At 60.7% G+C, this 441,376-nt stretch carries 445 protein-coding genes, 3 tRNA genes, 1 other RNA gene and 1 pseudogene (2 of these 450 cut by a window edge); 253 read left to right on the top strand and 197 right to left on the bottom strand.

The genetic code is table 11. The features are described 5' to 3' along the window. A protein-coding gene (locus tag BLS57_RS02525; protein ID WP_093738839.1) for a ParB/RepB/Spo0J family partition protein crosses the window boundary here: on the top strand, positions 1-392 show its 3' portion. 508 nt of this gene lie to the left of the window's left edge; only the last 392 of its 900 coding nucleotides appear in the window; its start codon lies beyond the left edge, outside the window; its stop codon occupies positions 390-392. Here the strand turns inward: BLS57_RS02525 and hemW are convergent. From hemW to rph, 3 genes are read right to left on the bottom strand one after another with little or no spacing between them, the layout of a single operon-like run. Further along, positions 389-1,543: a radical SAM family heme chaperone HemW gene (hemW, locus tag BLS57_RS02520; protein WP_093738837.1), complete on the bottom strand. Its 1,155-nt coding sequence runs from the start codon at positions 1,541-1,543 to the stop codon at positions 389-391. The genes BLS57_RS02525 and hemW overlap by 4 nt on opposite strands. Then, a complete protein-coding gene (rdgB, locus tag BLS57_RS02515; protein WP_093738835.1) occupies positions 1,536-2,147 on the bottom strand; it encodes an RdgB/HAM1 family non-canonical purine NTP pyrophosphatase in 612 nt (203 codons plus the stop codon). Before rdgB ends, hemW begins: the two co-directional genes overlap by 8 nt. Next, complete coding sequence (gene rph, locus BLS57_RS02510) at positions 2,144-2,857, bottom strand: ribonuclease PH (RefSeq protein ID WP_093738833.1); 714 nt, start codon at positions 2,855-2,857, stop codon at positions 2,144-2,146. Before rph ends, rdgB begins: the two co-directional genes overlap by 4 nt. A 140-nt stretch (positions 2,858-2,997) precedes the next feature. On the opposite strand from rph, the gene hrcA reads away from it, so the two are divergent. Next, a complete protein-coding gene (hrcA, locus tag BLS57_RS02505; protein WP_244153579.1) occupies positions 2,998-4,032 on the top strand; it encodes a heat-inducible transcriptional repressor HrcA in 1,035 nt (344 codons plus the stop codon). A gap of 9 nt (positions 4,033-4,041) precedes the next feature. Then, positions 4,042-4,605 carry a nucleotide exchange factor GrpE gene (locus BLS57_RS02500; RefSeq protein ID WP_007118398.1) on the top strand — a complete coding sequence of 188 codons (564 nt, stop codon included), beginning with the start codon at positions 4,042-4,044 and terminating at the stop codon, positions 4,603-4,605. 31 nt (positions 4,606-4,636) lie between these two features. On the opposite strand, the gene mutS is transcribed toward BLS57_RS02500, so the two are convergent. Beyond that, the gene (mutS, locus tag BLS57_RS02495; protein WP_093738828.1) at positions 4,637-7,258 is read right to left on the bottom strand and encodes a DNA mismatch repair protein MutS; all 2,622 of its coding nucleotides are present in this window, start codon (positions 7,256-7,258) and stop codon (positions 4,637-4,639) included. Positions 7,259-7,452: 194 nt separating this feature from the next. Here mutS and BLS57_RS02490 point away from each other — a divergent pair, with 194 nt between their 5' ends. Both BLS57_RS02490 and BLS57_RS02485 read left to right on the top strand, forming a co-directional pair. Continuing rightward, positions 7,453-9,711, top strand: a complete 2,259-nt coding sequence (locus BLS57_RS02490) for an NADP-dependent malic enzyme (protein ID WP_093738826.1) — start codon at positions 7,453-7,455, stop codon at positions 9,709-9,711. Next, a complete protein-coding gene (locus BLS57_RS02485) occupies positions 9,711-10,586 on the top strand; it encodes a ribokinase (RefSeq protein ID WP_093738824.1) in 876 nt (291 codons plus the stop codon). Before BLS57_RS02490 ends, BLS57_RS02485 begins: the two co-directional genes overlap by 1 nt. A gap of 16 nt (positions 10,587-10,602) precedes the next feature. Here the strand turns inward: BLS57_RS02485 and msrA are convergent, their stop codons facing one another. After that, entirely contained in the window at positions 10,603-11,268 is a 666-nt protein-coding gene (msrA, locus tag BLS57_RS02480; RefSeq protein WP_093738822.1) for a peptide-methionine (S)-S-oxide reductase MsrA, read from the bottom strand. A 154-nt stretch (positions 11,269-11,422) separates the two neighbouring features. On the opposite strand from msrA, the gene BLS57_RS02475 reads away from it, so the two are divergent. Next, the gene (locus BLS57_RS02475; RefSeq protein WP_093738820.1) at positions 11,423-12,118 is read left to right on the top strand and encodes a sulfotransferase-like domain-containing protein; all 696 of its coding nucleotides are present in this window, start codon (positions 11,423-11,425) and stop codon (positions 12,116-12,118) included. A 70-nt stretch (positions 12,119-12,188) separates the two neighbouring features. Then, a complete protein-coding gene (locus BLS57_RS02470; protein ID WP_093738818.1) occupies positions 12,189-12,602 on the top strand; it encodes a DUF7282 domain-containing protein in 414 nt (137 codons plus the stop codon). A 142-nt stretch (positions 12,603-12,744) separates the two neighbouring features. On the opposite strand, the gene BLS57_RS02465 is transcribed toward BLS57_RS02470, so the two are convergent. Then, on the bottom strand, positions 12,745-13,971 hold the full coding sequence (locus BLS57_RS02465; RefSeq protein ID WP_093738816.1) for an argininosuccinate synthase: 1,227 nt from the start codon (positions 13,969-13,971) through the stop codon (positions 12,745-12,747). Positions 13,972-14,095: 124 nt separating this feature from the next. Here BLS57_RS02465 and ilvA point away from each other — a divergent pair, with 124 nt between their 5' ends. Continuing rightward, positions 14,096-15,328 carry a threonine ammonia-lyase IlvA gene (gene ilvA, locus BLS57_RS02460; protein WP_093738814.1) on the top strand — a complete coding sequence of 411 codons (1,233 nt, stop codon included), beginning with the start codon at positions 14,096-14,098 and terminating at the stop codon, positions 15,326-15,328. A 5-nt stretch (positions 15,329-15,333) separates the two neighbouring features. Here the strand turns inward: ilvA and BLS57_RS02455 are convergent, their stop codons facing one another. Beyond that, positions 15,334-15,672: an Hpt domain-containing protein gene (locus tag BLS57_RS02455; RefSeq protein ID WP_093738812.1), complete on the bottom strand. Its 339-nt coding sequence runs from the start codon at positions 15,670-15,672 to the stop codon at positions 15,334-15,336. A gap of 121 nt (positions 15,673-15,793) precedes the next feature. On the opposite strand from BLS57_RS02455, the gene BLS57_RS02450 reads away from it, so the two are divergent. Next, positions 15,794-17,059 (top strand): PP2C family protein-serine/threonine phosphatase, encoded by a 1,266-nt coding sequence (locus tag BLS57_RS02450; RefSeq protein WP_093738810.1) that lies wholly within the window; start codon positions 15,794-15,796, stop codon positions 17,057-17,059. Here BLS57_RS02450 and BLS57_RS02445 read toward each other — a convergent pair. Next, entirely contained in the window at positions 17,056-17,493 is a 438-nt protein-coding gene (locus BLS57_RS02445) for an NUDIX domain-containing protein (RefSeq protein WP_093738808.1), read from the bottom strand. The genes BLS57_RS02450 and BLS57_RS02445 overlap by 4 nt on opposite strands. A 76-nt stretch (positions 17,494-17,569) precedes the next feature. Here BLS57_RS02445 and hslO point away from each other — a divergent pair, with 76 nt between their 5' ends. The 8 genes from hslO (at position 17,570) to BLS57_RS02405 (ending at position 26,400) form a co-directional block, all read left to right on the top strand. Next, the gene (gene hslO, locus BLS57_RS02440; protein ID WP_093738806.1) at positions 17,570-18,544 is read left to right on the top strand and encodes an Hsp33 family molecular chaperone HslO; all 975 of its coding nucleotides are present in this window, start codon (positions 17,570-17,572) and stop codon (positions 18,542-18,544) included. Position 18,545: 1 nt separating this feature from the next. Next, positions 18,546-19,142, top strand: coding sequence for a CoA pyrophosphatase (locus BLS57_RS02435; protein ID WP_093738804.1), 597 nt, complete (start codon positions 18,546-18,548; stop codon positions 19,140-19,142). After that, positions 19,139-20,296 carry a CCA tRNA nucleotidyltransferase gene (locus BLS57_RS02430; RefSeq protein ID WP_093738802.1) on the top strand — a complete coding sequence of 386 codons (1,158 nt, stop codon included), beginning with the start codon at positions 19,139-19,141 and terminating at the stop codon, positions 20,294-20,296. Before BLS57_RS02435 ends, BLS57_RS02430 begins: the two co-directional genes overlap by 4 nt. A 168-nt stretch (positions 20,297-20,464) precedes the next feature. Further along, positions 20,465-22,303, top strand: coding sequence for an ABC transporter ATP-binding protein (locus BLS57_RS02425; RefSeq protein ID WP_093738800.1), 1,839 nt, complete (start codon positions 20,465-20,467; stop codon positions 22,301-22,303). Then, entirely contained in the window at positions 22,300-24,132 is a 1,833-nt protein-coding gene (locus BLS57_RS02420; protein ID WP_093738798.1) for an ABC transporter ATP-binding protein, read from the top strand. Before BLS57_RS02425 ends, BLS57_RS02420 begins: the two co-directional genes overlap by 4 nt. Before the next feature lie 37 nt (positions 24,133-24,169). Further along, positions 24,170-25,393 carry a class I SAM-dependent RNA methyltransferase gene (locus BLS57_RS02415; RefSeq protein WP_093738796.1) on the top strand — a complete coding sequence of 408 codons (1,224 nt, stop codon included), beginning with the start codon at positions 24,170-24,172 and terminating at the stop codon, positions 25,391-25,393. 100 nt (positions 25,394-25,493) lie between these two features. Further along, the gene (locus BLS57_RS02410) at positions 25,494-25,991 is read left to right on the top strand and encodes a L,D-transpeptidase family protein (protein WP_093738794.1); all 498 of its coding nucleotides are present in this window, start codon (positions 25,494-25,496) and stop codon (positions 25,989-25,991) included. A gap of 94 nt (positions 25,992-26,085) precedes the next feature. Next, complete coding sequence (locus BLS57_RS02405) at positions 26,086-26,400, top strand: DnaJ family domain-containing protein (RefSeq protein ID WP_093738792.1); 315 nt, start codon at positions 26,086-26,088, stop codon at positions 26,398-26,400. A gap of 151 nt (positions 26,401-26,551) precedes the next feature. On the opposite strand, the gene dalA is transcribed toward BLS57_RS02405, so the two are convergent. After that, positions 26,552-27,049 carry a divisome-associated lipoprotein DalA gene (gene dalA, locus BLS57_RS02400; protein WP_093738790.1) on the bottom strand — a complete coding sequence of 166 codons (498 nt, stop codon included), beginning with the start codon at positions 27,047-27,049 and terminating at the stop codon, positions 26,552-26,554. Between the two features lie 169 nt (positions 27,050-27,218). Between dalA and BLS57_RS02395 the strand changes: the two genes are divergently transcribed. Together BLS57_RS02395 and BLS57_RS02390 are read left to right on the top strand one after the other, a co-directional pair. Further along, on the top strand, positions 27,219-27,830 hold the full coding sequence (locus BLS57_RS02395; protein WP_093738788.1) for a L,D-transpeptidase: 612 nt from the start codon (positions 27,219-27,221) through the stop codon (positions 27,828-27,830). A gap of 141 nt (positions 27,831-27,971) precedes the next feature. Beyond that, positions 27,972-28,154: a hypothetical protein gene (locus tag BLS57_RS02390; protein WP_067261136.1), complete on the top strand. Its 183-nt coding sequence runs from the start codon at positions 27,972-27,974 to the stop codon at positions 28,152-28,154. Between the two features lie 101 nt (positions 28,155-28,255). Here BLS57_RS02390 and hemH read toward each other — a convergent pair whose 3' ends face one another. Continuing rightward, positions 28,256-29,317 (bottom strand): ferrochelatase, encoded by a 1,062-nt coding sequence (gene hemH, locus BLS57_RS02385; RefSeq protein ID WP_093738786.1) that lies wholly within the window; start codon positions 29,315-29,317, stop codon positions 28,256-28,258. Positions 29,318-29,371: 54 nt separating this feature from the next. Further along, positions 29,372-30,190: a class I SAM-dependent methyltransferase gene (locus BLS57_RS02380; RefSeq protein ID WP_093738784.1), complete on the bottom strand. Its 819-nt coding sequence runs from the start codon at positions 30,188-30,190 to the stop codon at positions 29,372-29,374. A 14-nt stretch (positions 30,191-30,204) separates the two neighbouring features. Here BLS57_RS02380 and BLS57_RS02375 point away from each other — a divergent pair, with 14 nt between their 5' ends. From BLS57_RS02375 to BLS57_RS02360, 4 genes are read left to right on the top strand one after another with little or no spacing between them, the layout of a single operon-like run. Continuing rightward, a complete protein-coding gene (locus BLS57_RS02375) occupies positions 30,205-30,936 on the top strand; it encodes a ComF family protein (protein WP_093738782.1) in 732 nt (243 codons plus the stop codon). A 37-nt stretch (positions 30,937-30,973) separates the two neighbouring features. After that, positions 30,974-31,234: a glutaredoxin 3 gene (grxC, locus tag BLS57_RS02370; RefSeq protein ID WP_093738780.1), complete on the top strand. Its 261-nt coding sequence runs from the start codon at positions 30,974-30,976 to the stop codon at positions 31,232-31,234. After that, entirely contained in the window at positions 31,231-32,061 is an 831-nt protein-coding gene (locus BLS57_RS02365) for a carbon-nitrogen hydrolase family protein (protein WP_093738778.1), read from the top strand. Before grxC ends, BLS57_RS02365 begins: the two co-directional genes overlap by 4 nt. Positions 32,062-32,072: 11 nt before the next feature. Continuing rightward, positions 32,073-32,513, top strand: a complete 441-nt coding sequence (locus BLS57_RS02360) for a MarR family winged helix-turn-helix transcriptional regulator (protein WP_093738776.1) — start codon at positions 32,073-32,075, stop codon at positions 32,511-32,513. On the opposite strand, the gene ubiG is transcribed toward BLS57_RS02360, so the two are convergent. Further along, complete coding sequence (ubiG, locus tag BLS57_RS02355; protein ID WP_093738774.1) at positions 32,488-33,246, bottom strand: bifunctional 2-polyprenyl-6-hydroxyphenol methylase/3-demethylubiquinol 3-O-methyltransferase UbiG; 759 nt, start codon at positions 33,244-33,246, stop codon at positions 32,488-32,490. The genes BLS57_RS02360 and ubiG overlap by 26 nt on opposite strands. 48 nt (positions 33,247-33,294) lie before the next feature. Between ubiG and pip the strand changes: the two genes are divergently transcribed. The 6 genes from pip (at position 33,295) to infB (ending at position 40,604) form a co-directional block, all read left to right on the top strand. Beyond that, complete coding sequence (pip, locus tag BLS57_RS02350; protein ID WP_093738772.1) at positions 33,295-34,266, top strand: prolyl aminopeptidase; 972 nt, start codon at positions 33,295-33,297, stop codon at positions 34,264-34,266. Beyond that, entirely contained in the window at positions 34,263-35,126 is an 864-nt protein-coding gene (locus BLS57_RS02345) for an ABC transporter substrate-binding protein (protein ID WP_093738770.1), read from the top strand. Before pip ends, BLS57_RS02345 begins: the two co-directional genes overlap by 4 nt. A gap of 149 nt (positions 35,127-35,275) precedes the next feature. After that, positions 35,276-35,854: a ribosome maturation factor RimP gene (rimP, locus tag BLS57_RS02340; RefSeq protein ID WP_067627882.1), complete on the top strand. Its 579-nt coding sequence runs from the start codon at positions 35,276-35,278 to the stop codon at positions 35,852-35,854. After that, positions 35,854-37,482: a transcription termination factor NusA gene (gene nusA, locus BLS57_RS02335; RefSeq protein WP_093738768.1), complete on the top strand. Its 1,629-nt coding sequence runs from the start codon at positions 35,854-35,856 to the stop codon at positions 37,480-37,482. Before rimP ends, nusA begins: the two co-directional genes overlap by 1 nt. A 20-nt stretch (positions 37,483-37,502) precedes the next feature. Then, positions 37,503-38,123 (top strand): RNA-binding protein, encoded by a 621-nt coding sequence (locus BLS57_RS02330; protein WP_093738766.1) that lies wholly within the window; start codon positions 37,503-37,505, stop codon positions 38,121-38,123. Between the two features lie 9 nt (positions 38,124-38,132). Beyond that, positions 38,133-40,604 (top strand): translation initiation factor IF-2, encoded by a 2,472-nt coding sequence (infB, locus tag BLS57_RS02325; protein ID WP_093738764.1) that lies wholly within the window; start codon positions 38,133-38,135, stop codon positions 40,602-40,604. A 10-nt stretch (positions 40,605-40,614) separates the two neighbouring features. Here the strand turns inward: infB and BLS57_RS02320 are convergent, their stop codons facing one another. The 5 genes from BLS57_RS02320 to BLS57_RS02300 form a co-directional block, all read right to left on the bottom strand. Then, positions 40,615-41,421, bottom strand: coding sequence for a metallophosphoesterase family protein (locus BLS57_RS02320; protein ID WP_093738762.1), 807 nt, complete (start codon positions 41,419-41,421; stop codon positions 40,615-40,617). Next, positions 41,418-42,335, bottom strand: a complete 918-nt coding sequence (locus tag BLS57_RS02315) for a diacylglycerol/lipid kinase family protein (protein ID WP_093738760.1) — start codon at positions 42,333-42,335, stop codon at positions 41,418-41,420. The genes BLS57_RS02320 and BLS57_RS02315 overlap by 4 nt, the downstream gene beginning before the upstream one ends. Before the next feature lie 335 nt (positions 42,336-42,670). Continuing rightward, entirely contained in the window at positions 42,671-43,069 is a 399-nt protein-coding gene (locus BLS57_RS02310) for a (deoxy)nucleoside triphosphate pyrophosphohydrolase (protein ID WP_093738758.1), read from the bottom strand. Positions 43,070-43,072: 3 nt separating this feature from the next. Beyond that, positions 43,073-44,299 (bottom strand): bifunctional glutamate N-acetyltransferase/amino-acid acetyltransferase ArgJ, encoded by a 1,227-nt coding sequence (gene argJ, locus BLS57_RS02305; RefSeq protein WP_093738756.1) that lies wholly within the window; start codon positions 44,297-44,299, stop codon positions 43,073-43,075. Positions 44,300-44,302: 3 nt separating this feature from the next. After that, on the bottom strand, positions 44,303-45,151 hold the full coding sequence (locus BLS57_RS02300) for a peptidylprolyl isomerase (protein ID WP_093738754.1): 849 nt from the start codon (positions 45,149-45,151) through the stop codon (positions 44,303-44,305). A 173-nt stretch (positions 45,152-45,324) separates the two neighbouring features. Here BLS57_RS02300 and secA point away from each other — a divergent pair, with 173 nt between their 5' ends. The 3 genes from secA to BLS57_RS02285 all read left to right on the top strand — a co-directional run bounded on the left by secA (position 45,325) and on the right by BLS57_RS02285 (position 50,672). Next, positions 45,325-48,027 carry a preprotein translocase subunit SecA gene (secA, locus tag BLS57_RS02295; protein ID WP_093738752.1) on the top strand — a complete coding sequence of 901 codons (2,703 nt, stop codon included), beginning with the start codon at positions 45,325-45,327 and terminating at the stop codon, positions 48,025-48,027. 103 nt (positions 48,028-48,130) lie between these two features. Further along, the gene (locus tag BLS57_RS02290) at positions 48,131-49,093 is read left to right on the top strand and encodes a hypothetical protein (RefSeq protein WP_093738750.1); all 963 of its coding nucleotides are present in this window, start codon (positions 48,131-48,133) and stop codon (positions 49,091-49,093) included. 19 nt (positions 49,094-49,112) lie between these two features. Then, positions 49,113-50,672: a substrate-binding domain-containing protein gene (locus BLS57_RS02285; RefSeq protein WP_093738748.1), complete on the top strand. Its 1,560-nt coding sequence runs from the start codon at positions 49,113-49,115 to the stop codon at positions 50,670-50,672. A gap of 7 nt (positions 50,673-50,679) precedes the next feature. Here BLS57_RS02285 and radC read toward each other — a convergent pair whose 3' ends face one another. The 3 genes from radC to dnaK form a co-directional block, all read right to left on the bottom strand. Beyond that, on the bottom strand, positions 50,680-51,393 hold the full coding sequence (gene radC / locus BLS57_RS02280; RefSeq protein WP_244153588.1) for a RadC family protein: 714 nt from the start codon (positions 51,391-51,393) through the stop codon (positions 50,680-50,682). 173 nt (positions 51,394-51,566) lie between these two features. Continuing rightward, the gene (gene dnaJ / locus BLS57_RS02275; RefSeq protein ID WP_093738744.1) at positions 51,567-52,721 is read right to left on the bottom strand and encodes a molecular chaperone DnaJ; all 1,155 of its coding nucleotides are present in this window, start codon (positions 52,719-52,721) and stop codon (positions 51,567-51,569) included. A gap of 80 nt (positions 52,722-52,801) precedes the next feature. Then, on the bottom strand, positions 52,802-54,724 hold the full coding sequence (gene dnaK / locus BLS57_RS02270) for a molecular chaperone DnaK (RefSeq protein WP_093738742.1): 1,923 nt from the start codon (positions 54,722-54,724) through the stop codon (positions 52,802-52,804). 208 nt (positions 54,725-54,932) lie between these two features. On the opposite strand from dnaK, the gene BLS57_RS02265 reads away from it, so the two are divergent. After that, the gene (locus BLS57_RS02265; protein WP_093738740.1) at positions 54,933-55,535 is read left to right on the top strand and encodes an alpha-ketoglutarate-dependent dioxygenase AlkB family protein; all 603 of its coding nucleotides are present in this window, start codon (positions 54,933-54,935) and stop codon (positions 55,533-55,535) included. 52 nt (positions 55,536-55,587) lie between these two features. On the opposite strand, the gene BLS57_RS02260 is transcribed toward BLS57_RS02265, so the two are convergent. Beyond that, positions 55,588-56,196 carry a COG3650 family protein gene (locus tag BLS57_RS02260; protein WP_093738738.1) on the bottom strand — a complete coding sequence of 203 codons (609 nt, stop codon included), beginning with the start codon at positions 56,194-56,196 and terminating at the stop codon, positions 55,588-55,590. Beyond that, positions 56,193-57,017, bottom strand: a complete 825-nt coding sequence (locus BLS57_RS02255) for an ABC transporter permease (protein ID WP_093738736.1) — start codon at positions 57,015-57,017, stop codon at positions 56,193-56,195. Before BLS57_RS02255 ends, BLS57_RS02260 begins: the two co-directional genes overlap by 4 nt. A 116-nt stretch (positions 57,018-57,133) precedes the next feature. On the opposite strand from BLS57_RS02255, the gene cysQ reads away from it, so the two are divergent. The 16 genes from cysQ (at position 57,134) to BLS57_RS02175 (ending at position 75,970) form a co-directional block, all read left to right on the top strand. Then, on the top strand, positions 57,134-57,931 hold the full coding sequence (gene cysQ, locus BLS57_RS02250) for a 3'(2'),5'-bisphosphate nucleotidase CysQ (RefSeq protein WP_093738734.1): 798 nt from the start codon (positions 57,134-57,136) through the stop codon (positions 57,929-57,931). Beyond that, positions 57,931-58,731, top strand: coding sequence for a 3-deoxy-manno-octulosonate cytidylyltransferase (locus BLS57_RS02245; RefSeq protein WP_093738732.1), 801 nt, complete (start codon positions 57,931-57,933; stop codon positions 58,729-58,731). Before cysQ ends, BLS57_RS02245 begins: the two co-directional genes overlap by 1 nt. Next, positions 58,728-59,966 (top strand): glycosyltransferase family 2 protein, encoded by a 1,239-nt coding sequence (locus tag BLS57_RS02240; protein WP_093738730.1) that lies wholly within the window; start codon positions 58,728-58,730, stop codon positions 59,964-59,966. Before BLS57_RS02245 ends, BLS57_RS02240 begins: the two co-directional genes overlap by 4 nt. Before the next feature lie 73 nt (positions 59,967-60,039). Then, positions 60,040-60,933, top strand: coding sequence for a UTP--glucose-1-phosphate uridylyltransferase GalU (gene galU / locus BLS57_RS02235; RefSeq protein ID WP_093738728.1), 894 nt, complete (start codon positions 60,040-60,042; stop codon positions 60,931-60,933). 18 nt (positions 60,934-60,951) lie between these two features. Beyond that, the gene (gene galE, locus BLS57_RS02230) at positions 60,952-61,935 is read left to right on the top strand and encodes a UDP-glucose 4-epimerase GalE (protein WP_093738726.1); all 984 of its coding nucleotides are present in this window, start codon (positions 60,952-60,954) and stop codon (positions 61,933-61,935) included. Then, positions 61,928-63,124: a glycosyltransferase family 4 protein gene (locus BLS57_RS02225; protein ID WP_093738724.1), complete on the top strand. Its 1,197-nt coding sequence runs from the start codon at positions 61,928-61,930 to the stop codon at positions 63,122-63,124. Before galE ends, BLS57_RS02225 begins: the two co-directional genes overlap by 8 nt. Before the next feature lie 70 nt (positions 63,125-63,194). Next, complete coding sequence (locus BLS57_RS02220; protein ID WP_208597509.1) at positions 63,195-64,181, top strand: glycosyltransferase family 2 protein; 987 nt, start codon at positions 63,195-63,197, stop codon at positions 64,179-64,181. Further along, complete coding sequence (locus BLS57_RS02215; protein WP_093738720.1) at positions 64,178-65,875, top strand: DUF5927 domain-containing protein; 1,698 nt, start codon at positions 64,178-64,180, stop codon at positions 65,873-65,875. The genes BLS57_RS02220 and BLS57_RS02215 overlap by 4 nt, the downstream gene beginning before the upstream one ends. 3 nt (positions 65,876-65,878) lie before the next feature. After that, the gene (locus BLS57_RS02210) at positions 65,879-67,306 is read left to right on the top strand and encodes a nodulation protein NodH (protein ID WP_093738718.1); all 1,428 of its coding nucleotides are present in this window, start codon (positions 65,879-65,881) and stop codon (positions 67,304-67,306) included. 68 nt (positions 67,307-67,374) lie between these two features. Beyond that, positions 67,375-68,031, top strand: coding sequence for a membrane protein YczE (yczE, locus tag BLS57_RS02205; RefSeq protein WP_208597502.1), 657 nt, complete (start codon positions 67,375-67,377; stop codon positions 68,029-68,031). Between the two features lie 180 nt (positions 68,032-68,211). Next, a complete protein-coding gene (locus BLS57_RS02200) occupies positions 68,212-69,474 on the top strand; it encodes an imelysin family protein (protein ID WP_093738714.1) in 1,263 nt (420 codons plus the stop codon). Positions 69,475-69,546: 72 nt separating this feature from the next. After that, positions 69,547-71,139 (top strand): di-heme oxidoreductase family protein, encoded by a 1,593-nt coding sequence (locus tag BLS57_RS02195; RefSeq protein ID WP_244153578.1) that lies wholly within the window; start codon positions 69,547-69,549, stop codon positions 71,137-71,139. Then, positions 71,139-72,128, top strand: a complete 990-nt coding sequence (locus BLS57_RS02190) for an imelysin family protein (RefSeq protein ID WP_093738710.1) — start codon at positions 71,139-71,141, stop codon at positions 72,126-72,128. The genes BLS57_RS02195 and BLS57_RS02190 overlap by 1 nt, the downstream gene beginning before the upstream one ends. Continuing rightward, complete coding sequence (locus tag BLS57_RS02185) at positions 72,128-73,201, top strand: DUF1513 domain-containing protein (RefSeq protein ID WP_093738708.1); 1,074 nt, start codon at positions 72,128-72,130, stop codon at positions 73,199-73,201. The genes BLS57_RS02190 and BLS57_RS02185 overlap by 1 nt, the downstream gene beginning before the upstream one ends. 271 nt (positions 73,202-73,472) lie before the next feature. Further along, positions 73,473-75,320, top strand: coding sequence for a PAS domain-containing sensor histidine kinase (locus tag BLS57_RS02180; RefSeq protein ID WP_093738706.1), 1,848 nt, complete (start codon positions 73,473-73,475; stop codon positions 75,318-75,320). Positions 75,321-75,424: 104 nt separating this feature from the next. Continuing rightward, positions 75,425-75,970, top strand: coding sequence for a YaeQ family protein (locus BLS57_RS02175; RefSeq protein ID WP_093738704.1), 546 nt, complete (start codon positions 75,425-75,427; stop codon positions 75,968-75,970). A gap of 21 nt (positions 75,971-75,991) precedes the next feature. Here the strand turns inward: BLS57_RS02175 and BLS57_RS02170 are convergent, their stop codons facing one another. The 5 genes from BLS57_RS02170 to BLS57_RS02150 form a co-directional block, all read right to left on the bottom strand. Further along, positions 75,992-76,606 (bottom strand): hypothetical protein, encoded by a 615-nt coding sequence (locus tag BLS57_RS02170; RefSeq protein ID WP_093738702.1) that lies wholly within the window; start codon positions 76,604-76,606, stop codon positions 75,992-75,994. Between the two features lie 96 nt (positions 76,607-76,702). After that, positions 76,703-77,485 (bottom strand): dimethylarginine dimethylaminohydrolase family protein, encoded by a 783-nt coding sequence (locus tag BLS57_RS02165; protein WP_093738700.1) that lies wholly within the window; start codon positions 77,483-77,485, stop codon positions 76,703-76,705. 7 nt (positions 77,486-77,492) lie between these two features. After that, the gene (locus BLS57_RS02160; RefSeq protein ID WP_093738698.1) at positions 77,493-79,097 is read right to left on the bottom strand and encodes a 5-guanidino-2-oxopentanoate decarboxylase; all 1,605 of its coding nucleotides are present in this window, start codon (positions 79,095-79,097) and stop codon (positions 77,493-77,495) included. Then, on the bottom strand, positions 79,094-80,281 hold the full coding sequence (locus BLS57_RS02155; protein WP_093738696.1) for a pyridoxal phosphate-dependent aminotransferase: 1,188 nt from the start codon (positions 80,279-80,281) through the stop codon (positions 79,094-79,096). Before BLS57_RS02155 ends, BLS57_RS02160 begins: the two co-directional genes overlap by 4 nt. Beyond that, positions 80,278-80,925 (bottom strand): TetR/AcrR family transcriptional regulator, encoded by a 648-nt coding sequence (locus tag BLS57_RS02150; protein ID WP_093738694.1) that lies wholly within the window; start codon positions 80,923-80,925, stop codon positions 80,278-80,280. Before BLS57_RS02150 ends, BLS57_RS02155 begins: the two co-directional genes overlap by 4 nt. Before the next feature lie 86 nt (positions 80,926-81,011). Here BLS57_RS02150 and BLS57_RS02145 point away from each other — a divergent pair, with 86 nt between their 5' ends. The 5 genes from BLS57_RS02145 to BLS57_RS02125 all read left to right on the top strand — a co-directional run bounded on the left by BLS57_RS02145 (position 81,012) and on the right by BLS57_RS02125 (position 85,419). Then, positions 81,012-81,812 (top strand): ABC transporter ATP-binding protein, encoded by an 801-nt coding sequence (locus BLS57_RS02145; RefSeq protein WP_093738692.1) that lies wholly within the window; start codon positions 81,012-81,014, stop codon positions 81,810-81,812. A 30-nt stretch (positions 81,813-81,842) separates the two neighbouring features. After that, positions 81,843-82,616, top strand: a complete 774-nt coding sequence (locus BLS57_RS02140; RefSeq protein ID WP_093738690.1) for a transporter substrate-binding domain-containing protein — start codon at positions 81,843-81,845, stop codon at positions 82,614-82,616. Between the two features lie 9 nt (positions 82,617-82,625). Further along, entirely contained in the window at positions 82,626-83,378 is a 753-nt protein-coding gene (locus BLS57_RS02135; protein WP_093738688.1) for an ABC transporter permease, read from the top strand. After that, positions 83,375-84,145 (top strand): ABC transporter permease, encoded by a 771-nt coding sequence (locus tag BLS57_RS02130; RefSeq protein ID WP_093738686.1) that lies wholly within the window; start codon positions 83,375-83,377, stop codon positions 84,143-84,145. The genes BLS57_RS02135 and BLS57_RS02130 overlap by 4 nt, the downstream gene beginning before the upstream one ends. 134 nt (positions 84,146-84,279) lie before the next feature. Continuing rightward, positions 84,280-85,419, top strand: coding sequence for an NAD(P)/FAD-dependent oxidoreductase (locus BLS57_RS02125; protein WP_093738684.1), 1,140 nt, complete (start codon positions 84,280-84,282; stop codon positions 85,417-85,419). Between the two features lie 106 nt (positions 85,420-85,525). Here the strand turns inward: BLS57_RS02125 and BLS57_RS02120 are convergent, their stop codons facing one another. Genes BLS57_RS02120 through BLS57_RS02100 form a run of 5 tightly spaced genes read right to left on the bottom strand, consistent with a single transcriptional unit; the run spans position 85,526 to position 90,860 of the window. After that, a complete protein-coding gene (locus BLS57_RS02120; RefSeq protein ID WP_093738682.1) occupies positions 85,526-87,037 on the bottom strand; it encodes an aldehyde dehydrogenase (NADP(+)) in 1,512 nt (503 codons plus the stop codon). Further along, positions 87,034-88,041, bottom strand: coding sequence for a 4-hydroxythreonine-4-phosphate dehydrogenase PdxA (locus BLS57_RS02115; RefSeq protein WP_093738680.1), 1,008 nt, complete (start codon positions 88,039-88,041; stop codon positions 87,034-87,036). The genes BLS57_RS02120 and BLS57_RS02115 overlap by 4 nt, the downstream gene beginning before the upstream one ends. 2 nt (positions 88,042-88,043) lie before the next feature. Further along, entirely contained in the window at positions 88,044-88,775 is a 732-nt protein-coding gene (locus tag BLS57_RS02110; RefSeq protein ID WP_093738678.1) for a GntR family transcriptional regulator, read from the bottom strand. Position 88,776: 1 nt separating this feature from the next. After that, positions 88,777-89,688: a dihydrodipicolinate synthase family protein gene (locus tag BLS57_RS02105; protein WP_093738676.1), complete on the bottom strand. Its 912-nt coding sequence runs from the start codon at positions 89,686-89,688 to the stop codon at positions 88,777-88,779. Beyond that, entirely contained in the window at positions 89,685-90,860 is a 1,176-nt protein-coding gene (locus tag BLS57_RS02100) for an L-rhamnonate dehydratase (RefSeq protein WP_093738674.1), read from the bottom strand. The genes BLS57_RS02105 and BLS57_RS02100 overlap by 4 nt, the downstream gene beginning before the upstream one ends. A 243-nt stretch (positions 90,861-91,103) precedes the next feature. On the opposite strand from BLS57_RS02100, the gene BLS57_RS02095 reads away from it, so the two are divergent. The 3 genes from BLS57_RS02095 to BLS57_RS02085 are packed head-to-tail and all read left to right on the top strand — an operon-like array spanning position 91,104 to position 93,984. Next, a complete protein-coding gene (locus tag BLS57_RS02095; RefSeq protein WP_093738672.1) occupies positions 91,104-92,084 on the top strand; it encodes a TRAP transporter substrate-binding protein in 981 nt (326 codons plus the stop codon). 59 nt (positions 92,085-92,143) lie between these two features. Beyond that, positions 92,144-92,707: a TRAP transporter small permease gene (locus tag BLS57_RS02090; RefSeq protein ID WP_093738670.1), complete on the top strand. Its 564-nt coding sequence runs from the start codon at positions 92,144-92,146 to the stop codon at positions 92,705-92,707. Beyond that, positions 92,704-93,984, top strand: coding sequence for a TRAP transporter large permease (locus BLS57_RS02085; protein ID WP_093738668.1), 1,281 nt, complete (start codon positions 92,704-92,706; stop codon positions 93,982-93,984). Before BLS57_RS02090 ends, BLS57_RS02085 begins: the two co-directional genes overlap by 4 nt. 186 nt (positions 93,985-94,170) lie before the next feature. Here BLS57_RS02085 and gyrB read toward each other — a convergent pair whose 3' ends face one another. From gyrB to mutM, 8 genes are all read right to left on the bottom strand, one after another. Then, positions 94,171-96,585, bottom strand: a complete 2,415-nt coding sequence (gene gyrB / locus BLS57_RS02080; RefSeq protein ID WP_093738666.1) for a DNA topoisomerase (ATP-hydrolyzing) subunit B — start codon at positions 96,583-96,585, stop codon at positions 94,171-94,173. Positions 96,586-96,664: 79 nt separating this feature from the next. After that, complete coding sequence (locus BLS57_RS02075) at positions 96,665-97,285, bottom strand: LysE family translocator (protein ID WP_093738664.1); 621 nt, start codon at positions 97,283-97,285, stop codon at positions 96,665-96,667. Continuing rightward, entirely contained in the window at positions 97,282-98,379 is a 1,098-nt protein-coding gene (recF, locus tag BLS57_RS02070; RefSeq protein WP_093738662.1) for a DNA replication/repair protein RecF, read from the bottom strand. Before recF ends, BLS57_RS02075 begins: the two co-directional genes overlap by 4 nt. Positions 98,380-98,437: 58 nt before the next feature. Beyond that, entirely contained in the window at positions 98,438-99,556 is a 1,119-nt protein-coding gene (gene dnaN, locus BLS57_RS02065; protein WP_093738660.1) for a DNA polymerase III subunit beta, read from the bottom strand. Positions 99,557-99,720: 164 nt separating this feature from the next. Then, positions 99,721-101,082, bottom strand: a complete 1,362-nt coding sequence (dnaA, locus tag BLS57_RS02060) for a chromosomal replication initiator protein DnaA (RefSeq protein WP_093738658.1) — start codon at positions 101,080-101,082, stop codon at positions 99,721-99,723. 517 nt (positions 101,083-101,599) lie between these two features. Further along, positions 101,600-101,863 (bottom strand): 30S ribosomal protein S20, encoded by a 264-nt coding sequence (gene rpsT / locus BLS57_RS02055; RefSeq protein ID WP_093738656.1) that lies wholly within the window; start codon positions 101,861-101,863, stop codon positions 101,600-101,602. A 174-nt stretch (positions 101,864-102,037) separates the two neighbouring features. Beyond that, on the bottom strand, positions 102,038-102,814 hold the full coding sequence (locus tag BLS57_RS02050; RefSeq protein WP_093738654.1) for an enoyl-CoA hydratase: 777 nt from the start codon (positions 102,812-102,814) through the stop codon (positions 102,038-102,040). A 64-nt stretch (positions 102,815-102,878) separates the two neighbouring features. Beyond that, positions 102,879-103,730 (bottom strand): bifunctional DNA-formamidopyrimidine glycosylase/DNA-(apurinic or apyrimidinic site) lyase, encoded by an 852-nt coding sequence (gene mutM, locus BLS57_RS02045; protein ID WP_093738652.1) that lies wholly within the window; start codon positions 103,728-103,730, stop codon positions 102,879-102,881. A 100-nt stretch (positions 103,731-103,830) separates the two neighbouring features. Here mutM and ubiE point away from each other — a divergent pair, with 100 nt between their 5' ends. Together ubiE and ubiB are read left to right on the top strand one after the other, a co-directional pair. After that, the gene (ubiE, locus tag BLS57_RS02040; protein ID WP_093738650.1) at positions 103,831-104,583 is read left to right on the top strand and encodes a bifunctional demethylmenaquinone methyltransferase/2-methoxy-6-polyprenyl-1,4-benzoquinol methylase UbiE; all 753 of its coding nucleotides are present in this window, start codon (positions 103,831-103,833) and stop codon (positions 104,581-104,583) included. After that, on the top strand, positions 104,583-106,115 hold the full coding sequence (ubiB, locus tag BLS57_RS02035) for a 2-polyprenylphenol 6-hydroxylase (protein WP_093738648.1): 1,533 nt from the start codon (positions 104,583-104,585) through the stop codon (positions 106,113-106,115). Before ubiE ends, ubiB begins: the two co-directional genes overlap by 1 nt. Before the next feature lie 65 nt (positions 106,116-106,180). Here the strand turns inward: ubiB and BLS57_RS02030 are convergent, their stop codons facing one another. Beyond that, the gene (locus tag BLS57_RS02030; RefSeq protein WP_093738646.1) at positions 106,181-107,362 is read right to left on the bottom strand and encodes an acetyl-CoA C-acyltransferase family protein; all 1,182 of its coding nucleotides are present in this window, start codon (positions 107,360-107,362) and stop codon (positions 106,181-106,183) included. A 115-nt stretch (positions 107,363-107,477) separates the two neighbouring features. Between BLS57_RS02030 and BLS57_RS02025 the strand changes: the two genes are divergently transcribed. The 3 genes from BLS57_RS02025 (at position 107,478) to tdh (ending at position 110,362) form a co-directional block, all read left to right on the top strand. Continuing rightward, positions 107,478-108,044 carry a helix-turn-helix domain-containing protein gene (locus BLS57_RS02025; RefSeq protein WP_093738644.1) on the top strand — a complete coding sequence of 189 codons (567 nt, stop codon included), beginning with the start codon at positions 107,478-107,480 and terminating at the stop codon, positions 108,042-108,044. A gap of 93 nt (positions 108,045-108,137) precedes the next feature. Then, on the top strand, positions 108,138-109,325 hold the full coding sequence (locus BLS57_RS02020; protein ID WP_093738642.1) for a glycine C-acetyltransferase: 1,188 nt from the start codon (positions 108,138-108,140) through the stop codon (positions 109,323-109,325). Next, positions 109,322-110,362, top strand: coding sequence for an L-threonine 3-dehydrogenase (gene tdh / locus BLS57_RS02015; protein WP_093738640.1), 1,041 nt, complete (start codon positions 109,322-109,324; stop codon positions 110,360-110,362). The genes BLS57_RS02020 and tdh overlap by 4 nt, the downstream gene beginning before the upstream one ends. Before the next feature lie 64 nt (positions 110,363-110,426). Here tdh and BLS57_RS02010 read toward each other — a convergent pair whose 3' ends face one another. After that, a complete protein-coding gene (locus BLS57_RS02010; RefSeq protein ID WP_093738638.1) occupies positions 110,427-111,155 on the bottom strand; it encodes a metallophosphoesterase family protein in 729 nt (242 codons plus the stop codon). 15 nt (positions 111,156-111,170) lie between these two features. Continuing rightward, positions 111,171-112,121 (bottom strand): LysR family transcriptional regulator, encoded by a 951-nt coding sequence (locus tag BLS57_RS02005; RefSeq protein ID WP_093738636.1) that lies wholly within the window; start codon positions 112,119-112,121, stop codon positions 111,171-111,173. A gap of 78 nt (positions 112,122-112,199) precedes the next feature. On the opposite strand from BLS57_RS02005, the gene BLS57_RS02000 reads away from it, so the two are divergent. Both BLS57_RS02000 and BLS57_RS01995 read left to right on the top strand, forming a co-directional pair. Continuing rightward, positions 112,200-112,661: a cupin domain-containing protein gene (locus BLS57_RS02000; protein ID WP_244153577.1), complete on the top strand. Its 462-nt coding sequence runs from the start codon at positions 112,200-112,202 to the stop codon at positions 112,659-112,661. Positions 112,662-112,675: 14 nt separating this feature from the next. Next, complete coding sequence (locus tag BLS57_RS01995) at positions 112,676-113,047, top strand: hypothetical protein (RefSeq protein WP_093738634.1); 372 nt, start codon at positions 112,676-112,678, stop codon at positions 113,045-113,047. Between the two features lie 49 nt (positions 113,048-113,096). Here BLS57_RS01995 and serA read toward each other — a convergent pair whose 3' ends face one another. Together serA and BLS57_RS01985 are read right to left on the bottom strand one after the other, a co-directional pair. Further along, positions 113,097-114,692 (bottom strand): phosphoglycerate dehydrogenase, encoded by a 1,596-nt coding sequence (gene serA / locus BLS57_RS01990; protein ID WP_093738632.1) that lies wholly within the window; start codon positions 114,690-114,692, stop codon positions 113,097-113,099. A 97-nt stretch (positions 114,693-114,789) separates the two neighbouring features. Further along, on the bottom strand, positions 114,790-115,953 hold the full coding sequence (locus BLS57_RS01985; protein ID WP_093738630.1) for a phosphoserine transaminase: 1,164 nt from the start codon (positions 115,951-115,953) through the stop codon (positions 114,790-114,792). Positions 115,954-116,107: 154 nt separating this feature from the next. On the opposite strand from BLS57_RS01985, the gene serB reads away from it, so the two are divergent. Both serB and BLS57_RS01975 read left to right on the top strand, forming a co-directional pair. Continuing rightward, positions 116,108-116,983, top strand: coding sequence for a phosphoserine phosphatase SerB (serB, locus tag BLS57_RS01980; protein ID WP_093738628.1), 876 nt, complete (start codon positions 116,108-116,110; stop codon positions 116,981-116,983). A gap of 90 nt (positions 116,984-117,073) precedes the next feature. Continuing rightward, positions 117,074-117,388, top strand: coding sequence for a YciI family protein (locus BLS57_RS01975; RefSeq protein WP_093739141.1), 315 nt, complete (start codon positions 117,074-117,076; stop codon positions 117,386-117,388). A gap of 18 nt (positions 117,389-117,406) precedes the next feature. Here the strand turns inward: BLS57_RS01975 and BLS57_RS01970 are convergent, their stop codons facing one another. Then, complete coding sequence (locus BLS57_RS01970; protein ID WP_093738626.1) at positions 117,407-118,387, bottom strand: asparaginase; 981 nt, start codon at positions 118,385-118,387, stop codon at positions 117,407-117,409. A 185-nt stretch (positions 118,388-118,572) separates the two neighbouring features. Here BLS57_RS01970 and BLS57_RS01965 point away from each other — a divergent pair, with 185 nt between their 5' ends. Next, the gene (locus tag BLS57_RS01965) at positions 118,573-119,097 is read left to right on the top strand and encodes an invasion associated locus B family protein (RefSeq protein ID WP_425274324.1); all 525 of its coding nucleotides are present in this window, start codon (positions 118,573-118,575) and stop codon (positions 119,095-119,097) included. A gap of 295 nt (positions 119,098-119,392) precedes the next feature. Here BLS57_RS01965 and BLS57_RS01960 read toward each other — a convergent pair whose 3' ends face one another. The 4 genes from BLS57_RS01960 to ectA are packed head-to-tail and all read right to left on the bottom strand — an operon-like array spanning position 119,393 to position 123,109. Next, a complete protein-coding gene (locus BLS57_RS01960) occupies positions 119,393-120,826 on the bottom strand; it encodes an aspartate kinase (RefSeq protein WP_093738622.1) in 1,434 nt (477 codons plus the stop codon). 5 nt (positions 120,827-120,831) lie between these two features. Continuing rightward, positions 120,832-121,224, bottom strand: coding sequence for an ectoine synthase (locus tag BLS57_RS01955; RefSeq protein WP_093738620.1), 393 nt, complete (start codon positions 121,222-121,224; stop codon positions 120,832-120,834). A gap of 5 nt (positions 121,225-121,229) precedes the next feature. Then, complete coding sequence (ectB, locus tag BLS57_RS01950) at positions 121,230-122,522, bottom strand: diaminobutyrate--2-oxoglutarate transaminase (protein ID WP_093738618.1); 1,293 nt, start codon at positions 122,520-122,522, stop codon at positions 121,230-121,232. Between the two features lie 53 nt (positions 122,523-122,575). Next, positions 122,576-123,109, bottom strand: a complete 534-nt coding sequence (gene ectA, locus BLS57_RS01945) for a diaminobutyrate acetyltransferase (protein WP_093738616.1) — start codon at positions 123,107-123,109, stop codon at positions 122,576-122,578. A 234-nt stretch (positions 123,110-123,343) separates the two neighbouring features. On the opposite strand from ectA, the gene BLS57_RS01940 reads away from it, so the two are divergent. The 15 genes from BLS57_RS01940 (at position 123,344) to BLS57_RS01870 (ending at position 138,682) form a co-directional block, all read left to right on the top strand. Beyond that, complete coding sequence (locus BLS57_RS01940; RefSeq protein ID WP_093738614.1) at positions 123,344-123,844, top strand: MarR family winged helix-turn-helix transcriptional regulator; 501 nt, start codon at positions 123,344-123,346, stop codon at positions 123,842-123,844. 100 nt (positions 123,845-123,944) lie between these two features. Continuing rightward, positions 123,945-125,126 (top strand): dual-specificity RNA methyltransferase RlmN, encoded by a 1,182-nt coding sequence (gene rlmN, locus BLS57_RS01935; protein WP_093738612.1) that lies wholly within the window; start codon positions 123,945-123,947, stop codon positions 125,124-125,126. Positions 125,127-125,360: 234 nt separating this feature from the next. Beyond that, a complete protein-coding gene (locus BLS57_RS01930; RefSeq protein WP_093738610.1) occupies positions 125,361-126,848 on the top strand; it encodes an ABC transporter substrate-binding protein in 1,488 nt (495 codons plus the stop codon). Between the two features lie 50 nt (positions 126,849-126,898). Beyond that, a complete protein-coding gene (locus BLS57_RS01925) occupies positions 126,899-127,843 on the top strand; it encodes an ABC transporter permease (protein ID WP_093738608.1) in 945 nt (314 codons plus the stop codon). Continuing rightward, positions 127,840-128,658, top strand: coding sequence for an ABC transporter permease (locus BLS57_RS01920; protein ID WP_093738606.1), 819 nt, complete (start codon positions 127,840-127,842; stop codon positions 128,656-128,658). Before BLS57_RS01925 ends, BLS57_RS01920 begins: the two co-directional genes overlap by 4 nt. Then, positions 128,655-129,629, top strand: a complete 975-nt coding sequence (locus BLS57_RS01915; protein ID WP_093738604.1) for an ABC transporter ATP-binding protein — start codon at positions 128,655-128,657, stop codon at positions 129,627-129,629. The genes BLS57_RS01920 and BLS57_RS01915 overlap by 4 nt, the downstream gene beginning before the upstream one ends. Further along, a complete protein-coding gene (locus BLS57_RS01910) occupies positions 129,622-130,410 on the top strand; it encodes an ATP-binding cassette domain-containing protein (protein ID WP_093738602.1) in 789 nt (262 codons plus the stop codon). The genes BLS57_RS01915 and BLS57_RS01910 overlap by 8 nt, the downstream gene beginning before the upstream one ends. Beyond that, positions 130,407-131,213: a metallophosphoesterase family protein gene (locus BLS57_RS01905; protein WP_093738600.1), complete on the top strand. Its 807-nt coding sequence runs from the start codon at positions 130,407-130,409 to the stop codon at positions 131,211-131,213. Before BLS57_RS01910 ends, BLS57_RS01905 begins: the two co-directional genes overlap by 4 nt. A 190-nt stretch (positions 131,214-131,403) precedes the next feature. Next, positions 131,404-131,994 carry a helix-turn-helix domain-containing protein gene (locus BLS57_RS01900; protein ID WP_093738598.1) on the top strand — a complete coding sequence of 197 codons (591 nt, stop codon included), beginning with the start codon at positions 131,404-131,406 and terminating at the stop codon, positions 131,992-131,994. 65 nt (positions 131,995-132,059) lie between these two features. Continuing rightward, positions 132,060-133,652, top strand: a complete 1,593-nt coding sequence (locus BLS57_RS01895; RefSeq protein ID WP_093738596.1) for an ABC transporter substrate-binding protein — start codon at positions 132,060-132,062, stop codon at positions 133,650-133,652. Positions 133,653-133,729: 77 nt separating this feature from the next. Then, positions 133,730-134,839 carry a M24 family metallopeptidase gene (locus tag BLS57_RS01890; protein ID WP_093738594.1) on the top strand — a complete coding sequence of 370 codons (1,110 nt, stop codon included), beginning with the start codon at positions 133,730-133,732 and terminating at the stop codon, positions 134,837-134,839. After that, positions 134,833-135,840 (top strand): ABC transporter permease subunit, encoded by a 1,008-nt coding sequence (locus tag BLS57_RS01885; RefSeq protein ID WP_093738592.1) that lies wholly within the window; start codon positions 134,833-134,835, stop codon positions 135,838-135,840. Before BLS57_RS01890 ends, BLS57_RS01885 begins: the two co-directional genes overlap by 7 nt. Next, positions 135,840-136,745, top strand: coding sequence for an ABC transporter permease subunit (locus tag BLS57_RS01880; RefSeq protein ID WP_093738590.1), 906 nt, complete (start codon positions 135,840-135,842; stop codon positions 136,743-136,745). The genes BLS57_RS01885 and BLS57_RS01880 overlap by 1 nt, the downstream gene beginning before the upstream one ends. Before the next feature lie 3 nt (positions 136,746-136,748). Further along, a complete protein-coding gene (locus tag BLS57_RS01875; RefSeq protein WP_093738588.1) occupies positions 136,749-137,726 on the top strand; it encodes an ABC transporter ATP-binding protein in 978 nt (325 codons plus the stop codon). Continuing rightward, on the top strand, positions 137,723-138,682 hold the full coding sequence (locus BLS57_RS01870; RefSeq protein WP_093738586.1) for an ABC transporter ATP-binding protein: 960 nt from the start codon (positions 137,723-137,725) through the stop codon (positions 138,680-138,682). The genes BLS57_RS01875 and BLS57_RS01870 overlap by 4 nt, the downstream gene beginning before the upstream one ends. A gap of 18 nt (positions 138,683-138,700) precedes the next feature. Here the strand turns inward: BLS57_RS01870 and doeB are convergent, their stop codons facing one another. From doeB to ehuR, 8 genes are all read right to left on the bottom strand, one after another. Then, positions 138,701-139,690, bottom strand: a complete 990-nt coding sequence (gene doeB, locus BLS57_RS01865; RefSeq protein WP_093738584.1) for a N(2)-acetyl-L-2,4-diaminobutanoate deacetylase DoeB — start codon at positions 139,688-139,690, stop codon at positions 138,701-138,703. Then, entirely contained in the window at positions 139,687-140,868 is a 1,182-nt protein-coding gene (gene doeA / locus BLS57_RS01860; protein ID WP_093738582.1) for an ectoine hydrolase DoeA, read from the bottom strand. The genes doeB and doeA overlap by 4 nt, the downstream gene beginning before the upstream one ends. Positions 140,869-140,928: 60 nt before the next feature. Next, positions 140,929-141,720, bottom strand: coding sequence for an aspartate racemase/maleate isomerase family protein (locus BLS57_RS01855; protein ID WP_167356358.1), 792 nt, complete (start codon positions 141,718-141,720; stop codon positions 140,929-140,931). Between the two features lie 17 nt (positions 141,721-141,737). Beyond that, the gene (locus tag BLS57_RS01850) at positions 141,738-142,178 is read right to left on the bottom strand and encodes a universal stress protein (RefSeq protein ID WP_093738578.1); all 441 of its coding nucleotides are present in this window, start codon (positions 142,176-142,178) and stop codon (positions 141,738-141,740) included. 12 nt (positions 142,179-142,190) lie between these two features. Then, the gene (locus tag BLS57_RS01845) at positions 142,191-143,477 is read right to left on the bottom strand and encodes a TRAP transporter large permease (RefSeq protein WP_093738576.1); all 1,287 of its coding nucleotides are present in this window, start codon (positions 143,475-143,477) and stop codon (positions 142,191-142,193) included. Positions 143,478-143,480: 3 nt separating this feature from the next. Beyond that, positions 143,481-144,119 carry a TRAP transporter small permease gene (locus BLS57_RS01840; RefSeq protein WP_208597501.1) on the bottom strand — a complete coding sequence of 213 codons (639 nt, stop codon included), beginning with the start codon at positions 144,117-144,119 and terminating at the stop codon, positions 143,481-143,483. Positions 144,120-144,191: 72 nt separating this feature from the next. Beyond that, entirely contained in the window at positions 144,192-145,202 is a 1,011-nt protein-coding gene (gene dctP, locus BLS57_RS01835) for a TRAP transporter substrate-binding protein DctP (protein WP_093738574.1), read from the bottom strand. A 141-nt stretch (positions 145,203-145,343) separates the two neighbouring features. Beyond that, the gene (gene ehuR / locus BLS57_RS01830; RefSeq protein WP_244153576.1) at positions 145,344-146,714 is read right to left on the bottom strand and encodes a MocR-like ectoine utilization transcription factor EhuR; all 1,371 of its coding nucleotides are present in this window, start codon (positions 146,712-146,714) and stop codon (positions 145,344-145,346) included. 22 nt (positions 146,715-146,736) lie between these two features. On the opposite strand from ehuR, the gene BLS57_RS01825 reads away from it, so the two are divergent. From BLS57_RS01825 to BLS57_RS01805, 5 genes are all read left to right on the top strand, one after another. Further along, the gene (locus BLS57_RS01825; RefSeq protein ID WP_244153575.1) at positions 146,737-147,270 is read left to right on the top strand and encodes an Lrp/AsnC family transcriptional regulator; all 534 of its coding nucleotides are present in this window, start codon (positions 146,737-146,739) and stop codon (positions 147,268-147,270) included. A gap of 138 nt (positions 147,271-147,408) precedes the next feature. Beyond that, a complete protein-coding gene (locus BLS57_RS01820; protein ID WP_093739135.1) occupies positions 147,409-148,884 on the top strand; it encodes an NAD-dependent succinate-semialdehyde dehydrogenase in 1,476 nt (491 codons plus the stop codon). A gap of 48 nt (positions 148,885-148,932) precedes the next feature. After that, positions 148,933-150,303 carry an aspartate aminotransferase family protein gene (locus tag BLS57_RS01815; RefSeq protein WP_093738570.1) on the top strand — a complete coding sequence of 457 codons (1,371 nt, stop codon included), beginning with the start codon at positions 148,933-148,935 and terminating at the stop codon, positions 150,301-150,303. Positions 150,304-150,609: 306 nt separating this feature from the next. Beyond that, a complete protein-coding gene (locus tag BLS57_RS01810) occupies positions 150,610-151,581 on the top strand; it encodes a response regulator (RefSeq protein WP_093738568.1) in 972 nt (323 codons plus the stop codon). Between the two features lie 8 nt (positions 151,582-151,589). Then, positions 151,590-151,937, top strand: coding sequence for an Hpt domain-containing protein (locus BLS57_RS01805; protein ID WP_244153574.1), 348 nt, complete (start codon positions 151,590-151,592; stop codon positions 151,935-151,937). 70 nt (positions 151,938-152,007) lie between these two features. On the opposite strand, the gene BLS57_RS01800 is transcribed toward BLS57_RS01805, so the two are convergent. The 3 genes from BLS57_RS01800 to BLS57_RS01790 form a co-directional block, all read right to left on the bottom strand. Next, positions 152,008-152,379 carry a response regulator gene (locus BLS57_RS01800; RefSeq protein WP_093738564.1) on the bottom strand — a complete coding sequence of 124 codons (372 nt, stop codon included), beginning with the start codon at positions 152,377-152,379 and terminating at the stop codon, positions 152,008-152,010. 12 nt (positions 152,380-152,391) lie between these two features. Continuing rightward, complete coding sequence (locus BLS57_RS01795) at positions 152,392-153,831, bottom strand: PAS domain-containing sensor histidine kinase (protein WP_244153573.1); 1,440 nt, start codon at positions 153,829-153,831, stop codon at positions 152,392-152,394. 347 nt (positions 153,832-154,178) lie between these two features. Next, positions 154,179-157,394 (bottom strand): CHASE domain-containing protein, encoded by a 3,216-nt coding sequence (locus BLS57_RS01790; RefSeq protein WP_244153572.1) that lies wholly within the window; start codon positions 157,392-157,394, stop codon positions 154,179-154,181. Positions 157,395-157,661: 267 nt separating this feature from the next. Here BLS57_RS01790 and BLS57_RS01785 point away from each other — a divergent pair, with 267 nt between their 5' ends. The 3 genes from BLS57_RS01785 (at position 157,662) to BLS57_RS01775 (ending at position 163,333) form a co-directional block, all read left to right on the top strand. Next, a complete protein-coding gene (locus tag BLS57_RS01785) occupies positions 157,662-159,275 on the top strand; it encodes a GMC family oxidoreductase (protein WP_093738558.1) in 1,614 nt (537 codons plus the stop codon). Positions 159,276-159,279: 4 nt separating this feature from the next. Further along, positions 159,280-160,245, top strand: a complete 966-nt coding sequence (locus BLS57_RS01780) for an NAD(P)H-dependent flavin oxidoreductase (protein WP_093738556.1) — start codon at positions 159,280-159,282, stop codon at positions 160,243-160,245. Positions 160,246-160,321: 76 nt separating this feature from the next. Next, a complete protein-coding gene (locus BLS57_RS01775; RefSeq protein WP_244153571.1) occupies positions 160,322-163,333 on the top strand; it encodes an aminotransferase class III-fold pyridoxal phosphate-dependent enzyme in 3,012 nt (1,003 codons plus the stop codon). Here BLS57_RS01775 and BLS57_RS01770 read toward each other — a convergent pair. Continuing rightward, complete coding sequence (locus tag BLS57_RS01770; protein WP_093738552.1) at positions 163,324-164,187, bottom strand: LOG family protein; 864 nt, start codon at positions 164,185-164,187, stop codon at positions 163,324-163,326. The two genes, BLS57_RS01775 and BLS57_RS01770, sit on opposite strands and share 10 nt — an antisense overlap. A 169-nt stretch (positions 164,188-164,356) precedes the next feature. Here BLS57_RS01770 and dapD point away from each other — a divergent pair, with 169 nt between their 5' ends. From dapD to BLS57_RS01735, 7 genes are all read left to right on the top strand, one after another. Beyond that, on the top strand, positions 164,357-165,184 hold the full coding sequence (gene dapD, locus BLS57_RS01765; protein WP_093738550.1) for a 2,3,4,5-tetrahydropyridine-2,6-dicarboxylate N-succinyltransferase: 828 nt from the start codon (positions 164,357-164,359) through the stop codon (positions 165,182-165,184). Between the two features lie 57 nt (positions 165,185-165,241). Beyond that, positions 165,242-165,496, top strand: coding sequence for a GlsB/YeaQ/YmgE family stress response membrane protein (locus BLS57_RS01760; RefSeq protein WP_093738548.1), 255 nt, complete (start codon positions 165,242-165,244; stop codon positions 165,494-165,496). 88 nt (positions 165,497-165,584) lie between these two features. Beyond that, positions 165,585-165,923, top strand: coding sequence for a hypothetical protein (locus tag BLS57_RS01755; RefSeq protein ID WP_093738546.1), 339 nt, complete (start codon positions 165,585-165,587; stop codon positions 165,921-165,923). Positions 165,924-166,041: 118 nt separating this feature from the next. Next, the gene (dapE, locus tag BLS57_RS01750; RefSeq protein ID WP_093738544.1) at positions 166,042-167,187 is read left to right on the top strand and encodes a succinyl-diaminopimelate desuccinylase; all 1,146 of its coding nucleotides are present in this window, start codon (positions 166,042-166,044) and stop codon (positions 167,185-167,187) included. Continuing rightward, on the top strand, positions 167,184-167,753 hold the full coding sequence (locus tag BLS57_RS01745; protein ID WP_093738542.1) for a TIGR04282 family arsenosugar biosynthesis glycosyltransferase: 570 nt from the start codon (positions 167,184-167,186) through the stop codon (positions 167,751-167,753). The genes dapE and BLS57_RS01745 overlap by 4 nt, the downstream gene beginning before the upstream one ends. Before the next feature lie 32 nt (positions 167,754-167,785). After that, the gene (rnr, locus tag BLS57_RS01740) at positions 167,786-170,050 is read left to right on the top strand and encodes a ribonuclease R (protein ID WP_093738540.1); all 2,265 of its coding nucleotides are present in this window, start codon (positions 167,786-167,788) and stop codon (positions 170,048-170,050) included. Between the two features lie 75 nt (positions 170,051-170,125). Beyond that, positions 170,126-171,448, top strand: coding sequence for a lytic murein transglycosylase (locus BLS57_RS01735; protein WP_244153570.1), 1,323 nt, complete (start codon positions 170,126-170,128; stop codon positions 171,446-171,448). A 35-nt stretch (positions 171,449-171,483) separates the two neighbouring features. Here BLS57_RS01735 and BLS57_RS01730 read toward each other — a convergent pair whose 3' ends face one another. Beyond that, the gene (locus tag BLS57_RS01730; RefSeq protein WP_093738538.1) at positions 171,484-172,881 is read right to left on the bottom strand and encodes an aspartate aminotransferase family protein; all 1,398 of its coding nucleotides are present in this window, start codon (positions 172,879-172,881) and stop codon (positions 171,484-171,486) included. 75 nt (positions 172,882-172,956) lie between these two features. Beyond that, positions 172,957-173,658, bottom strand: a complete 702-nt coding sequence (locus BLS57_RS01725; RefSeq protein WP_093738536.1) for a GntR family transcriptional regulator — start codon at positions 173,656-173,658, stop codon at positions 172,957-172,959. Positions 173,659-173,803: 145 nt separating this feature from the next. Here BLS57_RS01725 and BLS57_RS01720 point away from each other — a divergent pair, with 145 nt between their 5' ends. The 5 genes from BLS57_RS01720 to BLS57_RS01700 all read left to right on the top strand — a co-directional run bounded on the left by BLS57_RS01720 (position 173,804) and on the right by BLS57_RS01700 (position 179,113). Further along, on the top strand, positions 173,804-174,889 hold the full coding sequence (locus BLS57_RS01720; protein ID WP_093738534.1) for a polyamine ABC transporter substrate-binding protein: 1,086 nt from the start codon (positions 173,804-173,806) through the stop codon (positions 174,887-174,889). A 75-nt stretch (positions 174,890-174,964) separates the two neighbouring features. Next, positions 174,965-176,092, top strand: coding sequence for an ABC transporter ATP-binding protein (locus tag BLS57_RS01715; RefSeq protein WP_093738532.1), 1,128 nt, complete (start codon positions 174,965-174,967; stop codon positions 176,090-176,092). A 2-nt stretch (positions 176,093-176,094) separates the two neighbouring features. Then, positions 176,095-176,970 (top strand): ABC transporter permease subunit, encoded by an 876-nt coding sequence (locus BLS57_RS01710; RefSeq protein ID WP_093738530.1) that lies wholly within the window; start codon positions 176,095-176,097, stop codon positions 176,968-176,970. Next, the gene (locus BLS57_RS01705) at positions 176,967-177,788 is read left to right on the top strand and encodes an ABC transporter permease (protein WP_093738528.1); all 822 of its coding nucleotides are present in this window, start codon (positions 176,967-176,969) and stop codon (positions 177,786-177,788) included. Before BLS57_RS01710 ends, BLS57_RS01705 begins: the two co-directional genes overlap by 4 nt. Continuing rightward, positions 177,785-179,113, top strand: coding sequence for an NAD(P)/FAD-dependent oxidoreductase (locus BLS57_RS01700; RefSeq protein WP_093738526.1), 1,329 nt, complete (start codon positions 177,785-177,787; stop codon positions 179,111-179,113). Before BLS57_RS01705 ends, BLS57_RS01700 begins: the two co-directional genes overlap by 4 nt. A gap of 8 nt (positions 179,114-179,121) precedes the next feature. Here BLS57_RS01700 and BLS57_RS01695 read toward each other — a convergent pair whose 3' ends face one another. Together BLS57_RS01695 and BLS57_RS01690 are read right to left on the bottom strand one after the other, a co-directional pair. After that, on the bottom strand, positions 179,122-179,802 hold the full coding sequence (locus BLS57_RS01695) for a FlgD immunoglobulin-like domain containing protein (protein WP_093738524.1): 681 nt from the start codon (positions 179,800-179,802) through the stop codon (positions 179,122-179,124). A 14-nt stretch (positions 179,803-179,816) separates the two neighbouring features. After that, entirely contained in the window at positions 179,817-181,961 is a 2,145-nt protein-coding gene (locus BLS57_RS01690) for a flagellar hook-length control protein FliK (RefSeq protein WP_093738522.1), read from the bottom strand. 78 nt (positions 181,962-182,039) lie between these two features. Between BLS57_RS01690 and BLS57_RS01685 the strand changes: the two genes are divergently transcribed. From BLS57_RS01685 to BLS57_RS01660, 6 genes are all read left to right on the top strand, one after another. Beyond that, on the top strand, positions 182,040-182,318 hold the full coding sequence (locus BLS57_RS01685; protein WP_093738520.1) for a rod-binding protein: 279 nt from the start codon (positions 182,040-182,042) through the stop codon (positions 182,316-182,318). Further along, positions 182,308-182,667: a flagellar biosynthesis protein FlgN gene (locus tag BLS57_RS01680; RefSeq protein WP_093738518.1), complete on the top strand. Its 360-nt coding sequence runs from the start codon at positions 182,308-182,310 to the stop codon at positions 182,665-182,667. Before BLS57_RS01685 ends, BLS57_RS01680 begins: the two co-directional genes overlap by 11 nt. Positions 182,668-182,872: 205 nt before the next feature. Next, positions 182,873-183,715 carry a flagellin N-terminal helical domain-containing protein gene (locus BLS57_RS01675; RefSeq protein ID WP_093738516.1) on the top strand — a complete coding sequence of 281 codons (843 nt, stop codon included), beginning with the start codon at positions 182,873-182,875 and terminating at the stop codon, positions 183,713-183,715. Positions 183,716-183,795: 80 nt separating this feature from the next. Beyond that, on the top strand, positions 183,796-184,167 hold the full coding sequence (gene flaF, locus BLS57_RS01670; RefSeq protein WP_093738514.1) for a flagellar biosynthesis regulator FlaF: 372 nt from the start codon (positions 183,796-183,798) through the stop codon (positions 184,165-184,167). After that, entirely contained in the window at positions 184,164-184,568 is a 405-nt protein-coding gene (flbT, locus tag BLS57_RS01665) for a flagellar biosynthesis repressor FlbT (protein ID WP_093738512.1), read from the top strand. The genes flaF and flbT overlap by 4 nt, the downstream gene beginning before the upstream one ends. Further along, complete coding sequence (locus tag BLS57_RS01660; RefSeq protein WP_093738510.1) at positions 184,568-185,356, top strand: DUF1217 domain-containing protein; 789 nt, start codon at positions 184,568-184,570, stop codon at positions 185,354-185,356. Before flbT ends, BLS57_RS01660 begins: the two co-directional genes overlap by 1 nt. Positions 185,357-185,362: 6 nt before the next feature. On the opposite strand, the gene BLS57_RS01655 is transcribed toward BLS57_RS01660, so the two are convergent. After that, positions 185,363-186,727: a FliI/YscN family ATPase gene (locus tag BLS57_RS01655; protein ID WP_093738508.1), complete on the bottom strand. Its 1,365-nt coding sequence runs from the start codon at positions 186,725-186,727 to the stop codon at positions 185,363-185,365. An 80-nt stretch (positions 186,728-186,807) separates the two neighbouring features. Here BLS57_RS01655 and BLS57_RS01650 point away from each other — a divergent pair, with 80 nt between their 5' ends. The 9 genes from BLS57_RS01650 to BLS57_RS01610 all read left to right on the top strand — a co-directional run bounded on the left by BLS57_RS01650 (position 186,808) and on the right by BLS57_RS01610 (position 191,432). Then, a complete protein-coding gene (locus tag BLS57_RS01650; protein ID WP_093739131.1) occupies positions 186,808-187,194 on the top strand; it encodes a FlgB family protein in 387 nt (128 codons plus the stop codon). Between the two features lie 2 nt (positions 187,195-187,196). Next, positions 187,197-187,589, top strand: a complete 393-nt coding sequence (gene flgC, locus BLS57_RS01645; RefSeq protein ID WP_093738506.1) for a flagellar basal body rod protein FlgC — start codon at positions 187,197-187,199, stop codon at positions 187,587-187,589. A 103-nt stretch (positions 187,590-187,692) separates the two neighbouring features. Continuing rightward, on the top strand, positions 187,693-187,980 hold the full coding sequence (gene fliE, locus BLS57_RS01640; RefSeq protein WP_093738504.1) for a flagellar hook-basal body complex protein FliE: 288 nt from the start codon (positions 187,693-187,695) through the stop codon (positions 187,978-187,980). Beyond that, positions 187,980-188,249 (top strand): flagellar biosynthetic protein FliQ, encoded by a 270-nt coding sequence (locus tag BLS57_RS01635; protein ID WP_093738502.1) that lies wholly within the window; start codon positions 187,980-187,982, stop codon positions 188,247-188,249. The genes fliE and BLS57_RS01635 overlap by 1 nt, the downstream gene beginning before the upstream one ends. Before the next feature lies 1 nt (position 188,250). Next, positions 188,251-188,961 (top strand): flagellar hook-basal body complex protein, encoded by a 711-nt coding sequence (locus BLS57_RS01630; RefSeq protein ID WP_093738500.1) that lies wholly within the window; start codon positions 188,251-188,253, stop codon positions 188,959-188,961. Between the two features lie 27 nt (positions 188,962-188,988). Then, positions 188,989-189,774 carry a flagellar basal-body rod protein FlgG gene (flgG, locus tag BLS57_RS01625; protein ID WP_093738498.1) on the top strand — a complete coding sequence of 262 codons (786 nt, stop codon included), beginning with the start codon at positions 188,989-188,991 and terminating at the stop codon, positions 189,772-189,774. After that, a complete protein-coding gene (gene flgA, locus BLS57_RS01620; protein WP_093738496.1) occupies positions 189,774-190,190 on the top strand; it encodes a flagellar basal body P-ring formation chaperone FlgA in 417 nt (138 codons plus the stop codon). Before flgG ends, flgA begins: the two co-directional genes overlap by 1 nt. Before the next feature lie 9 nt (positions 190,191-190,199). Further along, complete coding sequence (gene flgH, locus BLS57_RS01615) at positions 190,200-190,928, top strand: flagellar basal body L-ring protein FlgH (protein WP_093738494.1); 729 nt, start codon at positions 190,200-190,202, stop codon at positions 190,926-190,928. Between the two features lie 9 nt (positions 190,929-190,937). Beyond that, positions 190,938-191,432, top strand: a complete 495-nt coding sequence (locus tag BLS57_RS01610; RefSeq protein WP_093738492.1) for a flagellar basal body-associated FliL family protein — start codon at positions 190,938-190,940, stop codon at positions 191,430-191,432. Here BLS57_RS01610 and BLS57_RS01605 read toward each other — a convergent pair. The 9 genes from BLS57_RS01605 to BLS57_RS01565 form a co-directional block, all read right to left on the bottom strand. Continuing rightward, positions 191,429-191,854 (bottom strand): hypothetical protein, encoded by a 426-nt coding sequence (locus BLS57_RS01605; RefSeq protein ID WP_093738490.1) that lies wholly within the window; start codon positions 191,852-191,854, stop codon positions 191,429-191,431. The two genes, BLS57_RS01610 and BLS57_RS01605, sit on opposite strands and share 4 nt — an antisense overlap. Further along, a complete protein-coding gene (locus BLS57_RS01600; RefSeq protein WP_093738488.1) occupies positions 191,851-192,936 on the bottom strand; it encodes an EscU/YscU/HrcU family type III secretion system export apparatus switch protein in 1,086 nt (361 codons plus the stop codon). The genes BLS57_RS01605 and BLS57_RS01600 overlap by 4 nt, the downstream gene beginning before the upstream one ends. After that, positions 192,933-193,706, bottom strand: a complete 774-nt coding sequence (locus tag BLS57_RS01595; RefSeq protein WP_093738486.1) for a flagellar biosynthetic protein FliR — start codon at positions 193,704-193,706, stop codon at positions 192,933-192,935. Before BLS57_RS01595 ends, BLS57_RS01600 begins: the two co-directional genes overlap by 4 nt. Continuing rightward, complete coding sequence (flhA, locus tag BLS57_RS01590; protein ID WP_093738484.1) at positions 193,703-195,787, bottom strand: flagellar biosynthesis protein FlhA; 2,085 nt, start codon at positions 195,785-195,787, stop codon at positions 193,703-193,705. The genes BLS57_RS01595 and flhA overlap by 4 nt, the downstream gene beginning before the upstream one ends. A gap of 173 nt (positions 195,788-195,960) precedes the next feature. Further along, complete coding sequence (locus BLS57_RS01585) at positions 195,961-198,228, bottom strand: tetratricopeptide repeat protein (protein WP_093738482.1); 2,268 nt, start codon at positions 198,226-198,228, stop codon at positions 195,961-195,963. After that, positions 198,228-199,097 (bottom strand): flagellar motor stator protein MotA, encoded by an 870-nt coding sequence (gene motA, locus BLS57_RS01580; protein ID WP_093738480.1) that lies wholly within the window; start codon positions 199,095-199,097, stop codon positions 198,228-198,230. The genes BLS57_RS01585 and motA overlap by 1 nt, the downstream gene beginning before the upstream one ends. Before the next feature lie 65 nt (positions 199,098-199,162). Then, positions 199,163-199,564 (bottom strand): MotE family protein, encoded by a 402-nt coding sequence (locus tag BLS57_RS01575; RefSeq protein WP_341868806.1) that lies wholly within the window; start codon positions 199,562-199,564, stop codon positions 199,163-199,165. A 203-nt stretch (positions 199,565-199,767) separates the two neighbouring features. Beyond that, positions 199,768-200,220, bottom strand: coding sequence for a hypothetical protein (locus BLS57_RS19890; RefSeq protein WP_244153569.1), 453 nt, complete (start codon positions 200,218-200,220; stop codon positions 199,768-199,770). Positions 200,221-200,230: 10 nt separating this feature from the next. Further along, on the bottom strand, positions 200,231-200,722 hold the full coding sequence (locus BLS57_RS01565; protein ID WP_093738475.1) for a flagellar basal body-associated FliL family protein: 492 nt from the start codon (positions 200,720-200,722) through the stop codon (positions 200,231-200,233). Positions 200,723-200,843: 121 nt separating this feature from the next. On the opposite strand from BLS57_RS01565, the gene fliF reads away from it, so the two are divergent. The 5 genes from fliF to BLS57_RS01540 all read left to right on the top strand — a co-directional run bounded on the left by fliF (position 200,844) and on the right by BLS57_RS01540 (position 205,451). After that, entirely contained in the window at positions 200,844-202,484 is a 1,641-nt protein-coding gene (fliF, locus tag BLS57_RS01560) for a flagellar basal-body MS-ring/collar protein FliF (RefSeq protein ID WP_093738473.1), read from the top strand. Beyond that, positions 202,481-203,083, top strand: a complete 603-nt coding sequence (locus BLS57_RS01555) for a FliH/SctL family protein (protein WP_093738471.1) — start codon at positions 202,481-202,483, stop codon at positions 203,081-203,083. The genes fliF and BLS57_RS01555 overlap by 4 nt, the downstream gene beginning before the upstream one ends. Beyond that, on the top strand, positions 203,007-203,363 hold the full coding sequence (locus BLS57_RS01550; RefSeq protein ID WP_093738469.1) for a FliM/FliN family flagellar motor switch protein: 357 nt from the start codon (positions 203,007-203,009) through the stop codon (positions 203,361-203,363). Before BLS57_RS01555 ends, BLS57_RS01550 begins: the two co-directional genes overlap by 77 nt. Positions 203,364-203,386: 23 nt before the next feature. Continuing rightward, positions 203,387-204,100: a flagellar type III secretion system pore protein FliP gene (gene fliP, locus BLS57_RS01545; RefSeq protein ID WP_244153567.1), complete on the top strand. Its 714-nt coding sequence runs from the start codon at positions 203,387-203,389 to the stop codon at positions 204,098-204,100. Between the two features lie 121 nt (positions 204,101-204,221). Next, positions 204,222-205,451: a hypothetical protein gene (locus tag BLS57_RS01540; RefSeq protein ID WP_093738465.1), complete on the top strand. Its 1,230-nt coding sequence runs from the start codon at positions 204,222-204,224 to the stop codon at positions 205,449-205,451. Between the two features lie 7 nt (positions 205,452-205,458). Here BLS57_RS01540 and BLS57_RS01535 read toward each other — a convergent pair whose 3' ends face one another. The 5 genes from BLS57_RS01535 to BLS57_RS01515 all read right to left on the bottom strand — a co-directional run bounded on the left by BLS57_RS01535 (position 205,459) and on the right by BLS57_RS01515 (position 211,339). Beyond that, positions 205,459-206,562: a flagellar basal body P-ring protein FlgI gene (locus tag BLS57_RS01535; RefSeq protein WP_093738463.1), complete on the bottom strand. Its 1,104-nt coding sequence runs from the start codon at positions 206,560-206,562 to the stop codon at positions 205,459-205,461. After that, the gene (locus BLS57_RS01530; protein ID WP_093738461.1) at positions 206,559-207,569 is read right to left on the bottom strand and encodes a flagellin; all 1,011 of its coding nucleotides are present in this window, start codon (positions 207,567-207,569) and stop codon (positions 206,559-206,561) included. Before BLS57_RS01530 ends, BLS57_RS01535 begins: the two co-directional genes overlap by 4 nt. A 2-nt stretch (positions 207,570-207,571) precedes the next feature. Next, entirely contained in the window at positions 207,572-209,026 is a 1,455-nt protein-coding gene (flgK, locus tag BLS57_RS01525; protein ID WP_093738459.1) for a flagellar hook-associated protein FlgK, read from the bottom strand. A 42-nt stretch (positions 209,027-209,068) separates the two neighbouring features. Beyond that, positions 209,069-210,367 (bottom strand): flagellar hook protein FlgE, encoded by a 1,299-nt coding sequence (locus tag BLS57_RS01520; RefSeq protein ID WP_208597500.1) that lies wholly within the window; start codon positions 210,365-210,367, stop codon positions 209,069-209,071. A gap of 138 nt (positions 210,368-210,505) precedes the next feature. Next, positions 210,506-211,339 (bottom strand): OmpA/MotB family protein, encoded by an 834-nt coding sequence (locus BLS57_RS01515; protein WP_093738457.1) that lies wholly within the window; start codon positions 211,337-211,339, stop codon positions 210,506-210,508. A gap of 145 nt (positions 211,340-211,484) precedes the next feature. Here BLS57_RS01515 and BLS57_RS01510 point away from each other — a divergent pair, with 145 nt between their 5' ends. Next, positions 211,485-212,729, top strand: coding sequence for an MFS transporter (locus BLS57_RS01510; protein ID WP_244153566.1), 1,245 nt, complete (start codon positions 211,485-211,487; stop codon positions 212,727-212,729). Here the strand turns inward: BLS57_RS01510 and trhO are convergent. Further along, positions 212,689-213,588 (bottom strand): oxygen-dependent tRNA uridine(34) hydroxylase TrhO, encoded by a 900-nt coding sequence (gene trhO / locus BLS57_RS01505; protein WP_093738455.1) that lies wholly within the window; start codon positions 213,586-213,588, stop codon positions 212,689-212,691. The genes BLS57_RS01510 and trhO overlap by 41 nt on opposite strands. A gap of 99 nt (positions 213,589-213,687) precedes the next feature. On the opposite strand from trhO, the gene pncA reads away from it, so the two are divergent. Both pncA and pncB read left to right on the top strand, forming a co-directional pair. Next, positions 213,688-214,284 (top strand): bifunctional nicotinamidase/pyrazinamidase, encoded by a 597-nt coding sequence (gene pncA, locus BLS57_RS01500; RefSeq protein ID WP_093739125.1) that lies wholly within the window; start codon positions 213,688-213,690, stop codon positions 214,282-214,284. Between the two features lie 69 nt (positions 214,285-214,353). After that, positions 214,354-215,646 carry a nicotinate phosphoribosyltransferase gene (pncB, locus tag BLS57_RS01495; RefSeq protein ID WP_093738453.1) on the top strand — a complete coding sequence of 431 codons (1,293 nt, stop codon included), beginning with the start codon at positions 214,354-214,356 and terminating at the stop codon, positions 215,644-215,646. Positions 215,647-215,649: 3 nt separating this feature from the next. On the opposite strand, the gene BLS57_RS01490 is transcribed toward pncB, so the two are convergent. The 7 genes from BLS57_RS01490 to BLS57_RS01460 all read right to left on the bottom strand — a co-directional run bounded on the left by BLS57_RS01490 (position 215,650) and on the right by BLS57_RS01460 (position 222,172). Further along, positions 215,650-216,660 (bottom strand): PAS domain-containing protein, encoded by a 1,011-nt coding sequence (locus BLS57_RS01490; RefSeq protein WP_093738451.1) that lies wholly within the window; start codon positions 216,658-216,660, stop codon positions 215,650-215,652. Between the two features lie 140 nt (positions 216,661-216,800). Beyond that, positions 216,801-217,223 (bottom strand): alternative ribosome rescue aminoacyl-tRNA hydrolase ArfB, encoded by a 423-nt coding sequence (arfB, locus tag BLS57_RS01485; protein WP_093738448.1) that lies wholly within the window; start codon positions 217,221-217,223, stop codon positions 216,801-216,803. Positions 217,224-217,608: 385 nt separating this feature from the next. Further along, complete coding sequence (locus BLS57_RS01480; protein WP_093738446.1) at positions 217,609-218,229, bottom strand: queuosine precursor transporter; 621 nt, start codon at positions 218,227-218,229, stop codon at positions 217,609-217,611. A 63-nt stretch (positions 218,230-218,292) separates the two neighbouring features. Then, positions 218,293-219,111: an esterase-like activity of phytase family protein gene (locus tag BLS57_RS01475; protein WP_167356357.1), complete on the bottom strand. Its 819-nt coding sequence runs from the start codon at positions 219,109-219,111 to the stop codon at positions 218,293-218,295. 68 nt (positions 219,112-219,179) lie between these two features. Then, a complete protein-coding gene (mepA, locus tag BLS57_RS01470) occupies positions 219,180-220,121 on the bottom strand; it encodes a penicillin-insensitive murein endopeptidase (protein ID WP_093738442.1) in 942 nt (313 codons plus the stop codon). Continuing rightward, a complete protein-coding gene (locus BLS57_RS01465) occupies positions 220,118-221,491 on the bottom strand; it encodes an MFS transporter (RefSeq protein ID WP_093738440.1) in 1,374 nt (457 codons plus the stop codon). The genes mepA and BLS57_RS01465 overlap by 4 nt, the downstream gene beginning before the upstream one ends. 102 nt (positions 221,492-221,593) lie before the next feature. Then, positions 221,594-222,172, bottom strand: coding sequence for an acyl-CoA thioesterase (locus tag BLS57_RS01460; RefSeq protein WP_093738438.1), 579 nt, complete (start codon positions 222,170-222,172; stop codon positions 221,594-221,596). A 131-nt stretch (positions 222,173-222,303) separates the two neighbouring features. On the opposite strand from BLS57_RS01460, the gene BLS57_RS01455 reads away from it, so the two are divergent. The 3 genes from BLS57_RS01455 to yaaA all read left to right on the top strand — a co-directional run bounded on the left by BLS57_RS01455 (position 222,304) and on the right by yaaA (position 225,545). Beyond that, positions 222,304-222,591 carry a YggT family protein gene (locus BLS57_RS01455; protein ID WP_093738436.1) on the top strand — a complete coding sequence of 96 codons (288 nt, stop codon included), beginning with the start codon at positions 222,304-222,306 and terminating at the stop codon, positions 222,589-222,591. A gap of 98 nt (positions 222,592-222,689) precedes the next feature. Further along, complete coding sequence (gene recQ, locus BLS57_RS01450) at positions 222,690-224,735, top strand: DNA helicase RecQ (RefSeq protein WP_093738434.1); 2,046 nt, start codon at positions 222,690-222,692, stop codon at positions 224,733-224,735. Between the two features lie 30 nt (positions 224,736-224,765). Further along, complete coding sequence (gene yaaA, locus BLS57_RS01445; RefSeq protein ID WP_093738432.1) at positions 224,766-225,545, top strand: peroxide stress protein YaaA; 780 nt, start codon at positions 224,766-224,768, stop codon at positions 225,543-225,545. Here the strand turns inward: yaaA and BLS57_RS01440 are convergent. Further along, positions 225,530-227,761 (bottom strand): response regulator, encoded by a 2,232-nt coding sequence (locus BLS57_RS01440; RefSeq protein ID WP_093738430.1) that lies wholly within the window; start codon positions 227,759-227,761, stop codon positions 225,530-225,532. The two genes, yaaA and BLS57_RS01440, sit on opposite strands and share 16 nt — an antisense overlap. A gap of 162 nt (positions 227,762-227,923) precedes the next feature. Here BLS57_RS01440 and BLS57_RS01435 point away from each other — a divergent pair, with 162 nt between their 5' ends. Both BLS57_RS01435 and BLS57_RS01430 read left to right on the top strand, forming a co-directional pair. Further along, positions 227,924-228,574, top strand: a complete 651-nt coding sequence (locus tag BLS57_RS01435; RefSeq protein ID WP_093738428.1) for a DUF1007 family protein — start codon at positions 227,924-227,926, stop codon at positions 228,572-228,574. Then, positions 228,559-229,440, top strand: coding sequence for a nickel/cobalt transporter (locus BLS57_RS01430; protein ID WP_093738426.1), 882 nt, complete (start codon positions 228,559-228,561; stop codon positions 229,438-229,440). The genes BLS57_RS01435 and BLS57_RS01430 overlap by 16 nt, the downstream gene beginning before the upstream one ends. Here BLS57_RS01430 and BLS57_RS01425 read toward each other — a convergent pair. The 4 genes from BLS57_RS01425 to BLS57_RS01410 are packed head-to-tail and all read right to left on the bottom strand — an operon-like array spanning position 229,437 to position 236,132. Beyond that, positions 229,437-231,479: a hypothetical protein gene (locus BLS57_RS01425; protein ID WP_093738424.1), complete on the bottom strand. Its 2,043-nt coding sequence runs from the start codon at positions 231,477-231,479 to the stop codon at positions 229,437-229,439. The genes BLS57_RS01430 and BLS57_RS01425 overlap by 4 nt on opposite strands. Next, positions 231,476-234,244 carry a DUF4159 domain-containing protein gene (locus tag BLS57_RS01420; RefSeq protein WP_093738422.1) on the bottom strand — a complete coding sequence of 923 codons (2,769 nt, stop codon included), beginning with the start codon at positions 234,242-234,244 and terminating at the stop codon, positions 231,476-231,478. Before BLS57_RS01420 ends, BLS57_RS01425 begins: the two co-directional genes overlap by 4 nt. Beyond that, entirely contained in the window at positions 234,241-235,128 is an 888-nt protein-coding gene (locus tag BLS57_RS01415; RefSeq protein WP_093738420.1) for a DUF58 domain-containing protein, read from the bottom strand. Before BLS57_RS01415 ends, BLS57_RS01420 begins: the two co-directional genes overlap by 4 nt. Continuing rightward, complete coding sequence (locus BLS57_RS01410; protein ID WP_093738418.1) at positions 235,125-236,132, bottom strand: AAA family ATPase; 1,008 nt, start codon at positions 236,130-236,132, stop codon at positions 235,125-235,127. Before BLS57_RS01410 ends, BLS57_RS01415 begins: the two co-directional genes overlap by 4 nt. A 70-nt stretch (positions 236,133-236,202) precedes the next feature. Between BLS57_RS01410 and BLS57_RS01405 the strand changes: the two genes are divergently transcribed. Both BLS57_RS01405 and BLS57_RS01400 read left to right on the top strand, forming a co-directional pair. After that, positions 236,203-236,781, top strand: coding sequence for a DUF1285 domain-containing protein (locus tag BLS57_RS01405; protein ID WP_093738416.1), 579 nt, complete (start codon positions 236,203-236,205; stop codon positions 236,779-236,781). A gap of 25 nt (positions 236,782-236,806) precedes the next feature. Beyond that, entirely contained in the window at positions 236,807-237,568 is a 762-nt protein-coding gene (locus tag BLS57_RS01400) for a hydroxypyruvate isomerase family protein (protein ID WP_093739123.1), read from the top strand. On the opposite strand, the gene BLS57_RS01395 is transcribed toward BLS57_RS01400, so the two are convergent. The 4 genes from BLS57_RS01395 to BLS57_RS01380 all read right to left on the bottom strand — a co-directional run bounded on the left by BLS57_RS01395 (position 237,557) and on the right by BLS57_RS01380 (position 241,711). Continuing rightward, entirely contained in the window at positions 237,557-238,174 is a 618-nt protein-coding gene (locus BLS57_RS01395) for a glutathione S-transferase (protein ID WP_093738414.1), read from the bottom strand. The genes BLS57_RS01400 and BLS57_RS01395 overlap by 12 nt on opposite strands. A 227-nt stretch (positions 238,175-238,401) precedes the next feature. After that, on the bottom strand, positions 238,402-238,608 hold the full coding sequence (locus tag BLS57_RS01390; RefSeq protein ID WP_093738413.1) for a YdeI/OmpD-associated family protein: 207 nt from the start codon (positions 238,606-238,608) through the stop codon (positions 238,402-238,404). Next, positions 238,608-241,406, bottom strand: coding sequence for a DNA polymerase I (gene polA / locus BLS57_RS01385; RefSeq protein ID WP_208597499.1), 2,799 nt, complete (start codon positions 241,404-241,406; stop codon positions 238,608-238,610). The genes BLS57_RS01390 and polA overlap by 1 nt, the downstream gene beginning before the upstream one ends. Before the next feature lie 125 nt (positions 241,407-241,531). Further along, positions 241,532-241,711: a zinc-finger domain-containing protein gene (locus BLS57_RS01380; RefSeq protein WP_093738409.1), complete on the bottom strand. Its 180-nt coding sequence runs from the start codon at positions 241,709-241,711 to the stop codon at positions 241,532-241,534. 167 nt (positions 241,712-241,878) lie between these two features. On the opposite strand from BLS57_RS01380, the gene gpmI reads away from it, so the two are divergent. The 4 genes from gpmI (at position 241,879) to BLS57_RS01360 (ending at position 246,499) form a co-directional block, all read left to right on the top strand. Beyond that, complete coding sequence (gene gpmI / locus BLS57_RS01375; protein ID WP_093738407.1) at positions 241,879-243,396, top strand: 2,3-bisphosphoglycerate-independent phosphoglycerate mutase; 1,518 nt, start codon at positions 241,879-241,881, stop codon at positions 243,394-243,396. Then, positions 243,393-244,529 carry a murein hydrolase activator EnvC family protein gene (locus BLS57_RS01370; protein WP_208597498.1) on the top strand — a complete coding sequence of 379 codons (1,137 nt, stop codon included), beginning with the start codon at positions 243,393-243,395 and terminating at the stop codon, positions 244,527-244,529. The genes gpmI and BLS57_RS01370 overlap by 4 nt, the downstream gene beginning before the upstream one ends. A gap of 3 nt (positions 244,530-244,532) precedes the next feature. Next, complete coding sequence (locus BLS57_RS01365) at positions 244,533-245,870, top strand: S41 family peptidase (protein ID WP_093738403.1); 1,338 nt, start codon at positions 244,533-244,535, stop codon at positions 245,868-245,870. A 137-nt stretch (positions 245,871-246,007) separates the two neighbouring features. Next, positions 246,008-246,499, top strand: a complete 492-nt coding sequence (locus tag BLS57_RS01360) for a GNAT family N-acetyltransferase (protein WP_093738401.1) — start codon at positions 246,008-246,010, stop codon at positions 246,497-246,499. Positions 246,500-246,517: 18 nt separating this feature from the next. On the opposite strand, the gene BLS57_RS01355 is transcribed toward BLS57_RS01360, so the two are convergent. From BLS57_RS01355 to ilvD, 4 genes are all read right to left on the bottom strand, one after another. Next, positions 246,518-246,895, bottom strand: coding sequence for a hypothetical protein (locus BLS57_RS01355; RefSeq protein WP_093738399.1), 378 nt, complete (start codon positions 246,893-246,895; stop codon positions 246,518-246,520). Positions 246,896-246,904: 9 nt separating this feature from the next. Beyond that, positions 246,905-247,678, bottom strand: a complete 774-nt coding sequence (locus BLS57_RS01350) for a DUF6478 family protein (RefSeq protein ID WP_093738397.1) — start codon at positions 247,676-247,678, stop codon at positions 246,905-246,907. 115 nt (positions 247,679-247,793) lie between these two features. After that, positions 247,794-248,387: a hypothetical protein gene (locus BLS57_RS01345; protein WP_093738395.1), complete on the bottom strand. Its 594-nt coding sequence runs from the start codon at positions 248,385-248,387 to the stop codon at positions 247,794-247,796. Continuing rightward, positions 248,368-250,134, bottom strand: coding sequence for a dihydroxy-acid dehydratase (gene ilvD / locus BLS57_RS01340; RefSeq protein ID WP_093738393.1), 1,767 nt, complete (start codon positions 250,132-250,134; stop codon positions 248,368-248,370). The genes BLS57_RS01345 and ilvD overlap by 20 nt, the downstream gene beginning before the upstream one ends. A gap of 214 nt (positions 250,135-250,348) precedes the next feature. Between ilvD and BLS57_RS01335 the strand changes: the two genes are divergently transcribed. From BLS57_RS01335 to BLS57_RS01320, 4 genes are all read left to right on the top strand, one after another. Beyond that, entirely contained in the window at positions 250,349-251,248 is a 900-nt protein-coding gene (locus tag BLS57_RS01335; RefSeq protein WP_093738391.1) for a CPBP family intramembrane glutamic endopeptidase, read from the top strand. A 56-nt stretch (positions 251,249-251,304) separates the two neighbouring features. Then, positions 251,305-252,264, top strand: a complete 960-nt coding sequence (gene accD, locus BLS57_RS01330) for an acetyl-CoA carboxylase, carboxyltransferase subunit beta (RefSeq protein WP_093739121.1) — start codon at positions 251,305-251,307, stop codon at positions 252,262-252,264. Then, positions 252,261-253,532 (top strand): bifunctional folylpolyglutamate synthase/dihydrofolate synthase, encoded by a 1,272-nt coding sequence (locus tag BLS57_RS01325; RefSeq protein ID WP_093738389.1) that lies wholly within the window; start codon positions 252,261-252,263, stop codon positions 253,530-253,532. The genes accD and BLS57_RS01325 overlap by 4 nt, the downstream gene beginning before the upstream one ends. 95 nt (positions 253,533-253,627) lie before the next feature. Next, complete coding sequence (locus BLS57_RS01320) at positions 253,628-253,813, top strand: hypothetical protein (RefSeq protein ID WP_093738387.1); 186 nt, start codon at positions 253,628-253,630, stop codon at positions 253,811-253,813. A gap of 21 nt (positions 253,814-253,834) precedes the next feature. Here the strand turns inward: BLS57_RS01320 and zapE are convergent, their stop codons facing one another. The 4 genes from zapE to BLS57_RS01300 all read right to left on the bottom strand — a co-directional run bounded on the left by zapE (position 253,835) and on the right by BLS57_RS01300 (position 259,213). Next, positions 253,835-254,893 (bottom strand): cell division protein ZapE, encoded by a 1,059-nt coding sequence (gene zapE, locus BLS57_RS01315; protein ID WP_093738385.1) that lies wholly within the window; start codon positions 254,891-254,893, stop codon positions 253,835-253,837. A gap of 221 nt (positions 254,894-255,114) precedes the next feature. Beyond that, on the bottom strand, positions 255,115-256,020 hold the full coding sequence (locus BLS57_RS01310; protein WP_093738383.1) for a LysR family transcriptional regulator: 906 nt from the start codon (positions 256,018-256,020) through the stop codon (positions 255,115-255,117). Between the two features lie 143 nt (positions 256,021-256,163). Continuing rightward, positions 256,164-257,105: a zinc transporter ZntB gene (locus BLS57_RS01305; RefSeq protein ID WP_093738381.1), complete on the bottom strand. Its 942-nt coding sequence runs from the start codon at positions 257,103-257,105 to the stop codon at positions 256,164-256,166. A gap of 80 nt (positions 257,106-257,185) precedes the next feature. Continuing rightward, entirely contained in the window at positions 257,186-259,213 is a 2,028-nt protein-coding gene (locus BLS57_RS01300) for an NADPH-dependent 2,4-dienoyl-CoA reductase (RefSeq protein ID WP_093738379.1), read from the bottom strand. A gap of 117 nt (positions 259,214-259,330) precedes the next feature. Between BLS57_RS01300 and BLS57_RS01295 the strand changes: the two genes are divergently transcribed. From BLS57_RS01295 to BLS57_RS01285, 3 genes are read left to right on the top strand one after another with little or no spacing between them, the layout of a single operon-like run. Beyond that, entirely contained in the window at positions 259,331-259,804 is a 474-nt protein-coding gene (locus BLS57_RS01295) for a GNAT family N-acetyltransferase (RefSeq protein WP_093738377.1), read from the top strand. Further along, positions 259,801-260,283 carry an RNA pyrophosphohydrolase gene (locus tag BLS57_RS01290; protein ID WP_093738375.1) on the top strand — a complete coding sequence of 161 codons (483 nt, stop codon included), beginning with the start codon at positions 259,801-259,803 and terminating at the stop codon, positions 260,281-260,283. Before BLS57_RS01295 ends, BLS57_RS01290 begins: the two co-directional genes overlap by 4 nt. Continuing rightward, entirely contained in the window at positions 260,280-260,762 is a 483-nt protein-coding gene (locus tag BLS57_RS01285) for a hypothetical protein (RefSeq protein ID WP_093738373.1), read from the top strand. The genes BLS57_RS01290 and BLS57_RS01285 overlap by 4 nt, the downstream gene beginning before the upstream one ends. A 1-nt stretch (position 260,763) precedes the next feature. On the opposite strand, the gene BLS57_RS01280 is transcribed toward BLS57_RS01285, so the two are convergent. The 3 genes from BLS57_RS01280 to nth are packed head-to-tail and all read right to left on the bottom strand — an operon-like array spanning position 260,764 to position 262,987. Next, the gene (locus BLS57_RS01280) at positions 260,764-261,354 is read right to left on the bottom strand and encodes a GNAT family N-acetyltransferase (RefSeq protein ID WP_093738371.1); all 591 of its coding nucleotides are present in this window, start codon (positions 261,352-261,354) and stop codon (positions 260,764-260,766) included. Positions 261,355-261,356: 2 nt separating this feature from the next. Then, positions 261,357-262,346: an adenosine kinase gene (locus tag BLS57_RS01275; protein WP_093738369.1), complete on the bottom strand. Its 990-nt coding sequence runs from the start codon at positions 262,344-262,346 to the stop codon at positions 261,357-261,359. After that, positions 262,343-262,987: an endonuclease III gene (gene nth, locus BLS57_RS01270; RefSeq protein WP_093738367.1), complete on the bottom strand. Its 645-nt coding sequence runs from the start codon at positions 262,985-262,987 to the stop codon at positions 262,343-262,345. Before nth ends, BLS57_RS01275 begins: the two co-directional genes overlap by 4 nt. A gap of 97 nt (positions 262,988-263,084) precedes the next feature. On the opposite strand from nth, the gene BLS57_RS01265 reads away from it, so the two are divergent. After that, entirely contained in the window at positions 263,085-263,954 is an 870-nt protein-coding gene (locus BLS57_RS01265) for a methylated-DNA--[protein]-cysteine S-methyltransferase (protein ID WP_093738365.1), read from the top strand. A gap of 133 nt (positions 263,955-264,087) precedes the next feature. Further along, on the top strand, positions 264,088-264,753 hold the full coding sequence (locus tag BLS57_RS01260; protein ID WP_093738363.1) for a YiaD family glycine zipper/OmpA-like lipoprotein: 666 nt from the start codon (positions 264,088-264,090) through the stop codon (positions 264,751-264,753). Between the two features lie 60 nt (positions 264,754-264,813). Here BLS57_RS01260 and BLS57_RS01255 read toward each other — a convergent pair whose 3' ends face one another. Beyond that, positions 264,814-265,851 (bottom strand): NAD(P)/FAD-dependent oxidoreductase, encoded by a 1,038-nt coding sequence (locus tag BLS57_RS01255; protein WP_208597497.1) that lies wholly within the window; start codon positions 265,849-265,851, stop codon positions 264,814-264,816. 59 nt (positions 265,852-265,910) lie between these two features. Between BLS57_RS01255 and mnmC2 the strand changes: the two genes are divergently transcribed. Then, positions 265,911-266,585: a tRNA (5-methylaminomethyl-2-thiouridine)(34)-methyltransferase MnmC2 gene (gene mnmC2 / locus BLS57_RS01250; RefSeq protein WP_093738361.1), complete on the top strand. Its 675-nt coding sequence runs from the start codon at positions 265,911-265,913 to the stop codon at positions 266,583-266,585. After that, positions 266,582-267,475: a DMT family transporter gene (locus BLS57_RS01245; protein ID WP_208597496.1), complete on the top strand. Its 894-nt coding sequence runs from the start codon at positions 266,582-266,584 to the stop codon at positions 267,473-267,475. Before mnmC2 ends, BLS57_RS01245 begins: the two co-directional genes overlap by 4 nt. Here BLS57_RS01245 and BLS57_RS01240 read toward each other — a convergent pair. Beyond that, on the bottom strand, positions 267,440-269,404 hold the full coding sequence (locus tag BLS57_RS01240) for a lytic transglycosylase domain-containing protein (RefSeq protein WP_208597495.1): 1,965 nt from the start codon (positions 269,402-269,404) through the stop codon (positions 267,440-267,442). The genes BLS57_RS01245 and BLS57_RS01240 overlap by 36 nt on opposite strands. Before the next feature lie 125 nt (positions 269,405-269,529). Between BLS57_RS01240 and dapA the strand changes: the two genes are divergently transcribed. Then, on the top strand, positions 269,530-270,405 hold the full coding sequence (gene dapA, locus BLS57_RS01235; RefSeq protein ID WP_093738359.1) for a 4-hydroxy-tetrahydrodipicolinate synthase: 876 nt from the start codon (positions 269,530-269,532) through the stop codon (positions 270,403-270,405). A gap of 85 nt (positions 270,406-270,490) precedes the next feature. Here dapA and BLS57_RS01230 read toward each other — a convergent pair whose 3' ends face one another. The 6 genes from BLS57_RS01230 to pdxR form a co-directional block, all read right to left on the bottom strand. Continuing rightward, a complete protein-coding gene (locus tag BLS57_RS01230) occupies positions 270,491-271,366 on the bottom strand; it encodes a dimethyl sulfoxide reductase anchor subunit family protein (RefSeq protein ID WP_093738357.1) in 876 nt (291 codons plus the stop codon). Further along, the gene (locus tag BLS57_RS01225) at positions 271,366-272,130 is read right to left on the bottom strand and encodes a 4Fe-4S dicluster domain-containing protein (RefSeq protein ID WP_093738355.1); all 765 of its coding nucleotides are present in this window, start codon (positions 272,128-272,130) and stop codon (positions 271,366-271,368) included. The genes BLS57_RS01230 and BLS57_RS01225 overlap by 1 nt, the downstream gene beginning before the upstream one ends. An 85-nt stretch (positions 272,131-272,215) precedes the next feature. After that, positions 272,216-275,032 (bottom strand): molybdopterin oxidoreductase family protein, encoded by a 2,817-nt coding sequence (locus BLS57_RS01220; protein WP_093738353.1) that lies wholly within the window; start codon positions 275,030-275,032, stop codon positions 272,216-272,218. Then, positions 275,029-276,129, bottom strand: coding sequence for an acetate/propionate family kinase (locus tag BLS57_RS01215; RefSeq protein ID WP_093738351.1), 1,101 nt, complete (start codon positions 276,127-276,129; stop codon positions 275,029-275,031). Before BLS57_RS01215 ends, BLS57_RS01220 begins: the two co-directional genes overlap by 4 nt. Positions 276,130-276,133: 4 nt before the next feature. Beyond that, positions 276,134-277,909: a sulfoacetaldehyde acetyltransferase gene (gene xsc / locus BLS57_RS01210; RefSeq protein ID WP_093738349.1), complete on the bottom strand. Its 1,776-nt coding sequence runs from the start codon at positions 277,907-277,909 to the stop codon at positions 276,134-276,136. Between the two features lie 99 nt (positions 277,910-278,008). Further along, the gene (pdxR, locus tag BLS57_RS01205) at positions 278,009-279,472 is read right to left on the bottom strand and encodes a MocR-like pyridoxine biosynthesis transcription factor PdxR (protein ID WP_093738347.1); all 1,464 of its coding nucleotides are present in this window, start codon (positions 279,470-279,472) and stop codon (positions 278,009-278,011) included. A gap of 107 nt (positions 279,473-279,579) precedes the next feature. Here pdxR and BLS57_RS01200 point away from each other — a divergent pair, with 107 nt between their 5' ends. Then, complete coding sequence (locus BLS57_RS01200) at positions 279,580-280,473, top strand: glucosamine kinase nucleotide-binding domain-containing protein (RefSeq protein WP_093738345.1); 894 nt, start codon at positions 279,580-279,582, stop codon at positions 280,471-280,473. Further along, the gene (gene nagA / locus BLS57_RS01195) at positions 280,470-281,597 is read left to right on the top strand and encodes an N-acetylglucosamine-6-phosphate deacetylase (protein WP_093738343.1); all 1,128 of its coding nucleotides are present in this window, start codon (positions 280,470-280,472) and stop codon (positions 281,595-281,597) included. The genes BLS57_RS01200 and nagA overlap by 4 nt, the downstream gene beginning before the upstream one ends. On the opposite strand, the gene BLS57_RS01190 is transcribed toward nagA, so the two are convergent. The 4 genes from BLS57_RS01190 to BLS57_RS01175 form a co-directional block, all read right to left on the bottom strand. Then, entirely contained in the window at positions 281,594-282,352 is a 759-nt protein-coding gene (locus BLS57_RS01190; RefSeq protein ID WP_093739113.1) for a sulfite exporter TauE/SafE family protein, read from the bottom strand. The genes nagA and BLS57_RS01190 overlap by 4 nt on opposite strands. Before the next feature lie 149 nt (positions 282,353-282,501). Beyond that, complete coding sequence (locus BLS57_RS01185) at positions 282,502-282,765, bottom strand: glycine zipper 2TM domain-containing protein (protein WP_093738341.1); 264 nt, start codon at positions 282,763-282,765, stop codon at positions 282,502-282,504. A 207-nt stretch (positions 282,766-282,972) separates the two neighbouring features. Then, on the bottom strand, positions 282,973-284,370 hold the full coding sequence (locus tag BLS57_RS01180) for an aminotransferase family protein (protein ID WP_093738339.1): 1,398 nt from the start codon (positions 284,368-284,370) through the stop codon (positions 282,973-282,975). Positions 284,371-284,601: 231 nt separating this feature from the next. Then, complete coding sequence (locus tag BLS57_RS01175) at positions 284,602-286,683, bottom strand: DEAD/DEAH box helicase (RefSeq protein ID WP_139186606.1); 2,082 nt, start codon at positions 286,681-286,683, stop codon at positions 284,602-284,604. Between the two features lie 292 nt (positions 286,684-286,975). Between BLS57_RS01175 and selD the strand changes: the two genes are divergently transcribed. Then, a complete protein-coding gene (gene selD / locus BLS57_RS01170) occupies positions 286,976-289,147 on the top strand; it encodes a selenide, water dikinase SelD (protein ID WP_425274323.1) in 2,172 nt (723 codons plus the stop codon). On the opposite strand, the gene mnmH is transcribed toward selD, so the two are convergent. The 7 genes from mnmH to BLS57_RS01135 all read right to left on the bottom strand — a co-directional run bounded on the left by mnmH (position 289,131) and on the right by BLS57_RS01135 (position 295,174). Then, complete coding sequence (gene mnmH, locus BLS57_RS01165) at positions 289,131-290,186, bottom strand: tRNA 2-selenouridine(34) synthase MnmH (RefSeq protein WP_093738335.1); 1,056 nt, start codon at positions 290,184-290,186, stop codon at positions 289,131-289,133. The two genes, selD and mnmH, sit on opposite strands and share 17 nt — an antisense overlap. 60 nt (positions 290,187-290,246) lie before the next feature. After that, positions 290,247-290,597, bottom strand: coding sequence for a RidA family protein (locus BLS57_RS01160; RefSeq protein ID WP_093738333.1), 351 nt, complete (start codon positions 290,595-290,597; stop codon positions 290,247-290,249). Positions 290,598-290,668: 71 nt separating this feature from the next. Beyond that, positions 290,669-291,055 carry a rhodanese-like domain-containing protein gene (locus BLS57_RS01155; RefSeq protein ID WP_093738331.1) on the bottom strand — a complete coding sequence of 129 codons (387 nt, stop codon included), beginning with the start codon at positions 291,053-291,055 and terminating at the stop codon, positions 290,669-290,671. Positions 291,056-291,067: 12 nt separating this feature from the next. Next, positions 291,068-292,246 carry a lytic murein transglycosylase gene (locus BLS57_RS01150; RefSeq protein ID WP_093738329.1) on the bottom strand — a complete coding sequence of 393 codons (1,179 nt, stop codon included), beginning with the start codon at positions 292,244-292,246 and terminating at the stop codon, positions 291,068-291,070. Between the two features lie 14 nt (positions 292,247-292,260). After that, positions 292,261-293,169, bottom strand: a complete 909-nt coding sequence (gene cbiB / locus BLS57_RS01145) for an adenosylcobinamide-phosphate synthase CbiB (protein ID WP_093738327.1) — start codon at positions 293,167-293,169, stop codon at positions 292,261-292,263. After that, complete coding sequence (locus tag BLS57_RS01140; protein WP_093738325.1) at positions 293,166-294,113, bottom strand: threonine-phosphate decarboxylase; 948 nt, start codon at positions 294,111-294,113, stop codon at positions 293,166-293,168. The genes cbiB and BLS57_RS01140 overlap by 4 nt, the downstream gene beginning before the upstream one ends. Positions 294,114-294,199: 86 nt before the next feature. Next, complete coding sequence (locus BLS57_RS01135) at positions 294,200-295,174, bottom strand: glutathione S-transferase family protein (protein WP_093738323.1); 975 nt, start codon at positions 295,172-295,174, stop codon at positions 294,200-294,202. A gap of 172 nt (positions 295,175-295,346) precedes the next feature. Here BLS57_RS01135 and BLS57_RS01130 point away from each other — a divergent pair, with 172 nt between their 5' ends. Next, positions 295,347-295,703, top strand: a complete 357-nt coding sequence (locus tag BLS57_RS01130) for a hypothetical protein (RefSeq protein ID WP_093738321.1) — start codon at positions 295,347-295,349, stop codon at positions 295,701-295,703. 42 nt (positions 295,704-295,745) lie between these two features. On the opposite strand, the gene BLS57_RS01125 is transcribed toward BLS57_RS01130, so the two are convergent. After that, complete coding sequence (locus tag BLS57_RS01125) at positions 295,746-296,945, bottom strand: MalY/PatB family protein (RefSeq protein ID WP_093738319.1); 1,200 nt, start codon at positions 296,943-296,945, stop codon at positions 295,746-295,748. Between the two features lie 96 nt (positions 296,946-297,041). Here BLS57_RS01125 and def (BLS57_RS01120) point away from each other — a divergent pair, with 96 nt between their 5' ends. The 4 genes from def (BLS57_RS01120) to fmt are packed head-to-tail and all read left to right on the top strand — an operon-like array spanning position 297,042 to position 299,498. After that, a complete protein-coding gene (def, locus tag BLS57_RS01120; protein WP_093738317.1) occupies positions 297,042-297,560 on the top strand; it encodes a peptide deformylase in 519 nt (172 codons plus the stop codon). After that, positions 297,557-298,054, top strand: coding sequence for a peptide deformylase (def, locus tag BLS57_RS01115; protein WP_093738315.1), 498 nt, complete (start codon positions 297,557-297,559; stop codon positions 298,052-298,054). The genes def (BLS57_RS01120) and def (BLS57_RS01115) overlap by 4 nt, the downstream gene beginning before the upstream one ends. After that, positions 298,051-298,548 carry a peptide deformylase gene (def, locus tag BLS57_RS01110; protein ID WP_093738313.1) on the top strand — a complete coding sequence of 166 codons (498 nt, stop codon included), beginning with the start codon at positions 298,051-298,053 and terminating at the stop codon, positions 298,546-298,548. Before def (BLS57_RS01115) ends, def (BLS57_RS01110) begins: the two co-directional genes overlap by 4 nt. A gap of 35 nt (positions 298,549-298,583) precedes the next feature. Next, positions 298,584-299,498 (top strand): methionyl-tRNA formyltransferase, encoded by a 915-nt coding sequence (gene fmt, locus BLS57_RS01105; RefSeq protein ID WP_093738311.1) that lies wholly within the window; start codon positions 298,584-298,586, stop codon positions 299,496-299,498. A gap of 75 nt (positions 299,499-299,573) precedes the next feature. Here the strand turns inward: fmt and BLS57_RS01100 are convergent, their stop codons facing one another. The 5 genes from BLS57_RS01100 to BLS57_RS01080 form a co-directional block, all read right to left on the bottom strand. After that, complete coding sequence (locus BLS57_RS01100) at positions 299,574-300,197, bottom strand: trimeric intracellular cation channel family protein (RefSeq protein WP_093738309.1); 624 nt, start codon at positions 300,195-300,197, stop codon at positions 299,574-299,576. Further along, entirely contained in the window at positions 300,194-300,658 is a 465-nt protein-coding gene (gene rnhA / locus BLS57_RS01095) for a ribonuclease HI (protein ID WP_093738306.1), read from the bottom strand. The genes BLS57_RS01100 and rnhA overlap by 4 nt, the downstream gene beginning before the upstream one ends. 56 nt (positions 300,659-300,714) lie before the next feature. After that, positions 300,715-301,665, bottom strand: a complete 951-nt coding sequence (ispH, locus tag BLS57_RS01090) for a 4-hydroxy-3-methylbut-2-enyl diphosphate reductase (RefSeq protein WP_093738304.1) — start codon at positions 301,663-301,665, stop codon at positions 300,715-300,717. Positions 301,666-301,718: 53 nt separating this feature from the next. Further along, positions 301,719-302,462: a helix-turn-helix transcriptional regulator gene (locus tag BLS57_RS01085; protein ID WP_093738302.1), complete on the bottom strand. Its 744-nt coding sequence runs from the start codon at positions 302,460-302,462 to the stop codon at positions 301,719-301,721. Between the two features lie 257 nt (positions 302,463-302,719). Beyond that, positions 302,720-303,274 (bottom strand): LabA-like NYN domain-containing protein, encoded by a 555-nt coding sequence (locus BLS57_RS01080; protein WP_093738300.1) that lies wholly within the window; start codon positions 303,272-303,274, stop codon positions 302,720-302,722. A 122-nt stretch (positions 303,275-303,396) separates the two neighbouring features. Between BLS57_RS01080 and folK the strand changes: the two genes are divergently transcribed. The 12 genes from folK (at position 303,397) to recO (ending at position 312,935) form a co-directional block, all read left to right on the top strand. Then, on the top strand, positions 303,397-304,005 hold the full coding sequence (gene folK, locus BLS57_RS01075; protein WP_341868805.1) for a 2-amino-4-hydroxy-6-hydroxymethyldihydropteridine diphosphokinase: 609 nt from the start codon (positions 303,397-303,399) through the stop codon (positions 304,003-304,005). Between the two features lie 73 nt (positions 304,006-304,078). Then, the gene (rpoZ, locus tag BLS57_RS01070; RefSeq protein WP_093738298.1) at positions 304,079-304,432 is read left to right on the top strand and encodes a DNA-directed RNA polymerase subunit omega; all 354 of its coding nucleotides are present in this window, start codon (positions 304,079-304,081) and stop codon (positions 304,430-304,432) included. Positions 304,433-304,468: 36 nt separating this feature from the next. After that, positions 304,469-306,619, top strand: a complete 2,151-nt coding sequence (locus tag BLS57_RS01065; RefSeq protein WP_093738295.1) for a RelA/SpoT family protein — start codon at positions 304,469-304,471, stop codon at positions 306,617-306,619. 36 nt (positions 306,620-306,655) lie between these two features. Then, positions 306,656-307,312, top strand: a complete 657-nt coding sequence (locus tag BLS57_RS01060; RefSeq protein ID WP_093738293.1) for a DUF2062 domain-containing protein — start codon at positions 306,656-306,658, stop codon at positions 307,310-307,312. A 167-nt stretch (positions 307,313-307,479) separates the two neighbouring features. Beyond that, positions 307,480-308,232 carry a pyridoxine 5'-phosphate synthase gene (locus BLS57_RS01055; RefSeq protein WP_093738291.1) on the top strand — a complete coding sequence of 251 codons (753 nt, stop codon included), beginning with the start codon at positions 307,480-307,482 and terminating at the stop codon, positions 308,230-308,232. A gap of 99 nt (positions 308,233-308,331) precedes the next feature. Next, on the top strand, positions 308,332-308,775 hold the full coding sequence (locus tag BLS57_RS01050) for a PA2169 family four-helix-bundle protein (protein ID WP_093738289.1): 444 nt from the start codon (positions 308,332-308,334) through the stop codon (positions 308,773-308,775). Between the two features lie 153 nt (positions 308,776-308,928). After that, entirely contained in the window at positions 308,929-309,330 is a 402-nt protein-coding gene (gene acpS / locus BLS57_RS01045; protein WP_093738287.1) for a holo-ACP synthase, read from the top strand. Between the two features lie 113 nt (positions 309,331-309,443). Next, complete coding sequence (gene lepB / locus BLS57_RS01040) at positions 309,444-310,280, top strand: signal peptidase I (protein WP_093738285.1); 837 nt, start codon at positions 309,444-309,446, stop codon at positions 310,278-310,280. Then, complete coding sequence (rnc, locus tag BLS57_RS01035) at positions 310,277-310,963, top strand: ribonuclease III (RefSeq protein WP_093738283.1); 687 nt, start codon at positions 310,277-310,279, stop codon at positions 310,961-310,963. The genes lepB and rnc overlap by 4 nt, the downstream gene beginning before the upstream one ends. Next, the gene (gene era / locus BLS57_RS01030; protein ID WP_093738281.1) at positions 310,960-311,868 is read left to right on the top strand and encodes a GTPase Era; all 909 of its coding nucleotides are present in this window, start codon (positions 310,960-310,962) and stop codon (positions 311,866-311,868) included. The genes rnc and era overlap by 4 nt, the downstream gene beginning before the upstream one ends. A gap of 15 nt (positions 311,869-311,883) precedes the next feature. Then, on the top strand, positions 311,884-312,213 hold the full coding sequence (locus tag BLS57_RS01025) for a DUF1491 family protein (protein WP_093738279.1): 330 nt from the start codon (positions 311,884-311,886) through the stop codon (positions 312,211-312,213). Then, the gene (gene recO, locus BLS57_RS01020; protein ID WP_093738277.1) at positions 312,213-312,935 is read left to right on the top strand and encodes a DNA repair protein RecO; all 723 of its coding nucleotides are present in this window, start codon (positions 312,213-312,215) and stop codon (positions 312,933-312,935) included. The genes BLS57_RS01025 and recO overlap by 1 nt, the downstream gene beginning before the upstream one ends. Here the strand turns inward: recO and BLS57_RS01015 are convergent. Together BLS57_RS01015 and BLS57_RS01010 are read right to left on the bottom strand one after the other, a co-directional pair. Further along, on the bottom strand, positions 312,919-313,311 hold the full coding sequence (locus BLS57_RS01015; protein WP_093738275.1) for an META domain-containing protein: 393 nt from the start codon (positions 313,309-313,311) through the stop codon (positions 312,919-312,921). The two genes, recO and BLS57_RS01015, sit on opposite strands and share 17 nt — an antisense overlap. Positions 313,312-313,378: 67 nt before the next feature. Continuing rightward, positions 313,379-315,061: an acyl-CoA dehydrogenase family protein gene (locus BLS57_RS01010; RefSeq protein WP_093738273.1), complete on the bottom strand. Its 1,683-nt coding sequence runs from the start codon at positions 315,059-315,061 to the stop codon at positions 313,379-313,381. Between the two features lie 143 nt (positions 315,062-315,204). Between BLS57_RS01010 and BLS57_RS01005 the strand changes: the two genes are divergently transcribed. Beyond that, a complete protein-coding gene (locus BLS57_RS01005; protein ID WP_093738271.1) occupies positions 315,205-315,969 on the top strand; it encodes a sulfite exporter TauE/SafE family protein in 765 nt (254 codons plus the stop codon). Between the two features lie 1,302 nt (positions 315,970-317,271). On the opposite strand, the gene BLS57_RS01000 is transcribed toward BLS57_RS01005, so the two are convergent. Continuing rightward, on the bottom strand, positions 317,272-317,934 hold the full coding sequence (locus BLS57_RS01000) for a recombinase family protein (RefSeq protein ID WP_093738269.1): 663 nt from the start codon (positions 317,932-317,934) through the stop codon (positions 317,272-317,274). Between the two features lie 150 nt (positions 317,935-318,084). On the opposite strand from BLS57_RS01000, the gene BLS57_RS00995 reads away from it, so the two are divergent. Next, on the top strand, positions 318,085-318,318 hold the full coding sequence (locus BLS57_RS00995) for a hypothetical protein (protein ID WP_093738267.1): 234 nt from the start codon (positions 318,085-318,087) through the stop codon (positions 318,316-318,318). A gap of 347 nt (positions 318,319-318,665) precedes the next feature. Next, positions 318,666-319,334 carry a DUF6236 family protein gene (locus BLS57_RS00990; RefSeq protein WP_139186605.1) on the top strand — a complete coding sequence of 223 codons (669 nt, stop codon included), beginning with the start codon at positions 318,666-318,668 and terminating at the stop codon, positions 319,332-319,334. Between the two features lie 118 nt (positions 319,335-319,452). Here BLS57_RS00990 and BLS57_RS00985 read toward each other — a convergent pair whose 3' ends face one another. The 3 genes from BLS57_RS00985 to BLS57_RS00975 all read right to left on the bottom strand — a co-directional run bounded on the left by BLS57_RS00985 (position 319,453) and on the right by BLS57_RS00975 (position 321,757). Then, a complete protein-coding gene (locus BLS57_RS00985) occupies positions 319,453-320,988 on the bottom strand; it encodes a site-specific integrase (protein WP_167356356.1) in 1,536 nt (511 codons plus the stop codon). Between the two features lie 265 nt (positions 320,989-321,253). Beyond that, positions 321,254-321,329 (bottom strand) — tRNA-Ala (locus BLS57_RS00980). Between the two features lie 98 nt (positions 321,330-321,427). Continuing rightward, complete coding sequence (locus BLS57_RS00975) at positions 321,428-321,757, bottom strand: TIGR02300 family protein (protein WP_093738261.1); 330 nt, start codon at positions 321,755-321,757, stop codon at positions 321,428-321,430. 111 nt (positions 321,758-321,868) lie between these two features. Between BLS57_RS00975 and BLS57_RS00970 the strand changes: the two genes are divergently transcribed. Continuing rightward, the gene (locus BLS57_RS00970; RefSeq protein ID WP_093738259.1) at positions 321,869-322,555 is read left to right on the top strand and encodes a M48 family metallopeptidase; all 687 of its coding nucleotides are present in this window, start codon (positions 321,869-321,871) and stop codon (positions 322,553-322,555) included. Between the two features lie 49 nt (positions 322,556-322,604). Then, positions 322,605-323,255, top strand: coding sequence for a GntR family transcriptional regulator (locus BLS57_RS00965; protein ID WP_093738257.1), 651 nt, complete (start codon positions 322,605-322,607; stop codon positions 323,253-323,255). A 3-nt stretch (positions 323,256-323,258) separates the two neighbouring features. Here the strand turns inward: BLS57_RS00965 and BLS57_RS00960 are convergent, their stop codons facing one another. Continuing rightward, a complete protein-coding gene (locus BLS57_RS00960; protein ID WP_093738255.1) occupies positions 323,259-323,564 on the bottom strand; it encodes a DUF2059 domain-containing protein in 306 nt (101 codons plus the stop codon). Positions 323,565-323,864: 300 nt separating this feature from the next. Between BLS57_RS00960 and BLS57_RS00955 the strand changes: the two genes are divergently transcribed. Continuing rightward, positions 323,865-324,311 (top strand): GNAT family N-acetyltransferase, encoded by a 447-nt coding sequence (locus BLS57_RS00955; RefSeq protein ID WP_093738253.1) that lies wholly within the window; start codon positions 323,865-323,867, stop codon positions 324,309-324,311. Here the strand turns inward: BLS57_RS00955 and BLS57_RS00950 are convergent. Together BLS57_RS00950 and BLS57_RS00945 are read right to left on the bottom strand one after the other, a co-directional pair. Then, on the bottom strand, positions 324,308-325,270 hold the full coding sequence (locus BLS57_RS00950; RefSeq protein ID WP_093738251.1) for an acetyl-CoA carboxylase carboxyltransferase subunit alpha: 963 nt from the start codon (positions 325,268-325,270) through the stop codon (positions 324,308-324,310). The two genes, BLS57_RS00955 and BLS57_RS00950, sit on opposite strands and share 4 nt — an antisense overlap. A gap of 153 nt (positions 325,271-325,423) precedes the next feature. Further along, positions 325,424-326,383, bottom strand: coding sequence for an L-malyl-CoA/beta-methylmalyl-CoA lyase (locus tag BLS57_RS00945; protein WP_093738249.1), 960 nt, complete (start codon positions 326,381-326,383; stop codon positions 325,424-325,426). A gap of 246 nt (positions 326,384-326,629) precedes the next feature. Between BLS57_RS00945 and dgcN the strand changes: the two genes are divergently transcribed. The 3 genes from dgcN to BLS57_RS00930 are packed head-to-tail and all read left to right on the top strand — an operon-like array spanning position 326,630 to position 329,462. Next, the gene (dgcN, locus tag BLS57_RS00940; RefSeq protein WP_093739109.1) at positions 326,630-327,631 is read left to right on the top strand and encodes an N-acetyltransferase DgcN; all 1,002 of its coding nucleotides are present in this window, start codon (positions 326,630-326,632) and stop codon (positions 327,629-327,631) included. Positions 327,632-327,633: 2 nt separating this feature from the next. Continuing rightward, positions 327,634-328,599 carry an N-acetyl-D-Glu racemase DgcA gene (gene dgcA / locus BLS57_RS00935; protein WP_093739107.1) on the top strand — a complete coding sequence of 322 codons (966 nt, stop codon included), beginning with the start codon at positions 327,634-327,636 and terminating at the stop codon, positions 328,597-328,599. Between the two features lie 2 nt (positions 328,600-328,601). Continuing rightward, the gene (locus tag BLS57_RS00930) at positions 328,602-329,462 is read left to right on the top strand and encodes a D-amino-acid transaminase (RefSeq protein WP_093738247.1); all 861 of its coding nucleotides are present in this window, start codon (positions 328,602-328,604) and stop codon (positions 329,460-329,462) included. A 3-nt stretch (positions 329,463-329,465) separates the two neighbouring features. Here the strand turns inward: BLS57_RS00930 and BLS57_RS00925 are convergent, their stop codons facing one another. Further along, positions 329,466-329,909, bottom strand: coding sequence for a DMT family transporter (locus BLS57_RS00925; RefSeq protein WP_093738245.1), 444 nt, complete (start codon positions 329,907-329,909; stop codon positions 329,466-329,468). Positions 329,910-330,014: 105 nt separating this feature from the next. Here BLS57_RS00925 and BLS57_RS00920 point away from each other — a divergent pair, with 105 nt between their 5' ends. Beyond that, positions 330,015-330,473 (top strand): MaoC family dehydratase, encoded by a 459-nt coding sequence (locus tag BLS57_RS00920; protein WP_093738243.1) that lies wholly within the window; start codon positions 330,015-330,017, stop codon positions 330,471-330,473. On the opposite strand, the gene BLS57_RS20015 is transcribed toward BLS57_RS00920, so the two are convergent. Both BLS57_RS20015 and BLS57_RS00910 read right to left on the bottom strand, forming a co-directional pair. Beyond that, a complete protein-coding gene (locus BLS57_RS20015) occupies positions 330,470-331,480 on the bottom strand; it encodes a calcium-binding protein (protein WP_093738241.1) in 1,011 nt (336 codons plus the stop codon). The two genes, BLS57_RS00920 and BLS57_RS20015, sit on opposite strands and share 4 nt — an antisense overlap. A 156-nt stretch (positions 331,481-331,636) precedes the next feature. Next, positions 331,637-331,948 (bottom strand): DUF1244 domain-containing protein, encoded by a 312-nt coding sequence (locus BLS57_RS00910; RefSeq protein WP_093738239.1) that lies wholly within the window; start codon positions 331,946-331,948, stop codon positions 331,637-331,639. Positions 331,949-332,102: 154 nt separating this feature from the next. Between BLS57_RS00910 and pyk the strand changes: the two genes are divergently transcribed. The 5 genes from pyk to BLS57_RS00885 all read left to right on the top strand — a co-directional run bounded on the left by pyk (position 332,103) and on the right by BLS57_RS00885 (position 335,943). Next, a complete protein-coding gene (gene pyk / locus BLS57_RS00905; protein WP_093738237.1) occupies positions 332,103-333,548 on the top strand; it encodes a pyruvate kinase in 1,446 nt (481 codons plus the stop codon). 27 nt (positions 333,549-333,575) lie between these two features. Continuing rightward, the gene (locus BLS57_RS00900) at positions 333,576-333,800 is read left to right on the top strand and encodes a hypothetical protein (protein WP_093738235.1); all 225 of its coding nucleotides are present in this window, start codon (positions 333,576-333,578) and stop codon (positions 333,798-333,800) included. A gap of 123 nt (positions 333,801-333,923) precedes the next feature. Then, positions 333,924-334,124 carry a 50S ribosomal protein L35 gene (gene rpmI, locus BLS57_RS00895; protein ID WP_007118125.1) on the top strand — a complete coding sequence of 67 codons (201 nt, stop codon included), beginning with the start codon at positions 333,924-333,926 and terminating at the stop codon, positions 334,122-334,124. A gap of 15 nt (positions 334,125-334,139) precedes the next feature. After that, positions 334,140-334,505: a 50S ribosomal protein L20 gene (gene rplT / locus BLS57_RS00890; RefSeq protein ID WP_007118124.1), complete on the top strand. Its 366-nt coding sequence runs from the start codon at positions 334,140-334,142 to the stop codon at positions 334,503-334,505. Positions 334,506-334,746: 241 nt separating this feature from the next. Continuing rightward, the gene (locus tag BLS57_RS00885; protein ID WP_093738233.1) at positions 334,747-335,943 is read left to right on the top strand and encodes a Hint domain-containing protein; all 1,197 of its coding nucleotides are present in this window, start codon (positions 334,747-334,749) and stop codon (positions 335,941-335,943) included. A 12-nt stretch (positions 335,944-335,955) separates the two neighbouring features. Here the strand turns inward: BLS57_RS00885 and BLS57_RS19685 are convergent, their stop codons facing one another. After that, positions 335,956-336,132, bottom strand: coding sequence for a hypothetical protein (locus tag BLS57_RS19685; protein WP_167356355.1), 177 nt, complete (start codon positions 336,130-336,132; stop codon positions 335,956-335,958). 93 nt (positions 336,133-336,225) lie between these two features. Further along, on the bottom strand, positions 336,226-336,900 hold the full coding sequence (locus BLS57_RS00880) for a type 1 glutamine amidotransferase domain-containing protein (RefSeq protein WP_093738230.1): 675 nt from the start codon (positions 336,898-336,900) through the stop codon (positions 336,226-336,228). 176 nt (positions 336,901-337,076) lie between these two features. Between BLS57_RS00880 and pheS the strand changes: the two genes are divergently transcribed. From pheS to mscL, 6 genes are all read left to right on the top strand, one after another. After that, positions 337,077-338,150 (top strand): phenylalanine--tRNA ligase subunit alpha, encoded by a 1,074-nt coding sequence (gene pheS, locus BLS57_RS00875; protein WP_093738228.1) that lies wholly within the window; start codon positions 337,077-337,079, stop codon positions 338,148-338,150. Beyond that, the gene (locus tag BLS57_RS00870) at positions 338,147-338,497 is read left to right on the top strand and encodes a hypothetical protein (protein ID WP_093738226.1); all 351 of its coding nucleotides are present in this window, start codon (positions 338,147-338,149) and stop codon (positions 338,495-338,497) included. Before pheS ends, BLS57_RS00870 begins: the two co-directional genes overlap by 4 nt. Continuing rightward, the gene (pheT, locus tag BLS57_RS00865) at positions 338,494-340,890 is read left to right on the top strand and encodes a phenylalanine--tRNA ligase subunit beta (protein ID WP_093738224.1); all 2,397 of its coding nucleotides are present in this window, start codon (positions 338,494-338,496) and stop codon (positions 340,888-340,890) included. The genes BLS57_RS00870 and pheT overlap by 4 nt, the downstream gene beginning before the upstream one ends. Before the next feature lie 17 nt (positions 340,891-340,907). Further along, positions 340,908-341,351: a YtoQ family protein gene (locus BLS57_RS00860; protein ID WP_093738222.1), complete on the top strand. Its 444-nt coding sequence runs from the start codon at positions 340,908-340,910 to the stop codon at positions 341,349-341,351. Between the two features lie 209 nt (positions 341,352-341,560). Then, positions 341,561-342,664, top strand: a complete 1,104-nt coding sequence (locus BLS57_RS00855; protein WP_341868810.1) for a histidine kinase dimerization/phosphoacceptor domain -containing protein — start codon at positions 341,561-341,563, stop codon at positions 342,662-342,664. A 118-nt stretch (positions 342,665-342,782) separates the two neighbouring features. After that, entirely contained in the window at positions 342,783-343,214 is a 432-nt protein-coding gene (gene mscL / locus BLS57_RS00850; protein WP_093738218.1) for a large conductance mechanosensitive channel protein MscL, read from the top strand. A 60-nt stretch (positions 343,215-343,274) separates the two neighbouring features. Here mscL and ald read toward each other — a convergent pair whose 3' ends face one another. Beyond that, positions 343,275-344,393 (bottom strand): alanine dehydrogenase, encoded by a 1,119-nt coding sequence (ald, locus tag BLS57_RS00845; RefSeq protein ID WP_093738216.1) that lies wholly within the window; start codon positions 344,391-344,393, stop codon positions 343,275-343,277. Positions 344,394-344,531: 138 nt separating this feature from the next. Here ald and BLS57_RS00840 point away from each other — a divergent pair, with 138 nt between their 5' ends. Further along, entirely contained in the window at positions 344,532-344,990 is a 459-nt protein-coding gene (locus tag BLS57_RS00840; protein ID WP_093738214.1) for an Lrp/AsnC family transcriptional regulator, read from the top strand. Between the two features lie 273 nt (positions 344,991-345,263). Here BLS57_RS00840 and rpsU read toward each other — a convergent pair whose 3' ends face one another. Beyond that, positions 345,264-345,470 carry a 30S ribosomal protein S21 gene (gene rpsU / locus BLS57_RS00835; RefSeq protein ID WP_007118112.1) on the bottom strand — a complete coding sequence of 69 codons (207 nt, stop codon included), beginning with the start codon at positions 345,468-345,470 and terminating at the stop codon, positions 345,264-345,266. Positions 345,471-345,580: 110 nt separating this feature from the next. Here rpsU and BLS57_RS00830 point away from each other — a divergent pair, with 110 nt between their 5' ends. From BLS57_RS00830 to BLS57_RS00815, 4 genes are all read left to right on the top strand, one after another. Further along, positions 345,581-346,273 (top strand): COQ9 family protein, encoded by a 693-nt coding sequence (locus tag BLS57_RS00830; RefSeq protein ID WP_093738212.1) that lies wholly within the window; start codon positions 345,581-345,583, stop codon positions 346,271-346,273. 76 nt (positions 346,274-346,349) lie between these two features. Beyond that, on the top strand, positions 346,350-347,084 hold the full coding sequence (locus BLS57_RS00825; protein ID WP_093739105.1) for an energy-coupling factor ABC transporter ATP-binding protein: 735 nt from the start codon (positions 346,350-346,352) through the stop codon (positions 347,082-347,084). Further along, complete coding sequence (locus tag BLS57_RS00820; RefSeq protein ID WP_093738210.1) at positions 347,059-347,655, top strand: energy-coupling factor transporter transmembrane component T family protein; 597 nt, start codon at positions 347,059-347,061, stop codon at positions 347,653-347,655. Before BLS57_RS00825 ends, BLS57_RS00820 begins: the two co-directional genes overlap by 26 nt. A 62-nt stretch (positions 347,656-347,717) precedes the next feature. Next, entirely contained in the window at positions 347,718-348,263 is a 546-nt protein-coding gene (locus BLS57_RS00815; protein ID WP_093738208.1) for a biotin transporter BioY, read from the top strand. Between the two features lie 33 nt (positions 348,264-348,296). Here the strand turns inward: BLS57_RS00815 and BLS57_RS00810 are convergent, their stop codons facing one another. Then, the gene (locus tag BLS57_RS00810) at positions 348,297-349,403 is read right to left on the bottom strand and encodes a thiolase family protein (RefSeq protein WP_093738206.1); all 1,107 of its coding nucleotides are present in this window, start codon (positions 349,401-349,403) and stop codon (positions 348,297-348,299) included. Beyond that, positions 349,400-350,629 (bottom strand): AMP-binding protein, encoded by a 1,230-nt coding sequence (locus tag BLS57_RS00805; protein ID WP_167356354.1) that lies wholly within the window; start codon positions 350,627-350,629, stop codon positions 349,400-349,402. The genes BLS57_RS00810 and BLS57_RS00805 overlap by 4 nt, the downstream gene beginning before the upstream one ends. 96 nt (positions 350,630-350,725) lie before the next feature. Here BLS57_RS00805 and BLS57_RS00800 point away from each other — a divergent pair, with 96 nt between their 5' ends. Further along, complete coding sequence (locus BLS57_RS00800; RefSeq protein ID WP_093738202.1) at positions 350,726-351,712, top strand: NAD(P)H-quinone oxidoreductase; 987 nt, start codon at positions 350,726-350,728, stop codon at positions 351,710-351,712. Positions 351,713-351,956: 244 nt separating this feature from the next. On the opposite strand, the gene BLS57_RS00795 is transcribed toward BLS57_RS00800, so the two are convergent. Beyond that, positions 351,957-352,601 carry a ribonuclease T2 family protein gene (locus BLS57_RS00795; protein WP_093738200.1) on the bottom strand — a complete coding sequence of 215 codons (645 nt, stop codon included), beginning with the start codon at positions 352,599-352,601 and terminating at the stop codon, positions 351,957-351,959. 123 nt (positions 352,602-352,724) lie between these two features. Between BLS57_RS00795 and BLS57_RS00790 the strand changes: the two genes are divergently transcribed. The 3 genes from BLS57_RS00790 to BLS57_RS00780 all read left to right on the top strand — a co-directional run bounded on the left by BLS57_RS00790 (position 352,725) and on the right by BLS57_RS00780 (position 356,112). Continuing rightward, positions 352,725-353,507: a DUF1013 domain-containing protein gene (locus tag BLS57_RS00790; protein WP_093738198.1), complete on the top strand. Its 783-nt coding sequence runs from the start codon at positions 352,725-352,727 to the stop codon at positions 353,505-353,507. Positions 353,508-353,690: 183 nt separating this feature from the next. Further along, positions 353,691-354,743: an endonuclease/exonuclease/phosphatase family protein gene (locus tag BLS57_RS00785; protein WP_244153565.1), complete on the top strand. Its 1,053-nt coding sequence runs from the start codon at positions 353,691-353,693 to the stop codon at positions 354,741-354,743. Positions 354,744-354,933: 190 nt separating this feature from the next. After that, positions 354,934-356,112 carry a type III PLP-dependent enzyme gene (locus BLS57_RS00780; protein WP_093739103.1) on the top strand — a complete coding sequence of 393 codons (1,179 nt, stop codon included), beginning with the start codon at positions 354,934-354,936 and terminating at the stop codon, positions 356,110-356,112. Between the two features lie 77 nt (positions 356,113-356,189). On the opposite strand, the gene recR is transcribed toward BLS57_RS00780, so the two are convergent. From recR to BLS57_RS00760, 4 genes are all read right to left on the bottom strand, one after another. After that, positions 356,190-356,783, bottom strand: a complete 594-nt coding sequence (recR, locus tag BLS57_RS00775; RefSeq protein ID WP_093738194.1) for a recombination mediator RecR — start codon at positions 356,781-356,783, stop codon at positions 356,190-356,192. A 54-nt stretch (positions 356,784-356,837) separates the two neighbouring features. After that, complete coding sequence (locus tag BLS57_RS00770) at positions 356,838-357,182, bottom strand: YbaB/EbfC family nucleoid-associated protein (RefSeq protein ID WP_067624876.1); 345 nt, start codon at positions 357,180-357,182, stop codon at positions 356,838-356,840. 52 nt (positions 357,183-357,234) lie between these two features. Continuing rightward, positions 357,235-358,983 carry a DNA polymerase III subunit gamma/tau gene (locus BLS57_RS00765; RefSeq protein ID WP_093738192.1) on the bottom strand — a complete coding sequence of 583 codons (1,749 nt, stop codon included), beginning with the start codon at positions 358,981-358,983 and terminating at the stop codon, positions 357,235-357,237. 78 nt (positions 358,984-359,061) lie between these two features. Then, positions 359,062-359,424 (bottom strand): YidH family protein, encoded by a 363-nt coding sequence (locus tag BLS57_RS00760; protein ID WP_093738190.1) that lies wholly within the window; start codon positions 359,422-359,424, stop codon positions 359,062-359,064. A gap of 63 nt (positions 359,425-359,487) precedes the next feature. Between BLS57_RS00760 and ypfJ the strand changes: the two genes are divergently transcribed. Continuing rightward, positions 359,488-360,321 (top strand): KPN_02809 family neutral zinc metallopeptidase, encoded by an 834-nt coding sequence (gene ypfJ, locus BLS57_RS00755; RefSeq protein ID WP_093738188.1) that lies wholly within the window; start codon positions 359,488-359,490, stop codon positions 360,319-360,321. Positions 360,322-360,574: 253 nt separating this feature from the next. On the opposite strand, the gene ffs is transcribed toward ypfJ, so the two are convergent. Then, an RNA gene (ffs, locus tag BLS57_RS00750) (signal recognition particle sRNA small type) lies at positions 360,575-360,672 on the bottom strand. A gap of 150 nt (positions 360,673-360,822) precedes the next feature. Here ffs and nudC point away from each other — a divergent pair. Together nudC and BLS57_RS00740 are read left to right on the top strand one after the other, a co-directional pair. Continuing rightward, positions 360,823-361,791, top strand: coding sequence for an NAD(+) diphosphatase (gene nudC, locus BLS57_RS00745; RefSeq protein WP_093738186.1), 969 nt, complete (start codon positions 360,823-360,825; stop codon positions 361,789-361,791). 56 nt (positions 361,792-361,847) lie between these two features. Then, positions 361,848-362,321 carry an SRPBCC family protein gene (locus BLS57_RS00740; RefSeq protein WP_093738184.1) on the top strand — a complete coding sequence of 158 codons (474 nt, stop codon included), beginning with the start codon at positions 361,848-361,850 and terminating at the stop codon, positions 362,319-362,321. A gap of 19 nt (positions 362,322-362,340) precedes the next feature. Here the strand turns inward: BLS57_RS00740 and BLS57_RS00735 are convergent, their stop codons facing one another. Beyond that, positions 362,341-363,198 carry a prephenate dehydratase gene (locus BLS57_RS00735; RefSeq protein ID WP_093738182.1) on the bottom strand — a complete coding sequence of 286 codons (858 nt, stop codon included), beginning with the start codon at positions 363,196-363,198 and terminating at the stop codon, positions 362,341-362,343. Positions 363,199-363,352: 154 nt separating this feature from the next. Here BLS57_RS00735 and BLS57_RS00730 point away from each other — a divergent pair, with 154 nt between their 5' ends. The 6 genes from BLS57_RS00730 to BLS57_RS00705 all read left to right on the top strand — a co-directional run bounded on the left by BLS57_RS00730 (position 363,353) and on the right by BLS57_RS00705 (position 370,690). Beyond that, entirely contained in the window at positions 363,353-363,853 is a 501-nt protein-coding gene (locus BLS57_RS00730; RefSeq protein ID WP_093738180.1) for a c-type cytochrome, read from the top strand. A gap of 126 nt (positions 363,854-363,979) precedes the next feature. Further along, entirely contained in the window at positions 363,980-364,798 is an 819-nt protein-coding gene (locus BLS57_RS00725) for an alpha/beta fold hydrolase (protein WP_093738178.1), read from the top strand. 179 nt (positions 364,799-364,977) lie between these two features. Then, positions 364,978-366,906 (top strand): extracellular solute-binding protein, encoded by a 1,929-nt coding sequence (locus tag BLS57_RS00720; RefSeq protein ID WP_093738176.1) that lies wholly within the window; start codon positions 364,978-364,980, stop codon positions 366,904-366,906. Between the two features lie 9 nt (positions 366,907-366,915). Beyond that, complete coding sequence (locus BLS57_RS00715; protein ID WP_093738174.1) at positions 366,916-368,007, top strand: microcin C ABC transporter permease YejB; 1,092 nt, start codon at positions 366,916-366,918, stop codon at positions 368,005-368,007. Beyond that, positions 368,007-369,113, top strand: coding sequence for an ABC transporter permease (locus BLS57_RS00710; RefSeq protein ID WP_093738172.1), 1,107 nt, complete (start codon positions 368,007-368,009; stop codon positions 369,111-369,113). The genes BLS57_RS00715 and BLS57_RS00710 overlap by 1 nt, the downstream gene beginning before the upstream one ends. Continuing rightward, positions 369,110-370,690 (top strand): ABC transporter ATP-binding protein, encoded by a 1,581-nt coding sequence (locus BLS57_RS00705; protein ID WP_093738170.1) that lies wholly within the window; start codon positions 369,110-369,112, stop codon positions 370,688-370,690. Before BLS57_RS00710 ends, BLS57_RS00705 begins: the two co-directional genes overlap by 4 nt. Here the strand turns inward: BLS57_RS00705 and BLS57_RS00700 are convergent. Beyond that, the gene (locus BLS57_RS00700) at positions 370,687-370,956 is read right to left on the bottom strand and encodes a DUF6552 family protein (protein ID WP_244153564.1); all 270 of its coding nucleotides are present in this window, start codon (positions 370,954-370,956) and stop codon (positions 370,687-370,689) included. The two genes, BLS57_RS00705 and BLS57_RS00700, sit on opposite strands and share 4 nt — an antisense overlap. Positions 370,957-371,251: 295 nt before the next feature. Between BLS57_RS00700 and BLS57_RS00695 the strand changes: the two genes are divergently transcribed. Continuing rightward, positions 371,252-372,142, top strand: coding sequence for a LysR family transcriptional regulator (locus BLS57_RS00695; RefSeq protein ID WP_093738168.1), 891 nt, complete (start codon positions 371,252-371,254; stop codon positions 372,140-372,142). On the opposite strand, the gene BLS57_RS00690 is transcribed toward BLS57_RS00695, so the two are convergent. Both BLS57_RS00690 and BLS57_RS00685 read right to left on the bottom strand, forming a co-directional pair. Further along, positions 372,139-373,593, bottom strand: a complete 1,455-nt coding sequence (locus BLS57_RS00690; RefSeq protein WP_093738166.1) for a D-alanyl-D-alanine carboxypeptidase family protein — start codon at positions 373,591-373,593, stop codon at positions 372,139-372,141. The genes BLS57_RS00695 and BLS57_RS00690 overlap by 4 nt on opposite strands. A gap of 254 nt (positions 373,594-373,847) precedes the next feature. After that, positions 373,848-374,555, bottom strand: a complete 708-nt coding sequence (locus tag BLS57_RS00685) for an HAD family hydrolase (RefSeq protein ID WP_093738164.1) — start codon at positions 374,553-374,555, stop codon at positions 373,848-373,850. 157 nt (positions 374,556-374,712) lie between these two features. Here BLS57_RS00685 and clpS point away from each other — a divergent pair, with 157 nt between their 5' ends. The 3 genes from clpS to BLS57_RS00670 are packed head-to-tail and all read left to right on the top strand — an operon-like array spanning position 374,713 to position 376,852. After that, positions 374,713-375,036, top strand: a complete 324-nt coding sequence (clpS, locus tag BLS57_RS00680; protein ID WP_093739099.1) for an ATP-dependent Clp protease adapter ClpS — start codon at positions 374,713-374,715, stop codon at positions 375,034-375,036. 3 nt (positions 375,037-375,039) lie between these two features. Beyond that, the gene (locus BLS57_RS00675; RefSeq protein ID WP_093738162.1) at positions 375,040-376,032 is read left to right on the top strand and encodes a class I SAM-dependent methyltransferase; all 993 of its coding nucleotides are present in this window, start codon (positions 375,040-375,042) and stop codon (positions 376,030-376,032) included. A gap of 19 nt (positions 376,033-376,051) precedes the next feature. After that, positions 376,052-376,852, top strand: coding sequence for an SDR family NAD(P)-dependent oxidoreductase (locus BLS57_RS00670; RefSeq protein ID WP_093738160.1), 801 nt, complete (start codon positions 376,052-376,054; stop codon positions 376,850-376,852). Positions 376,853-376,861: 9 nt separating this feature from the next. On the opposite strand, the gene BLS57_RS00665 is transcribed toward BLS57_RS00670, so the two are convergent. Further along, entirely contained in the window at positions 376,862-377,797 is a 936-nt protein-coding gene (locus tag BLS57_RS00665; protein ID WP_093738158.1) for a fatty acid desaturase family protein, read from the bottom strand. 149 nt (positions 377,798-377,946) lie between these two features. On the opposite strand from BLS57_RS00665, the gene BLS57_RS00660 reads away from it, so the two are divergent. From BLS57_RS00660 to BLS57_RS00630, 7 genes are all read left to right on the top strand, one after another. After that, a tRNA-Met gene (locus BLS57_RS00660) sits at positions 377,947-378,023 on the top strand. 172 nt (positions 378,024-378,195) lie between these two features. Further along, the gene (locus tag BLS57_RS00655; protein ID WP_093738156.1) at positions 378,196-379,236 is read left to right on the top strand and encodes a TRAP transporter substrate-binding protein; all 1,041 of its coding nucleotides are present in this window, start codon (positions 378,196-378,198) and stop codon (positions 379,234-379,236) included. A 75-nt stretch (positions 379,237-379,311) separates the two neighbouring features. Beyond that, entirely contained in the window at positions 379,312-379,893 is a 582-nt protein-coding gene (locus tag BLS57_RS00650; RefSeq protein ID WP_093738154.1) for a TRAP transporter small permease, read from the top strand. 1 nt (position 379,894) lies between these two features. Beyond that, entirely contained in the window at positions 379,895-381,214 is a 1,320-nt protein-coding gene (locus BLS57_RS00645) for a TRAP transporter large permease (protein WP_093739097.1), read from the top strand. Between the two features lie 81 nt (positions 381,215-381,295). Then, positions 381,296-381,727, top strand: coding sequence for an acyl-CoA thioesterase (locus BLS57_RS00640; protein ID WP_093738152.1), 432 nt, complete (start codon positions 381,296-381,298; stop codon positions 381,725-381,727). A 75-nt stretch (positions 381,728-381,802) separates the two neighbouring features. Then, complete coding sequence (locus tag BLS57_RS00635; protein ID WP_093738150.1) at positions 381,803-382,771, top strand: Gfo/Idh/MocA family protein; 969 nt, start codon at positions 381,803-381,805, stop codon at positions 382,769-382,771. Next, positions 382,768-383,703, top strand: coding sequence for an acetamidase/formamidase family protein (locus BLS57_RS00630; RefSeq protein WP_093738148.1), 936 nt, complete (start codon positions 382,768-382,770; stop codon positions 383,701-383,703). Before BLS57_RS00635 ends, BLS57_RS00630 begins: the two co-directional genes overlap by 4 nt. A gap of 64 nt (positions 383,704-383,767) precedes the next feature. Here BLS57_RS00630 and BLS57_RS00625 read toward each other — a convergent pair whose 3' ends face one another. The 8 genes from BLS57_RS00625 to hmgA form a co-directional block, all read right to left on the bottom strand. Further along, positions 383,768-385,444, bottom strand: a complete 1,677-nt coding sequence (locus tag BLS57_RS00625) for an ABC transporter substrate-binding protein (protein ID WP_093738146.1) — start codon at positions 385,442-385,444, stop codon at positions 383,768-383,770. 258 nt (positions 385,445-385,702) lie between these two features. Continuing rightward, on the bottom strand, positions 385,703-386,329 hold the full coding sequence (locus BLS57_RS00620; RefSeq protein ID WP_093738144.1) for a LysE family translocator: 627 nt from the start codon (positions 386,327-386,329) through the stop codon (positions 385,703-385,705). Positions 386,330-386,413: 84 nt separating this feature from the next. After that, complete coding sequence (locus tag BLS57_RS00615; protein WP_093738142.1) at positions 386,414-386,617, bottom strand: DUF2783 domain-containing protein; 204 nt, start codon at positions 386,615-386,617, stop codon at positions 386,414-386,416. Then, on the bottom strand, positions 386,614-388,221 hold the full coding sequence (locus BLS57_RS00610) for an FAD-dependent oxidoreductase (protein WP_093738140.1): 1,608 nt from the start codon (positions 388,219-388,221) through the stop codon (positions 386,614-386,616). The genes BLS57_RS00615 and BLS57_RS00610 overlap by 4 nt, the downstream gene beginning before the upstream one ends. A gap of 17 nt (positions 388,222-388,238) precedes the next feature. After that, the gene (locus tag BLS57_RS00605; RefSeq protein WP_093738138.1) at positions 388,239-388,496 is read right to left on the bottom strand and encodes a hypothetical protein; all 258 of its coding nucleotides are present in this window, start codon (positions 388,494-388,496) and stop codon (positions 388,239-388,241) included. Beyond that, positions 388,493-389,446, bottom strand: coding sequence for an MBL fold metallo-hydrolase (locus BLS57_RS00600; protein WP_093738136.1), 954 nt, complete (start codon positions 389,444-389,446; stop codon positions 388,493-388,495). Before BLS57_RS00600 ends, BLS57_RS00605 begins: the two co-directional genes overlap by 4 nt. Before the next feature lie 54 nt (positions 389,447-389,500). Beyond that, positions 389,501-390,754, bottom strand: a complete 1,254-nt coding sequence (gene fahA, locus BLS57_RS00595; RefSeq protein WP_093738134.1) for a fumarylacetoacetase — start codon at positions 390,752-390,754, stop codon at positions 389,501-389,503. Between the two features lie 20 nt (positions 390,755-390,774). Further along, positions 390,775-392,136 carry a homogentisate 1,2-dioxygenase gene (gene hmgA, locus BLS57_RS00590; RefSeq protein WP_093738132.1) on the bottom strand — a complete coding sequence of 454 codons (1,362 nt, stop codon included), beginning with the start codon at positions 392,134-392,136 and terminating at the stop codon, positions 390,775-390,777. Positions 392,137-392,202: 66 nt separating this feature from the next. Between hmgA and BLS57_RS00585 the strand changes: the two genes are divergently transcribed. Both BLS57_RS00585 and BLS57_RS00580 read left to right on the top strand, forming a co-directional pair. Then, complete coding sequence (locus BLS57_RS00585; RefSeq protein WP_093738130.1) at positions 392,203-392,652, top strand: MarR family winged helix-turn-helix transcriptional regulator; 450 nt, start codon at positions 392,203-392,205, stop codon at positions 392,650-392,652. A 27-nt stretch (positions 392,653-392,679) separates the two neighbouring features. Further along, entirely contained in the window at positions 392,680-393,564 is an 885-nt protein-coding gene (locus tag BLS57_RS00580) for a DMT family transporter (protein ID WP_093738128.1), read from the top strand. A gap of 2 nt (positions 393,565-393,566) precedes the next feature. On the opposite strand, the gene BLS57_RS00575 is transcribed toward BLS57_RS00580, so the two are convergent. Then, the gene (locus BLS57_RS00575; protein WP_093738126.1) at positions 393,567-394,376 is read right to left on the bottom strand and encodes a division plane positioning ATPase MipZ; all 810 of its coding nucleotides are present in this window, start codon (positions 394,374-394,376) and stop codon (positions 393,567-393,569) included. 222 nt (positions 394,377-394,598) lie between these two features. Between BLS57_RS00575 and BLS57_RS00570 the strand changes: the two genes are divergently transcribed. Next, positions 394,599-395,270, top strand: coding sequence for a hypothetical protein (locus BLS57_RS00570; RefSeq protein ID WP_093738124.1), 672 nt, complete (start codon positions 394,599-394,601; stop codon positions 395,268-395,270). 178 nt (positions 395,271-395,448) lie between these two features. Here BLS57_RS00570 and rpmE read toward each other — a convergent pair whose 3' ends face one another. The 12 genes from rpmE to BLS57_RS00515 form a co-directional block, all read right to left on the bottom strand. Further along, positions 395,449-395,670 carry a 50S ribosomal protein L31 gene (gene rpmE / locus BLS57_RS00565; RefSeq protein WP_093738122.1) on the bottom strand — a complete coding sequence of 74 codons (222 nt, stop codon included), beginning with the start codon at positions 395,668-395,670 and terminating at the stop codon, positions 395,449-395,451. Between the two features lie 11 nt (positions 395,671-395,681). Next, the gene (rplS, locus tag BLS57_RS00560) at positions 395,682-396,065 is read right to left on the bottom strand and encodes a 50S ribosomal protein L19 (protein WP_093738120.1); all 384 of its coding nucleotides are present in this window, start codon (positions 396,063-396,065) and stop codon (positions 395,682-395,684) included. A gap of 253 nt (positions 396,066-396,318) precedes the next feature. Then, complete coding sequence (locus BLS57_RS00555) at positions 396,319-396,480, bottom strand: DUF1328 family protein (RefSeq protein ID WP_007118062.1); 162 nt, start codon at positions 396,478-396,480, stop codon at positions 396,319-396,321. 67 nt (positions 396,481-396,547) lie between these two features. Beyond that, a complete protein-coding gene (gene trmD / locus BLS57_RS00550; RefSeq protein WP_093738118.1) occupies positions 396,548-397,336 on the bottom strand; it encodes a tRNA (guanosine(37)-N1)-methyltransferase TrmD in 789 nt (262 codons plus the stop codon). Next, positions 397,333-398,124, bottom strand: a complete 792-nt coding sequence (locus tag BLS57_RS00545; protein ID WP_093738116.1) for a hypothetical protein — start codon at positions 398,122-398,124, stop codon at positions 397,333-397,335. The genes trmD and BLS57_RS00545 overlap by 4 nt, the downstream gene beginning before the upstream one ends. Before the next feature lie 15 nt (positions 398,125-398,139). After that, complete coding sequence (rimM, locus tag BLS57_RS00540; RefSeq protein WP_093738114.1) at positions 398,140-398,667, bottom strand: ribosome maturation factor RimM; 528 nt, start codon at positions 398,665-398,667, stop codon at positions 398,140-398,142. Further along, positions 398,664-398,813, bottom strand: coding sequence for a hypothetical protein (locus BLS57_RS19680; protein ID WP_167356353.1), 150 nt, complete (start codon positions 398,811-398,813; stop codon positions 398,664-398,666). The genes rimM and BLS57_RS19680 overlap by 4 nt, the downstream gene beginning before the upstream one ends. Continuing rightward, the gene (gene bluB, locus BLS57_RS00535) at positions 398,813-399,442 is read right to left on the bottom strand and encodes a 5,6-dimethylbenzimidazole synthase (protein ID WP_093738112.1); all 630 of its coding nucleotides are present in this window, start codon (positions 399,440-399,442) and stop codon (positions 398,813-398,815) included. The genes BLS57_RS19680 and bluB overlap by 1 nt, the downstream gene beginning before the upstream one ends. Positions 399,443-399,458: 16 nt before the next feature. Beyond that, on the bottom strand, positions 399,459-399,845 hold the full coding sequence (rpsP, locus tag BLS57_RS00530) for a 30S ribosomal protein S16 (RefSeq protein ID WP_007118056.1): 387 nt from the start codon (positions 399,843-399,845) through the stop codon (positions 399,459-399,461). Positions 399,846-399,893: 48 nt separating this feature from the next. Then, positions 399,894-400,202: a chorismate mutase gene (locus tag BLS57_RS00525; protein WP_093738110.1), complete on the bottom strand. Its 309-nt coding sequence runs from the start codon at positions 400,200-400,202 to the stop codon at positions 399,894-399,896. Then, the gene (ffh, locus tag BLS57_RS00520; RefSeq protein ID WP_093738108.1) at positions 400,199-401,719 is read right to left on the bottom strand and encodes a signal recognition particle protein; all 1,521 of its coding nucleotides are present in this window, start codon (positions 401,717-401,719) and stop codon (positions 400,199-400,201) included. The genes BLS57_RS00525 and ffh overlap by 4 nt, the downstream gene beginning before the upstream one ends. 221 nt (positions 401,720-401,940) lie before the next feature. After that, positions 401,941-402,525 (bottom strand): FMN-dependent NADH-azoreductase, encoded by a 585-nt coding sequence (locus BLS57_RS00515; RefSeq protein WP_093738106.1) that lies wholly within the window; start codon positions 402,523-402,525, stop codon positions 401,941-401,943. Between the two features lie 126 nt (positions 402,526-402,651). Here BLS57_RS00515 and BLS57_RS00510 point away from each other — a divergent pair, with 126 nt between their 5' ends. Both BLS57_RS00510 and BLS57_RS00505 read left to right on the top strand, forming a co-directional pair. Continuing rightward, complete coding sequence (locus tag BLS57_RS00510) at positions 402,652-403,539, top strand: LysR family transcriptional regulator (protein ID WP_093738104.1); 888 nt, start codon at positions 402,652-402,654, stop codon at positions 403,537-403,539. Further along, complete coding sequence (locus BLS57_RS00505; protein WP_093738102.1) at positions 403,527-404,429, top strand: DMT family transporter; 903 nt, start codon at positions 403,527-403,529, stop codon at positions 404,427-404,429. The genes BLS57_RS00510 and BLS57_RS00505 overlap by 13 nt, the downstream gene beginning before the upstream one ends. Positions 404,430-404,638: 209 nt before the next feature. On the opposite strand, the gene BLS57_RS00500 is transcribed toward BLS57_RS00505, so the two are convergent. Continuing rightward, positions 404,639-405,001 carry an ArsR/SmtB family transcription factor gene (locus BLS57_RS00500; RefSeq protein WP_093738100.1) on the bottom strand — a complete coding sequence of 121 codons (363 nt, stop codon included), beginning with the start codon at positions 404,999-405,001 and terminating at the stop codon, positions 404,639-404,641. Between the two features lie 239 nt (positions 405,002-405,240). Between BLS57_RS00500 and BLS57_RS00495 the strand changes: the two genes are divergently transcribed. The 8 genes from BLS57_RS00495 (at position 405,241) to smc (ending at position 412,406) form a co-directional block, all read left to right on the top strand. Beyond that, positions 405,241-405,591, top strand: coding sequence for an AtpZ/AtpI family protein (locus tag BLS57_RS00495; protein WP_093738098.1), 351 nt, complete (start codon positions 405,241-405,243; stop codon positions 405,589-405,591). A 1-nt stretch (position 405,592) separates the two neighbouring features. Next, a complete protein-coding gene (locus tag BLS57_RS00490; RefSeq protein ID WP_093738096.1) occupies positions 405,593-406,354 on the top strand; it encodes a F0F1 ATP synthase subunit A in 762 nt (253 codons plus the stop codon). A gap of 65 nt (positions 406,355-406,419) precedes the next feature. Next, positions 406,420-406,644, top strand: coding sequence for a F0F1 ATP synthase subunit C (locus tag BLS57_RS00485; protein WP_007118046.1), 225 nt, complete (start codon positions 406,420-406,422; stop codon positions 406,642-406,644). Between the two features lie 90 nt (positions 406,645-406,734). Further along, a complete protein-coding gene (locus tag BLS57_RS00480; RefSeq protein ID WP_093738094.1) occupies positions 406,735-407,271 on the top strand; it encodes a F0F1 ATP synthase subunit B' in 537 nt (178 codons plus the stop codon). Positions 407,272-407,286: 15 nt separating this feature from the next. Beyond that, positions 407,287-407,847, top strand: coding sequence for a F0F1 ATP synthase subunit B (locus BLS57_RS00475; protein ID WP_093739095.1), 561 nt, complete (start codon positions 407,287-407,289; stop codon positions 407,845-407,847). Between the two features lie 158 nt (positions 407,848-408,005). After that, positions 408,006-408,422: a hypothetical protein gene (locus BLS57_RS00470; RefSeq protein WP_093738092.1), complete on the top strand. Its 417-nt coding sequence runs from the start codon at positions 408,006-408,008 to the stop codon at positions 408,420-408,422. A gap of 189 nt (positions 408,423-408,611) precedes the next feature. Then, on the top strand, positions 408,612-408,755 hold the full coding sequence (locus BLS57_RS19870; protein ID WP_244153563.1) for a hypothetical protein: 144 nt from the start codon (positions 408,612-408,614) through the stop codon (positions 408,753-408,755). 195 nt (positions 408,756-408,950) lie between these two features. After that, a complete protein-coding gene (gene smc, locus BLS57_RS00460) occupies positions 408,951-412,406 on the top strand; it encodes a chromosome segregation protein SMC (protein ID WP_093738088.1) in 3,456 nt (1,151 codons plus the stop codon). Between the two features lie 107 nt (positions 412,407-412,513). On the opposite strand, the gene BLS57_RS00455 is transcribed toward smc, so the two are convergent. Then, positions 412,514-412,873, bottom strand: coding sequence for a helix-turn-helix domain-containing protein (locus BLS57_RS00455; RefSeq protein WP_093738086.1), 360 nt, complete (start codon positions 412,871-412,873; stop codon positions 412,514-412,516). 151 nt (positions 412,874-413,024) lie between these two features. On the opposite strand from BLS57_RS00455, the gene BLS57_RS00450 reads away from it, so the two are divergent. Continuing rightward, complete coding sequence (locus BLS57_RS00450) at positions 413,025-413,945, top strand: LysR family transcriptional regulator (RefSeq protein ID WP_093738084.1); 921 nt, start codon at positions 413,025-413,027, stop codon at positions 413,943-413,945. Between the two features lie 92 nt (positions 413,946-414,037). Here the strand turns inward: BLS57_RS00450 and BLS57_RS00445 are convergent, their stop codons facing one another. After that, entirely contained in the window at positions 414,038-415,636 is a 1,599-nt protein-coding gene (locus tag BLS57_RS00445) for a phosphoenolpyruvate carboxykinase (RefSeq protein ID WP_093738082.1), read from the bottom strand. 381 nt (positions 415,637-416,017) lie between these two features. On the opposite strand from BLS57_RS00445, the gene BLS57_RS00440 reads away from it, so the two are divergent. Genes BLS57_RS00440 through BLS57_RS00410 form a run of 7 tightly spaced genes read left to right on the top strand, consistent with a single transcriptional unit; the run spans position 416,018 to position 421,394 of the window. Further along, the gene (locus BLS57_RS00440; protein WP_093738079.1) at positions 416,018-416,719 is read left to right on the top strand and encodes a response regulator transcription factor; all 702 of its coding nucleotides are present in this window, start codon (positions 416,018-416,020) and stop codon (positions 416,717-416,719) included. A 42-nt stretch (positions 416,720-416,761) separates the two neighbouring features. Next, positions 416,762-418,447 carry a sensor N-terminal transmembrane domain-containing protein gene (locus BLS57_RS00435; RefSeq protein WP_093738077.1) on the top strand — a complete coding sequence of 562 codons (1,686 nt, stop codon included), beginning with the start codon at positions 416,762-416,764 and terminating at the stop codon, positions 418,445-418,447. Between the two features lie 20 nt (positions 418,448-418,467). Beyond that, the gene (locus tag BLS57_RS00430) at positions 418,468-418,899 is read left to right on the top strand and encodes an HPr kinase/phosphorylase (RefSeq protein ID WP_093738075.1); all 432 of its coding nucleotides are present in this window, start codon (positions 418,468-418,470) and stop codon (positions 418,897-418,899) included. Next, positions 418,896-419,801: an RNase adapter RapZ gene (gene rapZ, locus BLS57_RS00425; protein WP_093738073.1), complete on the top strand. Its 906-nt coding sequence runs from the start codon at positions 418,896-418,898 to the stop codon at positions 419,799-419,801. The genes BLS57_RS00430 and rapZ overlap by 4 nt, the downstream gene beginning before the upstream one ends. Beyond that, entirely contained in the window at positions 419,798-420,190 is a 393-nt protein-coding gene (locus tag BLS57_RS00420; RefSeq protein ID WP_093738071.1) for a PTS sugar transporter subunit IIA, read from the top strand. Before rapZ ends, BLS57_RS00420 begins: the two co-directional genes overlap by 4 nt. Positions 420,191-420,206: 16 nt before the next feature. Then, positions 420,207-420,476, top strand: coding sequence for an HPr family phosphocarrier protein (locus tag BLS57_RS00415; RefSeq protein ID WP_093738069.1), 270 nt, complete (start codon positions 420,207-420,209; stop codon positions 420,474-420,476). 33 nt (positions 420,477-420,509) lie between these two features. Continuing rightward, entirely contained in the window at positions 420,510-421,394 is an 885-nt protein-coding gene (locus BLS57_RS00410) for a lysophospholipid acyltransferase family protein (protein ID WP_093738067.1), read from the top strand. Positions 421,395-421,464: 70 nt separating this feature from the next. On the opposite strand, the gene BLS57_RS00405 is transcribed toward BLS57_RS00410, so the two are convergent. Beyond that, positions 421,465-422,340 (bottom strand): 3-hydroxybutyryl-CoA dehydrogenase, encoded by an 876-nt coding sequence (locus BLS57_RS00405; protein ID WP_093738065.1) that lies wholly within the window; start codon positions 422,338-422,340, stop codon positions 421,465-421,467. Between the two features lie 157 nt (positions 422,341-422,497). On the opposite strand from BLS57_RS00405, the gene BLS57_RS00400 reads away from it, so the two are divergent. Then, positions 422,498-423,328, top strand: coding sequence for a DUF6473 family protein (locus BLS57_RS00400; protein ID WP_093738063.1), 831 nt, complete (start codon positions 422,498-422,500; stop codon positions 423,326-423,328). A 97-nt stretch (positions 423,329-423,425) separates the two neighbouring features. On the opposite strand, the gene BLS57_RS00395 is transcribed toward BLS57_RS00400, so the two are convergent. From BLS57_RS00395 to BLS57_RS00370, 6 genes are all read right to left on the bottom strand, one after another. Next, positions 423,426-424,352 carry an electron transfer flavoprotein subunit alpha/FixB family protein gene (locus BLS57_RS00395; protein WP_093738061.1) on the bottom strand — a complete coding sequence of 309 codons (927 nt, stop codon included), beginning with the start codon at positions 424,350-424,352 and terminating at the stop codon, positions 423,426-423,428. Beyond that, positions 424,352-425,110 (bottom strand): electron transfer flavoprotein subunit beta/FixA family protein, encoded by a 759-nt coding sequence (locus BLS57_RS00390; RefSeq protein ID WP_093738059.1) that lies wholly within the window; start codon positions 425,108-425,110, stop codon positions 424,352-424,354. Before BLS57_RS00390 ends, BLS57_RS00395 begins: the two co-directional genes overlap by 1 nt. A gap of 163 nt (positions 425,111-425,273) precedes the next feature. After that, positions 425,274-425,846: a cob(I)yrinic acid a,c-diamide adenosyltransferase gene (locus tag BLS57_RS00385; protein ID WP_093738057.1), complete on the bottom strand. Its 573-nt coding sequence runs from the start codon at positions 425,844-425,846 to the stop codon at positions 425,274-425,276. Beyond that, positions 425,846-426,052: a twin transmembrane helix small protein gene (locus BLS57_RS00380; RefSeq protein WP_067623948.1), complete on the bottom strand. Its 207-nt coding sequence runs from the start codon at positions 426,050-426,052 to the stop codon at positions 425,846-425,848. Before BLS57_RS00380 ends, BLS57_RS00385 begins: the two co-directional genes overlap by 1 nt. Positions 426,053-426,109: 57 nt before the next feature. Then, positions 426,110-426,943: an SDR family oxidoreductase gene (locus BLS57_RS00375; protein WP_093738055.1), complete on the bottom strand. Its 834-nt coding sequence runs from the start codon at positions 426,941-426,943 to the stop codon at positions 426,110-426,112. Between the two features lie 57 nt (positions 426,944-427,000). After that, positions 427,001-427,747: an SH3 domain-containing protein gene (locus BLS57_RS00370; RefSeq protein WP_093738053.1), complete on the bottom strand. Its 747-nt coding sequence runs from the start codon at positions 427,745-427,747 to the stop codon at positions 427,001-427,003. Positions 427,748-427,958: 211 nt separating this feature from the next. On the opposite strand from BLS57_RS00370, the gene BLS57_RS00365 reads away from it, so the two are divergent. Further along, the gene (locus tag BLS57_RS00365) at positions 427,959-430,400 is read left to right on the top strand and encodes a DNA topoisomerase IV subunit A (protein ID WP_093738051.1); all 2,442 of its coding nucleotides are present in this window, start codon (positions 427,959-427,961) and stop codon (positions 430,398-430,400) included. Between the two features lie 27 nt (positions 430,401-430,427). Here BLS57_RS00365 and BLS57_RS00360 read toward each other — a convergent pair whose 3' ends face one another. Further along, positions 430,428-431,786, bottom strand: a complete 1,359-nt coding sequence (locus tag BLS57_RS00360; RefSeq protein ID WP_093738049.1) for a cytochrome P450 — start codon at positions 431,784-431,786, stop codon at positions 430,428-430,430. 125 nt (positions 431,787-431,911) lie between these two features. Between BLS57_RS00360 and BLS57_RS00355 the strand changes: the two genes are divergently transcribed. Together BLS57_RS00355 and tuf are read left to right on the top strand one after the other, a co-directional pair. Further along, complete coding sequence (locus BLS57_RS00355; protein ID WP_244153562.1) at positions 431,912-432,490, top strand: hypothetical protein; 579 nt, start codon at positions 431,912-431,914, stop codon at positions 432,488-432,490. Between the two features lie 151 nt (positions 432,491-432,641). Further along, positions 432,642-433,817, top strand: a complete 1,176-nt coding sequence (tuf, locus tag BLS57_RS00350) for an elongation factor Tu (protein ID WP_093738047.1) — start codon at positions 432,642-432,644, stop codon at positions 433,815-433,817. A 102-nt stretch (positions 433,818-433,919) separates the two neighbouring features. Here the strand turns inward: tuf and BLS57_RS00345 are convergent. Beyond that, positions 433,920-434,753, bottom strand: a pseudogene (locus BLS57_RS00345) (glycosyltransferase); the annotation flags it as partial. A gap of 281 nt (positions 434,754-435,034) precedes the next feature. Between BLS57_RS00345 and BLS57_RS00340 the strand changes: the two are divergent. After that, positions 435,035-435,697, top strand: a complete 663-nt coding sequence (locus BLS57_RS00340) for a CatB-related O-acetyltransferase (RefSeq protein ID WP_093738043.1) — start codon at positions 435,035-435,037, stop codon at positions 435,695-435,697. Positions 435,698-435,751: 54 nt separating this feature from the next. Here the strand turns inward: BLS57_RS00340 and BLS57_RS00335 are convergent, their stop codons facing one another. Next, positions 435,752-436,249, bottom strand: a complete 498-nt coding sequence (locus BLS57_RS00335; protein WP_093738041.1) for a ferritin-like domain-containing protein — start codon at positions 436,247-436,249, stop codon at positions 435,752-435,754. Between the two features lie 144 nt (positions 436,250-436,393). On the opposite strand from BLS57_RS00335, the gene BLS57_RS00330 reads away from it, so the two are divergent. The 9 genes from BLS57_RS00330 to rpoB all read left to right on the top strand — a co-directional run. Beyond that, positions 436,394-436,469: transfer RNA gene (locus BLS57_RS00330), tRNA-Trp, on the top strand. Positions 436,470-436,585: 116 nt separating this feature from the next. Beyond that, positions 436,586-437,239 carry a hypothetical protein gene (locus tag BLS57_RS00325; protein WP_093738039.1) on the top strand — a complete coding sequence of 218 codons (654 nt, stop codon included), beginning with the start codon at positions 436,586-436,588 and terminating at the stop codon, positions 437,237-437,239. Positions 437,240-437,316: 77 nt separating this feature from the next. Beyond that, positions 437,317-437,514: a preprotein translocase subunit SecE gene (gene secE, locus BLS57_RS00320; protein ID WP_007118815.1), complete on the top strand. Its 198-nt coding sequence runs from the start codon at positions 437,317-437,319 to the stop codon at positions 437,512-437,514. A gap of 207 nt (positions 437,515-437,721) precedes the next feature. Beyond that, positions 437,722-438,255, top strand: a complete 534-nt coding sequence (gene nusG, locus BLS57_RS00315; RefSeq protein ID WP_007118816.1) for a transcription termination/antitermination protein NusG — start codon at positions 437,722-437,724, stop codon at positions 438,253-438,255. A gap of 146 nt (positions 438,256-438,401) precedes the next feature. Then, positions 438,402-438,827: a 50S ribosomal protein L11 gene (gene rplK, locus BLS57_RS00310; protein WP_067622128.1), complete on the top strand. Its 426-nt coding sequence runs from the start codon at positions 438,402-438,404 to the stop codon at positions 438,825-438,827. A gap of 1 nt (position 438,828) precedes the next feature. Then, the gene (gene rplA, locus BLS57_RS00305; RefSeq protein WP_067622131.1) at positions 438,829-439,527 is read left to right on the top strand and encodes a 50S ribosomal protein L1; all 699 of its coding nucleotides are present in this window, start codon (positions 438,829-438,831) and stop codon (positions 439,525-439,527) included. Positions 439,528-439,798: 271 nt separating this feature from the next. Further along, entirely contained in the window at positions 439,799-440,314 is a 516-nt protein-coding gene (gene rplJ, locus BLS57_RS00300) for a 50S ribosomal protein L10 (RefSeq protein WP_093738037.1), read from the top strand. 74 nt (positions 440,315-440,388) lie between these two features. Continuing rightward, positions 440,389-440,760: a 50S ribosomal protein L7/L12 gene (rplL, locus tag BLS57_RS00295; protein ID WP_067622135.1), complete on the top strand. Its 372-nt coding sequence runs from the start codon at positions 440,389-440,391 to the stop codon at positions 440,758-440,760. 243 nt (positions 440,761-441,003) lie between these two features. Next, positions 441,004-441,376: the beginning of a DNA-directed RNA polymerase subunit beta gene (gene rpoB / locus BLS57_RS00290; RefSeq protein WP_093738035.1), read on the top strand. It continues 3,764 nt past the right edge of the window; only the first 373 of its 4,137 coding nucleotides appear in the window; it begins with the start codon at positions 441,004-441,006; its stop codon lies beyond the right edge, outside the window.

Here is a 441,376-nt window from a genome sequence, read left to right as displayed (position 1 = left end):
TGCTTCGGTTGCTGAACCTGCCCGAACCCGTGCAAGAGATGGTGCGGAAGAACGAGTTGAGTGCTGGTCACGCGCGCGCGCTTATTCCTGCGAAAGATCCGCTAAAGCTTGCTCAACAGGTTATCAAGAACGGCCTATCGGTCCGCGCAACAGAGGCATTGGTTAAGAAAGACCAGTCCGGCGGGCAGGATAATATGGTAAATAAGCAGCGTGCCTCGTCGCGTTCAGAGAAAGATGCTGACACTCAGGCGCTTGAAGGTGATCTGTCGGCGAACCTCGGAATGAAGGTGGTTTTGGATCACAAACCGGGGCAGGAGACTGGCAAAGTGACCCTGCACTACACCTCCCTCGACCAACTTGATGAGATTTGCAGACTGCTGGGTGGCACCTAAGGCAGCAGGCTCTCGATCACGGCGTTCAAAACGATAACGCCCTGGTCTAAAACGATTAATCTTTCACTCTCTACTGATACCATACCGAGATCCTGGAGGTGCGCGAGCGCCTCCGGATCGATCTCATGTCCAGAAAGTGCGGCGTAGCGCTTAAGGTCAACGCCTTCCTTTAGCCGCAGACCCATGAGCAGAAATTCGGTGGCCTGTTCCGCGCGTGTTATCACGGCGCGGGGTTTTTCTGTTGTATCGGTTTTGACACCATCCAGCCAACGCTGGGGATTGCTGTAGGCAACCGTGGCATATTTCTGACCGCCCAAGGTGAGACGTCCGTGGGCGCCGGGACCGATCCCGATATAGTCTCCATAACGCCAATAGATGAGATTGTGCCGCGATTGGGCGCCGTCGCGGGCGTGGTTGGAGACCTCATAAGCGGGCATGCCCATTTGGTTACAGATATCTTGCGTCACGGTGAACATATCCGCGCCGAGGTCTTCGTCGGGCAAACCGCGTAGCTTGCCGCGGGCATAGCGATCTCCGAAAGCCGTGCCTTGTTCGATTGTCAGCTGGTAGAGCGAAATATGGTCTATCGCGAGGGATAGCGCCTGCTTCAGCTCTTGTTCCCATTGTTCAACCGTCTGTTCTTGCCGACCATAGATCAGATCGAAGCTGACGCGTTCGAATGTGTTACGGGCAATGTCGAAAGCGGTCATCGCCTCTTTTGCAGAATGCAGCCGTCCCAGTTTTTTGAGGTCCGCATCGTTCAAAGCTTGGATGCCCATCGAGACGCGGGACACACCCGCTTGGCGATAGGCGGCGAAGCGACCTGCTTCAACCGAGCCGGGGTTGGCTTCTAGTGTGATCTCCAGGTCATTCGCAGTCGGCCAGTGCCCGCGGATGGCGGAGATGATGTCGGCGACAACATCCGGGTCCATCAAACTCGGGGTGCCACCGCCAAAGAATACTGCGTTGAGCACGCGGCCCGCCGTTTCGTCCGCGGCGCGTTTTAGCTCAGCGAGATAGGCATCGCGCCACGCGGATTGGTCGATTTTCCGACTAACGTGAGAGTTAAAGTCGCAATAGGGGCATTTGGCCTCACAAAATGGCCAGTGGATGTAGAGGCCGAAACCACCCTGTTGCCAATCTTCAGCCAAAACAGCCCGCAATCAGTTTCTCAAAGGCATCAGCGCGGTGGCTGATACGGTTTTTTTGCTCAGCATCCATCTCGGCGAAAGTTACGTCGTAGCCGTCAGGCTGGAACATCGGGTCATAGCCATGCCCCTGTTTGCCGCGCATGGGCCAAACCAGTGTCCCATTCACCTTTCCCGCGAACACCTCGTCGTGCCCATCGGGCCAGGCCAGCACCAAAGTCGCGCAAAAGCGCGCGCGGCGGGGGTGGGGGGCGTTCTTCTCTTCAAGTAGAGCGCGGGTCTTTGTCATGGCCCTTACAAAGTCGCGGCCGTTCTCGGTTTCGGCCCAATCGGCGGTATAGACACCGGGGGCGTTGTTGAGCGCTTCGACCTCGATACCGGAATCGTCCGCTAGGGCGGGCAGGCCGGTCGCCTTAGCCGCCGCATGGGCTTTGATCCGCGCATTGCCGACAAAGGTGGTTTCTGTCTCTTCCGGCTCTGGCAGGTCCTTCTCTGCCGCGCCGACCACGGAAACTCCGTGCGGCGCAAAGAGTTGGCCCATTTCCTCAAGCTTGCCCGCGTTATGCGTGGCAATCAGAATCCGGCTTTCTGTGAACTTGCGTGTCATGCAGTAACCGATTTTTGGATTTCAGCGAGCTCGCCAACGCCTTTTTCGGCCAAGTCCATCAACTGGTTCATCTGGTCGCGGGTATAGGTGGAGCCTTCGGCGCTCATCTGTATTTCGATCAGCTTGCCAGAGCCGGTCATGATGAAGTTGCCGTCGACGCCAGCTTCAGAATCTTCGGGGTAGTCGAGGTCGAGCACCGGCTGGCCTGCGTAAATGCCGCAGCTGATTGCGGCGACGGGATCGACCAGTGGATCGGAGACGACATCGCCCGCTTTCATCAGCTTATTCACCGCTAGTCGCAGGGCGATCCAGCCGCCGGTGATCGAGGCGCAGCGAGTGCCGCCGTCGGCTTGCAGCACGTCACAGTCGACGGTGATCTGACGCTCGCCCAGGGCAGAGCGGTCCACCCCGGCGCGCAGGGCGCGGCCAATCAGACGTTGGATTTCCACAGTGCGGCCGCCTTGCTTGCCCGAAGCGGCCTCACGGCGCATCCGCGTATTGGTGGCGCGGGGCAGCATCCCGTATTCAGCTGTCACCCAGCCCAAGCCGGAGCCTTTGATAAACGGCGGCACGCGGTCTTCGATGGTTGCGGTGCAGAGCACATGGGTGTCGCCCATCTTGATCAGGGCCGAACCCTCGGCATGTTTGGTGAAACCTGTCTCTACCGAGACGGCGCGCATTTCATCGAGTTTCCGGCCAGAGGGACGCATGACATATCCTTTTTAATGTTGCCCGGGGATACCGCCCTCGAAGGCTTTGATGCAACCCCGATTGACGTTTGCCCGCCTTGTACCTTTATTAGACGAGAGAGCGAGCACAGATGAAAAACACGCCTGAATTGCTAAAAGACATGAACGATAGATCCCGCGAAGTCTTTCGCCGGGTGGTCGAAGGCTATCTGGAAAGCGGCGATCCCGTGGGGTCGCGAACCTTGACGCGGGATTTCAGTGAGAAGGTCTCTGCCGCGACGATCCGCAACGTGATGCAGGACTTGGAGTATATGGGTCTGCTCGACAGCCCGCATGTCTCTGCCGGGCGTATTCCGACGCAGATGGGGCTGCGCATGTTCGTCGATGGCATGATCGAAATTGGCGATCCGACGGAATTGGATCGCGAGAAGATCGATGCGACTCTTGGCAATAACTCTGCGGATGTCGGCGGGTTGCTGGACCGGATTGGCTCGGCCTTGTCAGGGGTGACACATGGCGCGTCGTTGGTGCTGACGCCCAAGCATGAAGCGCCGATCAAACATATCGAATTTGTCTCTTTATCGCCGGATCGTGCGCTGGTGGTGCTGGTGTTCTCTGACGGTCATGTCGAAAACCGTCTCTTTACCCCGCCACCCGGCCAGACCCCAAGCTCAATGCGTGAAGCGGCGAATTTCCTGAATGCCTTTGTCGAAGGCAAGACGATTAGTGAGTTGCAGCGCAGCATCAAACAGGAGATCGCCAGGCGGCGTCAGGAGATTGATGTGCTGGCCCAACAACTCGTCGAAAGCGGCGCGGTGCTTTGGGACGGTGAGGGCGAGCAGTCCGAACGTCTGATTGTGCGCGGTCGCTCGAATCTGCTGGGTGGTGATGGCGAAGCCGAGGATCTCGAGCGCATTCGCAGTCTGTTTGACGATCTCGAGCGCAAGCGGGACATTGCCGAATTCCTCGAATTGGCCGAAGATGGCGACGGTGTGCGCATTTTTATCGGCTCAGAAAACAAACTTTTCTCACTTTCGGGTTCCTCTCTGGTCGTTTCCCCTTATATGAACGCTGATCGTAAGGTGATCGGGGCCGTGGGTGTCATTGGCCCGACACGCTTAAATTATGGACGTATCGTGCCGATCGTGAATTACACGGCACAACTGGTGGGAAAGCTAATTTCCGACCGGAACTAGAGGTGGAACATGGCAGAGCCGAAAGAAAACGACTTTTTGGACGAGATCGACAGCGCCGAAGCTGAAGAATACGCTGAAGACATGGCCGAGATCGACGAAGAGGCGCTGGCGGTCGAAGAACTGCGCGCCGAGCGTGACCAGTACCGCGACCGTTTCATGCGCGCGCTGGCCGATGCCGAGAACGCGCGCAAGCGGTCTGATAAGGATCGACGCGAGGCTGAAAACTACGGCGGCTCCAAGCTCGCCCGCGACATGCTGCCGGTTTACGACAACATGAAGCGTGCGCTGGAAACCACCACGGACGAGCAGCGCGAAGCTCTCGGTCCTTTGTTGGAAGGTATCCAGCTGACCATGCGTGAGCTGCTCAGCGTCTTCAAAAAGCACGGCATCGAAGTGATCGCGCCCGAAGTGGGTGACAAGTTCGATCCCAAGCATCACGAAGCGATGTTCGAAGCCCCGGTGCCCGGCACCGTTGCGGGCGAGATCATTCAGGTCGCCGCCGAGGGCTTCATGCTGCACGACCGTCTGCTGCGCCCGGCGCAGGTTGGGGTGTCTTCGACCCCGGCGAGCTAAGCGCGCATTCAGTTAGATTTGGAAGAGGCGGTCAGGATTTGGCCGCCTCTTTTAGTTTGTAGATCAGTTCCAGCGCTTCGCGGGGGGAAAGTTCATCGGGAATGATCTCTTTGAGCTTTTCTTCTACGGCCGAAGTTTTCGCAGGCCTCGGCTGCGGAGCAGGGCTGACGGCGAAAAGCGGCAAATCGTCGATCAGGGTTTTCTGCGTCGCTCCGCCTTCACGCTCGCCTTTTTCCAAGGCTTCCAGCACAACACGCGCACGGGCAATCACAGGGGCCGGCAGCCCCGCCAATTGGGCAACTTGTACGCCATAGGAGCGATCCGCAGCGCCCTTGCGCACTTCGTGCAGGAAGACGACATCGCCCTCCCACTCCTTAACCGCCACAGTCGCATTATCGACCCCCGGCAGCTTGCCCGCCAGCGCCGTCATCTCGTGATAATGCGTGGCAAAGAGCGCCCGCGCGCGGTTCACGTCGTGCAGATGTTCCAGCGTGGCCCATGCGATTGAAAGGCCGTCATAAGTTGCCGTGCCGCGCCCGATCTCATCCAAGATCACCAGTGCCCGGTCGTCGGCTTGGTTCAGGATCGCAGCGGTCTCGACCATTTCGACCATGAAGGTCGAGCGGCCCCGCGCCAGATCGTCCGACGCGCCGACGCGGCTGAAGAGTTGGCTTACGATGCCGATATGCGCAGAAGTGGCAGGGACAAAACTGCCCATCTGCGCCATCAGCGCGATGATCGCATTCTGCCGCAGGAAGGTCGATTTACCCGCCATGTTCGGGCCGGTTAGGAGCCAGATGTTGGCACCGTCATCTTCGGCCCCAAGGTTGCAGTCATTGGCGATGAAGGGTTCACCTGACTGCTGCGCCAGCGCGCGTTCCACCACCGGATGCCGCCCGCCTTCAATCTCGAAAGCGCGGCTCATGTCCACGCGGGGGCGGATCCAGTTTTCGCTGCGGGCGAGGTCGGCAAGACCTGTGGCAAGGTCGATTTCGGCCAGCCCGGAAGAGGCCTGCCCGATCTCCGCCGCATGGTCAAGGATCGCGCCGCGCAGGCTTTCATAGAGGCGTTTTTCAATCTCCTGCGCGTGATTGCCCGCGTTGAGGATTTTCGTCTCCAACTCGGACAATTCGACCGTGGTAAAGCGCACTTGGTTGGCGGTGGTCTGACGGTGGATAAAGGTGTCTGACAGAGGCGGGGACAGCATCTTTTCCGCATGGGTGGCGGTGCATTCGACAAAGTAGCCCAAGACGTTGTTGTGCTTGATCTTTAGGGCCGAAATGCCCGTATCAGTGACGAATTGCTGCTGCATCCCGGCAATCACGCTGCGCCCCTCATCGCGCAGCTCGCGGGCCGCGTCGAGGTCTTCGTCATAGCCCGGCGCGATGAAGCCTCCATCGCGCACCATGAGGGGCGGTTCAGCAACAAGCGCGTTGTCTAATAGGTCAATGAGTTCGCCATGGCCTTGCAGCCCCTCGGCGGCTTCGCGCAGCAGATCGGGCAGATCATGCTGTGCTAGGGACTGATGCAGGGCCTCGGCTTCGATCAACCCGTTGCGAATGCCCGCAAGGTCACGCGGACCACCCCGGTCTAGCGAGAGCCGCGAGAGCGCACGGTCGAGGTCTGGCACATTGCGCAGCCGGGTACGGATGTCCTGCGCGATGCGGGCGTTTTCATAGGCAAAGCTCACCGCGTCAGCGCGGGCCTTGACCACATCGACCACCCGCGATGGGCTGGAGATGCGCCGCTCCAACAGGCGGGCCCCGCCAGCGGTGGCGGTGTTGTCCATGATTGACAGAAGCGAGCCGGTGCGGCCTCCGTTGAGCGAGTGGGTCAGTTCCAGATTGCGCCGGGTGGCGGCATCGATCTGGACGGTGCGGGCTTCGGCTTCTTTCTGCGGCGGGCGCAGCAGGGGCAGGTTGCCGCGCTGTGTGATCGTGAGGTATTCAATTACCGCACCCATGGCCGAAACCTCGGCGCGGGTGAAGCTGCCGAAGGCCTCCAACGTGGCAATATCAAACAGGTCGCAGATTCGTTTCTCGGCGCTGGTACTGTCGAAGGCAGAGCGTGCCAGACCCGTCAGTGCGATGCCGAAATCAGAGACGACTTCGTGCAATTCAGTCTCTTTTGCCTCGGAAACGATCAGCTCCGATGGCGACAACCGCGCCAGTTCCGGCCCCAGCCGCACCTGCGCCAGCGGCATCACATGGAACGCCCCGGTCGAGATATCGACCCAAGCCATCGCGCAGGCGTCCCGCACCTCGGCGAAGGCGGCGAGGTAGTTATGTCGGCGCGCTTCCAGCAGGGACTCTTCGGTCAGCGTGCCGGGCGTCACCAGCCGCACCACATCGCGTTTCACCACCGATTTATAGCCGCGCTTCTTGGCCTCGGCAGGGCTTTCCATTTGCTCGCAAACAGCGACGCGAAAGCCCTTGCGGATCAGCGTCAGCAGATAGCCTTCGGCAGCATGCACCGGCACGCCGCACATGGCGATGTCCTTGCCCTGATGCTTGCCGCGTTTGGTGAGCGCAATGTCCAGCGCCTCGGCCGCGGCGACGGCATCATCGAAAAACATCTCGTAAAAATCGCCCATGCGGTAGAACAGCAGCGCATCCGCGTGGTCCGCTTTAAGCTCAAGATATTGCGCCATCATCGGCGTGACTTTTTCTGTCTGCACGGCTGCCCCCTATTGCAGCGCGGACCCTACAAAACCCCCCGAAGCAGGGAAAGGGGGTGCGGGCGTGATGGGCGGTCTTTGTCGTGCAAAATTGCCGTGACGCGGGGCTTGCGTTGTACAGGCCTGCGTTCGTGGCTAGAAAGATTTCAAAGCAAGAGAAGGGCCATGTCGTGACGAGAAAGAACCGTATCACCTCCGAAGAGGCGCTTGCCTTTCACCTAGAGCCGACGCCCGGCAAGTTTGAGATCAGTGCCACGGTGCCGATGACCACCCAGCGGGACCTGAGCTTGGCCTATTCGCCCGGTGTCGCAGTCCCCTGCGAAGCCATCGCGGAGAACCCCGAGACAGCTTATGATTACACCAACAAGGGCAATCTGGTTGCCGTGATCTCGAACGGGACGGCGGTGCTGGGACTGGGGAACTTGGGCGCGCTGGCGTCCAAGCCGGTGATGGAGGGCAAGGCGGTGCTGTTTAAGCGCTTTGCGGATGTGAACTCTATCGACATCGAGCTTGATACCGAGGACACCGAGGCCTTTATCAGCGCTTGCAAGCTGATGGGGCCGACCTTTGGCGGCATTAACCTCGAAGACATCAAGGCCCCGGAATGTTTCATCATTGAGCAGCGTCTGAAGGAAGAGATGGACATCCCCGTCTTCCACGACGACCAGCATGGCACAGCGGTGATCTGTGCCGCCGGTTTGATCAACGCGTTGCATCTGTCGGGCAAGAAGATCGAAGACGTGCGTATTGTGCTCAACGGCGCGGGAGCGGCGGGGATCGCCTGTCTAGAGCTGCTGAAATCGATGGGGGCGCGGCATGACAATTGCATCATGTGCGACACCAAAGGCGTGATTTACCAAGGCCGCACCGAGGGCATGAACCAATGGAAATCGGCTCATGCCGCCAATACCGAGATGCGCACGCTCGAAGAGGCGATGAAGGGCGCGGATGTCTTCCTTGGCGTCTCTGTCAAAGGCGCCGTGACGCCCGACATGGTGGCATCTATGGCCGACAATCCGGTGATCTTTGCCATGGCCAACCCGGACCCGGAGATCACCCCCGAAGAGGCGCATGAGGTTCGGATGGACGCCATCGTCGCCACCGGGCGCAGCGATTATCCCAATCAGGTCAACAATGTGCTGGGCTTTCCCTATCTCTTCCGCGGGGCGCTAGATATTCACGCGCGGGCCATCAACGACGAAATGAAGATCGCCTGTGCCCATGCCTTGGCGCAATTGGCCCGCGAGGATGTGCCGGATGAAGTCGCGCTGGCCTATGGCAAGACGCTGACGTTCGGGCGCGATTACATCATCCCGACACCTTTTGATCCGCGTCTGATCCACCGCATTCCCCCCGCTGTTGCCAAGGCCGGCATGGACACCGGTGCCGCCCGGCGTCCGATCATCGACATGGACGCCTATGAGGTCGGTCTGAAATCGCGGATGGATCCCACGGCCAGCATTCTGCGCGGCATCAATGCGCGGGCGCGGGCGAACCAAGCGCGGATGATCTTTGCCGAAGGCGACGATCCCAAAGTGTTGCGCGCGGCGGTCATGTACCAGCGTGCCGGGTTGGGCAAGGCGCTGGTGGTGGGTCGCGAGGACGATGTACGTGCCAAGCTGGTAGAAGCGGGCATGGAAGACGCGGTGCGCGAGTTGGAGGTGGTAAACGCCGCCAATACGCCGCATTTGACGACCTATAAAGAGTTCCTTTACGGGCGTTTGCAGCGCAAAGGGTTCGATACTAAGGACATTCACCGTCTTGCCTCTCGCGACCGCCATGTCTTTGCATCTCTGATGCTGGCGCATGGTCATGGTGACGGGTTGGTGACGGGGGCGACGCGCAAATCGGCGCATGTGTTGGAACGTTTGAACCACGTCTTCGACGCCAATGCCGAAGCGGGCGCGGCGGGGATCACGGCGTTGCTGCACAAAGGGCGCATCGTCTTTATTGCCGATACGCTTGTGCATGAATGGCCAGACGAGAATGACCTGGCAAATATCGCTGAAAGCGGCGCCCGCGTGGCGCGGCACATGGGGCTGGAGCCTCGGGTGGCTTTCGTAAGTTTCTCGACCTTCGGCTACCCTGTGTCGGAACGGGCCGAGAAAATGCATTTGGCGCCCGAAGTGCTGGACCAGCGCGGCGTGAACTTTGAGTACGAAGGCGAGATGACCGTCGATGTGGCGCTGAATGCGGCCAGTCAGGCGAACTACCCGTTTTCGCGTCTGACCGGGCCGGCCAATATCCTTGTGGTGCCGGCGCGGCACTCCGCCAGTATCTCGGTGAAGCTCATGCAGGAGATGGCCGGGGCGACGGTGATCGGACCGATCCTGACGGGGCTCGATAAATCGATCCAGATCTGTTCCTCAACTTCGACGGCAAATGACATCCTCAACATGGCCATTCTTGCGGCCTGCAAGGTAGGGTGATGATCTGGAACCTCGGCTCTATCAACGCGGATAACTTCTATTTCGTGTCGCATCTGCCGGGCGCGGGCGAGACCATCGCGGCGCTGGAGTTTCGGCAAGGTTTGGGCGGCAAGGGGGCCAATATGTCGGTCGCCGCCGCGCGGGCCGGGACGCGGGTGATGCATATCGGCGCGCTCGGGGCCGATGGTGGTTGGGCGTTAGAACGGTTGCTAGAGTACGGGGTCGAGACGGCGCATATCACCCTGATGGAAGGCGTGACGGGTCATGCCAATATCGCTATCGACGCCGAGGGCGAGAACAACATCGTGCTGTTTCCGGGCACCAACCATCAGATCACCGAAGAGATGATCGGCGCAGCGCTGAGCGAGGCCTCTTCAGGCGACTGGTTGCTGATGCAGAACGAGACCAATGGGCAGGTTCTAGCTGCACAGACTGCGAAGACGCTCGGGCTTAGGCTCGCTTATGCGGCGGCTCCGTTCAGGGCGGACGCCGTCAAAGCGATTATCAGTCAGATTGATCTGTTGGTTCTGAACGAGGTCGAGGCGGCGCAACTTCGGGCGGCGACCGGGCGGGAACTGCGCCAATTGCCGGTCGATGATATTGTTGTCACGCTGGGGGCCGGAGGCTGTGAATGGGTCTCTAACAAGACCCATCAGATTAAGACCTATTCGGCCTACAAGGTCGATCCAGTGGATACGACGGGGGCCGGTGATACCTTTACCGGTTATCTGGTGGCGGGGCTGGACAGGGGAATGACCATGCCGCAGGCGATTGACCTTGCTCTGCGCGCCGGGGCGCTGATGGTCACGCGGCATGGCACGGCGGATGTGATCCCCGACCTGAAGGAAATCAGGGATCATCGTTTTGGGGGCTAGGCCCTAAGGCTGCGGCTTACTTCACAAAAGGCGCTGCACTGCCCCAGAGTTGCTTGACTCGCGCGTCACGACCACAGCCCTGACGGTAGCGTTTGTATGCTACGGATTTTTTCACACCGAGGCCGACGCTGCTGAACGCTAGGCGTTCGCTGCTTTTGTAGTAGTCTTGGTGATAGTCTTCGGCGGGATAGAAGGGTGCGTCGCCGAGGATCGGGGTCACGACTGTGGTACCGAGCGCGGCCTGCGCGTCGGCCTTGGCCTTTTCAGCGGCAGCTTTTTGGGCAGCGTTCCCAGCAAAGATCGCGGTGCGGTAGCTTTCGCCCCGGTCGCAGAATTGACCGCCTGCATCGGTAGGGTCAATGGAGCGGAAGAAGAGGTTCAGAAGCGTATCGCGGCTGACGACCGAGGGGTCAAATGCGATCTGCACGGCTTCGTAATGGCCGGTATTGCCGCCGGTGACCTGTTTGTAGGTCGGGTTTTCTGTCCGCCCGCCAGCAAACCCCGAAACGGCTTCTTTTACGCCCTTCACGGATTCGAAATCCGCTTCGACGCACCAAAAGCACCCGCCCGCAACGGTCAGCACTTCGGTCTCAGCCGCGGCGACGCTGCGGCTTTGCGCCACGAGGCCTAGCACGATGGCGAGGGAAAGAATGGCGGGTTTAAGATTGGCAAATTGGAACATGATGGTCCTCCTCTGGCATAGTGCTGCCTTCGAGGCGAAGTTAGCGCAAGAGCGTCGCGGGGGAAGTCACGCTGTGGTGAACGTAATTTACCGCTTGGCATGGTTGAGCGATGTTCTTAGCGTCCCGGCCTGAGCGGAAGTAAGGATAAGAAATATGCGCATCGCGATGTGGTCTGGCCCCCGAAATCTGAGCACTGCGATGATGTATAGTTTCGGGGCACGTGCGGATTGCAGCGTGATGGATGAGCCGTTTTATGCGGCATATCTAAAGGCCACAGGGCTTGATCACCCCATGCGCGATGCAGTCTTGGCCGCGCAAGAGCAGGACCCCCAGAAGGTGCCTGAAGGCTTTGCGCCTAGCGGCACGCCGCATCTCTATATGAAGCATATGGCCCAGCATATGATTGCCGGTTTTCCACTAGATTGGGCTGAGGGTTGCGTGAACATCCACCTGATCCGTCATCCTGCAAGGGTGATCGCGAGCTACGCCGAGAAACGCGAGGCGCCGACCTTGGCAGACATTGGTTTTGACAAACAGGTAGCACTCTATGAGCGGCTGGGCGGGCTGGTCGTCGACAGTGCTGATATCCGCGCCAACCCCGAAGGCATGTTGCGGGCGCTTTGCGCGGCGATTGATCTGTCCTTTGACCCGGCCATGCTGCAGTGGCCTGCGGGTCCAAAGCCCGACGATGGTGTCTGGGCGCCGCATTGGTATGGGGCCATTCATAAAAGCACAGGTTTTGCAGGGCCGGAGGGTCCGTTGCCAGAGGTCGAGGGTGCGAACCGCGATGTGCTGGACGCGGCGCTGCCCTATTACGAGCACCTCCATGCGCTGCGTTTGAAAGTTTAATTTCGCATTGGTGAAACTCTTTGTGGGCGACCTGCGTGACTGTGTCAGGTTCAACAGAAGGAAAACCAAGATGAAAATTCTGACAAGCACCGCAATTGCCCTCACTCTTTCCGCGGGCGCAGCCTTTGCCGCTGCCCATGCCACTCCGATGGTCGAAGCCGCCGATCAAGACGTGTCGGGCGGGATCGTTACTGCAGACAAGGTCATGGCAGGTGAAAACGGTTGGCTGGTGGTGCACCGCACCGATGCCGATATGAAGCCCGGCCCCGTCGTTGGCTATGCGCCATTGCGGGCCGGTGAAAATACCGATGTTGCAGCGATCCTGCAGGAAGACGTCGTATCGGGCGATATGCTGATGCTGATGGTCCACGCTGAAGAGGGCGGGACGAAGACCGGCGTGTTCGAATATACTTTGGGCGCCAAGGAAGATGGTCCGATCAAGCCGAACGGTGAATTGGTGATGAAGGTCGTTACCGCTGAGTGATCTGACCTTGTAGATTTGGAAAAGGCCCGGGCGGGAACGTCCGGGCCTTTTGCGTTGAGGGTGGGGCAGGCCGCCGGGGGCGCTGCCCCCGGACCCCCGCGGGTATTTAAGAAAGGATGAAGGAGGGTTTGGTGCCCGTGCTTCAGCCTTTGGTGCGTTTGTCGCGGGCGGCGAGCAGTTTGAGGCGTAGGGCGTTCAATTGGATGAAGCCTGCGGCGTCTTTCTGGTCGTAGGCGCCGGCGTCGTCTTCAAAGGTCACATGGGCCTCGGAGTAGAGGCTGTGATCGGACCAGCGGCCGACGGTGCGGACGTGGCCCTTGTAGAGTTTCAGGCACACGGTGCCGGTGACATGGGTTTGGCTCGCGTCGATGGCGGCTTGCAGCATGGTACGCTCGGGGCTGTACCAGAAGCCGTTGTAGATAAGCTCGGCGTATTTCGGCATCAGCTCGTCCTTAAGGTGCATGGCACCGCGGTCGAGGGTGATGGATTCAATGCCGCGGTGCGCCTCAAGCAGAAGCGTGCCGCCGGGGGTCTCGTAGATGCCGCGGGATTTCATGCCGACGAAACGGCCTTCGACCAGATCGAGGCGGCCGCAGCCGTGTTTGCCGCCAAGCTCGTTGAGTTTGGTGAGGATGGTGGCGGGGGACATCGCCTCGCCGTTGATGCTGACCGCATCGCCGCGCTCGAAGCCGATTTCGACATATTCGGGTGTGTCCGGCGCGTCCTCGGGGTTTACCGTGCGCTGGTAGACATAGTCTGGCGCGTCAACGGCGGGGTCTTCGAGGACTTTGCCTTCGGACGACGTGTGCAGCAGGTTGGCGTCGACCGAGAAGGGGGCTTCGCCGCGTTTGTCTTTGGCGACGGGGATTTGGTGCGCTTCGGCGAATTCCAGCAGTTTGGTGCGGCTCGACAGGTCCCATTCGCGCCAGGGGGCAATGACTTTGATGTCGGGGTTAAGCGCGTAGGCGGCGAGCTCGAAACGGACTTGGTCATTGCCTTTGCCGGTGGCGCCATGGGCGACGGCGTCGGCGCCGGTTTCCTCGGCGATTTCCACAAGGCGTTTGGAGATCAGCGGGCGCGCGATGGAGGTGCCCAGCAGGTAGAGGCCCTCATAGACCGCATTGGCGCGGAACATCGGGAAGACGAAATCGCGGACGAATTCTTCGCGGACGTCTTCGATATAGATGTTCTCGGGCGCGATGCCCATCATCTCGGCTTTCTTGCGGGCCGGTTCGAGCTCTTCGCCTTGGCCGAGGTCGGCGGTGAAGGTTACCACTTCGCAGCCATATTCGGTTTGCAGCCATTTCAGGATGATCGAGGTATCGAGGCCGCCGGAATAGGCAAGCACGACTTTCTTGGGCGCGGACATGACGGAGTTCCTTTCAAGTTCGCCCTGCGAGGTAGCGGTTTTCGCAGGCGTGGGCAAGATTGAAGCCTGCGTTGACCCGCGCCGCTTGCGCGCCTATCGACGTGAGGTAGCAAGGAGAGCACAGATGGCGGATAATTTTGCATCCAAAGCACAGGCCGCAGCGGAGGCGTTGCGGGCGCTGTTTCCAGCCACGCCGCTGTTGCGCAATGAACATCTGTCGGAGCGTTATGGCGCGGATATTTGGCTCAAGCGCGAAGACCTGAGCCCGGTACGCTCTTACAAACTGCGCGGGGCGTTTAATGCGATGCGCAAGGTGATCCCGGCGCAGGATGTCTTTGTCTGCGCTTCGGCGGGGAACCATGCACAGGGGGTGGCCTTTGCGTGCAGCCATTTCGGGGTGCGGGGCGTGATTTTTATGCCGGTCACGACACCGCAGCAGAAGGTGCAGAAGACGCGGATGTTCGGCGGTGAGAATGTCGAAATCCGGCTGGTTGGAGATTATTTTGACGCGACCCTGGCGGCGGCACAGTCGTTTTGTGCATCTGAAGGCGCGCATTTCTTGTCGCCCTTCGACGATGACGATGTGATTGAGGGGCAAGCCTCGGTCGCGGTGGAGATTGAAGCGCAGTTGGGCCGGGTGCCGGATCATGTGATCTTGCCAGTCGGTGGCGGCGGCCTGTCCTCTGGCGTGGTCAGCTATTTCGGTGATGCTTGCGATTATACCTTCGTCGAACCCGCCGGGGCGCCGAGCTTTGCGCGGGCTTTGAAGGCTGGGGTGCCAGTAGATGTGTCACCGGTTGATAGTTTTGTAGACGGTGCCGCCGTGGCGAAGATCGGGGCGCGGACTTTTGCGCGGTTAAGCGGGGTCGATCCGGCGGATGTGGTGCATTTGGCCGAGGACCGGATCTGCGTGACCATCAACGAGATGTTAAATGTCGAGGGGATCGTGTTGGAGCCGGCGGGGGCACTGTCGATCGATGCATTGAGCGAAGTGGCGGACAAAATTGTTGGCAAGACGGTTGTCTGTGTTGCTTCGGGCGGAAATTTCGATTTTGAACGCCTGCCGGAAGTGAAAGAACGTGCGCAGCGCTACTCGGGCGTGAAGAAGTATTTCATTCTGCGCATGCCACAGCGGCCCGGCGCGCTGAAAGAGTTTTTGATGCTGCTGGGGCCGGAAGATGACATTTGCCGGTTCGAGTATCTTAAGAAGTCGGCGCGCAATTTTGGCTCTGTCCTCATCGGGATCGAGACGCGGCGGCCTGAGAATTTCGAACCCTTTTTGCGACAATTGGATGGGTCGGGCTTTACTTATACCGATATCACCAATGACGAGACATTGGCGCAATTCGTTCTGTAGCAGCGCTAGGCGGCTGGTGGGGCGAGCTTTTGCGGAAGGTCTTTCAGAAAGACCTCGCGCGAGTTTGCATAGCAGGTGAGTACATCAGGCAGGTCATCGCTGGCATTGCCCGCAGAGGCTTTCCCTTCGCCCGCTTCGCAGAGCGCGGCAAAGGCATCGAAACCGAGGTTGAGTGCGCTTCCCTTGAGGAAATGGAAGTCCGCTTCGAGCTGGGTGGGATCGGGGTGGTCTTGCAGGCGCGATATGACCTCCTGAACCTCGTCGAGAAAGAGATCGACGACTTCGTCAAAATCCTCTGCGCCGACTTCTTCGCGCAATTCCAATACGCGGTTCCAATCAATCATCTGCCCCTCCGTTCCGGGAGCAGTCTCTGCGTAGAGGTTTAACAAAAGGTTTTTCGGCGCGGTTCACGGCCTGTTAAGCAGCGGGCCGCTAAGGCAGGGGGTCTGTCGGGAACTCTGCTGCATGAAATTGGATCACCCTTGCCTCTCTTCGGCCGCCGCAGCGCCTGCGGTGGCGCCTTTGGTGTTGGTGGTTGATGACAGCCGCTTGCAACTGCGCATTCTGTCCAAATCTCTGGCTCGCTGGGGCTATGAGGTGATGGAGGCAAGCTCGGGCGAGGCGGCGTTGGCGTTATGCGAAGAGCGGATGCCCGAACTGGTGTTGAGCGATTGGATGATGCCCGGCATGTCCGGGCTGGAGTTTTGCAGCGCTTTTCGAGAGCTGTCTGGGGATCAATACGGGTATTTCATTCTACTCACTGCCAAGAGCGACAAGGCCGAAGTCGCCCGGGGGCTGGATGCCGGGGCAGACGATTTCCTAACCAAACCGGTAAGCAACGCGGAACTGCGCGCGCGTATTACGGCAGGCCAGCGTATCTTGGATATGCAGCGCGAGTTGACGCAGAAGAACCGTCTGATTTCCGAGACTTTGGGCGAATTGCAGCGCACGCAGGAGGTGATCGAGAAGGATTTGATCGAGGCAAAGAAGCTGCAACAGTCTTTGATCCGCGAGCGGTATCGCGCGCTGGAAGGGGGCAACCTTTCGATGATGCTACGCTCTGCCGGGCATGTGGGCGGCGATCTTGTGGGCTATTTTCCCGTAAGGCCCGGGCAGCTAGGGCTGTTTGGTTTGGATGTCTCGGGGCATGGCATCAGTTCGGCGCTGATGACGGCGCGGCTCGCAGGTTATCTTTCGGCCACGACCCCGGACCAGAATGTGGCGCTGGCATTGCAGCCGGATGGTTCCTATGCCGCGCGGCCGCCGGGGGAGGTGATAGAGGAACTGAATGAACTCGTCCTCGATGAGATGGATACCGAGCATTATTTCACGCTGATGCTGGCGATAATTGATATAGACAGCGGTGCCGTGACGATTGCGCAGGCCGGGCATCCGCATCCAGCGCTGCTGCGCAGCGACGGAACGGTAGAGCAGAGCGGGACCGGGGGGTTCCCGGTGGGCCTGCTTTCCGGTATCAAATTCGACCAGTTCGAGATGCAGATGTCGCCGGGGGATCGGTTGCTGATGCTGTCAGACGGTGTCACCGAATGTCCCGATGCTGCGGGTGAGATGTTGGGCGAGGTGGGGCTAGCCGATATGTTGGGGGATTTGCGTCGTTTCAGTGGGCCTGCGTTGCTCAGTGCTCTGTTGTGGAAGCTTTCTGAATACGCAGGCAGTCGGGACTTTCCGGATGATGTCTCAGGCATTCTCTTTGAGTATCTAGGCACCTAGCCGAGGTAGCGTTGCAGAAACATCCGGTCGCCGTCGTTTGCAAGCGTCGCCAGTGCTTCGGAGCTGGACAGGACGAGGGTCGCATGGTGCGGCTCGCTTGGTTCGGCTACCTGTCGCACGGGATGCGCGACATAGACGTGGCAGATTTTCTGCGCCCATAGGTCATAGTCTTCCATATAGGTGAAACGCCGAAAGGCACCGAGCCTACGGGGGCGTGCGATCCGCCAGCCGATCTCTTCCAGCACTTCGCGGTGCAGGGCTTGCAGGGGTGATTCACCCTGATCGATCCCGCCGCCGGGCAGTTGCACTTCGGATTGAGACCCCATTTCCAACGTCATCAGAAAGCGCTTCTGTAGCGGCAGGATGGCGTAAACTCCCGGACGGGGTGTATAGGTCTTGTCACGCCGTGGTGGTCGGCCTGTGCGTCGGATCATCTGCTGCCCCTTTTTCCATGGGTTGCCGCCCCTATATAGACGCGGTATGCCAAGCGGCCCCCGATAAGGAAACCCGATGACCCAAGGAACTAAAATCGCCTGGGACGACACCGTTCTGCCCTTCCAACTCGACAATGTCGACATGCGCGGCCGCGTGGCGCGGCTTGATGGCGTGTTGGAAGGTATTTTGAAACAGCACGATTACCCGCCGCAGGTCGAAGCACTGGTCGCCGAGATGGCTTTGCTGACCGCGCTGATCGGTCAGACGATCAAGCTGCGTTGGAAGCTGTCGCTGCAGGTGCAGTCGAAAGGCGCCGTGCGGATGATCGCCACCGATTACTACGGCCCCGAGAAAGATGGCGAGCCGGCCCGTATTCGTGCCTATGCCAGCTATGATGCGGATCGCTTGACAGACGCGGCACCGTTCGAGCAGATTGGCGAAGGCTATTTCGCGATTATGATCGACCAAGGCAAAGGCATGACCCCCTATCAGGGCATCACGCCGCTGGCGGGCGGATCGCTTTCGGCCTGTGCGGAATCCTATTTCGCGCAGTCTGAACAATTGCCAACCCGCTTTTCGCTGAGCTTTGGCAAATCCTCTGGCCCCGATGAGCCGGAGCATTGGCGCGCAGGTGGCATCATGCTGCAGCATATGCCCAAGGCATCGCCGCTGGCGGCTTCGGGCGAAGGTACGGGTGATGTGCTGAAAGCAGATGATCTGGTTGAGGGTGATGAGGCCGAAAACTGGAACCGCGTTAACATCCTGCTCGGCACCGTAGAAGATCTGGAATTGATCGGCCCGAGCGTTCCGCCGACTGATCTATTGCTGCGATTGTTTCACGAGGAACAACCGCGGGTCTATGATGCCCAACCGGTGCGCTTTGGCTGCACCTGTTCCGAAGACCGTGTACGCCAGAGCCTGTCGATCTATTCGGCGCGCGACATTGAGAAGATGACGACGGACGATGGCCGCGTAACCGCCGATTGTCAGTTCTGCGGCGCACATTACGATCTCGACCCCGAGAGCGTCGGCTTCGAGGCCAAGGCATAAGGTGAGCGATCGGTTCCAATCCTTCCGTGCGGCCCTTGCGCAAACGGGGGTGGAATCCTCTGACTTTGACCTGAACCCCGAGGTCACTTTGCCCAAGGGCCGCGCTTTGCGGCCCGCGGGCGTATTGGCCCCGGTGGTCGATACCGGGACGCGGTTGGAACTGATCCTGACAAAACGGTCTTCAGCTTTGAAGCACCATCCGGGGCAGATTGCTTTCCCCGGAGGCAAACAAGATGGCGGCGATGTAGATGTGATCGCCGCCGCCTTGCGCGAAGCCCGCGAAGAGATCGGACTGCCGAGCGAGATTGTGGATGTCTTGGGCGTGCTGCCTGCGCATGAGACCGTGACAGGCTTTAGCGTGACGCCTGTCATAGGCCATGTGACCCGCGACTTTACCGTGGTGCCCGAGCCCGGCGAGGTCGAAGAGGTCTTCCGCGTGCCGCTCGACCATGTGCTGAACCCAAGCAATTACATCGTGCATTCCCGACGTTGGCGCGGCCAGCGGCGGTATTATTACACTGTTCCCTACGGCCCCTATTACATCTGGGGCGCCACCGCGCGTATGTTGCGCGCATGGGCAACTCGCATGAACAAATGATTCCTCCCCAGACACGCTGGCTGACGGACGAAGACGCACAGCGGGTCTGCCGCGTGGTGCAAGAGGGTGGTCATCATATTTATTTTGTCGGCGGCTGTGTACGCGATGCGCTTCTAGGCCTGCCTGACAGCGATGTGGATCTCTCGACAGACGCGCTGCCTGAAACAGTCATGGCGCTGGCCAAGGCCGCCGGGGTCAAGGCTGTGCCGACGGGGATCGACCACGGCACTGTGACACTGGTGTCGGGTGGCAAGCCTTTTGAAATTACGACCTTCCGCCGGGATGTAGAGACGGATGGCCGCCGGGCTGTAGTGGCGTTTTCTACGGATATTGCGGAAGACGCCCGACGCCGCGATTTTACGATGAACGCGCTTTACGCGACGCCAGAGGGTCGCGTGATTGATCCGTTGGGCGGGCTGCCGGATTTGGAGACACGGCGGTTGCGGTTTATCGAAGATGCGGGGCAGCGTATCAGGGAAGATTACCTCCGCACTCTGCGCTACTTTCGTTTCTTGGCTTGGTATGGCGACCCGAGTGAGGGGCCAGACGCCGAAGCGCTGGATGCAATTGCGTCAAATCTTGACGGGTTAGAGACGCTATCGGCCGAGCGTGTAGGACAGGAGTTTAAGAAGCTTCACCGCGCGCCTGATCCCGCACCGGCTTTGGCTTTGATGCGGCAAACCGGGGTGCTGCCTGTACTGTTGCCCGGCAGCGAAGATCGCTGGATTTCTATGTTGGTCCACTTTGAACAGGCGCTGGGCTTGGCCCCAGACTGGCTATGCCGGCTGGCCGCGCTGGGCGGGCAGAGGGCGAGCGACCGCCTGCGGCTCAGCAAGGCGGATGCGAAGTACCTCGCCCTGCTGCATGAGCAGGGTTTTGCGGGACCTCCCTTGCCGGAGTTGGCTTATCGACACGGAGCCGCAGCGGCGCGGGCAGCTGCGCTTTTGCGCGGGTGTTTGGCAGAGGAGATGCCCGAAAAGGCTGTGTTAGAGACGATAGAGATCGCTGCCGCGGCACGTTTTCCGGTGAAAGCAAAAGACCTGATGCCGCGGTTCAGCGGCCCTGAACTGGGGCAGGAACTGGCTCGGCTAGAACAGTTGTGGATCGATTCCGGCTTCGCGCTTACACATGCAGACCTGCTGAACGGGCGCTAGCCCGTCGACAAAACGTTCAATTTCGGCTATGCAAGACGCCTTACCAAGGAGGTGTGCGAAATGTACCGTGGGATCTGGTTCAGCTAAGCTGACATAACCACAGCCCTATTTCGGCTCTGTCAGCGGACGGCGCCGGTCATTTTGCGCGTTTTATTCCAAGGCCTCCTTATGTTTCGTTTTTTCGAGAACCTCGTCGATCCCTATGTGTCTTACCGCGAGAAAGACGACCCGCCGCAGGGGCTCTGGCCCTTCATGCGGGAGTATTCTCAGCCGTTCAAAAAGGTCTTTGCTCTCGCAGGGGTAATGGCGATCGTCGTTGCCGCGATTGAGGTCGGGCTGATCTATTACATGGGCCGTTTGGTCGATCTGCTGGGGAGTGATCCCTCGCAAATGTGGGCGCGCTATGGGACCGAGTTGATCCTCGTCGCCTTGGCCGTCTTGTTCCTGCGGCCCCTGGTACAGGCATTTGACGTCATGTTGCTCAACAACGCGATCTTGCCGAATTTCGGTACGTTGATCCGCTGGCGCGCGCATCGGCAGGTCTTGCGGCAATCGGTCGGTTGGTTCGAGAATGATTTCGCCGGGCGCATCGCTAACCGCATCATGCAAACACCCCCGGCGGCGGGGGAGGTGGTCTTTCAGGTCTTTGACGCAATCTCCTATTCGCTGGCCTATGTGATCGGGGCGGCGATCTTGCTGTCCACCTCGGATATTCGCTTGTTAGTGCCGCTTTTAGGCTGGCTCGTGCTTTATGGCGGGTTGGTGGCTTGGACAGTGAAGCGTGTTGGCCCGGCGTCGAAAGCGGCATCAGATGCGCGTTCGCAGGTGACGGGGCGGGTGGTCGATGCCTATACGAATATCCATTCGGTCAAGATGTTCGCGCATCACGATCTGGAAGTGGATTTCGCCGGCGAAGCTATCGAAGAGGCGCGGCGTACTTTTCAGGGCGAAATGCGCATTTTCACTATTATGGATGTGGTGCTGACCATCCTGAACGGGTTGTTGATCGTTGGCGTGGTCGGCTGGGCTCTTGCGCTTTGGATGGGTGGTGAGGCGACTGTCGGCGTGGTCGCCGCCGCCGCCGCGCTGGCGTTGCGGCTTAATGCCATGACCGGTTGGATCATGTGGGCGCTGTCGAGCTTTTTTCGCGAGTTGGGTGTCGTGGCCGAGGGGATGGAGACCATCGCCCAGCCAATCACATTGACGGACCATCCTGAGGCGCCGCCACTGGCCTTTACCGCGGGCAGGATCGAGATGAAGGGTCTGAACCATCACTACGGACGTGGCAGTGGCGGTGTGCAAGGCGTCGATATTACCGTACAACCGGGCGAGAAGATCGGCCTTGTGGGGCGCTCGGGAGCAGGGAAATCGACCCTCGTGAAGCTGTTGCTAAGGTTCTATGACGCCGAGGCAGGCGAGATCAGGATCGATGGGCAGGACATCACCCGGGTTCGCCAAGATAGTCTGCGGCGGCAAATCGGTGTGGTGCAGCAGGATTCCTCGCTGCTGCATCGTTCGGTGCGCGAAAATATTCTTTATGGTCGGCCCGATGCCAGCGAAGCTGAGATGATCGCGGCGGCGAAGCAGGCGCAGGCGCATGAGTTCATCCTCGACTTGACCGACCCCGAAGGGCGCAGCGGCTATGACGCGCGGGTCGGTGAGCGCGGCGTGAAACTGTCCGGCGGTCAGCGGCAACGGATCACGCTGGCGCGGGTGTTCCTGAAAGACGCGCCGATCCTGCTGTTGGACGAGGCGACCAGCGCGCTGGACAGCGAGGTGGAAGCGGTTATTCAGGAAACGCTCTATGGCATGATGGCGGGCAAGACCGTGATCGCTATCGCGCACCGACTTTCGACCATTGCCGAGATGGATCGAATTCTTGTGTTGGATCAGGGGCGTATTGTCGAAGAGGGCAGCCATGACGCGCTTTTGCGGAAAGGCGGCCTATATGCAGCCTTTTGGCACCGTCAGTCCGGCGGCTTTTTGACATTGGATGATAAGACGTGAGCATTTCCGATTGGATCAACCCCTTCCACCCCGCAGACGGCGCGCCGCCGCAGACGCTGGGGGCCTTTATGCGTTGGTGCTTGGCGGGCGCTTGGCCGGTGCTCTGGCTCGCGGCCATTTTATCAGCAGCGGCAGGCGCGATGGAGGCGGGGACGGCTTGGATCCTGGGCAGGGTCATCGATGCGACGGTGAGCGCGGGACCGGAGCGGTTTTTCGAAGGCAGCAGCCTTGTGCTTGTGCTGGGGGCGGTGGCGTTCTTCCTTGTGGCGCGGCCTGTGCTTTTTGGCCTGTCGTCGGCATCGAACGCGATCATGGTGCAGCCCAATGTGAACCCGTTGGTGCTGTCACGCTTGCACCGTTGGACACTAGGTCAGAACGTCAATTTCTTTGATGACGACTTTGCCGGGCGCATCGCGCAGAAGCAGATGCAGGCGGCGCGGGCGGTGACGGATGTGGCGGCAGAGGTGATCAATGTTGTCGCCTTTGCGCTGGCGTCGCTTGTGGGCTCGGTAGTGTTGCTGCTGGCGATTGACTGGCGCGTGGCGCTTGGGTTTGCGGTCTGGTTGGTGATGTATCTCGCCCTGATCCGCTGGTTCCTGCCGCGCGTGCGCAAACGGGCCGCAGGTCGTGCTGGGGCGCGGGCGATGGTCTCGGGGCAGGTGGTCGATACGATCACCAATATCAAGACGGTGAAGCTCTTTGCCCATGCCGACCATGAGGACCGCGCCGCGCTGAGCGCCATGCAGAGCTTTCGCAGCCGCGCGTTGGAGTTTGGCTATCTCGCCGCCGGTTTCCGGCTGGCCCTGATGAGCCTCGCGGGTCTGTTGCCCGTTCTGTTGCTTGGGGGGACCATTCTGCTCTGGCAGCGGGGGATGGCGAGCGAAGGGGATATCGTTGCCTCTGGCGCAATCGCGATCCGCATCGCGCAGATGACCGGTTGGGTTTCCTTCACGCTGATGGCGATCTATTCCAATATTGGCGAGATTGAGGACGGCATGAACACACTGACCCCGCCGGTTCGGCTCGATGACGGGCCTGAGGCGCGGGAGTTGGTCGTTGACCAAGGCCAGATTGAACTGCGTGACCTCGGTTTTGCTTACGGGCGGCAGGCGGGCGGGATCGAAAAGATTTCGCTGACCATTCGACCGGGCGAGAAGTTGGGGATCGTCGGCGCCTCGGGCGCGGGGAAGTCGACACTCGTGGCGCTGCTCTTGCGGCTCTATGAACCGGAGCAGGGCAAGATCATGATTGATAAGATGAATATTTCCGACGTCACACAGGAAAGCCTGCGCCGCAATATCGGCATGGTCACGCAGGAAACCGCGATGTTCAACCGCTCAGCGCGGGACAACATCCTCTATGGTCGGCCCGATGCAACAGAAGAAGAAGTTATCGCCGCGGCAGAGCGGGCCGAAGCGCATGAGTTTATTCAAGACCTCGAAGACCACAAAGGCCGCCGCGGCTACGACGCGCATTTGGGTGAGCGCGGGGTGAAGCTCTCCGGCGGGCAGCGGCAGAGGATTGCGCTGGCGCGGGCGATCCTGAAGGACGCTCCAATTCTTGTCCTGGACGAGGCGACAAGCGCGCTCGACAGTGAGGTGGAAGCCGCCATTCAGCAGACGCTAGGCCGGGTCATGGAGGGTAAGACCGTGCTCGCCATCGCTCACCGGCTGTCGACCTTGACCGAGATGGACCGTATTCTGGTTCTGGATGCGGGGCGCATTGCAGAACTGGGGAGTCATGACGAATTGTTGAAGCAAGACGGGCTCTATGCGCGCTATTGGCATCGGCAGTCGGGCGGCTTTCTGGATGTCAAAGCGGCGGAATAGGCTTTCGCCGTAGCTTTCTCCGCGCTATGGGCAGGCTATGACAGAACATAAAATCTTGCGTTTGGGCCACCACGGCGACGGCATTGCCGAAGGCCCGATCTTTGCCCCGATGACATTGCCCGGCGAGACCGTAAGCGGCGAGGTCGAAGGCCAGCAATTGCGCGACGTCCGTATCGTGACACCCTCCGAGCAGCGCGTCGCGCCGCCCTGTCGGCATTTCAAATCCTGCGGTGGCTGTCAGCTGCAGCATGCGGCGGATGATTTTGTTGCCGATTGGAAGGTCGATGTCGTGCGCAATGCGCTTGCGGCCCATGGGTTGGAAACAGTGTTTCGCCCGATCCAGACCTCGCCCGCACAGTCCCGTCGCCGCGCCACCTTTGCTGCACGGCGCACTAAGAAAGGCGCGATGGCGGGGTTTCATGGCCGTGCATCGGATGTGCTAATCGAAGTACCGGGCTGTCAGTTGGTTGATCCGACATTGTTGCCGGGACTGAAAGTGGCCGAGGAACTGGCGCTGATCGGGACCAGTCGGAAGGCTGAACTGGCGGTTACCGTGACTCTGTCCGAAGAAGGTCTCGACGTGGCGGTGACCAAGGGCAAAGCTTTGGACGGGCCGCTCCGCCAGCAATTGGCGCAGACTTGTGAAAAGCTCGGATTGGCGCGTTTGACTTGGAACGATGAGGTGATCGCCATGCGCGCGCCGCCCGCACAGCGGTTTGGCAAAGCGCAGGTCACGCCGCCGCCCGGTGCCTTCTTGCAAGCCACGCGTCACGGGGAAGCTTCGCTCTTGGCGGCTGTGAACGAAGCGGTGGGCGATGCGGAAAACATCATCGACCTTTTCGCCGGGGCGGGGACTTTCTCTCTCCCTCTCGCGGAAAAGGCGCGGGTGCATGCCGTCGAAGGCGATGCTGAGATGCTCAAAGCGCTGGAAGGCGGATGGCGCAATGCTTCGGGCCTCAAGCCCGTGACCACTGCCGCGCGCGATCTGTTCCGGCGCCCGCTGCTGCCCGACGAATTGGCCAAGGCCCGGGCCGTCGTACTTGATCCGCCGCGCGCCGGAGCCGAAGCGCAGGTGGCAGAGATCATCCGCGCGCAGGTGCCGCGTCTTGCCTATGTCTCTTGCAACCCCGTCAGCTTTGCCCGCGATGTGCAAAGCTTGGTGGCGGCGGGCTATCGCCTCGAATGGGTGCAGGTTGTTGATCAGTTCCGCTGGTCTTCGCATGTGGAATTGGCGGCCTGTCTGACATTGCCGGAAGCGTGACGCGAATGCCGATGATCACCTCTTTTTGAATGAAATTAACTTTGCTTTATGCTACCGCCAATCAAAAGGCCGGAAAGGCCGGGGCATCGAGGGCACAATAATGAAACGCAGGACGATGATACTTGGCGGCACCGCTCTGGTGGCGCTTGGCGCATGTAGCAGCAGCAAGTTCAAACGCTACAACGGGCCAGAAGTGACCTATGTGGTCGTAAACAAAGGCCAGCGCCGGATGATGCTCCTGCATCACAACCGCGTTTTGGAAGATTACCGGATCAAGCTTGGCTTCGCGCCCGTTGGCCATAAGACGGTGGAAGGTGACGGACGCACGCCCGAAGGGCTCTACCGGATTGACCGTCGCAATCCGAACAGTCGTTTCCACCTGTCCGTAGGTATCGACTATCCAAATGCCCGTGACGTTGAAGTCGCCCGCGCTTTGGGTAAGAGCCCGGGCGGAGATATCTTTATCCACGGGCAACAAGACCCGCGGAAGAAGGAAAAAGGCGATTGGACCTGGGGCTGTATCGCCGTCGATAACGACGAGATCGAAGATATCTATGCGATGGTGCGTGACGGCACGCCGATCCTGATTACGCCTTAGGTTCTCCCGACTCCGGGGTTGGATAATCGGTAGGGCTACCAAGACTGTCTTCGCCTTCCTATATCATGAGCAGAGCTCAATTAAGGAGTATCCAATGGCACATCCATTGAACTCAGCCATCGAGATGGCGATGCAAGCTGCTGAAAAAGCTGATGAGTTTAAGGATCTTCCGGGCGCTGGTAAGCCGCTGGAGTTTCTCTCCAATCCTAAGGACTCGGTGATGGACCGGATTTTAAAGGAAAATCACGCGAAGCCGCTGGCCGTGCAGTTGAAGAGCAAGCTCGCCGACCTTCGCGGCGCGCTGAAGGCCGAGCAGGACGAAGCTGCCCCCAAGGCGCTCATGGAGCGGATCGCCGAGGATCAGTTGAAGCTAGACCTCGAGCTGGAAGCCCTGCGGAAGTACGGCTGATTAAGTGTTTTAGTTAATGGTCATGTCGCGCAAATACCTTAGCCGTCTCTGAGCACAGCTCTGCAACGCACCGAACCAAAAACACAAAAAAACCGGCTGTGAGTGATTTCACCGCCGGTTTTTTTTAGTAGCTCTTAAGGCTTCGCTTCGATCAGTTGCCGACGACCAGCGTCCACCAGATCTTGCCACCGTCTTCCTGATACCAAGAGAAGCCCATCTGACGTCCTTCAGGCGACATCAGGATGCGGCGGGTGTCGGGTTGTTCCATCCAGGCAGCGAGGGTTTCCAACTCGGTCTCATAGGTTTCCGAGATGACTTCGCCCACCAGACCGCCGGTATAGCCCACGCGCTGGATGCGGTCGATCGGGGAGGAACCGTCAGACCCGAAATGCCAGGGGCGGTTTTGTACCGACATATCGCGGGCATGGGTGGCCGCGGCGGCGTTCAGCTTGGAGTCCAGTTCCAATGCCGGTGCACCGGCGGAACTGCGCAGGGCGTTGACCGAATCCAGCATCCGGAACTGGATTTTGCCTGCGTCGCCGCGGCTGATGCGATAGATGTTGCCGGATTTACCGCCGGGGGCCGAAACTGGTGTACAGGCAGCCAACGCCACCGTGAGCGCCAGCAAAATGGACAGGATACGGATCATTTGGAGCGCTCCACGCTGTTAAATTTTTTCTGCCTTACATCGGCTTGCGTTGCAGTTCAAACGCACATCGGCGTGAGTCTGCCAGCGCACGCCGGTTTGAATTGATACTGCGACATTCGGGCCATATAGAGAAAACTTAGCATAATCATCACTCAGTCTGGAGATACCCATGTCCGCTCACCGTTTTTCGATCAAGAGCCGCCGTGGCTTTCTTGCCGGTAGTGCCGCCATGCTCGCCGCCCCGGCCATCGCGCAGGATACGTCGTCGCTCAACTCTGCTGCGACGACCCAAACCGAACGCGACATCACTGAGAGCACCAAGCGCAACCTGTCCAGCTTTCGTATGCTGGATTGGCGCCCCTATTTCAGCAATACCCGCAACGGCGCGATCCTCGTGGATATCGACAGCCGCGCAGTGCATTACTGGTCCGAGGATCAGAGCGTCTATAAGCTCTACCCTTCGTCCGTGCCACTGACCGAAGACCTGACCCGTCGGGGCCGGACCCGTATTATCAAGAAAGTCGAGGGGCCAAGCTGGCGTCCGACGCCTTCGATGCTCAAGCGCAATCCCGAATGGCCGCCCTATGTGGGGCCGGGCCCGGATAACCCGTTGGGCACACACGCTTTGTACCTGAGCTGGACCTATTATCGAATCCACGGCACCCATGACACCAGAAAAATTGGCCGCAAGTCTTCCAATGGTTGCATCGGGCTCTACAATGAACATATCGCGGAACTTTTCGCCTTGTCCAAGGTAGGCACCCAAGTGTTGCTAATTTGACGACATCCCCCTGATTCCTTTGTGCAATAGCTGATTCCGGGTTTGCAAACTTTCGCCTATACTGTTTAGAACGGACTCACGAGGTAAGTCTTGGGCGCGTGTATGTACGTGATACTGCACGCCTATTCTGGAGGTTATGTTATGAAGAAACTCGTTCTCGCCGCTGCTCTGTCCGCTGCTGCATCCACTGCTTTCGCCGGTTCGCTGGCTGAGCCGATTGTTGAAGCACCGGTCATCGTGGAAGAAACAACAGGTTCGTCCTCGGGCATCCTGGTTCCCCTGATCCTGCTGGCCCTGGTTGCCGCAGCTGTTGCTTCCGACTAATCGGAACTGACGATCAAACGAAAAAGGCGGTGCTTGCACCGCCTTTTTTGCGTTTTGGGGGTCGGTTTTGCAGCGGGCCGCCGTTGCGGCCCGAGACCGGCTCATTCGAGCCAGCCTGCCAGATTTTCAGTGATAATGGTCGACAGCGCATCGATATGCGCGTCATCGTCATTGAGGCAGGGAACGTAGGTGAAATCCTCGCCGCCCGCCTCTTCAAAGCTCTCTTTGATCTCTTCGTTAATCTCTTCCAGCGTCTCAATGCAATCGGATGAGAAGGCAGGGGCACAAACCGCGATGCTCCTGTTGCCGGCCTTTGCCTGCCGCGCGACTTCTTCGACCGTATAGGGCTGCAACCATTCCTCAGGGCCGAACTGCGACTGGAACGTTGTCATGATCTCGCTGTCCTGCCAACCGAGCCGCTCCTTGAGCAGTCGCGTCGTTTTCTGACATTGGCAGTGATAGGGGTCGCCCTCCATCAGGTAGCGCTGCGGCAGCCCGTGGTAGGAGCAGATCAGCAAATCGGGCTTTTTATCTTTTGCCGCATAGGCCCGTTCAATGGACTGGGCTAGCGCCTCAATATAGTCAGGCCGGTCGAAATAAGGGGCCACGGTGCGCGCAGCCGGTTGCCATTTTTCCTTTGCCAGCGCGGCAAAGAAGGCGTCATTTGCAGTGGCCGTCGTGGCGCCCGCGTATTGTGGGTAGAGCGGGAAGAACAAAATCTTCTGGCAGCCCGCGGCCACCATCGCTTCGACCTTGGATTTCGTCGAAGGGTTGCCGTAACGCATGGCATAATCGACCATTACATCCGCCCCATAACGCGCCTGCATCGCCGCCTTGATCTTGGCGGTTTGCGCCTTGGTGATCGTTGCCAGCGGGCTTTCGTTCTCGGCTTCATTCCAGATCGATTTATAGGCCGCCCCGCTGGAGAAAGGGCGTTTGGTCAGGATCACCAGTTGCAGCAGGGGCTGCCACTTCCACGGGCTGTAGTCGATCACCCGGCGGTCTGAGAGAAACTCGTTCAGGTAGCGTCGCATGGACCAATAGTCATACCCGTCGGGCGTGCCGAGGTTGGCGAGCAACACGCCGACCTTTGGGCGCGGCACCGCGGGATGCTCGGCAGGGGCGTGGACTGGCTGAACGCGGTCATTCTGATTGGCCTGCATCGGATGTTCCTTGCACATGGGGTTCGCGCAGAAATAGCGGGTCTTCCCTCTGGGTCAATCGGGCAGAGGCTCCTCGCGACTATTCAGCGCATCTGCGAGCCGTTGTTGAGCTGAACCAGGACGTAGCGGTTTAGGCTGGCTCTCGTCCGGTGCCCAGCCCGCGAGGAAGATCAGATCAAAGGTCGCGGTGATGCGGCCCGAGGGCGCGGTAAAGTGGCTGGCATAAAGCTCTGCGGCACGGTTCAAAACCGCGCGTGCGGTGGGACGGCGCAATCGCCCTTGCAGCGCATTCGCCTCACCCATCGCGCGCAGATCGCGCATCAAAGCCCATGCATCGGTATATTCAACGGTCAGCGGCAGGCTGTCGGCCACGGGCAGCGCCAGACCTGCGCGTTGCAGCAGCGCGCCGAGGTCACGAAGTTCGGCCATCGGCGCGATACGGGGCGACATGCCGCCAGTGATCTCGGCTTCGGCCTCACCGAGACAGGCGCGTAACTCGTGCAAGGTCTGCCCGCCGAAGGCCACGGTTTGCAAAAGCCCGTCCGGGCGCAGGGCACGGCGGCATTGGATCAGCTGACCGATCGGGTCATCCGCATAGTGTAGCCCCATCGCGTGAATGACGAGGTCATGGGCTTGTGGGGCCAGATCCAGCACTTCGGCCTCGGGCACGATCGTGGCGTCCGGCAAGAGATCGGACCAGACCTGAGGGAAGGCGGTCACGATGGCGGGTGTCGTAAACGACTTGTTAACCACTTCCAGCCGATCTTTGATCTCGTCCATCGCGGTCTGCTGCAAAAACATGCCCCGCTCCGTCGCGCGTGCGCGGCGATGGGCGAGGGCTGTGGGATCGGTCAGGGAGGGCTGTGTTGTCATGAAGGAACAATAGAATGCTGCCGCCGGGACTTCAAACAGCGGTATCCCTGCTTTACCCCGCCCGCTGCCTTGCCTGCGGGGGGCTTGTAGATGCTGATTTCGGCCTCTGTGGTAGCTGTTGGCGCGATACTTCCTTTATCGGAGGCACGGTTTGCGATGCTTGCGGCGCGCCATTGCCGGGCGGGGGCGATCAGTTGTCACCGCATTGTGATGCCTGCCTGACGACGCCGCGGCCATGGACCCGCGGTCGGGCCGCTGTGCTGTATCGCGATACAGGGCGTAAACTGGTGCTGGCGCTCAAACACGGCGACCGCCAAGAGATCGCGCGCCCGGCAGCGCTTTGGATGGCGCAATCCGCGCAGAATATCATGCCGCCCGATGCTTTGATCGCCCCGGTGCCGCTGCATTGGCTGCGGATGTTAAAGCGGCGCTACAATCAGTCAGCGCTGCTGGCCAAGGCTCTTGCAGCGCAATCGGGTCATATGTGGTGTGCCGACCTTTTGCAGCGCATGCGGCGCACGCCCTCGCTTGATGGGCTGGGGCGAGAAGAGCGCTTTGCCGTGTTGAACCAGTCGATCCGCGTCCACCCGCGAAGGCGGCACCGGTTGATCGGACGGCCCGTGGTTTTGGTGGATGACGTGCTGACCTCTGGTGCTACGTTAACCGCCGCGGCAAAGGCCTGTTTGGATGCAGGCTCCGGGCCGGTTTTCGTCGTTGCACTGGCGCGCGTGGTCAAAGAGACCTAAATCACTCTGCAACGTTAACTGTTGAAAGGGTGACACCATGCAACCTATCGAGATTTACACCTCGCCGCTCTGCGGCTTTTGCCATTCCGCCAAACGCTTGCTGACCCAAAAGGGCGCGGCTTTTGACGAGATCGACGTTCTGTCCGAGCCAGAGCGCAAGAAAGAGATGATCCAACGCGCGGGCGGTGCCCGGACTGTGCCGCAGATTTTTATTGGCGAGGTTCACGTGGGCGGTTGCGACGAGCTTTACGCGCTGGACCGTGCGGGCAAGCTTGATCCACTGCTGCAAGACAGATGAAGACCGCGCTGCTGCAATTGAACGCGTCGGACGATCCGGTCGCTAACCTGCCAGAGACCCTCGCCTATCTGCGCGAGGCTGTGGCGGGCGGGGCCGAATTTGTCCTGACAGCTGAGGTCACCAATTGCGTCAGCACCAGCCGCAGGCACCAGCAAGAGGTGCTGGCCTTCGAGGAAGAGGATGCCACCCTTGCGGCTCTGCGTGAAGAGGCTGCAAAGGCCGGGATCTGGCTGCTGATCGGTTCGCTCGCGCTCAAGACGCGGGACGGGGATGGGCGTTTTGCTAACCGGTCTTTTCTAATCTCACCCGAGGGCGAGATTGTGGCGCGCTACGATAAGATCCATATGTTCGATGTGGATATCAGCGAGACCGAGACTTACCGCGAGTCCGCAGGCTACCGGCCCGGCGACAAGGCCGTGGTCGCTGAAACCACCTTTGCCAAAATCGGCATGTCGGTCTGCTATGACATGCGCTTTCCGGCGTTGTACCAGCAGTTGGCCGAAGCGGGGGCGCAGATACTGACCATGCCCGCAGCTTTCTCGCCCGTCACTGGGGCCGCGCATTGGCACAGCTTGTTGCGCGCACGGGCGATCGAGAACGGCTGCTACGTGCTGGCCCCCGCGCAGACAGGCACCCACGCCAGCGCCGCGCATAGGACCCGCGATACCTATGGGCATTCACTTGTCGTGGCCCCTTGGGGCGAGGTGGTGCTGGATGCAGGTACGGCGCCCGGCGTTTACTTTTGCGATATAGATATGGAAGAGTGCGCCAAAGCCCGCGCCAAGGTTCCAAGCCTTGCCAACCGCCGCCCTTTTGCAGCGCCCTGACCGGACCCGAGATGACCGACGATAAGAATACTCTTGCGATCATGCTGTTCGGTGAATTGCTGGCCGCCGATCAGTCGGTGCGCAGTTGGCTGACGCGCGTTCTGCCGCGGGGAATGGAAATCTCGCATTTTTCGGTGCTAAATTCCCTATCGTGGCATGGCGGAGAACGCTCACCCGCGCAACTGGCCGAGACCTTCAACGTCACGCGCGGCGCGATGACGAACACGCTGAGCAAGCTTGAATGGGCCGGTTATGTGCATATCCGGCCTGATTGGGATGACGCACGGCGCAAGATGGTGGCGATCAGCCCCGCCGGGCGACAAGCGCGCGATGCGGCGGTGAATGCTATTGCGCCGATGATCTCGAACGTCGTGGATGAGCTTGGCGAAGAGCAAGTCCGCGCCACCCTCCCGATCCTGCGCGCGCTTAGGCGTCAGTTGAGCCAGGGTTAAGGCTCGCGGTCACATAGTTCACGCTCAGATCGCGGTCCGAAAGGCGCCACGACCATGCGACGGGGTTAAAGACGAACCCTTTGCGGTCCACAGGCTCCAGCCCGGCGCGGTTTAGCAACTCATAGAGTTCATCAGGGGTGATGAACTTGTTCCAGTCATGTGTCCCTTTGGGCAGCCAGCGCATCACATGTTCCGCGCCGACAATCGCCATCATAAAGGACTTTGGGTTGCGGTTCAGGGTCGAGCAGATGTGGAGCCCGCCAGGTTTCAGCAAACGGCGGCAGGCGGTGAGGTAATCGATGGGCGAGGCAACATGCTCGACAACTTCCATGTTCAACACGACGTCGAATTTCTCCCCCGCTTCGGCCATCGCCTCGGCAGTGGTGTGACGGTAGTCGATCTCAAGCCCCGATTGCTGGGCGTGCACCTGCGCCACCGGGATATTGCCCGCCGCCGCATCCGCGCCGACAACCTCAGCCCCAAGCCGCGCCATCGGCTCGGACAGCAGCCCGCCGCCACAGCCGATGTCGAGGATGCGCAGACCTTTGAACGGCGCGTCGGTCTTCAAGTCTCGGTCAAACTCACCGGCGATCTGGGTGGTGATATAGTCCAATCGGCAGGGGTTCAGCATGTGCAGCGGCTTGAACTTGCCGTTCAAATCCCACCATTCGGCGGCCATGGCTTCGAATTTAGCCACTTCGGCGGGGTCGATGGTGGATTGATCCGCTTGCATTCTGATCTCCCTGTGCTCTTTTGGGTTCAATGACTATATAGGGCGGCAATGGACAAGTATCCCGACCAAAAACGCGCCACGCAGTATCTTTATCCGCCGGTCGAGCCTTTTGATCAGCGCATGCTGTCGGTTGGGCAGGGGCACCAGGTCTATGTCGAGCAATGTGGCAACCCGGATGGGATTCCCGTTGTGGTGCTGCATGGCGGACCGGGCGGCGGGTGCAGCCCGTCGATGCGGCGGTACTTTGATCCTAAGGTTTACCGCGTCGTGCTGTTTGACCAGCGTGGCTGCGGGCGCTCGCGGCCGCATGCGTCGGTGGAGGACAACACGACATGGCATCTGGTTGCTGATATCGAGCTGATTCGCACCACGCTGGGCATCGACAAATGGATGGTGTTTGGTGGCTCATGGGGCGCGACCTTGGCGCTGATCTATGCCCAAGCGCATCCGGAGGCGGTGCGGCATCTGATCCTGCGCGGCGTTTTCCTGATGACGCAGGCCGAGTTGGATTGGTTCTATGGTGGCGGGGCCGGGCGGTTCTGGCCTGAACTTTGGGCACGGTTTGTGAACTTAATTCCCGAGGGTGAGCGCGACGATTTGATTGCTGCCTACCACCGTCGGCTGTTCTCCGGTGATCTGGGGGTAGAGCAGGAATACGGGCGTGCTTGGGCGGCTTGGGAAAACGCCTTGGCCTCGGTGCAATCCGATGGCGTGTCGCATGGGGGCCCCTCGGCCTATGCCCGAGCGTTTTCGCGGTTGGAGAACCACTATTTCACCAACAACGGCTTTCTGGAGTTCGATGGCCAAATCCTCGAACATATGGGCCGTATCGCACATATTCCCGGTGTGATCGTGCAGGGGCGCTATGACATGATTTGCCCGCCCGCGGGTGCCTATGCGCTGGCCGAGCGTTGGCCGAACGCTGATCTGCGGATGATCCGGGACGCGGGCCATGCGCTGTCAGAGCCGGGCATCAGCGCGGAACTGGTGCGGACGATGGATCGGATTGGCCAGCGATGACCGCGCGCAATTCCCTTTTGGATCGCCGGGCGCTCTTTACCACCGGTGCGGCGGCGGCGCTGCTGGCGGCGACAGGTGCGGGCGCGGGGGAGCCGCCACGGCGGGGTGGTCGGCTGCGCCTAGCGCTTTCGGGGGCTTCGCGAGAGGATACGTGGACGGCTGGCGATGGGCTGTTCATGCAGGTGGCGCGGCAGGGGTTGGTTTTCGATACGCTGACCGAAGTGGCGGGCAACGGTATCTTGAAGGGCGAGTTGGCGACAAACTGGCAGGCCAGCGAAGCGGCGCGGCAGTGGGAGTTCGAGTTACGCCGAGATGTGCAGTTTCACGACGGCAGCCCGCTGACGGCGCGCGATGTGGTGGCAAGCCTGCAAACGCTGCTGCCAGATGCGGAGATTTCGGCAAGCGGTCCGCTCCGCGTGCAGTTGCGTTTGGACCATCCCAACCCCGGCCTGCCGCTTTTGCTGTCCGAGTCGCGTTTTGTGATCCGCCCGGCCCATGCGCTCGACGATGGTATCGGGACCGGCCTCTATCGTCTGCGGCGCTTTTCCGCCGGTCGTCAGGTCTTGGCTGAACGGGTCGAGACGCATTACAAGGACGGCACAGCAGGATGGTTTGACGCGGTCGAATTGGTCTCCATCCCAGCGGGCGAGGTTCGGGCGCAGGCGCTGACGGAACAGCTTGTCGATGCAGCGGATTTGCCTGCGCGCCCACGGTTCCGCGACCGCTCGGATGTGACGCTTCTGGCGGATGCAGCGGGCGGCGTCTCGGCGCTTTCAGGGGCCCTGCGCCAGCCGCCAAACCCCGGTCGGCAGCGCGCGATGGACAACCTGCGCGCGCCGGAGCGTTGGTGGTTCGGCTAACAGGGGTTGCGGTTTCGGGCTTTCCGGCCTATATCCCCTCCAACAGCGGCGCGTTCGGGTCCAAACCAAACGCTCCACCGATCTTGAACACGGGCCGCGCGCCCGTTTTTTTATGCCTGAACGAAATTGCCAGATAAATTGGAAGTCTCATGTCGAATGACCTGATTGCCAAAGCCGCCATTGACCGCCGACTGGCCGAGATCATCACACCGGTGATCGAGGACATGGGCTTTGAACTGGTGCGCGTCCGTCTGATGTCGGGCAAATCCACCATCCTGCAAGTCATGGCCGACCGGCCTGACGGCGGGATCGAAGTGGACGAATGCGCCAAGATTTCCCAAGCCATCGGCGCGGTTCTCGATGTCGAGGACCCGATCCTTGACGAATACGCGCTTGAAGTGTCCAGCCCCGGTATCGACCGCCCGCTGACGCGGCTTAAGGATTTCGATGCTTTCGAGGGCTATGAAGCTAAAATTGAAACAACTGAGCTGATCGATGGCCGCCGCCGCTTTAAGGGCGAGCTGGCGGGCGTTGAAGGCGGCGAAGTGCTGATCAACGTCGAAGAAGGCACCATTGGCCTCCAGTTCGACTGGCTGAGCGACGCCAAGCTGGTGCTGACCGACGACCTGATCAAAGAAATGCTGCGGCAGCGCAAAGCGTCCGGCGCGATCGACGAAAACGAATTTGATGATATCGAGACTGAAGAGTCTGCTGAGGGAGACACCTAATGGCCATTACATCTGCAAACCAGCTTGAGCTGTTGCAAACCGCCGAGGCAGTTGCGCGCGAAAAGATGATCGACCCCGGTCTGGTCGTCGAAGCGATGGAAGAATCCCTCGCCCGCGCCGCCAAGTCCCGCTACGGCGCCGAGATGGACATCCGCGTCGACATTGACCGCAAGACCGGCAAGGCGACATTCACCCGCGTCCGTACCGTGGTCGAGGATGAAGAGCTTGAGAACTATCAGGCTGAGTTCACCGTGGAGCAGGCCAAGCAGTATATGGCAGACCCAAAGGTCGGTGACACTTACGTCGAAGAAGTGCCCCCGGTTGAGATGGGCCGGATCGCGGCCCAGTCGGCCAAGCAGGTGATCTTGCAAAAGGTCCGCGAAGCTGAGCGTGACCGCCAGTTCGAAGAGTTCAAAGACCGCGCCGGCACGATCATCAACGGTCTGGTCAAGCGCGAAGAATATGGCAACGTTATCGTCGATGTGGGCGCTGGCGAAGCGATCCTGCGCCGGAACGAGAAGATCGGCCGCGAAAGCTATCGCCCGAACGACCGTATCCGCGTCTACATCAAAGACGTGCGCCGCGAGCAGCGCGGCCCGCAGATTTTCCTGAGCCGCACCGCGCCTGAGTTCATGGCCGAGCTGTTCAAGATGGAAGTGCCGGAGATTTATGACGGCATCATCGAGATCAAAGCCGTCGCCCGTGACCCCGGTTCGCGTGCCAAGATCGCTGTGATTTCGCATGACGGTTCCATCGACCCCGTCGGTGCCTGTGTTGGTATGCGCGGCAGCCGCGTGCAGGCCGTTGTGAACGAACTTCAGGGCGAAAAGATCGACATCATTCCGTGGAATGAAGACCAGCCAACCTTCCTCGTGAACGCGCTCCAGCCTGCTGAAGTGTCGAAAGTGGTTCTGGACGAAGAGGCCGGCAAGATCGAAGTCGTCGTGCCCGAAGAGCAGCTGTCGCTCGCGATTGGCCGTCGTGGTCAAAACGTGCGCTTGGCGAGCCAGCTCACCGGTCTCGACATCGACATCATGACCGAAGAGCAGGAAAGCCAGCGCCGTCAGGCCGAGTTTGAACTGCGCACCAAGCTGTTCATGGACAACCTTGATCTGGACGAATTCTTTGCCCAGCTTTTGGTTTCCGAAGGATTCACCAATCTCGAAGAAGTGGCTTACGTCGAAGTCGACGAACTGCTGGTCATCGACGGTGTGGACGAAGACACCGCTGGCGAGTTGCAGGCCCGTGCCCGCGATGTGCTCGAAGCGCAGAACAAAGCCGCGCTGGACAACGCCCGTGCGCTCGGTGTCGAAGACAGCCTGGTTGAATTTGAGGGTCTGACCCCCCAAATGATAGAAGCGCTGGCCAAAGACGACGTCAAAACGCTCGAAGACTTCGCGACCTGTGCGGATTGGGAACTGGCCGGTGGCTGGACAACCGTGAACGGCGAGCGGGTCAAAGACGATGGCGCGCTTGAGCCTTTCGAGATCACTCTCGAAGAGGCGCAAACCATGATCATGACCGCCCGCGTCATGCTGGGCTGGGTCGATCCGACCGAGCTTGAAGGCGATGCGGACGAAGACGACGCAGAAACAGACGGCGAGAACGCCGAGGAGGCCGAGGCCTAATCGGGCCTCGGGGGTTGCACATGGGACGCGGTGGCGCTTCGAATGACCAGCAGACTGGTCCAGAACGTAAGTGCATTGCCACGGGCGACGTGCAGCCAAAGCACGGGTTGATCCGCTTTGTGATCGGCCCGGACAATCAGGTTTACCCAGATATTTTGGGTAAACTGCCGGGCCGGGGCATCTATGTCTCGGCAGACCGCGCCGCGCTGGAAACTGCGGTAAAGAAAAAGGCCTTTGCTCGGTCGGCAAAACAGCCGGTCACGCTGCCAGAAGGGTTGATCGACGAAGTCGAGCAACAATTGGCGCGCCGGGTGGTGGACTTGATCTCGCTCCAGCGCAAGGCAGGCAAGGCGGTCGCTGGCTACGAAAAGGTCAAAGGTTGGTTGCAAACCGAAGAGGCCGAAGTATTGATACAGGCCGTAGACGGGTCAGGGCGCGGTAAGTCCAAGCTGAGCACCCCTCATTACGGTCACTACATCGGTTGGTTAACCGCCGATGAATTGGGTTTGGCATTCGGTCGCCAAACTGTGATACATGGGGCGCTCGCCTCTGGCGGACTCACGCAACGTGTTGTAGAGGAAGCCGGACGACTTAAAGGCGTGCGCGTAAACGAGGGTGGCAGCGGCCATCCGAAAGGATAGACGAGCTTCATGAGCGATAGTGACGGCAAGAAAACATTGGGTCTGCGCGGCGGCGCACGTCCGGGGAATGTAAAGCAAAGCTTTAGCCACGGGCGGACCAAGAACGTTGTGGTCGAAACCAAGCGCAAGCGTGTTGTGGTGCCCAAGCCGGGTGGCCAGAAACCAACCGGGCCGGGTGCCGGGCCGATTGGCGATCCCAAGAAGCGCCCCGCAGGCATCACCGATGCCGAGATGGAGCGTCGTCTGAAGGCCGTGCAGGCCGCCAAAGCCCGCGAGGTTGAGGAAGCTGCCGCACGTGAGGCCGAGGAAAAGGCCCGCGCCGAAGAGCGTGAGCGCCGCCGGGCCGAGATCGAAGCCAAAGAACGCGAAGAGCGTGAGCGCGAGGAAAGCCTCAAGGCCAAGGCCGAGGAAGATGCGCGCCGCAAGGCAGAGAAGGCCGAGGCCGAAGCGGCTGCAGTCGCGCCTGCTGAGCCTGCCGCCGTGCGTGAGCAGAGCAACAAGCCTTTGCCCGCCGCGACGCCGCGCAAGACTGAGCGTGACCGCGACGACACCAAGAAGCGTAGCAAGGGTGGCGACAGCCGTCGCTCCGGCAAGCTGACCGTGAATCAGGCCCTCGCCGGTGGCGAAGGTGGCCGTCAGCGGTCCATGGCGCAGATGAAGCGTAAGCAAGAGCGTGCGCGTCAAAAAGCGATGGGTGGTCAGGTTGAGCGCGAGAAGATTGTGCGCAATGTCAATCTGCCCCCGGCGATTGTCGTGTCCGAGCTTGCCAACCGCATGGCCGAAAAGACTGGCGCTGTCGTTAAAGCGCTGATGCAGAACGGCATGATGGTGACTCAGAACGAAACCATCGACGCGGATACTGCGGAACTCATCATCGAAGAGTTCGGCCACAAGGTTGTGCGTGTCAGCGACTCTGACGTCGAAGATGTCATTAAAGAGATCGAAGACAAGCCCGAAGACCTGCAAGGTCGACCCCCGGTCATCACGATCATGGGCCACGTCGACCACGGCAAAACATCGCTGCTCGACGCGATCCGGAATGCGAAAGTGGTTGCTGGCGAAGCCGGTGGCATCACCCAGCACATCGGTGCCTATCAGGTCACGACCGACAATGGTGCGGTACTGTCCTTCCTCGACACCCCTGGCCACGCGGCCTTTACCTCCATGCGTTCGCGCGGGGCTCAGGTAACGGACATCGTGGTTCTGGTGGTTGCGGCGGATGACGCTGTGATGCCGCAGACGATTGAGGCGATTGCCCACGCGAAAGCGGCCAAAGTGCCGATGATCGTGGCGATCAACAAAATCGATAAGCCTGCTGCGAACCCCGATAAAGTCCGTACAGACTTGCTGCAGCACGAAGTCATCGTCGAAAAGATGTCCGGTGATGTGCAGGACGTCGAAGTTTCGGCGGCGACCGGCCAAGGTCTCGACGAATTACTCGAAGCGATTGCACTGCAGTCCGAGATCCTCGAACTCAAGGCGAACCCCGATCGGGCCGCTGTCGGTGCGGTGATCGAAGCGCAGCTTGACGTGGGTCGCGGCCCTGTTGCGACTGTTCTGGTTCAGAACGGCACGCTGCGTCAGGGTGATATCTTTGTTGTGGGTGAGCAGTACGGTAAAGTCCGTGCGCTGATCAACGACCAAGGCGAGCGCGTCAAAGAAGCTGGCCCATCCGTGCCGGTTGAGGTGCTTGGCATCAACGGCACGCCAGAGGCCGGTGACGTCTTGAACGTGACCGAAACAGAAGCGCAGGCCCGCGAGATCGCAGAATACCGCGCCAACGCCGCCAAGGACAAACGTGCCGCTGCCGGTGCTGCCACGACGCTGGAACAGCTCATGGCCAATGCCAAGGCAAACGAAGACGTCAGCGAGCTGCCGATCTTGGTCAAAGCCGACGTGCAGGGCTCTGCCGAAGCGATCGTTCAGGCGATGGAGAAAATCGGCAACGACGAAGTCCGCGTTCGGGTTCTGCACTCTGGTGTGGGCGCGATCACCGAGACGGATGTCGGCCTTGCCGAAGCCTCCGGCGCACCGATCATGGGCTTCAACGTCCGTGCCAATGCCTCGGCGCGGAACACGGCCAACCAAAAGGGTGTCGAGATCCGCTATTACTCGGTCATCTATGACTTGGTTGACGATGTGAAAGCCGCGGCGTCTGGCTTGCTCAGCAACGAGATCAAAGAGAACTTTATCGGGTATGCGAATATCAAAGAAGTCTTCAAGGTCACGGGCGTCGGCAAGGTTGCGGGCTGCTTGGTTACCGAAGGTGTGGCACGCCGCTCCGCCGGTGTGCGTCTGCTGCGCGACAACGTGGTGATCCACGAAGGCACGCTCAAGACGCTCAAGCGCTTTAAGGACGAAGTGCCCGAAGTGCAGTCCGGTCAGGAATGCGGCATGGCGTTTGAGAATTACGAGGACATCCGCCCTGACGATGTGATCGAAATCTTCGAGCGCGAAGAAGTGACCCGCACGCTGGCCTAAGCCACGGCGCTTACAAAATGAATTCTCCAGAGGCCCGGTCGAAATGCCGGGCCTCTGCTTTTGTGAACTGCCCTTTGGTATCGTCGTAAGTGATCCGCGCCACATCGAGTTGGAGCGGCGATACATCGATCAGATTGAAATCATTCGGCTCGCCCCGCTGTCGCGACGATAGGCTTGTGCCCGCATGCAATTGGATGGCCCGATGCCCCTCCTGATCCGCGGCGACATGGGCAAAGGTGCCTGCGTGCCAGATATGCAAATGTCCGGAGAGGATGAGGTCCGCCCCGCAGTTCAGCAACCGACGCAAGGCACGCCGCGCGCCGGGGATCGGACGTTTTTTGGTGGTGTTGGGATGGTCCAGCGGGTGATGACAAACGGCAATGCGCAAGGCCGCTTCCGGACCAGCAGATAGCGCGTTGCAAGCCCGGCGCAGGCGGCGGGCGCTGAGGCGTCCAGTCTGCCATTTGAACCGATCTACGGTGTTTATTCCCACAGCTATATAATCGCCGCTTTGGTGCACTGGGGTTAGATTGCGCGCAATCCAATGCCTGTAATAGCGCCAGGGCGCGAAGAACCGCGTGAAGGGGCGGTGAAACGGGATATCGTGGTTTCCCGGCACGCAGAGCACCGGCGCGCTCACCCGGTCAATGAAGGCCCGGGCGGCCCGGTACTCCTTTTCCCGCGCTCGCTGGGTCAGGTCGCCGGAGATGATCACCAGATCCGGGGCATACCCGTTTACGGCGTCGAGCAGGGGAACGATCAGGTCCGGTCGATCCTTGCCGAAATGAAGGTCGGATAGGTGAATGAGCCGGCTCATCTGACACCCTCCTTCGCCTCTTCAGGAACGAAGATCCGCAAGGGCGCGGTGGCGCGGCTAAGTCGGTACGGCCCCTGCATGACCGAAATCTCGCCGTCCCGTGCCACCGAGCGCTTCTTACGGCCGATGTGGATTTCAATCTCTTTGCCACAGAGCATTTCATAATCGGTCTTGGGCCGGGCAAAGCCGGTCGCCAGAGCAATGGCATGGCGTAACAGGCCAAAGCGGTAAGTATCCGGCGCGACCAGAAGAACCATATCCCCGCGCGCGATACAGTCCTGCCCGTCGAGTCCCATCTGATCGAGTTGAAAGGCGTTGTTCACGGCGAAGACAAGCGGCGTGCGTATCCGCCGTTCAACGCCATCGACGGCGATTGTGAGCTTGAGCGTGGTGCGGAATGTGATCAAGGCTTTAAGAACGGACCAATAGGCCGCAATCCGGCTTCGCCCCCAGCGGCGATAGATCCCTTCGCGCGTCTTTAGGATGGCCGGATAGGCACCAATGCTCGCGTTGTTAAGAAAAGTTTGACTATTGATCGTGGCGACGTGAACCGCGCGGCTATGCCCCCCTGCGATGACATCAACGGCCTGCTGTAGATCGTCCGGTATCTCCATCGAACGGGCGAAGTAATTAAAGGTGCCTTGAGGGATGACACCAAGCGAACGATCTTGCCCGATCATCACGGAAGTCACACCTGAGATCGTACCGTCACCGCCTGCGACAGCGATGATCCCACTTTCAGCTGCAAGCGCACGCCTGGTCGCGGCCTGTGGGGTGGTAGACTTGTCGATACGGATAAATTCGGCAACGATGTCGTGCCGCGCAAAGGCGCTGCGAATGGCGGCTTCGGCGTGGTCGCCGTTCTGACGGCCTGAACCACGGTTCAGGATCACGGTGGCGCGTTCGACTGACATAATTTCCCCTGCCGTTGGTCAGGGTGAAACGCTGGCAGGCGCGATTTGTTCATATGTCTGACGTGGAAACGGTAAATATAGTCAGCAGACTGAGTTAGACAGGGCGACCCTCAAAGATCTTTCCATCAACCGAGACCGCCATTCGTCCGCCAGCGAGGGTTCGCACGAAGATTCCTTGGACGTAGATACAACTTCCGATAGTGATAGTCCGTAGCATGTCGGCATCCTTTCAGCAGTTCAGATATTGAATCTGCCTCAAAATGATGCGGTAGCGGTTAATAAAATATCAATATGCTGATTTATCCGAAATATCAGTGTATTTTTGCAACGTTAGCTTAAAGCCAGTCGCGCAAAATCGGGATCAACGGCACATCCGCTGCAGGCATCGGATAGTCGCGCATTTGGTTCGGTCGTACCCATTTCAGGGTCTGTCCTTCCCGCGACATCGGCGCGCCTCCCCATTTGCGACAGGCAAAAAGCGGCATCAGCAGGTGAAATTCATCGTAACTGTGGCTGGCAAAGGTTAGAGGTGCGAGGCAGGATTCCCACGTCTCAATACCCAGTTCTTCGTGCAACTCGCGGATAAGTGCGGCTTCCGGGGTCTCGCCTGCCTCAATTTTTCCGCCGGGGAATTCCCATAGCCCAGCCATGGATTTGCCTTCGGGGCGCTGCGCGAGCAGCACCCTCCCGTCGATATCGATCAGGGCGACAGCAGATACGAGAACGGTCTTCATCGCTTAGGACCGATAATCGGCGTTAATGTCGATATAGCCGTGTGTCAGGTCGCAGGTCCAAACGGTGCAGGTTCCTTCGCCCAGCCCCAGGTCGACGCCGATGACGATATTTTCGCCCTGCATATGCGCGGCTGCGGCCTCTTCGGAGTAATCCGGGCTGCGCCATCCGTCGCGGGCGACTTCGACATCGCCAAAGCGGATCGACAGGCGGTCACGGTCGGCGGCTGCGCCCGACTTGCCGATGGCCATGACAACACGGCCCCAGTTCGGGTCTTCGCCGGCAATTGCTGTTTTGATCAGAGGGGAGTTGGCAATCGCGAGGGCGTGCGTCTTGGCGTCGTCGTCATTGCTCGCCCCGGTCACGGCGATCTCAACAAATTTGCTGGCGCCTTCGCCGTCCTTGACCACCTGATGGGCCAGATCGAGCATTACGCCGCGCAGCGCCGCGTCGAAGTCCTCGTTATCCGAAACATCGACCCCGGAGGCGCCCGTGGCGGCCATGATAAGCGCGTCGGACGTGGAGGTGTCGCTGTCCACGGTGATGCAGTTGAATGTGCTCTCCGTGTGGGTCGACAGCCGGTGCTGAAGCTTGTCCTGATCGATCTGCGCGTCGGTAAAGATATAGACCAGCATCGTGGCCATGTCGGGGGCGATCATCCCCGAACCCTTCGCGATGCCGGCGATAGAAACGGTCCTACCGTCAACTTCCACAGTGGCGCTGGCGCCTTTGGGAAAGGTATCGGTCGTCATGATCGCCTTGGCCGCATCTGCGATGCCTGATGGGCTCAGGCTTGCGTGCAGCTCGCCAAGGGCGTCGGTAATGCGCTCATGCGGCAGCGGCTCCCCGATCACCCCGGTGGAAGAGGTAAAGACCCGGGCCTGCGGTACGCCGCAAACCTCGGCAGCGGCGGCGGTGATGGCCTCTACGGCGTCGATGCCGCCCCGTCCGGTAAAGGCATTGGCATTGCCGGAGTTCACCACGATGGCAGCGCCTTCATTTGAGGCGCCGCCGATTTTTGCCTGGCAGTCCAGCACCGGGGCCGCGCGGGTGGCGGAGCGGGTGAACGCTCCGGCCACAGCACTGCCCGGTGCCAGCTTTGCCAACATCACATCCGTGCGGCCCTGATAGCGGACCCCGGCTGCGATGGTGGCAAATGTCACGCCGTCAATGACCGGCAGATCGGGAAAACGGGCCGGGGCGAGCGGCGAGACAGCCAGTGATTTACCCATGGGTCAGTTCAGCCATTCGGTGTTCTTGAGGATGGAAGGGTCGATGCCTTCGGCACCGCTGCGGTCTACATCAGCCTCTTCGGTCAAGCCTTCGATAGCTTCTTGCACTTTGGTCTGGCGGACTTGGGTTTCCAGTTCCTCGCGCACGTCGGCAAGCTCGGGCGCGTCAGTCGTGCGGGTTTCATTGAGCTTGATGACATGCCAGCCGAACTGCGTTTCGACCGGATCGGAGACAGCACCGGCTTCCATGCCTGCGACGGCTTCTTCGAACTCAGGCACCATCATGCCGGGGCCAAACCAACCGAGCGAACCGCCACCGGGGCCGGAGGGGCCGGTCGATTTTTCCCGCGCGACTTCGGCAAAGTCGGCACCGCCGTCGATCTCTTCTTTGATGGCTTTGGCTTCTTCTTCAGTCTCGACAAGGATATGCGAGGCGTTGAATTCCTGACCGGGCTCGGCGTCTTTGTACTGCGCGTCATAGGCTGCTTGCAGTTCTTCCTCGCTCACCGCTTCGGCCATGATGCCTTCAACGGCTTCGCCGGCGGTCAGCGAGCGGGTTTCGTTTTCGATCGAAAGGGTGACGCGCGGCGGCAACTCACCGGTAAAGCTGTCGGCCAGCGCTGTTTGCTGCACCAACTGGTCAAGGATGCCTTTGAACAGCACCTCGTCGGGCAGCTGCTGGTATTGCTGGGGCAGGGTGGCGCGGGCCACCATCATGTGCCCGAGGGTGATCTCAGTGTCGTTGACCGTGGCAACAACCGTGTCGACACCCGGTTCGTCCTGCGCGGCCACAGGAAGGGCCACCGCGGCGGCAAGCGCCAAAGACGACAGAAAAGTGAGGGGTTTTTGCATGGTTGGGTCCAATCGCTTCGTTCGTAGCAAGGCTGCTACATTGACAGTGTATGGCACGCCCCTTACATCGCCTTATGGCGCTGAGAGGCGCGGGCTCACTCACTATCTATGGGCTGCCATGGCGCTCGGCAACCAGATCGGCGCAAGACATCATAACTTCGGCGGGAGATTACATGCTGGGTATCGGAACAATCGCCAAAAAGGTCTTTGGCACGCCAAACGACCGGAAAATCAAGGCGACCCGTCCGCTTGTGGCGCAGATCAACGCGCTGGAGCCTGAGTTCGAAAAGCTGAGCGATGACGAGATCAAGGCACGGACCGAGGCGCTGGCCAAACGCGCCGAAGGTGGTGAAAGCCTCGACGATCTACTGCCCGAAGCTTTTGCCAACTGCCGTGAAGCTGCGCGCCGCACCTTGGGCCTGCGTGCCTTTGACACACAGCTTCTGGGCGGGATCTTCCTGCACCAAGGCAATATCGCCGAACAGAAGACCGGTGAAGGCAAGACCCTGACCGCGACCTTTGCGGCCTACCTGAACGGTCTGACGCATAAGGGCGTGCATATTGTTACGGTGAACGAATACCTTGCCAAGCGCGACGCCGAATGGATGGGCAAGGTTTTTGCATCGCTCGGCCTGACCACCGGTGTTGCCTATTCCGGCATGCCCGAAGATCAGAAACGCGCAGCCTATGCCTGCGACATCACCTATGCGACCAACAACGAGCTGGGCTTCGACTACCTGCGCGACAATATGAAGTCGAGCTTGGCGGAAATGCTGCAGCGCGACCATAACTTCGCCATCGTGGACGAGGTCGACAGCATTCTGATCGACGAGGCGCGGACGCCTCTGATCATCTCCGGTCCCTCGCAGGACCGTTCCGAGATGTACCAGATCATCGACACGTTGATCCCCTCGCTCACCGATGAACATTACGAGCTAGATGAAAAAACGCGAAACGTGACCTTCACCGATGAAGGCAACGAGTTCCTCGAAGAACAACTGCGCGCCCGTGAACTGATCGAAGAGGGCATGACCCTTTATGATCCCGAAAGCACGACCATCGTGCACCACGTCAACCAAGGCCTGCGCGCGCATAAGCTGTTCCAGCGTGACAAGGACTACATCGTCCGTGACGGATCTGTGACGCTGATCGACGAATTCACCGGGCGTATGATGCCGGGCCGCCGTTTGTCGGACGGTCTGCATCAGGCCATCGAGGCCAAAGAAGGTGTCGAGATTCAGCCCGAGAACGTGACCCTCGCCAGCGTCACCTTCCAGAACTACTTCCGCCTTTACGACAAGCTCGCCGGGATGACCGGCACCGCGCTGACTGAGGCCGAAGAATTCGCGACAATCTATGGTCTTGGTGTGGTCGAAGTGCCGACCAACGTGCCAATCGCCCGTGTCGACGAAGACGACGCTGTCTACCGCACCGCGCGTGAAAAATACGACGCGATGATCGAAAAGGTGAAGGAAGCCCACGCCAAGGGTCAGCCCTGCCTTGTGGGCACCACCTCGATTGAGAAATCCGAGCAGCTCAGCTCCATGCTGACCCGCGCCGGGATCGAGCATAACGTGCTCAACGCGCGCCAGCACGAGCAGGAAGCGCAGATCATTGCGGATGCCGGTAAGTTCGGCGCGGTGACCATCGCCACCAATATGGCGGGCCGCGGCACCGACATTCAGCTTGGCGGTAACGTCGAAATGAAGGTGCTCGAAGCGCTGGACGCAGACCCGGAAGCTGATCCCGCCAATATCCGCGCCCAGATCGAAGCCCAGCACGCTGAGGAAAAACAAAAGGTGCTGGAGGCCGGCGGTCTCTATGTTCTCGCCTCCGAGCGTCACGAAAGCCGTCGGATCGACAATCAGCTGCGCGGTCGTTCGGGCCGTCAGGGTGACCCGGGCCGTACTTCCTTCTTCCTGTCGCTTGAAGATGACCTGATGCGGATCTTCGGCTCTGAACGGCTGGAGAAAGTGCTGACGACGCTGGGCCTTAAGGAGGGCGAAGCGATTGTGCACCCTTGGGTAAACAAGTCGCTGGAGCGCGCACAGGCCAAGGTCGAAGGCCGCAACTTTGACATCCGTAAGCAGTTGCTGAAGTTCGACGATGTGATGAACGAGCAGCGTAAGGTCATCTTTGGCCAGCGCCGCGACATCATGGAGGCGCAAGACCTCAATGAGATCGTCACCGACATGCGCGAGCAGGTGATCGACGATCTGATCGACACCTATATGCCGCCCAAGACCTACGCCGATCAGTGGGACACCCAAGGCTTCTATGCTGCTGTGATCGAACAGCTGAACGTGGACGTGCCGATCATCGCGTGGTGCGAAGAAGACGGCGTGGATGACGAGGTCATCCGCGAACGCCTGATGAAGGCCACCGATGAGCTCATGTCGAAAAAGGCCGAGGCCTTTGGCGAAGAGAACATGCGCAACATCGAAAAGCAGCTCTTGCTGCAGGCGATCGACACCAAATGGCGCGACCACCTGCTGACGTTGGAGCACCTGCGTTCTGTTGTCGGCTTCCGCAGCTATGCGCAGCGCGATCCGTTGAACGAGTATAAGAACGAAGCCTTCCAGCTTTTTGAGACGATGCTCGACAGCCTGCGACAGGAAGTGACCCAGAAGCTGGGTCAGATCCAGCCGATGAGCGAAGAGCAGCGGCGCGAGATGATGCAGGAAATGGCCGCACGTCAGGCCGCAATGCAGGCCGCCGCGACCGAGGCCGCTGATGAGGCTTCCGAACAGGCAGAAGCGGCCGTGACCGGGTTTGACGAGAACGATCCGGCGACGTGGGGCAATCCGGGGCGCAACGATCCTTGCCCCTGTGGCTCTGGCAAAAAGTTCAAACATTGCCACGGGCAGATCACCTGAGGGCCGCCACTATTTCGCCCATAACTTGGCTTTTCAGGGCCATACCCCGGCCCTGATCCCGCGCCATACAGGTCTCCAACGATTCCGTTGGAGGAGACCTGTCATGAAGCGCACCAAAGAAATCCTGACCGCCGTCGGAACGCTGGCCTGTGCTGTCGGCATCGGCTTTGTAATGCAGCACTCCGAAGTTGCGGAACAACGCTATGGTGCGAGTGGCCTGCCGGTTGCAGACAATGGTGCCTTGCTTGAGGTCGAGGGGATCACTCTCACTTCCGCGGAATTCGACAGCGAGATCGCTCTTCCAGAAACAGATGCGCAGGTTGTTAAAGCTTCCGCACCGCAAAGCCTGCCGCCTGCACCGGAGAGCCATAGTGCCGTGGCGCCTGCCTGCGAAATCACCGCCGAGGCGCGCCCTGTTGCTGCTGCGATGGTCAAGCTGGCGCTGGACGCCAATTGTCTGCCTAACGAACGGCTGACCGTACATCACAACGGAATGATTTTCACCGAGACAACGGATGATCAGGGGCAACTCGTCGTTACAGTTCCGGCGTTGGCGCAAGAAGCCGTCTTTATCCTCGCTTTCAGCAACGGGGACGGGGCTGTTGCGCAGACCAGTGTGCCGGAACTGTCGGACTACCACCGTGTGGTTCTGCAGTGGAAGGGCGAGGCTGGTTTCGAAATTCATGCCCGCGAGTTTGGCGCCGATTACGGCGATAAGGGTCACGTCTGGTCTGGTGCGCCGCGCGATATGGCCGCCGCTGTCACCGGCGAGGGTGGCTTCATCACCCGCAATGGCAATACAGAGGCCGCAGAGCCGCTGATGGCAGAGGTCTATAGTTTCCCGGCTGCGGCCAGTACGCACGGTGGCACAGTCGCGCTGAGCGTTGAGGCGGAGGTCAGCGAGGCCAATTGCGGCTTGGAGATCGAAGCGCAGGCTTTGGAATTGCGCGACAGCGATAAGATTGAAACCCAGAACCTGACACTGGCAGTTCCGGAATGTGACGCGGTTGGCAACTTTCTGGTGTTGAATAATCTGCTCCAAGACCTGAAAGTCGCGCAGAACTGACGCAACCGGGTGGGCTCACATGAACGGGTTGAAACGTGCGGCGATCTACGCCGCACTTTTGCTTTTTACGGCAGGAACGCTCGCGGCGCAGGACGTCGCGCTGACCTCGCGCGATGGTAGTGTCGAGTTGAGCGGTACACTCCTCGGCTTTGACGGGGAGTTCTACCGCGTCGAAACCGAATATGGCGAACTCACGGTCGATAGCAGCGGCGTCTCCTGTGCAGGGCCGGGGTGTCCCAGCCTCGCTGACTTCGTAGCCGAAGCGCGGCTGTCAGGCTCAGCGACGGTGGGGGCGGTACTGATGCCCGCCTTAGTCGAAGCGTTTGCCGCGCGCCAAGGCTACAAGCTGGACCGGGAAGAAGGCGAGGAAGGGCGGTTCACGCTGCTCCTGTCCCGCGAAGATAACGGGAAGCTTGCCGCCCGGTTCGACTTTCGCGCAAGCAATACTGACGAAGGCTTTGCCGATCTATTGGCCGATGAAGCCGACATCGTGATGGCCCTGCGCGAGGTACGACGCGAGGAACGCATCAACGCCCGCGAAGCCGGTCTGGGCGATCTAACAGGCGTGAACCGCAGCCGGGTCCTGGCCCTCGACGCCGTAGTCCCTGTTGTGGCGCCAGCGAACCCGGTAAAGCAAATTTCACCGCAGACGTTGGCACGGGTCTTTGCGGGCGAGATCAATAATTGGCAGAGGTTGGGCGGGCCGGATGCGCCGATCTCGCTTCACCTTCCGAACGAACGCAGTGGCTTGAGCCAAGCAATTTTTGACCAAGTTCTCGCGCCTGCCGGGCTGGAGCTTGCGCCAGACGTTACGCGCCATGCCTTGCCGGATGACCTAACCGACGCAGTCGAGCGGGATGCTTTCGCGATTGGTATCACCAGCTATGCCGAACACAGGGGGACGGAGGTGCTTACTTTAGGTGGCAATTGCGGTTTCGCGCTGGACGCAGCGCGGCGGACTATCAAGACCGAAGACTACCCACTCACAGCGCCCATGTTCCTCTACTTCCCAGCTCGTCGGTTGCCCTTGATCATGCGCGAGTTCCTCGCCTTTACCCGCAGTCCGGCGGCGCAAATTGTTATTCGTCGTGCCGGGTTTGTCGATCAGGCGCCGGAGGAGATTCCGATCGAGGAACAGGGCAACCGCTTTGCCAACGCGATCATCGTGGCAGGCGGTGAGACACCTTTGGAAGAACTGCAGCGTATGACGTCGACGCTTGTCCCGATGGCGCGTTTGACCACGTCTTTCCGCTTTGAGGCAGGCTCCATCCGTCTTGATGCGCAGTCGCGATCGAATGTGCAGCAATTGGCGCGTGCGATGGAACAGGGACAGTATGACGCGCGGCGTCTCATGTTCGTGGGCTTCAGTGATGGTGAGGGTGCGGCACGGGCAAACCGTGACATCGCACTGCGGCGGGCGGAAGCGGTGCGCCGTGCGGTGTCTGCCGCTGCGGTCACAGCCAACCTGTCGCGGATCGACCTGCGTGTGGATGCTTTTGGCGAGGCGATGCCTATGGCCTGTGATGACAGCGAATGGGGCCGTCAGGCCAACCGCCGCGTTGAGGTTTGGGTGCGCTGAAGTACGGCTAGATATAGCCTTCGCTGCGGAAGCTCAGTTCGCGGGATTTGCCAATGATCAGATGGTCATAGAGCGAGAGGCTCAGAGCGTCACAGGCCGCCGCGACCTGTTGGGTCATGTCGATATCTGCGCGTGATGGGCTCGGGTCACCCGAAGGGTGATTATGCACGAGGATGAGCGCGCTGGCGTTTAATTCCAATGCGCGTTTGGCGACTTCGCGAGGATAGACCGGAACGTGGTCAACGGTGCCTTTGGCCTGTTCCTCATCCGCGATCAGGATGTTCTTACGGTCGAGATAGAGCACGCGAAATTGCTCCGTCTCCAAATGCGCCATTGTGGTATGGCAGTAGTCGAGCAGCGCATCCCAGCTTGAGACAACATGTTTTTGCAGCACCTTTGCGCGCGCCAGCCGCTGGGCCGCGGCCTCGACAATCTTCAGCTCAGCAACCACAGCTTCACCGACACCTTTTACGTCACGCAGGCGCGAAGCGGGTGCCGTAATGACCCTGTTAAAATCGCCAAACCGATCCATCAGAGCGCGCGCGAGTGGTTTGACATCGCGCCGCGGAATGGCGCGAAAGAGGACGAGTTCAAGAAGTTCATAATCCGGCATGGCGGCGGCACCGCCCTGCATAAAGCGGCTGCGGAGCCTTTGGCGGTGGTCGACGAGGTAAGACGGCTGCTTTGACCCATTAGACGGCAGTTTCTCCCCATTCTTCATCAGAAAGGGCAGTGGCTGGTCAGCGAGTGTTGTGGGCGCACGGGTCATGCCCGCAGGGTGGGATAACTTGGTTAGGATTTGGTTAACAGAGCTTTAAATTCTACTTTACCAAGAAAAAGTGAACCGAACTCAGGGGGTTGGGTGGACCGCCATAGCGCTCCACCCGTCCATTTTTAGCCCTTCATCGAATCCCAGAAGGATTTGACCGAGGAAAAGAAGTTGCTGCTCTCGGGGTTGTTGTTCTGGGCTTCGCCCTCAAACTCCCGCAGCAATTCTTTCTGACGGTTGGTCAGGTTGACCGGTGTCTCCACCGCCAATTCGATAATCATATCGCCAACGCCACCGCCGCGCAGAGGGGGCATGCCTTTGCCCCGCAGGCGCATCTGACGGCCAGACTGGCTACCCGCCGGGATCTGCACGCGGCCACGGCCACCATCGATCGTCGGCACTTCGATATTGCCGCCCAGAGCCGCCGTGCTCATGGAAACTGGCACACGGCAGAAGAGGTTCGGCCCGTCGCGCTCGAAAAGCTCGTGGTCCGTCACTTCGATGAAGATATAGAGATCGCCCGACGGCCCACCGCGCATCCCCGCTTCGCCTTCACCGGCAAGCCGGATCCGTGTGCCGGTTTCGACACCGGCGGGAATGTTGACCGAGAGCGTGCGTTCCTTCTCAACACGGCCCGCACCGCGACATGTCTTACATGGGTTTTTTACGATCTGGCCCATGCCGGAACAGGTCGGGCAGGTGCGCTCTACGGTAAAGAAGCCCTGCTGTGCGCGAACCTTGCCCATGCCCGAACAGGTGGGGCAGGTGGTTGGCTCAGCGCCGCCTTCGGCCCCGGAGCCGTCACAGGAGCCACACTGTACCGACGCTGGCACGGTGATCGACTTCTGCATGCCCGAGAAGGCGTCTTCGAGGGAGATGCGCAGGTTGTAGCGCAAGTCCGCGCCGCGGGCGGCACGGCGTCCGCCGCCGCCCCCGCCCCCGCGCTGGCCCATAAAGTCGCCAAAGAGGTCGTCGAAGACATCTGAGAAGGCCGAGGAGAAATCGCCTTGGCCACCGCCCATGCCGCCGCCGGGACGACCGCCGCCCATGCCACCTTCGAAGGCGGCGTGGCCGTAGCGATCATAGGCAGCTTTCTTGTCGCCGTCTTTCAGCACGTCATAAGCTTCGCCCACTTCTTTGAACTGGGCTTCGGCCTTTGGGTTGTCTTTGTTGCGGTCGGGGTGAAGGTCCTTCACCTTGCGGCGATAGGCTTTCTTGATCTCGTCGGCAGAGGCCCCTTTGGCAACGCCAAGCACCTCGTAGTAGTCACGTTTTGCCATGGGTTATCATGCTCCTGCGCTGGAACGTGATGGGCCGGCCCGTCTAACGGACCGGCCCTTTCACAGGTTCCGTTTCACGCTCACGCGCGCTTGTCGTCGTCCAGATCTTCGAACTCGGCGTCCAGGATGTCGTCATCGCCACCCTGAGCTTGCTGAGCATCCGAAGGCTGTGCCGTGTCGTCGTTGCCACCTTCGTCCTGAGCAGCCTTGTAGATGGCTTCGCCCAGTTTCATGGCGGCTTCGGTCACGTTCTGGATGCCGGACTTGATCTTGTCGGCGTTGTCGGTTTCCAGTTCGTCTTTCAACGCGGCAATGGCCAGTTCGATCGCTTCGACGGTGGTCGGGTCAACCTTGTCGGAGTGCTCTTCCATCGACTTTTCGGTCGAGTGGATCAGCGATTCCGCCTGGTTCTTGGCGTCGACGAGTTCGCGGCGAGCCTTGTCGGCTTCTGCGTTCTCTTCGGCGTCCTTGACCATCTTTTCGATGTCGTCGTCCGACAGACCACCCGATGCTTGGATCGTGATCTTCTGCTCTTTGCCGGTGCCTTTGTCGAGCGCGCCGACAGACACGATGCCGTTGGCGTCGATGTCGAAGGTCACTTCGATCTGCGGCATGCCGCGCGGTGCAGGCGGGATGTTCTCAAGGTTGAAGGCGCCAAGCATCTTGTTGTCAGATGCCATTTCGCGCTCACCTTGGAAGACCCGAATGGTCACGGCGTTCTGGTTGTCCTCGGCGGTCGAGAAGACCTGAGACTTCTTCGTCGGGATCGTCGTGTTGCGGTCGATCAGGCGGGTGAAGACACCACCGAGGGTCTCGATGCCCAAGGAAAGCGGGGTCACGTCGAGCAGGACCACGTCCTTCACGTCGCCTTGCAGGACACCGGCCTGAATGGCGGCACCAAGGGCCACAACTTCGTCCGGGTTCACACCCTTGTGCGGCTCTTTACCGAAGAACTTGGTCACTTCTTCCGCGACTTTCGGCATCCGGGTCATACCACCGACCAGAACAACTTCGTCGATGTCAGAGGCGGACAGACCCGCATCCTTCAGCGCTGCGGCGCAGGGCTTCATCGACGCTTTGATCAGATCGCCCACGAGGCTTTCCAGCTTGGCGCGGGTCAGCTTCATGACCATGTGCAGCGGCGAGCCGTCTTTGCCCATCGAGATGAAGGGCTGGTTGATCTCGGTCTGGCTGGAGGAAGAAAGCTCGATCTTCGCTTTCTCGGCCGCTTCTTTCAGACGCTGCAGGGCCATCTTGTCCTGCGTCAGGTCAACGCCGTTGGCCTTTTTGAACTCATCGGCAAGGTAGTTGACGATGCGCATGTCAAAGTCTTCACCACCGAGGAAAGTGTCGCCGTTGGTGGATTTCACTTCGAACAGACCGTCGTCGATCTCAAGAATGGTCACGTCGAAGGTACCGCCGCCAAGGTCATAGACCGCGATGGTTTGCGTGTTCTCTTTGTCGAGGCCGTAAGCCAGCGCGGCAGCTGTCGGCTCGTTGATGATCCGCAGCACTTCGAGGCCAGCGATCTTACCGGCGTCTTTGGTCGCCTGACGCTGGGCGTCGTTAAAGTATGCAGGCACGGTGATAACCGCTTGCGATACTTCCTCACCCAGATAGCTTTCTGCGGTCTCTTTCATCTTACCCAAGATGAAGGCCGAAATTTGGCTCGGGGAGTATTTCTCACCTTTGGCTTCGACCCATGCGTCGCCGTTGCCGCCGTCGATGACGTTGAACGGCATGTTCTTTTTGTCTTTGGCCAGATCCGCGTCGTCATTGCGGCGGCCGATCAGGCGCTTAACGCCAAAGACTGTGTTTTCCGGGTTGGTGACGGCCTGGCGTTTCGCCGGCTGGCCGACCAGACGTTCATCGTCAGTGAATGCGACGATCGACGGGGTTGTACGTGCGCCTTCTGCGTTTTCGATCACGCGAGGCTGGCTGCCGTCCATGATGGCGATGCAGCTGTTAGTGGTTCCAAGGTCAATACCGATTACTTTGGACATGTTTCGATCCCTCTTTAAATCCAAGGCGATGACACGAGACGCGGACCCGTTTCGGCATCCTGCCCCGATCTGTTGACATCAAAGGCCACGTGCCTTCGACGGTTCGGAGCGTATATAGGGAGGGTATTTGCACCCTGCAACCACTGGCGAGGCAGGTTGATCGCGATTCCGTGATGTTTTTGCCAAACCGTCTGAGAACGAGGATAAAATGACTGCACTGCGCCTTCGGGGCTTTGATATTCACAAGGATTTTCTGAACCGCGCGGCGCAGGTTGAGGTGCTGGAAGGGGTGCGGGGCGTGGTGCGTGCCGCACCTTTCTATCGGCCCGAGACACCGCGTGGGGGGCAAATGTCGGTGCGGATGACCTCCGCCGGGCAATACGGCTGGTATTCAGACCGACGCGGCTATCGCTATGTGACAGAGCATCCTGACGGCCAGCCTTGGCCTGCGATCCCGGCGCCGATCTTGGCGATCTGGGATCAGGTGACGGGGTTAGACCGTAAACCTGAGTGCTGCTTGATCAATTACTACGGGACGGATGCGAAGATGGGGCTGCATCAGGACCGGGATGAAGCGGACTTCCAGTGGCCGGTTGTATCTGTCTCGCTGGGGGACGACGGGCTGTTCCGCATCGGCAACCTGACCCGGGGCGGCAAGACGGAATCGGTCTGGCTGCAATCAGGTGATGTGGTTGTGATGGGCGGGGAGGCCCGGCTGACCTATCACGGCGTGGACCGGGTGAAGGCAGGTTCGTCTACTTTGCTACCCAAAGGCGGGCGGATTAACCTGACGCTGCGGGTGGTGGAATAATCGTTTTCTTTTAAAGAAAACGTTCCGGACTTTTTCAAAAAGTCCGGCGCTGCTAGCGACTCAGGGAGCAACAGCCCGAGACATGCTGCCAATTACTTCCGTCTTGCAGGAGCAATTGAATTTCTAATCCATACTCGCGGCCCGACATACCGTCATTACAAGCCTGCGCAGAAAGCGCGCCGACGGCTAGGCCCTCGGCCCCTTCGGAAATCAGGTGAAAGCTGTCTCGGCGCCCCTGCGCCGCTCCGGTTTCCCGAATCTCATAGCTGTAGGGCTCCGCATCCATCGCGTGGTAGGTGGCTGTGGAACCGTCTACTTCAAACGACCAGAAAGGCTCCGTCCCGGCGCAATGCGCCAGCTCTGGCATGCTGCCCAGCCACTGTCCCGGCCGCCGCTTCATATAGCGCAGTGACACCCAGCCGGTGCCTTCGCCGCTGTTTACGAGCGCCCAACTGTGTCGGTCGTTCGGGCGGATCAGTTCGACCGCTTCGGCATCATATGCAAGACTGCCTATAATCGGTGCGTCGGCGTTTGGCTCTGCGCGAATATTGAGCACATCATCCGGTGCCACGCCCGCCACGTCATAGAGCGCGGGCCATGCGTCCTGCGTTGCGCCAGCGGGGAGCGCCAACAGGCACAGCAACGCCGCCAACAGTCTCATCGCCGGGCGTTCCAACTGAGCGAGGCGTGGCGCCGTGTATAGAATTCGCCCATCAACCCGATCATCAAAAACACCAGCCCAACCCAAAGCGGATACTCCCAATCGCTATAGCGCGGGTTGTAGTTGATAAAAGCAAAGCCGCGGGCTTGGTCGATGCTATGAAACAGCGGGTTCCAGTCAAACATTGCGAGCATGTAGCCGGGCAGGGAGTTCGCCAAGAACATCTTGCCGGAAGCGATCATATTGGCGCGCTGATAGACCGTCGAAAAGATTGAAACAAAAGAAGGAAACCACGGTTTGATCGCGAGCATCACGAGCCCAAGCGCGCAGCCTGTGAACCATGAGATCAGCAGCATGCCAAAGGCGGCAGCGGGCTGGTCTATCGAGATCGGTGTAATTGCTACGTGATAGATAAACAGGATCGCAAAGAGCGACAGAACCTGAATGTAGAGCGCGCCCATAGCGGCAGAAGCGATGGCGATGATCGTATTCATCGGTGCATGTTGCATCATCGGGCTGGCTGGCCCTTCTGATCCTGCCACCGCGCCCAGCGCCTTCACATGGGTAAGATAGAGAAAGATCCCTGACATCAGATAGACAAGGAAATCCCCACGCACTGCTGCGCCGCGCATGCCAAGGATCGAGAACATTATGTAAAAGGCAAGTACGAACATCACCGTTTGCATCATGTTCATGGCAATGGCAGCAAAGGCGTTGTTGTGCTGTTTGCGCACGTTGCGGACGACGGAATGATAAACCAATTCGGCTATATTTAGGGCGGACCCAAGACCGGATTTCGGTTTCCTGCTGGATTGGAACATGCGCGCGTCCTCGACGATGCCTTAGCGTGACACGGAATTCTTGCTGTTCCGTTAGCTGCACAGCATAAGGGAAACCATTAATTGAAGCAATGTTGCCCGCGAGGGCCGGAGGCAGAATGGATTACGACAAGCTGGTCACGGAGATGCGGCGTTTGGCGCTGGAAGCAGGCGACCGGATCATGGAGATCTATGGGCAGGATGATTTCGAGGTAAAGTCGAAGTCCGATGACAGCCCTGTCACGGCTGCCGACGAAGCTGCAGATGCGATTATCTCTGACGGTCTGCGCCAAACCTTTCCTGATGTCATGCTCGTCACCGAAGAACAGGCTGCCACCCATACCGCGAAGGGGGATACCTTTCTCATCGTTGATCCGCTCGACGGAACCAAGGAGTTCGTGCATCGGCGCGGCGATTTTACCGTCAATATCGCTTTGGTTGAGAAAGGTGTGCCAACCCGCGGCGTGGTCTATGCCCCCGCCAAATCGCGTATGTTCTTCACCCAAGCAGATGGCCAGTCGGTCGAAGAAACCGGGGACTTTGCCAAGGGTCAGGTGGGAGCCACCAAAGCGATCTCCGTCTCTGACCCGGACAATGCGGCTCTGATGGTCGTCGCCTCCAAGTCGCACCGCGATCAGGCCACAGATGACTATATTGGCAAGTATTCCGTACGCGACATGACGTCGGCAGGTTCATCGCTGAAGTTTTGTCTTGTGGCGACAGGAGAGGCCGATCTCTATCCGCGTCTGGGGCGCACGATGGAGTGGGATACGGCTGCCGGACATGCGGTGTTGAATGGCGCCGGCGGCGCAGTGGTGCGCTTTGACGATCTGACGCCGCTGACCTACGGCAAAGAAGACTTTGCGAACCCCTTCTTCATCGCCCACGCACCGGGCGTCGAACTAAAGGAAGGCTGATGTCTGTCCTCATTGTCATCCCAGCCCGCTATGCCTCGACCCGCTATCCCGGTAAGCCCCTCGTGGCGCTGACAGGGGCGAGTGGCAAGAAGCAGACCCTGATTGAAAGGAGTTGGCGCGCGGCCTGCGCGGTTTCGGGCGTTGATCGGGTCGTGGTTGCCACCGACGACACGCGCATTCGCGACGCTGCCGAGGCTTTTGGCGCCGAAGTCGTGATGACCTCGGAAAACTGCGCGAATGGTACGGAACGCTGCGCCGAGGCCCATGCCGCGCTGGGCGGGGACTATGACATCGTAGTGAACCTTCAAGGGGACGCGCCCTTAACACCGCATTGGTTTGTTGAAGGCCTTGTGCAGGGTCTGATTGATATGCCGAAAGCCGAGATTGCCACTCCCGTGCTGCGTTGCGACGGCGCGACCCTGAACAGCCTTCTCGCGGACCGAAAGGCAGGGCGGGTCGGTGGCACGACGGCTGTCTTCGGCGCGGACAGCCAAGCACTCTACTTCTCTAAAGAGGTCATTCCTTATACCGGAAAGCCCTATTCGGAGACTGATGAGACCCCTGTGTTTCACCACGTCGGCGTTTACGCCTATCGCCCCGATGCCCTCTCACAATATCCCAATTGGGCCGTGGGCCCCTTGGAGCAGTTGGAAGGGCTGGAACAACTGCGCTTCCTAGAGAACGGTCGGTCCGTGCTCTGCGTCGAGGTTGAAGCGAAAGGTCGAGAGTTCTGGGAGTTGAACAACCCGGAAGACGTGCCAAAACTCGAAGCCATGATGGCGAAGATGGGATTGGAATGACCGCAATCCCCGTGAGCATCGTTATTGTCAGCCGGAACCGGCCTGAAGCATTGCGACGCTGTCTGACGGGGATAGAGCAGCTCCAATATGACACTTTCGAAGTGGTGGTCGTAGCGGACCCTGCAGGGATTGCCGTGGCTAAGGCTATGCCCTTCGCTCAGGCTTTAAAGCTAACTGCGTTCGATGAGCCGAACATCTCTGCGGCGCGCAATTTGGGCATAGAGCAGGCGGCGGGCGACGTCGTCGCCTTCATTGATGACGACGCAGTCCCGGAGCCACAGTGGCTAAAGCATCTGCTGGCGCCTGCCGCGGAGCCGGGCGTGGCCGCAATGACGGGTTTTGTGCGCGGGCGGAATGGCATCTCGTTCCAGTATCGTGCCCGGCAGTTAAACGCGTATGGGGAACCGGAAGATCTCATTGTCGACCCCGAACATCCGAGCGTGGTAGCCCCGCCGCCTGGTGGAGCGATCAAGACTGAAGGCACCAACATGGCCTTTCGCCGCGATGTCCTAGTGGCTCTGGGGGGCTTTGATCCTGCTTTTCATTATTTCCTAGATGAGACCGACCTCAATATGCGTTTGGCGAAGGCCGGTCATGCTACAGCCTTTGCTCCCCGAGCCGAGGTGCACCATGGCTTTGCCGCCAACGCACTGCGCCATGCCAACCGTGTCCCGCGGGACCTCTTTGATATCGGCGCCAGTTGGGCGGTCTTCCAACGCAAACACTTGCCCGAGGCAGAGCGTGATCGCCAATGGAGACGATTGCGGGAGGCGGAGCGGAACAGATTGCTGTCCCATTTAGTCACCGGAGGGTTGGAACCGCGTGACATTCCGCGTCTTCTGGGGCGACTAGATGACGGCTACAACGAAGGGCACATGCGCGACCATGGATTAGGCGCGCTTAAAAAAGATGCGATAGAGGCCTTTCGGCCATTTCCTGCGCAAAAAAGAACAAGCGTGGCGCTGGGCAGTCGACCATGGCACCTGCGTCGAGACCGTGCAAAGGCGGCAGAACGGGTGCGAAACGGCGAAATCGTTACCTTGATAAGTCTTTCTCCGACAGCGCTGTATCATCGCGTTGTCTTCGACGCGCAGGACGCTATCTGGCTTCAGCAAGGTGGCATATATGGGAAGTCCGCACGCGATGAGCCGCTTATTCGCCTACATCGACGCCAGTCGCGCCTGCAAATGGAGAGCAGACGTGTTGCTAGTCAGCGCGGTTTGAGCGAAAGTTAGGGTCAATCACGTGAGGCTGCGGGCAGATTAGCCGGGGCATTCTGTATATTTGTATAAGTTAGTAGGAAACGAGATGCGTAAGAAGGTAACAAAAGCGATTTTCCCAGTCGCTGGTATGGGTACCCGGTTTTTGCCGGCGACTAAGTCGGTCCCGAAAGAGATTATGACGCTCGTGGACCGGCCTTTGATCCAATATGCGATCGACGAAGCGCGGGCCGCTGGCATCAAGGAGTTCATCTTTGTTACGTCGCGGGGCAAAGGGGCTCTCGAAGATTATTTCGATCACGCGCCACAGCTTGAGCAGGAACTGCGTAAGAAGGGTAAAACCAAACTGCTAAAGACCCTGCAAAGCACAAATATGGATAGCGGTGCGATTGCCTATATTCGCCAGCATAAGGCCCTAGGTCTTGGCCACGCAGTATGGTGCGCGCGCCGTCTCATAGGCAATGAACCTTTTGCTGTGATGTTGCCGGATGACGTGATTGCCGCCGAAAAGCCTTGTCTGCAGCAGATGGTCGAAGCCTACAACGAAACTGGCGGCAGCATGGTCGCCGCGATGGAGGTCGAGCCCTCCAAAGCCTCTTCCTATGGCATTCTCGACACCTGTGAAGAACGGGGCGATCTGGTTAAGGTCAAAGGAATGGTCGAGAAGCCAAACGCCGAAGACGCGCCCTCTAATCTTGCCGTGATCGGTCGCTATATTCTGACACCGACCGTGCTACAGAACCTGAACAAGCTGAAGTCCGGATCGGGCGGTGAGATCCAATTGACTGATGCCATCGCGCAGGAGATCGCACAGGATCGCGATGTTTATGGCTATCGGTTCCGTGGCCAACGTTTTGACTGTGGCTCTAAGTCGGGCTTTCTCCAAGCTACCGTCGCCTTTGGCCTTGCGCGTGAAGAGCTTCGCGATGATCTGAGCGCCTACCTGCAGAGCATTTCGCAGATCGATCGAGCAGCGCAGTAAGTCTGCGGAAGGAAGCACATGAGTAAGGTTCTAGTTACGGGCGGTGCGGGCTATATTGGGTCGCACGCTTGCAAAGCGCTGCGTGCTGCAGGTTTTACCCCTGTTACGTTTGATAATCTGGTCACCGGCTGGCGAGATGCCGTCAAGTTTGGCCCCTTTGAACAAGGGGACTTGATGGACCGGGCTCGGTTGGATGAGGTCTTTGCCAAACACCAACCTGTTGCCGTGATGCATTTCGCGGCGCTGAGCCAGGTTGGCGAAAGCATGAGCGAGCCGGGCCTCTATTGGCGCAATAATGTCGGCGGGTCGTTAAATCTGATCGAAGCAGCCGTGGCGGCCGGTTGCGATCAATTTGTCTTTTCCTCGACCTGTGCAACCTATGGCGATCAGGACAATGTGGTGCTTGATGAAAACAGCCCGCAGTTTCCGATTAACGCCTATGGCGCTTCTAAGCGCGCGATCGAAGACATCTTGCGCGACTTTGAAGCCGCCCATGGGCTGAAACATGTGATTTTCCGCTACTTCAACGTTGCCGGCGCAGACCCGGACGGTGAGGTGGGCGAGTACCACCAGCCCGAGACCCATCTGATCCCCTTGATGCTGGACGCCATCGAAGGCAAGCGCGCTGCGCTGACGGTGTTCGGAGATGACTACGACACGCCCGACGGCACCTGTATTCGCGACTACGTCCATGTCTGTGATCTGGTCGATGCGCATGTGTTGGGCCTGAAATGGCTGGAAGATGGCAAGGGCAGCAGGGTGTTCAACCTTGGCACTGGCAGTGGCTTTTCCGTACGGGAGGTGCTGGACCACAGCCGCGCCGTTACCAACCGGGCTGTCCCTCATGAGATTGGCGCCCGCCGCCCGGGCGACTGTACCAAACTGGTATCAGGCTCTTCCCGCGCGGTGGAGGAACTTGGCTGGCAACCGGAGCGCTCGACTTTGGACCAGATGATCGCGGACGCCTGGCAGTGGCATCAGACCGGCCATTACGATGGCTGACCCACCGGCGCGGCTGCTCGACCTGACGCGCAGTTTGCGCCGGGTCGGGCGGACCGCCACCGGGGTGGATCGGGTCGAATTGGCCTATCTCTCACATCTTTTGACGCTTGATGCCCCGCTTCTTGCTCTGGCACGCACAGCATTAGGCTATGTGTTGCTTGATCGAGCAGGCATGCAAGCCTTCTACGACAGGCTTGAAGACGTGCAGGAATGGGGGGGTGCCGACCTCTTGTCGCGGCTGCCGAGAGGGCGAAATGCGGCTCTAATGCGGGCAGAAAGCGACCTGCGACGGTTTACCCTTGCGCGGTGCCTGCCATCCGGTTTGGAGCGGATGTTGCGGCGAGAAATGCCAAGCGGGTTTGCCTACCTCAATGTCGGACATAGCAACCTAACGGAACGTGTTTTACGCGCGGTCAAAACGGCGGAGGGGCGGATTGCGGTACTGGTCCATGATGTGATCCCGCTTGAATATCCTGCATTCCAGCGGCCCGGCACGGTCGCGCTGTTTAGGGCCAAGATAGATCGCGTTAGCCGCCATGCTGATTTGGTGATCTATAATTCTAAAGATACCCAGCAGCGCAGTGAGGCCCAGATGCACCATCGGGTGCCGCCCGGGGTCGCAGCGCATCTGGGGGTCACGACGCCTATAGCAGACCGCAAAGACCTCCCGCGAGGTTTGCCCCCTGCCCAGCCATATTTCGTCATCGTGGGCACGATTGAGCCACGTAAGAACCACAGCTTCCTTCTCGACCTATGGGATCAAATGGGGCCGACAGCGCCGCCTCTTTTGATCTGCGGCAGTCGAGGTTGGAACAATGCAGCGGTGTTTGACCGGCTGGACCGGTTGCCACCCAACTCGCCTATACAAGAAATAGCGGGTCTCTCCGATCCAGCCCTCGCGGCTCTGGTCTCCGGTGCCGTAGGCATGCTCTTTCCTAGCCATGCGGAGGGGTTCGGGCTGCCCCCAGTCGAAGCTCTGACCCTCGGAACGCGTGTTTTATGCAACGATCTTCCGGTCTTGCATGAGGTCTTGGGTGACAAAGCCGTTTACGCCCCCCTGTCTGACGCCTATTCATGGAAAGCGACAATCGAAGAATGGGCCGCAAATCCGCCAGATCCGCGTGCCACGGTAACTTTTCAGGCTCCTACATGGGCCGAACACTTCAAGGCCGTGTTAAAGTTGACGTGATAGCGCTGAAAAAAGAGCGGATAGGTTCGATAGATTAGGGGCGGTTTTGGGCGTCATTCAGTCATACAGACTGCGTCTTCAGCGGAAGCGTTGGCGCATTCGCGCGTTTCGCAAACGCCGCGAGCTGACCTCTGCCGCCAACCGCACCGGGCAAATAAAGCGCGACGACATTCTCGTGTTTTGCACACAGCGCAATGAGCGCATCCGCCTTCCCTACTTCCTGCAGTACTACCGCGAACAGGGGGTCGGCCATTTCTTCTTTGTCGATAACGACAGCACAGACGGATCGCTGGACTATCTGGCCGAGCAGCCTGACGTATCGGTCTGGAGCGCCAAGGCGAGCTATAAGCGGTCGCGTTTTGGCGTCGATTGGCTGAACTGGCTGCAGATGCGGTATGCCCATGGCCATTGGACGCTGACCGTCGATCCCGATGAGTTTCTCGTTTATCCCTTTTGCGACACCCGCCCCCTGCGCGCATTGACCGATTGGCTCGATGCCTCCTCAATCAAAAGCTTCAGTGCCATGTTGCTGGATATGTATCCAAAAGGGCGGCTTGACGAGCAGCCCTATCAGGAGGGTCAGAACCCGATCGACATCGCTTCGTGGTTCGACAGCGGAAACTATACGATCAAACGCAACCGCCGGTTTGGGAACTTGTGGATTCAAGGCGGGCCACGCGCGCGGGTGTTCTTTCCCGAAGAGCCTGCCAAAGCCCCTGCTTTGAACAAAGTGCCGCTGGTCAAATGGGATCGCCGCTACGCCTATGTCAGCTCGACCCATATGCTGCTGCCGCGCGGGCTTAATCAAGTTTATGACGAATGGGGTGGGGAGAAAGCCTCGGGCGTTCTGCTGCACGCCAAATTCCTTGATACCTTTGGCGCGAAAGCGGCGGAAGAACTGGAGCGCAGCGAACACTATGCCGCATCGGTCGAGTACAAAGCCTACGCCGAACGGCTGAAGGATGATCCGCAACTCTGGTGCAAATGGTCCGAGCGATACATCAACTGGCGTCAGCTGGAGATTCTGGGCCTGATGTCCAAGGGGAACTGGGCATGAGCGTCGGGATCGTCATGCTGGTACACAATGCCTTTGGCCGGGCGGAGCAGGTGGCGCGGCATTGGGCAGCAGCGGGTTGTCCTGTCGTGATCCATGTCGACAAGGCTGTCGCCCGGCGCAAACACGATGCTTTTGTGGCGGCTCTGGCGGATCTAAAAGACGTGCGCTTTAGCCCGCGCTTCCGCTGCGAATGGGGTACGTGGGGCATCGTTGCCGCTTCGCAAAGCGCGGCAGAGCTGATGCTGGCCAGTTTCCCCAAAGTGCGCCATGTCTATCTGGCCTCCGGTTCCTGCCTGCCGCTTCGCCCGGTGCAGGAGTTGATCGACTACCTCGAAGCGCGACCGCAGACGGACTTTATCGAAAGCGCCACCACCGCGGATGTGCCATGGACAGTCGGCGGACTGGATGCTGAACGTTTCACTCTGCGCTTCCCCTTCTCTTGGCGCCGCAACCGCTATCTCTTTGACCGCGCCGTCGACATCCAGCGCCGTCTGAAACTTCAGCGCCGGATGCCGAACGACCTTGTACCGCATATGGGCTCGCAATGGTGGTGCCTGACGCGGCGTACGCTTTCGGCTATCATGCAAGACCCGGACCGTGCGACCTATGACAAGTTCTTCCGACATGTCTGGATCCCAGATGAATCCTACTTCCAGACGCTCGCGCGGCTTTATTCGACAAAGATTGAAAGCCGCTCGCTGACCCTGTCGAAGTTCGATTTTCAGGGCAAACCGCATATCTTCTACGACGACCACCTCCAGTTGCTGCGCCGCTCGGACTGTTTTGTGGCGCGCAAGATATGGCCCCATGCCGACCGGCTCTATGAAGCCTTTCTGACCGACCCAGACGGCGCGATGAAGAAGACCGAGCCCAACCCCGGCAAGATCGATCGCATCTTCGCCAAAGCCGTGGAACGGCGCACGCGGGGCCGGGCCGGGCTCTATATGCAAAGCCGCTTTCCGAATGAGGATTGGGAGAACGGCGTGACTGCCGCGCCCTATTCTGTGTTTCAGGGCTTTGCCGAGTTGTTTGAGGACTTTGAACACTGGCTCGGCCGCACCACCGGCGCGCGCGTGCATGGGCATCTGTTTGCACCGGACCGCGTTCATTTTGCCGATGGGCAGGAGACGCTGAACGGGGCGCTTTCAGATAATCCCGAGCTTCGCGACTATAACACCAGTGCTTTCCTGACCAATCTCATCTGGAACACCCGCGGCGAGCGCCAGTGTTTTCAGTTCGGGCCTATGGACAATCAGGATGTGAACTGGCGGATCGCCAGAGACCCCAATGCACAGTTCTCGGTCATCACCGGCGCTTGGGCGGTGCCGCTGTTCCGCTCCAACCTCGACTTTGCCGAAATCCGCCGCCTCGCCGCCAAGCTACAGCAGATCGAGAGCGCGCATATGGACGTGTTGCGCTCTCCACATGCCAAGGCGCGGGTGCGGATTTGGACGATGGCGGAGTTTATCGAAGCACCGATGGAGCCCTTGCAAGGCATCTTGGACGAGATTGGCCGCAACCGTCTGCGCCGCCTCTCCGAGGCGCCGCGCATGGTGGATCTAACCGGCTTTGGCCAGTTCCTGCAAAACCTAAAGAACCAAGGCATGCACCCCTATCTTATGGGCGATTTTCCCGTCGCGCGGGGCGTTGCTGCTGATGCAAAACCCTCCCCCAAACCCTATTTGGTGAAATAAACCATGACGCAAAAGTTCGACAGTTTCGTGGTATTTGCCGAGATGCGCACCGGTTCGAATTTTCTGGAAGCGAACCTGAATGCCTTCGAGGGGATCGCCTGCCACGGCGAGGCCTTTAACCCTTTCTTTATGGGCTACCCCAAAAGCGAACCGATCCTTGGTGTTAGCCAAGAAGCCCGCGATGCTGACCCGACGGTTCTCCTCAATGCTATCCGGAAGCAAGAAGACGCTTTGGGCGGTTTCCGCTATTTCCACGACCATGACCCTCGCGTCTTTGACAAAATCATCAAGGACCAGCGCTGCGCCAAAATTGTACTGACGCGCAACCCGGTGGACAGCTATGTCAGTTGGAAGATCGCGCAGGCAACAGGGCAGTGGAAGCTGACCGATGTAAAGGCGCAGAAAGTCGCGCAGGCGGTTTTTGATGCTGATGAATTCAGTGCCCATCTTGATGCTTTGCAAGCTTTTCAGGTGACCCTGCTGAACCGGCTCCAAACCTCGGGGCAGACGGCATTTTATGTGGCGTATGAAGACCTTCAGAGCGTTGACGTGATGAATGGGCTGGCCCGCTATCTGGGGGTGGATGAGGCGCTCGACGCGCTCGACAAAAACCTCAAAAAGCAGAACCCCAGCCCGATCTCATCCAAGGTCAGTAACTATGAAGAAATGCGTGACGCACTGGCGCAGTTTGACCGTTTTGACCTGACACGCACTCCGAATTTTGAGCCGCGACGCGGGCCGAATGTTCCGTCCTATGTTGCGGCTGCGACGAGTGGGCTGGTCTATCTGCCAATTAAATCTGGCCCGCAGGAGCAAGTTCTCGATTGGATGGCAGCGCTTGATAGCGTTCCCCGCAATGCGCTACGCAGCAAAATGTCGCAAAAAGAACTGCGGCAGTGGAAACGGAAAAACCCCGGACATCGCGGATTTACCGTTATTCGCCATCCGGTCCTCCGCGCCCATAACGCGTTTTGTCGGCATATCCTGTCGACCGAGGCGGGCAGCTATGCGCAATTGCGCCGCACGCTGGTCCGCCGGTACAAACTTCCTTTGCCCGAAGCTGCGTCAGACCCAAGCTACGACCGCGCTGCGCATCGCGAGGCATTTGCGGCCTTCTTGCGGTTCCTCAAAGGCAATCTGGCCGGGCAAACCGCTATCCGTATTAATGCTGCGTGGTGCTCACAGGCGCTTTCAGTGGCAGGCTTCGGTGACTTCTGTTTGCCCGACCGAATTGTTCGCGAAGAAGATATGGCAACTGAACTGGCTGACTTGGCCGCGGTGGTTGGCCATGACAGCAGCCCCAAGGTGCCCAAGATGCCTGAGCCGGGACCATATACGCTTGCCGATATCTACGACGAAGAGATCGAGAAGCTCGCCGCGGACGCCTATCAGAAAGACTATATGGTTTTCGGCTTTTCAAGCTGGCGCTGACACATCTGCCCTTGCCCGCCCCGTAGCAAGCTGGAATGACTGTGCGGTCTGACATGAGGGGCGCCGTCGTGAGTTTTCTATCTGTCACCTCCGTTCCGCGGCTCCGGTGGAGTTCGCCGCGTGCCTTTACCCTCCGGCCACCGTTGGTCTCACTGGTGTTTCTTGTGCTGGGCTTGGTGATCTTCGGTCTTGGTGAGGCTTTGCTGGTGACCGCCGGTGTTGGTGTCAGCCCCTGGACCGTCTTTGCCGAAGGCGTGACCAATATCACCGATTGGAGCCTTGGTTTTGCAACCTTCGCCATCAGCGCAACTGTACTTTTGTTGTGGATACCGCTGCGGCAAACGCCCGGGATTGGCACGGTTTTGAACGCCATAATCGTAGCTTTGGTGCTGGAATTCGCCCTGCCAATTCTACCGACCTTCGAAACCTATCTGGCGAATGTGCTGCTCGCCCTGACGGGGGTGTTCGTCACCGGCTTTGGTGGGGCGATCTACCTGGTGGCAAACCTTGGCCCCGGCCCGCGCGACGGGTTAATGACAGGGTTGCAGCGGGTAACCGGCAGGCCCATCGCGCTGGTCCGTATGAGCATTGAATTATCGGTGGTCGGAATCGGCTGGGCCTTGGGCGGCACGCTCGGGCTCGGTACCTTGCTTTTCGCAGTGGGGATTGGTCCTGCGATGGCCATTGGGATGCAGATCCTGGATCTCCGCAGCGCCAAACAATGATCTTACGAACGGGTGATAGTTTTGCGGGGGAGGAGGCGGCCTCTCCCAAATCCCGACTGTTAAGGTAAGTTTATTTTCCAGCAGCCATTGTCAATCCCGACTAAATAAGTCAGCTATACGAAAAGTAGCGTTTGCCTCGGCTGACGCTTTCGCAATGACAATCGCTAGAAGGATTGACCGATGGGCCTTAGAACAACGACAGCCGTGGCATTGCTAGCCCTCTCAGCAACGCCCCTCTTCGCGCAAAGTAAGTCTGACGTTCTAGGCACCTATGCGAATATCGCACAGGCGGGCTATGAAGACAGTTTCATCACAGCACAGAGGCTAAAAGATGCAGTAGAGGCGCTGATTTCGACCCCGTCGCCCGAAGCTCTGCAAGCTGCAAAAACGGCGTGGCTTGCCGCCCGCGTTCCCTACCAGCAGACCGAAGTTTACCGTTTTGGCAATCCGATCGTGGATGATTGGGAGGGCAAAGTGAACGCATGGCCGCTGGACGAAGGGCTGATCGACTATGTCGATGCGTCCTATGGTGGTGAGACGGATGAAAACCAGCTCGCGGTCTTGAACGTCATCGCCAATCCCACCTTCACCCTCGGCGGGGAAGAGGTAGATGCGGCGCAAATCACCCCTGCGCTTCTAGAAGGTCAGCTGCACGAAGCAGGGGCCGTCGAGTCCAATGTGGCCATCGGCTACCACGCCATTGAGTTTCTGCTTTGGGGGCAGGATTTAAACGGCACCGCCTACGGTGCCGGAGACCGTCCTTGGACAGACTATGCTACCGGCGATACTTGCTCGAATGGCAACTGCGACCGGCGCGGCGAATATCTGAAAGCCGCAACTGATCTGCTCGCGAGCGACCTGGAATGGATGGCCGGACAGTGGGCCGAAGGCGGTGCTGCGCGCGAAGCCGTCTTGGCGGATGAAAACACCGGCATCCATGCCATTCTCACCGGCATGGGGTCGCTTTCTTATGGCGAGCAAGCGGGTGAGCGGATGAAGCTCGGGGTTATGCTCAACGACCCTGAGGAAGAGCATGACTGCTTTTCGGACAACACGCATAACAGTCACTACTACGATGGTTTGGGTGTGCGGAATGTCTATCTGGGCGAATACATGAGGGTCGATGGATCTGTGGTTTCCGGTCCATCCTTGTCCGATCTCGTCGCCAAGGCTGATGCCGGAGTTGATGCTGAATTGCGCGACCGGCTCGACGTCACAATGGTTGAGCTGGGCCAGATTAAGACCGCCGCCGAAACAGGGTTTAGCTATGACATGATGCTTGAGCGCGGCAATGCCGAAGGCGAGGCGCTGATCATGAGTGCTGTCGATGCTTTGGTTGGTCAAACCCGTGTTATTGAGCGTGCCGTGACAGCGCTCGGCGTTGATACGATCGCCTTTGAAGGCTCTGACAGCCTGGATGATCCGAACGCCGTTTTCCAATGAAGCAATCCGCCGGGGCGACACAGCCCCGGCCGTTCCCTCGGCACGCGCCACTAGTGAAGAGGCAAACCGCCTATGTTGCGTTTTCTTAAGGCGGCTCGATATAGCGGCCCAATGGTCTTTATCGTGGCGAGCCTTGCAATCGGCTTCCTAGTTGCGCCGCCTCAGAAGACAGAAATCGGCACGGCGGAATTATCCTCTCCCCATCTAAACGTGACTCCCCGCACCGACGCGGAGCGGGCCCGCATCGCCGACATTACAGCGATGCCAGCAACTTTTACGAAACCCGAGGCTTTCGAGACGAACCCCGCAGGTGCCGCGACTGTGCGGGCTCGCAAAACCGCTGACGCCTTTTCGCAACCCTCGGGCAACATCAGTTTCGAACGCGAGCTAGACTTTAAGGTCGGCAATGGGTTGTTCAAAAAACTCTGGGTGTCCTCCCCATCCTCGACCTTGGCATCAGACGGGTTAGGGCCGCTATTTAACGCACGATCCTGCCAGCGCTGTCACCTTAAGGACGGGCGTGGCCACCCGCCCGAGGGGTCTGAAGATGATGCGGTTTCCATGTTCCTGCGCGTCTCGGTTCCCGCCGCACCAGAAGAGGACATAAGCGAGATCGAAGCGTTTCTACTGTCTGCGGGGGAGGAGCCTTTGCGCGTGCGACCCGACCCTAACTATGGCGGGCAGCTTCAGGATTTTGCGACCGCGGGACATAAGGCAGAATACCGCCTTGAGGTCACTTACGAAGAATTCGACGTTCCGCTCTCTGACGACCAGACGGCGCTGCTCCGCCGCCCGACATACAGCGCTGAGGATCTGGGTTATGGTCCCTTGGCTGAAGGCGCGATGCTCAGTCCGCGCGTCGCCCCTCCGATGATCGGGCTTGGCTTGTTAGAGGCGATCCCGGCGGAAGATATTCTCGCGCTGGCCGATCCCGAAGACAGAGATGGCGATGGTATATCGGGCCGGGCGCAGATGGTCTGGTCATTCGAGCATGATCGCCCGATGCTCGGACGTTTCGGATGGAAGGCCGGTGCGCCAACGATCCGTGAACAATCCGCCAGCGCCTTTGCGGGTGACATCGGGATTTCCTCGCCGATTTTTCCTGACCCTTGGGGCGATTGCGCGGCAGGGCAATCGGCCTGCCGTGAGGCGCCGCATGGCGATGGAGATGTGCGCAAGACAGAGATTGACAGCGAAGGTCTGGACCTTGTGACCTTCTACAGTCGCAATCTTGCGGTCCCGGCGCGGCGGGATGTTGATGATCCGCAAGTGCTGCGTGGTAAAGCCGTGTTCCACGAGACGGGATGCGCGTCCTGTCACCGGCCCAAGTTTGTTACCGACCGGCTCGACGACCAGCCAGAGCAGAGCTTCCAGTTGATCTGGCCCATGACCGACCTGCTGTTGCACGACATGGGCGAGGGGCTTGCCGATAACCGACCCGAGGGGCGCGCGTCGGGCCGGGAATGGCGTACTGCCCCGCTTTGGGGTATTGGCATGACGGAACAGGTCAATGGTCACACCCAGTTTCTGCACGACGGGCGGGCGCGGTCGCTTCTCGAAGCTGTTCTGTGGCATGGTGGTGAAGCACAGGCCTCGCGCGATGCCGTTGTCGAAATGCCCAAAGCCGACCGAGATGCCCTGATCCGCTATTTGGAGAGCCTATAATGCGCGCCTTTCTCGCCGCCACCTTCTGCTTTGCTGCCGCCCCCGCTTTCGCCGGGATCGATGAGGTGATCGAGTCTCATGTCCTGCCGGGAACCGAGGCTTTCGCTGAGGCCACCACGGCGCTGGCCTCTGCCGCGACCGATGACTGTACCGCGCAAAACCTGCGCGATCCTTATCACACCGCCTTTGACAGCTGGCTTGGTATCTCCCACCTCCGCCTTGGCCCGATTGAAGAGGAGGGCCGAGGTCTTGCGATAAGCTTTTGGCCCGATACGCGCGGATTGGTAGGCCGCACGGCTGCGGGATTGGTCGCCGATGAAGACCCGGTCGTAGAGAGCCCCGAAGCCTTTGCCGAAGTGTCTATTGCGGGGCGGGGGCTCTTGGCGCTGGAGCGACTGTTGTTTGAAGACGATCTCGCGGGCTACTCTGCCGATAGCTATAGCTGCGCACTCGCGCAGGCAATCGCGGGTGATCTGGCGCGCATGGCGGGAGAGATTGACCGCGAATGGCAGGACAGCTTTGCGGCGTCTCTGCGCAGCGCTGGCGCTGGGGGCAATAGCTTCTTTTTAAGCGAGCGCGAGGCGGCGCAGGCTCTTTACACCGCGCTGGTGACCGGCCTCGATTTTGTCGCTGATCAACGCTTGGGCCGCCCGATGGGCACGTTCGAAGCGCCTAAACCTCTGGTCGCCGAAGCGCGGCGCTCGGGTCGTTCATTGCGCAATGTTGGGATGTCTCTCGAAGCGTTGCGCGAACTCGCGCAGACATTGGCAGACCATCCCATCCCCGAAACCGAAGCCGCATTCGCTGCCGCTCTGGAGCGGGCCGAGCAGCTAGATGATCCGGTATTCGCAGGCGTCGCGTCCCCGTCGGGCCGGTTGAGGGTGGAGGCCCTGCGGACTCTGGTCTCTGAAATTGCCAGTGCCGCCGCCAAAGAGATTGCGCCGGAGTTGGGCGTTTCGGTGGGCTTCAACTCGGCGGACGGCGACTGATGCCGTCGCGCCGCCATTTCCTCGCGGGGCTGGCTGCTGTTGCGCTGCCGCGGTTGAGCTGGGCCGATGCAGGTAATCCGGCCTTTCTTTCTGCGGCGCGCGAACCCTCCGGGGCATATGCGCTTTTTGGCTTGGACGCTGAGGGCCAAGACCTGTTTCGCATTCCGCTTCCCGACCGCGGTCATGCTGCCACGGCCCATCCCACCGCGCCGGAAGCCGTGGCCTTCGCGCGGCGTCCGGGTCGTTTTGCGCTGGTGATCGACTGCGTTGCAGGACGCGTGAAACACCGGCTCGATATCCCTGCGGGGCGACATTTCTATGGTCACGGAGCCTTTTTGCAGGGCGGGGAGATCCTCGCCACCAGTGAGAACGACATCGAAAGTGGCGAAGGGCGGATCGGGATTTGGTCGCGCGCGGAAGGTTATGCTCGCATTGCAGAGTTTGCCTCCGGCGGTATTGGCCCGCACGAAATTCGTGCGTGGGCGGATGATACGCTGGTCGTGGCCAACGGTGGTATCCGAACCCACCCAGACCGGGGGCGGGAAAAGCTGAACCTGGCCGATATGCGGCCCAATCTCTCTTATCTTTCGGCGGCGGGTGAGGTGCTGGAACGCATAGAACTGCCCTCCGACCTGCATCAAAACTCTATTCGTCATTTGGCCCTGGCCCCGGACGGGCAGGTTGCTTTTGCTATGCAATGGCAAGGCACGCCCGACGCCGGGGTGCCGCTTCTGGGCCTCCATCGCCCCGGCGGAACTGTCGTGCTGGCCGAAGCAGATTTGGCCGAGCAGATGGCGATGGAGGGATACGCTGGAAGTGTCGCCTATGCTGCCGATGGGCAGTATGTGGGCATCACCTCTCCCCGCGGTGGGCGCCTGCATCTTTTCCATCCCGATGGCCGTTTTGCAGCATCACATAGACGCGCTGACGTTTGCGGCCTAGCGCCCGGCGCGCGGGGTGTTGTTCTAACTGACGGAATGGGCGGTGTGTTTCGCAGCGGTTCTGCTGGCCTGTCGCGGTTGGCCTTGGCGGAACGCGCTTGGGACAACCATTTGGTCGCGATCCCCAGCTAAGGTTGTCGTTCGCGGTAAGCGGACGAGCAGCAGAATGGTCCATAGGGCAGCTTTCCTGCAGCACAACTGCCGTGTGCCTCGCGCAACACTTTCTCCGCTGCATAGAACTGAGATTGATTGTATCGCGTTTTATGCAACAGTTGGTTTCTAGTTAACTGAACAGCAGGTTTGTGCGCGCACCATTGCGTGCGCTCGCGGGCGCCTTTCGAGGAAAAAACATCCTTTGTCGTTTCGGGGCATAGACACAGAACTACATTTCAACACCTCTGAAATGTTTCGTTCCATCATCCAACACAGCCCCTTTGGCGTTTGGGTTGTCGATGCTGTTGGATTTGTTGTTTTCCGAAATAGAGCCGCTGAAGCGATGTTCCCGCTGGGCCAGAAAGACGGTTTAGGGTCGCAGATTTCAAATCTTATCCCTGCACTTTCCATCAAGGGCGGGAAGATGACCTGCACGTCCATCGGCAGTGGCGAACTGGAAAACACGATTGAACTGCCAACGATAAAGGGCGGCCCGCGTTATTGCGAAGTCAGCCTTAGCCAGTTCACCGCCGCCGGCGGGCAGGTTTTCAACATCGTTAGTCTTAACGAGGTCACGAGCCGTCTGCGTGCGTGGCAGGCCGTTAAGGATCAAGAAAGGCGTTGGAACCTCGCATTGGAGGGAAGCCAGATCGGTGTTTTCGAATCCGATCTACGCACCGGGGAGGGGGTCGCATCAGATGCGTGGTACCAACTGCTCGGCATCTGCAATGCCGACGGGCGGAACTCGGACGATGAATGGCGGGCGCATATTCACCCCGAAGACAGGCCCAAAGTCGAAGCGATTGACTCGGAATGTATCGAAGGCCGGATCGAGAAGTCCGAGGCGAAGTTCCGCATGCGCGGGGGCGATGGCTCTTGGCGCTGGATGCGCTCTATCTTGCGGGTGACAGAGCGCGATGCAGACGGAAACGCTGTACGGCTGCTTGGAACGATGATCGATATTACCTCCCTCGAAAGCGCGCAGAACCTCGCGGAAGCCCGAAAAGAAGGGCTGGAGATGTTGATGGCAAACGCGCCGGTTGCAATGGCGGTTGTTGCCTTGGACGGCCGGTTCATCCTGTTGAATGATGCCTGCTATGCGATCTTTGGATATCCGCCGGGCGCGCTGGAGCAACAGGCGCTTTGGAAGCTCGGCAAGGACGAAACCTTTGGCAATGTGAAGGACGAAGTTGACCGTCTCATGACGGGCACGATCAACGCGTCGCGCATTGAAGAGCATTACATAAAGCCAGATGGGGCTGCTGCGGATATTGCATTCAGGCTGTCGGTGGTACGGGCCGAGGAGCCATCTGACACCCGGTTGATCCTGCAAATGGTCGACATTACGGAGAAGAAACGCCTCGAGTCCCTGAAGGATGATTTCGTGGCAACAGTCAGTCACGAACTTCGCACGCCCCTCGCTTCGATCCACGGTGCTCTGCGGCTACTTGCCGAGGAGATCGGTGCGGAGGCGTCAGAACGGGTTGATAAACTGCTTGAACTGGCGGGGCGAAACAGTCTTCGCCTGACCGAGGTGGTCAACGACCTGCTCGATTTTCAAAAACTCACCGCGGGCCATTTTTCAGTCAGTCTCGCACCGGTCGATGTGGTTGACCTTGTGTCACAGACAACTGCCGACAATGCGCCTTTTGCCGATAAGTTCAACGTCACCGTCGACCTTGATGTGCCAGCGGAGGCTGTCTTTATCCAAGCGGACCCGCAGCGTCTGAAACAAGTGGTGACGAACCTTCTGTCGAACGCCTCGAAATTTTCCAACCCCGGGGCGACGGTGCGTGTCGCATCAAAGGTCAGCGATGGGGTCTGCACAGTTTCAGTAAGCAATAATGGCCCGGGCATTTCATCGGAGTTTGCACAGCGCATTTTTCAGCCCTTCTCGCAACAGGCCGAGCATTTGACTCGCAACCGAGAGGGTACGGGGCTGGGCTTGGCAATTTCCAAAGAATTGGTCGACAATATGGGTGGCGAGATTGGCTTCGACTCTGTGCCGAATGTCCTGACGACCTTCTGGGTGCGGTTCCCGATTGTAATGCCAGATCAACTTAGCGGAGACACAACACCCTATCTGGCGGCGCAATAATCTGGTCACGCGGGTCCGGCCCTATGGGCGCCGCCTCGTGTATTCGCTTCCCAAAGGGTGCCGCGCAGAGTAGGCAGCCATTCTTTGACCGCTTAGGACGAACCATGGCCCAGAACGCAACCATCTACAAAGTTGAACTGTCGGTCTCCGACATGGATCGTCACTATTATGAAACCCATAAGCTGACCGTTGCAAAGCACCCTTCTGAAACGGATGAGCGGCTGATGTTGCGCCTTGTCGCATTTGCGATGAATGCGCATGAGAATATGGAGATGACCAAAGGGCTATCGACGGATGATGAGCCGGACATTTGGCAGAAAAGCCTCAGCGGCGAGCTTGATGTATGGGTCTCGCTTGGTCTGCCGAGCGAGAAGATCATTCGCCAGTCATGCGGTAAGTCCAAAAAGACGATCATCTATACCTATGGCGGCAAATCGGCAGAAATCTGGTGGGACAAGGTTCGCAATAGCACGGCGCGATTTGACAATTTGCAGGTGGCAAATTTTTCAAGCGTTGAGACAGCCGCGCTGGCAGATTTGGCGCAACGTGCGTTGAAGCTGCAGGTCAATATTCAGGATGGTGAGTTGATGATCAGCGCTGATGAGGGCATGTGCTATCTGCACCCCGTCGAATTGAAAGCCTTTGGGTGATCTGAGCTAACCGCCCCGCTATCACTCGATTTGCTCTTCCAACATCGCCGCGATTTTGCGGCGTTGGAACACGTTCCGAATTTGGCTGGTCATCACTTTTTCAGGCACGAAATAGGGCTTTCCGTCCTTCCACTCCGCCTTGAACTTACGCCGCGCGGCAACGAGGTGCGTGGCATGGCCGTCCACTGCGGCGACAGTCAGGTCCATTTGCTTGATTGTGTCGAACAGCCCTTCGGTTCCAATTCGGACTTCGGCGCGGTGCAATAGGTCCAGAAATGAACCGACGTCGATGAAATCGCCGCTCTTGATGGGCCCTTGATTAGTGCGGGTGAGGGGGTTTTCGACGTCATCCAAAGCGACTTCTTCGCGCTCTGTGACCTTGACGGTGTAGGTCTTATCTTCGGTAACGACCCGGGCCATGACCTCCATCAGATAAATCGGTTCTGCGCCCATGTTAGTGACAAAACAATGGGCGTTTTCGTCTTGTGCGATGGAGCGATTGATTAGGATCACCGCCTGCCGCTGACGGCGAAAATTCAGCCAGAGGATATGCAGATAGGCCAGCCAGACCAGTGCGGTCAGCAGGGTTATCGCCACCTGCAGGGTGGCAGAGTTTTCTGCAATCCAGTCGAGCATAGGGCGTCATCCTTCGCCGAGGTTAGAGAGGTTGCAAGGCAAACGCCTGAGGCGGCGCTTTCGTTGCAGACCTCTTGAGCAGCCGCAGATACTGCCTCAGAACCTCAGCGATAGGCAGGACATGCCGCCATCGAGTTTTGCGCATTCCGAGTTGCTGATCTGGACGACCTCATAGCCGGCGTTCGACAGCATCTCCGCAGTGCGGGGAAAGCCTGCGGGGCATAGCACAAACTGGTTGAAACGGATGCTATTGGCCGCGGCCTCTTCGCCTTCTGCCGTATGCAGAACCCGGTAGCCCTCGAAACAGCCCGAAGCGTCGAGCCGTTTGGTGGCAAGGATGGTTTCACCGTCGAGCAGCGAACAATCGGTTTTGAAGTGCAAGACGCCGGGAGGCGTGAACACCTCGCGCAGTTTGTGGCCCCAATCCGACACGATCTCGGCCAGTTCCGCGACCCCTGCGGCATCTGTGCGATCAGATCGGCCTACGAGGATTTCGCGCACCGTCACCAGAATGTCGCCGCCTTCAATATGGCCCGGCCCTTCGATCCGGCGCACATCGTCATAAAGGCGGCGCAGGGTCGGCTCCATCTCAGCGACCTCTCCCATGCGGGTGGGCGCACCGGGCCGCATCATGACGGCGCCTTGCGGGAGGCAGAGGGCGGTATCTTCGACGAAGACAGCGTCGGGATACTCTTCAAGGGCGGGCAGTTCGATGACCTCAGCGCCGGTCTTTTTCAGGGTGGCGACGTAATGGGCATGGGCCTCTTCCATCTTGGCCAGATCGGGCGTGCCGATGTCTTCGGCCCGCAAGCCGTTGACGATGCCCGCAGACGGGCGGCGGGTAACGGCGCGGGTGAACTCATAGGTTGGGTCGGTCATGTCATACTCATTTGTTCTGCGGGCAAGGGGGCAAGTCCGCTTGGATTTCGATCATTGTCGGCCCGTTCGAGGACGTGGCAGCGCGGAGCGCTTCGGCCACTTCCTCAGGCGTGGGGCCGCAGCGCCAGAAGGGCATGCCGCAGGAACCTGCCACGCCTTCGAAATCGGGTGGGGTTGGGTCACAGCCGACGACACTTACCCCGGCGGATTGCATGGATGTCGCGATCTCTTGATAGCCGTGATTGTTCCAGATCACGAAGCAGATCGGCAGCTTCTCATCCACCGCGCACATCAATTCGGGCAGGCTGAACTGGGCGCCGCCGTCCCCGGTGATGCAGAGGACGGGCGTATCCGGCGCAGCCAGTGCGGCCCCTATTGCGGCGGGGATGCCATAGCCGAGTGCACCGAAACCAGTCGCAGCGTTGAACCAACCGCCGGGGCGGTCGTGATCGTAATAAAGGTTCCCGGCATAAATCGGCTGGGCGGAATCCCCGACCATGATCGCGCCTGGAACGGCTTGCCGCGCGGCGGCGAGCACGTCTGATAGCGCGCGCATGTCAGGGCCGATTTCCTCAAAAGCCGCACGGCGGGTTCGATCTGCCCTTTCTGCACCGTTCGGAGCAGTATTTCCCTCTGCGATCAGGCTATCCAGCGCCTCTAGCGCAGTCGCTGCGTCACCGAGAATGGCCAAAGTTGCGGGGTGACGGGACAATTGCTCTGGGCAGAGATCAATGCGGATCAGCGACGGCATCTGGGGCATGGTGCCGTTAGCATACATATCATAGTCGGTCGGCCCCAATTCGGTGCCGAGCGCCAGAACCACATCTGCCTCCTCAATCAGGGTGCGTGTGGCCTGCAGACTCGGGCTGGCGGGGACGCCGAGCGGGTGTTCAAACATCAGCCCGCGGGCATTCACCGTTTGCACCACCGGCGCGCCTAGCTTTTCGGCGAAAGCGCGCAAGGCGGTCCCGGCTTTGCGCACCCCTCCACCGGCAAGGATGAGCGGGGCTCTTGCCTCTGCTAAAAGTGCCGCCGCTTGCTCAATTTGACTAGGGTCAGGTGAGGGCCGGACAGGCGGCGTATCGGTTAGGGGCGTCGCCGTAAAAGGTGCGCCAGCGATGTCGAGCGGGATTTCCAGATGGGTCGGCCCCGGCCTTCCGCTCTGGAAAGGGGCGAAGGCCTGCGCCAGCATCGGCGTCAGATCGTCGGCACTTTCAACCCGTTCCGACACTAGCGCTACATTTCGCGCCAGCGCACGTTGGTCCGGTAGTTCATGCAGATGCCCCATGCCCAACCCGAGGGTCGATAGTTTGTTCACACCCGAAACCACCAGCATCGGCACGGAATCCGCGCGGGCCTGTCCCATTGCTGTAAGCGTATTGGTCAGCCCCGGCCCGGTGATGACAAAGGCTACGCCCGGCTGGCCCGAGACCCGGGCGTAGCCGTCGGCCATGAAGCCCGCGCCCTGTTCGTGCCGGGGTGTGACATGGCGAATGCCAGAAGCGGCCAAGCCGCGGTAAAGCTCAATCGTATGAACGCCCGGGATGCCAAAGACGCAGTCGACCCCGCGCTCCGATAGTTGAGCCACCAGTGCTTCGCCGATGCTGGTCATGCGGTTTCCAGTTGCAGCTGGGCGGCGTGGCGGATGATGCGGTCACAGGCTGCGTCGAACGCTGCGTCGTCGGTTGTAAGGGCCACGCGCACCCAAGCGTCTAGCGTTTCGCCAAATGACGCCCCGGGCATCACGGCGACGCCGCCGTGCTCCAGCAGGTGCAGCGCATAATCCGTGCCGATCATCCCGGTGGCCGAGACGTCGATCATCGCAAACATCCCAGCCTCTGGGCGGTGCACCTTGAGCGCGCTTTCTTTTGATAGCCTGTCGTGCAAACGCTCAGCGCGTGCGGCAAAACGCTGGCGCATACCCTCTGCCACAGGAGAGCCTTCGCGAACGGCCTTTTCGGTCATGTCCGCAATGAAGGGCTGATTGCCGAAGAGCATGGTTTCCGACAGGGGCAAGAGCGCTTCGGTGAAAGCTTCCGGCCCCACGCACCAGCCGCTTCGGAACCCCGGGGCGGCGTGGGATTTCGAGATCGAAGAGACGACAATCACCCGGTCGGCCAGTTTTGCGCGCGACAGGGGCGAGCAGAACTCCGAGGTGTCAAAGATCAACTCTTCATAGACCTCGTCCGAGATGATCCAGAGGTCATGTGCGATAGCCAGTTCCCCAAGCGCATCAATATCCTCGCGCGTCAGGATCGCGCCCGTTGGATTATGCGGCGTGGTCAGCAGGATGGCGCGGGTATAGGGGGTTATCCGGGCAGCAATGTCGTCAGCATGAATGCGAAAGCCGTTGTCGGCGCGCAGCGGCACCGGCACCACCTCGGCCCCGCTGGAGCGGACGACCCCTTCGTAGGTGGCATACATCGGATCACCGACCAGCACCTCGCAGTCCGCCTCGGCCACGCCCAGCAGAACGGCATAAAGCGCGGTCTGCGTGCCGGGGAAGCACATGATCTGATAGGGGGTGATGGGCCGGCCCGCGCTGCGCGAATACCGTTCGGCTAATGCTGCCCGCAGCCCGTCTTCGCCGCGCCCGTCGGAGTAGCCTGTGCGGCCCCGGCGCATGGCATCGGCTGCGACTTCGATCAGCGCGTCAGGCGTTGGCACATCCGGCTCACCGATGGTCAGTTCGATAATATCGCGACCCTGCGCCGCAAGTTCGCGCGCCTTGAGATGGACTTCCCATTTGGCCCCGCCGAGCCCGGCCAGACGTTGGGTGATATCTGTATGTCTCATGTCTTCTGCCCTGTCTCTGCTAGGTCCATTCCGATGATCGCGCCGATGGATTTGATCCCGATCTGCGGCAGTTCCTCCGGCGCAAAGGCGCCGGGCAAGACCCCGCCCTCCATCCAAAGACCGTCGATTAAAGCGTTGCAGGCGATGGCCAGCAGGCGTCGGTCTTGTGCCGTGCTTACGATCCCGGCCTCGCCCTGTACTTCACCGATCAATGCTTCGAGCCGGTCGCGGAATTCGTAATAGGTCCGCTGGTGGATCGTCTGCATCTGTTCGTCGTCATGGACCTTGTTAAGAAACCCGGCCCAAAGACTCACCGATCCGGCGTCGACCACCGGCGGCGTCAGGCTGTCGACCACAAAGGCCACCAGCCGCGCCCTGGCCGAGCCCTGCGCCGCGTCCGCACGGGCCGAGGTCAGGTTGGTCAGACGGTTCATGTGATATTCATAGGCCGCGGTGATCAGGTCTTCTTTCGACGAAAAGTAGTGTCGGATCATGCCTTGCGTGACCTCCGCACGGGTCGCAATGGCACGGACAGTGGCCGCTTGAACGCCCTGTTCGGCGATGAGGGACAGGGTCGCTCTAATCAGCGCTTCCCTACGTTGTGCCGCCGGCTCACGCTTGAATTTGCGAGTGTTTTCCGACACGGGCGCGTTCCAGATTTAGAAATTATACGCTTGCATAATTACTGTAACACGGCATTAATACAAGTCTCAAAAATAGGGGAAGATTAATGGGGGTCACCGACCCGGCCACAGATACCGCGATCGAAAGCGGCAGGCAGGAAGAGGCTATTCGGGTCACTGACCTGCATAAATCCTTTGGCAAGTTGGAGGTGCTGAAAGGTGTCTCGCTTACCGCCCAAAAGGGCGATGTCGTTGCTATCATCGGCGGCAGCGGCTCTGGCAAATCAACCTTTCTGCGCTGCATCAACTTCTTGGAAACGCCGAGCGCAGGCCAGATCGTCGTCAACGGCGAAGAGATCAAAATGCGGCGAGACGGTTCACCCGTCGACCGCCGCCAGATCGAGCGCATTCGCACGCGTCTGGGCATGGTGTTTCAGGCCTTCAACCTCTGGACCCACCGCACCTTGCTGGAAAACGTCATTGAGGTGCCGGTCTATGTGCTAAAGGTGCCGCGCGCCGAGGCGATCAAGCGCGCGCGGGTGCTGCTTGACCGTGTCGGTCTGGGTGACAAGGCTGATACCTTTCCGGCCTTCCTTTCTGGTGGTCAGCAACAACGTGCGGCCATTGCCCGCGCCCTCGCGGTGGACCCCAGCGTCATGCTTTTTGATGAACCTACGAGCGCGCTTGACCCGGAACTGGTGGGCGAAGTGCTCACCGTTATCCGCGATCTGGCGGCTGAGGGGCGCACCATGCTGCTCGTGACCCATGAGATGAAATTCGCCCGCGAAGTTGCGACCCATGTGGTCTATCTTTTCGAGGGGCGCATCGAAGAACAGGGGCCGCCGGAAGAGCTTTTCGGCAACCCTCAATCTGCCCGGCTTCAGCAATTCCTGCAGACGGTCGGCTAAACTACCAATAACAAAACAGGGAGACTACCTATGACACTGAAGAAACTACTGGCCGCAGCCATCGCTACCGCCACAATGAGTGCCGCCGCCGTATCCGCTGAAGAAGTGAAGATTGGCATCGCCGCTGAGCCATATCCGCCCTTTGCGTCGCTGAACGCTGCTGGCGAATGGGAAGGCTGGGAAGTCGAGATCATCAATGCGGTCTGTGCGGCGGCAGAGCTTGACTGTGTGATCACCCCCGTCGCTTGGGACGGCATCATCCCCTCGCTGACCGGCCAGCAGATCGATGCGATCATGGCATCGATGTCGATCACCGAAGAGCGCCAGAAGACCATCGACTTCAGTGATCCCTACTACAACACGCCTGCGGTTATCGTGGCGGATAAATCGATGGATATTGAGCCCACGCCAGAATCTCTGGCAGGCAAAATTATCGGCATTCAGGCGTCGACCATTCACCAAGCCTATGCCAACGCGCATTTTGGCGATGCGGATGAGATCCGTGTCTATCAGACCCAAGACGAGGCCAATCAGGATCTGGTCGCAGGCCGCATTGACGCCACACAGGCAGACAGCATCGCCATGGCGGATTTCGTGAACTCCGACAACGGCACCTGCTGCGAGATCAAGGGCGCGGTCGAAAATGACGAAGCGATCCTTGGCAAAGGGGTTGGTGCCGGTGTCCGCAAGGGCGACGATGCGCTGCGGGAGAGCCTGAACAAAGGCATTGCCAAGATCCTCGAAGACGGCACGCATGAAGAGATCACCTCGCGCTATTTCGATACCAGCATTTACGCCGAGTAAGCGCATATCTTGGACTTTCTCTTCGAAACCTTCGGGCTTGCCGAAAGTGCAAAACTGTTGTCGCTTAGCCCCCCGGGGTGGGGCGGCAACCTTTTGCGCGGGCTGGCGAATTCGCTGCAAATCGCTTTTGGCGCCTTTGGCTTTGGTTTGCTGATCGGGCTCTTTGGCGCTTACGGCAAGCTTTATGGCGGGGTGGTCCTTCGCGATCTCCTCGCTGTCTACACCACCGTGATCCGAGCGGTGCCGGAGCTGGTGTTGATCTTGATCCTTTACTACGTCGGCACCGACCTGATTAACCAAGTGGCTCAAGCTATGGGGTATGGGCGGGTCGAGATCAGTGGCGTGGTCGCTGGCATATGGGTCTTGGGTGTCGTCCAAGGTGCCTATGCGACCGAGGTCTTGCGTGGCGCGATCCAAGCCATTCCCTCCGGGCAGATCGAAGCCGCACGGGCTTACGGCATGCCGCCTTTCTTGCTGATGCGGCGGGTAACGATCCCAGCCATGATGTCTTTCGCGACGCCCGGTCTCGCGAACCTATGGCTGATCGCCACCAAGGACACTGCTCTTTTGGCCATCGTCGGCTTTAGCGAACTGACACTGGAAACCCGTCAGGCTGCCGCCAGCACGCGCGCCTATTTCACCTTCTTTCTCGCCGCTGGTGCGCTGTACTTGCTGGTAACGCTGTTCTCCGGCGTGGTCTTTGGCCGGATCGAAAAATGGGCGCGACGCGGGCAACCTTCGTTAAGAGGGGGGAGCCGATGACCACTCTGCGCGCTTTGATGCAACCGCACCGGATTGTAATGCTCCTGCTGCTGGTCGCCGTGGTGATCTGGTGTGCCGTGACCCTGCGATGGGATTGGATACCGGAATATGCGCCCCTCGCCCTAGAGGGGCTGTGGCGCACGATTTGGATTATGGTTGTGACCTGTATTCTCGGGTTTGCGCTGGCCGTTCCGTTGGGCCTCGCCCAAGCTGTCGGGCCTTGGTATCTCGCCGCCCCGGCGCGGGCTTTTTGTACTATCATCCGCGGCACACCGCTGCTTTTGCAGATCTGGTTGCTCTATTACGGGCTCGGTTCACTATTTCCGCAGATTCCTTGGATTCGCGGCAGCGAGTTGTGGCCCTATCTGCGCCAGGCATGGCCCTATGCAGTTCTGGCGCTGACGCTGTCCTATGCGGGCTATGAGGGCGAAGTCATGCGCGGGGCGTTTTCCAGCGTGAATAAAGGCCAGCTTGAGGCGGCGAACGCCTTTGGCATGCCGCGCCTTACGATGTTTCGCCGGATCTGGCTGCCACAGGCGATCCGCAATGTCCTGCCGACTTTGGGAGGGGAGACCATCTTGCAGCTAAAGGCCACGCCACTGGTCGCGACGATCACGGTGGTCGAGCTTTACGCGGTGTCGTCCCGCGTGCGTTCGGATACCTTCATCGTTTATGAACCGCTGATACTCCTAGCGGTATTCTATATGATAATCGCCGGCATCATCGCGCTCGCGTTCAAGCGGTTGGAAGATCGGGTGCCTGGGTAGAGGGCCGCTACAAGCGCGTACAACTCCGCGCAAACGGGTGAGCCGCGGATTTCAGTTTTGAACGATCGGTGTTGCGATGCGAAGAACTTTCGCTAGCGTCGGTGACTGTATTTTCAGAGGAAAGGGCTTGCTGGATGAGGTCGGTTGAGACAGCAGATATCGTGGTGATCGGTGCAGGAATCGCTGGCGCATCTGTAGCGGCCGAGCTGGCTGAGACGCATGAGGTCATCATGCTCGAGATGGAGGCCCAACCCGGCTACCATACCACGGGCCGCTCCGCGGCAGTATTCGCGCCGAACTACGGACCAAGCGGCGTTCGAGGTCTGACCCGAGCCTCTCGCGCATTCTTTGACCATCCACCCGAAGGGTTTGCGCAGGCACCTCTGTTAAGCCAGCGACAAATCCTGATGATCGCGCGCGATGACCAAATGGGCGCGCTAGAAGGTCTATACGCTGAGGCCGCGGAAACTGGCGCGGTCGAACTGCTCAGCGGGCCGCAATTGCAAGCCACCCAACCTCTGCTCCGAGATGGCTATGCTGTTGCGGGCATGTTGGACAAAGGCGGGCAGGACATTGATGTCGCCGGTCTCCACCAAGGCTATCTGCGCAAGTTCAAAGCGGCAGGCGGTAAGCTGATTACAAAGGCTGCTGTCGAGACACTCGAACGGCAAGGCGACACATGGGTGATTACGACCCGGCAGGGTCAATTTGAGGCACCAGTGGTCGTCAATGCCGCCGGGGCCTGGGCCGGAGAGATTGGCATGATGGCGGGGGCTGAGGCGATCCATCTCGTACCCAAGCGGCGGACCGCGATGGTGGTCGCAGAACCGGAAGGTTTCACGCAGCGCGATGGGCCGATCACCATCGATATCGATGAAAAATTCTACCTCAAGCCCGACGCCGGGCGACTGCTGATCTCACCCGCGGATGAGACCCCCAGCGACCCTTGCGACGTTCAACCAGACGAAATGGACGTTGCGATTTGCGCGGATCGCATCATGACCGCCTTCGCCTTAGACATCCGGCGGATCGAAAACAAATGGGCAGGCCTGCGCAGCTTTGTCGCGGACAAAGAGCCCGTGATCGGGTTTTCAGATGTAGCGCCCGGATTCTTCTGGATGGCCGGGCAGGGGGGCTACGGAATCCAATCGGCGCCGGCTGCCGGCGCTTTGGCCTGCGCATTGGTACAGGGAAAGTCGGTGCCGGAACACATCATCTCAGAAGGGTTTGATGCATCACAGGTCGCGCCCGGCCGGAAGGGGATCGCGGGCTGAACTGGCCCGTTCCACTGTATCCATGAACGGTTTTACTTTAGCGGGAGGTTCATTCTCGAAATTTCCGAAGTGATTAGGCCCGCACGTCCTCGTGTGGGCCTGTTTTTCAGAAGCCTTCAGGCAGCAAAGCCGCTGGCATATTCTGATAGCAAACCGGACGCAGAAAACGCCGGATCGACAAGGTGCCAACTGATGTTGCTCCAAAGTTGGTCGAGGCCGGGTAAGGACCTCCGTGAACCATACTGTCAGCCACCTCAACGCCCGTCGGGAAGCCGTTTACAAGCAAACGCCCGGCTTTGCGCTCGATGATTGGCATGAGGCGCTGCGCGGCTTCGGTGTCTGCGTCTTCCATCTGAAGCGTGATGGTAAGCTGGCCCTCCAGTCCTTTTGCGAGGCTTTGCATCTCTTCGACAGAGCTGGTTCGAACGACGAGCCCGAGGGGGCCAAAGACCTCTTCCCCAAGCTCCTGATCCTGCAAATACGCAGCACTATCAGTTTCATACAGATTGGGCAGCGCGTTGCGGCCTTCGCTTTCGGTTGAGAGAACCGCTTGTACCGCATTGCGGCGATCGAACCGAGCTTTTCCGTCGCGATAGGCCTGCGCGATGCCATCGGTCAGCATCACCTGCGCGGGCGCGTCTTTCAAAGCCGCGGCGGCAGCTTCGACAAACCTGTCGCCCTCAGCGCCTTCCGGTACGACTGCGATGCCGGGGTTGGTGCAGAACTGACCCGCCCCCATTGTCAGCGATTCGGCCCAGCCTTCGCCAAGCGCGGTGCCGCGGGATTTACAGGCCTCCGGCAGGACGAACATGGGATTGACTGAACCCAGTTCGCCGAAAAACGGGATCGGTTCGGGGCGTGCGGCGCAAAGGTCAAACAAGGCGCGCCCGCCGCCAAGCGAGCCGGTGAAGCCTACTGCTTTGATGAGGGGATGCTGAACTAAAGCTTGGCCGACCGCGCGGTCGCCGCCTTGGATCAAGGAGAAGACACCTTTTGGCATGTCGCATTTCTCAATCGCAGCATGCACCGCTTCGGCCACAATCTCGCCCGTGCCGGGATGGGCGGAATGGCCCTTTACGACAACCGGACATCCTGCGGCCAGTGCTGCGGCTGTGTCGCCACCGGCGGTGGAAAAGGCCAGCGGGAAGTTGGAAGCGCCAAAGACTGCGATTGGTCCGATCGGGCGCTGTACCATGCGCAGGTCCGGGCGGGGCAGGGGCTGCCGGTCGGGGAGGGCCGGGTCGTGCCTTGTATCGAGGTAGTCGCCCTTAAGGATATGATCGGCAAAAAGCCTTAACTGCCCCGTGGTCCGACCGCGTTCGCCGTTTAGCCGTGCTTCTGGCAGGCCCGTTTCGCGCGTGCCGATATCCGTGATCGCCTCGGCGCGGGCTTCGATCTCATCGGCAATCGTGTTGATGAAAGCGGCCCGCGCCTCGCGGGTGCTATAGCCATAGGACCAAAACGCAGCTTCTGCCGCTTCGCAGGCCTGATCGACAAGCGCCGTTGTTCCGACACTAAAGTCATGCGACGTACCGCTGGCGGGCTCAGATGGAAAAGTCTGCTCAGCGCCGACCCATGTGCCGGCGATCAAGTGTTTACCATGCGGGGTGAAGCTCATGCTGCTGTCTCCTTTTGCGAATTCCGGACCATTTTGCAGGCAACCTCGAATGCCGCGCGGGTGGCGCCAACGTCGGCTGTGCCCTGGCCTGCGATGTCAAATGCGGTGCCGTGTGCCGGGGTGGTCACCGGGACAGGCAGCCCGCCCTGAACCGTTACACCTCGGTCAAAGCCAAGGAGTTTGAGGGCGATTTGGCCTTGATCGTGGTACATCGTGACCACGGCGTCGATCTCGCCTCTCGTGACTTTCAGAAAGACGGTGTCAGACGGCAGCGGACCCGTGACAGCCATTTGACCGCCCGCCATGTGACGCACGGCCGGTTCGATCACGTCAATCTCCTCCCGGCCAAAGTTGCCGCCGTCCCCGGCATGGGGGTTAAGCGCTGCCACGGCAATGCGGGGCCGCGCGTGACCGGCTTGCCGCAGGGTGCGGTCGATCAGGCGGGTGGCCTCTTGGATGCGGTCGGGGGTGATCGCGTCGGCCACATCACGCAGGGCGATATGGCTGGTGACCCGGCTGGTCCACATGTCGTCGAGCGTGTTGAGCTCGGAGATGTAGTTGGTCACGCCCAATTTCTCGGCGATGTAATGCAACTCATCCGAATGACCAATCCCGGCCATATGCATGGAGGCCTTGTTGAACGGCGCGAAGAGAATTGCGTCGATCACCCCCTCCTGCACAAAGTCGAGCGCTTGATCGAGGACCCGGAGCGTGGACCGGCCCGAGGCTTCGGTACTCTGGCCGATAACGACATCCTCGGCTGTGATCGTTTCCATCTCATGCAGTGCGACTGGCGCGGTCGCGGTCCAATCCTGTGTAGTCGCGTCCACCGTTGTCATTGTGTGGTCGCACCCGGCTTGGCTCTGCCCCATTTCAAAGACATGACGGTCGCCGATCAGCAAGATCTGCGCCCGCTCGCAGCAGTCATCTGCCAGCAGCCGGGCGACAAGTTCTGGCCCGATGCCGCTGGGATCACCGGGGATAACACCAATTCTTGGGGTCATGTTCACTCCGTTTCTGTATTTCGGTCCTTGGCTTTGCCGTCTTCTTGCAAAGCTTTTTTGGTATTGGTGACGGCCGAGGCCAGGTGGTGGCGCAGGGCCTCGGATGTGGCTTTGGCGTCCCGCCGCGTCAGGGCGTCGACGATGGCACGGTGTTCGGCCAAGGTCTGGCCGCGGCCTGAGCGACGTTGCGAGGATTGAAAGCGCGCACGCCATAGCCGTGCATTGAACTTGAGATGCGTATCAATCAGCGGTGCATTGCGGCTCGCCTGCACGATGGCCTCATGCATCTGCATGTCGAGCCGGAAGGACTCCAGCGGGGAAAGCGTGCTGTCTCCTGCCTCGATCTGGCGTTGATACTCAGCCACCTGTTCGATCTCGGCGTCCGTGATACAGGCACAGGCCAACTCCCCCGCCAATGCTTCGAGCGCACCCATGACAATCAGGTTTTGTTCAATCTCGTCCAGCCGGGGATTGGCCACTTGTGGGCGGCGGGTGACCGAATATTCGATCAATCCGTCCTGTTCGAGAATAGTCAAAGCGCGGGTCAGCGGGGTCCGGCTGATGCCCAATGCAGCAGCCAGATCGCGCTCGGAGATATGCGCCCCGGCAGGCAGCTTCTCCAGCAAGATCAACTCGCGCAGCTTGTCTGCGGCGACCTCCACCAGTGTGGCGCGGGGCCGCGCGAGGGCAAGCTCGCCTGTGTCGAGGTCTGTGATGTCGGTCTTCTTGCTCATGTCAATTTCCCCAGCTCAGCACCACCGGCTCAAGCGGCCGGATCAAGCGGAGTAGGGACTCTCGTGTCTGAGGATGCAATGGGGCAATCGGGTGACGACAGAATTCCGACCGGATCACACCGCCTTCGACCATCGCTGCTTTGGCCGAGCGGAAGCCGCATTGACGGTTCTCATGGTTCACCGCGGGCAAGACGCGGGCATAGGCATCCGTCGCGGCCCGAATGTCGCCAGCAGCGAAATGGTCAATCACCAGCTTGATTTGGTCGGGGATCATCGCGCTGGTCATGGCACCAGTGGCCCCGGCCTCGAGATCGGCGAGCAGCGTGATCGCCTCCTCCCCGTCAAAGGGGCCTTCGATGGCGTCACCACCTGCCGCAATCAGATCGCGCAGCTTGGCTGCAGCCTGCGGGCATTCGATCTTGAACAAGCGGACCTCTTCAATCTCGCGTGCCATGCGCACAAGCAGCGGCACCGGCAGATCGACCCCTGAAAGCGGCGCGTCTTGCACCATGATCGGGATGCCAACTTCGCCCACTTGGGCAAACTGCTCAAAGCTCTGTTCCGCCGACCCTTTCAGCAATGCGCCATGGTACGGGGGCATCATCATGACCATCGCGGCACCGTGGTCTTTGGCATGCTGCGCGCGGGCCACGGCGATCTGGGTGGCGTAGTGGCTGATCGTGACGATGACGGGCAGTCGTCCCGCCATATGCTTAAGCGACACCTCGGTCAGAAGGCGACGTTCTTCATCGGTGATAAGGAACTGCTCAGAGAAATTGGCGAGGATGCAGATGCCATCGCTGCCTTGATCGACCATACAGTCGATCACCCGTTTCATGCCTTCGTAATCGACTGTCCCGTCTTCGTTGAACGGGGTCGGGGCGACGGGCCAGATGCCAGAGTATTTGGTCATTCTGTAATCTCAAAGTTGGAAAGATGTTTGTCGGAAATGGAGATGCCGAGGCCGGGTTTGTCATCGTCAAGCTGCAAGAAACCGTCCTGCGCCTCCGGGTCGCCTTCAAAGATGTAGTAGAAGAGCTCATTGCCGACCTCGACATCGAAAACCGGGAAGTACTCGGACATCGGGCAGTTCGTATTGGCCATGGTCAGGTGGTAGTTATGCATCTGGCCGGCATGCGGGATGACTGGGATCTGGGCGGCCTCAGCAATCGCGTTGACCTTTTGCGCGGCGGTGATGCCGCCCACGCGGTTGGTGTCATATTGCAGCACGCTCACCGCGCGGCGGTTGATCAGTTCGGCACAGCCGATCACGCTGAATTCATGTTCACCGCCTGAGATCGGAACGATGCCCATGGCATTTAACTCGGCATAGCCCGCCACATCATCGGCGATCACCGGTTCTTCCAGCCAGCGCGGCTCGTATTTTGCGAGTTTGGGCAGCATCCGTTTGGCGTAGTCTAGGTTCCAACCCATGTAGCACTCGAGCATCAGATCGTTGTCGTAGCCGATCACCTCTCGCAGCGCTTCGACGCGTTTAAGGTTCTCGCGCATGCCCGCCATGCCATCCTTTGGCCCAAAGCCAAACCGCGACTTAAAGCCGGTGTAGCCGTGCTTTAAGGCCTCTTCGGCTTCGGCCTGCATGCTTTCAACTGGCCCTGCGTAGAGCTTGGAATAGTAGACCGGGATTTTCTCTTTGGTGCGCCCGCCCAGAAGTTTGAACACGGGTTTGCCGACCAGCTTGCCCATCAAGTCCCAGATCGCGATGTCGACTGCCGAAATGGCCGTCATTCCGATCCCCTTGCGGCCCCAAGCATGGCTGCGGCGGTACATTTTCTCCCACAGGTAAGCGTAGTCAAAGGGGTCTTCACCGACCACCAGCGGCGCGAACCATTCATCGATTGCTTGTTTCACCAGCATGGGCGCCAAGGCCGCGTTGCCGATGCCGATGGTGCCGTCTTCCGTCTCAATCTCGCAGGTTAGCCACTGGTGAAAGCGAAAGCTCGCCATGGCGTCGCCTTTGATCCAGAGGGCATCCGACGCATTGGTGCAGAAATTTCCCGAGGGGGGCACAGTCGGCCCCTTCCAGTTCCAGACACGGGTGCGGACGGATTTGATCTTAGTCATCAGGGCCTCTCTTTTTCGCTGTTTCTCGTTCTGCCGGACGCTTCCGAAGACGAATCATGTTGACATCACTCTTATCATCATATTGGAGTTTTGGAATGCCAAAATGCTAAAGCGCCAAATTACGGAGGGTAAGGAATGACAAAAGGACGATCGCACAAGCTGCTGCGTCGCCGATGTTCATTTCCCGATAGGCAAAGGTGCAGCGGATGCGGCAGAACTTTCTTAACCAACGGAGGAGATACGATGAAAACCCTTACAAAGAGCCTGAGCGCCAGTCTGGCCGCCGCGACCTTTGCCCTTGTGACACCCGCAGTGGCGGACACCTATGTGGTGGCCGTGGGCGCGGCGTCGAACAGTTTGCAGGGCAAAAGCGCCGCACGCTTTGCCGAACAGCTACAAGAAGCGCTGGGCGACGCGCATACAGTGGAATTCTACGCCGATGCGCAACTCGGCAATGAAAAGGAACTGATGCAAAAGCTGCGTCTGGGCACCGTTGATTTCACGCTGATCTCCTCCATCATGACCAATGTCGCGCCCGAGTTTGCGCTCTTTGACATGCCTTTCCTCGTGCAGGACCGCGCCCATCTGAAGGCAATCGACGCCGAAATCGTGCAGCCCGATCTGGCGCCGCTGGCGCGTAAAGCCGGGCTCGAAGTTCTTTCCACGTGGGAGAACGGTTTCCGTCAGATCACCAACAACTCCCGCCCGATCAACACCCCTAGCGATCTCGACGGTCTCAAGATCCGTACGCCTTCTTCCGAATGGCGGGTTTCGATGTTCAAAGAATGGGGCGCGAACCCAACCCCGATGTCTTTCTCCGAAGTTTTTGTCGCCCTTCAAACCGGCACAATGGACGGTCAGGAGAACCCGCTGACCAATATCGTCGGCGCGAACTTCCAAGAGGTGCAGGGCTACCTCAGCCTTACCGGCCACGTCTATTCGCCAACCTATCTGACCACCGGGGCTGAAACCTGGTCGAAGCTTCCCGATGACGTCAAAACCGCCGCCACCAAGGTCGCGGCTTCTGTTCAGGACTGGTCGCTGAACCAAGGCGAAACTGCCGATGGTGAACTCGTCGAAAAGGTCCGTGCCGCAGGGGTAGAGGTCAACGAGGCTGATAAGGCCGCCTTTATCGAAGCCTCCGCACCGATCTACGCTGCATTCTCCAGCCAAGTGCCGGGTGGGGACGTACTCGTCTCGCGCGCACAAGAATTGGCCAAGTAAACACAGCTTCGCCCCGGTCGGCATGGGCCGGTCGGGGCTACTCAGAACAGGAGACAGGCATGGTCGCTAAGATCGAGCGTTTACTTCTTTGGGCAATCGAAACGGTTTGCCTCGCGCTGTTGGTGACGCTGGCGGGAGCGGTCGTCTATTCCACCACCATGCGTTACCTCGGCGCATCGCCCGCTTGGTACGACGAGATCGCCAGTGTCCTACTGGCTTGGCTCACGTATTTCGGTGCTGCCTATGCGGTGTTTATGCGCCAGCACATGGGCTTTTCGGGCATCGTCATTGCCCTGCCAAAATCCGCGTCCATCGCGCTTACCCTATTTTCCGAGTTGCTCGTCATCATCTATTTCTCCGTCACAGCCTATTATGGCAACGCCGTGCTTGCGGTGGCGAAATGGGATTCCCTGCTGTCGTTGCGCTGGATGACGTTGGACATCGTGCAATCGGTCATCCCGATCGCCTCGGTCCTGATGATCATCGGCACTCTGTTGAGCCTGCCACGCGCCCTGCGCCTCGCCGCTCAAGGCATCGATCCCGAACATGCTGAAATCGACAAAGCCATCGCCGAGGCCGAAGCCGAAACGGCTTCGCTCGACCTGAAGGACAACGCCAAATGATCCTCCTTTACACCACCATTGCCCTGATCACCCTGATCCTGATCAACGTGCCCATTGCCGTTGCGATCGGGGTGACCTCCATGGCGGGCTTTCTGCTGACCTCGGGCCCAGACGCGCTCTACGATATGGTGATCAAGCTCTACTCCGGCTCGACCTCTTTTCCGCTGATCGCGATCCCGCTTTTCATTCTGGCGGGCAACCTGATGAACACCTCCGGCATTTCCTTGCGGCTGATTAACTTTGTCACTGCGTTAATCGGTTTTATCCGCGGCGGGCTCGGAATGGTAAACATTGGCGTGTCGATGGTATTTGCCGAGATTTCCGGCTCCGCGGTGGCTGACGTGGCCGCCACCGGCACTGTCTTGATCCCCGAAATGAAACGACGCGGTTATTCGCGGACACTGGCAGCAGCGATTACGTCGTCTTCAGCATCGCTCGCCATCATCATCCCGCCTTCCATCCCCATGATCCTCTACGGCGCCATCGCGGAGACCTCGGTGATCAAGCTCTTCGTCGCCGGTGTTGTTCCGGGCCTGCTCGGCGCATTTCTTCTGATGGTAGTGACCTATGTGCTGGCCGTGCGATACGACCTGCCGCGTGCAGAAAGCTTCGATCTGGGCCATGTCGGGCGAACCTTCAAAGAAGCCTTCTGGGCACTGACCATGCCGGTCATCATCCTCGGCGGTATCTTTTCGGGTCTCGTCACCGCGACCGAAGGAGCGGGGCTAGCAGTCCTGGCGGCGCTGGTGATCGGGCTGTTTATTTACCGCGATCTCGATGTGTCACGGCTGCGTCGGACGATGCTGGAAGGGGTGAGCCAGACCGGTGTGGTGATGCTGTTGGTTTCGACTTCTGCCGCTTTGGGCCTGTTTCTGACCCAAGCGCAGGTACCACAAACCTTGGCGGCTCAAATTACCGAAATCACCACAAACCCGCTGATCGTGCTGGCACTGCTGAACCTGCTCCTGCTGGTCCTTGGGATGTTCCTGCACGGGGCCGCTGCGATCATCTTGGTCGTGCCGGTGGTGATGCCGCTCGTCAACGCGGTGGGGATCGATCCGATCCACTTTGGCATCATGGTCACATTGAACCTTGCCATCGGTCAACAAACCCCACCGGTCGCTTCGGTCCTCATCACCTCCTGCTCCATCGCACGCGCAGGTATTTGGGAGACCTCGCGCACCAACCTGCCGTTCATCGCGGTATTGGCCTTTGTGCTGCTATTGGTGACTTACGTTCCCGAAGTATCGCTGGCGTTGACCGGCTACCTCGACTGAATGGGCACCCTCCCGAGCCACTTGGGCGTTCGGGAGGGATGCAAGCTGAGAGACCTGCCAAAAGGCTGAGGCATTGGCGCTAGGGCAAGCACTGCGAGATAGCAGCTCGCTGCCTCAGTTGCTCAACATAAGTGTTAGAGCGCTTCACCTATCCCAATGGACAAAGGTAAAGCGCTCATTTCAGATTCAGAAATCCAAATTCTCCACGCTCAGAGCGTTCTTCTGAATAAACTCTCGCCGCGGCTCCACAACGTCACCCATCAGCTTGGTAAAGAGGTCATCCGCCTCAGCCATGTCCTCAACCCGAACCTGCAGCAGCGTACGGGCGTCAGGGTCCAGCGTGGTTTCCCAGAGCTGATCGGGGTTCATCTCGCCCAGACCCTTGTAGCGCTGCAGCGACAGCCCTTTTTCGCCTTCAGCCAAGATCGCATCCAGCAGGTCCATCGGGCCATAGATCATCTGGCTGCGGTCCTTGCGAACAAGCTTAGCGGGCTGGTCGTAGACGTCTTGCAGATGCTGGGTAAAGCTGCCGGATTTCTTGGCCTCGCCCGACCGCAACATACGGCCATCCAATGTGCGCACTTCTTCGACGCCGCGCAGGATGCGGGCAAGGCGGATGCCGTGGTCTTGGGTGATGCGGCCCTGCCAGCCACGCTCATATTCCAGCGCGATCAGGTTCAGACGGTCGGCGACCTTATCGGCGACGCCCTGCAAGTCACTGTCCACCGCGCCGTCAACGAAAGCACCGGCGATGGCGGCTTGTTCGAGGATGTGGCGCGGGTAATGGGTCGGGAAGGCTTCGAGCACACGGCGTAATTGGCGGGCCATATCGACCACGCGGGTGAGGTCTTGGCCGGTGATCTCTTCGCCATTGCCTTGGCGCAGCATCGCGCCGTCGACACCCTGCTGGATCAAGTAGTCCTCCATCGCCGCTTGGTCCTTGAGATACACCTCGGACTTGCCGCGCGACACTTTGTAAAGCGGCGGCTGCGCAATGTAGAGGTGACCGTTTTCAATCAGTTCCGGCATCTGGCGGTAGAAGAAGGTCAGCAGCAGCGTACGGATGTGCGCGCCATCGACGTCAGCGTCGGTCATGATGACGATCTTGTGGTAGCGCAGCTTGTCGATGTTGAACTCGTCGCGGCCAATGCCGGTGCCAAGCGCCATAACGAGGTTGCCGATCTCCTGAGAGCCCAGCATCCGGTCAAACCGCGCGCGTTCGACGTTGAGAATTTTCCCCTTTAGCGGCAGGATCGCTTGGGTCTGACGGTCGCGCCCGGTCTGGGCGGAGCCCCCGGCGCTGTCACCCTCGACAAGGAAGACTTCGGTCTTCGACGGGTCTTTCTCCGAGCAGTCTTTCAGCTTGCCAGCAAGGAAGTTCACATCCATCGCGGATTTCCGACGGGTGAGTTCCCGCGCCTTGCGGGCGGCTTCGCGGGCCTGAGCGGCCTCGACGATCTTGCCAACGATCTGCTTGGCTTCATTGGGGTTCTCTTCGAACCATTCGGCCAGCTTTTCGTTCACCAGACTCTCAACCGCCGGGCGCACCTCTGAGGAGACCAGCTTGTCTTTCGTCTGCGAGGAGAACTTGGGGTCCGGCACTTTGACCGAGAGGACGCAGGTCAGCCCTTCGCGGGCGTCATCACCGGTGAAGTTGATCTTTTCACGCTTGGCGATGCCGCTGGACTGCGCATAGCCGTTGATCGTGCGGGTCAGCGCGCCCCGAAAGCCCGCCATATGAGTGCCGCCATCGCGCTGCGGGATGTTGTTGGTGAAGGGCAGGACATTCTCGTGGTAGCTGTCGTTCCACCACATCGCCACTTCGATGCCGATGTCGTCCCGCTCGCCGGTGATGAAAATCGGCTCGGGCATGACGGCGGTCTTGTGCCGGTCGAGGTATTTGACGAATTCTTTCACGCCGCCGTCGTAGTAAAGCTCGGTCCGCAGCGGCTCCACGGGGCGCTCATCGGTCAGAATGATCCGCACGCCAGAGTTCAGGAAAGCCAGTTCGCGCAGGCGCTTTTCCAGCGTCTCGAAACTGTATTCCCGGTTCGAGAAGGTATCGGTCGAGGCCATGAAGCGGACCTCGGTGCCGGTGCGATCGGTCTCGCCCAGCACTTCGAGGTGTTTGGTGGTAAAGCCACCCTCAAAACGTGCGATATGCTCTTTGCCCTCGCGCCAGATGCGCAGTTCCAGCCAGTCCGACAGGGCGTTCACGACCGAAACGCCAACCCCGTGCAAGCCGCCGGAGACCTTGTAGGAGTTGCTGTCGAACTTACCGCCCGCGTGGAGCTGGGTCATGATGACCTCGGCTGCTGAGACGCCCTCTTCCTCGTGGATGCCCACCGGGATGCCGCGCCCGTTATCGCTGACCGAAACGCTTTCATCCGCGTGGATCGTGACCGTCACAGCGTCGGCGTGGCCAGCTAAAGCTTCGTCGATGCCGTTGTCCACGACCTCATAGACCATATGGTGCAAGCCCGAGCCGTCATCGGTGTCGCCGATATACATGCCGGGGCGTTTGCGGACAGCCTCCAACCCCTTGAGAACCTTGATGGAATCGGCACCGTATTCCTGTGGTGTCTGCGTGGTATCGGACATGCGGAAATAACCCTTCTCGTTTGCCCGATTTATAGTGTTTTCGACCGGCATTGTCACGCGAGTGGCACAAGATTTTGTGTCAGGCGAAGGGGATCACAAGGCCCACGAAAATGAGCATGCCGCCGGAGATCAGATTGATCCGCCGCAGGGTGCGCGGGGCAGTCAGAAAGCCGCGGACACGGCCCACCAAAACTGCGATTGTGAGGTTGCCGATCAGGGGCACGATGACCGATGCGGCAAGGATCACGCCGATGTCGGGGCCAGTGACGCTGCGCAGGTCAAAGAACCCCGGTAGCACGCCGATATAGAACAAAACCGCTTTCGGATTGCCGAGGATCGCGATGATGCCTGCCAGAAAGCCCGACCACATGCCGGGGCGGGTGAGGCGGCTGTCGGTGCTGATCTTCTCACCCGCCTGTCGGATCAGCGCCAGCCCCATGAGGATAAATACCCCGCTGGCGATCCAGCGCAGCAGCTCCATCATCGTGTCAAAGACCGAGAGGATCCATGTGATCCCCAGCACGGCCACCAGCGGCCAGAGGATGTCGCCAAGGGCCACGCCCAAGGCCAGCGGCCAAGCGGCCTGAAATCCGCCGGAAAGCGCGCGGGCCATCATGGCAAGCCAGACGGGGCCGGGGGTCAGAAAAAGGATCAGCAAGGCACCGCAGTAGAGCAGCAGATCGGCGGCGGTGATGGTCATGCGGGGATTTCCACTTTCGACAGGCCGTCGTCTTCGGTGACTTCGACATATTGCGCCCGGTCTCCGAGGCTGTCGAAGAGTTCTGGCCCGGTCGCGGTCATCCAAGCCTGCGCGCCGAGGGCAGTGATTTCATCATAGAGCGCGGCGCGGCGGGTCGCGTCGAGGTGGGCGGCGACTTCGTCCAGCAGCAGCAGAGGCGGCGCGCCGAAATCGGCGGCAATGGCGCGGGCATTGGCAAGGATCAGAGAGACCAGCAGCGCCTTTTGCTCTCCGGTAGAGCAATCCCGCGCCGCCACGCCCTTGGCGGCATAGGTGCCCTCCAGATCGGCGCGGTGCGGGCCGATGAGGGTGCGCCCGGCGGCCAGGTCGCGCATGCGGTTGTCCGACAGCGCACGGCACAAGGCGTCGGCTTCGGTGGGCATGTCGCATTGCAGGGCGAGTGTTGCAATGGGGAAGGCGGTCTGCGCTTCTTCCTGCGCTGCTTCGAGAGCGGCAAGGGCTTGCAGGCGGTTGGCGTGGATCTGCGCCCCGGTTTCAGCCATGCGGGTCTCAAGTGCGGCATACCAGGAGGGCTCGCGCACCATATCCTTGAGCAGCCTATTGCGCTCGCGCATGGCTTTTTCATAGCTGAGGGACAATTCGGCGTGGTCGGGCAACATGCTCAGCGTCACCCGGTCTAGAAACCGCCGCCGCCCTTCGGCGCCTTCGATCCAGAGCCGGTCCATCGCAGGGATCAGCCAGAGCACCCGCGCAATGCGGCCAAGCGTGGTTTGCGGTGCGGCTTTGCCATCAATCTTAGTCTGCCGTGCGGCCCCGGCTTCGGACCAAATCTCGATCTCATGCAGCACCGACGGGCCATGCAGCAGCCCGGTCATTTTCCAACCCAAGGCTTCGGGCCTGCGGGCCATGTCCTGCGCGCTGGTGCGGCGCAACCCACGGCCCGGCGAAAGCAGCGAGATCGCCTCGATGATATTGGTCTTGCCCGCACCATTCGGGCCATAGAGCGCCACGGGCCGCGCATCGACGTCGATCACCGCCCGCCTGTGCGAGCGGAAATGTGAAAGGCTCAGGTTGGAGAGATACAGCTGCGTCATGGGAAGCCGTTTTCTTTTAAAGAAAACGGTCCGGGAATTTTAAAAATTCCCGGCTGCGTCACACGCGCATCGGCATGACGACGTAGACCGCCGAAGTGTCATTGCCTTCGCGCATCAGGGTCGGATCGCCCGAAGAGTTGAACAGGAAAACAGCGTTTTCGCGGTCCACTTGGCTGGCAATTTCCAGCAGGTATTTCGCGTTGAAGCCGATCTCAAGTCGCTCATCTGCATAGGCCACGGCAAGCTCTTCTTCCGCCGCACCGCTGTCCGGCGCGTTGACCGAGAGCACCAGACGGTCTTCGTCCAACTGTAGTTTCACGGCACGCGAACGCTCTGACGAGACGGTCGCCACACGGTCTACCGCGCGGGCGAAGTCTGCGGCGTCGACTTCCATCTTGCGGGTGTTGCCCTGTGGAATCACGCGGGTGTAATCGGGGAAAGTGCCGTCGATCACCTTGGAGGTCAGGGTGATGGCGGGGGTGGCGAAACGCACCTTGGTTTCCGAGACCGAAACGGCAATTTCCATCTCATCGTCATCCAGCAACTTGCGCAATTCGCCCACGGTCTTGCGCGGCACGATCACGCCGGGCATTTCGGCGGCACCCTCGGGCATTTCGGCGTCGATCCGGGCGAGGCGGTGGCCATCGGTGGCCACACAGCGCAGCGCCTTGCCGCCTTCGGCATCCGCGATATGCAGGTAAACGCCATTGAGGTAATAGCGTGTCTCTTCGGTGGAGATGGCGAATTTCGATTTGTCGAACAGGCGGCGCAGCACCGGGGCCGGGGCCGAGAAGTTCGAGGCATATTCCGACGATGCCATGACCGGGAAGTCTTCGCGGGGCAGGGTGGCGAGCGAGAAGTTCGATCGGCCTGCTTCGACCGTGAGGCGGCCCGCGGCGGTATCAGCGGTGAGGTTAATCAGCGCGCCATCGGGCAGCTTGCGCACGATCTCGTGCAACAGCGTGGCGGAAACTGTGGTGGCGCCGGCACGCTCAACTTGGGCCGCGACCTTATCGACGACTTCGATGTCCAGATCAGTGGCGCGGAAGGAAACATCGCTGCCTTCGGCTTCGATCAGCACGTTGGCAAGGATCGGAATGGTGTTGCGGCGCTCGACCACGGATTGGGCCTGCGAGACGGCCTTGAGCAATGCCGCGCGTTCGATGCTGAATTTCATATGCCTTCTCCCAATACCGATTGCCGGGAGAGGCAAACTACCCGGTTCCCACGCTTACACAAGAACTTTTGTGGCTTTGTTGAAGTGAATGCAAGAGGGGCGCTGGCTGCGCCCCTGATCGCTATTTGACCGTGTCTTGACGACAACCCCTCAGGGGACTGTGCTTAGGATTCGAGCGCTCGGCGCAGCAGTTCCAAATCTTCGGCTATTTGTCCGTCGGAAACCTTAAGCTCTTCGATCCGGCGCACCCCGTGCATGACGGTGGTGTGGTCGCGCCCGCCAAAGCGGCGGCCAATCTCGGGCAGGGAGCGGCTGGTCATCTGCTTGCACAGATACATCGCCACCTGACGTGGACGCGCGTAGCTACGTAGACGCTTGGGGCCGATCATGTCGCTGAGACGGATGTTGTAATGGTCTGACACTTTGCGCTGGATCTCCTCGACCGAGATCTTGCGCTCTGAGGCGCGCAGCACATCCGCGAGACAGTCCTGCGTCAGCCCCATGTCGATCTCGCGGCCTACGAGCGAGGCGAAAGCGAACAGACGGGTCAACGCGCCTTCGAGCACACGGACGTTGGAGGTGATGCGGTGCGCGAGGAATTCCAACACGCCATCGGCAACTTCGAGGTCGGGATAGGTCTTGCGCTGCACTTCGACCTTGCTTTGCAGGATGCCAAGACGGAGTTCATAGTCCGTCGGGTGCAGGTCGACGATCAAGCCGCATTGCAGACGCGACTTCACACGGTCTTCGAGGTCTTTGATCTCGCCCGGTGCGCGGTCGGCGGAGATGATGATCTGTTTGTGCTGGTCGACCAGCGCGTTAAACGTGTGAAAGAACTCTTCCTGCGTGGAATCCTTGCCCGCGATGAACTGCACGTCATCGACCATCAGCACGTCGACCGAGCGGAAAATCTCTTTGAAGTCCATCATCTTGCGGTCCCGCAGGGCCTGCACGAAACGGTACATGAACTGCTCAGCCGAAAGGTACAGCACATTCATATCCGGGCGGCGCTCGTGCAGTTCGCGGGCAATCGCGTGCATCAAGTGGGTCTTGCCCAAGCCAACGCCACCGTAAAGAAACAGCGGGTTGAAGGTGACGGGGCCGCCTTCGGCAACGCGGCGGGCGGCGGCATGGGCCAGTTCGTTGGGCTTGCCGACGACAAAGTTGTCAAAGCTGAAACGCGGATCAAGCGGGGCGGTGGTCAGCTGGTTGTTGGCGGAGGGTTTCACCGCAGCCGTGGTTTGACGCGCAGCCGGGGCGGGCTTTTCGGCAACATTGGCGGGCTGCTGGTTCAGCGCAAAGTTCAGACGCGTAGCATCGGTGCCGGCGGCGTTGATCTCATGCAGGATCAGGTCCGAGAAGTTCTGGCTGACATAGTTGCCGAAGAAATTCGTCGGCACTTTGAGAGTCACGATTCCGTCTTCGACGTCGCCGGGTACGAGCGGTTCAATCCAGGTTGTGTAGTTGTTCTGCCCCACGGTCTTTAGAAGCCGCTGTTTGATCTCGCCCCATTGATCTTGTGTCATCGTGCCTAACGTCCCGCTTTGCTCTTCGCACAGGGGCCAGGTGGATCCCAGCCCTCAATATTTTTCACCCGGCAACAGGTCATCTACCCGGTCCCACGAGGATGACCGACCTGCGTCCTTCGGACTTTACAGAATGGTTTGTTCAATAGCCCGCCACACTGAGAATCAGTGCAATGAGCGCAGAACGAACCGTCCGCGTTTAATCGACAGGGCAAACGTGCTGGCAGCAACATTCACGACTGTGTAAAAGACCGAAGTTATTCAGCCACCTACACCCCCTAGAATCTGGCATTCTGCCATCTGGCTGACGCCGTTTTCAGGGCCTGTCCCCCCAAGCGAAATGAATCGCTGACCTTTGGTAGCAAGTGTTTCAGGTTCGCTTCAACATATCTTCCATCTTGACTCAGAGATTGTCTGAAAAGAATCCCCGCCGTGGTTTTCGCGCTGCACTCGCACAAAAAAAGGCGCCGCAATGCGGCGCCTCTTGTCTTTCAAAGCCTTGGCTTTGAGGGGGAACTTAGCCCAGTGCTTTAACCCGCGCGGAAAGGCGCGACATTTTGCGCGACGCGGTATTTTTGTGAAAAACGCCTTTGGTGACGCCGCGCATCAGCTCGGGCTGGGCGGTCTTCAAAGCAGCAGTTGCCGCTGCTTTGTCGCCCGAAGCAATCGCCTCTTCGACCTTGCGGATGTAGGTACGGATGCGCGAACGGCGTGCTTTGTTGATCGCAAAACGCTTTTCGTTTTGGCGGGCGCGCTTAGCGGATTGGGTGGTGTTTGCCATGAGTATCAGCCTTCGGGTTCATTTCGTTGCGTTGCAATGCGTGACGCCAACCCTACCGGAAATCCGGGCCCCAAAAGGGCAGGTGATTCTAGCCAGAGCGGGCTGCACGCGCATGTATTGAGGCCGCCTATAGGCCAGCCGGCGCGGCAATGCAAGCCGCGCCGAGGGATAAGCTTACTTGTCGCGGAACTGTGCTTCGCGTTTCTCGAGGAAGGCGGACATGCCCTCTTTCTGGTCTTCGGTGTTGAACAGCGCGTGGAACATGCGGCGCTCGAACAACAGACCTTCGCTCAGCGGCACCTCATAGGCGCGGTTGACGCATTCCTTGACCACGGTGGCCGAGATCATCGATTTCTCGGCAATCTTGCCCGCGGCGCTCAGCGCCTCTTCCATCAACTTTTTCACGGGCACAACGCGGGACACAAGGCCCGAGCGCTCGGCCTCATCCGCGTCCATGAAGCGACCTGTGAGGTTCATGTCCATCGCCTTGGACTTGCCCACCAGGCGCGTCAGACGCTGGGTGCCGCCGATGCCCGCGACCACGCCAAGGTTGATCTCAGGCTGGCCGAACTTGGCGCTCTCGGAACAGATGATGAAATCACACATCATCGCCAATTCGCAGCCGCCGCCCAGAGCATAGCCCGAGACCGCCGCGATGATCGGCTTGCGCACGCGCAAAATCTGATCGGTTTCGGGCGTAAAGAGATCGCCCATGAAGGCGTCGACAAAGCTCTTGTCGCGCATCATCGCGATGTCGGCCCCGGCGGCGAATGCCTTTTCGGAGCCGGTGATGACGATGCAGCGGACCTTGTCGTTTTCCTGTGCGCCTTTCAGCGCTTTGGCCAATTCACCCAGCAACGCGTCGTTGAGCGCATTGAGCGCATCCGGGCGGTTGAGGGTGATCAGGGCCACATGGTTGTCCACGTCCACGGTGATCGTTTCGTAAGCCATCAAGAATGCTCTTTGTTGTTGCGCTCAGGGGACTGTGAATACCACGGCACCCCTATGTTTCAAGCTATCTTTGGCAGCGTGGGCAATAGAAGGACGACCGCCCGCTTTGCACGATCCGTGCCAGGGTGCCGTCACAGCCGGGGCGGCGACAGGCTTCGCCCTCGCGGCCATAGACGTCGAAGCGGTGTTGAAAATAGCCCAATTCCCCGTCCGCTTGCCGGAAATCTCTGAGCGAGGAGCCGCCCGCCTCAATCGCTTCTGCTAGCACCTGCCGGATGATCGGCACCAGCCCTGCGACACGGGCCCCCGAGATGCGCCCGGCCTTGCGCGCGGGGTGGAGGCCCGCCCGGTAAAGCGCTTCACAGACATAGATATTTCCCAAGCCCGCCACGATCCGCTGGTCGAGCAGCGCCGATTTGATCGGCATGTTGCGCCCCTTGAGTGCGGCCACCAAGAGCGCTTCGTGAAAGTCATTCCCGAGCGGTTCCGGCCCCAGCGACGCCAGTAGCTTATGCGCCTCCGCCGTGGCGGTAGGCATCAGGTCCATCGCGCCAAAGCGGCGCGGGTCGTTAAAGGTGATCCGCGCGCCGTTTTCCATATGCAACACGACATGGTCATGTTTTTCCGGTGCCGGGTGATTGTGCCGAAACTGCCCCAACGGATCGCCCGAGACCAACATCCGCCCCGACATCCCTAGATGCACCAGCAGCGATTCCCCACCTTCCAGATCGGCCAGAATATACTTCGACCGCCGCCGCAGCAGCGTCACCCGCTGCCCGGTCAAGCGCTCGGCCATGCGCTCCGGGAAGGGCCAGCGCAGGTCAGGGCGGTTCACCTCGGCGCGGGCGATCACCTGTCCCTCCATCGCGGGCGCCAGCCCCCGGCGCACGGTCTCGACCTCTGGCAGTTCCGGCATCTCGGTTTCCCCTCTCGCTTGCCTGTGACAAAAGGCACGCATTGTCCCTAGCCCCCGGCACCCTATAACAAGGGACTGAACCAGAGGATCGCAAGAGCAGATGACCCAGGACGCCGACAAAACCACCCATTTCGGGTTCGAGACCGTGCCCGAGCATGAAAAGGCCGGGCGTGTGCAGGGTGTGTTCAACTCCGTCGCCAGCAAATACGACATCATGAACGATGTGATGAGCATGGGCATCCACCGCGTCTGGAAAGAAGCGATGATGGATTGGCTCGCCCCGCGCCCCGGTCAACGGCTGCTGGATGTGGCGGGCGGCACCGGCGATGTGTCCTTCAAATTTCTGGGCCGCGCGGGCCACGGTCACGCCACGGTGCTGGACCTCACCGAGCCGATGCTGGTCGAAGGCCGCCAACGGGCCGAGGCCGACAGCCTGAGCGGCAGTCTTGATTGGGTCGTGGGCGACGCCATGGCGCTTCCCTTTCCTGACAACAGCTTCGACGTCTACACCATAAGTTTCGGCATTCGAAACGTGACCCGCCCGCAAGAGGCGCTGAACGAGGCCTACCGCGTGCTGCGCCCTGGTGGCCGCCTGATGGTGCTGGAGTTCAGCCAATTGCCCAACCCGGCGATGCAGAAAGCCTATGACCTCTACAGCTTCAACGTGATCCCGCGCATGGGCCAAGCCATCGCCGGTGACCGCGACAGCTATCAATATCTGGTGGAATCAATCCGCAATTTCCCCGACCAAGAGACCTTCCTGTCGATGCTCCGCACCGCGGGCTTTGAGCAGGCCAAATACCGCAACCTCACCATGGGCATCGCGGCGCTGCATTCGGGCTGGAAAATCTGATGCGCGGACCTCACAACATCTGGCGGCTGATCCGCACCGGCGCCACGCTGGAACGCACGGGTGCGATGAATGTGGTGCTCGATGCCTTTGACGCCCCCAAACCGCTGCGCTTCGTCGCCCGCGCCCTTGGCCTGCCGTTCAAATGGCTTGGATATAATGGCGATCCCACCATGCCCCCCGCCACCCGCGCGCTGACGGCGCTCGGCCCGGCCTACATCAAATTCGGCCAGGTGCTCTCCACCCGGCCCGATGTGGTGGGCGACGATCTGGCGCTGCAACTGCGCGTGTTGCAAGACAAGCTGCCGCCCTTCGACACCGCCTTGGCCCGCAAATCGGTCGAGGAAGAGTTGGGCCAACCGGTCAGCGCCATTTTCTCTGAGTTCAGCGAACCCGTCGCCGCCGCCTCCATCGCGCAGGTCCACCACGCGCGCTTGGCCGAGACAGGCGAAGAAGTCGCCGTCAAAGTCCTACGCCCCGGCATCGAAAAAGCCTTCCGCAAGGACATCGACGCCTTCTACCTCGCCGCCCGCATGGCCGAAATTTTCTCCCCCGGATCGCGCCGCCTGCGCCCGATCGAGGTGATAGAGCATTTCGACGGCGTCGTGCGTGGCGAGTTGGACCTGCGGCTCGAAAGCTCCGCCGCCTCTGAATTCGCGGCCAACACCAAGGAAGATCCGGGCTTTCAACTGCCTGAGATCAAATGGAACCACTCCGGCCGCCGTGTGATGACCCTAGGCTGGGCCGACGGCCTGCCGCTGGGCGACAACGCTGCGCTCGACGCTGCCGGACATGACCGCGTAGCGCTCTCCGAACGGGTGCTGCAACTCTTCCTGCAACACGCCCTGCGCGACGGCTATTTCCACGCCGACATGCATCAAGGCAACCTCAAGGTCGCGGCCAACGGCAACATCATCGCCTATGACTTCGGCATCATGGGCCATATCGACAGCTATACCCGCCGGGTCTATGCGGAAATCCTCTACGGCTTCATCCGTCGCGACTATCTACGCGTCGCCAAAGTGCATTTTGAGGCAGGCTATGTCCCCGCCGACAAGGATGTCGATGAATTCGCCCGCGCCCTGCGCGCGGTAGGCGAGCCGATCTTTGGCATGGATGCCACCGGTATCTCCATGGCCCGGCTGCTGACATACCTCTTCGAAGTGACCGAACGCTTCGGCATGGAAACACGCACCGAATTGATCCTTCTGCAACGCACCATGGTGGTGGTCGAAGGCGTGGCGCGCTCACTCAACCCGCGGATCAACATCTGGGAAGTCGCGAGCCCCATCGTGACCGATTACATCACCAAATCACTCGGCCCCCGCGCCATCTTCTCCGATTTGCGCGACACCGCGATGGTCATGGCCCGCTTCGGCCCGCGTCTGCCCGGCCTCGTCGAACAGGCTCTGAACCGCCAAGCCCAAGAAGAACCCCAACGCCGCCCGCGCTTCTGGCGCTACATCGCCACCACGGCGGTCGTCTCCGGCATCGCCGGCGCCACGACCTTCGCCCTGATCGGCGCGCTCCTCTAACTCTTTTTGGCCAAAAATACTTTGCGGGGGGATCGGGGGGCGCAAGGCCCCCCGATTGCTTTCGTTTAAGCGATCCGCTCAATTGCCAAGGCAATCCCCTGACCGCCCCCGATGCACATGGTGATCAGCGCCTTCGATCCGCCAATCCGTTCCAACTCATAAAGCGCTTTCACCGTAATGATCGCGCCCGTCGCCCCAACCGGGTGGCCAAGCGCAATCGCCCCCCCATTCGGGTTCACCTTCGCCGGATCAAAGCCAAGCTCCTTGCTCACCGCGAGCGCTTGGCTGGCAAAGGCTTCGTTGCTCTCAATCACATCGAAATCGCTTGCCTTTAGCCCGGTCTTCTTTAGCAGGTTCTGCACGGCGGGGATCGGCCCGATACCCATCACCTCAGGCCGCACACCGGCGTGGGCATAGCCGAGGATCCGCGCGCGGGGTTTCAACCCGGCAGCCTCAGCCGCTTCGGCCCGCGCCAAGACCAGCGCCGCCGCGCCATCATTGATCCCGCTGGCATTGCCTGCCGTCACGCGGCCATCTTTTTGGAACACCGGGCGCAGACCTGCCAGCGCTTCGGCTGTCGTCGCTTTCGGGTGTTCATCCGTATCAAACGGCACCATGTCGCGCTTCACTTTGACGTCGACCGGCACGATTTGCTCTTTAAAATGCCCTGCCGCAATCGCCGCCGCCGCCCGCTCTTGGCTTTGCAGGGCAAAGGCATCCTGCTCCTCGCGGGAGATGCTATGCTCGTCAGCGACATTCTCGGCGGTCACACCCATATGCCCGGTGCCAAAGGGGCAGTTCAACGTGCCCAGCAGCATATCAAGACTGCGCGCATCACCCATCTTCTGACCCCAGCGGGCATCGGGCAGAATATAAGGCGCGCGGGACATGTTTTCGGCCCCGCCTGCCAGCGCAAAATCAGCATCGCCCAGCATCAGACTCTGCGCCGCCGAGACCAGCGCCTGCACGCCCGAGCCGCACAGGCGGTTCACGTTCATCGCGGGCACCTCGTCCGGCACGCCGGCTTCGCGCGCGGCGACGCGGCTGAGGTACATGTCGCGCGGCTCGGTGTTGATGACATTGCCAAAGACGACATGGCCGATCTGCGCCGGGTCAACGCCTGCGCGTTCCATCACGGCGCGGGCGACGATGCTGCCCAAGGCGCTGGGCGGGGTGGCGGCCAAGGCGCCGCCGAAAGTGCCGATGGCGGTGCGGGCGCCGCCCAAGATGACGATATCGTTTGACATGAAGCTCTCCTCTATCCGTTAGCGGCACTATGGGGTGCGCGCGCGGCAAAGTCAGCGGGAACGTCCCGTCAAAGCGCTGCTTGACAGGACTGCAACAGCACGCGACATATCCGCAATGACGGAAAGCAATGACAAGATCCTGACGCAACTGCCCGCCCGCCTGAAAGAAGCGCGGCAGGGGCAGGGGTTGTCGCTTGATGCCGTGGCGAAACTGTCGGGCGTGTCGCGCTCCATGGTGAGCCAGATTGAGCGCGGCGAATCCAGCCCGACCATCGCCACGCTGTGGAACCTCACGCGGGCTTTGCAGGTCGATTTTGCAGGGCTATTGGATGGTGCCCCCACTGAAGCGCAGATTGAAGTGCTGCGCTGTGCGGCAGTCCCGACGATCAACAATCTCGGCGATGGCTGCCGCATTCGCATCCTCTCCCCGCCCGAAGAGGCGGGGCATCATGAAGTCTATGAATTGCTCATCGCCGACGGGGGCGTGCTGGAAAGCGCCCCGCACACCCGTGGCGCGCGTGAGCATCTGAGCGTTTTCGAAGGCGCGGTCGAAGTGTCTAGCGGCGCAGCCACCGACCGATTGCAGGCCGGAGATACGGCGCGCTACGCTGCCGACGTGCCCCACGCGATCCGTGCGACGGCGGGGCCAGTTCGGGCCTTCTTGGTCGTGCAGGATGCGTAACTTCCGGTATATCGGAAAAAATCCGCTATTCAAGAAATCCTCTATTTCGGAATAGTCTCCGCTATGGTAGATGGGCCTTAAAAGGAGAGTCTCATGACCAAAGCATTTCTGGACCACATCACCGATACCCTGGCCGAGATTGACGCCGAGGGCATGATGAAACGCGAGCGCCTGATCACCACACCGCAGGGCGGCGAGATCGAAGTCGGCACCCGCGAAGTGATCAACCTCTGCGCCAACAACTACCTTGGCTTAGCCGACCATCCCGACCTGATCGCGACGGCCAAACAGGCGATGGACGACAAGGGTTTTGGCATGGCCTCCGTCCGCTTTATTTGCGGCACGCAGGACATTCACCGGGAATTGGAACAAAAGCTGGCGCACTTTCTGGGCCATGACGATTCGATCCTCTTTGCCGCTTGCTTTGACGCCAATGGCGGGCTCTTTGAGCCGCTTTTGGGGCCGGAGGATGCGGTGATCTCGGACGCGCTGAACCATGCGTCGATCATCGACGGCATCCGCCTTTGCAAAGCCAAACGCTACCGCTACGCCAATAGCGACATGGCGGATCTGGAGGCCAAGCTGAAGCAAGCCCGCGAAGACGGCGCACGCCATATCATGATCGCCACCGACGGTGTCTTCAGCATGGACGGCTACCTCGCCAAACTGCCCGAGATCGTGGCGCTGGCCGAGAAATACGAGGCGCTGGTGATGGTCGATGATTGCCACTCCACCGGCTTTATGGGGCCGAAAGGTGAAGGCACTCCGGCGCATCACGGGGTTAAGGTGGATATCGTAACCGGTACGCTGGGCAAGGCGCTTGGCGGGGCGATTGGTGGCTATATTGCCGGGCCTCAGCCGGTGATCGACCTGCTGCGCCAGCGCGCGCGGCCCTATCTGTTTTCCAACTCACTGCCGTCGTCAATTGTCATGGCCGGGATGCGGGCGCTGGAACTGGTGGAAGAAGGCGACGACCTGCGCGCGCGCCTGTTTGAGAACACCGAATATTGGCGCGCGGGGTTGGAGAAACTGGGTTTTGACCTGCTGCCAGGCGGCCATCCCATCGTGCCGGTGATGCTGGGCGAGGCGCAGCTTGCGCAAGACATGGCAGCGAAGCTGTTTGAAGAGGGTGTCTATGTCTCGGGCTTTTTCTTTCCGGTGGTGCCGCGCGGACAAGCGCGCATTCGCACGCAGATGAACGCGGCCCTGACCCGCGAACAATTGGACCGGGCGCTCAAAGCCTTTGAAGTGGCAGGCAAAGCCTGTGGGGTGATCGAATGACCACGAATGAAATGAAAGCGCTGTCCAAGCTGCACGCCCGCGAAGGGCTGTGGATGACCCATGCCCCGGTGCCTGAGATTGGCCCTGATGACGTGCTCATCAAGATCAACAAGACCGGCATCTGCGGCACGGATATTCACATCTGGAATTGGGACGATTGGGCCGCGCAGACCGTGCCGGTGCCGATGATCACCGGCCATGAGTTTGCGGGCGAGATCGTCGAGCTGGGCCGCAATGTCGAAGGGCTGGAGATTGGCCAGCGCTGTTCGGGCGAGGGGCATCTGATCGGCAAACAGTCGCGACAGAGCCGGGCGGGCAAGTTCCACCTTGATCCTGCGACGCGGGGGATTGGGGTGAATGAGCAAGGCGCATTTGCGCAATATTTGCGGCTGCCCGCTTTTAACGTGGTGCCGCTGCCGGATGAGATTTCCGACGACATCGGCGCGATCCTCGATCCTTTGGGCAATGCGGTGCATACGGCGCTGAGCTTCGATTTGGTGGGCGAAGACGTGCTGATCACCGGCGCTGGCCCCATCGGCATCATGGCCGCCGCCGTGGCGCGGCATGTGGGGGCGCGGCATGTGGTGATCACGGATGTGAACCCCGACCGGCTGGCGCTGGCCGAGAAGGTCGCGGATGTGGTGCCGGTCAATGTGGCCGAAGAAGATTTGGCCGATGTAATCCCGCGCTTGAAGATGAAACAGGGCTTTGACGTCGGGCTTGAGATGTCGGGCAACCAGCAGGCGCTGGACCAGATGGTTGAAGCGATGACCATGGGCGGGCGCATTGCGATGCTGGGCATTCCGCCGGGCAAATCGCCGGTGGATTGGAGCCGGATCGTGTTCAAGGCGATCACCATCAAAGGCGTCTATGGCCGCGAGATTTTCGAGACTTGGTACAAGATGATTGCCATGTTGGAAAATGGCCTCGACGTCTCGGCTATCATCACGCACCGCTTTGGGGTGGATGACTTTGAAGAGGGCTTTGCCGCGATGAAGTCGGGGCAATCTGGCAAAGTGGTGCTCGACTGGACTTAATAGGCGTCGCGCCCCAGGCAGGTCGGGCGCAGAAGTATTTATGGCCAAAAAGAGCGGGGGTAAGTCAAGGGCGCAGGCGGTTGCGCCCTTGTTCGGTGAGGACCCAAGTTTCAGGTCCTTCAAAAACGGCGGCGCAGAGCGGCTTGCCGTAGCCTGCCCCGGTGTCGAGATTGACCCGGTTGCCGTAGTGCATGGCGCTGTCGACGGGCGTATGGCCGTGCACGATCAGCTTAGGGTGCGGGGCGGTGAAGGCGTGAAACTCTTTGCGGATCCACAGCAGATCGCCTTCGGTTTGATCATTGAGCGGCACGCCGGGTCTGATGCCTGCGTGGGCAAAGAAATGATCGGGCGTTTCATGGCTGAGCGCTAAGTTCTGCAGAAAGTCGATATGGCTCTGCGGCACCGCCTCGCGGGCGCGGGCGTGGATTTCTGACATACGGTCGCGCCCGGTGACGGGAATGCCGTAGGAGGCCAGCGTGGTGTCGCCTCCGATGCGGGGGTGTAGCCAGTTGAACTCGACCAGCAGGGTCGGGTCATGGCGCGGGAAGTCTTCCATGAACCAGCGGAACATGCGGTCGTGGTTGCCCATAAGGAAGGTCCAGTTGCGGCCCTCGGACTTGCCCCTAGACAGGCGCTCCATCACGCCTTGACTGTCCGGGCCCCGGTCAATGAAATCGCCCAGAAAGAAGATCTCCGCCTCTGCGCCGCCGTCTTGATGGATCAGGTCTAGAACACGGTCGAGCTCGGCGGCTTGGCCGTGAATATCGCCGATGGCGTATATGGGGCGGGGCATGGAGTGGTCCTTTGGTCAGGCTTGAGGGAGGTCGGCTTCGCCGTCGTTTAGCGGCTGCATCAACGCAGCGATTTGCGCGCGCAGCCAGCGGTGAGCGGGGGCATTGGTGGCACGTTTGTGCCAGTACATGCCGATCACGGGTGTCGGCATGGGGAAGGGCGGCGTGTAAACGTTGATGTTCAGCTTGCGGGCCATTTGATGGGCCATTTGCTGGGGCACAAAGGCGATGTGATCGCTGCCGGCCACCGTACTGAAGACGCCGTAGAACACCGGCAAGGTCATCACTACCCGGCGCTTGCGGCCTACGGCAGCCAGGGCGCTGTCACCCATCGCGGCGGTCTGGCCTTCGGGCGAACACAGGATGTGGCCGAGATCGCAGAGCAGGTCGAGCGGCATCTCTTTGTCCGGCGTGAGAGCGGTCAGTGCCGGGTGACCTCGCCGTGCGATGACGGCAAAGCTGGAGTTGAAGAGCGGCTGCCAGTCCACCCAAGCAGGACATTCCAATTGCGGGATCAAAGCAAGATCGACCTCATGGGTCTTGAGCGGCGCGATGTAATTGTCCGGGACCAGATCCACCAGCTGCAACAGAATGCCCGGCGCCAGCCGAGCGAGATGATCGCCAAGTGCAGGCATCAGCATTTCGGCAAAAAAGTCGCTGCCTGAGAGAGTGAAGCGGTCAGTTGCCTTGGCGGGATCAAACTCTGGCGGTCCAGAGAGCATTGCCTCGACGTCATTCAGAGCGCTGCGCAGCGGTTCGGCGAGGCTAATGGCATAGGGTGTGGGCTCCAACCGTTGCCCAACCCGGACGAACAATGGATCCCCAAGCGCTGCGCGCAACCGTCCGAGCGCTGCCGAAACTGCAGGCTGCGACAAGCCTATGCGACGGCCAGCTGCGACCGTCGAATTTTCCTGCAAAAGCGCGTCGAGCACCCGCAACAGGTTAAGGTCAAACCCCGATAAATTCATCCAGCAAATAGTAGAAATAAAAACTATGAGTTTCCAGAATTAATCATCTCGTGAGACGGTTTTGCAGGGAGTGACAAAATGGGAGACCATGATATGCAGATGGCGAATGACACGCAGACAGTCGAATGGCTCGGTACGACATACGAAATCATCTTGTCCAAAGAGGCGAGCGGTGGGGCGATGTCCATTGTCCGTTCGGAAGCGCCGCCGGAGAGCGGTCCGCCGTTGCATGTGCACCAAGATGCCGACGAAACTTTTGTGATGCTGAGCGGCCAGGCGGAGTTTATCCTGAACGGGGAGCGGTCTATTGTTGGCGAAGGCGAGACCGTCTTTGTGCCCCGCGGCGCAGAACATACGTTTCGGGTGGTGGGGGATGTACCCTCACGGCATCTGGTCATCCTCACCCCCGGTGGTTTTGAAGGTTTCTTTGTTGAAATGGGGCGTGATCAATTGGCGATTCCGTCCGATATGGAGGAAATCACCAAACGCGCCGCGCTTTACCATCTGGCCTTTACGGGCCCTCCGCTAGCAGCAGTTTGAATGGAAGGTACGACATGCGTGGTATTTCTTTTGCGTTTTTGTTGAGCGGGACGATCGCGGTGTTGATTGGGATGGCTTGGGGCATCCAGATGTCGGCCAGCGCAGACCATACGCTTTCCCCCGCCCATGCGCATTTGAACCTGCTGGGCTGGGTCAGTTTTGCGATTTACGGGTTTTACTACCACCTTGTACCGGCAGCGACGGCGAGCCGTTTGGCTTGGGCGCATTTCGGCGTGGCTCTGCTGGGGCTGGTCGTCATCGTACCGGGAATCGCAATGGCCGTTACAGGGGCGGGCGAGACCTTGGCAAAGATCGGATCGATGCTAAGCATTCTATCTGCGTTAATGTTCTTAATCGTTTTGTGGCGCAGCAGAGCAGTGCCCTAAATGTAAAAGCGCCCCCGGCGGGGGGCGCTTTCAGTAGTCAGATGGACGCTTATGCGACGTCGAATTGCAGCGGTTTGATCTGCCGGAACATGCCGGTGTCGCGCAGTTTGCCGATCACTGGCTCCGGCACCTGATCGTCGACATACAGAAGAGCAATCGCCTCGCCTTTCGCCGTATGGCGACCCAGCGTGAAGTTCGCGATGTTCACGCCGTTTTCGCCCATGGTCTGGCCCAATGTACCGATGATGCCCGGCACGTCTTCGTTGGTGGTATAGAGCATATGCTCACCGATCTCGGCGTCGATGGTGATGCCTTTGATCTGGATAAAGCGCGGCTTGCCGTCCGAGAACACGGTGCCCGCGATGGAGCGCTCGCGCTTTTCGGTCACCACGGTCACTTTAACATAGCCGTCGAAGACGCCGGATTTGTCTTGGTTGGTGGTGCTGATCTGAATGCCCTTTTCGCGGGCGACCACGGGGGCCGAGACCATGTTCACATCCGGATTGGCGCGCTTCATGATGCCCGCCACGACGCCACAGTTCAGCGCCTTGAGGTTCATCTGCGCGACCGAGCCGTCATAGAGGATGTTGATCGCCTTGATCGGCTCGTCCGTCATCTGGCCGATGAAGGCCCCCAGGTGCCCGGCCAGCTTGACCCAGGGGCCCATGACCTTGGCTTCTTCGGCGGTGACCGAGGGCATGTTCAGCGCATTGGTCACGGCGCCGGTCAGCAGGTAGTCGGACATCTGCTCGGCGACCTGCAGGGCGACGTTCTCCTGCGCCTCGGTGGTGGCAGCGCCAAGGTGTGGGGTGCAGACCACGTTGGGCAGGTTGAACAGCGGGTTGTCGGTGGCGGGCTCTTCGGCAAAGACGTCAAAGCCTGCCCCTGCGACATGGCCGGATTTCAGCAGATCGGCCAGCGCTTCTTCGTCCACCAGACCGCCACGGGCGCAGTTGATAATGCGCACGCCCTTTTTGGTTTTTTCGAGGTTCTCACGGCTCAGGATGTTCGCTGTCTGCTCGGTATAGGGGACGTGCAGGGTGATGAAATCGGCGCGGGTCAGCAGGTCGTCCAACTCGACCTTTTCGACGCCCATTTCTTCGGCTTTGTCTTCGCCAAGGAAGGGGTCATAGGCCACGACCTTCATCTTCAGCCCACGCGCCCGGTCGCAGACGATGCCGCCGATGTTGCCCGCGCCGATGACGCCCAGCGTCTTGCCGGTCAGCTCGACGCCCATGAATTTGGATTTTTCCCATTTGCCCGCATGGGTGGAGGCCGATGCCTCAGGGATCTGCCGCGCCACGGCGAACATCATCGCAATGGCGTGTTCGGCGGTGGTGATCATGTTGCCGAAAGGCGTGTTCATGACGATTACGCCCTGTTTGGAGGCGGCCTCTTTATCGATATTGTCGGTGCCGATGCCTGCGCGGCCGATGACCTTGAGGTTCGGCGCGTTGGCGAGGATCTTTTCCGTCACCTTGGTGGCCGAGCGGATCGCGAGGCCGTCGTAATTGCCGATGATCTCGGCCAGTTTGTCTTTGTCCTTGCCCAGATCGGGCTGGAAATCCACGTCGATGCCGCGGTCGCGGAAAATCTGGACGGCAGCTTCGGAGAGTTTGTCGGAGATGAGTACTTTGGGAGCCATGTTTGTGGTCCTTTAAATCGGGGTCAGCGGTGCGCAGTGAATGCGCACCCTACGGGATGGGATGGGGTAGGGTGCGCAGTCCCTGCGCACCGTCGCCTCACGCGTTAATTTCGGTCTCAAAAGCCCATTCAAGCCAAGGCAGCATCGCTTCGATGTCCGAGGTTTCAACCGTGCCGCCGCACCAGATGCGCAGGCCCGGAGGGGCATCGCGGTAAGCGCCGATGTCGAGCGCCACACCTTCGTCGGCCAGCCGCTTGGCGACAGCCTTGGCAAAGGCAGCGCCGTCTTGGATACGGTCGTCGGCGAACTTGAGGCAGACCGAGGTGTTGGAGCGCGTCGCCGGATCACTCGCAAGGAAGTCGATCCAGTCATGCGCCTCAACGAAATCGGCGATGGCTTTGGTGTTGGCATCGGCCCGTGCGATCATACCCTTGAGGCCGCCCACGGATTTCGCCCAGTCCAGCGCCAGCAGGTAGTCTTCAACGCAGAGCATCGAGGGGGTGTTGATTGTCTCGCCCTTAAAGATGCCTTCGATCAGCTTGCCGCCTTTGGTCAGGCGGAAGATTTTCGGCAAGGGCCATGCGGGGGTGTAGTTTTCCAACCGCTCAACCGCGCGGGGGCTCAGGATCAGCATGCCATGCGCCGCTTCGCCGCCCAGCACTTTCTGCCAGGAGAAAGTCGTCACATCCAGCTTGTCCCAGGGCAGATCCATAGCAAAGGCCGCCGAGGTGGCGTCGCAAAGCGTCAGACCCGCGCGGTCCGCCGGAATCGCGTCGCCGTTTGGCATCCGCACACCCGAGGTGGTGCCGTTCCATGTAAAGCAAACGTCGTTGTCATAGTTCAGCGCGGCCATGTCGACGATCTCGCCGTACTCCGCCTTGTGGACCTGCGCGTCGATTTTCAGCTGCTTGACCACATCGGTGACCCAGCCTGCACCAAAGCTTTCCCATGCGACCATCTCCGCCGGGCGTTCGCCCAAAAGCGACCACATGGCCATCTCAAATGCGCCGGTGTCGGAGGCGGGCACGATGCCGATGTGGTAGTCCGCAGGCACGCCGAGCACCTCGCGGGTGGTCTCGATCGCTTCCAGCAGTTTCGCCTTGCCGGGTGCGGCGCGGTGGCTGCGGCCCAGCGGGGCGTCCGCGAGCTTGGTAAGGTCGAAAGTGGGGATTTTGGCGCAGGGGCCGGATGAGAAACGCGGGTTTGCCGGTACGGCAACGGGTTTCGTGTCCGGGCGTGCTGCCGGTTGTTCAATAGCCATTTATGCTACCCTCTCAGATAATCGCCCTTCGTTGGGGAAGGGTGTCCCACTTGCCGGGATACGCGGGCAGGGTGGGCTGGCACAAGGTGATAAATGCGGCTAGGACCGCGGTATTGGCGCTTTGTTGCGTGCGAATGATGCGGATCGGAAACTTATGTTCACGGCAATTTTGTTGACCTCCCCCTCCAATCCCAGCCTCGACCCGGCGCTGGTGGAAAGCCTGCGCAACGCTTGGGGCGGGGGCGATGTGCTTTGGCTTGCGCCGGATGAGGCGGCGGAATTCCCGCTGGGGCAGATGCCCGCGAACCGCTGGGATGTTTGGGAAAACTGTCAGTCGATGGGCGTTGATCTGGTGATCGTGCCCACAGAAGGCCGCCGCAAGCAGATGTTGCTTGCGGATATGGACAGCACGATGATCCAGCAGGAATGCATTGATGAGTTGGCCGAGGAAGCGGGCGTTGGCGCGCATGTGAAAGAGATCACCGCGCGAGCGATGAATGGTGAGTTGGATTTCGACGGCGCGCTGCGCGAACGGGTGGCGTTGCTGAAGGGGCTAGAGGCTTCTGTGATCGACAAAGTGCTGGCAGAGCGCATCACCTTGATGCCCGGCGGCGGCGCGCTGGTGGGCACGATGAAGGCCCAAGGCGGCTATGCAGCACTGGTCTCGGGCGGGTTCACGGCCTTCACGGCGAAAGTGGCGGAGTTGCTCGGCTTTGACGAGAACCGGGCCAACACGCTGCTGTTGGATCAGGCCAAACTGTCGGGCGAGGTGGGCCTGCCGATTCTGGGGCGCGAGGCCAAGGTCCTTGCGCTGGAAGAGATCACCGCTAAGCTGGGGATCACCGAGGATCAGGTCATCGCGGTGGGCGATGGGGCCAATGATCTAGGCATGCTCAGCCGCGCGGGCATGGGCGTGGCGCTGCACGCAAAGCCCTCGGTCGCGGCGGAATGTTACATCCGGATCAACCATGGCGACCTGACCGCGCTGCTCTTTGTGCAGGGCTATGCCCGCATGGAATTTGCAGGCTGACACAAAAGCCTGATTTGACAGGTGCGGACCTGCGCGCGCCTAATGAGGCGCGGCTTTCTCATGCCGCTGAGCAACGAGGGAGAAGGAAAGATGCCGGAGTTCATTTTTGCCTATCATGGGGGCAAAGCCCCCGACACGCCCGAAGAGGGCGAGAAGGCCATGGCCGCCTGGGGCGCGTGGTATGAGGAGATGGGGCCGAATCTCGTCAATCCCGGCAACCCGGTGGGCATGTCCAAGACCGTCAGCACAAGCGGCATTGCCGATGACGGCGGGGCGAACCCGCTGTCGGGGTTCACCGTGGTGCGCGCCGATGACATGGATGCCGCCTGCAAGATGGCGCAGGGTTGTCCGATGGTCGCCGACGGCTCCGGGTCGGTCGAGGTCGCGCCAATCATGGAGATGTAGGCGCGACCGGAATGGTGCTTAAAGCAGCCCTTCCGCCGCTTTCATCTGACCGGTGTGCAGACCGCGCCAGTTTTTGATTGGCGCGTTCATCCGCTTGAGCGCGGCGGGATGGTTGGCGTCCAGCGCGCCCAGTTTGACCAGCAGCGCCGCGATAGCGCATTCCGCCGCGCGGGTGGTGCCGCAGGCGGCTTTGAGCGCAATGCCGAGTTTACGCTCGGGCCAGATCGCGATGAAGAAACCTTCGGCGCCGGTTTTCAGCGCCACTTTACCGTCCATCGCCCGCATCAGTTCCGTGCAGGCGCGGCCTTCGCCCGCGACCAGTTCGGGGTGCAGGCGCATGGCTTCGTGCAGGCGCGCCTCGGCAGAGCCTTCGGGGGCGGCGGCGAAATGCGCCATGGCGCGGGCCATGCCGTGCAGGGTGCAGGCCGGGTTCGGGGCCGAGCAGCCATCGATGCCATAGCCGGGCGAGGTTTCTTGGGTGACTGTCTCGAAGGCCTCAAGGCAGGCTTGCTGCACCGCGTGCTCGGGCTTCTCATAGTCCGGCCCGGCGCCGAGGTGTTTGTTCAGCGTCAGGAAGCCCGCATGTTTGCCCGAGCAGTTGTTGTGGATCTGGCAGGGCTTTTCATGGGCGCGGATCAGCGCCTCCATGGCATCGCGGTCGTTAGGTTCTTGCGGGCCGCAGCGGAAATCGCTTTCATTCAGACCCAGCGTGTCGAGCCAGACGCCCACGCGGTCGGTATGGATGGCGGCCCCTTGGTGCGAGGCGCAGGAGAGAGCGAGTTGTTCGGTTGTGAGGCCCGCCTTGTCAGCAGCGCCGGAGTTGATCAGCGGCAGAGCTTGGATCATTTTGGACGAGGAGCGCGGCAGGACCACCTTTTCCGGATCGCCCCAAGCCTCAACGATCTGGCCGCTGTCGTCGCAGATCACCGCATGACCGGAGTGCACGCTTTCCAGAAAAGGTCCGCGCCAGATTTCTGCGAAGGGGGCTGGTTTGGTCATTGGATCATCCTGTTTCTGGGCGAATTCCTGCCAATCAGGGTTTCGCCTGTCGCACGTTTGACGTTATTGTGGTTGGTGTCGAACAGATAGCAGACACCCGCAAGAGAGCAACCCGCCCGAGGTTGCCCGGCTGGGGTCTGTCACTGCGTTGAGGTCAAGGACGGCTGGAGGCTGGACAGATGGGAATGATGAAAATTTGTGGGTTTGCACTGGGTGCGGTCGCCATGATGGCAAACGGCGCATGGGCGCAGGAGCAGAGCACCAATCGGGTCGCCGCCAAGACGGATTGGAGCGTCTTTGTTGAAGATAATCCGACCGAGTGCTGGGGTGTTTCGACGCCGAAAGAAGTGGTGAACACACGCGACGGTCGTGTGGTTGCGGTGAACCGTGGGCAGACATTGTTGATGGTGTTCTACCGCCCTTCAGCCAACGCTAAGGGTCAGGTGGCCTTTACGGGCGGCTATCCTTTTGCGTCGGGCTCGACCGTGACGATGAATATTTCGGGTAATGAGTTTGAGCTGTTCACCGAGGGCGAGTGGGCGTGGCCTGCGACCACGGCGGATGATGCGAAGATCATTGCGGCGATGAAGCGCGGTGCGGATGCGAAGCTGGTGGGCCGTTCGTCGCGAGGGACGCAGACGAGCGATACGTTCTCGCTGTTGGGCTTTACCGCGGCTGTTGAGGATGCGGCGAAGCGCTGCGGCGGCTGAGTTGATCTGGATTTGAATAGAAACGGCCTCGCGATTGCGGGGCCGTTTTTTTGTGGGGTGAGATATGCTGCAAGGCCCGGAATCAAGCCGCAGGCGCCGGGCCATCGCCTGCCCGCCCGGACGGGTAGGCGATTTGGTGAGGCTTGGCGTGACCTCCCAAGCGCACATCATGGTTGAACCATAAAGTGGCACGAGGTCTCGTTGGATCGCCGACCCGCGGGCAGGCGATGGCCCTTGGGCACAAAAAAATCGCGGCCCAAGAGGGCCGCGATTGAAGGTTTGCTTTTAGAGCTGTTTAAGCCGCGCGCGACAGCGGCGCAGCGGCCTCTTCAATAAAGGCTCCATGGAGCGCTTTAATCACCGGCTGAAGCGTCTCACGCTCAACGATAAACTGCACATCCACATTGCGCGGCCCTTGGCTCGCACCGATCGCTGTCTGACCAGCCTCGGCAATCGCCACCAAGCCCCGCTGCAGAACTGACAGACCGCTCAGATCGCGCCCGATGACCGAGGCCATCGACAACGTTCGCGTGGTGATCTCAGCCGCAGGATAAATCTGTGCCAAATCCTTCTCCACCCGGCGCATCGTTTTCAGCGACGCATCCAGATAATGCGTGATCGTATTGGCGTTCGACACTTTGGACACGATCCGCACGTTGTGGCGCGTTAGCACATCCAAGATTGCGGTGTCATAACCTTTGACGCCGACCATATCCTGCTCGAACAGTTCCAGCGTCACGATATCCAGACCAGTCACGATCTCAACCGCTGGCACTTCGGCCTGACGGTCATCAATGAGCGTGCCGGGATCTTCCGGCTCGAACGCATTTGTCACGCGCAGCGGCACATCGGCCTGACGCAGGGTCTTGGCCGCCTTGGGGTGGATCGCTTCCATCCCCATGTTCGACAGCTGATCCGCCACGTCATAGTTCGTGCGCCCGATCTTCTTGACGGCATGTTCGCCGACCAGCTTCGGGTCGCAGGACGACAGGTGGAATTCCTTATGGATGATCGCCTCGCGCGCACCGGTCAGAGCCGCCAGTTTGGAGAAGGTTACTTCGGAATAACCACGGTCAAACTCGCGCATCAGCCCTTCGGCGCACTGCGCATAGCCGGTCACGATGGGCATTTCGGTCTGCGGGTCGATGCCCTCCATGGCCTGCGCGATGCGCTCGTCCAGCGTGACATTGCCCTCGTCGCGCCAACCCGACAGGTCAACAAAGCGGGCGTTCACACCGGCACGCTGCAGCAGGATCGTGGTAACAAAGGCGGAATGCGCCTCGCCCAGACCCGAAAGCAACTCGCGGATTTGCAGCATGTGCTCCGACAGGCGGAAGTGGCCATAGGCGCAGAGCCGCTGCAGATCGATCAAGCAGTTGCGGGCACCATGGGTGCGCTCAGACACAAAGGCGTCGGCCTGCTCAATATCGCCGGGATGCTCCAGCACCTCGCGGTGCACGCGTTGCATCTCAGCCGAGACGCGCGTCAGCGCCTCGTGCCAGCCGTGGTCGTTGCTGGCGTTCGCGAGATGCGCGTAGACACCCGGCTCGCCCGACTTCTTGTGCTCCAGCAGCAGGTTCGTGATCCCGCCAAAGGCGGAGACCACGAAGACGCGCCCGTAGATGTCCGCGCCCTTACGGTCACCGACAAAGAGCGTATCCTTGAGCTGGTTGACGCGGGACATCGACGTCCCGCCGATTTTTTCGACAGTATGGGACGGTTGGGTCATATAACTTACGCTACCTCCTCGGCAGGCGCATAGGAGCCGTCTTCACGGTGTACTTCTTTGCCCGTTACAGGCGGGTTGAAGCAGCACGCCATGTGCAGCTCTTCCTCTGCGCGCAGGGTGTGTTTGTCGTTCAGGTTCAGCGCATACATCACGCCGGGGGTGATCTCATGGGTCTCGCCAGTGGCGAGATCGGTGATCGAGCCCTTACCCTTCATGCAATAGACGCTCTCAAAGTGGTGCTTGTAGTGGAACGTATGTTCCGAACCGGCCTCAAGAACGGTGATGTGGAAGGAAAATCCCATACCGTCGTCGGCCAGAAGCAAGCGGGTGGAGGTCCACTGGGCATCGCCAACGTGACGGTCGGTGCCCTGAAGTTTGTTAAAATCGCGTACAATCATCGGTATTACTCCGCTGCCAGTTTCATGTTGCCCGTCACATCGCGGGTCGCCTGCAGAAGGATATCAAATCCTTCGCGCATGACCTCTTCTGAAGTGGTGAGCGGGGCGAGATACTTGACGATTTCGTCGTGCGCGCCCGATGTTTCGATCACGAGGCCCAATTCATAGGCACGTGCGCAGATTGCACCGGCAAGCTCGCCAGAGCCTACATCGACACCCTGCATCAGGCCACGGCCCTTGAGGGTCGCGCCGTCGATCAGGTCAGCAACGTCCTTGAGCGCGGTGGTCAGAACCACGGCTTTTTCGGCCAGCGACTTTTCGAATTTGTCGTCGGACCAGAACTTCTCAATTGCGACACGGGCGGTGACAAAGGCGTGGGTGTTGCCGCGGAAGGTGCCGTTATGCTCGGCGGGCTTCCAGATGTCATGCTCAGGCGCGATCAGCAGGGCCGCGAAGGGCAGGCCGAAGCCGGAGAGCGATTTCGCTTGGGTGACCATGTCAGGCTTGATGCCGGAGGCCTCAAACGAGAAGAAGCTGCCCGAACGGCCACAACCGGCCTGAATGTCGTCGACAATCAGCAACGCGCCATGCTTGCGGGCGATTTTCTCGATGCCCTGCATCCATGCGTCGGAAGCTGCGTTCAGACCGCCTTCGCCTTGGATCGGCTCAAAGATGAAGGCCGCAGGTGCGTCGATGCCCGAGGAGGGGTTCGAGAGCATTGCGTCGATCATTTCCAGCGAGTCCACATTGTCGCCAAGCGCGCCTTCGAACGGCATATGCGTCACATCGGCCAGCGAGCCACCGCCCGCACCGCCGCGTTTGCCTTTGTTGCCTGTCAGCGCCAGCGCGCCCATGGTCATGCCGTGAAAACCGTTGGTGAAGGAGATCACGTTCTTGCGGCCTGTCACTTTGCGCGCCAGCTTGATCGCTGCCTCAACGGCGTTGGTGCCGGTCGGGCCGGTCATCATAACCTTGTAGTCCATGCCGCGCGGCTTGAGGATTTTCTCCTCATAGGCGGACAGGAAAGCGGCTTTGGTGTCGCTGTGGAAGTCGAGACCATGGGCGATACCATCGGCGCTGATGTGCTCCACCAGTGCGGCCTTCATGTCGGCATCGTTGTGGCCATAGTTCAACGAAGAACAACCGGCGAGGAAGTCGATGTAGCGGTTGCCTTCTGCGTCGAACATCTCCGAACCGCTGGCGCGGGTGAATACGGCGTTCATACCACGGCAATAGGAGCGCGCTTCGCTCTCGCGGCGGGTAAAGATGGTCGTGTTCTGTGCCATGTCCTTGGGCATAGGAATATCCTTTCTCTTCTAGAGAGTCTGTCGTGTGAATTGTCAGCTGCGGATTACGCGGCGCGTTTGAGCGCGGCAGTCTCGGGCAGCGTGATCGTCACCATATGTTCGGTGTCATGCGCGCCATCGAAATGGGCGTCTTTGGTAAAGTGTGGGGCATCCGAGAGGTCGCCGCCAACGTGGTTCGCAAAGCTGCGGAACAGCCCCCAGGACGCGTCGTTGTCCCGGGTGATCGTGGTTTTGAGGGTCTTGGCGTCCTCAGTCTCATCGCGGTTGACCAGTTCCATCAGCATGGTTTTACCCAGCCCAAGACCACGGGCCTTGGGGCTGACGGCGACCTGCCAGACAAAGAAGGCGTCTTGCGACGGGATCATATGGCCAGAAATCCAGCCAACGATGTCGCCGTCCATCTCGGCCACAACACAGGTGTCGCGGAAGTGGTCGGCTTGGATCAGGTTCGCGTACAGCGAATTCTCGTCGAGCGGCTTGCAGTCGCGAATCAACCGCCAGATGGCGGCTCCGTCCTCGGCATTTGGCTTGCGCAGCTTGGGTGTGCGGGCTTTTTTCATGTCGAGTTCATTCTGCATCCGTTCGGGGCTCCCTGATTGTTTCGATAGGCTAAGTAAGCCATGCGCGGTGATACTTCAATATTCAAAGCAAATTAACTCAAAATACGCTTATAGCGTGGTTTCAGCGCCATAGACCTGTGCATATTTGTTTCGTTTTTCGAATGATATTTGCGCGTTTCGCTTAGCTATACTAAGCGATGAGGGCGGTTTTCACCGATTGCTGAAAATGCCCCCAATGTGCAAGGATGCACCATGACGCAGAAACATCCCGACCGGGTCGACGAAAGTTTGATCGCCTTGCGCCGCATTTTGCGCGCCACCGAGCTTTACGCCCGTGATCTGGCGCAGGCGGCGGGGGTGACCCCGGCGCAACTGCGCGTTTTGCAGATTGTCGGAGAGAAGAAAGATCCGACGGCCAAGACCCTCGCCACCCAGATGGGGGTGAGCCAAGCCACCGTGACGGCGCTGGTCGATAAGCTGGTCGCACGCGGGTTGGTAACGCGGCTCACTTCGGCGCAGGATCGGCGGCAGACCAACATCACGCTGACCACCGAAGGCGAGGACGTGTTGGAAGAGGCGCCAGACGCCTTGCAACAACGCTATGTCCGCGCCTTTGCCGATCTGGCCGATTGGGAGCAGGCGCAGTTGGTGTCGTCACTAGAGCGCGTGGCGGCGATGCTCAACGTCGATAGTCTGGACGCGGCCCCGGTTCTCGCGACGGGTGAGTTGCGGATGAGCAAGAAGAGTTACTAGAGCCGGGCAGGGCGGCCCAGCAGCCCCCTCATGGCAAACCCTTTTGCAAATCGCGTCATTCCCTATATAGAGACCCATCCCTAGCCTGTGAGTCTTTGCAATGTCCGCTTCCGCGCCCATCACCCAAGACGTGATGACCCTTCCCCGCAAGATGCCCGAGGGGCCGATCAACCTTGTCGGCCTGACCCGTGACGCCATGCGTGACGTGCTGATCGCCCATGGCACGCCTGAGAAACAGGCGAAGATGCGAGTGGGGCAAATCTGGCAGTGGATTTACCAATGGGGCGTGCGTGATTTCGACTCCATGACCAATCTGTCCAAAGGCTACCGCGCTGAACTGGCAGAGAAATTCGTGATCGAAGTGCCGGAGGTCGTTACCCGGCAGGAGAGCGAAGACGGCACCCGCAAGTATCTCGTGCGCATCGCAGGCGGCCACGAGGTTGAGGTCGTCTATATCCCAGAAGAGGGCCGCGGCACGCTCTGTGTGTCCAGCCAAGTCGGCTGCACGCTGACCTGTTCCTTCTGCCACACCGGCACGCAAAAACTGGTGCGCAACCTCACCGCGGCTGAGATCATCGGTCAGGTCATGGTGGCGCGCGACGATTTGGACGAATGGCCCGAAACCGGCACCCGCACCGATGATGTCCGGCTTTTGAGCAATATCGTGCTGATGGGCATGGGCGAGCCGCTCTATAACTTTGAGAACGTGCGCGACGCGATGAAAATCGCCATGGACCCTGAGGGCATTCAACTGTCACGTCGTCGGATCACGCTGTCGACCTCTGGCGTCGTGCCCGAAATCCACCGTACGGCGGCTGAGATCGGTTGCCAGTTGGCCGTGTCCTTCCACGCCACCACGGATGAGGTGCGCAACAAGCTGGTGCCAATCAACAAACGTTGGAACATCGAAGAACTGCTCGACGCCCTGCGCGCCTATCCTAAGGTCAGCAATTCTGAGCGGATCACCTTTGAATATGTCATGCTGAAAGGCGTGAACGACAGCGACGAGGATGCGCACCGTCTGGTGGAGCTGATCAAAGGCATTCCGGCCAAGATCAACCTGATCCCCTTCAACGAATGGCCCGGTTCGCCCTATGAACGGTCCTCCAACAACCGCATCCGCGCCTTTGCCGATATCGTCTATAATGCGGGCTACGCCTCGCCCGTGCGCAAACCGCGTGGCGAAGACATCATGGCCGCCTGTGGTCAGTTGAAATCGGCCACCGAGCGCGCACGCAAGTCGCGCAAGCAGATCGAAGCCGAAGCCGGAATGGGCGGCTAAGAGACCTTTACTGGCCTATGAAAGCATCTCCCGGCGACGAGGTCCCCGGGAGATTATATAACCTGACACTTAAACGGCTCTGCTAACCGATGCGGCGCAGTCCGTTACAAAATCATGAAATTTTCGGCTCTATGGTCAAAGCCGTTGACCGAAAGCCCCGACCGTCGCAGTCTGAAGGTAAGGGGCGCTCGGCCATGCGGGCTGAATGGTGCTCCACCAACAGGAGTGCTGCCCATGTTCGATCTGCCCCCAACCAAAACCCTCACTGCCCTTACGCTGGCCTTCGGTCTGATGGCCTCCGCCTCTGCCGCTGCTGAATTGGTGGTTGGCATGCAGCAAGAGCCAACCTCGCTCGACCCGACGGCAGATGCGACGGCTTCCATCGACAGTATGATGACCCAGAACGTCTTTGAGTCGCTGACCACAGTCGCTGAGAACGGCGAAGTGCAGCCGAACCTCGCGACCCGCTGGGAGGTTTCCGAAGATGGGCTTACCTATACCTTCCATCTCGCTGAAGGGGTGACCTTCCACGATGGCAGCGCGCTGGATGCCGAGGATGTCGTCTATTCCTTTGACCGCGCGATGGCCGAAGACAGTGTGAACCCATCCAAAGATATTTTCGAGCCGATCGAGAGCGTCAAGGCGGTGGACCCGCAGACGGTCGAAATCACGCTGAAAGGCAAAGACGCGTTCTTCCTCTTCAACATGGGGCAGGGTGACAGCGCCATCGTTGCTTCCGAAACCGCCGAGGGCAACAACGCCAACCCCATCGGCAGCGGCCCTTTTAAGTTTGACAGCTGGACCCGCGGCGACCGCCTCACGCTGGTCAAGAACCCCGACCACCGTGACGCGGCTGATGTCGCGCTTGATAAGGTGGTGTTCCGCTTCATCTCTGACCCTGCCGCCGCCACCGCCGCAATGATGGCCGAAGAGCTCGACGCCTTCCCCGGCTTTCCCGCGCCGGAGTTGCTGCCACAGTTCGAAGCCGACCCGCGCTTTCGCGTGAACGTCGGCTCGACCGAAGGTGAAGTGATCTTGGCAATGAACAACGCCAAAGCGCCCTTCGACAATGTCGAGGTGCGCCGCGCCGTGGCTACGGCAATTGACCGTGATGAGATCATTGAAGGCGCGATGTATGGTCAAGCTGTGCCGATCGGCAGCTTTTATCCGCCCCATGGCACCGCCTATGTCGATCTGACGGGCGCCTATGCGCATGACAGCGAGAAGGCCAAAACGATGTTCGAGGAAGCGGGCGTCGCCGGTGAGACGATGACCCTGCGCGTGCCGCCCTTCCCCTATGCCACCCGCTCGGCCGAGATCATTCAGAACCAGCTTTCAGAGGCCGGGATCGATGCCAAGGTTGAGAATGTCGAATGGGGTTTCTGGATCGATGAGGTCTATAAGAAAAAGAACTACGACATGACGATCATCGCCCATACCAGCCCCAACGATATGGGCAATTTTGCGCGCGGACCGGATTACTTCTATGGCTATGACAATGCAGAGATGACGGCGCTTTGGGAGAAAATCCAAACCGAGGTCGACCCGGAGGCCCGGAACGAACTGCTCAAGCAGGGCCAGCAAATGCTGTCAGACCAGGCTGTGCATGGTTTCTTGTTCCAACTGCCGCTCTTGGGGGTCTTCCGGCAGGAGGTCGAAGGCTATTGGGCATCTTCGCCAGTCCTCTACATGCCGCTCAAAGGCGTCAGCATCGCCAATTGATATGAACCGGCTGCGGCGCTCTTGGTGCCGCGGCCTTTGGACCTGACTTCGTGGCATATTTCCTTTTCCGCCGCACGCTTGGTTTCGTGCTGACCCTTTTGGCCGTGTCTGTCGTGGTTTTTGCCGTGATGAATGTGCTGCCCGGCGACCCGGCGCTGACGATCCTCGGGATGGACGCCTCCGACGATGCACTCGCTGCTTTGCGCGAGCAGTTGGGCCTGAACGAACCACTGGCTACACGCTATTTTTCTTGGGTCTGGAATGCCCTGCAGGGAGATTTCGGACTCAGCCATTCCTTCCGCGTGCCCGTGTCCGAGTTGATCGCCGAGCGTTTGCCGATGACCATCTCGCTTGCGATAGCAGGTATGCTGGTAACATTGGTGCTGGCGCTGAGCCTCGGCATCACGGCAGCCGCACAGCATCGGCGCGGGGGCGATTGGGGTGTGATGTTTCTCAGCCAATTGGGCATCGCGGTCCCCGCCTTTTGGCTGTCGATCTTGCTGGTTATGCTCTTTGCCGTCAAACTGCGCTGGCTGCCGCCGGGCGGATTTGCGGGCTGGTCTGACCCTGTCGCTGCGCTACGCTCGCTAATACTGCCCACAGTCGCGCTGGCGCTTGTGCAATCTGCGGTGCTGGCGCGGGTTACCCGGTCTTCGGCGCTGGAGGTGATGCGGCAAGATTTCGTGCGCACTGCGCGGGCCAGCGGCCTGTCCCAGCGGCGCGTGCTTTGGCGCCATGTGCTGCCCAATGCGCTGGTGCCAATTGTCACCATCGTCGGCATGCAATTCGCGGCCCTCGTCACCGGCACCATCGTGATCGAGAATGTTTTCTACCTGCCCGGCCTCGGGCGGCTGATCTTTCAATCTATCGCAAACCGGGACCTGCCGACGGTGCAGGCGCTCGTCATGCTTTTCGCCGCCATCGTGGTCACGGCAAACTTCGTGGTCGATCTGCTCTATGTCGTGATCGACCCCCGTCTGAAGGCGCGAACATGAGGCGGCTTCCTGCGAACTTCCTGCTTGGTGCGGTGCTGGTCAGCATTGTCGTGGGCATTGCGGCCCTGTCGCTGATCTGGACCCCACATGACCCGCAGACCATGTCGATTTCGACCAAATTCGCACCGCCCTCGGCAACCCATTGGTTAGGCACCGATCAATTGGGCCGCGATGTCGTGGCGCAGCTTATGGCAGCCGCGCGCAATTCTATGACCGTGGCACTGGTCGCAGTGCTTTTGGGCGGTAGCATCGGTGTGGCGCTGGGCCTTTTGGCGTCGGCGCTGGGCGGCTGGGTCGAGGATGGGGTGATGCGACTGGCTGACCTAGGCTTTGCCTTCCCGGCGCTGTTGTTCGCGATCATGTTGGCTGCGGTCTTCGGCCCATCGCTTACCAATGCGGTTCTGGCGATCTCGTTCATCAATATCCCGATCTTTGCCCGCGTCACCCGCGCTTCGGCCAATCAAATCTGGACACGCGACTATGTCGCCGCAGCGCGTGCCGCCGGGCGCGGCCGGTTCGCGATTAGCCGGGATCACATCCTGCCCAATATTGCTGCGGCGATCATCGTGCAGGCGACCATTGAATTTGCTGTGGCGATCCTCGCCGAAGCGGCGCTTAGCTATCTCGGCCTTGGCGCGCAGCCACCCGCGTCTAGCTGGGGGCGCATGTTGTCGGAGGCGCAAACGCTTATGTATCTCGCTCCGCAACTGGCGATCTATCCCGGTCTTTGTATCGTGACGGCAGTGTTGGGTTTTGGCCTGTTGGGCGACGGGCTGCGCGACATCACAGACCCCAGATTGGTGCGGGCGCGATGATCGAACTGGAAAGCCTATCCGCCCACTTTGGCAATGCCGCAGCGCTGCGCGATGCCAACCTGCAAATCCGGCGCGGGGATCGGCTGGGGATCGTCGGGGAAAGCGGGTCGGGCAAGACGATGCTGGCGCTTTGCCTCATGGGCATGGCGCCGGACAGTGCGCATTTGACCGGGCGGCTCAGCATTGATGGCCGCGACATGGCCACCGCGACCGAGCGGGACTGGCGGCAGATGCGCAGCCGCCGTGTGGCAATGGTGTTTCAGGAACCGATGGCCGCATTGAACCCGCTCCGGCGGGTTGGGGATACGGTGATGGAGCCGATGCTGCTGCACGAGAACCTTAGCCGTGCCGAGGCACGGGCGCGGGCGCTGAGCCTGTTCGAAGAGGTGGGCATACTCAATCCCGAGCAGCGCTTGCGGCAGTTCCCCCATGAAATGTCGGGCGGGCAGCGCCAGCGGGTGCTGATCGCACTCGCTCTGGCCTGCAACCCGGCGCTGCTGATAGCGGATGAGCCGACAACCGCGCTCGATGCCAATGTGGCGCTGCGCATTACTGACCTGCTGCAACGGCTTGCGCGGGAGCGGGATATGGCACTGGTTTTCATCAGCCATGACCTCGCCGCTGTGGCGCGGGCGACGCAGGAGATCGTGGTCATGTACGGCGGCGATATGGTCGAACGCGGGCCGACCGCCGAGGTTCTCGCAACGCCACAGCATCCCTATACCAAAGGGCTCTTGGGCGCGCGGCCTGATCCCGCAGAGGCCGGACGTGATGCCAATGGAAAGCGGCGGCGTTTGCCGACCATTCCGGGAAGTGTGCCGCCATTGCATGGCCTGCCGCAGGGCTGTCGTTTTGCTGGGCGCTGTCCGGTCGAACTGGCCCACTGCGCCGATCAGCGGCCTGTGTTTACCCCGACCGAACCGGGTCGGGGCGCGGCCTGTCATTTGCTGTCGGAGACAGGCCATGACTGACGCGCCGCTGCTAGAAGTCCGCAATCTCACCCGCCGCTACAAGCTGCCGCGCCAAAGCCTGCTGCGCCGTTCGCCGGTGCTGACGGCGCTCGAGGGGGCGGGCTTTTCGCTGCGTGCCGGAGAGACCTTGGGCGTGGTGGGCGAGAGCGGGTCGGGCAAATCGACACTGGCGCGGCTTATCATGGCATTTGAGCGCCCGGACGCGGGTGAGGTATTGTTCAACGGCTCTGATTTGCACGCGCTTTCATCGGAGGAATTGCGCGGACTGCGGCGCGGCTTTCAGATGGTTTTTCAAGACCCCTTCGGCTCGCTTAATCCGCGGCGCCGGATCGGCTGGTCTATTGCCGAGCCTTTGCGCGCAAACGGGGAGGAGACGCAGGTGACCTACCGTGTTGCCGAAGCGCTCGAACAGGTCGGGCTGCATCCCGCCGACGCCGGCAAATATCCGCATGAGTTCTCAGGCGGGCAGCGCCAACGCATCGCGATCGCACGCGCCATCATTACAAAGCCTGCGCTGCTGGTGGCGGATGAGGCCGTCTCGGCGCTGGATGTCTCGGTGCAGGCGCAAATTCTGAACCTCCTGATGGACCTGCAGGATGACCTCGGACTTGGTATGGTGTTCATCAGCCATGACCTTGCCGTGGTGGCGTCGATCTGTGATCGGGTACTGGTTCTGCAGCATGGCAAGACGCTGGAAAGCGGGCCGGCGGCAGACGTGTTGCGCGCGCCGGAGCACCCTTATACGAAAACCCTGCTGAAAGCCGCAGGAGCCCATACATGACTCGTTTCGTCCATCTGACCGACCTGCATATCTCGCACCCCGATCTGAACGACCCGCATCTGCAAAGCGACACGCCTGCCACGCTGCGTCGGGTGGTGGAGGTGGTCAATGCGATGGACCTGCAGCCGGACTTTGTCGTGGCGAGTGGCGATCTGACCAATCAGGGGGATGTGCAAAGCTATGAAATGGTGCGCGACATTGTGAGTGAGTTGCGCGCGCCGCTGATCATGGCGCTTGGCAACCACGACAAACGCGCGGGGTTCAACGCGGTCTTTGCGCCGGGGCTGGCGGATGCGCCCTATTTCCACGATGCGCCGCAGGGCGATCTGCACGTCATCACGCTCGACAGCAGTGTGCCGGGCAAGGTCGCTGGAGCGTTGGATGACGCGCAGTTCGAGTTCTTGCGCGCCGCGCTGCAACGGCATGAGGATCGGCCAAAGCTCTTGGTGATCCACCACCCGCCTTGCATTGATCCTAAGGCGCTGGCTTGGGGGAGTTTGGATCAGGCGAGCACCGACCGTCTGGCCGAAATGCTGCGCGGGCAGCGCATTGCCGGGATACTTTCGGGTCATGTGCATGTGAACCGCGTGAGCCATTGGCATGGCATTCCGGTGGTTATCTCGAACGGGCTGCATTCTACCGTCGACCTGACCGAAACGCGTGATCTGCGGATCGTGGAAGGCACCGGATTCGGACTCTGTGAATGGCGCGAAAGCGGGCTGTCTGTCGCCTTCGCACCGCTCGATCCAACTGCGCGGGAAATCGGGCGCATCGAGCGAAAGCAGCTAAAAGCCTTTGAATAGAACCTACTAAGCCGTTCGCAAAACTCGCTGTCGCTGTGAGTAAAAAAATTATTGTTGACCCTCAACCTTTTTAATTTCACACAGCGAGACAGGAAAAGGCTATACCCGGCGTCAGATCGGGTGCGCCGTTCACGGGGAGGTGAATTTGCCAGCTGCCAATGGCGATAGTGTATCTACGCTCGGTGTGCGCATGCGAAAGCAGCGTCATCGTCTGTCATTGACATTGCAGCAGGCAAGCGAGGCGTCCGGTGTCTCGGTGGGCTATCTCAGTCAGGTCGAACGTGGACGGGCGACGCCCTCTTTGGGCACTCTGTCGCAGATCGCGGTCGCACTGAAAGTGGACGTCAGCTATTTCATTCACACACCACGTACCCAAGACAGCCTGACACGTGCCGACGAGCGCCCGCGTTTCGCGGTGGCAGGCTCTTCCATCGAATATGAGAAGATCGGCGCGGACTTTCCGGGCCATGAGCTATCGTCCTACATCATGAACGTCCCGCCCGGCTATGCCTCAGAAGAAGTCGTGCATGAGGGAGAAGAAGTCATCTACATCCTCGAAGGCGAAATCGTGCAGGTCGTGGATGGTGGCGAGCATATTATGCGCCCCGGCGACAGCCTGCACTACCTCGGCAGCAGCCCGCATTCTTGGTCAAACAAGACTGACCAGCCCGCGCGCGTGCTCTGGGTCGGGCGGATGCAGTACGAGCAGGCCATGGGCGCCAACAGAATACGGCCGAATGGAGGGGCAACGTCCTCTGCTTTCGCGTCGTCTCGCCCGTAAGGGCTATCACCTGCGGCGGACAAACCGCTGCCACGAATAACAAACCAACCAGGAGAGAGAAAATTATGTCTTTTACAACGAAACTGGCCACCGGGGCCCTGCTGGCGGCACTGGGTGCCTCGGCGGCATCGGCCCAATCGCTGGTCTATTGCTCCGAAGGCTCGCCCGAAGGTTTTGACCCGGCGCTTTACACAGCTGGCACCACCTTTGATGCCTCCAGCCACCCGATCTACAACCGTCTGGCCGAATTCAAAGTCGGCACGACCGAAGTTGTGCCCGCACTGGCCGAAAGCTGGGAAGTCAGCGAAGACGGCAAGAAGGTCACTTTCAAGCTGCGTCAGGGTGTGAAGTTCCACTCCAACGACCAGTTCACGCCCTCGCGCGATTTCAACGCCGACGACGTGATTTTCAGCTTTGACCGCCAGGGCAACGAAGAGAACCCCTACAACAAAGTGTCCGGCGGCACGTGGGAATACTACGGCGGCATGTCCATGCCTGACCTGATCGAGAGCATCGAAAAGGTCGACGATTACACCGTCGTCTTCAACTTGACCCGCCCCGAAGCGCCCTTCATCGCCAACATGGCCATGGATTTCGCCTCGATCGTGTCGAAAGAATATGCCGACGCGATGATGGAAGCCGGCACGCCTGAGATGCTGAACCAAGCGCCCATCGGCACCGGCCCGTTCCAGTTCCAAGCCTATCAGAAAGACGCGGTCATCCGTTACCTGCGTAACGACGAATACTGGGGCGACCCGGCCAAGGTCGAAAGCCTGATCTTCGCGATCACGCCCGACGCCTCGGTCCGCTACCAGAAGGTGCAGGCGGGTGAGTGCCACGTCATGGCATATCCGAACCCTGCCGATGTTCAGGCGATGAAGGACGCCGAAGACGTCGTCGTGATGGAGCAGGAAGGCCTGAACGTGGGCTATCTGGCCTACAACACGCAGATGCCGCCCTATGACAACGCCAATGTCCGCAAGGCGCTGAACATGGCGATCGACAAGCAGGCGATCATTGACGTGGTATTCCAAGGTTCCGGCGAAATCGCCAAGAACCCGCTGCCGCCGACCATGTGGTCCTACAACGACGCCATCGAAGACGACAAATACGATCCAGAAGCCGCCAAAGCGATGCTGGAAGAAGAAGGCGTCACCGACCTGTCCATGAAGATTTGGGCAATGCCGGTTCAGCGTCCCTACAACCCCAACGCGCGCCGTATGGCCGAGTTGATGCAGGAAGACTTCTCCAAGATCGGTGTCGATGTTGAGATCGTCTCCTACGAATGGGGTGAGTACCTTGAGCGCTCCAAGTCGAAAGACCGTGACGGTGCCGTGCTGCTGGGTTGGACTGGCGACAATGGTGACCCAGACAACTTCCTCGCGGTTCTGCTGGGCTGTGACGGTGTCGAGAAATCCAACCGCGCCCAGTGGTGCAACGAGGAATTCGACGCGCTGATCCAGAAAGCCAAGGTTCTGCCGACCCAAGAAGAGCGTGCGCCGCTGTACGAAGAAGCGCAGCAGATCTTCAAGGACCAAGCCCCTTGGGCCACCATCGCGCATTCGGTCGTCTACATGACCATGCGTCCCGAAGTTGAAAACTATGTCGTGCACCCGCTGGGTGGCCACATCTTCAACCAAGTTGGCCTGAAGCAGTAACCCTGCCGCTTTGATCACGGGGGCGGCATTCTGTGCCGTCCCCATTTTGTTAACCTCACCCGCCGGGGAGCCCGCCATTGTCCAATTCACTGAATGATCGCCTAAAGGCCTATGCCGATATCGCCGCCGAGCTATCGGTGGACGCCGTGGCGCTGGTGCCCGGCCCGAATTTTACCCGCGCTGTCGACCATGCCTTCATGAGCCACGAGCGCCCCTTTGTGCTGGTCATCCCCGCCCGCGGCCCCGCCGCCGCACTGGTGCCGAACCTTGAGTTGGGCAGCTGGGAGTTGGTCGGCTTTGACAGCGCCGTCTTTGATTGGCGCGACCAGACCGGCTATGACGACGCCTTCGCCGCGCTGACGCAGCACCTGAACATCACCTCGCTGGCCGTTGAGGGCCAAGTCATGCGCGTCTTCGTGCATCACGCGCTGAAAAAGGCGCAGCCGAATCTCGAGATCATCGACGCCGAGCGCGAAATTTCCGCGCCGCGCATGATCAAGACCGACTCCGAAATCGCCGCCCTGCAAGAGGCCATCGACATTTCCGAACGCGCCCTGCGCGCCACGCTCGACTCCGTGAAACTCGGCCAGACCGAAAAAGAGATCGAACAAAAGCTCGTGCAGATGCTTTTTGCCGAAGGGGCCGACGATCTGTCCTTCAGCCCCATCGTCGCCGCAGGCGACGGCTCGGCCCGCCCACACGCCAAGGCACGCAGCGACTACCGGGTCAAAGCCGGCGACGCGCTGCTGTTCGACTTTGGCGCCCGCAAACATGGCTTTGCCGCCGACATCACCCGCACCGTCTTCCTCGGCCACGTGAGCGACGAGGGCCGCGACGTCTATGACACCGTGCTGCGCGCCAACCTCGCCGGGCTCGACGCTACCTGCGCTGGCGTCACCGCGCATGAGATCGATGATGTGGTGACCGGCGTGCTCGAAGCTTCGCCCTATGCCGACCGCATCCGTACCAAGACCGGCCACGGCCTGGGCCGCGATGTGCATGAAGCGCCCTATATCATGCGCGGCAATCACATGAGTTTACCCGCCGGAACTGTGTACACCAATGAGCCCGGACTCTATGAGATCGGCAACTTTGGGGTGCGCATCGAAGATGACGTGCTGATCACCGAAGATGGCTACAAATCCCTGACCAACTTTCCGAAGGAACTGATGGTGCTACCGTGCTGAAATATGTCTTGTCGCGCCTCGCGACCTTCATCCCCACCTTTATCGGCGTCACGCTGATTTCATTCGCTTTCATCCGCGTGCTGCCGGGCGACCCTATCGTTGTCATGGCCGGTGAGCGCGGCATCACCGAAGAACGCTATGCCCAGTTGGAGCAGCAGTTCGGCTTTGACAGGCCGATCTATGTTCAGTTCTGGGACTACTTTACCGGCGTGTTGCAGGGCGATTTGGGCAATTCCTTTGTCACCAAGCGGCCTGTGTGGGACGAGTTCTTTTCGCTCTTTCCCGCCACGTTGGAACTGTCGGTCTGCGCGATGATCTTTGCGGTGGCCTTGGGCCTGCCTGCGGGGGTGATTGCTGCGGTGAACCGGGGCAAGTTTTTCGATCGGGCGCTGATGTCCACGGCACTGGTGGGCTACTCGATGCCAATCTTCTGGTGGGCCTTGCTGCTGATCATCGTCTTTTCCGGCAACCTTGGTTGGACGCCAGTCTCGGGCCGGATTGATCTGCTCTATTACTTCCCCAATGCCACGGGCTTCATGCTGATCGACAGCATCGCCTCTGGACAAGACGGGGCGTTCGTATCGGCTCTGCGCCACCTGCTACTGCCAACCATCGTGCTGGGCACCATCCCGCTGGCGGTGATCGCACGGCAGACCCGTTCGGCCATGCTCGAAGTGCTGGGCGAAGACTATATCCGCACTGCGCGGGCCAAGGGCATGTCGCCGGGCCGGATTAACGGCATCCACGCCCTGCGCAACGCGCTTATCCCCGTCATCACCGTGATCGGCCTCTCGGTCGGCACGCTGCTGGCCGGGGCCATTCTGACCGAAACGATCTTTAGCTGGCCGGGCATCGGCAAATGGATGGTCGACAGCATCTTCCGCCGCGACTACCCGGTCGTGCAGGGCGGTCTGCTGCTCATCGCCGTTATGGTCATGGTCGTGAACCTCACCGTTGACATGCTGTATGGCATCATCAACCCCAAGATCAGGAAACGCTAATGGACGACGCACTCTCTGCCGAAGCCGAAATGGTGCACGACCGCCCCGGACGTTTGCGCGAATTCTGGTTCTATTTCCGTGAAAACCGTGGCGCCGTGATTGGCCTGTGGATCTTTGCCGTCTTCGCCTTTCTGGCGCTCTTCGGCCCATGGATCGCCCCACATGACGCCACCGCCCAGTTCCGCGCAGCCACGCTGCAGCCGCCCGTCTGGCAAGACGGCGGCACATGGAGCCACATCCTTGGCACCGACCCGCTGGGCCGCGACATGCTCTCGCGTCTCATCGTCGGCGCGCGCTATTCCTTCTTTGTTGGCATTGTCGTGGTCTCCATCGCCGCCTCCGGCGGGATTATCGTGGGCCTGATCTCGGGCTTCGCGCCCAAGTGGCTCGACAGCATCATCATGCGCATCATGGACATCATCTTGGCCTTCCCGTCGCTGCTGCTGGCCTTGGTGCTGGTCGCCATCCTCGGGCCATCGCTGACCAACGCGATGATCGCCATCGCCATCGTGTTGCAGCCGCATTACGTGCGTCTGACCCGCGCGAGCGTGCTGTCAGAGCGGCAAAAGGACTATGTCACCTCGGCCCGCGTTGTGGGGGCTGGCACGCTGCGGCTGATGGTCGTGACCGTGCTGCCGAACTGCCTTGCGCCGATCATCGTGCAGGCCGCGCTGTCGTTTTCCACCGCGATCCTCGACGCCGCCGCTCTGGGCTTCCTCGGCATGGGCGCACAGCCGCCCACCCCGGAATGGGGCACCATGCTGGCCGAAGCGCGTGAGTTCATCCTGCGCGCATGGTGGGTCGTGACCTTCCCCGGCCTCGCGATCCTCGTCACCGTGTTGGCGATCAACCTCATGGGTGACGGCCTGCGCGACGCCCTTGACCCGAAACTAAAGCGGAGCTGATTGATGTCTCTTCTGCGTATCCGCAACCTCTCGGTCGATTTTGCCACCGCCTCGGGCAAGTTCCGCGCCGTGGACTCGGTTGACCAAGATGTCGACACCGGCGAAATCCTCGCCATTGTCGGCGAAAGTGGCTCGGGCAAATCGGTCTCGATGCTGGCGCTCATGGGGCTCTTGCCCTGGACCGCCACCGTTACCGCCGATGAGCTGACCTTTGACGGACACGACCTGCTGAAAATGGACAAGCGCGCCCGGCGCAAGATTGTCGGCAATGATCTGGCGATGATCTTTCAAGAGCCGATGTCCTCGCTCAACCCCTGTTTCCCGGTGGGCTGGCAGATCAAGGAATCCCTGCGCTTTCACCTCGGCCTGAACCGGGCCGAGCGGCACAAGCGGGCGATTGAGCTGTTCGAGCAGGTCGGCATCCCGGACCCGGAAAAGCGCCTCTCGGTCTTCCCGCACCAGATGTCGGGCGGCATGAACCAGCGCGTGATGATCGCCATGGCGATTGCCTGCAAACCCAAGCTGCTGATCGCGGATGAGCCGACCACCGCGCTCGACGTGACCATTCAGGCGCAGATCCTGGACCTGCTGACTTCGCTGCGCGAAGAGACAGGCATGGGGCTGGTGCTGATCACCCACGACATGGGCGTGGTGGCCGAAACCGCCGAGCGCGTGAGCGTGCAATACGCGGGTCAGAAAATCGAAGAGCAGCAGGTGCTGCCGCTCTTCCGCAAGCCGCATCACCCCTATACCTCGGCGCTTTTGGACGCGCTGCCGGAACGGGCCACCGAAAAGCGCCTGCCGACAATCCCCGGCGTGGTGCCGGGCCAGTTCGACCGGCCTGCGGGCTGCCTGTTCTCGCCGCGTTGCAAGTTCGCCAATGACAAATGCCGCGCCGAAAACCCGCCGCCTTTGGGCGAAGACTTGGGCAAGGCGCGCTGCTTCTATCCGCTCAACACCGATGAAAGGGTCGCGTCATGACTGCGCCTGTAATGACCGCCGACGCGTTGGAGCGTCACTATCAGGTTGGTGGCGGCTTCCTGCGCAAGACCCAAACGCTCAAGGCCGTTGCGGGCCTCGATTTCGAACTGCACCCCGGCAAGACGCTGGCCGTGGTGGGCGAAAGCGGCTGTGGTAAATCCACGCTGGCGCGTATGGTCACGATGATCGAAGAGCCGACCGCCGGGTCGCTGACGCTTGACGGCAAACAGGTGCGCCCCGAAGATTGGGCCGATCTGCGCCAGCATGTGCAGATCGTGTTTCAAGACCCCTACGGCTCGCTCAACCCGCGCCAGCAGATCGGCACGATCCTGCAAGAGCCGCTGGTGATCAACCGCAAGGATATGTCGAAGAAAGAGCGCGAAGAAAAAGCGCGCGAAATGCTGCGCTTGGTCGGTTTGCGGCCCGAGCACTACGACCGCTACCCGCATATGTTCTCGGGCGGGCAGCGCCAGCGCATCGCGGTGGCCCGCGCGCTGATGCTGGACCCGAAGGTGCTGGTGTTGGATGAGCCTGTCTCGGCTTTGGACCTGTCGATCCAGTCGGCCATTCTAAACCTGTTGGTGGACCTTCAGGAAAAGATGCAGCTGGCCTATCTCTTCATCAGCCACGACCTCAGCGTTGTGCGTCACGTCGCGGATGATGTGATCGTCATGTATCTGGGCCGCGCTGTTGAGAAGGGGCCGAAGGAAGAGGTTTTTGAGAACCCGCGTCACCCCTATACGGCAGCGCTTCTCTCGGCCACGCCGAGGGCCGATCCCGAAGGTGGCAAGGAACGCATCAAGCTGCAGGGCGAATTGCCTTCGCCACTGGCGATCCCCGAGGGTTGCCCCTTTGCGCCGCGTTGCTGGAAGGTGCAGGACCGCTGCCGGACCGAGCGCCCGATGCTGCAAGGCACCCCGCATCCGGCGGCTTGCTACTTCCCCGTCGACGAATGATGTGCGGGCGCGGGGGGCCTAGACCACCTGCGCCACCACGCCGATACAATCGCCCATCTTGACCAGCCCCGGCACATGCCGGGCGGTCAGGATGCCGCTCAGTTGCGCATTGGCGGTGAGCGCGGGCTGACCGCTGCGGTCGCTTGGCCAGAGCCGCGCAATGGGCTGGCCTTCGGTCACCTCATCCCCAAGATCGACCAGCGGTTCAAGCAGCGCATTGGCCTCGCTGAATGTGAAGCAGCGCCCGTCGGGCATGTTGAGGGTGATGCTCTCGGCGACCTCCGGCTCACCTTTCAGTATCCCGGCATGGATAAGTAGGTTCCGCGCGCCTTTGCGGGCCACGGCGACACTCTTAGCTGTTGAAGTACCCGCGCCGCCAAGCTCGGTGGTGACCAGCACCTTGCCTTGCTCTTCGACTTCGGTATCGAACATACCGACGCTGTCGATCTCCAGCATTTTCATTGAATAGGGCGCGTTGAAGGCGTCCATCGCGGCCATGCAAGCCGCCTCCTGTTCCTTGTCTGGCAGGATATGCGCGGCGGCGAAGGGCAAGAAATCCAGCGTGCGCCCGCCGGAGTGGAAATCGAGCACCACATCCGCAAGCGGCACCAGTTCGCTGGCGATGTAATGCGCGATCTTTTGGGTCACCGTGCCGTCGGGACGGCCCGGAAAGCTGCGGTTCATATTGCCGCCGTCGATGGGCGAGCAGCGGCGGCCTGCGGCAAAGGCGGGCTGGTTCATCATCGGCAGGATGATGACGCGGCCGGTGACCTGGCCTGGGTCAAGCGTGGCGGCCAGTTCTTGCAGGGCAATCGGCCCTTCGTATTCATCGCCATGGTTGCCGCCCGAAAACAGGGCGGTCGGCCCCTCGCCGCCATGAATGACGCTGATCGGGATCATGACGGACCCCCAAGCGCTGTCGTCGCGGCTATAGGGCAGGCGCAGGAAACCGTGATGCGCGCCGGGTTGGTCGAGCGGGATGGTCGGGGTGATGGGGGATTTAGTCATGCGGAAACAAACAACTTTCGCGGTGTGGTGCAGAAACATTCATGGCCGGTCTCGGTGATGCGAATGGGCTCGGTGATCTCGAGCCCGCCGTCATCGAGCCAGAGCGCGGGCATAAAGTGGAAGGTCATGTTTGGCTCAAGGATCGTGGTGTCGCCCCGGCGGAAGGAGATCGTGCGCTCGCCCCAGTCGGGCGGATAGCTGATGCCGATGGCGTAGCCGCAGCGGCTGTCTTTCTCAAACCCGGCCTTGTTGAGCGTCTTGTTGAAAGCATTGGCGATGTCTTCGGCCCGGTTGCCCGGTTTGGCCTGCTCCAGCCCCGCGTCGATGGCATCGAGCACCGCCTGTTCGGCGTCGCGGTATTTCTGTGGGACATCGCCGAAAAACAGCGTGCGGGACTGCGGGCATTGGTAGCGGCGATGGGCGCCAGCAATCTCAAAAAACGTCGCCTCGTTAGGCTGCATGGGGCGGTCGTCCCATGTCAGATGCGGGGCGGTGGCGTCCATGCCGGAGGGGGCCATGGGCACAATCGCCGGGTAATCGCCCCAGAATCCATGCGCGCCCCGAATGGCGGTGGCGTAGATTTCGGCCACCAGATCGTTTTTGCGCATGCCCGGCACGGCGACCTCGAGGATGCGGACATGCATGGCCTCCACGATCCGGGCGGCGCGTTCCATATATTCGATCTCGCGCTCAGATTTGACCGCGCGTTCCCAGTTCACCAGCGCCGTCGCGTCCAGAAACGTGGCCTTGGGCAACTGGGTCTTCAACGTGTCATGGGCGCGGGCGGAGTAATAGTAGTTGTCCATCTCGACGCCGATGCGGGACTTCTCCAACCCCATTTCGCTGAGCAGGGCCGAAAGGTCTTCCATCGGATGTTTTTCGGGGTTTTGAACATAGCTGTCGTCATAGCCCCGGATGCAGTCATCCTCCATGAACACCGTCCGCCGTGCGCCAAGCGCGTCCATGCCACGGCCCCACCAGACCGGCTCACCCTCATGGGTCAGAATCACCGCTTGGTAGACGTAAAAGGACCAGCCGTCATAGCCCGAGAGCCAAGACATGTTAGACGGATCGCTGACCACGATCGCATCCATGTTGCGCGCGGCCATGACCTTGCGCGTTCGGTCAACCCGGCGCTGGTACTCGCTGTTGGTAAAATTCGCCTCATACGTGGTCATAGGCCAGCCCCTTTCATGTCTGGTTGCCCGAATATTGCGATCCGGCCAGAGGGGCCGGGATCACGGAATGATTCCTTGCGCGTGGGCGGCTGGCATGTCGCAGTCGAACAGACGGCCATAGCCATCGGGGCGGCCCGTGAGCCCGCCCATTCGTTGCAAGGCCCAACACAGCGCTTGGTTAGAGGTCACGACGGGCTTGCCCAGCCGTGCTTCGATCCGGTCGATCACGTCGACACCGCGCAGGGAGGTGCAGGAGAGGAAAAATGCCTCTACTTCTGCTCCGTCCAGCGCGGCGGCGCCTTCTATGATGCTCTCGTCGTCGATCCGCGCCATGTCGCGGTCGTCTTCCAGCCCGAAGGCGCCATTGCGCATGACCTCGAGCCCTTGATCGTTGAAATACGCGGCAAGGGGGGCGGCGGTATCGGGCAAGTACGGGGTCAGCATCGCCACGCGTTTGACGCCGAGGGCAGCAAAACCTGCGATGGCGGCGGAGGCGGGGGTGATAACCGGTACGCCGGGCAGCCCTTCACCGATGGCCTCGCGCACCGCCGGGTTGCCGATGGCGACCGAGGCAGAGGTGCAGCAAAAGGCCACCGCGGAAAGCTTGACGCCCGGCACCAGAAGCGATGCGGTGCGGGCGAGGTCGGGGGTCATGGCGCGCAGGCGTTCAGGGGTGGTGGGGTTCTCAAATGCGATGCGGGCGGCGTGCAATGCAGCCTGCGCGGGGTCGATCAACCGCGCGGCGTCACGCTCGAACGTCATATCGGTCGAGAGCAGCATCGCGCCGAGACGCACAGGATCATCCTCACGCAAACGGCAATCAAGCCTCTCGCTTTCCACCGGACTGGCCACCTGACTATTCCTTTTCGCTAGACGACGAGCACAGGGCATTTCGCGAGCCCTGTGACTTTGTGTGACACCGAACCAAGCAGATAGCTATCACCCGTGGCACCCAACCCGCGCGAGCCGATGACGATAAGATCAACCTCATGCTTCTTGGCAAACTCGGTCACCGCCCGCGCGGGCCGGCCAGAGCGGACAAAAGCGCGCACATTCTCGACGCCTGCGTCCTTCATCAGTTGCTTGCCGTGGGTGATGATCTCGGTCGCATGTGCCTGCATGGCGTCGTCGATATTGCCAGGGTCATTGACCCGCACCATCGACAGGGACGCTTCCAGCATCGAATGATGCCGGTAAATGGTCAACAGCGTCACCTTTGCCCCTGTCAGATTGGCCATCTCGGCCGCCTTCATCAGCGCGCGGTCGGCATTCACCGAGCCATCGTAGGGGGCAAGGATATGGGTGAACATTGCGCTCTCCTGTTATTTCGAAAACGCCAGATCGCGTAGGAAGAGGGCGATCTGCGGGAAGAAGATCAGCGCGACGGACACGCTGAGCAACATCACGATGAAGGGCGGGGTGCCGCGGATAACTTCCATGTAGGGGCGTTTGAAGACCGCGATGGCGGTGAAGATGTCACAGCCAAAGGGCGGCGTGGCCGAGCCGATGGCGACCTGCAGGGTGATGACTGTGCCGACCAGAACCGGGTCTAGGCCCACGGATTTCACCACCGGCGCAAAGATCGGCACGAAGACGAGGATCACCACGATCGGGTCCACGAACATACAGCCGATGAAAAAGGCGATGGAGATCACAAAAAGCACCCCGATGGGGCCCATTTCATCAATGCCGATGCCTTCGAGCACCGCCTGCGGGATCTGCGCAAAGGAGATCACCCAAGAGAAGGCCGCACCCGCCGCGACAAGGATAAAGACCACAGCCGTGATCAACCCGGTGGATTTGGCGGTCTCATAAAGGCCGCTGAAATCAATTTCGCGGAAGACCACCATTTCAAGGAAAACGGCATAGAGCACACAGGCCGCCGCCGCTTCGGTGGGTGAGAAAATACCGCCGTAGATGCCGCCGATGATGATCGCTGGAAAGCCCAGCGGCCAAAGCGCTTGGCGCACCGCACGGGCGCGTTCGCCCCAGGTGGCCTTCTCTTCGGTCGGGACATTGTGGCGGTAGGCGTAGATCACCGAATAGATGGAGAAGAGAACGAGGATCAGCAGACCGGGTCCGATGCCTGCAATGAAGAGTTCGGCAATCGAAGTGTTGGAAACCACGCCGTAGATGATCATGCCGATGGAGGGCGGGATCAGGAAGGCAATGTCTGAGGAGTTGACGATCAGGGCGAGAACGAAACTGTCTTTATAGCCCGCTTTCAACATCCGGGGCCGCAGTGGCGAACCCACGGCGACCACCGTCGCCTGGGTGGAGCCCGACACCGCCCCGAACATGGTGCAAGCAGCAGCCGTCGAGACCGCAAGCCCGCCCTTAAGGTGCCCGACGAAGGACATCACCATGTCGATCAACCGTCCGGCAGATTGGCCGCGGGTCATGATATCAGCCGCAAAGATGAACATCGGTACCGCAATCAGTGAGGCAGGCCGGATGCCCGCCATCATTTGCTGCACCATTGTCTCCAACTGGCCGAAGCCGCCGAAGAGAGAATAGAAGCCGACAAATGCGCCAACGATCAGCGGGATCATCATGGGAAAGCCCAAGAGCAGCAGGACGACCATGATGGAGAAAATGGTAAGGGCCATCGTTTAGACCTCCCGCTCATTATCGTCGTAGCCTTCGAGAACGCTGGTCGACAGGTAGATGTCTGGCTCGATCAGGTTTTTGATCGCGGTGAGCAGATATTGCAGCCCGGTCATGAAGAACCCGAAAGGCACCCAAACGAGAGTCCACCAAACCGGCACTTGCAGCGCGGGCAAGAGGCGACCACGGCCAGCCTGGGTCAAGATGTATTGTAACGCGTACCACGCGAGGCCGAACATGAAGACGGCGGTAACAAAGGCGATGAAGATCATCAGCACTTTACGCGGACGCGGGGGTAAGGCGTCGAAGATCGCCGACATGCGGATATGCCGCCCGTGCCGCGCGGCATAGGAGATGCCCGCGAATGTAATCAGAATAATCAGAATGCTGTTGAGCTCTTCGGAAAAGAAGATCGAGCTTTGAAAGACGAAACGCCCTACCACATTGGCGATCGTATTGGCAGCCATCAGCAAAACACCAGCGGCGAGCATCACGGACTCAAGCCTGCTGATTGCGTTGTCTATCGTGCCGAGGGGGCCGGGTAGGGTGGATCTATAGGGGCCGACGGGGGCGTCATCGGTGCCGGTGGTGTCAGTCTGCGACTGCAACTGTGAACTGTGGTTGTCTTCCGTCACCGGCGTCATCCCGTAACTGGTTCAAATGCTTAGATAGAAAAGAGTGACCCCCCGGCGATGCCGGAGGGTGAGGGGATGCGTTTACTTGACGGCTTCGAGGTCGGCCTTGAACTGTTCAAGAATCTCTTTGCCGCTGTCGCCGGTCATCTCGATGAAGGCTTCTTCGACCGATGCAGCCTTGTCCTTGAAGGGCTGGCGTTCTTCTTCGGACAGGATGTTGATTTGCATGTCAGGCTTCGCCTTGGCGATGTTTTCCAACGACTTTTCCTGCAGGCCGGACTGGTACTCGAGAATATACTCAAACGCTGCGTCGGAGGCGTTCTGCACCAGTTCTTTGTCTTCGTCGGACAGACCGTCGTAGAAATCCTTGTTGGCCATCACCGCGGTGGTGAAGTTGTTGTGGCCGATGCAGGTGATGACCTCGGTCACCTCATACATCTTTGTAGATTCCAGATAGAAGCCGGGGTTTTCCTGACCCTGAATGATACCGGTCTGCATCGCGCCATACACCTCGCCCCATGGCAGCGGTGTTGGTGTGGCACCAAAGGCTTTGTAGCTTTCGACCAGCAGTGGGTTGGTCATCACGCGGAACTTGACCTCGTTGAGGTCTTCAGGCGTTTTGACCGGCTCTTGCGTGGTCATGCAGACGTCGCCCTCGGGGAACATCTTGAGCAGTTCGAGACCTTGCTCGGCATAGAGTTCGGGGAACATCTCGTTGATGGCTTTGGAGGTGCGGAAGAATTCGAACAGTTGCTCGTCATCCTGCGGCAAGAGGTAGGGCACAAAGAAGACCTGCGCCTCGGGGATCAGCGCGCCGGTGAAGCCGGGCGACTGGTCGACAAACTGAAGGATGCCGGCCTGCGCCTGCTCCATCGTGTCGACGGACTCACCCAAGGTGCCGTAGGGGAAAAGCTGCACTTCGTGGTCGGAGTTCGCTTCGATTTCTTCTTTGAATTTCTGAGCGTATTTGCCCTGCACCTCGTCCAACGCTTCTTCGAAAGCATAGCGCCAAGTTTCGGCAGAGGCCGCGCCTGCGACTGTAGTCGCGGCAGCGAGGATACCCCCGGTTAGTACGGTTCTAAAAATAGCCATGAAACTCCCTTTCATTTTTAATCTGCGCAGCACAATGGCCGCAGCGAGACATTTGTCCTGACCCCTTGATCATTTAAACCGATCGCAATCATGTCAATGTGAATATTGATCCATGACAATTTGCGCCGCTCTATGAAATCCTTAGTGCTTATTATTGTGGCGCAGCGCCGCATCAATCATACGAATCCCCCGGGCGAACTCGGGGAAAGATTGCCCCCCAATCGCGATCCGCAGCCCCGGGTGGCGGTCCGGCGGACCGATGGCAAAACTTGCGCCGTTCGCCACGGCAACGCCGACTTCGCGGATCGCTTGCGCCTGCAAGGTTTCCTCCTGCGTGTCATGGCAGGGCAGCCAGATGTGCAGCCCGTTGGGACTGGTGCGCATGTCGCGCCCTCGAAAGACATTGGCTGCAAAATCTGCCCGGTCGCGCAGAGCGAGTTGCTGGCGGGTCAAAAGCGCGTCGGCCGTGCCGTCTTCGATCCACCGATCTGCGATCTGGGTCATCAATTGGGTCGCCATCCAGGAGGTCACCATATGGCGGTTCGCGGCTGAAGCGCTCAGGTGATCCGGCACCACCAGATACCCGACCCTCAGCCCCGAGAGCAGGCATTTGGTCAGGCTGGTGAAATAGAGCACGCGTTCCGGTGCGAGGGCGGCGATTGGTGGCGGCGGCGCGTCTTGCAGCGGGCCCCAAGCTTGATTTTCGATGATCAGCAGATCGTGCCGCCGTGCCACCTCAATCACCGCCGCGCGGCGGTGTTGGGTCATTGTAAAGCACAAAGGATTGGCGCCGTTTGGGATTAAATAGACAGCCTTTACTGGTTCACGGCGGCAAAGGTGGTCCAGTGCTTCTGGGCAGATGCCGCCGTCGTCCACTGTGGCCCCTTGAAGGCGGAGGCCGAGAAATCGTGCGAGGGGGCGCAGGGTATGATGGCCGATTTCTTCGCTAACGATTAGGTCGCCGGGCTGGGTGGCGGTCATCAGTGCAACTGTCATGGCGCTGGTGCTGCCATTGGTAGGCAAAACGGCCATACCCGTCAGATCTAACCCGCAAAGCGCCAACCAACGCCGCGCCGCACTGCTGCCTCCGGTGCCAACATCATTACGCGCGCCGCCCATCACCACGCGGGGCAGGGACCGCGCCATTGCGCGAAGGGTCTTCTGCATCGCCTCCTCATGGGCGTGGTCCATTACCGGCTTCAGGATCGACATATCCAAAAGACGCCCCGCGGCCTTGCGGCTGACAAAGGGGGTGGAGATATCGTCGCTCGCCGCCCGCACGAAGGTGCCGCGTCCGACTTCGCCGATGATCCGCCCGGTTTCGGTCAGCTTGTCATAGGCACGGCTCACGGTTTGGACGCTGAGCGACAGGTCAAAGGCCATTTGCCGTTGGGTCGGAAGTTGCTCCCCGGGTTTCAGCACCCCATTTTGGATCGCCGTCTCAATCGCCTGAACAAGTGATCGATAGGCAGGTCGGGTCAGTGTTGCAGGGTCTGGACGCCATTTTGTCATGGTTGGGATGATCACGACAATCATGACAATTGACAAGCCCGACGGCGGCTCCCATGAAACGGGCATGAGCTTTGTCAAACTGGATAAACGCGATATCGCCGTGCTGTCGATCCTGTCCCGCGAGGGGAGGATCGCGAAATCTGCGCTTGCTGACAAGGTGAACCTGAGCGCCACCGCCTGCGGCGAACGGCTGGCGCGGCTTGAGACTGCGGGCATTATCACCGGCTATGAAGCACAAGTCGCCCTGCGTCGGATCGCGCCACATGTGACGGTCTTTGTGCAAGCCGAGCTGGGCAACCACCGGGCAGAGGCGTTCCAGCGATTTGAAGCCGTGATCGCGCAGCATGATGAGATCGTGCAATGCTGGGCCTTGGGCGGGGGGTTTGATTACCTCATGCAGGTCGTGACCCGCGACATCGATAGCTATCAGCGCCTGATGGATGCGCTGCTGGACCAGCAGGCCGGGCTGACGCGCTATTTCACCTATATCGTGACCAAATCGGTGAAATCCGTGCCGCTGCCGCTGTCGCTGCTGCTGCCCGACGGCGAAGACTGATCTGCCGTAGTTTTTCCGGCCAAGGCTGCTCTCTGCCGCAAATCCTCCGGTGCAGAGCCATAAAGTCAGTCAAACCTTCGCCATTGCGCGGCTTACCCTCGGGGCAATTCATCCCAAAGGAGGTGCGCCGTGACCAAGATGACCCCAACCCCCGTAAACGGGCTGCCCGCGCTGGAAGACGGCGCATTGGCTCGCCATTTCGCCTATGTCGGCGGCGCATGGGTCGCCGGGGCGCAGAGCGACTCCTTTGACGTCACCGATCCGGCCAGCGGTTCGGTGCTGGGCTCGGTGGCCAAGTTGAACGGCGAGGACAGCCGTGCGGCGGTCGATGCGGCGCACGCGGCCTTCCCACGGTGGGCCGGTCTGCTGCCACAAGAGCGCGGGGCGATCCTGCGGCGCTGGCGTGATCTGATGCTGGAGAACCGCGAAGATCTGGCGCGGATCATGACCGCGGAGCAGGGCAAGCCCATCTCTGAATCCCGTGGCGAGATCGACTATGCCGCTTCTTTCTTTGAGTTCTACGCCGAAGAAGCCCGCCGCCCGAACATCGAAGGCGTCACCTCGCACCTGCCCGACGCCGAGGTCGAAATCTGGCGCGAGCCTGTGGGCGTCGCGGCCCTAATCACACCGTGGAACTTCCCCTCTGCCATGCTGACCCGCAAAGCAGGAGCGGCGCTGGCGGCGGGCTGCACCGTGGTGGCGCATCCGTCGGCAGAGACTCCGTTCTCCGCGCTGGCCTTAGCCGAATTGGGTGAGCAGGCGGGGCTGCCCAAGGGGGTCTTTAACGTCGTCACTGGTGAGGCATCTGAGATCGTCAAACCGTGGATGGAGGACACCCGCGTGCGGGCGATTTCCTTTACCGGGTCCACCGAGATCGGCAAGCTGCTCTACCGTCAGGCCTCGGACTCGGTGAAACGTCTGGTGCTGGAACTCGGCGGCCATGCGCCCTTCATCATGTTTGACGATGCCGACATGGACCGTGCCGTCGAAGAGGCGATCAAGGCCAAGTTCGCGACCTCCGGCCAAGACTGCCTCGGCGCCAACCGTTTCTTCATCGCCAGCGACAGCTATGCCACCTTCTGCGCCCGCTTCACCGCCGCCACACAGGCGCTGACCGTGGGCATCGGCTCGGACGATCCCGACATCGGACCGCTGATGAACGAAAAGGCGGTGGCCAAACAAGAAGAACACGTCAAAGATGCGCTGGACCGCGGGGCGCGGCTGCTTTGTGGGGGCAAACGTCACGCGATGGGGCCGCTGTTTTTCGAGCCGACGGTGCTGGCCGATGTGCCTGCCGATGCGCTGATCATGCGCGAAGAGACCTTTGGCCCCGTGGCGGCCATCGCAGCTTTCGACAGTGAGGATGAGGCGATCACGCGGGCGAATGACACGGAATACGGGCTGGTGGCCTATGTCCACAGCCAAGACCCGCGCCGCATCTACCGCGCCAGCCGGGCGCTGTGTTTCGGCATGGTGGCAGTGAACCGCACCAAGGTGACCGGCGCGCCGATCCCCTTTGGCGGGACGAAACAATCGGGCATCGGGCGCGAAGGATCGCGGCTGGGGCTCGAAGCCTTCACGGAAATCAAATACGTCTGCCGTGACTGGGCCTAAGACTTTAAGAATACGGCGCAAAGGCGCGTCGATAGAAAGGGAAGACCAATGCTGAAGAACGATATGCTCGAACAATGGGACCGTGAAAACTTCTTTCACCCCTCCACCCATCTGGCGCAGCACGCCCGCGGCGAAAGCCCGACCCGCGTGATCAAGACCGCCAAAGGCAGCCATATCACCGACCGCGACGGCAACCAGTTGCTTGACGCCTTTGCGGGCCTCTACTGCGTCAACGTCGGCTATGGCCGCACCGAGATCGCGGAGGCGATTGCCGAGCAGGCGCATGAACTGGCCTATTACCACTCCTATGTCGGGCATGGCACCGAAGCGAGCATCACCCTGTCGAAAATGATCCTCGACCGTGCGCCAGCGGGCATGAGCAAGGTCTATTTCGGCCTTGGCGGGTCGGACGCGAATGAAACCAACGTTAAGCTGATCTGGTACTACAACAACATCCTCGGGCGGCCCGAAAAGAAGAAGATCATCTCGCGTTGGCGTGGGTATCACGGCTCCGGTCTCGTCACCGGCTCGCTGACCGGGCTGGAACTGTTCCACAAGAAGTTCGACCTGCCGCTGGCGCAGGTTGTTCACACTGAGGCGCCTTACTACTACCGCCGCCCTGACGTGAACATGAGCGAAGCCGACTATGTCGCGCATCTGGTGGCCGAGTTGGAAGCGCTGATCGAGCGTGAGGGCGCGGACACCATCGCCGCCTTCATCGGCGAGCCGGTTCTGGGCACCGGGGGCATCGTACCACCGCCAGAGGGCTATTGGGCCGCCGTGCAAGAAGTGCTCAACAAACACGATATCCTGTTGGTCGCGGATGAGGTCGTCACCGGCTTTGGCCGTTTGGGCAGCATGTTTGGGTCGGATCACTACGGCATGAAGCCCGACCTGATCACCATCGCCAAGGGTCTGACCTCGGCCTACGCGCCGCTTTCCGGCTCCATCGTGGGCGATAAGATGTGGAAGGTGCTGGAACAGGGCACCGATGAAAACGGCCCCATCGGCCACGGATGGACCTACTCCGCGCACCCCATTGGCGCGGGGGCGGGGATCGCGAACCTCAAGCTGATCGACGAGTTGAAGCTGATCGAGAATGCGTCGGAGGTTGGTAAGTACCTGAACGCCGAAATGAAAGATGCGCTGGGTGACCACGCGCATGTGGGTGAAATTCGGGGCGAAGGGATGCTCTGCGCGGTGGAACTGGTGCAGGACCGCGACAGCCGCGCAGGCTTTGACCCGTCGCGCAAAGTGGTGCCCGCCATCGTTGGCGAAATGGCCAAGGCTGGTGTCATCGCCCGCGCCATGCCGCAGGGCGATATCATCGGCTACGCGCCGCCCTTCTGCCTGACGCGCGAAGAGGCCGATACGGTTGTAGCTGCTACCGTTGATGCGGTTAAGGCGACGCTGGGCTAAGGCCAGGCTTTACAAATTCCGATGGTCCGGCGCTGCCGGGCCGTCGAAAAAGGCAGTCATTTGCACGCTAGTATCCCCCAAAGAATCATCGCCAGACGGCTCACCTGTTCTCGGTTTGAGGGAGGTTGGGCAGGCAAATACGCCTTTATACTGTGGTAAAGATTCATCAATTAGAAACAGTTCCGCGATCTGACGTCCATTTGCTACGGATTCGCCCAAATTCGAACACAGTTCCCGACAATATTGCTAACAAGTGACTGTCTCATCCGATGTGGGACAGCTTTATTCGATGCGTGGAGATAGCAAATGAGAATCCTGGCGGTGGATGACGATCCAATTATCCTCGAGTTGCTTGGGCAATTCGTGGAGATCATTGGGACTCATGAACTGACCACTGCTGACTCGGCGCTCGATGCACTTGAGGTGCTGGGCGACCCCGAGACCGGCCCGATCGATTGTTTCATGTTGGACATTCAGATGCCCGGCATGGACGGGATCGAACTGGCCAAACGCATCCGTGAAACCTCGCGCCATTCCGATACGCCGATCCTGATGCTGACGGCGATGTCCGACAAACGCTATATCGACGGCGCTTTTGCCGCGGGTGCTACGGACTATGTGACCAAACCGTTTGAGATCGCTGAACTGACCTCGCGGATCAAAATGGTCGAAGGTCTGGCGCAGGACCGCCAGTTGCGGACCAAGAAAATCTTTGCGGCCAAGTCGGTCGCGGATCAGACCAGCCATGTCGAATTGTTCGAGCCGATCTCGATCTATGACGTGGACAATGTGATCGAATATACCGCGATGGAGAACTACGTCGCGCAGCTGTCGCGCAGCGCGCTCTTTGGCTCTACCACCTTTGCCTTTACCATCCGCGAGATCGACGCCTTCCACGCGGCGCTGAGCGCTTTTGAGTTCTACAGCCTGATTTCGGATGTTGCCGAGGTGCTCTCGGATACTCTGGTCGGGCATCAGTTCCTGATGTCCTATGCGGGCAATGGCACCTTTGTTTGCATCACCGAAAGCGGCTGGCGGCCCGATATGAGGGGCCTGATGGATCAGGTGAATTTCGAGCTGTCGCAGACCGAGCTGTTCGACAACCACGGTGAGCGGATCCATCCGCGCGTCAGCGCCGGGGCTGCGGTGCGGTTGATCTGGAAATCCGGCAGTTCCGTAATGGACGCGCTGGCGCAGGCGCATTCCTCTGCCGAGGAAGCCAGCCTGGCCCATACGCGATCGCTCACAAACTTCTGGGACGTTGATCAGCGCGCATGACCAAAGTAATGACCGAACTTCCCGGCATCGACCGGATCCGCAAGCGCTTCCTCGAGATGCTGTCGGAACGTCAAACGCAGATCGCCAGCCACGGGCTAGCGGCCTGGGACGGGAAGACTGTCGAAGAGATTAACAGCAACTTGGCCGGCGCGCAGGCAATTCTCCATCAGATTGCGGGCAGTGCAGGGTCCTTGGGCTTTGAAGAGCTTGGCCAAGCCGCGCGCGGCTGCGAGATGCGGATTGTTGATCACCTGGCTGGACCGGATGCGGATCTTGCGATTTGCCCGGTCGAACTGATCTCGTCGCTCGATAGCTTTGTTGCGGCCTGCCGCAAGCAGATCGAAGCGGCAGCCTAAGCGAACCCGACATTCGGCCGCCGGCCGCACAAAAAAAATCTAAAATTAGCAGTTACCGCAGGCCGGGACGTTACCCGGCTTGCATCGCTGTCTTGACCTGATCGGCGAGCGAGATCGGATCAAAGGGTTTGCTGATGACATCAGCTGCCCCCAGCTCCCGCAGCTCTTCGATCTCGTTATGCTGCGCGCGCGCGGTCATAAAGATCGCCGGCACATCACGCAGGCTGTCCATCTCGCGCATTTTCTCGAGCGTTTGACGCCCGGTCATGCCGGGCATCATCATGTCGAGCAGAATGACGTCAGGGGTGTAGTTCTGAACCTGGTTCAACGCCGCCTCGCCGGTTTCGCACTGGACGACATCGAAGTCGCCGCTCAGTTCTAGCGCCATAAGGGCGATTTCGCGAATATCCGCGTCATCTTCGACGTGCAGCAGTTTGATCATTCTATACTCTCTCTAGGAGGCTTCGCGCAGCAGCGGGGCCGTTTCCTTCGCCCCCATCTGAGAAGTTTTCTTCGGCAGGGTAAAGTAAAATGTCGTACCAAATCCTTCACGACTGTCAAAACCTATTTTACCGCCGAGGTTCTCCACGATTGCCTTGCAGACGCTAAGGCCCAATCCCGTGCCACCTTTGGCCGCCCGGTTGGAGTTCGACAGGTCCGCGAAGCGCTGGAATACCTTATGCTGTTCGGCCATCGGAATGCCCTGACCTTTGTCAGTGACTGAGATGCGCAGCTCATTGGGATCATCTTCTGCTCGGACGAGAATACGGTCGCCGGGTTTAGAGAACTTCGCGGCATTCGACAGCAGATTTGTGAGAACTTGGATGACCCGGTTCGGATCGGTGTTGAGCCAGATCGGCGTATTGAGGTTTTCAATTTGGATACGAACCCCGAACCGCTGTTCTAGCGAGGCATTGGCGTCGCCGGTCTCGCGTAAAAGGGACACTATGTCGGTGTCTTCGAGGTTGAACTCAAGCCGCCCGTTCGCAATTTTCTCGAGGTCGAGGATGTCGTTGATGATCAAGACCAGGCGGTCGGCGTTCCGGTGCGAAATTTCAAGCAGCGCACGGGCCTTGCTGGGCAGTTCTCCGGCGGCGCGGGACAGTAAAAGCCCCATAGAGCCTTTGATTGAGGTCAGGGGGGAGCGTAGCTCATGGCTGACCATTGAGATGAACTCTGACTTCATGCGCTCTTCGTCGATGATGTCGGAAATGTCGTGCAGCATGATGAGGAAACGGCCCGGCGCACGGCCAATCTGCAGCATCTTGATGGTGACCTGAAAATGCTTGCCCAGCAGTTCGGTATCCAACTGAGTGATGACTTCGCCCGAGCTCGCAAGCTCTTCGCAAGCGTTCAGGATCGCATCGTTGCCGCTCTCATCTGAGAGGTCGTCCAGCGTCTTGGCGGTATATGCTTTGTCCGACCAACCGGTGCGCCGCATGGCGCTGCGGTTCATATAGCTGAAGACACGCGTTTCCGCGTCAACGATCCAAATGTCATCGCGCAGTTCATAAAGAGTTTCTGCCGTGTCGCGCTCGGCCAACAGTTCATTGGCGCGGGTGACATCGGTTCGGGCCGAGATTGATCCGGTCCAGTTGCCCTGTTCATCATACATCGGCATGACGGTGATCTGGGTGTAGATCATCCGCCCGTTAGCACAGCGCAGCGGCGTTTCGCCCTGCCAAGTATCGCCGCGTTTCAGGCAAGCGCGGATTTCGGCGGCCAGCTCTTTGAACGCGTCGTCATAGAGCATGGAAACAGGTTTGCCGATTAGCTGTTCGCGGGTATAGCCGGTCAGGGCAATGAAGCGGTCATTGACCTCCTCAAGCAGACCTTTGGTGTCGACAATATTAACGATAGCGTGGCTGTCAAAGGCCCTGAGGCGCTGTGCCATACTGTGGTTTTCGGCTTCGGTCCTGCTGCGCGCGAGAGGCATAACTAAGGGCGTTATACCTGCCAACACAATGGCGCCGACCACCGGGACAAATTCCTCTGATTGGCCGGACAATAAGGCCGAAGTTGCTGTGTACCAACCGCCTGCCAACGCGGAGCTGAGAAATAGGCTCGCTGCGTTGCGCTTGTTCGAAATAAATGACGACACTCGTAATCCCTCGCCGATAAAACGACACGCACTCCCAAAACGCGTCTCGTTAGCTCTCTAATGTCAGCAACCTGTCAGTCCATGTTGGCAATAATATGGCATGGTGCACTTTAGCGTCAGTTTCTTTCACTAGACAAGTTTCAGGAGGCGCGTGCGGTGGCTCCGGTGATCGAGTTGACCACCGTCCGAATTCCGCTTCGGGATTTAACAAGGTTGATGCCGACGCGGTCATCTTGCTCCCGGTCCGCATCCGCCGATAGCCCTATAATCTTGGCCGATGGGTGCAATCGGACGATATCGTCCAGCAGGGTGCGGGCGTCGCCATCCGGCAGGCGCCAGTCAAGGATCACCACGTCCAAAGGCATCTGACCAAGAGCGCGGCGCGCGCGCGCAAGGGTAGTGACATTGGTCACCTCGGCCACCTTGCCAAGGCCTGTTCGGATGACTTCAGCGAAGTCTAAATCGTCTTCAATATGGAGAACCCGCAATTTTTCGCCATGATTGACGATCATCTTGGGTTCGGGAGCGCTCGCTTCAAGCGAGGCGCTTTCGGCAACCGGGCAGGTGAACCAGAAGACTGTAATCCCGTCTGGAATGCTTTCGAACCCGATAGCGCCGCCTTGGCGGGAGATGATTTGACGGGTGATGTTCAGCCCCAGACCTGTGCCGCCCTTGGCCCGCGTGTCAGAGCCGTCGGCTTGCGAGAAGGCTTGGAAAATGCGCGGGCGGAAGGACTCCGGAACGCCGGGGCCGCTGTTTTGGATAAAGACGATGACCTTGTCGTCGAGTTGTTCTGCCCGCACCAAGACGTCGGTGTCGCTGTCTGAGTATTTGCAGGCGTTGGAGATCAGGTTGGCCAGTACCTGACGCGTGCGGCTTTCGTCGACACTGACCATGAGGGGTTCATCAGGTAACTGTGTAATCAACTCGTTGCTGTGGGTCGTCGCAAAAGGAGACATTTCGCTGACCGAAGCACGGATCACTTCGCAGAGGTCGGTGTCATGGATGTCGAACGTGACCTCACCTGAAGAGATTTTCTCCAGATCAAGAATGTCGTTCACGATATGCGACAACCTGTCTGCATTGCTGCGCGCGATCTCAATCAGACGGACATAGGCCGGGAGCAGGGGGGTCTTCTCGCCCGTGTCGATAAGACCCAAGGCCCCCTTGATCGAGGTCAGCGGTGTCCGCAGCTCATGGCTAACGGTGGAAACGAATTCGCTTTTGATTTGGTCGAGTTTCTTTTGATCGGTGATGTCGTTGATCTGGACGATAAAGACATGGCTGCGGGTGTTTTTATCGAGCGTCCATGACACATTGAACAGCCCCCAACGCTCGGTGCCGCGCTTGTGGGTGATGCGGAACTGGGCCTGATAAATCTCCGTCGATCTGGCCGCGACGAGCGCCTGCACGTCTCCATAGAGCTTTTTGAGGTCCTCCTCGGGCATAAGATCCCCGAGCTTGGTGTTCGACAGCAATTCATCTGCACTATAGCCACAAAGGGTACAAAGGGCGCTGTTGACGCTGGTAAAGACGCCGCCCTCGCCCAAGATCGCCATGCCAACAGGAGCGGCAGCCAGAACCTGACGGAAACGGCTTTCGCTGGTTTCAAGCGCGTTTCGCGAGTGAACCAGATCGGTGACATCCATCTGGGTGCCGACCATGCGAAGCGCTGTGCCGTCCGGCGCGCGTTCGGTGATCCGGGCGTCGGAGCGCATCCAGCGCCATCTGCCTTCACCTACGTTGATCCTGAATTCCGTAATCGACCGTTCCGTCTGCCCTTTGATACAGGCCAGATCACTTTCCGTCAGGGTAGGAAGGTCATCTGGGTGTACCCGCTGCAAGAACTCGGCCTGAGTGTCTGGCGTCCGCTCGGTATCTTTCAACCCGACGATATCGCGCCAAGTGTCCGAAACAGCAGATTTTCCGGTGGTCAGATCAACGTCGAAGACACCGATCTTCGCACCTTGAAGCGCTAGGTCATAAAGCGCCTTGTTATGGGTCAGCTCTTCTTGAACGGCGATTTCAGCGGTCAAGTCCCGTACGATCGCTGTAACCCGGCGCTCTGCCGTATGTGTCGTCCAGTTGTTGCGTTGCAGGTCGAGTTTAAGCGTCTGGCCAAAGCAGGTCATGCCAATAGCGTTCACCTGACCTTCGATCTGATCGTCTTCCAGACTCGTGACCAGATCGCTGAAGTTCATGCCCCGCATCACGTCCCGGCCATATCCGAAACAGATAAGGGCCGCTTGGTTGGCGAAAAGCACGCAATCCTGCCCGTCGAGCAGAAACACCGGTGTCACGGCATTTTCGATAAGCGAGCGATTTTCTTCTTCATGGGCGTCAATCTGACGTTCCCGCAGTGACGCAAGTTGGCTGAGGGCTTCGCTGCGCTGGCGCAGGCTGCGAAAGGCGACAGCCAGAAGAGCGGTCAGTAGCAATCCCGAAAAGAGCAGGATGAAGGGCAAAGTGCTCCGCGCACCGGCGTCGAAAGGAGGTGTGCTGGAATGAATGATTGTCCAAGGCCGGCCAAACCGTTCGATGGTCTGCGCTGTGGTGTAGCGCCCGCCCTTCGCATCAGCGGGCTGTCCATCATAGAGCAGCTTGTCAGGGTCAGCCATTAGCCCGTCAAAGACCTGCAAGTTATAGGCGTTTCCCTGAGCCGGCGTAAGGTTCGTCAACAAGTGGCGTGCAACAAAGGGGGCATAGACCCACCCCCGAAATCCAGGGGCTTCGGTTGCGAGCAAGTCTGAGCCAATCTGTGCGTCAGCTTTAAAGACTGGGCGCATCAACAGGAAGCCCGGCGTATCGTTCTCGTCTTGGACCAACTGAATCTGAGGCGAGAGCTGGGGTGCGCCCGTCCGTAATGCCTGTACCGCGGGGCGGCGTCGATCTTCGTCATAGCTGAGGTCGAGCCCCAGAGCTTCGGCATTGCGCTCAAGCGGGTGGATATATTGCACAACCATACGCTCGGCATTGCCGGTCGAAGGGTGGATGCTGAAATCCTCAATGCCAAGTGCTGCAACGTCTTGCAGAAAGTCTGATTCCGTCCCCGCAGCCACAGGGGCGATAAAGCCGACGCCGTTTATACCGGGCAGAAAGGTATCGATCTCAAGCGTTTCGACGTAGAGGCTGAAATCCTGCGCCGTCACTTCGTCCGAGGCGTTGATAAAGGCGGCGACGCCGTTGAGCCCTTGCAAATAGGTCTGCATGCGGGCGTCGAGGTTTTGAAGGCTCTCCTCCACAATCCGTTCGAAACGAAGCTTGGCAGCGGCCTCGTTGCTACGGCTGCTAAAGAGGAAGACCCCCACGGTGATCGCAAGGCAGCCCAGCAGTAATGTTATCTCAGGACGCCGCAACAGATCCTACCTTTGTATCTGGCCATGAAGCGAGAATAGCACCTTCCTGACAACGGAAAGTTAGCGCCACAGGGCCGTTAGTCCAATCCACCTATATTCCCGGAAGGGGTCAAAAAATCAACAAACGGATCACGTTGGGGGGGAAAGCGCAGGCGATGTGGCTTTCGCGCAAGGGTGCTGCGCGTCGAGGGATTGCCGCCCATCGCCGAGCACTCTACCAATATCGCAAACTCGGGCAACCGATTGAAATAATGGAAGGGTGCTGCAATGGGTGAAGAGACGCAATTAGAAGGCACCTATGATTATATCATCGTCGGGGCGGGCACGGCGGGCTGCGTTTTGGCCAACCGGCTCAGCGCCGATCCTGCCAACCGGGTGTTGCTCATCGAGGCCGGGGGCAGCGACAACTACCACTGGGTCAAGGTGCCGGTGGGCTACCTCTATTGCATCGGCAATCCGCGCACCGATTGGATGATGAAGACCGCGCCCGATCCGGGATTGAACGGGCGGTCGCTGACCTATCCACGCGGCAAGGTGCTCGGTGGCTGCAGTTCCATCAACGGTATGATCTATATGCGCGGCCAGGCGGCGGACTATGACCATTGGCGCCAGCTCGGCAACGCGGGTTGGAGTTGGGAGGATGTGCTGCCTTACTTCCTGAAATCCGAGGATCACCACGCAGGTGAAAGCGACATGCACCGGGCGGGTGGCGAATGGAAAGTTGGCAAGCAGCGGCTGCGGTGGGACATTCTTGAGGCAGTGCAAGAAGGCGCGCGCGAGTTCGGGATTGAACCGCGCGGCGACTTTAACGATGGCGACAACGAAGGGTCGGGGTTCTTTGAGGTGAACCAGAAGGGCGGCGTGCGGTGGAGCACGGCGCGCGGCTTCCTTCGTCCTGCGATGAAGCGCGGTAACCTCCGGGTGCTGACCCACGCCCACACCGATGGGCTGATCCTCGACGGAAAGCGGGTAACCGGCGTGCGGTTTACCCATAAGGGGCGTGCCTTGCGGGCTGAAACGGGGGGCGAGGTTCTCTTGTCAGCGGGGGCGATCAACTCGCCGAAGATACTGGAGCTTTCGGGGATTGGCCGCCGGGACCTGCTGAGCGGTATGGGGATCACTCCGCTGCATGAACTGTCCGGCGTGGGGGAGAACCTGCAAGACCACCTGCAAATTCGCACCGTCTATAAGGTTCAGAACACCAAGACGCTGAATACAATGACCCATTCGCTGTGGGGTAAGGGACGTATGGGGTTGGAGTATCTGATGCGCCGCAGTGGGCCGCTGGCGATGGCGCCCAGCCAGTTCGGCATGTTCACCAAATCCGACCCCGCGCTGGCGACGCCCGATCTGGAATATCACGTGCAGCCCCTGTCGACCGACAAGCTCGGCGACCCGCTGCACCGCTTCCCGGCGATCACCGTCTCGGTCTGCAACCTGCGGCCAGAGAGCATCGGCAGCAGTCACCTGACCAGCCGTGACAGCGCCGTGCAGCCCGACATCCGGCTCAATTACCTTTCCGCTGAGAGCGACAAGCGCGTGGCCATCAAGTCCCTCAAACAGGCGCGGCACATTATGACGGCCACGGCGCTGCACCCCTATGCGCCCGAAGAAATCTTGCCCGGCCCCGAGGTCCAGAGCGACGAAGACCTGCTGGCCAAAGCGCGCGACATTGCGACGACGATCTTCCATCCCGTTGGCACCTGTAAAATGGGCAGCGATCCGATGGCGGTGGTGGATAGCGAGTTGCGCGTCCATGGGCTAAGCGGGCTGCGGGTTGTGGATGCGTCAATTATGCCCAAGATCGTTTCGGGCAACACGGCCTCACCCACGGTGATGATCGCCGAGAAGGCTGCCGACGCCATTCTGGCGGCACGCTGATGGTATGCTGAAAACGCGCCTCACCGAACGGCTCGGGATTGAGCACCCCATCATTCAAGCGCCGATGGCCTTTGCCGCTGGAGGCAGGCTGGCTGCGGCAGTTTCGGGGGCCGGAGGGTTGGGCATGATCGGTGGCGCCTATGACGATGGCGCCTGGATCGCGGAGCAGCAGGAACTGGCGGGTAACCAATCCGTCGGCTGCGGCTTTATCACTTGGGCGTTGCAAGAGCATCCGCAGGCCTTGGAACAAGTGCTTGCGAGGGATCCGGCGGCGGTGTTCCTTTCGTTCGGAGACCCGGCGGATTTTGTGCCAGCAATCCGCGCAGCCAACGTGCCGCTGATCTGTCAGGTCCAGACCCTGCGCGATGCGGCTCATGCGATTGGCCTTGGGGCCGAGATCATCGTCGCGCAAGGCGCCGAAGCGGGCGGGCATGGGGAGCGCCGCGCGACCTTTACCCTTGTGCCAGAGATCGCCGATTACATCGCGCGCCACGCACCCGACACGCTGCTCTGCGCAGCGGGTGGCGTAGGCGACGGTCGCGGGCTTGCAGCGGCGCTGATGTTGGGGGCCGATGGGGTGGTCGTGGGCTCGCGCTTTTGGGCGTCAGAAGAGGCACTGGTCCATCCAGCAATGCTGCAAGCCGCAGTAGAGGCCAGTGGAGACGACACGCTGCGCAGCACAGTCACGGACATCATGCGCGGCTATGATTGGCCCGAGCGCTATACAGGGCGCGTTTTGCGCAATGAATTTACGGACCGCTGGCATGATGACCCCGAAGGGCTGCGCAGCGCGCTGGTCGAGGAGTTGCCCCGCTGGCAGGACGCCGTAGCTCAAGGCGACGCGCGGATCGCCAATGCCTTTGTTGGCGAGGTCACCGGCCTCATCCGTGACGTAAAACCCGCTGCCGAAATCCTGCGCGGCATCGTGAGCGGGGCCGAGGCTGCCTTGGCGCAGCGCCTTACCTTCTAAGCGACAAGCCAAGGAAAAGGCTTGTCATTTCGCCCCGCTTGCCGGTCTATGGCAGCGAAGAATGCGGGGAGGGAACATGCTGCAACATTGGTCAACGGTGCTGGCTGAGCATTGGGGGATTGAGGCTGATCTGCGCAGGCTCGATGGGGAGTATGACCTCAATTTCCGTGCCACCGGGCGGGATGGTGCGGGCTATGTGCTTAAGGTCATGCGCAGAGTTTGTGACCGCGGATTGATCGACATGCAGGTGGCGGCCCTGGCGCATGTAGCAAACGTCGCTCCTAATCTGCCGATGCCGCGTGTGAAACCCACGCAAACAGGCGACCTGCTCGTCGAAGCAGCAGATGAGGCGGGTGAGGTACGGTTGGTTTGGCTGCAAGAGGCACTGCCCGGCATCTGCTATGCAGAGCTCCATCCGCATCAGCCTGTTTTGATCGAAGAGCTTGGTCGCGCCGCAGGCGGCCTCGCCGCAGCGCTGGAGGGGTTTGATCATCCGGGGCTGGCGCGGGCGTTCAAATGGGACTTGATGCAGGCTGACTGGATCACTTCGGAACTGGGTGCGATCGCCGACCTAAAGCGCCGTGCCTTGCTTGAGGAGATCTGCGCTGAATTTGAGGCTACTCAGACCCGGGTTGCCGCGATGCCTCCGCAAGCGGTGCACAATGACCTTAACGACTACAATATTCTCGTCACCGGCAATGGCGCTGCAGGCGAGGTAAGCGGGTTGATCGATCTAGGCGACATGTGCGCCGCCCCCCGCATTTGTGACCTTGCAATCTGCGCGGCCTATGTGGTGCTTGACCATGCTGACCCGGAAGCGGCGCTGGCGGCCTTGGTGGCAGGCTATCACAAGGTTAATCCGCTCAGGCGGGCAGAGATCGACGCGCTGTATCCGCTGTTGCGGATGCGGCTGGCGATGAGCGTGGTGAACTCGACGCTGATGGCGCAGGACAACCCGGACGATCCTTATGTAACGATCTCGCAGGCCCCGGCGTGGCGTTTCCTCGAAGGGGCGGCGCTGGATGCGGAACTTCTGCGCTGCCGGTTGCGGGCCGCTTGCGGCTTGCCGCTGGATGACGCCAGTGCTCGGATTGCTGCATGGATCGACAGCGCGCGCGGCAGTTTCGCCCCGGTGATCGGCGTGCCGCTGGATGCGGCCCCCATGGGATCACTGTCGGTCGAAGCCGTGGCCACTCAGCGGAACCCTTTTGACATGACCCATGCCGAGGCGGCCGCACTTGGTTCGGACCGGTTCGGACCCGATGACATCTGGCTGGGCTATTACCGCGAGCCGCGTTTGGTCTACACCGCGCCCGCTTTTCGCAAAGGGCCGTGGAAATCCTCAAACCGGCGCACGGTGCATATGGGGGTCGATGTCTTTGCCCCCGCAGGCACTCCGGTCAGCGCCCCCTTGGCGGGCCAAGTGGCCTTTACTGAGAACCGCACCGGATCGCTCGACTATGGCGGTATGGTGATTTTGAAGCATGAGACGCCGACGGGGGATGTCTTCCACACGCTTTATGGCCACCTTGATCCCGACAGTATCGCGGCCCTGAAAGAGGGGCAGGAGATTGCCGCAGGCGCAGTTTTCGCCCAGTTCGGCGCGGCGGATTGCAACGGCGGTTGGGCGCCGCATTTGCATTTTCAGCTGGCCTATACGCTGTCGGGCATGGGCACCGATTGGCCCGGTGTGGCCGACCCGGATGAGCTGTATCTATGGGAGGCGATCTGCCCCAATCCGGCGGCGCTGTTGAACCTGCCTGACGCCCATGTGCGCTGGCAGCCCACAGATAAAGATGAAGTTGCCCGCATCCGGCGGGACCATTTCGGCGGCAATCTCAAGCTCACCTATGACGACCCGGTGATGCTACTGCGCGGCTGGCGGCATCATATGTTTGACGAATGGGGGCGGCCCTATCTCGATGCCTATAACAACGTACCCCATGTCGGCCACGCGCATCCGCGCATTCAGGCGGTGGTGGCGGATCAGCTAGCGCGGATGAACTCCAACACGCGCTATCTGCATCCGGCGCAGGCGGCCTTTGCCGAAAAGCTCCTGTCGAAACTGCCGCCAGAGTTGTCAGTCTGCTGGTTCGTTAATTCGGGCAGCGAGGCCAATGAACTGGCATTGCGTTTGGCGCGCGCAGCCAGCGGTGGGCGCGGGATGGTGACGCTGGATCACGGCTACCATGGCAACACCACCGGGGCGATGGACCTCTCGGCCTATAAGTTCAACGCTAAGGGCGGGGCGGGTCAGTCCGATTGGGTCGAACTGGTCGATATCCCCGATGACTATCGCGGGGCATTTCGGCGCGGGTCAGAGAACCCCGGCGCGGCCTATGCGGCGCAGGTTGATGACGCGCTGGCGCGGATGGCGACGAAGGGGCACAGGTTGGCAGGGTTCATCGCCGAGACTTTCCCTTCAGTCGGTGGGCAAATCTTGCCGCCTGAAGGCTATTTGAAAGATGTCTACCAGCGCATCCGAGCGGCGGGCGGCGTCTGTATCGCGGATGAGGTGCAGACCGGGCTGGGGCGGCTTGGGGAGCATTACTTTGCCTTTGAGGCGCAGGGTGTGCTGCCGGATATTGTCGTGTTGGGCAAACCCATCGGCAACGGTCATCCGCTCGGTGTGGTGGTGACGACGCCGGAAATCGCGAAAGCTTTTGCTAAGGGGCCGGAGTTCTTTTCCACCTTTGGCGGCTCGACCCTGTCTTGCCGGGTCGGCAAAACAGTGCTCGATATCGTCGATGACGAAGGGCTGATGGAAAACGCCGCCATGATGGGCACGCGCTTGATGTCGGGGCTGCAAGGACTGGCGGAACAATACCCGTTGATCGGCGACGTGCGCGGCATGGGGCTTTTTGTGGGGGTCGAGATGGTCACTGACCGCGAGAGCCGCAGCCCGGCCACGCAGCAGACCGCCTATATCCTGAACCGCATGCGAGCGTCGCGGATATTGATTGGCTGCGAGGGGCCGGACAACAATATTCTGAAAGTCCGGCCACCTCTCTGTGTCGATGCTGAGGGGATCGACCTGCTGCTGCATCAGCTCGGCGCGATCCTGTCGGAGACCGGCAGTCAGCCCTGATCTTCGACTTCCTCCCGCCCCGGCACATGTTCGCGGGCGGGGGCAGTTTCCCAATTGTCGATCACCTCCATCGCCTCTGCGGCGCTTTCGACAAAGCGGAACAGGTCGAGGTCTTCGGCCGAGATCGTGCCTGCATCGGCCAGCGCGTCCCAATTGATGATCTTTTCCCAGAACTCACGGCCAAACAGCAAGAAGGGCACGCGGTTCATGCGGCCGGTTTGGATCAGCGTCAGCGCTTCAAACAGCTCATCCATCGTGCCAAAGCCGCCGGGGAAGACGCAGATCGCGCGGGCGCGCATCAGGAAGTGCATCTTGCGGATCGCGAAATAGTGGAAGTTAAAGCACAGGTCCGGCGTGACGTATTCGTTCGGCGCCTGCTCGAAGGGCAGCACGATGTTAAGCCCGATGGACTGGCCGCCCGCGTCCAGCGCACCACGGTTGCCCGCCTCCATCACACCCGGGCCGCCGCCGGTGACGATGACGTTTTCCACGCCCCCGCCTTCCATCGACTTTTCGGTCATCAGGCGCGAGAACTCGCGGGTCTCGTCGTAAAAGCGCGACAGATCAGCGAGCGTTTTGGTTCGGGCCGTGTGCTTCAAAGCGGGTTCAGGAATTCGCGCCCCGCCGAAGAGCACGATGGTCGACTGGATGCCATGCGCATCGAGCAGCATTTCGGGCTTAAGCAGTTCAAGCTGCAACCGCACCGGGCGCAATTCTTCGCGGCACATGAAATCGTCGTCGGTAAAGGCCAGACGGTAAGCGGGGGCGCGTGTTTGTGGTGTGTCTGGCGCGTCTTCGACCTTGGCGCGGTCAACGGTAGCGCGGCGCAGGGGGTGGCGGTGGTGCTCGGTCATCCTCGGGTCTTTCTCTGGTGTGGCTTGGCTCAGGTGGCGCGTTTGTTCTTTAGGTCAACATGCACGGTCTTATGCGGTTTGACCACGCCTTGCTTGGCCGGCAATTGCACCACGGGCGGCACGCGGCTATAGCCTGCAAAAGCCTTTTCATCATTCGGAGACCAGCCCCATGTCCAACGCCCAACTTGAAACCGCCATCGAATCCGCCTGGGACACCCGCGATCAGATCACTTCCGCTACCACTGGCGAGGTCCGCGACGCGATCGAAGAGACGCTGAACGCGCTCGACAGCGGCAAGCTGCGCGTGGCGGAAAAGCAGGGTGACGGCAATTGGAAGGTTAACCAATGGGCCAAGAAGGCCGTGCTGCTGGGTTTTCGCATCAAGGACATGGAGCACCAAGAAGGCGGCCCGCAGGGCGCTGGCTGGTGGGACAAGGTCGACAGCAAGTTCAAAGGCTGGGGCGACGCTGAGTGGAAAGAGGCGGGCTTCCGCGCCGTGCCCAACTGCGTCGTGCGGCGCTCGGCCTATATCGCGCCGGGCGTGGTGCTAATGCCGTCTTTCGTGAACATCGGCGCTTATGTGGACAGCGGCACCATGGTCGATACTTGGGCCACCGTCGGTTCCTGCGCCCAGATCGGCAAGAACGTGCACCTCTCGGGCGGCGTCGGCATCGGCGGCGTCTTGGAGCCCATGCAGGCCGGGCCGACCATCATCGAAGACGGCTGCTTCATCGGCGCACGTTCCGAGGTTGTCGAAGGATGCATCGTGCGCGAAGGTTCGGTCCTGGGCATGGGCGTTTTCATCGGCCAGTCGACCAAGATCGTGGACCGCGAAACCGGCGAAATCATGTATGGCGAAGTGCCAGCAGGGTCGGTCGTTGTGGCGGGCACCATGCCGTCGAAGAACAATGTGAACCTCTACTGCGCCGTGATCGTTAAGCGCGTGGACGCCAAGACCCGCTCCAAGACCTCGATCAACGAGCTGCTGCGCGACTGATCGGAACCAAACGGCCCGTCATGGCGTTATACTCTGAATTCAAAGGAGATTAACGACATGACGGGTATTGGTTGGTTTGCGGCAATTATCGTGGGCGCTTTGGCAGGCTGGATCGCCGAGAAGATCATGAAATCTGACATGGGTCTGATCATGAACATCATTCTCGGTATTCTGGGCGCGTTGGTTGCCAACTGGTTGCTGATGATGATCGTGGGCAGCACGCTGGGCGGTTGGTTCGGTCAGTTGATTGTCGGTGTGATTGGCGCCTGCTTGCTGATCTGGGTCACGCGCCTCGTGCGCCGCAAGACCTGAACGGATAGGGCGGCGGGCAATCCCGCTGCCTCTTTTCAAGCCCCGGTGAAACGGGTAGGGCTGCCGAAAGCAATCGGCGGCCTTTTTTATGTCTGAACCCAAGAAAACCAAGAAACCCTCGCGGCAACAGGTCTTTACCTTGTTGGTCCAGATTGGCCGCAAGGATGGCGACGGTTTGCCCGACAAGGCGACTGGCGCGGCGCTGATGTGTTTCGCCTCCGGCATTGATGAGGCCGAAGCGGTGCGCGAAACGGTGGCGATCCTCAAGCAGGCGGATACCAACCCGCTGGACGTGACCGGCTATGGCACGCTGGAAGAGCGCGAAGCCGAGGGCCAAGACATCGATGCCGAAGAACGCGAGTTGATGCAGCGTGCTTTGGAGGAAAACTCGGTGATCGTTGCGCAGATGACGCCGTTTTTCGACTGACCCAACATCGCAGCTTTGCGCGACCTTGCTGATCCTCGCGGGGATTTGCGGTCTGGCCCCTTGGCATCCGGCTCATTTCCCCACAAAAGTAGCGGGAAAACCGTAAAAAGGAGCCGTCATGTCCGGTCTCGACCCTGCCGACCTTACCGCGAAACTGGTGCGCTGCGCCTCTGTGACGCCCGCTAACGACGGCGCGCTTGAAGTGCTGGAAGAAGTGCTGACTGCGGCCGGGTTCGACTGCACGCGGGTGGACCGGGGCGGCATCTGCAACCTCTTTGCCCGCTGGGGCAGCAAGGGCAATACCAAGTCCTTCGGCTTCAACGGCCACACCGACGTGGTGCCCATCGGCGACGAGGCGGATTGGTCCATGCCGCCCTTCGGTGCCGAGGTGAAGGACGGCGTCATGTATGGCCGCGGCACCACCGATATGAAGTCGGGCGTGGCGGCCTTTGTCGCGGCGGCGGTGGATTTTGTGAAGGACACGCCCCCCGACGGCTCCATCGTATTGGCGATCACCGGCGACGAAGAGGGCGATGCGCTCGACGGGACCACCGCGCTGTTGGACTACATGGCCGAGGCGGGCGAGCGCATGGATGTCTGTCTCGTGGGCGAGCCGACCTGCCCCGAGCAGATGGGCGACATGATCAAGATCGGACGCCGTGGCTCGATGAATGCGCACTTTAAGGTAACGGGCACGCAGGGCCACGCCGCTTATCCGCACCGCGCCAACAACCCGCTGCCCGCGATGATGCGGCTGATGGACGGGCTGGCGTCGCATGAGTTGGATCAGGGGAGCGATCACTTTGATCCTTCGACACTGGCCGTGGTGACGGTCGATACCGGCAACAAGGCGACCAATGTGATCCCGGCGCAGTGTCGCGGGGCGGTGAATATCCGGTTCAATGACCACCATTCGGGCGCGAGCCTCAGCGAATGGCTGCGCGGCGAGGCAGATAAGATCGCGGAAGCCTTTGGCGTGCAGGTGGACGTCGACATCAAGATTTCGGGCGAAAGCTTCATCACCCCGCCCGGCGCGCTGTCTGATCTGGTATCGAGCGCGGTTGAGGCGGAGACTGGGGTGAAGCCTGAGTTGTCCACCACGGGCGGCACCTCGGACGCGCGGTTCGTCAAGGCGCATTGCCCGGTGGTGGAGTTCGGCCTTGTCGGTCAATCCATGCACCAAGTCGACGAGCATGTGCGCGTGGAGCATATCCATCAACTCAAATCCATCTACGCCCGCGTGCTCCGCGATTATTTCACGTGAAACCAACGCTGATCGTCATGGTCAAAGAGCCGCGCCCCGGTCGGGTGAAAACCCGTCTGGGACGTGACCTCGGTATGGTGGGCGCGGCATGGTGGTTTCGCCACCAGACCCGCGCGTTGCTGCGTCGGATCGAAGACCCGCGCTGGCAGGTGGTGCTGGCCGTGGCGCCTGATGTCGAAGGGCTGCAAAGCCGCGTCTGGCCCGCGCATCTGCCGCGTTGGCCGCAGGGTAGGGGCAACCTCGGGGATCGTATGGGGCGGATGCTGCGCGCGGCGCCGGGGCCTGCCTGTGTGATCGGGGCGGATATTCCGGGCATCAACCGCAAGGAACTGGCGCGGGCCTTTGATGCACTTGGCCAGCATGACGCGGTCTTTGGCCCCGCGCCCGATGGGGGCTATTGGCTGGTGGGGCTGAAACACCCCCGCCGCGCGCCGCCGACGCTCTTTGACGGGGTGCGCTGGTCTGGCCCCCATGCGCTGGCCGACAGCCGCGCGAGCCTACCCCGCTACCGGATTGCGCAGGTTTCAACCCTGCGCGACGTGGATGAAATTCACGATTTGCCATGACGACAGGGGGGCTGCGTGCTACCTGCTCAAATATGAGCAAGATACCCAGCAAATCCGAGATCCTCGACTGGATCGAACAGAACCCCACGCTGACCGCGAAACGCGACATCGCCAAAGCCTTTGGCATCAAAGGTGCGGCGCGGATCGACCTGAAGCGCGTGCTGAAAGAGCTGGAGGCCGAGGGCCATCTGGAAAAGCGCAAGCGCAGCTATCAAGACCCGGACCGCCTGCCGCCGGTGTCGGTGCTGTTGGTCACGGGGCCGGACAGCGATGGCGATCTGTTTGCCAAACCGATGGAATGGCATGGCGAGGGGGCGGAGCCGATTGTTCTGCTGATCCCGCGTGAAAGCGACCCCGCGCTTGGCGAAGGCGACCGGATCTTGGCGCGGCTGACCTTGGTGAAGGGCGAAGACCACCATTACGAAGCGCGGCTTATTCGGCGCATTGGCAGCAACCCGAAAAAGGTGCTGGGCATCTTCCGCAAGGCCGCAGAGGGCGGTCATATCGTGCCCATCGACAAGGGCGCGGACCGTGAGTGGCGGGTGGGTGCAGATCAAACTCACGGCGCCAAGGATGGCGAATTGGTCGAGGCAGAGCAGGCCGGACCGAAGGGGCGCATGGGCTCGCCTCGGGCACGGATCGTCGAGCGTTTGGGCGACCCGTCCGCGCCACGCGCCGTGTCGCTGATTGCCATTCACCAGCATGGCATTCCGGATGAATTCCCCGACGAGGTCGTGGCCCAAGCCGATGCCGCGAAGCCGCAGGGTCTCAAGGGCCGCGAAGACCTGCGCGATATGCCGTTGGTCACCATCGACCCGTCGGATGCGCGGGACCATGATGACGCTTGCTATGCGCATGCTGATGAGGACCCGAAGAACGAAGGCGGCCATGTCGTCTGGGTCGCCATCGCGGATGTTGCCGCCTATGTCACGCCCGGCTCGGCGCTGGACATCGAGGCGCGCAAGCGCGGCAACTCGACCTATTTCCCCGACCGCGTGGTGCCGATGCTGCCGGACCGGCTTTCGGGTGATCTTTGCTCGCTGCACGAAGGCGTGCCGCGTGCCTGTATCGCCGTGCGCATGGTGCTGGACTCCAAGGGCAACAAGATCGGCCATACGTTCCACCGGGGGCTTATGCGCTCGCCTGCCTCGCTGCATTACGAAGAGGTGCAGGACGCGATTGACGGGAACCCGAATGACCGCACCGGGCCGCTGTTGGAGCCTGTGCTGAAGCCGCTTTATGCCGCCTATGGTGCGTTGAAGCAGGCCCGCGCCGAGCGCCAGCCGCTGGAGTTGGACCTGCCGGAACGCCGCATCGAATTGGGCGACGACGGCAAGGTGAAATCGGTGAACTTCCGTGAACGGCTCGACGCGCATAAGCTGATCGAAGAGTTCATGGTGCTGGCCAATGTTGCCGCTGCTGAGACCCTGCTGAAAAAGAAAACGCCGCTGCTGTTCCGTATCCATGAAGAGCCTTCGCCGGAGAAGCTGGAGTCCCTGCGCGAAACCGCACAGGCCGCCGGGCTGACGCTGGCCAAGGGGCAAGTGCTGATGACCTCGCATCTGAACCGCTTGCTGGATCAGGCGGCGGGGACCGATGATGCAGAACTGATCAACCTCAGCACCCTGCGCTCGCTCACCCAAGCCTATTACGGCCCCGCACATATCGGACACTTCGGCCTCGCGCTACGCTCCTACGCGCATTTCACCTCACCGATCCGGCGCTATGCCGACCTTATCGTGCACCGTGCGCTCATCACCGCGCATGGCTGGGGCAAGGACGGTCTGACGCCCGAAGAGATCGAAGGGCTGGAGCAGACGGGCGCGCATATTTCGGACACCGAGCGCCGCTCGATGGTGGCGGAGCGCGATACGACGGACCGTTATCTGGCGGCTTTCCTATCGGAGCGTGTCGGCAATGAGTTCACCGGGCGCATCAGCGGCATCGCGCGTTTTGGTGCTTTCGTGAAGCTGGACGAGACCGGGGCGGATGGGCTGGTGCCCATGCGTTCGCTCGGGCGTGAGTATTTCCACCACGATGCCGAGGCCCAGACGTTGATGGGGTCTGATACTGGTATGATGATCGGCATCGGCCAGCGGGTCACTGTGCGCTTGGCCGAAGCGGTTCCTGTGACGGGCGGCATTGCCTTGGAACTGCTGGAGATCGAAGACCAGAAGGTGAAGCAAGGCGGAGGCGCGCGGCGCAGTCCGGCAGGGCGCAACCCGCGGGGCAAGGCGGTCAAGGCCAAGCGCAAGAAGGACAAGATCAAGCGCAAGGTAACCCGCACCCGCCGCTGACCGGCGAAGCTTCGCACATCGCGCGACACGCCCTTTCGCAAGGCGCGCCCGCGCCTTAGGCTCTGGCGCAACAGCATGAGCGAGGCAAAGATGAACCGGCATTACGCGAATATCACGGGCATCCTGGCATTTATGGCAGGATTGAGCGCGGCGGCTCCGCTCATTGCGGCAGGGCCGGGCCAGTCGGCGCGGCCTATGCCGCGGAGCCAGCCTATACTGGTCGCCGCCGCTGCCGAGAGCCGCGAGGATCCAGTGGGCGAGGCTCAGGACGATGGGCCTGGCTTGCGGGCTTGGGTCTTGGCCTTCCGGTCCCGCGCGCTAGAAGCCGGGATCGACGCAGAGGTGTTTGACCGGTCCCTGAACAATGTCAGCTACGACAGCGAAGTGATCCGCCGCGACCGCAACCAGTCGGAGTTTACCAAGACGGTTTGGGACTACCTCGGCACTGCGACATCGGACCTTCGGGTGCAAAACGGGAAAAAGGCGTTGGCGCAGTGGCAGCGCACTTTGGAAGATATTGAAGCCAAATTCGGCGTTGAGAAAGAGGTCGTGACTGCGATCTGGGGGTTGGAGAGCGCCTATGGCAGTTTCCGGGGAAGTGATAGCGTCATTAACTCGCTTGCGACACTGGCCTATGACGCGCGGCGCGCTGAGTTTTTCGAGGCAGAGTTGCTCAACGCTCTGCGCATCGTACAGGCGGGGGATATCGAAGCCGAACAGATGCGCGGCAGTTGGGCGGGCGCAATGGGGCATACCCAGTTCATGCCCACATCTTTTCTGGCCCATGCAGTTGATTGGGATGGAGACGGACGCCGCGACATCTGGGGCGATGATCCGTCGGATGCGCTGGCTTCGACCGCTGCCTATCTCAAGCATTTCGGTTGGACCAAGGGGCAGCCATGGGGCATTGAAGTGGCCTTGCCAGCGGACTTCGACTATCTGCTCGCGGACCGTTCGATTACCAAGAGCGCTGAAGAATGGGCTGCTTTGGGCCTGACCGGCTTGGACGGGAAACCTTTGGAAGAGCATGGGCCTGCGTCGGTGTTGCTGCCGGCCGGGGCCGATGGGGCGGCGTTCCTGATCTATAACAATTTTACGGTGATTGAGAACTACAACACCGCCGACGCCTATGTGATCGGAGTGGGGCATCTGTCTGACCGGATCGCGGGGGCCGGACCAATACTACAGGAGTGGCCGGTCGAAGATCGGGCACTGAGCTTTGATGAGCGGATTGAATTGCAAACCCTGCTGACAGAGGCCGGCTTTGATACCGAGAAAATCGACGCCAAAATCGGGCCGCTTACCGTGAACGCCGTGCGCCGCTATCAGCAGGACCGCGGGCTGGTTCCCGATGGTTATGCGCCGCCCCGCCTGCTGGAGCGGCTGCGCAACGAATGATCGCGGGCGCCCCCGGGGAGGGGGCGCGCTCAGGTTTAGGACGCAGCTTTCAAAAGGTCTTTATCCTTGAGGTCGGCATAGGTCGCGTCGAGCGCCCGTGTCGCGCGGTCGGCAAAGATTGCGATCTCCTCTGGCGTGATGATCAACGGCGGCGAAATGATCATCCGGTCGCCTACATGGCGCATCACCAGATTATTGGCAAAGCAGTGTTCGCGGCAGAGATAGCCCGCAGTCCCGGCGTCCGACGCGAACTTAGCGCGGCTTTCTTTATGAGGCGTCAGGGGCAGTGAGGCCATGAGGCCCGACACGTTGACCCCGCCGACCAGCGGGTGCTCACCCAGCTTGTTCAGCGCTTCCTGCAATGCCGGAGCGGCGACGTTTTGCACATGGTCGATGATGTTCTCTTCCTGCATGATGCGCAGGTTTTCCAGCGCGACGGCGGCGCAGACCGGGTGGCCGGAGTAGGTGTAGCCGTGATTGAACTCGCAGGCGTTGATGACCTCGGCCACCTCATCGCAAACGATGGACCCGCCGATTGGCGCATAGCCGGAGCTCAGGCCCTTGGCGATGGTCATGATATGCGGCTTGATGCCCATCGTTTGGGAGCCGAACCAGTTGCCCGTCCGGCCAAAGCCGCAGATCACCTCATCGGCAATCAACAGCACGTCATGCTTGTCACAAATGCGCTGGATTTCGGGCCAATAGGTGCTGGGCGGGATCACGACACCGCCCGCGCCTTGGATCGGCTCACCAATGAAAGCGGCGACATTGTCCGCACCGAGTTCGAGAATCTTATCTTCTAGCTCACGCGCGCGGGCCAAGCCGAACTCTTCGGGCGATTGATCCCCACCTTCGGCCCACCAATCCGGTTGGCCGATGTGGTGGATGCCGGGGATCGGCAGGCCGCCTTGCTCATGCATCGGGGTCATACCGCCAAGGCTGGCCGAGCCCACGGAAGAGCCGTGATAGGCATTCTTACGGCTGATCACATGGCTCTTTTCAGGCTTGCCCTTTTGCGCCCAGTACGTGCGGACCATGCGCAGGTTGGTATCATTTGCCTCTGACCCGGAGCCTGCGAAAAAGACGTAGTTCAGATCGCCGGGTGCGAGGTCGGCCAGTTCCTTGGCCAGCGCGATGGCGGGCACATGGGTGGTCTGAAAGAAGGTGTTGTAATAGGGCAGTTCGTTCATCTGCCGTGCTGCGACTTGGCCCATCTCCTCGCGGCCATAGCCTAGGTTGACGCACCAGAGCCCTGCCATGGCGTCGAGGATTTCATTCCCCTCACTGTCGGTCAGATAGATGCCCTTTGCGCGGGTAATGACGCGCGCGCCCTTTTGGGTGAGCTCGTCGTTCGTAGTGAAGGGATGCATGTGGTGCGCCGAATCAAGCGCCTGCAATTCCGCGGTGGGGAGGTGGTTCGTGATCGACGGCATGGGCATGCACCTTCTATCTGCAAGAAATTTAAGCTCCGCCGCAGAATATGATCAAATTGTAAGAAGTCAATCAAATCAGCGTGGCACCGGTTGCCCCTCAAGCGCTGCCCGGATTTGCGACATTCCTTGGGCCACATCCCCGGCCATGACCTCGCCCGCAAGCTGTGCGTTTCCGTCGGCAAAAGCCGCCAAGAGTTCGGCATGTTTATCGGGCAGGTTGCTGGTGCCATAGCGCCCGCAAACTACGCGCAGGGACGGGCCGAAACGCAGCCAAAGCTGATCCACCGTCGTCGCCATAATCGGCGCATCGGCAAGGGCATAGATCATCGCGTGGAAGCGGTAGTTCTGTGTCAGGTAACCACCGATATCGCCGCGGTCGATCGCCTGATTTAGCGTGTTATCGCAATCCTTTAGTGCGTTTAGATGATGCTCTGTCATGCGTTCAGCCGCGCGCCGCGTCAGCTCTGGCTCAAGCGTTTCGCGCATGAAACCCAGCTCGTCCAACCCAGCATGAGATAGCTCTGGAACGGTCACGCGCCGGTTGCCCAAATGGGTCAACGCACCTTCGGAAATCAGCCGCCGCAAGGCTTCACGGACGGGGGTCATTCCGGCGTCCAGCGCGGTCGTCAAACCTTGGATCGTTACCCCCTGTCCGGGAGCGAGATCGCCGAAGAGAATCATATTGCGCAGACGTTCGTAGACGTGCTGGTGAATCGGTCGTTTGGCCGCCGCGGTGGCGTCCGGAATTGTCTTAGAAACGGGGGTTTCTGAACCCATGTGAGCGGTCTTTCCCTATTGTTACACCGAGGTTTGCGGCACTTTCTTCTGCATGAAACCATAAACCATCTTGCTCGAAGAGGCAAAACTTGATCAAATTGACGAAAGGTTGGGATCAACCCGATCTGTTCAACGGGAGTTTAGAATGAAAAACGCGATACTGAGCAGCGTTGCTCTAGCCACAGTGATGGCGGGCGCCGCTTCTGCCGAAACTGTTCGGGTCTATAACTGGTCCGACTACATTGATGAATCCCTGCTCGAAAAATTTGAACAAGAAACCGGTATTGAACTGGTTTACGACGTCTTTGACAGCAACGAAGTGCTGGAGACCAAGATGCTCGCCGGCGGGTCCGGCTATGATGTGGTTGTCCCTTCGGGCACCTTCCTGCAGCGCCAGATCACCGCGGGGGCATTCCAGCCGCTCGATACCTCCAAGCTGCCCAATCTTGAGAATATGTGGGACGTGGTTTCGTCGCGCACCGAACAATATGACCCCGACAATGCGCATTCGATCAACTACATGTGGGGCACCACCGGCATCGGCGTGAACCTTGGAAAGGTCAAAGAAGCCTTGGGCGAGGATGCCCCGGTCGACTCCTGGAGCCTGGTCTTTGATCCCGCCAATATGGAAAAACTGGCTGACTGCGGCGTGCACTTCCTTGACGCGCCGGCCGAGATGATCCCGGCGGCGCTGAACTACATCGGCGAAGACCCCAACAGCCACGACCCTGACGTGATCGCGAAGGCCGAAGACGTCTTCATGCCGGTCCGCCCATATATTCAGAAATTCCACTCTTCGGAGTACATCAACGCTTTGGCGAACGGCGACGTCTGTGTCGCGGTGGGCTGGTCCGGCGATATCCTGCAGGCCCGTGACCGCGCGGATGAAGCTGGCAACGGTGTCGAGATTGCCTACAACGCGCCCTCCGAAGGGGCGCAGATGTGGTTTGACCAAATGGCCATTCCGGTTGATGCGCCTAACCCCGAGGGTGCGCATAAGTTCCTGAACTTCATCATGGATGCAGAGAACATGGCCGCCGCGTCGAACTATGTGTACTACGCCAACGGCAACAAAGCCTCGCAAGAGCATCTGGTCGAGGATGTGATCGGCGACCCGGCGATCTACCCCTCGGAGGCGGCGCTGAACAACCTGTTCACCACCACACCATACCCGCCGAAAGTACAGCGCGTGGTCACCCGGCTCTGGACCAAGATCAAGTCCGGCACCTGATCTGAACAAGGGGCGAGGCCAACCGGTCGCGCCCCTTTTTTCTACCCTGCGCTCTGATCAAAGGATGTCTCAATCGTGAGCCAAACCGTCTTCGCCCCCTGGAACGACCCAGACGAAAAACCCCTGATCCGCTTTCAAAATGTCACCAAAAAGTTCGGTGAATTCGTTGCCATCGACGATCTGTCTTTGGATATTTACGCGCAGGAGTTCTTTGCGCTGCTAGGGCCTTCTGGCTGCGGCAAAACGACGATGATGCGGATGCTGGCCGGGTTCGAAAGCCCGACCTCCGGGCGGATCGAACTGGCGGGCCAGGACATCGCGCCGGTGCCGCCGAACAAGCGCGCCGTGAATATGATGTTTCAGTCCTACGCGCTGTTCCCGCATCTTAGCGTTTGGGACAATATCGCCTTTGGTCTGCGCCGCGACAAAATGAGCAAGGATGCGATCGAAGCGCGGGTGGCAGAGATGCTCAAGCTCACGCGTCTGGAGAAATTTGCCCGCCGCAAGCCGCATCAGATTTCCGGTGGTCAGCGGCAGCGGGTGGCGCTGGCGCGCTCACTGGCCAAAGCGCCCAAACTGCTCTTACTGGATGAGCCGCTCGGCGCGCTCGACAAAAAGCTGCGCCAAGACACGCAGTTTGAGTTGATGGACATTCAGGAATCCACTGGCACGACCTTTGTTATCGTGACCCACGACCAAGAAGAGGCGATGACCGTCGCTTCCCGCGTAGCGGTAATGGATGAGGGACGCGTCATTCAGGTGGCCACGCCGGCTGAAATTTATGAGGCGCCCAACTCCGTCTATGTGGCAGACTTCATTGGGGACGTGAATATCATCGAAGCCCGGACGAAAGCCGTCGGCGAAGACAAATATCACCTTGATTGGGCCGAAGGTCAGGCGCCTTTGACCGCAGCCTCGGCCAAATCCTTTAGCGCGGATCAAAAGGCCCATCTCGCGATCCGGCCTGAGAAGATCCGTATTTCAACCGAACGCCCCGAAGACGCGCCCAACGCGCTTCAGGGCAAGGTGCTCGACATCGCCTATCTGGGCAACCTCAGCACCTATCACGTGGAATTGCCCGGTGGGCAGGTGATCAAGGCGCAAACGGCGAACACACGGCGCATCGCCCGGCGTGACATCACTTGGGAAGATCCGGTCTGGATCTCTTGGAGCGCCACCGCGGGCGTCTTGTTGGCGGAATGAATATGCGTCGCTTCGCCCTCATCGCGGTGCCCTACCTGTGGCTGCTGGCCCTCTTTCTGGTGCCCTTCCTTATCGTGTTCAAAATCTCACTGTCAGACACGGCCTTGGCGATCCCACCATATACGCCCACGATCAAGGACGGTATTTCGGCGCTGATCGCGGAGTTGGATTTCGAGAATTTCACCTTCCTCGCGTCCGACGACCTTTATTGGAAAGCCTACCTCAGTTCCCTGCGTATCGCGCTGATTTCAACCATTCTGACGCTGATCGTCGGCTATCCCATCGCTTACGGCATGGCCCGCGCACCCGAGGAATGGCGCGCCACTTTGATGATGCTGGTGATCTTGCCGTTCTGGACGTCTTTCCTGATCCGCGTCTATGCGTGGATGGGTATTCTGAGCAACGAGGGTCTGCTGAACCAGCTTCTGATGTGGACAGGTGTGGTGGCTGAACCGCTGCAGATTTTGAACACCAATACCGCTGTCTATATCGGCATCGTCTATACCTATCTGCCCTTCATGATCCTGCCGATCTATGCGGCGCTGGACCGTCTGGACGAATCCCTGAACGAGGCGGCCGAAGACTTGGGCTGCTCACGTATGCAAGCCTTCTGGCTCGTTACGATCCCCTTGTCGCGCAATGGGATCGTCGCGGGCAGCTTTCTGGTCTTCATCCCGGCCTTGGGCGAATTCGTGATCCCCTCGCTCCTTGGCGGTTCGGGCACATTGATGATCGGCAAGGTTCTTTGGGAAGAGTTCTTTAACAACCGTGACTGGCCGGTGGCGAGCGCCGTGGCCGTGATCCTGCTGCTGATCCTGATCATTCCGATCATCCTGTTCCAGCGAAACCAGCAGAAACAGGCGGAGGCCGAACAATGAAGCGGATGACATGGTTCAACGTGACCTCGCTGACGCTTGGGTTCGCCTTTCTCTATCTGCCGATGATCATTCTGGTGATCTACAGCTTTAACGCCTCAAAGCTGGTGACGGTCTGGGCGGGGTTCTCGACTCGCTGGTATGGTGAGTTGCTCCAAAACGAAGCATTCCTGAATGCCGCATGGGTGACGATCAAAGTCGCCGTGATCTCATCGTCTATCGCCACGGTGCTGGGCACGATGGCGGCCTATGTGCTGGTACGCGGCGGGCGGTTTATGGGGCGGACGCTGTTTTCCGGCATGATCTATGCCCCGTTGGTGATGCCCGAAGTGATCACCGGCCTGTCGCTGCTCTTGCTCTTCATCGGCATTGGCTTGGATCGGGGCGTGCTGACCATCGTGCTGGCGCATACGACATTCTCAATGTGCTACGTCTCAGTCGTCGTGTCCTCGCGATTGGTGTCCTTTGATCGCTCTTTAGAAGAGGCCGCGCTCGATCTCGGGTCATCCCCGTGGGAGGCGTTTCGCTTGGTCACCCTGCCGATCATCGCGCCTGCGGTAATCTCGGGCTGGCTCTTGGCGTTCACACTCAGCCTCGACGATCTCGTGATCGCTTCCTTCACCGCCGGACCCTCCGCAACGACACTGCCGATCAAGATTTTCAGCGCCGTGCGTCTGGGCGTCTCGCCCGAGATCAATGCGCTGTCGACGATCATGATCGCCATCGTTACTGTCGGCGTGATCACCGCATCACTCGTCAGCAAGCGCAGTAGCCTGCGGGCGCAGGAGGAAGCGCGGGCGGCGGAACGTCCCTCTGCATGAAACGCATCTACCCCGACTTCGCCTATAGTGAAGCGCCCCGCGCCAACTGTTGGTGGGACGAGACTTGCGACGCCCCCGAGCGACCTTCGCTGCAAGGCGACGCACGCGCCGATGTGGTCATTATCGGCGGCGGCTTCACCGGGCTGAATGCCGCCCTGCATTTAGCTCAGGCGGGGGTGCAGGCCACGGTGCTCGAAGCAGAGCGGGTCGGCTTTGGTGCTTCCGGACGCAACGGTGGCTTTTGTTGTCTTGGCGGGGGAATGCTGGAGGATGCGGCGCTGGACCGGAAGTTTGGCCGTGATGAGCGCCTTGCTTGGCGGCAGGCAGAAGTCGCGGCGATCCAGCAGGTGGAAGAGTTTATCGCGGCCCGTGCTATCGACGTAGACCGGCATTCGCAAGGCGAAACCCAACTTGCGCACCGCCCTCGCGATTTTGACGAGATGCGCGATAAGTTAGCATATTACGCTGAGAACTACGGTGTCGAAGCGCGGCTGACTGAAGCGAGCGACCTTCCGTCGGAAGGGCTCAACGCAGGGTTTCATGGAGCCATAACGGTGCCGATTGGCTTTGGCATGAACCCGCGGAAATATGTTACCGCCCTCGCGAAAGCTGCCGAAGAGGCAGGCGCGACGATCTACCATGAAAGCGCTGCGACAATGATCGAGCGGCATTCAGGCGGTTTTGAGGTCACCACTTCTTCAGGCCGCATTCGGGCAGAAAAGGTCATTATCGCGACCAATGGCTATTCTTCCGAAGACCTGCCCGACTGGCTCGCCGCGCGCTACATGCCGACGCAGTCAAGCGTGATTGTCACCCGGCCTCTCAGCAAGTCTGAACTGGCAACACAAGGCTGGACCAGCCGACAAGCCTGCTACGATAGTCGGCACCTGCTGCACTACTTCCGACTAATGCCGGACAACCGCATGCTTTTTGGCGTGCGCGGCGGGCTGCTGTCGACCCCCGGTTCCGAAGCCCGCGCTTTGCGTCGGGCGCGAGCGGATTTCGAAGCGATGTTCCCTGTGTGGCGACATGTGGAAACACCGCATGGCTGGTCCGGCATGGTCTGTATCGCGCGCAATCGCATGCCCTTCGTCGGCGAGGTGCCGGGCCAATCGGGCATCTTCGCTGGCCTGTGCTACCACGGCAACGGCGTTGCCATGGCGAGCTACTCGGGCGCATTGCTGGCGGAACTCGTACAGGGAAAGACGCCGAGGCATCCCTATCCAGCCCCTATGCGCGCGCCGCTCGCCAAGTTTGAACTGGGCCGTTTTCGCCGTGCTGTTATGCCGTTTGCCTATGCCGGCTTTGCGCTGTCGGATCGGTAGCCCGCCGGTTAGCCACGTGGTTCGCGCAGGCCGTTCACGTCGCTCGCAAGCACCATTGAGCCGCCCTCAAGGATCAGCACCGATTGCCCGCCTTGAGTCCGAGCTTCGGTCACACGGCCATAGGCTTCGGCTGGTTCTAGCATGAGCAACTCCCCATCTGCATGGCTTTCCACGCCGAAACTATAGGTGCCAGATGGCAGCGGATCGCCGTTCTCGTCCAACCCGTCCCACTCAACCGGATCAGCGGAAACCGGAAGGGAGATGCGCTGGACTTCGTTGCCATCACTGTCATAGGCCACGAGGAAGACTTCGTCCGCTACAGCCGCCGGGTTGGGCGCTACAGTAATTGGTGTGCCGTCATATTGCACCGGTGACGTAGTGCGGGCTTCCATCCCGATCACCCCTGCCAGTTGGCCCATATTGGATGTCCCCAATTGGGTCATTAACGCGGTGAGTAGATCATTCGACATCACCTGTTGCTCGACCATGGAAAACTGGGCCAGCTGCGCCGCATATTCTGATGAATCGATTGGCTCCAAAGGATCTTGATAGCGGGCTTGGGCCGTAAGCATTTGCAAAAACGTCTCAAAATCTGAGGACAAGACTGAGTTCGAGGATGAAACGTCTGTGCTTGTCACGGCTGCAGGATTCGTCTGAGCCGTCGCGGTTGTTGTCGGTGAAATAGTCATAAAGGGTCCTTTTGTCAGAGACGCAGGTCAAGGCCGGCGAGCGACCCTAGAGCAATTGGGGTCTGAGGCTGGGCCGCCGGAGTGTCGCCGAGGTCAACTTCGGCAGTTGTATTGGTTTGGTCAAACGAGGAGCTGTTGTCGTCTCGGTCTGTCGAGGTGTCGGCACCACCGGCAAAAGAAAAAGCGATGTCGTCAAACCCCATATCGCGGAACTCTTCGCCCAGCTGATCAATATTGCGGCGCAGCAGATCAAGGGTTTCCTGTCGTTCGGCCAATACATTGACCACGACCCCTGCCTCGCTCGTCGTGACCGAGAGCCTGACCCGCCCGAGCTCTTCGGGGCTGAGCGCGATATCAACCGGGCGGTTCGGCATCTGCCGCAATGCTTCACCCAGTTGGGCCGCAATTTGTGGGACGAAGACAGAGCGGGCCGAAGCGCTGGCTTGCTGAGCCTGAACGGGTGTTCCTTCCCAAGTCTGCGGCAATGTTGGTTCAGTCGGGTACAGGCGGATGTCCTGTCCAGATTCAACTTTGGCGATCTGCCCACCAATCATTGCGGGGGAGGGAAGGGGTGCAGCGAGGGTGTTCGGCTTAATTGGCAGTACGGGTGGCATTTGAAGGTTTTTCGGATCAAGCCGTTCAGCCGGACTAGTTATCTTAAGGGGGTCGTCGGACCTCTCTTTGCCAGCTAGTGACTTTTGCGCTGCAGAGGGCGTTTGCAAAACTTGCACGTCGGGGTGTTTTCCCCGGTCAGTTTGATCCAAACCTTCAGTGGGTCCCTTTTGATGAACCATGCGCGTAAGGCCAGTTGCCGTTGCGGCTGAAGGCAGAACGGCTCCGGTTTGTTCGGTCATATTGGCGCGGCCAATCGGATGCGGGGTTGGCAGTAAGGGCTGTACCGCTACCGATCCAGCCTCCCGTGGTATCGTCAATTTACTTGGGAGCGCGGTTTTCAAAGATTGCGAAACCAACTCAGCCACCGCATCAGGTGCATGGGCAGGGTGGGCTATAGCTGCAGGCTTAGAAGTCGCGGTTTGATTGCTGCGCGCCTTAGATGCTGCTGTATCTGCTGGTGCCCAGAGCGGCATAGCGTGGCGTGCAGTCGTCTCCGGTGCAGCAGTCGTCTGCTGATGGCCCTGATTAGGTACAGCTTTCACCTGTGGCTTAGAAATAAAATTGTCCGAAGCGCCCAAGGCTGCTTGTAGTGGATGCACTATTGAAGGGGCAGGGTTTCGCTGAGCTGGAGCTGATCTCTTATCCATCGGTTGGGCAATTACCCGCTCCATTGAACGTTCCAAAACAGACCCAGTTGGCCGCATCTCCTTTTCAGAGAAAACCGGCCCTTCGGTGTGAGGCTTTTGTGCGTCAATATTAGACCCTCCCGAAGCCGCATCTTGGATTGGGCTGAAAGACAAAGTTTCGCCCGCCGCCTTAATAATCGCCATTTTATCAAGGCTCGCAGGGTCAGAGATATCTTGTGATCGTTGCGAATCCGACCCGAGCAGGTTCATTGTGGTGGAATGCTTGGTTGTTGCCGGAAGCGCGAGCTCCTCGATAGGCGTTTCTAAAAGGTTGCGCCCTATCGCGTTAGTGCTCATCCGGCCTTCCGCAACACGCGCATGATTTGCAGCCTGTTGTAGCTCGGAAGGGCTGAACTCCTTACTCCCCCTAACAGGCTCGGGCGCCCTAATGGCCTCATCATCAACGGGTTCTCCGCGCCCTGTGCTCAAAGACTGCACGGCAACAGGCACCCGGTCGAAATCTGCCTGTGACTGTTTAGGTCTCGCGGAAATGGAGACCTGAGGTGCCTGCGTTACCGAGGCGTCAGAATCAGTCGGGGGTTTCTTGTCGTGCGGAGCAGCTGTTTCTGTTTTCGACGTACTCTCAGTCGGGGAGGCTTCGTCAACTTCAATCTCGTCAGCGGCTTCCTGCAGCAACTCTAAGTCGGTCTCCCTGCCGCCATTTTGCGGATCAGCCTGCTCGAAAATATCCGCAAATGCAGCCCGCATATCGCCGGTGGAAACTGAGGTACCGGCATCCTGCCCCTCCGGTGGCTGGGCGGTCGCGCCGCTTGGGCGCAGGGATAATTGTGCCGCGGAGGGCAGGGGTAGTGGATGCACGTGAACACTCCGAGAGTTCTTCTCTGATTTCATCACCATGCGCGAACATCCTTACCGGTTGTTTACCGAAACTGGGTCAAGATCGGGAAAATAGGATGCAATTTAAGGAGACGGGTCATGCTCACGGTACAGTCGGTCCAAGCGCCCCCGCGCGTGGTGGAAGAGAATAAGGCGCTGATGGCAGCGGCGCAAAAATTGGAGGCGAGCTTTCTGGCGGAAATGCTGAAGTCCGCGGGACTTGGCGCAACCAGTAAGGAGTTCGGCGGGGGGGCGGGAGAGGACCAGTTTAGCTCCTTCCTCGTGCAGGAACAGGCCATGGCGATGGTCAAGGCTGGCGGTATTGGTCTCAGCGAATCGCTCTATGAAGCATTGAAGGAGCGGCAGGATGAACACTGAGGAAACGAACAGCAAACTCCTAGCACTTGACAGTCTGCTTGATGCGGAACGTTCTGCGTTGCTCAGTGGAAAGCTCGAAGATCTGGCTGGCATGTTGGAGGACAAAGAAGCGCTGATTGCGGCGCTCAATGCCGCCGAACACAGCGATCTTGATGCGTTGCAGCGACTGGACGCAAAGGTGAAACGGAACCAGCTGCTATTAGACGGCGCTCTGGAAGGCATCCGCAGTGTCGCCCGGCGCATGGCCGCCCTGCGCCGCATTCGCGGCTCGCTAGAGACATATGATTCCCACGGCAAGAAACGCAACATTGAGCTGGACGCTGCCCGCGCCGTGGAAAAACGCGCCTGAGCGTTTGAATAAAAAGCGGCGCATTGGCGGGGCCGCGTTTAGGAGAGTGTTAAGTTCGAAAAGGTCATGGTGGCGATGCATCCGAGGTCGGGTGGCGCATCGTTCGGTTCAGGAGCGTTGCAAAGGTCAGAAAGACAATTCCGTCCGCCCCAGGGGGGTGAGACAGCAACGGACGCAAAGCGTCAAAGACTAAAGGAACATGCTTATGTCGAGCATCAACACCAACAACTCCGCCATGGTTGCCCTGCAAACGCTGAAGTCGATCAACTCCGACCTCGGCCAGACCCAGAATGCCATTGCGACAGGCAAGGACATCTCCTCGGCCAAAGACAATTCGGCAATCTGGGCCATCTCCAAGGTGATGGAATCGGATGTTGCCGGTTTTGAAGCGGTATCCGACTCGCTGGCTTTGGGCGAATCGACGGTCGCCGTCGCCTCGGCTGGTGCGGAACAGATTGTTGAAACGCTTAAAGAAATGAAGGCGCTTGCGATTTCTGGCCAAAGCGAGACGGCGGATTTTACCAAGATCCAGGCAGACATGGACGAAAAGGTTGCCCAGATTTCAGCCGTAATCGGGGGGTCGCAATTTAACGGGGTCAACCTGCTTGCGACAGATGTTGACGGCAATGCGGGCACTTCGCTTACGGTGGTATCGTCGCTTGACCGCGTGGGCAGCGCGGCGCCGACCGTTAGCACAATCGACGTTGCGACTGTCGATTTTCAGGCCACCCTTACGGTTGGTACAATGACCGGGATCACAAACTCTACTACGGCGGCCACAGCCTTTGCCGAAATCGAAGGTTTCATGACCACCGCGATTGACGGCGCAGCCGAGTTGGGTGCCTCGGCGCAACGGATCTCGGATCAGGGCGATTTCATCAGCAAGCTTGGTGATGCGGTCAAATCTGGGATCGGCTCGTTGGTGGACGCAGATATGGAAGCGGCCTCGGCGAAACTTCAGGCGCTGCAAACCCAGCAGCAGCTGGGCGTTCAGGCGTTGTCCATTGCCAACCAGGCGCCGCAGACCATCTTGTCTCTGTTCCGCTAAGCCAAATTCAGGGGCGCGTTTCGGCGCGCCCTTGATGCAAACGGCCCACAAAGAACGATAACAACAGGCAAGGTATCCCCGTGAACGCAACCACTCTGGCTCAGCGCGCCTATGCGCCGACTGCCGCGCCGACGCGATCGGCTCGCAGTATCGAATATGACGTGATCGCGCGTATTACCTATCGGCTTAAAACAGCGATAGAATCGGGTAAACTTGCACCGCTTCTTGAGGCGTTGCACGAGAACCGAAAACTTTGGCGAACCCTTGCGATTGACGTAGCGGATGATGAAAATCTGCTGCCGGATGATCTGCGCGCGCGTATTTTCTACCTCGGAGAATTTACCAGTCATCACACCTCTGAGGTTATTCGCAAGAAAGCCTCGGCCGTGCCTTTGCTGGAGGTGAACACGGCTATCCTGCGTGGACTTAAGCAGGAAAGGACGCTGTCATGAGCGGACTGGTCCTCAAATTGAGCCCGAAAGAACGGGTGCTGGTGAACGGTGCGGTGATTGAAAATGGCGACCGCCGCAGTCGACTGGCAATCATGTCTCCGGACGCCAATATTTTGCGTCTGCGCAACGCGATTCACCCCGAAGATGCCAAGACCCCGGTGCGCCGTACGCTGTTTGCGGTGCAACTGGTGCTGTCAGGGGATAAGGACGCGGAGAGCGCGCATCACGGGCTTTTGCGTCAGATAGAAGAGCTGAGCCAAGTCTTTACCGATAACGACAGCCGCAACGCGCTTGCCGAAGCCAGCCGCGGCGTGATCGAACTGCAGCACTATCGCAGCCTGAAAGCCCTGCGCAGCCTGCTTCCGCGCGAGGACCGGCTGCTGGCGCTGCGGGCGAACTGATGTACCAGCCGATAATCCCCATAGGTGGTCTGGCCGGTTGGCGGTTTCTCCAGCAGACCTATGACACCCAGTTCGAGACCTTTAGCAAATCAACAGAGCTGAAGCGGGATACGGATTATTTCCGAGAGAATATTGGCGCGGTCACGACAGCAGAAGAATTGGTGTCGGACCGCCGTCTGCTGTCCGTCACCCTTGGGGCCTTCGGGCTTCAGGATGATCTCGATAACCGCTATTTCATTCGGAAGATGCTCGAAGAAGGCACGACCAATGATGACGCCTTGGCCAACCGGTTCACCGATACGCGCTACAAGGAGATGTCAGAGGCTTTCGGTTTTGGCCCCGGTGAGTTCCTGAAAGTTGGCGAGGAGGGGTTTGTCGATGCGATCGTAAGCCGCTTCGAAACCGCCAGCTTTGAAGTGGCGGCCGGTGAACAGGACGAGTCGATGCGCATCGCACTTTACGCACAGCATGAAGTGGCGGATCTGGCCCAGTCTGATAGCTCCAATGATGCCAAGTGGTTCACATTGATGGGCGATCCGCCCATGCGGGCATTGTTTGAGAAGGCGTTGAACTTGCCGGAGTCCATTGGCCAAATTGACGTGGATCAGCAGCTGGGCATCTTCAAAGACCGTGCGCAATCTGTCTTCGGTACAGACCAACTCTCCGACTTTTCTGATCCGGAACTGGTCCAAGATCTGATCACCAAATACGTCGTGCGCAACCAGATCGCGTCGTTCTCAGCCAGCATGTCTGGCCAGTCCATAGCCTTGACCCTTTTGCAATCCTAAGCCCGTTTAGCCCGCCGGATTGCCACGCCCGCGCGGCGGACTTGCCTGTTTCACGCGGCGCAGCAGCAGATCGAGTTGCTTGAAACTCTGCGCAATCCCCTGCCGTTCGACACGCGCCAAGAAGGCGTCTAGGTCTTCCCAAGCAGCGATCGCTTGATCAACTTCGGGATCGCTGCCCTGGGCGTAGAGCCCCGCGCGGATCATCATAGCATTCCGGTCGTAGACCCCCAGCAGCCGCCGGGCGCGTTTAAGCATATCGTTCTCTTCATCAGTCGCCGCCGCGGGCAGTGAGCGCGAGACCGAGCGCAGCACATCGATGGCCGGATAGCGCCCGCGTTCTGCGATAGTGCGGTCCAGCACGATGTGGCCATCGAGCACACCGCGTAGGATGTCGGCCACCGGTTCGTCCATGTCAGATCCCGCGACAAGCACGCTAAAAATACCCGTCATATCGCCCTCATCTGCCAATCCCGGTCCAGCGCGCTCGCAAAGCGCCATAATCAGGTGGGCGGTAGAGGGCGGATAGCCCCGCAGCACCGGCGCTTCGCCTGCGGCCACTGCGACCTCACGGTGGGCTTCGGCGAAACGGGTAATGGAGTCGGCCATAAAGAGCACTGACTTGCCCTCTGCGCGGAAATGTTCGGCAACGGCCATACCGGTCCAAGCGCAGCGGCGGCGTTGCAAAGGGGACTGGTCCGATGTGGCAGTGATCAGCACACTCCGCGCTAGCCCTTCGGGGCCGAGCACGTCTTCCATGAAATGCCGCAGCTCCCGCCCGCGCTCGCCGATGAGCGCGATCACCACAACGTCCGCCTGCATATGCTGAGCCAGATGTCCCATGAGGCTACTTTTGCCGACGCCAGATCCGGCAAAAAGCCCGACCCTCTGACCCTTCACCACAGGTAGCATCGTGTTCATCACCGCGAGACCTGTGTCGATCCGGCTGCCCAAAGCACGGCGCGTGGCAGCGGGAGGGGGCGGGGATTGCAAAGGGCGGGCGACAGGACCTTGCAGAAGAGGACGCCCATCCAGCGGTGCGCCCGTTGGGTCGATAACCCGGCCAATCCATTCGTCACTCGGCGCGATGGTAAAAGGCGGCTGCAGCAGCGCGCGACTGTTAAGCGAAACGCCGTCGGGCGCCGCATCCGGCAGGGCGACCAGTATGTCATCGCGCAGTTGCACGACCTCGCCACTAAGCGCTGTAGAATCCTGTCGCGCCACCGTGATCGCGTCGCCGATCCGGGCCGTGTCGGCGAGGCCAGAGATGTGAATGACCCCCGCCTCGACCCGGGTGACCCGGCCAACGGGGCGCACGACATCCAAACTATCGATTTGAGCCATCAGCCCATCAAGATGTGTTTCAAACGTCATGTCATTCCTCTCGGCTGCAAACGCTTTCTAAAGGAATCAGGGTTAAGCCTTGATTGAAATTGCACGAGGGAGAAGCCCCGATGTTCGAAAAGCTGGAACTCTTCAGAATGGCCACGGCCATGGCAACCCATGCCGGGCAGCGTCAGGCTGTTGCGGCTCAGAACGTCGCAAATGCGGATACGCCTGGCTATCAGGCGCGCGATCTTCCTAAATTCCAATCTATCTACCGCCCGGCAGATGCGCCGGCCACGGCCCGCGCCACGCGTGACGGGCATCTGCACGGCGCCCGGGAGGGGGCGGTGGTGGCCGCTGCTTTTGTCACGGGTGAGGAAGCCGCGCCCAATGGGAATAGCGTTTCGCTAGAGACAGAAATGCTGAAATCCGTTGACGCAAAACGCCAGCATGACCGGGCTTTGGCGATCTATAAATCCGGACTGAACATTCTACGCAGCACGATCAGGGGCTGAATATGACCGAATTTTCCAACTCTCTTTCGGTCTCCTCCAGCGGCTTGCGCGCGCAGGCCACGCGCTTGCGACACCTGTCGGAGAATATTTCGAACGCTGATACGCCCGGTTACCGCCGCAAGACCATCGCTTTCGAAACTGCCTTTGGAGCCGGCGACGCGGTGACCCCGGTGCGCACAGGACGGGTCACGCTGGATCAAAGCGATTTGGAGCGTGTCTATGACCCGACCCATCCGCTCGCGGATGAAAGCGGTCACTTTGAAGGATCAAACGTCGATTTGCTGATCGAACTGGCCGACGCGAGAGAGGCGCAGCGCAGCTATGAGGCCAACCTCAAAATGTTCGAGCAGACCCGAAAAATGTCCACCGGCCTGATGGATTTGCTGCGCCGCTAAGGCTTTGGCCAAAAGCTGAAAAGCACACCCACGTGGCCGCTTGGCCGCGCAAGAACACCTGCGGCGTAAGCCCGCGATGAACACGACCAAAAGGAGATCCAGAATGGATATCAAAGCGCTTTCGGCGATCCAGAAATATGCAGCCTCAAAGCCAGCGACCGAACCGACCGATGCGGCAGGGGGCATGAGCGGGATCAAGGCGGCATTCTCCGACTTTGCCAGCACATTGGCCCGGGGCGAGCAGACTGCGACCAGCGCTATGGTCGGCGATGCCGATCCCCACGCGCTAGTGACGGCTTTGGCGCAGACCGAACTGGTGGTCGAAACCGCCGTGACAGTGCGTAATAAAGTGGTCGAGGCCTACCAGGAAATCCTGCGGATGCCGGTCTGATGCAGAGCGAACTAATCTTTTTTGACACGATGCGGCAGGGGCTGTGGGTCGCGGTGGTGATCTCCATTCCTATCCTGACCGTGGCTTTGCTCGCCGGTGTCTCCATCGGGCTGGTGCAAGCCCTGACCTCTATCCAAGAAATGACACTCACCTTCGTGCCGAAACTGGCAGCGATCGGGGCGGTGTTCTGGCTCTCGATGGGATTCATGACGCAGACGCTCGTGTCCTTTTTCCACGACCGCATCATTCCGCTGATTATTGGGGGCTGACATGGACAACGCAGGATATACGACCCTGACCCGGCAATCCGGCTTGGCCCGCGAAATGCAGATCGTTGCCAACAATATCGCCAATGCGGCAACCACTGGCTACCGGGCTGAGGGGCTGATCTTTTCGGAATATGTCAAACCGGTAGAAGGCGGCGCTTCCCTGTCGATGGGGCAGGGCAATGTGCGCAATACGTCCTTTGATCAGGGTGCATTGACCCAAACCGGAGGAAGCTTTGACTTCGCGATTGAAGGTGATGGCTATTTTCTGGTGGAGACACCCGCCGGAGAAAGACTGACCCGTGCAGGGGCGTTCTCGCCGAGTGCCGTGGGCGATCTGGTCACCTACGACGGGTTCCGCGTGCTCGATACGGGCGGGGCGCCGGTCTTTGTCCCGCCGGGGGCTGCAGTATCTGTTGGAAGCGACGGGACCGTCAGCGCCGACGGGGCGCCCTTGGGCCAGATTGGAATTGTGCGTCCGCTCGATCCTTTGAACATGGTCCGAGAGGACGGTGTCATGTTTCGCGCAGATGCCGGCCATGAGCCGAGCGATACCGCGCGTCTGATGCAGGGTTTCGTCGAAAATTCCAATGTCAGTGCGATCAGCCAATTGTCGCGGATGGTCGAGGTGCAGCGCGCCTATGAGTTGGGTCAGAGTTTTTTGACCAGCGAAGATGAACGGGTGCGCGGCGCCCTCAAGGCCCTCGTGGGCTGATCCCAAACACTAAAAAGGAGGTGCCGAATGCGCGCCCTGCAAATCGCCGCCACAGGCATGTCCGCCCAACAAATGCGGGTGGAAACGATATCGAACAACCTCGCGAATATGAGCACCACCGGCTATAATGCCCGCCGCGCCGAATTCGCCGACCTTCACTATCAGCAGATGGCCCGAGCTGGTGCGATCAACGCATCGGACGGGACGGTGTTGCCAACCGGCGTGCAACTTGGCTTGGGCGTTCGCCCTGCCGCCGTTTCTATGCAAGTGGCGCAGGGCTCGCTCGCAGCCACGGGTGGCGATCTGGATGTAGCAATTGACGGGCCGGGTTTTTTGGAGGTGACGCTCCCTTCTGGCCAAGCGGCCTATACCCGTGATGGCGGATTGAAGCGTACTGGCGAAGGGCTGATCGTCACATCTGACGGATTTCCGGTCGCCCCCGAGATCGTCATTCCCGCCGACGCCCGGAGCATTTCGATCAATGCCGAAGGAGAGGTCTATGCCTATTTCGACGATACCACGGAAGGTCTGCAACTTGGTCAGTTCAACCTGACAGGGTTCTCGAATGTAAAAGGCTTGGAAGCATTGGGTGGAAATCTCTTTGCGGAGACCGAAGCCTCCGGGCCTGCGCTGATCGCCACACCGGGCGTCGATGGGCTTGGCACTTTGCGGCAAGGTTATCTTGAGGACAGTTCTGTCGACGCCGTGCGCGAAATCACTGAATTGATCGCGGCGCAGCGCGGCTATGAAATGAATGCCAAAGTCATCTCGGCAGCAGACCAGATGATGGGCGCGACGACACAGGTGCGCTGATGTTAAAGCGCTTCCTCTTCAGCTTGATACTCGCGATGCCCGCCGCGGCGGAGACGGTGACCGCGACGCGAACAATCCGCGCCAATGCGATCATCACCGAAACCGATGTCACCCTTTTCAACGCGGCTGTTCCAAACGGATACCAGCGCATCGTCGACGTGGTGGGGCAGGAAGCGCGGGTGGTGCTTTATCCGGGGCGGCCGATCTTGGTCGACGACATCGGGCCGCCCGCCCTCGTGACGCGCAACCAGATTGTTCAGGTGCATTTCCGTGCGAATGGGGTGGAAATCACCACCGAAGGACGCGCGCTCGAACGGGGCGCCATCGGAGACCGGCTGCGCCTTATGAACCTGTCTTCTCGGGCAACTCTTTTTGGCCAGGTGCAGGGCGATGGCAGCATTCTGGTCAAGCAATAGGATAAATAAATGAAACGTTTCCTCCTTCTTTCGACCCTTCTTTTTCTTGTAGCGGCCTGCGGTCGGACGGACCATTTGGGAAAGCCGCCGTCATTCACGCCGCCGCTGGAATCGCGGGAGCATGCTGCGATGGTGACCTCAGCCCTTCCGATCCAGATCATTGAAGAACGCGGCGTAGACCGGGCTTCGTTATGGTCTGGTACCCGGCAATCTCTACTGGGGGACAGGCGGGCGGTGCAGCGCGGCGACATTCTGACTGTCGTGATCGAAATCGATGAAAAGGCAGAGATCTCGAATGCGACGGACCGCTCTCGATCAGGCAGCGAAGCGATGGGGATGCCAGGGCTTTTCGGTCTGCCGCAGCGATTGGACAATGTTCTGCCCGAGGGTGCGTCATCAGCAGAATTGGTGGGAGTTAACTCTAACAGCAGTTCGTCTGGCGATGGTTCGGTAAAACGCAAAGAAAAGCTAACGCTGCGGGTCGCTGCGACGGTTGTAGACGTGCTGCCTAATGGGGTTTTGTCGATCTCCGGCTCGCAGGAACTTCGGGTCAATTTCGAACTCCGCGAGTTGCTGGTAACTGGCTATGTCCGTCCCGCAGATATCTCACGTCAGAATGAAATCACATACGACAAGATTGCCTCAGCCCGCGTGTCATATGGTGGCCGAGGTCAGATCACCGATGTGCAGCAACCGCGTTACGGACAGCAGGTGCTGGACGTTCTGCTACCTTTTTAGGGGACCACGATGTTATCAAAGATTCTACCTGTGGTATTGCTGCTCGTTGGTGCGGGTGCTGGCGTCGGCGCGGGGATGGTGCTGCGCCCTGCGCCAGAACCACTCGCGCCGGAAGCCGCTGAAGAGGTCGCAGAGGCTAAAGAAGTCGAGCCCTATGGCCCCGACAATCCGGCGCCGATGATGGAATATGCAAAGCTTAGCAACCAGTTCGTCGTGCCTATTATCAAGGATCGAAATGTCGCGGCACTTGTGGTGCTGTCACTGAGCATCGAGGTGACTGAAGGCAGTAAGGATGCCGTCTTTCAGCGCGAACCCAAGCTGCGAGATTCCTTCTTGGGCGTGCTTTTTGACCACGCGAACATGGGGGGGTTCGAAGGAGCGTTTACAGAAGCCAACAATATCGCAGTATTGCGAAATGCGCTTCGGGAAGTGGCACAAAAAGATATGGGCAAAGAGGTTGTCAGCGATGTGCTTATTCTCGAAATCGCCCGGCAGGACTATTAGTCAGACTTTACCCTGTGCAAAGCAGTATCCATGGCCAGTTCCAATCGGGACTGGCCTTTTTTCTTGCGCTGATCATCATTGGTTTCGGTGATCAGCTGCTGTGCCACCTGAAGTTTGCCAAAGGCTTGACGCACTTGCTGAAGCTGCTGTTCCTTGATTGCTAGGACCTGTGCCAGCTTGAGGTTTAGCTCGGTCTTGCTCCGCCCGACCCAGCCCTGCCAGATGACGTCAGCTCCGATCGCGCGCATTTCGCCGATGCGGACATCAGTGTTGTTGGAACTGAGCAGCATTTCATCGAGTTTTCTAAGCTCTGCGCGCAGCCGGTTTTCTTCGGACTGAATCCGCCGGAAAGACTGCTGCTGCTGGTCATATTTAGCCTTCGTGATTGCTTCAAGCTCCCGCAGTTCGTTCAGGTTACTCATGTCCAAGCCTTTGCCTTGCGCCGCATGCTCTCGGCAAATCTGATCGCTGCTGCCACGGCGTGGTATTGATCGAATCCGATCTGGTCGCCGATTTCGGTCGTGGCATATAAAGCGCGGGCAGTGGGGGGATCGCGGTGAATGGGCACGCCGGCCTCCATTGCAAGTTCCCGCATTTTATGAGCGATCGCGTCCACACCCTTAGCAACACAAACCGGCGCAGAGCCCGCTTCTCGGCTCCATGTCAACGCTACGGCGTAATGGGTCGGGTTAACGATCACCACATCGGCTTTGGGCACGTCTCCCATCATCTGGTTCTGCGAAATTGCCATTGCGCGAGCCCGGCGCTCTTGTTTCTGATGGGGGTCGCCCTCGGCATTCTTAGTCTCATCGGTGATCTCTTTGCGCGACATCCGGTTTTTGCGCAGATGTTCGAAATGCTGCCAAAGCGCATCTATGGCTCCAATGGCGCCGGAGACGACGACCACGACAAACAGAAAGGCGAGGCAGAGCTCGATCATAAAGCTGAGCGCCATTTCAGGCGAACTGCGTAGGGTGCCAATCATTTCGCCCAATCGCGCGCGGATGAAGAGGGCCACGCAAATCGAATAGACGCAGAGCTTGGTGAAGCTTTTGCCAAACTCGAACAGGCCAGAGCGTCCGAACTTGTTCTTGGCATTCGATAAGATTGAAATACGCGACATCTTGGGGACGATTTTGCTGGGGGCAAAGACTAGCGCCCGTTGTGCAAAAATGGCGAGGACTACCCCGATAGCAGGAAAGATAAATAAGGGCAGCGTGCCGATCGCGACTTCTCTCAAGGGCGCGGCGATCGCTGCGGTCGGGCTGCCGTCAAAGAATGTTGGTGCCAATTGTGCCGACTGGTCGAGCATGACCATCAACGCAGTCCCGGTCTGCTTGATAGCTACAGCGCCGGTCAGCAAGAATGCCGCCAAAAGCCCGGCATAGGCGGCTGCGGTCATCAGATCAGTGGATTTGGCGATTTCACCCTTTTTGCGCGCGTCCAGCAATTTTTGCGGCGTCGCTTCAAATGACTTGTCGCTGTCGTCGTCCTGTCCGCTCATGGCGGAACCGCAAAAGGTTGGGCGAGGAAGATGTCCAGCGCTTGGAGCCAGACCCGCAAAATGATCGGTGCCGACAGGCACAGGAGGAACAACCCGCCCGCTGTAATTACCGGGGCGCCGACGAAGGCCACCATCAATTGCGGCATCGCTTTGTTGATAGCGCCGAGGGCGAGGTTATAGAGCAGAGACAGAATTACGAAAGGTGCAGCGAGGGTAAACGCCAGTGAGAAAGCGCGCCGAACCTGACCGAGGCCCCAATTCGACAAAGTTGCTCCGCTCGGAAAGCGTCCCATTGGCAGAAGGTCATAAGACAGAATGACCATTTGAGCAGCCTTTACATGGAGCCCGGCCATGAGGGCGAGTGCGAGCCCGCCAAGCATCAGCACATAGCCGATTGCGGGCATCGGCTCGGCGGCAGCAGCGCCAAGGATTTGGGAAAGTGAAGTAGACTGCGCTGCAATTGCTCCGGCTGCTTGGAGCGCGAACACGAACATTCGAAGGCCTAATCCAAGCAGTAACCCTGCTAAAGTCTCCGACAGGGTAAGCCAGAACAGGTTGCCGGTCGTGGGGGTTAGTTCCGGGGGGGTAACCGCTGGGCTAATGATAAACACAAAGGCCAATATCGCGGTAAGCTTAACGCGCATCGGCACGGAGGTTTCGCCAAAAGCTGGCATCAATGCGACCATCGCTCCAACCCGCAGAAAGACAGCGAAGCCATGCCATAAAGCGGCTTCTGTTATGGCCAGTAGATCTGCAAGTTCTGCGGTCATGCCGCGACGACGCCGACCAGAGCAGGGCGCGCGTCAAGGCCGATTTCTTCAAACGAGAGCACTGGGTTCGGGATCCCCTTGGCCCGCATTACAGTGCGCAGAAAGCGCCTTCGTCGCGTATTGGTCACGAGGGCTGCGTAGATGCCATTTTGACTGGCATCGTTAAGCTTCTCCTGCGCCTTTTCAGCGAGTTGATTGAACAGCTCAGGCGGCAGAGCAATATCGAGCCCCCTCTGACCATCGACCTGATAAGTGGCAAAGGTTTCTTCCCATTCCGGCGCAAGTTGCACCAAAGGCAGCGTCCCGTCAGCGCGACGCATTTCTGCGACCAATTGAAACCCGATGCGCTGGCGGACATGTTCACAAATCGCTTCAGGCTGGGCATTCTGACCGCGCGCTTCGGCAGTCGCTTCCAGGATCAATGGGAGATTGCGGATAGAGACCTGTTCGTCGAGCAAAAGGCGTAGAACGGCATGAAGCACGTCGATCGGTACTTTGTCCGGGATCAACTCATCCAGCAGCTTGCGGTTAGCTTCGGCCCGGGCTGCGTTCGAGATGTTCACCATTTCAGCCAATAGCCGGCGCAGGGACTTCAGTGTGAGTAGACGGCTGAAATTACGCTTCACCACTTCCAAAAGATGTGTGGCAAGAATCTCGGTCGGGGTCACCAGCGTAATCCCAGCAAGGGCTGCTTCCTCCTGATCGCGGCTGTTGATCCAACGCGCCGGGGCACCATAGACTGGCTCGGTTGTTTCCACCCCGGCGGGCAGGTTGCTGCCATCTTCGGGAATAAGCGCGAGAATCTGGTCCGGATTCAATTGGGCGCGGGCCTGTTCCACGCCCTGAATGCGCAGAACATAAGTGCCGATGGGCAGACCGGGATGATCGGTAAGCCGGATTTCTGGCAAGATCATCCCGAACACAGATGCGACGTGAGTTCGCATATTGGCGATACGGGCGTCCATGCCGGTCCCAGGGTCGAGCACCATATTGACCAGATCTGGAGAGAATTCGATGTGGATATCGTCCAGTTCCAGCACATCGCCGAGCGGTTTCTCTTTCGGAGCAATGTCTTCAACTGGCGCGAGATCGGGCAGGGCTGCTTTGCGCTTCGCGGATCGGTACATCATGAAGGCCGCTGTCCCGAGGCCGGCCCCGCCGAGCACGAATGGCAAAAATGGCAGCCCGGGGAAGAGCGCGAACATGACCATTAAAACCGCGACCGTTGCCAAGGCAGCAGGGTGTTTTCCAAGTTGGCTAAAGACCGCCAGATCGGTTGCACCCTGAGCGCCCCCACGCGCAAGGAGAAGTGCGGACGCGATGGAGATCACCACCGCGGGAATTTGTGAAACCAACCCGTCACCGACAGTCAGAATCGCATAGGTTTCAAAAGCCGCGCCCATGGGCATGCCGTGTACAACCACGCCCATGACAAGGCCGGCCACAAGGTTCAGCAAGGTGATGAGCAGCCCGGCGATGGCGTCGCCCTTAACGAACTTGGATGCGCCGTCCAGAGAGCCAAAGAATGTGGTTTCCTGCTGCTCGCGCTCGCGGCGCTCTCGTGCCTCTTCGTGGGTAATGGCGCCAGCTGACATGTCACTGTCGATGGCCATTTGCTTTCCGGGCATGCCATCCAGAGCAAAGCGCGCGCCAACCTCAGCCATGCGAGTTGCACCCTTGTTGATGACCATAAAATTGACGATTAGCAGCACGCAAAAGACCACCAGTCCGAGGAAAACCGAGCCGCCCATTACGAATTGTGCAAAGCTCTCAATAACGTCGCCCGCGGCATTCGTTCCAGTATGGCCCTCGCCGATGATCAGTTTTGTGGAAGACACATTGAGCGACAGGCGCAACATTAGCGAGGCGAGCAGAATTGTTGGAAAGGCCGAAAAGTCCAGCGGACGCTCGATAAAAAGGGTGACCGTGAAGATCAAAATCGCCAATGCGAAAGAGGCCGCGAGACCAGTGTCCAATACCCATGAGGGAATCGGCAAGATCATCATGACAATAACCCCCATTAGCGCCACGGCCAGCAGAATAGTTGGGTTAAATAGCGCTTTGGCCGAAAGGGAGGTCATACGTAAGGCCCCGTTCGGATCACTTGGGCCCAAGCGGCAGAAACCCGAATGGGCTCTTTGAAATAACGCGGCATTCTGCACCTCCAGAGGGTCACGTACTGTGACAAGCTGGAGGCTAGGTTGAGTAGGTTTATTTTCCGTAACCGGCGCCGATCAAATGCCGAATAAACGGGTTATTCAGCCTCAATAGAAAGGTCGGTAGCGGCGAGCAGATTAGCAATGGTATCTCGAGCGGCGATACTCTCGTTCAGCGCGGCGGCTGACCGGGCGAGCATCCCGCTCGGATCACCTGACGCTTCAATTTTCGCTTTGGCGAGTTCAGCTGTTGGGCCAAAAACAGGCGTCTCGGAAGGAGTTCGATCCCGCCAGTCCTCTGCCAGCCATGCCGCTTCGCGCGCCGGTGCCTCTAAGTCCAACTCGCGAAAAAGATTGTGTGCCTCGGCATATTCCCCGCTCATCGCTTTGGCCCGGGCACGTAAGGGGGCGGCTGCCGGGTCGTCGATACCGAGTAGGGCAGCTTGCGCTTGGAATGGTTGGTCGAGTGCGAGCGCAGCTTCGGCTGCCAGCAGCTGGCGCCGTAGCGGTCGGTCCGCTTCGGGTTCCGTTGACAGCAACTGTTGCGCTTCCGCCGCAAAGCCGAGTGAGAGGAGGCGGCTAGCCAAGTCGAATTTCGATAAGCTTTGCAAGTGAGCTAGGTCATCCGCGGAGTGCTTCAGGACATGATCGAGAAAGACAATATCGCTCGCGGACTTTGTTAGCTGGTTTATGAGGTAGAGCCTTAAGGCCAGATCACCCTCTTTGTCACTTGAACTAGTACGCGTCGCGATCTCCATGAATGCGCGATCGAATTGGCCAGATTTTACCAATGCCATAAAATGCGTGCGCCGCAATTCGACACCTATGGGCGACCCGCGGTGTTCCTGAGCGTAAGCTTCGACCAGATCGGCTGTTTCAACGCTAATGGCTTGCCCGGTTTTTATACGCGTATTGATCAGCGCGATGAGAGCTTCGGGCGACTCCTCGACATTCTCGTCAACTACGCTTTCGAGCTTTACCGTGCCTTCGTCAATTTTGCCTTGCTCCAATTCCACATGGGCTTGCGCCAAAGTCGCCTTGCCGGAAAGCCCGTCGGGAAGTCGTTCAAGGCTGCGCAGCGCGGCTGCGGCAGCCTCATGATTTCCGTGCGCGAGCAGCCGACGGCTTAGTTGCGGTGCAAGTAAGCGCCGCAGGTGCTCGGGTAGTTTGTTGAGCGTGCGAAGCGCGCTGGTCGCAGGAAGCGGAGTTGCTCCCCGGGCTTCGGTTTGGGCGAGAATTGACCAGAGCGCGATATCGGTGCGGCACTCCCTATAGGCTTCCAGCATCTCTGGCCACTGGGGGCGGCCATGATCCATAATGTCCGCGATGTCTAGTAAGAGGCGGTTGTCTCGGGCCAGGCCGGGAGAGAGATTGAGAACCTGACGCGCTTCAGCGCCGAAGCCGAAATACAAATAAGATCGTGCAAGCGTCAGAGCCGCCTCACTATCGATCCGATCGAACTCGCCAAACAGCGCGGTGCGGCCAGCGCTGATTTGTTGGTCAAACGTGTCCGGCGTACCCCAAGTCTCAATTGCAATCTGACTATCGGTGGGACAGCTGATCCCGTTGCGCGTGGTGCTAACCCCTTCGTTATTTCCTCCAAAAGGTCTGTCCCTACTGTCAGTGATGCGCATGTTGCTCACTAGTTCTTGGCTAACCGCCGGAGGCAGAGGCGCAGGCGAGAGGGCGGGAGCGAAGGCTTTCGGATCGACCTGCGATCGAGCTGTCGGTGGCTGCCTGATGGAGGGCACGAGAATGCCGCGTGTTGTCGCTGTGCCAAGTTCTTCTGCAAGTTGGATTTGAATTTCATTCAGTGCAGTTTGCTGTGTCTCGGAAAGTGGCGTGCGATCCAGCTTGAGCGTGGGCGGTGGTTGGATTTGTTTTGGTGCCTTTACGATGATGGGCAGCAAAGATGGAACTGGTGTCTGTTGTATCTGACTACCGTGCAACGAAGTCAGATCTGTATCGGGTTCACTCGACCTTATCGGCTCTACGAAAGGTGTAGATAGCGTAACTCCCGGAGCCGCGACGTCAATGACGGCATAGTCTGCCCCAGACGGAAAAGCAGAAACCCGACAAGTGCAATTCAACTTCAACGCGAGCGATCCGCTATCGCTTTTCACAGTTGCTATGCGGTCGCGCCCTATACGGTCAAACACCTTGGATGTATCAAACCCATTGCGGTGTCCTGGGAGCGTGAGTGTCACCGCCCCATCTGTTTGCGCGACCTCCCAACTGCTGCCGCTAGGAACTTGCGCCACAATGCGTGTGAACCCATCGTGCTCCCCCGAAACGACGGGAAAGGGCGCCGCTGACAGGATGGCGGGCAGGCTTAGAAGCCAGAGTATCAGCGCAAAGATCCGCATCAGGCGGCATCCTGTTTGACCGATTTAAGTGCCTCTTCGAGATCAGAATAGCTCGGACGGCAATGCGAGGGCGTGTTCTGTCGCCCCACTTCAATACAGATATTGGTCGCATGGTTATGCAGGTTTGCGACAAGAACTTCGCGGATCAGCTGGTAAAAGTGTCCCTCATCTTCCGTCACATCTTTCACCTTTGAAGCAAATGGGCCAACCAGACCGTAAGCTAGGAAAACGCCCAGGAACGTACCCACGAGCGCGCCACCGATCAGCTTGCCGAGGATTTCAGGTGGTTGGTCGATCGAAGCCATTGTCTTGATCACGCCCAACACCGCAGCAACGATCCCGAGTGCTGGAAGCCCATCTGCCACGACCTGCAAGGCGTGGCTGGAGTGCATCGCATGGTGCATATTTGCCTCCATTCGCTTTTCCAGCACTTCTTCGACCTGATGTGGATCGTCGTAGTTCATCGACGCTGACCGCATCGTGTCACAGATCAAGGCGATTGCTTCTTTGTCGCTTAGAATTTTCGGATATTTCGAGAATATCGAAGAGTCGTCGGGCGCTTCGATATGTTCTTCGATGGCAACCGGGTTTTGACGCGCAAGTCGAATGAGCTCGAAGAGTAGACACAATAGGTCTCGGTAGTCCTCGTGCTTCCACTTTGGCCCTTTAAAAACCTTGCCCACATCTTTGATCGTGTGTTTGATCGCTGGCCCATCGTTGCTGATGAGAAAGGCGCCTAGGGCCGCCCCTCCGATCATTGTCATCTCGAAGGGGAGCGATTTTAGAATGATACCCATTTTGCCGCCAGCAGCGAGATAGCCGCCGAACACCATAACAAAAATGGTGATAATACCGATGATTCCGATCATGTCTTTCCCCAGCTGAGACCTGTGAACTCAGTCTTTCAGAGTTGAATTAACAAACCCTCAGCGGGTCAGCTTTTGGGCACGGATGCATTGCGACCAGCGAGAATTGCACTGATGGAATAGGCGACGTCGGGTGGGAGCCCGGCCATGATCGCGGCTGCAAATTCTGGGCGCATACGGCCCAGAAAACCCGCGGCAAAATCAGGTTCCATGGTCTGGAAAAGCGCAGCAGCATCTTTGGGTTTCATGCTTTCGTAGACAGTTGTTAGCCTCGCGAGATCGCCCTCCGCCGCCCCATCAGCCAGCGCCAAGGTCTCTCGCAGACGCGCTTCGGTTTCCTCAAGCGCTTGCAGCCGTCCTTCAATTTCTTCGCTGGCGACCGCGAGTGCTTTGGTGCGCGCATCGATTTTCTGTTCACGTTCGTCCAGCCGCGCCTCACGCTCTTGCAGCGCTGCAAGAAGGCGGCCCATTTCCGCGCGGTCTTGTCCATGCTTCTGTTGCTTGGAAGCTGTCGGTTCTACTGTTTGAATCTTTTCCGGGCTGGTGCCACCTGCGACCGCGATATCCAAGCCAGCACCGATGCGAAGCATAGCTGACGTAATCAGTAGGCTTGCGATCAGGAGGACAGATCCTCGACCCACACGGCGTTTGTATTTTGTCTTGCGAAAGACTTTCATGCTGCATCTCCACTTACGCGATGGCGGACGAACATTGGCTCCCCAGATGGAGGCGGCGCAGGTGGAGGCGTCGTTGGGTCAGCGGGTTTTCCCGAGGGTGCCCCATTGCGCGGTTCAGCACGAGGTTCACGCATGGGGTTCACCTCCGTCTGATTGCCCTCAGAACTTTCCAGATCGCGTAGCGCCGCCATCTGTAATTCCAGTTGGCGAGAGGTTTCCTCGGCCCGGCGGGTCAATGCGCTAAGCGTTTCTGCTGATTTGGCGGCCGTGGTCTGGGCTGCGGTCAATGTCTTGGAAAGGTCGTCAACTTGCGCAGAAAGGACTGCTACTGCGCCGCCGACGCCTCTTTCGAGATCATTAAACCGGTTCAAGCGACGCCCTAGGACGAAACAATAGAATCCCGCGCCGATGGCCCCTGCCGCCATCAAGATATCTGCAATCAGTTCCATGGTCGTCCTCTCAATTCAGTACGAATTCCATAACCAGCAAATCGTTAACACGGTCTTGTCCTGCGACGGTTTGCACCCGCCTGAGCATTTGGGCGCGCAACCGAGTGAGGGCTGAGGCGCTTTCCAAATCCGCCGGGTCGAGCGCCCGCAGATAGCTGTTCAATACGTCCACGACCCGCGGCAGGAGCTTTTCCACTTCGGCCTGAAAGCTGCTCGGCACTTCGAGCTCAGCCCGAAATCGCAAATGCTTAGATTGCGCGGGAGCGCGTAGCGAAATCACAAGCGGCTCTACCGGCACAAAGGCGACGTCCGGTATGGCGGGCACGTCGCCCGGCGCGGTTTCGTCAGTAACCTCTGCCGATTCGGGGGCGAGGATCATTCCGGAAGACACAGCAAAAAACCCACCGCCCGCACCTGCAAGCCCCAGTACTACTCCTAGTATCAAGGGCAGCTTTGACTTCTTTTTTTCCGCTTCATCGGGTGCGGTCTCTTCTTCTGACATGAGATGTCCAATTTTCTGATTGCTCTTCGATATAGCCGGGTTTGCACTAACCGAATGTTAAGGCTGATCGTTCATCTGTCGGGGAGCGTCGGGCAGAAGGTCCGGCGAGACGGAGGCGATTGTGCAGCAATTACTTAACGTCTGGTTCGGCCTGGATTTGCGCCGCCAGATCACTGTCATCCTTGCGACGGTAGCGATGTTTGTCGCGATCCTTGCGATGTCCCGCATGGCGACAGCGCCGAATATGACACTCCTTTACGCGGGGCTGGAAAACGGCGCCGCAGGCGATGTCGTTCGGTCCTTGGAGCAGCGCGGGATCACCTTTGAGGTGCGCGGCGGATCTATTTTCGTGGATGCTCCAGAGCGCGATGAACTGCGTTTGACCCTCGCCAGCGAAGGGCTGCCAGCAAACGGTAACCGTGGTTACGAATTGCTCGATAGCCTGACCGGATTCGGAACAACTTCCCAGATGTTTGATGCCGCCTACTGGCGTGCGAAGGAAGGTGAATTGGCGCGAACTATCGTTTCTAATCCGCACATCGCGATGGCGCGGGTGCATATCGCCAGCACCGGTTCAAACCCCTTTCAGCGCGGTGTTACGCCAAAGGCGTCGGTCTCTATTACACCGACTGGTGGCGCAGCATCGCCAGCGCAAGCCAAAGCGGTGCGCTACCTTGTTGCGTCAGCAGTCGCGGGTTTGTCCCCTGAAGATGTTGCAGTGATTGATTCAAACGGCGCTTTGATCGGTCAGATCGAGGATGCAGTTCCGGCTATTGGTGGTGATGACAAAGCGCAAGTGCTGCGGGACCGGGTGCAACGTCTGTTGGAGGCGCGGGTTGGCTTCGGCAATGCCGTTGTCGAAGTGAGCGTCGATACCGTGACCGAAAGCGAAGCGATCCGAGAACATCGCTTTGATCCCGACAGCCGCGTCGCAATCAGCACCGACACCGAAGAGCGCAACAACACTTCCAGCGACGCCGGTGGCGGGGATGTGACCGTCGCCAGCAACCTTCCCGATCAAGAAGGCGGCGGAGGGGATGCGTCGTCGTCCCAAAACAATGAGACGCGTGAGCGGATCAACTACGAGGTCTCTGAGACCGAACGCGAAATCATTCGTGCGCCGGGCGCCATAAAACGTGTCACTGTTGCGGTGTTGGTAAACGAACCTGTCACAACCAATGACGCGGGCGAGACCATTGCCCAGCCTCGTGAGGAGGTAGAACTCGAGGCGCTTCGCGAACTGGTTTCCTCAGCCGTTGGGTATGATGAGACTCGCGGGGACATCATCACAATCAAGTCGATGCCTCTGCAAAATATCGCACCGAGCGGTACGGCGGCTGGTACATCACTTCTGGACCGTATTGATCTTGATCTGATGTCCGCAATTCAAATGGCTGTCCTCGCAGTTGTGACGCTCATCCTCGGGCTCTTCGTCGTGCGTCCCGTATTGTCGCGCGCGCCAGATCAAGCAAGCGGGGAAGTGCCAGCACTACCTGCGTCACCTTCAAACCTGCCAACTCAGGTGGATACGATGGAAGGTCTCTCCGGCGAGATTGCAACTGAGGGGTTTGATCTCCCCGATCTAACAGAATTTGCCGGTGCCGACGGTACGGGCGGAGACTTACCTGCACTCGCAGGGCTGCCAATGATGGGCGGCGGGGACGAACCTGTAGATCGGCTGCGCGCTATGATCGGCGAACGGAAAGAAGAGACTGTCGAGATTCTTCGCAGTTGGCTTGAGGACAAGGAAGAGAACGCATGAGTTCCTTGTCACATCGTTACCATGACTTCGGGACGGCAGACGTCAGCGATGTCGATGGCATCGGGATCGGCGTCGAGGCCATGCAGGATGAAAAACTGCAGTCTTTTGAGGCGGGCTACCAGGCCGGTTGGGAAGACGCCGTAAAAGCCCACACGACTGACCGTGATCGGATAGCGTCTGAGTTGGCCCAAAGTCTCCAGGATATGTCTTTCACCTATTACGAGGCGCATTCAAAACTTTGTACGTCCATGCGCCCACTACTGCACACCGTCGTAACCAAGATCCTACCTATCGCGGCGCATGCCACATTGGCTGATCAGATCGTCGACTTGATCAACAAAATGCTCGTGGCCAATGCAGAGGGGGGAATAGAAATTGCTGTCTCCCCCCCGCAACTGGACGCGATCCAGGACGCCCTGAACCTAAAAATCAAACCCCCGTTTTCGTTGACCGCAGAACCGGCCCTCAGTCCCGGCCAAGTCTATTTGCGTGCTGAGACAAACGAGCGGGAAATCAATCTTGATGCGGTGCTCGGCGGTATGGCTGAAGCACTCGACGCCTTCTTCCTACAATCCCGACAGGAGATTCCCCGTGGATAGCACCCCAACGGCCCCCGCCGCCGACTTATCGAACCCTTTCACATCTGTACCGATCGAAGTAAATGTCTGCGTCGGCAAAGCTCGCCCCCTAATCCGGGATTTGGTCATGCTCGGAGAAAACGCTGTGCTGACGCTGGACAGTCGTATGGACGACCCGGTTGAGCTCTATGTAGGTGACCGCCTTATCGCGCGCGGCCAATTGGAGGAGCAAGAGGGCGACACCACGGGACAGCTGATGGTGCGCCTGACTGAAGTTGTGGACCTACAAAAAAGCCTGTGAGTGGAAGGGGCCGATATGTCCGATTGCTTCTTGCGATCGTATTTTTGTCATTCCCGGCAATAGCAGACGCGCAAGAATTTTCGTTCTCGCTTGGGGATGACAGTTCTATCAGTGCGCGCACGATCCAGCTTTTCGTGCTCATCACGGTACTGAGCCTCGCGCCCGGTCTAGCGATTATGGTGACCTGCTTTCCCTTCATCGTCACCGTGCTGTCGATCCTACGGCAGGCTATTGGGTTGCAGCAATCTCCACCGAATATGCTGATTGTCAGCCTCGCGCTGTTTCTCTCATATTTTATTATGGAGCCGGTCTTCACCGCCGCTTGGGAAAACGGGATAGAGCCGTTAACGAATGAGCAGATCGATATTGAGACGGCCTTCGCACGCACACTGGAGCCGTTTCGCGGCTTTATGGCCGCACGGTTGGATCCGGACACCTTTTTTGCCATGGCCGAGCTGCGCCCTGCCACACTGGCAGCCGAACCCACAGCAGACGCGCCCTTGTCCGTGTTAATCCCCTCATTCCTATTGTCTGAGATCGCGCGGGCCTTTCAGATCGGATTTTTGATTTACCTGCCATTCCTGATCATCGACCTCGTTGTCGCTGCGATACTGATGTCTATGGGGATGATGATGGTGCCGCCGGCGGTGGTTTCTCTGCCATTCAAACTGGCATTCTTCGTTGTTGCAGACGGCTGGAGCCTGATCGCGGGCAGCCTCGTGCGCAGTTACTTTTAGGCAGATGCCGACAGCTTAAGACAAAGCGGTGGCAAAGAAGAGCGCAGGTTAAGCCGACAGAAAGCCACGCCGCGTCATTCTGCAAATGCGTCGGGGTGGCGCGATCTGCAGGAGCTGTCAGGTGGGATATTCGAACATAGCGGAGGCACCGAACATGCCTTCGGCTGCTGGCGCAGTACTTTTGGCCGGGGGGTGGCTTTCTTTTGCGGTCATAGCAAACGAGGTCATGATACCGAGTGATTTCAGCTTGGTTCTCGTTGCGCTGACGATAGCCGAGGTAATTGGGCGGCTTTTGGTTACCGGCTGGGTGTCAATCGATCGAGAGACGCATCTTTTCAGTTGGTCGCACTCGCTCGCAAGCATCATGCTGCGATGGGTGGCGTTTGTCGCGATGCTGGGAGTGCTTTTCGCGGTGGCACCGATGCCGCTGCTGATTGGTCAGCCGATCAGTATGCTTTATATCGCTGGTGCCAGTTTGGCTTTGTCGGTTTCTAATCTCGCTGCCGCACAACGCAGCGCTTTGCATCAAAATAGATACAACATTTTCCCTCTTCGAATGGTTTTCGCGGCCGCTCTTCTTTGGGGGCTCGATGAGATCTCGGAAATCGATGCTGGGCTACTGTTGTCAGCGCTGCTTCTTTTATGGCTCGCGGTAGCAGTGACGCTACTGCAGGGCTTACCATCTCCATTCAGCGAAGTAGGGTCACCACGGCAGCCGCAGTTGCGAAAGACAGTGCTAGCCTTTGGCCCTGCATTGCTGAAAGTGGCGGATATCCTGATCCTTCCCTGTGTTCTCTCGCCAGTTCCGGCAGCAGGCTATATTGGGATGCGTGCGGGTGGACTGCTCACCATATTCACACTCAGTTCTGTGCAGGCCGCTACGCGCGAACGGCTTAAGAGAAATAGCGCGCCGAGTCTGGCTGCGGAGTTCGCCGCGGATGCCGCGCGGCTGAACCTAGGTCTCTTGCTTATTGGAGGGGGTGTAAGCGTGGGAATTTTGGTGATCCAGCCCTACATCACCCCGCATTTCAGCCCTTTTGCCAGCGGTGATGTCACGGTGCTTTTGTGGATATTGCTGGGGGCTTTGGCACCTGCGCTTCTCGGCGCAGCGCCGGTGTTATTGAGCCTCACCGGGCACCGTCGAGAATGGGCTTTAATCAGTTTCGTCGGCGTTTTGCTATTGGCTGCTCTGACCTATAGCCTGCGCATCTCGACCCCACTCGGATTAGCGCAAGTCTATGCGGCTGTGCAGTTGGCCACCATCGCCTGCGCCGCTCTTATCATTGGCCGTACGCGTGGGGTTTGGCCTGGATTAACCGCAGTTCTATTTCGGCGTATCCGGTTGACCTGAAGTGTCGTTACCGAACAACAAATTCGGCATGCAGCGCGCCTGCTGCCTTAATGCTCTTCAGAATGTCGATCATGTCCCGCGGTGAGACGCCAAGCGCATTAAGGCCGGCGATAACCTCCGATAGTGACGTCCCATTCGGTACTTCGGCGAGGCCAATACCGGGCTCTTCGCGGATCTCGGCATTTGTGCGAGGAACAACGACAGTTTCACCTTCGGAAAACGGATTGGGCTGTGAAACCAGCGGCGTTTCCTGAATGCGCAGGGTGAGATTGCCCTGCGACACCGCGACCCGCGAGATGCGCACATCCTCGCCCATCACGATTGTACCGGACCGTTGATCAACCACGACCCGCGCTTTGCGTTCCGGCTCGACCCGGATGTTTTCGATCCGACCGAGCGCATGGGCCACTGAGGCCATGCGTGTCGCGGGAACGTCAAGTTGCACGGTGCCGCTGTCGAGCATCACAGCGACGCGCCGACCGAAATCGCGATTGATGGCCTGTTCGATCCGACCTGCAGTCGTAAAGTCCGCTTCGCGCAACGCGAGGCGAAGCTCCTCCAGCGCAGAGAGTTTGAACTCGATTTCACGTTCTACGCGCGCGCCGGAAGGGATGGTCCCTGATGTCGGTACACCTTGGGTGACGCCACCCGCTTCGCCTTCGGCCTTCGCGCCGCCCGCGATAATGGTTCCCTGTGCCACCGCGTAGATCTGACCGTCGGCTGCATTCATCGGAGTCATGATAAGGGTACCGCCCATCAGGCTTTTCGCATCCCCGATTGCGGAAACCGTGACGTCAACCTGCCCACCCGCGCGGGCAAAGGGAGGAAGCGTCGCAGTAACGAGCACGGCGGCGACGTTTTTTGGGCGAAACTGCTCTCCGGTAACATTGACCCCAAGCCGCTCGAGGATGTTGGTCATAATGTCTTCGGTAAAAGGCGCATTTCGCAGCCCGTCGCCGCTGCCGTCGAGACCGACAACCAGCCCGTAACCAACAAGGTCATTGCCGCGCACCCCGTCGAAGTCGACCAGATCCTTGATCCGCACCGGGCCCGCCGCGACGGGCAGGGCAAAGGTTAGGCAAATTGCGAGAAATGCGAGCAACCGGATCATAGGAAATTGACCAAAGACAGCTGCGACATGCGTACGGTTACAGAATACAGGCTCTGCAATTGAAATTGGACTTCCTCCAACTTGGTCGCGGCGTCATATGGGTCCGAGGCAAGCAGATTGGCCTTGGCATAATCAAGGCTGGTTTCTTCAGCCGCGTTCCGGCTGCTGACCTGTTCGATGCGGCTTTCGGCAAAGCCCACAGCTGCACGAAGCGAGGTTAAGCCATCGCGTCCGGCCAACATCTGCTGCCCGGTCATCTCGAACAATTCGGTCTGCTCGGGTTCGCTCAGGGCTAGCGCAGGATCCTCTGCCAAAGCGGCGACGGCAGTGAGGCGCAGCATGGTTTTCAGGTCAGGGTCCGTGGCGCGGATATCGAGCGTTACGCTCTCTGTCTCGGAGAGCGTCATCGGGGCCAATGCGGCGGCAGAGCCTTGATAGGCCGTCGCTGCAAAGCCTGCGGGATCGTTAAACCAATTCGTTGCCGCTGCCATAATATCTGTCGGCGTGGTGGCCCCGGCGCCGGTGATCGCGGTTTTTAGCGCGTCGAGGAGGGTGCTGTCGTCCGGTAGGGGGGCGCGGTCCGTTGCGGTGCCGCTGAACATGCTGCGGCCGGCGATGTTGGAATTCATTGTGCCGACTAAGGCGGCCATCGCGTTACGCGCGTCGGCGGCGACCACGGATTTCGATGTGCCTACCGCGCTTGTGCCAGCGGCAATCAGGCTGAGCGACAGATCAGTGCCGAGGCTTTCAACCCGTTCCAGCGCCGATTGCATTGCGCTGGCCATATGGTTGGCCTCGGTAGTGGCCACGTCATAGCCCGTAAGCGTTTCCAACTTACGCTCGATCTCTGTCAGATAGCTGTAGTTGCCGCCGAGAACTTCGCGGGTGTCCGCGACCTGACCGGTCGAGAGCTCGGTTGTTAGTCGCGCCATCTCTTGTTTGAGGGCCGTATTGCGATTGCGCAGCATGAAGGACTGGGCAAGGTCGCCGATAGACGTAGTGCTCATGGTCAGAGCCTCATAATCGTTTGCATCATTTCATCCACCGCCTCGATCACCCGCGCGTTTGCCGCATAGGTCTGCTCGATAATCATCAGGCGCTGAATTTCGTCATCGCTGTCGACCCCGTCGGCAAGTTGCCTTTGGGTCAATTCGTTGAGCCGCGTCTTCGCAAAGCTAAGCACTTGGTCGGCATTACCCCGCGCTGCGCCGATGTCGGCGGTGATGGTCGAAACAAGTTCGATCAAGGCATAGCTGCCCCCGCTGAAACTGCCGCTGGCAGGCGGTTGGCCTTGGTTCAGCGCAGAAGCTAGGCTTTGCAGAAGGCTTGCGTTGCCCGCGTCGCCGGGCGCTATGGCGCTGATCCCGTCACGGATGCGCCAGGCTTCACCGCCTTGGGTCGGGTCGACTGTCGCATGCACTGAAATACGCGCGGCCAGTCCGAGTTCGTCCGCAGGGTTAAAGGCGCCGCCTTCATCGGTGAAAAGCCCGGCGTCCCCGGCAGCGAGGGTCGGATCGACCGAAGGGTCTTGGAAGCGCGTGATGAGATCGCGCGCCAAAGCGTCAAGTTCGACCTGCGCGGTCACGGCCATCTCGTCGCGGATTGCAAATTGCGCGCCAATAGCGCCGCCCCGCAGAGCCCCGTCCTCGGAGCCGGTGCGCAGCGGATTGCCGTTCAGGGTCAGCCCGGAAAGCGTCCCCGCCTCTACCGACATATAGGGCGTCACCATATTGACCGGCTCAAACCCTACCTCGCCGGCGCTGCCATCCAGCAAGATCGCACCTCCGGTAGAATAGAGCGCGATTTGCCCATGATCTCGCGGTACCACGCGCACCGGCACCAGCGCGCTGATTTCGTCCACCAATTGCTGGCGGTGGTCTTGGAGCGACGTCGCGTCGACGCTCTGAACCTGCGCGGCGGTGATTTGGGCGTTCAACGTTTGGACCTGCTGCAATGCGGTGTTCAACGTGGTGACCTGCTCAGCAATGGTGCGATCCGCGAGGCTGCGGGCATCCTGCAGACCGTCGGAAGTTTGTGCAATGCTACTTGCTAGGCTGCGTGCATCGGTGACTGCTTGGCTCAACCGCTCTGGCGCTTCAGGTCGGCTTGCCGCTGTGATCAGCGCGGTTTCAAATTGCGCTACGCGAGCAGAGACCGAATTGGGATCATCCGGCGTGCCCATTAGCGTTTCAAGTTTGGCATAGAAATTGGCTGCCGTTTGCGCATGACCCTGTTCGGCATCGGCCAGACGCTTGTCTGAGGCAATCCCTTCATCCACCGCGCGGTTCACCCCGTCGATGCGCACCCCGCCCGCACCGCCAACTCCAGCGGCCGACAGTTCCAAGACCCGACGCCCATAGCCGGGTGTCAATGCGTTGGAGATGTTTGACGAGACGATCTCGGCCCCGCGCCCTGCGGCACGCAGCCCTGTCATCGCATTGGACAATGCCCCGGATATGGTCATCTGGTTCTCGCTTTACTGTCAGGGGAAGGGAAGGCGCTTAGGTCAGCGCTTGATGTTGGTGGTTTCTTGCAACATCTCATCCACTGTCTGAATTACCTTCGCGTTTGTCGAATAGGCCCGCTGCGTCTGGATCATCGACGTCAACTCGGTCGCGACATCAGTGGCCGACTCTTCGCGCGCGTAGGATTTAATGTCACCAGTTGGCCCGTCGCCCGCATCCCAGAGAAAGAACGCCCCACTGTCCGGCGAGCTTCGGTAGGTCTGCCCGTCCATCGGGATCAGCCCCTCTGGATTGGACATATCGACAAGTGGCACCTGATAGATCGTGCGGGTCACGCCAGAGTCGTAGACTGATTGGACAAAGCCATTCTCGTCAATCTCGACCGAGATCATATTGCCGATGGGAGAGCCATCTTTGTCGATTGAGATCGGTGCAAAACTGTCGGACAGTTGTGAAATCCCGTAAGTGTCACCGACCGCGCCAATGTTAAAGGCAATCGGACCGCTGGCCACATCGACGATCATTTCACCCGAGACCGGATCATACCCTCCCCCGGAGACCGTCGTTACCGATGCAATAGTCCCCCCTGATGTGCGGCCATCGTCGAAGGTCATGACATACTCACCAATCACCGCGTCGTTTGAGGCCGAGTCCCGCAGCACAATCGTCCATTCGTTCGACGATCCGCTGGCGGGTACCGTGGGCGTGAAGGACATTGAGATGCTTTGCGACGTGCCGAGGTTGTCATAATACTCAATGGAAAGATCCTGTGCCGCACCGTCTGCACCGGCGATTGTCGATGTTGCGGGGAGATTCAGACTCATATCGATGGAAGTGGTCGGGTCGCCGCTCAGGTTCAGCGCGAATTGGATCGGCTCCAGCCCATCGCTGGTGTCGCGGGGGTAGGAGGGCACCGTGCCATCCTGCGCTGCAGGCCAGCCCATCAGCAATTGCCCGGCTTCATTCGCCAAAAGCCCGTCTGCATCAATCCGGAACGAACCAGTTGTCGTCAGCATCATCTGCGGCTGACCGCTACCGGACAGAAATTCTGCACGGCTGGCCACAGGCAACATGCCACGCCCACGCACAGCAAGATCGGTTGAGTTCGACGTGCTGACCAGCGAGCCACCTTCGCTGATAAGCCGCTGGGTCGATGCGCTTACCCCGCCCGCCGTATAGGTGCGCGACCCCGAGGACAGGACCAGCGAATTGAAATCCGTCACAACGCGTTTGTAGCCAAAAGTAGAGGCATTTGCGATGTTGTCGGAGATCGACGCAAGCCGTGTCGCATTGCTGCGCAGCCCCGCCACACCCGCGTTGAGCGAAGAAGAAATTGTCATGGACACGCCTTTCTGCTGTATCAATCTAAGATGCAGCAGCAATAGACGGGTCGGGCTTAACGTCGCGCTAACAGATAAAATGCGCGACATTCGCCGCCGGGGCGGAGGCGCCCGAGGCGCACGCCCCGGACGCTTGCTTTAACGGCCGTCGCGCAACAGTATGATTTCCAGCCGGTTGTTGCGCCGGTCCATCCGGTCGGTGGTCACAGGTTCCCGATCCGCATGGCCGGTGACCCGTTGCACCCGGCGCGGTGCGATGCCGACATCGCCCAGAAGCAGACGCATCTTTGTGGCCCGTGCGGCGGAGAGCTCCCAAACAGGGCTGTGGTTCAGCACCAGCGGATCAGCCCGCACATGCCCGCCGATGGCGATGCCATTGGTGACGGCCTTGGTGGTCTGGGCGATGATGATCGCCAGATCGCGCAGCAATTGTGTCGGCTCATCGCTGCGGTCTTCAAAAAGCGGGATGCTGTCCAGATCGAACAATTCGATGACCAGCCCTTCGTCGGTGATCCGCGTCACGATATGGCGCAGTTCGTTCTCCATCAACATGGTCTCACCGCCGCGGCCCATCAGCATGGCATCGACTTCTTTAAAGACCTCATCCGCTGCACCGCCGTCCCCATCGCCATCAGCACTGTTGGACTTGGCATCCCGCGGCTCACCCGGAGAGGTCGCCCCCGTGCCGTTGCGCGGCAAAGTCTCTTCCGAGAAGATGCTATCACCGCCAAAGGAGCCATTGCCGCCCCCGGAGATTCGGTTGATCGGAATTGTCGGAGAAAAGTAATCCGCGATCCCTTTGCGTTGTTGTTCCGTTGTTGCATTCAGCAGCCACATCAACATGAAGAAGGCCATCATCGCGGTTACAAAATCCGCATAGGCAACTTTCCAGGCACCACCATGATGCCCGCCGCCGCCGACGACCTTCTTACGTTTGATGATGACTGGTGCCACATTTGCTTGCGCACCCATATCACTCACCCATTTTTCACCCAAGGCTAGGTCTAGCGCAGCGGGTTTACTGGGGGCTTAACATCTTCAACTGTCGCTAAATTCCGGCAGGACTTGAACTTTGCACCGCGCTGGAGCCTCATGCGCAGATCAGGGGGGTCACATAGTGGTTGAGGAGACGGACGGCGGATATGCTTGGGGGCGGCTTGCGCTGACCCTACTGATTGCGCTGACGGTCAATGCGGGCATGTGGGCGATCATTGTCATCATGCCTGCTGTGGAGGCTGAGTTCGGCAGCAGCCGGGCAGGTACGGCTTTGCCCTATACGCTGACGATGGTTGGCTTTGGTCTTGGCAATTACCTCATCGGCCATGCGGTGGACCGTTTCGGCATCACCCGCGCGCTGATCGCCGCCGCTTCGGCGACCGCTGCGGGCTATGGGCTCGCGACCCTTTCGCAAAGCATCGCCATGCTGTCGCTTGCGCAACTGCTGGTCGGTTTCGCCTCTGCCGTCGGGTTCGGACCGCTGATTGCCGATATCTCCCATTGGTTCGCGCGGCGGCGGGGCATTGCCGTGGCGATTGCGGCAAGTGGGAATTACCTCTCCGGTGCGATCTGGCCGATGTTGCTGGCGGGTGTGCTGGCCGAGAGCGGTTGGCGGTCGGTCTATCTCGTTATGGCGGGCGTGACGCTGGTGGGCGTGATCCCCTTGGCCTTTGCCCTGCGCCGTAAGGTGAGCGAGACCACCCGCGACGCGGCAGAGCAGGCCTCAACCCGCTTTGCACGTTCCGCCGGGCTCAGCCCGCGCAGCCTGCAATATCTATTGGGGTTGGCGGGCATTGGCTGCTGCGTGGCCATGTCGATGCCACAGGTGCACATCGTGTCTTATTGCGTCGATCTGGGTTTTGGTCCGGCGGTCGGGGCCGAGATGCTGTCGCTGATGCTCTTGGGCGGTGTCGGCTCGCGCATCCTGTCGGGGCTGCTGGCGGACCGTCTGGGCGGCGTGCGCACGCTGCTGATCGGCTCTGGGCTGCAATGTCTGGCGCTGTTTCTCTATCTGCCGAGCGGGGGGCTGACGTCGCTCTATGTCGTAAGCCTGATCTTTGTCCTGAGCCAAGGGGGCATCGTGCCGAGCTATGCCCTGATCGTGCGCGAATACATGCCCGCCCGCGAAGCCGGGGCGCGGGTCGGTTTCGTGATGATGGCGACGATCCTTGGCATGGCGCTGGGCGGCTGGCTGTCGGGGCAGATTTACGACCTCAGCGGCTCTTATGCGCTGGCCTTTATCAATGGTATCGTCTGGAACGGGCTAAACATTGCGATCATGCTCTGGCTGTTGTGGCGCAGCACACCGCGGCCGCCGCGCAAACCTAGCCCTGATCTTGGGCCGCCCGTTCCCGCGCCAATGTGATCTGACGCTGGCGTTCGCGGAAGCGCTCTTTGTCGGTGTCCGACGTCTCGTCTACGCATTGGTGGCAGCTGACCCCAAGCTCATAGCCGGGGCGTTTGGTATCCTCGGGCAGGATCGGGCGACGGCAGCCGTGGCAGAGCATATGCGGCCCCTCGCGCAGCCCGTGGCCGACGCTGACCCGGTTGTCGAAGACAAAGCAGTCGCCTTCCCAAGTGCTGTCTTGCTCGGGCACTTCCTCAAGGTATTTCAGGATGCCGCCCTTGAGGTGGAACACATCGTTCACGCCTTGGCCCAACAGGTAATTCGTCGATTTCTCGCAGCGGATGCCGCCAGTGCAGAACATCGCGATCTTTTTGTTGTGAAAGCGGTCTTTGTTGGCCTCCCACCATTCGGGGAATTCGCCAAAGCTTTCGGTCTGCGGGTCAACCGCGCCTTCAAAGGTGCCAATCTCCACTTCGTAATTGTTGCGCGTGTCGATCACCGCCACATCGGGCGAGCGGATCAGTTCATTCCAATCCTTCGGATCGACGTAATGCCCCACCGCTGCACGCGGATCGACGTCGGGCTGGCCCATCGTCACGATCTCGCGCTTAATACGCACCTTCATCTTGCCAAAGGGCGGCTTGTCACTCGTCGCTTCCTTCCACTCCAGATCGGCGCAACCGGGCAGGGCGCGCAGATGGGCGATCACTTCGTCGATCCCGGCCCGCGGCCCGGCCACGGTGCCGTTCACCCCCTCGGGAGCCAGCAGCAAGGTGCCCTTGACCGATTGCGCCTCGCAAAGCGCCAGAAGCGCGGGCTTGAGGGCGGCGGGATCGTCGAAGCGGGTGAAGTGATATAGCGCGGCAATGGTATACATGAGCGTCAAATAAGCACATCCGACGCAAAGCTCAATCCGGCCCGCGCCATTGACCTACCCCATCCGCAGCCCTACCCCTTTGAAGGAAGGAGAATGCCCATGACCCATGCCCTGATCGTGATCGACGTGCAAAATGATTTCTGCCCCGGCGGCGCGCTTGAAGTGCCGCAGGGCGATGCGATCCTGCGCGGGATCAATGCGCTGATGCCAGATTTTGACGCGGTGGTGCTGACCCAAGACTGGCATCCGGCGGGGCATTCGTCTTTCGCGTCCTCGCATGACGGCAAATCCCCATATGATCTTATCACCATGCCCTACGGGCCGCAGGTGCTCTGGCCCGACCACTGTATCCAAGGCAGCATCGGCGCGCAGTTTCTCCCCGATCTGCAAGTCGACCGGGCCGATATGATCATCCGCAAGGGCTACAACCCCGACATCGACAGCTATTCGGCGTTTGTCGAGAATGACCACCGCACGCCAACCGGGCTCGAAGGCTACCTGCGCACGCGGGGCATTGAACGGCTGACGATGGCCGGGCTGGCGCTGGATTTCTGCGTCAACTTCTCGGCTGTGGATGCGGCGAAGCTGGGGTTCGATGTGGAGGTGCGCGAAGACCTCTGCCGGGCGATTGATCTGGATGGGTCGCTGGCTAAGGCCCGCGAGGGGATGCGTGCTGCCGGTGTCACACTCATCTAATCCGCCGCTTTAGCCTTGCCCCCCGGCCTGCGCCCTTGGCATGAAGGGGTAAGCAATAAGGAACCTCCCATGGTCGACATCGCCACCCGCGTCTATAATCACAAGTGGAAGATCGACCCCATCGTGCGGTCCCTGATCGACACGGATTTCTACAAGCTCTTGATGTGCCAGTCGGTGTTCCGCAACAAGCCGGACACGCAGGTGACCTTTAGCCTGATCAACCGCTCCACCCATATCCCGCTGGCCGACCTGATCGACGAAGGCGAGTTGCGTGAGCAGCTCGATCACATCCGCTCGCTCAGCCTCGGGCGCGGGGAAAGCACTTGGCTGCGCGGGAACACCTTTTACGGCAAGCGGCAGATGTTCCGGCCCGATTTCATGGAATGGTTCGAGAACCTCCGCCTGCCGCCCTATCATCTCGAGCGTAAGGGCGACCAGTATGAGCTGACCTTTGAGGGCAGCTGGCCCGAGGTGATGCTTTGGGAAGTGCCTGCGCTGGCGGTCTTGATGGAGCTGCGCAGCCGTGCGGTGCTCAACCGTATGGATCGGTTCGAGCTGCAAATTCTCTACGCCCGCGCCATGACCCGCGTTTGGGAAAAGATCGAAACCCTGCGCGAAATTCCGGGCCTCACCATTGCCGACTTCGGTACGCGGCGGCGGCATTCCTATCTCTGGCAGGACTGGTGCGTCCAAGCGATGCGCGAGGGGCTAGGCAGCGCCTTTACCGGCACCTCCAACTGCAAGATTGCCATGGGCCGCGAGGTCGAAGCGATCGGCACCAACGCGCATGAACTGCCGATGGTCTATGCCGCGCTGGCCGAAGATGACGCCGCGTTGGCGCAAGCGCCCTATGACGTCTTGCAAGACTGGCATGACGAGCACGAAGGCAACCTGCGCATCATTCTGCCCGACACCTATGGCACCAAAGGGTTCTTGGACAACGCCCCCGATTGGCTGGCAGGTTGGACCGGCATCCGCGTCGACAGCGGCGATCCGGCGACCGCGGCGCAAACCGCCATCGACTGGTGGCGCGACCGGGGCGAAGACCCCACGGAAAAGCGGGTGATCTTCAGTGATGGGTTGGACGTCGGCAAGATCAAAGAATTGCACGCCCAGTTTGCCGGCAAAGCCAAGATTTCCTTTGGCTGGGGCACGCTGCTGACCAATGACTTCCGCGGATTGGTGCCGGATGACGCACTCGCGCCCTTTAGCCTCGTTTGCAAAGCGGTCAGCGCCAATGGGCAGCCTACGGTGAAACTGTCAGACAACCCGAACAAGGCGATGGGCCCGGCGGATGAAGTGGCGCGGTACAAGCGGGTGTTCGGGGTCGGCGATCAGAAAGCGCAGCAGGTGATCGTCTGAGCTTTAGCTTTGCAGCAGCGCCGTGATTGGAAACTCGGCCGTTGCCACCAAACCCTCGCGGCGCCATTCATAGCTGAGCGTACCGCCGGCGGCGCGGGTCAGGGATTGAATGATCTTAGACCCGCTGCTGCGGCGTGGCTTCGCAACTTCGGGCCCACCAGTTTCCTGCCAGGTGAACTGCATTCGAGCCGGAGAATGCAGCTTAGTGACATCCAGCGTGACGCGCCCCTGCGGTGTGCTCAGAGCACCATGTTTCACGGCGTTGGTCGCCAGTTCATGTAGCGCCAGCGTGAGCGGCGAGACCAACTGATGCGAGATCACCGGGTTCATGCCGCTCAACTGGATCTGTCCCCCGCGGCCCGAAGTATAGGCACGCGCAATCGGCTCCATGAGTGTCGCAAAGTCGATTTCGGTCTGGTCGCTGCGACCAATCGTTTCGAAATGCGCGGCGCCGAGGGCGGAGAGCCGTTCCATCACCTTGTCGGCAAACTCTTTGGGGTCGGCCTCCTCTCGCGCGGTCATACGGACCATGGCGGTCATCACATTTACGATGTTGCGCAACCGGTGCAGCAATTCCTCATCGGCCAATTCCCGATGCTCCCGCTCCGCGCGGCGGCGTTCCGAGACATCCAGTTGCGAGCCAAAAAAGAACGCGAGGTTGCCGTCCTCGTCATTGATCGGGCCAAGTTGCAGGGCGTTGACGAAAGTGCTGCCATTCTTGCGATAGTTCAGAATTTCGACGGTATCGACACGGCGATCCAGTAAGATTTCTCGTACCGTATCGATGCTGTCGCGTGTGGTCTCTGGCCCTTGAAGAAAGCGACAATTCTGGCCGACGATCTCTTCCAAGGCATAGCCCGTCAGTTCCGTGAAGGCTGCATTGACGTAAACGATAGGGTTGTCGGGTAATTTCGGGTCGGTGATGCAGAGCGGCAGGCGGGCGTGGCGGACGGCTTTGCCAAGGATGTCTTCGTGGGAGACAGGCCGGGTCTGGGCCGCTTCTGTATTGCTCATTCGTCGTCCGCCGTTCCAAGAAGCCGTTCATACTATGTGGCCCTTCCGCAACTGCTTGGTCAAGCCGAAGCTTTACGCGCGCAAATTAGTGCCGGTGCAGGCGCGCGCGGGAAGGTCTACAAGCGCGACAATCTGATGCATTAGGCGTTGGGGTCAACCTTGCCACGCATGGCTTTGACCTCGCCACGAACCTTTTTCGCCTTTAACCGCCGTTTTTTTGACCCCAGCGTAGGCCGCGTCGCAATGCGGCGCTTCGGCGGGGTGAGCGCTTTGCGCACCAGTTCGGCCAACCGCTCGCGCACCAATTCACGGTTGCGCGCTTGGCTACGTGTCTCGTCACATTGCAAAACCAAGGCGCCTTCGGTTGTCCAACGCCGCCCGGCGAGACGGCGCAAGCGGTTTTTGACCGGTTGTGGTAGGGAGGGCGACGTCGCGGCCTCAAAGCGCAGTTCGACGGCAGATGAGACCTTGTTCACATTCTGCCCACCGGGCCCGGAGGCGCGCATGAAGCTCTCGGTCAACTCCCAGTCGTGAATGGCGATGTCATCATTGATGTGCAGCATGGGCTCTCCTTGCGCATATCATGACAGTCGCAGGCAAAAGGGTGAAGGGGCGATGCGAAATGGGCCGCCCCTTGCGGAGCGGCCCAATCGAATGGTTTCAGGAGGGGGATCGGTTAGACCGGGATCCACCAGGTGGTTGCGTCAGCTAGGGGCTGCCCTAGCGCGAAACCTCGCTGGCTGTTCCGACACCTCGCTCCAATACCTTTCTTGACACTGGATCACCTCCTTTACATTTGTTGAACTCACCCTGAGCGTTGCACAGGTTTTGCGTTTCACAAAGTGTTTTTTGAAGCCGTTGACGTGGCGGCAAGATGTTGGCGTTGGAGCGAGGGGGCGTTCCTCCCCCTCGCGCTCCCCCACCAAGTATTTTTGGCCAAAAAGAGTATCAGGCGCGGACAGTCAGACGGGCAGTGATCAGCCGGAAGGGGATCAGGGCGATCAGCGCGATGGCGAGCTTCACGGACCAATCTGCCACAGCAAGCGATACCCATAGCGGTGCCAGCGGGCCTGTGCCCAGAAGCGGTAGTGTTTCCGTTGCCCATGCGACGTCGGTGGCGGGGTGGATGAAGGACAGGCTGGCCGAGAAGGCTATGGAGAAGAACAGCGCGGTGTCGATGGCGCTGCTGACCACGGTGCTGACCAGCGGCGCGCGCCACCATGCGCCCTCGCGGAAGCGGTTAAACAGCGTTACATCAAGCAGTTGCGCTGTGAGGAAGGCGACGCCCGAGGCTACGGCGATGCGGACAGTGACCAGCGGGCCGAACTCGCCCATGATCTGGGTGCCGATCAGCGAGCAGATGAGCCCGACGACGAAGCCCACCAGCACTACGCGGCGCGCGGCAGAGGCGCCGTAGAGGCGGTTCATCACATCGGTGACGAGAAAGGCGAGCGGGTAGGTGAAAGCGCCCCAAGTCAGCCATTGGCCAAAGAGAAACTGGACGAGAATGTTCGAGGCCACAACAATGGCGGCCATGGCGAGAATGCCGGGGAGATAGGTGCGTGTCATATGTAAACCGTTTTGGGCAAGGGTGCGGCGACTTGGCCTGCGGGGATCGCAGACAGAGGGGCTTTAGGGCCGTGGAGCCGTTTTGGCAAGGGTCAGCTCGACCACTTGGGTTTCCTGAAGCGGGAAGAAGTTGTCGTCGGAGATCAGTGTCAGCCGCGTTTGCCCCTTGGAGTCCTGCCAAACGCTGAGTGCTTCGAGATTGTCATATTGGCTCGGTCCGCTGGTCATCAGAGTGCTTTCTGCCAGCCCCATGGCGTCTAGATTGAAGCTTCGAATGCGGCTGCGGAAGCCCAGAGGGGTGACGGTACGCTCTAGAAGATAGAAGCTGCCATCTGGCCCGAAGTCGGCACCGACCGCGAGGAAGGGGCCGCGACTGGGGATGTGCGCTGAGATTGACCATTTTTTCCCGTCAAAGGCATAGAGCGGAAAGGTGTCGCTGGTGCTATCTGGTCGCTCGGGCAGGGTGAAGAGCCGGCCATCAGGGTGGATCGCGAGCGCTTCTAGCCCTGAGTTTGGTTGCAGGCGGGCGAAGTCGGGATGGCGGGGCAGGGGCGTTGTGACGCCGGTATCGGGATCGAGCCGCATCACCCGGTGTCCATGCTCAAATGAAACATAGACCGCGCCGTCCTCGCCCAGTGCCAAGCCCTCAGCGTCGCGGCGTTTATTGCGCAGGGGGCGTTTGTCGGGGCCCGCCAAGCTGGCGTCTTGTTGAAGCGCAACGCCCACCAGTTTGCCGCCCTCCCGCAGGAGCCGCGCGCGCAGCACGCGCCCGCGGTCCGACACGGCGATAAGGTGGTTGCCGTCGACGCTCACTTCAGCGCCGGAGAATCCCCCGAACCATGGGGCCGATTCTTCCCAAACCACTGTGCTACGCGTCTGCACCTTTGTTTCTGTCTGCGCGGCGGGGGCCGCGCAGGACATTAACAACAAGAGGGGCAGGAACGCGCGGCTTAGTCTGCGTTCAAGACGGCGTTGCATTGTGCAGGCAGGTCAGCAAGCAGCAATTCGCGGCGCGGCTTGGGTTTGGTCTTGGGCGGGTTTGGATCGGGCGGCGGCGGGTTCAGGATATTGCTCTGCCACTGCCGTGCATCAGCGCAGCCATCGCCGGGCGGGGGCGGAGCTTGATCCACGCAACCGCGCGCACCGCTGGGGCATTTGATGCGCACGTGGAAATGATAGTGATGCCCGTACCAAGGACGAATTTTGCGCAGCCAGCTGCGGTCGCCCTTTTCATCTTCGCACATCTGCACCTTGGCACCGGGGAAGACAAAGATCCGCGCGGTGCGGGGGTCTTGGGCCGCGGCCTTGATCACTTCGTGATGCCCGCGGGTCCAAGAGGAATTGACATAGGCACCATTGGCCCGGCGCATGGAGATTGAAGAGATATTCTCGCGCTGTGCCCGGCTCAGGTTCAGCGACTTCGGTGGCAGCATCCAGATGTCCGCGTCCAGCCCGATCTGGTGGCTGCGGTGGCCGGTCAGCATCGGGCCGCCCCGCGCCTGGCTCATATCGCCGACATAGACGCCTGCCCAGCCGGGCTGCTGCGCCGCTTTTTGGCTCAGCTTCTTGACCATATCGATCATTTCAGGATGGGCCCAATTGCGGTTGCGCGACAGGCGCATGGCCTGCCAAGTCGGCCCGGTCTCGGGCAATTGCACCCCGCCTGCAAGGCAGCCCTTGGCATAGCTGCCGTAGGCGGCGGGGGATTGGGTGGAGGCAAAGCTCTTGGCCCCGAAAAGCCGCTTGGCCTGCACGTTGCTCAGGGCACCGCCGGAAGAGCCGATGGTGGGCAGGGTTACCTTATTGCCGCTGATGTCGGTCTCGGTCTTTTCGCCGCAAGAGGCGAGGGCAAGAACCAGAGCCGCCGAAGCGAGGGCGCGGTGCAGCATCATGTGGCAAAATCTCCCTTTGGTTTCACCCACGCTAGCAGGATCAATCCGATGATGAAAAGCCCCAGAACGGGGGTAATGCCGAGCCTCTGGCTGCCGGTGAGGTCACTGGTGATGCCGATCAGCGCAGGCGCGAGGAAGGATGTCGCCTTGCCCGAAAGCGCATAGAGACCGAATGCCTCTGTCATGCGCTCCGGGTTTCCTTGCCGGGTCAGCATGTTACGCGAAGACGCCTGCAGTGCTCCGCCTGCGGCACCGATGGAGGCGCCCGAGACGTAGAACAGGATATCGGGCAGAGCGGATCCCTCTGGCAAAGTTATGCCCATCACCGAATTGGGGCCAAGTGAGATGATCAGACCTGCCGTCAGGATTAGGATCACACAGCAGGCCACGATGACCGGCATTGGCCCGACCCGGCGGTCGATCCGTCCGCCCAGCACACAGAACACAGCGCCTGAAATCGCGGCGAGAATGCCGAAGATACCGATCTCCTGGATCGACCAATCCAACACCCCGAGCGCATAGACGCCGCCAAATGTGTACATGCCGTTGAGCGCATCACGGTAGAACATCGACGAGCCGAGATAGGCCAACAAAGACGGGTGTCGCGGTAGATTGCGCAGCGTGCGGGCGAGGTCCGAAAGCCCCTTACCCACGCGGTAGCGCACAGCCCCCGGCTTTGGCGTATCCCGGATGTAGAGGAAGAAGGGGATCATAAAGACCGCGTACCAGATCGCCGCAAGTGGCCCAACGATGCGGGTATCGGCCTTGGTCGCCGGGTCCAGTCCGAAAAGCGGTGTTAGCCCCGCCATGGTGCGCCCGTTCGCACCGCTTTGGAACAGAGCGATCATCGCGACCAGCGCCAGAACGCCGCCCGCATAGCCAAAGGCCCAGCCATCGCCCGAGATCCGCCCGCGTTCGTTGGGGTCGGGGTGCAGCTCGGGCAAATAGGCATTGGTAAAGATCGTTGCGAACTCCATCCCGATCAGCCCGACCCCGAAGAAGAACAGTGCCCAGAGGAATGAAAAATCGCCCGGCGCGGTCCACCAAAGCGCACCGGCTCCGATCACATACATCGCTGAAAAGAGCCAGATCCACGGCATCCGCCGCCCTGAGGAATCCGCCACCGCGCCTAGGATGGGGGCCAGTATCGCAATCGCAATACCGGCCAGCGCCAGCCCGTAGCCCCAATAGGCCTGCGCCTGCGCTTTCGCCGCGCTCAGGTCCATGCCGCCTTCGACCAAGGCATTGGTCGCGGTCTGCGCGAAATAGGGGCCAAAGATGAAGGTCAGCAGCAGCGTGTTGTAAGGCTGGCTGGCCCAGTCAAAGAAATACCATCCCCAGATGCGCTTGCGCCGCGTAATCTCTGCCATAATGCGCCCTTTCGCGGCCTGCCTCGTTTCGAGTTAGAGCAGGGCGCGGGGCGCGGCGCAAGCACGAGTAGACACGTATAGGTAGGCTTCGGTACGGTTGGCTCAGGCTGTGTGTCGCTGCGCGACCTCGGGAGCGGGCGTGTCGTCTTGCATCGGGGGCCAAGCGCGGTGGCTGTCGGCACGGATCCATTCGGCTACCCAACCCGGCATCGCGGGCGAGGGCTGCTGCTGCCCCATCGCAGCCAGTACGTCGTCAGGTGGGATCAGGCCGTTCTTGTCCGTCACGGCAGAGCGATAGAGCACATGGCTCGCGCATTCGCCGTTTCTCTTCCACATGGATTGTTCAAGGTAGATGAACTTGTCGTCCCAGCAGAGCGTCCGGCTGCGCATCTCGAACTTCTCGAACATGCGGATGCGGCGGCGGAACCGGGTGCTGGAGCCTGCGATGGTGATGGCCCACTTGTTCTGCCGCAGCAGCGTGATCAACCCGGCACGCTGCGCCATGGCGGTGCGCCCCAGATCATAAAGCGACAACGCCCGCCCGTTGTTTAGCTCCAGCCAGATGTCCAGATCATGCGGCCAGCAGATATGGCGGCTGATATGGGTGTCGGTTAGGTTTGCCAGCGGCGCTTGCCGCGCGGCGACGAAGAGCTCTTTGGCCATGCGAATGATCGGGAACATGCGACTTTCCTTTGCACAGTGGCGCGGATTTGCGGCGGAATGCCTGCGGGGTCAACCTTAGACGTCGCGGCACTCTTGCCCTTTGTGGTAAGGGCGCTTAACTGTTTGGCGTCAAACCAAGGGGATACTCCATGACGTCACTGTTCCAAATCCTGATGCTGCTTTTGAACATCGTTTGGTTCATCGTCATCGCCCATGTCATCATGTCTTGGCTGATTAACTTTCAAGTGCTGAACCTGCGTCAGCCTCTGGTCGCGCAGGTCTGGGATGGGCTGAACCGCATTCTTGAGCCGGTCTATAGCCGCGTGCGCAGTGTCATTCCCCCGATGGGTGGGCTCGACCTCGCGCCGCTGATCGTGCTGATCGCCGTGGCCATTGCGCGGATCGTTTTGGTTAACAACGCTCCCGCCTTCTACTGATCCTGCAGCGCGCGCCTATGTCGCGCGGATGGGCCTTGTTCACGATTTGTTAGTGTGTGAGTCTGCATGAAAAGAGCAGACAATTTTACAGGTTCCCCATGACAGGCGCTGCCACGCTTCTTCGTGATGTATTCGGTTTTGACGGGTTCCGCCCCGGCCAGCAGGAGATCGTTGAGGCGGTCACCGAAGGCGAAAACGTGTTGGCGATCATGCCCACGGGCGGCGGTAAATCCCTTTGCTTCCAGCTTCCTGCGCTGATGCGCGAGGGGGTGACCGTGGTCATCTCGCCGCTTATCGCTCTGATGCGCGATCAGGTCCGCAGTCTGCAAGAGGCGGGCGTCGCGGCGGGCGCATTGACCTCTGGCAATACGCCTGAAGAGACGGATGCCGTTTGGGAAGCGCTGGAGGCGGGCACGCTCAAACTGCTCTATATGGCGCCCGAACGGCTTGCCGCAGGCTCGGCCATGGGAATGTTGCGCCGTGTCGGCGTCAATCTCATCGCCGTGGACGAGGCGCATTGCGTCAGCCAATGGGGCCATGATTTCCGCCCCGATTACCTGCGCATTGGCGAATTGCGCCGCACGTTGAATGTACCGCTTGCCGCCTTCACCGCCACGGCAGATGCCGAAACGCAGGTCGAGATTGTCGAGAAGCTCTTTGACGGCACCCCGCCGCGCGCCTTTCTGCGCGGGTTCGACCGGCCTAACATCCATCTCGCCTTTGCAGCCAAGAACAAGCCCCGCGACCAGATTCTGAATTTTGCTGCTGCGAGGAAGGGCCAGTCTGGCATCGTCTATTGCGGCACACGGGCCAAGACCGAGGGCTTGGCAAAAGCACTGCGCGATCAGGGCCAGACCGCGCTGCACTACCACGGCGGGATGGAGGCCGAGGACCGCCGCATCGCTGAGCGCCGTTTTCAGCAAGAGGACGGGCTGATCGTCTGCGCCACGGTGGCCTTTGGCATGGGCGTGGACAAGCCCGACATCCGTTGGGTCGCTCATGCGGACCTGCCCAAGTCGATCGAGGCCTACTACCAGGAAATCGGCCGCGCCGGGCGCGACGGAGCACCGGCAGAAACGCTGACACTGTTCGGCCCCGATGACATTCGCCTGCGCCGTTCCCAGATCGACGAGGGGCTCGCCCCGCCCGAACGCCGCGCTGCGGATCACGGGCGGTTGAATGCGTTGCTCGGTCTGGCCGAGGCGCTGGAGTGCCGCCGCAAGACGCTGCTGGGATACTTCGACGAGACCGAGATCACCTGCGGCCGCTGCGACCTGTGCGACAGCCCGGCAGAGGTCTTCGATGGTACCACCGCGGTGCGCAAGGCGCTCTCGGCCATGCTGCGCACCGATGAGTGGTTCGGTGCGGGCCATCTGATCGACATTCTGCTGGGCAATGAGACGGAAAAGGTCCGCCAGCGCGGCCATCAGTCACTGCCGACCTATGGCGTGGGTGGCGAATACAGCCGGAATGAATGGCAGGCAGTGTTCCGGCAGATGATGGGTCATGACCTCGTGCGCCCCGATGCCGAACGTCACGGTGCGCTGCGCATGACCGATGCGGCCCTGCCGATCCTGCGGGGGGAGGCGTCGATCAGCCTGCGGCGCGACAGTATCAAAGCGGCAGGCGCCACGCGGCGGCCTGCGGTCAAAGCCATGGTCAGCGACGAGGACGCGCCGCTGCTTTCTGCACTGAAAGCCAAGCGTCGCGCGCTGGCCGAAGCCGCCCGCGTACCGGCCTATATTATTTTCACCGACCGCACGCTGATCGAGATGGCCGAGGTGCGGCCACAGAACCTTGATGCGATGGCACGGATCGGCGGCGTGGGGGCGAAGAAGCTGGAAAACTACGGCGCAGCCTTTCTCGAGGTCATCAATGGCGAAGCGCGGCCCATGCATAAGGCGCGGCGCAAGCTGGCCGGGCGCGAGGCGGGCAATGTCTATGACCAGTTGCTTCAGGTGCAGGCCGATCTTGCGCGCGGAGAGCAAGGGGCAGAAAAGCCGCTGAGCTGCTCTGCTGCGATGCTTGCCAAGGTTGCGCAGCTGCGCAGTGCCGACAGCACGACCATTGAGCGGCTTTTGGGCGACAAACGCGCTGAACGCTTTGGTCCCGCCTTTCTGGACGTTCTGCGCGACGCGGGCTAGATCACCCCGGAACGCCCGAAGGAGACCACCATGCTCGTTGTCATTTCCCCCGCCAAACGCCTCGATTGGGAAGAGCGTGATGTGGCTGTCACGCAGCCTGACTTTCAGGAAGATGCCGTGCGACTGGCAACGACTGCGCGCAATCTGACTTTGGGCAAGCTGAAAGACCTGATGGGGCTGAGCGACGATTTGGCGCGCCTGAACCGTGACCGGTTTCAGGCCTTCGAGGCCGAACCTACGAGCGCGACGACCCGCCCCGCGGCGCTGGCCTTTGCGGGTGATACCTATCAGGGGCTGGAGGCTGCGAGCCTCGACGCCGATGAGATGGCCTATGCCCAAGATCACCTGCGCATCCTGTCAGGGCTCTATGGTGTGCTGCGCCCGCTGGACGCGATCCAAGCCTACCGGCTTGAGATGGGCAGCAAGCTGAAAACCCGGCGCGGCGGCAACCTTTATGACTACTGGCGCGACGGTCTGTCCAAGGCGCTGAACGCGCAGGCCGAGGCGACAGGCAGCGATGTCCTCGTCAATTGTGCGAGTCAGGAATATTTCGGTGCGGTGGACCTGAAAGCGCTGAAGCTGCGGGTCATCACGCCTCAGTTCATGGAAGATAAGGGCGACGGTAAGGGGCCCAAGATCGTCAGCTTCTTTGCAAAAAAGGCGCGTGGGGCGATGGCACGCTACATCGTGCAGAACCGCCTTAACGATCCTGAAAGCCTGCAGGATTTTGACAGTGGCGGTTATGCCTATCGGCCCGAAGCCTCAACCCCCGAGCGCCCTGTCTTCGTGCGCCCCTATCCGTCGAGCTGATCAGCAGTTTCCTTTACCGGCTCGGTGTCCGGCGGCATTGGCGCCCGCGCGTCCGGCGGATGGGCTGCGAGGATGCGTTCGATAATCTGGGGCTTGCGCAACGGTTTGGTCAGGTAGTGATCCAGACCGGCTGCTAAGATGCCCTTGTCATCCCCGTCCATTGCATGTGCGGTCAGAGCCACGATCGGCACATGGCCCCCGGACTTTGCCTCCAGCGCACGGATCGCGGTGGTAGCCTGTTTGCCGTCCATGCGGGGCATGGAGATGTCCATGAAGATCAGATCAGGCTGGATCGTTCGAAAACGCGCGATGGCCTCTTCGCCGTTGTTGGCAAAGGTCAGGTCTACGTCCAGATCCTTGATCATTTTGCGAAACACCAATTGGTTGGTTTTGTTGTCCTCTGCCGCGAGAATGCGCATCGCACGCTGGCGCGGGGTTTGGAGCGTTGGAGCTTTTGCGATAGGCGCAGCTTGCTGGGAAGGGTTGCTCGGCTCCATTGCCAATGCGCCAAGCCGGGCCATGAGGCTTTGCCGGGGCACTGGCTTTTGCATCAGGCCAAGCAGATGTTTTCGCGCCGGGTTTCCTTCGACCGCTCCGAGATTTGAGCTCAGCATGATGACCGGGGTTTCATTGCCCTGCGCCCGCAAATGGCTTGTCATTTCCAGCCCGTCCATGCCCGGCATGTGGTGATCAGTAAGGATCAGATCGACGCTGTCGTCTAAACGTTCCAAAGCCTGCGCGCCGTTTTCGCAGCAGGTGACAGACACTCCGAGATGCCCGATCTGCCGTTCGAGGATGGTGCGATTGGCTTCGATATCGTCCACCACCAAGACGTGTTTCAGCCCTTCGGGCAGGGTCGGGTGCGGCAGCGGGGCGGCACCGCTGGGGGTAAGCGCCACTTGGAAGCCGAAGTTTGAGCCAACGCCCTCTTCGGAGGTCACCCAAATCTCGCCGCCCATCAGGTCAATCAGCCGCTGCGAGATCGCCAATCCCAAGCCGGTGCCGTCAAACTGCCGGTTGCGCTCGTTCTCGACCTGATTGAACTCGCCAAAGATATGCCCGACCATATCGGCGGGGATGCCGATACCCGTGTCTTCAATGCTGACATGCACATCCGTCGGTCCACCGGCCTCGCCCGGCACGCCGGTGACCCGCACTAGCACATAGCCGCGCGCGGTGAATTTTACGGCATTGCCGATGAGGTTGGTCAGCACCTGCCGCAGCCGCCCCGGATCACCGATTAGCTGGGTCGGCAGGAAGAGGTCGTAGTCCAGCAGAAGGTCGATGCCCTTGTCGCGGGCAGATGGCTGCAGCAGCATCAGGATTTCCTGAATAATCCGCTCCAGATCAAAGGGTTCGGGATGGAGTTCAAGCTTGCGGGCTTCGATCTTGGAATAGTCCAGTACGTCATTGATGATAACCAAAAGTGCCTCGCCGGAGTTCTTGATCGTGTCGACGTAAAGCTTCTGTTCGGCGCTCAGTCCCGTGTCTGTCAGCACATCCGCCATGCCGACGACGCCGTTCATCGGGGTGCGAATTTCGTGGCTCATATTGGCAAGGAAGGACGACTTCGCCCGGTTTGCGCTTTCGGCGACGCTGCGGGCTTCCTTGAGCTGTTCCTCATATTCGACCGTCGCGGTGATATCGAGACAGAGAGACACCAGATCGCCCCCGGCGCCGCGCTGGTTGACGAGCTTGATGTACTTCCCGTTCCACAGGCGGATCACGGTCGACTCGGGGACCGGTTGCTGCAGCCGTTCGATCAACCTTTGGCGCCACACCCGCGGGGCCATTTCGCCGGTGTTGACGATGCCCTCATCGGTGAGAAGCTGCAGGATGGTGACGATATTGATCCCCGGTTTGACCATCTCCAGCCCGTCAAAGACATGCAGGTAGCTGCGGTTCGCCATGATGAGATTGTTGTCTCCGTTGAACAGCGCAAAGCCGTCTTTGATCGCGTCGATGGACTGCCACAGCCGCCGCTCGGTCAGGGCGATGCGCTGGTTGGCGGCGGTGAGGTCGGATTTAACGCGTTGGTTTTCGTCCCGGATCGTTTCGACCTCGGCGCGGGTTTCAACGATCTCTTCGGTCAACTGCTGGGCATGTTCGCCGAGTTTGCGGTTGGCCGCGAACAGCTCTGCCTGTTTGAGCTCAAGCATCCGCTCCGCCGCAAGACGGCTGCGGCGCTCTTCCGTTAACTTTTGGGCAAGGCTCATGCGGGCTCCGGCGTGGCAGGTCTTGGGGCAACTTCGCGCGGCTTGGTAAATATCTCTTGAACGTGGGGCAGGTTTCCCACGTTCAAAAATGGGCACGATCCCGCCGGAGATGGCGCGGCTCGCCAATTGCCGCGCGGGGCGAAGGGGGCTAGACCTTGCTTCATGAAATACCCGCTCGCTAGTCTGCTTTGTCTTGTCCTTGCAACGCCCTTAGGCGCGCATCCGCATATCTTCGTCGATACAAAGTTGGAGGTCCTGGTCGATGCCGAGGGGCGTTTGACCCATCTGCGGATCACTTGGGCCTATGACGAGTTCTATTCTCTCTTGGTGACCGAGGACCGCGGGCTCGATCCCGATTATGATGGCGTGTTGACCGATGCGGAGATCGCATCGCTGAACGGTTTTGATATGCAATGGATCGAAGGGTTCAACGGCGACACCGTGCTGCTTGATGGCGAAGAGGAAATTCGGCTCTCTGCGCCGAAGGACGTGGAAACTGACTTCAAAGAAGGTCGGATCATTACCAGCCACCTGCGCGCTGTCGGAAGTACGCTGCCGAGCGCGGATGGCTTGGTCGTCAAGCCTTACGACCCGACATATTACACCGCTTACGAGGTTGCGGGCAAAGTGACCGTTACCGGGAATGACACCTGCCGTGCGCGGGTAAAAATGCCTGACATGACAGCAGACCTTCGCGCCCTTCAGGCCGATTTGGAGAAGTTGGATACCCAAACGGACCCCAGCGAGGTGGGCCTGCCTGAGATCGGTGAAGCGCTTGCGAATGAGGTGGTGATCACATGCGAAAGCTCATAGCTCTTGCCGCCTTCGTGACCCTGCTGATCTTGGCGGGTCTTTGGTGGAGCGGCGGGTTCGCTGCTTTAGCTCATTGGGCCGCCGGACAGCAGCGCGGGTTTCAGAACACCATTGCGGGCGGCCTGCGCGCCACGCGCGGCGGCGATGCGGCAGCTTTGTGGACGGTGCTACTGGCCTCTTTTGCTTACGGCGTGGTTCACGCGGCGGGGCCGGGACACGGCAAGATCGTGATCGGCGGCTACGGGCTGGCACGCGCAGTGCCGATGCTGCGGCTGTCGCTGATCGCTCTGGCTGCCTCGCTTGGGCAGGCGGTGACAGCGGTGGCGCTGGTCTATGCTGGGATCATGATTATGGGGCTTGGGCGTGAGGCGCTGGTGGGAGTGACCGAAGGTATTATGGCTCCGGCGAGCTATGGGGCGATCGTGTTGATCGGGCTGTGGCTGATCTGGCGCGGAATCCGCCATGCGCGGGCTGGGAAGCACGAGACAACGGGCGGGGTTTGTGGCCATTGTGGTCATGCCCATGGGCCGAGTGTTGAACAGGTACAGCAGGCGGGCAATCTGCGCGACGCCCTGCTCCTGATCGGCGGGATTGCGATCCGCCCCTGCACGGGGGCTCTTTTTGTGCTGGTGATTACTTGGCACATGGGGATCGGCTGGGTCGGCGTGATCGGCGCTTTTGCGATGGCGCTCGGGACTGGCTTGATCACCATCGCCACTGGTCTGGCCGCGACGGGTTTGCGGGCGGGGGTGCTTGGCGGGCTCGCCGGGTCGCCCCGACTGGCGCAGGCTGCAGCGGTGGCTGAGCTGACCGCGGGCATGATCGTTGTCACGCTTGCCGGTGGGCTTTTGCTGCGAGCGCTTTAACGGCGGCCTTCGCGGAGCCAGGCGGCGGTGATAAACATGGTTGAGAGTAGCAAGACCAACCATCCGGGCAACAGCGGTGTCTGACGCACGTCGCGGGTCTCATAAGCGCCGCGTGGGGTCAGCCCAAGCCAACCACGCCCCGCAGCGGGCCGCCCGAGGCGCACATTGCGCAGGCGGGGCAGGCCGTCTTCCACTCGCGCCACACCACCGCGCAGCGGATCGATCACGGGGCGCAGGGCTGCGTCACTGGCAATCGTTTCGACAAACTCACGCGGGGCGGCAGGGCCGAGGCCGATGACGGTGACTTCGTCGCCGTTCTCAAGCCGGTAGAGGCCGATCTCCTCCCCCGTATGCTGTGCCTCAAACCGCCCCGGCCCGGCAGGCTCAAGGGTCAGTTCCGTTGTACTGCCATCCGGCGCGGTGATGGTGACGGGCGGCACGGTCTCGTCCAATGTCCGGCGGGTGATGCGCATGGTCTGGCCCTCGGCACTGGCGGTCAGGGCCTCTTCCTCAAGCTCCGGCTCCTTCATCATCCAATGGGCCAAACGACGCAGCAGTTCCAACTGCGGCCCGCCGCCCTCGTAGCCGCGGTTCCAGAGCCACGCATGGTCCGACGCCAGTAGCGCCACACGCCCTTCGCCGACGCGGTCGAGTACCAGCAGCGGGCGGTCGTCGGTGCCGCTCATCACCACGTCGCCGCTGTCAGCGGTCACATCAATCTGGCGCAGCCAGCGGCCCCAATCGCCCTTGCCGGGGAGGTCCGAGGTGACGGGGTGGCGCTGGCCGATGTCGGTGACGGCGGGCGGGAAGGGTTCTTCGAGCACGCGGGCGGTAGGCGTGGCGGGCAGCACCGTGCCGAGGGGCGAGCGGTAGAGACTGTCCGCGCTGGCGAAATCAGGCCCCGCCGCGACCAGCACCGCGCCGCCCTTGCGCACATATTGCGCGACGTTATCGAGGTAGAGCGCAGGCAGAATGCCGCGCCGCTGGTAGCGGTCAAAGATGATCAGATCGAAGTCGTCGATCTTGTCCATGAAAAGCTCGCGCGTCGGGAAAGCGATCAGCGACAGTTCATTCACCGGCACGCCGTCCTGTTTGTCAGGCGGGCGCAGGATGGTGAAATGCACAAGATCGACGGAGCTGTCAGACTTCAGCAGGTTGCGCCATGTACGCCCGCCGGGATGTGGCTCGCCCGAGACCAGCAGCACGCTAAGCCGGTCCCGCACCCCGTTCATCTGGATCAGCGCGGCATTGTTGCGGTCGGTCAACTCCCCCTCGGCTTCGGGCAGGGAAAAGCGGATCACGTTGCGCCCGCCGTGGGGCAGGGTGATGGGCAGGTCGATGTCTTGGCCGACGGGCACATTAAAGCTTTGCGGGTCTTCACCATCGACCGAGATATCCAGCCGCGTCAGCGGCGCGTCCGCCGGTGCAGCGCCCAGATCGTCGATGCGCAGGGTCAGGGTCACCGGCTCGCCGATGATGGCAAAGGCCGGGGCGTTGCGCACGGTCAGGCGGCGGTCCCAATCGCTTTGCTTGCCGGTTTGCAGCAGATGCAGCGGCGCGGGCAGGTCGAGCGGCAGATCGGCGTCATGTACGCGACCATCGCTGATCGCCAGAATACCGGCGACGCGCGAGCGCGGTTCTTCGGCCAGTGCGTCGGCCAGCGTGGTCATGAGCCGTGTGCCTGCGTCTTCGGCCCCGTCCGGCACGGTGATGCGGCGCAATTCGGTGTTGGGGCGGGCGGTGATGCGGGCGGCCATGGCCTCGGCGGCCTCTCCCGATTGCGCGGCACGGTCGCTCAACCGCTGGCTGGCGCTTTCGTCTTCGAGCAGTAGCACGATGTCATTCAACGGCGCACGGTCTTCGGTTTGATAAGACGGCCCGGCCAGCGCGGCCAGCACCACCGCCGCCGCTAGCCCGCGCAGGGCCCAGCCCGACAACCCGCGCCAGACCGCCAGCGCGACGCCGAGCAGCGCCAGAACCGCCAGTGCGACCAGCAGCGGCAGCGGGATGAGCGGGTCAAAGATCACCGATCCGGTCATTGGCCCAACCTATCAAGCAGCGCAGGCACATGGACCTGATCGGATTTGTAGTTCCCGGTCAGCACATGCATCACGAGGTTCACACCAAAGCGGTAGGCCAACTCGCGCTGCCGTTCCCCGGCAAAGCCGCGGCCAATCGGCAAGAGTGGCGCCCCATCGCGGCGCACGGCCCAGGCGGCGGCCCAGTCGTTGCCGCCGATCACCACGGGCGTGACGCCATCGTTTAGATTGCGAAAAGGCATGCCTTCTATTTTCTCGGCATCCGGCGGCGCGGCTTCGACCCAGACATCACGGCTGCTGTAGCGGCCCGGATAGTCTTGCAGCAGGTAGAAGGTGCGGGTCAGCACATGGTCACCCGGCAGCGGTTCCAGCGGCGGAATGTCGAGCGGGGCGGCGAGTTCCTGCAGTTTGCGCCCGTTGGGGCTGGAAGCGCCGTAGGACGCGATATCGGCGTCGCGGGTGTCGAACAGGATCAGCCCGCCCGATCGCAGGTAGTCGTTGAGCTTGCCGTAAGCCTCGGTCGAAGGGCGCGGTTGGTCTGGGGTCACGGGCCAATAGAGAATGGGGAAGAAGGCCAGTTCGTCCTGCTCCAAATCGACACCCATTGGCAGGGCAGGCTCCACGGAGGTGCGAAAATAGAGCGTGTCGGACAGACCCGTCAGCCCGGCACGTGCGATCTCATCGACGTCTTCGTTGCCGGTCAGGACATGGGCCAAAGTGACTTCGGCGGCGGCGCGCACGGCGAAGCTTTCGGGGTCGTCTTCCTGTGCATCGGCGCTTTGGGCGGTGAGGCCAACTGCGAGCAGGAGCGCCAGCGTGCTGCCCGAGCGGCGCAGCAAGAGGCCGGACAGCGCGAGTGACGCCAAAACATCTGCCACCAGCAGCAGGATTGCGAAGGACAGAAGCGCCCCGGCGAGGGGCTGTTCGGGCGGCAATGTCAGGCCGCGAACGGGTACATCGGCAGGCCAGCTTGCAGGCGTGAGCCGTGTCTCCTCGGTCAGCACATTGCGCGCCAACCGCCGGTCTTCTGAGCCGTAGATGCCGGGGGGCAGCGCAGGCCCGGAGGGGGCCGAGATCAGGTCCGGCCCCGCGACGCCGGGCAGGTTGCCCGCGTCTGACAATGTGCCAAACCCGTCCATCACACGCAGCGGGGTCCATGTGGTGCCGTCCAAGCTGCCAGCCTCCGGTGCGCTTGCGCTCGAGGACACGGCCAGCCGCTCCATCATCTGCACGAAAAGGCCCGACAGCGGCAGGGTCGACCATTCCGCCGTGGCGGTGACGTGAAACAGCACGATCTGCCCCTGTCCAACCGCCTTGCGCGTCACCAGCGGTGTGCCGTCGCTGAGCGACGCGATCACCCGGTCGGCCAGCGTCGGGTCTGGCTGGGCGACGACTTGGGCGGAGACGGTCACATCATCCGGCACCGGCAGGCCAAAGAAGGGCGAGCCGTTGCGAAAGGGCGCCAGTGCTTTCGGCTCGCCCCAAGACATCGCACCGCCGACGCTCCGGCCCCCGGCGCGCAGGCGCACGGGCATCAGCGGGTCTTCATCAATGCGGCTTACATCACTGGCGGCGATGCGCGGCCCGGCGAAACGGATCAGCATGCCGCCTTGGTCGATCCACTCTTGCAACGGCTCGGCCTCGGCGGGGGCGAGGGTGGCGACATCGGCCAGCACGATCACATCGGGGTTGGCGGGCAGCACGTCGGTCAAGGTGCCGTCGATCAGATCGGCGCTCGGGGCCAGTGCCTGTTCGATGTAATGCAGCGGTGAGAGCAGTTGCAGCCCTTCTTGGGCCCCGCGCCCGCCGATCAGCGCGACTTCGCGGCGGCGGAGGCCGTCATCCACGAGGGTTCGTGCCCCAGCGGAGCGTTGGCCCGCTATGTCGAAAGACGTCAGCCGCCCGCGCAGTTCTGCTGGGAGCGAGAGGGACGCGCTGGCCTCGGTCGCGCCTGCCTCGAAGGTCGCATTGGCGGTGGCGAGCACGCGGGCATTGCCTGCCGGGTCGCGGCCTTGGGCTTGTACGACGGCGTCCCGTTCGGGCCCGGGCGCAGCGCGGCGCAGGGTGAGGTCGATCACCCCGTCGCGGTACACGGCGGGGGCGATGCCGATGACGTTGCTGCCCGATTGATGCACCTCGACCGCGCCTTGCTCTTGCAGAGTCGCAAGGAGGTTATCCCGGCCCGGATAGTCCAGCCCATCGCTGAACCACATCGTGTCGAAGGCGGGCAGCTCGGCCATGATCTCTTGCGCGCGGGTGATGTCAGCGGGGGCGGGTTGCCATGGAGCGGGGGACAGCCCGGCAAGGCGGCTGCGCCATGCGTCGGCGGATTGGAAAGTCGGCACGTCGGGCTGGGCCAGAGACAGAATGCCCACCGTGCGCTCGGCCCGCCCGGCGCGGGCGAGCTGCGCGTCAACGGCGGCGATCTGCTGGTCCCAGCGGCTGGCACCGGCCCATGAGCCGTCGAGCACCATCAGCCGCGGGCCGCTGCCCGGTTTCGTCTCGGCCTGCGGGTTCAGCACTGGTCCGGCGAGGCCCACAATAATCGCAGCCACCGCCAGCATGCGCAGCAAGAGCAGCCACCACGGCGTGCGGTCCGTCGTGCTTTCGGCATCGGTCAGGCCCAGCAACAGCGCCACGCCGGGAAAGCGGCGGCGGATCGGGGCGGGCGGCACGGCGCGCAGGATTAGCCAAAGGATCGGCAGCGCCAGCAGGGCCAGCAGCAGCCAAGGCGCGGTGAAGCCGATGCCGCCAAAGACGCTCATGCCCGGCCCCCTTGTCGCGCATCCAGCGCGCCATAGAGCCAGAGCAGCGCGGATTGCGCCGAGGCATCCGTGTGGTGCAGCCCGTAGCGCCAACCGGTGCGGGCGCAGAGGTGTTGCAGCTCGTCTTTGCGGGCGGCGAGGCGCTCGAGATAGCGGTCGCGCAGGTCGTTGGCTTTCAGCGTTTCATGGCGCAGGGTGCCGCCGACGCTTTCAAAGATTGTGCGACCTGTGAAGGGGAATGCCTCTTCGGATGGATCAAGCAGGTGGTAGAGGATGCCGCGCACGCCACGGTCGGCGGCTTTGGTCAGCGCGGTCTGCACCGGGGCGAGGTCGCCCATGAAGTCCGAGATGAAAATCGCCCGTGCATGGGGGATCATGCCTCGATGTTCGGGCGGGCTGTAGTCGCGGGTGTCTTCTTCGCAAAGCATCTCGGCCAAGCGCAAAATCTGCGGGTTGCCACGCCGGGGCGGGAGCGCGGTGCCAGTGAGGCCGACCCGCTCGCCCCCGCGCAACAGCAGGATCGACAGCGCCAATCCCAGCAGACGCGCGCGGTCGGCCTTGTCCGGCAACCCTTTGTCCGACGCAAAGCGCATCGACGCACCCTGATCGACCCAGAGCATCACCGACTGCGCGATTTGCCATTCGCGTTCGCGCACGAACTCCTGATCGCCCCGCGCCGAGCGGCGGTGGTCGACCATGCGGCGGCTGTCGCCGATCTGCGCCGGGCGGTATTGCCAGAAATCATCCCCCGACCCGGCCCGGCGGCGGCCATGCGCGCCGGGCAGCACGGCGCCCGCCAGTTGCTCGGCGCGGGCCAAGAGCGCGGGCAACCGGGCCGCTTCGCCTTCGGCTCCGGCCCTGAGGGACAGGGGGGAATGGCTCACGCGGCGGCCTTTTTACCGATCAGTCGGGTGGCGGTCTCGTCGATCAGCGCTTGCAGGCTCTCGCCCCGCGCACGGGCCGCGAAGTTCAGCGCCATGCGGTGGCTCAGCACCGGGCGGGCCATGGCCAGCACGTCTTCGGCTGAGGGCGCAAGCCGTCCGTCGAGCAAGGCACGCGCCCGCACGGTTAGCATCAAGGCCTGCGCTGCACGCGGCCCCGGCCCCCAAGCGACGCTGTCGCGCACGGCGGGGGTGGCTTCGGCCTCCTCGGGGCGGAACGCGCGGACCAGATCGAGGATCAGCTCGACCACACTATCGCCCACCGGCATCCGCCGCAGGAGGTTTTGGGCAACCAGCAGGTTTTCGGAGGTAAAGACGGGTTGCACCGCGCCCTCTTCGACGCCGGTGGTCGCGATCAGGATGTCGCGCTCGGTGGCGCGGTCGGGGTAGGCCACGTCGATCTGCACCAAGAAACGGTCAAGCTGCGCTTCGGGCAGCGGGTAGGTGCCTTCTTGTTCAATCGGGTTTTGGGTGGCGAGCACGTGGAAGGGCTGGCCGAGGCTGCGATCCTGCCCCGCCACTGTCACAGTCTTTTCCTGCATCGCCTGCAGCAGCGCCGACTGGGTGCGGGGACTGGCGCGGTTGATCTCATCGGCCATCAACAGCTGGCAGAAAATCGGCCCTTCGATAAAGCGAAAGGCGCGGCTGCCGTCAGGCGCGGTGTCGAGCACTTCGGAACCGAGGATGTCGGCGGGCATCAGGTCAGGCGTGAATTGCACCCGGTTGCCGTTCAGGCCCATGACGGTGCCGAGCGTTTCCACCAGCCGTGTCTTGCCCAGACCCGGCAGGCCGATCAGCAGCCCATGACCGCCGCAGAGCAGCGCGGTCAGGGCAAGGTCAACTACCTGCTCCTGTCCGACGAACCGCCCGGTGATCGACTGTTTGGCCTGCGCCAGCTTTTCGGTCAACGCTTCGATATGCGCGATCAGATCATCCGCTTCGGCCATGACATTTCTTTCCCCGGAGTTATATCTTTCAGGTGTAAGTGTATCGCGACCAAAGGGAATGGCAAAACCAATGAGCGGACAAAATACCGTGACCCCCACGACAGACAGTCTCATCCAAGCTGCCAAGGCCGCGAAAACGCGCGGAACGCCGCCGCTGGAGAAGTGGAACCCCGAATTTTGTGGCGATCTGGACATGCAGATCAAACGCGACGGGACGTGGTTTTACCAAGGCACGCCGATTGGGCGGATCGAAATGGTCAAATTGTTCGCATCGATTCTCTGGCGTGAGGGGGATGACTATTTCCTCAAATCCCCTGTGGAGAAGGTTGGCATCACGGTCGAAGACGCGCCCTTTGTCGCCGTGGACTTTGAGGTCGAAGGTGAAGGCGAAGCGCAGCAGTTGCGGTTTTTAACCAATCTGGGCGATGTGGCCGAGGCGGGGCGAGAGCACCCGATCCGCGTGGTGCGTGATGAGGAAACCGGCGAGCCGTCGCCCTATGTGCTGGTGCGCCGCAATCTGGAGGCGCTGATTGACCGCAAGAGTTTCTACCGGTTGGTTGATCTGGGCGCGCATCTGGACGGCTGGTTTGGTGTCTGGTCGGGCGGGGAATTCTTTGGCATCATCCCGTCAGAAGATCTGCCGCAATAGACCAAGCCCACCGCCCAGAATGCCAATGACCCCCGCCGCCAATCTTTCGCTCCTTTGGGCGGAGCTGCCCTATCTAGACCGTTTTGATGCCGCGGCCGAGGCCGGGTTCAGCGCGGTCGAAGTGCTCTTTCCCTATGAAATGCCGGCCAAGGAAACCCAGCGGGCCTTGCTGCGCAACGGCTTGGACCTCGTTCTCATTAACGCGCCGCCGCCGAACTATACGGGCGGAGTGCCCGGATTCGCGGCCCTGCCGGGCGGAGAGGCGCGCTTTGCCTATGATATGCGGCGGGTGTCTCGCTATGTGGAGGCTTTGCGCCCGAAGCTGGTGCATGTGATGGCGGGCGAGGCCGAGGGCGCGGTGGCAACAGAGACTTTCGTCGCGAACCTGAAGCGCGCGGCGGCTGAGGCACCCGAAGGTGTGACACTGATGATTGAACCGCTTTCGCCGCAGGCCAAGCCGGGGTATTTTCTAAACGATTATGCTCAGGCGGCTGACCTGCTCGCAGCAATAGACGCGCCGAATGTGGCGCTGCAATTCGACAGTTTTCATGCGCAGATGATCCACGGTGATGCGGTGGCGGTGTTTGAGGAATATGCAACGCTGATCCGGCATGTGCAGCTTGGCGACACACCCGCGCGCGGAGCGCCGGGGACGGGGGATGTCGACTTTAATGCGCTCTTTGTGGCGCTGAGGGCGCGGGGTTATGACGGTTGGGTCAGTGGCGAATATCACCCCGGCGGGCCGACAGAAGAAACCTTAGGCTGGGTCGCGGCGCTAGGGGAATGATATCGGCGCATCGCCGGGCTGCCACTGCGGGTATTTCGTCATGATGCTTTCGAACCGCTCGGACGCGAGAAAGCGGTCTAGCCAGTGGTGTAAGGCGGGCCAATCCTGTGCGTCGAACCATGTTTTGTCGATAAAGGCGAATTGCCGGACGAAAGGCAGGATCGCATAGTCTGCCAGCGTAGGGCGGTCGAAGATCCAGTCGTTCAGTTGTGCGTCGAGGTCCTGCAGGAATTCGGCGGCATTGCTGCGTTGTTCCTCGGGGTCTTCTTCAGGGTAGCGCGTGGCGTATTTGGTGCGGTCGAGCGCGTCTTTGAATGGGCCATCGGCGCGGGCGATCCAGTCGTGGCCTGCGTCTGGCATGTCGAGCCAGCCTTCAGGGTCGTTCTGCGCCAGTGCCCATTTCATGATGTCGAGGCTTTCGTCGATGGGGCCGTTGTCAGCCACGAGGCAGGGCACGGTGGCGGTGGGGGAGGCCGCTAGGAAGGCCTCGGGTTTGTCGCGCAGGACGACCTCGCGCAGGTATACCTGTGTGCCCGAGGCGGAGAGGGCGACGCGGGCGCGCATGGCGTAGGGGCAGCGGCGGAAGGAGTAGAGGATTGGGGTCATGTGGATTGAATAGCGGAAATGGCTGTGAGTTTCTATGCGCTGACGACGATCTTGCCACCCAGCCCGGAATCAAGCCGCAGGCGCCGGGCCATCGCCTGCCCGCCCGGACGGGTAGGCGATTTGGTGAGGCTAGGCGCGATTAGGCTAAGTCGCGTCACGGCTGAACCATAAAGTGGCAACGTCCAGCCGTTGGATCGCCGACCCGCGGGCAGGCGATGGCCCTCACGTTACTGAAACGGCGTTGGCGGCAGGCCTTTGCCCGCAAAGCGCGCCACGTCATCGACCCGCTTCGACCGCGCCGTCGTTGTCCGCGCATCGTCAATCCATGCCAACGCATCGGCGCGCAACTCATCGCTGTACCCGTCCCATCCCGCCTGCGCGCCGGTCTCTTCCAGCGCTTGCGCGAGGTCGTCGGGAAGCTCCATATCGCCCATCAATGCGCCTCCGCCCAGTCGGCACCCACACCCGCATCCACGGTCAGCTTCACATCCAGCTTCACCACCGGATCATTGGCATTCTCCATCACCTCACGCGCCGCGGCGATCAGCGCGTCTTCGGCCCCCTTTTCGACCTCGAAGAGCAGTTCGTCATGCACCTGCAAGAGCATCGTCGCGGGCAGGTCTGCAATCGCTGCAGGCATGCGGATCATCGCGCGGCGGATCACATCGGCGGCGGTGCCTTGGATCGGCGCATTGATTGCGGCGCGGGCGGCGAACCCAGCCTGCGGGCCTTTCGCACCGATGTTGGGCGTGTTGATCCGGCGACCGAACAGCGTCTGCACATAGCCGTGCTCTTTGGCGAAAGCCTTGGTGTCGTCCATATAGGTGCGGATGCCGGGGAAACGCTCGAAATAGCGGTCGATGAAACCCTGCGCCTCGGCCCGAGGAATGCGCAGGTTACGCGCGAGGCCAAAGCCGGAAATGCCGTAGATCACGCCAAAGTTAATCGCTTTGGCGTTGCGGCGAATTTCCGGGGTCATCTGGTCCATCGGCACGTCGAACATCTCGGACGCGGTCATGGCGTGGATGTCATCGCCACGTTGAAAGGCTTCCTTGAGCGCGTCGATCTGGGCAATATGCGCCAGAATCCGCAGCTCGATCTGGCTGTAGTCCAGCGCCACCAACACCTTGCCCTCGGGCGCGACAAAAGCCTCGCGGATGCGGCGGCCTTCTTCCGAGCGGATCGGGATGTTCTGCAAGTTCGGGTCGGTCGAGGCCAAACGCCCCGTGGCCGCACCCGCGATGGAATAGCAGGTGTGCACCCGGCCCGTGTCGGCGTTCACATGGTCCTGCAAGGCGTCGGTGTAAGTGGATTTCAGCTTCGACAACTGCCGCCAGTCCAACACCCGGCGGGCGAGGTCATGCTCGGTCGCCAAATCCTCCAGCACATCCGCGCCGGTGGAATATTTGCCCGCCTTGCCCTTCTTGCCGCCCTGAAGGCCCATCTTGTCAAAGAGGATCTCGCCAAGCTGCGCCGGAGAGCCGACGTTGAAAGTCTCGCCCGCCAGCTCGTGAATGTCAGCCTCCAGCCCCGCCATTTTCTGGGCAAAGGCGTTCGACATGCGGCTGAGCGTGTCGCGATCGACCAAGATGCCCGCGCGTTCCATTTGCGCCAGCACCGGCACCAGCGGGCGCTCAAGTGTTTCGTAAACTTTTGTGACCTCGGCGCGGTGCAATTGCGGCTTGAACAACTGCCAGAGGCGCAGGGTGACATCGGCGTCTTCAGCCGCATAGGGGACGGCGTCTTCCATCGGCACCTTGTCGAAGGTCACGGCGGATTTGCCACTGCCCAGCAGTGGTTTGATCGGCAGGGGCGTGTGGCCGAGGTAGCGTTCCGAAAGCGCATCCATGCCATGCCCATGCAGGCCCGCGTGCATCGCGTAGGACATCAACATGGTGTCGTCGATGGGGGCGACGGTGATGCCCAACTGGGCAAAGATCTTGCCGTCGTATTTCATATTTTGCCCGATCTTGAGGATCGCGGGGTCCTCCAGCATCGGCGTCAGCAGTTGCAGGGCCTCTTCAAAAGGCATCTGGCCGGGGGCGAGGTCGTCGGAGCCGAACAGGTCGTCGCTGCGGCTCGCCTTATGGGTCAGCGGGATATAGCAGGCCTGCCCCGGCTCAACCGACAGCGAAACGCCGACGAGTTCCGCCGTCATTTCATTCAGGCCGGTGGTTTCGGTATCCACGGCGACATAGCCGACCTCATAAATCCGGTCGAGCCAGACCCGCAGCGCTTCGGCGTCACTGACCTGCTCGTATTTGCTGTGGTCAAAGGGCACATCCGCGACCTGCGGCGCGTCGGCGACGGCCGGTGCGGGCGCGTCGGGAATGGCAGGCGCTTCGCGACCCAGCACCTCGGCCACGCGTTTCGACAGGGTGCGGAATTCCATTTCCGACAGGAAGCCGAGCAATTGGTCGGCATCGGGGTCGCGGACTTCGAGGTCGTCGATGGTAAAGTCGATCGGCGTGTTTTCATCCAGCAGCACAAGGCTGCGGCTCAGGCGGATTTGCTCGGCATGGTCGATCAGGGTCTGGCGACGTTTGGGTTGCTTGATCTCTTCGGCACGTTCCAAGAGCGCGTCGAGATCGCCAAACTCATTGATCAGCAATGCCGCCGTCTTGATCCCGATGCCGGGCGCGCCGGGCACGTTATCAACCGAATCGCCCGCCAGTGCTTGCACATCGACGACGCGCTCAGGATAGACGCCAAACTTCTCGAACACCCCATCGCGGTCGATGGTCTTGTTCTTCATCGCGTCGAGCATTTCCACGCCGTCGCCGACCAATTGCATCAGATCCTTGTCGGAGCTGATGATGGTGCAGCGGCCCCCGGAGGCGCGGGCCTGCACGGCGAGGGTGGCGATGATGTCGTCGGCCTCATAGCCCTCAAGCTCTTTGCAGGCGATGTTAAACGCCGCCGTCGCAGTGCGGGTCAGCGGGATCTGCGGGCGCAGGTCTTCGGGCATCGCCTCGCGGTTGGCCTTGTACTGGTCGTACATGTCGTTGCGGAAGGTATGGCTGCCCTTGTCGAAAATCACCGCCACATGGGTCGGCGCATTGGGGCCGGTGTTGCCCTCCACATAGCGGTGCAGCATGTTGCAAAACCCGGCGACCGCCCCGATGGGCATGCCGTCGGACTTGCGCGTCAGCGGCGGCAGGGCGTGATAGGCGCGAAAGATGAAGGCCGAGCCGTCGATCAGATGCAGGTGGTGGCCTTTGCCAAATGTCATGGGGATGCTCCGCTTCGGTTGGCGTTCCTTTTGCCACGAAGCACGCGCTACGGCCAGACGCCAATGCGCCGCGCGGGCAGCTTCGTGCCGTCGGTTCGGTTGTTGCTACTGTCGGTCGGGAAGGCTCAGACTTTGCCTTCAAACTCCGCATGCACAAATTTGCAGTCGCAATAGCCACATTCGACCCAGCCGCGATCTTGGGGGATCTGCAGCCAGACGCGCGGATGGCCAAGCGCGCCTTCGCTGCCGTCACAGGCCACACGCCAAGTGTTCACGATGCGGGTTTCGGGCGCGGGCAGGGTCATGGGCTGGTCCTTAGATCAGACAAAAGTTGCCCCTCGTTATGACCAAAGCGGGCCTGCGGGGCAAGGGCTCTGCGCGGGAATGGGGCGGGGGCGCACAAAGTGGTTCAAGTGCCAGCCCACAAGGGGTAAAAGACCCGCAAAGCGAAGCAGCCAGAAGAGACGTCCCAATGAGCGCCCCCAAACCCGTGGTATTGTGCATCCTTGACGGCTGGGGGCTGAACGAGACCCGCGAGGGCAACGCGCCTTTGCTGGCACAGACGCCAAATTTCGACCGGATCATGCAGGCCGGTTCGAGCGGGCAGTTGATCACACATGGCCCGGACGTCGGCTTGCCGCGGGGCCAGATGGGCAATTCCGAGGTTGGTCACACCAATATCGGCGCAGGCCGGGTGGTGGCGATGGACTTGGGCCAGATTGATCTGGCAATTGAGGAACGCAGCTTTGCCAAAAATGCACGGCTGCGCGACTTTATCGCCAAGCTGCAAGAGACCGGCGGCACGGCGCATCTGATGGGCGTGGTCTCGGACGGCGGGGTGCATGGGCATCTTAGCCATATGATCGCCGCCGCCTGTGCTTTTGACGCCGCAGGGGTGCCGGTGGTGATCCATGCGATAACGGACGGGCGAGATGTGGCGCCGTCTTCGGCGCTTGGCTATTTCGAGACGTTGGAAAAGGCGCTGCCCACGTCTGCGCGGATCGTCACGGTGACGGGCCGCTATTTCGCGCTGGACCGGGACAACCGTTGGGACCGCGTGGCCAAAGCGTCGGCGGCGATCTTGCGGGGCGAGGGTGGCGCTGCCCCTGACGCCCAAGCAGCGGTGCAAGCGGCCTATGACAGAGGCGAGACGGACGAATTTATCGCCGCAACGGTTATCGAAGGTTACAAAGGCGCGGCATCCGGCGACGGGCTCTTCTGCCTCAACTTCCGCGCCGACCGTGCACGCGAGATCATGGCGGCCTTGGGCGATCCGAGCTTTGACGCCTATGACACCGGCCCGTGCCCCGAGTGGGCGGCGCTGATGGGCATGGCAGAATATTCCAAAGACCACGCTTCCTATATGACCACGATGTACCCCAAACCCGAGATCGTGAATCCACTGGGCGCTTGGGTGGCTGCGCATGGCAAACGCCAGTTCCGCCTCGCCGAGACCGAGAAATATCCGCATGTGACCTTCTTCCTCAACGGCGGGGTCGAAATCCCGGCCGAGGGCGAAGACCGCAACATGCCCAAATCGCCGGACGTGGCGACCTATGATTTACAGCCCGAGATGTCCTGCGCGCAGGTCACCGACCAGTTCGTCGGCGCTATCGAGGCGGGCTATGACCTCATCGTGGTGAACTATGCTAACCCCGATATGGTCGGCCATACCGGCGATCTGAAGGCGGCGATTGCGGCCTGCGAAGCGGTGGACGCGGGGCTGGGCCGGGTGCTGACGGCGCTCGAAAAAGCTGGCGGGGCGATGATCGTCACGGCGGATCACGGCAACTGCGAGATGATGCTCGACCCCGAAACCGGCGGCGCGCATACGGCGCATACGCTGAACCCCGTGCCCGTGGTGGTGGTGGGCGCACCCGCAGGGGCGAGCCTGCGCGATGGGCGCTTGGCCGATCTGGCGCCGACGGTGCTGGAACTCATGGGGCTGCCGCAGCCCGATGAGATGACCGGGAAAAGCCTGCTATCATGAAGCATTTCGCCGCGGCTGTCCTTTTTGCCTGTCTGCCGATGATGGCACAGGCCCAAGCCGAGGAAGCGGCGGCGCAGGCACGTGCGGCGTCGACCGCACTGGAAAAGGCTTCGGCCCAGCTTGATAGTGCGGACGGCGCGCGCGACCGGGTGAAAGCGCTCACCGAAACCATTCAGGCCTTTGAGGCCGGGCTGGCGGCGATGCGTGCTGGCCTGCGGCAAGCGGCAATTAACGAAGCCCAGCTTAGCCGGAAACTACAGGCCCGTGAAGGCGAGGTGGCGCAGTTTCTTGGCGTGCTGCAGAGCATTGGCGGTGATCCCTCGCCGGTCGTCCTACTGCATCCCGATGGTCCGATGGGCACCGCCCGCGCCGGGATGTTACTGGCCGAACTGACCCCGGCGCTGAACGCTCGGGCCGATGCGCTGCGGCAAGATTACGAAGACGTCAAAACCCTGCGCGCCCTGCAGAATGATGCGGCGCAGCGGTTGCAAGAAGGGCTGACCGAAGTGCAGCGGGCACGGACTGAGCTCAACCAAGCCATGGCCAATCGCACCGATCTGCCGCTGCGCTTTACCGAAGATCCGGTGCGTACTGCGATCCTCATTGCATCGACCGAAACCCTCGAGGGCTTTGCCAGTGGGCTGTCTGAAATCACAACGGGCGCGGTAGAGCCTGCGCCGGTCAACCTAGACGGACGGGTGGGCGATCTGCCTCTGCCTGCTCAAGGACTGGTGCTGCGCGCAGCAGGCGAAACCGATTCAGCTGGCGTCACGCGCCCCGGCATGATCCTCGCCACGCGCCCCCGTGCCATCGTCACCAGCCCCTCTGCCGCGACGATCCGCTATGTCGGGCCGCTCTTGGATTTGGGCAATGTGGTGATCCTCGAGCCGCAGGTCGATACGCTCTTTGTGCTGGCCGGGCTCGACGTGGTTTACGGCAATGCCGGGCAGGTGATTGCCGGTGGCACGCCGATTGGGTTGATGGGCGGGCCGGAAAACGGCACAACTTCGGCAATGTCACCAAATGGTGATGACACTGGCGCTGACCGGACGGAAACGCTCTATATAGAAGTCAGACAAGAGAACATACCTCAGGACCCGGCAGACTGGTTCCGCACCGACAAGGATGGATAGCAGATGAAGAAATTCGTGATGGCAGCCGTGGCAGGCACGCTGGCAGGGGTTGTGGCGACCACGCAGGTCGCTGGCCCGCTGCTGGCGCAAGAGGCCGAGAAGACCACCAATGTCTATGAACAGCTCGACCTGTTTGGCGATATCTTCGAACGCATCCGCGCCCAATATGTCGAAGAAGTCGATCCCGGCGACCTGATCGAAGCGGCGATCAACGGTATGCTGACCTCCCTTGATCCGCACTCTTCCTATCTCTCGCCCAAGGACGCCGCCAAAATGCGCGAGCAGACACGTGGTGAGTTTGGCGGGCTTGGCATCGAAGTTACGCAGGAAGAGGGCTTTGTGAAAGTCGTCTCGCCTATCGACGGCACCCCTGCCGCTGAAGCTGGGATTGAGGCCGGTGATTTCATCACCCATGTCGATGGCGAAAGCCTGCTCGGCCTGCAACTGGATGACGCGGTCGAGATGATGCGCGGGCCGGTCGGGTCCGAGATCATGATCACCGTGGTGCGTGAAGGCGAGCCGGAGCCTTTCGACGTCTCTATCGTGCGCGATACGATCCAGCTGACTGCCGTGCGGGCGCGGACCGTGGGCGAGACGGCTGTGCTGCGCCTGACCACCTTCAACGAGCAGACCTATCCGAAGATGAAGGAAGGTCTGGAAGAGCAAATCGAAGCGGCTGGCGGTATTGAGAACATCAACGGCATCGTTCTCGACATGCGCAACAACCCCGGCGGGCTGCTCAATCAAGCGATTGCCGTGTCGGACGCTTTCCTGAACGAGGGCGAGATCGTCAGCACCCGTGGCCGTGATCTGGAAGACGGCGACCGGGTGAATGCGACCCCTGGCGATCTGTCGATGGGCAAACCGATTGTGGTGCTGATCAATGGCGGCTCTGCCTCGGCCTCGGAGATTGTGGCCGGTGCCCTGCAAGATCACCGCCGCGCCATCGTGATTGGCACCAAGAGCTTCGGCAAAGGCTCGGTTCAGACCGTGATGCCGCTGCGCGGTGACGGCGCAATGCGCCTGACCACGGCGCGTTATTACACGCCATCGGGCCGCTCGATCCAAGCGCTTGGCGTCTCGCCTGACATCGTTGTAGCCCAGCCGCCGACCAAACCCGAGACTGAAGAGGACGAGAACCTGCCCGCCCGTCCCCTGCGGTCTGAGGCCGATCTGCGCGGTAGCCTGAACAACGACAGCCTGAGCGAAGATCAGATCAAGCAGATCGAAGAGGACCGCGAGAAGGCCCGCAAGGCGGCAGAACTGCGCGAGGAGGATTACCAACTGGCCTATGCCATTGACATTCTGAAAGGTCTGTCGGCCTTGGGGTCCGAGAAGTAAGCCTCGGGCAGTTTGGAATTAGGGCCTCGCTGGAGACAGCGGGGCCTTTTTTTGCATTTATGGGATGGCTTTTAAGTAAGGGAAGGGCGGGGGCTCACTGTGCTTGGAACCTGTCACCGCATATGCAGAATAGCTCCATGGATATTCGAAAACTTACCGGAGAAGACGCCGCCGCGTTTCAGGCCATTCGGCTCGAAGGCTTGCAAAGCCATCCTGAAGCTTTCGGCGCTTCTTATGAGGATGAATCCAAGCTGCCACTTTCGCTCGTATCGGAACGAATAGAGTCTGGCGCAGTGTTTGGCGGTTTCAATGACGATCGGGCTCTGGAAGGGGTTATTGGCATCTTGAAGAGCCAATCCGAAAAGGTCCGCCATATTGCCACGATCTGGGGCATGTTTGTGCGGCCAAGCGCGAGAGGCACCGGGCTTTCGTCGCAACTGCTGAGTGCCGCTATCGACGAAGGGTTTCGTGATTGTCGTTCCATACGCCTGTCTGTTGTCTCGACCAATGTAGCCGCGCGTCGGTTGTACCAGCGGGCCGGATTTACCCAATGGGCCACAGATCGTGCGGCCCTATGCGTAGATGGGGTTTTCTATGATGAAATTCTGATGCGTCTTGAGGCGGAGTAAGGTAGCCGCTTACGCCTCCTAACTTGTCTCGCGACAATGCCGCCGGAAAGCGCGTTTTAGCATGTCCAACTCGGCCCGCAGAAGGTCCATCTCGGCGCGGATGTCATCGCCAAGCGCCTCGCCAGCGATCAGGGTGATATGGCCCAGTTGGTCGCCGGTGGACTGGTCCGAGATGATCAACGTCTGCACCCCATCGGCGACAGCTTCCGCGGGGATCGGCACGTTTAAGTCCCAGCGGCCAGCCACTTCCTGCGCCGTGACCGTGACCCCTTCGACGGCATTTCCCAAATGGGTGACGGCGATCTCTGGCGCATCTTCCTCACCGGAGCGAGCAGTCAGGACACCCTGCCAAACCCCTTGGCGCATGACGGTCTTGGTCAGGTCGAAACGGCTCATCTATTGGTCCTAGATCTGGGCGCGCGGACGGCGCGAGAAGGTAAGGTCGCGCAGGACGACTTGGTTCATATCTGGCCCTTCAAAGATCAGGTCGACCCAAGCGCGTTCGATGCGTTTTTCGTTGAGCTTAGTATAGGCCAGATCAAACTCGATGCTGACCTGTTCCTCACCCGCAGGCAGTTCGCGCACAATCTGCTCGGTGTTGGGGCCGTGGCGGATGTTGAGCCGGGCGAACATCTCTAACGGGTGCTCCATCTGCACGATGGTGTCCATGCGAATAAGGTGGCGTCGTTTCAGCCCTGCTACCGCGTCATGCGGCAGGTCGATGACCAGCGACAGAAAGGAGCCGTCGAACTTGAAGACGTCCATCTGCAAGCCGTAGGGCGCCAGATCGGCCTCGCGCGTGTTGCGCAGCTGACGTAGGCTCAACTCTGAGCGGCTGCAGTCGTGAAAGAGCGTCGCCTCGTTACCGAGCATTGACTTGGTCTCTACCGCCGCGATGCCCGGACCGGCCAATGGGCCGCGCCATAGCTCGGGCCGCCACGCCCAATCAGCGTTATGGGGCTTGGGGAAACCTGTGGCGCCGACCACCGGCAGCGCGAGCCGTTCGTCGGCGGTGTAAATCAACTGGTCAAGCTGTGCGCGCAGCAGCCGCGCGCGGGTGCGTTGACGGCGCAGGGTTGCCAGATCAGCGCTGGCCGCACGGCGGGCGGCGCGTGCCCAGCGTTGGACCGCGCGGGCATAGAGCCTGCCCTCCAGAAATCCGCCGCTGAAATTCGCCATGAAGCTGCGCCCCTTGTTTCCCGCACTCTATGCAAGACGAAGGTTTCATTCAAATAAATTGCCCTGCGATTGTTTCGCGAGGCGGGCAGTGTTGCTGATTTGGAAACAGTTGCGTTTAGGAGTTGGGCTGGCTTTCGCTGCGCGCGCGGCTTTGGCGGATCAGCTCGGCGATCAAGCTACGCCCTTCGTCCGACACCGCACGGCTTTGCGGCGCGCCATAGAGGGTGACGCTCGCCACATGCCCAGCCAGCCGCGCCGTGCCGCGCCAATGGCGGCCTGACATGCCTTCTGCCGGCACCGGCCCTTCAGCAACAAAGATCGTCGTATAGTCGCGGCTGTCCGTTTCCACAACCTGCGTCAGCCCGACCGCCTTGGCCACGTCCTGCGGTGTCGGCAGGGGCGTATCAGGAGCGGCTTCGACGAGGGAGAGGGTCAGAATGCCCAAGGGCGCTGCAGTGACGACATCGGGCAGGCCAAGCGCGTCACATCGTGCCATCAGGGCAAAGTGGCGCTTGAGGCTTTTACGGTCAATGCAATAGCCCTGCGGGGGCACGACTTCGACCGCGCCACCTGCAAGGCTGGTCTGTAAGAGCGGGGGCTTTTCCGCTCCGGCGCTGCCGCCAAGAGAAAAACCCTGTCCGCCTTCGCAGGCAGACAGGGTGAACAGCGCGAGCGCCGCGAAGGGGGCCTTAGAGGTCCATGTAGTCATGGGTTTCGGCCTTGGCACCCGGATGCGTGACCGCGCCAAGGTAGGTGGGGCCGACGAGCTTGGCATATTTCCAAAGCGCGCCGCTTTCGTAGTTGGTGGCGCGCGGCCCGGTCCAGCCCGTGCGGCGCTCGGCCAGTTCCTCATCCGTGAGGTCCACGGTGATGCTGCCTTTGATCGCATCGAGCGTGATCATGTCGCCGTTCTTCAACAACGCAATCGGCCCGCCATGCGCGGCCTCTGGCCCGACGTGACCCACGCAGAAACCGCGTGTCGCGCCCGAGAAACGCCCATCGGTGATCAGCGCCACCTTCTTGCCCATGCCTTGGCCCGAGAGCGCCGCCGTCGTGGCCAGCATCTCGCGCATGCCGGGGCCGCCTGCGGGGCCTTCGTTGCGGATGACGAAAACATCGCCTTCCTTGTAGGCGCGGTTTTGAACCGCTTCAAAGGCGTCCTGCTCGCATTCGAACACCAGCGCCGGGCCGGTGAATACGATGTCTTCGTCCGACATGCCCGCGATTTTCACGATGGCGCCTTCGGGGGCGAGGTTGCCCTTGAGGCCCACAACGCCGCCGGTCTTGCTGATTGGATTAGCGACCGAGTGGATCACCTTGCCGTCGGCCTCGCGGTCGATGCGGTCAAGCTCTTCGCCGATGGAGCGGCCTGTGGCGGTCAGACAGTCGGTGTGCAAAAGGCCCGCTTTGCGCAACTCCTTCATCACCACTGGCACGCCGCCCGCGTCATAGAGGTCTTTGGCGACATAGGCGCCGCCCGGTTTCATATCGACGAAGTAAGGAGTGTCGCGGAAGATTTCGCAAACGTCTTCGAGGTAGAATTCGATCCCTGCTTCATGCGCCATGGCAGGCAGGTGCAAACCGGCGTTGGTCGAGCCCCCGGTGCAGGCCACGATGCGCGCGGCGTTCTCAAAGGCTTCGCGGGTGCAGATGTCACGTGCGCGGATGTTCTTCTCGATCAGGTTCATCACCGCAGCCCCCGAGGCTTCGGCATAGGCGTCGCGGCTCTCGTATGGCGCTGGCATGCCCGACGAGTTCGGCAGCGCGAGGCCGATGGCTTCCGACACACAGGCCATGGTGTTGGCGGTGAACTGGCCGCCACAGGCACCCGCCGAGGGGCAGGCGACGCGTTCCAGCACATCAAGCGCGGCCTGCGACATGGTGCCGTTCTGGAAGCGGCCCACGGCTTCGAACATGTCCTGCACGGTCAGATCGCGGCTGGCAAAATCTTCGGGAACGTCAGCCCCGGCAGGTGCTTTGCCCGGCAGGATCGAGCCACCATAGAGGAAAACCGAGGGCACGTTGAGGCGCAACATGGCCATCATCATGCCGGGCAAGGATTTGTCACAGCCCGCCAGACCGACAATCGCGTCATAGCAATGGCCGCGCATGGTCAGTTCAACGGTATCCGCAATCGCTTCGCGGGAGGCCAACGAAGAGCGCATGCCCTCATGGCCCATCGCGATCCCGTCGGTGACAGTGATCGTAGTGAATTCGCGCGGGGTGCCTTGTTCGGAATGCACACCGATTTTCACCGCCTGCGCCTGACGGTTCAGAGCAATGTTACAGGGCGCGGCCTCGTTCCAGCAGGTGGCAACGCCCACAAGCGGCTGGTGAATCTCTTCTTCGGTCATGCCCATGGCATAGTAGTAAGACCGGTGCGGCGCGCGGGCGGGGCCTTCGGTCACGTGGCGGCTGGGCAGCCGGGATTTGTCGAAGCGTGGGGTGGTGGACATCGGTGGGCTCCTTGAAACGTCTTGAATGGAATAGTCGGGGAGGGGCGGTGCTGCAAGGCTTTGGCGCGATTGGGCCGGGGGAACTTGTTGTATCGCAGCGTGTTAGGGCATAGGTTCTGACCTTCTAGCCCGGTCATCCTGACCTGCCCTAAAGCGTGAAAGCCCGGCATATGCACTGCAAGACCCCGTCCTGCCTATTCGCCCTCTGCCCTTCATGACGTGGCGGCCTGATTACAGCGCCCATGCGGCTTTTGTGGCACCGGCACGGCCTTCTTCGGCGCTCTGGCGGTTTTTGCTCGGGCTTTTTGTGGCGGTGATCGCCTATGTGGCGCTGAACGAGTTTTATTTTCAGACGATCTATGCCTTTGTCGGCCCGGCGGCGACCTCGCTGCACGGCACGCTTTTGCAAGGGGCGACACCGCAGGCGATGTATTTGCTGCTCTTTAGCTTCGCGACCATGGCGATGGCGGTGGGGGTAACAGTGCGCGTGGTCCACCGCCGAAATGCGCGCAGCCTGCTGGGCGCGCCGGAGCGGCTTTGGCCAAGCTTTCGAGCCGTGTCTCTCGCGATGCTGGCCCTTGGGGCGGTGCTGCTGATCTTGCCGCCGTGGGACATGGGGGGCGACCTCACGCCGAACCTGCCGCTGGGCCGCTGGTTGCTGCTTTTGCCGCTGTCGCTGCTGGCGGTGCTGGTGCAGGTCAGCGCGGAAGAGATCGTCTTTCGCGGCTATGTGCAGCAGCAACTCGCGGCGCGGTTCAACTCGCCGCTGGTCTGGATGGTGCTGCCCTCGACGCTCTTCGCGCTTGGCCACTACCTGCCAGCCGAGGCCGGGGAGAATGCGCTGATGGTGGCGCTTTGGGCCGGGGTCTTTGGTATCCTGATGGCCGATTTGACGGCGCGGTCCGGCTCGCTTGGCCCCGCGATTGCGGTACATCTGTGGAACAATGTCTCGGCCATTCTGATTGTGTCTCTGCCGGATGATCTGTCGGGGCTGGCGCTCTACCTCGCACCCTTTTCGATGGACGACGCGGCAGCGATGCGCACATGGTTGCCGGTGGATTTCGCGCTAATGATTGTGTCATGGCTGGCCGCGCGGCTGGCGATACGGCGCTGATTGCAATTTCCCGGCGCGGGGATTATCTGGAACGGAACTACAGCAGGGGCCTGCCAATGAACTGGATCACCAACTACGTCCGTCCGCGTATCAACTCGATCTTCTCGCGCCGCGAGACGCCGGACAACCTGTGGACCAAGTGTAACGAATGCGGCACCATGCTGTTTCACCGCGAGCTGTCGGACAATCTGAACGTCTGCACCAACTGCGGCCACCACATGCACATCAGCCCGCGCGCGCGGTTTAAAGCGCTGTTCGATGGCGGCATTTTCACCGAGGTCAAAGTCCCCGCGCCAACGCCTGATCCGCTGCATTTCAAGGACCAGAAGCGCTACCCCGACCGGATGAAGGCCGCGCAGAAACAGACCGGTGAGCACGAGGCGATGCTGGTTGTGACTGGCGAGATGGGCCGCACGCCGATCGTCGCCTGTGCGCAGGACTTCTCCTTCATGGGCGGTTCCATGGGCATGTATGTCGGCAACGCGATCATCGCCGCTGCCGAGGAAGCGGTGAAGCTGAAGCGCCCCCTGATCCTTTTCTCTGCCGCTGGCGGCGCACGGATGCAGGAAGGTATCTTGAGCCTGATGCAAATGCCGCGCACGACCGTGGCGGTGCAGATGCTGAAAGAGGCCGGTCTTCCCTATATCGTCGTTTTGACCCATCCAACCACGGGCGGCGTGACAGCATCTTATGCAATGCTGGGCGACGTACAGATTGCCGAGCCGAACGCGCTGATCTGTTTTGCCGGGCCGCGGGTGATTGAGCAGACGATCCGTGAAAAACTGCCCGAAGGTTTCCAGCGGGCTGAATATCTGCTGGACCACGGCATGCTCGACCGTGTGACCAAACGGACCGAAATGCGCGATGAGTTGATCACCATTACGCGGATGCTCATGGGCCTGTCGCCAGCCGTGCGTGGCGATTTGCCAGCGCCGGAAGAAGCTGAGGTGGCCGAGGCTGCCGCAGCGGTTCAGGCGTCGGCTGACCTACCTGCCGAAAGCCCAGAGAAAAAATGAGCACGCCTTCATCGGACGTCATCCTAGAACGGATGATGGCGTTGCACCCCAAGATCATCGATCTGACGCTCGACCGGATGTGGCGGCTGCTGGAAGCCTTGGGCAACCCGCAGAACGACCTGCCCCCGGTGGTCCATATCGCCGGGACCAATGGCAAAGGCTCGACCCAAGCGATGATCCGCGCCGGGTTGGAAGCGGCGGGCAAGACGGTCCACGCCTATACCTCGCCACATCTGGCGCGCTTTCATGAGCGCATCCGGGTGGCGGGGGAGTTGATTTCCGAGCCTGATCTGGCCGCTGTGCTGGACGAATGCCACGCTGCCAATGGCGGTGAGGAGATCACTTATTTCGAGATCACCACCTGCGCCGCGATCCTCGCTTTTTCGCGGGCACCGGCGGATTACACGCTCTTGGAAGTGGGCCTTGGCGGGCGGCTGGACGCAACCAATGTAGTGACCCCGGTACTATCGGTGATCACGCCCGTCTCGGTCGATCACCAGCAATATCTGGGCGAGACTTTGGCCGAGATCGCGGGCGAAAAGGCCGGGATCATCAAGCGGCTGGTGCCCTGCGTCGTCGGCCCGCAGGAAGACGCCGCCCTTGAGGTCATTGAAACCCGCGCCGCCAAACTGGGTGCGCCGCTGCTGGCTTACGGGCAGCAATGGCATGTTGGGCCAGAGGCCGGGCGCATGGTCTATCAAGATGAGAGCGGCTTACTGGACCTACCGCGCCCCAATTTGCTGGGCGATCATCAGATCATGAACGCGGGCGCGGCCCTCGCGGCGCTGCGGCACTTGGGTATGGATGCGGAGGCTTGCGAAGCCGCCGTGACCCGTGCCGAATGGCCAGCGCGGATGCAGCGGCTGTCGGACGGGCGCTTTGCGCAGCAAGCGCCGCAGGCCGAGCTTTGGCTGGATGGCGGGCACAATCCCGCTGCTGGGGAGGCGCTAGCCGCAGCGCTCGCCGCCATGCCGCAGCGCCCGACGCATTTGATCTGCGGCATGTTGAACACCAAAGACATCGCGGGCTACCTGCGCCCCTTGGCGGCTCAGGCGGCCAGTCTCACGGCTGTGTCGATCCCCGGAGAGGCGGCGACTTTGCCCGCGGAGGCCACCGCGAAGGCCGCGCGAAACGTGGGGTTTGACGCCTCGGAGGCCGAGAGCGTATCCGCCGCGCTTGCGGCGATTATCGCCCGAGAACCCCAAGCGCGTGTGCTGATCTGCGGCTCGCTCTACCTAGCCGGTAGCGTGTTGCGCGAAAGCGTCTAGTTAACCATATTTGGGTGCCCCATCTGCTTTGCGATGCAGATATGGTGTATCTTGGTCGTTAGAAATTCCACTCGCTTTCGACCGAGGTGCCCATTATGTCCAATGTCATCGGCCCAGCGCGTCACCCGCAAGACGCCACGCGGAAATATCAGTTTATCTTCATGGCCATAGGTATCGCTATTATTGCTGGCGGCCTGTGGTGGCTCTACGAAGTCGAACGCCCTTACCATCCCGTTTTGCAGGGCAACGACCTTCACATGCAGCAGGTCAGTGATTCCTGAAACGCGGCGCGTGTCACGGTTTCAGCGGCCCCAATCTTCGCTCTGCATCTCGCGCAGGCGCGACGCGGTGCGTTCGAATTCAAAGGTGCCTTCCCCTTCGAGGTAGAGCATCTCAGGCGGGGCTGCGGCCGAGCAGATCAGCCGGACGCGGGCTTCATAGAGCGCGTCGATCAGCGTGACGAATCGCTTTGCCTCGTTGAAGTTTGACCGACCCAAGCTGGGGATGTCATCCAGCAGCAGCACCCGCACGGCCTGCGCCAGCGCGAGGTAATCCGCAGCGCCAAGCGGCCTGCCACAAAGCGCGTGAAAACCTGCCCGAGCCATGCCGTTGTGAAAGGCGGGGATGACCACCTCGCGGCCTTTAACGTGCAAGGTGAGCGGCTCGCCCTTGGTGCCTGCGAGATCGTCCCAGACCGCATCCATCGCGGCGCGGCTGTCGGCGTTTACGGGGGTGAAATAGACCTGCGAGCCTGCCAGCCGGTCTTGGCGGTAGTCGGTCGGGCTGACCAATTCATGCACCTCCATGCGCTCTTTGATGAGGTCGATAAAGGGCACGAAAACTTCGCGGTTGATGCCGTTTTTGTAAAGGTCATCGGGCAGGCGGTTTGACGTTGTCACCACCACCACGCCCGCGGCAAAGAGCGCTTCGAACAGGCGGCCCACGATCATCGCGTCGGTGATGTCGGTGATCTGCATTTCGTCGAAGGCAAGCAAGCGGACGCTGTCGGCCACGTCGCGGGCGACGGGAGCGATGGCGTCATCCACGCCGGTCTTGCGGACCTCATGCATCGCATTGTGGATTTCCTGCATGAAGGCATGGAAATGCACCCGCCGCGCCGGAATGTCGGGCAGATGCGCCACGAACATATCCATCAGCATCGACTTGCCGCGCCCGACGCCGCCCCAGAGGTAGAGCCCTTTGGGCGGGGGCGGGGCTTTGCGGAACAGGCTTTTCTTGGGGGGATTGGCCAGCGCGTCGCGGAGGCGGTCAAACTCGACCATCACCGCCTCTTGGGCGGGGTCGGATTTCAGTTTGCCTGTCTCGACAAGCTGGGCATAGGTCTCGCGCATATTGCTCATGGCGGGACAGATAGCGCGCTGGTGGGGGAGAGGAAAGGTGGTCTTGTGGAGAGGGCCAGCGCCTGCCCGTGGGGTGGCGATGACAACGTTGCTTCGTGCCACTTTATGGTGCAGTCGCGATGTGCGTCATATAGAGCGCGCCTAGCGTCACCAAATCGCCTCCCCGTGGGGACGGGCAGGCGATGGCCCGGCGCCTTCGGCTTGATTCCGGGCCGGTGGGCCTACCAGTCGGTCGGACCCTTCTCTGCGAATTCATGCACCAGGAAGTCAATAAAGGCGCGGACCTTGGGCTGGGTAAACCGGCCTGGGGGGTAAACCGCATAGATGCCTTGAGTCTCCAACGGCAGTTCGGGGATCGCATCTTCGACCAAGCCTTTCTCCATCGCATCCGCATAAAGAAAGCTCGGCAGATAGGCGATGCCCAGCCCCGAAATTGCAGCATTCAAAAGGCTCTGCCCGTCATTGACCGACAGCCAGCCCGCCGTGCGTACCTGACGTTTCTCACCCGAGGGCGCGGTCAGCTTCCAGACATTGCCCGAAGATTGGTTCGAGTAGTGCAACAGTTTGTGGTTGTTCAGATCGTCGATCTTTTCCGGCCGTCCGTATTGTTCAAAATACTTCGGGCTGGCGATCATGCGTTTGGTGGTCTCGGTCAGCTTGCGGGCACGCAGGGTGCTGTCTTCCAACTCCCCAATGCGCACGGCCATGTCGAAACCTTCGGAAATCAACTCAACATAGCGGTTGTTGAGCACCATATTGACGGTGATGTCTGGGAAGTCCGACAAGAACTCCGACAGCGCCGGAGACAGGTGATTCACACCAAAGTCCGTCGCCACCGAGATGCGCAGCAAGCCCGAGGGCGCGGATTGCATCGAGGTCACCAGCGCGTCGGCTTCGCCCGCGTCATTCAGCACCCGGCGGGCGCGGTCGTAATAGGCGAGACCAATTTCCGTGGGCGACACACGCCGCGTGGTGCGGTTCAGCAGCCGCGCCCCAAGGCGGGCTTCGAGCGATGACACATGTTTCGAGACGGCGGATTTTGAAATCCCCATCTTCTTGGCAGCATCGGTAAAGCCGCCCTGATCCACCACTGTGGCAAACGCTTCCATTTCCGTAAGGCGGTCCATTGCCTGTCCCTTCGCATAAGTATTGTTGGGATCAGATATGGGCGGCAATTCGGGCAGGAACGGGGCAGGGGCAAGACAGTCCGGTGGTCTTTGCAAGGATCGTTCATGGCATGGAAACGCGGCAACAATCGTTTCCGAGCGGGTCAGAGCCAGCGAAACCATTTTAAGATCGCCAGCATGATCGCGGCGAGGCCCACCATCGCGAGGCACAGAATGGCAAAGGCCTGCGGATCGTTCATGCCGGGCATGCCGCCCACGTTGACGCCGAACAGCCCGGTTAGAAAACTCAGCGGCAGGAAAACGGCAGCTGCCAGCGACAGCACATAGCCGTGCCGCGCTTGGCGTTGCGCGACTTGGTTGTCGTGTTCATCCTGCACGGTGACGATGCGTTCTTGCAGTGCGTCCAACTCCTCCACCACGATGGCGGTGCGGTTGGCCAATTCGCGCAGCTTCATCGAATCGACATCCGGGATCAGCGGCAGGTCCAGTTCCGCCAGCCGCTCCAGCGCGCTGCGCTGCGGGGCGAGGTAACGCTCCAGCTTGATCGTGCTGCGCCGGGTGACGGGTAGGTCCTTGGGCGGCGGGGTGCTGAGGTCTTCGAGGTCGGTTTCGTAAAAGGCCGTGCGTTCGGCCAGCCGCGCGACTTCCACCTGCACCCGAGCCGTCAGCCGCATCACCAGCGCCTCGACAAAGGCCGAGGGGCGCGGCGGGGCTGTGTTCTCGGCGGCCAGCGCGCGCAGCTCATCAATCGCAAAGATGCGGCGCATCCGCACCGTGATCACCACCGCATCGGTGACCCACATCCGTACCGAGACCATCTGATCGGCCTGCTGCCCTTCGTTGAGGTTGATGCCGCGCAGGTTCAGGATCAGCCCGTCGTCATATTCATCGCAGCGCGGGCGGGTCTCGGGCTGTAACAGGGCCCCCGCTGGGATCTCGGGCAGATGGGCTGCCAACCATGGCGCGAGCGCAGGGTCGGACAGATCATAATGCCACCAGCGGTAGCGCCCCGGCCCGGTGAGGCCATCATCATCAGGCACCTGAGCGGTGCCGTCATCAAAAATGTCGAAGACGCAGAGGGGCATGGCGACCTTGGGCTGTTTCGGCGATCCTGCGGGTATCTAGGGCCGGGGGCAAGGGCGACCAGCGCAGCCGCCCTTTGCGTTCAGAGTGCCGCGGCCAGCCGGGTGCCTTGGTTGATCGCGCGTTTCGCGTCCAGTTCCGCCGCGACATCCGCGCCGCCGATGACGTGGCAGGTCTGACCGCGCGCCTCCAGTGTGTCGGCGAGGCTGCGGTCCGACAGTTGCCCGGCGCAGAGCACGATGGTGTCGGCCTCAATCAGCGTCGGGTTTTCGCGGGCTTCGCCAAAGGTGATGTGTAGTCCCTGATCGTCGATCTGCTCATAGTTCACGCCCGCGATCATCTTGACGTTGCGCATGGTCAGCGAGGCGCGGTGAATCCAGCCCGTGGTCTTGCCCAGACCCTTGCCGGGCTTGCTGGTCTTGCGTTGCAGCATGGTGATCTGCCGGGCAGGGGCGGGCGGTTGCGGCCCTTCGGGCGCCAGCCCGCTGCGGTGCTCGCCGGGATCAGTGACGCCCCATTCGCGCATCCATTCGGGCAGGTTCAGCGTGGTGCTGTCGCCGTCATGCACAAGGTGTTCGGAGACATCAAACCCAATGCCCCCCGCGCCGATCACGGCGACGCGCTGGCCGACCTTGGCGGTGCCATTAAGCACGTCGATATAGCTGACGACATTGCCGTTATCCTGACCGGGGATTTGCGGGTCACGCGGCACGACGCCGGTGGCGATAATGACCTCGTCAAAGCCCGTGAGCGCATCGGCGGTGGCTTCGGTTTCAAGCTGCACGGTCACGCCATGCGTCGCGAGCATGGTGCGGTACCAATCGACCAGCCCCCAGAATTCCTCTTTGCCTGCGACCTGTTTGGCGAGGTTCAACTGCCCGCCGATTTCGCTGGCGCGGTCCATCAAGGTGACCTCGTGGCCCCGCTCTGCCGCTGTGATTGCCGCCGAAAGCCCCGCCGGGCCCGCGCCGACGACGGCCACGGATTTTGGCGTGGACACAGGCTCGATCCGCAGTTCCGTCTCATAACAAGCGCGGGGGTTCACCAGGCAGGTGGAGATCTTGCCGCCGAAAGTATGGTCCAGACAGGCTTGGTTGCATGCGATGCAGGGGGCGATCTGGTCGGCTTTGCCCGCCTTGGCCTTGGCGAGGAAATCAGCATCGGCCAGCATCGGGCGGGCGAGGCTCACCATATCGGCGCAGCCGGTCGCGAGCACCTCTTCAGCGACCTCAGGCGTATTGATGCGGTTGGAGGTGATGAGCGGGATGCCCACCTTGCCCATCAGCTTTTTCGTGACCCATGCAAAGGCCGCGCGCGGCACCGAGGTGGCGATGGTCGGAATGCGCGCCTCGTGCCAGCCGATGCCGGTGTTGATGATCGTGGCCCCGGCCTTTTCGATCTCCTGCGCCAGTTGCACGACTTCGTCAAAGGTTGAGCCATTGGGGATGAGGTCGATCATCGACAGGCGGTAGATCAGGATGAAATCGTTGCCTACCGTCTCGCGCACCCGGCGCACCACTTCGATCGGCAGACGCATCCGGTTCTCGTAGGACCCGCCCCAGCGGTCCTCGCGTTTGTTGGTATGGGTGACGAGGAACTGGTTCAGGAAGTACCCCTCAGAGCCCATGATCTCGACCCCGTCATAGCCCGCCTCACGGGCGCGCAGGGCGCAGGCGGCGATGTCGGCGATTTGCTTCTCGATGCCCTCTTCGTCCAATTCCTTCGGCGCAAACATTGAGATCGGGGATTTCACCGCACTCGGCGCCACGCAGTCGGGCGAGAAAGCATAGCGGCCCGCGTGCAGGATCTGCATGGCGATCTTGCCGCCCGCCTCATGCACCCGCTGGGTGATGATGCTGTGGTTGTCGACGTCCTGTTGGCTGACCATCATCGCGGCCCCATGGGCGACCGAGCCTTCGGGGTTTGGCCCGATACCACCCGTGACCATCAGCCCCACATCGCCCCGCGCTCGGGCGGCGTAGAACTCGGCGACGCGGTTCAAATCCTGCGTTTCCTCAAGCCCGGTGTGCATCGAGCCCATCAGCAGGCGGTTCTTCAGCGTGGTAAAACCGAGGTCGAGCGGGGCGAAAAGATGGGGGTAATCGGACATGGCTTTACCTTTCAGGTCGGGCTGGGTCACTGTGACACCATCGGAAAGCCATGGGCAAGTCACGTGAAACGCCGCGTCAATCGGTGGGGTCACGGAACGTCAAAGTGAGGGCGCGGAATGGGGGAGGGCGGGCTAACGCTACGTGCAGCGGGTGGCGCGGACTACGACAGTCTAGGTCAGGTCATGTTCGATGCTATTCACGCGGGCACCAGTGTCTATAGTGCAGCAGAGCGTCGGGCGTGGCTGGATGCCCCGCCAACCGGTGCGAGATGGGCCGCGAAACTCGCAGGCCAGCAGGTCGTGCTGGCCGAGCGGGAGGGGGCGGTGATCGGCTTTATGACGCTTGCAGCGGGTCATATTGATTTGGCCTTTGTCGCCGCCAAAGCGCAGGGGCAGGGCGTTTTTCGTGCGCTTTATGCGCAAGTGGAACGGCAGGCTCAAACACAGGGTGAAACGCGTTTGCACGCCCATGCCAGCCTCATGGCCCGCCCTGCCTTTGAGGCCGTGGGCTTTCATGTTATCCGGGCCGAGCGCGTGGCGCGGGCGGGTGAATATCTGGACCGCTTTGAAATGGAGAAAACACTAACATGACCCCCGAAGAGATTGCCAAACTGCCCTACCGCCCCTGTGTCGGCGTGATGTTGGTCAATTCCGATGGCGCGGTCTTTGTCGGCCAGCGCCGCGACCGGGATCAAGACGCTTGGCAGATGCCCCAAGGCGGGGTCGATCCGGGGGAGATCCCGCGCGAAGCGGCGTTGCGCGAGTTGGAGGAAGAGACCGGCATTCCGCGTGATCTGGTGACAGTTGAGGCCGAGACCGAAGGCTGGCTGCCCTATGATTTGCCGCATGACGTGGTGCCGAATATCTGGAAGGGCCGCTATCGCGGGCAGGAACAGAAATGGTTCCTCATGCGTTTTCAGGGGCAGGACGACCAAGTTAACATCCAGACGGCTGAGCCTGAATTCTCTGCGTGGCGCTGGCTGCCTGCCGAGCATTTGGTCGCCGGGATCGTGCCCTTTAAACGCGCAGTTTACGCGGCGGTTCTGGAGGAATTTGAGGAGAAGTTATGACGCGTTTCATTGCCTTCGCTCTTGCCACGCTCGCACCGCTTCCGGCTGCGGCGCTGACCTGTCTGCCGCATTCCGTCGAAGCGACCTATCAGCGCGCCGATAAGGCTGAGGAGAGCTTTGTCGTCGTTCAAGGGCGCCTGACCTTTGACGCCACGGCGTTGCCGGACAATGGCACCGGCAACCAGAACCCACCCCAGATTACCCGGCTGCCCGCACAGATCAGCGGCATGGCCTTGTCAGAAGGCGGGTTTGATGTGCCCTTTGAGCAACCTCTGACTTTGGAAGTTGCCTGCTATGGGCCCTGGTGTGGCTCGGCTGAGGAAGGTGACGTCTTGGCCTTTGTTGAGCAAAGCCCGCAGGACGGCTACCTGCTGGAGAGCAACCCTTGTGGTGGGAACCTCTTCACGGCACCAAAACCGGCTATGATCGATCAGGTGAAGACATGCTTTGCAGGCGGCGCTTGCACGCCTGCACGGTAAACTAGTCGAGCAACGGGATCCGAGGCGCGGCGTCGCGGGGGAGGTAGCCGGTCAGGCGTGGATCATCGTCGATCTCGATCTGGCGCTTATAGGGCACAAAGCCTGAGCGCTTGTAAAAACCAAGCGCCTGCGGGCTGTCGTGGGTGCAGGTGTTCAGATGCAGCCGGTTGATCGGTTTCTCCCACGCTAGCTTTAAGGCTTGGGTCATCAGGAAACGCCCCGCCCCGCTGCCGATCAGCGCTGCAGTCAGACCGAAATAGGCCAGTTCGCAATCCCCGTCCGGTTTAAAATAGAGCTCCAGCAGCGCTTCGTCCTTGCCGTCTTGGGTAAGGGTGTAGAACTGCCGCGCGGGGTCTTTCAGCATCGCCTCTAGCGCGGCGCGCTCAAGCTTCAGACGCCCAAACCAGAGCCACTCCGTCCCGACCCGGCGAAAGATATCGCGGTACCAGTCCAGCGTGGGCGTCACTTGGCGAAAAGTGACGCCCGCAGGGGCGTCGACAGCACGGGCGGGCGGGGGGCTGCGCATTTCGAGATGCGTCACCACCACCGCGAACTGGCCCGCTGGGATATCGTGAAAGCCCTTGTCGATCACAGTCAGACCAGACCTTCGGCCTTGAACAGGGACATGATGTCAGCCTCAGGGCGGGGGCCGATGTGCGAGATGACTTCGCCCGCACAGATATTGCCCATACGCCCACAGGTTTCCAGATCACGGCCCGTGGCAAGGCCGTATAGGAACCCGGCGGCGAACTGGTCCCCCGCGCCCGTGGCATCGACAGGTACGACCTTTTTGACCGGCACATCAACGCGTTCATCGCCGCGCACCAGCGTGACCCCGTCGCCCGAGCGGGTGCAGACCACCAGCGGGCAGATCTCAGCGGTTTTGGCGATGGCGGCCTCGGTGTCGTCGGTCTCCCACAGGGCGCGGATTTCAGCTTCGTTGCCGATGACATAGCCCAGATCGTTCTCGATCAGGTCCAGAAAGTCTGCACGGTGGCGTTCGACGCAGAAGGGGTCGGAAATCGCGATGCCCGCCATGCCGCCGCCCGCAGTCGCAGCCCGCGCCGCCTCGCGAAAAGCGGTTTTGCCGGCGTCATGATCAAAGAGATAACCTTCAAGGAACATCAGCTTGGTCTTTGACGTCACCTCTTGTGGCACGTCTGCGGAGTTCAGCCCGGTCGAGATGCCCAAATAAGTGTTGAGCGACCGCTCCCCATCAGGAGTGACAAAGATCATGCAGCGCGAGGTGGGGTTCTCGCCCTCGGCCACCGGGGCGTTGACGAAGTCGATGCCGATATCAGTCATCGCTTTGGCGTAGAACTTGCCCAGTTCATCGTCACGTACACGTCCGATAAAGGCAGTTTTCATGCCAAGCGCACCCGCGCCCGCGACCGTATTGGCAACCGAGCCACCGGGGGTCTGCAGGCGGTCCTGCATCTTGCCGTAAAGCTCTTCGGCGCGGTCACGTTCGATCAGCTGCATGATGCCTTTTTCGATGCCGTTGTCGGCAAGAAAGGCATCGTCGGCATGGGAAATCACGTCAACAACGGCGTTGCCGATGCCAACCACTTCGTATTGGGTCATTCTGTTTTGTCCTCGTATTGGCACAGGTCACGGATGATACAGGTGCGGCACAATGGCTTGCGCGCTTTGCAATGGTAGCGGCCATGCAGGATCAGCCAATGGTGGGCATGGCGCTGGAAATCTGCTGGGATATTGTCCTCAATGGCGCGTTCGACGGCGTCGACGGTTTTGCCGGGAGCGATGCCAGTGCGGTTGCCGACGCGGAAGATATGCGTATCCACGGCCTGCGCGGGCTGCTGCCACCACATATTGAGCACGACATTCGCCGTCTTGCGGCCCACCCCCGGCAGCGACTGCAGCGCGGCGCGAGAATTGGGAACTTCGCCGCCGTAATCGTCGACGAGGATTTGGCTCAGCTTGATGACGTTCTTGGCTTTCTGGCGATACAGGCCGATGGTCTTGATATGTTCGATCAACCCGTCGTGGCCCAGCTCAAGCATTTTCTGCGGCGTATCGGCAATCTTGAAAAGCGCGCGCGTGGCCTTGTTCACACCCGCGTCCGTCGACTGCGCGCTCAGCGCTACGGCGACCACCAGCGTATAGACGTTCACATGCTCCAATTCGCCTTTCGGCTCCGGCTCCGCCTGCTGAAAGCGCTCAAAGATCTCGCGGATCGTATGGTAATCAAGTTGCCGTGCCATGGCTTTGGGTATGCGATGAATGGCGCTGTAGGGCAAGCAGAGGAGAAGGCGCAAGAATCGGGTCGCTCGGAGGCAGGGGTGCAGCTAATCTCACGGCATGACACAGATCGCCAACATATCCCCCGCGCCCGAAGATCAAGGCTACCACTACCATGTAATGCGCCGCGCCATTGCGCTGATCGATGAGGCGGAAGACCCGATGCAGCTCGACCGGATTGCAAGCGAGATGGGCATGTCCTCGGCACATTTCCAGCGGTTGTTTTCCCGCTGGGTGGGCGTGTCGCCCAAACGCTACCAACAATATCTGATGCTTGATCAAGCCAAGGTCATGCTGCGCGAACGCTTCACCACGCTGCGGGCGGCGCATGAATTGGGGCTGTCGGGCAGTGGGCGTTTGCACGATCTGTTCCTGCGGTGGGAGGCCATGAGCCCCGGTGAGTTTGCCCGCAAGGGCGCCGGGCTCACGATCTATTGGGGTTGGTTTGACAGCCCCTTTGGCCCGACGCTGGTGATGGGTACGGATAAGGGGCTTTGCGGATTGGCGCTTTCGTCTGAGGTGGGGGAGGAGGCCGCGATGGAGGACCTGACCCGCCGTTGGCCCCTAGCGGACTTTGTGGAGAACCCGGATAAGCTGCGTGCTTGGGTCATGACCGCCTTTGGCATGCAGGGCGACCCCGAGGCGAAGGCGCCGCTCTACCTCATTGGCGCGCCCTTTCAGATTAAGGTCTGGGAAGCCCTGCTGCGCATTCCCTCAGGCCATGTCACCACCTATTCTGAGATTGCCGAGGCCATCGGCAGCCCGCGTGCGGTCCGCGCTGTCGGGACGGCGGTTGGCCGCAATCCGGTAAGTTGGCTCATTCCCTGCCACCGTGCGTTGCGCAAAAGCGGTGCGCTTGGCGGCTACCACTGGGGGCTGCCGGTCAAACGGGCGATGCTGGCCTTTGAATCGGCCCGCGCAGAGGCTTGAACCAGCCCAGTTTGGCGAGATGTCGCTGATCTGTAGAAAAGTTTAATGTTCGTGGGAACCCGAAGTGTCTATATTGCGTTCACGTTCAGATGCCCCGCCCGAACGGGGTCCGTGAAATATGAAGGCAGTAAACATGATTTCTTCGAAGATGACTTTGGCCGCCGCTCTTGCCGGCGCTATGACACTGGGTGCGTGTACGCAGCCGATGCAGCCGGGCAACGGCGATCCGAACCAGCGGACTAAGAATGGCGCATTGATTGGCGCGGGCGTCGGGGCCCTTGCCGGTGCGCTGTCGAAAGGCGACGGCAACCGCACCGAAGCGGCTGTAAAAGGCGCGTTGGTCGGTGGCGCGATCGGCGCAGGCGTTGGCTATTCGCTGGACAAGCAAGAAGCTGAACTGCGTGCCGCGATGGACAGTCGCGTGGTGATTACCAACACCGGTGACCGCCTGATCGTGACTCTGCCGCAGGACATTCTGTTCGCGACGGACAGCACAAGCGTTAACCCCGGGTTGCGTGACGACCTCGCCGCACTGGCGCAGAACGTGAACATCTATCAGAACTCCACGCTGCAAGTTGTTGGTCACACCGACAGCGACGGCGAAGCGGCCTATAACCAGCAGCTTTCTGAGCGTCGTGCACAGGCCGTGGGCAACATCCTGATGTCCAGTGGTGTGCCGCAGTCGCGTTTGCAGACATTCGGCCGCGGCGAAAGCCAGCCGGTGGCGAGCAACCTCAGCGCCGCAGGCAAGGCGCAGAACCGTCGGGTCGAGATCGTGATCCTGCCCAACGCACGCTAAGCTGCACTGCGAGGCGAAACACAATAAACCCCGGCCAGTGGCCGGGGTTTTTCTTTGGGCCTACAGGTTGTCAGTCACGCGGAAGCCTTCCGGGATACGGTCATGTCCCTCAAGCAGCAAATCAGCCATCACCTCAGCCACCTTCGGGGCCATACCGAAGCCGATCTTGAAGCCACCATTGGCGATGTAATGCCCCGGCTTGTCCGGCAACGCCCCCAGCATCGGCGCGCGGCTTCGGCTGCGCGGGCGCAGCCCGGCCCAGCGTTCGATCACGGGTGCATCAGCGAGGGCGGGAACGGCTGCGCGGGCTTTGGCGATGACGGTGTCGAGTTGGTCGTCTGTGCTGTCGGGGCTGTCGAACTCTCGTTCAGTCGTTCCCCCAACCGCGACGGTGCCATCAAGGTGCGGGATCACATGCACCCCGTCCGCGAACAACTGTGCTGTGCCGCTTTGGTCCAAACGCAATAGCGCCGCTTGACCCTTGATGCCCGCGCCCACCAGTCGGGGATGGCCCGCGTTGAGTGCTTCAAGCCCCGCAACGCCGGTGGCCCAGAGCACTTTGCCGTGGTCGGGGGCGTCCGCCACGACCTCAACGCCTTTGGCCGACAGGGCCGCGACTAACGCCGCGCAGGCTTTGCGCGGGTGGATCAGCGCGCTTAGCGTGTCGCGGATCAGCCAGCCGGTTGGGCTGTTGGGTGCCCAAGGATCACCGTCCGTTCGGATGACCTCCCACCGGGCGCGATCTTGCCATAGCTCAGCGGCTGTCCTTTCACGCTGCCGCGCCAACGCAAGCGCTGCTTCATCCGCCACAGGCTGTAACCGCCCGCTGCGGATATAGCCCGGCGCGGCACCGCCTGCTTCCGCGACTTCGGCCCAAAACGCCTCAGCCTGCAAGAGACTGTCGAGCTGAAAGGCTTTCTTGGTGTTCCAGTTCTCCGGCACATGCGGCGCCAGCGCGCCGACGATCCCGCCCGAGGCCCCCGCCGCCGGGCCGGCGGGGTCGACCGCCTGCACCTTCGCGCCGCGCTGAACGCAGGCCCAAGCCACCGACAGGCCAAAAATCCCGGCCCCTCTCACGGTTACATCCACCATTGCCATTCCCCGCCAGCTTGCGCAGTGTCTGCGCGACTTCTCACCTCCCTCTAGCAGGACGCAGCGTGCCAGACCAGAATGCCCAGATCAGCTGGCGAGAGGGCCAAGTGCCCGTCTCAACCCAGTTCGACGACCCCTACTTCAGCTTGGAGGACGGCGCGGCAGAGACGGCCTATGTCTTTCTGGCGGGCAATGATCTGCCTGACCGCTTCCGTCCCGGTTTTCACATCGCTGAACTGGGGTTCGGGACCGGGCTGAACCTGCTGCTGGCATGGGCCTCTTGGATGCGCACGGGCGGAGAAGGTCCACTGCATTTCACCAGTTTCGAAGCCTACCCCATGCGCCCCGAGGATATGGCCCAAGCCCATACGGCTTTCCCGGCCCTCGACGGGCGGCGCGATGCGCTGACCGAGGCTTGGGACGGCACAGGCGGTGTGCTAGAGCTTCCCGGCCTGCGTGCTGAGATCATCATCGGAGACGCCCGTGAAACCTTGCCTGCGTGGCAGGAGAAGGCCGATGCGTGGTTCCTCGACGGGTTCTCTCCCGCCAAGAACCCCGAGCTATGGGGGGACGATCTAATGGCCGAAGTCGCAAACCATACTGCCCCCGGCGGCACGGCCGCGACCTATACCGCCGCTGGCTTTGTCCGCCGGGCACTGGCAGAGGGCGGTTTCGAAGTGACCCGCATCCCCGGCTATGGCCGCAAACGCCACATGACCAAAGCGCGGATGCCATTATGAACACACCGCAAACCCTGCAGTCCAACAACATCCCGTTGGGCATCATGTTGATGGTGGCCACCACGATGGTCTTTGCAGTCCAAGACGGTCTGTCGCGCCATCTGGCCGAGAACTACAACGTGCTGATGGTTGTGATGATCCGCTATTGGTTCTTTGCCGCCTTCGTCATCACGCTTGCGCTGCGCAAGGCGGGCGGCATTCGCAAAGCCGCCGCGACCACGCAGCCGGCGGTGCAAATCCTGCGCGGTGTGCTGCTGTCGGCGCAGATTTGCACGATGGTCTTAGGCTTCACCATCCTCGGACTAGTGGAAAGCCATGCCGTCTTCACCTGCTATCCGCTGCTGGTCGCCGCACTCTCTGGCCCGATCTTGGGCGAAAAGGTGGGCTGGCGGCGTTGGGCTGCGATCGGGGTGGGCTTCATCGGTGTTCTGATCATCCTGCAGCCGGGCTACCGGGTTGTCGATCCTGCCGCCGCGATTCCGCTGCTCGGGGCAGCGATGTTCGCGGTCTACGGCTTGCTGACCCGCTATGTTGCGCGGCGCGATAACACGGCGACGAGCTTCTTTTGGACCGGTGTCACAGGTGCGGTGGTAATGACCGCCGTCGGGGTCTGGTTCTGGGAGCCCATGTCGCCAGGCAACTGGCTGCTAATGGGCACACTCTGCGTCACAGGTGTGACGGGCCACTGGCTGCTGATTCGCTGCTACGAAGTGGCCGAGGCCAGCGCTGTCCAGCCCTTCGCCTACACCCAGTTGATCTTTACCGTGATTATCGGCCTGTCGGTGTTCGGAGAAGTACTCCGCGCCAATGTCGTAATAGGCGCGGGTGTGATTGTGGCGGCGGGGCTCTTTACCCTATGGCGCGAACGCCTTCAGCGTCGACCCGGTTAACTCCTCGCTAAAGGGGATCGGCAACGGGTCTTTGCCCAGCCGTGCGCGATAGATCGGCAGGCTTTCGGTGACCCGCATGACGTAATTCTGCGTCTCGCGGAAGGGGATCATCTCGACCCAATCGACAATGTCGATCTCACCTTTGCGCGGATCACCATAGGTGCTCATCCAGCGGCGCGGACGGCTCGGCCCCGCATTATAAGCGGCGGACATCATCACGACGTTGCCATCAAACTGACCGGCCATTTGCGACAGATAGGTCGATCCAAGTTGCGCGTTGTAATCCGGGTCAGCGGTCAGGCGGTCCGTGCTATGCGCCGCAGATACGCCCAGATCGCGCGCCACGTCCTTGGCGGTGGCAGGCATAATCTGCATCAAACCACGCGCGCCGACCCCACTTTGCACGCCTGGATCGAACTCACTTTCGCGCCGGGCAATGGCGAGGGTCATTTCCGGCGCCATCGCGAGGTCCATCTCAACCAAACTATGCAGCGGATAATAGGGCGCGGGTATTTCCAGGCCGCGCTGCGCCGCACGTTTACCAATCATCACCGCAATATGCGGCTGTTCGGCATCAATGGCAGCCTGACCGAGAAGAGCGATGTCTTCCGGAACGAGCTGCTCGGCCAAATGGGTCCAGAAGCGCTCTGCCAAAGACAATTCGCCAGAAGCCTGCAGCAGCAACCCGGCCTCAAACAAGGGCGCACGGGCCAAAGGTGAAGTCCGCCAGTCCTGTTCGGGTGGCGCGCCTTTCAGCTTTTCATCAAAGGGAATGCCGCCGCGTTCGGCTGCAAGCAACCCATAGAAGGACGTCTGGTACTGCGCCCCCTTTGCATAGGCTTTCTTTGCCCCTTCAGCATCGCCCATCGCCTCAAGCGCGCGCCCCTGCCAATATCCGGCACGGCCTTGGCTGATCGGAGATTCGACAGCGGCATCGTGGTTCTGGAAATGCGTCAGGGCGGTTTTGGGATCGTCTAGGAAACGCAAGGCAAGGTAGCCAGACAGCCATTCCAGATCCGCATAATGCGACCCGTCGAGCAGGAAGTGTTGCGAAGCCAGGCGATAGGCCGTCTGCGCATCGCCATTGCGCATCTCGTCCCGCGCCAGCGCCCGACGGCGGTTGGCCCAAGCGGGCGGCTGGCCCAAGGCTTCCGCCGAAGATGAGCGCTCCAAAATTAATTCTTTGGCACTGTCCCGAAACCCCTTACGAATGCGCCATTCGAAACGGTCATGAGCGAGGCCAGGATCATCAGCCTTCGAAGCCGGGAGTGCATCGATTTTGACGTTCACATCACTATCGAGCTTCTGCAAAGAGATCCGCGTTTCCGCCAGATCGCGATCGGCTTTTGAGACGAGACCAAACATCTGACGCGCCTCAGCATGTTCGCGCTGCCACAGCATCTCGGTCAGGCGCGCCGCATGATGTGGTGCGAGCAGTTCGCGGTGCGCGTCAATGAACATGGACTGGCTGGTCTCGTTCATCGGCATTGTCCGCCACGCCAGCACGAGGTTCGCTTCGGCCTCGCCTCGCTGGCCATTGTTGATCAGCGCCGCGGCATGGGCCAACACCCCGCGTGGAGTCTGCGGTGGCATGCCTTTGAAAAAGGCCAGAACATCGGCGTCAGGCTGGCCAATCACCGCATCTTCTGTCTGTTTGCGCAAATATTCCTCGCCGGGCCAGTCTGGCCTGCGTGCGAGGAAATCGCGTGCGTCGGCATAGGAACCACGCCCGGCGCGCAGGCGGTGCCATTCGACGACATCTTCCGCCACCGGGCCGTCGCGTTCGGCCAAGCGGGCGGCGGCGTCCCAATCGCCGGCGCGCACCGCGTCCATCGCCCAGCCTAAAGGGCGCGGTCGCTGCGCCTCAGCGGGCACGGTCAGGGCAAAAACAGTCGTCAGGATCGCGAAGAAGCGCGTCATCACTTGCATTTCATACAACTCCGGGGCTAGAGCCTTGCAACATATGGCGCTGGCAGCGTTTATCAAACCCAAGCTGCCTGCAAGGCCCTCATCCAGTCCGGTTTCCGCCGGCCAGCACAACAAGGAGCGTGCACATGTTCAAAGGCTCTCTGCCTGCCCTCGTCACGCCGTTTCGAAACGGCGCGCTGGATCTGGATACTTTGAAGAATCTTGTCGAATGGCACATCGGCGAAGGGTCGACCGGCCTTGTTCCCGTCGGCACCACCGGCGAATCCCCGACGCTGAGCCACGGTGAACATGAAACCGTCGTCGAAGAGGTCGTCAAAGCCGCCCGGGGCCGCATCCCCGTCATCGCAGGCGCCGGCTCCAACAATACAGTTGAGAGCATTCGCCTCGCCCGCCACGCCGAGAAAGTCGGCGCGGATGCGTTGCTGGTCGTGACGCCCTATTACAACAAACCAACCCAGGCCGGGTTGATCGCGCATTTCACCGCCGTCCACGACTGCTGCGAATTGCCAATCATCATCTACAACATCCCGGGCCGCTCCGTGGTGGATATGCTGCCCGAAACCATGGGCGAGTTGGCCAAGCTGCCGCGCATTGTCGGCGTCAAAGACGCCACCGGCGATTTGGCCCGTGTCAGCGACCAGCGCATTACCTGCGGCAAGGACTTCATCCAACTGTCGGGCGAAGACGCCACCGCGCATGGGTTCAACGCCCAAGGCGGCGTCGGCTGCATCTCAGTTACCGCTAATGTCGCGCCGCGTCTTGTGGCCGAGATGCAGAACGCCTGCCTCGAGGGTGATTACGCCAAAGCGCTGGAACTGCAGGACCGTCTGATGCCGCTGCACAAGGCGATCTTTACAGAGCCGGGTCTCGTCGGTGTGAAATACGCGATGGCGCAACTGGACCTCTGCTCAGACGAGGTCCGCCTGCCGCTCACAGCGCTAACTGACCCGACCAAAGAATTGGTCGACGCAGGCCTGCGCCACGCCGGACTGACGAACTAAGCCCCCCTCTTTTTGGCCAAAAAATACTTGGAGGGGGAGCGCGAGGGGGAGGAACGCCCTCTCGCTCCAACGCCTGAGACGGACGTTACCGTTTTCCGTAATAAAGCCCGACCACATGCTCTGCCTGCGCAAAGAACAGCCAGCGCGCCGTCAACACGCCCGCCGCATGGCTTAGCACCGCCAAGGCTGCCGCGAGGTGGTGCAAAACCGGCGACAGCAATAACAGCAGCGGCACGAACGCCATCAGCAAAATCGCAATGATCCGCAGCTTCGCCGCATGTTTGCGCCCCAGTACATAGACAAATTCCCGAAGCAGGTAGTTGCTGCCCGTATGCGGCGGCTCAAAGGCACGGACGCTGCCGATATCGCCCAGCCGCGTGGCCGTGGCCATGTCCGTCCCCGAAGAAGCAAGCGCTTGGTCACCCTGCCACCAAGTTACAATCTGCACGACACCCGCAAGCGCGAGCAGGACCATCGCCTCGGTAACTTGCCCCGCCAGCAACGCCCCGCCCGCGATGCTCAACGACAGAAAGTTCGCGGGGGTCCAAAGGCTATGCCAACGGGGCACGGTTTTCATCTGGGTATAGATCATCGACGTGGTCAGCACCGTCAGCAGCGACAGCGCTGCGCCGATCACCCCCAGCGGCCACCAGCGCGCGTCGAAAAACACCAGCCCTGCGCCATAGGCCGCCATGACCAGCAACGCGGCCACCGAGGCCCAAGCCTCGCGGCTCAGCCAACTGCTGCGCCACTGGGTAAAAGCTTTGAGCGCCCGTTCAGGGTGGCCGAGGTGGAACATAGAGGCGATGAGCCCGCCCACGGCCAGAAGATAGGCCAGCGTGAAAAAGACAAATGCCACCCAGCCGGTGACGGCAGGCAGGCCGATGCCAAGCCATGCGAGCAGGCCAAAACCTAGTCCCGACAGGCTGCTGAACAAGATGACAGAAGGCGCGGGGTGCATCAGAGCTTCTCCAAAGTGCGGTCAAGCCAGCCGAGAAATCCCTTGGGTCCGGTGTCGACGGGCGCGAGGAAGGGGGCAAGGACGTCGATCTCGCCGCTGTCCTCTGGCCCTTGTAGCTGGTCACGGGCGCGGGGCGGCAGGTATTTGTTGACCGGCTTGGTGCCTTGCTCGGGCATCAGGTCGACCCCGCCACGCTCGGCCACAAGCTGGCTGACCGCGCTGTTCGGATCGGCCAGATCGCCGAAATGCCGCGCATTTGCCGGGCAGGTGCGCACACAGGCGGGCTCGCGGTCTTCTTCGGGCAGGTTCTCGTTGTAGATGCGGTCCACGCAGAGGGTGCATTTCTTCATCACGCCTTCGGCCACATCCATCTCGCGCGCGCCGTAGGGGCAGGCCCAAGCGCAGAGCCCGCAGCCGATGCAGTCGCTTTCGTTGACCAAGACGATGCCGTCTTCGACCCGTTTGTAGCTGGCGCCGGTGGGGCAGACGGTGACGCAGGGCGCGTCGTCGCAATGCAGGCAGGATTTTGGAAAGTGGACGAGATGGGCCGTGCCGACCTCGGGTTGGACTTCGTAGCTGTGGACGCGGTTGAGGAAGGTGCCCGAGGGGTCCGCGCCATAGGCGCTTTGATCGGACAGCGGCGCGCCGTAGTTTTCGGTGTTCCAGCCTTTGCAAGAGATCACGCAGGCGTGGCAGCCGACGCAGGTGTCGAGGTCGATCACGAGGCCGAGTTTGCGGTCTGTATGTTGCGGGAGGGTCGTCATGGGCGGCGGTCCTGCGTTGCGAGGGTCGGCTGGGGGCCAGCCCCCAGACCCCCGAAAGTATTTAAGGCCAAAAAGAGGGGGAGGGTCATTTGCCGACCTTCCACGCGATGTCTTTGGGCGGGGGTGGCACGGGGGAGCGCTGTGGTGGGATTTGCGGTTTGGACTCTGCGGGGGCGTCGGTCTTTTCGATTTTCACCTTGAGATCAAACCACGCGGCTTGGCCGGTGATGGGGTCGGAGTTGGCCCAGCGTAGCCCGTCGCCCTTAGCCGGCAGCAATTCGTGGATGAGGTGGTTGAGGAGGAACCCTTTGGTCACCTCTGGCGCGTCTTTTTCGAGCGCCCAAGCGCCTTTGCGTTTGCCGATGGCGTTCCATGTCCAGACCGTCTTGGGGTTGAGCGCGGCCATTTCTTTTACCGGCACCGTAATCTCGCCGTGGGGCGAGGAAACGCGGGCCCAGTCGCCATCGTGCAGGCCTTTCTCGCGCATGAGCGCGGTGGGCAGGTAGAGCGGGTTGTGACCGTGGAGTTGGCGCAGCCATGCGTTTTGCCCGCCCCAAGAGTGATACATCGCCATGGGGCGTTGGGTGAGCGCGTGGATGTCGTAGCCTTGGGTGCCGTGCGGATCGCTTTCGTACCAGCTTGGCAGCGGCGTCATGGTTTGTTTGATACGTTCGCGCAGATGGTCGGGGGGCTGGCGGTCGCCGTGGCCTTCGGCGGCCAGCTGGAAGCGGCGCAGCGGTTCTGCGTAGAGCGAAAAGAGATAGGGTTGCGGGCTGTCGTAGAGGCTCATGCCCACGGCCCAGTCTTGATAGGCGGCGTTCCATGGTTTGTAGTATCGCGCGCCATCGGGGATGTGGTTCACGAAGAAGCCGCCGTTTTCGATATAGCAGTCGATCTGCTCGGGGTTCGCTTCGCCGCGCCCGGCTTTGGTGCCGTCCTTGCCGCGGAACCCGGCCAGCGGGCCGACGCCGGGGCGGCGTTCGTGGTGGGTGATGTAGTCGGCATAGTCTTTGTATTTCTGGCTGCCGTCGTCGTTCACAAAGCCGGGCAGGCCAAGCTTTGCCCCCAGATCGCAGAGCGCGGATTGGAAGCCGCGCACGTCGCGGTTGGGCTGCACCACCGGCCAGCGGATCGCGTCGGCGGCGGCGTCGGCTTCGCTGATCGGGCGGTCAAGGAGCGAGATACAGTCGTGGCGTTCGAGGTAGGTCGTGTCGGGCAGGATCAGATCGGCATAGGCGACCATTTCGGAGGAATAGGCGTCGGAGTAGATGATGCGCGGGATGACGTAGTCGCCGCTCTCGTCCGTATCAGTCAGCATCTCCATCACCCCGCCGGGGTTCATGGAGGAGTTCCACGACATATTCGCCATATACATAAACAACGTGTCGATCTTGTACGGGTCGCCTGCGTGCGCGTTCGAGATCACCATATGCATCAGCCCATGGGCCGACATCGGGTTTTCCCATGTGAAGGCTTTGTCGATCCGCGTCGGGCTGCCGTCGGGCTCCAGCGCGAGGTCTTCGGGGCCTTGCACAAAGCCCAGATGCGGCCCGTCGAGGGGTGCGCCGGGTGTGACCTTACAATGGGGTTTCGGATGCGCGGTGGCAGGCTTAGGGTAGGGCGGTTTGAAGCGGAAGCCGCCGGGAACTTCGACGGTGCCGAGGATGATTTGCAGCACATGCAGGGCGCGGGCGGTCTGGAAGCCGTTGGCATGGGCCGAGATGCCGCGCATGGCGTGGAAAGAGACTGGGCGGCCAGTCATCGTTTTGTGATGCTCGCCACGGAAGTCGGTCCAGGCGTGGTCGAGCTCAAAGGCCTCGTCAAAGGCCACGCGGGCCAGTTCGCTGGCGATGGCACGGATGCGCGGGGCGGGGATGCCGCAGCGGTCGGCCACGGCTTCTGGGGTGTAGTCCTCGCCCAAGTATTGCTCGGCCATTTGGTGGAAGACGGGGCGGTGCGTCACCCCGGCGCTGCGGTAGGTCGCGGCGAGGTCGGGGCGCACGCCGGGCTGGTCGAAGGGGGTGAGCTTGCCGGTGGTGCGGTCGATGACCAGCGCTTTGCCATCCTCGTCCTGCATTTGCAGCCCGTAGTCGGGAGACCTGGGGTCACTGTTGAGCAGCACGGGCGCGTCGGTGTAGCGGGCGAGGTAGTCCAGATCGATCTTGCCGGCCTTCATCAGGCAGTGGATCAGCGACAGGATGAACAGCCCGTCGGTGCCTGGCGTGATGCCGACCCAATCATCGGCGATGGCGTTGTAACCGGTGCGGATCGGGTTCACCCCGATCACCCGCGCACCGCGTTTTTTCAGCTTGGCGAGGCCCATCTTGATCGGGTTGCTGTCATGGTCCTCGGCGACGCCAAAAAGCATGAAGAGCTTGGTATGGTCCCAATCGGGCTGGCCGAACTCCCAAAAGGCACCGCCCATGGTGTAGATGCCTGCCGTGGCCATGTTGACCGAGCAGAACCCGCCGTGGGCCGCATAGTTGGGCGTGCCGAATTGCTGCGCCCAATACCCGGTGAAGGACTGCGACTGGTCGCGCCCGGTGAAGAAGGCCAGCTTTTCCGGCGCTTCGCGGCGCAGCGGCGCCAGCCAATCGGTGGCGATTTGCAGCGCCTCTTTCCAACTGATCGCCTCAAACTCGCCCGAGCCGCGGGGACCGACGCGTTTCATCGGGTTGCGCAGACGGGCGGGGGAGTTGTGCTGCATGATCCCGGCGGAGCCCTTGGCGCAGAGCACGCCGCGGTTCACCGGATGGTCGCGGTTGCCTTCGATATAGGCGACCTTGCCCTTTTTCATATGCACATTGATCCCGCAGCGGCAGGCGCACATGTAGCAGGTGGTCTTGCGGACCTCGTCCGAGACCTTGGGCGACAGATCAAGCGGCGGCTGGGAATGCGTCATGGGTGAGCGGGGTCTTTCAGCAGGGCGAGCGCTTGGCGCGCGATGTGTTTCTCTTCGGCGGCGGGGATGATCCAGTTGGGAATATTTCCCGCCCAGCTAAGGTTTGCAAGAACCTTTTCCCTTACCTCATGGTCGTTTTCGCCGATGCCGCCGGTGAAGGCGATGCCGTCGATCCCGCCCATGGCGGCGATCATCGATCCGGCCTGGCGGGTGATCCAGTAGCAGAAATGGTCGCGGGCAAGGCGGGCGGCGTCGCTGTCGGTCTCGGCCAATTGGCGCATGTCGGCGGTGAGGCCGGAGAGGCCGCGCAGCCCGCTTTCGTGGTGAAGCAGATGTTCGGCCTTTTCCAGCCCCAGATCGCGCACCAAATGCAGCACCGCGCCTGCGTCAATCTCGCCTGCGCGGGTGCCCATTGTTAGGCCGCTAAGCGGCGAGAAGCCCATAGTTGTGGCGACTGACTGCCCGTCAAGGATTGCGCAGAGGGAGGCGCCGTTGCCGAGGTGCAGCGCCAGTAGGCGGCGGGGGAGAGGGGTGCCGGTGGTTTCGTAAAAGCCCTGCACAAGGCTTTCGTAGCTGATGCCGTGAAACCCATAGCGGCGCAGGGCGGATGTCTCCGCCCGGTCGGGCAAGGCGTAGCGCCGGGCGACCTCGGGGTTGGTGCGGTGAAAGCCGGTGTCGAAGGCGGCGTATTGCGGCAGGTCGGGCGTCAGCGCTGTGATCGCATCAATCGCGGCGAGGTTGTGAGGGTTGTGCAAAGGGGCCAGCGGCAGGGCCTCGGCGATGCCGCTGCGCACGGCGGGGGTGATCCGGGTGGTGGTGGCGAGGTCCGGCCCGCCATGGACCACGCGGTGGGCCGCTGCCGCGAGATTGCCTTTTGTGATCCCCTGTTGGTGCAGCCGAGCAAGAATGGCTTGAAACGCCGTTGGGTGATCCGGCAAGGCGCAGGGCTGTGCCGCGCCGCTGCCAATGCAAAGCTGGCCCGTCTGTCCGATACCCTGCGCGTCAATGCGCAAGACCTCGCGCAGGTCGGCGTCAAAGATCGCCGTCTTGATTGACGACGACCCCGCATTGACCACCAACACCATGCCGCCCGCCATGCGCTTAGCCTTGCTGCGGGCGCATGTCATCGCGGCTGATGCCCGCCACCGAGACCGGCTTTTTCATCGCATCGCGGCGGAAAGGTTCGCCAAGCTCTTGGTTCAGCAGGACTTCGATAAAGGTGGTCTTGCCTGCCTCCATCTGCGCCTTGATCGCGCCGTCCAAGGCATCGGTCAATGCGTCCATGGTTGAAACCTGCACGCCCTCAACCCCACAGGCGCGCGCGACCCCGGCATAGCTCACGTCCTGCGCCAATTCGGTGCCGACGAAGTTGTCGTCGAACCACAGCGTCGTGTTTCGCTTCTCCGCGCCCCATTGGTAGTTGCGAAAGATCACCATGGTTACGGCGGGCCAGTCATCGCGGCTGACGCTGACCATTTCGTTCATGGAAATGCCGAATGCCCCATCCCCGGCAAAGCCCACCACCGGCGTATCAGGGCAGGCGATCTTGGCGCCGCAGATCGCCGGGAAGCCATAGCCGCAGGGGCCGAAGAGGCCGGGAGCGAGGTATTTGCGGCCCTGCTCAAAGGTCGGATAGGCATTGCCGATGGCGCAGTTGTTGCCAATGTCGGAACTGATGATCGCCTCAGTTGGCAGCGCCTTTTGGATCGCCCGCCATGCCATGCGCGGCGACATCTTTTCCGGCTCGCGGTCGCGGGCGCGCTCGTTCCATGTGGTGCCGGGGTCGTCGTCCTCGTGATCCATCGAGGTGAGCTCTTGTGCCCATGCGGATTTGGTCTGGCCGATGAGATTGCGGCGTTCGTCGCGGCCCGTGTCTCCGGCGGTGTCGCTCAGTTGATCGAGAATTGTGGTGGCGACCTTTTTTGCATCGCCAACGATGCCAACGCTGACCGGTTTGGTCAGGCCGATGCGGTCGGGGTTAATGTCGACCTGAATGATCTTGGCGTCTTTCGGCCAATAGTCGATGCCGTAGCCGGGTAGGGTCGAAAACGGATTGAGCCGCGTGCCAAGCGCCAGCACCACGTCGGCTTTTGCGATCAACTCCATCGCCGCCTTTGAGCCGTTGTAACCTAGCGGGCCGACAGACAGCGGATGCGAGCCGGGGAAAGCGTCATTGTGCTGGTAGCCACAGCAGACCGGCGCATCGAGCCTTTCGGCCAGTTTGCGCGCGTCGTCAATTGCGCCGCCGATCACCACGCCCGCGCCATTGAGGATCACCGGGAATGTGGCGTTTGAAAGCAGTTGGGCAGCTTCGGCTATGGCTGCCTCTCCACCCGAGGGCCGCTCAAACTCAACGATGGCGGGCAGGTCTATGTCGATCACTTGGGTCCAGAAATCGCGGGGGATGTTGATCTGTGCAGGCGCGGAGTGGCGCTTGGCTTGCAGGATCACGCGGTTCAGCGTCTCGGCGATGCGGGTGGGGTCGCGGACCTCTTCTTGATAGGCAACCATATCGCGGAACAGCGCCATCTGCTCGACTTCCTGAAAACCGCCCTGACCGATGGTCTTGTTCGCCGCCTGCGGGGTCACCAACAAGAGCGGCGTGTGGTTCCAATAGGCGGTTTTGACCGGGGTCACGAAATTGGTGATGCCCGGCCCGTTCTGCGCCACCATCATCGACATGCGGCCAGACGCACGTGTAAACCCGTCGGCCATCATGCCCGAATTGCCTTCATGTGCGCCGTCGTAAAAGGTAACGCCAGCCGCCGGAAACAGGTCAGAGATCGGCATCATGGCCGACCCGATGATGCCAAAGGCTGTGTCGATCCCGTGCATTTGCAGGGTTTTGACGAAGGCTTCCTCGGTGGTCATTTTCATGGGGGCGATCCTTTGAGCAAACGGGGTGAATTTACGGCGCAGACTATGCGCGGTTTGGTGGGGCGGTAGGGCCAGAAGCTATCGCCAACTAGAGCCAGTTCAGTGGAGCTTTGCAATCTCCTCGGCAATCAGCCCGACGCCTTCGGCAATCCGCGTGCTGGGGATGGAGGAATAGGCCAGCCGGTAGAAATTCGTCGGCCTATCTTCGCCGGCAAAGAAGGCGTGACCGGGCTCAATCAGCACGTCCCGCGCCCGTAGATTCTCGGCCAGTTGAATGGCGTCGACCCCCTCTGGTGCGCGCATCCAGAAGGACGATCCGCCGTAAGCGCCCCGTCCCGAAACGCGCAGGTCGTGGGTCACGAGGGCTTCGTCCATCACACGGCGGCGTTCATGCAGCGCAACTCCCATGCGCCGGACAAGCGCGTCGTAGTGGCCAAGGGACAGGAAATAGGCCGCTGTACGCTGGATATGGCCGGGCGGGTGGCGCAGCACGCTGGCGCGCAGGGCGCGAGCTTCTCGAATGAAAGGCTCCGACCCCACCAGATAACCAAGCCGCAATCCCGGAAAGAGCGATTTGGAAAAGCTGCCGACATAGACCACGCGGCCCTCGTCATCGAGCGATTTTAGCGCCGGAGAAGCAGGCTTGAGGAAGGACATTTCGAACTCATAGTCATCCTCGACGATCAGCGCCTCCAACTTCTGCGCCCGCGAAAGCAGCGCACGGCGCCGCTCCATCGGCATGGTCGCATTGGTCGGACATTGATGGCTGGGAGTGGTGAAAATGACGTCTGTGTCTGCTGGTATCGCTTCGGGCGGAAGACCGTCCTGATCTACGCGCACCGGGGTGATGTTACAGCGGGACTGGCTCAGGATGCCGCTGAGCGCCGGGTAGCACGGGTCTTCGAGTACAGCGCGGCGGCGTTGGGTGAGCAGGACTTGGGCCGTCAGCCAAAGGGCGTTTTGTGCGCCTAACGTGATGAGTATTTGTTCGGGACGGGCCGAGACCCCACGACGGGGAAGGATTTGCCGGGCGATGAATTCGATAAGCTGCGAGTCGTCCTGATCGTAGTAGTCGGTAGTCATCGAGGTGAAATCGCGCTGGCCAAGCGCCTGCAGTGCACAAAGTCGCCAGTTGGCGTGATCGAAAAGCGACGGGTCAGCCTGCCCGTAGATGAATGGGTAACGGTAGCTTGCCCAGTTTTGTGGCTTCGGGGGCAGGGCGTTGCTGCTGTAACGCTGGCCGATGGCGCGGGACCAGTCGATGGCGTCATTGTCTTCTTGCCGTGGGGAGAATGTCGGAGGGGCTGGGGCATTGTCCGACACGAAATACCCGGACCGCCCGCGCGATTTCAGGTAGTCGTTGGCGAGAAGTTCCGTATAGGCGATCGTGACTGTGATCCGGCTGACGCCTAGATGCGCAGCAAGTCTGCGGGTCGAGGGCAGCTTCTCGCCTTTCTGAAAGCGGCCCGAGAGGATGCCCTGCGCGATCATCTGTTGGATCTGCTTTTGCAGCGTGCCTTGGGCATCGGGGTGCAGGAAAAAGGTTTCGACGGGGAGGGCCATTTGGGGAGCCTAGGCTGGCCTTAGGGGGAGCGCAATCTGGCATTATTGCTCTGAGGTGAAAGCGGCCTGCACTTCCGTTCTCCGAACCGCTCGCCTAGAAGTGACGAATGAGCAATGTACCCCAAGACATTCTAATCGCCGTGGACGGCGGCGGCACCGGCTGCCGTGCGGCAGTGGGCAGTGTTGCTGCGGGTATTTTGGGCCGGGCCGAAGGGGGACGGGCCAATATCGGCAATGACCCGGCGCAGACTCTGATCAATGTTCGCACAGCGGTGGAGAGCGCCGCAGCGGCTGCCGCAATCCCGCTTGAAGCGCTTGCCGGGGCCACGGCCTATATTGGTCTGGCCGGAATGAACCCCGCCCGGGATGCGGCGCGGCTCCATACCGCACTTCCCTATCACCGCATCATAGCCGATGACGACCGCCCTGCCTGCGTTTTGGGCGCTCTCGGCGCGGGTGTTCTGGGCTATGTGCTGGCCATCGGCACCGGCACCATCATCGCGGCGACGGATGGCGAAACCTGTCGGTATGTTGGCGGCTGGGGATTTCATCTGGCCGATCAAGGGTCGGGCGCATGGCTGGGACGTGCCGCGTTGGGCCGGGCGCTGCAATGCTACGACGGGCTGCTGACCCACAGTGATTTGACTCGCAGCGTGATGGACCAGTTCGAGAATGACCCGTCGGCCATGACGGCCTTCAGCCTCACCGCGCAGCCGGGCGACTATGCGCGTTTCGCGCCTGAGGTGCTGGCAGCGGCGACGGCAAATGACCCGCTGGCGATATCGCTGATGGAAGAGGGGGCGGCCTATTACCAGCGCGGGCTAAAGGCTTTGGGGTTTGCTCCCGGCGACCGGCTTTGCCTGCTTGGTGGCGTCGGCCCGCATTATGCGGATTTCCTGCCGGCGGATCATCTGGAGGGCCGTGTGGTTAGCCGAGGCACAGCGCTGGATGGGGCCTTTGAGCTGGCCTGCCGGGCGGTGGCTGCGCAGGTGGTGTCATGAGCGAGATCCTTAAGGTCTTCACCGGGGCAGATGTTCATGACGGGTATCGGTTGCATAAGGGTGCGGTCCTTGCGCTGCTGCGGGGCGGGAGCCGCCAGGTGCTGTCTTTGCAGGAGATGCCGGAAGGGTGTGAGAAAGTCGCTCTCTCTGGCGGCGTGGTGACTCCCGGCTTCGTCGACCTTCAAGTCAACGGCGGCGGGGGGATGATGTTCAACGAAGCCCCGGACGTGGCCACGCTGCGGCGCATGTCCGAAGCCCATCGCGCCACAGGAGTCGCGGGCTTTCTGCCGACGCTGATCACCGATACGCCTGAGTGCACGGCTGCCGCGGTGGAGGCCGTGGTGCATGCAAGGGCCGAAAACGTGCCGGGCATCCTAGGAATTCATCTTGAAGGACCGCACCTCTCCGTTGCGCGAAAGGGGGCGCATGATGCAGCACTGATCCGTCCTATGGATGACGCGGACCTTGCGTTGATCTTGGGCGCAGCAAGGCAGCTGCCGAATGTCATGGTCACCGTCGCACCTGAAACGGTCAGTTGTGCCCAGATCAGCGCCATGGCGGAAGCGGGCGTGATCGTTTCGCTTGGGCATTCCGACGCTGACTATGAGAGCTGCATCGCGGCCTTCGATGCCGGTGCGCGTTGCGTCACGCATTTGTTCAACGCGATGAGCCAGATGGGCAACCGCGCGCCGGGACTGGTCGGGGCGGCGCTGGCACGGGCGGATATGCATGCAGGCCTGATCGCAGACGGCATCCACGTACACCCTGCGAGCATGGGCAATGCCTTGGCGGCCAAAGGCGCGGGGGTGTTTCTCGTCAGCGATGCGATGGCAACCGCCGGGTCTGAGATCGAAAGCTTTGCCCTCAACGGACGCACTGTGTTCCGCGCCGAGGGGCGGCTGACGCTGTCCGACGGGACCTTGGCGGGGGCCGACTTGGAAATGGGGCGCGCGGTGCAAGTCTTAATGCAATCGGTCGGCGTGCCGCTGGAGCGTGCCTTGGCAATGGCGACGTCGGGGCCGGTGGCCGTGTTGCGTAAGGCGGAGGGGCTGGGGAAGATCGAGACCTCTGACATGCTTCTGCATTGCGATCCCGAAAGCGGAGCGGTCCAAGTTCTGTCCTAGCCCGCAACGAGCCGCCAGAAGAACACCGCGCTCATCCCGAAACCGATCGCTGCGATGAGCCAACGCACTGCCTCTTTCGGCAGCGCCCGTGCCAGTGGCGCTCCCGCATAGCCACCCGCCGTGGCGGCCAGCATCATCAGCAGCGCCTGCGGCCAAGCCACCAAACCGGCGAGTGCAAAGATGGCCACCGAGATCGCAGAGAGCACGAAGCTGAGGCCATTCTTCAACCCGTTCATGCCATGCAGATCGGTCATTCCCCAAAGCGCGAACAGGGCCAGCAACACGATCCCCAGCCCTCCGTTGAAGTAGCCGCCATAGACGCTAACGGCAAAGAGCCCGAGCGCCCCTTCGGGGGTAACAGCGCGCGCGTGAGCGGCGGCAAAGGCGCGAATGCGGTCGCCGAGCAAAAAGGCGAGGGTGGCGGCCAATAGGAGGAACGGCACCACTGCCGCGAAGGCGTCGTTTGATGAAATCAGCAGCAGGCCTGATCCTGTCGCTCCGCCTGCAAGCGTAATCAGACAGAGGCGGAACAGTTGCGCCCGTTTGAACCTGCCCAACTCGCGCCGAAAGCCGAGCGCACCAGCCAGATAACCGGGGAAAACGGCGACCGCGCTGGTGGCGTTGGCGGCGACCGGGGGCATTCCGGTAAAGACGAGGGCCGGAAAGGTTAAAAACGTACCGCCACCGGCGATGGTATTAAGAACACCGGCGCCAAAAGCCGCGAGCAGTAAAACTATGATATCTGTGAAAACCATGCCCATCGTTTACCTTCCCCTGCGTCTATGATGACGCTTGCTTCCCTGTTAGGGGCAAAGGCCGGGTGTGCCAAGAAGGGGGGCAGAAAAGAAAAGGCCCCGACCGGAAGGTCGAGGCCCAAAGCACGTTGTCGCGCTAGGTCAGCTGCTTATGGGCAAGCTGCGTAGTAACGCTGACCGGCGGAGTTCTGGTACACACATTTGCCAGCTTGCGTCTGACCGATGTAGTTACCAGCCGCTGCACCGGTGAGGCCGCCGACGATGGCGCCTTGCACTTTGTCGTCGTCGCCAGAGACGGCGGCACCGGCAGCGGCACCGAGAGCAGCGCCTGTCAAAGCACCCTGGTTTGCAGTGGTGCCATCACAAGCGGCCAGGCCAGCGATCATCGGAATTGCGATAAGAAACTTCTTCATGTCTTTCTCCCATGTTACTCATTTGCCAACGCGGGGGGAAAGGAAGTGGTTCCCACGAAGGCGATGCATTTGCAGAAAATTTCCGCAGGCCGGAGCGCGCGGCGATTTCCTCGTGTGATGTCATGTTCGGGCAAGACAGGGGGTTAGATAGACGAAGGCCGCACCGGGTCAACCGATGCGGCCTGCTATCAAAGGTGCTCTGCGGTTTTACGCCGAAGCGAAGACCCGGCCAAGCGCGCCGTCCACCGCCGTGATGATTTCATCAATGTCATCGCGGCTGGCAATCAACGCGGGAGAGAAACACAGCGTGTTATTCTTACCTGGCAAGGACCGGTTGGTCGCGCCGATGATGACGCCCTGTGCCATACAGTCGCCCACCACGGCTTGCAGGTGCTTCTCTGCGGCAGGTTCGCGGGTGCTACGGTCCGTCACCAGTTCCGCGCCAAGGAACAGACCCTTGCCGCGCACATCGCCGATGATCGGGTGTTTGTCGGCCAGTCCGTGCAACTGCTCGAGCATGTAGTTGCCCATGTTGGTGGTGTTCTCTAGCAGGCCCTCATCTTCAATGATCCGCATGTTCTCGATCCCTGCCGTTGGCCCGGCGGTGCAGCCACCAAATGTCGAGATGTCGCGGAAGTAATTCAGCGGATCGCTGGCGTCGTCCTTAAACATGTCGAACACCGCGTCGGTCGTAACCAGACAAGCAATCGCGGCATAGCCCGAGGCGACGCCCTTGGCCATCGTCACCATATCCGGCTGAATGCCGTAGTGTTGATAGCCAAACCATGTCCCGGTACGCCCGACACCGCAGACGACTTCATCGATATGCAGCAGAATGTCATACTTGCGGCAAATCTCCTGCACGCGCTCCCAATAGCCCTCTGGCGGGCAGATCACGCCGCCCCCTGCGGTCACGGGCTCAAGGCAAAGCGCGCCAACGGTCTCTGGCCCTTCGGCCAAGATCACCTTTTCGATCTGGTCCGCAGCCCATGGCCCGTAGTTTTCCTGCGGGGCGCCATCCTGCTCAAAGCTGCGGTATTCCAGACAATGCGGCACGCGTATAAAACCCGGCGCGAAGGGGCCGTATTGCGCGTTGCGCTCGTCTTGGCCGCCCGCCGAGAGGCAGCCAATGGTGGTGCCATGATAATCGCGGTCGCGGTAGAGGATTTTGTGCTTCTTGCCGCCATAGCGTTTGTGGGCGATCTGGCGGACCATTTTAAAGGCTTTCTCATTCGCCTCAGAGCCGGAGTTGCAGTAATAAACGCGGTCGAGGCCCGGCATCTTGTCGAGCAGCTTTTCCGCGAAATGCGAACCGGGGATCGAGCCGGCGGAGCCCGCGAAATAGTTCAGCTTGATCAACTGGTCGCGCACCGCATTGGCGATGCTTTCGCGGCCGTAGCCCACGTTGACCGTCCAGACCCCGCCGGACACGGCATCGAGGTGCTCCTTGCCCTTTTGGTCCCAAACCCGCATGCCTTTGCCTTCGACGATGATGCGCGGGTCGGTGGTTTCATAGGGTTTGTGCTGGCTCAGGTGGTGCCAAATATGCGCGCGGTCGGCTTCGACAACGCGGGAGATGTCGTTCTCGTTGAAATTGCCGTCCATGGAATCAGACCTTTCTGTGCGGGTGGGCGAACCCACGAATGAAGCCCGCGCCAAGGCGGGGAATGTGCCTATCACATCACCGCGAAAGCCGCGCCGCAAGTAGTGCCAGTTGGGACTGTTCCTTAAGGCCAGCCGCGGGTGCCGATTTCTTTCAAAGAAATCGGGCCGGACTTTTTTAAAAAGTCCGGGGCCTTACGCAAAAACGCCGGGGTGGTGCCCCGGCGTTTGAGTTTACTTCGATTTCGGGCCGCCCTTGCCGCCCTGTTTGCCGATCTTATTCGGCGGGGTGAAGCGTTTGGAGGGGTCGGACGCGCGTTTGTAGGATTTCTCACCGCCGGGTGTGGTGGCCGAGGAGGTCGGCTTGCCCTTACCCTTGCCCTTGAACCCTTCGCCCGCTGGCTTTTCCTTTTTCCAGACGGCTTTCGCCTTGGGCTTGCCAGTGGTCTCGCCGCCAGACTTAGGCTTCGGTGTCGCGCCGGGCTTCATCGGGCTGCGTTCGGTCTTGTGCGACTTTGGCGGACGCTCGCCCTTCGGCGCGCGAGGTTTGTCGAACTTGGGCTTGTCAAAAGACGCGGCACCGGGGCCATCCGCCGCTTTGGCGCGGGGTTTGCGCGGGGCGGGGGCGGCGTCTGGGTCATAGTTGTCACGCCGGGGGCGCGGGCCACGGTCGCGGTCGCCCTTGTAGCCGCCACCGGGCTTGGGACCACGGTTGCCGCCCGGTTTCGGGCCACGGGCCAGATCGGGCGCTTTGTCGAGTTGCGTCAGCACCGCGCCTTCTTCAAGCTTCATGTCACCACCGAGCGCGCTCAGCAGACCGGGAACGGAGGTTTCCAACACTTCGACAAAGCTGTGGCTGCCCTGCACGCGGATCGCGCCAATGTCGTCTTTGGTCAAGTCGCCGCGACGGCAGAGCATCGGCAGCAGCGTGCGCGGCTCGGCCCCGTCATTGCGGCCGGTCGAGATCGAGAACCAGACCGATTTGCCAAAGGCCGGGCGCGGCTTGTCGTCGCCCGGGGCCCCGGGTTCGGCCAGTTCTTCCGGCGCGGATTGGCGGGCGCGGTAGAGGTTGACGAAAGCGGTGGCGAGTTGCTCTGCCGAGAACTGCTCGACCAGATTGGCGACGAAGCCTTCGGCGTCTTCGGGGATCGGGTCGGACCATGCCGGGTCGGCCAGCAGACGGGCTTCGTCAGCGGCGTTCACCTCAGCGGCGGAGGGCGGTGCCGCCCATTCTACCTTCAGCTTGGCGCCGCCGATCAGACGGTTGGCCTTGCTGCGCAGTTTGGCGGGCACGATCAGAGCGGAGACGCCCTTGCGCCCGGCGCGGCCGGTACGGCCCGAGCGGTGCAGCAGCGTGTCGGAGTTGCTCGGTAGATCGGCGTGGATCACCAGTTCGAGGTTTGGCAGGTCGATGCCGCGTGCGGCGACATCCGTTGCGATACACACGCGGGCGCGTCCGTCGCGCAGCGCTTGCAACGCGTTGGTGCGCTCGGATTGCGTCAACTCGCCCGACAGCGCCACAACCGAGAAACCCCGGTTGGTAAAGCGCGTGGTCAGACGCGCCACGGCGGCGCGGGTGTTGCAGAAAACGATGGCGTTTTTGGCTTCATAGAAGCGCAACACGTTGATGATCGCGTTTTCGGTGTCGCGCGGGTGAACGTTCAGCGCGCGGTATTCGATGTCGCTGTGCTGTTTGGCCTCGCCCACGGTGGTGATGCGCTGCGCGTCGCGCTGGTAGGATTTCGCCAGTTTGGCAATCGCGGCGGGTACGGTGGCCGAGAACAGCAGCGTACGGCGGTCTTCGGGGGATTCTGACAGGATGAACTCAAGGTCCTCGCGGAAGCCAAGGTCGAGCATCTCATCCGCTTCGTCCAGCACCACGGCGCGGATCGCGTCGAGGTTGATGTTGTTGCGTTTGATATGGTCACACAGACGGCCCGGCGTGGCGACGACGATATGCGCGCCCCGGTCCAGCGCGCGGCGCTCGGTGCGGGTGTCCATGCCGCCGACGCAGGTGGTGACCACCGCGCCCGCTTTGCCATAGAGCCATGTAAGCTCGCGGCTGACCTGCATGGCAAGCTCGCGTGTCGGGGCGATAATCAGCGCCAGCGGGGCACCCGCTTGGCCGAAATGGGTGTCGTCACCCAGCAGAGTCGGCGCGATGGCGAGGCCAAAGCCGACCGTCTTGCCCGAGCCGGTTTGGGCCGAAACCAGCAGGTCGGCGTCATTAAGGGCGGGGTCGGTTACGGCTTCCTGTACGGCGGTAAGTGTTTCATAACCCTGTTGGGCAAGGGCATCGGCAATAGTCTGGATCACGAAGGCTGTCCTGTCTTGAACGTTTGTGCGGGGGGCGGGCGCGTGGGGGTGCGACCAGCCACGGCAAAGGAATCCGACCGTCGGTAGAGGGTCAGGGTTGGAATGTACATGGGGGTTTTATGGCGAATTGTCACCCTTTTTACGCGTTTGGCGGGTTTGACGGCCTGAATGGGCGGGGAAATGCCGTTTGAACTCTGGCACGACCGCGTCACATCATGGTCATGCCGATGGCGCGCCCCTGCCGCTTGGGGTAGCACTATCCGAAGCAGACAAGTGAGAGTGAGGCAAACTGGTGCAAAGCGATCTGCCCCTGACGCGGGATCTGGTGCTGGTGGGGGGCGGTCACGCCCATGCCTTGGTGCTGCGCAAATGGGGGATGAACCCGTTGCCCGGTGCGCGGCTCACCGTCATTAACCCCGGCCCCACCGCGCCCTATACCGGCATGTTGCCCGGCCATATTGCGGGCCACTACGGGCGCGACGCGTTGGAGATCGACTTGATGCGCCTGTGCCGCCACGCAGGCGCGCGGCTGATCCTTGGCAAAGCCTCGGGGATTGACCGCAAGGCGCGCGAGATCATGGTCGAGGGGAAGGGCGCTCTGGCATATGATGTGGCATCGCTTGATGTGGGCATCACCTCTGACATGGACCTGCCGGGATTTGCCGACCATGCCGTCGGGGCCAAGCCGCTGGACGTCTATGCTGCCCGCTGGCGGGCGTTCTTGGCGGCCGTCGCTGCGGGGGAGCAACCCCCCGAGGTGGCAGTGATTGGTGGCGGTGTGGCAGGCTGCGAATTGGCAATGGCGATGGCCTTTGCGCTGCGCCAAGCCGGGGCGACGCCTGTGGTGACGGTGGTGGAACACGGACCAGAGCTTTCCGGCATGGCCCCCCGGACCGAGGCAAAGGTGCGCCAGCGCATGGCAGACTTGGGCGTGACGGTCGCGTTGAACGCCGAGGTCGCGCAGATCACCCGCACCGAAGTCATATTGCAAAGCCGCGCCCCGATCCCAGCCGCGCTTTGCGTGGGCGCGGCGGGGGCGGTGCCGCATGGCTGGCTTGGGCAGACAGACCTGCCGCTGCATGAGGGCTTCATACGCGTCGGTGCCGATCTGGGCGTGCTGGATGACCCGGCGCTTTTCGCCGTAGGCGACTGTGCGCATATGGAGACCACGCCGCGGCCCAAGGCCGGGGTCTTTGCCGTGCGGGCGGCTCCGGTGCTGCATGACAATCTGCGCGCCGCGCTGAGCGGAGGGCAGCGGCGGGCGTTCAAGCCGCAGAAGCATTACTTGAAGCTCATCTCCCTCGGCGGGAAATCTGCCGTGGCAGAGCGGAATGGGCTCGCCATCGGCGGCGCGTTGCTGTGGCAGTGGAAGGACCGGATCGACCGGAAATTCATGGCTCAGCTTGATGATCTGCCCGCGATGAAACGCGAGACGCCTTCCGGCCCGATGGCGCTGGACCTGCAAGAGATCCTCGCTGACAAGCCACTTTGCGGCGGTTGCGGGGCCAAGGTGGGCGGCGCGGTGCTGGGGGATTTATTGGCCGAGGTGCAGCCGCCTGTGACCGGCGATGTCATCACTGGCGCAGGCGATGATGCGGCGATCTTGCGCCAACCGGGCGGCGGCTTTCAGGTGATCAGTACGGATCACCTGCGCGGTTTCATTGAAGACCCGGCGCTGATGACGCGGATCGCGGCAGTGCATGCGTTGGGGGATATCTGGGCCATGGGGGCCAAGCCGCAGGTGGCGCTGAGCTCTATCATCATGCCGCGCATGTCTCCTGCCTTGCAGGCTCGGACTTTGCGAGAGATCGCCGCTGCCGCGCAGGACATCATGTCAGCAGCAGGGGCGCAGATCGTGGGCGGGCATACGACTATGGGTGCGGAGCTGACCATCGGTTTCACGGTCACCGGCACGCGAGACGACATGCCGATTGGCGTTGGCGGCGCGCAGCCGGGCGATGTCTTGCTGCTGACCCGGCCCCTCGGCTCGGGCGTGATCCTTGCCGGGCATATGGCGGGCGATGCGCCGGGGCGGGTCGTGGCAGAGGCGCTGCGCGTCATGGCCACGCCACAGGCGCGAGAGGCAGAGATTTTGGCCGGCGCCAATGCGATGACGGATGTGACGGGCTTTGGCTTGGCCGGACATGTGCAGGCGATCTGTCGTGCCTCGGGAGTGGCGGCAGAGCTTTGGGCGGATGCTATACCTCTTTATCCGGGGGCGCAGGCGCTGTCGGATCAGAGGGTGGCGTCCTCTCTCTTGCCCGTCAATCAAGCTGATGCACCGATCAGCGCGGCAGGTCCGGTGTCGCCGCTCTTGCACGATCCGCAAACCGCCGGAGGGTTGCTCGCCGCCTTGCCTGAGCCAGCGGCGCGGGCCGCGCAGGCGCGGTTAGAGGCCGCAGGGCTTACCGGTCAGATCATCGGACGGCTGGAGGCGGGCGCGCCGACTATTCGCCTGCGTTGAACCGGGCGTGTAGCGCAGCGGCGGTCTGGGCCAGCGTGCTGTCGTTCAGATCGCTCAGAGCAAGCTGCTCCACCGGCGCAGGGTTGCGGGCAGCGGTTTTGGCATAGCGCGGGTCGTAATGCTGGCCGATCAACGCTTCGGCCAGCGGAGCCCAATCGCCCGAACGGGCCTGTGTTTGCCAGGCGGCGATGATCTCAGCGCTATGATAGGGCCGCAACTTGTCGATACGTTCTTCCAGCATTGCGGGATCGGCGGTCAGATCGTCATAGGCATGGCAGAGGAAATGTGCCCGCGCGGCGAGCGGTGCGGTGATCTCAACCCGTTGTGCGGCGCCCATTGCGGCCCAAAGCGCGGGGGGCAGGGTGATGCCGCCGATCTTACTGCTTTCGGCCTCAACCCATGTGACCTGCGTCGGGTCCAGCGGCGTGAGCGCTTGGGCCAGACGGCTCTCAAACATCTTTTGATGCGGCTGCCCGCCTTCCATTGCGCCAAACAGCGAGCCGCGGTGCTGTGCCAAGCCTTCAAGGTCAAGCACCTGCGCCCCAGCATCTCGCAGATGGTGCAGCAGCCGCGTCTTGGCGGTGCCGGTGCCGCCTTCGATCAACATCAGACGGTGGGGCATGGGCGTGTCGTATAAGGCCGCGACCACCAGACGCCGATAGCTGCGATAGCCGCCTTTCAGCAGTTGCACGCGCCAGCCGACTTGATCGAGGATTGTCGCGAAGGCACCGGACCGCTGCCCACCGCGCCAACAATAGACCAATGGCTGCCAACTGCCGTCTTTGCCCGAAAGCGCGGTTTGCAAGTGTCGTGCTGTGTTTTGTGCCACCAAGGCCCCGCCGATCTTGCGGGCATCGAAGGGGCTGACTTGCTTGTAGATCGTCCCCACTTCGGCCCGCTGAGCGTCTGACAGCACGGGCAGGTTGATGGCACCGGGCAGATGGTCCTCGGCAAATTCCGAAGGCGCACGGACGTCGATGATCGTGTCGACGTTGAGCCGGGCCAGATCGGAAAGGGCGGTGAGGGTGCAGGGGGTCATGGGGGGCTTTCGGCTACAGGCCGGCATGCCCCACGCCCGAGGGGCGCAGGGCGGGGTGGTTTAGGCTTTGGCGGCGATGACCAGCACTTCGACCAGATACTCCGGTGTCGCAAGTTTGGATTCGCCACAAGCGCGGGCTGGCGCGTTGCCTTCGGGCACCCAAGCGTCCCAAACGGCGTTCATCGCTTTAAAATCGGCCATGTCGGCCAGCCAGATGGTGGATTGCAGGATGCGGGTCTTGTCGCTGCCGACTTCGGCCAGCAGAGCATCGACCTTGTCCAAGCAATCTTGGGTCTGCGTGGCCACATCCGCGCCCGCCGTGCCGACTTGACCGGCAAGGTAGATCACATCGCCATGCTCGACGATCTGGCTCATGCGGGTGTTGGTGTGGTGGCGTTTGATCTCGGTCATTCTGTCTCTCCTTTGACGTTGCAAAACTTGTGGCAGCTTTGCGCGGAGGAGACCAGATCAAAGCCTGTGGGCTACGGCTTCTCGACTGGGCCGCCCGCCTTCTCCCATCCGCCGAAACCGTCCTTTAGATGGGCAGCGTCAAACCCCATGTCTTGCAGCGTCGCGACCGAGATCGCAGAGCGCCAGCCAGAGGCGCAGTGAAAGACGAACTTTTTGTCTTGGGCGAAGATCTCTTTGAAATAGGGGCTGTCGGGGTCGACCCAGAACTCAAGCATGCCACGGGGGCAGTGGAACGCACCGGGGATGAACCCGGTGCGCTCGCGTTCGCGGGGATCGCGCAGATCGACGAATTGCACGTTGTCGTCGTCCAGCATGGTGATGGCCTCTGCGCTGTCGATCTCCTCAATCCTGGTGCGGGCGTCGGCGACCATTTGAGCGGCGGTTTTCTTCAAGGCCATCTGGCGTTCTCCTTACAGTTGGTTCAGCAGCTCCGGCGTGGGCCAGCCATCGACGGGCATGCCAAGACGGGCCTGTTCGGCACGCACACCAGCGCGGGTGCCTGAGCCGAGGATGCCGTCAATCTTACCGACATCATAGCCCTTCGCCTGTAGTTTTGTTTGCAGTGTCTTCATTGCGTCGCCGCTCAGACCCGGCGCAGGGTTGCCCGCGTCATAGACCTGTGCGCCGTCCAGCCGCGTGGCGAAATAGGCGGCGGTCATGACGTAGGTGAAGCTCTGGTTCCACTCGAAATAAACGCGAAAGTTCGGGTAGGCGATGAAGGCCGGCCCGCCGCGCCCTTGCGGCAGCAGCACCGAAGCCGTCAGCCCTTCGGCCAACGGTCCATTGCGCGGCGACACGCCCATCGCCTGCCATTCGCTGACTGGCTTGGTGGTTTCCAACCCGGTCTGCGACCAGTCGAAATCCTGCGGCAGCGACACTTCGGCCAACCACGGCTCATTCGCGCGCCAGCCAAGGCTTTGCAGCATTTTACCGCCAGACATCAGCGCGTCGGCGGCGGAGGTTTTCAGCGAGACTTTGCCATCACCATCGCCGTCGACACCGTTTTCGATGATGTCCCGCGGCAGCATTTGCACCATGCCGATCTCACCAGCCCAAGCGCCCGTTGTGGTGGCGGGGTCGAACTCGCCACGTTCAAACAGTTCCAGCGCAGCAAAGAGTTGCGGGCGGAAGAGTTCGGGGCGGCGGCAGTCATGCGCCAGTGTGGCCAGCGCGTTGGTGGTGTTGAAGTCGCCCTGGATCGCGCCGTAGTCCGTCTCAAAGGCCCAAAAGGCCAGCAGCACGGCGCGGCTGACACCGTAGTCGGCTTCGATCCGGTCAAAGACCGCGTCGTATTTCTCGGCATTCGCACGGCCCCGGTTGATCCGGTCGTTGGAGATCAGGCGGCGCGAAAACTCGATGAAGGGCTTTTGGAACACGCCTTGCGCACGGTCGGCGCGCAGCACAGCGTCGTCTTTGCGCAGTCCGGCAAAGAAACGGTCGGCAGTGGCGGCATCGGTGCCGTTTGCCACGGCTTCGGCCTTGGCATCCGCGATGAAGCCAGCGAAGTCGCCACCGCAGGCGGTTTCAGCATAGGCGGTTGCGGGGAGGGTGAGCGCCGCAAGGGCGGCGGCTAGAAAATAGGGGCGCATAGATATCCTCTTGGTCACAGACAGGCCAGAACTAGGGCGATTGCCCACATCACCAACCATGCCTGCCAAAGGCGGGTGATGGCCGCATCGATCGCCCGAGGTCCAATGGCACGCGCCCCCGCGCCGTGGACCCAAGCGAACTGCTGCAATTGCCCATCATAGGCCCGCGGCCCCGCGAGGGCCACACCCGTGGCCCGCGCCATGGCGGCTTCCGGCCAACCGGCGTTGGGGGAGCGGTGGAGCGCGGCGTCTGCGCGGATGTCGCGCCAGTGGTGTAGAACCCCGCCGGGCAGGGCGATGAGCAGGGCGGTCAGGCGGGCCGGGATCAGGTTGAGGAGGTCGTCCATCCGGGCGGCGGCCCAGCCGAAATCGGCATAACGCGGGGTGCGGTAGCCGATCATACTGTCGGCGGTGTTGACGATTTTATAGACCAACAGCCCCGGTAGACCCGCGACCAGAAACCAGAGGGCGGGCGCGATGATCCCGTCGCTAAGGTTTTCGGCGCCGCTTTCGATGGCGGAGCGGGCCACCGCCTCTTCGGTCATTTCGGCCGTGTCCCGGCTGACGATCATCGCCACGGCGCGGCGGCCAGCGGGGAGGGATTGGCGCAGGCCATCAGCCACGGCGCGGACATGATCGACAAGGGACCGCTGCGCCAGAAGGATCGCCGCGAGAAGGGTTTCGACGAGCGGCCCGAAGAGGCTCAGCACCCAGCCGAACAACCCCGCGCCCAGCATCAGCGCCAGCAGCAATGCCACGCCCTTGGCCCGCTTTGCGGTGCCATTGTTCAGCCGTCGATCTCCCCAGCCGATCAACCGCCCCATCAGCACCGCCGGATGCGGTAGCCGCCGCCACAGCCATTCCGGCTCGCCCAAGGCGGCGTCCAGTAGCATGGCGAGGGCTAGGATTGCGGCAGTGTTCATGAAAGCGCGCGCTTCAGACGCGCCCAGCCATCGGGGGCGGGCAGGCCGAGGCGCAGCCAGCGGGAGTCATAGGGGAAGACGCGGGTCCAGATGTGGTGCTGGGCAAGTCGGGTTTGCCACTGCTGGGCATCGTCCACGTCATAGAGCCGGAAAAGCGGCGTGCCGCCGACGATCTGAGCGCCTGCGTTGGTCATGAGGTCATCTAGCCGGGCTGCATCGCTGGCCAGCCGTGCCCGTGTCGTGTCGGCCCAATCATGATCGCGCAGCGCTGCCGCCCCGATATGCAGGGCCGGGCCGCTTACGGGCCAGGGACCGAGCATTCGGCCTAGCTGCCTCACCAGCGTTGGATCGCCAATGACAAAGCCCAGCCGAAGCCCGGCGAGCCCCCAGAACTTGCCAAAACTTTTCAGGATCAGCGTGCCGGGGGTGGTGGCCAGCCGCATATGGGTGGCGTCAGGCGTGATGTCGCAGAAGCTTTCGTCGATGATGCGCAGGGGGGCGGTGGTTTCTGCCGCCTGCCAGAGCCGCCCATCGGGGTTGTTGGGATGCACGTGAACGGCGGCATCGGCATCACCCCCTTCGACCACCTGCCAACCGCCTTCGGCAAAGCTCGCCGCGTGTTCATTATAGGTAGGGCCGGAGATGCGCACGGTGCCGGGAGGCGCGAGCGACGGGATGTGTGCGATGGCGGACGAGGCACCGGGCACGGCCAGCAGTGCGGCGCCTTCCGGCACATGCCAAAATGCGCGGGCGGCGTTTTCAAGCGCGGCCTGCGCAGCGGCGTCGGGCAGGGCGTTCCAAGCGTCAGAGGGCAGGTCTGGGATCGGATAGGGCTGCGGGTTGATCCCGGTGGACAGATCAATCCAATATTCCCGCCGCCCGCCAAAACGCGCCGCTGCTGCGTCGATACCACCGCCGTGGTCGCGTTGGTCTGACTGTTGCATCCTGTCCCCCTGCCGTCCTTGCTGCGGTGAAACCGCAAAAGGACAGCGCGATCAAGTGCGTTCCGCAAGGGCAGTGGGAGGATGCCTTAGCGGCGTCCGTGCGGCGCGTCGAAATCGAGGTCCGGGTTGATCGGGATGATCCGGTGCGGGTTGATGGTCTCGTGACTGTAGTGGTAGTGCCGCACGATATGGTCAAAGTTTACCGTCTCGGCCACGCCCGGCACCTGATAAAGCTCCCGCGTGTAGGCCCAGAGGTTCGGGTAATCGACGATCCGGTTGCGGTTACATTTGAAGTGCAGGTGGTACACCTTGTCGAAACGCACCAGCGTGGTGAAGAGGCGCCAATCGGCCTCGGTCATCCTGTCGCCCGCTAGATAGCGGTTGCGCGAAAGGATGTCTTCTATCCAGTCCAGCGTGTCGAAAAGAGGATGCACGGCGGCGTCGTAGGCGTCTTGCGTGGTGGCGAAACCGGCTTTGTAAACGCCGTTGTTCACCGTGTCATAAACGCGGGCGTTTACCTCTTCGATGCGACCCAGCAAGTCATCGGGATAGTAGTTGTCACGGTTGCCCGTAATCCCGTCAAAGGCGCTGTTGAACATACGAATGATCTCGGCTGACTCGTTGCTGACGATGGTCTCACGCTCTTTGTCCCAGAGGATCGGCACCGTGACGCGGCCGGTGAAATTCGGATCGGCACGGGTGTAGATGTCGCGGGCATAGGGCAGGTCGAAAAGGGTGTCGCCCGTGGCGGCGGGGAAGTCTTGGTCAAAGGACCAGCCTTCGCCCAGCATATCAGGGTGCACAACGGATACGCCAATGTGGTCTTGGAGGTCTTTTAACTGGCGAAAGATCAGCGTGCGGTGGGCCCAAGGGCAGGCGAGGCTGACATAGAGATGATAGCGGCCCGATTCTGCTTTAAAGCTGCCTTCGCCGCTCGGCCCGGCGCTGCCGTCAGCGGTCACCCAGTTGCGAAACTTCGCGTCAGCGCGTTCAAATTTGCCGCCCGAGGACTTGGTGTCGTACCACTTGTCCTGCCATTTCCCGTCGACCAAAAGGCCCATGTTGTTCTCCTTTACCTGTTCGGGGATACATCTAGGGTGGCCGACTGTGGCAGCCCATCTGCGTGGGCGCGCAGTGCCTCTGCGCAGATGCAGGGTGCCGCGATGTCACAGAATATTAACTTGAAAATCCCACAGTTTGCGTCAGCCTATGGACATCATTGGGGGGCTACTCATGGAAGAATTTCTGTCTAAGGAAATACAAGCCGGGCTTGCAGCTGCGCGTATGGCGAGCCTGCGCAAAGCGTCGCGTTTGCGGTTGGAAGTGGACGGTGACGTGCACCGTGTCCTGCGCCTGTGGAAGACTGGTTTTTCCATCGCTGCCGAAGATGCACCGCGCCTGCGCGGGTTGGTCGACCTTTATGATGGCGGTGTGCATCTGTTCCAATGCCTCATCATCGCAGGCGAGGAAGAGGACGGTGAGATGCGCTATGAGTTCAAGCGGGCGACTGCTGTGGCCGACCGTGCGCCGCTGGATTTTGAGCGGGCCAGTGACGCGCCTGCGGGGCTGATCGAAGACGGTCGCGCCTGAAATTATGCGGCACGGCGGGTCACACCGCCGCGCCGTATGTGTTTACTGCAAATCGCCAAAGGCATTTGTGAGCCGGTCGCAGGCTTCTTGAACCCGGGCGCGAGGTGTGGCGAGGTTGAAGCGAAGAAAGCTCTCGCCACCGGTGCCAAAGGTCGTGCCGTGGTTCGCAGCGATGGCAGCGGATTTTTCGACCCGTTCGATAAACTCTGCCTGTTCCATCCCGGTATCTGAGAAGTCGACCCAAGCGAGGTAAGTTGCCTCCAGCGGCATAGACTTCAGCCCCGGGATCGCGTTCACTGCATCGTCGAATAGCCTGCGGTTCCCGTCGAGATATTCCGTCAATGCGTCCAGCCACGCGGCACCTTCGGGAGAGTAGGCCGCCGTTGCCATGATCAGCCCGTAGGAGTTTGGCGAAATGCCCATGGCGGCCATGCGCTGGGCAAAACGCGCTCGCAGTTCGGGATCGTGGATGATGACATTGCCGACATGACTGCCCGCCATGTTGAAGGTCTTGGTGGTGGCGGTCATCATCACCAGCCGATCTTCGATCCCTTCGATATGGGCCATAGGGATATGCGTGTTCCCCGGCATTACCAGATCGTGGTGGATCTCGTCCGAGACCAACACCAAATCATGCCGTTTCGCAAAATCCGCCACGCCTTGCAGTTCTTTGCGGGTCCAGACCCGACCGCCGGGATTATGTGGGGAACAGAGAATGACCATCTTCTCGTCGCCCGACAGCATGGCGTCATAGGCATCGAAGTCCATCTCATAGCGGCCCGAGACATGGGTCAGCGGACATTCCACCACGCGTCGCTTTGCGGCGTTAATCACGCGGGCGAAGGCGTGATAGACAGGGGTGAACAGCACCACCCCGTCGCCCGGCGCGGTGAAGGCGTCGACGCACATAGCCGTGCCGTTCACCAGTCCATGGGTGGTAAAGATCGCATTCGCGTCGACTTTCCAGCCGTGGCGGTGCTCCATCCACCACTGGATCGCAGCGAGGTATTTGCTGTCATCCCCAAAATAGCCGTGCACGCCGTGATCAATCTGGGCCTGCAGCGCGTCTTGCACCACCTGTGGCGGACGGAAATCCATGTCGGCCACCCACATCGCGATGCCCGTATCGGCGGGCACGCCATAGACGGCTTCCATCTTGTCCCATTTCGCGCAATGCGTCCCGCGCCGCTCGATGATCTCGTCAAAACTCGTGCTGGTCGCTTCGATCTCGTCAAAACTCATGCTGATCACTCCTGATGTTGCAGCCAAGCTAACGGCTGTCGCAGGCGCTGCAAGCCCCCGGTTGCGCGATGCCGGGGCATGGCCTAAATGAGCGGGATGAAATGCCCAATCCTTTTGCACCCCGATCCACGGCTCAAGAAAGCCGCAGCCCCCGTCGCCGATCTCAGCGACGAGTTGCGCGTGTTGGGCGATGATATGTTGGCCACCATGTATGACGCGCCGGGCATCGGCCTTGCCGCGCCGCAAGTCGGTGTGTTGAGCCGGGTCATCGTGCTCGATTGCGTCAAGGAAGAGGGCGAGGCCCCGCGCCCGCTGCTGATGTTTAATCCAGAGATCGTGGCCTCGTCGGATGACCTTAACACCTACGAGGAAGGCTGCCTGAGCATTCCTGAGCAATTCGCCGATGTGACCCGTCCGGCCGAGGTCGAAGTCCGCTGGCTGGACCGGGATGGCAATGAGCGGAAGGAAGCCTTCGATGGGCTTTGGGCGACCTGCGTGCAGCATGAGATTGACCACCTCGATGGGAAATTGTTCATCGACTATTTGAAGCCGTTGAAACGTCAGATGATCACCCGCAAGATGGTGAAACTGAAAAGAGAGTTGGCCCGAGGATGAGCATTTTAGAGATCGTCCGCTGGCCCGATCCGCGTTTGGCCGAGACCTGTGCGCCGATTGAAGAGATCACGCCCGAGATCGAACAGCTTGCCGCCGATATGCTGGAAACCATGTATGCCGCCCCCGGGCGCGGTCTGGCCGGGCCGCAGGTGGGGGCGATGCTGCGTATCTTTGTAATGGACGCGGGTTGGAAGGACGACAAGCCGGACCCGCTCGTCTGTATCAACCCGATGTTTCAGGAGATCGGCGAAGAGCGCGTGACCAATACCGAAGGTTGTCTCAGCATCCCCGGCATCAGCACAGACATTTCCCGCCCCACACAGGTGCAGATGGTCTGGACTGGGGTAAACGGTGGGCGCTATGTCCAGAGCTTTGAGGGGGCCGCCGCGCTGATCGCGCAGCATGAGATGGACCACCTCGACGGCGTGGTGACCTTCGACCATCTGGACGCGAAAACCCGCGCCGCCAAGATCGCGGAGTTCGAAGCGCAATGACCCTCCGCCGCTATGTCCCTTGGCCTGACAAACGCCTGCGCAGCCCAGCGGCGCCGATTGAGGCGGTCACGGATGAGATCCGCACGCTTTGGGATGACATGATCGAGACAATGGACGCGATGCCCGGCGTCGGCCTCGCCGCGCCGCAGATCGGCGTGATGTTGCAGGTCGCCGTGGTTGATGCCTCCGAGGCGCGCAACAAGCGGATCCGCTTGGCGAACCCGGTGATCGTGGATGCCTCTGCCGTGCTGCATCCTTATGAGGAAGCGAGCCCGAACTTGCCCGGTTTCAGCGCTGTGATCCGCCGCCCGCGTGGGGTGAAGGTGCAGTTTCTGGATGAGACAGGCACGCAGGTGGAGCGCGATTTCGTGGGGCTTGAGGCGGTTAGCGTGCAGCACCAGATCGACCATCTGGCGGGTAAGATGTATTTCGACAACCTCAGCAAAACAAAGCGCGACATGCTTTTGCGCAAGGCCCGTAAGGCAAACGGCTGACCGCTTAGCCGGATCGGGCCGTCAGGAGAAACGCGATGCGATTGATCTTTATGGGCACGCCCGAATTTTCGGTGCCGGTACTTGATGCGCTGGTGCAGGCTGGGCATGACATTCGTGCGGTTTATTGCCAGCCGCCGCGCCCGGCGGGACGGGGTAAGAAGCCGCGTCCGAGCCCGGTGCAGCAACGGGCGGAAACGCTTGGCCTCTTGGTGCGGCATCCGGTGTCGTTGAAGCACCCTGATACCCAAGAGGAATTTGCGGAACTTGACGCCGAGGCGGCGGTGGTTGTGGCCTATGGGTTGATCCTGCCGCAAGCTATTTTGGATGCGCCGAAACATGGCTGTTTGAACATCCACGCAAGCCTCTTGCCGCGCTGGCGCGGGGCGGCGCCGATTCACCGGGCGATCATGGCGGGGGATGCGAAAACCGGTGTTTGCATCATGCAGATGGAGGCGGGGCTCGACACGGGGCCGGTGCTGCTTTGCGAAGAAACCAAGATCGGCGCGGCGGAGACCACTGCGGAGCTTCATGATCGGCTCAGCGACATGGGTGCGCTGGCGATAAACAAGGCGCTGGCGCATTTGACGGATCTCACACCGCAGCCGCAGCCGGAGCAGGGCGTGACCTATGCCGCCAAAATCGACAAGTCCGAGGCGCGCATCGACTGGACACGTCCGGCGGTTGAAGTGGATCGGCTGATCCGGGGCTTGTCGCCGTTTCCAGGGGCGTGGTTTGAGATTGATGGCCAACGGGTGAAGGTCTTGGGATCGGTGCTGGATGAGGGCCAAGGCGCGCCGGGCGAGGTGTTGTCTGACGACCTGCGCGTGGCCTGCGGCGACGGGGCGGTGCGGCTGACGCGCTTGCAAAAAGCGAGCAAAGGGGCGCAGGACGCGGATGTGTTCCAGCGCGGTGCGCAGATCGCGGTTGGGGCGCGTTTGGCTGAGGTCTAGGCTCGAGTCTTTATAGCGTCCCCGGTGGGGACGCGGTGCCTCCGGCGGAAGTATTTTGGGCCAAAAAGAGCGGGCTCAGCTTTTGGGTGGGGTGCTTTTGTAGACGGGCAGGTGCCAGCCGAAGTACAGCGAGCCGGCGCGGAGGACCCACGTGGTGACCGCGCAGGCGAGGAGCGGGTAGAGCGTGCCTTCGGTGTAGGGCGCAAGGAGTACGGCCACGGCGGCGCCGGAGAGGGCGGCGGTGGCATAAAGCTCGCCTTGGGTCAGGACCAGCGGCAGTTGACCGACGACCACATCGCGCATGAGCCCGCCCATGCAGCCTGTTATCATACCCATAACGATGATGATGGTGGGGGATTGCTCCTGTGCCATGGCCACACCGACCCCTGCTGCGACAGCTATCGCCAGCGCCAGACTATCGAGCCAGATCAGCGTGCGCAGGCGGCTTTCGAGCAGGTGAGCGGTAAGGAAGACGACGAGTGCAGCGACAATGGCCACGGCCAACATGCTGGGGGTTTCGATCCAGAAGATTGGATTGCGATCCAAAAGCAGATCGCGGATCGTGCCGCCGCCTACGGCGGTCAGGCAAGCGATGAAGGCAAATCCGACGATGTCGAGCTGCGCACGGCTGGCGACCAGCGCGCCTGTGATGGCAAAGACCAGCACGGCGGCATAGTCGAGCAGGGCCAGCAGCGTCACTTCTTGGCGCCCGGTTTGAAAGGGGCCATGCCGGCGCGGGCCAGTTCGTCTGCGCGCTCGTTTTCGGGGTGGCCGGCGTGACCCTTGACCCATTTCCACGTCACATTGTGGCGTGCGTTAGCAGCGTCGAGTCGTTGCCAGAGTTCGGCGTTCTTCACGGGCTTCTTGGCGGCATTCTTCCAGCCGTTCTTTTTCCAGCCGAAAATCCAGCCGGTGATGCCGTTTTTGACGTAGTTGCTGTCTGTCACGATGGTGATTTCGGTCGCCCGGCTAAGCGATTCGAGTGCCGAGATCGCGGCCATGAGTTCCATGCGGTTGTTGGTAGTCTGTGCTTCGCCCCCCTTAAGCTCGCGCTCTTTGACGATCTTGTCGCCGTCCATGGCGCGCATCAGCACGCCCCAGCCGCCGGGGCCGGGATTGCCGGAGCAGGCTCCGTCGGTATAGGCAAAAAGGTCTGGCATGTGGGCTCCCGTCACGGTGTTTGACGCGGTTTAGGCGCGGGACGCGCGCGGGTCAATCAGGCGGGTTGGCGCAATACGCGGGGGACTTTGAACTCGACGTTCTCCTGCGCAGTCTCCACCAGTTCGGAAGTCACGGTATAGCGGGCTTTGAAGGCGTCGATCACTTCGTTGATGAGCACTTCGGGCGCCGAGGCGCCTGCGGTGATGCCGATGCTGCTGATCCCCTCAAGCGCGCGCCAGTCAATGTCGTCAGCGCGTTGTACCAATTGAGCGTATCCGCAGCCTGCGCGGGCGCCGACCTCTACCAGACGTTTTGAGTTCGACGAGTTAGGGGCGCCTACGACCAGCATCGCGTCGCATTTGGGTGCCATCGTTTTGACCGCTTCTTGGCGGTTGGTGGTGGCGTAGCAGATGTCTTCTTTGTGCGGACCGATGATAGCAGGGAAACGCGCTTGCAGCGCGGCCACAATGTCGGCGGTGTCGTCCACGCTGAGCGTCGTTTGCGTGACATAGGCAAGGCGGGTTTCGTCGCGCACATCGACGGCTGCCACATCATCGGGGGTTTCGACGAGCAGTACATCGCCCTCGGGCAGTTGACCCATAGTGCCGACCGTTTCGGGGTGGCCCGCATGGCCGATCATGATGATCTGAAGGCCGGCATCCGCATGGCGCTGTGCTTCGATATGCACCTTGCTGACCAGCGGGCAGGTGGCGTCTACATAGATCATATTGCGCGCCTGCGCGGCGGAAGGCACGGATTTCGGCACGCCATGGGCGGAGAAGATCACAGGCCGGTCGTCGGGGCATTCCGACAGTTCTTCTACAAAAACCGCACCCTTGTCGCGCAGCCCATCGACGACGAACTTGTTGTGAACGATCTCATGACGCACATAAACCGGCGCGCCCCATTTCTTGAGCGCCATTTCGACGATCTTGATCGCCCGATCCACGCCTGCGCAGAAACCGCGGGGCGCGGCGAGGTAGAGGGTGAGGGGGGGCTTGGTCATTGCAGGTCTCCGGGCGGGTTTGGCGCAGAGGTAAGGGCTTGGGGGGCATTCGTCTACCCGTCAGCCCCGTCGCTGGCGTCTTTCTGCGGCGCGCCGTGGACAAGCGCGGCCGCTTGCGCGCGGTTGTGAATACCCAATTTGCGATAGCCGGATTTCGCATAGTCCGAAACGGTATGGACAGAAAGCCCGCAGCGGTGCGCGGTTTCTTGTCGGCTATAGCCGTGGGCCAAGAGGTTCACGACCTCGGATTCGCGGGGTGTAAGTTGATCAAAAGCGGCAGGCCGGTCGGGGAGGGGCAGAGGGGCGGTGCCGGTCAGGTCTTCGATACGACGGTGCATGAGCAGGCAGAACAGGCGCAGTTCTTCGGCGATTGACCGGAAGTTTTCCTCAAACGTCGCGCCGTCCATGTCATTGCCGATGATGAAGCCGCCAAAGCGGTCCGAGCCCTGCAGCCGCATCGGCACGGCGAAGGCCGCGCGTAATCCATCTTCGGCGGCCCGCGTGATAAAAGCGCGCTCGGTTTCGGTCACGTCCGGGTACTGATCTACAAAGGCTTCGCCGATGGTGAGCACTTCGTAGCTGTTGCAGGAGTGGTGCAGAAACGGATCATCTTCCGGCGGGATATGGGTGTAGAGGTCGGGAACCGTACAGCGGACCTGAGCGGCCCTGAACTCAGCATCAACACTGATGTGAATGGCGTGGGTAAAGCCGACCTCGCGCAGGGCGGCGACCAGCCCCTCCCAAAGGTCATCTACATTGGTTAAATGCTCCAGCCTTGCCGCGGCGTCGACCAACATAGCGCTCTCCTATCCCCCCTCTTTCGGGGGGTCGTCTACTACTACGGGAAAGTGTTATATTAGATCAAGGGGAACGCGTGGAAACATGTGCTGTATTGTATCTTCCCTGGGGTATTTGAAACATTTCACGGGCTAGGGGCGTCTTGCGCCGCTGGCCCGTTATTTATTTGAGCAATAGATGTTTCGGCGCAAGGAAGCCCTGCTGGTAGGGTATGGGTAACCGAAGTTCGGGGCCGAGCGGTCTGTCAGCGGAAGAATCAACCTTCGGTTGCAGGTGCCGGATCGCGTGGCGGGCGTCCTATGACATCACGTAAATCATCCAGTTCAATGAAATTGTCGGCCTGTCGGCGGAGGTCGTCAGAAATCATCGGCGGCTGGCTGCGAATTGTTGAAACGACCGAGACGCGCACGCCCTGGCGCTGCAGGCTTTCGACCAGGGGGCGGAAATCACCGTCGCCGGAGAATATCACGATGTGATCGACATGAGGGGCAAGCTCCATCGCATCCACGGCGAGCTCAATGTCCATGTCGCCTTTGACTTTCCGTCGGCCCAGACTGTCGGTGTATTCTTTGGCCGGTTTTGTGACCATGGTGAAGCCGTTGTAGTTCAGCCAGTCGACCAGCGGGCGGATCGGGGAATACTCATCATTCTCCAGCAGCGCGGTGTAATAAAAGGCACGCAGGAGCTTGCCGCGACGCATGAACTCTTGTCGCAAGAGCTTGTAATCGATGTCAAAACCCAAGGTTTTGGCAGCGGCGTAAAGATTGGAGCCGTCAATGAACAGCGCCAAACGCTCGTCTTTATAGAACATCTAACTATCCTTTCGGCAGGCGTCGCCGCACTTCCCGGGTTGATCTCTGGGCGTCGGGGTCTAACAAGATCGGGTAAACCAAGACGTAATTCGTTTCGCTGCTTACCTAGGGTTTTTACAGAATGTCGCAAGGGCAAGTTAACGGGGAGGTGGGCGAGACAGCCACCGTTCCCATGCACGACCTATTAATTGCGCTCGGCGGTAACCTCGCGTCGTCCGTTGGTGCCCCCCGGGAAACGCTGAAGGCGGCATTAAAATTACTACAAACATCTGGCGCGGTGATTCGCGCCACCAGTACATTCTACCACACACCGGCCTTTCCCGCAGGCAATGGTCCAGATTACGTGAATGCCGCAGTGCGGGTCACCGCGCCTTGGGGTCCGGTCAAAGCGCTTGGCGTGCTGCACCGGATCGAAGGGCAAATGGGGCGCGAGCGAGAGCAGCGTTGGGGCCAAAGGACGCTTGATCTTGATCTGCTGGCTTGTGACGACATGGTGCTGCCCGACCGTCAAACCCACAAGATATGGCGAGAATTGCCGCTGGAGGCACAGATTGGGCGGGTGCCGGAGCAATTGATCCTCCCCCATCCTCGTTTGCAGGACCGGGCATTTGTGCTGGTGCCTTTGGCGGATGTCGCGCCGGAATGGGTCCATCCGCTGCTCGGCAAGCCGGTGCGGGCGCTGCTTGACGCTTTGCCGGAACGTGACAAGGCTGCGGTGCGACCCTTGTAATATCGACTTGTAAATCTGTCCGAAGAAGCCTAAATACCGCACTTCTGGCAGCAAATGAGATATTGGAGGCTTCATGGCCCGCGTCACCGTCGAAGATTGTGTGGATAAGGTTCCGAACCGTTTCGAACTCGTTATGCTGGCTGCACATCGTGCCCGCGAGATTTCTGCCGGATCGCCGCTCACCGTTGACCGCGACAACGACAAGAATCCCGTCGTGTCCCTGCGCGAGATCGCTGATGAGACACAGTCCGCCGACGACCTGCGCGAGCGTCTGATCGAGAGCAACCAGAGCCAGATCGAAGTCGATGAGCCCGAAGAGGACGCCATGGCGCTTTTGATGGGTGCCGAGCAGGACAAGCCTGAAGAAGACAGCATGTCCGAAGAAATGTTGCTGCGCCAGTTGATGGCCGCTCAAGGGCAGGGCTAACCCCCGCGCCCCGGCCGGGGCCAAGAGGCAGATGGCATGAACAGCGCCGACATCACTGCCGACGATCTGATCGCCCTTGTTCAGGGCTACAATCCCCGAACCAATGAAGCATTGATCCGCGCGGCGTTTGACTACGGCGCGCAGATGCATGAGGGCCAGTTCCGCCATTCCGGCGAGGCCTATTTTACCCATCCCGTTGCCGTCGCCGCGATCCTGACCGAGCAACAGTTGGATGATGCCACGATCATCACCGCTCTGTTGCATGACACGATTGAGGACACCAAGGCGTCTTACGCGGAGGTGCAGAGCCTTTTTGGCGGCGAAGTGGCGGAATTGGTGGACGGTGTCACCAAGCTGACCAACCTCCAGCTCAACTCGACCGAGACCAAACAGGCCGAGAACTTTCGCAAGCTGTTCATGGCGATGTCCAAGGACTTGCGGGTGATCTTGGTCAAGCTCGCGGACCGTTTGCACAACATGCGCACGATCAAATCGATGCGGCCGGACAAGCAGATCAAAAAAGCGCGTGAGACGATGGACATCTACGCGCCGCTGGCTGGGCGTATGGGCATGCAATGGATGCGCGAAGAGCTTGAAGACCTCGCCTTTCGGGTGCTGAACCCCGAGGCCCGCGCGTCGATCATCCGCCGTTTCATTACCTTGCAGCGCGACACTGGCGACGTGATCCAGCGCATCACTGGCGACATGCGGATCGAATTGGAGAAGGCCGAGATTGAGGCCGAGGTCTTTGGCCGCGCCAAGAAACCCTATTCGATCTGGCGCAAGATGGAGGAGAAGGAGCAGAGCTTCTCTCGCCTCTCGGACATCTACGGCTTTCGCGTCATCACCGCCTCTGAAGAAGACTGCTACCGCACACTTGGCACGATCCATCGCCGCTGGCGGGCCGTGCCGGGGCGGTTCAAAGACTACATCAGCCAGCCCAAGACCAACGGCTACCGCTCGATCCACACCACTGTGTCGGGGCGCGATGGCAAACGCGTCGAGGTGCAGATCCGCACGCGGCAGATGCATGACGTGGCCGAGACCGGCGTCGCTGCGCATTGGTCCTACCGCGACGGTGTGCGCAGCCGGAACCCCTTTGCTGTCGATCCCGCCAAGTGGATCAGCCAACTGACCGAACAGTTCGACGCCGAGACCGACCATGAGGATTTCCTCGAAGCGGTGAAGCTTGAGATGTACGCCGACCAAGTGTTCTGCTTCACGCCCAAGGGCGATGTGGTGAAGCTGCCGCGTGGCGCCACGCCGATCGATTTTGCTTACCAGATCCACACAAGGATCGGGAACGCCTGTGTCGGGGCCAAGATCGACGGCATGCGCGTGCCACTTTGGACCCGGATCAAGAACGGTCAGTCGATTGAGATCACCACCGCGCAGGGCCAGACCCCGCAGGCCACGTGGCTCGATATTGCCACCACGGGCAAGGCCAAGTCGGCCATCCGCCGTTCCTTGCGCGAGGTCGACCGCGAGCGCTTTGTCAAACTGGGCCGCGAATTGGCGCGCTCGGCCTTCAGTCAGGTCGGCAAGGAAGCCACCGACAAGGTGCTGCGCACCGTTGCGAAGAACATGCGCCTGAACGGGCCGGACGAGGTGCTGGCGCGTTTGGGCAGTTCGGAACTGACGGGCCGTGAAGTGGTCGAATCAGTCTATCCCGACCTTGCCCCGCAAAAGGGCGATCAGATCGACGTGCGCCGTGCTGTGGTCGGGTTGGAGCCGGGCCAGAGCTTTGACCGCGCGCCCTGCTGCACGCCGCTGCCGGGAGAGCGGATAGTTGGCATCACCTTCCGCGGCAAAGGCGTGACCGTCCATTCCATCGACTGCGACCGATTGTCCGAATACGAGGATCAGCCCGACCGCTGGCTCGACCTGCGCTGGCACGATGGCAGCCATCCGGCGGTCTATTCCAGCGGGCTCGACATCACCATCGGCAACGGCGCTGGCGTCTTGGGGCGGATTTGCACCTTGATCGGTGAGGCCTCGGCCAATATCTCCAATCTCGAGTTTGTGGAACGCAAACCTGACTTTTACCGTTTGCTGGTCTATGTGGACCTGAGGGATGTAAGCCATCTGCATTCACTTATGTCCACGCTCGAAGCCGAAAGCGAAGTTGCTGATGTCAGCAGGCATCGCAACATGAGCGCCGGAAAGAGTGCCGAAGAGCCCGCCTGAGCCGGGCAGATGAAACGCCGAGACTGGACCTGAGACTTGATTTTCAAACGCCGCGATCCGAAACCGACCCTGCGCGCGCTGGCCGAGTTTCTGTGGCCGCGTGGTGGTTGGACGCGTGCGTTTCACTATGTCAAACACCGGATGCGTCGGCTGCCGGATAGCCCTGAGCGCATTGCGCGGGGAATTTGGGCCGGCGTTTTCACCACCTTCACGCCCTTCTACGGGCTGCATTTTGTGGTCGCCTTCCTCATTGCGCGGCTGATGCGGGCCAATATTCTTGCGGCGTTGATGGCGACCTTCTTTGGCAACCCGCTGACCTATGTCCCAATTGGCATTGCGTCCTTGCAAACAGGGCACTGGCTGCTGGGCGCGCCTGTGGCCGCCACGGAGCATCGGTCTTTCGGCGGCAAGTTCCTCGATGCCGGGCGGGATTTGCAGGAGAACTTCGTCGCGATCTTTACCGATGCGACGATGGATTGGTCCGGGCTGACCGTGTTTTTCCATCAGGTCTTCTACCCCTACCTGATCGGGGGCATCCTGCCGGGGATGATCTGTGCTTCTGTTGCTTATTATTTGTCGGTGCCTGTCTTGCGGGCCTATCAGAAGCGTCGGCGCGGGATGATCAAGGCGAAGTTCGAAGCGTTGAAGCATAAGGCGGCGCAGAAGGCTGACGCCAAGCGGCACGCGGATTGAACGCGGCCAGTTCGGCAAGGCATCTGCTACATTCCTGACCTTCTTCGCGCGCGGATCATTCCCCCGCGTCCTTTGCCCGACAAATTTTACGAAAATTGTCCTTCTCCCTATGGGGTTGGCTAAATTTCCGACCTATGGTCACCGCAAGTGATGCAAGAGGGATGACCATGGCTGACCAACCAAAGCTGAGATTGGGCGTGAACATCGACCATGTCGCGACCGTGCGCAATGCGCGGGGCGGGGCCTATCCTGACCCGCTGCGGGCCGCGAAGATTGCCGAGAAGGCCGGAGCCGACGGCATCACGGCCCATCTGCGCGAAGACCGGCGCCATATCTCGGACGCCGATATCGAAGGGCTGATGGAGGTCCTCTCGGTGCCGCTGAACTTCGAGATGGCCGCCACCGATGAGATGCAGAAAATCGCTCTGCGTCACAAGCCGCACGCCGTCTGCATCGTCCCCGAAAAGCGCGAGGAGCGGACCACCGAGGGCGGGCTGGAAGTCGCGCGCGAGGAAAACAAACTCGCCCATTTTATCGCACCGCTGCGCGAAGCGGGCAGCCGTGTGTCGATCTTCATCGCCGCTGAACCAGCGCAGATCGAAGCGGCCAACCGGATCGGGGCCGAGGTGATCGAACTGCACACTGGCGCCTATTGTGACGCATTCGCAGAGGGTCGGTGGGAGGAAGCTGACAAGGAACTGTCGAAACTGCGCGAAATGTCCAGCTTCGCGGCGTCCTTGGGGTTGGAGGTCCACGCAGGTCACGGGCTGACCTATGACACGGTGACCCCTGTCGCGGCTTTTCCAGAGGTGCGGGAATTGAATATCGGCCATTTCCTGATTGGCGAGGCGATCTTTCTCGGACTGGAACCCGCGATAGCAGAGATGCGCCGCCTGATGGACGCCGCCCGCGACGCATAAGAGCGCAGCGGAAATTCACTCATCTCCTCTTTGGTATGGACCCAAAGCCGTTTTGCCGCGTTGGGACGGCAGACTGGTAAACATACCTAGGAGGCAATAATGAGCGACCATATCGATACACTGAAGAAACTGCACACCCGCCTGATCGACAGCCGCGATGGCTATCGTGAATCCCGCAAGCAGGTTTCGGACGAAGCCAGCTTTGTCGGCTTCTTCGATAAGCGCATCGCCGAGCGCGAGAAGTTCCACACCGAACTGCACCGCCAACTGGGCGTTGATGGTGTTGAGGTTTCCGAAGACGGTTCCGCCGCCGCTTCCGCACACCGCGGTTGGCTGAAACTGCGCGACGCAGTGACCGGCGATGATGAGGCCGTCTATGACGAGATCATCAATGGCGAATCCGCATTGGTCGAAGTCTATGACGACGCGATCAAAGCGACTGCTGGCCATACAGGCTACGGTTTCCTGACCGAGCAGCGCGCTTCGGTCCAGCGTGCCATTGACGAGGCGAAAGCCGAGAAGGCCCGCCACGCGATTGCGTAATCTGCGCTAGAGCGAACAACCTTAACGCCGTCCCTCACCGGGGCGGCGTTTTGCGTTACAGCGGCGAATGCTTCATCCTTTTCCTCGCTGTCGCAGCGTGGTCTATTGCTCGAAAGGGCGCGACGGCCCCGCGACTGAACAGAATGGCACCCCATGATCCTTGGCATTGGAACTGATTTGGCAAACATCGAGCGTATCCAAGGCACGCTTGATCGCTTTGGCGACCGCTTTCGCAACCGGGTGTTCACAGAGGTCGAGCAGCACAAGGCCGCGCGGCGACGCGATGTGGCAGGCACCTATGCCAAACGATGGGCGGCGAAAGAGGCCTGTTCCAAAGCGCTTGGCACCGGGCTGCGCATGGGGATTGCGTGGCGCGACATGGCGGTGAGCAACTTGCGCACCGGGCAACCGGTGATGGAGGTGACGGGATGGGCCGCCGAGCGTCTGGCCGAGATGACCCCGCCGGGGCATGAGGCGATCATTCACGTCACCCTGACCGACGATCACCCTTGGGCGCAGGCCTTTGTGGTGATTGAGGCGCGTCCCCAGTCCTAAACGCCGCGTTCTAGGCCATTTCGCTGCACCTAACGGCCCTGCGACGCCGCTTCTCTTGACTTGCCCGACAGTGCCAAGCATGTAACGCCAAACCGATATGTCAGGAGCGCCGCATGGCCGCCAAGGAAAAAACCGGCAACGCCTTTGTCGAAACCATCAAGACCATCGTTTGGGCGCTGTTGATCGCGGGGGTCTTTCGGACGTTGTTCTTCCAGCCGTTCTGGATTCCCTCGGGTTCGATGAAAGAAACGCTGCTGATCGGCGATTTCCTCTTCGTGAACAAGATGGCCTATGGCTATTCCTACGCCTCCTGTCCCAGTCTGATGATGCCCGGTTTGGGGATCGAGATCGACGCCAAGGATGTTTGCGGCGTGTTCGACGGAGACAACGAACGTCTGTTCGGCTCCGAGCCTGAGCGCGGCGATGTCGTGGTCTTCCGCCACCCTGTCTCGGGCCGCGACTATATCAAACGTCTCATCGGCCTGCCGGGCGACAAGGTGCAAATCCGCAATGGCGTGGTTAGCCTGAACGGCACCCCGGTCGAGCTTAAGGACGACGGCGTCTTTGAGGAAGTCATGGCCCCGCAAGGCCCACAACGGCTGCGTCCACGCTGTGAAAACGGTCCCGTGGGCCAAGGCGGTGTGTGTAAGAAGAGCCGGCAGATCGAAACGCTGCCGAACGGCGTCTCGCATCCGATCCTGAACATCGGCAACCAACAGTCCGACAACACCGGCGTTTATACCGTGCCTGCTGGCCATTACTTCTTCATGGGTGACAACCGCGACAACTCTGCCGACAGCCGTCTGGCGCAGAAAGCGGGCGGTGTGGGCTTTGTGCCCTTTGAGAACCTGATTGGCCGTGCCGACCGGATCATGTTCAGCTCGGCGGGCCGTTCGATGCTGTTCTTCTGGACCTGGCGCAGCGACCGTTTCTTCGAAGCGGTCAGATGAAGCTGAGCGGGGATCTCAAAGCCTTTGAGGCGCGGATCGGCCACAGCTTTGCCAAGCCGGAGCTGCTGGGCCGAGCGGTGACCCATGCGTCGATGTCCTCGGCCAACCGCGACGACAACCAGCGGTTGGAGTTTCTGGGCGACCGGGTCTTGGGCCTTGTGATGGCCGAAGCGCTGCTGGCGCTTGATCCGGGTGCCACCGAAGGCCAATTGGCCCCGCGTTTCAACGCGCTGGTACGCAAGGAAACCTGCGCCGATGTGGCGCGTGAGATTGATCTGGGCAAGGTGCTGAAACTGGGGCGCTCCGAGATGATCTCGGGCGGGCGGCGCAAGCAGGCGCTGTTGGGCGATGCAATCGAAGCAGTGATCGCGGCGGTCTATCTGGACAGTGGGTTTGACGCGGCCAAAGATTTGGTCCTGCGGCTTTGGGGCAATCGCCTCAAAACCGTCAAGGAAGACGCCCGCGACGCCAAGACCGCCTTGCAAGAATGGGCGCAGGCCCGTGGGTTCAATCCGCCGCGATACGACCAGACGGGGCGCAGCGGACCGGATCACGCGCCGGTCTTTACCATCACAGCGCGGCTCGACAATGGTGCCGAAGCCGCTGCCACAGCGCCCTCAAAACGCGCCGCCGAACAGGCCGCTGCCACCACGCTGCTGCGGCAATTGGAGAAAAACTCATGACCACCCGTGCCGGATTCGTCGCCCTGATCGGAGAGCCCAACGCGGGCAAATCCACGCTGCTGAACCGCATGGTGGGGGCCAAGGTCTCTATCGTGACGCACAAAGTGCAAACCACCCGCGCCCGCATCCGCGGCGTGGCGATGGAGGGCGACGCGCAATTGGTCTTTGTCGACACGCCCGGCCTGTTCCAGCCGCGCCGCCGCTTGGACCGCGCCATGGTCGCCGCCGCTTGGGGCGGGGCTGCGGATGCCGATGTGGTGGTCCTGCTCATTGAGGCGCACCGCGGCATGACCGAAGGCGTCGAGCGCATCCTCGAAGAGCTTGGCAACATCGCCAAAGGCCGCCGCGTGGCGCTGGCCATCAACAAGATCGACCGTGTCGAAGCGCCCGTGTTGCTGGGCCTCACTGAAAAGATGAACGCGGCCTTTGATTTCACCGAGACCTTCATGATCTCCGCCGAGCGTGGCCACGGCATCGACACCCTGCGCGCATGGCTCGCCGGTGAAGTGCCGGAAGGCCCGTGGCTCTACCCCGAAGACCAGATTGCGGACCTGCCGATGCGCAACATCGCAGCCGAGATCACCCGCGAAAAGCTGACCCTGCGCCTGCATCAGGAACTGCCCTATCAGCTCACCGTCGAGACCGAGAACTGGGAAGAGCGCCCCGACGGCTCCGCCCGGATCGACCAATTGGTCTATGTCGTCCGCGACGGCCACAAGGGCATCGTGCTGGGCAACAAGGGCGAGACGATCAAGGCCGTGGGCAAGGCCGCGCGCGAGGAACTTGAGGAATTTCTGGGCCGCAAGGTGCATCTCTTCTTGCAGGTCAAAGTCCGCGCCAATTGGCTGGAAGAGGCCGAGCGCTATTCCGAGATGGGCTTGGATTTTAAAGATGGCAACACCTAAGCCGCAAGGCCAAACATGCCCCGTCTGACCGCGCGATTCTGGGTTGATGCCTATCTGACCCGGTTGCGCTTGCAGGACATCCCCGCCTTTGTTGTGGCGCATGGTGATGACACCGGCGGTGCGGTGCTGGTGAAACTGGCCACGCTCGATGGCCGCGCGGTGCTGTTTCAGCGCTCCTTTGATCTGATGACCGGGGACCGCAAGTGGATTGAACTGGCCACGGGCGACGAGCCTGAGGTCGATGCGACCGTCACCCGCCAGCGCAGTTTCGATCCGGACCTCTGGGTGATCGAGGTCGAGGACCGTCAGGGCCGGCACCTCTTGGACGAACCGGGATTTAGCTGATGGAATGGCGCGATCAGGGCATCTTGCTGAGCGCGCGGCGACATGGCGAAACCTCGGCGATTATCGAAGTTTTTACCCCCGAACAGGGCCGCCACGCGGGCGTCGTGCGCGGCGGCACCAGCCGCAAGATCGCCCCCAGCCTGCAACCCGGCGCGCAGCTTGATTTGGCATGGCGCGCGCGGCTGGAAGACCACATAGGCGCTTTCACGGTCGAGCCGCTGCGCAGCCGCGCTGCTGTGGCGATGCAGAACCGGCTCGCGCTGGCGGGGCTGAATGCGGTGACCGCGCTCTTGGCCTTCTGCTTGCCGGAACGCGAGCCGCATCCCGCCCTCTACCGTCGCACTGAGGCGCTCTTGGACATGCTAGGGCAGGGGGACGTCTGGCCGCTGGCCTATCTGAAATGGGAACTGCGTCTGCTGGAGGAGATGGGCTATGCGCTCGATCTCGACAGTTGCGCTGTAACGGGCGCGACCGAGGGGCTGATCTATGTCTCGCCCAAAACGGGCCGGGCGGTGTCGGCCAAGGGCGCAGGGGAGTGGGCCGACCGTCTGCTGCCACTGCCTCCGGTGCTGCGCGGCGGGGCGGGCAGTGATGCAGAGGTGGCCCAAGGGCTGGTGACCACGGGCCATTTCCTCACCGCGCATCTGGCGCGTGATCTGGGGGGCAAACCGCTGCCCGAAGCGCGTGCCCGTTTTATCGACGCCTTCAGTCGGCGGCTTTGAACACCAGCGTCGGGCCTGCATCGTCCGACAGGATCAGCGTGTCGCCCAGCACATCCGAAATGCTCGCGCCTTCCAACGCTTTCAGGAAGGTCGCTTCTGCCGCAAGGTCCGGACAAGCGCGGCGGGTAACGGCGATGGGGCCGGCGTCGAACCAAGGGTAGGGCACCGTCATCGTGGCGCTATAGGCGTTGCAGGGCGCCTCTCCGGCGATCTGGCCGGCCTCGGGGAAGGTCAGCGTGGCGCGACCCTCGAAGGGGGCGCCGTTCAATTCGACAAGCCGCCATGTCTTGTCGCCCGCGCCATAGGCGCGGACGGTTTCGTCGCCCTGACATTGCGGCAGGGCGCTGAGGGCGGCAAGGATCAAGAAACTGCGCATGGGCTGTCCTTTGGGAAGATGCGCCGCCTATGTCCCTGACATGAGCGGCGCTTGCAACCCGGACCGTTTAACCCAGCAGCCGCCGCGCAATCACCTGCGCCTGAATCTCCGCCGCGCCCTCAAAGATGTTCAAGATACGCGCGTCGCAAAGCACCCGGCTAATCTTATACTCCAACGCAAAGCCGTTGCCGCCGTGGATCTGCAAGCCATTGTCGGCAGCGGCCCAAGCCACACGCGCGCCGAGCAGTTTCGCCATGCCCGCCTCGACATCGCAGCGTCGCCCGGCGTCTTTCTCAAAGGCGCTGTAATAGGTCAGCTGCCGGGCCACCATCAGTTCGACCGCCATCATCGCCAACTTGCCCGAGACACGGGGGAAGTTGATCAGCGATTTGCCGAACTGCTTGCGGTCTTGGGCATATTGCATCGAGATATCCAGCGCCGATTGCGCCACGCCAATGGCGCGGGCGGCGGTTTGGATGCGGGCGGACTCGAATGTCTCCATTAACTGCTTGAAACCACGACCCTCTTCGCCGCCGAGCAGGTTCTCGCCCTTTACCTCGAAGCCATCGAAGCCAAGCTCGTATTCTTTCATCCCGCGGTAGCCCAGCACCTCAATCTCACCGCCGGTCATGCCGGGAGTGGGGAAGGGGTTGGCATCATCGCCGGGGGTCTTTTCCGCCAGAAACATCGACAGGCCACGGTGGTCCGTTGTCTCAGGGTCGGTGCGCGCCAGCAGGGTCATCACATGGGTCCGGGCCGCGTGGGTGATCCATGTCTTGTTGCCGGTCACTTTGTAGTCGTCCCCGTCCTTCACCGCGCGGGTGCGCAGGCTGCCGAGGTCGGACCCGGTGTTAGGCTCGGTGAAAACAGCCGTCGGTAGGGTCTCGGCGCTGGCGATGCGGGGGAGCCATTTTTCCTTCTGCGCGTCGGTGCCGCCGCAAAGGATCAGTTCCGCTGCAATCTCGGACCGGGTGCCGAGCGAGCCGACACCGATATAGCCGCGAGACAGTTCTTCGCTGACCACGCACATGGACGCTTTGGTCAGACCCAGCCCGCCGTATTCTTCGGGGATGGTCAGGCCGAAAACGCCCATCTCGGCGAGTTCTTCGATCACCTCCATCGGGATCAATTCATCCTTGAGGTGCCAGTCATGGGCGTAGGGTTCGACCTTCTCTACCGCGTAGCGGCGGAACTGGTCGCGGATCATTTCAAGCTCTTCGTCGAGGCCACTGACGCCGAAGGTAACGTCGGCGTTGCGCTCCTGCATGAGCTCCACCAGACGGCTCCGCGCCGCTTGCGTGTTGCCGCTGCGGGTGAGGGTCGTGATCGAGGTGTCGTCGAGCGCCGCTTCATCTTCGGCGCTCAGGCCGAGATATTGCAGGCGCAGCATTTCGCCTTGGTTCATCTGGATGCCGCCACGAATCTGGCAGAGGTATTCGCCAAAGGCGATCTGGTGCAGCAGTTGCTCGACCTCGCCAAGCCGCCCGTCGCTTTGCAGCCGCTCGGCCCAAAGCTGCATCTGCCGCAGCGCTTGCACATAGGTCGCGAGCCACGCCAGCCCGTGGGCGGCGGTCTGATTGGCTTCGATCAGCTTGGCCGACACACGGTCGCCCTCGCTCACCTGCGCACGCACCGCGGCGGTGGCGTTTTCGAGCAACCGGTCCAGCGGCGCGATCGCCGCGCCGGTCAGCCCGGTCAGATCGTCGAGAATTATGCTGTGCATCGTCATGTCCTGACCGTCATGTGCCATGGGCTGTCCTTTCTTGCTTGGGGCAGACATAGCGCCTTCGCAGTTGCAGCACAACAAAGATACGTTTTACCGCGGCGTTTTGTTTTTATATTGCGTGATGAATTTTGCCCGTGCGGCGGCGGATCAGCCTGCTATGTAGCGGCATGGACAGTATTTTCCCCTTTCTCACCCCGCTCGAATTTTACGCTGCATTGGCAATTGGACTCTGCGGAGGATTCGTAAAAGGCGTTGTAGGCTTTGCTCTGCCACTGGTTTTGATCTCAGGCCTTACGACTTTCATGGCGCCGGAATTGGCCTTGGCCGGGCTGATCTTGCCGACGGTCTTGGCCAATGCGTTCCAGGCGCTGCGACAGGGCCCGCGCGCGGCGGTGGGGTCGATCCGCTTGTTCTGGGTCTTTCTGCTCTGCGGCGGAATTACTCTCGTGCTGTCGGCGCAGATGGTGCGGGTGATTCCCGAGCCTGCGATGCTGCTGGCGATTGGCGTGCCGATTGTGGGTTTCGCGCTGTTGCAACTCTCGAAGTACAAATTCCATCTGGCGCAGCGCTCCCTGTGGGTAGAGGCGCTTGTGGGTGGTTTTGCGGGGGCTGTGGGGGGCGTTTCGGGCGTCTGGGGGCCGCCGACGGTAGCCTATCTTACGGCGCTTGGTACGGCGAAGCATGACCAAATGCGGATACAGGGTGTGATCTATGGCTTGGGCGCGGTGGCGTTGCTAGGGGCGCATGTGGGGTCAGGCGTCTTGAATGCACAGACTTGGCCGTTTTCGGCGCTGTTGCTGGCGCCGGTGATGCTTGGGGTTTGGCTCGGCGGTAAGGTGATGGACCGGGTTGATCCGGTGCTGTTTCGCAAGATGACGTTGGTGGTGCTGATGGTGGCGGGGCTGAACTTGATCCGGCGGGCGGTGTTCTAGAGAACTTCAATGTTGCCACCCCAGCCCGGAATCAAGCCGTAGGCGCCGGGCCATCGCCTGCCCGCCCCACCGGGTAGGCGATTTAGTGAGGCTGGGTGCGACGTGGCGAAGTCACTTCACGGCTGAACCATAAAGTGGCATGAACGAAACTTCGGATCGCCGACCCGCGGGCAGGCGATAGCCCTTGGGTTTAGATCGCAAGGGGGTCGCTCGCGATAACTAGACAGCATCGTTTCGGTTGTGTGGGCTGTTACGCTGCGCTCTCATCGCTTCTTCGAAGCGACTTCCGCGCATCACACCTTACTGCGTAAGGTGTTTGGTGGAGCCTAGCGGGGGCTAATCAAAATCTCTAAGTCACTGTAATAGAACATTAATGCAGTGCTGTGTTTGCTTGTGTGTCACACCTTATTGCCGCACTATGCCGTTCTGCAACCTCCTAATTATGACAGGAACCATCTAATTGTTCTGCCCGGCCCGGTTGGCAGCATGCTTAATCAACAGGCAACTGCTCTACCGCCCACGTCTTCGGTTTCACCCCCAAGGCTGTCTTTCGCTGCTTATATCTTGTGATGATGCTGCGGAGCCGTATCCCGAGCGGTCCGCAGGTATACGTAGGAAGTGTTATATCGCAATGACTATCCTACCCGTATTGGTAACCAGTGCGATAAAACCTCTTAGTGTAACTATCTATATAGAGTTAGGCATTAGTGCCTACATAGCTTAGTGTCCTTATTTGTATATGAGTGTCTACTAGAAGAGTGCTAACTGCAGCCCTACCATGATATAAGTTATTGTAATATATCGGTAGTATATCTCGGTGTGAGCACTGCTGCATGTAGTATTTACTATATTCAGATGAAACAGATACCAAGCCGGGTTAATCTCTCTAGGGAGGAAGGGCCAAGGGTTCTGGGCCTTTGGTTTCGGGCTAGGCCACTGTGATGCCTGTCTAAAAAGAAAATAGATACTAGCGCCGCATTCGTGCCGCGGAATACGCCCGTGCTGCCCTTTGCCGATCTGCGTCTGGTGAGCGTTAGAGGCTTTCTGGTGGGTTCCTATGTGTCAGGGGCAAGCCATTCGCCTCTTGAGCCGCATTGCTAGTGGCAGGCTGCCCGAAGTCGGGCCAGGCCTGTAAGCATGGGGGAGCCCTATTAGTATGAATGCTACGCACAGCCCCTGGGCGGTCCGCAGAGGCGCCTTTCCGCTCCATGACGCCCACTGGCGGCCCGGCGGTCCTAATGGTCCTGTATGGCCAGAAAACTCGACTAACTTGGTCTTGCTACTTCGGTCTTGGCCAAACTCCTATGCCGCATTGATCCGGTTCAGAACACGCATTACCTGTGACGCTTGCCAGCTGCCTCCTCTGGCAGTCCGGACGCCTGCCCGGTTGAGGTGCTCCGCGATTTCTCGCAAGGGCTTGCCGGCATCCCTAAGCGGCTTGATGATACCTGCCACGTCCTTAGCGCGCGCTTCGGCATTCGCCTTAACTGCAGCGTTGCGGCGCATGGTCGTGTCACGTAGGCCGCCGAGCTGCACACCACGTGCCTTCGCTTCGGCTAAGGCCGCCTTGGTCCGTGCGGAAATGAATAGCCGCTCCTGCTCCGCCAAGGCTGCATAGATATGCAGTTGGAAGTTGTCTGCATAAGGCATCTGGGCAACCCGAAAACTGACACGCTTGTCTTCCATAAGGGTGGCGATGACCGAGACCTTGCGGGACAGCCTGTCCAACTTGCTAACTAAAAGGGTGGCACCTGCCTTGCGACACAGATTGAGCGCAGAGGAGAGTTCCGGCCTATCTGCATTTGCGCCACTCAGCACGTCTGTGAAGGTGCCTAAAACTCGGTATGGCTCTGCACTAAACCCGTCAAGGTATAGGTCGATGTCGCGCTCTTGTGCATCCAGCCCTAGTCCGCTCCTACCTTGTTCTTTCGTGCTTACGCGCTTGTAGATGACGTATTCCTGCATGTCCCGGCCCTACCCTCTGACTGTCTTCTCAGGCAGCATCGAGCGGTATGTTGCAAATGTCAACGATGGTTGTGACTGTTACGGCGCCATGAAGCCTTGCTCTCCAACATAAGGACCTCTACCTTTACGAGAAACACAGAAGGACAGCCCATGGCAAAAACACAGTTCTACAAGCGGGTCAAAGGCCCCATGGATAACTACGAAGACTGGTATTACCTCGAAACGAAGCCCGACGGCTCTCAAGAAGTTCTACATGACTGGAGCCACGTCACTCCAAGCCTGAAAACCAACTCCGGCAGCAAGTCGTATACGGTGGAGGACTTTCTTGCGGCGGAAGATGTCCGCGTTGACGCTAAGACTGCATTGAGGGAACACTTGGCTTAAGCCTAGTGGATTGGCTATTGTGAGCGCGAAGGCGCACAGAGCCTACCCCACGGGGGAAATATAGCAGTGCGAGCAGATAGATCGGGGCTCGAAAAAATCTGCCGGGAATTGGGAGTTTCCGATTGCCGGCTTCAATCCGACGCAGGGCGAGAGGACAGTTGATGCAACGTGGTGTTATGCTCCCCCCAATCGCTCTCTCACGGAAGCGCACCGGAACCAGCTTTGCGGTAGTCGGAGATGGGTCCTTCCTCCAAGCGGCACCTGCGGCCATACTATATTGGGACAAGGTCTACGCACCCGTCGCGATTAGAGGTATGGCACCGCAATATGATGCAGCAGTGGACCGAATGACGGACCTCGGCATTGCTGAAAGCGTAGACATTAAGTCCGAGAACTCCTTCACGGAGCTAGACATCCCAGTGATGCTAGAGAAGTACTCGGACACCCTTAGCGCCCTTGATAAACGAGACGGGGAGCTGTGGTCCGTCCTTCCGCTGACTTCCCCTGATCGAGACACTCTGTCAGATCAGGCCTCGGGGTTCTTACGGCGTAGCGCCTCCCCCACGGCATCAGTGGAAGTGACGCTCAGGAAGGCTCTGCCGGTACCCGATAGAGAAGTGCCCTACGAGGACCTCTTAGACTTTAAGGCGAAACGCAAGGAACAGTTAGATAGATTGCACTCTGAGATAAGCCTCTTGGCCGGTAAATATATCCACAATAAAGACGACGCGACCGCGCTGGGCCTTGCACTTATGGACTTACGGACGGCTCTGAGCGACCTAGAGAAGGTCTACAGTGAGAGATGGACCGTCAGGGCGCTTAAGGACCTCTCATCGGCGTTCATCATTAACGGCCTCTGGCCAGCTGGCGTCACGTACATGGTCGGCGTTCCAATCGATAAGGCCTTTCTCGCCGGTGCTGGAGCGACCGTCTTGCATACGGCAGTGGCGGCTACTGTCAGCGCCAAGCATGGAAGCAACCCATACGCCTATGCGATAAGTGCGGCAGCGATTTGACTAGAGTTCATATCGGCCAATTAGGTGGGACAAACAGAAACATGCCCCAGTCGTTTCTGCACGTGTAGCAATGGTTTGGCGGGATGGTAGGCGATCCAGGGCCGCCCACCGGGCTGTCCTATCTGACCTGAGTGTAGCCTCTGAGGTGTTGCAACGACAGTCCTGCATGCTGAACCCTAGCGACTGCATCGTACAATAGCTCCAAGGGCGCACTTCCATCGCCGTAACGCCCCGCCATACCGGGCAGCGCATGTCCGAGCAGAATATCGTTTATGTCAGGCGGAACACCGGCATGGCGACAGGCGTCTTTAAAGTTGTGTCGGAAGGAGTGAAAGGAAGTCTTGTCCGATTTGATGCCCAGCTTCGTGATGTAGCTACTGAAGTCCTTGGACGACCTGTCGGAGTAGTAGCCTGACCTATCGATTGTAAGGTTGGGGAATACACGCTCGTGACCCTCTGAACGTTTGGCCCGTACGTATTTCAAAAAGCCAAGCCTGAGCAGTTCCGGGTGCAAAGGCACCTCGCGGGCTTTTCCGCCTTTAATGCGCTGGGTCTCATCACCTTGACGAAAGCGCAGGCGCTGTATACCCCCATCTTCGTCCACGTCCTCGATCCGCAGCTGGCAAAGTTCGTTCAGCCTCGCGCCTGTGAAAAGGCCCAGTAGGGGAAGCCAGTACCAACTTGTACCACTCATGTCTGTGAGGCCCGGTTGTGTGCGAAGCCGCTCGGATTTGCATCCCGTGAACAGGGGGCTGCTAAAAATGACTTGAAGCTGATCCTTGCTAAATGGGCTCGCTTCTGTCCGGGCACTACCTCTGGTCGCCAGTTTCATTGGGCCGAAGATGTCGCTAACCGGTGCGTCGAGTTGTTTGTCAGCCCAATTCCATAAGGCTTGCATGCGTCCGAGCGCCTTGTTGATGGTGCTAGTGGAAAGCGTGGCCATGTTGTGCGTCTTAGCAGCCTCTATAGCTTCACGTGTGGATAGCTCCTTAGTCTGGGCATACTTGGTGCTGTTGGCAGGTAACTGGCTCAGTGCTTCCTTGAATGCCCTTGCGTCGGGCTTCCTGTACTCCAAGAGCGGTCTATCCCCGAACAGTTCAATGAAAAGGCTCGTCCACCTCTGATAGTCGTCCAGAAGTTTTGGTGACCACTCACCACCCTTCTCGGCCTCGGCTCTGCGTTCAGCGAACAGCGTCGAAAGGAGGGGCCCAGAGCCCGTCACATCGCCCCCCTGAGGGGCTGCAGGGGTTTTGCGCCGGACACCTCCCGTGTCACGCGCTTTGGCTTCCAGAGAGGCGCTCTGAGGCGTTGTAAATACATAGTGATCCAGCGACTGGTTATACTCTAGCCCAGCCTTAATCATGCTAACCTTAGCCTTCCTTATCTCATCGAGGATTACCGGTATTCTCGACCCTTGCTGCCCTAGCTCGATGCCGGTGCCAGCGCCGAACCTAGCCAACTCTTTCTCTGCGTTTTCACGCCCAAGTAGCTGCCAGAAGTCGCTATTTGGTAGTTCATGTATTTCTAGTGATCGCTCCGCGTCTTGCCTTTCCTCCGCCGTGAGCGGCCCTATGGCACTGCGTCGCTCAATGGAGGCGTCTAGCTGTGCTTGAAAGTAGGCGTGAGCCATCGCGCGGAGTTCAGCGTACTTCATGCCAGTCCCTGTCGTGCTTCGGTTAAGTTCGTCACCGCACACTGCAAGATGTCTGGCCAACCTGCCAGCCTCCCTTGGGCACCTCGTACGGAGGGACAATCGCAGACTTTTGCGGGGGGCTGTTCTGTCCGCCTGTAGCTGCGGCCAGCGGAAGTAGAAAATGCCGTGTCGTGATTTGGTCAGATACGCATGTAGCTTCATTGTGTGTCACACCTATGTGTCACACCACTCTAATGTTCAACTAACATACTGAACTGTAAAGATTTGGTGGAGCCTAGCGGGATCGAACCGCTGACCTCCTGCATGCCATGCAGGCGCTCTCCCAGCTGAGCTAAGGCCCCATCGTGGATCGTATCGTGTGATCCGGGTCGTTATGCGCCGCTAACTAGGCGCTGGCGGAGGCGGGATCAAGCGGAAAATTGACCCCGCCGCCGATTAATTAGTCTTCGTCGTCCGACGCGACTTCGGCGATATCATCGAGGGGAACTGTATCCTCATCGTCATCGTCGTCATCCAGCAGATCGTCGTCCAGATCGACATCGACTGTGTCGTCGTCATCCACCAGAGTCTCGTCGTCCGCCTTGTCGCCCTTCTTAGCCTTGGCTGTGACCGCATCCTCGGCATCCGCCGCGATCATGCGGGACTTGGAATTGTCGACCTCGACCTCTTCGCCCGTGTAGGGGCTGATGATCGGATTTTTATTGAGGTCATAGAAGCGCTTGCCCGTAGTGGGGCACAGGCGCTTGGTTCCCCATTCTTCGTTGGGCATGAAACACCCCTTTATAATATTACTGTTGCGTGTAGATGATTCCGGCCAAGTGCCATATGAGGGGGGCACTGTCAAAGGCTTTGGCCACTATCTAGGGACGTTGCCTCGGTAATGAAAGACCCAGTGCTGCCCGGCAACCCGCCGATTCCCCTGACCCTGCGGCGTTCAGCGCGTGCCCGGCGCATCTCTTTGCGCATCTCGCAGCTGGACGGGCGGGTGACGCTAACCATGCCCAAACGGCTACCAGAGCGCGAAGCCTTGGACTTTGCCGAGACTAAGCAAGACTGGATTCGCAAACATTTGGCCGAGCGGGGGGAGGACGTGATTGTCGCCCCCGGTGCCGAATTGCCCCTCGGCGGCAAAATGCTGCGCGTTGCAGCAGGGCAGGGGCGCGGTGTGCGGATCGGGGATCAGGACATCATCGTCCCTGGTGCCCCTGAGAGTATCGGCAAGCGTTTGGCGGCGCATCTCCGCGAAGTGGCGCGGGATCGGCTTGCTGGTGCTTGCGACGACTATGCAGCCCGTCTGGGCCGTCCCTACAGCCGTCTGACCCTGCGCGACACACGCTCTCGCTGGGGGTCTTGCACCAGCGACGGCGGGCTGATGTTTTCTTGGCGGCTGATTATGACCCCGCCCGAGGTGCTCGACTATGTCGCGGCCCATGAAGTCGCCCATCTGGCGCAGATGAACCACTCACCCGCCTTCTGGGCCGAGGTCACGCGCATCTATGGCGACTACGCAGCCCCCCGGCAATGGCTGCGCGATCACGGTGGTGGGCTGCACCGCTACAAGTTCTGACCACCCCGCGGTACTTGACCAACGCCAGCTTTGTGATCACAACCAAACCATGAACCTAAGCCCTCGCCCCGTCGAGGCCACGCCGCTGGCCCATGACCGTGTCTACCGCGGGTTGCGCTCGCGCATCATGCATGGCGACCTGCCACCGGGCCATGCCTTGACCCTGCGCGGGATTGGCCGTGAATACGAGGTCTCAATGACCCCCGCCCGCGAAGCGGTGCGGCGGCTGGCGGCTGAAGGCGCGCTGACCATGTCGACCTCAGGACGCATCTCGACGCCCGAGCTTAGTAACGAGAGGATTGAAGAACTGGCCGCCCTGCGGGCACTCTTGGAAGTCGAACTGGCATCCCGCGCATTGCCGCGCGCCCATATGGCGCTGATCGAGCGGATGCAGACGATCAACACCAACATCGCCGAAGCCGTCGCGCACCGCGATGCGGTCAGCTATATCCGCACCAACCTGGAATTCCACCGCACGCTGTACCTCCGCGCCCAAGCGCCCGCGATGCTGGCCATGGCCGAAACCGTCTGGCTGCAAATGGGCCCAACTATGCGCGCGCTCTATGGCCGTTTGCGGCGAACCGAGCCGCCGCATTTCCACCGGCTGATTATCGCAGCACTGCGGGCCGGGGATGAACCCGGCCTGCGGCTGGCCGTGCGCTCAGATGTGACACAAGGCCTGCGGATGTTGGCCAGCTAACCTCTAGCCGGTCACGCCATCTTTTGCCGGCGGCGCCGGTTCGATCAGCCAATGTGTACCAGTTGAGATAATGCAGCTCACGCCATCGGGACGGCTCATCAGCACAGTGAAGCTGCCGCTTTGAGGAGAGGCAAAGACTTCGATCAGCGATTCTGCGCTTTGCAAGCCACGGGCCGACAGGGTCTCGCCATATGCCGTTTCCAACTGCGTGACGAGAGCAGCGCGCGGCGCGCAGGACTGGGCCCAAGCGGGCGGGCCAGTGCAGGCCATCCCAAAGAGCAGGGCAGAGGTGAGGATGCGTTTATACATGACAGGCTCCCTTGTTGCGTGAACATAAAGGGCGCCCGGCGGCGAAGAGGTGTCGCAGACACCCTGTGCTACTAATATCGGAGTGTTCGGGAGTATTTTCAAATCACACCGTTTCACGAATGACTTGCGCGGCGCTTGACAGATGCGCCGGGCGTGCGCATGAGTATCGCCATGGAAAAGACTTTCACCTCAACAGTCTATTACCCCCGCTCCTAACCGGCGCGGCACCCTTCCCATATCCAACAGCCGCCACAGCGCGGCTTTGCTTGTCTCCCTGTGGTGATCACAGAAAGAGACGACATGCCCCATATCCGCCCTGCGACGAAGCCTGACCTACCAATGGTTCTTGATCTCGCCCACGCGCTTGCCGCCTACCACGGCGATGCCGCGACGCTGAGCCTCGCGGCGCTTGAGCGCGACAGCCTCGGCCCCGCTCCGTGGGTCACCTTGCTGGTTGCGGAAGGCACCACCGGGCTGCATGGCTACGCGGCGCTTTGCCCGCAGATGCAGCTACAGTTTGGCGCGCGAGGGATGGACCTCCACCATCTCTTCGTCTGCGATACGGCGCGAGGCAAGGGGGTGGGCCGCGCCCTAGTGCAAGCAGCACTCGAACACGCGCGCAGACAAGGGTGCGTCTATGTCACGGTCGGCACGGATCTGCAGAACCGGCGCGCACAGGCGTTCTACCGCCGCGCCGGGTTTGACCAGATCGCGCCTGATCCACGATTTCGGGTAAAGCTGGCTTAAGCCGCCAGCCCCTTGCGACCCATCTCAAGGAACTTGGTCCGGCGGTCTTTCACGAGCGCCTTGCCATCCTTACCGTCGAGCTCTTTAAGCATCGCGGCAATCGCCTTGCCCACAGCTTCGATGGATTGTTCAGCATGGCGATGCGCGCCGCCCATCGGCTCGGGAATGATCCGGTCGATCACGCCAAGGGTTTTAAGCTCCTCAGCGGTCAAACGCATCTGCTCGGCAGCTTCGCGCATCTTCTCGCTGTCTTTCCACAGGATCGAGGCGCAGCCCTCGGGCGTGATCACCGAATAAACCGAATGTTCCAGCATCGCGACACGGTTCGCCGTGGCAAAAGCCACCGCCCCGCCAGACCCGCCTTCACCCACGATCACGCTGATCAGCGGCACGCCGATCTGCAAGCATTTCTCCGTCGAGCGCGCAATCGCCTCGGACTGGCCGCGCTCCTCGGCCCCCTTGCCCGGATAGGCGCCCGGCGTGTCAACAATGGTCACCACCGGCAAGTTGAACTTGTCCGCCAGTTCCATCAAACGCACCGCCTTGCGGTAACCTTCGGGCCGCGCCATGCCGAAATTGCGCTCAATCCGGCTCTTGGTGTCATTGCCCTTCTCATGGCCAATCACCATGACCGGGATGTCATTGAACCGCGCCAAACCGCCCATAACCGCATGGTCATCGGCAAAGTTCCGGTCCCCCGCCAGTGGCGTGAACTCGGTAAACAGCGCCTCAACATAGTCCTTGCAATGCGGCCGTTCAGGATGGCGCGCCACCTGACACTTCCGCCACGGCGTCAACGACCCATAAAGATCCTCAAGCATCACTGCCGCTTTTTTATCCAGCGCCTGCGCCTCAGCGGTGATGTCCATCTCTTCATTGGACCGGGCCAGCGCCCGCAGCTCTTCCGCCTTGCCTTCAATCTCGGCCAGTGGTTTTTCGAAATCCAGATATTGGGTCATTACATGCTCCGGCTTGTTGCTTGTGTATATGGAGCGCAACGCGCCGGTTTGCAACGCGGGTTTGGGCAAGACGCGCCGCCCCCTTTACCTTCATTCTTTCATAAATACCCGCGGGGGGCCGGGGGCAGCGCCCCCGGCGGCCTGCCAAAAGGCTCAGCCCCCGGCAATCATCTCCGACTGCCGCACCACAACCTCAGCCTGTTTGATGCTGGCAATATCCACCAAACGCCCTTTATAAACGGTGGCCCCTTCGCCCTTGGCTTTAGCCTCATCCATCGCCGCAAGAATCTCCCGCGCCTCGGCCACGGCCTCCTCCGATGGGGTGAAAACCTCATTGCTCAAGGCCACCTGCTTAGGATGGATCGCCCATTTGCCGACCATGCCCAGTGTCGCCGAACGCCGCGCCTGCGCCCGGAAGCCTTCATCATCTGAGAAGTCGCCAAAGGGTCCATCGACCGGCAGCACGCCGTGCGTCCGGCAGGCTGCAACAATCGCCGCCTGTGCCCAATGCCACGGGTCGGACCAATGCTTTTGTCCCTCGCGCTGCATGTAATAGTTTTCCTGCGTGCCGCCGATGCCCGTTGTCTGCATGCCCATGGAAGCGGCAAAGTCCGCTGCCCCCAGCGACATCGCTTGCAAGCGCGGCGAAGAGGCGGCGATCTCCTCCACATGGGCGATGCCCGCGGCTGACTCGATGATCACCTCAAAGCTGATCTTCTTCTCGCGGCCCATCGCCGTCTCCACTGCGGTTGCCAGCGCATCAACGGCATAGACATCCGCCGCGCAGCCCACCTTCGGGATCATAATCTGATCCAGCCGCGGCCCGGCCTGTTCCAGCAGATCGACCACATCGCGATACCAATAGGGCGTGTCCAAACCGTTGATGCGCACCGAAAGCGTCTTGTTGCCCCAATTGACCTCGGAGATCGCTTTGATGATATTTTCGCGCGCGCTGTCTTTGTCGGAGGGCGCCACACTGTCTTCGAGATCAAGGTTGATGACATCCGCATCCGACGCCGCCATTTTCTCAAAGATCGCCGGGCGGGAGCCGGGGCCGAACAACTGGCAGCGGTTTGGGCGGGCAGGGGCGGCGGGCTGGATACGGAAGCTCATAAGGCACCTATGGGTAATATTGTTTCATTCAGGTTCGTCAATCTGGTATGAAATTGCGTCGCCAATCGCAAGTCGATTTCGCAAGCGCAGCATTCTGCGCTGCAGAACTCTCGTGCAAGATTTTTGCGCAGTTTGAGGTAAATGCTGGCTGACTTCAGCGCGCTGCACGCGAAAGGCATCGACAATGAGACGTACTTGCATATTCTCACGCGCAAAATGCGCTCAAACCAATGCCGGAGACCTGCCATGATTCAAACCCCCTATCTGCTGTTTCTGGGCGACGCGCCCGATCACCTGTCCGCCAAGGTTGCCCAAGGCATCAAGGACTGGCGTCCTGATAACGCCGTCGGCCAGTTCCGCATGGATGGCTGCAAAGCGGATCTGGGTCTGACCGACATGACGCTGGCTGAGGCGCAGGCGGCAGGCGCCAAGACGTTGGTGATTGGCGTCGCCAACCGCGGCGGCAAGATCAGCGCGGCTTGGAAAGAGGTGCTGGTCCAAGCGCTCAACATGGGGTTCGATATTGCTTCGGGCCTGCACAACCTGCTGCGCGACGAGGCCGATCTGGTCGCCGCCGCTGAGAAAAGCGGTGCGACGCTGCATGACGTACGCGTGCCGTCAGTCGAATACCCCATCGCCGATGGCGTCAAACGCCGCGGCAAGCGGGTGTTGGCGGTGGGCACCGATTGCTCCGTCGGCAAGATGTACACCGGCCTCGCACTGGATGAGGCGATGCGCGAGAAGGGCATGAAAAGCAGCTTCCGCGCCACTGGCCAGACCGGCATTCTGATCACCGGCGAGGGCGTGCCGCTGGACGCCGTCATCGCGGATTTCATGGCGGGCGCGGTGGAATATCTGACGCCGGACAATGACGATGACCATTGGGACATCATCGAAGGGCAAGGCAGCCTGTTCCACGTCTCCTATTCCGGCGTGACTATGGCGCTGATCCACGGCGGCCAGCCTGATGCGCTGATTCTCAGCCATGAGCCCACGCGCGAGCACATGCGCGGCTTGCCCGGCTACAGCCTGCCGAGCCTCGAAGCGCTGCGCGATCTATCGCTGCAGCTGGCGCAGGTGGCCAACCCCGACTGCAAGGTCGTGGGCATTTCCGTCAATACCTACCACATGTCTGAGGAGGAGGCGCTGGCCTACCTTCAAGAAGTCGAAGACCGCATGGGCCTGCCCACCTGCGACCCCTTCCGCCAAGGGGCGGCGCGTCTGGCCGATGCGCTGGCGGCGCTGTGAGCATGCAGATCGAGGTTACCGCAGATACGTTCAAGCTGGCTCAGGTGTTTACCATCAGCCGCGGCTCGCGGACCGAGGCCAAAGTGCTAACCGTCCGCGTGACCGAGGACGGCGTGACCGGTTGGGGCGAATGTGTGCCCTATGCGCGCTATGATGAAACGCTGGAGTCGGTGACTGCAGAGATCACCGGCCTGCCGGGGGATATCACGCGGCAAGCGCTTTATGATCTGTTACCCGCCGGGGCCGCGCGCAATGCGGTGGACTGTGCGCTGTGGGATCTGGAAGCCAAACGCGCCGGCAAGCGCGTTTGGGAACTTGCGGGGCTGCCCGCACCCGGGCCGGAGATTACCGCTTATACGCTTTCCCTGGATGAGCCCGAGGCAATGCGCGCGCAAGCCGCGAAACACGCGCATCGGCCGCTTCTAAAAATCAAACTCGGCACCCCCGACGACATGCCCCGGCTTGAGGCCGTGCGTGCAGGTGCGCCCGATGCCACGATCATCATCGACGCCAATGAGGGCTGGTCGGCGGACGTCTATGCCGATCTTGCGCCGCATCTTGTCCGGCTCGGCGTGGCGCTCGTCGAACAGCCGCTGCCCGCAGGCGAGGACGAAGCGCTCTTGGGCATGGACCGCCCGGTGCCCGTCTGCGCCGATGAAAGCTGCCATGACCGCGGCAGCCTGTCCGGCCTCAAAGGCAAATACGATGTGGTTAACATCAAGCTCGACAAGACAGGCGGGCTGACCGAAGCGCTGGCGCTGCGCGATGCGGCGTGGGCCGACGGCTTTGACGTCATGGTGGGCTGCATGGTTGGCTCATCACTGGCGATGGCCCCGGCGACACTGGTCGCGCAGGGGGCCAAGGTCGTGGACCTTGACGGGCCGCTGCTTCTGGCCGAAGACCGTGACAATGCATTGAAATTTGACGGCGCGGGCGTGCATCCCCCCGTGGCCGCGCTTTGGGGGTGACCATGCGAACTGTCTATGTAAACGGCGAATATCTGCCCGAAGATCAAGCCAAAGTCTCGATTTTTGACCGCGGTTTCCTGATGGCCGATGGCGTCTATGAGGTCACTTCCGTGCTCGACGGCAAGCTGATCGCCTTTGACGGCCATGCCGAACGCCTGACCCGTTCGATGAACGAGCTTGACATGCGCGCGCCTGCGACGACCGAAGAACTGCTGGAAATCCACCGCGAATTGGTCCGCCTGAACGAAATCAAAGACGGGCTGATCTACCTTCAGGTCACCCGTGGGTCTGACGGTGACCGCGATTTCGCTTTCCCCGACCCGGAAACCACCGCGCCTTCGCTGGTGCTGTTCACCCAGTCAAAGCCCGGCCTCGCGGACAACCCGGCGGCCCGTGACGGCATCCGCGTGATCAGCATTGAAGACATCCGTTGGGGCCGCCGTGACATCAAGACGGTGCAACTGCTGTACCCGTCGATGGGCAAGATGATGGCCAAGAAGGCGGGCGTCGAGGATGCTTGGATGGTCGAGGATGGCTTCGTCACCGAAGGCACATCGAACAATGCCTATATCGTGAAGGACGGCAAGATCGTCACGCGCGAAACCTCGAGCGATATCCTGCATGGCATCACCCGGAAGGCCGTGCTGGAGCTGGCGCGTGAGGCGCAGATGCAGGTGGAGGAGCGTAACTTTACTATCGAAGAAGCGCAGCAGGCGGATGAAGCATTTGTCACCTCGGCTAGCGCCTTTGTCACCCCGGTGGTCGAGATTGACGGCGCGAAAATCGGTGGTGGTGCGCCGGGCAAACTCGCCCCGCGTCTGCGCGAAATCTATCTCGAAGAGATGCGCAAGACTGCGATCTAAGGTCTAGAACCGCGACAACACCAGCCCCGCCGCCACCAGCGCGGCGGCGGCGATACGCGTAGGCGTGATAGCTTGGACCGCAAGGCCGAAAAGCCCCGCTGCATCGATCACCAGAGCGGCGGTAAGCTGGCCAAAGATCAGGGCCGAGATCACCGTGAGCGCCCCCAATGCCGGAATCGCCCAAAGCACTGACCAGACGTAGAAAGCCCCCAGCACGCCGCCCAGAAGGAGCACGGGTGGAACTGCGGTGATGCGGGGCAGAGCGGTCAGTTCTCCACGCAGCACGAGCACCCCGAGCAAGACGGCAAAGCCCACGCCAAAGGACACCGCCGCCGCCGCAACACCGCTACCGATATTGCGGCCAAGGGCGGCGTTGATTGGAGTCTGCAACGCGACAGCAGCACCGGCGACGGCGACGATAACAAGGGCGAGGATGGGGGTGTTCATGGCGTCTCCATTCCGGTTTTGCTTAGCATGTGAAATGCGGCGGCGGATGCAAAGCCCTTTCGGAAAGCCGACCGATTTGTCTAAGTGGCGAAAAAGGGGAAGCGCATGCGTGACGAGATCAGCAAAGAGCAGATGCAAGAAACAGTCGGGCGCGAATTGGGTGTCTCGCCTTGGTTCGTCATGGATCAGGCGCGCATCGATGCCTTTGCAGATGTGACGGAAGATCACCAGTTTATTCACGTCGACCCCGAGCGCGCGGCTCAGACCGACTTTGGCGGCACCGTGGCGCATGGCATGCTGACGCTGTCGATGATGTCAGGCATGGCCTACGGCGCGCTACCGGTCATGGCGGGGGCGAAAGCTTCGGTGAACTACGGATTCGACAGCGTGCGTTTTATCGCGCCCGTGCATTCGGGCAAACGCATCCGGGGGCGGTTCACACTGGCCGAGGCCCAGACGCGGGGGCGGGGGAATCTGATGACCCGCTTCGCCGCCACGGTTGAGATTGAGGGGGCCGAGAGGCCTGCATTGAAGGCCGATTGGCTGGTGCTCTATTCATTCTAAGCGGCGGCCAGGTTCACCAGTGAGATATTCGGGATATCCGCGTCACTAAGGCCTTGAAGCACCGCCAGCACATAATCAGGGGAAGAGGCGACAACGGCACCATAGGATTCGCTATAGCTCAATGCGACAGGGAAGTTGCCCCCGGCTGTGAAGGCGAGCATGTCTTCATCGGTGTCGAAATCCGTAATAACCACGGGCGCCATCGGGGAATCCCCTTCGTTGTCCACCGCGAAGAGGTCCTCGCCCTCCCCTCCGGTGGCCAGGTCGCCATAGTCGAGAAACAAGCTGTCGTTTCCTGCGCCCCCGTCGACAATGTCTTCGCCAAGTCCATCACTATCCAGAGATCGAATTTCATCATCGCCTGCTTCACCGAAGAGGAGGTTTGTGCCGCGTCCCTCAAGGATCAAGTCGTCGCCCGCACCGCCATAGACCGTATCGTCACCGTAGCTCTGATCACCATAGGCTGCCCCACTATCGTCGCCCGCACCCATGTGGATCAGGTCATCGCCATATCCGCCGGTAACCGTATCATTGCCCGCGCCGCCGCGTAGTAGATCGTTATCGTCTTCCCCGCTGATATGGTCTGCTCCATTTCCGCCGTCGATAGTGTCATCGCCGATGCTGCCAATGCCCCGGTCGTTTCCGTCACCTAATTGAATAAGGTCATCTCCGCCGTCACCCCAAACGCGATCATCGCCACCGCGGGCGTCAATCTCGTCATCACCTTGGCGTCCCGCGATGTCGTCGGTGTTGTCACTGCCAGTCACCGTGTCATCGCCTCGGAGGGCTGCGATAAAGCCCCCTGCGTCCCGCGCGATAATGTCGTCATCGCCCTGGGTCCCGTGAAAGACCAAGACGTCGTCAGGAACTTCTAATGGATCGGTTGCCGGATCCTCGGGGTCGGGCATCGGCCCGTCGGGAGGGTCGTCCGCCGTGTCTGTATCGTCGTCAATGATCACAAAGAGGCCAAGGCCAAGCAGAACGGGAAGGGCGAAAAGGGCTAACATAAGACACTCCCTATGGGCAGCAAGGTCGGTATGGTCCGCCCAAACTGTTAACCAATCAAGGTTTTAGAGCCGTTTTGCCCTCGATATTGTTTCCGTTTTGCTGGTGAGTTGGGTCGCCAAGCCTTCAATTGCCGCCGATCCTGCGACAATCACCCATTACTTTTTCGATACGTTCGCGTCGAAGGCCTTCTTGAACGCTTCCTTCTGGCTGGCGTCCGCGTCGGTCTGATAGTTCGCTTTCCACTCATCCATCGTCATCCCATAGAACAACTCGCGCGCCTCATCCTTCCCCATCTCGATCCCGCGCTCATTGGCGGCCTCTTGATACCAGCGCGACAGGCAGTTGCGGCAAAAGCCGGCGAGGTTCATCATGTCGATGTTCTGCACATCGGTCCGGTCTTCCATCAGATGCTTCTGCAACCGGCGAAAGGCGGCGGCCTGGAGTTCGATCTCTTGTTGGCTGGGCATGGGCTTTCCTTTTCATAGCGCTAGACGGGACCGTTGCGGGCCGTCATTCTAATGAAACCTTTGACAGGCAGTCATACGGTCGATACGCCGCATGTGAGCCGATGTTACCGGTAACATTGCCCCCACGGGCGGCACAGGACACGAAGGAACAGATATGAGACGTTTGCGCAATGTAAAGATCGTGGCCACGCTGGGGCCGGCTTCTGAGACCCGCGAGATGATCGGCGCATTGCACAAAGCGGGCGCGGATGTCTTCCGGCTCAACATGAGCCACGGCAGCCATGACGAGATCCGCGAGAAGCACCGGATCATTCGTGAGGTGGAGGAGGAGACCGGTGGAGCAATTGGTATCTTGGCCGACCTGCAAGGGCCGAAGCTGCGTGTGGGCGTGTTTGAGGGCGAGGGGCCGACCCTTGAAGAAGGCGCGGATTTCCGGCTCGATCTCGACAAGACACCGGGCGACGTGACCCGCGTTTGCCTGCCGCATCCCGAGATTTTTGCCGCCTTGGAGCCGGGCGCGAGCCTGTTGGTCAATGACGGTAAAATCCGGCTCAAGGTGCGCGACTGTGGCGAGGATTTCGCCAATTGCGAGGTTATCACGGGCGGGGTGATCTCCAACCGTAAGGGCGTGAACGTGCCGGACGTCCTGCTGCCGCTCGCGGCCTTGTCCGAGAAGGACCGCGCCGATCTGGAGTTCGTCTGCGAATTGGGCGTTGATTGGTTGGCGCTGAGCTTTGTCCAGCGGGCCGAGGATGTGACCGAGGCGCGCGAGTTGGTCAAAGGGCGTGCCGCGATTCTGTCGAAGATTGAAAAGCCCGCCGCGGTGGAGCGTTTTGAAGATATTCTAGAGGTCAGCGACGGGATCATGGTCGCGCGCGGCGATCTGGGGGTCGAACTGCCGGTGCAGAACGTGCCGCCGATCCAGAAACGTCTGGTACGCAAATGCCGTGCAGCAGCCAAGCCGGTGATCGTGGCGACGCAGATGCTCGAATCGATGATCGAGAGCCCGATGCCGACCCGCGCCGAAGTCTCGGACGTGGCGACGGCGATCTATGAGGGTGCGGACGCGGTGATGCTTAGCGCTGAATCCGCCGCGGGCGACTATCCGATTGAGGCGGTCACCACGATGGACAACGTCGCCCAAGAGGTCGAGGCCGACCCGACCTATACGCAGATCATCGAATCGTCGCGCAAGGCTGACCGCACCACCGTGGCGGACGGCATCGTTGCCGCAGCCCGCGAGATTGCCGAGACGACGGATATCAAAGCGATCTGTTGCTTCACCCAATCCGGCACCACTGCCCTGCTGACCGCCCGTGAACGGCCTCGGGTGCCGATTATTGCGATGTCGCCCATGGTGAACACCGCACGGCGCTTGGCGCTGAGCTGGGGGACGAACTGTATCATCACGGATGGGCATGACCGGTTCAAACTGGCTGTGATCAGTGCAGCAAAAGCGGCTTTGGCAGAGGGCTATGCGGGGCCTGAAGATCATGTCGTCGTCACCGCCGGGGTGCCGTTCAACGTTCCAGGCAGCACGAATATCCTGCGTGTGGCCCCTTGTGACGAACGTTTGATTTACGCCTCTGATCCAGAGTAGCCTGAACTAAACACGGAAAGGGGCGACATGAATACGGATCTTGCCTTGGTCATCGGCTGCCTTCTGGCGGTCCTGTCCGTCCCTTCCATCCTGTCCGCCCTTACCGACCGACGCGCCCCGCGCGCCTCGGCGCTGACGGTGCTAATCGCCGGAGGGCTGATCCTTTATGCCCTGCGGGCAAATCCCGGCGGCTATAGTTTTGCCGAACTGCCGAATGTCTTTGTCTCAGTGGCGGCCGACTTCCTGCCCTGAGCTGTATCAAAACCTCTTGCATCCGCGCCAGCGCCCCCCTATACGGCGCATCTTAGCCTGCACGACCGGCCTCAGAGGCATGCCGAGTCGTGTTTATACCGAACTCAAAAGACGGAGACGGAAATGCCCAAGATGAAGACGAAATCGAGCGCCAAAAAGCGCTTTAAGGTCTCGGCGACTGGTAAGGTCATCGGCAGCCAAGCTGGTAAACAGCACGGTATGATCAAGCGGACCAACAAGTTCATCCGTAACGCACGCGGCACGACAACTCTGTCCGAGCCCGATGCGAAGATCATCAAGGGCTTCATGCCCTACGCCCGCTGATATAGGAGTACCGAGATGTCCCGAGTAAAAGGTGGTACAGTCACCCACGCGCGTCACAAGAAGATCATCAAAGCCGCAAAAGGCTACTATGGTCGGCGCAAGAACGTCTTCAAGGTCGCCACACAGGCGGTCGACAAGGCCAACCAATATGCAACGCGTGACCGCAAGAACCGCAAGCGCAACTTCCGCGCGCTGTGGATCCAGCGGATCAACGCTGCCGTGCGCAGCCACGACGAAGCGCTGACATACAGCCGCTTCATCAACGGTCTGTCGCTGGCCGGTATCGAAGTGGACCGTAAGGTTCTCGCCGATCTGGCCGTGCATGAGCCCGAAGCCTTTGGCGCGATCGTCAAGCAGGCCCAGGACGCACTGGCAGCCTAAGCTGACATTGCTTTGAATTAGCGAAAGCCCCGCCATTTGGCGGGGCTTTTTGCATTTGGGGAAGTCGTATTCCGCGTGCCGTAAAAAGGCCTTGAGAATCCCTTGTTTCCGTCATGCGCTGTCCCCAGCCAGCCGCCATTAAGGCGGCGAGGGCCGCAATTATTGTGGCGGATTTGAGTTGAATTTTGAGCACGTGAAACGGATTTTATCGCAATGGAACCAGTGAACCGTGGGTTAAGCCATGCCCGCTATTGATGTCGTCCGGCTGGACGAAAATCCCCATGAATCCGTCTATGGCATTCGCGAGGACACCAGTTCTCGCGGCGTCGATCTGGAAGGGGCAGTGATCACAGCCACCTATGCGGACGGCACGACAGAAACGATCACCTGGAAGGCGCTCGATCCCTATACCAACGGCGGGGCGACGGGGGAAAACATTGACATGTCTTTCGGTTACGACTGGCATGAGCTTTCGACCACGAAAATACTGACTTCGCTGGAGTTCGACCTTCAGCCCGCAAGTTCGGTATTCGATACGACAATCGCAACAGAAGAAGACCCCGGTGGCGAGTCGACGCCCGGCTCCTTGCAGGGTTTCCCCTTCGAAATAACCCCGGAATACGAAGACATGCCCGGTGAGTTGACGGCGACCTATTCAGGGATTGTGAACCTGGCCGATAGCGATGCTGTAGGAGACCTATTTACCACCATGGTGATCGACTTTTCCGGCCTGCCCGAGGGTGGCCTGCTGGGAGATCTGCGGTGGAACTCCGACATCGACACGATGGAGCAGAAGGGCGACTTGAAGCCTGCGAGCGTGACCTGTTTTACCCGTGGAACATTGATTGCAACGGATCAGGGCGACTTGCCCATCGAAGTGCTCGAACCCGGCTGCCGGGTGTTGACCCAAGACGGAAACTATCAAGAACTCATACTGCCAGTCAGTCGCATCGTGGAAAAGCAAGACCTTTGTAAGAACCCGAAGCTCTACCCGGTACGTATCACTGCGGGGGCTTTGGGCGCGGGTCTGCCAAAGCGCGACCTGTTGGTCTCGCGTCAGCACCGGATGGTCGCACAATCGCCCCTTGTCCGGCGGATGCTGGGCGCGGCTGCGGTTCTGATCGCCGCAATCCGCTTGACCGACATGCCGGGCATATATGTCGACCACAAGGTCGAGCGGATCGAGTATTTTCACCTGATCTTTGAACGGCACGAAGTGATCTATGCCGAAGGCGCACCGGCAGAGAGTTTTTTGTTGAACGCTGACGCAGAGCGGACCCTTACCCATGCGCAGCGGGAGGAGTTCGCTTCGCTCTTTCCAGGCGCTCTAAAGGTGCGGGACCGCGACATTCCGGTTCATGAAATCCCCTCTCATGCCCGTCAGAAGAAATTGATCAGCCGGCATTTGGACCGCGGGGCGCGGCTTCTGGCTTCGTGACTGGGCGATGGGTCAACCACCCATCAAGCTGATCCCTTCGGCATTGGCTTTGTTCTTGACGGCCTCTTCGGTGCGACCAAGTTGCACAGCAATGACGCCAAGCGCCTTGTCCTCAGCCGCCAGAATGCGAAGCTGGTCAAGGTCCGCGTCATTCCATGGCTCACCGGTGGTGCGATCATATTCGGTCATAATGAGGTTCCTTTCAGGAGCGAAACGATCCGCTCGGCGCCGCAGTTCCCGTAGGCGGTAGGGGGCGCTGCCTGCGCCCCCCCCCCCGTTTGGTTACTTCAGCAGTGCCAGCATTTCCTTGGCGGCTTCCTCAGAGGAGGCGGGGTTCTGGCCGGTCACCAGTTTGCCGTCGACCAACACATAAGACGCCCAGTCGTCGCCCTTGCTGTAGTCGCCGCCGTTTTCCTTCAGCATGTCCTCAACCAAGAAGGGCACTACGTCGGTAAGGCCAACGCCTTCTTCCTCGGTATTGGTAAAGCCGGTGACGCGTTTGCCGGAGACAAGCGGCTTGCCGTCATGCTGCGTGTTCTTGAACACCGCAGGCGCGTGGCAGACGGCGCCTACGGGGCGGTCGGAGGCCCAAAAGGTCTCAATCAGGCGCTTGCTGTCGGCGTCGGTCGCCAAGTCCCAGAGCGGGCCGTGGCCGCCGGGGTAGAAGATCGCGTCGAAGCCGTCGGCATCCACATCGCCCAGCACTTTGGTTGAGGCGAGGTCTTTCTGCGCGGCGTCGTCGTCTTTGAAGCGGCGCGTGGCGTCGGTCTGTGCGTCGTCGCTGTCGCTGCTGGGGTCAAGCGGCGGCTGGCCGCCTTTGGGCGAGGCGAGGGTCACGTCGGCGCCGGCGTCTTTGAAGACGTAATAGGGGGCCGCGAACTCTTCGAGCCAGAAGCCGGTTTTGTTGCCGGTGTCGCCCAGCTCATCATGCGATGTCAGAACCATCAGAATTTTCATCGGTTTCTCCTTTCGGGGGAGGTTGTGCGCGCGCGCTGCGGGGGCAGGCGCGGCGTGTCGATGCGGGCCAACGTGTCGCGCAAGCGATGGTTCCGTTATTTCGCCCCGCCGCCCTACGGCTTGCATTCAAGGGGCGGGAGGGCTAGCAGGACGGGGTATTATTCCAAGGGCCTGTCATGGACGATCTGAAGCAAAAGTACCTGAGCCAAATCGCCGATGCGGGCGACGAATCCGCGCTGGAGGACATCCGGCTGGCCGCTGTCGGCAAGAAGGGCGAAGTGGCCCTGAAGATGCGCGAGCTGGGCAAGATGACCCCCGAAGAGCGGCAGGTCGCGGGCCCCGCGCTGAACGCGCTGAAGGACGAGATCAACTCGGCGCTTGCCGCCAAGAAGGCAGCACTTGGCGATGCCGCGCTAGACGAGCGCCTGCGCAGCGAATGGCTCGACGTGACCCTGCCAACCCGGCACCAGCGTCAGGGCAGCATCCACCCGGTGAGCCAAGTCACCGAAGAGCTGACCGCGATCTTTGCCGAGATGGGTTTTTCCGTCGCCGAAGGCCCGCGCATCGACACCGATTGGTACAACTTCGACGCGCTGAACATCCCCGGCCACCACCCCGCGCGGGCCGAGATGGACACCTTCTACATGGCCCGTGGTGAAGGCGACGACCGCGCCCCGCATGTGCTGCGCACCCATACCTCCCCGGTGCAGATCCGCACGATGGAGGCCGAAGGCGCGCCCCTGCGCATCATCTGCCCCGGCGGTGTCTACCGCGCGGACTATGACCAGACCCACACGCCGATGTTCCATCAGGTCGAAGGGCTGGCGATCGACAAGGACCTGTCGATGGCGAACCTGAAATGGGTGCTGGAAGAGTTCTTCTCGGCGTTTTTCGAGATCGACGGCATCAAGACCCGCTTCCGCGCCTCGCACTTTCCCTTCACCGAGCCTTCGGCTGAGGTCGACATCCAGTGCTCGTGGGTCGACGGCCAATTGCGCATTGGCGAGGGCGACGGCTGGATGGAAGTCTTGGGCTCCGGCATGGTGCACCCCAAGGTGTTGCAGGCGGGCGGGATCGACCCGAATGAATGGCAGGGCTTCGCCTTTGGCATGGGGATCGACCGGATCGCGATGCTGAAATACGGGATTCCGGATCTGCGGGCGTTCTTTGATGCAGACCTGCGCTGGCTGCGGCATTATGGGTTCGCGAGCTTGGATCAGCCGAATTTGCATGGTGGGTTGTCGCGGTGAAGGATGTAATTGTCGCTGGGTTGGCTCGGATCGCCAACTACAAGTGGAACCGGAAAGAAAAAGTCTGGAGTCGTGCTGCGGTAAGTGGCACTAGTTTGGGTGCAGCGGGCGCCATGGTGGCATTAGGCAAGATTTTCGGCATTTCCGCTGTAGCCCACAGCTCCGGCGCGATGATTTTAACCGGGTCCGCTGGCTATATTTCAGGAACGTTTCTCGCTAGCGCGTTGGTGTGGTTCGTTTGGCCATTGTTGATCGCTATCGGTCTGATCGCTCTATTTTGGGGCAAGATCGTCAAAATGTTCGATTGGGCGGTGCGTCGCCTATACTTCGCGAGGAATGACAAATGAAATTCACTCTCTCCTGGCTCAAGGACCATCTCGACACCACGGCGTCGATTGATGAGATCACCTATGCCCTGACCGACCTCGGCCTCGAAGTCGAAGGCGTCGAGAACCCGGCGGCGAAGCTTGCCGACTTTACGCTCGGCTATGTGCAAACGGCCGAGAAACACCCCGATGCCGACCGGCTGAACGTCTGTCAGGTCGAGACCGACGAGGGCGTCATGCAGATCATCTGCGGCGCGCCCAATGCCCGCGCGGGGATCACTGTCGTCGTGGCCAAGCCGGGCGTCTATGTGCCGGGGATCGACACGACCATCGGTGTGGGCAAAATCCGCGGTGTCGAGAGCTTTGGCATGATGGCCTCCGAGCGCGAGATGGAGTTGAGCGAAGAGCACGACGGCATTATTGAGCTGCCCTCGGGCAAGCCCGGCGACCGGTTCATCGACTGGCTGGCCGAGAATGACCCGGCGAAGGTCGACCCGGTGATCGAGATCGCGATCACGCCCAACCGCCCCGATGCGCTTGGCGTGCGCGGCATTGCACGCGACCTTGCAGCGCGGGGCTTGGGCAAGCTGAAGCCGCGCGATTGCGATGCGGTGGAGGGTAGCTTTGCTTCGCCCATCGGTGTCAGCATCGACGAAGACACGCTGGACGGCTGCCCGGTCTTCTATGGCCGCGTGATCCGGGGCGTGAAGAACGGCCCCAGCCCGCAGTGGTTGCAGGATTGCTTGCGCGCCATTGGGCTGCGTCCGATCTCTTTCTTGGTCGATGTGACCAACTTCTTCACCTTTGACCGCAACCGCCCGCTGCACGTCTTTGACGCTGATAAGGTCAAAGGCAACCTGCGCGTGCACCGTGCCAAGGGCGGCGAAGAGATCGCGGCACTGGATGAGAAAACCTACACCCTGCAAGCGGGGCAGATGGTCATTTCCGACGACAGCGGTGTCGAGAGCATCGCGGGCATCATGGGCGGCGAAGCGACGGGCGTGACCGAAGACACGGTGAACGTCTTTGTCGAAAGCGCCTATTGGGACCCGGTGCAGATCGCCTATGCGGGCCGCGCGCTCAAGATCAACTCCGACGCGCGTTACCGTTTCGAGCGCGGTGTGGACCCGGCATGGACGCCTTATGGCATTGAACATGCCACGCGGATGATCTTGGATCACGCGGGCGGTGAGCCCTCTGAGGTTGTGGTGGCGGGGCAGGTGCCTGACACCAGACGCGCTTACAAGCTGGACGCTGCCAAGGTGCAATCGCTCGTCGGCATGACGATCCCCGAAAGCGACCAGCGCCAGACGCTTACCGCGCTTGGCTTCCAACTCGACGGCGACATGGCGCAGGTGCCAAGCTGGCGTCCCGATGTGCAGGGTGAAGCTGATCTGGTCGAGGAGGTCGCACGGATCGCCTCGCTGACGCAGCTTCAGGGCAAGCCCCTGCCGCGTTTGACCACAGGCGTGCCGCGCCCGGTGCTTTCGCCGATGCAGCGCCGCGTGGTGACCGCCCGGCGCACGGCGGCGGCGCTCGGCTACAACGAATGCGTGACCTATAGCTTCATCGACCAAGCCTCTGCCGCGCTCTTTGGCGGTGGCACGGATGAGACGCGGTTGGAGAACCCCATCTCCTCGGACATGAGCCACATGCGCCCCGATCTGCTGCCCGGTCTGCTGCAAGCGGCCGCCCGCAATCAGGCGCGGGGCTTTGCCGATATGGCGCTGTTTGAGGTGGGCCCTGCTTTCTCCGGCGGTGAGCCGGGCGAAGAGCAGATCATGGTCTCGGGCCTGCTCGTCGGCCGCACCGGCCCGCGCGACGTGCATGGTGCGGCGCGGGCGGTGGATGTGTTCGACGCCAAGGCGGATGCCGAGGCGGTGCTCTCGGCCATCGGTGCGCCCGCCAAGGTGCAAATCCTGCGCGGTGCGGCAGAGTGGTGGCATCCGGGCCGTCACGGCAAAATCTGCCTCGGCCCGAAAAAGGTGCTTGGCGTCTTTGGCGAAGTGCATCCCCGCGTGCTGGCGGCGATGGACGTCAAAGGCCCGGCGATGGCCTTCACCATCTACCCTGCCGAAGTGCCTATGCCGCGCAAATCCGGTGCAACGCGCCCGGCGCTGCAGATCAGCGACCTACAGGCGGTTGAGCGTGACTTTGCCTTTGTAGTCGATGCCGATGTCGAGGCGCTGACGCTGGTGAATGCGGCCAAGGGGGCCGACAAGAGCCTGATCGACGATGTGCGCGTCTTTGACGAGTTCATCGGTGGCAGCCTTGGCGAAGGCAAGAAATCCCTTGCCATCACGGTGCGCTTGCAGCCCTCTGACAAGACGCTGAAAGATGCCGACATCGAAGCCGTGGGGGCCAAGGTCGTCGAAAAGGTGACCAAAGCCACCGGCGGCGTGTTGCGCGGCTGAACGAAAGGACGGAAGCCATGAAAGTCTATCTCTCCGGTGAAATCCACACCGACTGGCGCGAACAGATTATCACCGGGGCCGAAGGCCTCGACGTGACTTTCACCGCGCCGGTCACCGACCACGCCGCCTCTGATGATTGCGGCGTGGCGATCCTTGGGGGTGAGGACGACAAGTTCTGGCACGACCGCAAGGGCGCGCAGATCAATGCGATCCGCACCCGCAAGGCGATTGCCGAAGCAGATGTCGTCGTGGTGCGCTTTGGCGAGCAGTACAAACAATGGAACGCGGCTTTTGACGCGGGCTATGCCGCCGCTCTGGGCAAATCGCTGATTATCCTGCATGGGGCCGATCATGCCCATGCGCTGAAGGAAGTGGATGCGGCGGCACTTGCTGTGGCCTCGGAGCCGAAACAAGTGGTTGAGATCCTGCGCTATGTACTGACCGGACAACTGCCAGCGTAAGCTCCCAATTAGCCGCGTTATCGGCAATATTTAACATTTATCAAGTCTTAGCCGCCGAATCGTCTTGCTGCGCAGGTGGACGTAGGCGGCGCTTAGGCTACAACCTTTTTGAGGCTTGATGTTTGTAAGTTTCAGACTGCTTCAAAGGCAGGCCATCTCCGACCCCCAACTGAGCTGCGGCTCGGTTCAAGACTGGAAGGACAAGGTTTATTCTAGCCGACCCGCCCCCCGAACAGGATGCACGTTTAGAGACGCTGCGCTCCTATGATGTTCTAGATACCGACGCCGAAGCCGACTTTGACGATATTGTCGATCTCGCGTCAAAAATCTGCGACACGCCTGTGTCGCTCATCAGTCTGGTGGACGAAGGGCGGCAATGGTTCAAGGCGCGTGTGGGGTTCGAGCCGCACGAAACTGCGCTGGATCAATCGGTCTGCTCGCATGCGATCCTAAGTGAAGACTTCACCGAAATTCCCGACATGGGCGCGGACTCCCGTACCGTCGACAACCCGCTTTATATCGGCGATCCCCGCGTGAAATTCTATGCCGGGGCGAACCTCGTCGCGCCGAACGGGCAGCCGATTGGGACGCTCTGTGTGCTCGACACCAAGCCGCGAACCTTGACCGAATTTCAGCGCCAAGCGCTGCAAACCCTGTCACGCCATGTGATGATGCAGCTGGAGTTGCGCAAGAAAATCCGCATCGAAGCTGCCTTGCGTGCCGAGATGGATCATCGGGTGAAAAACTCCTTTCAGACCATCGCCTCCCTGCTGCGCATGGCCAGTCGTAAGGTTAAGGACGCGGATGCGAAGGACGTTTTGGCGCTGGTTGAGCGGCGCTTCACGGCTGTGGCGTCGCTCCATGGCGAGTTGATGACCCGCGAGGGTAAGGACACTGTGGGTGCGGATTCCTTTCTCAACCAGTTGGGCAAACTGCTCGCCGCGGGCGCGCCTGATAATGTCACGGTCACTTGCACTGCTGATCCGGGCGAGTTGCAGGTCATACAGGCGTCGGCCATCGGAATGATCGTCAGCGAATTTGTTGCCAATTCAATCAAGCACGCCTTCAAAGGCGGACGGGCCGGGGAAGTTACACTCTCGCTGCGCTCTGACGGAGACGCGCGCTGGCTGCTGGAATGTCGCGACAATGGCGGAGGGCATGAGCCTTCCGGCTCACGCGGGACTGTCTCTGGCGCGGATAGCACGGGCCTTGGACAAAAGCTCATGGCGACCGCGGCAGAACAGTTGAACGGCCGGCTGACAACAGACTTCACCCCCGAAGGGGCGGTGATGATGGTTTCTTTCGCGAAATAGGCGGCGCTCTGGTCCCGCATCCATGACTTTGGGCATTCAAGGATTGACCAAAGCTGTTGTTGCTCGTCACTATTCCTTAGGTCGGTTGGACAGGCCGCGCGTTTTAAAGGGACAGGATATGATTCAGGAATTCAAGGACTTCATCGCCAAGGGCAATGTCATGGACATGGCCGTGGGCATCATCATCGGGGCCGCTTTTACGGCGATTGTCTCGTCATTGGTTGCCGATCTGATTAACCCGATTGTGGGTCTGTTCACCGGCGGGGTGGATTTCACCAACAACTACGCGGTGCTTTCGGGGGACGTGCCTGCTGATGCTTCACTTGAACAGGCGCGGGAGGCCGGGGCCTCGGTCTTTGCCTATGGGTCGTTTCTGATGGCGGTGATCAATTTCTTCATTATCGCCTTTGTCGTCTTTGTTCTAGTGAAGATGGTCAACCGTGTAAAAGCTGCAGCGGAAAAGCCAGACGAGGTCGCGCCGGAGGTTAAGACTGGCCCGTCGCAGGTGGATGTGCTGTTGGAAATTCGTGATGCGCTGAAAAGCCGATGAGGCTGGAGCCGTAGAGAAAAGGCCCGCCAGTTGGCGGGCCTTCGTCGTTTAAACGCGCGGTTAGCCTGCAATCGCTTGGTCGGCTGTAACGCTGTCGATCCCGAGCGCTTCGCCCACCGCGGCATAGGTCAGCTTACCGGCATGGACGTTTAGTCCGGCCTTAAGGTGCGGATCGTCCGCGCAAGCTTGCTTCCAGCCCTTGTCGGCCAATGCCAGCATGAAGGGCATGGTGGCATTGCCAAGCGCGATGGTCGAGGTCCGCGCCACAGCGCCCGGCATGTTGGCCACGCAGTAGTGCATCACGCCATCGACCTCATAGACTGGATCTTGGTGCGTGGTTGCCTTGGAGGTCTCAAAACAGCCGCCTTGGTCAATGGCCACGTCTACCAGCGCCGCGCCGGGTTTGAGTTCGGAGAGTTGCGCGCGGCTGATCAGCTTGGGCGCCGCTGCACCAGGGATCAGCACCGCACCGATGATCATATCGGATTGGCGGGCCAGTTCGATGGTATTGCCCGCGCTGGCATAGGCGGTCTTGAAGGTGCCGCCATAAATGTCATCCAGATAGCGCATCCGGGGCAGGGAGCGGTCGAGGACGGTCACATCCGCGCCCATGCCCGCCGCGATCCGCGCCGCATGGGTGCCGACGACGCCGCCACCGATGACCATAACTTTGGCCGGACCCACACCGGGCACGCCGCCCATCAGCACACCGCGTCCGCCATTGGCCTTTTGCAGTGTCCAAGCACCCACCTGCGGGGCCAGACGGCCCGCGACTTCGGACATGGGCGCCAGCAGAGGCAGGCCGCCGTTGCGGTCGGTTACGGTTTCATAGGCGATGGCTGTGCAACCCGAAGCCAGCAGGTCATGCGTCTGGTCAGGATCGGGGGCGAGGTGCAGATAGGTAAACAGCAACTGGCCTTCGCGCAGCATTTTGCGCTCGACCGCCTGAGGCTCCTTCACCTTGACGATCATGTCGGCGCTGGCAAAAATTTCCTCGGCCGTGTCGATGATGGTGGCACCTGCGGCGATGTAGTCAGCGTCTTCAAAACCCGCGCCGACCCCGGCCCCTGCCTGCACGATCACCTCATGCCCATGGGCAACGGCTTCTTGTGCGGCATTGGGCGTCAGGCCGACGCGGAATTCCTGCGGTTTGATTTCTGTCGGGCATCCGATTTTCATGGGGGTTCCTCCTCCTCCGTAGTGGTACAGAGCTATCACAACGTCTGTGCATTTCCGTGCGAAATTGGGCTCGCCAAGGTAGGGGGCGTTCGAATAGTATTGCGTTAAGTGAGAGTTAAACGCGAAAGTTTTGCGCAAATGGCCTTGGACGAGATTGATCGGCGTGTTCTGCGCGCCTTACAGCGCAACGGGCGGCTGTCGAATTCCGACCTGTCGGATGTGGTGCATCTGTCGCCTTCGGCCTGTCATCGCCGGGTGCAGCGGTTGGAGAAGGAAGGTTACATTCGCGATTATGTAGCGCTGCTTGATCCGCGCAAGCTGAACATGCCCACGACGGTCTTTGTGGAGATCACTTTGCAGGCGCAGGCAGAGGAGGTGCTTGAGGCCTTTGAGAAGTCGGTGTCGCGCATTCCCGATGTGTTGGAGTGTCATTTGATGGCGGGGACGGCGGATTACCTGTTGAAGATCGTCGCTGAGAATACCGAGGATTTTGCACGGATCCATCGTCAGCACTTGGCGCGGTTACCGGGGGTGGCACAGATGCAGTCGAGTTTTGCGCTGCGAACGGTGTGTAAGACAACGGCGCTGCCAGTTTAGCTGGCTGGCGCTTGGGTATCGCCGCACGTTAATCGCCCGGAATCAAGGCCGAAGGCCGCCGGGCAGCGCCAGACCGGCCCTTGGGCTGGCGCTTTTGCAGTCGGAGTGCTGTCCTGCGATATTTCCCAAGCACAGCCGCCATAAATTACCCAATTGGAAGGTTCTCAGCGCCGGCCCCCGGTCTGGCGCTGCCCGGCTCCCCCCCCACAAAACAAAACCCCCGCTGCCATCGGCACCGGGGGTTCTATATCTGTCGCGTGTCGCGGGAATGATTTACATCATACCTTCGCGTTGCGCTTTTTTGCGTGCCAGTTTACGGGCACGGCGGATCGCTTCAGCTTTCTCGCGCGCTTTTTTCTCGGACGGTTTCTCGAAATGTTGCTTGAGCTTCATTTCACGGAAAACGCCTTCGCGCTGTAGCTTTTTCTTCAGAGCCCGAAGGGCCTGATCGACGTTGTTGTCGCGAACACTAACCTGCATGTGGTTGTCACCACCTTTCTAGGATAAAGTTGCAAGGAATTGCAGGAAATGGCCCTATAGCAAGCTATATCCAGTTTGTCCACCCCATCCAGCCCCGAAAGGAGCCCGCCATGACCCCGCCCAAGGCCGACCCCAAGGACCAATTGCTTGATGCAGCACTCCTTCATGTGCCCTTCGACGGCTGGTCGCCCGCGACCTTTGATGCTGCGGTCAAAGACAGCGGGTTAGACCCGGCTTTGGCCCGTGCCCTCTGCCCGCGCGGTGCAGTGGACCTCGCGGTGGCCTATCACAAGCGCGGGGATGTCAGAATGCTGGAAGCTCTGGCCGAAGCAGATCTCTCAGAAATGCGCTTTCGCGACCGGATCGCCAAAGCCCTGCGTTTGCGGTTAGAGGCGGGCGACCGGGAGACCATCCGGCGCGGCAGCACGCTTTTTGCTCTACCGCATCACGCGCCCGAAGGCGCGCGGCTGATCTGGGAAACCTGCGACGCGATCTGGACGGCTCTCGGAGACACCTCGGATGATGTGAACTGGTACAGCAAGCGTGCAACGCTTTCGGGGGTCTATTCTGCCACGCTGCTCTATTGGCTTGGCGATACCAGTGAAGGGCATGGCGCGACGTGGTCCTTTCTTGACCGGCGTATCGACGATGTGATGCAGATCGAAAAACTTAAGGCGCAGGTCCGCGAAAGCCCGACGTTGAGCCGTCTGATGGCGGGACCAAACTGGCTCTTGAGCCAAATCAAAGCTCCGCGCTCTGTTCGTGACGCCGATCTACCGGGGCGTTGGACCCCACCGCGCTGATCGAAACGACAGCGCGGGCTTTCCCGCCTGCGTGCTAGGTGATAGGGCAGGGCACCCGATTTTGCACAGGCGCATGATGACCAGCCCAACGTCTCCGCTCATCGACCTCACCAAGGTCAGCTACACCCCCGCCGGTGTGGCCGTGTTGAGGGATGTGTCATTGCAGTCGGACGCAAAACGCATCGGGATTGTCGGGCGCAACGGGTCAGGCAAGACATCATTTGCGAGGGTGCTCTCTGGCCTCGTCGCTGCCGATGACGGGCAGGTGCGGATCAACGGTATTGATGTCTCCCGAGATCGACGTCGTGCCATCGGTGCAGTGGGCATTCTGTTCCAGAACCCGGATCATCAGATTATTTTCCCGACCGTGGAAGAGGAAATTGCCTTCGGCCTGCATCAAATGGGCCAGTCCAAGGCCGAAGCCGCGCGGGGCGTTGCGGCGATCCTCGGGCAATTTGACAAAAGACATTGGGCGCAGGCCTCGATCCACCAGCTTTCGCAGGGGCAGCGGCAACTTGTCTGTCTCATGGCGGTACTGGCTATGCAGCCGCGGGTACTGGTGCTGGATGAGCCTTTTGCCGGGCTCGATATCCCAACGCGGATGCATCTGGAGCGGGTGCTCGCTGGGTTAGAACTGACCTTGGTACATATTACCCACGATCCAGCGGCTGTTGCCGATTATGACCATATCCTCTGGCTGGAACGCGGCGAGGTGGCGCAGCAAGGCGCGGCCCGTCCAGTGTTGCGCAGCTTTGAGATGCGGATGCGGGAACTGGGGGCGAGCGATGATCTCTCTAACCTCGCCGGTTGAAACCCGCGCCCACGGCTGGCCCGCAGGGGTCAAGCTCGCCGCCCTTTGCGCGGCGACACTGCTGCTTTTCGCGGTTGAGGATCTGGCATGGCAGATCGCATTTTGCGCCGGGATGCTGGTGCTCTATGCCCTGCCGGGGCGGACATTCCTGCGGGTCGGGCTGGGGCGCTTGCGGATGCTCTGGCCTTTCGTTGCGCTCATCGTGCTTTGGCATCTGCTGACCGATGATACCGTGGCCGGATTGGTCATCGCGCTGCGCATGGTAACTGCCGTTGGACTGGCGAACCTCGTGACCATGACGACGAAGCTCAGCGACATGATGGCGGTCGTGCGTTGGCTGGCGTCACCGCTACGGCGTTTTGGCGTCGAGACGCGTAGTCTGGAGCTGGCCGTGGCGTTAGTGGTGCGTTTCACCCCCGTGCTGGCAGCGAAAGGGCAGATGCTCTCTCTCGCGTGGCGGGCGCGGTCGCGGCGGCGTTCGGGCTGGCGGATCGTGATGCCTTTCACCGTGCTGGCCATCGACGACGCGGAGCATGTTGCCGAAGCGTTGCGCGCGCGGGGTGGCCTCTGACCGCTTGACCGGGGCAGGGGGCTGGCTTACCCAAAGCCAAATTCAAACCGAGGACTCCTACCATGGAACGCAATCTGACCATGATCGCCCTTTTCGCTGCATTGATTGCAGCCTTGGGCCTGATCCCGAAATTCACGCTGGGCTTCGGCGTGCCGATCACCGCGCAGACGCTGGGCGTCATGCTCTGCGGCACTGTGCTGGGCGCATGGCGTGGTGGGCTTGCTGCGTTGCTTTTTGTCGGGCTGGTGGCACTTGGCCTGCCGCTGCTCGCAGGCGGTCGTGGTGGCCTCGGCGTTTTCGCCTCTCCAACCGTTGGTTTCCTCGTGGGCTTCCCAATCGGTGCTTTTGTAACCGGCTTTATCATGGATCAGTGGCGCAGCGCGCCGGTGGGGCTTGCAGCCGGGGTGGCTTCGGTCATCGGCGGCACGCTGGTGGTCTATGTCTTTGGCATCTTCGGGATGATGATGACCCTGAACAAAACCGTGGTCGAGGCGACGCTGCTGGTCCAAGCTTTCATCCCCGGCGATCTGATCAAGGCTGTCTTAGCCGGGTTCATTACCTCCGGTCTCGCCAAGGCCCGTCCCGCGAGCCTGCTGTCGCGCGCCTAAACCTCTCGGCCTGCTCCCAAAGGGGGCAGGCTCCTACAGCCGCATAAGCGCGGCAGAGCCGATCCCCCCCGCAGCGGCGATGGCGGCCAAGCCGGTCCCCCCGCCACGCGCGACCAACTCATGCCAAAGACGCACCGCATTGATCGCTCCGGAAGCGCCAATCGGATGGCCGCGGGCCAAGGCACCCCCGCCGAGGTTGACGATGCCCGGCGACAGCCGCGCACCATTCACGCAAGCGATTGCCTGTACCGCGTAGGCTTCCATAATCTCCGCTACGTCCAGATCGCCCGGTGCCAGGTTGCTTTGCCGGAACAGATCTCCGATCGCCACCAAAGGGGCCAGCCCGGGTTCTTCGGGCCTGCCGCCTTTTGTTGCCGTGGAACGCAGTTCGACCTTTGGACCGCTAAGTTCTTCGGCCACCCGGTCTGACACGACCATGCAGAACGCAGCCGCATCAGCCGCAACGGCAGCATTGGCCGATGTGATGTCCCCGGTCAGAACCTTCGCGCGGCGGCAAAGCGCGGGGGTAAGGCGACGGGTGAAAGCGTCGCTGTCCAATCCCGCAAGGGGGACCAATTCAGCCTCCGAGGGCAAATGTTCGAGCGCTTTCGCATGGCTCTGCACCGCCCATTCGTCCTGCGCCGCGCGGCTGATGTCCTGCGCGCGGGCGAGCGCAGCGGCGGCCTCGGCCATATCGGGGTCGCGGTCAGGCCAAGGCGTGAAGGGCGCTTGGCCGTAGGCCTCCGGCGGGCGTCCGCCGACGAAGGTGCGGTAGCGCAGTGGCTGGCGGGAATAGCTCTCGACGCCGCCCGCAACGACCACTTCTGCCGCACCGCTCAGGACCATCTGTCGGGCGAGCGCCAAAGCGTCCAACCCACCGGCGCACTGCCGGTCAATGCTCAACCCCGCGACGCCTTCCGGAAGGCCGGAGGCTAAGGCGACGCTGCGCGCCGGGTTGCCGCCGGGGCCAATGGCGGTACTGCAGATCACCTCATCCACCCTGTTTGCGGTCAGTCCCGCTCGCGCAAGCGCGGCGCTGACAACAGGGGCCGCGAGATCGGGAAGAGACAAGTGCGAAAGTGCCCCACCGCGCGGCGCCACCGGGCTGCGGCAGGCGGATACGATGAGCGCACGGGTCATGACTGACCCTCCAGCCAAACCGAGAGGGCGCGCAGATCCGTTTTGCCCGAAGGCAGCAGCGGCAGTTCAGGGTGAAACAGTAGTTCGCGGGGGGAGACCAAAGCGCCCAGCTCCGCGCGACAGGCAGAAAGGATTGCCGCTTTTTCCACTGGGTCAGCCTTACCTTCAATTACCGCCACAAGATGCTGCCCGCGCAGGGCATCGTTTCGCGGCAAGACTGCGCAAACATACCCCTGTGCAGTGATCACGGCCTCTACAGCTTCGGGAAAGACCGTCTGATCTGCAATCTGCACCATCCGCTTGCGCCGCCCTCTGATCCAGAGGTTCCCTGCTGCATCCAGTTCGCCCATCTCGCCCACGGTGACAAAGCCGTCACGCCGGCGTGTGTCAGCACTGTCGCCCAAAGCGTAGCCGTCGAACAGGTAAGGGCTTTTCACCCAGACCTCGCCCGGCCCCGAAGTCTCCCTTCCGGCGTCATCCACTAACCGAAGCGTCACCCCGGGGTAGGGCTGGCCGACGGAGCCTGCCGGGGTAGCCTCACCTGAGAGCGTGATAAAACTTGTTTCCGCCGCGCCGTAAAATTCATACACCGCCGCATGAGGGCAAAGGGTCTGCATGGCGGCTTTTGTCGCTGCATCCAGCGCGCCACCACCGCAAAGCACCAACCGGACAGAGGGCAATGCGTTCTGCGCAGCGCGCGCCAGCAGGCGTAGTTGCGTGGGCGTGGCATAGAGCAGGGTCGCGCCAACCTCTGCCATACGCACCGCTTGAGCCCGCGGCGATTGTCCGGCAAGCACATGGGTGTCCAGTCCAAGGTGCAACGCTTCCAGAACGGCGTAGAGGGATAGCGAATGGCTCAATTGCCCCAGCACTGCGACGCTGTCCGAGGGGCTTAGGCCAAACCTTTCGGCGTTGACCAAAAAACTGGCGATCCAAGATGCCTGACTGCGACGGACCGCTTTGGGGTGGCCTGACGCGCCCCCGGTCAGTGTAAGAAAATAGCCGGGCGGGCAGTTCAAGCTTTTAGGCAGCGGGTGGTCGCTCAGGGCGAAGGGTGCGGAAGCGCCAAGCGCCTGTGCAAGCGCTGGCAGAGCATCGCGTGCTGGAGATGCGGCAAGAGCGCGGAAGCCATCACCGGACGGCCAGTCTGCTGTCCGCGCAATCTCTTGCTCCCCCGCGAAGAGCCGGGCCGCTTCATGCCACGCAAATCTATCCTCAGCGACCATCTGGCCCTCCCGCATAGCCGGATCCGAAATTCCGGGTGCATGCCCCGAAGCCGCCCGCTAGGCTGCGGCAAAACCAGACCCGAGGATACTTCAGACATGACAGAGACCATGCGTGCAATCGAAATCACCGAACCCGGCGGTCCGGATGTCCTACAAGGCACCACCCGCCCGCGGCCGCAGCCGAAACATGGACAAGTCATCATCAAGGTCGCCTATGCCGGGGTGAACCGCCCCGACGCACTGCAGCGCGCAGGCAAATATGCCCCGCCGCCGACGGCAAGCGATCTGCCAGGGCTGGAAGCCTCGGGCGAGGTCGTTGAAGTCGGACCGGGCGTGACCACCCTCGCGCCCGGCGATCTGGTCTGCGCGCTGCTGCCCGGAGGCGGCTACGCCGAGTATGTTGCCACCCCGGCGACCCATTGCTTGCCGATCCCGGAGGGTATGGGCCTGAAAGAAGCCGCATGCCTGCCCGAAACATTCTTCACCGTTTGGTCCAACCTCTTTATGCGCGGGGGGCTGAAGGCTGGGGAAAAAGTGCTGATCCATGGCGGGTCGTCCGGCATCGGCACGACAGCGATCCAACTGGCCCGGGTGTTCGGTGCGCGGGTGTTTGTGACGGCAGGGACTGATAGCAAATGCGCGGCCTGTATGAAGCTCGGTGCCGAGGTCGCGATCAATTACCGCGATACGGACTTTGTCGATGTGCTAAAGGCCGAAGGCGGGGCGGATGTCATCCTCGACATGGTTGGCGGCAGCTATATCAACCGCAACCTCAAGGCGCTGGCCGAGGACGGGAGGCTGGTACAGATCGCTTTCCTGCAAGGGGCGAAGCAAGAGGTGAACTTCGTCACACTGATGACCCGCCGCCTGACTATGACCGGTTCGACCCTGCGCCCGCAGAGCGACCTCGCCAAAGCAAGGATTGCCGATGAGTTGCTGCATAACGTGTGGCCGCTGCTAGAAGCGGGCCGCGTAGCGCCGGTGATGGACAGCACCTATGATCTCGCGGATGCCTGCGATGCGCACCGCCGTATGGAAGCCAGTGGGCATATCGGGAAAATCGTTCTGAAGGTCTCTGACTGAGAACGGAAGCGCTTTGCCGGGGGCAAAGCGGTGCCTCCGGCGGGAAGTACTTAGGGCCAAAAAGAGTAATCAAATCTTAACCAACCGCCGCTCTACTTGTCCTGCGGTACAGGCGGAAGCGCCGATGGCCGCGCCGGAAAGAGTGGTCTTTGGCCGTTCTCGGCGGGGAAGGCATATGCGCCTTCCTCGTATTCTTTTTGGCCAAAAATACTTCCGCCGGAGGCTCCCCACGCTTCAACAAGGGTTAGCGTAGCGGCGTGAAGAGCGCGTCTTCCAACGTGCAGTCTCTGCGGACGTCGGGACCGCAGGGGATGAACTCTAACGTCCGCGAAAGACAGATCCGGGCCTCTTGGATATGGTCCTGTTTGCAGGTGATGGTGATCCCCTCGGGCTTTAGCCTGGGGTTTGCTTTCAGAAAGGCTTCCTCCACGACAGAGGCGGGCAGGGCCACGTCGCGGTCAAGTTTGCGAAACACCTCGGGGCGGATGACCCGCCCGTAGGCTTCCCGCGAAAGGGCGAAGTAATCCGCCGGACCAAGGCCGGTGCAGGAGCCGTGCTTTTTCCACTGGTGCCATGCCAATCCGCCGGTGCCCATGATATCCGCCATCGCCCCGGTCTGCGCCCGGCTGGGCGGGCGCAGACCACTTTGGCAGTAGGACGGGTAGCCGCGCGTATATTGTGGCCAGAGCCCATGCAGCGTCCAGCCGTGGCCAGTATCGTCAGCGCATTGGGGGGAGCGACGTGCGTCGCCGGTCAACTCACACCAGTTCGGCGACCATGACAGTGACATCACGTAGTAGTCGAATTCACCCGCCCGCTCGCCCTCGGCATGAGTTGCGAAAGGTGTAAGCAGGCTGAGGGTCAGCAGACAGGCGCGCAGAGGCTGCATTGGGTCTTCCCTTATGGCGTTTGAGCCAGTATACAGCCGCCAACTTCCCCGACAATGAAGACCGTTCTGCCAGACAGGACAGCCTTTCAGGCGACGGGAAAATTGCGTTTATAGGAGAGTGACATGGCAAAACCGATTATGGCCAAAGCCACCGCCGTCTGGCTCGTGGACAACACCACCATCAGCTTTAAGCAGATCGCCGATTTCGTTGGTATGCACGAGTTGGAAGTGCAGGGCATCGCGGATGGCGATGTGGCGCAGGGCGTGAAGGGCTTTGATCCGATTGCCAACAACCAGTTGACCCAAGAAGAGATCGACGCTGCGCAGGAAAACCCCATGCACAAGCTGAAGCTCAAGTTCAACGCGGCTGCCGAGGGCGAAGAAAAGCGCCGTGGCCCGCGCTATACGCCGCTTAGCAAGCGTCAGGACCGTCCCGCTTCGATCCTTTGGTTGGTCAAGTTCCACCCTGAGCTGAGCGACGGTCAGGTCAGCAAGCTGGTGGGCACCACTAAGCCAACGATTCAGGCGATTCGCGAGCGCACGCATTGGAACATCGCGAACATTCAGCCGATCGACCCGGTGGCCCTTGGCCTGTGCAAACAGTCCGAGCTTGACGCTGCCGTGCAAAAGGCCGCCGCCAAGAAGGCTGCTGAAGGTCAGGTTATGAACGACGACGAGCGTCGCAAGCTGGTCTCCACCGAGCAGAGCCTTGGCATGGACAATGAGCCCAAGATCCCCACGGCGATCGAAGGTCTAGAGACATTCACCCTGTCCGGCAACAGCACGGAAGAGGACGAGGATGAAGACAAGCAGAAGGGTGATTACTCTGATGCCGATAGCTTCTTCTCGCTGCCAGACTCTGACGCCGAAGAAGACGACGACGCGGAAGATAAAGCCAAAGGCTGAGCCGAACGCGACCGGGCGGGCAGGAACTTTCGCCCCAAGGATGTGTTATGATGACAGGGCGTCGGGTAAACCGGCGCCCTGTTTTTCTTAAGCAAAGGCGCAAAGCGTCGGGGGATGGTTTTGGATACGGCATTGGATTGGGGCATATGGGGTTTGGCTGGATTGCTGCTACTGTGCAGCCTGTTGCCCCTGAGCAAATTGCCCTTTGGCTTTATCCGTGGACTGGCCTTTCCTCGTGAGCAATTCCTCGGCCTCGCTCTGTTGCTGGCAATTGGTTTCGCGTGGATTGAAGGGGTGACCACGCCAACCGGGGCCATCGGCATTGCGCTGATGCTCGGGGTCGCCATTCTTCACGCGCTTTACATCACCAAATTCACGCCACTTTGGCGCAAGCAATCGCTCGCAGCGGAGCCTGGGTTGCGACGTGCTACGGATCGGCAGTTCAGCCTGCTGGCGGCCAATGTAAAGAAGTCCAACCGCGACTATGGCAAGCTCATCGCCTTGGCCGAAGCGCGCACGCCGGACATCTTTTTGGCCATTGAGGTGGACCAAGATTGGATCGATGCGCTTGATGACGGGATCGGCAAGAATTACGACCACCGGATCGACGTGCCGCTCGACAACGGCTACGGGCTTTGCGTCATGTCGCGGCTGCCGCTGTCCGAGGTCGAAGTGCGCGAGAAGGTGACGACAGATGTGCCCTCCATTCGTGTGCGGGTGCATCTGCCGGTCGGCGAAGATTTCCGGCTTTATGTGGTCCACCCCGAGCCGCCGGTCATCGACCATGATACCAAGGGGCGCGACAGTGATATCGCGCTGGTGGGTATGGAAGCGACAGAAGACCCTCTGCCAGCGGTCGTGTCAGGTGACCTCAATGACGTGGCATGGTCCACCACCACGCGGCGGTTTCAGCGCCTGTCGGGCTTGCTTGATCCGCGGGTCGGGCGAGGGATGTATAATACCTTCAGCGCCACGATGCCTTGGATGCGTTGGCCGCTAGATCACCTGTTCCATGACGCCCAGTTCCGCCTGCTCGAGATGGACCGGCTCGATAAGATTGGATCGGATCATTTCCCGATGTGGTTCGTCTTGGCTTTGGCCCAAACAGAGGCCGCTGTGAGCGACCCGGAAGACGTTGATCCGGAAGAAGAACAAGAGACCGAGGAGATGATCGCAGAGGAGCGCCAGCGTGAGCGCGAGCCCATCGGAAGTGACTGGGAAGACGAGGACAAATGACTATTTTTGCCAAGGCGAATATTACCCCTTGTACGAATCCTAAAAGGGCGTACATGGCGCAATACAGACGCCAACGCACGCGCCTCTGGCCGGTCAGTTTATAACCTGACTGACCCGCGTTTATGTAGCGACGGTAACGTCTCTTGAAACGACACGCGGGGCTCCTTTTCCCCCCACCTGCTCTTTGGAGATGACCATGAACGCTACAGTCCCCGGCGCCCTGCGCGCCGCACCGTCCATTCACGCCGATCCGGCTGCCGCATATATCGCGGCCAACAGCTTTGACAAGCCGACGCTGGTCATCAGCCGCGAGCGTGTGGCCGCGCAGTTTGACGCGTTGCGTGCGGGTCTGGGACAGGCGCACATCCACTATGCGGTGAAAGCTAACCCGGCGGCTGAGATCATTCGTTTGCTGGTTAAAAAGGGTTCGGGATTTGATGCGGCATCCCGTGCCGAGATCGAGCTTTGCCTGAGCCAAGGCGCGAAGCCCGAGAATATTTCCTTCGGCAACACCATCAAACGCGCGTCCGACATTGCTTTTGCGCATTCCGCCGGTGTGACCCTCTTTGCCGCGGACAGCGAAGCCGAACTCGACAAGATCGCCGCCCATGCGCCGGGTGCGCGGGTCTATCTGCGGCTGATCGTCGAAAATTCGATGGCGGACTGGCCGCTGAGCCGTAAATTTGGCTGTGCTGGGTCCGCTCTGCCTGCGCTCTTGAACCATGCGGTCGCTGTGGGCCTCGTGCCCTTCGGCCTGTCCTTCCACGTCGGCTCTCAGACCCGCAAGGCGGAGTTCTGGAACCCGGTGTTGGATCAGGTGGCGCCCCTTTGGCACGCTGCACGCGCTGATGGGCATGACCTGCAACTGCTAAACCTCGGTGGCGGCTTCCCGGCTTTCTATGGCGAAAGCATCGAAGCGCCCCGCGCCTATGCTGAGGCTGTGATGGATGCGGTCAACGCGCGCTTTGGCGATGTGCCGCAGGTGATGGCAGAGCCGGGCCGGGGGCTGGTGGCCGAGGCGGGGCATATCGCTGCCGAAGTCATGCTCGTGAGCCGCAAATCTGCGGACGATCTGCACCGCTGGGTCTATCTCGACATTGGCCGGTTCTCTGGCCTTGCCGAGACCGAAGGCGAAGCGATCCGGTACCAGATCGTCACCCCGCATGATGGCGAAGAGACCGGACCCTGCGTCCTGGCCGGCCCTTCTTGTGATTCGGCGGACATTCTTTACGAAAAACGCCCGATCCACCTGCCTTTGGCCCTGAAAGATGGCGACAAAGTGATGATTCGCGCTTGCGGTGCTTACACAAGCTCGTACAGTTCGGTTGGGTTTAACGGATTTCCGCCGCTTGATGTGATCGTGCTCTGAGAGCCGATTAGCGTCGCCCCGGAAAAGGGCCGCCAGCTTTGGGAGGAGCAGGCGGCCCGCTTTGATTCCGGGGTGGCTTAAAGCGACTTGCGCGCGTGCATCGCGGCGGTGATCGTGCCATCGTCGAGGTAATCCAACTCACCGCCAATCGGAACGCCCTGCGCGAGCGATGTGAGCCGAACGCGGCCTTCCAGTTGGTCCGCGATGTAATGTGCGGTGGTTTGTCCGTCGATCGTGGCGTTGAGCGCGAGGATCACTTCCGTCACGCTTTCGGTATCGATCCGGTCCACCAATCTCGGGATGCGCAATTCCTGCGGGCCGATGGCATCGAGCGCAGACAGTGTCCCGCCCAGCACATGATAGCGCCCCTTGAACACGCCCGAGCGTTCCATGGCCCAGAGGTCGGCCACATCTTCGACCACGCAAAGCTCACCGTTGGCGCGTTTCTCCGATGTGCAGATATCGCAAACGTCAGCCGTGCCGACGTTGCCGCAGTTCAGACATTCCCGCGCCGTGACGGCGACGGTTTGCATCAGATCTGACAGAGGGGTGAGCAGCAGCGCCCGCTTGCGGATCAGGTGCAGCACCGCGCGCCGGGCCGAGCGGGGGCCGAGGCCGGGCAGTTTCGCCATCAGCTCGATCAGGGCGTCAATGTCGCGGGTTGAGCTCAAGGCGGGGCACCTGTGGGGAAAAAGGAAGGGGAGGGGCGTTTCCGCCCCAACCGTTTAGAAGGGCAGTTTCATACCTGCGGGCAGGCCCATGCCTTCGGTCAGCTTGCTCATCTCGGCTTGCGCACGATCCGAGGCTTTGCTCTGGGCGTCTTTGATGGCGGCGAGGATCAGGTCTTCGACCACCTCTTTTTCGTCCTTGTTAAAGATCGACGGGTCGATATCGAGGCCTTTCAACTCACCCTTGGCGCTACAGGTCGCTTTCACGAGGCCCGCACCGGATTCACCCTCAACGGTGATGTTGTGCATCTCCTCTTGCAGTTCGGCCATCTTGCCTTGCATTTCCTGCGCTTTTTTCATCATCCCGGCCATATCGCCGAGGCCGCCTAATCCCTTGAGCATTTGGGGTCTCCTTGTTGTGTTGTCGTTTATATGTGGCGTGCGGGGGCAGGGATCAACCGTCCTCGAACGGATCCCATTCGTCTTCGACCTCCGGCAGCGCTTCGGCGGTGGCGGCGGCGGCGATGTCTTCGGGCGTGCGGATCGCGGTGATCCGGGCCTTGGGGAATTGCGCCAGCACGGCCTGCATCATCGGGTGGTCTTTGGCCTTGGCCTTGAGCGCCAGTTCGCGAGCATCGCGGATTTGTGCGATGGTCTCGGCGCCGCCTTCGTTGACCAGCGAGACCGCCCAGCGGTTGCCGGTCCAGAGTTGCAACTTTTGGCCCAAGCGCTGCGCCAGATCGCGGGGCGCGTCGTCGGTGGGGACAAATTCGATCCGGCCCGGCTGATAGGCGGCAAGTTGGACACAGGTTTCGACCTCGACCAGCAGTTTCACGTCGCGGTTTACGCGGATCAGTTCGACCACATGTTCAAACGTCGGGAAACGGGCCAGCGCTGCATCGAGGTCTTGCGCCAGTGCCGTGGTCTGACCCTGCGGGCCGGGGTTGGAGGCCATGCGCTGTTGCGCCTGATGCACCGCCTGCGCGCCGGGGTTGCCCTGCGCGGCACCGTTGCCGCCGCCACCGACAGGGGCAGGGGGTGGCGAGCTGTTTTGCAGTTTGCGCACCAGTTCTTCTGGCGAGGGCAGGTCGGCGACATGCGTGAGGCGGATCACGGCCATTTCGGCGGCCATCATCGCATTGGGCGCGGCGGCGACCTCATCCAGTGCCTTGAGCAGCATCTGCCACAGGCGCGTCAGCACCCGCATCGGCAGCGTCTCGGCCATCTGCTGGCCGCGGGCGCGTTCTTCGGGGGCGATGGTGGGGTCTTCGGCGGCGTCGGGGGTGATCTTCACGACCGAGACCCAATGGGTGATCTCCGCCAAATCGCGCAGCACGGCCATCGGGTCGGCCCCATCGGCATATTGTGCCGAGAGTTCGGTCAGAGCAGCGCCCGCATCGCCGCGCAATACCATATCGAACAGATCCAACACCCGGCCCCGGTCGGCCAGACCCAGCATGGCGCGCACCTGTTCGGCGCCGGTCTCGCCTGCCCCATGGCTGATGGCCTGATCCAACAGCGAGGTCGCGTCGCGGGCCGAACCTTCGGCGGCGCGGGTGATGAGGGCGAGTGCGTCGTCGGTGATCTCAGCGTTCTCTGACGTCGCGATCTTGCGCAGCAGGGCGATCATCACTTCGGGCTCGATCCGTCGCAGATCAAACCGCTGGCAACGCGAGAGCACCGTCACCGGCACCTTGCGGATCTCGGTCGTGGCAAAGATGAATTTGACGTGTTCCGGTGGCTCTTCGAGCGTCTTTAGCAGCGCGTTGAACGCGCCGGTTGAGAGCATGTGCACTTCGTCGATGATATAGACTTTGTAACGGGCCGAGGCCGCGCGGTAGTGCACCGAATCGATGATCTCGCGGATGTTGGCGACGCCGGTGTTCGAGGCGGCGTCCATCTCCATCACATCGACATGGCGGCCTTCCATGATCGCGGTGCAATGCTCACAAACGCCGCAAGGGTCAGTCGTCGGCCCGCCGTTGCCGTCTGGACCGATGCAGTTCATCCCCTTAGCGATGATCCGCGCCGTGGTCGTTTTGCCGGTGCCGCGAATGCCCGTCATCACAAAGGCCTGCGCGATCCGGTCGGCGGCGAATGCGTTCTTTAGGGTGCGCACCATGGCGTCTTGGCCGACAAGATCGGCAAAGGTCTCGGGCCGGTATTTGCGGGCCAGCACGCGGTAGGCGGATGTATCTGTCATGATGCCCCAGATCGGATTCGGTTAAGGCTGCAAACTAAGCGCTCCGGGCCGTGGCGTCCACCGGGCTTGGGCGCGCGCTCAAAGCATCCAGAGGATCACGCCCACCCCGGCAGAAGCGACAGCGAGGATGATGGCCAAGGTTTTTAACCGCCCATTGGGCTGGGCATTGGCGTGATGGTCGCTCAACCGCTTCTGGGTGTCAGCGGCGGAGGCCTGTGCCGCCCAATAGACATAGAGCGCGGCGGCGATGAAGACCGACGAGACCGCCTTGGCCACCCATGTCGGCTCGAACTCGCGAAACACGGCGCGCAGCCCGATGGCTACGGCAACGGCGGCCATGCCGGTGCGCATCCAGCCCGCAAAGGTGCGTTCATTGGCGAGGATCGTGCGGTCCTCGGCCCAATCGGTGCGGTCTTCGGCAAGGTCATTTTTATCGCTCATTGAACCATTTAGCGGCCTGCGCGTTCATATGGCAATAATCTATGACATGGCGGGAGACGGCGGATGCGGTTGCGGGGGATCGGACGGAGCAAGAATATCATTCGGCGCAGTGGCGGTGCGGGCAAGGCAGGCGGCTTGGGGCTTGTCGGTGTGCTGGCCGTCATGGCGATCGGGTATTTCACCGGGGTCGATGTCAGCCCGCTGCTGACTGGGCAGGGCGGCGGTCAGGTGCAGCAGTCGCGACCGTTGTCCGAGAATGAAGACCCGCAGGTTGATTTCGCCGCCCGTGTGCTCACCACCACCGAGCAGGTTTGGACTCGCGTTTTTCAAGAGCAATTGGGCGAGACCTATACACCGCCGAAGATGGTGGTCTTTGACAGTTTGACCCAGAGCGCCTGTGGCGGGGCTTCGGGTGCGACGGGGCCGTTTTACTGCCCGGCGGATCGGATGGCCTATCTCGACGTCGCATTCTTTCGCACGATGGACCAGCGACTGGGGGCCGGGGGCGATTTCGCCGCGGCCTATGTGATTGCGCATGAGGTTGCGCACCACGTGCAGAATGAGATCGGCGTCTTGCCGCAGGTGAGCCGGATGCGGCAGCAGTCCTCGGAGGTTGAGGCGAATGCGCTGACGGTGCGGTTGGAGTTGATGGCGGATTGTTTTTCCGGGATTTGGGCGTCGAATGTCGAAGGGCTGATGGAGAAGGGCGATCTGCAAGAAGCGCTGAACGCGGCGCGGATGATTGGCGACGATCATTTGCAGCGACAGGCGGGGCAGGTGCCGCAGCCGCATACTTTTACACATGGGACGTCTGAGCAGCGCGCGCGGTGGTTTGAGCGCGGGTTCGAGACGGGGGAGGTGGCTGCTTGTGATACGTTTGAAGCGGAGCGGCTGTAAGGCGGTCAGGGCAGCGCCCTCCCTGGGGGGCGATCAAAAGGGCGCAATAGGCTGGGCTGGCACAAGAGGCGCTGACGTGGCTAGCACGTGATACGTAGCAAAATCGCCCTCCGGGGGGAGGGAGGACGATGCCCGTGGTGCCGACGGGCGAGACTTTTCTGAAAGTCGGCGAATGGCTGGAGAGGACCCCCCCCTCTCATCGTTTCATCGAAACGACTGCCGGGGCGCGCACTATTGCTTTGCAATAGTGCTTGGGTGAGAGGCTGATAACGACCCAAGCGGGGCTCGTTACGGCTGCTTCCTTCCGGATCTGACCGGGTTGGCGAGGCGCCTGCCCGCACCAACCTCTCAAGCCCCATATAGGTGGGCTCTGGCCAAAGTGCAACCACCAGAAATACGCGCGCCGTGACAGGCTTATGTCTGCGCAAAACGTTGCGAAGGCCGTGCGGCCATGGCAAGGCTTGCCCGAGCGGGTTGGCCGCAATAAGGAGCGGATCCATCATGCGCCATGCAGAAACGGTTACATTCGGAGGGTCAGCCCTCGACCGCGCAGGTGAAGTGCGTGGCGATGCCGCAGCGCTCGCAGCATTGCAGGCGGACCCAGCCGCCCGCGCCATCGTCTTCTGGCGTGGCAAGCCGCTTATCCGGCCCGAACGTCCGGCGGCTCTTGCAAGGCTGCCGATGGACCACCCCGCGCTGGCAGAGGCCCGCGGCACACCGATTCTGCTGGGCCGCGAGGATGGCGCGGCGCGTTTCGCAGTTGATCTGTCAAACTGGGCGCCCGAAGGGCTGGACCAAGGTCAGCTCGGCGCCTTCCTCGACCCGAGCGAACAGCGCCATCCGCTGCTTGGCGATGACATGGCTTTCGCCGAATTGCGCCGGGTGATGACGTGGCTCTCCCCCCGCGACGCGGAACTGGCGGCCAGCGGTAAGGCGATCCTCGGTTGGCACGAGACGCACGGACATTGCGCGCGCTGCGGTGAGGTCAGCGAAGTCACCCAAGGTGGCTGGCAACGGCAATGCCCGGCCTGCGGAGCGCCCCATTTCCCCCGCACCGATCCTGTGGTCATCATGTTGATCACCCACGGCAACTCAGTGTTGATGGGGCGCTCCCCCGGCTGGCCGGAGGGCATGTATTCACTGCTCGCGGGCTTTGTCGAACCGGGCGAGACGATGGAGGCCGCCGTGCGCCGCGAAGTCTTCGAGGAGGCGGGTGTAGAGGTAGGTGCTGTGCGCTATCTGTCCAGCCAACCTTGGCCTTTTCCGGCGTCGCTGATGCTCGGTTGTGCGGGCGAGGCGCTGAGCCGGGATCTGACGATCGACCCGGTGGAGATCGATGACGCGCTTTGGATCAGCCGCGAAGAGATGATGGACGTCTTTGCCGGTACCCATCCCCGCCTGCTGCCCGCACGGCGCGGGGCGATTGCACATTTCTTGCTGGAAAACTGGCTTGCGGATACATTGCTTTAACGTACCCTGACATAACGATAGGGAAGACGGCGAGCAGAAGAATTGGAACGGACAGGATGAAATTCTCCACCAAGGAAGACATCGAAGCGCCGATTGAGGCAGTCTTCAACATGTTGTGCGACTTTGAGAGCTTTGAGCGTTCCGCCATGCGGCGCGGGGCAGAGGTGCAGCGCGTCGATAACCTGCATCAGCCCGGTGTGGGCATGACATGGAAAGCGGTCTTTCCTCTGCGCGGCAAAAAGCGGGAACTGACGGTTGAAATGGTGACATTTGACCGCCCCGAAGAGATGGTTCTCGACAGTCTTTCTTCAGGTCTGGCGGCACAGATGTCTTTTGAGTTAATGGCGCTGTCGCGCAACCGTACGCGGGTGCTTGTCGCGCTAGAGATCAAGCCGCTGAACCTTTCGGCCCGGCTATGGGTGCAATCGTTGAAATTGGCCAAGACCACATTGACCAAGAAATACAAACAGCGCGTTTCCGAATACGCCCGCGGCATGGAAGAACGCCACGCGCGCAGCGTTCAAGCCTGACACCCTCAGGGCTGCCCTGTCACATCCCTGACGGATCGCCCCGGTCCGGGTGGGCGGGGTAGACGCCGAGGATCTCCAGCATATTGGTGAAATACCCCAACTCATCGAGCGCGCGTTTTACCGCCGGGTCTTCCGGATGGCCCTCGATGTCTGCGTAGAACTGCGTCGCGGTGAACGACCCGCCGACCATATAGCTTTCCAGCTTGGTCATGTTGACGCCATTCGTCGCGAAACCACCCATCGCCTTGTAAAGCGCGGCAGGGATGTTGCGCACCTCAAAAACAAAGGTCGTCAGCATCCGCTCGGCGCGGCGGGTAAGGTCAATCTCCTGCGCCATCAGCAGAAAGCGCGTGGTGTTGTGGTCCAAATCCTCAATATCCCGGGCTAATACGTCGAGCCCGTGAATTTCGGCTGCCACTTCGCTCGCCAATACGCCGTCAGACAAGTTGCCCGACGCGGCGAGTTCCGCAGCCGCCCCGGCTGAGTCGGCGGCCGGTTCTGAGGTGATGCTGTGTTTTTGTAAGAAACTACGCGCCTGCGGCAGCAGCACCAGATGCGCACGCACGTGTTTAATGTCAGACAGCGCTGCGCCCGGGCGTGCCATCAGTGCGATGCGCACCCGCACGAAAGCTTCCCCAATGATATGCAGCCCGCTTTCCGGCAGCAGACGGTGAATATCGGCCACCCGGCCATAGGTCGTGTTCTCCACCGGCAGCATCGCCAAATCAGCACGCCCCTCGCGCACGGCGCGGATCACCCCTTCGAAAGACTGGCAGGGCACCGGCTCCATGTCGGGCGCGGCTTGCAGGCAGGCTTCGTGACTATAGGCGCCAAGCGCTCCTTGGAAGGCGATGCGCGGGGTGGTCTGGGAGGTCATGGGCAGCATCCTGAAAGCAACGGTGCGGAGTTGGTCAATTGGTCGCGGTAACTACACCTTGCCTGCGCCAAGGGAAAGCAATAGATACGCCTGCAACGACGCCAAAAACCATGGCCCGGCCATGGTGCCAATACCAAGTGATGGACCCTGACGCATGTTCGATACAATGACCCTGACCAAAATCGCAGCCGGCGTGTTTGGCGCCTGGTTGGTACTTCTGCTGGGCAAATGGGCGGGTGAAGAGATTTACCACGCCGACGCGCATGGCGAGCCATCCTATGTCATCGAAGTGGCTGATGCCGGCGGTGACGAAGGCGCTGAAGAAGTTGATTTCGAAGCCATCATGGCCGAAGCCGATGCCGACAGCGGCTCCAAAGTTTTCCGCAAATGCGCCGCTTGCCACAAGGTCGACGGCACCAACGCCACCGGCCCGCACCTCGACGGTGTGGTTGGCCGCGACATCGCAGCAGTTGATGGCTTTGGCTACTCCGGCGCGCTGTCCTCGATCGATGGTGCTTGGACCCCGGAAGAACTCAGCGCCTTCCTGCAGAGCCCCAAGGGCTACGCGCCCGGCACAACAATGGGCTTCGCGGGCCTGCGCAAGGTCGAAGACCGCGCGGACGTGATTGCCTATCTGCAAAGCGTTTCAAACTAATAGAACGCATCACTGCGTAAGTGAGAGCCGCCCTTCGGGGCGGCTTTTGCGTTTGGGGGGATCGGAACGGTTTCGCCAAGCGCGTGTTGGACCTTGAACGCAACCCAAGCGATCAGGAGCCCCGATATGCAAAGTCATACAACCACCGTGAATGGCATCGAAATGCGTTGGGAGGAGATGGGATCAGGCGATCCGGTCGTCCTGCTGCACGGCATCCCCACCTGTCCCAAACTCTGGCGCGACGTGGCGCCTCTCATTCAGGGGCGGCGCGTTCTGGCGTGGGAGATGCCCGGCTATGGCGCGTCGATCCCGCAGGGTGAAGGCCGCGATATCTCGATCTCCGCGCAGGCCGATTACCTCGTCGCGTGGATGAAGGGCCAAGGCATCGAGCGCGCGATCCTCGCCGCCCATGACCTCGGCGGCGGCGTCGCGCAGATCGCGGCGGTACGGCACCCGGAAATGGTCTCGGGCCTGCTGCTTACCAACGCGATCAGTTATGACTCCTGGCCGGTGCCCCTGGTCAGCGCAGTGGCCAAGACCGGCAGCATCACCAAACATGCGCCCGATGGGTCATTCCACCAGCTGCTGAAAATGATGTTCTCCAAAGGACATGAGACCGACGCCGCAGCCGAGTCCGCCTATGAAGCCCATGCCCCGCATTACGAAGCGCATGGGGAAGCCGAAGCCTTTGTCCGTCAGGCGCAGTCTCTTGATGTGGAGGACACCAAAGCGATTGCGGATCAACTGCCAACCCTCACGATGCCCGCGCGGATCGTTTGGGGCGCAGCGGATGAGTTTCAAAAGATCGAATATGGCGAACGGCTGGCGGAAGACCTGCGTGCGCCGCTCCGGCGGATCGAAGGCGGCAAGCACTTCACGCCGGAGGACCATCCGAAGATCATCGCAGAAGAAATCAATGCCCTGATCCAAACGGTCGATGGCTAAGGGCAGGTGCGCACTTAAGAAAATTTTCGAACCGCCGCTGTTCCCCTCGGGCAGCGGCGGTTTTGCAATCTACCGCGCAGACTGCGAACCTAACATATTCGCAACTTGTATCTTGGCGCATCACAGCGTTAGCCTACATGACGCAATGATCCGGACTATGCCCCGCCAAGGAGTACCCTATGCCCCGAGCCCAGACCCGCGCCGCGACCCGTCAATCGGACCATAGCCTGCCGCTTTGGGTATCGACGATGATATTGACGGTGCTCGTCCTGATGGCGGGTGTCGCCTCTGCACAGGAGCAGAAGATCATCAAGAGCCACGGGTATTCGTTTTATGGCGACCTGACCTACCCGGCGGATTTCGAGCATTTCAACTATGTGAACCCCGACGCCCCCAAAGGCGGTGAGATTTCGTTGCCCTTCGTTGGCACGCTCGATTCGATGAACCCCTATTCGGGCAAGGGCCGGGCGCATCTGTTTTCGATCTTCGGGTTTGAGAGCCTGCTGGGCGAGGCGCCCTCGGGTGAGCCTTTGCCCGCGGATGTCTACGGCGAAAGCTACTGCCTGCTGTGTGAGAGCCTTGAGTACCCCGAAGACAAATCTTGGGTCATCTTCAACATGCGCCCCGAGGCGAAGTTTTCCGACGGCACGCCCGTCACCGCACATGACATCGTTTTTTCGCACAACTTGCTCTTGGACGAGGGGCTGAAATCCTACGCTGACGCCGTACGCAAACGTATCCCCGAGGTCGAGGCGCTGGACGATCACACCGTCAAGTTCACCTTCGCCGACGATATCTCGCGCCGCAGCCTGATTGAAACCGTGGGCGGCGTGCCTGCTTGGCCGAAGAAGTGGTTTGAGGAAACCGGAAACGGTCTGAAAGACAGCTGGATGGACCCGCCCCCCGGATCTGGCGCCTATATGGTCGAAAGCGTCGATCTGACCAAGCGCATCGTACTGAAGCGCAACCCCGACTACTGGGGCAAGGACCTGCCGATCAACCGGGGCCGTATGAACTTTGACCGTATCCGGCTGGAGATCATCAGCGACGACACCTCGGCCTTTGAGGCTTTCAAGGCGGGTGAATATACCTTTCGCGCCGAGGGCGATTCCAAGAAATGGGCGACGGGCTATGACTTTTCCAAAGTGACCGACGGCGACATCGTAAAGGCCGAACTGCCCGACGGCTCGCCCCCCACGCCTTCCGGTATCATCTTCAACCTCGGCCGCGAGGCGCTGCAGGACCGCCGCGTGCGCGAAGCCGTGGCCCTGATGTTCAACTTTGAATGGACCAATGAGTCGCTGCAATACGGGCTCTTCAGCCACCGCGCCTCCTTCACTCAAGACACCCCGCTGATGGCCCAAGGCGCGCCCGAAGGGGCTGAACTGGCGCTGCTGGAAAGCCTTGGCGATCTGGTGCCTGCTGAACTGCTGACGGAGCCCGCCGTCGTGCCGCATAGCTCTGACCCCAGCCGTCTGCTGGACCGCCGCAATGCGCGTCGGGCATCTAAGCTGTTGGAAGAGGCAGGCTGGACCGTGCAAAACGGCATGCGCGTCAACGAGGCGGGCGAACCGCTGCGGCTGAACTTCTTGATGAACTCCTCCGGGTCGCCGACGATTTCCGCTGTGATTGAGAATTTTGTCGCCAACCTGACCTCCATCGGCATCGACGCGCGGCTGGAGAAGGTCGACAGTTCGCAATACACCGCCCGCGAACGCGACCGCGATTACGACATGATCTATGACGCCTATGCTGCCTTCCTTGGCACCGGCACTGGCCTCGCGCAGCGCTATGGGTCGGAGGCCGCGGAATTCTCGCTCTTCAACCCTGCTGGCCTTGCCAGCCCGCTGGTCGACGCGATCATCGAAGCCTCGCTGGATGCCGAGACCGCCGAAGAGGAAGACGCCGCTCTCATGGCGCTTGACCGTGCGTTGCGGCATGAGTTTTTCATGATCCCAACGTGGTACAATGACAGCTATTGGGTCGCCTATTACGACCAATACGACCACCCCGATGAAATCCCGCCCTATGCCTTGGGCTACCTTGATTTTTGGTGGTTCGACAAAGAGGGCGCAGACCAATTGCGTGCCTCAGGCGCCTTGCGGTAAAGCGACTTCATGGGCTCGTATATTCTCAGACGGCTGTTGCTGGTGATCCCGACGTTGTTCGGTATCATGCTGGTCAACTTTGCCTTAGTGCAATTCGTGCCCGGCGGCCCGGTAGAGCAGGCCATCGCCCGTATTCAGGGTGGCGGAGACGTCTTTGGCGGCTTTGCTGGTGGCAACAATGACGCGGGCGTCGATACCATGGCGCGCGGCTCTGACAGCACCTATGTGGGCGCGCGGGGGCTGCCACCTGAGTTGATCGAAGAGTTGGAGAAGGAGTTCGGCTTCGACAAGCCGCCCGTCGAGCGCTTCTTTCACATGCTGTGGAATTACATGCGCTTGGATTTCGGCGAGAGTTACTTCCGCGCCATCAGCGTGATCGACCTGATTAAGGAAAAGCTGCCTGTCTCGATCACGCTGGGGCTCTGGTCGACGCTGATCGCGCATCTGATCTCGATCCCGCTTGGCATCCGCAAAGCGGTGCGTGACGGCAGCCGGTTTGACACATGGACCTCGGGCGCGATCATCGCCGCCTATGCGATCCCCGGCTTTCTCTTCGCGATCCTGCTTCTGGTGCTCTTCGCGGGCGGGTCTTATTGGCAGGTCTTCCCGCTTAGGGGCCTGACCTCGGACAACTTCGACAGTCTCAGCCCCTTGGGCAAGGTCGCCGATTACTTCTGGCACATCACTCTGCCGGTGCTGGCCTCGACGATCTCGGCCTTTGCCACGCTGACGCTGCTGACCAAGAACAGCTTTCTGGATGAGATCAAAAAGCAATATGTCATCACCGCCCGCGCCAAGGGCCTGTCGGAGCGCAAGGTGCTCTACGGCCATGTCTTCCGCAACGCGATGCTGATCGTGATTGCCAGTTTCCCGGCGGTGTTCATCTCGGTCTTTTTCGGGGGCTCGATCATCATCGAGACAATCTTTAGTCTCGACGGGCTGGGCCGCCTCGGCTTTGAAGCCGCCGTGGCGCGGGACTATCCGATTGTCTTTGGCACGCTGTTCATCTTTGGCCTGATCGGCCTTGTCGTCGGCATCCTGTCGGACATGATGTATGTGCTGGTCGATCCGCGCATTGATTTTGAGAAGAGGGAAGGCTGATGGCGCTGTCCCCCCTGAACCAACGCCGCTGGCGCAATTTCACTGCGAACCGGCGGGCCTATTGGTCGCTGTGGATTTTCGCGATCCTGTTTGGCATTTCGCTCTTTGCGGAGTTCGTCGCCAACGACAAACCGATCCTCGTGAACTACCGCGGCGACTATTACACGCCGATCTTCAACTTCTACCCCGAGACCGCCTTTGGCGGCGACTTCCAGACCGAAGCCGCCTACCGCGACCCAGAGGTGCGTTGCCTGATTGCCACCGGCGGGCTGGAGGCCTGTTTTGACGATCCCGAAGGCTATATCATCGACGCCGAGGATGGCGAGGTCGAAGGCGAAACGATCGACAAGGGCTGGGCGATCTGGCCGGTCATTCCCTATTCCTTTAACACTGCCGTGGACCGCCCCGGCGCCGCCCCGCTGCCGCCCAATGGGCAAAACTGGCTCGGCACCGATGGCACCAAACGCGATGTCATGGCGCGGGTGATCCATGGGTTTAGGCTCTCGGTGGTCTTCACGCTGATCGTCACCGGCGCGGCCTCAATCATCGGCATCTTGGCAGGCGCGGTGCAGGGATTCTTCGGCGGCTGGCTCGACCTGATCTTTCAGCGGATCATCGAGATTTGGTCGTCGACCCCGTCGCTCTACGTCATCATCATCATGTTCGCCATTCTGGGCCGAAGTTTCTGGCTCTTGGTGATCCTTTTGGTGCTCTTCTCATGGACAGCACTGGTGGGCGTGGTGCGCGCCGAGTTCCTGCGCGCGCGCAACCTTGAATATGTCCGTGCGGCCCGAGCCCTTGGGGTCGGCAATGGCTCCATCATGCTGCGCCACATGCTGCCCAATGCGATGGTGGCGACGCTGACGATGCTGCCGTTTATCATCACCGGCACGATCTCCACGCTGGCGACGCTGGACTTCCTCGGCTTCGGCTTGCCGTCCTCGGCCCCCTCGCTGGGCGAGTTGACGCTACAGGCCAAGCAGAACCTGCAAGCGCCTTGGCTGGCCTTCTCGGCCTTCTTTACCTTTGCCATCATGCTGTCGCTGCTGGTCTTTATCTTTGAAGGCATCCGCGACGCATTCGACCCCAGAAAGACCTTCTCGTGACTGCGCTTTTGGACGTCAAAGACCTGCAAGTTTCCTTCCGGCAGGACGGTCAACTGATCCCCGCCGTGCGCGGCGTCAGCTTTGCCGTGAACCGCGGCGAGACCGTGGCGCTGGTGGGCGAAAGTGGCTCGGGCAAGTCGGTCTCGGCGCTTTCGACGGTCTCGCTGCTGGGCGACAGCGCGCAGGTCAGCGGCTCGGTCACCTATGACGGGCAAGAAATGATCGGGGCGGATGAAAAGCTGCTGCAAAAGGTGCGCGGCAATGACATCTCGTTCATCTTCCAAGAGCCGATGACCTCGCTCAACCCGCTGCACACAATCGAAAAGCAGCTCGCTGAATCGCTGGCGCTGCACCAAGGGCTGCAGGGCGCCGAAGCCCGTGCGCGGGTGCTGAGCCTGCTGCAACAGGTCGGCATCAATGACGCCGAGAGTCGGATGGGGGCCTATCCGCACCAGCTGTCGGGTGGGCAGCGGCAGCGGGTGATGATCGCCATGGCGCTGGCCAACAAGCCCGACATCTTGATCGCGGATGAGCCGACCACTGCGCTCGACGTGACCATTCAGGCGCAGATCCTCGACCTGCTGAAAGATCTCAAGGATGAGATGGGCATGGGGCTGTTGTTCATCACCCATGACCTCGGCATCGTGCGGCGCATCGCGGACCGGGTCTTTGTGATGCAAAAGGGTTTGGTGGTCGAAGAGGGGCCCACGGGGGAGATTTTCGACAATCCGCAGCATCCCTACACGCAAAAGCTGCTGAGTGCCGAGCCGACGGGTTCGCCGGAACCGGTCGCCGATGACGCACCCGAGGTGCTGCGCACCGACAACCTCAAGGTCTGGTTTCCGATCCAAAAGGGCCTGCTGCGCCGCACCGTGGGTCATGTGCAGGCCGTCAATGACACGAGCCTCTCGGTCCGCGCAGGCGAGACCTTGGGCATCGTTGGCGAAAGCGGCTCGGGCAAGACCACGCTGGCGCTAGCAATCATGCGGCTGATTGGCTCAGAAGGGGAGGTGACCTTTCGCGGCGAAGACCTGCGCAAATATTCCACCCGTCAGTTGCGCCGCCTGCGCGCGGATATGCAGATCGTTTTCCAAGACCCCTTTGGCTCGCTCAGCCCGCGCATGACCTGCTTTCAGATCATTGCCGAGGGACTGGCGATTCATAAGGTCGACAAGGGCCGGGACAAGCGCGAATTGGTGGCCGAGGTGATGACCGAGGTCGGGCTCGATCCCGCCACGATGGACCGCTACCCGCATGAGTTCTCAGGCGGGCAGCGTCAGCGTATCGCTATTGCCCGTGCCATGGTGCTGCGGCCCAAACTGCTGGTGCTGGACGAGCCGACTTCGGCGCTGGATATGACCGTGCAGGTGCAGATCGTCGATCTGCTGCGGCGGTTGCAGGTGAAATACGGTCTGGCCTATCTCTTCATCAGCCATGACCTTAAAGTCGTGCGCGCGATGTCGCACAAGGTGATGGTGATGAAGCGCGGTGACGTGGTGGAATATGGCAACGTTGATGCGCTTTATGACAACCCGCAGACTGAGTACACGCGGACGCTGTTGCAGGCGGCAGGCTAGCTGCCCGCGAGCCCAACCAGCATGGCGCCTAGGGCAACGACGTGGATCAGCATGATGGCCCGGTCGCGCCAGAACACGCCGACAGCAAACCAGCCGACCAATCCGATGAGAAACAGATAGATGTTGAGCGGCGTGAACCCCATTGCTGTGGCGGTGTAGCCTGCAATTTGCACCAGTGAGGCGCCCCATTTGATGCCCGTCACCAGATTGTCGCGGTGAAAGATGCGGGAAGCGGGAAGGCGGGGGATATAGTCGGTCACGGTCATAGCGTATCCTTTAATCGGTCGAGGGCAGGGGCGGGGGATGACAACGCAGGTTGGCTTACAGTTCGAACAAGTCGATGCAGCGCGTGTTGGAGCCGTTCCACCAGTGCCGGCGCTTGGCCCGTACATGGGGTAAATCTTGGACGACGACGCAATTGCGACGCTTACGGACGTGCATTCTAGGGTCTAGTGGAACTAACATGATCACTCTCCGTGGTTCGTTTGTGCTTTTAATATAGGCGGGGCGGGCCAATACTGCCCGTCACGAATCCTGTTCGCATGTAAGGTGGCCTAACATATGGATTGGCGCGATCTTCCCCCGCTCTCGGCGTTGCGGGCTTTCTCGGCGTTTGTCGAAACCGGTAATCTTGTGAAAGCGGGTGCAGCGCTTGGCGTGAGCCATGGCGCGATCAGCCAGCAGTTGCGGGGGTTGGAGGAGCATCTGGACGTTGCCCTCCTGGACCGCAGCGGGCGGGCGCTGCGATTGACACCTGAAGGGGAGAAGCTGGGGGAGGCGCTGCATGCGGGCTTCGGCGGTATGATCGAGGCGGTACAGGAGATCACCGGCGTGCAGGACGCGCGGCCGCTGCATATCTCAACCACGCCGACCTTCGCCGCGTCTTGGCTAATGCCACGGCTGCCTCAGTTTCGCGCCCAGTATCCCGATGTTGATCTGATGCTGAACCCGACGCCCGAGGTTGTGGCCCTATCCAGCGACGGCATCGACGTCGCCCTGCGCTATGGCAAAGGTGTCTGGCCGGGGATGGAGGCGGAAATGTTGCTCTGTTCGTCGATGGTCGTCGTGGGTGCGCCTTCACTGGTTGGGCCGGGTGAACTGCCAGACGTCAAAGCGCTCGCCGAACTGCCATGGCTCGAAGAATACGGCACCACCGAAGCCTCGCGCTGGCTGGAGGAGCAGGGCATCGACCGCGGCCCAAGGCGCGGCTGGATGCGCTTACCCGGCAACCTATTGCTGGACGCGGCAAGGGACGGGCAGGGGGTAGCTGTCGTGGTGCGGGCGTTTGCTGAGGGGGATATCGCCGCGGGGAGGCTGGTGGCTTTGATGGAGCAGGAGCCGGGCAGTGCGGGCTATTATATCGTCACGCGGCCTGGGGTGCAGCGGCCAGCGCTGCGCAACTTCATCAAGTGGCTGCGACGGGAGGGCAAAGCTGCCCTCCGCGGGTGTTAGCTTGGGCCGATCATGAAGCAGCTGACATTGCGGGCGGCCAAACGGCGGCATGCCAGATCAGCGCTTTCGCGCGACATGCCAAGGAAGTTCGCCTCATACCCCTGCGGGCGTTGGACGACTTTGCGCAGCGTGCCATCGAGGGTCGACATCTCGGCCAATGCGGTTTTTAGCAGCACCTTCTCCGCGGCATAGCGGCTTGGGTAGCGGCCCACGTTCACGCCCCAGTGCCGTCCACCGGAGGTCGAAACGCGGGTCACAATTTCCTGCTCCACAGCCTGTTTTACCGCGAGCGTCACGTCCTGAGGGCGCGGCTCGGGGCGGATTGAGGCTTTGGCAGACGCGAGTGTAACGGTCTCTTCTTTGGCCGGTTCTGGTGCTGCGGGCACGGCCTGTACCGCTTCGCGCAGCGCTGCGGTGATGTCGCTGTTGGATACAACACTTGTGGCTTCTGGCGCCACAGCGGTGGCCACCAAGACCTCTTCGCTGCGGGGGCGCAGATGAGGGCGCTTGGAGGTGGTCACGGCACCTACGAGGCGGATCGTTTTGCCCGCGGCGCCAGCGGTGCTGCCCGGGGTGTCTTCGACGTCGGCATAGACCGGGGGGGTCGGTTTGCGCAACGGTGCGCTGGAAGGGGCGCGGCGGAAGCCGAGGTCCATCAGTTCAGCGACCTTTGCGTTGCGTGATGCGGTTGATTTGCCGCCAAAGACGGTCACGATGATCCGCTCGTTGCCACGCTCTGCCGACGCCGTCAGGTTGAAACCCGCAGCCCGGGTGTAGCCCGTCTTGATGCCGTCCGCGCCCTTGTAGGACCCGAGGAAACGGCGGTTCGTATGAGACACCTTGCGCACACCGGCATCCGCGGTGATGCGGGAGAACAGGTTGTAGTACTGCGGGTAATCATAAAGCAGGTGGCGGCCCATGCGGGTCATATCACGTGCTGTCGACAGGTGACCACTTTCGGTCAGGCCGTGCATGTTCTTGAAGGTCGTGCGCGTCATGCCAAGCTGTTTGGCCGTGCGGTTCATCCGGCGGGCAAAGGCGGCCTCGGAGCCTTCGATGGCTTCGCCAATGGCGGTGGCGGCATCGTTGGCGGATTTTACAGCGGCGGCGCGGATCAGGTAGCGCAGGGCGATTTTCTGTCCCGGGCGCATACCCAATTTGCTAGGAGGCTCGGAAGCGGCGTTTTTAGAGATGGTGACCTGCGTGTCGAGAGAAAGCTCGCCACGCTCTACGGCTTGGAAGGCGATGTAGAGGGTCATCATCTTGGTCAATGAGGCAGGGTGCAGCCGGGTGTCGGCGTTCTCGGCATGAAGCTCTTTGCCGGTTCGGGCGTCAATCACATAGGCTGCGTAGGGGGCAGCAAGTGCGCTGAGCGGCACCACGATCAGAAACCAGAGAGCTGCGAAGAGAAATAGCCCGTAACGGGCCGGCTGATGGCGCCGAGCCTTCATAGTATCCTGCCTTTTACTGCCTCGGGTCGCCGATTTTTCGGCTGACCATTTGTTGATTGGTTACAGGTTACCACAATCGGGGCGATCGAGGAAGTCTGCGAATCTATCGATGAGGGTAAAAACGGCAGATTTTCCCTCCAACATGTAGAGGGTCTTTTTCTACAAACCACTATCGGCGGTAAATGTGGCGAAAATTGGGCGTGAGAAAGGCGATTGCGCCGCAATTTGTCACGCGTCAGCTTTTTCTTTCCGAGTCACCCCGCTTTTATACGCCGCAAGAGTTCCGGCAGGCCGTTGAGGTCGTCGATTTCCGCGAATCGGGGCGCCTCGGTTGGGCGTTCGGCGTGTTCCATGGCCCATGTCAGGTCGTGCGGCACATGTACGCCCCAACCCCCGGCCTTGATCATCGGACGGACGTCCGAGGCGAGGGAATTGCCCACCATCAGGCCGCATTCCGCCCCTTCGCCGTGCCGGGCAAAGATCTCGCGGTACGCATTTTCGGTCTTGTGCGAGACGATCTCGACCGCATCAAACCGCTCCCGCAGGCCGGATTGGGCCAGCTTGCGCTCTTGGTCCAAGAGGTCGCCTTTGGTGATAACGAGCAACCGGTACTGTCCCATGAGATTCTCCAACACATCCTCAACATGCGGTAGCAATTCAATCGGGTGCTCCAACATCTCGCGTCCGGCGGCGAGCAGATCGTTGATAACGGCACTGGGCACCTGACCCTCCGTGACCTCGATCGCGGTCTCGATCATCGACAGGGTAAAGCCTTTGATGCCGTAGCCGTAATGCGGCAGGTTGCGCCTCTCGGCCTCCAGCAGACGGTCCATCAGATGGTCCCGCTCGCTGTGCTCAGCCAATAGCGCGGCAAAACGATCATGCGACAGTGCAAAGTAGCGTTCGTTGTGCCACAATGTGTCATCCGCATCGAAGCCGATTGTGGTGAGTGCCTTGGCCATTTGTGCTGCCTCTTTCCTAAAACGGTTCAGGGGTTATATAGACGCCTGCACAACGAACAAGCTTCACCCCTCACCCGCAGGAGCAGCAATGCACCGTGACGACCCGAAGGCAGATTGGACGATACAGACAGCAGACCGGTACACGCCGGGCTGGCGGATGATGGCGAATGGTCCGCAAGATGATGACGAAACCGATCTGCTGACCAAGACCCGACCCAAGACCAAACGCCCACCGATGTATAAGGTGATGCTGCTGAATGACGACTTCACCCCGATGGAGTTCGTCGTTCTCGTATTGGAGCGGTTCTTTGGCCTGAATCACGCGCAGGCGTTTGAGATCATGCTGACTGTGCACAAAAAGGGGCTGGCCGTGGTCGGTGTCTTTAGCCACGAGATCGCCGAGACGAAAGTCGCGCAGGTGATGGACTTCGCGCGCCGACACCAGCATCCGCTGCAATGCACTATGGAAAAAGAAGAATAACACGTGATTGATCCGCGATTGGAACTGGCCCTGAACGGCGGTGGGCTGGAACTGCCCGATGAAGGCGTGATCGCCGTGTTTCAGCCCCCGGCAGATGCCGACCTGGCCGATCTGCCGCCTGAGCGCTGCAAGATCATTCATGATTTCAAACCTGCTTATGACTCGTGGATCGCGCGAGGGTATGAGGCCGCCCATTCGGTCGAGGGCCATTACGCCGCCGCCATCGTCTGTCTGCCCCGCGCCAAACACGAAGCCCGTGCCTTGATCGCGCAGGCCTGCGCGGTGAGCGACGGGCCGGTCGTGGTGGACGGCCAGAAAACCGATGGCGCGGATTCGATCCTGCGTGAGATGCGCGCGCGGGTGACGGTACACGGGCCCATCTCCAAAGCGCACGGCAAGCTTTATTGGATCGACGCGGGCGCCAGCGATTTCTTCACCGATTGGGAAGCAGGTCCGGCGCAGACCGAAGGCGGCTTTTGGACCGGGCCGGGGGTGTTCTCGGCGGATGGCGTTGATCTGGCCTCTGCGCTGTTGGTGGATGTGCTGCCTGACAACCTCGGCTCCGAGGTCGCGGATTTGGGCGCGGGCTGGGGCTTTCTATCGGCACATGTGCTGACGCGACCCAAGGTGAAAGCCGTGCATCTGGTCGAGGCCGGACATCTGGCGCTGGAATGCGCGCGCCACAATGTCACCGACAGCCGCGCCGTGTTCCATTGGGAGGATGCCACCAAATGGGAGCCGCCGCACCGGATGGATACGGTGGTGATGAACCCACCCTTCCACACAGGTCGCGCCGCAGAGCCGCAGATCGGGCAAGCCTTCGTCGCCGCCGCTGCACGTATCCTGTCGGGGCAGGGCGACCTCTGGATGGTTGCCAACCGGCATCTGCCCTATGAAGCGGAACTGAAAAAACGCTTTGCGCAGGTGGCGGAACTCGGCGGCGATGCGCGGTTCAAACTGTTCCACGCCACCCGCCCGCTGACCCGCCGCCGCTGAGCCAAAAGGGAGCTTCCCGATGTCATTCTCAATCTCCGGCAAAACGGCCATCATCACCGGTGCAGCAGACGGCATCGGCCTTGCCATCGCCCGGCACTTGGCTGACCGCGGCGCCAATGTGATGTGCGCGGATTCCAACGAAAAAAAACTGATGGAAGAGTTGGGCGACACGCCCGATGAAGGCAACATCCGCGTCTTCGCAGGGGATCTGCGCCAACGTCTGACCATCGCCAATCTCGTGTCGGCGACCATCGACGCCTATGATCAGGTGGACATCCTCGTTAACGCCTCGCGCCAAGTCATGCCGACCGATCCGCTGGACGTCGAAGACACGTCGGTTGAAATGCTGCTTCAGCAAAACCTGATGACCGCACTGCAACTCTCGCAACAGGTCGCCCGGCGTATGATGAAACAGGCCGAGGGGCAGACCGAGGGGCAAGTGGGGTCGATCATCAACCTCAGCTCCATCGCCGCGCGACAGCACCAGCCGGATTTGATGGGGTATTCCATCGCTTCGGCGGCGGTTCAACAGATGACGCGTTCGCTGGCGTTGGTGCTCGCCCCCCACCGTATTCGGGTGAACGCGATCTCTTTCGGCTCCGTAATGAGCGCCTCCCTGCGCGCTGCGGTGGCCGAGAACCGCGACTGGCGCGATGACATTCGGGCGCATACGCCCTTGGGACGCATCGCCGGACCGAACGAGCTTTGTGAAGCTGTACAGTTCCTCGCTGCGGAAAGCTCCGGCTTTATGACGGGTGAGATTATGACGATCGACGGTGGCCGCACGTTGCTCGACGTGGTGTCGGCCCCCGCGCATTAAGAAGCGCCGCTACCAGCCTGCCTCAGCCAATGCGTGGCGGTAGTTCGAGGCGACATTCATGCGCTCCTTCAGTCCGGCTTTGCAAAGCATGTCATGCAGCGCAGGCAGGCGCCAGCAGGGCACATGCATCACCATATGATGCTCAAGGTGGTAGTTCACCCAATAGGGCGCGACCAGCGCGCGGGCGATGGGCCCTGCCTGTGTCGTGCGCACATTGCGCAGCGGGTCTTCGGATTGCTCGGTGGCGCCATGTTCGGCAATGTTGCGGACGCGCAGCACCAGTTGGAACCACGTGAGATAGGGCAGCAGCCAGAAGGCCAGCCCGTACCACCACTCTCCGACAAGGCTCATCAGTAGTGCCACGCCGAGAAAAACCGGCAGCGATTTCCAAAGGTCGCGCGCCTTGAAGGCCTGAGCGGCATCTTGATTGGCGGCTTCGATGGCATCGTCATCCCCGGCCAGCCGGAAAGACATGATGATCTGCGCCAAGAGTTGCCTAATGCCGGTTTGCCCGGTCAGGTCGCGGATAAACTTGCGCTGCAAGCTGGCATGACTGGTCGGAAATTTGGACGAGAGCACCAGATCGGGGTCTTTCTCAGTCTGGGTAAATCGGTGGTGGGTCAGGTGGTAGTGCCGGTAGCTGCGCAGCTCCGCCAAAATGGGCCGCCCGCAGAGCCACTCGCCGACGAACTCATTCACTGCCCGCGTCTTGAACAACGCGTTGTGGGCGGCTTCGTGCATCAGGATCGCCAAGCCCAGCTGCCGCGAGCCGATAAGCACCACAGCCAGCAAGAAGGTGAGCGCATTTGGCCAAAGCGCAAAGCCCGCGACCGCCAAAGTGATCACGCCCCAACAATGCAAGACCAGCCAAGCTCCCATGACGTCAGACCGCGCGGCCAGCACACGGATTTGCTCGGCTGAAAGATGGGCTTTTCCGGGTGTCATGCTTCAGGGTCGCGCTGAAACCGCAATGCGTCAAGAGTGACGTGGCTTAAGCCCAAGCAAACCTGCGTGAGGTTTTTTCCGCTAATTCACAGCGAAGGGTTTTTTCGCCCTTGACGGCATCGCCCAGCGGCGGTACCTCCCGCGCCGATGGCGTTATAGCTCAGTTGGTTAGAGCGAACGACTCATAATCGTTAGGTCCCTGGTTCAAATCCAGGTAACGCCACCATCCTTCTCCTTGATCCCACTGACAAATATGACCGCTTCGGGCGTTTGTCGCGCGTTTTTGCCTGCATATTCACCGTGACAAAAAACCATGTGTCGCATAGCGTCAGCCTGCGAATAGCGAAGATGCTGTAGACCGGGGCAAACCGGGCGCGGGCATCGATAGGGAGAGAGATATGAAATTCACACGGCATGGTTTTTTGAAACTTGCGGGCGCCACAGCGCTGGCGATGGGGCTGGGGGCAACCTCGGCCTTGGCGCAGGACGTGACACTGCGCCTGCATCAGTTCCTACCGCCGCAGGCCAATGTGCCCAAGCTGATCCTTGATGTCTGGGCCGACAATGTCGAAGAGGCCAGCGAAGGCCGGATCAAAGTCGAGCGTTACCCCTCCATGCAGTTGGGCGGCACGCCACCAGAACTGATGGATCAGGCCATCGACGGTGTGGCCGATGTGGTCTGGACCGTGGTCGGCTATACGCCGGGTCGCTATCCCAGCACCGAAGTGTTCGAACTGCCCTTCATGATGACCAACGCCCGCGCGGCGTCCTCGGCCTATTGGCAGATGTTCGAAAAGCACATGAAGGATTCCGAGTTCAAGGATGTGCATATCCTCGGCGCATGGGTGCATGGCCCCGGCATGTTGCACACCAACAAAGAGGTTCGCACTCCGGATGACCTGCAGGGCATGAAAATCCGTGGCGGCTCGCGTCTGGCGAACAAATTGCTTGAGAAGGTCGGCGCCACGCCGGTCGGTATGCCGGTCCCGGCGATCCCCGAAGGGCTGTCCAAAGGCGTGATCGACGGCACCACCATCCCTTGGGAAGTGACCCCGGCGCTGAAGGTCTCTGAACTGGTCAACAACCACACCGAGTTTACGGGCAACGCGCTTTATGTGCTGACCTTTGTTCTGGCGATGAACAAAGACAAATACGAGAGCCTGCCGGATGATCTGAAAAAGGTCGTGGACGAGAATTCGGGTCTGGAATTCTCGATCTTTGCGGGCGGCACACAGGCTGATGCCGACGGGCCAGCGCGGCAAGTGGCGGTCGATCTGGGCAATAACATCGTCACGCTGAACGACGAAGAAACCGAAGTTTGGCGCAAGGCTGCGGAGCCGATCTATGACGAATGGATCGCCGAGATGAAGGACAAGGGCATTGACGGGCAAGCGCTCATCGACGAAGCCCGCGCCCTGATGGCCGACTACGACAAATAAGACAGACGACATGGCTCAGGTCTGCGGCGGCACAGCCCGCCGCAGACCTTTTTCCACCCGCAAGGCAGGTTTCGCATGCATCGAACGATCTTCTTTCTCGCCCGTGGCACCGCGCTGGCCGGTGGACTGGCGCTGATTGCCCTCGTCCTGCTGACCACGCTGTCGATCATCGGGCGAACAGTGAACAAAGCGTTGCACGGAGACTTTTTTGACACGACCCTCAATGGCTTTGCCCAGTTCGTGCTGGACCTCGGGGTGGGAGAGATTAACGGCAACTATGAGATACTAGAGGCCGGTGTCGCCTTTGCGATCTTCGCCTTTCTGCCGATCTGCCAACTCTATGGTGCCCATGCCAGTGTCGATATTTTCACTTCGATGCTGCCGCGTCGTATCAACGCCTGGATCGCGGCCTTTTGGGAAGTCATCCTTACGCTGGTGATCCTGCTGCTGATCTGGCGGCTTTACGAGGGCATGCAGCGCTATATCGGTAATGGCGAGACGACCCTCTTTCTGCAATTTCCGGTCTGGTGGGGCTATGCGGCGAGCTTTGCCGCCGGTGTGGTGGCCTGTCTGACGGCGCTCTACTGCGCGGTGATGCGCATCGGTGAAGCGCTGGTGGACAAGCCGCTACTGCCACGTGAACACGGGGGCCATTGACGTGACCAACCTCGAATTGGGCTTCTGGTCCTTCCCCGTCCTGCTCATCATGGTTTTCTTGCGCGCGCCCATCGGGCTGGCGATGCTGCTCTGCGGGTTCGGCGGCTGGTATCTGGCGATGGGCGGCAACCCCACGCCGCTGTTGGCCAAGCTGAAGTCCGAGACCTACACGACCTTCTCAAGCTATTCGCTGAGCATCATTCCGATGTTCCTGCTGATGGGGCAGTTCGCCACGCTCTCGGGCATGTCCTCCAAGCTGTTCCGCGCGGCTGAGAGCTTTCTCGGTCATCGGCGCGGCGGGGTCGCAATGGCCGCTGTGGGCGCCTGTGCGGGATTTGGGGCCATCTGTGGCTCGTCGCTGGCGACGGCGGCCACCATGTCCAAAGTCGCACTGCCAGAGTTGCGGCGCTACGGCTATTCGGGTGGCTTTTCCACAGCTACGCTCGCGGCGGGCGGTACGCTGGGCATCCTGATCCCGCCCTCAGTGATCCTCGTGATCTATGCGATCCTCACCGAACAGAATATCGCAAAACTCTTCCTCGCGGCCTTCATCCCCGGCATTCTCGCTGCGCTTGGCTATATCGCCACGATCTCGCTCTATGTGCGCCTACACCCCGAAGCCGCGGGCACCCGCGCACCTGTGCCCATGCGCGAACGCTTTTCGGCGCTTGCCGACACTTGGCCGGTACTGGTGATCTTTGTCGTCGTGGTGGGCGGCATCTATGCGGGCTGGTTCACCCCGACCGAAGGTTCGGCCATCGGCGCGGCTGGCACCGGGTTGGCCGCATTGCTGGCGGGCTCGCTCAATTGGGCGGTCCTGCGCGACAGCCTATTGGGCACGGCCAAGACCACCGCGATGATCTTTTTCATCGTCTTGGGCGCGGGGTTCTACAACGGGTTTCTAGCACTTTCTGGCGTGCCTCAGTTCATGGCGGAATGGGTGACTACGCAGGGCTATGCGCCGCTGACCGTGTTGATCGTAATCCTGATCTTCTACTTGATCTTCGGCTGCCTGATGGACAGCCTGTCGATGATCCTGCTGACCGTGCCGATCTTCTTTCCGGTGATTTCGGCCATGGATTTCGGCATGAGCCCCGAGCATCTCGCGATCTGGTTTGGCATCCTCGTGCTGATTGTGGTCGAGGTCGGTCTGATCACGCCTCCCGTGGGGATGAACCTCTTCATCATCAACTCGATGGACCGCGACACCCCTATGAAGGAAACCTACAAGGCGGTGATGTATTTCGTGGGCTCCGACATGGCGCGCGTGGTTCTGCTGGTGGCCTTCCCCGCGATCACGCTGTTCTTGTTGCCGGGCTAGGGGCAGCGGGTTGCGCGTGGGGCTGGAAGGGCTAGAACAGTCCCCGCGCCGCGCGCGCCATAAGCAGATGAGAGCAGCCCTATGACCACGGAAAACTTCGTTCACGAGATCAACGTCACTTGGGGCGATTGCGACCCGGCGCGCATCGCCTATACGGCGCGGTTGCCCTATTTTGCGCTGGACGCGATCAACGCATGGTGGGAGGCGCATTTTGACGGGGACGGCTGGTTTCAGCTTGAAATCGACCGCAACATCGGCACGCCTTTCGTGAACCTGTCGATGGATTTTCGCAGCCCGGTCACGCCCCGCCACAAGCTGCTTTGTGAGACCTATCCAACGCGGTTGGGCAATAAGTCCATCACCTTTGGCATGAAGGCGCGGCAGAACGGTGTATTGTGCTTTGAAGGCTCCTTTACCTGCGTCTTTACCCGTGCGGATGTGTTCGAGAGCCAATCCGCCCCCGAAGAACTGCGCCGCGTCATCGAGCCCTTGGTGCGCGCCGACCTTGCCTGAGGTGCCTGCGCTCTGAGCGGTTGAACTTCCCCAGATTGCAGCGTCTTATCGCGCGGCAATATGAGGGAGACGAAGATGGCGATTAGAACTGCGGTTATCGGATTGGGGATCATGGGCCGGCGCATGGCCGAACATATGGTGCTGCATCCTGAGTTTACAGTTGCCACAATCTGGGATCCCGATCCGGCGGCTTGCAAGGCCGCGCAAGCGGTGGCCCCGGAGGCGGTTCTGGCTGAGACTGCGTTTGAGGCCTTGGCAGATGTCGATTTGGTTTATCTCGCCTGTCCCCCGGTGCCGCGCAAAGCCTATGCGCTGGAGGCGGCAGCAGCGGGGAAGGCGATCTTTCTCGAAAAACCGCTTGGCGTCGATATTGGCGAGAGCCGCGCGTTAGTGGCTGAACTGGAAGCCGCGGGTGTGCCAGCAGCGGTGAACTTCACCCAAGCGGCCGGGGCCGCGCTGACCGATCTGCGGCGCTCTATCGACGAAGGCGCGCTTGGGGATCTTTGCGGCATCGACATTGTCGTGACCTATCCCGCATGGCCGCGTGCCTGGCAGAAGGACGCAGACTGGCTGCGCTTTAGCGCCGAGGGGGGGATGACCCGCGAAGTGATCTCGCATTTCCTCTTTCTCAGCGAACGGGTGCTCGGCCCGCTGGAACTGTCATGGGCGCATGCCGAATATCCTGATGACAAACTTTGTGAGACCCACGTCGCGGCGCGGCTGGTCAATGCGCAGGGGCTGCCGGTGTCGATCCTCGGCAGTGTCGGCGGCGCGCAGCCAGATCGGCAAGAGGTTACGGTGAAGGGCGCTAAGGCCAGCCGCCGTATTTCGGAGTTCTCGATCGACACGGTCTCGACCGGCGAAGCCTTCACCCCGACAAGCGGTGCGCCGCCTGACGACCGTGCGAGCAGCCTTAAAGCGCAGCTGAGCGACATGGCTCTGCTTATGGCCGGCAAGCCAAACCGCCTCGCGACGCCGCAGGAAGCGCTGCGCGTGCAGATTTTGATCGAAGGCATCTTGTCAAACGGAGGCACCCGCACATGACCGCCACGCTAAACGCATCGCCCGAGACCTGTCACTGGGGCTATTTCGAAGCGGCGCGGCCTGCCGCGCTGACGATCAAGAGCGGCGAAGAGGTCATCATCAACACTGTCTCCGGCGCGCCGAACAGCTTGCCGCCCGAGGGGTTTCACGTGCCCCCCGAGCTTTACGAGATCCACGCCGCAGGGCCGCCGCCGATGCCCGGCCATATCTTGACCGGCCCGGTTGCCGTCGAAGGCGCGATGCCGGGAGATGTGCTGCAGGTCGACATTCTGGACGTCGCACTGCGGCAAGACTGGGGCTATAACTTCATCCGCCCGCTGGCAGGCACCTTGCCGCAGGAGTTCCCCGAGACCTATCACACCAATATCCCGCTCGACGCAGAGCGGGGCATCGCCCGGCTGCCTTGGGGGCTGGAGTTGCCCTTGGCCCCGTTCTTTGGCGTCATGGCCGTGGCGCCGCCGCCCGAATGGGGACGGATCGCTACGATTGAGCCGCGCAAACATGGCGGCAATATCGACAATAAGGAACTGGTCGCAGGTACGACGCTTTACCTGCCGGTGCATACCGAAGGCGCGCTCTTCTCCTGCGGGGACGGGCACGGCGCGCAGGGGGATGGCGAGGTCTGCGTTACAGCGATTGAGACGGCCCTCCAGGGGCGGTTCCGGCTGACGGTGCTGAAAGACAAGCCGATGACCTATCCGCAGGCCGAGACGCCGACGCATGTTATCACGATGGGCATGGCCCCCAGTCTGGATACCTGCGCCGAGATGGCCCTGCGCGATATGATCACGCTGGTGTCAGAGCGCGCCGGGATCAGCCGCGAGGATGCCTATGTGCTGTGTTCGCTGGCGGGGGATTTGCGGGTGACGCAGACGGTGAACCGCGAAAAGGGTGTGCATATGATGATGGCCAAGGCTCTGCTCGACGACTGAACCCTGACCGCCTTAACGGAAAAGGGCCGCATCGCTGCGGCCCTTTGTTGTTCTGTCGATCAGATCACTCAGTCCACGCCATGCGCGCCGGATGATACTCAAAACCGATATGGTGGCCCGCACCGACCAGACCCTCGCGGGTGTGGTTATAGAGCGACCGCCAGTAGGGCTGGATCGTGACGCCGTCGTCTTGCAGCATCTTCTCACCCTTCGCCATGATCTCGCGGCGGGCATCGACATCTGCTGTGGCGAGCGCCTCAGAAAGCAGCGCGTCGAACTCAGGGTTCGCATAGCCGAACTCGTTCCACGCCTCGCCCGAGCGGTAGGCCAGCGCCCAGATTTGCACACCCAAGGGCCGCGCGTTCCAGTTGGTCGAGGAGAAGGGATACTTCGTCCAGTCGTTCCAGAAGGTCGAACCGGGCAGGATCGTGCGTTTCACCGGAATGCCCGCGTCACGCAGCTGCGCGGCGACAGCATCGGTGGTGTCCTTGCGCCAGGCGTCGTCGATGGAGAAGAGCTCATGCTCATAGTCGGCCATGCCCGCCTCTTCCATCAGGGCTTTGGCGGCGGCGGGGTCAGTCTTAGGCGGATCAATCTCAGCGTATTCCGGGTGCATCGGGCCGACGTGGTGGTTCTCGGCCACGATCCCGCGCCCGGCATAGCCAAGCTCCAGCAGCACCGCGTTGTCGACCGCCAGTTGCAGCGCGTTGCGCACGCGCTTGTCTTCATAGGGCTTCTGGCCGTCGATCTCGGCCAGTTGGTTGGGGCGGATCACGATGGTCGCGGCAGAGGCGATCTCGTTCTCTACCCAACCGTCCAGCGTGCTCATGATGTCGATATATTCGCCTTCCATCGAATAGAAAGCGTCGACCTCTTCGGCTTCGGCGGCGGCGATCCAAGCGGAGGGGTCGGTGCCGTAGTCGATATATTCCAAGCGGTCGATGTAGGGGCCGCCGAACACCTCGGTGCCCCACCATGTATGGTCGGGATTCTTGACCAGCACGCTTTTGACGCCAACTTCGAGCGATTCTGGCAGATAGGGGCCAGTGCCGACGGGGTTCTCCAGCATGTTGTCCGCGTCAAAGCCCTCGGGCGTGATAGCGGCGGGGTAGTCGGCCATGCCGGGGATCAAGGTGATGTCGGACTTGGGCAGGGTCAGCTTGACGGTATGGTCGTCCACAACCTCAATCGCGCCCTCGATCGCTTTGCCGGTTTCTTCATCGATCAGAGTGGCGAAGCGGCCTGCCATGGAGTTGCCTTCGAGCGACTTGTCACACCAGCCCTCGATGTTGCGCGCCACGTCCTGCGCGGTGAAATCGCTGCCGTCGTTCCATTTGACGCCCTTGCGGACGTTCAGGACATATTCGGTTGCGTCGTCGTTGATCTCCCAGCTTTCCAGCAGGGCGGGGGAGAAGGTGCCGTCATTCTCCCAGACCGCGAGATATTCCAGCCAACCGCGGGTGAAGTTCGCGATCTGCGACCAGTCAAAGGTACGCGGCTCTTTCAAAGCACGCACTTCCATCTGCATCCGAACCGTGCCGCCCTCTTTGAGGTTGGCATGGGCTTCGGCCTGTGCCGGGCGCGCCATGCCGAGCATCGCATAGGCGGTGGCCGAGGTTGCACCAAAGGCGCTGGCCACGGCCAGAAACTCGCGTCGGCTGACCGGGTCGGACTTGGCTTTCTCGGCTGACTTCAGCACGGATTGCGGCAGTGGTTTTCCAGTACGTGTGAAAAATTCCATGATTTTCCTCTCTGTTGTCGCGACAGTCTGAGGTGTCGCGAAGACCCCGTTTCGGGGTTTGATCAGGTGATGCAGTTAACCTGCGTTAATCGCCATTCTGGTGAGGCGCGTCTTGCCAGTCTGCCGATCAGACGGCCTAGGTCAAGCCTGCCGCGCCAGAGTGAGCGTTGAGATAGCGTGCGGAGAGAGGCGGGCAAGCCTGCGAATATGTTTAATATTTTAGAGATCAGTCGGCATAGATGGGTACCTAGAAGACTCTTACGAACGCCGTAGCGTTGCGGTCGCCACACCCATGGCGACCAACGTGGCACCGCCCAATCTGGTGAGGAAGGGCAAGACCGAGGGACGTGCGATTTTCTGGCGCAGCTTATCGGCGAGCAGGGCGTAGGCCAGCGCATTCACTGCTGCAAAACCAACGAATGTCGCGATGAGCACCCCGAACTGCGGAGCCAATACGGCGTTCGGATGGATGAACTGCGGCACGAAAGCGATGAAGAAGACGATGGATTTCGGGTTGAGCGCGGTCACGGCTGCCGAATGGGCAAAGACCGTCCGCACCGATGCTTCAGGCGCATCGCCCAGCATGCCGAGCGATGCAGCCGGCGCGCTGCGAAAGAGCTTGATACCGAGATAGACAAGATAGGCCGCGCCGACCCACTTTAGCAGAATGAACAGTTTAGCCGAGGTCAGCACCAATGCGCCAAGGCCAGCCAGAGATGCTGACATGGCAATCAGATCGCCTAAAGCAACGCCTGCAACGGTTGCCAAAGCTACCCGCCGCCCTTGCGATATGGCGTAGCTGAGGATCAGGAGCACGGTCGGTCCCGGTATCAGCAAGAGGGCGATGGAGGCCGAAGCGAAGGCGAGCCAGACGTGCAGTTCCATTGCGGTGCCTCCTGAGAGATGTCTATTCATCCAGTGATCAATAGAACGTCCGCAAAGTAAAGTGCTCTATCGGCTGGCGTCTTGCTACCGCCGCCCGGCCGCGCGCGCTGCGGCAAACAGCTCTTCGAGCCGGGAACGATCGCCGATCTCATTCGCCAAGATCAGCACCAGTCGCGCATTCAGCGCGTGGCTTTCGCTTTCTGACAGCCCTTCATGCGCGGTCATTAGCGCGGCATAGACCGTATCGCCCTCGGTGCCGAGGTTGTCGTCAAGGGTTGGCAAGGTCATGAGCAGGCTCCTGTGGCACGGGCATGGGCCGCTTTGATCGCGGCGCTGTCGGCATGGTCAAAGCTCGCACAGACATGCCCGTCAGGTCGCAGCAGGTAGAGGCGCTCCGAGCCGTAGCGGCGGGTGGCGTAACCGTCGGGATCGCTGAAACAGGGGTAGTCGGAGACATTTTGGTTAATGCCAATCCGCGCGATGCCGGGCAGTTCTGGCGGTGTGATGTTGCCAATGGCAAGCAAGGTGAAGGCACCTTGTGCTTCTTGGACCATCCAAGTTTCCCCTGCAGGGCCGCGGAGCGGCGCATCAAGCAAGGCACTTCCTGGCTCTAGCGGCGCGTCCCCGGAAGTCTGCAAGGGGCTATGCGCCAGTGAGCAAGGCTGTGACAGTCGGCCCGAGTTAATTAGTTTGCGCGCGAACGGGTGATCTGCGGCGAGATTCAGAACCTCGTCACGGAAGAGCGCTTCAATAGGGGTCTTGGGCGTCATGAAGTTTGTCGCGCGCGCCGAGTTGCGCATGTTCTCATCTGCCGCATGGCCGCGCTCAATGTCATAGCTCTCAATCAAGCTCGGCTGCGCTTCGCCCCGGACAACCGCGGCGAGTTTCCAGCCGAGGTTGTCGACATCCTGCACCCCGCCATTGCCGCCCCGCGCGCCGAAGGGGCTAACCACATGGGCGCTGTCGCCGACAAAGATTACGCGGTCATGCACAAACTTCTCTAACCGCGCGCAGTGGAATTTATAGACGCTCATCCAGTCCAGCCGGAACGGCGCATCACCCAGCATCTGCTTCACCCTCGGAACGACCTTCTCCTCGGTCGCCTCGGCTTTTGGGTCGGTCTCCGGCCCCAGTTGTAGGTCGATGCGATAGATGTTGTCGGGCTGTTTGTGCAGCAGCGCGGATTGACCGTTGTGAAAGGGAGGTGCGAACCAAAACCAGCGCTCCGGCGTGTTGTGGTTGCCGAAGGGAGAAGTCTCCATCTCCACATCGGCGATTAGAAAATGCTCATCAAATGTCTGACCTTCAAAGGGCAGCGCCATACGTTTGCGGGTGGCCGAGCCCGCACCGTCGCAGGCGATGTACCAGTCGGTCTCTAACCGATAGGGCCCGTCTGGGGTCTCGATCGTCAGTTCGACGTGATCCGCATGGCCCTTGTGGTCTGTAACCTTATTGAGGAAGCGCAGGTCGATGAGGTCAGGAAAGTCCTGCGCACGTTCGACGAGGTATTGCTCGATGTAATATTGCTGCAGGTTCACGAAAGCGGGGTATTTGTGCCCCGGTTCCGGCAATAGATCGAAGTTATAGACTTCGCGGTCGCCGTGAAATTGTCGGCCCACTTTCCACGTCACGCCCTTGGCGAGCATGCGCTCGCCGATCCCGAGCCGGTCAAAAATCTCAAGAGTGCGATTAGCCCAACAGATCGCACGGGAGCCGAGGGAGACCACGTTGTTGTCGTCCAGCACCACGGATTTTACGCCGCGCAGGGCAAGGTCCACCGCCATGGACAAGCCAATGGGACCAGCCCCCACAATCACCACCGGATGTCTCGGCTCGGGCGCAGTGAGGCCAGGCGGGGGGCTGTAGGGGAAGGGGGTATAGGCGTAGGCCATTGGGTGTTCCTTCGAGGTCAGACGAACGCGCGGGCGGCGAGCAGGGCCAGCAGCAGAAGCGTGACCAAAGCCAGCCGCCAGCGCGCGCCGCGCGTTTCAGGCGCACGCAGCCAGTGCAGCCATGCGCCAGTGCCCTTCCGTAGCCCCGCAAATGCCTGCCCACTGCGTCGCGCAGCCTCCCGGCGCTGGTCCATCACCGTGGTGAAGACCAGATAGGCCCAGACGGCCAGCGCCAGCACGATAAACGCGTTGAGAAGGACAGGCAGCAGGCTCATGCGTCCGACAGCGCCTCCCACATCTCTTTGTCGCGGGCGGCGGTCCAGATGCGCGGTGTGTCGATGTCGAGCGCTTCGTCATAGGCGCGGGCGACGTTGAAGGGCAGGCAGTGCTCATAGATCGCATAGTCGCCGAACTTGGGGTCGCACTCGGCGCGCACGGCGTCCCATGCCTCTTTCAGCGTGCCGCCGCGCAGGGCGACACGGGCTGCGGGGCGGTAGGTCGAGCGCACGAAGTCGGCGGTGCTGTCGATCGCCGCGTTGACCATATCGCGGCCCACCAGCGCGTCACCGCGCCCCGGCGCAATGGCGTCAAGGTCAAAGGCGCGGATGCGTTCCAGCGTGCCGGGCCAGTCGTGGAAATGCCCGTCTCCACAATAGCAGGCGGAGTGGTATTCGACGATGTCGCCGGTGAACATGACGTTCTGGTCCGGCACATAGATCACCGCGTCACCCGCCGTATGGGCGCGGCCCAGTTGCATGATATCGACCCGGCGCTTGCCCAGATAGACGCTCATACGACCGTTGAAGGTGGTAGTGGGCCATGTCAGGCCGGGGATGCTCTCGTGACCTTCAAACAGACGCGGGAAGCGTTCAAACTCGCTGTCCCAATCCTCTTGGCCCCGCTCTGCGACCATGGCGCGGGCTTTTTCGGACATGATGATCTGCTGCGCGCCAAAGGCCGAGGCGCCGAGCACGCGCACGGCGTGGTAGTGTGTCAGCACCACATGGCTGATCGGTTTGTCGGTGACCGAGCGGACACATTCGATGACCTTATTGGCCAGTCGCGGGGTGGCCTGTGCTTCGATGATCATCACGCTGTCGTCGCCGATGATGACACCGGAGTTCGGGTCGCCCTCGGCGGTGAAGGCATAGAGCCCGTCACCGACCTGCGTGAAAGAGATTTCCTTTTCGGTCATATCCCCTTGGGATGCGAATTTCTTGGCCATGCTGTGTCCTTCTGTCTTGGGATGCCTGCGCTCTCGCGCCGCGTGTTCTGGTATTCAGGGAAAGTCGATTGCCGGGCGAATTTTGCCGATGCAGGAACCGAAACCCACGCGGAAGCCATCGCCCTGTGCGTGGCCGGTGAGGGTCAGCGTATCGCCGTCTTCGACAAAGCTGCGGGTGCTGCCGTCTTTCAGGGTGATCGGCTCTTTGCCGCCCCAACTCAGTTCCAGCAGCGAGCCACGTTGCGATTTGTCGGGGCCGGAGATCGTGCCAGAGCCCAAGAGATCGCCCGAGTTCATCGCGCAGCCCGAAGAGGCGTGATGGGTGAGTTGTTGGGCGGCGGAGTAATACATCTCGCGATAATTGGTGCGGGCGATTTGCTCGGCCTCGCCGCTTTCGGGCTGCAGCAGCACCGAGAGGTTGATGTCATAGAGGCCGGGTTTGGTCTCGCGCAGGTAGGGCAGGAGGTCTTTCTCGCGCTCGGGTGTCGAAGTGCGGAAGGGCTCAAGCGCGGCGCGGGTCACGATCCACGGGCTGACCGACGTCGCAAAGGCCTTGGCCTGAAACGGGCCCAATGGTTGGTATTCCCACGCCTGAATGTCGCGCGCTGACCAATCATTCAGCAGGACGTAGCCAAAGATCATTTCATCTGCGTCTTCGATACGGATCGGCTGGCCCATCTCGGTCGATGTGCCCACAATCGCGCCCATCTCCAACTCGATGTCGAGTTTTTGACAGCGACCGAAATGCGGCGTCTCGGCCTCGGGGGCCTTCAATTGGCCATTGGGCCGCGTGATCTCGGTGCCCGAGACCACAACCGTCGAGGCGCGGCCATTGTAGCCAATAGGGATATGCAGCCAGTTCGGCGGCAGCGCGTTCTCGGCCCCGCGAAACATCGTGCCGACATTGGTGGCGTGATGCTTGCCCGCGTAGAAATCGGTGTATTCCGAGACGACCATCGGCATGTGCAACCGCGCCTCTGCCATCGGCACCAGATGCGGAGCAACGGTTGCTTGATCTGCGGCGTCGGTGGTGAGCAGTTCAATCAATCGCGCGCGCAGCGTTTCCCAAGCCTCGGGGCCAAGGTCCATCACATCGTTCCAATAGGGCACGTCAAAAACCGGCTCTTCAGAGAGGGCAATCAGCCCCTCTTCCTCAAGCGCTGCCATGTCGAGGATCTGGTCCCCAATCGCCACGCCGCAGCGGGCCTCAAGCCGGTTGGTCGAAAACACACCATAGGGCAGGTTGTTCAGCGGAAAGTCGGTATCAGCGCTGTTAGCGCTTTCCACCCAAGAGGTCATCAAGGTCATCTCGGTCCTTTCGGGGCCAGTCACTTCTTGCCCGGCGTGCCGTCAAAATTCTTCTCAAGACTCTCCCAGCAGTCGATGTAGTCATCCTGCAAAGGGGCCTCTTTGGCGGCAAATTCCGTCAGATGCTGCGGGAAGCGGGTCTCGAACATGAACGACATCGTATTGTCGAGCTTATGGGGCGCAAGCTCAGCGTTGGAGGCCCCCTCAAAGGCATTCCGGTCCGGCCCATGAGGCAGCATCATATTATGCAGGCTCATGCCACCGGGGACAAAGCCCTTGGGCTTGGCGTCATATTGACCGTGAATATTGCCCATCAGCTCAGACATGATGTTCTTATGATACCACGGCGGGCGGAAGGTATCCTCGGCCACCATCCAGCGGTCGCGGAACAGCACGAAGTCGATATTGGCAGTCCCCTCGACGCCCGAAGGCGCGGTCAGCACGGTAAAGATAGACGGATCCGGGTGATCAAACAGCACCGCCCCGACAGGGCAATAGGTGTTCAGATCATACTTCACTGGGGCATAGTTGCCATGCCATGCCACCACGTCGAGCGGCGAATGCCCGATCTTGGTCTCATGAAATTGGCCACACCATTTGATTGTCACGGTCGAGGGTACCTCGCGATCCTCAAAGGCCGCCACCGGGGTCTTGAAGTCGCGCCGGTTGGCCATGCAGTTCGCCCCAATCGGGCCACGAGACGGCAGGTGGAACTTCTGACCGTAGTTCTCACAAACAAAACCGCGCGCTGGGCCGTCCAGCACTTCGACGCGGTAGACCAGCCCGCGCGGAATGATCGCGATCTCCTGCGGGGCAATGTCCATGACGCCTAGTTCAGTGCAAAACCGTAGGCTGCCTTCTTGCGGGACAATCAACAGTTCGCTGTCTGCGGAATAGAAATAGCTATCCACCATACTGTCGGTCACAAGGTATATATGACTGGCCATACCGACCTGCGTGTTCACATCCCCCGCCGTGGTCATGGTGCGCATGCCAGTGAGCCATGTAAGTTTTTCGTCGGAATGCGGCACCGGATCCCATCGGTATTGACCAAGGCTGGTCACGTCCTTGGGGATATGCGGCGCAGATTTCCAATAGGGCAGATCGATGCGAGCATAGCGGCCCGAATGTTTCACCGACGGACGGATGCGGTAGCACCAAGTGCGCTCATTCGCATGACTTGGCGCTGTAAAAGCGGTGCCGGAGAGTTGCTCGCCATAAAGCCCATAGTTGCACTTCTGCGGTGAATTCATGCCCTGCGGCAAGGCGCCGGGGAGGGCCTCGGTCTCAAAATCATTGCCGAAACCCGGCATATAGCCCGGATGCGTGCCAGAGGTCGTGGCTGCGGTGATCATCGTGGACGGCTTGGTATGGCTGGTCATCTCGGCCCCCTTGCGGAATCTGTTGCGTTTGTAATAGTTGGTTTTGTAACTAACAAGCGGCGCGCAATGGAAAACGACGAGTTCGATCTGCAGGGCTTCTTGCCCTATCTCCTCAATCAGGCCGCCGAAGCATCCTCCCGCGAATTTCAGCAAATCTACAAGGACCGCTACGGCATGTTGCGCACCGAATGGCGCGTGCTGTTTCACCTTGGCCTCTATGGTCGTCTCACGGCAAGCGAGATTGGCCAGCGTGCACGGATGCATAAAACCAAGATCAGCCGCGCCGTGCACCGCTTGACTGAGCGACGTTTCGTTACCCGGTCTCGGGACGAAGGAGATCGCCGGGTCGAACATCTCGCTCTGACGCGGCAGGGGCAAGCCGCCTATGACGATCTGCGTGCCGTCGCGCAGCGCTATGACGCGGCGCTCATGGATACGCTTGACGCGCCCGAAGCCGACGTGCTGCGGCGGGCGTTGCAAAAACTGTCCGAGGCGGGGCCGGGGGGCTTTACTTAAGCTGCACAAAGCGCCACCGATGCCCCCATGACAGATCAGACCAAAGGCCTCTTGCTCACCTTCCTTGGGGTGATGTGCATTGTACCCGAAGCGCTTTTCGTGCGGGTGATCGATGCGCCGATGCTGACGCTCGCGTTCTGGAAAGTGACGCTGGTCGGGCTGGCAATTGGCGCCGGTCTGCTAATCGCCCAAGGCACCGCACCCTTTCGCGCCCTGCGCCAAGGCGGTTGGGCGAGCGCGATCTATATCGGCGGCGTGGCCTGCGCAGGCGTGGGCTTTGTTCTGGCGGTGCGGCTGACCTCTGTAGCGAACGTGGTTTTCATCCTCGCATCGCTCCCCGTCTTCGCTGCGATCTATAGCCGTATTTTTCTGGGCGAGCCGATCAGCCGCCGCATGCTCTTTACCATTGCAGCGGTGCTCTTAGGTCTGGCGGTGATTGCGTTTGGGTCGGGTGAGACAGAGAATGCTGCACTTGCCGGAGACTTGGTCGCCCTTAGCATCTCGGCAATCTTCGCAGGCGCTCTGACCGCTGCGCGCCATGCGCGCGCTGTGTCGATGGTGCCTGCCGTGGCTCTGGCCTATCTGCTGGCCGGATTGGCACTGCTCCCCGTTGCCGCGCCGCTTGCAATGCCCACCGAAGAACTGCCGAAAATGCTGCTCTATGCCGTCTTTATGGCCCTGAGCGCCGGCCTCATCGCGCTTGGCCCGCGTTATATTAGCAGTGCGGAGGTCGGGCTTTTGGTCCTTTTGGAGTCTGTGCTCGCGCCCCTGCTGGTCTGGGCCGTCTTGGGCGAAGACCCCGGCATTTATGCCCTGATCGGCGGCGGAGTCGTGATCAGCGCGCTGTTTCTGTCAAACCTCGTCGCCCTGTCGCGCCGCCGCCGCGTGGTGCCGCCAATGCCGCGCCACTAGGTTCAGAAGTCCGCCGTTACCCCCGGCAAATCAAGCGCCTTGATCAACTCGCGCAGCTCTTGCCGTGCGGCGATGTTGGAAATGTTAAGCTGCTTCACCCCAATATCCTTGAGGTCCAGCAGGGTCAGGCCGCGCGGGAACAACTCGCGGAAAATGACACGTTCGTTGAACCCCGGCGCAGTACGGAAACCGATCCGCTTGCTAAGGTTATTGATCGCGCGTTCCATCTTCTCTTTGTTCACCATCCGCTGCGCGCCCAGACGGTTGCGCACTACAACCCAGTCGATCGCCGAGAGCCCGGCCTGAGCGCGCAACTGTCGCGCGTTCCAGACCATCTCGGAATAGACCGACGGGCCGGTGATCTTCTCGCCATTCGCATCGATATGGGCCAGCAGATCGAAGTCGATGAAACTGTCGTTAAGCGGTGTGATCAGCGTGTCCGCCAGGGAATGCGCAACTTGGCTCAAGCGGGTGTGCGAGCCGGGGCAGTCGATTAGGATGAAATCATTGTCCGGCTCCAGCGCTGCAACAGCGGCGCTGAGGCGGTGGTCATACATGTTCTCACCCGGCCGCAGGCTGCTTGCCTCAACATCAGGCAATTCACACAGTGACGGGCTCGCCAGATTAAGGCCAGACTCACGGGTAAAGTTGCGGCGGTTTTCAATGTAGCGGCCAAAGGTCCGCTGGCGCAGGTCCAGATCCAAACCGCTGACTTTATGCCCCAACCGCGCCAAAGCCGTCGCCACATGTATGGAGACGGTAGATTTGCCCGCGCCGCCTTTTTCGTTTCCGACGACGATAATATGCGCCATACAGTGCTGTCCCTTCACGCCTGCTGTTTCAGCAGGATATTGTTGCGTCCCACTATATGTAGGGTTTGCGCCTTTGGAAAGTGGCGAGGCCTCATTGCCACACAAAGCCCCCGCCAAGCTGTGACAAGTTTGCAGGACGTTGAGCGCGCACTATCTCACTAGTCTGAAACGAACAATTGTCGGCTTGCGCTGACAACAGCCTATGGCCGTAGGAGTGATAAGGTGACGAAGTCGGGGCTCTTTAAGAGCGACAACAAGCGAGAGACGGCGCTACCCTCCCTAGCGGCGGTGGTCGGAGAGTTGCTGCTGTTTGCTCTGCTCGTGGCCTTGGTGCCGATCACCGTTTACCTCGACACCGCAGTTTGGGGCGATGGCGTATCCGAAGACTCGATTACCGAACATCTGCATAATACGCTGTTGGCCATCGCAGCCGGTCTCTTTGCGCTTGGGGCTTACCAGCGGGAAGAGTTGCGGGGGTATCTGACACTGGCTGCGACCCTGTTCACCTGTATGTTTCTACGCGAATATGATGCAGCCCTCGATCGCATTAGCCACGGCTTCTGGATCTATCCGGCACTTCTCACCCTAGCCGTCGGCATCTGGATCGCATGGCGCAATCGCGGCACGACGCTCCTGCCTCTGCTTCACCACCTGTCCACGCGCTCCGCGACATTCGTCTATATCGGCGTGGTGCTTTTGCTTTTCTTCTCCCGCACCTTCGGCACCAGCGCGCTTTGGGAGGCCGTAATGGGCGCAGGCTATGACTCTCAGGTTAAAACCACCGTCCAAGAAGGCACGGAACTCTTGGCTTACCTGCTGATCACCTGTGGCGCCGTCCTCTCGCATCTGCACGGCTATGGCGAACAAGCAGCGCTACAAGAACGCCGCAGCTAAGCGCTGCCTTCAGCGGCAGCTAAACCACCCTAATCTTCATCCTTTCTCAAATAACGTGCACGACGTTTCAAAGGCCGCCGCGTCTGCGTTTAAGACGCCGGTCGCCACCCATCCGCCCAAACGCAAAAGGCGCGACCCACAGGGGCCGCGCCTTTGTTTTCGCATTGAGGGTAAAGGCTTAGAAGCCCAGACCTGCGTATTTGTTCTTGAACTTCGACACGCGGCCGCCGGTGTCCATAATACGGCCTGTGCCGCCAGTCCACGCGGGGTGCACGGAAGGGTCGATGTCGAGCGACAGCTGGTCGCCTTCTTTGCCCCATGTCGATTTCATTTCCACAACAGTGCCGTCGGTCATTTTGACGTTGATGATGTGGTATTCGGGATGTGTATCGGCTTTCATCGACCTGTCCTTTAAGCTTTCGCGCCCGAGAGCGGCTTGTAGTGGGCGTTTTCGACAATCCGTGCGGATTTACCGCGACGGCTGCGCAGGTAGTACAGCTTGGCGCGACGAACGCGGCCACGGCGTACAACGGTGATGCTGTCGATGTTGGTCGAATGTAGCGGGAACACACGCTCCACGCCTTCGCCAAAGGAAATCTTGCGCACGGTGAAAGACCCGGCAATGCCGTGGCCGTTCTTGCGCGAAATGCAGACGCCTTCGTAGTTCTGCACACGGGTGCGTGTGCCTTCGGTGACTTTAAAGCCAACACGAATGGTGTCACCAGCACGGAAGTCGGGGATATCTTTCCCCAGTTCGGCGACTTGTTCCGCCTCGATCTCTGCGATCAGGTTCATCTGACCTATCTCCTATGATGTTCGCGGTATTCCACGAAATTATGTCGCGACCCAGAGCTTCGGGTTCTATCGGGCAGCGCCGAAGTCATCTCTGACCGCAGGGCCCCCGCCGGAGGTATCATCGTCATTGCTTTATCGCTTGCGCCGAAACGCAAAGCACCGGAGCCGCCAAAGCGATTCCGGATGTGCGGGGTATAGGCGGCGATGCGCGCGGGATCAAGGGGGCAGTTGCGCCACCTGATCCCGCGTTAGGCTAGGCCAGCGCGATCACGCCCAAGACAACGAGCAGGAACAGCACCAGCACGATGCCGATGAGCACTTTGGCCCCGGTTAGTGCCGCGCCCGAGACTCGACCAAAGCCCAGAAGAGCCGCAACAGCGGCGACGATCAGAAGTATAAGAATAATCTCTAGCATGCGTTATCTCCCTTCAATGTAGGAGAATAACGCCGGCCTGAGAGTGGCGGTTCCTTAGCCGTATCGCTCACTTCTTCCCGTGACGCTTTTCCCACATATCGGGACGGCGTCTTTGGGTAAGCTCTTCGGCCTGCGCCTGCCGCCACTTTGCAATCTCGCCGTGGTTGCCCGACATCAGCACCGGGGGAATTGCGCGCCCTTCCCATTCGGCGGGGCGGGTGTATTGTGGGTGTTCTAGCAGGCCGCTCGCATGGCTTTCTTCTTCGATGCTCTCGGCGTTCCCCAGCACGCCCGGCAACAGGCGCACGGTTGCGTCGAGCATCGCCTGCGCGGCCAATTCGCCCCCTGTCATCACGAAATCACCCAAGGAGACTTCGGTGATGCCGAAATGCTCAATCACCCGCTCATCTACGCCCTCAAATCGACCGCAAAGCATGGTCACACCTGCGCAATCCGCCAAATCCCGCGCCATCGCTTGGTCAAACCGCCGCCCCCGCGGGGACATGTAAAGGATCGGCCAACGGCCACGCGCGTGGCTCTGCGCCTCGGCCAGGGCAGGGCCAACCACATCGGCCCGCATCACCATCCCGGCACCGCCGCCTGCGGGGGTGTCGTCAACGTTACGGTGTTTGCCGATGCCAAATTCGCGCATGTCATGGGTGTGCAGCTGCCAGCGCCCGTCTTGCAGCGCTTTGCCCGTCAGGCTCGCGCCCAGCACGCCGGGGAAGAGATCGGGGAACAGCGTGACGATCCGCGCCTGCCAGACATCGGCATAGTCGGGGGTGTCCTGCATTAACGTGCGGGGCTTCAGGCTGGGCCGCACGCTTTGGCGACCGTGGGAGCGGGTGGGTTTCATGCGGTGTCTGCCTGTTCGAGGATAGCGGTCTTGGCGTTTCGGCGCGCCTGCGGGTCATCGGCGTGTTGGCGGTTGGCGTCAAGCAGAGCTTGCAGCACATCGACAGGAAGCCTCGTGTTCGCCGCGGGTGGTAGCGTCAGTTGCGCCATGAGGTCGGGCGGCAGATCACAGAGGTTGAGCAGCGGCGTTGCAGGGCCGAGCGGCAGGTCTTGGCTGTCTTCCAGCGCCGCATGATGCACCGGGCAGGGCAGGCGGCGCGTGATCTCGGCAACCATCTCGTCCAGCTTAGCGGCCGGGGCATAGCGGGCGGTGAATGCCTCAAGATCTAGCGTCAAGGATGAGGCTTTGACATGTTCCCAATAGGCTGAGATGAGCCAGTCTTCGGCTGCGCGGCTTGAGAGGTAAACCATGATTTCAGCGCGCGGAAAACGGCGTTTGAGTGCTTGGCAAAACAGGTCCAACAACTCTGGCGCCGCGCTGTAGTCCTCCAGATCGCCCCGGCCCGGCAAGTGACCCGCCAGTTCTTCTGCCGAGATCAGCAACGTCCGGCGCGGCATCCGGGGCAGGCCGTCGAGCATGGTCTCGAACCGATGTTCGGCCTTCAGCATTGAAATAGGATCGCGCCAAGTCGAATAGCCCCGCGTCGCGTGCAGCAGATCTTTCATATGCCAGCGCAGTCGCAGGACGACATGGGGCTTCAACGCGGGCCGGTTGGCGCGCAGCGTGGCTTGAATGCTGCTGGTGCCGGTCTTGTGAAAGCCGGGATGCAGGATGATCCGGCGCGGCATTACAAGCGCCCGCGATCAACCATCTGCTGCGTCCGGCAGCACGCCGAGCGGCGGGTCCGCGACAATGCGGCCAGAGGCCAGATCGACGGTCGGCACGGCGGCTTTGGTGAAGGGCAGGAAGGTGGTCGCTGAGGTGCCTTTCAGTTGCAGCTCCAGCAGATCATCGGCGCCGTGGTTCTGCACGGTTTTCACCCGACCCAGCAGCGTGCCGCCGGTGTCATAGACCTCAAGCCCGATCAGATCGGCGTGGTAGAATTCATCATCCGGCAGGCTGGGCAGTTGATCCCGCGCGGCGAAAAGCGACAGGCCGCGCATCTCGTCGGCCTCTTCTTTGGTCGTGATCTCGGCAATGCGGGCGGCGAAACCGTTTTTGACCTGATGCAGCAGGGCAAGGTTAAAGGTCCGGCTGCCATCCTCGGTATACAGCGGGCGGTAGGTCTCGATATCCTCGGGTGCGGCGCAATAGCTTTTCACGCGCACTTCGCCGCGCACGCCGTAGGCACCGGCGATGGCACCGACGCAGATCAGGTCTTGGTCACTCATTGCAACAACTCCGAATTCACACAGATCGTCCCGGTCCATTCCCCGGCACCGGCTTTGCATTCGCCCTGCATTAACTGCCGATCATAGCGGATGCCAAGGACAAAGCCGAGCACCAGCACGGCCAGAAGTAACAGTAGTTTTTTCATTAACGGGTCTCGATCTTCAGACTTGGGGCGCGGGTCTCCCAACCCTTGGTTTCCAGTTCCGGCGTCAGGCTGTTGTCCTGCGGCCAGCCCATGCAGAGATAGGCCACCAGCGACCAGTCCTTTGGCACGTCAAGATCACGGTTCAACTGCGCAGGGTCAAGCACCGATACCCAGCCGAGCCCGAGGCCATGGGCGCGGGCGGTGAGCCACATCAGGCTGATCGCGCCGACCACGGAATAGCGGCGCATCTCGGGCATTGTCCCGGCCCCAAGGCCGCTGCCTTTGTCGGTGCTGTCATCACAGTAAATCGCCAGTTGCTCCGGCGCGTCGCTCATGCCCGACAGTTTGAGCCCGGCATAGCGCTCGGCCTTCTCACCGTCGTATCCGGTAAGGGCGCGGGCATTGGCTGTTTGGAAATTCTCAAGCGCGGCTTGGCGCGCGGTGTCGGACTGGACGCGGATAATCCGCCACGGTTCCGACAGGCCCACAGAGGGGGCGAGGGAAAAGCTGTCGAGGCAGGTTTGCACCAGCGCCTCGTCCAGCGGGTCTGTGCGAAAGCGGCGCACATCGCGCCGCCATCGCATCAGGTCGTGCAGCCCGGCACGGAAGTCTTCAGAGAATTCATCCATGCCGGGCGCTCGCGGCTTATTCTGCGGAAGCTTCTTCAGCAGGGGCGTTGGCAGCTTCAGCAGCGGCAGCGGCTTTGTCGGCCTTCTCCTGCACGCGTTCCTGAGCTTTCTTGCCCGGTGTGCCCTTCTTGGGGTTGTTGCGCTCGGTCTTTTCGCGGACGCCAGCGGCTTCCAACATGCGTGTCACACGCTCGGTCGGCTGGGCGCCTTTGGCGATCCATGCTTCGATCTTTTCGACGTCCATCTTCACGCGCTCTTCGCTGTCTTTCGGCAGCAGCGGGTTGTAGGTGCCCAGCTTCTCGATGAAGCGGCCGTCGCGTGGCATGCGGCTGTCGGCGGCAACGATCCGGTAGAAGGGGCGCTTTTTGGAGCCGCCGCGAGCGAGACGAATTTTCATGGCCATGGTGAGTAGTCCTTTAGGTTGCTGTGTAAGAAGGGGCAGCGCCCGGTCTTACGTTTGGTGGCTTTTGTGGTGCTGAATGACTTCAGCGATGATGAAGTTCAGGAACTTCTTGGCGAATGCGGGGTCGAGGTCCGCTGCTTCCGCCAAATCTTCGAGCCGCTCGATCTGGGCCGCTTCGCGGGCCGGATCGGAGGGGGGAAGGTCGTGTGTGGCCTTGAGTTTCCCCACGGCCTGTGTGTGTTTGAACCGCTCGCCCAGCGTATAGACGAGGATCGCGTCGAGCCGGTCGATGCTGGCGCGGTGCTCTTTCAGCAGCTCGGCGGCGCGGGCGGCGGTATCTGTGGTGGTGTCGGTCATTTCTTCTTCCCGAAACCGCTAAGCCCGCTCGGCAGACCCATGCCGCCGCCGCCGAAGGGATTGCCGCCGCCCATGCCGCCGGGCAGCTTGCCGCCCATCTGCTTGGCTGCGGCTTCCAGCGCCTTGGGGTCCATCTGGGACGGGTCCATGCCGCCGGGCATGCCGCCCTTGCCCATCATGCCCTTCATGGCTTGCTTGAGCATGCCGCCTTTGCCCATTTTGCCCATCTTCTTCATCATGTCGGACATCTGGCGGTGCATTTTCATCAGCTTGTTGAGGTCCGAGACCTCCATGCCGGCACCGCGGGCGATACGCTTTTTGCGGCTGGCTTGCAGCAGGGCAGGGTTGGCGCGCTCTTTCTTGGTCATGGACTGAATGAGGGCGATCTGCTGCTTAAGGATCTTGTCGTCGAATCCGGCGTCTTCAACCTGTTTCGCCATTTTCCCCATGCCGGGCATCATGCCCATCATGCCCTGCATGCCGCCCATCTTGATCATCTGTTCAAGCTGCATCTTCAGGTCGTTCATATTGAACTGACCCTTGGCCATGCGCTTCATCATCTTTTCGGCCTGTTCGGCCTCGATGGTTTCTTGGGCCTTCTCGACCAGCGCGACGATGTCGCCCATGCCAAGGATGCGGCCCGCGATGCGCTCCGGCTCGAAGGTTTCGAGCGCGTCCATCTTTTCGCCCAGACCGACGAATTTGATCGGCTTGCCGGTCACAGCACGCATCGACAGCGCCGCACCGCCACGGCCATCGCCGTCCATCCGGGTCAGGACAACGCCGGTGATGCCGATGCGTTCGTCGAAATTCTCGGCCGTGTGCACGGCGTCTTGGCCGGTCAGGCCATCGACCACCAGCAGTGTCTCGCGTGGGTTGGCGACGTCGCGCACCGCCTTGACCTGTTGCATCAACTCTTCGTCGATGGACAGACGGCCTGCGGTGTCGAGCATATAGACGTCATAGCCGCCCAAGCCCGCTTGGGTCTTGGCGCGTTTGGCGATCTGAACGGGGCTTTCGCCTTTGATGATCGGCAGCGTGTCGACGCCGATCTGGGTGCCAAGGATCGCCAACTGTTCCATCGCCGCGGGGCGGTTGACGTCGAGCGAGGCCATCAGCACGCGCTTGCCGTCACGCTCTTTCAAGCGTTTGGCCAGTTTCGCGGTGGTGGTGGTTTTACCGCCACCCTGCAGGCCGACCATCAGGATCGGCGCGGGCGGGCTGTCGATCTTCAGCGCGCCGGGCTCGCCTTCGCCTTTCAGCGTGTCGATCAGCGCGTCATGGACAATCTTGACGACCTGCTGGCCCGGCGTGACCGATTTGGTCACCGCTTGGCCGGTCGCCTTGTCCTGCACCGCTTTGACAAAATCACGCGCCACGGGGAGCGAGACGTCGGCCTCCAGCAGGGCGACGCGGACTTCGCGCAGGGCGGTTTTGACGTCTTCGTCGCTGAGCGCGCCTTGCTTGGTCAGGCGGTCAAAGACACCAGAGAGCCGTTCGCTGAGATTTTCAAACATGGGCACAGGGCCTTTCGGGTCGGTTGCACTTGCCCTTACTTAAGGACGCGCGCGAAAATGCACAAATGCCCCAGTGGGCGCAACGCGCTGACTGGGGGCGATCCCGACGCAAGGCCGGGACCGGAAGGCAATGCTTCCGGAGATTGGGGGCCGTTTACGCGCTGTGCGGGCGCGAGTCAAGGCGGGCTGCGCAGGGCCAAGGGGCGGCCCCGCGCGAAGGGTCACGCGGCTTGGCGCAGCGCGTCGATCTGGGCGTTGGCGCGCGCGATGGTGCCTTCGGCGTCCATGGCAAGCTGATCGGCGGCGACGAACGTCACATCGGTCAGGCCGAGGAAACCCAGCATAAAGCGCAGGTAGCCGCTGGCGAAATCGGCGGCGGAATCAAGTCCGGTGCCGCCCGAGGCAAAGGCCACGATGACGCGCTTGTTCTGCAGCAGCCCCTCGGGGCCGTTTTCGGTGTAGCGGAAGGTGACGCCGACGCGGGCGATGAGGTCGATCCAAGCCTTCAGCGAAGCGGGAATGGTGAAGTTGTAGATCGGCGCGCCGATGACGATGGTGTCGGCGGCTTGCACTTCGGCGACGAGGGCGTCCGACAGGGCGAGGGCTTCTTTGTCCAGCGCGCTGCGCTCGTCTTCGGGCTTCACGCGGGCGCTGGCCCAACTGGAATCGATCAGCGGCAGCGGGTTGGTGGCAATGTCACGGGTGACAACGTTGGCGTCGTCGAGGGTGGAGATGATGCGGTCCGTCAGTTTGCGGGTGACGGAGTGCTCGCGGTTCACGGAAGTCTCGATGCGGAGGATGGTCATGGGCTGGTCCCTTGTTTCAGGCGTAAAACTGATGCCATGGATTTGGCCATTGCACTCACGAACGCAACTGCCAGAATGCGCGTGGCAATGTTCGTAAATGCACAGACTGGATTGGTAGGGAGCAGGATGGACAATTGGGATGAGATCAGAACGGCCTATCAGGTGGCGCAACTCGGCACGGTGAGCGGCGCTGCGGATGTGCTTGGCGTGCATCATGCGACGGTGATCCGGCATATTGATGCGTTGGAAGGGCGGCTTGGGGTGAAGCTGTTCCAGCGCCATGCGCGGGGATATACCGCGACCGAAGCGGGCGAAGACCTGTTGCGGGTGGCGCGGGCGACCGATGACCAGTTCAGCCAATTGGCTGGGCGGATCAAAGGGCGCGGCAGTGACGTCTCGGGCGAATTGGTCATCACCTCGTTAGATTTTCTCGCCCCCCGGCTGGCCCCGCTGTTGACCGAGTTCCAGCGACAAAATCCCGAATTGGTGGTGCGCTACCTGATCGGCGACCGACTGTTCCGGCTGGAGTATGGCGAAGCTCATGTCGCCGTCCGCGCCGGGGCGGCGCCGGATCAGCCGGACAATGTCGTGCAACCCTATGCGCAGCTTGCCGTCGGTGCCTATGCGAGCCGCGACTATGTCGCGCAATACGGCATCCCGCAGGGGGAAGAGGACTACGCCAAACACCGCTTTATCGCGGTGGACAACCGCGACAGCCGCGCGCCCTACCACAAATGGCTCTGGTCGACTGTGCCGGAGGAAAGCATCACGTGGCGCAGTTCCAGCGGGGCGGCGATGGAGGCGGCGCTGCGCGCGGGGGCGGGGATCGGGTCTCTGCCCGCCGCACAGGGGCGGGCCGATCCGGAGCTGATCGAAATTCATGCGCCACGGGTCGATTGGGCGAGTGCGCTTTGGCTGGTGACCCATGTCGATCTGCACCGCACCAGCAAGGTTCAGGCGGTTTTGGCCTTTTTAAAAGAACACGCTGAGGAAGCCGTTGCATGCCCGGACTAAGCCCGTCGGCGCAGGGCCATTTGGCAATGCTGTGTTTCTCGGCCTTGGTCGCCGGGTCCTTTTCGCTCGGCGCGCAGGTGGCGAATGAGATTGCGCCGACCACGCTGAATGCCGTTCGCTTCGCCTTGGCGACTTTGCTGGTGGGCGCGCTGGCTTGGGCGCGCGGTGATCATTTCCGCACAGGTTTCGCCGCGCCTTGGCGTTACTTTGTGCTGGCAGGGCTGTTCACTCTTTACTTCGTGCTGATGTTCGAGGGGCTCAAAACCGCGCCCCCGGTTTCGGCGGCGGCAGTTTTCACGCTCGTTCCGGTCATGGCGGCGGGGTTCGCTTGGTTGCTGATGCGGCAGGTGATGACACCGCGTATGGCGATGGCTTTGGCCATCGGGGGGGCGGGGGCGCTTTGGGTGATCTTTCGCGGTGATCTGGGCGCGCTTTTGTCTTTTGACGTCGGGCGCGGTGAGGCGATCTATTTTATCGGCTGCATCAGCCATGCGATTTATGCGCCGATGGTGCGCTGGCTGAACCGGGGCGAAAGCGCCGTGCTCTTTACGTTTGGCACACTTCTGGCCGGCACTGTCTTATTGACGGCTTATGGCTGGTCAGACCTCGCTGCAACCGATTGGGCAGGGTTGAGGCCGTTGGTCTGGATCACCATTCTCTATGTCGCGGTTTTTGCTACGGCGGCGACCGTAGTGCTTTTGCAGTTCGCGGCGCTGCGGCTGCCCTCGGCCAAAGTCATGGCCTATACCTATCTCACGCCAAGCTGGGTGATCCTGTGGGAATTCGGCTTTGGCAATGCGCTGCCAGGGGTGCTGGTATGGGGCGGTGTGGCCCTCACAATATTGGCGCTTTACCTGCTACTGCGAGATGATAGCCAAGAAAAATCATAGATTTGCGCATTTTTTGGATTTTTTCGGAACCCGGCCCGTCGGCTCTGCGTTGGGGGAGGAAATCAAAGTAAAAGGATACTCCATGCGTAGCATTTTATACCTGATCGGTTTGATCGTAGTGGTTTTGGCTATTTTGCGGTTTGCTTTCGGCGTCATCTGACCGTCGATTGATCTTCCCCTCGTCTTATTTACCTCGCGGCGAGGGGGGATCACTCTGCTACATCTGCCCCCGGCGTGACGCCTTCCACCGGATCGGGCAGTTCTATTTCCAAAAATCTCTCGAAGGCATCTAGGTTCACCGGCTCGAACTGCCCGAACCCCTGCATCCAGACCGACGCATTGCGCAACGCATCCGGTTCCAGTTTGCACCATTTCACCCGCCCGCGTTTTTCCTGACTGATCAGCCCTGCGGCTGTCAGCACGTTCAAATGTTTTGAAATCCCGACGAGAGACATCTCGAAGGGCTCGGCCACATCCGTCACCGCCATATCGTCTTCCAGCAGCATTGCGAGGATGGCGCGGCGCGTGGGGTCAGCGAGGGCGGCGAATACCTGATCTAGGTTCTGGGTCATGCCTTCCCATAGCGTGGACAGAGGCCGTGGGGAAGCATTGCCGAGGCTCGCTTAACCACGGGGTTAAATAAGAAAGAAGGCCGGATTGCTGGGGGTGAGAGCAGGTGAATTCAAAGTTGCCCGTCGCGAGGGGGGTGCAACTGCTTGAAAATGCTCGCATTTGGATCTGAGCGAACGCAGTTGACTCTAACCCGTCCTGACATTAGCACCGCAGCAGATATTCCGAAGGGGATTTTGGTGTGACCAGCCCGGACCAACGGCAGCAGATGGAGCAGCTTGAGGCCAAACTGGCAGCTGCGAAACAACGCGGCGCACCCAAGCCCCGAGCGGATGAGCATTATTCTCAGGCCAATATGGCATGGCGGATGGTGATCGAACTTGTGGCCGGTCTTGGGATCGGTTTCGGCATCGGATACGGGCTTGATGTGCTTTTCGGCACGCTGCCCATCTTCATGGTGCTTTTTGTGATGCTGGGCCTTGCGGCGGGGGTGAAGACGATGCTCCGCACTGCCAAGGAAATCCAGGACAAGCAACAGGCCGAACCGGCCGAACAGGATACGCCCCATTCGGGCAAGGACGAGGGAGCCTGAGATGGCAACGACGACAGAAGGCGCAGAAACAGGCGGTCTCGAATTCCACCCGATGGACCAGTTCATCGTGTCGCCCCTCTTTGGTGAGAGCGGCAGCGTTGCTTGGTACACCATCACCAACGCCACCTTCTGGATGGCACTGGCGGTTCTGGCGACATTCGCTCTGCTGGTGCTGGGCAGCGCACGTCGCTCTGTCGTGCCGGGCCGGATGCAATCGGTTGCTGAGCTGGCTTACGGCTTCATTCACAAAATGGTCGAAGACATCTGCGGCAAAGAAGGGCTGAAGTTCTTCCCCTATATCATGACCCTGTTCATGTTCATCGTGATGGCGAACTTCCTCGGCCTGATCCCCACGGCCTTTACGCCCACGTCGCATTTCTCGGTGACCGTGGTGCTGGCGCTGGCGGTGTTCATCACCGTGACCGTGGTGGGCTTCGTCAAAAACGGCGCGGCTTTCCTGAGCCTCTTCTGGGTGTCCTCGGCGCCGCTCGCGCTGCGCCCGGTGCTGGCGATCATTGAGTTAATCAGCTACTTCGTGCGCCCGGTCAGCCACTCCATTCGTCTGGCGGGCAACGTCATGGCGGGCCACGCGGTGATCAAGGTTTTCGCGGGCTTTGCAGCCATCGCGGTGATCTCGCCCGTGTCGGTCGTCGCGATCACCGCGATGTACGGTCTCGAGGTGCTGGTGGCCTTCATTCAGGCCTATGTCTTCACCATCCTGACATGCGTGTACCTCAAGGACGCGCTGCACCCCGCACACTAACAACCCCAACAACGGCGGAATTTTCCGCCACAGTTTTTAACTTCCAATCGTAAGGAGATACCCCAATGGAAGGTCAACTCGCACACATCGGCGCAGGCATCGCAGGTCTCGGCACAGGCATCGCAGCCCTGGGTGTCGGCAACGTCGCCGCCAACTTCCTGTCCGGCGCCCTGCGCAACCCGTCGGCAGCCGCAAGCCAGACAGCAACCCTGTTCATCGGCATCGCGTTTGCAGAAGCCCTGGGGATCTTCTCGTTCCTCGTCGCTCTGCTGCTGATGTTCGCTGTCTAAGCTCTCGGAACTGTAATCCTTACGAGCGGGCAGGCGCGCAGCGGCGTGTCTGCCCGGCTGTAACGGCAAAGTTTCCAAGGAGAAGCCCTGATGGCAACTGTAACAACTAGCGACGGACTGGCCGAGGCGGCTTCCACACCGGGCATGCCGCAGCTGAATTTCGATCACTGGGGCAACCAGATTTTCTGGCTGATCCTCGCGCTGATCGCCACATACCTGATCCTGTCGCGCGTGGCCCTGCCCCGTATCGGTGCGGTTCTGGCCGAGCGCCAGGGGACCATCACCAACGACATCGCCGCCGCCGAAGACCTTAAGGTCAAGGCCAAGGAAGCCGAAGCCGCTTATGACAAAGCTCTGATCGACGCCCGTGCCGAGGCACAGCAGATCGTGGCTCAAGCCAAGGCGAACATGCAGGCTGATCTGGATGCCGAAATGGCCAAGGCCGACGCCGAAATTGCTGCGCAAGTGGCAGAGTCGGAAAAAGCCATCGCCGAAATTCGCGCCGGTGCTATGGAAAACGTACAAGCCGTTGCCAAAGACACCGCCGAGGCCCTCGTCGCCGCTTTGGGTGGCACGGCGGATGCAACCACTGTTGATGCCGCCGTCGATGCGCGGATGAAAGGATAAGCCATGACCAAATCCATGCGCCTGACACTTTCGACCCTGCTCGCCGGTCTTGCGGCTTCGCCAGCGCTTGCCGCCACGGGGCCTTTCATTTCGCTGCGCAACACCGATTTCATCGTGTTGCTCGCGTTCCTGCTGTTCCTCGGGATCCTGATCTACTTCAAGGTGCCAAGCCTGCTCGTCGGCATGCTCGACAAGCGGTCTGAGGGCATTAAAACCGAGCTTGAAGAAGCCCGCGCCCTGCGTGAAGAAGCGCAAACCCTGTTGGCCTCTTATGAGCGCAAGCAAAAAGAGGTGCAGGACCAAGCGGACCGCATCGTGTCTTCCGCTAAGGAAGACGCCCGTCTTGCTGCCGAACAGGCGCGGGCGGATATGGCCAAGTCGCTGGACCGTCGTATGGCCGCCGCGAAAGACCAGATCAACTCGGCTGAGGCCGCTGCTGTGAAGGAAGTTCGCGATCAGGCTGTGACCATCGCTGTGGCTGCTGCGCGCGACGTGATCGCCAAGCAGATGACTGCTGCTCAGGGCAACAAGCTGATCGACGATGGCATCGCCCAAGTCGACGCCAAACTGCACTAAGCTGCCCAATACTGAATTTAGGAAGCCCCGGTTTTGCCGGGGCTTTTTTCGTTTATCCAACGTCGGACTGGCGCCGCACACCCACAGGATGAAATTTCTAAGAACTTGCAATTAATAGATGTATTGCTAGGCTGTCCTCAATTTTAGGGGAGGTTTTAATGAGATTGATCACTTTGGCTATTGTCGTTGCACCGCTGTTGATCGCCGGTTGTGTGGACCAAGAATTCTTCGTCAGGCAGAATGTGACCTACGACCGCTACGAGCGAGATTTTGTCGGCTGCGCCACCCGGGCCACGCAAGAAGTTCCAACCAATACCCAAGTAGGTTGGATGCCCTACGTAGGCGTCTATTCTGCGGATACAAACGCTGCATTGCGGGGCAAGAACTTCGAACTCTGCATGCGGGATCGCGGATACCAGAAGGTCAAAATGCCATACTGCCAAGGGGACAAATTGAAAGCCGCTACCGCGCAGGCGAAGCGCCCTCAAGACCGTGGACGGAAGATGACAATCAACAAGGCGAGTTGCTGGGTCGGTAAGCCAGACGGGTCGCCGTACCTCTTTTCAGGAGCATAGGTTAACTGCCTATTAACCATTCTAGACGTTCATCTAGCTATGGTTCGATTTGTACTCCTCTTTCTCCTTTGCGCGGGCTTGGCGGGCTGCAACGCCCCAAGTCCCCAGTTTCGCGATATACCTGCAACGCGGATTACAGTCGCCGGATCTGTGTTTGACGTAAGGGTTCGTGGTGAAAGGGCCGAAGCTATGCGGGTGAACGCGCAATATGCTCCCCGCTTTGGCCCGATCCGCGGCTACGCGCGTACAGCGATGGCGGAGGTCAGCGGTTGCAAGGTGACCGAAGTACAGGGGGATCAGGCCTTGGCATTCGGGGTGTTGGACTGCGACTAGATAGACAAGTGAATAGCATCAAAGTGCTATTCAGCGACCAGCCCGACCATAGCCAGCTATCCATGCCCTCCAACCGACAATATCTTGTGGATAACCGCCGACGCGGCCCTTCCCCTTGGGGCTTTTGATTGACTTGGCCCCCTGCAAAACGGCAAGTTCGCCGCTCAGGCAAGAATCAAAACGGGCGGGGCAGCCTTGCGGTTTTCCAAACTTAGACTCACCGGCTTCAAAAGCTTCGTGGACCCGACCGACCTCGTCATCTCTGACGGGCTGACCGGCGTCGTGGGGCCGAATGGCTGTGGCAAATCCAACCTGCTTGAAGCGTTGCGTTGGGTGATGGGCGAAAACCGCCCGACTGCCATGCGCGGCGGCGGTATGGAGGATGTGATTTTCGCCGGGGCCGCATCGCGCCCGGCCCGGAACTTTGCCGAAGTCTCCTTGCATTTGGACAATACCGACCGGCTCGCCCCGGCGGGGTTCAACGAACAGGATGCGCTGGAAATCGTGCGTCGCATCACCCGCGACGTCGGCAGCGCCTATAAGGTCAATGGCAAAGACGTGCGCGCGCGGGATGTGCAGATGCTTTTCGCCGATGCCTCCACCGGGGCGCATAGCCCGGCACTGGTCCGGCAGGGGCAGATCGCGGAACTGATCAACGCGAAGCCCAAAAGCCGTCGCCGCATTCTAGAAGAGGCCGCAGGCATCTCTGGCCTCTACCAGCGCCGTCATGAGGCTGAGTTGAAGTTGAACGGGGCGGAGACCAATCTGGCCCGCGTGGATGACGTGATCGAACAGCTGGCATCGCAGCTGGCCACCCTCGCACGACAGGCACGGCAAGCCGCGCGTTACCGCGAGATTGGTGAAGCATTGCGCCATGGTGAGGGTCTGTTGCTCTACCGCCGCTGGCGCGAGGCCGACAAGGCGCGTGCGACAGCGGAGGAAGAACTGCGGGCCCGCGTCGCCGCAACAGCACAGGCCGAAGCGCAGGTGCGCGAGGTGGCAAAGGGGCGCCAAGAGGCTGAAGATGCGCTCCCCGCCTTGCGTGAGGAAGAAGCCATCGCTGCCGCAATCCTGCAGCGGCTTACGACACAGCGCGATACGCTGGCAGATCAAGAGGCCCGTGCCGCCGCGCTGATCGAAACGCTTGAAGGGCGCATCGCGCAACTTGCGCGCGACATTGATCGCGAAGGCGGTTTGAACCGCGATGCCGAGGAAACCATCGCCCGGCTCGATTGGGAAGCACGCGAACTGGCCAAGGCGGGCGAGGGCCATAGCGCCGCGCTGGAAGCCGCAGCAGATGCAGCGTCGGAGGCGGCAGAAGTTCTACAGGCTCGGGAAGCCGATCTCGCGCAGCAGACCGAAGACGTCGCGCGGCTCTCCGCCCGTCACAGCTCCGCCGAGCGTCTTTTGCAAGACAGCCGCCGAACGCTAGAGAAGTCCGAGGCAGAAGCGCGAAAAGCGCGCGAGGCAGTTGCCGAAAGTCAAGCCACGCTCGACCAAGCTGGTGTGGACTTTGCTGCCGCGCAGGAGGCAGAGGTCAGCGCAGTCAGTGCCGCCGCTGCAGCCGATGCCGCATTGCTCGCAGCCGAAGAAATTAGGGCCGACACGCAGTCGCGCGAGGCCGACGCCCGCGCCGAGCGGTCCGAGGCCGAAGGCGAAATGAACGCGCTGCGGGCCGAGGCGGGAGCGCTGGCCAAATTGGTCGAGCGTGACACCGCCGAGGGCGGACAGATCCTTGACCGCCTGCAGGTCGAACACGGGTTTGAAAAAGCGCTCGGCGCGGCGCTTGCCGACGATCTGCGCGCACCTGAAGTTGACGCCGATGGTCCGTCCGGCTGGGCCGTCCTGCCCGGCTATTCGCAGCCGCAGGCTTTGCCCGAAGGGGTTACTCCTCTGACACAGCATGTGTCGGTGCCTGACGTTTTGGAACGTCGCATGAGCCAAGTGGGTCTTGTCGATCCCGAGGCGGGCAATCTCCTGCAGGCGGCGCTGCTGCCGGGCCAGCGGCTGGTCTCGCCCGAAGGCGATCTCTGGCGGTGGGACGGGTTCCGCGCTTGGGCCGAGGATGCACCATCGGCGGCGGCATTGCGGCTTCAGCAGTTGAACCGTCTGGAAGTCTTGAAGCAGTCATTGGAACAAGCCACGCAGCGGGCCGAAGGTGCCCGCGGGGCGCATGAGGCACTGCAGCAGCAATTGGCCGAGCAAGCCGAAGCCGACAAACGCGCGCGCGAAGCCCGTCGTGATGCGGACCGGCAGGTCGCTGAGGCGGGGCGTGCGCTGAGCCGTGTAGAGGCGGACCGGAATTTGGCGCAAAGCCGTCTGGAGTCGTTGGGCCTTGCCGTAAAACGTCACGAAGAAGCTGCTATTGCCGCTCGCGCCGAGGTGCTCGAGGCTGAGCGCACGCTCGCGGGTCTGGGTGACCTTGCTGCAGCCCGTGCCGTGGTCGAAGACCTGCGCATGACAGTCGAAGCCGCGCGAATCACCATGATGTCGCGCCGCTCGGCCCATGACGAATTGCGCCGCGAAGGCGAGGCCCGCACCAAGCGCCAGCAAGAGGTCACGCAAGAGGTCAGCGGCTGGCGGCACCGGTTGGAAACGGCAGAGAAACGCACCGCGGAACTGGTGGAGCGCAAGACTTCCTCGGAAGCGGAACTCGCCGAAGCCAGCGCGGCCCCCGCTGAGATTGCAGCCAAACGCGAAGAACTGACGAGCGCGATCACCGATGCTGAAGCGCGGCGCGCGCAGGCGATAGGAGCTTTGGCGGCGGCAGAGGCGGCGTTGAAAGCGGCGACCGAGGCCGAGCGCGATGCGGAGCGTCAGGCGTCTGATGCCCGCGAGGCGCGCGCGCGGGCCGAAGCCCGTAGCGACGCTGCCCGCGAGACGGTCGCGCAGGCCGAGGGTCGGATCAGCGATGATCGCCAAACCACCCCCGCCGAACTCCTAACGGCGCTGGATATCGAGCCGGAGGAAATCCCTGCGGTGGCTGTGCTGGAAGAGGACGTAAACCGTCACAAACGCCAGCGGGATTCGCTCGGGGCTGTGAACCTGCGGGCGGAGGATGACGCCAAAGAAGTGCGCGAAGAGCATGACGCTTTGCTGGCCGAAAAAGCTGACCTTGAAGAAGCGATCAAGACACTGCGCAGCGGTATTGCCGGGCTGAACCGGGAAGGGCGCGAGCGGCTGCTTACCGCGTTCGAGCAGGTCAATTCCAATTTCTCGATGCTGTTTACCCATCTCTTTGGCGGCGGCGAAGCCAACCTCGTGATGGTCGAAAGCGACGATCCGCTGGAGGCCGGGCTCGAGATCATGTGCCAACCGCCGGGCAAGAAGCTCAGCACGCTCAGCCTGCTGTCGGGGGGCGAGCAAACGCTCACGGCGATGGCCCTGATTTTTGCGGTCTTCCTCGCCAACCCTGCGCCGATCTGCGTGCTCGACGAGGTCGACGCGCCTCTAGATGACGCAAATGTGACCCGTTTCTGCGATCTGCTGGATGAAATGTGCCGTCAAACCGACACGCGATTCCTCATCATCACGCACCACGCGGTGACGATGGCCCGGATGGATCGGCTGTTCGGCGTGACGATGGCGGAGCAGGGGGTCAGCCAGCTTGTGTCCGTCGATCTGAAGAAAGCGGAGACGCTTGTCGCCTGACAGCGGGCGTTCTTGCCTGCTGAAACTCGGGGTTGGGAGCGTTGGGCGTTCCAAAACGGAGCAAGGCGGTATGCGCCAGGCCGAACCGGCTTCGCCTGCCGTTTGTCCTAGCCCCGTCTGGCCACGGTCACGCCGGCTACGTCCTCGATAAACGTTAGAATACGGGACTTTACGCCATCATCCTTGATCGAGGCGAGGGCGCTCACGATGTCCATCGTTGGGTCTTTTGGCGCGGGGTCAGCGGTGCTTTCTTCCAACCCTTCAAAGAAATATCCCGGTGTCACGTCCAGTATCCGCGCCAGATCATAGAGACGACTGGCGGCGACGCGGTTTGAGCCGATTTCGTATTTTTGGATTTGTTGGAAAGACAGATCGAGTTTGCGTGCCACATCAGTTTGCGACAAACGCCGCAGAGTCCGCGCTTGTTTAAGTCGTCGACCTACATGTGCATCTACGGGATGAGCCATGTCTGGATACCTCAGGTTGTGTTTCTTAATTCAGTACCCAGTGGTCGTTAGCGTTCAATTGCACAGTTATGTGCTGTTTCCATTCATTTTTATTCAATAGACCGATGAAAAATGTTGCATTGATGGATGATTTTTGTACCATCGTCCCCCTATGAACCAACATCTGATCGCAAATGAGCCCGTAAACCCCGTCCCGCCGCTCTCGTTAAAGGAGCCAGCGCCGCCGCTTTTGTTTGAGATGATCCGGTCCTTTGTGACCTTGGCGAATACGCTTAACCTCAGCCATGCAGTGGCGGAGCTGAACAGCACCCGCCAGACAGTGCGGCGCCATATCCAACAGCTTGAAGACGCAATGGGCGCGCCGCTTTTTGAGATCGACGCCCGCCGCTACACGCTGACGCAGACTGGGGTGGATGCGCTTCCGGCCGCGCGAGACATTCTGGCACGCAGCAAACTGTGGATCGAGGGCAAGTCGCGCCATATGCAGGGCCTGCAGCGCCTGTCCTACGAGGACAAGACGGGCTGGTCGTTCTATCAGCAACAACAACCGCTATCGCTGCTTTGGGACGGCGAGTCCCCGATGCTGCAAGCAGCGCTGGATGCTTGGACCGAAAGCCGCGGGCTGCTTGAAAGCGAAGCTTTCCGGATAATCCGGCCCTATGTGCTGGTGTATCGCGACTCGCCGAGCGGGTGGATTTGTACCGAGGTGGGCGAGAAGTCCTTTTACACGCGCTGGTGGGGCTGGGCGAATGCGCGCAGCAGCATCGGCCGGCCTTTGAAGCAGTTCACCGGCGGGCCGGATTTCGAAGACATGTTGAACTACGCCTTTCGCGAGGTGCAGGCGACCAAGGGGCTGCGGCTGGACGAGGTCGTCACCCGCGTCCCGCGAGAAGAGGGCGGCACACCGATGCCGCTGGCCTATAAGCGGTTGCTGATGGCGGGGCGTTTTCCGGACAAGAGCTTTGCTTTGATCGCCGCTATTGACCGTTCGTCGACCCTCAATATCGCCGGTGTCGACCGCGCATTCCTTGACAGCATGCCTGCCGATGCGAAGGTCAATTTCGATGGATGATTTCAGGAACTGACTACAAATTTTGATGGTAGCAGAAGCACAAAGGGCCGCCCAATCGGGCGGCCCTTTGGCGTTTTAGTCGTAGCGCGAGTTTAGCTAATCGCCGCCGCTTTCACATCGTCATCGATGAAGGGCAGATACTGTTCGAAGTTGTCCGAGAACATCTTGACCAGTTTCGCCGCCTGACGGTCATAAGACTCCGGATCATCCCACGTGCGGCGCGGGTCGAGCAGGATGTCAGCAACGCCGTTTACGGCCACAGGCACATCGAAGCCGAAGTTCGGATCTTTGCGGTACTCCACATCGGCCAAACGCCCTTCGAGCGCGGCGGAGAGCAGCGCGCGGGTGGCTTTGATCGGCATCCGCGAGCCGGTGCCGTAGGCGCCGCCGGTCCAACCGGTGTTCACCAGCCAGCAGGTCGCACCATGCTGTGCGATCTTTTCGCGCAGCAGGTTGCCGTAGACCTCCGGGCGGCGGGGCATAAAGGGCGCGCCGAAGCAGGTGGAGAATGTGGGCTCAGGCTCGGTCACGCCGCGTTCGGTGCCCGCGACCTTGGAGGTGAAGCCCGAGAGGAAGTGATACATTGCCTGCGCCGGGCTGAGCCGTGCGATGGGGGGCAGCACGCCAAAGGCATCGCAGGTCAGCATGATGATGTTCTTAGGGTGGCCGCCGACGGCCTTCTCGCTGGCGTTAGAGATATAATGCAGCGGGTAGGCCGCACGCATGTTGGCCGTCAGTGAATCGTCTTCGAAGTCCAACTCAAACGTATCGGGGTCGAAGACCATGTTCTCGATCACGGTGCCGAATTTAGAGGTCGTGGCGTAGATTTCCGGCTCTGCCTCGGCGCTGAGGTTGATCGTCTTGGCATAGCAGCCGCCTTCAAAGTTGAAGGTGCCGTTGTCGGACCAGCCGTGCTCGTCATCGCCGATGAGCGTGCGCTCGGGGTCAGCCGACAGGGTGGTTTTGCCCGTGCCAGACAGGCCGAAGAAGACAGCTGTGTCGACCGGATTGCCGGTGGCGTGGTTTGCCGAGCAGTGCATCGGCATGATGCCTTTTTCAGGCAGCAGGTAGTTCAGCAGAGTGAAGACCGATTTCTTGTTCTCGCCTGCGTATTCTGTGCCGCCGATGAGGATCATCTTGCGGTCGAAATTCATCGCGATGACGGTCTCGCTGCGGCAGTCGTGCTTGGCCGGATCGGCTTGGAAGCTCGGGCAGTTGATGACGGTGAAATCTGCGGTGAACTCTTTGATTGCTTCGGCGTCGGGGCGGCGCAGCATGGTGCGGATGAAGAGGCCGTGCCAGGCCAACTCTGTCACCATACGCACGTTGATCGCATGACGCGGATCGGCGCCGCCGACGAGGTCTTGGACGAAGTAGTCCTTGCCCGCCATATGCGCTATCATGTCTTCGTAGAGCGCGTCGAACCCTTCGGCCGACATCTCGGCGTTGTTCTCCCACCAAATGCTGTCGGCCACGCTGTCGGTTTTGACCACATGTTTATCCTTGGGCGAGCGACCCGTGAACTTGCCTGTAGTGACCAAAAACGCGCCGCCCTTGCCCAGACTGCCTTCGCCGCGTTTCAGAGCGGCTTCGACCAGCGCGGGCTCGGTCAGGTTGTAATAGACATCGCCGAGCCCGGTGATCTGCTGATCTTCAAGGCTGAACTGCGGGTTTACCCGTCCAAATGTCATGTGATGTCTCCTGTAGCGGCGCGTGAGAGGCGCAAAACGTGTCTGACCGGGCTAGATTGCCCTGGGGCGAGAGAGGCCTTGCGAGCCTCTTAACACGCGGCTTTTAAGGTTGAACAGGTTGCTTTGTCGCAGTTAGCGCCACCATCCAAAACTTTGTTTAGCTGCGCTCAAATTCTGCTCGGGGACGAGGGTCGCACTGCGGCGCCTCAGTCGCGTGGCAGCACCTAAAGTGCGGCAATTTAGCCATTCCTAACCAAATTATGACCGAATTGGTGCATCTCAAAGGCACGATTCGCACTTAAGGATTGATTCGATCTGCGTTATTGCGGATCACTGTATCCAAAAATTAAGAACGAATTGAGCAGTATAAGGAAGCAGGCAATGTCAAAGATTGCATTGGTAGACGATGACAGGAACATCCTGACATCTGTTTCGATGACTCTTGAAGCCGAAGGCTTCGAAGTGGAAACCTATAACGACGGGCAGGCCGCGCTGGACGCTTTTAACAAGAAGCTTCCCGATATGGCCGTGCTCGACATCAAGATGCCGCGGATGGACGGGATGGACCTATTGCAGCGGCTGCGCCAGAAAACCGCGATGCCGGTGATCTTTCTGACCTCTAAAGATGACGAGATCGACGAAGTGCTGGGCCTGCGCATGGGGGCCGACGACTACGTCAAAAAGCCTTTCAGCCAGCGCCTTTTGGTCGAGCGGATTCGCGCGCTCCTGCGCCGTCAGGATGCTGTGGCCACTGACGAAGTCGGCGACACTGAAGAGACCAAAGTGATGGAACGCGGCGATCTGCGGATGGACCCGCTGCGCCATGCGGTAAGCTGGAAGGGCAAGGACGTGTCGCTGACCGTCACCGAATTCCTGTTGCTGCAGGCACTGGCTCAGCGCCCCGGTTTCGTAAAGTCGCGCGATCAGCTGATGGACGTGGCCTACGACGACCAAGTCTATGTGGACGACCGCACGATCGACAGCCACATCAAACGCTTGCGGAAAAAAATGCGCAGTGCGGATGATGAGTTTTCGGCAATCGAGACGCTCTACGGCATCGGCTACAGATATAACGAAGAGTAAATCCAGCGGGAAACGCTGGTCGAAAGGACGCTTGTGCGGGACATGGCAGCTGGCAGGGACGGGGACGTGTTACTGGGGGACGATTGGGTCACCCCAGACAGCGCAGCGCCGGATGAAATCCGCGTGAAGCGGGAACGGCGGGGGCTGTTCTCGCTGCGGTCATCGCCGCTGACGCGCAAAATTATCACCTTTAACCTAATCGCCCTGAACGTGCTCGTTGCGGGCATCCTGTACCTCAATTCATCACGCGACAGCCTTGCGGTACAACGCGCGGCGGCGCTGGTGTCTGAGGCAGAGTTGATCGCTGATGTCATCGAGGCGCAGTTGCCCGCTGGCGCGCCGGTAAATCTCACCACGGGGGACGGGGTCAACGTCGCCGAGACGCTCGACGGCTTGGACCTGCGCGGCGGGATTGAGGTTTTTGTTTTTGATCCTGCGGAAACGCTGGTCTCGCGCAGTGCCGGCAGCCTCACGCTTGCAGAAACACTGGCCGCTAATAAAGCCGAAGAGCGGACACTGCTGAATGACGGGCTGAATTGGGTGTGGGACCGCGTCTCGGCTCCCTTCAGCACCGGACAGGTCGCGCCGCCGCCGTTGGAAGAGCAATTGCGCGCTATGGTCGCCGAAAGCCTCTCCGGCGGCACCCAGTTGCAAGACAACATTGATATCGCGGGCGGCGCCCTCTTTAGCGTAGTTACCCCGATCATGCAGGGCGACCAGCCCGTCGGTGTGGTCGCAGTAGCAAGTGCTGCAGGCGAAATCGACGCACTTGTTCGCAGCGAGCGCGAGCGGGTATTGCAGATGTTCGTGATTGCCACGCTGGTTTCTATTGGTCTCAGCCTTGTGCTCGCTTCGACCATTGCCAATCCGCTGGCCGACCTCTCTGCCGCCGCCGAATTGGGCCGCGACAAAGACGCCCGCAAGATGAACCCGGGCCGCATTCGTATCCCGGATCTGACGGCCCGCCCCGATGAGATCGGCCGCCTATCGGGCGCGCTGCGCGGGATGGTATCGGCGCTCTACAACCGGATCGATGGCAACGAACAATTCGCCGCCGACGTGGCACATGAGATCAAGAACCCGCTGGCCTCGCTGCGTTCTGCCGTTGGCACTCTGCGTATGGTAAAGCGCGACGATCAGCGCGAAAAGCTGCTCGACGTCATCGAGCATGATGTGCGCCGTTTGGACCGTCTGGTCAGCGATATTTCCAATGCTTCACGGCTCGATTCCGAATTGGTCAAGGAAGAGGAAGAACCCTTCGATCTGCTGCAGATGCTCGGCAATCTGGGCCAGTATTTGGGCGAAGACGCGAAATCCAAAGGCATCGACTTTATCACTGACCTTCCTGCGGCGCCCATCACTGTGCACGGGCTGGAAGCACGCTTGGCGCAGGTCTTCGTCAACCTCATCACCAATGCGATATCCTTCTGCGAAGATGGCGACGCGATCCGTGTCTGGGCCCGCAAACGCTCCAATCGCGTGCTGATCGTGGTCGAAGATACAGGCCCCGGCATTCCCGAACAGGCGCTCGGTAAGATCTTCAAACGCTTCTACTCGCAGCGTCCGGAGGAGCATTTCGGCAATAACTCTGGCCTCGGTCTGGCGATCTCCAAGCAGATTGTTGAGGCGCATGGCGGCGTGATCTGGGCCGAAAACATCCGCCCGACCGAAGCCGACATCACCTCTGAGCCGCTGGGTGCTCGTTTCGTTGTGGGCCTGCCGACCTAACGAGCCCTTGGGGGCTGGAAATGACAGCGACAACAGAAAACCTCCACGCGAGCTGCGTGGCCATCGCCGGGCGTGGGGTGCTCATCCTTGGTCCATCGGGGTCAGGGAAGTCTGCCTTGGCGTTACAACTCATCGCTCTCGGAGGGGCTTTGGTGGCCGATGATCGAACGGATGTTTCGCGGGATGGGAATAAGCTGATCGCCAGCGTCCCTGCCAATATCCGCGGGCTGATCGAAGCCCGCCACGTTGGCTTGCTACGCTTGGCCGATCACGGTCCGGTGTCCCTAAGCCTTACTGTCGATCTGAGTCGCACCGAGGAAAATCGCCTCCCCGAACGGCATGAGCATCAGATTCAGGGCATTACGTTGCCCTGTTTTCACAAATGCGATAGCGCTCATTTTCCGGCAGCGATTCATCTGTATATGTCTAGCAGTATGGACCACTTGATTTGACCAGTCAGACCCCGACCCCAGACCAGCCGCAACGTCGGCTGGTGCTTGTCACCGGCCCCTCGGGCGCCGGGCGGTCCTCTGCGCTTAACGTGCTTGAGGATGCGGGGTTTGAAGCCATCGACAACCTGCCGCTGCGTCTCTTGCCAGTGCTGCTAGAGCGCCCCGGCGATGCACATTCGGTGGCTCTGGGCATCGACGCGCGCAACCGGGACTTTTCGACAGAAGGGGTCTTGGAACTGCTTGGCCGGCTCGCCGCCGAGCCGGGCTGGTCGACCGAAGTGCTCTATCTGGATTGTGCCCCCGACGTGCTGCTGCAGCGTTTCTCCGAAACCCGTCGCCGCCACCCGCTTGCCCAATCTGACCGTCCCGCCGATGGGATCCGGCGCGAACAAGATCTCCTGCATCCGATCCGCGCACGAGCCGATGTGCTAATCGACACCACAACGCTGAATGTGCATGAGCTGCGCGCCGAGGTGGAGCAATGGTTCGCGCCAGGCGGTCAACGCCATCTGACGGTTTCGGTCCAAAGTTTTTCCTATAAACGCGGTCTGCCCCGCGGCGTCGACGTAGTGCATGACTGCCGCTTCCTGCGAAACCCCTATTGGGTGCCCGAACTGCGCAGTGGCAATGGTCGCGACGCGGCCGTCGCGGCGCATGTTGCGGGCGATCCGCGCTACACCGCGTTCGCTGATAAGGTCCTCGACCTCAGCCTACTGGTGCTGCCTGCCTACCGCGAAGAGGGCAAGTCGCATATCTCCATCGCCTTCGGTTGCACCGGCGGGCAACACCGTTCTGTCGCCCTGGCCGAAGACCATGCTTTGCGCCTTGCAGAGCAGGGCTGGCAGGTGTCAATTAGGCACCGAGAGTTGGACCGCCAGCAACGTGAAGGAAACAAGCCTTGATCGGAATCGTGATCGTCGCACATGGGGGATTGGCGCAAGAGTACCTTGCGGCCATCGAACATGTCGTGGGATCACAATTCGGGGTCCGCGCCATAGCAATTGAAGCCGACCATGACCGCGCTGACAAAGAGCGCGAAATCTGCGCGGCAGCCGATGAAGTCGACCAAGGCGCTGGCGTCGTGGTGGTGACAGACCTTTTTGGCGGCTCCCCGTCAAACCTCAGTCTCTTGGCCTGCCGACCGGAAAACCGGCGCATCATTTACGGCGCCAACCTGCCGATGCTCATCAAGCTTGCAAAATCGCGGCAAATGGAAGTCCCCGACGCCGTGCGCGCGGCGCTCGAAGCTGGTAAGAAATACATCGACAGCCAGAATGTCAGCGCAGGTTAGAAGGCCCGTTATTTGAATGCCCGAATTTTCTCTTAAAATTGTCAATGAAAAAGGCCTGCACGCTCGTGCCTCCGCCAAATTGGTCGAGGTGGTCGAAGCCTTCGATGCCCGCGCCGAAGTAAGCAAGGATGGCATGTCGGCCTCTGGCGACAGTATCATGGGGCTCCTGATGCTAGGGGCCGCGCGCGGCACCACCATTGACGTGCAAACCTCCGGGCCTGACGCCGAAGCGCTGGCCGAAGCACTGACCGCCTTGGTGGCGGATAAATTCGGCGAAGGCTTCTAGAGCCTCCGGCGGAGATAAGGATCACCGGAAACAATGGATGACGCAGAGAAGAAGGCGGCGCAAACGCCCAGCCCCGCAGAAGGCACGGTGACTTTCACCAAATACGACCGACGTAGCCTGTCCTACGCCTCGACCTTTGATGATCCGTGGAAAGCGCGGGTTATTTCAGCGATGGAACTCGTCACCGGAAAGCTCAAAATCCTGCGCCTCATCCGCAAGTTCGAGCAGCGCGGTACCCCGTCGGGTCAGGCCTTTTGGCGCGCGGCCCTAGATACGATGGGGATCGAGTTGACGACCCCGCAGCACCAATTGAATCGCATTCCGAAAGAGGGGCCGGTCGTCGTCGTTGCCAATCACCCCCATGGTATGGTCGACGGTATGATCTTTGCCGATCTCATCGGGCGGGTGCGGCCCGATTACCGTATCCTCACGCGTTCGCTGCTTACCTCCATCGACGAGGTTGCCGGCAGCTACATGATCCCGGTACCTTTCCCTCATGATCCGGACGCACAGCGCAAGGGTGTGGAAATGCGCGCCAAAGCGATGGCCCACCTGAAAGACGGTGGCGTCGTCGCACTTTTCCCCTCGGGTGTGGTCGCATCATCGGAAACCTGGTGGGGCCCGGCAGTAGAGGCAGAGTGGAACGTCTTCACCGCCAAAATGATCCGTCGCTCCGGCGCGCAGGTCGTGCCGATGCGCTTCCCCGGCCAAAATAGCCGCGCTTATCAGATTGCCAATCAAGTCAGCCCGATGCTGCGCCAGGGCCTGCTGCTACATGAAATCGCCCATGCCTGTGACAAGCCACAAGGCCCCATAGTCGGCCAACCGCTCAGCCGCGAGGAGATCGACCGCTGGTCAGACGATCCACGTGGTTTCATGGCCTGGCTACGCGCGCACACCCTTGCGCTGACCAACTAATTTTCATCCTTTTAAAAATACCCGCGGGGGAATCGCGCCTGAGGCGCGATGGGGGCAGCGCCCCCCATGCTCAACGCGTCGGCACAGGCTTTTCGCCGCGATAATCATAGAACCCGCGCTGCGTCTTGCGACCGAGCCAACCTGCCTCGACATATTTCGTCAGCAGCGGGCAGGGACGGTATTTGGTGTCTGCCAAACCGTCATGTAGCACGTTCATAATCGCCAGACAGGTGTCCAAACCGATGAAATCCGCCAGTTCCAACGGCCCCATCGGATGGTTCGCGCCGAGCTTCATGGAACTGTCGATCGACTCTACATTCCCAACGCCTTCATAGAGCGTATAGACCGCCTCGTTGATCATCGGCATCAGGATGCGATTAACAATGAAGGCGGGGAAATCTTCAGCCGAAGCTGCGGTCTTGCCGAGGCGGTCGACCACGGCTTTGCAGGCGTCATAGGTTTCGCGGTCCGTGGCGATGCCGCGGATCAGTTCGACCAACTGCATCACCGGCACCGGGTTCATAAAGTGAAAGCCCATGAACTTTTCAGGTCGGTCGGTGCGGCTGGCGAGGCGGGTGATGGAGATCGACGACGTGTTCGAGGTCAGAATCGTCTCGGGCTTCAGATGCGGGATAAGATCTTCGAAGATCGCCTGTTTCACCGTTTCCCGTTCGGTCGCCGCTTCGATCACCAGATCGCTCTGCCCGAGATCGCTGAGGGTTTGGGTGGTCGTGATCCGCGCCATCGCCGCGTCGCGCGCTTCGGCAGAGATTTTTTCCTTGCTGACCTGACGGTCCATATTGCCGGTCACGGTTTTCATCGCCTTGGCGAGCGCATCTGCGCTGACATCGTTCAACAGCACATCATAGCCCGCGAGTGCCATGACATGGGCAATGCCGTTGCCCATCTGCCCCGCTCCCACGATACCGATTGTCTGGATGTCCATGGCCTGTCCTTTGCTTTGCTCTCGCGCACAATAGGGCGCGTGGCGGGGGTGCCGCAAGGGCAGGTGTTTAGGAAATCTATCGTCAAATTCGCCCGTTAACAGAATCACAGGTCGCGCCGTGCAATCTGGTCTCGGGTGAATGAAAAAGGTGGGTGTTATGACCTATGATGCACTGGGGCCGGGGCCCCTGGACTATCTGCCGTGCCGATATGGCACGTCGAAACTACTGTTCCGCGGCCCGCGCCGCAATCTGGACGCGCCATACGTGGCTTTTCTAGGCGGGACGGAAACCTATGGAAAGTTCATCGAACAGCCTTTTCCGGCATTGGTCGAGCAATCCACGGGGCGGATCTGCGTCAACTTCGGGTTTCCGAATGCCGGGATCGATGTCTTTGCGCATGATCCCTTTGTTGCACAGGCGGCATCAGAGGCTGAGGTAACGGTGCTTCAGATCATGGGGGCGCAGAATATGACCAATCGGTTCTATTCGGTCCATCCGCGCCGGAATGACCGCTTCGTGGGGGCTTCAGCTCTGCTGCAGACGATCTACCGCGAAGTGGATTTTTCGGAGTTCCACTTTAACCGGCATATGCTGAACCATTTGATGCAACTGTCGCCAGAGCGGTTTGACGCAGTCCGCCATGAGCTGCAACAAGCATGGCTGGCCCGAATGCGGCTGATGCTGGGTCAGATCAAGGGTAAGACGATGCTGCTATGGCTGGCCGATCATGCCGCTGAGCCCGAAGGGCGCCGGTCGGGTGATCTTGGTGCCGACCCGCTCTTTGTGACGCGGGAGATGCTGGAGGAAGTGTCTCAACATGCGACGACCCTGGTGCAGGTTGTGTCACGCAAGAACCCAGAGGCAGAGCCGACCGAAGGGATGGTCTTTGGCCAGATGGAGGCCTTGGCCGCTTCCGAGATGTTGGGCCCTGATGCGCATATCAATGCGGCTGATGCGGTGAGCGCGGCGTTGCAGGAACTGCTTTGAAGTAGAAGCTGCTTTGAACAGATGCTGCAAGTGAAAGCAGGAAACGAAAAAGGCCCGCCAAGATTGGCGGGCCTTTCATTGTTTCACGTGAAGAGCTTCAGAGCTTTTCGATCAGCTCAGGCACCGCGTCGAACAAGTCGGCAACCAGACCGTAGTCGGCCACCTGGAAGATTGGCGATTCTTCGTCTTTGTTGATCGCGACGATGATCTTAGAGTCCTTCATCCCGGCAAGGTGCTGGATCGCACCAGAGATGCCTACCGCAATATAGAGGTCGGGGGCGACAACTTTACCAGTCTGGCCAACCTGCCAGTCGTTCGGCGCGTAGCCCGAATCGACAGCAGCGCGCGAGGCGCCAACGGCGGCACCGAGCTTATCGGCCAGTTTCTCGATCAAGGCGAAGTCCTCTTCGGAGCCAACGCCACGACCACCAGACACCACAACGCCCGCGCTTGTCAGCTCGGGGCGGTCGGATTCGGCGACCTTGTCTTCAACCCAAGTGGACAGACCGGGGTTTTCGGCAGCCGAGATGGTCTCGACCGAGGCGGAGCCACCTTCACCGGCCGCATCGAAGGTCGATGTGCGGAAGGTGATGACTTTCTTGGCGTCGGTGGATTTCACTGTCTGAACCGCGTTGCCGGCATAGATCGGACGCTCAAAGGTGTCCGCATCGACAACGCCAGAAGCATCCGAGATCACCATGACGTCCAAAAGCGCCGCGACGCGGGGCATCACGTTCTTGGCGTCGGTGGTCGCAGGCGCGACGATGTGGTCATAGTCACCGGCCAGCGACACGATCAGCGCCGCTGTGGCTTCGGCCAAACGGTGGCCCAGCATCGGGTCTTCGGCGACCAGCACCTTGGACACGCCGTCGATCTTGGACGCCGCTTCGCCCGCCGCCGCAGCAGAGCTGCCAGCCGCCAGAACGGTCACATCGCCCAGAGCCTTGGCCGCGGTCACGGCCTTGGCAGTTGCGTCCATGGACAATTCGCCATCGGAAATTTCGGCAATCAGAAGAACAGCCATTACACAGCCCCCGCTTCTTTGAGTTTCGCCACAAGCTCGTCAACCGAACCGACCTTGATGCCAGCGGCACGCTCGGCAGGCTCGACGGTTTTGACGATTTCCAAGCGGTTGGAGACATCGACGCCGTAGTCTTCGGCGGTTTTCTCATCCAGCGGCTTTTTCTTGGCTTTCATGATGTTGGGCAGTGAGGCATAGCGCGGCTCGTTGAGGCGCAGGTCCACGGTAACCACGGTGGGCATGGAGACCTCGATGGTCTGCAGGCCGCCGTCGACTTCGCGGGTCACTTTGGCTTTGTCGCCCTCAATGGCAATCTCGGAGGCGAAGGTCGCCTGCGACCAGCCCATCAGCGCCGAAAGCATCTGCCCGGTGGCGTTCATGTCGTTGTCGATCGCTTGCTTGCCGCAGAGCACGAGGCCCGGCTGCTCTTCGTCGACAATGGCTTTCAGGATCTTGGCCACGGCCAGCGGCTCGATGTCCTTGTGCACATCGTCCGATGCCACCACGAGGATCGCACGGTCCGCGCCGATCGCCAAAGCGGTGCGCAGGGTTTCCTGCGCCTGTTTCACACCGATGGAGACCGCAACGATCTCTTCAGCCTGACCGGCTTCCTTAAGGCGAATCGCCTGTTCGACGGCGATTTCGTCGAAGGGGTTCATCGACATTTTCACGTTGGCGAGATCAACACCCGATCCGTCCGCTTTGACGCGAACCTTCACGTTATAGTCGATCACGCGTTTGACAGGCACCAGTACCTTCATGAGCGGTCTCTCTCCTCAGTTTGTGACGCGGGGCTTGGCCCGGTCTCCCTAATTCTCAAGATGGGTGTAACGAAGCGGATCGGATCAAAACAGGCCAAAATCAGGGTATTTGCAGTTTTGAACGCGGCGTTTTCCCGGTTTTTCTTCTGTTAGCGCTATTATTTTAACGGTTCGCCCCGGGCACCCAGAGCACGTCTTCCTTGCCGCTGTTGTTCGCCATGCGCGCGGCGACAAAGAACCAATCGCTCAGTCGGTTGAGGTAGGTGACCGTGGCAGCGTTGATCTCGGTCTGCTCTGAAAGCAGTACCGCCAGACGTTCTGCGCGGCGTGCCACGGTGCGGCAAACATGCAAATGCGCCGCCAACGCGCGACCGCCCGGCAGGATAAAGCTGCGCAGCGGCTCCAATTCGGAATTCATCACGTCTATCTCTCGTTCCAGCCGGTCGACTTGCTCTTGGGTGACGCGCAGAGGCGGGTATTCGGCATCCTTATCTGCGGCCATATCGGGGCGGCAAAGGTCTGCCCCGAGATCAAACAGATCGTTTTGGATGCGGGCGAGGGCTTCGTCAGTGGCACTGGTAGCTTCCAACCGCGCCACGCCGACAAAGCAGTTCAACTCGTCCGATGTGCCATAGGCCTCGACCCGCGCGTCGTGTTTCGCAACACGCTCGCCATTGCCAAGTGCTGTCGTGCCCTTGTCGCCAGTGCGGGTGTAAATCTTGTTCAAGACCACCATCAGATCGTTCCCCCTCGGAAGTATACATAGGCCAGGATCAGCAGTACGGCGATGAACTGGGCGATGATCCGCCAGCGCATCAGCTTGTTGGCGTTGCGCTTGTTGAACTTGCCGCCGGTGGCAAAACCGCCCAGCCCCATCAGGAGCACGACGGCAACCGCCACGACAGAAAGCAGGACGATCACGAAAAACGGATCATTTGGCATGGGCTGTCCTTTCGTTGCCCCGAGATGTAGCGGCGCGGGTCACTCGCGCAACCAAAATCAGCGGCTGGTAACCCAATCCAGCGCTCGCGTCGGCAGGATACGCCGTAAAACCCCTGCAATATGGGTCGGGGTTGTGACGAAATAACGCGGACGGGGGCGCGGGGATTCGACTGCATGGGCGAGCTTCTCGACCACCGCTTCAGGCGGCAGCTCGAAACGGTCTTTCTTGCCGCTGTCGTCGTAAAGCCGTGGCCGCATGGTGGATTCATACTCTTCCGCACGCGGGCTGTTCTTCCAATCGATCCAGCGCTCAAAGCGCGGAATCGCCTTTGTGCGGAGTTTGGAGGTGACAGGGCCGGGCTCAATCAAGATCAACTCGATCCCTGTACCGCGCATCTCCAGTCGCAGCGTGTCTGTCAGCCCTTCGAGGGCGAATTTCGTCGAGTTATACGCCCCGCGCCACGGCATAGCGACCATGCCAAGCACCGATGAGCACTGTACGATCCGCCCGTGCCCCTGAGCGCGCATCACCGGGATCACAGCGCGGGTAAGGCTGTGCCACCCAAAGAAATTGGCTTCGAAAATTTCGCGTAATGCTTCGGTGGGGAGGTCTTCGACCAGTCCCGGCGTGGCATGTGCGCCATTGTTGAACAGGGCATCGAGACGACCGCCGGTCTGTTCCAGTACATGCGCCAGTGCCGATTGGATGCTGGCCTCATCGGTATAATCCAGCCGCGGTGCGTCAAAGCCCTCGACGGCCAGCCGGTCGCAATCCTCTTGTTGGCGGCAGGCGGCAAAGACCTGCCAGCCGCGGGCTCGCATCCCATGCGCGGCCGCATAGCCGATCCCGCTGGAGCAACCGGTAATCAGGATCGAACGTTTGGCGGACATCAAAAGGGCCTTTCGAATGAAAGGCCCTTCATCGCGTGATGTGGTTGAATTGGCAAGTTAGCTGGAGCTCAGCAGGAATTCGGCCATCCAGCCCATTTCCTTACCATCAACCGAGCGGAGGCGGACCCAACCGTCACCATTGTCTTCAATAATTTTCACGGCATCACCAGCGCCAAGTTTGCCCACGATGCCAAAGTTGGTGCCCGGACCGCGGCGCACGTTTACGCGGTTGCCGCTCACCGTGCGGATGTCGGCTTGTGTGGTGCTGATTTGGGTGACCGTGGTGCTCTCAGACTTCGCCACAGCGGTGTCGTTCGGGGCGATCAGGCTTGGGATGATCGCTGGTGTGTTGCTGGAAGACACGGTGTAGCCAGCGTTTTGCGGCATTGGTGCCGATGCTTTGATAACCTTCGCGCCGGTATCACTGATCGAACGGGTTTCAGTTGCCTTTGGGACAGGGGTCTTGGCGACCGCTTGCTCAACCATCGCCATATCGCTCGCCCGGGGCAGGTCACTCAATGTGGTGAGGTTCAAGGCAACACGGGTCGCTTCACGCGGTTTGGATTTGTTGCTTGCGGCAAAGACCTTCTCACGCTGTTCGGCGCGTTTTAGGTCGCGCGCCGCGTTCTCCGCGGCTGCAGTGACAATCTTGCCCGCCTCCGTGGAGGCTTCGGTAACGGACGTGGTCTCTGCATCTTGCAACCGTGCCATGCGCTGGCTTGCAGGTTCAAAATCGGCGCCGCCGCTCATCTCGTAGAAAGCCCAGCCCATGAAGCCGAAAGTCAGAAAAATGAACCGTTTCATTGCGCCATACCCCAATACTGTGAACATCACTGTTTTCTCACCGACCCAACGCAAAGCTACGCCGATGGTTCAAAACCTTTTGGCAAAAATTCGCGGACGGTTAATTTTTCAACCTGGGCGTCCCTTGACAGATGGTCAGCGGGGAATCTGAATGGGGGAGGAAACAATCTGACGCTTGCTCGTATGCGGGGGCTTAGCTAAAAGAACCGTCATGTCTGACGTAACCACTCCCCCTGAACTCGACCCGAATGATCTGTCCGAGCCGCTGCGCCGTGCGTTGGGGGAGCGCTACCTGACCTATGCGCTGTCGACGATTATGCACCGTGCGCTGCCGGACGCCCGCGACGGGCTGAAACCGGTGCATCGCCGCATCCTATATGCGATGCGCGAGTTGAAGCTGTCCTCCACCGGGGGTTTTCGTAAATCGGCCAAGATTTCGGGCGACGTGATGGGTAACTATCACCCCCATGGCGACGCCGCGATTTACGATGCGATGGCGCGTTTGGCACAGGACTTTAACGTGCGCTATCCGCTGGTCGACGGGCAGGGTAACTTCGGCAACATCGACGGCGATAACCCCGCCGCCTCGCGTTATACCGAAGCGCGAATGACAGCCGTTGCTGAAGCGATGCTCGAAGGGCTGAACGAGAACGCCGTTGATTACCGCGAGAACTATGACGGGACGCTGACCGAACCTGTGGTGCTGCCCGCGCAGTTTCCGAATCTGCTGGCCAATGGCTCCTCGGGGATCGCTGTGGGCATGGCCACCAACATCCCGCCGCATAACATTGCCGAACTGTGCGACGCCTGTATCCATTTGATCAAGACGCCCGACGCCCGCGACGAGACGCTCTTGAAATATGTGCCCGGTCCCGATTTCCCCACTGGCGGGGTGATTGTTGAACCGGCGGAGAACATCGCGAACGCCTACCGCACAGGCCGTGGCTCCTTCCGCCTGCGCTGCCGCTGGGAGGTCGAAGACCTCGGTCGGGGCGCGTGGCAGATCGTTGTCACCGAAATTCCCTATCAGGTTCAGAAGTCCAAGCTGATCGAAAAGATCGCGGAGCTGATCCAAACCAAGAAGATCCCGATTCTCGCTGATGTGCGTGACGAGTCCGCCGAAGACATCCGCATGATCATTGAGCCGCGCTCGAAGAACGTCGATCCGGCGGTGTTGATGGGCATGCTGTTCCGCAACTCTGATCTGGAGGTGCGGTTCTCGCTCAACATGAACGTGTTGATCGACGGGCAGACGCCCAAGGTCTGCTCGCTGAAAGAAGTGCTGCGCGCCTTCCTCGACCACCGGCGCGAGGTGCTGCAACGCCGTTCGCGGCACCGGATGGACAAGATCGACCACCGGCTCGAAGTCTTGCAGGGCCTGATCACGGCGTTTTTGAACCTCGACCGCGTGATCGAGATCATCCGTTATGACGACGACCCCAAGGCCGCCTTGATGTATGAGGACTGGAGCCGGGTGCACCAAGACACGCTGAGCCGTGCCATGGATGAGAGCGCCTATGTCTCGCCGCTGGCCGGTGTCGATGTCTCCAAACTCGCGGTGATCGCGGATGCCGAGGCGCAGGCGACGGGCGTGCTGGCCGAGAGCGGGGACACCCGCGCCGTGCCGCACAGCTATGCGGGCCGCGAGAATGGACTGTCGGATGTGCAGGCCGAAGCGATCCTCAACATGCGTCTGCGGTCTTTGCGGCGCTTGGAAGAAGATGCGCTGGTGCGCGAGCGCGATGCGCTGATGTCGGAACGCGCGGGTCTTGAGGACTTGCTCGAGAACGAAGAGTTGCAATGGACCACCATTGCCGACCAGCTGCGCGCCACGAAAAAGCAATTCGGCAAAGATTGGGTCATTGACGGGGTGAAACGCGGCCAGCGTCTCAGCACCTTCGAGACCGCAGGCGAGGTTGAAGACGTGCCGATTGAGGCGATGATCGACCGTGAGCCAATCACCGTGGTCTGTAGCCAGATGGGCTGGATCCGCGCCATGACCGGCCATATCGATCTGAACCGCGAATTGAAGTTCAAAGACGGCGACGGCCCGCGTTTCATCTTCCATGCCGAGACCACGGACCGCTTGTTGGTCTTTGGCTCGAACGGGCGGTTCTACACCGTCTCCGCCGCCAATCTGCCTGGCGGACGCGGCATGGGCGAGCCGCTGCGGCTGATGGTCGATCTCCCTAATGAGGTGCAGATCGTCTCGCTCTTTATCCACCAACCGGGGCGCAAGTTGCTGGTGGCTTCCTCGGCGGGCGATGGTTTTGTCGTGCCCGAGGACGAGGTCGTGGCCCAGACCCGCAGCGGTAAACAGGTGCTGAACGTGCGCGGCGAAGGCGTGACCGCGCTGGTTTGTCATGCGGTGTCGGGCGACAGCGTCGCGACCGTCGGCGAGAACCGCAAGGTGCTGGTCTTTGGCCTTGATGAACTGCCCGAGATGGGCCGGGGCAAGGGCGTGCGTCTGCAAAAGTACAAGGACGGCGGGCTTTCGGATGCCACCACCTTTACGCGTGAAGCGGGCCTAAGCTGGCAGGACCCGGCGGGCCGAACGCGCACCGAGGTCGATCTGGCCGAATGGACCGGCAAGCGCGCCAGTTCGGGCCGCATGGCACCGCGCGGCTTCCCGCGCGACAACAAGTTCAACTGATCCCAGCGGCCCCGCTTTGCGGCGGGGTCAGCTAAGTGGCTCGGCCGTCATCCAGACGCCACCTTCGGGGCGAAGGGTGAGGATCATCACCGGCTCAGGGTCTTTCCCCGGCACCGGGGTGAATTTGAACCGGCCCAAGAGCGTCGCGAGGATGATCACCGCCTCTTGCAGCGCAAAACTCGCCCCGATGCAGATGCGTGGCCCGTCGCCAAAGGGCAGATAGGCGTAGCGGTCAATCGCCTTGCGGTCGGAGAAACGCTCGGGCCGGAAGGCGTCGGGGTTGTCCCACAGGAGTTCGCTGCGGCCAAGCGCGTAGATCGGGATCATCACCGTATCACCGGGCAGAATTTCGCGGTCACAAAGGCTGTCTTTCTTCAAAGCCGTGCGCGAGATGATCCCGGCGGCGGGGTAGAGCCGCAGCGCCTCGTCCACGATCATCCGCACCAGCGGCAGGTTGTCGACGTCGTCCCCAGTGCAGGGCCGGTCACCCAGCACGGACTGCACCTCAGCGCGGGCGCGGGCCTGCATGTCTTGGTCGAACCCCATCAGATACATCGACCACGCCAGCGTCAGCGCCGTGGTCTCATGCCCCGCGACGATGAAGGTCAACAGATTGTCGCGCAGTTCGCCGGTGTTCATCTGACGTTTGGTCTTTGGGTCCACACCGTCGAGCAGCAGGTCCAGCAGATCGGGCGTGCCCTCGTGGCCGCGGGCGACGCGGGCTTCAATCGCGCTGTCGGCCATGGCCTTCATCTGCTTCAGCGCTTGGCCCGACATGATCCGCCCCGGGCGGGGCAGCCAGTCGGGAAAGCCCAGAATGTCGAACAGGCTGATCTTGCCCGCCTCGGCGATATAGTCGTCAATCGCCCCGTGCACCTTGTCGCGGTCAAAAGTGCCGTCGCCGGAGAAGGTGACGTCACCGATCACGTCAAAGGTGGTGGTAACCATCTCATCCAGCATGTTCACGGCGCGTGGCCCGGCTTCGGCAATGCGGTCGGCGGCTCGGCTGGCGGCGGTAGTCATCACCGGGGATAGATTGCGCACGTTGCGCTGCGAAAACACTGGCGCGGCGGCGCGGCGTTGCCAGCGCCAATGGGCGCCTTCGGCAATGAAGAGCGATTCTCCGATGGCGGGGCGCAGCAGGTTCTTGGTCACCAGTGATTTCGGATAGTCATCCAACCGGTCGAGCAAGATTTGACGAATCGCGCCGGGGTCCATCACCATATGCCAGCGCTTTCCCGTCTTGCCTGAAACCATCGGCTGGGTGGTGGCGATCTTGGGAATGATGCTCAGCACATTGCGCCGCGCCATTTGCAGGCTGCCCCACAGGCCGACAGGTTCGGTCACAAGCGGCACGCGGACGGGGAGGGGGGCTGGCTCGGTCATGATGCTGTCCTCATTCCCCGCTAAGATAGCGCAGCCCCCTAACCATGCAACTGCGGCAAATGATTGCGCCGCCCCCGGCCATCGGCTACCCCTTTCAAGATATTAACGCCCCGAGGGATGTGCCGATGATCCGAGTTCTTGCCGTGCTGATGACTGTTGCGACTTTGGCCGCCTGTAACGGCGCGTCCGATTTGGGCGATGCGCCGACACCGCTGGGGGACTTTAACCTGCATCACAATATCGTCGTGGCGCCCAAGGCTCAGAAAGGTCCGCTGAGCCGTGAAGTCAGCAAGGACGAACTGGCCGCCGCCGTTCAGGCCGCAACGGCGGAGCGGTTTGATCGCTATGACGGGGAGCGCTTTTATCACTTCGGCATCAGCGTCGAGGGCTATGTGCTGGCCCAGCCCGGCATCCCGCTGGTCTTTGCGCCGAAGTCCATCCTGATCCTGAATCTGACGGTTTGGGATGATGCAAAGAACAAGAAGCTGAACGCCGAGCCGCATCAGATCACCGTCTTTGAATCCTTTGACCAAGGGCCGGTTGTCGGCTCAGGCTATACCAAATCCGCGGATGAGCAGCTCAAGAACCTTAGCCAGAACGCCGCCAAGGCGATTGAGAACTACCTTGTGAAGCAAAACCGTGAGCAGGGTTGGTTCAATGGTGGGGTGGCGACAGCATCAGCCGCGGGACCGGAAGACAAGTAACCGACCGAACCGGCCCCAGGACGCGCCGTCTTGCGCTTTAAAAGGGCATAAGGTGCAAGTCCCGCTTGATTTTACCTGCCAGACCCAATACATCGCCCGCCAGATAGGGTTCGGGTCCCCGTTGGGGCCCCTCAATTAAAAGGGCGCCACCATGGCAAAGGCAAAGTTTGAACGTAACAAGCCACACGTCAACATCGGCACAATCGGCCACGTTGACCACGGTAAAACCACGCTGACCGCGGCGATCACCAAATACTTCGGTGACTTCCAAGCGTATGACCAGATCGACGGCGCGCCCGAAGAAAAGGCCCGCGGCATCACCATCTCGACCGCGCACGTCGAGTATGAGACCGAGAACCGTCACTACGCTCACGTCGACTGCCCCGGCCACGCTGACTATGTGAAAAACATGATCACCGGTGCCGCTCAGATGGACGGCGCGATCTTGGTTGTGAACGCCGCCGATGGCCCAATGCCCCAGACGCGTGAGCACATCCTGCTTGGCCGTCAGGTTGGCATCCCCGCCATGGTCGTTTTCATGAACAAAGTTGACCAGGTCGACGACGAAGAGCTGCTTGAGCTGGTCGAAATGGAAATCCGCGAGCTGCTGTCTTCCTACGACTACCCTGGCGACGACATCCCCGTTGTGCCCGGTTCCGCTCTGGCGGCGATGGAAGGCAACAAGCCCGAGATCGGCGAAGAAGCGATCAAGAAGCTGATGGCCGCTGTGGACGAGTACATCCCGACGCCCGAGCGCGCCGTGGACCAGCCCTTCCTGATGCCCGTCGAAGACGTGTTCTCGATCTCCGGTCGTGGTACCGTTGTGACAGGCCGTGTCGAGCGTGGCGTGATCAACGTTGGCGACGAAATCGAAATCGTCGGCATCCGCGACACCAAGAAAACCACCTGCACCGGTGTGGAAATGTTCCGCAAGCTGCTGGACCGTGGTGAAGCTGGCGACAACATCGGCGCGCTGCTGCGTGGCGTTGAGCGTGACGGCGTTGAGCGCGGTCAGGTTCTCTGCAAGCCGGGTTCCGTGACCCCGCACACCAAGTTCGAAGCCGAAGCCTACATCCTCACCAAAGAGGAAGGTGGCCGTCACACGCCGTTCTTCGCGAACTACCGTCCGCAGTTCTACTTCCGTACAACTGACGTGACCGGCACTGTTCAGCTGGCAGAAGGCACCGAGATGGTTATGCCAGGCGACAACGTGTCCTTCGGCGTTGAGCTGATCGCACCGATCGCCATGGAAAACGGCCTGCGCTTCGCGATCCGCGAAGGTGGTCGTACGGTTGGCGCCGGCGTTGTGTCGAAGATCACTGAGTAATTATGGGGCGGGCCTTCGGGCCCGAACGATAAGACAAACGAAAGGCCGCAGCTTTTGCTGCGGCCTTTTGCGTTGTGTGAAGACCTTTGAAAGCGGGTTGGCTTAGCCGGCCTTCAGTTGACGAACCTCTGGCGGCGCATCCTGTAGAAAATACGCTTTTTGGGCGTCCCAGACCCGCTGCATTCGGTTGAGGTTCACGCCGAAGTTCTTTTTGAAATACCGCCGCGGGTTGGGCGGATCAAAGACAAAACCGCGGGCGCGGCGGCCAAAGCTCGACAGGTGGCTGTCATTGTCATGGTGCGCTCCGCGGATGAGCATCGGCTCTTCCCGCCATGTCATCGTCGGCATGTAGCGCCATAGTTTCAGGTGGTTGTAGTCCAAAGCGGTGCGCTTCGCACCGCGGCGCTGAAAGACCACCATCCCCGGCGCCCAGAAGCGCATGCTGACAGGGCGCATTGTCAGGTCTTGGGCTGTGGTTTGCAGGATGAAGCCGCGGTTGAAGTCGAGCCCGAAGTGACCTTGGGTTTCGTAGAGCGGTTCGAATGTGCCAAAGAGCCGTCTGCTCTCGCCGATGAAGCTGGCCGCCAGACGATCGTCATCGTCGAGCCGGTATTGTGCGGTCACCTCGCAGTCGGCTGCGGTATGGTCGTGGATCGCTTCGCGGCAGACGTCGTTGAGCCTGCGCCCCTCAGGGGCAAAGATCGGAATGATTTGCGGAATCTTAGCGAGCAGGTCAAGCACACGGCTGCGCCATGGGTCCGGAAGCTGATCCCCCATCAAAAACAGATGGGTGAAGTCTGGATCACTTTGTCGCTTGAGGCCGGGCAGCAGCACGTTCTCCAGCAGAAAAAGACGGTGGTCGAGCCGGTGTGGTGCGTAGAGACGCGCGCGCAAGTCGCCGACGTCATCACCGTTCTTGCGGAACCCAGTTCCGGCGGCAGGATAGGACTAGCGGGTCAGACCAATGGCCTGCACGCGCGATGAAAGACTGCGCGAAATCGTCATGTAAAACCTGTAACTAACTGCTCAATAAAATGGTCAGATGACCCGCCGTGAAATTATTGTTTTGTTTACCTTAGCGCCCGATGTGCCTTCCCGCAAAGGTTGTATCTCTGGTGCCAGTGGGAGACTAATGATAAAGTACCGAAACAATAGGAGAGGGTCCGATGAACAGCGCCGTGAAGTGAGTAACGCAACATCAGCTTCCGGAGGCATTCATGCCCGTATCCAACTTTCCCGCTCCCAACACTCGCTTTCCTATTACGCTCCCTGACGGGAGCCCGCACCTCGGCACAGTCTTTCTCTCCGCTGTGCTGGACCATCCGCGCATTTCGGTCGGCGCCTATAGCTACGCCAGCGCCTTTGACCCGCCCAAAGATTGGGCCGCGCGGCTGGCGCCTTATCTTTTCGACTTCAGCCCAGAGTGCTTAATCATCGGCAAGTTCTGTCAGATCGCAGATGGGACCCAATTCATCACGGCCTCGGCCAATCACCGGCACGACGGAATCAGCAGCTTTCCCTTTGCAGTATTTGGCGGCGGTGACCGGACAGGGCGGCCTTCACTGCCAAAACCGGGTGCGGATACGATTGTCGGGAATGACGTCTGGATCGGGCAGGGGACGCGTATTCTACCGGGGGCGGAGATCGGCGACGGTGTGATCATCGGGGCCGGCGCAGTCGTTGGCGGCAGGGTGCCGCCCTATAGCATTGTTGTCGGCAATCCCGGACGGGTCACCCGGCGGCGATTCTCTGACGACGCCATTGCTCGGCTGTTGGAGATCGCATGGTGGGACTGGCCGATTGATCACATTCTTGAGCACGAGGCGGCGATTTGTGGTGGCGACATCGCGGCACTGGAGAAGGCAAAACCGGCGGGCTGACAGACAAAAGGCCGACCCAATGGGCCGGCCCTGAGCGATTCGTTTCGGTGAGGGTTAAGCCGCGTCGGCGTTGACCCCACCTTTGGTCGCAATGTCAGTCATGCGGCGGTCGCCGTCATAGGTGTGGTCGAGCTGCTCTTGTAGCTGCGCGCCGTCTTCGTTCTCGCCCAGACGGTTGGCAAAGGCAACGACGCAGCCGTAACCGGCGAGCGCGTAGTGCACCATGCGCTGGTACTGCGTGATGATCATCGCGTCGCGGGTGTCGCTGTCGCCAAAGTCTTCTTCGAGCACGTGTTTATGCGCTTCTTTCACAAGGCCTTCCATGCCGTGGCAGTGCTCGCCAGCGGGATCGAGGTCATGTTTGGCACAGATGGATTTAAGCACGTCCATCCCTTTGGAAATCCCATTGCTGCCGTCGATCAGCGCTTCGGACAATTCCTTGTCTTCTGCCGCACGGCCAAGGGCGTTTGTGGCCTCCAGCGATTGCTTCAGCGCAGAGTAGAGATCCTGCAGTTGGTCAGTGTAGACGTCTTTCAGGTTGTTCATCGGCATGTTTCGTCCTCCGGTTTCGGGCTTGGTTCGTCGGGAAAACGTGAGCGCGGACCGCAATGTTCCGCAAAGCGGCGAATATCGGCGGGAAAGGGCAGATCGGCTCTTGATCCGGGGACGAATTGCGACTACCCAAGCCACCGGCATAGGGGTTTAGCTCAGTTGGTAGAGCATCGGTCTCCAAAACCGAGGGTCGTGGGTTCGAGTCCCTCAGCCCCTGCCACATTTACCAACATATTACGCGCTCAGCGCCGAGGCGCCACGGTCTTGCCGCATTTGCGCCCTCGGTCTGTCTGAATGCCGGGCTAGGCTTCGCGTATCTGCGTGAGAGAGCCTGATATGACGAATACCCCCGACCATCCTGCGCCGGCGGCCGAGCTTGACCCGGCCTCCTTGGCGGCAATTCAAGACTTGCTGAAGGCTGAGGCGACTACGCCGAAGGGGCCAAAGCCGGAATCAGCGAAACGGGCCGAGCCTGCACCTGTTGCGCAGCCTCGCAAGGGGACAGCAGCCTTACCGCCTTTGGAAGAGGCGCTTGCCACGCCGGAGAGGGTGGCGAAAAAGCCGTCGCGCCCCGGACTGGTAGCACGGGCCTGGGCGCGTCTGATCGGGTACCGGCCTACTACTCGGCATATCGTGCTCGCTTGCCTGGCGTTGCTTGTCCTGTTCCGCCCTTGGTTGGTGGTTGGCGTGCTGCTGCTGACTGTCTTCCTCATCCTCGGCGTCTTTCTGGCCCTTGGCTATGACGGTTTCTGGCGGCGGGGCATGGCGATTGGTCGCTGGTATGCGGGCCGTCGACCTGAACGTGCAGCGGATCTGCACAACAGGCTCGATGCTTTTGCGATGAAATGGGATGCCATTCTCGACCGCTTTCCTGAGGGTACGGTGGATGGGCTCTATCTGCCAGATTTTGGTGAAATGGCCGCTGCCGATGCACGCCATGATGCCGCTATGGCGCGGCGGTTCGATAGTTTGCGCAACTCCGAAGGATAGAGCCTGCGCAAACGCAGTCTTGAAACCATGCGGCGGACCCGTTACATCCGCCCAATCCGCCAATAGGGAAAGATGTCATGGCCACCACCAATCCGCTTCAGTTCATCCAGCAGGTCCGCACCGAAGTCGCCAAGGTTGTTTGGCCGACCAAGCGCGAAGTCATGCTGACCACGGTGATGGTGTTTATCCTCGCCGCGCTGACAGCCGTGTTCTTTGCCATTGTCGACATTCTGATCCGCGGCGGCTTGCAGCAGATCTTGGGGATGTTCGGCTGACCTTTGCGCGCATCGGTGATTTTATGTTTACACCCTTGAAACCCGCCTCCGCGCGGGCTATTGCGCAGACCTGACCTGAAAAGGGCGTGCGGCGATTCGAGTTGCGCGCCGATTTTTTGTTCAGAAGTTTCGGGGCTAAGGCCTCGTATGATTGACGAATTTACATGCCGGGGCAGCCCGCATGGCAAGACAGGGACCAGAGTTCAGATGGCAAAACGGTGGTATTCGGTCAGTGTCCTGTCGAACTTCGAAAAGAAGATCGCTGAGCAGATCCGCGCATCCGTGGCTGAGCAGGAACTTGAAGACCAGATTGACGAAGTGCTGGTGCCCACCGAAGAGGTGATCGAGGTCCGGCGCGGCAAGAAGGTGACAACCGAGCGTCGCTTCATGCCCGGCTATGTGCTGGTGCATATGGAAATGTCCGACGCGGGCTATCACCTGATCAACTCGATCAACCGCGTCACCGGTTTTTTGGGCCCGCAAGGCCGCCCGATGCCGATGCGCGATGCCGAAGTGCAGGCGATCTTGGGTCGTGTGCAGGAAGGCGAAGAAGCCCCACGCACGCTGATCCATTTCGAGATCGGCGAGAAGGTCAAGGTTGCCGATGGTCCGTTCGAGGACTTCGACGGCATGATCGAAGAGGTCGACGAGGACAACCAGCGCCTCAAGGTGTCGGTCTCGATCTTTGGCCGGGAAACCCCGGTCGAATTGGAATTCACGCAGGTCAACAAGCAGATCTGAGTGTGAGGCGGGGTTCGCCCCGCCACCCCGGTGCCCCAAGGGCATCGGTCATTGTGGGAGGCAAGGTCGCCGCGGCGCCCGACCCGGACCACGCAACGAAGATCCCGCGGGGCGCGCCCCAAGGGTGTTGAAAGGAGAATGGTCAGATGGCCAAGAAACTCGTCGGTACGATGAAGTTGCAAGTTAAAGCGGGTCAAGCAAACCCGTCCCCGCCCGTGGGTCCAGCCCTCGGTCAGCGCGGCATCAATATCATGGAATTCTGCAAGGCGTTCAACGCCAAGACCGCAGACATGGAGCCGGGCGCACCGTGCCCCACCGTGATCAGCTACTATCAGGACAAGTCCTTCACCATGGACATCAAGACGCCCCCGGCGTCTTACTACCTGAAAAAAGCGGCCAAGGTGAACTCCGGCGCGAAAACGCCTTCGCGTGAAACCGTTGGCACCGTGACCACCAAGCAGCTGCGCGAAATCGCAGAAGCAAAAGCCGCCGACCTGTCCGCGAACGACGTGGAAGCGGCGATGAAAATCATCCTGGGCTCTGCCCGGTCCATGGGCATCGAGGTGAAGTAAGATGGCAAAACTTGGAAAACGCACCCGCGCCGCCCGTGAAGCCTTTGCTGGCAAAGAAGAGATCACCGTTGAAGAAGCGGTAAGCCTCATCAAAGCAAACGCAAACGCAAAGTTCGACGAAACCATCGAGATCGCAATGAACCTCGGTGTTGACCCACGCCACGCAGACCAAATGGTCCGCGGTGTTGTCGGCCTCCCAAACGGCACCGGCAAAACCATGCGCGTTGCTGTCTTCGCCCGTGGCGCGAAAGCTGAAGAAGCCGAAAAGGCTGGCGCAGATATCGTTGGCGCAGAGGACCTGATGGAAACCGTGCAGTCCGGCAAGATCGACTTTGATCGTTGCATCGCGACACCCGACATGATGCCGATCGTTGGCCGTCTGGGTAAAGTGCTTGGTCCCCGTAACCTGATGCCGAACCCCAAGGTTGGCACCGTGACCATGGACGTCGCCGATGCCGTGAAAGCGGCCAAGGGCGGTGAAGTTCAGTTCAAAGCTGAAAAGGGCGGTGTCGTCCACGCAGGCGTTGGCAAACTGTCCTTCGACGAAGCCAAGCTGGCAGAAAACATCCGTGCCTTCGTTGGCGCCGTGTCCAAAGCCAAGCCGGCCGGTGCCAAAGGCACCTACATGAAAAAGATCAACCTGAGCTCCACAATGGGCCCAGGCGTGTCGGTTGCTGTCGAGAACGCAACCGCCGAGTGATCCTCGCCGGGTGGGGGGCAGCCCCCACCTTGCGACCCGAATTTGGCGGCTTCGGCCGTCAGATACGCAAGGGCCAAAAGATCGGTCCTCGCGTCTGTCCGAGACGGAGGGTTTGGGCCATGGCCTGAATAATTCCTTCCTGAGATGGGAAACCGGAAAAATTCTGCCTTCGGGCGGTTTTGGCCGGGACCCTTCATTGGACCCGAATGGGATGCAGAAGACCGCATCCTGAACTGAGCCGGGGGGCAACCCCCAAATTTGGAGTGAAACTGTGGATAGAGCACAAAAAGAACAGCTGGTCGACGAACTCGGCCAGATCTTTGAAAGCTCTGGCGTCGTTGTGGTTAGCCACTACGTCGGTTTGACAGTTGCCGAAATGCAGGACCTTCGGGCGCGCGCACGCGCTGCCGGTGGGTCTGTGCGTGTTGCCAAAAACAGGCTCGCCAAGATCGCCCTTGAGGGCAAGCCATGCGAAAGCATTGCTGACCTTCTGACGGGTATGACCGTTCTGACCTATTCTGAGGATCCTGTGGCTGCGGCCAAGGTTGCTCAGGAATTCTCCAAGGAAAACCCAAAGCTGGTGATCCTCGGTGGTTCCATGGGTGAGAACGCGTTGGACGCCGCTGGTGTCGAAGCCGTGTCGAAAATGCCTTCGCGGGAGGAGCTTATCTCCACCATCGCGGGCATGCTCGGCGCACCTGCTTCGAACATCGCCGGGGCCATTGGCGCACCTGCAAGCAACATCGCATCCATCTTGTCCACGATCGAGGACAAGGCGGCTGCGTAAGGCATATCGTCAAGCCGGCGCTCGGGTTGAACACGCGCGTTGGAACACACATATCGTAACGGAAAGAGCTAAACATGGCTGATCTGAAGAAACTGGCAGAAGACATCGTTGGTCTGACTCTGCTTGAAGCACAAGAACTGAAAACCATCCTCAAAGACGAGTACGGCATCGAGCCCGCCGCTGGCGGCGCAGTGATGATGGCTGGTCCTGCTGATGGCGGCGCTGCCGAAGAAGAAAAGACCGAATTCGACGTCGTTCTGAAGAACGCCGGCGCATCCAAGATCAACGTGATCAAGGAAGTCCGCGGCATCACAGGTCTCGGCCTGAAAGAAGCCAAAGACCTGGTCGAAGCCGGTGGCAAGATCAAAGAAGGCGTCGACAAAGCCGAAGCCGAAGACATCAAAGGCAAGCTGGAAGCAGCTGGCGCCGAAGTCGAGCTGGCCTAAGCCAGAGGTGCGCGGCAACGTGCACCACGCATGAACAAGGGCTGGACGGGAACCTTCCTGTCCAGCCTGACCTGTTTTGACGAATGTTCCGTCCGGGAGCATTTCTCTGGAGAGGTCCATGGTCGGAAGGGATGCGGTGGGACGCATTCCAAGAATTGACCCGGATTTTCCGCTCTTATGGGCGCGCACCACGGCCCCGGTGGTTGATGCGCTCGGCGAGAGACACGAAAGGTGACACGACACATGGCACAATCCTTCCTTGGCCAGAAACGTCTGCGTAAATATTATGGCAAAATCCGCGAAGTGCTGGAGATGCCGAACCTCATTGAGGTTCAGAAATCCTCTTATGATCTGTTCCTGAATTCCGGCGACGCCGAGACCCCCACCGATGGTGAAGGTATCACAGGCGTTTTCCAGTCGGTTTTCCCGATCAAAGATTTTAACGAGACCTCGGTGCTTGAATACGTCAAGTACGAGCTTGAAAAGCCCAAATACGATGTTGAGGAATGTCAGCAGCGTGACATGACCTACAGCGCGCCGCTTAAGGTGACGCTGCGCCTCATCGTGTTTGATGTTGACGAAGACACCGGCGCGAAGTCGGTCAAAGACATCAAAG

This window comes from Sulfitobacter delicatus (assembly GCF_900102535.1).
GTDB lineage: Bacteria > Pseudomonadota > Alphaproteobacteria > Rhodobacterales > Rhodobacteraceae > Sulfitobacter > Sulfitobacter delicatus.
Note: the sequence above shows the minus strand (reverse complement) of the source record. Positions and strands in the feature narration are given on the sequence as shown.

What these genes read in the sequence shown, in the direction of transcription:
- BLS57_RS02095 (WP_093738672.1), top strand. Translation starts at nt 91,104, where the DNA reads ATGAAAACCCTTACAAAGAGCCTGAGCGCCAGTCTGGCCGCCGCGACC.
- BLS57_RS02500 (WP_007118398.1), top strand. Translation starts at nt 4,042, where the DNA reads ATGGCAGAGCCGAAAGAAAACGACTTTTTGGACGAGATCGACAGCGCC.
- BLS57_RS01985 (WP_093738630.1), bottom strand. Translation starts at nt 115,953, where the DNA reads ATGGCTATTGAACAACCGGCAGCACGCCCGGACACGAAACCCGTTGCC.
- ehuR (WP_244153576.1), bottom strand. Translation starts at nt 146,714, where the DNA reads ATGACAAAATGGCGTCCAGACCCTGCAACACTGACCCGACCTGCCTAT.
- doeB (WP_093738584.1), bottom strand. Translation starts at nt 139,690, where the DNA reads ATGACTAAATCCCCCATCACCCCGACCATCCCGCTCGACCAACCCGGC.
- BLS57_RS01785 (WP_093738558.1), top strand. Translation starts at nt 157,662, where the DNA reads ATGGGTGAAGAGACGCAATTAGAAGGCACCTATGATTATATCATCGTC.
- lepB (WP_093738285.1), top strand. Translation starts at nt 309,444, where the DNA reads ATGGCCGCCAAGGAAAAAACCGGCAACGCCTTTGTCGAAACCATCAAG.
- BLS57_RS02470 (WP_093738818.1), top strand. Translation starts at nt 12,189, where the DNA reads ATGAAAATTCTGACAAGCACCGCAATTGCCCTCACTCTTTCCGCGGGC.
- BLS57_RS01225 (WP_093738355.1), bottom strand. Translation starts at nt 272,130, where the DNA reads ATGACGACCCTCCCGCAACATACAGACCGCAAACTCGGCCTCGTGATC.
- BLS57_RS01660 (WP_093738510.1), top strand. Translation starts at nt 184,568, where the DNA reads ATGTACCAGCCGATAATCCCCATAGGTGGTCTGGCCGGTTGGCGGTTT.
- dnaA (WP_093738658.1), bottom strand. Translation starts at nt 101,082, where the DNA reads ATGACACAAGATCAATGGGGCGAGATCAAACAGCGGCTTCTAAAGACC.
- BLS57_RS01180 (WP_093738339.1), bottom strand. Translation starts at nt 284,370, where the DNA reads ATGGACGGCAATTTCAACGAGAACGACATCTCCCGCGTTGTCGAAGCC.
- BLS57_RS01005 (WP_093738271.1), top strand. Translation starts at nt 315,205, where the DNA reads ATGGACAGTATTTTCCCCTTTCTCACCCCGCTCGAATTTTACGCTGCA.
- BLS57_RS00885 (WP_093738233.1), top strand. Translation starts at nt 334,747, where the DNA reads ATGCCCGCTATTGATGTCGTCCGGCTGGACGAAAATCCCCATGAATCC.
- BLS57_RS02125 (WP_093738684.1), top strand. Translation starts at nt 84,280, where the DNA reads ATGAGGTCGGTTGAGACAGCAGATATCGTGGTGATCGGTGCAGGAATC.
- flgK (WP_093738459.1), bottom strand. Translation starts at nt 209,026, where the DNA reads ATGACCATATCCGGGGCATTGTCCAATGCGATGACAGGGCTGCGTGCC.
- BLS57_RS01455 (WP_093738436.1), top strand. Translation starts at nt 222,304, where the DNA reads ATGACGTCACTGTTCCAAATCCTGATGCTGCTTTTGAACATCGTTTGG.
- BLS57_RS01080 (WP_093738300.1), bottom strand. Translation starts at nt 303,274, where the DNA reads ATGTTCTATAAAGACGAGCGTTTGGCGCTGTTCATTGACGGCTCCAAT.
- BLS57_RS01595 (WP_093738486.1), bottom strand. Translation starts at nt 193,706, where the DNA reads ATGACCGCAGAACTTGCAGATCTACTGGCCATAACAGAAGCCGCTTTA.
- BLS57_RS00370 (WP_093738053.1), bottom strand. Translation starts at nt 427,747, where the DNA reads ATGAAACGGTTCATTTTTCTGACTTTCGGCTTCATGGGCTGGGCTTTC.
- BLS57_RS00395 (WP_093738061.1), bottom strand. Translation starts at nt 424,352, where the DNA reads ATGGCTGTTCTTCTGATTGCCGAAATTTCCGATGGCGAATTGTCCATG.
- pheT (WP_093738224.1), top strand. Translation starts at nt 338,494, where the DNA reads ATGAAATTCACTCTCTCCTGGCTCAAGGACCATCTCGACACCACGGCG.
- BLS57_RS00325 (WP_093738039.1), top strand. Translation starts at nt 436,586, where the DNA reads ATGACGAATACCCCCGACCATCCTGCGCCGGCGGCCGAGCTTGACCCG.
- BLS57_RS00730 (WP_093738180.1), top strand. Translation starts at nt 363,353, where the DNA reads ATGTTCGATACAATGACCCTGACCAAAATCGCAGCCGGCGTGTTTGGC.
- BLS57_RS02180 (WP_093738706.1), top strand. Translation starts at nt 73,473, where the DNA reads ATGTTTCGTTCCATCATCCAACACAGCCCCTTTGGCGTTTGGGTTGTC.
- polA (WP_208597499.1), bottom strand. Translation starts at nt 241,406, where the DNA reads ATGACATTTGGCAAAGGCCACCACCTGCATCTGATCGACGGCTCGGCC.
- BLS57_RS01380 (WP_093738409.1), bottom strand. Translation starts at nt 241,711, where the DNA reads ATGACCCTGCCCGCGCCCGAAACCCGCATCGTGAACACTTGGCGTGTG.
- BLS57_RS00770 (WP_067624876.1), bottom strand. Translation starts at nt 357,182, where the DNA reads ATGCTCAAGGGATTAGGCGGCCTCGGCGATATGGCCGGGATGATGAAA.
- fliE (WP_093738504.1), top strand. Translation starts at nt 187,693, where the DNA reads ATGGATATCAAAGCGCTTTCGGCGATCCAGAAATATGCAGCCTCAAAG.
- pyk (WP_093738237.1), top strand. Translation starts at nt 332,103, where the DNA reads ATGAGACGTTTGCGCAATGTAAAGATCGTGGCCACGCTGGGGCCGGCT.
- BLS57_RS00455 (WP_093738086.1), bottom strand. Translation starts at nt 412,873, where the DNA reads ATGGCTCATCCCGTAGATGCACATGTAGGTCGACGACTTAAACAAGCG.
- BLS57_RS01345 (WP_093738395.1), bottom strand. Translation starts at nt 248,387, where the DNA reads ATGACTACATGGACCTCTAAGGCCCCCTTCGCGGCGCTCGCGCTGTTC.
- xsc (WP_093738349.1), bottom strand. Translation starts at nt 277,909, where the DNA reads ATGAAAATGACCACCGAGGAAGCCTTCGTCAAAACCCTGCAAATGCAC.
- BLS57_RS01535 (WP_093738463.1), bottom strand. Translation starts at nt 206,562, where the DNA reads ATGATCCGGTTGCTCGCATTTCTCGCAATTTGCCTAACCTTTGCCCTG.
- BLS57_RS02395 (WP_093738788.1), top strand. Translation starts at nt 27,219, where the DNA reads ATGTCCGCTCACCGTTTTTCGATCAAGAGCCGCCGTGGCTTTCTTGCC.
- rpoZ (WP_093738298.1), top strand. Translation starts at nt 304,079, where the DNA reads ATGGCCCGCGTCACCGTCGAAGATTGTGTGGATAAGGTTCCGAACCGT.
- BLS57_RS00435 (WP_093738077.1), top strand. Translation starts at nt 416,762, where the DNA reads ATGGCAGCTGGCAGGGACGGGGACGTGTTACTGGGGGACGATTGGGTC.
- BLS57_RS01940 (WP_093738614.1), top strand. Translation starts at nt 123,344, where the DNA reads ATGACGCAGAAACATCCCGACCGGGTCGACGAAAGTTTGATCGCCTTG.
- BLS57_RS02010 (WP_093738638.1), bottom strand. Translation starts at nt 111,155, where the DNA reads ATGCCCCGCCCCATATACGCCATCGGCGATATTCACGGCCAAGCCGCC.
- BLS57_RS02475 (WP_093738820.1), top strand. Translation starts at nt 11,423, where the DNA reads ATGCGCATCGCGATGTGGTCTGGCCCCCGAAATCTGAGCACTGCGATG.
- BLS57_RS00610 (WP_093738140.1), bottom strand. Translation starts at nt 388,221, where the DNA reads ATGGCCTACGCCTATACCCCCTTCCCCTACAGCCCCCCGCCTGGCCTC.
- BLS57_RS01550 (WP_093738469.1), top strand. Translation starts at nt 203,007, where the DNA reads ATGCGGTGCTCGGCGGTATGGCTGAAGCACTCGACGCCTTCTTCCTAC.
- BLS57_RS00800 (WP_093738202.1), top strand. Translation starts at nt 350,726, where the DNA reads ATGACAGAGACCATGCGTGCAATCGAAATCACCGAACCCGGCGGTCCG.
- bluB (WP_093738112.1), bottom strand. Translation starts at nt 399,442, where the DNA reads ATGGATGAATTCTCTGAAGACTTCCGTGCCGGGCTGCACGACCTGATG.
- BLS57_RS00380 (WP_067623948.1), bottom strand. Translation starts at nt 426,052, where the DNA reads ATGCCAAATGATCCGTTTTTCGTGATCGTCCTGCTTTCTGTCGTGGCG.
- secA (WP_093738752.1), top strand. Translation starts at nt 45,325, where the DNA reads ATGCTGGGTATCGGAACAATCGCCAAAAAGGTCTTTGGCACGCCAAAC.
- BLS57_RS02165 (WP_093738700.1), bottom strand. Translation starts at nt 77,485, where the DNA reads ATGACCGACCCAACCTATGAGTTCACCCGCGCCGTTACCCGCCGCCCG.
- BLS57_RS00830 (WP_093738212.1), top strand. Translation starts at nt 345,581, where the DNA reads ATGACCCCGCCCAAGGCCGACCCCAAGGACCAATTGCTTGATGCAGCA.
- BLS57_RS00355 (WP_244153562.1), top strand. Translation starts at nt 431,912, where the DNA reads ATGATCCGAGTTCTTGCCGTGCTGATGACTGTTGCGACTTTGGCCGCC.
- BLS57_RS01230 (WP_093738357.1), bottom strand. Translation starts at nt 271,366, where the DNA reads ATGCACCCCGCGCCTTCTGTCATCTTGTTCAGCAGCCTGTCGGGACTA.
- rnr (WP_093738540.1), top strand. Translation starts at nt 167,786, where the DNA reads ATGAGCAAGATACCCAGCAAATCCGAGATCCTCGACTGGATCGAACAG.
- BLS57_RS01755 (WP_093738546.1), top strand. Translation starts at nt 165,585, where the DNA reads ATGTCTGAACCCAAGAAAACCAAGAAACCCTCGCGGCAACAGGTCTTT.
- BLS57_RS01960 (WP_093738622.1), bottom strand. Translation starts at nt 120,826, where the DNA reads ATGACCCAACCGTCCCATACTGTCGAAAAAATCGGCGGGACGTCGATG.
- BLS57_RS01200 (WP_093738345.1), top strand. Translation starts at nt 279,580, where the DNA reads ATGAGCAATGTACCCCAAGACATTCTAATCGCCGTGGACGGCGGCGGC.
- BLS57_RS00795 (WP_093738200.1), bottom strand. Translation starts at nt 352,601, where the DNA reads ATGCAGCCTCTGCGCGCCTGTCTGCTGACCCTCAGCCTGCTTACACCT.
- BLS57_RS00765 (WP_093738192.1), bottom strand. Translation starts at nt 358,983, where the DNA reads ATGACAGATACATCCGCCTACCGCGTGCTGGCCCGCAAATACCGGCCC.
- nusG (WP_007118816.1), top strand. Translation starts at nt 437,722, where the DNA reads ATGGCAAAACGGTGGTATTCGGTCAGTGTCCTGTCGAACTTCGAAAAG.
- BLS57_RS00620 (WP_093738144.1), bottom strand. Translation starts at nt 386,329, where the DNA reads ATGGAACTGCACGTCTGGCTCGCCTTCGCTTCGGCCTCCATCGCCCTC.
- mscL (WP_093738218.1), top strand. Translation starts at nt 342,783, where the DNA reads ATGATTCAGGAATTCAAGGACTTCATCGCCAAGGGCAATGTCATGGAC.
- rlmN (WP_093738612.1), top strand. Translation starts at nt 123,945, where the DNA reads ATGTCCGCTTCCGCGCCCATCACCCAAGACGTGATGACCCTTCCCCGC.
- galE (WP_093738726.1), top strand. Translation starts at nt 60,952, where the DNA reads ATGAGTAAGGTTCTAGTTACGGGCGGTGCGGGCTATATTGGGTCGCAC.
- ubiB (WP_093738648.1), top strand. Translation starts at nt 104,583, where the DNA reads ATGCGCGGACCTCACAACATCTGGCGGCTGATCCGCACCGGCGCCACG.
- BLS57_RS02380 (WP_093738784.1), bottom strand. Translation starts at nt 30,190, where the DNA reads ATGACAACACAGCCCTCCCTGACCGATCCCACAGCCCTCGCCCATCGC.
- BLS57_RS00475 (WP_093739095.1), top strand. Translation starts at nt 407,287, where the DNA reads ATGCGCCTGACACTTTCGACCCTGCTCGCCGGTCTTGCGGCTTCGCCA.
- BLS57_RS01360 (WP_093738401.1), top strand. Translation starts at nt 246,008, where the DNA reads ATGGATATTCGAAAACTTACCGGAGAAGACGCCGCCGCGTTTCAGGCC.
- BLS57_RS01290 (WP_093738375.1), top strand. Translation starts at nt 259,801, where the DNA reads ATGACCCCCGAAGAGATTGCCAAACTGCCCTACCGCCCCTGTGTCGGC.
- radC (WP_244153588.1), bottom strand. Translation starts at nt 51,393, where the DNA reads ATGAAGAATGGGGAGAAACTGCCGTCTAATGGGTCAAAGCAGCCGTCT.
- ispH (WP_093738304.1), bottom strand. Translation starts at nt 301,665, where the DNA reads ATGACCAAGCCCCCCCTCACCCTCTACCTCGCCGCGCCCCGCGGTTTC.
- BLS57_RS02190 (WP_093738710.1), top strand. Translation starts at nt 71,139, where the DNA reads ATGCGCGCCTTTCTCGCCGCCACCTTCTGCTTTGCTGCCGCCCCCGCT.
- BLS57_RS02110 (WP_093738678.1), bottom strand. Translation starts at nt 88,775, where the DNA reads ATGAGCAAGAAGACCGACATCACAGACCTCGACACAGGCGAGCTTGCC.
- BLS57_RS02160 (WP_093738698.1), bottom strand. Translation starts at nt 79,097, where the DNA reads ATGACCAGCATCGGCGAAGCACTGGTGGCTCAACTATCGGAGCGCGGG.
- flgG (WP_093738498.1), top strand. Translation starts at nt 188,989, where the DNA reads ATGCGCGCCCTGCAAATCGCCGCCACAGGCATGTCCGCCCAACAAATG.
- BLS57_RS00555 (WP_007118062.1), bottom strand. Translation starts at nt 396,480, where the DNA reads ATGCTAGAGATTATTCTTATACTTCTGATCGTCGCCGCTGTTGCGGCT.
- rimP (WP_067627882.1), top strand. Translation starts at nt 35,276, where the DNA reads ATGTCGAATGACCTGATTGCCAAAGCCGCCATTGACCGCCGACTGGCC.
- flgH (WP_093738494.1), top strand. Translation starts at nt 190,200, where the DNA reads ATGAAACGTTTCCTCCTTCTTTCGACCCTTCTTTTTCTTGTAGCGGCC.
- BLS57_RS00740 (WP_093738184.1), top strand. Translation starts at nt 361,848, where the DNA reads ATGAAATTCTCCACCAAGGAAGACATCGAAGCGCCGATTGAGGCAGTC.
- BLS57_RS02200 (WP_093738714.1), top strand. Translation starts at nt 68,212, where the DNA reads ATGGGCCTTAGAACAACGACAGCCGTGGCATTGCTAGCCCTCTCAGCA.
- BLS57_RS00630 (WP_093738148.1), top strand. Translation starts at nt 382,768, where the DNA reads ATGACCGCCACGCTAAACGCATCGCCCGAGACCTGTCACTGGGGCTAT.
- BLS57_RS00860 (WP_093738222.1), top strand. Translation starts at nt 340,908, where the DNA reads ATGAAAGTCTATCTCTCCGGTGAAATCCACACCGACTGGCGCGAACAG.
- recQ (WP_093738434.1), top strand. Translation starts at nt 222,690, where the DNA reads ATGACAGGCGCTGCCACGCTTCTTCGTGATGTATTCGGTTTTGACGGG.
- BLS57_RS01575 (WP_341868806.1), bottom strand. Translation starts at nt 199,564, where the DNA reads ATGGGCCGCCTTCTTGCAGCGCTGCAAGAGCGTGAGGCGCGGCTGGAC.
- BLS57_RS00925 (WP_093738245.1), bottom strand. Translation starts at nt 329,909, where the DNA reads ATGAACACCCCCATCCTCGCCCTTGTTATCGTCGCCGTCGCCGGTGCT.
- BLS57_RS00710 (WP_093738172.1), top strand. Translation starts at nt 368,007, where the DNA reads ATGGCGCTGTCCCCCCTGAACCAACGCCGCTGGCGCAATTTCACTGCG.
- yaaA (WP_093738432.1), top strand. Translation starts at nt 224,766, where the DNA reads ATGCTCGTTGTCATTTCCCCCGCCAAACGCCTCGATTGGGAAGAGCGT.
- BLS57_RS01465 (WP_093738440.1), bottom strand. Translation starts at nt 221,491, where the DNA reads ATGGCAGAGATTACGCGGCGCAAGCGCATCTGGGGATGGTATTTCTTT.
- BLS57_RS02115 (WP_093738680.1), bottom strand. Translation starts at nt 88,041, where the DNA reads ATGACCCCAAGAATTGGTGTTATCCCCGGTGATCCCAGCGGCATCGGG.
- BLS57_RS01845 (WP_093738576.1), bottom strand. Translation starts at nt 143,477, where the DNA reads ATGGCCCTTACCATTTTCTCCATCATGGTCGTCCTGCTGCTCTTGGGC.
- msrA (WP_093738822.1), bottom strand. Translation starts at nt 11,268, where the DNA reads ATGTTCCAATTTGCCAATCTTAAACCCGCCATTCTTTCCCTCGCCATC.
- BLS57_RS01655 (WP_093738508.1), bottom strand. Translation starts at nt 186,727, where the DNA reads ATGACGTTTGAAACACATCTTGATGGGCTGATGGCTCAAATCGATAGT.
- rpsP (WP_007118056.1), bottom strand. Translation starts at nt 399,845, where the DNA reads ATGGCCATGAAAATTCGTCTCGCTCGCGGCGGCTCCAAAAAGCGCCCC.
- BLS57_RS00955 (WP_093738253.1), top strand. Translation starts at nt 323,865, where the DNA reads ATGCCCCATATCCGCCCTGCGACGAAGCCTGACCTACCAATGGTTCTT.
- BLS57_RS00385 (WP_093738057.1), bottom strand. Translation starts at nt 425,846, where the DNA reads ATGGTGGTCTTGAACAAGATTTACACCCGCACTGGCGACAAGGGCACG.
- BLS57_RS02310 (WP_093738758.1), bottom strand. Translation starts at nt 43,069, where the DNA reads ATGAAGACCGTTCTCGTATCTGCTGTCGCCCTGATCGATATCGACGGG.
- BLS57_RS00585 (WP_093738130.1), top strand. Translation starts at nt 392,203, where the DNA reads ATGGAAAACGACGAGTTCGATCTGCAGGGCTTCTTGCCCTATCTCCTC.
- BLS57_RS00605 (WP_093738138.1), bottom strand. Translation starts at nt 388,496, where the DNA reads ATGAGCCTGCTGCCTGTCCTTCTCAACGCGTTTATCGTGCTGGCGCTG.
- BLS57_RS01220 (WP_093738353.1), bottom strand. Translation starts at nt 275,032, where the DNA reads ATGACGCATTCCCAGCCGCCGCTTGATCTGTCGCCCAAGGTCTCGGAC.
- rplL (WP_067622135.1), top strand. Translation starts at nt 440,389, where the DNA reads ATGGCTGATCTGAAGAAACTGGCAGAAGACATCGTTGGTCTGACTCTG.
- BLS57_RS00920 (WP_093738243.1), top strand. Translation starts at nt 330,015, where the DNA reads ATGCGTGACGAGATCAGCAAAGAGCAGATGCAAGAAACAGTCGGGCGC.
- rplS (WP_093738120.1), bottom strand. Translation starts at nt 396,065, where the DNA reads ATGAACCTGATCGCAGAGATCGAGGCGGAACAAGTCGCCGAACTGGGG.
- BLS57_RS01435 (WP_093738428.1), top strand. Translation starts at nt 227,924, where the DNA reads ATGAAATACCCGCTCGCTAGTCTGCTTTGTCTTGTCCTTGCAACGCCC.
- BLS57_RS01160 (WP_093738333.1), bottom strand. Translation starts at nt 290,597, where the DNA reads ATGACCGAGATCAAACGCCACCACACCAACACCCGCATGAGCCAGATC.
- BLS57_RS01430 (WP_093738426.1), top strand. Translation starts at nt 228,559, where the DNA reads ATGCGAAAGCTCATAGCTCTTGCCGCCTTCGTGACCCTGCTGATCTTG.
- BLS57_RS19890 (WP_244153569.1), bottom strand. Translation starts at nt 200,220, where the DNA reads ATGGAACTGATTGCAGATATCTTGATGGCGGCAGGGGCCATCGGCGCG.
- BLS57_RS00405 (WP_093738065.1), bottom strand. Translation starts at nt 422,340, where the DNA reads ATGGACATCCAGACAATCGGTATCGTGGGAGCGGGGCAGATGGGCAAC.
- BLS57_RS01245 (WP_208597496.1), top strand. Translation starts at nt 266,582, where the DNA reads ATGAACACACCGCAAACCCTGCAGTCCAACAACATCCCGTTGGGCATC.
- argJ (WP_093738756.1), bottom strand. Translation starts at nt 44,299, where the DNA reads ATGGGTAAATCACTGGCTGTCTCGCCGCTCGCCCCGGCCCGTTTTCCC.
- BLS57_RS02360 (WP_093738776.1), top strand. Translation starts at nt 32,073, where the DNA reads ATGACCGACGATAAGAATACTCTTGCGATCATGCTGTTCGGTGAATTG.
- BLS57_RS02030 (WP_093738646.1), bottom strand. Translation starts at nt 107,362, where the DNA reads ATGTCAAACGATATCGTCATCTTGGGCGGCGCCCGCACCGCCATCGGC.
- recO (WP_093738277.1), top strand. Translation starts at nt 312,213, where the DNA reads ATGGAATGGCGCGATCAGGGCATCTTGCTGAGCGCGCGGCGACATGGC.
- BLS57_RS01700 (WP_093738526.1), top strand. Translation starts at nt 177,785, where the DNA reads ATGAAACGCATCTACCCCGACTTCGCCTATAGTGAAGCGCCCCGCGCC.
- BLS57_RS02085 (WP_093738668.1), top strand. Translation starts at nt 92,704, where the DNA reads ATGATCCTCCTTTACACCACCATTGCCCTGATCACCCTGATCCTGATC.
- BLS57_RS02225 (WP_093738724.1), top strand. Translation starts at nt 61,928, where the DNA reads ATGGCTGACCCACCGGCGCGGCTGCTCGACCTGACGCGCAGTTTGCGC.
- BLS57_RS01190 (WP_093739113.1), bottom strand. Translation starts at nt 282,352, where the DNA reads ATGGTTTTCACAGATATCATAGTTTTACTGCTCGCGGCTTTTGGCGCC.
- BLS57_RS01775 (WP_244153571.1), top strand. Translation starts at nt 160,322, where the DNA reads ATGCTGCAACATTGGTCAACGGTGCTGGCTGAGCATTGGGGGATTGAG.
- ectB (WP_093738618.1), bottom strand. Translation starts at nt 122,522, where the DNA reads ATGCCCAAGGACATGGCACAGAACACGACCATCTTTACCCGCCGCGAG.
- BLS57_RS01970 (WP_093738626.1), bottom strand. Translation starts at nt 118,387, where the DNA reads ATGACCAAACCAGCCCCCTTCGCAGAAATCTGGCGCGGACCTTTTCTG.
- BLS57_RS01395 (WP_093738414.1), bottom strand. Translation starts at nt 238,174, where the DNA reads ATGACCCCAATCCTCTACTCCTTCCGCCGCTGCCCCTACGCCATGCGC.
- BLS57_RS01185 (WP_093738341.1), bottom strand. Translation starts at nt 282,765, where the DNA reads ATGAAGAAGTTTCTTATCGCAATTCCGATGATCGCTGGCCTGGCCGCT.
- BLS57_RS00515 (WP_093738106.1), bottom strand. Translation starts at nt 402,525, where the DNA reads ATGACCATCCTCCGCATCGAGACTTCCGTGAACCGCGAGCACTCCGTC.
- BLS57_RS01770 (WP_093738552.1), bottom strand. Translation starts at nt 164,187, where the DNA reads ATGACCGAGCACCACCGCCACCCCCTGCGCCGCGCTACCGTTGACCGC.
- BLS57_RS01400 (WP_093739123.1), top strand. Translation starts at nt 236,807, where the DNA reads ATGACCCCCGCCGCCAATCTTTCGCTCCTTTGGGCGGAGCTGCCCTAT.
- BLS57_RS02170 (WP_093738702.1), bottom strand. Translation starts at nt 76,606, where the DNA reads ATGCTCGACTGGATTGCAGAAAACTCTGCCACCCTGCAGGTGGCGATA.
- BLS57_RS01215 (WP_093738351.1), bottom strand. Translation starts at nt 276,129, where the DNA reads ATGGCGGGCGGCATGGTGTTGGTGGTCAATGCGGGGTCGTCGTCAATC.
- BLS57_RS00450 (WP_093738084.1), top strand. Translation starts at nt 413,025, where the DNA reads ATGAACCAACATCTGATCGCAAATGAGCCCGTAAACCCCGTCCCGCCG.
- rnc (WP_093738283.1), top strand. Translation starts at nt 310,277, where the DNA reads ATGAAGCTGAGCGGGGATCTCAAAGCCTTTGAGGCGCGGATCGGCCAC.
- BLS57_RS00820 (WP_093738210.1), top strand. Translation starts at nt 347,059, where the DNA reads ATGATCTCTCTAACCTCGCCGGTTGAAACCCGCGCCCACGGCTGGCCC.
- nudC (WP_093738186.1), top strand. Translation starts at nt 360,823, where the DNA reads ATGCGCCATGCAGAAACGGTTACATTCGGAGGGTCAGCCCTCGACCGC.
- BLS57_RS01410 (WP_093738418.1), bottom strand. Translation starts at nt 236,132, where the DNA reads ATGGCCGAAGCGGATGATCTGATCGCGCATATCGAAGCGTTGACCGAA.
- BLS57_RS00900 (WP_093738235.1), top strand. Translation starts at nt 333,576, where the DNA reads ATGAATACGGATCTTGCCTTGGTCATCGGCTGCCTTCTGGCGGTCCTG.
- BLS57_RS02210 (WP_093738718.1), top strand. Translation starts at nt 65,879, where the DNA reads ATGACGCAAAAGTTCGACAGTTTCGTGGTATTTGCCGAGATGCGCACC.
- BLS57_RS02005 (WP_093738636.1), bottom strand. Translation starts at nt 112,121, where the DNA reads ATGAATTTATCGGGGTTTGACCTTAACCTGTTGCGGGTGCTCGACGCG.
- BLS57_RS02320 (WP_093738762.1), bottom strand. Translation starts at nt 41,421, where the DNA reads ATGAGCCGGCTCATTCACCTATCCGACCTTCATTTCGGCAAGGATCGA.
- BLS57_RS02345 (WP_093738770.1), top strand. Translation starts at nt 34,263, where the DNA reads ATGACCGCGCGCAATTCCCTTTTGGATCGCCGGGCGCTCTTTACCACC.
- flhA (WP_093738484.1), bottom strand. Translation starts at nt 195,787, where the DNA reads ATGACCTCCCTTTCGGCCAAAGCGCTATTTAACCCAACTATTCTGCTG.
- BLS57_RS00945 (WP_093738249.1), bottom strand. Translation starts at nt 326,383, where the DNA reads ATGAGCTTCCGTATCCAGCCCGCCGCCCCTGCCCGCCCAAACCGCTGC.
- BLS57_RS01295 (WP_093738377.1), top strand. Translation starts at nt 259,331, where the DNA reads ATGGGGGAGGGCGGGCTAACGCTACGTGCAGCGGGTGGCGCGGACTAC.
- BLS57_RS02245 (WP_093738732.1), top strand. Translation starts at nt 57,931, where the DNA reads ATGTCTGTCCTCATTGTCATCCCAGCCCGCTATGCCTCGACCCGCTAT.
- BLS57_RS01690 (WP_093738522.1), bottom strand. Translation starts at nt 181,961, where the DNA reads ATGGTGATGAAATCAGAGAAGAACTCTCGGAGTGTTCACGTGCATCCA.
- BLS57_RS02375 (WP_093738782.1), top strand. Translation starts at nt 30,205, where the DNA reads ATGCTGCCGCCGGGACTTCAAACAGCGGTATCCCTGCTTTACCCCGCC.
- BLS57_RS00365 (WP_093738051.1), top strand. Translation starts at nt 427,959, where the DNA reads ATGTCTGACGTAACCACTCCCCCTGAACTCGACCCGAATGATCTGTCC.
- BLS57_RS01730 (WP_093738538.1), bottom strand. Translation starts at nt 172,881, where the DNA reads ATGCCGTCGATCACGAACCACCTCCCCACCGCGGAATTGCAGGCGCTT.
- BLS57_RS01405 (WP_093738416.1), top strand. Translation starts at nt 236,203, where the DNA reads ATGAGCGGACAAAATACCGTGACCCCCACGACAGACAGTCTCATCCAA.
- BLS57_RS00505 (WP_093738102.1), top strand. Translation starts at nt 403,527, where the DNA reads ATGCCCGGACTAAGCCCGTCGGCGCAGGGCCATTTGGCAATGCTGTGT.
- BLS57_RS00685 (WP_093738164.1), bottom strand. Translation starts at nt 374,555, where the DNA reads ATGGCCAAGGCACTCACCACAATCGGCTTCGATGCGGATGACACATTG.
- BLS57_RS01995 (WP_093738634.1), top strand. Translation starts at nt 112,676, where the DNA reads ATGCGTGGTATTTCTTTTGCGTTTTTGTTGAGCGGGACGATCGCGGTG.
- era (WP_093738281.1), top strand. Translation starts at nt 310,960, where the DNA reads ATGACCACCCGTGCCGGATTCGTCGCCCTGATCGGAGAGCCCAACGCG.
- BLS57_RS02315 (WP_093738760.1), bottom strand. Translation starts at nt 42,335, where the DNA reads ATGTCAGTCGAACGCGCCACCGTGATCCTGAACCGTGGTTCAGGCCGT.
- BLS57_RS00950 (WP_093738251.1), bottom strand. Translation starts at nt 325,270, where the DNA reads ATGACCCAATATCTGGATTTCGAAAAACCACTGGCCGAGATTGAAGGC.
- BLS57_RS01440 (WP_093738430.1), bottom strand. Translation starts at nt 227,761, where the DNA reads ATGAGCCTTGCCCAAAAGTTAACGGAAGAGCGCCGCAGCCGTCTTGCG.
- BLS57_RS01370 (WP_208597498.1), top strand. Translation starts at nt 243,393, where the DNA reads ATGAAGCATTTCGCCGCGGCTGTCCTTTTTGCCTGTCTGCCGATGATG.
- BLS57_RS01490 (WP_093738451.1), bottom strand. Translation starts at nt 216,660, where the DNA reads ATGAGCAATACAGAAGCGGCCCAGACCCGGCCTGTCTCCCACGAAGAC.
- BLS57_RS01350 (WP_093738397.1), bottom strand. Translation starts at nt 247,678, where the DNA reads ATGGCGAATTTCAGCGGCGGATTTCTGGAGGGCAGGCTCTATGCCCGC.
- secE (WP_007118815.1), top strand. Translation starts at nt 437,317, where the DNA reads ATGGCCACCACCAATCCGCTTCAGTTCATCCAGCAGGTCCGCACCGAA.
- BLS57_RS02175 (WP_093738704.1), top strand. Translation starts at nt 75,425, where the DNA reads ATGGCCCAGAACGCAACCATCTACAAAGTTGAACTGTCGGTCTCCGAC.
- BLS57_RS02485 (WP_093738824.1), top strand. Translation starts at nt 9,711, where the DNA reads ATGATCTGGAACCTCGGCTCTATCAACGCGGATAACTTCTATTTCGTG.
- BLS57_RS01125 (WP_093738319.1), bottom strand. Translation starts at nt 296,945, where the DNA reads ATGAGTTTTGACGAGATCGAAGCGACCAGCACGAGTTTTGACGAGATC.
- BLS57_RS00995 (WP_093738267.1), top strand. Translation starts at nt 318,085, where the DNA reads ATGGCAAAAACACAGTTCTACAAGCGGGTCAAAGGCCCCATGGATAAC.
- BLS57_RS00825 (WP_093739105.1), top strand. Translation starts at nt 346,350, where the DNA reads ATGACCAGCCCAACGTCTCCGCTCATCGACCTCACCAAGGTCAGCTAC.
- BLS57_RS02265 (WP_093738740.1), top strand. Translation starts at nt 54,933, where the DNA reads ATGACTGCACTGCGCCTTCGGGGCTTTGATATTCACAAGGATTTTCTG.
- BLS57_RS01780 (WP_093738556.1), top strand. Translation starts at nt 159,280, where the DNA reads ATGCTGAAAACGCGCCTCACCGAACGGCTCGGGATTGAGCACCCCATC.
- BLS57_RS00985 (WP_167356356.1), bottom strand. Translation starts at nt 320,988, where the DNA reads ATGAAGTACGCTGAACTCCGCGCGATGGCTCACGCCTACTTTCAAGCA.
- hmgA (WP_093738132.1), bottom strand. Translation starts at nt 392,136, where the DNA reads ATGACCAGCCATACCAAGCCGTCCACGATGATCACCGCAGCCACGACC.
- BLS57_RS00760 (WP_093738190.1), bottom strand. Translation starts at nt 359,424, where the DNA reads ATGAGCGATAAAAATGACCTTGCCGAAGACCGCACCGATTGGGCCGAG.
- ypfJ (WP_093738188.1), top strand. Translation starts at nt 359,488, where the DNA reads ATGCGGTTGCGGGGGATCGGACGGAGCAAGAATATCATTCGGCGCAGT.
- mnmH (WP_093738335.1), bottom strand. Translation starts at nt 290,186, where the DNA reads ATGACCCCCTGCACCCTCACCGCCCTTTCCGATCTGGCCCGGCTCAAC.
- BLS57_RS02415 (WP_093738796.1), top strand. Translation starts at nt 24,170, where the DNA reads ATGACAGAACATAAAATCTTGCGTTTGGGCCACCACGGCGACGGCATT.
- BLS57_RS02100 (WP_093738674.1), bottom strand. Translation starts at nt 90,860, where the DNA reads ATGACTAAGATCAAATCCGTCCGCACCCGTGTCTGGAACTGGAAGGGG.
- BLS57_RS00545 (WP_093738116.1), bottom strand. Translation starts at nt 398,124, where the DNA reads ATGCCGCGCCGGATCATCCTGCATCCCGGCTTTCACAAGACCGGCACC.
- zapE (WP_093738385.1), bottom strand. Translation starts at nt 254,893, where the DNA reads ATGAGCAATATGCGCGAGACCTATGCCCAGCTTGTCGAGACAGGCAAA.
- BLS57_RS02145 (WP_093738692.1), top strand. Translation starts at nt 81,012, where the DNA reads ATGGGGGTCACCGACCCGGCCACAGATACCGCGATCGAAAGCGGCAGG.
- hslO (WP_093738806.1), top strand. Translation starts at nt 17,570, where the DNA reads ATGACCCAAGGAACTAAAATCGCCTGGGACGACACCGTTCTGCCCTTC.
- BLS57_RS01140 (WP_093738325.1), bottom strand. Translation starts at nt 294,113, where the DNA reads ATGCAACAGTCAGACCAACGCGACCACGGCGGTGGTATCGACGCAGCA.
- nth (WP_093738367.1), bottom strand. Translation starts at nt 262,987, where the DNA reads ATGGCACGGCAACTTGATTACCATACGATCCGCGAGATCTTTGAGCGC.
- BLS57_RS19680 (WP_167356353.1), bottom strand. Translation starts at nt 398,813, where the DNA reads ATGAAAAAACTACTGTTACTTCTGGCCGTGCTGGTGCTCGGCTTTGTC.
- BLS57_RS00510 (WP_093738104.1), top strand. Translation starts at nt 402,652, where the DNA reads ATGGACAATTGGGATGAGATCAGAACGGCCTATCAGGTGGCGCAACTC.
- nagA (WP_093738343.1), top strand. Translation starts at nt 280,470, where the DNA reads ATGAGCGAGATCCTTAAGGTCTTCACCGGGGCAGATGTTCATGACGGG.
- BLS57_RS01840 (WP_208597501.1), bottom strand. Translation starts at nt 144,119, where the DNA reads ATGACGCCGGTGACGGAAGACAACCACAGTTCACAGTTGCAGTCGCAG.
- BLS57_RS01685 (WP_093738520.1), top strand. Translation starts at nt 182,040, where the DNA reads ATGCTCACGGTACAGTCGGTCCAAGCGCCCCCGCGCGTGGTGGAAGAG.
- BLS57_RS01025 (WP_093738279.1), top strand. Translation starts at nt 311,884, where the DNA reads ATGCCCCGTCTGACCGCGCGATTCTGGGTTGATGCCTATCTGACCCGG.
- BLS57_RS00580 (WP_093738128.1), top strand. Translation starts at nt 392,680, where the DNA reads ATGACAGATCAGACCAAAGGCCTCTTGCTCACCTTCCTTGGGGTGATG.
- BLS57_RS02450 (WP_093738810.1), top strand. Translation starts at nt 15,794, where the DNA reads ATGAAATTGGATCACCCTTGCCTCTCTTCGGCCGCCGCAGCGCCTGCG.
- BLS57_RS00640 (WP_093738152.1), top strand. Translation starts at nt 381,296, where the DNA reads ATGACCACGGAAAACTTCGTTCACGAGATCAACGTCACTTGGGGCGAT.
- cysQ (WP_093738734.1), top strand. Translation starts at nt 57,134, where the DNA reads ATGGATTACGACAAGCTGGTCACGGAGATGCGGCGTTTGGCGCTGGAA.
- dctP (WP_093738574.1), bottom strand. Translation starts at nt 145,202, where the DNA reads ATGGCTATTTTTAGAACCGTACTAACCGGGGGTATCCTCGCTGCCGCG.
- BLS57_RS02215 (WP_093738720.1), top strand. Translation starts at nt 64,178, where the DNA reads ATGAGCGTCGGGATCGTCATGCTGGTACACAATGCCTTTGGCCGGGCG.
- mepA (WP_093738442.1), bottom strand. Translation starts at nt 220,121, where the DNA reads ATGATGCTGCACCGCGCCCTCGCTTCGGCGGCTCTGGTTCTTGCCCTC.
- BLS57_RS01910 (WP_093738602.1), top strand. Translation starts at nt 129,622, where the DNA reads ATGACTGACGCGCCGCTGCTAGAAGTCCGCAATCTCACCCGCCGCTAC.
- BLS57_RS00525 (WP_093738110.1), bottom strand. Translation starts at nt 400,202, where the DNA reads ATGACCGACACCACCACAGATACCGCCGCCCGCGCCGCCGAGCTGCTG.
- BLS57_RS02260 (WP_093738738.1), bottom strand. Translation starts at nt 56,196, where the DNA reads ATGAGACTGTTGGCGGCGTTGCTGTGCCTGTTGGCGCTCCCCGCTGGC.
- BLS57_RS01820 (WP_093739135.1), top strand. Translation starts at nt 147,409, where the DNA reads ATGACCCCAACCCCCGTAAACGGGCTGCCCGCGCTGGAAGACGGCGCA.
- BLS57_RS02290 (WP_093738750.1), top strand. Translation starts at nt 48,131, where the DNA reads ATGAAGCGCACCAAAGAAATCCTGACCGCCGTCGGAACGCTGGCCTGT.
- BLS57_RS01320 (WP_093738387.1), top strand. Translation starts at nt 253,628, where the DNA reads ATGTCCAATGTCATCGGCCCAGCGCGTCACCCGCAAGACGCCACGCGG.
- BLS57_RS01260 (WP_093738363.1), top strand. Translation starts at nt 264,088, where the DNA reads ATGATTTCTTCGAAGATGACTTTGGCCGCCGCTCTTGCCGGCGCTATG.
- BLS57_RS01815 (WP_093738570.1), top strand. Translation starts at nt 148,933, where the DNA reads ATGCTGAAGAACGATATGCTCGAACAATGGGACCGTGAAAACTTCTTT.
- BLS57_RS01520 (WP_208597500.1), bottom strand. Translation starts at nt 210,367, where the DNA reads ATGACAATTTCTTCTTCGCTCAACGCGGGTGTGGCGGGGCTGCGCAGC.
- BLS57_RS01635 (WP_093738502.1), top strand. Translation starts at nt 187,980, where the DNA reads ATGCAGAGCGAACTAATCTTTTTTGACACGATGCGGCAGGGGCTGTGG.
- rpmE (WP_093738122.1), bottom strand. Translation starts at nt 395,670, where the DNA reads ATGAAAGCCGATACACATCCCGAATACCACATCATCAACGTCAAAATG.
- BLS57_RS00500 (WP_093738100.1), bottom strand. Translation starts at nt 405,001, where the DNA reads ATGACCCAGAACCTAGATCAGGTATTCGCCGCCCTCGCTGACCCCACG.
- BLS57_RS01300 (WP_093738379.1), bottom strand. Translation starts at nt 259,213, where the DNA reads ATGTCCGATTACCCCCATCTTTTCGCCCCGCTCGACCTCGGTTTTACC.
- BLS57_RS01530 (WP_093738461.1), bottom strand. Translation starts at nt 207,569, where the DNA reads ATGAGCACTACGTCTATCGGCGACCTTGCCCAGTCCTTCATGCTGCGC.
- pncA (WP_093739125.1), top strand. Translation starts at nt 213,688, where the DNA reads ATGACCCATGCCCTGATCGTGATCGACGTGCAAAATGATTTCTGCCCC.
- BLS57_RS02185 (WP_093738708.1), top strand. Translation starts at nt 72,128, where the DNA reads ATGCCGTCGCGCCGCCATTTCCTCGCGGGGCTGGCTGCTGTTGCGCTG.
- def (WP_093738315.1), top strand. Translation starts at nt 297,557, where the DNA reads ATGAGCATTTTAGAGATCGTCCGCTGGCCCGATCCGCGTTTGGCCGAG.
- ubiE (WP_093738650.1), top strand. Translation starts at nt 103,831, where the DNA reads ATGACCCAGGACGCCGACAAAACCACCCATTTCGGGTTCGAGACCGTG.
- nusA (WP_093738768.1), top strand. Translation starts at nt 35,854, where the DNA reads ATGGCCATTACATCTGCAAACCAGCTTGAGCTGTTGCAAACCGCCGAG.
- BLS57_RS01135 (WP_093738323.1), bottom strand. Translation starts at nt 295,174, where the DNA reads ATGGGCCTTTTGGTCGACGGGAAATGGCAGGACAAGTGGTACGACACC.
- BLS57_RS02410 (WP_093738794.1), top strand. Translation starts at nt 25,494, where the DNA reads ATGAAACGCAGGACGATGATACTTGGCGGCACCGCTCTGGTGGCGCTT.
- pdxR (WP_093738347.1), bottom strand. Translation starts at nt 279,472, where the DNA reads ATGGCCCTCCCCGTCGAAACCTTTTTCCTGCACCCCGATGCCCAAGGC.
- BLS57_RS00715 (WP_093738174.1), top strand. Translation starts at nt 366,916, where the DNA reads ATGGGCTCGTATATTCTCAGACGGCTGTTGCTGGTGATCCCGACGTTG.
- dgcN (WP_093739109.1), top strand. Translation starts at nt 326,630, where the DNA reads ATGATTCAAACCCCCTATCTGCTGTTTCTGGGCGACGCGCCCGATCAC.
- BLS57_RS01565 (WP_093738475.1), bottom strand. Translation starts at nt 200,722, where the DNA reads ATGTCAGAAGAAGAGACCGCACCCGATGAAGCGGAAAAAAAGAAGTCA.
- BLS57_RS02000 (WP_244153577.1), top strand. Translation starts at nt 112,200, where the DNA reads ATGGGAGACCATGATATGCAGATGGCGAATGACACGCAGACAGTCGAA.
- BLS57_RS02430 (WP_093738802.1), top strand. Translation starts at nt 19,139, where the DNA reads ATGATTCCTCCCCAGACACGCTGGCTGACGGACGAAGACGCACAGCGG.
- doeA (WP_093738582.1), bottom strand. Translation starts at nt 140,868, where the DNA reads ATGACCACGTATGAGGCGAATTTTACCAACAGCGAGTACCAGCGCCGG.
- BLS57_RS01955 (WP_093738620.1), bottom strand. Translation starts at nt 121,224, where the DNA reads ATGATTGTACGCGATTTTAACAAACTTCAGGGCACCGACCGTCACGTT.
- BLS57_RS02300 (WP_093738754.1), bottom strand. Translation starts at nt 45,151, where the DNA reads ATGCAAAAACCCCTCACTTTTCTGTCGTCTTTGGCGCTTGCCGCCGCG.
- BLS57_RS00415 (WP_093738069.1), top strand. Translation starts at nt 420,207, where the DNA reads ATGCCCGAATTTTCTCTTAAAATTGTCAATGAAAAAGGCCTGCACGCT.
- def (WP_093738317.1), top strand. Translation starts at nt 297,042, where the DNA reads ATGAAATGCCCAATCCTTTTGCACCCCGATCCACGGCTCAAGAAAGCC.
- BLS57_RS00910 (WP_093738239.1), bottom strand. Translation starts at nt 331,948, where the DNA reads ATGCCCAGCCAACAAGAGATCGAACTCCAGGCCGCCGCCTTTCGCCGG.
- mutS (WP_093738828.1), bottom strand. Translation starts at nt 7,258, where the DNA reads ATGATGGCGCAATATCTTGAGCTTAAAGCGGACCACGCGGATGCGCTG.
- BLS57_RS02120 (WP_093738682.1), bottom strand. Translation starts at nt 87,037, where the DNA reads ATGAGCTTCACCCCGCATGGTAAACACTTGATCGCCGGCACATGGGTC.
- trmD (WP_093738118.1), bottom strand. Translation starts at nt 397,336, where the DNA reads ATGAAACCCACCCGCTCCCACGGTCGCCAAAGCGTGCGGCCCAGCCTG.
- BLS57_RS01895 (WP_093738596.1), top strand. Translation starts at nt 132,060, where the DNA reads ATGTCTTTTACAACGAAACTGGCCACCGGGGCCCTGCTGGCGGCACTG.
- BLS57_RS02390 (WP_067261136.1), top strand. Translation starts at nt 27,972, where the DNA reads ATGAAGAAACTCGTTCTCGCCGCTGCTCTGTCCGCTGCTGCATCCACT.
- BLS57_RS00810 (WP_093738206.1), bottom strand. Translation starts at nt 349,403, where the DNA reads ATGACCCGTGCGCTCATCGTATCCGCCTGCCGCAGCCCGGTGGCGCCG.
- BLS57_RS00725 (WP_093738178.1), top strand. Translation starts at nt 363,980, where the DNA reads ATGCAAAGTCATACAACCACCGTGAATGGCATCGAAATGCGTTGGGAG.
- BLS57_RS01325 (WP_093738389.1), top strand. Translation starts at nt 252,261, where the DNA reads ATGAGCACGCCTTCATCGGACGTCATCCTAGAACGGATGATGGCGTTG.
- BLS57_RS00880 (WP_093738230.1), bottom strand. Translation starts at nt 336,900, where the DNA reads ATGAAAATTCTGATGGTTCTGACATCGCATGATGAGCTGGGCGACACC.
- hrcA (WP_244153579.1), top strand. Translation starts at nt 2,998, where the DNA reads ATGAACGATAGATCCCGCGAAGTCTTTCGCCGGGTGGTCGAAGGCTAT.
- ectA (WP_093738616.1), bottom strand. Translation starts at nt 123,109, where the DNA reads ATGCAGAATGAACTCGACATGAAAAAAGCCCGCACACCCAAGCTGCGC.
- BLS57_RS01710 (WP_093738530.1), top strand. Translation starts at nt 176,095, where the DNA reads ATGCGTCGCTTCGCCCTCATCGCGGTGCCCTACCTGTGGCTGCTGGCC.
- ubiG (WP_093738774.1), bottom strand. Translation starts at nt 33,246, where the DNA reads ATGCAAGCGGATCAATCCACCATCGACCCCGCCGAAGTGGCTAAATTC.
- BLS57_RS01480 (WP_093738446.1), bottom strand. Translation starts at nt 218,229, where the DNA reads ATGACACGCACCTATCTCCCCGGCATTCTCGCCATGGCCGCCATTGTT.
- BLS57_RS00445 (WP_093738082.1), bottom strand. Translation starts at nt 415,636, where the DNA reads ATGACATTTGGACGGGTAAACCCGCAGTTCAGCCTTGAAGATCAGCAG.
- BLS57_RS01240 (WP_208597495.1), bottom strand. Translation starts at nt 269,404, where the DNA reads ATGCAAGTGATGACGCGCTTCTTCGCGATCCTGACGACTGTTTTTGCC.
- flgC (WP_093738506.1), top strand. Translation starts at nt 187,197, where the DNA reads ATGACCGAATTTTCCAACTCTCTTTCGGTCTCCTCCAGCGGCTTGCGC.
- BLS57_RS02330 (WP_093738766.1), top strand. Translation starts at nt 37,503, where the DNA reads ATGGGACGCGGTGGCGCTTCGAATGACCAGCAGACTGGTCCAGAACGT.
- dapE (WP_093738544.1), top strand. Translation starts at nt 166,042, where the DNA reads ATGTCCGGTCTCGACCCTGCCGACCTTACCGCGAAACTGGTGCGCTGC.
- BLS57_RS00625 (WP_093738146.1), bottom strand. Translation starts at nt 385,444, where the DNA reads ATGGAATTTTTCACACGTACTGGAAAACCACTGCCGCAATCCGTGCTG.
- BLS57_RS00390 (WP_093738059.1), bottom strand. Translation starts at nt 425,110, where the DNA reads ATGAAGGTACTGGTGCCTGTCAAACGCGTGATCGACTATAACGTGAAG.
- BLS57_RS00815 (WP_093738208.1), top strand. Translation starts at nt 347,718, where the DNA reads ATGGAACGCAATCTGACCATGATCGCCCTTTTCGCTGCATTGATTGCA.
- BLS57_RS01275 (WP_093738369.1), bottom strand. Translation starts at nt 262,346, where the DNA reads ATGACCCAATACGAAGTGGTTGGCATCGGCAACGCCGTTGTTGACGTG.
- galU (WP_093738728.1), top strand. Translation starts at nt 60,040, where the DNA reads ATGCGTAAGAAGGTAACAAAAGCGATTTTCCCAGTCGCTGGTATGGGT.
- BLS57_RS01355 (WP_093738399.1), bottom strand. Translation starts at nt 246,895, where the DNA reads ATGAGCCGTTTCGACCTGACCAAGACCGTCATGCGCCAAGGGGTTTGG.
- BLS57_RS01285 (WP_093738373.1), top strand. Translation starts at nt 260,280, where the DNA reads ATGACGCGTTTCATTGCCTTCGCTCTTGCCACGCTCGCACCGCTTCCG.
- BLS57_RS01150 (WP_093738329.1), bottom strand. Translation starts at nt 292,246, where the DNA reads ATGCGCCCCTATTTTCTAGCCGCCGCCCTTGCGGCGCTCACCCTCCCC.
- motA (WP_093738480.1), bottom strand. Translation starts at nt 199,097, where the DNA reads ATGATCGGAATCATCGGTATTATCACCATTTTTGTTATGGTGTTCGGC.
- BLS57_RS01155 (WP_093738331.1), bottom strand. Translation starts at nt 291,055, where the DNA reads ATGGCCTTGAAGAAAACCGCCGCTCAAATGGTCGCCGACGCCCGCACC.
- folK (WP_341868805.1), top strand. Translation starts at nt 303,397, where the DNA reads ATGTCGCAAGGGCAAGTTAACGGGGAGGTGGGCGAGACAGCCACCGTT.
- BLS57_RS01650 (WP_093739131.1), top strand. Translation starts at nt 186,808, where the DNA reads ATGTTCGAAAAGCTGGAACTCTTCAGAATGGCCACGGCCATGGCAACC.
- arfB (WP_093738448.1), bottom strand. Translation starts at nt 217,223, where the DNA reads ATGCTGCACATCAATGATGACATCGCCATTCACGACTGGGAGTTGACC.
- tdh (WP_093738640.1), top strand. Translation starts at nt 109,322, where the DNA reads ATGACCACGAATGAAATGAAAGCGCTGTCCAAGCTGCACGCCCGCGAA.
- BLS57_RS01805 (WP_244153574.1), top strand. Translation starts at nt 151,590, where the DNA reads ATGACCGAACTTCCCGGCATCGACCGGATCCGCAAGCGCTTCCTCGAG.
- serA (WP_093738632.1), bottom strand. Translation starts at nt 114,692, where the DNA reads ATGGCTCCCAAAGTACTCATCTCCGACAAACTCTCCGAAGCTGCCGTC.
- BLS57_RS01795 (WP_244153573.1), bottom strand. Translation starts at nt 153,831, where the DNA reads ATGGCACAGCGCCTCAGGGCCTTTGACAGCCACGCTATCGTTAATATT.
- BLS57_RS00655 (WP_093738156.1), top strand. Translation starts at nt 378,196, where the DNA reads ATGAAATTCACACGGCATGGTTTTTTGAAACTTGCGGGCGCCACAGCG.
- BLS57_RS02195 (WP_244153578.1), top strand. Translation starts at nt 69,547, where the DNA reads ATGTTGCGTTTTCTTAAGGCGGCTCGATATAGCGGCCCAATGGTCTTT.
- BLS57_RS02075 (WP_093738664.1), bottom strand. Translation starts at nt 97,285, where the DNA reads ATGACCATCACCGCCGCCGATCTGCTGCTCTACTGCGGTGCCTTGCTG.
- BLS57_RS02285 (WP_093738748.1), top strand. Translation starts at nt 49,113, where the DNA reads ATGAACGGGTTGAAACGTGCGGCGATCTACGCCGCACTTTTGCTTTTT.
- BLS57_RS01905 (WP_093738600.1), top strand. Translation starts at nt 130,407, where the DNA reads ATGACTCGTTTCGTCCATCTGACCGACCTGCATATCTCGCACCCCGAT.
- BLS57_RS01705 (WP_093738528.1), top strand. Translation starts at nt 176,967, where the DNA reads ATGAAGCGGATGACATGGTTCAACGTGACCTCGCTGACGCTTGGGTTC.
- BLS57_RS00975 (WP_093738261.1), bottom strand. Translation starts at nt 321,757, where the DNA reads ATGCCCAACGAAGAATGGGGAACCAAGCGCCTGTGCCCCACTACGGGC.
- BLS57_RS01310 (WP_093738383.1), bottom strand. Translation starts at nt 256,020, where the DNA reads ATGGACCGCCTTACGGAAATGGAAGCGTTTGCCACAGTGGTGGATCAG.
- gyrB (WP_093738666.1), bottom strand. Translation starts at nt 96,585, where the DNA reads ATGTCCGATACCACGCAGACACCACAGGAATACGGTGCCGATTCCATC.
- pheS (WP_093738228.1), top strand. Translation starts at nt 337,077, where the DNA reads ATGGACGATCTGAAGCAAAAGTACCTGAGCCAAATCGCCGATGCGGGC.
- BLS57_RS02240 (WP_093738730.1), top strand. Translation starts at nt 58,728, where the DNA reads ATGACCGCAATCCCCGTGAGCATCGTTATTGTCAGCCGGAACCGGCCT.
- BLS57_RS02465 (WP_093738816.1), bottom strand. Translation starts at nt 13,971, where the DNA reads ATGTCCGCGCCCAAGAAAGTCGTGCTTGCCTATTCCGGCGGCCTCGAT.
- pip (WP_093738772.1), top strand. Translation starts at nt 33,295, where the DNA reads ATGGACAAGTATCCCGACCAAAAACGCGCCACGCAGTATCTTTATCCG.
- BLS57_RS00790 (WP_093738198.1), top strand. Translation starts at nt 352,725, where the DNA reads ATGGCAAAACCGATTATGGCCAAAGCCACCGCCGTCTGGCTCGTGGAC.
- BLS57_RS02020 (WP_093738642.1), top strand. Translation starts at nt 108,138, where the DNA reads ATGACCAAAGCATTTCTGGACCACATCACCGATACCCTGGCCGAGATT.
- BLS57_RS00400 (WP_093738063.1), top strand. Translation starts at nt 422,498, where the DNA reads ATGACCTATGATGCACTGGGGCCGGGGCCCCTGGACTATCTGCCGTGC.
- BLS57_RS02025 (WP_093738644.1), top strand. Translation starts at nt 107,478, where the DNA reads ATGACGGAAAGCAATGACAAGATCCTGACGCAACTGCCCGCCCGCCTG.
- BLS57_RS02425 (WP_093738800.1), top strand. Translation starts at nt 20,465, where the DNA reads ATGTTTCGTTTTTTCGAGAACCTCGTCGATCCCTATGTGTCTTACCGC.
- BLS57_RS01870 (WP_093738586.1), top strand. Translation starts at nt 137,723, where the DNA reads ATGACTGCGCCTGTAATGACCGCCGACGCGTTGGAGCGTCACTATCAG.
- fmt (WP_093738311.1), top strand. Translation starts at nt 298,584, where the DNA reads ATGCGATTGATCTTTATGGGCACGCCCGAATTTTCGGTGCCGGTACTT.
- BLS57_RS00665 (WP_093738158.1), bottom strand. Translation starts at nt 377,797, where the DNA reads ATGACACCCGGAAAAGCCCATCTTTCAGCCGAGCAAATCCGTGTGCTG.
- rimM (WP_093738114.1), bottom strand. Translation starts at nt 398,667, where the DNA reads ATGAGTGACCAAGACCTGATCTGCGTCGGTGCCATCGCCGGTGCCTAC.
- pncB (WP_093738453.1), top strand. Translation starts at nt 214,354, where the DNA reads ATGGTCGACATCGCCACCCGCGTCTATAATCACAAGTGGAAGATCGAC.
- flgA (WP_093738496.1), top strand. Translation starts at nt 189,774, where the DNA reads ATGTTAAAGCGCTTCCTCTTCAGCTTGATACTCGCGATGCCCGCCGCG.
- BLS57_RS01630 (WP_093738500.1), top strand. Translation starts at nt 188,251, where the DNA reads ATGGACAACGCAGGATATACGACCCTGACCCGGCAATCCGGCTTGGCC.
- cbiB (WP_093738327.1), bottom strand. Translation starts at nt 293,169, where the DNA reads ATGAACACTGCCGCAATCCTAGCCCTCGCCATGCTACTGGACGCCGCC.
- BLS57_RS00930 (WP_093738247.1), top strand. Translation starts at nt 328,602, where the DNA reads ATGCGAACTGTCTATGTAAACGGCGAATATCTGCCCGAAGATCAAGCC.
- BLS57_RS01015 (WP_093738275.1), bottom strand. Translation starts at nt 313,311, where the DNA reads ATGCGCAGTTTCTTGATCCTTGCCGCCCTCAGCGCCCTGCCGCAATGT.
- dnaK (WP_093738742.1), bottom strand. Translation starts at nt 54,724, where the DNA reads ATGTCCAAAGTAATCGGTATTGACCTTGGAACCACTAACAGCTGCATC.
- BLS57_RS00335 (WP_093738041.1), bottom strand. Translation starts at nt 436,249, where the DNA reads ATGCCGATGAACAACCTGAAAGACGTCTACACTGACCAACTGCAGGAT.
- BLS57_RS02365 (WP_093738778.1), top strand. Translation starts at nt 31,231, where the DNA reads ATGAAGACCGCGCTGCTGCAATTGAACGCGTCGGACGATCCGGTCGCT.
- BLS57_RS01600 (WP_093738488.1), bottom strand. Translation starts at nt 192,936, where the DNA reads ATGAGCGGACAGGACGACGACAGCGACAAGTCATTTGAAGCGACGCCG.
- BLS57_RS01825 (WP_244153575.1), top strand. Translation starts at nt 146,737, where the DNA reads ATGACAATTGACAAGCCCGACGGCGGCTCCCATGAAACGGGCATGAGC.
- BLS57_RS00615 (WP_093738142.1), bottom strand. Translation starts at nt 386,617, where the DNA reads ATGACCTTGCCAACCCTTGACGACAACCTCGGCACCGAGGGCGATACG.
- BLS57_RS01255 (WP_208597497.1), bottom strand. Translation starts at nt 265,851, where the DNA reads ATGGCAATGGTGGATGTAACCGTGAGAGGGGCCGGGATTTTTGGCCTG.
- BLS57_RS01130 (WP_093738321.1), top strand. Translation starts at nt 295,347, where the DNA reads ATGGAAGAATTTCTGTCTAAGGAAATACAAGCCGGGCTTGCAGCTGCG.
- BLS57_RS01055 (WP_093738291.1), top strand. Translation starts at nt 307,480, where the DNA reads ATGGCTGACCAACCAAAGCTGAGATTGGGCGTGAACATCGACCATGTC.
- BLS57_RS00690 (WP_093738166.1), bottom strand. Translation starts at nt 373,593, where the DNA reads ATGAAGGCTCGGCGCCATCAGCCGGCCCGTTACGGGCTATTTCTCTTC.
- BLS57_RS19685 (WP_167356355.1), bottom strand. Translation starts at nt 336,132, where the DNA reads ATGACCGAATATGATCGCACCACCGGTGAGCCATGGAATGACGCGGAC.
- BLS57_RS00700 (WP_244153564.1), bottom strand. Translation starts at nt 370,956, where the DNA reads ATGACCGTGACCGACTATATCCCCCGCCTTCCCGCTTCCCGCATCTTT.
- BLS57_RS01335 (WP_093738391.1), top strand. Translation starts at nt 250,349, where the DNA reads ATGACGTGGCGGCCTGATTACAGCGCCCATGCGGCTTTTGTGGCACCG.
- BLS57_RS00960 (WP_093738255.1), bottom strand. Translation starts at nt 323,564, where the DNA reads ATGTATAAACGCATCCTCACCTCTGCCCTGCTCTTTGGGATGGCCTGC.
- BLS57_RS00375 (WP_093738055.1), bottom strand. Translation starts at nt 426,943, where the DNA reads ATGTCCGCCAAACGTTCGATCCTGATTACCGGTTGCTCCAGCGGGATC.
- def (WP_093738313.1), top strand. Translation starts at nt 298,051, where the DNA reads ATGACCCTCCGCCGCTATGTCCCTTGGCCTGACAAACGCCTGCGCAGC.
- BLS57_RS00430 (WP_093738075.1), top strand. Translation starts at nt 418,468, where the DNA reads ATGACAGCGACAACAGAAAACCTCCACGCGAGCTGCGTGGCCATCGCC.
- grxC (WP_093738780.1), top strand. Translation starts at nt 30,974, where the DNA reads ATGCAACCTATCGAGATTTACACCTCGCCGCTCTGCGGCTTTTGCCAT.
- dnaJ (WP_093738744.1), bottom strand. Translation starts at nt 52,721, where the DNA reads ATGGCAAAACGTGACTACTACGAGGTGCTTGGCGTTGCCAAAGGGGCC.
- BLS57_RS01760 (WP_093738548.1), top strand. Translation starts at nt 165,242, where the DNA reads ATGACGGGTATTGGTTGGTTTGCGGCAATTATCGTGGGCGCTTTGGCA.
- BLS57_RS00720 (WP_093738176.1), top strand. Translation starts at nt 364,978, where the DNA reads ATGCCCCGAGCCCAGACCCGCGCCGCGACCCGTCAATCGGACCATAGC.
- BLS57_RS01850 (WP_093738578.1), bottom strand. Translation starts at nt 142,178, where the DNA reads ATGTTCACCCATATCCTTGCCCCCTACGATGGCTCGGTGAATGCCGAC.
- BLS57_RS00470 (WP_093738092.1), top strand. Translation starts at nt 408,006, where the DNA reads ATGAGATTGATCACTTTGGCTATTGTCGTTGCACCGCTGTTGATCGCC.
- BLS57_RS01920 (WP_093738606.1), top strand. Translation starts at nt 127,840, where the DNA reads ATGAGGCGGCTTCCTGCGAACTTCCTGCTTGGTGCGGTGCTGGTCAGC.
- BLS57_RS01555 (WP_093738471.1), top strand. Translation starts at nt 202,481, where the DNA reads ATGAGTTCCTTGTCACATCGTTACCATGACTTCGGGACGGCAGACGTC.
- BLS57_RS01930 (WP_093738610.1), top strand. Translation starts at nt 125,361, where the DNA reads ATGTTCGATCTGCCCCCAACCAAAACCCTCACTGCCCTTACGCTGGCC.
- BLS57_RS01365 (WP_093738403.1), top strand. Translation starts at nt 244,533, where the DNA reads ATGAAGAAATTCGTGATGGCAGCCGTGGCAGGCACGCTGGCAGGGGTT.
- BLS57_RS00635 (WP_093738150.1), top strand. Translation starts at nt 381,803, where the DNA reads ATGGCGATTAGAACTGCGGTTATCGGATTGGGGATCATGGGCCGGCGC.
- rplA (WP_067622131.1), top strand. Translation starts at nt 438,829, where the DNA reads ATGGCAAAACTTGGAAAACGCACCCGCGCCGCCCGTGAAGCCTTTGCT.
- BLS57_RS01585 (WP_093738482.1), bottom strand. Translation starts at nt 198,228, where the DNA reads ATGCGGATCTTTGCGCTGATACTCTGGCTTCTAAGCCTGCCCGCCATC.
- BLS57_RS00805 (WP_167356354.1), bottom strand. Translation starts at nt 350,629, where the DNA reads ATGGTCGCTGAGGATAGATTTGCGTGGCATGAAGCGGCCCGGCTCTTC.
- BLS57_RS02130 (WP_093738686.1), top strand. Translation starts at nt 83,375, where the DNA reads ATGACCACTCTGCGCGCTTTGATGCAACCGCACCGGATTGTAATGCTC.
- BLS57_RS01675 (WP_093738516.1), top strand. Translation starts at nt 182,873, where the DNA reads ATGTCGAGCATCAACACCAACAACTCCGCCATGGTTGCCCTGCAAACG.
- BLS57_RS01010 (WP_093738273.1), bottom strand. Translation starts at nt 315,061, where the DNA reads ATGGCACATGACGGTCAGGACATGACGATGCACAGCATAATTCTCGAC.
- dapA (WP_093738359.1), top strand. Translation starts at nt 269,530, where the DNA reads ATGTTCAAAGGCTCTCTGCCTGCCCTCGTCACGCCGTTTCGAAACGGC.
- BLS57_RS02090 (WP_093738670.1), top strand. Translation starts at nt 92,144, where the DNA reads ATGGTCGCTAAGATCGAGCGTTTACTTCTTTGGGCAATCGAAACGGTT.
- BLS57_RS00670 (WP_093738160.1), top strand. Translation starts at nt 376,052, where the DNA reads ATGTCATTCTCAATCTCCGGCAAAACGGCCATCATCACCGGTGCAGCA.
- BLS57_RS00410 (WP_093738067.1), top strand. Translation starts at nt 420,510, where the DNA reads ATGGATGACGCAGAGAAGAAGGCGGCGCAAACGCCCAGCCCCGCAGAA.
- clpS (WP_093739099.1), top strand. Translation starts at nt 374,713, where the DNA reads ATGATGGCGAATGGTCCGCAAGATGATGACGAAACCGATCTGCTGACC.
- rpsU (WP_007118112.1), bottom strand. Translation starts at nt 345,470, where the DNA reads ATGCAGGTTAGTGTTCGCGACAACAACGTCGATCAGGCCCTTCGGGCT.
- BLS57_RS01810 (WP_093738568.1), top strand. Translation starts at nt 150,610, where the DNA reads ATGAGAATCCTGGCGGTGGATGACGATCCAATTATCCTCGAGTTGCTT.
- acpS (WP_093738287.1), top strand. Translation starts at nt 308,929, where the DNA reads ATGATCCTTGGCATTGGAACTGATTTGGCAAACATCGAGCGTATCCAA.
- dapD (WP_093738550.1), top strand. Translation starts at nt 164,357, where the DNA reads ATGTCCAACGCCCAACTTGAAACCGCCATCGAATCCGCCTGGGACACC.
- BLS57_RS01515 (WP_093738457.1), bottom strand. Translation starts at nt 211,339, where the DNA reads ATGGGTGCGCAAGCAAATGTGGCACCAGTCATCATCAAACGTAAGAAG.
- rpsT (WP_093738656.1), bottom strand. Translation starts at nt 101,863, where the DNA reads ATGGCAAACACCACCCAATCCGCTAAGCGCGCCCGCCAAAACGAAAAG.
- rph (WP_093738833.1), bottom strand. Translation starts at nt 2,857, where the DNA reads ATGCGTCCCTCTGGCCGGAAACTCGATGAAATGCGCGCCGTCTCGGTA.
- BLS57_RS00575 (WP_093738126.1), bottom strand. Translation starts at nt 394,376, where the DNA reads ATGGCGCATATTATCGTCGTCGGAAACGAAAAAGGCGGCGCGGGCAAA.
- BLS57_RS02255 (WP_093738736.1), bottom strand. Translation starts at nt 57,017, where the DNA reads ATGTTCCAATCCAGCAGGAAACCGAAATCCGGTCTTGGGTCCGCCCTA.
- BLS57_RS02455 (WP_093738812.1), bottom strand. Translation starts at nt 15,672, where the DNA reads ATGATTGATTGGAACCGCGTATTGGAATTGCGCGAAGAAGTCGGCGCA.
- BLS57_RS20015 (WP_093738241.1), bottom strand. Translation starts at nt 331,480, where the DNA reads ATGTTAGCCCTTTTCGCCCTTCCCGTTCTGCTTGGCCTTGGCCTCTTT.
- ald (WP_093738216.1), bottom strand. Translation starts at nt 344,393, where the DNA reads ATGAAAATCGGATGCCCGACAGAAATCAAACCGCAGGAATTCCGCGTC.
- BLS57_RS00780 (WP_093739103.1), top strand. Translation starts at nt 354,934, where the DNA reads ATGACCATGAACGCTACAGTCCCCGGCGCCCTGCGCGCCGCACCGTCC.
- BLS57_RS02155 (WP_093738696.1), bottom strand. Translation starts at nt 80,281, where the DNA reads ATGAGACATACAGATATCACCCAACGTCTGGCCGGGCTCGGCGGGGCC.
- BLS57_RS01050 (WP_093738289.1), top strand. Translation starts at nt 308,332, where the DNA reads ATGAGCGACCATATCGATACACTGAAGAAACTGCACACCCGCCTGATC.
- accD (WP_093739121.1), top strand. Translation starts at nt 251,305, where the DNA reads ATGAACTGGATCACCAACTACGTCCGTCCGCGTATCAACTCGATCTTC.
- rnhA (WP_093738306.1), bottom strand. Translation starts at nt 300,658, where the DNA reads ATGCCAGACCTTTTTGCCTATACCGACGGAGCCTGCTCCGGCAATCCC.
- recF (WP_093738662.1), bottom strand. Translation starts at nt 98,379, where the DNA reads ATGACGCAGCTGTATCTCTCCAACCTGAGCCTTTCACATTTCCGCTCG.
- BLS57_RS01975 (WP_093739141.1), top strand. Translation starts at nt 117,074, where the DNA reads ATGCCGGAGTTCATTTTTGCCTATCATGGGGGCAAAGCCCCCGACACG.
- trhO (WP_093738455.1), bottom strand. Translation starts at nt 213,588, where the DNA reads ATGTATACCATTGCCGCGCTATATCACTTCACCCGCTTCGACGATCCC.
- rplT (WP_007118124.1), top strand. Translation starts at nt 334,140, where the DNA reads ATGTCCCGAGTAAAAGGTGGTACAGTCACCCACGCGCGTCACAAGAAG.
- BLS57_RS00840 (WP_093738214.1), top strand. Translation starts at nt 344,532, where the DNA reads ATGGCCTTGGACGAGATTGATCGGCGTGTTCTGCGCGCCTTACAGCGC.
- BLS57_RS01065 (WP_093738295.1), top strand. Translation starts at nt 304,469, where the DNA reads ATGAACAGCGCCGACATCACTGCCGACGATCTGATCGCCCTTGTTCAG.
- gpmI (WP_093738407.1), top strand. Translation starts at nt 241,879, where the DNA reads ATGAGCGCCCCCAAACCCGTGGTATTGTGCATCCTTGACGGCTGGGGG.
- BLS57_RS00990 (WP_139186605.1), top strand. Translation starts at nt 318,666, where the DNA reads ATGACGGACCTCGGCATTGCTGAAAGCGTAGACATTAAGTCCGAGAAC.
- BLS57_RS01425 (WP_093738424.1), bottom strand. Translation starts at nt 231,479, where the DNA reads ATGACCGGATCGGTGATCTTTGACCCGCTCATCCCGCTGCCGCTGCTG.
- dnaN (WP_093738660.1), bottom strand. Translation starts at nt 99,556, where the DNA reads ATGAAATTCAGCATCGAACGCGCGGCATTGCTCAAGGCCGTCTCGCAG.
- BLS57_RS01880 (WP_093738590.1), top strand. Translation starts at nt 135,840, where the DNA reads ATGGACGACGCACTCTCTGCCGAAGCCGAAATGGTGCACGACCGCCCC.
- BLS57_RS01460 (WP_093738438.1), bottom strand. Translation starts at nt 222,172, where the DNA reads ATGTTCCCGATCATTCGCATGGCCAAAGAGCTCTTCGTCGCCGCGCGG.
- BLS57_RS01390 (WP_093738413.1), bottom strand. Translation starts at nt 238,608, where the DNA reads ATGGGCGATATGGAGCTTCCCGACGACCTCGCGCAAGCGCTGGAAGAG.
- rplK (WP_067622128.1), top strand. Translation starts at nt 438,402, where the DNA reads ATGGCCAAGAAACTCGTCGGTACGATGAAGTTGCAAGTTAAAGCGGGT.
- BLS57_RS01965 (WP_425274324.1), top strand. Translation starts at nt 118,573, where the DNA reads ATGATGAAAATTTGTGGGTTTGCACTGGGTGCGGTCGCCATGATGGCA.
- BLS57_RS01420 (WP_093738422.1), bottom strand. Translation starts at nt 234,244, where the DNA reads ATGAGCGTCTTTGGCGGCATCGGCTTCACCGCGCCTTGGCTGCTGCTG.
- tuf (WP_093738047.1), top strand. Translation starts at nt 432,642, where the DNA reads ATGGCAAAGGCAAAGTTTGAACGTAACAAGCCACACGTCAACATCGGC.
- ffh (WP_093738108.1), bottom strand. Translation starts at nt 401,719, where the DNA reads ATGTTTGAAAATCTCAGCGAACGGCTCTCTGGTGTCTTTGACCGCCTG.
- BLS57_RS01305 (WP_093738381.1), bottom strand. Translation starts at nt 257,105, where the DNA reads ATGCCCCTCTGCGTCTTCGACATTTTTGATGACGGCACCGCTCAGGTG.
- BLS57_RS19870 (WP_244153563.1), top strand. Translation starts at nt 408,612, where the DNA reads ATGCGGGTGAACGCGCAATATGCTCCCCGCTTTGGCCCGATCCGCGGC.
- ilvD (WP_093738393.1), bottom strand. Translation starts at nt 250,134, where the DNA reads ATGTCCACCACCCCACGCTTCGACAAATCCCGGCTGCCCAGCCGCCAC.
- infB (WP_093738764.1), top strand. Translation starts at nt 38,133, where the DNA reads ATGAGCGATAGTGACGGCAAGAAAACATTGGGTCTGCGCGGCGGCGCA.
- BLS57_RS02405 (WP_093738792.1), top strand. Translation starts at nt 26,086, where the DNA reads ATGGCACATCCATTGAACTCAGCCATCGAGATGGCGATGCAAGCTGCT.
- BLS57_RS01720 (WP_093738534.1), top strand. Translation starts at nt 173,804, where the DNA reads ATGAAAAACGCGATACTGAGCAGCGTTGCTCTAGCCACAGTGATGGCG.
- flbT (WP_093738512.1), top strand. Translation starts at nt 184,164, where the DNA reads ATGAGCGGACTGGTCCTCAAATTGAGCCCGAAAGAACGGGTGCTGGTG.
- BLS57_RS02105 (WP_093738676.1), bottom strand. Translation starts at nt 89,688, where the DNA reads ATGACCAAATACTCTGGCATCTGGCCCGTCGCCCCGACCCCGTTCAAC.
- BLS57_RS00970 (WP_093738259.1), top strand. Translation starts at nt 321,869, where the DNA reads ATGAAAGACCCAGTGCTGCCCGGCAACCCGCCGATTCCCCTGACCCTG.
- BLS57_RS01695 (WP_093738524.1), bottom strand. Translation starts at nt 179,802, where the DNA reads ATGACTATTTCACCGACAACAACCGCGACGGCTCAGACGAATCCTGCA.
- dgcA (WP_093739107.1), top strand. Translation starts at nt 327,634, where the DNA reads ATGCAGATCGAGGTTACCGCAGATACGTTCAAGCTGGCTCAGGTGTTT.
- BLS57_RS01900 (WP_093738598.1), top strand. Translation starts at nt 131,404, where the DNA reads ATGCGAAAGCAGCGTCATCGTCTGTCATTGACATTGCAGCAGGCAAGC.
- rpmI (WP_007118125.1), top strand. Translation starts at nt 333,924, where the DNA reads ATGCCCAAGATGAAGACGAAATCGAGCGCCAAAAAGCGCTTTAAGGTC.
- BLS57_RS00340 (WP_093738043.1), top strand. Translation starts at nt 435,035, where the DNA reads ATGCCCGTATCCAACTTTCCCGCTCCCAACACTCGCTTTCCTATTACG.
- BLS57_RS00735 (WP_093738182.1), bottom strand. Translation starts at nt 363,198, where the DNA reads ATGACCTCCCAGACCACCCCGCGCATCGCCTTCCAAGGAGCGCTTGGC.
- BLS57_RS01610 (WP_093738492.1), top strand. Translation starts at nt 190,938, where the DNA reads ATGTTATCAAAGATTCTACCTGTGGTATTGCTGCTCGTTGGTGCGGGT.
- BLS57_RS02140 (WP_093738690.1), top strand. Translation starts at nt 81,843, where the DNA reads ATGACACTGAAGAAACTACTGGCCGCAGCCATCGCTACCGCCACAATG.
- BLS57_RS01085 (WP_093738302.1), bottom strand. Translation starts at nt 302,462, where the DNA reads ATGTTGGTCGACGCCGCGGCAAGGCTGGAGCATTTAACCAATGTAGAT.
- BLS57_RS01915 (WP_093738604.1), top strand. Translation starts at nt 128,655, where the DNA reads ATGATCGAACTGGAAAGCCTATCCGCCCACTTTGGCAATGCCGCAGCG.
- BLS57_RS00480 (WP_093738094.1), top strand. Translation starts at nt 406,735, where the DNA reads ATGGCAACTGTAACAACTAGCGACGGACTGGCCGAGGCGGCTTCCACA.
- BLS57_RS01800 (WP_093738564.1), bottom strand. Translation starts at nt 152,379, where the DNA reads ATGATCAAACTGCTGCACGTCGAAGATGACGCGGATATTCGCGAAATC.
- BLS57_RS01265 (WP_093738365.1), top strand. Translation starts at nt 263,085, where the DNA reads ATGACACAGATCGCCAACATATCCCCCGCGCCCGAAGATCAAGGCTAC.
- BLS57_RS00650 (WP_093738154.1), top strand. Translation starts at nt 379,312, where the DNA reads ATGCATCGAACGATCTTCTTTCTCGCCCGTGGCACCGCGCTGGCCGGT.
- BLS57_RS01680 (WP_093738518.1), top strand. Translation starts at nt 182,308, where the DNA reads ATGAACACTGAGGAAACGAACAGCAAACTCCTAGCACTTGACAGTCTG.
- BLS57_RS01605 (WP_093738490.1), bottom strand. Translation starts at nt 191,854, where the DNA reads ATGAGTAACCTGAACGAACTGCGGGAGCTTGAAGCAATCACGAAGGCT.
- ilvA (WP_093738814.1), top strand. Translation starts at nt 14,096, where the DNA reads ATGGCGGATAATTTTGCATCCAAAGCACAGGCCGCAGCGGAGGCGTTG.
- fahA (WP_093738134.1), bottom strand. Translation starts at nt 390,754, where the DNA reads ATGACCTTGATGACCTCTTGGGTGGAAAGCGCTAACAGCGCTGATACC.
- BLS57_RS00485 (WP_007118046.1), top strand. Translation starts at nt 406,420, where the DNA reads ATGGAAGGTCAACTCGCACACATCGGCGCAGGCATCGCAGGTCTCGGC.
- BLS57_RS00360 (WP_093738049.1), bottom strand. Translation starts at nt 431,786, where the DNA reads ATGACCGAGCCAGCCCCCCTCCCCGTCCGCGTGCCGCTTGTGACCGAA.
- serB (WP_093738628.1), top strand. Translation starts at nt 116,108, where the DNA reads ATGTTCACGGCAATTTTGTTGACCTCCCCCTCCAATCCCAGCCTCGAC.
- hemH (WP_093738786.1), bottom strand. Translation starts at nt 29,317, where the DNA reads ATGCAGGCCAATCAGAATGACCGCGTTCAGCCAGTCCACGCCCCTGCC.
- mutM (WP_093738652.1), bottom strand. Translation starts at nt 103,730, where the DNA reads ATGCCGGAACTGCCAGAGGTCGAGACCGTGCGCCGGGGGCTGGCGCCC.
- dalA (WP_093738790.1), bottom strand. Translation starts at nt 27,049, where the DNA reads ATGATCCGTATCCTGTCCATTTTGCTGGCGCTCACGGTGGCGTTGGCT.
- BLS57_RS01875 (WP_093738588.1), top strand. Translation starts at nt 136,749, where the DNA reads ATGTCTCTTCTGCGTATCCGCAACCTCTCGGTCGATTTTGCCACCGCC.
- rdgB (WP_093738835.1), bottom strand. Translation starts at nt 2,147, where the DNA reads ATGACACGCAAGTTCACAGAAAGCCGGATTCTGATTGCCACGCATAAC.
- BLS57_RS00600 (WP_093738136.1), bottom strand. Translation starts at nt 389,446, where the DNA reads ATGGCCAAGAAATTCGCATCCCAAGGGGATATGACCGAAAAGGAAATC.
- BLS57_RS00440 (WP_093738079.1), top strand. Translation starts at nt 416,018, where the DNA reads ATGTCAAAGATTGCATTGGTAGACGATGACAGGAACATCCTGACATCT.
- BLS57_RS02445 (WP_093738808.1), bottom strand. Translation starts at nt 17,493, where the DNA reads ATGATCCGACGCACAGGCCGACCACCACGGCGTGACAAGACCTATACA.
- BLS57_RS00965 (WP_093738257.1), top strand. Translation starts at nt 322,605, where the DNA reads ATGAACCTAAGCCCTCGCCCCGTCGAGGCCACGCCGCTGGCCCATGAC.
- BLS57_RS01000 (WP_093738269.1), bottom strand. Translation starts at nt 317,934, where the DNA reads ATGCAGGAATACGTCATCTACAAGCGCGTAAGCACGAAAGAACAAGGT.
- BLS57_RS00490 (WP_093738096.1), top strand. Translation starts at nt 405,593, where the DNA reads ATGGCAACGACGACAGAAGGCGCAGAAACAGGCGGTCTCGAATTCCAC.
- BLS57_RS00695 (WP_093738168.1), top strand. Translation starts at nt 371,252, where the DNA reads ATGGATTGGCGCGATCTTCCCCCGCTCTCGGCGTTGCGGGCTTTCTCG.
- BLS57_RS01725 (WP_093738536.1), bottom strand. Translation starts at nt 173,658, where the DNA reads ATGGGTTCAGAAACCCCCGTTTCTAAGACAATTCCGGACGCCACCGCG.
- BLS57_RS01735 (WP_244153570.1), top strand. Translation starts at nt 170,126, where the DNA reads ATGAGCGAGGCAAAGATGAACCGGCATTACGCGAATATCACGGGCATC.
- BLS57_RS02050 (WP_093738654.1), bottom strand. Translation starts at nt 102,814, where the DNA reads ATGGCTTACGAAACGATCACCGTGGACGTGGACAACCATGTGGCCCTG.